The following is a 458081-nucleotide window of genomic DNA, read 5'->3' as shown; positions in this document are numbered from 1 at the left end:
GCGCGCGGCCAGCTCCTTGACCTGGTCGTCGTAGGCGTGGCCCTTACTGAGGGCGCCCTGGAAGATCGTCGGATTGGTGGTGACGCCGACGACGCTGCGGGTCGCGATGAGCTCGGCGAGATTGCCGGACCGGATCCGGTCGCGAGACAGATCGTCGAGCCACACCGACACACCCGCCGCGGACAGCGCCGCGAGATTCTCGTTCTGTGCCATGTCGCTGTTATCCCTTCACCTTGTCGAGTGAACGCTGAGCGGCCTCGACCACGGCATCGGCGGTGAAACCGAATTCGCGGAACAGGGTCTTGTAGTCGGCCGAGGCACCGAAGTGCTCGATGGACACCGACTCACCGGCATCGCCGGCGAAACGGTGCCACGGCATCGCGATCCCGGCCTCGACGGTGACGCGCGCCCGGACCGCGGGCGGCAGCACCTCGTCGCGGTAGGACTGCTCCTGCGCGTCGAACCATTCCACACACGGCATCGAAACCACGCGGGTTCCAACGCCCTGCGCCTCCAGCCTAATCCGGGCCTCGACCGCGAGCTGCAGCTCCGAGCCGGTCGCGATGAGGATCACCTGCGCAGTGGCGGTGGAGGATTCGGCCAGCACGTAGCCGCCGCGGCGGACGCCCTCGTAGCTGGTGCCCTCCTGAATCGGCAGATCCTGGCGGGTGAGCGCCAGCGCGGAGGGGCCGTCGATGTGCGCGGGCTGGGCCGGGGTGAAATGCGAATGCCGTTCGGCGCTTTCGAGTTCCAGCACGGCCCGCCAGGCGTGGGCGGTCTCGTTGGCGTCGCCCGGGCGCACCACATTCAGGCCCGGGATCGCGCGCAGCGCGGCCAGGTGCTCGATCGGCTGATGGGTGGGGCCGTCCTCGCCGAGGCCGATGGAGTCGTGGGTCCACACGTAGATCGCGGGCACCCGCATCAGCGCGGCCAGGCGCACCGCCGGGCGCATGTAATCGGAGAACACCAGGAAGGTGCCGCCGTACGGACGCGTCGGGCCGTGCAGCGCAATGCCGTTCAGGATCGCGCCCATGGCGTGCTCGCGCACCCCGAAGTGCAGGGTGCGGCCGTACGGGTCGGCCTTCCACATGCCCGTGGAGATGGACTCCGGGCCGAAGCTCGGCTGCCCCGGCATGGTGGTGTTGTTGGATTCGGCGAGGTCGGCCGAGCCGCCCCACAGCTCCGGCAGCACCGGCGCCAGCTCGGCGAGCACCTTGCCGGTCGCCTTGCGGGTGGCGATGCCCTTGGGGTCGGGCTCCCAGCTCGGCAGGTTGTCGGCCCAGCCCTCGGGGAGCGTGCGGGCCTGCAGCCGGTCGAACAGCTTCTTGTTCTCCGGGTTGGCCGCGGCCCACGCGTCGAACCGCTCCTGCCAGGCGGCGCGGGCGGCCTTGGCGCGCTCGGCGGCGTTGGTGCGGGTGTGCGCGATGACCGCGTCCTCGACCTGGAAGTTCCGCTCCGGATCGAAGCCGAGGGCCTGCTTGGTGGCGGCCACCTCGTCGGCGCCCAGGGCAGCGCCGTGCGCGGCGCCGGTGTTCATCTTGTTCGGGGCCGGATAGCCGATGATGGTGCGCAGCAGGATGAACGACGGCTTGTCGGTGACGGCCTTGGCGGCCTCGATCGCGGCCTCGATGGCCGTGACGTTCTCGCCGCCGTCGACCTCCTGCACGTGCCAGCCGTAGGCGCGGTAGCGGGCCGCGGTGTCCTCGGTCAGCGCGATGCGGGTGTCGTCCTCGATGGAGATGCGGTTGTCGTCGTAGATCACCACCAGGTTGCCCAGCTGCTGGGTCCCGGCCAGCGACGACGCCTCGGAGGTGACGCCCTCCTCGATGTCGCCGTCGGAGGCGATCACGTAGACGAAGTGGTCGAAGGGGCTGGCGCCCTGCGGCGTCGCCGGATCGAACAGGCCGCGCTCGCGCCGCGCCGCCATCGCCATGCCGACCGCCGACGCCAGGCCCTGGCCGAGCGGGCCGGTGGTGATCTCCACGCCCGGGGTGTGCCGGTACTCCGGGTGGCCAGGGGTCAGCGAGCCCCACTTACGCAGGTGTTCGAGATCGGTGAGCTCCAGCCCGAAACCGGCCAGGTACAGCTGGATGTACTGGGTGAGGCTGGAATGGCCGCACGACAGCACGAACCGGTCGCGGCCGACCCACTCCGGATCGGCCGGGTCCAGGCGCATGACCCGCTGGTAGAGCGTGTACGCCAGCGGGGCCAGGCTCATCGCCGTGCCGGGGTGGCCGTTGCCCGCGTTCTGCACCGCGTCGGCGGCGAGGACGCGGACCGTGTCGACGGCTCTGCTGTCCAGATCGGTCCAGTCGCTCGGATGGTGCGGCTGGGTGAGTGCGCGGATGTCGTCTGTGACTGACACGACCGAGGTTCTCCTGACCTTCTCGTCAACTACAACGGCGGCTTTCGGCTGTACCCACCACCCTAGAGCCCAGCACAATCCCGCGACGCGGGAACCCCGCCCGCTCCGGGCCTCGTGTCGCGGACCGTGCCTGCGGCACGGGCGGATTCGCGGCGGGTGGGTGCTGGAACACAACCACCGTGGGTCTACCATCGTCTGTAGTAGTGGCTGCGCCGCCCGCGCGACGCTCCGGTGAAAGCCGAGCTGAGCGGCAGTGCGTGGGTTGCGGCGCGCTGCTGATTCCTTTACCGGATCGATGCACCACCTGCGAGGAGAGACAGTGCGGATTGGGCAACAGCCGGGTGGTGCACATGGCTCCTCCGCGACGGCGCTGGCCGGCCGGGTCACGGGGACCGGCCCGCTCTCGGCCCTGACACGCCGGGTGCTGGCGTACATCGCGCTCACCAAGCCGCGGGTCATCGAGCTGCTGCTGGTGGCCACCATCCCGACGATGCTGCTGGCCGGGCGCGGCCACGTCGACATCCGGCTCATCCTGGCCACGCTGTTCGGCGGCTGGATGGGCGCGGCGAGCGCCAACACCCTCAACTGCGTCGCCGACGCCGATATCGACAAGGTGATGAAGCGGACGTCCAAGCGCCCGCTCGCCCGCGAGGCGGTGCCGACCCGCAACGCGTTCGTCTTCGGCGTGGCGCTGGGCCTGGCCTCGTTCGCATGGCTGTGGTGGCAGGCGAATCTGCTGTCGGGCGTGCTGGTGGTCGCGACGATCCTGTTCTACGTCTTCGTCTACACCCTCGGCCTCAAGCGCCGCACCTCGCAGAACGTGGTGTGGGGCGGCGCGGCCGGATGTATGCCCGCGCTGGTCGGCTGGTCGGCGGCCACCGGCACCATCGGCTGGCCCGCGATCGTGCTGTTCCTGGTGATCTTCTTCTGGACGCCGCCGCACACCTGGGCGCTGGCCATGCGCTACAAGGAGGACTACCGCGCGGCCGGTGTGCCGATGCTGCCGGTGGTGGCCACCGAGCAGAAGGTGACCAAGCAGATCGTCATCTACACCTGGCTCACCGTGGCCGCCACGCTGGCGCTCATCCCCGCCACCGGCGTCGTCTACGCCGCGGTGGCGATCGCCGCGGGCGCCTGGTTCCTGCTCATGGCCCACCAGCTGTATTCCGGTGTGCGGCGGGGGGAATCGGTCAAGCCGCTGCGACTGTTCCTGCAGTCCAACAACTATCTGGCCGTGGTCTTCTGCGGTCTGGCCGTGGACTCGGTCCTCGGCTGGCACACCGTCGGCCACATGCTGTTCGGCTGAGCGGAAACCTCCGCGCCGCCATAGTCGTTCGAGCCCGAGCCCCCGGAACATCCGGGGGCTCGGGCTGTTTCGTCATCCGGCTCCGTCGTCGGCCCGAGCAGCCCCGGGCGTCGTCACCCGGGGCAGCCGGGCTGGAAGGGATAGCAGGCCGGACCCGCGGTCTGCTGCGGGATGGTGCGCTCCGGGGCGGTGGTGAACGTGCTCGTCGACGCCGGGGTGCTGGCGCCCGGCCCGGGGTGGGCCGGGGTGGGCCTGGTGCTGCCGCCCGTGCACAGCGCCGCCGTGGCCAGGATGACCACCAGCAGCGCCAGCACGACCAGCGGGGCGATGCCGCGGCCGCGGCTGTGGGTGCGGACCGGAGCCGGGGGACGCGGGTCGAACGGCACCGAATACGGCTGTGGGGGAGACGCGTACGGCTGCTGCGCGGTCCCCGGGGACTGCGGAGCGCCGTATGTCGGTGCGGTCGGCGGGGATTCGCGCGGTGGTGCCGCGTAACCCGATGCGGCGGCGACGTATTGGGGTGACAGGGGTGGCCGCGGCGGAGGTGGTACCGGGGCCGGGCCGGGCCCGCCGGGGGTCGGAATCGGCACGGCCGCACCGGATGCCGGTGCGGGCGCGACGGGACCGGGAGGCATCGGCCTGCCCGCGCCCGGCGGCGGGATCGGGGCACCCGAGGGCAGCGGCACGGCCGAGGGCATCGGTGCGGGTGCCGCGGGTCGCGGGCCGGTCGGACCGGTCGAGGCCGGTGCGGGGCGGGGTTCGGGCGGTGGCGGCGGTGCGTCCGAGCCGGTGCGCGGCGCGGGGAAGCCCTCCGAGGTCAGGTCGGAATAGGTTGCGGCGGCGGCGAATCCGAGCGCGCCGAGCGCCTGGCCGACCTGGGCGGCGTCCCACGAGTCCGGTTCGTCGGCGGTGATCCGGGTGATGTAGGACCGCAGCGAGGACGGCCCGTCGCCGACCACCACGTCGATCCCGTCCGGCAGCACGCCCTTCTCCAGCTGCACCCGGGTACCGAGCTGCGGGATCACCAGCACGATGCCCATGACCCCGACGCGCTCGCGGCCCGGTGCGCCGCGCAGCAGCTGCTCGATCTCGTCTGTGCGGGCGCAGACCTGTTCCATCGGCTCGGTGCCGGACTGCACCCCGTCCAGCGGCGCGATCCGGCCGTCGATGGTCCACGGGGCGTCCGCCGCCACCGTCAGGGCGCCGTTCACCCGCTCGGCGAAGCCCTTGACGACCATCACCACGCAGGTCTTCGGGGTCCACACCACGACGTCGGCGCCGTGCGCCTGTACCACCGCTATACCGGGTAAAGCGTGCGCACCAGTCCACGACTTCAACCAGTTCACCACCGTCCGTTCGGTACTGGACAGTCGCGACGGGTCGTCGTTGCGGACCTTCACCAACATCGTGATCAACCCCTGATCGATGCTTCGTCTATCGGTCGCCCGAGCGGTCGTCCGATCACCGTACGACTGTACGACGAAGCGGGCGAATCGGCTTGGGCGGCAGCACAGATCATCCAGCATCGATACCCGCGGCCCGCGCCCGGGGTCATTCGTCGTGCCGCCAGGCCAGATAGCCGTCCGGCCGGACCAGCACCCGGGTACCGGCCGTGGCCGCGTAATCGGCGAACGCGTGGCCGCCCACGGCGACCAGTTCCCCGTCGGCGGGCGTCCGGTCCGGGCCGACGATCGTGTACGCCCGCACCTCGTCCTCGCCATCGTCGTGATCGGCGGGCGCGTCGAACGACAACCGGGTGGCGTGCGGACCGCGGAACAGGTCGAACAGCCGGACCTGCGATCCGTCGGCGCGGCGCAGCACCGAGTCGGGCGCCCGATCGCCCGCGACCAGCGTGCCCGGCTCGGTGCGATAGCTGACGTCGAGCTGCTGGGTCTCCTCGCCGCGGCGCATCGCGTCCTCGGCGCCGGACAGGTGCTTGTCCAGCAGGTCGGTGCTGATGCCGAGCACCCGCGCGGCCACCGCGCGGCGCTCGGTCTCGTAGCTGTCGAGCGCGCCGGGCCGACCGCGCAGCGCGGCGGCCAGCTTCCAGCCGAGGTTGTAGGCGTCCTGGACGCCGGTATTGAGTCCCTGCCCGCCGGTCGGCGGATGCGCGTGCGCGGCGTCCCCGGCGAGGAAGACCCGGCCGTCCCGGAAGCGCTGTGCCAGGCGGATATTCGGCCGCCATACCGTCGCCCAGACGGGCTCGCCGAGCGTGATGTCCAGGCCGCCGGAGAAATGGTCCAGGTGCCGCTGCAGCACCGCCCGGGTGGGCTCGTCGTCGGCGGCCAGCGGGGTGGCGAACTGGAACAGCCCGCCGCCGGACAGCGGGGTCATGGCGATGCCCTCGCCCGGCGAGTCGGCGGTGGCGAACCAGTACCCGAAGTCGTGATCCAGGGCGTCGGCGGTGACGTCGCCGAGCAGCATCCGCACCGACTCGTCGGTGGTGCCCTCGAAGGCGATGCCGAGGGTCCTGCGCACGGTGCTGCGCCCGCCGTCCGCGCCGACCAGATAGTCGACGCGGACCGTCTCCGGGCCGGTCGGTCCGTCGAGCGCGACGGTGACCCCGTCGTCGTCCTGGGTGAAATCGGTCACGGCCGTGGACAATTCGACGCGCACCCCGAACTCGGCCAGCCGCTCGCGCAGGATGCGCTCGGTCTGCGACTGCCCGAGCATCCACGCATTCGGGTACGGCACAGCGGGAGTCGGCTCCCGGCGCTCGAAAAAGACGCGCTCACCGACGAATCGGCCGCCCACGTGGACCCGGGTCGGCGGCGGCGCGATACCGGCCGCGAGCACGGCGTCGAGCACTTCCAGATCGTCGAAGACCTCGAGCGTGCGCGGCTGCAGGCCGTCGCCGCGCGAACCGCGGAAGAACTCCGCCGCCTTGTCGACAATGCGGACCGGCACGCCGCGGCGGGCCAGATCGATGGCGAGGGTGAGCCCGGTGGGCCCGGCTCCGGCCACGAGTACCTGCGGAAACATCTGTACCTCCGTATAGTGAACTATGATTCAGTGAATCGTGATTCAGTATTAGAGTTGATAGGGTCCGCTGTCAAGGAGGTGAGGATGGCCCGCCGCAAGGAGCAGTCGGCCGAGACCGAGTACGCGCTGAAACAGGCCGCGCGCCGCCTGTTCGCCGAGCGCGGCTATCTGAATACGAAGATCACCGACATCACCGCCGCCGCCGGGCGCGCGGCGGGCTCGTTCTACAACCACTTCGCCAGCAAGGAGGAGCTGCTCCAGGAGCTCCTGAAAGACTTTGCCGCCGACGGGGATACGGCCGCCGACGAGGCGGAGCACAATCCCGACTTCACCGATCCCGCGGCGGTCCGCTACCACCTCGAGAACTACTGGACCTTCGCCCGCCGACACCGGCCGGTGCTGCGCGCGGTCCAGCAGGCGGCCCACGTGAATACCGATTTCGCCCGGATCGCGGGCCGCTTCGCCGCCGAGCAGCGCGCCGAATTGGCCGACCACCTCGACGGTTTCGAGGCCGCGGGCATGACCCTGCCCAGCACCCCCGAGGCCAGCCTCGCCATGGCCTTCCTCGCGCTGCACGGACTACTGGAGGCAGTGGAGGAAGGCTCGGTGGAGTTATCCGACGAGCAGGCCGTGGAGGGACTGACGAGATTCGTCTACCGGGGGCTCACCGGCCGCGACTATTGAGGGGCATCGTGTTCAGGGCAGGAGGACGAGGGAGCCGGTTGTTTTGCGGCCCTCCAGGTCTCGGTGGGCCTGGGCGGCGTCGGTGAGGGGGTAGGTGGCGCCGATGCGGATGTGGAGGGCGCCGGAGGCGAGGGCGGTCATGATGTCGCCTGCGCGCCACAGCAATTCGTCGCGGGTGCGGGTGTAGTGGGCCAGCGTGGGGCGGGTCAGGAACAGGGAGCCGCCGCGATTGAGGCGCTGCGGGTCCACCGGCGGCACCGGGCCGGAGGCCGCGCCGAACAGGGCCAGCATGCCGCGGACGCGCAGCGACTCCAGGCTGGCATCGAAGGTCGCCTTGCCGACGCCGTCGTACACCGCGGCCACGCCCGCACCGTCGGTCAGCGCGCGCACCCGCTGGGCCAGGTCGTCGCCGTAGCGCAGCACCTCGGCCGCGCCCGCCTCGCGCGAGAGCGCCTCCTTCGCATCGGTGGAGACGGTGGTGATCACCCGCACACCGCGCGCGGTCGCCAGCTGGGTCAGGATCAGCCCGACGCCGCCCGCACCGGCGTGCACCAGCACCGACTCGCCCGGCTCCGGCTTGTAGATCGTCTCGATCAGATAGTGCGCGGTCATGCCCTGCAGCAGTGCCGACGCGGCCACCGGCGGCGCGACCCCCGCGGGCACCGGCACCGCGACCGCCGCGTCGACGGCGACCTTCTCGGCGTAGCTGCCCGGCGCGGCCGCCCACGCGACCCGGTCACCGACCCGGAACTCCGTCACCTCGGCGCCCACCGCGGCCACCACACCGGTGCCCTCGGCCCCCGGAATGTACGGCACCGCTTGCGGATAGGTGCCGGTCCGGATGTAGGTGTCGATGAAATTGATGCCGACCGCCTCGGTGTCGACAAGCAGCTGATCCGGGGCAATCTGCGGCTCCGGAACCTCGGCGAGCTTCAGGACCTCGGGTCCGCCGTGCTCGCAAACCTGAATGGCGCGCATGGACGCCACCTTACCCATCGGTAAACTGATCGCATGAGCGAAACCGCCCTAGCGGCCCCAGCGAAGTTGTCGCCCTCCGTAGTCGATTCGGTGAAGGGATTCGTCGCCGAGCACGGGGGTTCCGCCACAGCCGTGCTGCAACCACTCGGCCGCATCGGCGTCCGCATCACCCTGGTCGGCGCGGACGGCGTGCTGGGTGACCGGGTGGTCGACGATCTGGCCACCGCCAAGGCCGTGGTCGAGACCGTCGACGGGGTCACCGAGACCGAGCACTGGGACCGCGAGCTGACCTCCGTCGTCACGCCCGCCCCCGGGCACTGGGCCAGGATGGCGGGCTGGGTGGCCCGGCAGGCGCGGTTCCCGAAGGCCCGCAACGAGCGCTGATGCGATTGCGACGGGTGACGGCCGCGCTCGCGGCCGGTGTGGGTTGCGTTGTGGCCCTGGCGGTTCCGGCGAGCGCGGAATCACCGGCGGCGGTGCGGGTGTGCACCACCGGTGACTATCCGCCGTATTCGGTGACCGACGCGGGCGGCTACCGGGGCATCGATATCGATCTGACGCGCGGGCTGGCCGATCTGCTGCACCGGCCGATCGAATTCGTGCCGGTCACCTGGACGTCGATGAAGTCGGATTTCGGTGCGCTGCACTGCGATATCGCGGCGGGCGGCATCTCGGACTCGGCCGCGCGGCTCGAGTACTCCGATTTCTCGCTGCGCTACGCCACCGACGGCAAGACCCCGATCGTGCGCGCCGGTGACGAGGACAGGTACGCGACCATCGATCAGATCAACCGGCCGGGCGTGCGCGTGATCGTGAATCGCGGCGGCACCAACGAGACCTTCGCGCGCACGAATTTCCCGCAGGCGCAGATCATTCCGTGGCCGGACAACCTGACGATCTTCGGCGAGATCGAGCAGGGCCGCGCCGACGTATTCGTCACCGACTCGGTCGAGGGCCGCTACCGCATCCGCCAGCACCCGACCCTGCGGGTCCTGCACCCGGACCGGCCGTTCGACTCCTTCGGCAAGGTCTTCCTGCTCCGCAAGAACGACCCGCTGCTGGCGGCCGAGGTGAACGGTTGGCTGGCAACCGAATTGGCGACGGGGCAGGTCGACCGGTTGTTCGCCGACTGGATCGGCCCGAACGCCACCGCCTGATAGAGATTCCGGCGCGCTTTTGGCCGGAATCTTTCGCGAGGTCCCGGCCAAAAGCACGCCGGGACCAAGAGCAAGAGACGGCGCGCCGGACCAAGAGGCGGTGAGCCCCGGATCAGGAGCAGCAGCCGCCCCCGCAGCAGCCGCCGCTCGGCGCGGCCGCCGGTCCGTGCGCCGAACCCGTCAGGGCGATGGTGGTCAGCAGTTTGACGGTGTCCGCGTGGCCGCCGGGGCAGGCGGCGGGGGCGTTCGACTCGCTCATCGGCCGGACGAGTTCGAAGGTGTCGGTGCACTCGCGGCAGCGGTACGCATAGGTCGGCATGGGTGGATTATCTCCGGTCGTCGGCCGCGAGCGAAACATCGCGGCGCGCGGCCGCCGGTGTGCCTGCCGCGCCGACCTTTTCGCGGCTGCGCAGCGCGGCCCACAGGGCGGCGGTGGCGGCCGTGCACGCCGCCGCGCCGCCGACGTGCACCGCCACCAGGGCGGCGGGCACATGGGTGAAGTACTGCACGATACCGACCAGGCCCTGCCCGCACACCAGCGCCAGGAGCACGATCAGCCGCGTCCGGATGGCCCGGTTCATGCCCACCGCTGCCAGGCCGAAGCCCAGGCCGACCAGCAGCGCCAGATAGGCGACCAGCATCTCGGCGTGCAGGTGGACCAGCGTCACGATCTCGATCTGCAACCGCGCGACGGGCTTGTCGGCGCTCTTGTCGCCCGCGTGCGGACCGGCCCCGGTGACCAGCGTGCCCGCAATCAGCGTGGCGCACAGCGCGACCGCGCTCAGCGCGGTCAGCCAGCGCAGCGGCGCGGGCACCTGCGCCACCTCCACCCCGTCGTCGGGGGAGGAGATCTTCGCGAACAGCAGCACCGCCAGCCACACCATCAGCATCGAGGCCAGCAGGTGCACCGAGACCGTCCACCACAGCAGCCCGGTGCGCACCGTGATCCCGCCGATCACCGCCTGCAGCACCGTGCCGCCCGGCATCAGCCACGCGTACACCAGCACCTCGCGCCGCCGCCGCGCCCGCACCACCGCCAGCACGACCAGCGCCGCGCACAGCGTGACCACGAAGGTCAGCATTCGATTGGAGAATTCCACGGCCTGATGCAGCACCGGCACCTCGGCATGCGGCACCGGGGTGAAGCTCCCCGGGAAGCACTGCGGCCAGGTCGGGCACCCCAGCCCCGAGGACGTGACCCGCACGATCGCCCCGGTCACCGAGATACCGGCCTGCGACAGCACCACCGCGACGGCAATGAGCCGCTGAACCCGCAGCGACGGCAGGGGAAGCAGATCGACGACTCGCAGAAAGGCGCGTGACAGCACGCACCGATGGTAATAGGCCCCGGCCTCCCCCCAACCACCGGGCTACTACAATATGTCGTTGAAGAGCTTTCTGGTCTCGGCGTGCAAGGGCTTTCTGGTCCCGGCGTGCAAGGGCTCTCTGATCCCGGTATGCGAGGACTCTCTGTTCCCGGCGTGCAAGGGCTCTCTGATCCCGGTATGCAAGGGCTCTCTGTTCCCGGCGTGCAAGCACTCTCCGATCCCGGCATGCAAGGCTCCCTGATCCCGGCATGCTTTTGGCCGGGATCCACCGACCAAAGCTCCCCAACCCCGTGCGGCACACTGGGCGAATGTCTCGCTCCGCCCCGGCCTCCCGCCCGACCCCCGCCGATCTAGCCGCCGCCGAGGGGGCGACCATCCCCGATCTGATCGCCCCCGGTCTGCGCGTGCTGTTCTGCGGCATCAACCCGGGCCTGTGGTCGGGCGCGACCGGCTACCACTTCGCCCGCCCCGGCAACCGCTTCTGGCCCGCCCTGCACCGCTCGGGATTCACGCCGCGTCAGCTCCGCCCCGACGAACAGCAGGCCCTGCTCGACCTCGGCCTGGGCATCACCAATGTCGCCCCGCGCACCACCGCCAAGGCCGACGAGCTGACCGCCGCCGAGCTGCGCGACGGCGGCCGGGCGCTCGTGGAGCGGGTGGAGCGCTACCGGCCCCGGGTGCTCGCGGTCCTCGGAATCGGCGCGTACCGCACCGCGTTCGGCCGCCCGCGCGCCGCCGTCGGCCCCCAGGAACCGCTCGGCGACACCGAGGTCTGGGTGCTGCCCAACCCCAGCGGCCTGAACGCCCACTACACCGCCGACTCGCTGGCCGCCGAATTCCGCGTTCTTCGAGAAGAGATCGATCGCCCGACCGGCGACGCGTAGCGACCGATCCCGGATCCTCTCGTCGCACAGGACATTCCGGACATTTGGCAACTCTTCGGCAACGGATTGCGTTGCGCTACTCCGCAGTGCGAAAGATCCGATACGGTACCGAGCGGGCCTCGCGCCCGCCCCGCTCGACCCCCGCTACCGAATCGCCCCGCCCCGGCTTTGCGCCGGTGGCGCAGCCGAGTACGCCCATCGTGCACGTCGCGCGCGCCACCGGTGCGCCGCGACGCGCGGCCGTCGGGAAAGGTGGCTCGATGTCGAGGGTTCGTTTGCTCGCGGTGTGCGCCGGATGTGGGCTGGAAGCCTACGACTGGGGCGCCTATCCGCTGCTGCTCAGCTACTTCGGGCCCGGTTTCTTCGGCGCGGACGTGCAGCGCTCGCTGATCTACGGCTTCGCGGTCTTCGCCGCCGGATTTCTCACCCGGCCGCTGGGCGGGCTGGTGCTCGGCCGCTACGCCGACAGCCGGGGCCGCAAACCGGCCATGCGGCTGTGCCTGGCCGGGGCGGGCGTGGCGGCGCTCGGCATGGCGCTCACCCCGACCACCGCGTCGATCGGCCCGGCGGCGCCGCTGCTGGTCCTGGGATGGCGTGCGCTGCTGGGCTTTTCGTACGGCGGTGAGGCGCCGCTGGGCAACAGCTACATCTACGAGACGACACCGCCCGAGCGCCGCGGGGCGACCGGCAGCCTGCTCTGCGCGGCCATCGGCATCGGCTCGGTCTGTGCGCGCCTGCTGGTCCTGGCGCTGATCGCGGCGGTCGGCTCCGATCGCGTCGCCGACGGGTACTGGCGGGTGCCGTTCCTAGTCGGGGCGGTGGCGTCGTTCGTATTCGCCGCCCTGCGTGGCGGATTGGCGGAGTCGGCCGAATTCGAGGGCCACCGCCGCGAGCCGTCGCTGTCGTGGGCGCAGGCCCGGCGTCGGCTGCGGACCCCGATGCTGGCGGTCGCCGGGGTGACGATCGGCTCGACCTCGGCCTCCTACCTGTGGTCGGCCCTGCCGCCCGCCTACGGCATCAGCGTGCTCGGGCTGAACGACACCGCCGTGCTGTGCGCCGTGACGATATCGACCCTGCTGGGTAACGCGGTGCTGCCGATGGTCGGACGGCTCGGCGACCGGCTGGGCTGCCGCCGGGTGATGGGCGTGGCCACGGTGGCGATGGCGGTGGCGATGATCCCGCTGCGTGCCGCGCTCGAACACGGTGGCGTGACCGCATTCTGGGTGGTCGTCCCGGTGGCCGGGATGATGAACGCGGCGGCCGTCGCGCTGCTGCCCGCGGTGCTCGCGGGCCTGGTACCGGGACGCTATCGGGTGACCGCGCAGGCGCTGCCCTATACGGTGACGGTGACCGTCTTCGGCGGTACGGTGCCGATGCTCGACCGGCTGACCGCCGCGCACCCGGTGCTGTTCGGCTGCTATCTGGTACTGCTGCTGACCATTACCGCCGCCACCTTGCGCTGGGCCGAGGGCCACCCGGACCTGCTCGCGGAAGTCGCGCTCGCGGTGGAGGATTCGCGGTCAGTCGAACCGGAACAGCCGCGTCGCCAGATAGCCCGCGACCACGCCCCACGCCGCCAGTACCACGATGCCGTACCAGTCGACGCCGGTATTCAGGGCCTGATCGAGCGCCTCGGCCAGCGCGCCCGAGGGAATCAGCCGCGCCACGATGCTCAGCGCGCCGGGTAGATTGTCGGCCGCGAACACCAGGCTCGCGACGCCCAGCATCACGAACCACGCGATGTTCGCCAGCGCCAGCACGATCTCGGCCTTGAGCGTGCCGCCCAGCAGCAGCCCCATCGCCGCGAACGTCGCGGTGCCCAGGGCGATCACGATCGCGCCGAACACCAGGCCGCCCGCCGACGGCCGCCAGCCCAGCGCAACACCGATGAGCCCCAGCACGATCGACTGCAGCACCACCACGATCAGCACCGCCGCGCACTTGCCGCCGACGATGCCCCAGCGCGGTAATGCGGTGGCGCCCAGCCGTTTCAGCGCCCCGTAGCGGCGATCGAAGCCGACCGCGATCGCCTGACCGGTGAACGCGGTGGACATGATCGCCACCATCATCACCCCGGGCACGATCCGGTCCACCCGGTGCCCACCCAGCCCGCTGATCGGGATCAGGGTGAGCCCGATCAGCAGCGCGATCGGAATGAACATGGTGAGCAGCAGCTGTTCGCCGTTGCGCAGCAACAGGATCAGCTCCATGCGCGTCTGCGCGGCCAGCATCGCGCCCCGGGCCGCCGGGCGCGGATCGGGGGTGAAGGTGCCCGGCGCGAAGCGGGGGGTGGACTCGGTCAACTGCGCAGCTCCCGTCCGGTCAGTTCGAGGAACACGTCCTCCAGGCGGCGCTGATCGATGCGAATATCGGTGGGCAGCACGTCGATTCGCGCACACCACGCCGTCACGGTGGCCAGCACCTGCGGGGTGATATCGCCCTGCAGCAGATACGAACCGGGGGAGGTCTCGTGCGGGGAGAACCCTTCCGGCAGCGCGGATTCCAGCAGCGTCAGGTCGAGTTTCGGGGGCGCGGTGAAGCGCAGCTGCCCCTTCGCCCCGGCGGAGGTGACCTCCGCGGGCGTGCCCTCGGCGACGATCCGCCCGTGATCGATGATGACCAGCCGATCGGCCAGCTGCTCGGCCTCGTCCATCAGGTGCGTGGTCAGCAGCACCGCCACGCCGTCGCGGCGCAGCGCGTCGATCAGCTCCCACACCAGATGCCTTGCCTGCGCGTCCATTCCGGCGGTCGGCTCGTCGAGGAAGACCAGCTCCGGCCGCCCGACCAGCGCGCACGCCAGCGCCAGCCGCTGCTGCTGGCCGCCCGACAGCCGCCGGTACGGGGTGCGGCGGGCGTCGCGCAAACCGAGGGTGCGCAGCAGCCAGTCCGGGTCCAGCGGATCGGCCGCGTAGGAGGCGACCAGGTCGAGCATCTCACCGGCGCGCGAGCCGGGATACGCGCCGCCGCCCTGCAGCATCACGCCGATCCGCGGGCGCAGCGCGTCGCTGTCGGCGACCGGATCCAGGCCCAGCACCCGCACCGCACCGGCGTCCGGGGCGAGGAACCCCTCGCACATCTCGACGGTGGTGGTCTTCCCGGCGCCGTTGGGCCCCAGCAGCGCCAGCACCTCGGCGCGCCGCACCTCGAAACCGATGCCGTCCACCGCGGTGAGGTCGCCGTAGCGCTTCACGACGCCGTCGATGCGAACGGCGGGATCCGAGGCTGGCGTCACGAGGAGACACCGTAGGCCGCGGGTCGCTGTGACGGAGCAGACACCCCCGGTCGCTTCCGCCACGGCAGCACATTTCGGGTGAGGACGATGAACGCCACCGACACCACCACGACCGCGATCGCGGCCTCGATGATCTGGAAGACCCCGTAGTCGGCGCCGCGCGGCATCAGCATCACGCTCACCACCGCCGAGAACACCACGGCCGGAACACGAAACGCGCGGGTGGTGGCCCACGCGGCCAGCGGCACGATGGCCCACAGCAGATACCACGGCTGCACCACCGGATACAGCAGCACGATCGCGGCCAGCGACACCCCCAGCGCGCCGACCGCGGGCAGCCGCCCGGTCCAGGTGGCGATGAGCATGCGCAGCGACAGGAAGCCCGCGACGGTGAGCGCGATGGGCCGGGTGATGCTCAGCAGCGCCGTGGTGTGATCGCCCAATCCCAGCAGCACGCCGCCGAATCCGGTGATGATGCCGAGCGCCGTCGGCAGCGACATCCAGCTCCGCACCACGTTCGCGGTATTGAGGGTGAACAGCCAGCCGAAGCCCAGCCCGCTGGCCAGGCTCACGAAAAGCGTTGTGGCGAGCGCTATCACACCCAGCAGCGCGGCGGCCGTCACCACCGGCCGCAGCCCCTTGCCCCAGCGCCGCGCCAGCGCCATGCCGACGAAGCCGAGCGCGATGAGCGAGGTGATCTTCACCGTCGACGACAGCGCGATCACCACCGCCCCGAAGGTCATGACTGTCCACTCGTGCCGATCGAACGGCCCCACGCCGCCGGTCGAGGACCCCTCACCCGCGATCGCGCGCAGGCAGAACTCCATGCCCGCCAGCATCAGCCCGAGCATCAGCGCGTCGTTGTGCACGCCCGCGACCAGGTGGAACAGCACCAGCGGATTGGCCGCCCCCAGCCACAGCGCGCTCACCGGCGCCACCCCGCAGCGCCGCGACAGCCGCGGCAGCGCCCACACGATCAGCGCCACCCCGCCGAGTGCCAGCAGCCGGTGCATCCACACCCCGATGATGATGTTGTCGCCGGTCAGCTGGGAGATGCCGCGCCCGATCCAGAGGATCAGCGGGCCGTAGGGCGCCGGTGTCTCGCGCCAGATGTTCGGCACGTTCATGGTGAGCACATTGCCCACCCCCAGCCCCTGCGCCGGGCCGACCAGATAGGGATCCATCCCGCGCTTGGCGATCTCGCTCTGCGCCAGATACGAATACACGTCGGTGGAGTACAGCGGGGGAGCGACCGACAGCGGCAGGATCCACAGCAGCAGCGTCCGATCCAGCTGCGACCGGCTCAGCCGGTGCGCCGGTGCGCCGCCGAAACCGCCGACCGCGAACCGGCCCAGCAGCAGCCAGGCCATGACCACCAGCACCGTGCCGATCATCGACAGCGCCAGCGACGAGGTCTGCCAGCGCGCGAACACGCCGATCACCCGCACCCCCGAGACCGGATTCTGCAGGACCGGCTGGGCCGCGACGCCCAGGGCGCTGGTGGCGATCAGCACCGTCCCGGTGGCCCCGAGCAGCCGGATCCGCTTGAACTGCACCATTTCCCGGGCGTCGAGGCCGGGCAGTTCGGCCTCGACGCTGTGCAGCACGGCGATGGTGTGATCGGCGGGCGGAACGTCCAGGCCCAATGCCCGGCGTCCGATTTCGATGATCCGGCGCCGCGCGCCCTCGATTGCCACCACGTCTGGGAAGCCTAGTTCGGGTGAGGTCGGTCATAGGGACCGGATCGTCACCCATCGAGTCAGGCGACCCTTACTAGATTGCGGGAAGGAATTCCGCCACACTGATGTTGTGAAAACCGTGGGTTTGCGGAATGTGCAGGCAGGTGCCGGGCGCTCGGAAGGCGTCCGGCCCGCTGTCGTGCCCGCGACCCCGGCGGGCGAGGGGCACACCCGCGAGGCTATCGTCCAGCTGCTGCTGGAGGAGGGCCCCATCACCGCGACCGCCATCGGCGAGCGGCTGAACCTGGCCGCGGCGGGGGTGCGTCGCCACCTCGACGCGCTGATCGAATCCGGCGAGGCCCGGGCCACCCGCTCGGCGCCCTGGCAGCAGAAGGGCCGGGGCCGCCCGGCCAAGCAGTACCAGCTCACCGCCAGGGGTCGCGGCCGACTCGGGCACGCCTACGACGATCTCGCGGGCGCGGCCATGCGCCGCCTGCGCGAGCTCGGGGGCGACGCCGCGATCGTCGACTTCGCCCGCACCCGGGTCGGCGTCATCGTCGCCGACATCGACAAGCTGGCCCGGCACACGCCGGAGTCCACCGCCGCCAAGGCGGAGGAGATCGCCGAGGCGTTCACCGACGCCGGTTTCGCCGCCTCGACCCGCAAGGTCGGCGCCGGCGTGCAGATCTGCCAGCACCACTGCCCGGTGTCGCACGTGGCCGAGGAATTTCCGGAGCTGTGCGCCGCCGAGCTGGAGGCGTTCCGCGAGCTGCTCGGCACGCACGTGCAGCGACTGGCGACCATCGCCAACGGCGACTGCGCCTGCACCACCCACGTCCCGCTGTTCCTGCCCTCGGGGGATCCCGGCCAAAAGCGTGCCGGGACCATGAACGACCGTGCCGGGACGACGAATGATCGTGCCGGGACCACGAACGCACGTAAGGCCGCTGCACAGCCCGCAGCGGCGACCACGATCGACTCCGGAAGGAGTGCCGAATGACGACGACCGCCGACCAGGTGCAGCCGCTGACCCAGGAGGAGACGATTGCCTCCCTGGGTAAGTACGGCTACGGCTGGGCAGACTCGGATACCGCCGGTGCCAGTGCCAAGCGAGGCTTGTCCGAGGACGTCGTGCGCGACATCTCGGCGAAGAAGAGCGAACCCGAGTGGATGCTCGATTTCCGGCTGAAGGCGCTGCGCATCTTCGACCGCAAGCCCATGCCGAGCTGGGGTTCCAACCTCGACGGCATCGATTTCGACAACATCAAATACTTCGTGCGGTCCAGCGAGAAGCAGGCCGCGTCCTGGGAAGACCTGCCCGAGGACATCAAGAACACCTACGACAAGCTGGGTATCCCGGAGGCGGAGAAGCAGCGCCTGGTCGCGGGCGTCGCCGCCCAGTACGAGTCGGAGGTCGTCTACCACTCCATCCGCGAGGACCTGGAGAAGCAGGGCGTCATCTTCCTCGACACCGACACCGGTCTGCGCGAGCACCCGGAGATCTTCCAGCAGTACTTCGGCTCGGTCATCCCGTCGGGCGACAACAAGTTCTCCGCGCTGAATTCCGCGGTGTGGTCGGGTGGTTCGTTCATCTACGTGCCGCCGGGCGTGCACGTGGACATCCCGCTGCAGGCCTACTTCCGGATCAACACCGAGAACATGGGTCAGTTCGAGCGGACGCTGATCATCGTCGACGAGGACGCCTACGTGCACTACGTCGAGGGCTGCACCGCGCCGATCTACAGCTCGGACTCCCTGCACTCGGCGGTCGTGGAGATCATCGTGAAGAAGGGTGGCCGCTGCCGCTACACCACCATCCAGAACTGGTCCAACAACGTCTACAACCTGGTCACCAAGCGGGCCAAGGCCGAGGCGGGCGCGACCATGGAGTGGATCGACGGCAATATCGGCTCCAAGGTCACCATGAAGTACCCGGCCGTGTGGATGACCGGCGAGCACGCCAAGGGCGAGGTGCTGTCCATCGCCTTCGCCGGCGAGGGCCAGCACCAGGACACCGGCGCGAAGATGCTGCACCTGGCGCCGCACACCTCCTCGACCATCGTGTCGAAGTCGGTGGCGCGCGGCGGCGGCCGGGCCTCCTACCGCGGCCTGGTCCAGGTCAACAAGGGCGCGCACGGCTCCCGCTCGACCGTGAAATGCGATGCGCTGCTGGTGGATACGGTCAGCCGCTCCGACACCTACCCCTACGTCGACATCCGCGAGGACGACGTGACGATGGGCCACGAGGCCACCGTCTCCAAGGTGAGCGAAGACCAGCTGTTCTACCTGATGAGCCGCGGCCTCACCGAGGACGAGGCGATGGCGATGGTGGTGCGCGGCTTCGTCGAGCCGATCGCCAAGGAACTGCCCATGGAATACGCGCTCGAGCTGAACCGCCTGATCGAGCTGCAGATGGAAGGAGCCGTCGGCTGATGCCGGTCGAGAACGTTGCCGTTGCCGGTGAGGCCAGGGTCCCGGGCGCCAACAAGGGCGAGCTGTTCACCTCGTTCGACGTGGACGCCTTCGAGGTGCCCTCGGGCAAGGACGAGGCCTGGCGGTTCACCCCGCTGCGCCGGCTGCGCGGCCTGCACGACGGCACCGCGGTACGCGACGGCGCCGCCACCGTCGAGGTCGCGGCCGCCGACGGCGTGACCGTGGAGACGGTCGGCCGTGCCGACGCCCGCCTGGGCGCCGCCGGTGTCCCGTCCGATCGCGTTGCCGCCCAGGCCTATTCGGGCTTCGAGCAGGCCACGGTCGTCTCGGTCGGCGCGGAGACCGAGGTGGCCGAGCCGGTCACGATCACCGTCACCGGCCCGGGCGAGGGCAAGACCGCCTACGGCCACCTGCAGATCCGGCTCGGCAACTTCGCCGTCGCCACGGTCGTGCTCGACCAGCGTGGCAGCGGAACCTACGCCGAGAACGTCGAATTCGTGCTCGGCGACAGCGCGAAGCTGACCGTCGTGGCCGTGCAGGACTGGGCCGACGACGCCGTGCACGCTACCGCCCACCACGCCCGGCTCGGCCGCGACGCCGTGCTGCGGCACACCGACGTCACCCTCGGCGGCGATCTGGTCCGGCTGACCGCGACCGTCCGCTACGACGGCCCGGGCGCCGACGCCGAACTGCTCGGCCTGTACTTCGCCGACGACGGCCAGCACTTCGAGCAGCGCCTGCTGGTGGATCACGCGGTGCCGCACTGCAAGTCGAACGTGCTGTACAAGGGTGCGCTGCAGGGCGACCCGCACTCCGGCAGGCCGGACGCGCACACCGTGTGGGTGGGCGACGTGCTGATCCGCGCCGAGGCCGAGGGCACCGACACCTACGAGGCCAACCGCAACCTGGTGCTCACCGACGGCGCCCGCGCCGACTCGGTACCCAACCTGGAGATCGAGACCGGCGAGATCCTCGGCGCCGGACACGCCTCGGCCACCGGTCGTTTCGACGACGAGCAGCTGTTCTACCTGCGCGCCCGCGGCATCCCGGAGGAGGCGGCGCGACGGCTGGTCGTGCGCGGCTTCTTCCACGAGATCATCCAGAAGATCGCGGTTCCCGAGGTCCGGGAGCGGCTGGAGACGGCCATCGAGGCCGAGCTCGCCGCCATCGGCGCCTGACCCACCTACCCGAAAAGGAACTTCATGACCACCCTCGAAATCAAGGACCTGCACGTCGAGGTCGCCAACCCGGACGAGACCGGCGAGCCCATCAAGATCCTCAACGGCGTCGACCTCACCGTGAAATCCGGTGAGACGCACGCCATCATGGGCCCCAACGGCTCCGGCAAGTCGACGCTGTCCTACGCCATCGCGGGCCACCCCAAGTACACGGTGACCCGGGGCTCGATCACCCTCGACGGCGAGGACGTGCTGGCCATGTCCGTCGACGAACGCGCCCGCGCGGGCCTGTTCCTGGCCATGCAGTACCCGGTCGAGGTGCCCGGCGTCTCGATGTCGAACTTCCTGCGCACCGCCGCCACCGCCGTCCGCGGCGAGGCCCCGAAGCTGCGGCACTGGGTCAAGGAGGTCAAGGAGTCGATGGGCGAGCTGGACATCGACCCCGCCTTCGCCGAGCGCAGCGTGAACGAGGGCTTCTCCGGCGGCGAGAAGAAGCGCCACGAGATCCTGCAGCTGGGCCTGCTCAAGCCGCGCATCGCCATCCTCGACGAGACCGACTCCGGCCTGGACGTCGACGCGCTGCGCATCGTCTCCGAGGGCGTCAACCGCTACAAGGAGCGGGAGAACGGCGGCGTCCTGCTCATCACCCACTACACCCGCATCCTGCGCTACATCCAGCCGCAGTTCGTGCACGTGTTCGTGGGCGGCCGCATCGTGGCCGAGGGCGGCCCCGAGCTGGCCGAGGAACTCGACGCCAACGGCTACGTCCGATTCACCCAGACGGCGACGGCGGGAGCCTGAGACATGACGACGACCGTGCGCACGCTCGATGTGGCGAGGATCCGGGCCGACTTCCCGATCCTGCACCGCACCGTGCGCGACGGAAAACCCCTGGTATACCTGGACTCCGGGGCCACGTCGCAGCGCCCCCTCGCCGTCCTCGACGCCGAGCGGGAATTTCTGACCACCGCCAATGCCGCCGTGCACCGCGGTGCGCACCAGCTGGCCGAGGAGGCCACCGACGCCTACGAGGGCGCCCGTGCCGACATCGCGCGCTTCGTGGGCGTGCAGCCGAACGAGATCGTGTTCACCAAGAACGCGACCGAATCGCTGAACCTGGTGGCCTACTCCTTCGCCGACGACCGGTTCCCGTACCGCGTCGGCCCCGGTGACGAGATCGTCGTCACCGAGCTGGAGCATCACGCGAATCTCGTTCCGTGGCAGGAACTCGCGCGGCGCACGGGGGCCACGCTGAAGTGGTACGGCATTACCGACGACGGCCGCATCGACCTCGACTCGCTCGAGCTGTCGCCCGCCACCAAGGTGGTCGCGTTCACCCACCAGTCCAATGTCACCGGCGCGGTCGCCGATGTCGCCGAAATGGTCCGCCGCGCACGGGAAGTCGGCGCCCTGACGGTGCTCGACGCCTGCCAGTCGGTGCCGCACGCGCCGGTGGACTTGCGGGAGCTCGGGATCGACTTCGCCGCGTTCTCCGGGCACAAGATGCTCGGGCCGTCCGGGGTGGGCGTGCTGTACGGCCGCTACGCGCTGCTGGAGGAGACGCCGCCGTTCATCACCGGTGGTTCCATGATCGAGACGGTCACCATGGAGGGCAGCACCTACGCCCCGCCGCCGCAGCGGTTCGAGGCCGGTGTGCCGATGACCTCGCAGGTGGTCGGATTGGGCGCGGCGGTGCGGTATCTCGACGCGATCGGCATGGAAGCCGTTGCGGCACACGAGCATGCGCTCACCGGTGCGGCGCTCGAGGGCCTCGGCGCGCTCGACGGCGTGCGCATCATCGGCCCGACCGAGAATGTCGCCCGCGGTGGCGCGGTCTCGTTCGTCGTCGACGGCATCCACGCCCACGACGTGGGCCAGATCCTGGACGACGAGGGCGTCGCGGTGCGCGTGGGTCATCACTGCGCGTGGCCGCTGATGCGCCGGCTCGGCGTTCCCGCCACCGCCCGTGCCTCGTTCGCCGTCTACAACACCCTCGACGAGGTCGATGCCCTCGTCGCCGCGGTGCGGAAGGCACAGAGCTTCTTCGGAGTTGCATAGATCATGCGCATGGAGCAGATGTACCAGGAAGTCATCCTGGACCACTACAAACACCCGCACCATCGCGGGCTGCGGGAGCCGTTCGGTGCGCAGGTGCACCACGTCAACCCGACCTGCGGCGACGAGGTGACCCTGCGCGTACACATCGACGACAACGGCGACGTCGCCGACGTCTCCTACGACGGCCAGGGCTGCTCGATCAGCCAGGCGGCCACCTCGATCCTCACCGATCAGGTCATCGGCCTGCCGGTGCAGCAGGCGCTGAAGGTCGTCGACTCCTACAGCGAGATGGTCTCCAGCCGCGGCACCATCGAGGGCGACGAGGACGTCCTCGGCGACGGTGTCGCGCTGGCGGGTGTGTCGAAGTATCCGGCGCGGGTCAAGTGCGCGCTGCTGGGCTGGATGGCGTTCAAGGACGCGGTGGTTCGGATAACCTCGGCAGAGGAGAGCAAGCATGAGTGAGACGACCCCGACCGACGAGCAGCAGCTGTCCGCCGAGGAGATGCGGCTGCTCGAGGACATCGAAGAGGCGATGCGCGACGTCGTCGACCCCGAATTGGGTATCAACGTCGTGGATCTCGGCCTGGTCTACGGCCTGCGCGTCGAGGAGGACATCGCCGTCCTGGACATGACCCTCACGTCCGCGGCCTGCCCGCTGACCGACGTCATCGAGGACCAGTCCCGCAACGCCCTGGTCCGCAGCGGCCTGGTCGAGGACCTGAAGATCAACTGGGTCTGGATGCCCCCGTGGGGCCCGGACAAGATCACCGAGGACGGGCGGGAACAGCTGCGCGCCTTGGGCTTCACGGTCTGAAGACCTCGCTCGGAATCACGAAATGCTCGATGCCTCCGGCGTCCCCTCATCGGTACGCCGGAGGCATCGCGCTATGGCTCAGCGGCGCAGCACCCGGCGGGCGAGCCAGTTCCCGGCGAACTGCACGCCCTGCACCCCGGCGATAATGATCAGCGTCGCCACCAGTGTGACCTGCCAGTCGAACCGCTGATAGCCGTAGACCATGGCGAAATCGCCCAGCCCACCGCCGCCGACCGTTCCGGCCATGGCCGACATGTCGACGATGGCGATCACCACGAAGGTATAGCCGAGCACCAAGGGCCCCAACGCTTCCGGAATCAGCAGCGTGAGAATGATCCGCAGCGGCCCCGCCCCCATCGACCGGGCGGCCTCGATGACCCCCGGATCCACGGTGACCAGATTCTGTTCCACGATGCGGGCAATGCCGAACGAGGCGCCCACGATCATGACGAACGCCGCCGCATCGGTCCCGATGGTCGTCCCGACCACCTGCAATGTCACCGGCCCCAGCGCCGCCAGCAGAATGATGAACGGAATCGGCCGCACCACATTCACCAGCACATTGAGCAACAGGTGAATCGGCGCATTGGCCAACAGCCCACCCTTGCGCGTGGTGTACAGCAGGGTGCCCAACACCAGCCCCACCACCCCACCCACCACGAACGTCAACCCCACCAGATAAATGGTCGTCCCAACGGCCTCCCCCAACACCGGCCGCAACTGTCCCCAATCGGTATGCATCCCAGCCCCTCTCACGCCCTGGTCGATGCGTCGACGCCCGGCGGCGCCACCACACCCGACTCCGCCACCCGACCCGCCGTTCCCTCGGAACCCACCTGACCGGCCGCCACCTCATCCGCCCCAGCCGGTCCGGCGGGCGTCGTCGGCACCGCCCCGGTCGGCCTGTCGGTGATCGTGCCCAGACTCCCGTTCGGTCCGGTCTGTCTGTCGGCGGTCGTAGTTGCCGCCTCGCTCGGCTTGTCGGTGGTCGTGCCGACAGTCCTGTTCGGTCCGGTCTGTCTGTCGGCGGTCGTGGCTACTGTTCCGCTCGGGCTTTCGGTGGTCGTGGCCTCCGTTCCGCCCGGCTCGTCGGTCGTCGTGCCCACCGTGCTGCTCAGCCCGGTCGGTCCGTCGGGCGTCGTGCCCACCGTCCTACCCGACCCACTCAGCTCCTCGATTACCCTGGCTACGGCGTCGGCGGGGCCGTCCAGGGCGAGGGTGATGCTGCCGAAGGTTTTGTCCTGCAGGGCGCTTACGCCGCCGTAGACCAGTTCGAAGTGGACGCCGGTGTGGGCGGCGGTGGTCAGGGCCGGGCCGATGCCGTGGTTGTCGGCGATGTCGACGGTGATCAGGCGGCCGGGGTGGCGGGTGGACAGGCGGCGGAGTTCGTCGGCGCCGGGGCGGTTGTGCAGCACGGTGTCGACGAAGGATCGGGTCGGGATGGCCCGGGGGGTGGCGAAAACCTCGAAGGTGGCGGCCAATTCGACGACCTTGCCCTCCGCCAGCACCGCGACCCGGTCGGCGACCGCGCGGATCACGTCCATCTCGTGGGTGATCACCACGATCGTCACCCCGAGCTCGGCGTTGATCTTGCGCAGCAGCCGCAGCACCTCCTGGGTGGTCTCCGGATCCAGCGCGGAGGTGGCCTCGTCGGCCAGCAGCAGCGACGGCGAGGTCGCCAGCGCGCGGGCGATGCCCACCCGCTGTTTCTGCCCGCCCGACAACTGATCCGGATAGCTGCGCGCCTTGTCGGCCAGCCCCACGAACTCGAGCAGCTCGGCGACCCGCGCCTTGCGCTTCGCCCGCGGCCAGCCCGCCACCTTCAGCGGATACTCGATATTCCCCGCCGCGGTGCGCGAGCGGAACAGGTTGAACTGCTGGAACACCATGCCGATATCGCGGCGCAGCTGCCGCACCCGCGACTCCGGCACCCCGGTGATCGGCTCGCCGCCGACCAGCACCGTGCCCGAGGTCGGCTTCTCCAGCCCATTGATCAGCCGCACCAGCGTGCTCTTACCCGCACCGGAATAGCCGATGATGCCGAAGATCTCGCCGCGCGCGATGGTCAGATCGATACCGTCCAGCGCCAGCGTGCGCTGCTTGCCCGCGTCGAAAGCCTTGGTGACCGAACGGAATTCGACTGCCGCACCGGATTGTTTTGCGGCAGTGCCCGATTCGCTCACTTCTGCTCGCGAATGGTCTGCTGCACCCGCTGCAGGATCTGCTCCAGCTCCGGCCCGCTGCGGTGCACCTCGACGGCGGTGTCCTTGGTCGCCGCGGCCTCGGCCCGCTGCACCTCGGGGTCGTGCCACACCTCGACCAGCCGCAGATACACCGGGTTGTTCTTGTCCGCGGCCCGGGTCACCAGCGCATTGATGTAGGGCTCGGCCGAGGGGTCCTTCGGATCGTCGGTGAACAGCGCGGTATGCGGGTCCACGCCCGAACGCTGCAGGAAGGTGTCATTGATGACCGACCCGTCCACCGAGGCCAGCGACAGCGCCGTCTGCGCGGCGTCGACCGGGGTCACCTTCACCTTCGACGCGTTCTTGTCGATGTCGGCGGGCGTGGGCTGGCGCGGCGTGCCGGTGAACGTGACCAGCCCGGCCGACCGCAGCACGAACAGCGCCCGCGCCTGGTTGGTGGGATCGTTCGGAATCGCGATCTCGCCGCCCCGCGGAATGTCGGCCAGTGCCTTGTGCTTCTTGGAGTACAGGCCCAGCGGCACGATGTAGGTCGCGCCGATCGGGGTCAGCGTGTCGTTGCCGGCGACGTTGTACTGGCCCAGGAACTGCAGGTGCTGGAACAGATTCACATCGATCTGCTTCTGCGACAGCGCCAGATTGGGCTGCTTGTAGTCGGAGAAGTTGGTGGTCCGCAGGGTGATGCCCTGCTCCTTGGCCTTCTTCTCGAAGACCTCCCAGACCGAGTCGCGGTCCGTGGTGCCGATCCGTACCACCGTGCCCGAGGCCGAGCTGTCATTGCCACCGCACGCCGTGAGGGTGAGGGCCGCGGTTGCTACCAGGACCGGGATCGCCAGTACCCGATGGAATTTCACTCGTGCTCCCGAATGATCGTCGTGCATGAACCCGGCAATCCAAGCGGGCGGCGACCGGGGTGGGCAAGGGTTCGGATTGCGCTGAGCGAAACCCTGGCTATCAGACGGGGGAATGGTCTAGTTTACACGAAATGCGAAGTCTGCGACGGTTATTCGTCTTCCCCATTCTGCTCGCCCTGGCGGCGGTCCTCGCCGCCTGTGGCGAACGTCACGGCGGGGACGTGGTGCGCATCGGTGTGAACGACCTCGCACTGCCGCACTGGAACGTCTTGAAGAAAAAGGCCGCCGCGCAAGGGATCACGATCGAGTACGTGAACTTCTCCGATTACAATCAGCCCAATCCCGCACTGTCGCAAGGCCGTATCGATCTCAACAAGTTCCAGCACGTCCGCTACCTGGCCAATTACAACGCGCGCAACAACGATACGCTGGTTCCGATCGCGGCCACCGAGATCTTCCCGCTCGCGCTGTACTCCAAGAAGCACAGGTCGGTGGCCGAGATCCCGCAGGGCGGGCAGATCACCCTCAGCAACAATCCGGCCAATCAGGTGCGGCCGCTGCTCAGTTTGGCCGCGGCGGGGCTGGTGGCGCTGAAGGGCGGGCCGAGCTGGGACTCGAAACTGACCGATGTCGACACCGCCGCCTCCAAGGTGCGGCTGACCACCATCGACCCGACGCTGACCGCGCAGTCGCTGGACAGCGTGGACGCCGCCTTCGTCGACGACACCTTCGCCCAGCCCGCCGGGCTCACCCAGCAGCAGGTGATCTTGACCGACGACCCGCAGCGCCCGGAGCTGAAGCAGTACATCAATATTTTTGCCGCGCGGGCCAAGGACAAGGACGATCCGCGCCTGCTCGCGGTGACCAAGCTCTACCACGATCCCGAGGTGGAGGCCGCGGTGCGGGCCGAGTCCGGATTCGACGGCATCTTCAAGACCAACGACGCCGCCGACCTGCAGGCCACCCTGGCCGAGCTGGAGGCGAAGTTCCGCCGCTGAGCGGGCGGTGCGCGGTGTCCGAGAGCATGATGGTCGGCGTGGACGACATCACCTACGAGGACACCCGCTTCGGATTGCACGCGGTGGCCGAACTGCTGATCGCGGGTCCGCAGTACCGCCGCTTCGCGACCATCCGGATGCGGATCGTGCTCGGCGGCTTCGCCGGTGTGAAGTGGCCGGTGTCGGTGATCGGCACCGAACTGGTCTGGCCGGAGGGCAGTGCCCCGCTGCGCGGCTCCTACCAGCAGCTGGCCGAGCTAGCCGGGTTCGAGGCGGGCCCGCCGCCGCAGGGCCTCTACGGCGACGGCACCCGGATGGACCCGAAGGAGCCGTTCACCCTCGACGCCCGCGCCGCAGGGCGCATCCACGACTGGTTCGCCATCGGGGACACCGCGCTGCGCCGCTTCGGCGACGACCCGCCCATCCTGTGGCCCGAGCACTTCGACCTGTCGATCGCCCTCGACGAGGTGAATTACGGTGTGTCCGCAGGGGATTGGGACAACCCGCAGCCCTACGCCTACGTCGGCCCGTGGAAGAAGCGCAAGGGCCCCTTCTGGAACGCCCCCTTCGGCGCCATGCGCCCCCGCAAGGAGGTCACCAACGTCCAAGCCCTCCTGGAGTTCTTCCGGGAGGGCAGGTCCCGCGCGGCAACCGACGCCTGACCCCGCTCCGGGATCCGACCCTGTCTGCCTGGGGCGGGATCCAAGCCTGTTTGCCTGAGGCGGGATCCGACCCTGTTTGCCTGGGGCGGGATCCAAGCCTGTTTGCCTGAGGCGGGATCCGACTCCGTCTGCCTGGGGCGGGATCCAAGCCTGTCTGTCTGAGGCGGGATCCAAGCCCGTCTGCCTGGGGCGGGATCCAAGCCCGTCTGCCTGAGGCGGGATTCGACCCAGTCTGCCTAAGGGCGGGATCCAAGCCAGTTTGCCTGAGCGCTTGTGCGAAGGCTTACCGGCGCAGACGGCCCGTGCGGGCGAAGGTGCGCTTGGTGGCGTGGGTGAGGGGTGGGCTGGCGTCCTCGGCGACGAGGTCCGGCTCCTCGGGGTTGGGGCGGACGAACAGGGTGACGGTGGTGGCGTCGACGAACCCGTGCCGCGTCATCATCGTCGCCGAGGCGGTGTTCCCGGCTTCGACGTCGGTGACGATGCGGCGCGCTCCCCGGGCGAACATGGTCTGGCAGCAGATCTCCACCAGCCGCCCGGCGATGCCGCGGCCCTGCATATCGGGCGCGACCGCGATCCACTCCAGGTAGGCCCAGTCGTCCCGCAATTCGAATTCCAGTGAGCCGAGCACGAACCCGACCACACGGTCTGAATCCAGGGCCACCCAGCAGGAGCCGTCGGGATTGTCGAGGTGTTCGACCACGGAGGTCAGCGACCAGGACGTGTAGGGCTTGGTGTTGGTGTCGAACGACTCATGGCCGAGGTCGAGGACCTCGCGCAGATGGCCGAGGCCCATGGGAACGATGGCTATGTCGGAGTCCATGGCCGATAGTTTGCCAGGAGACACGCCCGACTCCCGGTAAAGGGGTCAGGCGCCTTTGCGGGTCGACTGCTTCGCGGACTTCTTGGCGGCCTTCGCGGGCGCCTTCCTGGCCGTCGATTTCTTCGCCGCGGACTTCTTAGCGGGGGTCTTCTTGGCGGGCTCGCTCTTGGCGGTGCGGCGGCCGGTGGCCTCCAGGCTGCGCTGCAGGGCGGCGACCAGGTCGACCACCTCGGCATCCATCTCGGCGGGCGCGGCCTCCTCGCGCCGGGTGACCTTGCCGGAGCCGGACTCGATGGCCTCGTCGAGGAGCTTCTTCAGCTCGATCTGGTATTCGTCGGTGTAGAGGGTGGGGTCGAAATCGTCGGACATGCTGTCGACGAGCGTTTCGGCCATCCGGATCTCCTGCGACTTGGGTTCGGCCGCGCCGTCGAGCGATTCGAACTCCACCGCCCGCACCTCGTCCGGCCACAGCAGCGTCTGCAGCAGCAGGGTTCCGTCGTGCACGCGCAGCGCCGCCAGCCTGGTCTTCTGCCGCAGCGTGAAGTGCACCAGCGCCACCCGGTCCACCTGTTCGAGCGTCTTCGCCAGCAGCACATAGGCTTTCGGTGTATTCGAGTCGGGCTCGAGGTAATAGCTCTTGTCGTAGAGAATCGGGTCGATCTGTTCGGCGGGCACGAATTGCAGCACCGGAATCTCGTGCTTCTCCGCGATCGGCAGCTTGGCGAAATCCTCGTCGGTGAGGATCACCTTGTCGCCGTCGGGGGATTCGTAGGCCTTGTCGATATCGGAGTACTGCACCGACTGCCCGCAGACCGTGCACACGCGGTCGTATTTGATCCGCCCGCCGTCCTTGGCATGCACCTGATGGAACTTGATGTCGTGGTCCTCGGTGGCCGTGTAGACCTTGACCGGAACATTCACCAGCCCGAACGCGATGGAGCCCTTCCAGATCGAGCGCATGTGCTCGATCGTACTTTCGGGCCGGGTGATCTGTCCGGCGAACCGTGCCGACCTGCGGCTCAGCCGACGACAGCCAGATATTCGCCGTAGAACAGGGCGAGCCCGACCGCCGCGGCGATGCCGCCGAGTAGCCAGAATCGGATGGTCACCGTGGTCTCGGCCCAATTCCCGAGCTCGAAGTGATGATGGAACGGGGCTATCCGGAACACCCGGCGACCGGTGGCACGAAACACGGCGACCTGCAGCGCCACTGACGCGATCTCGGCGCAGAACAGCGCGCCGATGACGGCCATCAGCAGCTCGGTGCGGGTGGTGATGGACAGCCCGGCCAGCAGGCCACCCAGCGCGAGCGCGCCGGTGTCGCCCATGAAGATCTTGGCCGGGGCCGCGTTCCACCACAGAAATCCGATGCACGCCCCCGCGCCCGCGGCGCAGACCAGGGCCAGATCCAGCGGGTCGCGCACGGCGTAGCAGCCGGTCGCCGCCGCGACCCGGCACGAATTGATGTACTGCCAGAACGTGATGATCACGTACGCGCCGAGGGCGAATCCCATCGATCCGGCGGCGAGCCCGTCCAGCCCGTCGGTGATATTGACCGCATTGGACCAGGACACCACCAGGAAACAGACGCCGAGCAGGAACACGACGAGCGGCAGGACGGCCGCGGGATAGTCGCGGACGAACGACAGGTGGCGGCTGGCGGGGGTGAGGCCGGTGCTGTCGGGGAAGCGCAGCGCCAGCACGCCGAATATCACCGCGGCGCCCAGCTGCCCGATGTATTTCCCGGTGGCGGTGAGCCCGAGATTGCGGCCCTTGTTCAGTTTGATGAAGTCGTCGAGAAATCCGACCGCGCCCATGGCGGTGGTGAGCCCGAGGACCAGCAGTCCGGAGGCGGACAGGCGCTGGGTGTGGTGTCCGCCGCCGAGCAGGTGCGCGCCGAGGTATCCGGCCCACATGGCGGCCAGGATGGCGATGCCGCCCATGGTCGGAGTGCCGCGCTTGGCCTGGTGGCTGCGCGGTCCCTCGGCGCGGATCTCCTGCCCGAGTCGCCGTCGCGTGAACAGTTTGATCAGAAGCGGTGTCAGGGCGATGGATATCGCCAGCGCGATCATCGCCGCGAACAGGATCTGCCTCATCGCCCCTCCTCCGGCCGACCGTCAGCCAAGATCACCAATCGAACCCGACGCGGCGGCGGACTGCCAAATGCCCAGGCACTCAGGGCGTTTACCGGCGTCCTAGCGTGCGGTCAGGGTGAAGAACAGGAATTGTGCTCGGCGCGTGAGGTTTCGGTAGTCCTGCGGTGCGATGTCGGCCATCTCCGGCTGCGGGTCGGGCTCGGCGATCTCGTCGACGGTGAATCCGGCGGCGCGGAAGGCGGCCAGCATCGCGCGCAGCGGCCGGTGCCAGAACCGCATGGTCACGGTCCGGCCGCCGCGGGTCCAGTCCTCGGTGAAGGAGTAGGTGCCGAGGTAGTCGTCGGTGCCGTTGACCCGGATGTCCATCGTGGGATGGTGGGTGGACAGCACCACCCGGCCGCCGGGCGCCAGGACCCGGCGGAATTCGCGCAGCACCGGCTCCCAATGTTCTAGATAGTGCAGCACCAGCGGGGCCATGACCAGATCGAAGGTGTTGTCGCCGAAGGGGAGTGGGTCGGTGAGGTCCGCGCGGTGCAGCGGGACGTCGTCGCCGAGCCGCTCGCGGGCGATGGCGAGCAGGCCGTCGCTGAGGTCCACGCCGGTGACCGCGGCGCCGCGCCGGATCAGCTCGGCGGCGTGCAGACCGGAGCCGCATCCGGCGTCCAGGACCCGCAGCCCGCGCACATCGCCCGCCTGATGCAGGATCGCGGGCCGTTCGTAGAGCGCGTTGTACGGGCTGGTTTCGTTGTGCCGCGCGTACTCTCGCGCGAAACCGTCGTAATCGTTGTACGCGATGCTCCCCGGATCCACGCCGCTCACCCTACTGCGGGACCGGTGAGATGCCCGGGCGCGGCCAGCCGCCAGGAATCGAGGACGATCGCCTCCAGCTCGTCGCGATCGTCCAGGGCGGCCAGCCGCACCCGCACCCAGGCATTGTTGGCCTCGTGCGCGGCGATCCAGAACTTGCCCGGTTCGGCGAGCACCAGTTCGTCGCGGTCGGCGATGGGACAGCGAACCGCCATGGACGTCTCGCCCTCGGGCAACGTGAGAAACAACTTGCCCGCCACCCGAAAGGTCGGCATCCCCCAGGTGAACTGCTCGGAGGTCTCCGGCAACGACAGGGCATAGCTACGGACATCGTCTCCGGTGGCGCTCATGCCCCGGATCATTCCAGGGACCGCCGACAGGTCGGACCCTGCGGTGCGGATGGGCAGGATGTTTACGGAAAGTGCCGTGTGGTGCAGCGCACATCGGATATGGTAGGAAGGATTATCAGATAGCTGAAGGTTGACTGCGTCGGATGTCGCGGCGGCCGGAAGGTGTGGGAGAAGAGGTCCCCATGAGGTACGGAACGGTTGCCTACGCCGATGCCCGGATCGGGTCGCGGGTGCTGGTTCTCCTGCTCCTCGTTTGTGCCGTGGTGTCACTGTCGGTTGGGGTCGGTGCGGGTGTGGCTCCTGCCGGGCCGGTGGAAAGCGATGTTCCGATTCAGCCGTTGCCGGTGGCGGTGCTGCCGCCCGAGCTGGATCCTTTTTACAAGACACCGGCTAACGTGATTGCCGAGACGCCCCCGGGTGGCATTATCAAGGCTCGGCAGATCACTCCCGCGCTGCTGTCGGTCGTGCCGTTCAATATCGATGCCTGGCAGGTGCTGTTTCGCACCAACGACAGTCACGGTAATGCGATCGCGACGGTGACTACCGTGATCAAGCCTCGCGGGGGTCCACCGGCGGGCGGCTTCAAGCTGCTGTCGTATCAGCCTGCCGAGGACGCCACCGCGCAATACTGCGCGATGTCCTATGTGGTGCAGCAGGGTTCGATACCGGTGGACCAGGTCAACTCGGGCGATACCTCGCTGGGGATCGCGCTGGGCGTCTCGCAGGGATGGGCCGTGGTGATCACCGACTACGAGGGGCCCGACTCCGCCTATGGTGCGGCGATCCTGGCCGGTCAGGCCACCCTCGACGGCATTCGCGCGGCGGAGAACTTCGCGCCGATGCAGCTGACCGGACCGAAAACGCCTGTCGCCGTGATGGGCTACTCCGGCGGCAGTATTCCCACCGGATGGGTCGCCGAGAACCAGCCGCGCTACGCGCCCGAGCTCAATATCGTCGGGGTCACGATGGGCGGAGTCGCGGCGGCGGATCTGAAGGCCGTGCTCCACCAGAACAATACGAACCTGTTCGCGGGATTGGTCGGCTCGACACTCTACGGGTTCGCCACCGAATACCCCGAGGTCCGGAATCTGCTGGATACCCGGTACGACTGGTTCGGGCGGTTCATGACGACCTTCAAGAGCTTCCTGTGCCGTCAACAGAACACCGCGCTGTTCCCGGTGTGGAACTATCTGGGGTCCTACACCGGCCCCGGCGACCCGCTCGACATCCCCGCGGTGAGCGCGGCGATCGAGGCCCAGAATCTCGGCAAGCACACTCCCCGCATCCCGATGTACATCTATCAGGCGCAGAACGACGAGATCATCCCGAACGCGGGAGCCGATCGAGTCGTGAACCAGTACTGCCGGGACCCGAACGCCAGCATCACCTACACGCGCGAACTGTTCGCCGAACACCTCGTCGGCGAAGCGGCCTGGCTGCCCAAGGGCTACCAGTTCGTCATCGATCGCATGAATGGTGTTCCCGCACAGCAAGGTTGCGTGATCGAGAGCCCATTCTCCACCTTCACCGACGGCGACTTCGTCAATCTGCTGAGCAAGCAGTGGCCTGCGATCGCGGGCCTGGTGACGGGTCTGCCCGTCGGTGCGACGACCGGATGACATGGGAGACGGCTGTGATTCGAACTCGACGTACGATTTCCGCCGTGTGCGCCGCCACGGTGGCAACGGGAGCGGCGTGGCTGATGCCGCCCGCCGCGCAGGCCGCTCCGGCCTTCGATCTGTGCAATGACGCCGGATACGGCGCCGAGTCGCACTCCGCGTCGTCGCACTTCGATCCGGCGATCGGCGAATATGTGACCACGGCGCCGTGGGATGTGAGCGGTACGTTCCCCGCGCGGGACTGCCGCTCGCTCACGCTGACCGGCGGCCGTATGACATTGGGGCCGCTGGCCTTCGACATTCCCGACGGCGCGCTGGAGATCGGGTACACCACCGAGCGGGTGATGACCGCGACCGGAACGGCGATGGCGTCGGAACCGCCGACGGGCGCCGAGGACCTACCCGCTCTCGATCCGGCGACCATCACCGATTCCGGATCCGTTCGCGTGCGGCATCTGGGTTTCCGGTCGGCTGTCATCCCGGTGCACCGATTCGGCGTCGACTCCGTGCAATTCGGGCTGGTTTCCACTACTCGAGACGTTCTCCAGTTCACCGACGGCAGCTTCGGCGACGTGCAGGGCAGCGATATCACGAACGTCGACGATCCCGCCCGGATCCGGGTCAAGGGTCTGTATGTGAAGCTCGATGGGCCTGGGCTCGGCGGCGCGTGCCGGGTGGGCACGGCCGTGCCGCACCTGGTGGGCGTGATCGTCACCTACAGCGACAATTACGTGTATCCGAGCCCGGCGGCCACTCCCGCAACCACGGGGTGCGGTCTGCTGGACCCGGTGATCGATGCGGCGACCCACAACCTCGGAAACTATTCGGCAGTCTTGAACTGGTCGCAGCAGATCGAGCAGTAGGCTCGTCAGTCCTTCGGCTTGTCGGACCGAGGTTTCGGCGACAAGCGGATAACCCCTGCGTCCAGGTCTATGTCGAGGCGCGGGTCGTGGGTCTGGCCGTCGCTGTCTCCGCCGCCCTCGTCGGACAGCTTCTTGCCGGGGAACATTTCGCCCATGACGCCCACGGGTCCACGATAGTGCACTCGCAGGGGTGGCGGGCACCCCTGCGAGTGGGTCACCCTCGGGTAGGGCCCGGAACTCCTATCCCGCGGGGACGGGTGTGGTTGTGGGTGCTATCTGTGGGGGCTTCTTCTGGGTGGTCGGCGCGGGCTGTTGCTTGCTCGGCGGCTGGGCCGGAGCGGGTGCCGCGGGGGTTTGCTGAATCGGCTGCCGCCGGGCGGGTTCCGTTGTGGGAGCCTGCGATTGAGGTTTCGGATCGACGGGCGGGGTGGTAGTGGTCGGCTTTGCGACCGGCTTCTGCGCGGTGCTGGTGGGCACCGGTGGCGCGGAGGTCTGGTCGTCGGGAATGGTTGTGGTGGTTTGGGTTCGGCGGGCGACCGGAGTCTGCGGTGTGGTGCTGTCCGGCGCGAGCTGGGCGGGAGGCTGGGCTGTCGTGGGGGTGGGTGGTGGCGTTGTACTCGGTTGTGTCGTACTCGTACTCGGTGGTGTCGTACTGGGTTGCGTTGTCGTCGTGGGTGTCTGAGCGCGCTCCTGCAGATTGTCGGGTGGGACGGTTGTGGTGGTCGGGGGAGCCGTCGTGGTCGGCTGGACCGTTGTCGTGGTCGGCGGTGCCTGCGTGGTCGTCGTCGGCACGGGTTGGGTTGTGGTGGTGGGGGACTGCGTGGACGTGCTCGTGGGCGTCGTCGTCTGGCTCGGCGGCGTCGGCGTATCCGTCGGCCAGGTCGGCGGATTCGATGTCGTCGTCGGCACGGTCGTATCCGTCGTCGGTGCCGGTGCGGTCGTGCTCGGAGTCGGCCACGGCGACGGCGTATCCGTGGGCAGTGTCAGCCACGGGGGCGGTGTCGTATCCGTGGGCAGCGTCGGTAGCGGCCACGATGTCGTCGGGAGCGAGGTCGGGATCGGCGGCGGCTGATCGGGGTTGTCGCACAGCGTCGGCAGGCGCAGCGAATCGGCGTCGGCGAGCTTGGGCAGCGCCTGCGGCCACCACTGCTGATCCTCGATCGGCCGACCCGGCTGATCCGGCTGCGGGATCTGCGGAATCGGTAGCGGCGCACACGGATCCGGCACGGCCACCGCGCAGAAGATGCCGCAGGGGATCGGGGGCAGACCCTGGATATTGATCGTCACCTGGAAGCCGGGCCCGTTGATGGTGGCCGAGATTCCCGGCGTGGGCCCGGCCTGGATGCTGGCCGTGATGCCCGGACTCACCGGGGTGGTGGTCACGGTGTCGGAGTAGGTGTCGGTGGGTGTGACCGTCGGCGTGGTGGTGGTCGGCGTCGTGGTCGCCGATGTCGTCGTCGCCGATGTCGTCGTCGGCGTGACCGTGGTGGTCGGCGTGGGCGTGGTGGTGGACGTCAGCGGCTGGACGTCGGAGACCAGCTGCATGCCCGATCCCGCACCCTGCGGCATGCCGCCCGGCGGAACGCTGTCGGGGGAGAGCTCGACCTGGGTGGGCACACCGCCGGTCCGATACGCATTGGACCAGCTCAGCACCAGCGCGGCATAGGCCAGGGAGTTGTTGTAGCGCAACACCGCCCGCAGCTCCTGCTTGGGATCGCCGAGATCCATACCGCCCGAGCACAGGTACTTCCCGGCCGCGAGCGCCGCGTCGAAGACATTGTTCGGGTCCGGATGTCCGGCGCCCCGGCCGTCGGAGGCGTACAGATACCAGGTGCCGGGAAGGAACTGCATGGGGCCGACGGCCCGGACGAAACTGCCGTCGGACGCCTTGACCACCTCGTTGCCGGGCAGCGAGCCGTCCAGCGCCGGTCCGTAGATGGGGGCCAGCGTGGTGCCGTTCGCGTCCGTGCGGCCGTTGGCCGCGTGATCGGACTCGATCTTGCCGATACCCGCGAGCAGATTCCAGGTCAGACCGCACTTGGGTTCCGAGGTGCGCAGTGCCAGTTCGGCATTGCGGTAGGCGGCGAGCACGATCGACGGAATGCCCATGGCGGCGCCCGCCGGTACCGACACGTTCTGCAGCGGGACCGAGCCGTCGGGGGGCACGGCGCCGTCGGCGGGCGGCGTCATGGCGCGCAGCGTCCGCGCGGGCGACGGCGCCGCCGGAACCAGGCGCATATCGACGGCCGCGGACTCGATGACGCGATCGGTCGACGCCGACAGCGCCTGGGAGGCGGTGAGCGGAGGCGCGTGGCGCGCACCCGATCCCGCGATGAGTAATCCGGCGACTATGAGCGCCGATACGGTTATGGGGGCTGATATTCGCATCGGCACACCAATCCCTGTAGTGGTCGTCATATGCGGGCACACGACGGCGACCTTCCGCCGGGAACGGAAGTCTTTGTCGGGCAAGGAAATCCACACCGAGTACGGACAACATTTTAATCGGATCGAGACATCGGCGCTGGGTGTTTCACGAACCGATAACCCCTGGAGTTTCGCTGAACCGTTGCGGGACACGGACTTCGGAATGATACAAAGACGGTCGCTGAGACAGGTTCGGCCAGGTGAGCACCGCAGATGAATTGCAGGGAAGCATGACTCGACAATCCCCGGACGGTAGCTCCGGCACGGAACTCGCGATCAGGGGTCGGCTCGAAGTGATCGATACGATCAGCCCGATGATCGCCCGCGCGCAGCACCGAGTGCCCACCGGTCGCTCCGGATAATTGTTCAGCTGGGTGCAACCCTATTGTTCAACTGGGAACCACGCCGCTCGAGTTACGCCGCCGCGAATCACGAAATGACGTTTCGATGAAATGGAGCCGCGCGGGAAAGCCCCTACCCCCTCTCCCGTACCGCCCGGCGGGATGGTCGGTCAGCGTGCGGCGGTGACGTACAGCCGCTGCCGCGCCCGGGCCACGACCACCCCGTTCCCGTCGACGAGGACCGCCTCGTGCTCGGTGACCGAGCGCTCCCCGGCGCCGATGGTGCGCCGGATCCCGGCCACGGTCTCGCGCGGCAGTTCCATGGTGGCGCGCACGACGCCTCGGCCCGGGGCCAGGAACTCCATCCGGGCGGACGAATTCCGCACCCGGTAGCCGGCGCCCAGCTGCCCCAGCGCCAGCATCGCGAAGAACGGATCGCACATGGCGAACATCGACCATCCGGGCGCCTCGCCGCGCTGATCGGAGTTCCAGCGCCGCACCCGCAGCGCCACGTCGACCGAGGTCCAGTCCTCCGCAACGGCTTCGATGCGCACGCCGAGCAACAGCAGCGGCGGCGCGAGGTTCAGCAGGGTGCGTAACCGGCGCGGTGTCAGCAACCACGAGGACAGCGCGCGATCGTCGAATCGGCCCGACCCGAACCACATTCCCGCAGACTATCGCGATCGGCGCCGCCACGCCCCCCGCACACACGCGGGGCGCGACCGTGAATTTCTGGCCGACTCCGGACGCCGAGGGCAGACTTACGGGGTGAACCGCACGGGCTCGAAGCGCATTGAGCTGGCACAATCACTTTCGCGATGCGATATCGGCGCGTTCGCCGATACTCTTTCGTATACCGGACGTACACGGGGGTGGAGCGCATGATCGCTGGCGACGGCTCGGGGCGGGAGTCGGCCCGCCGACACTGGTGCCGGGGTGGACCTCGAGCGACGAGGTGATCATCGGTGTTCGCAGCACTCTTCGACGGACACCCGAACCACACAGAGCTCCATAGTGATTCGACGTCCTGCTCGCGAGGCGCGCACGCGCCGGTCGTGCGCGCGCGGCTGATCGCCCGCCTGCGCGCGGCACTGTCGGGCCGCATCACCGCCGTGGTGGCGCCCGCCGGCTACGGCAAGACCGCGCTGCTGTCGCAGTGGCTCGACACCCCGCGCATGCGGGAGCGCCGCGTCGCGGTGATCTCGCTGCAGGAGCGCGACGACGACCTGCCCCGCCTCGCCCGCCGGCTGCTCGAGGCGCTGGACCGATTCGGCACCGATCCGCAGCTGCTGCGCGATCTGGAAGCCATGGTGCGCAAGGACATGCGCGATCCCACCCGGGAGGCGTCCGACGCGTTCCGGTGCGGCCTGCGCGAGGCGCTCGACGACGTCCCGCAGCGCTCGGTGCTGGTCCTGGAGGACGCGCACGTGCTGCGCCGGGACAATGTCCGCGCCCTGCTCGACCTGCTCGCCGACGTGCTGCCCCCGCCGGTGCATCTGCTGCTGACCAGCCGCACCACCACCCCGCTGCGGCGCAGCGCCGCGCTGCGGGTGCGGGGCGAGCTGACCGAGATCGGCGTCGCCGAACTGGCTTTCACCCCCGACGAGGCGCGCGCCTACCTCGCCGGACAGGTCGGCCACCTCGCGCCCCGCCAGACCGAGCTGCTGGTGGAGCGGTGCGAGGGCTGGATCGCCGGGCTGCACCTGGCGGGCCGCGCGCTGGCGGGCCGCCAGGACCCCGAGGCCTTCCTGCGGGCCTTCGGCGGGCGCAGCCGCGATGTCGCGGACTTCCTGCTGCACGAGGTGCTCGATCACCGCTCGCCGCAGATGCGCGAGTTCCTGCTCGACTCTGCCGTGCTCGACGTGCTGGCCGCCGATATCTGCCAGGCGGTGACCGGCCGCGGCGACAGCGGCGCGATGCTGTGCGCGCTCGAGGCCGAGGGCGGGTTCCTGCTCGCGCTCGACGACGGCGAAACCTACCGCTTCCACACGCTGTTCGCGGAATTCCTGCGCGGCGAGCTGGCCCGCGTGGAACCCGACCGGGCCAAGCGGGCGCACCTGCGGGCCGCCCACTGGCTCGCCGACGCCGACCGGCCGATCGAGGGATTCGACCACGCGGTCGCGGCGCGCGACTTCGACTGCGCCGCGGCCCTGCTCACCCGGATCGTGTCGGCGGTCGGCTCCCATCACCTCGACGACGACCTGAGCACGCTGTTCGCGCAGCTGCCGCGGCACGTCATCGAGCAGCACCCGGCGCTGTCGGTCCGGATGGCGCATTTCGCGCTGTGCACCGACCAGCCCGCCGAGGCGCTGCTGTGGTGCGAGCACACGGATCGGTTGCCGGACAACGACGATGCCGCCGCCGAGGCGAGCTGCCTGCGCTCCTACGCCTACTGGACGCTCGGTGATCTGAACCGGACCATCACCTGGGGCGAACGCGCCACCGCGCTGCTCGACCGCCGCGAATCGGCCAGCCGCCACCGCGACACCTATCCCCGGCTGGTGATGATGGAGGCGCTGGCCGAGGCGTACGACTGCACCGACCGCTTCGACGCCGCGTCGGAGGTGCTGCGCGACGGCCTGGAGCGGGCGCGCGAGGGCGTGTATCCGCACGCCGTGGTCTCCTTCCCCGCGAAGAAGGCGGCGCTGCTGAGCCATCTCGGCGAGACCGAACAGGTCCGCGAGTACGCCGAGCTGGCGCTCAGCGCCGCCGAGCAGGTCGGGCTGACCGACCGCCCGCCGACCCTGGACGCGCACATCGCCCTCGGCGAAATGCTGTGCGAGCGAAACGATGTCGTCGCCGCGGAGGAGCGGTTCCGGACCGCCGCCCGGATCGGCACGCTGCCCGACCGGGTGGCGATGCGTGCCCGCGGCATGATCGGGCTGAGCCGCAGTCTGTTCTATCAGGGCCGGGTCAGCGAGGCGTTCGGCGTGCTGCGCGACGCGATGGGCATCGATATGCGCGGCGCGCTACCGGAATTCGTGCGGCTCCAGGTGGTCGAGCAGCAGGTGCGGCTGCGGCTGGTGGACGGCGACCTGGCCGGCGCGCACGGCTGGCTGTCGGAGGTGCACCGGCTCGTCGGCGACGCCTCGGTGTACCGGTGCCTGCGCGCCTGGTTCGACTTCGCCGACGGGGCCGACCCCGCGATGGTGCGGGACTCGGTGGACGCGTTGCTGCACAACGGTGTTCGACGGCCCACCCCGTCGCTGGTCCGGCTGCACATGCTGCTCGCCCGCGCGTGCCACCGGGGCGGCGCGCCCGACTCGGCCGCCGCGCACGTCCGCGCCGCGCTGGAGCTGGCCGCGCCCCGGATGATGGTGCGCACCCTGATCGAGGTCGGCGGCGCGGACACCGCCCGCTTCCTGCAGGACGCGGCGCAGGCGGGCACCCGGCTGCCGACCGCCTACACCGACGCGGTGCTGCGGGCGCTGGACCACGACGCGGCGCTGCACGCGGGCGCGGCGCCCGCGCGCGGCGAGCCGAATCCGGGCGCGCTGAGCGAACCGCTGACCGGCGCCGAACTCGACCTGATCCCGTTTCTGGCAACGGAATTGACCTACGCCGAGATTGCGGCGCGCCGATTCGTTTCGGTCAATACGGTCAAATCCCAACTGCAGGCGGTGTATCGGAAACTCGGCGTCACCTCCCGGGTGACCGCGATCGAACGCAGCCGAGCGCTCGGTCTGCAAACGCCACATGAATACCAGCCGGTCGGATCTGTATCCGGTCGCGGGCGGCGCGGGTGAATCCCACCGTCTCGCCCGCGAACTCGCGCTATTTCACCCGACCGGGGGATGACGCTCTCACCCGGCTCCGGGATAGTGGAATCCGTAACCCACAGTTCCCGGGCCGACCCGAATCGGCTCCGGCAGATCCGGAACGACACTGCTAGCATGGCGAACAAGCCGGGTTGAACATTTGAATGACGCAACAGCAGGGCAGGCTCCGCGGACATCCTCGCGATGTGCGCTGTGCTCCGAGCAAAAGGAGATGAGTTATGCCGAACCGTGAAGCAGTCGACAGCTACTACGAGGCATGGGTCGAACTGAACGGCGATCTGAGCAAGGTCCCGCTGGCCGACGATTTCGCCTTCGTCAGCCCCGTCGCAACGTTGCGCGGGCGCGACCAGGTCCAGGCGATGGCGGCCCAATTCGGCCCTGTCGCACTCGATTTCCGCGTACGCGACCAGTTCTTCAGCGGCGACGACACCGTGCTGTCGGTCGTCGAGTGGGAGCTGCCCGGCATCGAGGGCACCACCACGGCCGCCGAGATTCTCACCCTCACCGACGGTGTCATCGACAAGGCCGAACTGTTCTACGATCCGCGCCTGGTGCTGGAATTCAGCGCCGCCGCGAACAAATAACATTCGACGCGCAACGGCGCGCGGACGACAACGACGAGCGAGATATCGCTGCGGCTTTACTACGCTTTTCTCGAGGTTTGTACTAGATGTCTGTCTCCTCCTCCGTCGAGGGTTCCGCGCTCGACTGTCCCATCGGCAGCTATCCCGACGCCGATCAATTGGTTCGCGAGGCCGTTCGCTGGCACTTCGGCCCCGACACCGGTTCCCGATTCTGGCTCGACCGGCTGCCGAAGCTCGGATTCGATCCGATCGAAGAGATCCGCACCTTCGCCGATCTGGCCAAATTCCCCAACGTCGTCAACGATCTGCGCGATATCCGCGTGGAGGATCTCATTCCCCAGGGCCTGCGCTCGGCCGACGTGTACGGCGTCTACGAGAGCGGTGGCACCACCGGCGCGCCCAAGCGCGTGCTGTGCACACACGAGTGGATGGACCGCTGGCTCGCCTTCAGCGAGCAGCAGTTCCGCAAGCGCGGCCAGGAGCCCGGCGGCAACTGGCTCGGCATCATGCCGTCGGGCCCGCACATCTTCGGCGCGGCCCTCAAGGAACAGGCGCACCGCGGCGGCGGGCTGCTGTTCACCATCGATATGGATCCGCGCTGGGTCAAGAAGCGCATCGCCGGAGGTGACCTGGAAGGCGCGGGAGCCTACGCGGCGCACCTGATCGAGCAGGCGACCTACCTGCTCGAGACCCAGGACATCGCGGTCATGGTGACCACCCCCGCGCTGCTCGAGCGCATGGCCGCCGACCCGCATCTCGCCGACCTGATCAACCGCAAGGTGCGCTACATCCAGTGGGGCGGAATGCATATGGACGCCGACACCCGGCACCTGTTCCGCACCGAGGTGTTCCCCGGCATCACCCTGCAGGGCGGCTACGGCAGCACCATGGTGTGTGGTGGCTCCATGGAACGCATCGGCCTGCGCGACGACGAGCCCTGCATCTTCGACCCGCTCGGCCCCTTCATCGCCTTCAACGTGGTCGACCCGCAGACCCGGCAGCCCGTGCCCTACGGCGAGCGCGGCCAGGTCGTGATGAACCTGGTCTCCAAAGGCATGTTCCTGCCGAACAATCCGGAACGCGACACCGCCCTGCGCTTCGAGGCACAGCCCGGGATGCCCGGCGACGCGGTCGCCGATGTCGAACCGCTGAAGTCGTTCGACGAGACGACCGTGATCGAAGGCGTGTATTGATGGTCCCCGTGCTCGACGCCCTGGGCAGTCGAGGCGCCTACACTCCGATCCGGCGTGCGCAGATCCGCGATGTCCGCGGCGATCTGCGGGCCGAACTCGGCTTGGTGCCAGACCTTTTCGTGAAGCGGACAATGGCCGACGTCGGTCGGCACCCGGCCCGGCCGGTGGCGGAACGGGACAAGATGCTCGCCGCCGCCGGGGACCTGTTCCTGCACGGCACCCTCGGCGGGCTGACCCCCGCCGACTACCAGGAACTGGTGGCCGCGGTGTCCGGGCTGCCGATCGGCGTGGTGCGCGCGTCCGCCGACGTCATCGCCGAGGCCGCGCGCCGCGCCGTCGACACCGCGTACGCGGCGCTGCCGAGCCGGGCGCGGGCGCACTGGACCGAGATGGAAGACGCTCGCGCCGTGTGGATTCGGCGCGGCCGCTCGCTGGCGGTGAACGCCGCGGGCAACCATCCCGGCGTGCACTCGCTGTGGCTGGAGGCGCTCGCCCTCGGCTACGGGGTCGCGGTGCGGCCGTCGCGGCGCGAGCCGTTCACCCCGCACCGGCTGGTCCGCGCGCTGTGGGAGGCCGGTTTCGGCGGCAGCGAGATCGCGCTGCTGCCGGGCGGGCAGGAGATCGTCGGCTCGCTGCTGGCCGCCGCCGACCTCGGCCTGGTGTACGGCGGCGACGACGTGGTCCGCCGCTACCGCGACGATCCGCGGGTGCTGCCGCAGGGACCGGGCCGGGCCAAGATCCTGCTGACCGGCGAGGCCACCGACGACGATATCCGCTTCGCCGCGGATTCGATTGCCTACCAGGGCGGTACGGCGTGCGTGAACGCCACCGCCGTCTACGTCGAAGGCGACCACCTCGCGGTGGCGCGGCGGCTCGCCGAGCACCTGAGCGACCTGCCCGCGCTGCCGCCCGAGGACCCGGCCGCCGTGCTGCCCTGCTGGCCCTCCGGCGAGGGTCGCAGGGTCGCCGATTTCGTCCGATCCCAGGCCGGTGCCGCGACGCCGGTGCTGTCGGCCGAGGACATGGTGGTGGCGCTCGACGACGGCAGCGTGGTGCTGCGGCCCACCGTCTACGCCTGCGACCGCGGCGACGCCCCGCAGGCCCGGCTGGAGCTGCCCTACCCCTGCGCGTGGGTGCTGCCGTGGACGCCCGGCGACGCGGCGGCCCTCACCGACAGCCTCGTCGTCAGCGCCGTCACCGGCGACGACGACCTCGTCACCGCACTGGTCGACGACCCCACCATCCGCAATGTCTACGTCGGCCGGGTGCCGACCTATCGCGTGGAATTCGGTGTACCCCACGACGGATTCCTCGGCGAGTTTCTGATGCGCTCCAAAGCGGTTGCACGGCAACCGGTTTCGCTACACCCGTGAAAGGAAGTGGCCGTGAGTGTCGAGAGCCGGCCGCCTGTCACACCGCCCGACCTGCCCGTCCACGATCCCGACGTCCCGATCGAGAGCGCGATCATCGCGCGGCTGTCCCGTAATTGGGGGCGGCGCGCCTCGGTGAAACGCCCCGAACCCGATCTGGCGGAATTCTTCGAACCCGATCGGCCCGATTTTCCCGAGGCCATGATCCCGTTCCGCGACCACCCGGCATATCGGCGATTGCCGGAAACCACCCGGCAGCGCCTGCGGGCGTGGGGCTGGATCGCGTTCAACAAGAACGTGATCGATATCGAACAGCACGTCGTGAATCCCGGATTCCAGGCCCTCGCCGAGGACGCCTTCGGCACCGGGCTGGGCGATATGTTCACCGTCGCCGCCACCCAGGCCATGGTCGACGAGCAATATCACACGCTCATGCATTTCAATGCCAGCGTCGCCACCCGCGCCGGGCGCGGCTGGGCGCTGTCGGAACGCGATCTGCCGCTGTGCCTGAAGGTCCGCTCGCACGCCCGCGCCCTGGACGAGGTCTCCGCGGCCCGGGATCGGGCGCTGGTCGGCCTGGGCTACATGACCGTCGCCGAGATCTCCATCAACGCCCTGCTGGAGCTGGTGGCGGGCGACGACACCGTGCAGCCGATCAACAAGACGACCGCCGACCTGCACAGCCGGGACGAATACTGCCACTCCTCGGTGGCGGCCGAACTGGCCACGATCGTCTTCCACGACCTGTCCGCGACGGACCGGACGACGCTGCTGGGCGCCATGGCCCGGGCCATGGAAGCCTTCGCGGCAACCGATTTCACCACCTGGGCCACGATCCTGAATCGGGAGCGGGTCCCCGACGCCGAACGCATCATCGCCGACGTGCGGGCCGACGGAAACCGGAAACGGGTGCTGCAGGACTTCCGCGGACTGCGCAAGCTCACCACCGCGTGGGACGTCGTCGACGAGGTGCCGTTCGACTGGTCCACCACGATATCGAATTAGCTTTTTTCGAAGGATGTTTCGGGGGTCTCGGACGTATGCGCACGCTCTTGATCGATAATCATGATTCCTATACCTACAATCTGTATCAGCTCATCGCGGTGACCTCCGGGGTCGCTCCCGTGGTCGTCTACAACGACGATCCGCACTGGTACGACCTGGATCTCGGCGAATTCGACGCCGCGGTCATCTCGCCCGGCCCCGGAAATCCGGAGCACGCCGAGGATTTCGGGCACAGCGCCACGATTCTGCGGCGGCACGAGCTGCCGGTGCTCGGGGTGTGCCTCGGGCACCAGGGCATCGGGTCGTTCTTCGGCGGCCGGGTCGATCCCGCGCCGCGCGCCCGGCACGGGCACATCAGCGTCGTCCGGCACTGCGGGGAGGACCTGTTCGAGGGCATTCCCAACCCGTTCCGGGTGGTGCGGTACCACTCGCTGCACGTGCCCGAGCCGCTGCCGCCGGACCTGCTGACCCTGGCCACCGCCGAGGATGGGGTGGTGATGGGGCTGCGGCACCGGGTGCTGCCGCGCTGGGGCGTGCAGTTCCATCCGGAGTCGGTGTCCACCGAGCACGGGCGCGAGCTCATCGCCAACTTCCTGCGGCTGGCGCGCGAATCGGCCGCGGAGTCCATCGAGATCCGGGAGCGGCGCGAGCTGCCGCCCGGCACGAATTCCCCGGGGCCGCAGGCACGCTGGCGGGTGATCGACGCCGAGGTGGACGCGGCCGCGGTGGCCCGCGAGGTCTTCGACCGGCACGAGCGCATGTTCTGGCTGGACAGCGCGCGGGTGGTCGAGGGCATGGGCCGGTTCTCGTTCCTGGGCGCGCAGCTCGGCGCGGCGGGGGAGACCCTCAGCTACCGCATCGACGACGGCTTCGTGCGGGTGCACACCGACACCGGATCCCACACCGAGCCGGGGTCGATCTTCGACGCGCTCGACCGCCGACTACGCGTCCCGGTCATCGGCGCGGACGCGCTGCCCTTCGATCTGACCGGCGGCTACGTCGGCTATTTCGGTTACGAGTTGAAATCCGAGTGCGGCATGAACCGCGACCACCGCGCCGAGACGCCGGACGCGCTGTGGATCCGGGCGGATCACCTGGTGGTCATCGATCACGAGCAGCACCGCACCTACGTCGTCGCGATCGGCACCTCCGCCGACGCCGTGGCCGACCTGCGCTGGCTGGAGGACACCACCCGCCTGCTGCGCACCCGCCCCGCCGCCGACCCGGAGGGCGACGACGGGTCGAGTTCGCGCACGGTCGATTTCGCGGAGGTGGAGAAGTACGCGCGGCCGCGGGCGGAGTATCTCGCCGCCCTCGACCGGATCGAGCAGCGGCTGCTGGCGGGCGACAGCTACGAGGTGTGCATGACCAATGTGCTGCGCCTGCCCGCCACCTACGAGGACGCCGAGAGCGACCTGGACGCCTACATCCGATTGCGCACCGTGAACCCCGCCCCGTACGCGGCGTTCCTGCGCGCCGACGGGATCACGGTGTTCTGTTCCTCGCCGGAACGATTCCTGCGCATCACCCGCGACGGGGTGGTGGAGAGCAAGCCCATCAAGGGCACCGCGCCGCGCGGCGCGACGCCCGCCGAGGACGAAAACCTGCGCGCCGCATTGCAATCCGACCCGAAGACACAGGCCGAGAACCTGATGATCGTCGACCTGCTGCGCAACGACCTGGGCCGGGTGTGCCGGATCGGTTCGGTGTCGGTGCCCAAGTACATGAGCACCGAGACCTACGCGACCGTGCATCAGCTGGTGTCCACCGTGCGCGGTGAACTGGCCGAGGGCGTCGGCGCGCTGGACTGCGTGCGCGCCTGCTTCCCGGGCGGCTCCATGACCGGCGCGCCGAAGCTGCGCACCACCGACATCATCGGCGAACTGGAAACCGAAGCGCGCGGGGTGTATTCGGGCACGCTCGGCTACCTCGGCTGCAACGGCACCGCGGACCTGAACATCGTGATCCGCACCGCCGTGCGCTGCGGCGACAGCGTGCTGATCGGCGCGGGCGGCGCCATCGTGCTCGACTCCGATCCGACCGCCGAATACGAGGAGATGCTGCTCAAGGCGGCCGCCCTGGTGCGGGTGTTCGCCGCCGCCGAGACCGCGCTGGCGGGTGGCGGTCGCCGTGGATGAGCTGCTGCGCTTCGACCCCGACACCGCCGATCTGGTGCCGGTCCCCGCGCTCGACGGCCCGGACGTGATGGATTCGTGGCTGTGCGCCGACGGTTTCGTGCGCCGGTTGGACCTGCACGAGCAGCGCTTCGCCGCGTCGGTGCCGCAGCGCCACCGCATCGGCGCGGACACCCTTGCGGAGTTCCTGTCCCGGGTGCGCGCCATGCTGCCGACCGAGGGCAGCTGGTTCCCGCGCATCGAGTGCTCGCCGCTGGGCGATCTCGGCGTGCGCATCCGGCGCGCGCCGGAGTTGTCGGCCACGGTGCGGCTGTGGACGGCGACGGTGCCCGATCCGCGCCTCGAACCGCGGATCAAGGGCCCGGACCAGGGTCGGCTGGCCGAAATGCGGCGCATCGCGACCTATTTCGGCGCGGACGAGGCGGTGCTGCTGGACGCGCACGGCTGTGTGCGCGAGGGCGCGTTCAGCGCGATCGGGTGGTGGCGCGGCTCGGCGCTGTGCTTCCCGGACCCGCAAGGGCCTATTCTGCCGAGCGTAACCAGGCGGCTCGTCGAGGCCGTCGCCGGGGTACGCGGGGTCGCAGTCGAATACGAGCGGGTTCGTCCGGCGGATATCGCCGGGCTGCCGGTGTGGGTCCTCAGCGCGCTGCACGGGATCCGGGAGGCCGTCAGCTGGTCGGACAGCCCCGCTCCGGCATCGACGGGTGGCATGCGCGACGACTGGCAGCGCGCCCTCGACCGGTTCGCCCTCCGTATCGACGGCGCGATGCCACACCCAGGGGAGATTCAACATGCGTGAACCGTTCGTGAACTATCTCGCTCATTCGGGCTGGAACGAGTTGGCCTCGGTCCGCAACGGGCTGCGCAAGGCCGGACTGCCCATCCCGGACGCGGACTATCTGCGCGACACCTACGGCCCCGCCGCATGGAAGGAGGCACACCGGCTGGCGGACGCGCTGCGCGACCGGTTCGCCAAGGCCCGCTTCGCCGACACCGTCGACTACGGGCCGGTGCTGATCCCGGACCCGAAGCGGCTGGACGTGCGCGGCGCGGTGTCGCCGTCGGTGCGGGCCGACCAGACCGAGGTCACCACGCCCGATTTCGTGGATCCGAAGCTGCCGCAGGGCGTCTCGGTCGCCGCGGCGGGCGCGGACTGGACGCTGGCGGTGTCGGTGATCGGCCCGGCGGGTATCGCGCTGGGCAGCTACCTGGACATCACCGGCGACGACGACCCGGACTTCTATGTGGTCGAGGGCCAGGACACCCGCGACCTGATGATCCGCCAGATCTGGGGCGCCCGCACGCTACAGTGCGGCACGGTCATGCCCGACTGCGAGCACCGCGACAGCTGGACCTTCTCGCTGCTGCCGGGCGAGGGCCTGGTCGGCGGCGAGGCGGTGTCGGGCACCGTGCTGCACGGCACCGTCCGGCACCGGCTGGGCCGCGCCGATCGCGGCATCAAATCGGCGCGGGTGTGCCCGGCCCTACTCCTGGAGCCGGGGCGATGAGTATGTCCGACGCCGGAACCGCCGTCGCCGAATTGCCGCCCGGGGACACCGATTCCGTGGATCGGTTCGATGTCGTGGTGTTCCCCGGGCAGGGGAGCCAGAAGGTCGGCATGGGCGCGGACCTGTTCGACCGGTACCCGGATCTGGTCGCGCAGGCCGACGAGGCGCTCGGCTACAGCGTGCGCACGCTGTGCCTGGAGGATCCGGACGGTCGGCTCGACCGGACCGAATTCACCCAGCCCGCACTGTATGTCGTCAACGCGCTGCACTACGCCGCCCACCGGGAGCAGGCCCCCGAGCCGCGAATCGTGCTGGGGCACAGCCTCGGTGAGTACAACGCGCTGCACGCCGCGGGCGTGTTCGACTTCGCGACCGGGCTGCGGCTGGTGGCGGCCCGCGCGGCCGCGATGGGCGCGATAGAGGGCGGCGGCATGGCGGCCGTGGTCGGGCTGGCCGAGGACACCCTCGCCTATGTGCTCGGCGCGGCCCGGCTGACCGGCATCGACATCGCCAATCTCAATACGCCGCAACAGATCGTGGTATCCGGACCGGTCGACGAGCTGGCCGCGGCGACGCGACCGCTGCTGGACGCGGGCGCGAAAATGGTGCGCCCGCTGCGGGTCAGCGGTCCCTTCCACTCCCGCTACATGGCGCCCGCGCGTGCCGCGCTGGCGGAACCGTTCGCCGCCACCGAGTTTCGCGCGCCGCGGCTGCGGGTCGTCGCCAACGCCACCGCCCGCCCCTACGCGGCCGACACCGTGGCGACCCTGCTGGCCATGCAGATCGACCACCCGGTGCGCTGGGGCCAGTCCTGCTATCCGCTGCTGGCGGCGCCGGGCGCGCAGCTGACCGAGATGTACGCCAACACGCTGACGCGCATGTTCGCGCAGATGCGGCGGCACTTCGCCGCGCTGGGGCTGCCCGATCCGGCGGCCACGACCGAAAGTTGATCCACCATGGCAGTTTTCAATCGAGATTTCATCGGCCGCACGTTCGGCCCGGTCGGACCCTACGAGGTGAGCCGGGAGAAGATCCGCGACTACGCGCTGGCCACCTGCGACCCGAATCCGATCTATCTCGACCGCGCCGCCGCCGAGGCCGCGGGCCACCCGGATGTGATTGCGCCACCGAGCTTTCCGGTGATGCTGTTCTTCCGCTTCGGCGGCTGGCCGCTCTACGACCCGGAATTCGGGAAGAAGAGGTTGCCGATCTGCGTGCACCGGGCGCAGTCGGTGCGCACCCTGCGTCCGATCCATCCCGGCGATCTGCTGCTGATGACCACCGAGATCACCGACATCCGGGAGGTGGGGCCGCACGATCAGTTCGACATGACGCACACCATCATCGACACCGATACCAACGGTGTCGCGGTGGTGACCAATTCGATCCTGTCCCGGCACGTCCCCGGATTGGTGGATGCGGCATGAGCGCTAGGATTTCCTACGACGAGGTGAGCGTCGGACAGCAGATCGCCGAGGAGGTCGTCACGCTGCGGCGCGTCGATCTGCTGCGCTACTGCGGCGCCTGCTCGGATTTCACCGGCACGCACTGGAACGAGCGCATCGCCAAAAGCGTCGGCCTGCCGAACGTCATCTCGCACGGCACCCTCAATATCGCCGTCGCCACCCGGATCGTCAGCGACTGGCTGGGCGATCCGGCGGCCGTGCTCGGCTACGACGTGACCCGCTTCTCGCATCCGGTCGTGGTGCCCGACGACGACGAGGGCGGTCACATGATCGTGCGGGCGGTCGTGGAGGACAAGGCGGACGACCGCCGCGCGGTCATCCGGCTCACCGCCAAGACGCCCGACGGCAAACAGGTCATGGGCGGCGCCCGCGTCAGCGTGCAGCTGGCCTGATTCATCGAAAGAACAAATGAAGGAGTACTTGTCATGCAGCTGACCGACACCGATCGCGCCGACATCAAGGATCTCGTCTGCGACATCCTCGAGCTCGATCCCGAAGAGGTCACCGAGACAAGCCATTTCGTCGACGACCACGGCGCCGATTCGCTGCTGGCGATCGAGATCCTGTCGTCGCTGGAGAAGAAGTACCGGGTGAAGATCGACCAGGCCAAGCTGGCCCGCATGGGCACCATGGCCGGGATCTTCGAGGTGCTCGACGAATCCGATCGGGTGGGGGCCGCCTGATGAACGTGCCGGAACGCCCCCGCCGGGTGGCGATCACCGGCATCGGGCCGATCAGCAGCATCGGGGCGGGTCCGGCGGCGTTCCTGCGGGGGCTGCGGTCCGGGGCCTGCGGGGCGCGGCCCATCACCGCCTTCGACACCACCGGGTTCGAGCACGATATCGGTTGCGAGGTGGTCGATTTCGATCCGGCCGAGGCGGTGACCCGGATCTCGCCGAAGGATTACGGCCGGTCCAGCCTGTTCGCCGCCGCGGCGGCCCGAATGGCGGTGCGCGACAGCGGATTACCGTCCGACGCGCTGCGGAACGAGCGGGTGGTGATCGCCGTGGGCACCACCGACGGCGAATCCCGCGATCTCGACGATCTGGTCCGCGGCGACGTCGCGCAGGGCGCCGACGGGGACGGCGCGTTCGATCCCGTACTGGCGCGCCGGATTCCGGCGGCGCGGCTGTCGACGGCGGTCGCGGCCGAACTGGATCTGGTGTCGGTGGAGGCGGTCACCCTGACCACGGCCTGCGCCGCGGGCAACTACGCGATCGGCTACGGCTACGACGCGGTGCGCCTCGGCGAGACGGACTTCGCGCTGTGTGGCGGCGCGGATTCGGTGTGCCAGAAGACCTTCGCCGGGTTCTACCGGCTGGGGACGGTCGCGCCGGATCTGTGCCGCCCGTTCGATGCGAACCGGCAGGGCATTCTGACCGGCGAGGGCGCGGGCGTGGTGCTGCTGGAGTCGTGGGACGCGGCCGTCGCCCGCGGCGCGCACATCTACGCCGAGGTGCTGGGCTTCGGCCTCAACTGCGACGGCGATCATCCGGTGGCGCCCAACGAGGAACGCATCGCCGAATGCATGCGGCTGGCCCTGGCCGACGCCGGGCTCGCGCCCGAAGCGGTGGACCTGATCTCCGCGCACGGCACCGGCACCATCGCCAACGACCGCACTGAATCCCGGGCCATCCGTTCGGTATACGGGGCCGAGCCGCCGCGCACCATCTCCATCAAGTCGATGATCGGGCACACCATGGGCGCCGCCAGCGCGCTCGGCTCCATCGCGTGCGCGCTGGCCATCGACAACGGCTTCATCCCACCGACGATCAACCATGTCGAGACCGATCCCGAATGCGGGCTGGACTGCGTGCCCAATCACGCCGTCGACCACGACCTGACCGTGGTGCAGAACAACGGGCTCGCCTTCGGCGGCAACAACGCCGTGCTGATCTTCGGAAAACCCGTGGCCGCCACGGCATGAGCGGCCGCGCCCCGGCAGAAGGAACTGCTTGCATGCCCACCACCCGTCTCACCCACTGGTCGGCGCTGTCGCCGTACGGACCGACCAGCGCACACTTCCACACCGGCGTCACCGCCGCCGCGACGGCGGCGGGCGCGGTGCCCGACTTCGAGATCCGCACGGCCCTGGGCAGATCCGGCACCCGCAGCATGGACCGCGTCACGGCGCTGGCCGTCGCGGCCATCGGCGATCTCATCGCCCAGCCCGGCGCCACCGGCCTGGTCGACTCGCGGACCGCGATCGTGCTCGGCACCACCGCGGGCAGCGTGGCCAGCACCATGCGGTTCACCCGGGACTCGCTCACCGAGGACCGGCCGTATCTGGTCGATCCTGCGCGCTTCCCGAACACCGTGATGAACTGCGCGGCAGGCCGATCCGCGATCTGGCACAAACTCCGGGGCCCGAACGCGACGGTGGCCGGTGGCCGCGCCGCCGGTCTGATGGCGGTCAACTACGCGCGCCGACTGCTCGCCACCGGCCGCGCGGACACCGTGGTCGTCGGTGCGGCGGAGGAACTGTCGAGCGAGCGCTCCCGCATCGATCCGCACACCGACGGGTCGACCGGTGCGCCACTATCGGAGGGCGCGGGGGTGTTCCTCATGCATCGCGCCGAAGACACCGACGCCACAACCGGTCTGGAACTGATCGGACCGGTGTACACCCGAATGGTCCCCGAGGCCGACGCCGGTGCCGTGGCCATCGAAGAGGCCACCCGCGCCCTGACCCGAGCCGACCTCGACCCAGCGTCCGTACAGTCGATCGCGGTCACCGGCCCACTGGACCTCGGCGACCGGGCCCTAGAGGTCTTCCCGGACGCCGGTGCCGTCCTGCGCCCGGAGGACAGAATCGGCGACACCGGCGCCGCCGCAAGCATTTTCGCCTTGGCGCTGCTGGCGCAGCGCCACGACACACCAGTTCCCGGCATGCTTCGCTCCAACGCTCCAGCTCCTGGCGTGCCTCGTTCCAGCACTTCAGTTCCCGGCATGCTTTTGGCCGGGATCGCCCTCGTATTCGCCTACGATGAGCACAATCTCGTCACCGCCGTGGTGCGTGTGCGCGGCGGGTTCCGATGAGGTCGGCGGTCGGCGGCGCCTATAGGCTGGGGGAGGTGGAGCGTAACGACCGAACCCTCACGGCGACAGGCGATTTCGATGCGGGGTCGCCGTTGTTCGCGGGCCACTACCCGGATCTGGCGGTGGTGCCCGGGGTGCTGCTGATCGATCTGAGCCGCCGGGTCGCCGTCGAACACCTCGCCGACCTGCTCGGCGGCGGGCGGCCGCAGATTCACTCGGCGCAGTTCTCCGCGCCGGTGTATCCGGGCACCCCGGTCACGCTGCACGCGGAGGTCGGTGCGGGCTCGGAGATCCGGGTCCGGCTGCTCGACGGCGACCGGAAGCTGGCCTCGATCCGGTTGCGCGACAATCCCGTCCGACCGAGCAGCACCCCGCCGCCCCGCATGGTCGGCGCGCCGACGGAACCCCGGCTGCCGCATCGGCCGCCGATGGCATTCCTGGACGACGTCGTCGCCGTGAGCGCGGACCGGCTGCACGGCCGCGCGGGCCGGTCGAGCATCGACTTCCACCGGTGCACACCGACATTCGTGAGCCCAGACCCGGCCACCGTCTGGCCGCCCGCGCTGGTGCTGGAGGCATGGTGCCAGGCCGCCGCCGTGCTCATGATGCGGCTGGCACCGGAATTCGCGGCCACCGTGCCCGCGGTGCTCATCAGCAGGCTCACCGCGGTGCGCAGCCTCGCCGATGTGGTTTTCGGCGACACCATCGACCTGCACGTGCGCCTGCTCGAGCGCTATCCCACCGCCAGCACCCTGACCGGCTGCGCGCGGGTGGGGGAGCGGGTGGTGCTCGACATCGACCGGCTCACCGCCACATTGCGTCCCTTCGATCGGCTCCGGAGTCCCAGTGCATGATCAACGTCCCGTCGCCGTCGTCACCGGCGGCTCGCGCGGAATCGGCCGCGAGATCGTCCTCGAGCTCGCCCGCGGCGGCTACGACGTCGCCTTCTGCTACAACAGCGACGCCACCGCGGCCGAGAAGGTGGTGGCCGCGGCCACGGGCGGCTCGGTCCTGGCGATCCGCGCCGACGTGCGCGACGAGGACCAGGTGAACCGATTCCTGGAAACCGCCGCCGCCGAACTCGGCAGCCCGGATTGCGTGGTCACCTCGGCGGGCGTCACGGCGGATCAGTCGCTGGCGGCCATGGACAGCGACAGCTGGCATCGCGTGGTCGACACCAACCTCACCGGCGTGTTCCATGTCTGCCGCCGGGCCGTCTTCGAGATGGTCAAGCAGCGCTCGGGGGCGATCGTGACCATCGCCTCGGTCTCCGGGGTGTACGGCAATCCGGGGCAGACCAATTACAGCGCGGCCAAGGCCGGGATCATCGGCTTCACCAAGTCGCTCGCCAAGGAGGTGGGCCGGTTCGGGGTGCGGGCCAACACCATCGTCCCCGGCTATATCGACAGCGATATGACCGGCCATCTGACCGACGCCAAACGTGCGACGCTCGAAAAGACCATCGCCCTGCGGCGCTTCGGCACCCCCGCCGACGTCGCCGCGCTGGTGAGCTTCCTGGTATCCGAGCGCGCCCGGTACATCACCGGCGCGGTGCTGCACGTCGACGGCGGCATCACGCTGTGAGTGTCGCATCTTGGGAGGAACAGTGAAAACCCCGCCGCGAGTGTACTTCTCGTTCCGCAGTCCGTATTCCTGGCTCTCGTTCCACGACCTGCGCCGCGACCACCCGGAGCTGGTCCGGCGGCTGGAGTGGCGGCCGTTCTGGGAGCCGGACGAACGCTTCACCGCCCTGCTCACCGACGCCGGGCACGAATTCCCGTACACCCCCATGAGCCGCGCCAAACACTTCTATCTCCTGCGCGACGTCCGCCGCCTCGCGCGCCGCCGCGGGCTGGCCAATGCCTGGCCGGTGGACGACCATTTGTATTGGGAGCCAGCGCATCTCGCCTGGTTCGCCGCCGCCGATCAGGGCCTGGCCGAAGACTACAGCGACCGCGTCTACGCCGCCCGCTGGCTCTCCGGCCACGACATCTGCCGCCCCGAGGTCGTCCAGACCATCCTTGACGACCTCGGAATTGCCACGACCATCGACGAGCTTCTACGCTCCCCGGACATCGAGAAGCGCGCCCTCGACGCCCTGGTATCGGTCTGCGAGGAGGACATCTTCGGCGTCCCCATGTTCCTCCACGGCCGCGAAAAGTTCTGGGGCCTGGACCGCCTACCGGATTTCCTTGCCGCCCTGCCGGATTCGGCCGAGCGGGAGCCATCGGGCATCCCAGATCTCGCCGTCCCGACAGCGACCGCCGAAATAGGCCACGCCGGAGGCTGCGGCTAACGGGGCGATTCTCGCCCGATCGCTTCCCGCCCGGCCACCTTGATTCCGGCGTGCTTTTGGCCGGAATCCTCCGGTAGGTCCCGGCCAAAAGCACGCCGGGACCAAGGGTAGCTGGGGCCTGAACGAACATGTTCGTCACGAACTTGTTCGCAACGAACATGTTCGTTATCATGAGTCCATGAGCACCGAATCCCCACGTAGCAGGCGCGAGCGTCCGGCCAAACCGGCGCTGTCGCGGGCGGGCATTGTCTCGGCCGCGGTGCAGATCATGCGGGACGAGGGTCTGGAGCGGGTCACCATGCGTCGGCTGGCCGAGGAGCTGGATACGGGGGCGGCGTCGCTGTATGTGTACGTCCGCAATGCGGGCGAGCTGCGCGCCGCCGTCCTGGACGAACTGCTCGCCGAGGTGGATCTGAGTCCCGTTGCGGCCGCGGGCGATTGGCAGCAGCGGCTGCGCGGCGTGCTCGGCTCCTACCTGGCGGTCCTCATGCGGTACCCGGCGCTGGCCCGGTCTGCCCTGCTGGACCGGCCGTCCGGGGCGCGCTACCTGGACCTGGTGGAGGCGGTGCTCGCGCTGCTGCACGAGAGCGGCCGCGTCGACGACCGCACCGCGTCCTGGGCGGTCGATCTGCTGTTGCAGGTCACCACCGCGACGGGCGCCGAGCAGGCGACCCGCCGCGAGAACCCGGACGACGACTCGCAGTGGGCCGCACTGGAATTCGCCGTCGGCCACGTCGACGCCGCCCGGTACCCGCGCATCCGCGCCGTCGGCGCCGAACTGCTGTCCGGCCCGGGCGAGGCCCGGGTCCAGTGGGCCCTGTCGGTGCTGAACAACGGCATCCTGGCCACCCCGAGAGAAAAAGAGTAATGACCATGACAGACACGACGATCGAATCCACGCCGGTCCTCATTGTCGGCGGCAGCCTGGTCGGCCTGTCCGCCGCGGTGTTCCTGGCCTGGCGCGGCGTACCGGCCGTGGTGGTGGAGAAGCACGCGGGCAGCTCGCTGCATCCGCGCGCCATCGGCTACACCACGCGCACACTGGAGTTGTTCCGCGCCACCGGAATCGAGCTGCCCACCTCCACCCAGGGCAATACGCCGCCGCGGCGCGCCCGGGTGCAGAGCCTGGCGGGCGAGTGGTTCGAGGAGTATCCGTGGTCCCCGCCGGGCAAGGACTGGAAGCCCGAGATCGAATACTCGCCCGCGCAGGCGACGGCCATCGCCCAGGATCGGCTGGAACCCATTCTGCGGCAACGAGCCCGGGAATTGGGCGCGGAGCTGCGGCCGAGCACCGAGCTGATCGGCTTCACCCAGGACACCGCCGGTGTCACCGCCACGCTGCGCCGCCGCGCCGACGGCAGCGAATACCGCATGCGCGCACAGTATGTGGTGGCGGCGGACGGCGCGGGTAGCCCCGTGCGAGAGGCGCTGGGTATCGAGCGCACCGGCGAGGGACTGGTGTCGGTGCAGCGCAGCATCCTGTTCCGCGCCCCGCTCGACGAATACCTGGAACGCGGTGTGGTGCAGTTCGAGATCGACCAGCCGGACTTCCAGTCCTTCCTCACCACCTACTCCGACGGCCGCTGGGTGCTCATGCTCGCCGACGACGTGGACCGCGACGAGGACGAGCAGCGCGCGCTGATCCGGCGGGCGATCGGCCGCACCGATGTGCCCATCGAGCTGATCACCACCGGCCGCTGGGAGTTGGCCGCCCTCATCGCCGACCGGTTCTCCGCCGGGCGGGTGTTCCTCGCCGGTGACGCGGCGCACCAATTGCCGCCCAACCGTGGCGGTTTCGGCGCCAATACCGGCATCGACGACGTCCACAACCTGGCCTGGAAACTGGCCGCGGTGCTGTCGGGTGAGTCGTCGCCCGCCCTGCTCGACACCTATGAGGCCGAACGCCATCCGATCGCGGAACTGCGGCACGAGCAGATCTTCGCCCGCGCCGACTACAAGGCCCGCCTGAAGACCGCCCGATCCGAGGCGCCGGTCCTCCCGGATGAGGCCATCGAACTCGGCCAGCTCTACCGATCCACCGCCGTCCTCGGTGCGGGCCCGGACCTCCCGCCCGCCCGCCGCCCCGACGAGTGGGCGGGCCAGCCCGGCACCCGCGCCCCGCATCTGCGAATCCTGGGGGGCGACAAGACGAAATCCCTGCTGGACCTGTTCCAGAGCTCCTGGGTGCTGCTGTCCGAGGACCCCCGCTGGGCCGAGGCAACCGAGACGGCCGCCCGCGTCTGCGGCGTGGAGGTGGTATTCGTGCACATCGGCGTGGACGCGAAACCGATGGGCGCACAGTCGTTCTCGGCCGCATACGGTCTCAACGACTCCGGCGCGACCCTCGTCCGGCCCGACGGCTATATCGCCTGGCGCACAGTCGATTCCCCGTCCGACCCCACCGCTGCCCTTATCGACGCCCTCGCCCATGTAGCCAGCGCGGGCCGGACAGCAGCGATCTGATCGGATCGGAGCAATGCCGGAATCTGTTCTGGAACAACGTGTTCAGCGACTCGAGGATATCGAGGAGATTCGCTCCGTCACGGCCCGGTACGCCCATGCGGTGAACAAAGGCTGGGACGGCAAACCCCTCGACCCCGAGGCGATCCCCGACCTGTACGCCCCCGACGCCCATTGGGCCAGCCCCGATTTCGGCAGCATCGACGGCGCCGCCGAGATCGCGGCGGCCCTCCCCGAAGCAACCGCCATGGTCGACGCGTCCATGCACGCCTTCATAAACCCGATCATCACCGTCGACGGCGATACCGCGTCCGCAACATGGCAACTATGGGCGGCATCGGTGATCCACGGCGAACTCGGATCCGTATACATGCCAGCCGAATTAACCTATACCCGCACCCCATCAGGCTGGCGCATCCAGAGCGTCCGCCTGGGCGAAGCCAAGCGGGGACGGTTCGCCGGATAGGCGGGCGGCGAATTCCGGGTGCGTCACTCCTAGGAGGACGGCGGTCTGCCACCGCATTCACCGCCCGGACAGTGTGGTCGGTATGAACCAATCGAAGACAGTGCTGGTCACCGAAGCCAGCGGCGGTATCGGCGAGGCCGTGGCCGCCCATCTGGCAGGCGCGGGGCATCACGTCGTCGCGGCCGCCCGGGAGCGAACCGGCCGCGTCGATGTGCTGATCAATAATGCCGGTGTCATGCCGCTGCGGGTTCAACCTGGCAGCGCAAACCATAGGTACCGACCTCCATTGGGGCAGAATACTTCCTAATTGGTCGAGCTGATCGACCGCCTGAAAGACCCCAATTTCGCAGACAGCATCGCCCCCGCCTGCGACACCAACCCGACCCGTCCCCGTCTGCAGCCAGCTGCGGATACGGCGGTGCGCACTTGCTCACCACGACGCACTTTCCCGGAACGCCGACAGCTCTACCTCACCCTCGAGAGCTCTAGTATCTGAATACTAGTCTATGTATACTATCCGCTATGCGTGGAGCTTCGACGCGACTGTTTCTGCTGGCAGAGTTGGCAACCAGGGGTGAGGCGCACGGCCACGAATTACGCCGGGAAGCAGCGCTGGGCAAGACCGAACTCTGGTCGGAGGTCGGGATCGGTTCGATCTACAGCACCCTGCGCCGGATGCAGGCCGAAGGGCTGGTGCGGATCGTGCGCAGCGAACGCGACGGCCTCATGCCCGAACGCACCGTCTACGCACTGACCTCCGAAGGACGCAAGGAACTCGAGGCCCTGCGCGCATCCATGCTGCGCGATGTCGTCGTCCGCGCCGACCCGTTCGATCTGGCTCTGGCGTGTTCGCCCGATCTGCCCACCGAGGTCCTGCTCGGCATCGTCGAGGACCGCACCGCGACGATACGGACCCGGATCAGCAGCCTCGAGCATCTGCGCGACTCGGCCCGCGACCACCTCGACGACCGCGACCACCTGCTGTTCGACCACGTCCTGACCAGGCTGCGCGCCGAACTGGATTGGCACGACACCCTGCACACCGCCCTGTCGGCGAACCGACCACCACGACCGGAAAGCACGCGATCATGACCAACCCGAAAACCATTGCCCTCGAGTCATTCCGGATCATCGAGAGCGGTGACGAGGAACTGGCCGAACGGATCATCGCCGCGGAGTTCGTCAACGACGAAGCCGACGACGACCCCGAAGACGCCGACCGCCAACTACAAGGTCCCGCAGGCTTTCTGGCAACCAGTCGCTGGCTGCGCAGCGCGTTCTCCGAGCTTCGCTTCGAACACGAACACACCCTCGCCGAAGGCGATACCGTCTTGGCCGTCACTACCATGACCGGCACCCACAGCGGCGTGTTCAACGGCATCCAACCCACCGGAATACCGATCAGGCACAAGCAGGTTCACATCTTCACCCTCGCCGAAGGCCGGATCACCCGGCACCGAGCCGTGCGTGACGACCTCGGGCTCCTGCTGCAACTCGGATGGAACCCGACTGGCGGCCACCAAGACCCGCGCGACCACGAATCCACGCCACCCGAATGATGGCGGGAGGCCCATGCGATATGACTATCAGTTCTGTTCGATCGGTCGGGTGTGAAGGATTGCAGTGGGAGTCTGGATCGGTTGGGGCTCTGGGTTGTTCGGCGTCGGGGGTGAGGGGTCAGAGGGGAGTGGTTGATGAGGTTCGGGGGTGGTGTGGGGAAAGGTGGGGGTGGTAGGCGGATGCCTGGAGGGTGTACAGGTGGTGGTAGGTGCCCTGTTGGGACAGGAGTTCGTGGTGGGTGCCGGATTCTGTTATTCGGCCGTGGTTCAGGACGTAGATGCGGTCTGCGGCTTGGATGTTGGCTAGGCGGTGGGTGACCAGGATTATGGTGTGGCCGGGGTGGAGGGTGCGGAGGCGGTGGTAGAGGTCGGCCTCGGCCAGGGGGTCGAGGCCGGTGGTGGGTTCGTCGAGGATGAGGAGGGGGGTGTCTCGGTAGAAGGCGCGGGCGATCGCTATTTTTTGCCATTGGCCGCCGGAGAGGTCGGTGCCGTCGGTGCGCTCCTTGCTGAGGATGGTGTTGTAGCCGTGGGGGAGTTCGGTGAGGTGGGGGTGGATTCCGGCGCGGGTGGCGGCGGTGGTGACGGCGGCGTGGTCGGGGGTGGGGGTGCCGAAGGCGATGTTGTCGACGGCCGTCAGGGGGTAGCGGGCGGGGGTTTGCAGGACCAGGGTGGTCGAGGCGCGCAGTGTGGGAAGGTCGTTCGCGGACAAGGGGTTACCGTCGCGGGAAAGGTGTCCCGTGCTCGGTGAGTAGAGTCCGGCGAGGATCTTGGTGAGGGTCGTCTTCCCGGATCCGTTGTGGCCCACCAGCCCGATGACCTCGCCCGCGCGCAGTTCGAGCGTAATGCCGGTGAGCGCAGGGGTTTCGGCGCCGGGATAGGTGAAACCCACATCCTGCGCTGTGAGCGTGGCGAACGGATGCGGTGGCGGAGTGGGTGTTTCGGGCGGCATGTCCTCGGTGAATCGCATCAGGTCGGTGATGAACAGGCGGCGCTTCCCGATGGTCGACACCGTGGTGGCGAGGCTGGTCAATTGCGCCATCAGCAGCTGGGTGGCGACGACGATCGCGGTGGCGGTCGCGAAGCTCAGCAGGCCCGCGCCCGCCAGAACGGCCAGTGCCGCAATCGCGGTCATGGTGACCGCGACCGACGCCACCCGGGCGGCGGTCATCCGGAGCGTGTAGATGCGGTGCCAGCGAATCTGCTCGGCCAGCATGGCGGTGCGGTCGCGGCGCCATCGCCGGAGCAGGGTCGGTCCGGCGGCGTAGGCGCGGATCTCCGCGGCCTCGGCGCGGCCGGTGAGCATCGACTCGAAATGCATTGTGCCGCGCAACTGTTCGGACTGCGCCAGGGCCAGCTCGTACCAGCTGCGATTGGCGCGCCGCGATTCCAGCCACACCGGTACCACGGCGAGCAGCAGCAGCGGCACCGTCATCCATGCCATCAATGCCACCGACGCCGTCAACGCCATCGCGTAGATCGCGGCGTGCAGCAGGGCCAGAATCGATTGCACCATGGATCCGGGATACGCGCTGGCGGTCCGGGCGCGCACCACCCGATCGTAGAATGCCGGATCCTCGAAGCGCACCAGCTCCGCCCGCATGGCCGCCGCCAGCACCCGCTCGGTCGCGGCCACGGTGGTCTTGTCGGCGAGCACGCTCTGCCGATACGTCTCGATCCCCGACAGCACCTGCGACGCCAATCCCGCAACCGCCAGTACCGCCGCCGGAATCAGCAGCGCCGCAACCCCTCCCGATCGCGCACCGCCGCCGACCGAGGTGAGGACCACCGTGGCCACCCGCCGCACCACCGTCACCGCCACCGCGGTACCGACACCCTGCGCCAGACTGACTGCGATGCAGGCGATTACCGCCCGTCGATCCGCACCCCACGCCAGCCGTAACAGATACCACGCTACCGATCGGAAGTTCTTTGCGGCAGTAGGGGATTCATCGTGTCGCTTGCTTCGCATACCGACCGCCCTCGATTCCTTCCGACCCCTATGATCGAAAATGCATGGCACACAGGCGAATTCGAGTGGGAGAAAAATAAAGTACCGCAGCCATACTATTACAGCGGATGCCCGCCACAGGTCGTGGCGATCCTCCGATTGATCGCCCGTGAGGGGTATCCGTCACGAGAAGAGGAATAGTCATGGCAACCGCATTGATCGATCGTCTCACCGCAAAGATCATCCGCAAGGACGCGCCCTACCGGGGCGGGAATTGCAAGCCCCTGCTCCAGAGCTGCTCCAGGAACCACGAGTGCTGTTCGGACCTCTGCCTTCTGGGCTTGTGCACATAGATCTCGACCGGGAGGACCGCTGATGGGGTGGCTCGAGATCGGTGCACGGGCGGCCCTGGTCACGGTGTTCGCCGTGGCCGCGGTCTCCAAGCTCGGGGTCGCGGCGCGGATCCGATTCCGCGCCGCGGTCACCGAACTCGTTCCCCGGCTGCGCGGTCGCGCGGCCAGGCCGGTCGCCGTCCTCGTCTCGGGCGCGGAATGGCTGATCGTGGTCGCGCTGGTCCTGCCCGTCCCGATCGCCGGATTCGCCCTGGCCCTGGGCGCGCTCACCGGTTTCACCCTTGCCATCGCCGCCGCCGTGCGCCGCGGCTCCGACGCCGGGTGTCAGTGCTTCGGCCGCACCGCCCGGCCCGTCTCGGCGGTGCAGATCGTCCGCAATCTGCTCCTCGCCGCGATCGCGGTCCTCGGCCTCGCGTCCGGCTCCCGCCCGGGCGAGCCGGGTGCGTCCCTGATCGCCGCCGCGGCCGGAATCCTGTTGGGCGCCACCCTGATTGTCGCCGACGACCTGGCCGACCTGCTCCATCCCGCCCCGAATCGCCCGGCTGTCAGCCGCTTTCACCCCGGACAGGATTCGCCGCCATGAGCATCTCCACCGCATACATCGCCGTGCTGACGATCATCGTCGTGCTCCAGCTGCTGGTCACCTACGGGCTCGTGCGCCGCCTGCGCGTGCACACCGACCTGCTCGACGAACTCATCGACGAGAACACGCTCGCCCTCGCCCCCGGCACCCCGATCCCCGCGTTCGCCACCCACACCACCGACGGCGCCGCCCTCACCGACCGCGATGTGCGCCACCCCGCCGCCATCGCCCTGCTCGAGGTCGACTGCCCGCACTGCCGCACCAACCTCCCGGACTTCCTCGCCTACGTGCGGGGCGCCGGATTCGCGCGCGAGAACGTGCTCGCCGTCGTCGCCACCCGCGACACCACCGACCCCGCCGAACGCGACGCCATGCTCGAAACCCTGTCCGCCGCAGCGACCCTCGTCTGCGAATCGGGCGACGACGCCGTGATCGGCACCGCCCTGAACGCCCAAGCGTATCCGACCTTCTACCTGACCGACGCCAACGCCACCATCACCCGCGCCGTGCACGCCGTCCGCCGACTGCCCAATACCACCGCCGCCACTCCGTCGCGTTCGTCGTGACCGCGGACCCCAAACGTGATTTACGCCGCCATTTTTCCATTCGGAACGTTATTCACTTCACAAATAGCGCCGTTTAATTTGCCGAATATGTGCTATTCGCGGTCGACTGGGGTGTATGGCCGGTGAGATCTCGACGCTCCGCAGACGGCGGAGCCTGCTGCCCCGGCTGCGGCGGCGCAATCTCGGCGGCTACGAGATCGTGGTCCCCGTCCCCGAGCAACCGACGGCCGACGAGCTGCACAGCGCCGATCGGCACGTCCTGATCGTGGCGCTGTTCGCGGCGCTGGGCGGCATGCTCTACGGCTACGACACCGGAATCATTTCCGGCGCGCTGCCCGCGATGGCCGCGGAATGGGGGATCGGGCACCGCTGGCAGGAGGTCGTGACGGCCGCGATCCTGGCCGGGGCGGTGCTGGGCGCGCTGATCGGCGGGCGGCTGTCCAAGGCGCTCGGGCGGCGCCCGACCATCCTGCTCATCGCGTGCGTGTTCGCGGTCGGGGTGGTGGCGTGCTCGCTGGCGGTGAACGCGTGGATGATGGCGGCCTGCCGGTTGTTCCTGGGCCTGGCGGTGGGCGGCTGCTCGCAGATCGTTCCCACCTACATCGCCGAACTCTCGCCGCCGCATCGCCGCGGGGCCATGGTGACGTTCTTCAATATCGCGATCGGCGTCGGGATCTTCCTGGCGAATCTGGTCGGCCTGCTCGCGACCGGCGACTGGCGCTGGATGATCGGCATCGCGGTCGTCCCGGCGCTGGTTCTGGCCGCGGCCATGCTGCGGCTGCCGGAGACGCCGCGCTGGCTGATCGATAACGGCACGGTCGGCAAGGCCCGCGTGGTGCTGCGCTGGGTGCGGCCGAATCGCTCTGTGGCGGTGGACGAGACGCTGAAGATCTGGGCGATCTCGCAGCAGGAACAACGCGAATCCCGCGGCGGCTGGGCGAATCTCGGCCGCCGGTGGGTGCGTCCGGCGCTGGTCGCGGGCCTCGGCATCGCGGCGTTCACCCAGCTGTCGGGCCTCGAGATGATGATCTACTACTCGCACACGATCCTCGGCGGCGCGGCCGGTTTCGGACCCGGCCTGGTCGCCTGGTCGGGGTTGGGGATCGCCGGGGTCTACCTGATCTGCACCGGGATCGGCGAGCGGCTGGTGGACGTGGTCGGCCGCCGCGGCCTGATGCTGATCCTCATCCCCGGCTCGACGCTGTTCCTGTTCGGCTTCGGCCTGCTGTTCGTCGCGACGCCGCATCCCAACCGCTATCTCACCCTGGCCCTGATGCTCGCCTACATGGCCTGCAATGCCGCCGGATTACAGGCGGTCGGCTGGCTGCTCGGCTCCGAGCTGTATCCGCTGAGCATCCGCGACCGCGCCACCAGCCTGCACGCCGTGGCGCTGTGGGGCTCCAATCTGATCCTCACCCTGACCGCGCTCAGCACCATCGACACGCTCGGCATCGGGCCCGCGTTCCTGCTCTACGCGACGTTCAACCTGCTGTCGTTCGTCTTCGTGTACTTCGTCGTCCCCGAGACCAAGGGGCACTCGCTGGAGGACATCGAGCAGTCGCTTCGCGACGGCACCTTCCTGCCCCGCCGCCGCACGGCGGCCGGTCAGCGCTGAAAGATGCTGTCGCGCATGGTCGACGGCAGGCCCGCCACCAGCTGGCAGACGTAGCGGTGCACCTGCCCGATCCGCAGCTCGGCCGGAAGCGTCTGCCACACATGGCCGATCAGCGCGCTCGCCTCGTCCAGCTCGCCCAGGCGCTCGAGCATGGCGGCCATATCCAGATCCAGCAGCGCCCGCCCGACGTGATCCTTCTGCGCCATCGGCAGTTCCAGCACCCGCCCGCGCGCCTCCTCCGCCGCGCGGCGGTCGCCGATCGAGGCCAGCGCGTGCGACTGATGCCAGCGCAGAATGTATTCCGAGGTGCCGAGGTTGTTGTCGGTGGTCGCGGTGGGCGGCAGCGCCACGAACATCCGCTCCGCGGCGGTGATCGCCTCCACGGCCTCGCGGCGGCGGCCGATGCGGGCCTGGATGCCGCCCTCGCTCAGCAGCCCGAACACCGACGCCGAGGTCGGTTTCGAGCCGCCGCTGGCCTGCGCCGAGCGGGCCGCGGCCAGGCCCTGATCCAGCGCGTGCCGATAGCACTCGTGGATGTGCGCCATATGACCGCGCAGCCAGGCGTCCACCGCGGTGTCGCCACCCTGCCGGGCGGCGCGGCGCGCCTTGTAGAACCACATGAACGTGTCGTGGATGTCGGCGACATCGTTGAGCCGGAATGCGATGAGGCCCGCCAGGATCGACTCCACCCGCAGCAGGCGACGACGCAATTCGGCGGACTGCTCGGCCAGCATCAGCTGCTGGATCCGCGCCAGATCGCGCATCCGCGCCGGGATGTACTCCGACGGCGGCACCACGTACAGCAGATATCCCGTGGCTTCGAGGCTCTCCTCCAGGGCGTGCACCGTCTCCCAGACCGACGCGCCGCGCGGCACACCGCTGGTCACCACCAGCGGTCCCGAAGCAGATACTCCCACTTGGGAATTGCGTGAGGATTGCGGATCGTCGGCGGTGTAGTCGTGCCCGAACCCGAGCCGGTCCGGCCGGGTGCGATAAAGTCGGCACAGGGCATCGAGAAAAGGGTAAGTGGGCATGTCGAGGCCGGTCTCCCAGCGGGATACGCTTTGATGCGACAATCCTCGGGAAGACGAACCATCTGTGCTGAGAAGTTGCTGCAATTGCTGTGCGACTTCTACGAGGGTGAACCCATGGGCAATGCGATGGGCTCGTAACAGCGAAACTCCGCAGTGCGACCGGATCGCTTGGACCGCCTCCCATTTCGACCCCCCGGAGGCGTCGATGTCTCGGACGATCCTGCGCGCACACGTGATGCTGTGTGGGCTGTTCACAACATCTCCAGATCACTGGGCATGTGTTGTCGGCTGGTCCGGACGAGCATGGGGCTGGTGCGTCGTCCGTACCCAACAGTAGTCCGTCTCGTCGGTTTTCGTTCGCACTGGGGTGCGATTCTGCGCGCGGTGCGTGCAATTGCGAAACGCCGCTGGCTCCGACGGGCACGCCGGTCGCAGGCTTGGGGCCATGCAGAGAAACGGAATTGTCGTCAGACTCCCGACAACCCCGCCGTACCAGGTGCACCGAAACGAGCGCTCGCCCTTCGTTGTTCAATTGGTGCAGGTGATGTCCACCGTCGCGACCGTCGTGATGGCCCTGGCCAGTTACGTCGCCTGCGCGTCGGCCATGAACATCTCGAGCGTGTCGGTCTTGGCGGCGGCGTGCGTGCTGGCGGGATGGCTCGCGCGGGACCGCAAGTGCAAGGTACGGCACCGGCCGATCGGTTCGATTCAGGTCGAGGGCCGGATGCGACGGATCGTGGCGTCGCACAAGCCGTAGTTTTTCTACCGTCCGCCCCGCCGCATCCGCGGCGGGCGGATCCCCTAATCCCGTTCCCCGGAAAAATCTGAAATAGCACCAAACCGGTCGGAATTGCTGGTTCGGTCGATCACTCGTGTGGGTACGCTGGGTCTATCACTGGCACGGCAATCGTACGGGGTAGCAAGATCACCGACCTGCGAGGTGTCGCGGCTCTGGTGCTACTGACGGCGTCGTTTGCCATGTTGACGGTGTTCTCACGCTACCTCGACTCCGGATTCACCGTGGCCCAGCAGGTGTACCTGCGAACCGCGGTGGCGTTCCTCATCGCCGTGATCGCGTTCGGTCGTCGTATCCGCTGGCGATATGTGCTGCGGATGGGTGCCCGCGAATGGGGTGTGGTGGTGGTCCGCACCGTCCTGCTCTACGTCATCGGGACCATGCTGTTCGCGAAGGCCGCGACCATCACCACGGTGGTGGACGCCTCGCTCATCGGCGCGCTGCCGCTGGTGTCCGCGCTCGGGCTGGTGCTGCGCCGGGTGCGGGTCACGCCCGCCCGGGTGGTGTTCGTGTGCGGGTCGGCCCTGGGGGTGACGCTGTTGTCGGGCATCGGATTCGGGCCGGGCGGCGCCTCGCTGGCCTGGAATCACGGGGATCTGATCGCGCTGGTCGCCATGACGGCGATGGCCGTCAGCTATCTGGGCCGGGATTGGCATCGCGCCGCGCTGAACAATCAGGAGATCACCGCGCTCACGGTCGGGCTGGGCGCGACGGGGGTGGCGCTCACGTCGCTGCTGCAGGGGCAGGGGCTGCCGCAGCCGCCCGCGCACGGGTCGCCGGTGGTGCTGTGGGGCGCGATCGCCGTCGCGGGCGCGCTGAGCGTGCTGAACGTCTTCCTCATCAATTACGGCTTCGAACACGTGGATCCGGTGCACGCGGGCAATCTGCTGACCGTCGAATCGGTGTGGGGGCTGTTGTTCGGGCTGATCTTCTATCAGCAGGTGCCGTCGGTGACCGGGATCGTGGGCGGGCTGGTCATCGTCGGCTGCGCGGTCGGGTTGAATCTGGCCGACGGCAGCCCGCCCGCCTCCGAAACCCCCGAGCCCGAGGCGCCCGCGGTGGCCGACGGCGGCGGGTTCCCGGTGTCGGAGCTGCCGCAGCCCGCGCGGATCACCGCGTTCCGCCGCCATCCGACGCCGCTGTTCGAGCGTCGGGTCCGGATTCGGCTGGCCGGATCCGAGCGCCGCCCGATCGATCCGGAATGGGCCTATACCCAGGAGGCGGGCTGAGATAGTGGAGCGCCGGAGGTGTTCGGCGAGTGTCCGGTTCCGGAATGGTGCGGGCTGGCGGACCATGGCCTCGGCCCGGCGGCGGACGTGGGCGGATGGGCGGTGCGGGATGCGATTGCCGCTGGTACGACGGGCGGCGGAGGCGATGGGCCGCGCCGGGGCCGGACTCCGACGGAGCGCGGGTTGTCGGGCGGGCCAGGGGATTTGGACGGAGGTGCTGTTCGATGAAGGGGATATCGAACAGCACGCCCGCCCGGACAGAATAACGCCGCGAGCCCCGCGCGTCAGGAGGCGGCGCCAGGAAATGCACGATTGAGTCCGCGAAATAGTGTCCGGCCCAGCCTATTCGGACCGAACGGTCGTCATAGCGCCGGATCGCGCGATTGTTGCCCCGGGCGGCGCGAAGGGCGGATCATATACTCGTCGCGGCTTCACGACCAGATGCCGGTGCGGTTGCCCGAGAAGGGGAGGGCAGCGGCGTCGTGGTCGGGGATCGGTATGCGCGGCAAGGGCGGGGCGGTCGGCAACGCTCGCCCTGCCCGCAGGGGTGGATGTCAGCCCGGTTCGACGGGCAGCAGCAGCGGGCCGCGGTGGCGAAAGCCGGAGCGCCAGGGGATTTCGTGCACGTCACCGACGACCCGCAGGGCGGGCCACCGCTCGTAGAGTCGGCGCAGGATGGCGGCGACGACGGGCCGGACCAGACCGGCGCCCACGCAGGCGCGGCCGCCGTAGCCCAGGGCCAGGTGCGGATTCGGGGTGCGGCGCACGTCGAGTTGGTCGGGGGCGGTGAACCTTTCGGGATCGTGATTGGCCGAGGCCAGGCAGAACAGCACGGTGTCGCCCGCGGGGATCCAGTAGCCGCCGATGTCGAGGTCGGTGGTCGCGAAGCGGGGGGAGGCCAGCACCTGCGGGGACAGGAAGCGCAGGAGTTCGTCGACCGCGCCGAGCGGGCCGGTCGACGACAGCGCCGCCGCGAGTTGGTCCGGCCGGGCCGAAAATGCCGCTACCGCACCGGAAATCAGGTCGACCAGCACCTCGTACCAGACGAACAGCAGGAAGAACAGTAGACCGGTCGACTCGCCGGGGCCGAATCCCGCGGTGGCCAGCCGACCGAGCATCGTGCGGTCGTCGGCGCGCCGCCCGTCCTCGATCGCGCTCTCGATGATCTCCTGCATGATCGCCAAGGTGTCTCGCGCCCGCGGCGCGGCATCGGCGCACAGCGTGGTATCGGCCCAGTCCCGCAGCCGATCGTGAGTGGTGTCGGACAGTCCGAGCACGTCGGTGAGCACCGCCGCCGGTAGCGGTACTGTCACCTGTTCGACCAGGTCGAATTCGGTGGCGCCGTCCAACTTTTCGAGCATCGGTTCGAGCATTGCCGCCGCCCGCGTCCGCCATTCGCCCAGCCGCCGCGGCTGCAACTCGCTCGTCACCGCGCGCCGCAGCCGTTCCAGATCGTCCGCCTCGCCGTTGAGGAAGGTGTCCAGCGGCTCGGGCACCGAGAAACCGCGGTAGTCGTTCCCGCGCGCATGGCGTTGATCGGTCGAGAGCCGACCGTCGAGCAACCCGGCCCGCACGTCCCCGTACCGCGTCACCAGCCAGGCCGGTGGGCCGTCGGGCGTCGCCACCCGGTGCACACCCCCGTCCGCCCGCAGCGAGTCCAGCACCGGCCAGGGATTCCGCGCGAACTGCGCGTCGAAGACCTTCAGCACCCCGCCATCATGGCCTGTCCCGGCCACGGGTGTCACACCGAAAGGCGCCGATGGCGGGTGTCGGGGCGGTCCCGCTGCGGCGGCGAGATGACTTGTGCCCGAGGGGAAACGGTGATCGATCGACGCCCGCTGGTCGGCTGGGGCCGCACCGCCCCGACCGTCGCCGAGGGGCTGTCCACCCCCGATATCGAGGCGATTTCCCGAGCCGTGCGCGCCGCCGGGCCGCGCGGCGTGATCGCCCGCGGCCTCGGCCGCGGCTACGGCGACCCGGCGCAGAACGCCGGCGGCCTGGTTGTGGACATGACCGTTTTCGATCGGATTCACGCCATCGATCCGGACACCGGAATCGTCGACGCCGGAGTGAGCCTGGACGCGCCCGAAACTCATCGCGAATGTGCCATTGACAAATGGCACTGTCGCCACTGATCATGAATGCATGACGACATCAGGGTCAGCGTCGACCCCCTCGTCGGCGGCGGCGTGGCCGGTTCCCACCTCGGCCTCGCCCCGGGCGCGGCTTGCCGCGACGGCGTCGGTGCTGGGGTTACGGCAGGTCAATGCGCTACTTCCGAACAATCGAGCCGGGATCCGGATCGGGCGGGGACTGATCGCGGCGGTCATGGCGGCGGGCGGTCCCACCCTGCCGGGCACGCACGTCACGCCCGTCCGGGCCGACGGCGTGCGCGGCGAATGGGTGCGGGCCGCGGGCGTCGAGCACGGCGACCGCGCGATCTACTACATCCACGGCAGCGGGTACGTGGTCTGCTCGGCGCGCACGCATCGGGGGCTGGCGTCGCGGCTGTCGCGGCGCACCGGGCTGCCGGTGTTCGTGCTCGACTACCGCCTCGCGCCCGAGCACCCGTTCCCGGCGGCGGCCGACGACGTGGCGGCGGGCTACCGGTGGCTGCTCGCGCACGGCTACCGCGCCCGGGACCTGGTCATCGGCGGCGATTCCGCGGGCTGCCACCTGTCGCTGGATCTGCTGCTGCAGAACCATGATTCGGCGGTGCCGCAACCGGCGGGGGTGTTCATGTTCTCGCCGCTGCTCGATCCGACCCTCACCCTCGCGGCGGAGCGCGATCGCCGCCGACCCGATCCCATGGCCCCCGCGTGGGTCGGGCGTCGCATGATCGCGCACTACACCGCCACCGCACCCGCCGGCTCGCCGCGCCTGCGGCTCACCGTCCCGCCCGGCGCGCCGCTGCCGCCGCTCTACATCCAGGCCAGCGCGGGGGAGATGCTCGCCGGCGACGCGCGGCAGCTGCACGATATGGCCGTCGCGGCGGGCGTGCGCTGCGATCTCGAGCTGTGGCCCGGCCGCATCCACGTCTTCCAGGCGCTGCCCCTGCTCGTCCCCGAGGCTGTGCCCGCGCTGCGGCGCACCGCCGATTTCGTCGCCGGGGCATTCGCCCGGGCGGACACCGACATTCGACAGCAGGTGAGCTGACCATGAGCATTCTCGACACCGTGCGCTCCGCGTTGCGCGGCTCGGGCCGCACCTACGGCGCGCGGGCGGTGGTCACCGGCGCGGGCAGCGGCATCGGCCGCGCCTTCGCGCTGGAGCTGGCCGGCCGCGGCGGCGAGGTGCTCTGCGCCGACATCGACCGCGACCGCGCCGAGGCCACTGTGCGCCAGATCGAGCGCGTGCACGGCCGCCCCGCCCACCCCGCCGTCTGCGACGTCTCCCGGCGCGCCGATATGGAAAGCCTGGCCCTGCACGCGGAGCTGGTCTTCCACGGCGCGCCCACCCTGGTGGTCAACAACGCCGGGGTCGGCATCGGCGGAAAACCGGTGGGCGACATCGGTCTCGACGACTGGCAGTGGGCGCTCGGCATCAACCTGTGGGGCGTCGTGCACGGCTGCGAGCTGTTCGCGCCGCAGCTGCGGGCGGCCGGGCGCGGCGGCATCATCAACGTCGCCTCCGCGGCGGGTTTCGCCGCCGCCCCGAACATGGCCGCCTACAACGTCTCCAAGGCCGCGGTCGTGTCGCTGTCGGAGACCATGGCGGCCGAACTGGCGGGCAGCGGCGTCGCGGTCACCGTGCTGTGCCCCACCTTCGTGAAGACCAATGTCGTCGCCGACGGTCGCATCACCTCGGCGTCGTCCCGGTTGGCGGACAACCTGATGCGCTGGACCGGCTTCTCCCCGGAGCGGGTCGCGCGCGTGGCCCTCGACGCGCACGACCACGGCCGCCTCTACGTCCTGCCGCAGCCGGACGCCCAGCTCGTCTGGCACCTCAAGCGGCATTTCCCCACCCTCTACGCGCACGCCCTCGGGACCGTGAATCGACTGCTGCCGCAGGACGATTCGGCACCGGCGCCCATCGGCGCGAGCAGCACCACGACGGGAGTCTGACATGTCCTTCGACTTCGACGCCATGTTGGCCAAGATCAAGGGCCGCCAGTGGGCCCTGGCCGACATCGACTGGGACGCACCGGGAACCGAGCTCATCGACCCCGAACTGCACGCCAAGCTGAAGCCGTTCATGGCCGACCTGATGTGGATCGAGAACGTGGGCGCCCGCGGATTCGCCGCCATGGCCACCAAGGCGCCCACCGCGACCCTGCGCGAGATCTACCGCTACTTCCACGCCGAGGAGCAGCGGCACGCCAATGCCGAACTGGCGCTGATGCGGCGCTGGGGAATGCTCGACGGCGACGAGATCCCGGAGCCGAACATCAACGTGAAGCTCGTCATCGACTTTCTGGACAAGTACTCCGACGATATGTCGCTGTCGTTCCTGGGCACCGTCATTCCCATGCTCGAGGTGGCGCTGGACGGCGCGCTGATCAAATTCGTCACCGACGAGATCGAGGACCCGGTGGCGCAGGAGGTGTTCAAGCGCATCAACGCCGACGAATCCCGGCATCTGGCCACCGATTACGCGGTCATGGAACTGCTCGGCCACGCCACCGCCCGCAAGCTGGCGATCGACCTGGTCGGCGGCTGGATCAAACCCACGTTCCTCATCGGCGTGCTCAGCTACATTCCGCTGCTGAACAAGATGCGCGACAACATCGTCGCCATGGGTGTCGACGAGGAGAAGCTGTACGCGGCGATGCGGCGGTTCAAGGCCGTCGGCGAACGCAACCCGCTCGCCAACCGGGTGCCCATGTACCGGATCGTGAAGATGCACGGCAACTGGGTGATCAACCGCGACCACCCCTACCACCTGTTCGCCGACGCCATGGTGAAGCTCACCGCGCGCTACCCGAAACGCTTCCTGCCGCCCCAGCCCACCTGGTCGAAGGCCCTGACCTACGAGCCGACGGCATGACCCGGCCAAAAGCACGCCGGGTGCACGGGGGAGACGGGGCACGCCAGGTGCACGGGGGAGACGGGGCACGCCGGGTGCACGGGGGAGACGGGGCTGTTCTCGACGTCGCGATCGTCGGGGCGGGCTTCGCCGGGATCGGCACCGCGATCCGGTTGCGGCAGAAGGGCATCGGCGGGTTCGCGATCTTCGAGCGCGGTGACCGGGTGGGCGGCACCTGGCGCGACAACACCTATCCCGGTGCGGCATGCGATATTCCGTCGCGGCTGTACTCCTACCGCTTCGCACCCAATCCCGACTGGTCGCAGACCTATTCGGGCAGCGCGGAGATCCTCGCCTACATCGAGCGCATGGTCGACCGATCGGGCATCCGGCCGCACATCCGCTTCGGGCAGACCGTGACGGGCGTGGTGTTCGACGAGGCGGACGGGCTGTGGGACATCACCATCGCCGGGCGGCCCGGCACGGTGCGGGCGCGCACGGTGGTGCTGGCCTCCGGCCCGCTGGCCAATCCCAGTCTCCCGGCCATCACCGGCATCGACGACTACGCGGGCCACACGATCCACAGCGCCCGCTGGGATCACGACTACGACTTCACCGGCAAGAAGGTCGCGGTGATCGGCACCGGCGCGAGCGCGGTGCAGATCATTCCCGAACTGGTGCGAAAGGCCGAGTCGGTCAAGGTGTTCCAGCGCACCCCCGGCTGGGTGCTGCCGCGCGTCAACCGGCCCACCGGCGATCGCACCCGGCAGGTCTACCGGCACCTGCCCATCACCCAGACGCTGGCGCGCGAGGCGTGGTTCTGGGGACACGAGTCCGTGGCGCTCGGCGTGGTCTGGAATTCCCCGCTCACCCGCCTGGTGGAATCGGTCGCCCTGCTGCACCTGCGCACCCAGGTGCGCGACCCGTGGCTGCGGCGGCAACTGACCCCGGATTTCCGGGCCGGATGTAAAAGACTGCTGCTGAGCAACGACTACTATCCCGCACTGCAGCAATCGAATTGCACACTGATCACCTGGCCGATCGCGCGGCTGTCCGAACACGGAATTCGCACCGCCGAGGGTATCGAACACCGCGCCGACTGCATCGTGTTCGCCACCGGATTCGACGTGTCCAAGACCGGCACGCCGATTCCCGTCACCGGCTGCGACGGCCGCGTGCTCGCCGAGGAATGGCGGCGCGGCGCCTACGCGTACAAGAGCGTGACGGTCGCCGGATATCCGAATCTGTTCCTCACCTTCGGGCCCAACTCCGGACCCGGACACAATTCCGCGCTGGTCTACATGGAGGCGCAGATCGACTATCTCACCGACGCCATCGGCGTGCTGCTCGCGCGCGATCTGCACAGCCTCGAGGTGCGCCGGGACCGCCAGGACCGCTACAACGCCCGGCTGCAACGCCGCCTCGCCGCCACCACCTGGAATTCGGGCTGCCGCAGCTGGTATCTCACCGAGGACGGTTTCAACGCCACCATGTATCCCGGATTCGGTACCCAGTACACCCGGCAATTGGCAACGGTCGACCTCGCCGACTACGTGCTGACCCCGCGCGCCGCCGGGCACGCGCCGGACGCCGACGCCCGAATCTCCGCCGCGCTGAGCTAATGTCGAAGCAACGCGCGGGTGGTGCGCGCCGTCGGCGAGCGGATCGGTGAAAGGACGGGCGAGGCTGGGATGGCGGAATACCGCATCGACGATCTCGCCCGTGCCGCCGGCACGACCAGCCGCAATGTGCGCGCCTACCAGGAACGCGGCCTGCTGCCCGCGCCCACGCGGCGCAGCGGGCGCGCGCTCATCTACGACGACACCCACCTGGCCCGGCTGAAGATCATCGACGCGCTGCTGCAGCGCGGCTTCACCACCGCCCACATCGCCGACTTCATCACCAGCTGGGAAACCGGTAAAGATCTCACCGAGATCCTCGGCCTGCAGCAGGCCGTCACCGCCACCTGGGGCACCCCCGAGGAGCCGCTCGAGGTGCCGCGCGAACTGGTCGACACCGTCCTCAGCGACGGCGACGGCGAGCCGGTCGACGACACCCAGCTGTCCCGGCTCGCCGAACTGGACGTGGTCCGAATGCACGGGGACACCATCGAATTCGTGCGACCGGAACTGCTGGAGACCTTCGCCCAGCTGAACAACTACGGCTTCGGCCTGTCCGGGCTGATCGACCTGTACACCGCGGTGGTGAGCCGCCTCGACGACATCGCCCGGCTCATGGTGCTCGCGGCCAAGGACCATATCGTCGCCGAGCACGGCCCCGGCTGGCTCCCCGACTCCGATGCCGAGATTGCCGAGACCACCGCCATGCTCAACCGGCTGCGCGACCTCGGCGCCCGGTCCGCGCGCGACGGCCTGGACCAGGCCCTGGACCGGGTGCTCCGCAGCGAACTGAGCGGCTATCTGGAAACCGCCGCCGAAAAGCGATTCGGGGTCGGTACAAAAGACCGACACAATGTCGTCGGCGCGGCAAAGAAGGGTGCGGACGGAAAACAGCATTAGCATTCCGATAGCGAATCCGAGAAAAGGGAGGAACCTATCGATGGCCAAGCAGGTGACCGTCACACTTGTCGACGACTTCGACGGCAAGTCCAAGGCGGACGAGACCGTGTATTTCTCGATCGACGGCCGGGACTACGAGATCGATCTGTCCATGAAGAACGCGGGCAAGCTTCGCGAAATCCTGGAACCGTGGACTGCCAACGCGCGCAAGCTCGGCCGCGTCGGGCGGCGCGGCGGCGGTAGGGCACGCGCGGCCGGAAACGCCGAGCAGACCGCCGCGATCCGGAAATGGGCGCAGCAGCACGGGCACGAAATCTCGAGCCGCGGCCGGATTCCGGCGAAGATCATCGACGCGTACCACAAGGCGAAGAAGTAGCGATTGGTCCGAAACGCTATTGCTTCTCCTGATGGCGGACATCGAGACGCGCCCGCCGTCGACTGGCATCCTGGCCGGGGACGATCGGTGCCCGGAAGGCGGTAGCGCCGAACCGGATTCGGGAGAAGGGATGCGCGCGTGGCTTCGGAGGCGAATGGTACGGAAATGACCTACGACGTGGTTGTATTCGGCGCGGGCCCGGTCGGCGAGAACGTGGCCGACCGCGCACACGCGGCGGGACTGAGCGTCGCGGTGGTGGAGCGGGAGCTGGCGGGCGGCGAATGCTCGTACTGGGGCTGCATTCCCAGCAAGGCGCTGCTGCGGCCGGTGCTCGCGGTCGCGGACGCGCGGGCGGTCGACGGGGCGCGGCAGGCGGTCACGGGTCGGCTGGACACGCCCGCGGTCTTCGCGCGGCGCGACGGCTTCGTGAGCAACTGGGACGACGCCGGGCAGGTCGACTGGATCGAGAAGCACGGCTTGGACTTCGTGCGCGGCCACGCCCGCCTGGACGGACCCCGCCGGGTCGTCGTCGAGGCGGCCGACGGCGGCACGACGGTGCTGCTCGCGCGGCACGCGGTGGCGATCTGCACCGGCAGCCGCGCCGCGGTGCCCGCGCTGCCCGGCATCGAGGAGGCGCGGCCGTGGACCAATCGCCGCGCCACCGACTCGAGCGCGGTGCCCGGCCGGTTGGCGGTGGTGGGCGCGGGACCGGTCGGCGTCGAAATGGCCACGGCCTGGCAGGGTTTGGGCGCGGCGGTGACCCTGCTGGTGCGCGGGAAGGGGTTGCTGCCGCGGATGGAGCCGTTCGCCGGGGAACTGGTCGCGGACCGGCTCGGCGCGGCGGGAATGGATGTGCGGCTGGGCGTTTCGGTGCGGGCGCTGCGCCGCCCCGACCCGGCGGGCCCGGTCACGCTGAGCCTGTCGGACGGGCGCGAGCTGGAGGTGGACGAGGTGCTGTTCGCCACCGGCCGGGTCCCCAACACCGACGACATCGGGCTCGACACCATCGGTCTCACCCCCGGCGACTGGCTCGAGGTGACCGACAGCTGTCAGGTCCGCGGCCCGCACGAGGACTGGCTGTTCGCCCTCGGCGACGCCAACCACCGTGCGCTGCTCACCCATCAGGGCAAATACCAGGCCCGCATAGTCGGCAACGTGCTCGCCGCCCGCGCGGCAGGCCAACCCGTGCGGAGCGACCCGTGGAGCCCCCACACCGCGACCGCCGACACCCGCGCGGTCCCCCAGGTCGTCTTCACCGACCCCGAGGCCGCAGGGGTGGGCCTGACCGCCGAACAGGCCGAGCGCGCCGGACACCGCACCCGCGTGGTGGACATCGACCTGGGCGCGGTAGCGGGCGCCGCCTTGTACGCCGACGGCTACCGAGGCCAAGCCCGAATGGTCGTCGACCAAGACGAAAACCGCCTCCTGGGCGTAACTTTCGTAGGCCCCGGCGTCGCCGAACTCATCACCTCGGCCACCATCGCCGTAGCCGCCGAAGTCCCCCTCGACCGCCTCTGGCACGCAGTCCCCTGCTTCCCGACCATCAGCGAGGTCTGGCTACGCCTCCTCGAGGCATACCGCGGCTGACCACGGGTCGACCCCCTCGCTAGCACGTAGTCGAAGACTCTCCTCGTCATTCCGGCGTGCTGATAGCCGGAACCCACCCTGCCGCAAGTGATCCCGGCCAAAAGCACGCCGGGATCACGAGTGGGGCTTCCGTCGATGATCACGAGTGGGGCTTTCCGTCGATGCGCTTAGGTCCCGGCGTGCTGCCCATCGGGTCCCGATACGTCGCACCCTCTGGTCCCGGCGTGCTTTTGGTGGTCCCGGCGTGCTTTTGGCCGGGACCGTGACGTGCGCCATACCAAACTATATTGCGCACAATATAATTTGGTCATACAGTATTGAACGTGACCGATCCGTTGGCGCTCGAGCAGCAGGTGTGCTTCCCGCTCTATGCGGTTTCCCGGGCTATGACCTCGGTGTACCGGCCGAAGCTGGAGGCGTTGGGTCTTACTTATCCGCAGTATCTGGTGATGCTGGTGCTGTGGGAGCACGATGATCGCAGTGTCGGTGAGTTGTGCTCGGCGCTGGCGCTGGACTCCGGGACGTTGTCGCCGCTGCTGAAGCGGCTCGAGGGGGCCGGGTATGTGGAACGGGCGCGGGCGGTGGATGACGAGCGGCGGGTGGATGTTCGCCTGACCGAGCGGGGGCGCGAGCTGCGGGAGCGGGCGTGCGTCATTCCGGCCGAGATGGCCGAGGCCACCGGGCTGTCACTGGAAGAACTCGGTGCGCTGCGGGAGACGCTGCTGCGCATGAACCGGGCGCTGGTCGCCCACACTCGTTCGAAGGAGAAGTGAGATGACGGTTCTGTACACCGCGGAGGCGCTGGCCACCGGCGACGGCCGCAACGGGCACGCCCGCACCACCGACGGCAAGGTCGATGTGGCGCTGTCGATTCCGAAGGAAATGGGCGGCACCGGCGAGGGCACCAACCCCGAGCAGCTGTTCGCCGCGGGCTACGCCGCGTGCTTCCACTCCGCGCTGCGGCTGGTCGCCCGCCAGGCCGGGGCGAACGTCGACGATTCCGCGGTCGGCGCGAAGGTCGGCATCGGCCCCGACGAGACCGGCGGCTTCCGGCTCGAGGTCACCCTCGAGGTGTCGCTGCCGCACCTGGCCCACGAGCAGGCCCAGGACCTGGCCGACCGCGCCCACCAGGTGTGCCCGTATTCCAATGCCACCCGCGGCAATATCGACGTCCACGTCGTCGTCGCCGAAGACTGAGAGGAGCCGAGCATGCGTGCGGTAGTTGTCGAGAACTTCGGCGAGCCCAAGGACGTGCTGACCCCGGCCGAGCGGCCGACGCCCGAGCCGGGCCCGGGCCAGGTGCGAATCGCCATGACGCTCAGCCCGATTCACAATCACGATCTCGCGATCGTGCGCGGCGTGTACGGCTACAAGCCGCCGCTGCCGACCGTGCCCGGCACCGAGGCGGTCGGCCGCGTCGACGCCGTCGGCCCGGACGTGACCGGCGTGAGCGCCGGGCAGCGGGTCGTCGTGCGCGGCGCGCAGGGCGCCTGGGCGGAATACTTCCTGGCCGAGGCGGCGCAACTGATTCCGGTGCCCGACACCATCCCCGACGAGACCGCGGCCCAGCTGCTGTCCATGCCGCTGAGCGCGCTGATCCTGCTCGACGATCTGCGGGTGCGGGCGGGCGACTGGATCGCGGTCAACGCCGCCAACGGCGCGGTGGGCCGGTTGCTCAACGCGCTGGCCGCCGAGCGCGGCGTGCGGGTGCTGAACCTGGTGCGGAGCGAGGCGGCGGTGACGGCGCTGCGGGCATCGGGCGCCGAGGCGGTCGTGAGCACCGAAGCCGCGGACTGGCGCGACGCCGTCACCGCGGCGACCGGCGGCGCGCCCATCGTGCGGGTGATCGACCAGGTGGGCGGCCCCGCCGGTGGCGAGCTGCTGACGCTACTGGCCCCGGGCGGTGAGCTCATCTCCTTCGGCGCGATGTCCGGTGAGCGCCTGGTCCTCAATACCGGCGCCCTGATCTTCAAACAGGCCGTGGTGAAGGGCTTCTGGGCCGCGCGGCGCATGGAGGAGATCGGACGGGAGGCCACCGTCCGACTCATCGGTGAGCTGGTGGCCGCGGCCGAACGCGGCGTCCTCCGGCTCGACATCGAGGCCGCCTACCCGCTCGCCGACGCCGCCGAGGCGGCCGCCGCGAGCGAACGGCCCGGCCGCAACGCAAAGATCGCGCTGCGTCCCGCGTAAACCGTTGCTACGCCGCGGCGTTGGACTGGATCAGCGCGTGTTTCCCACTGCTGCGCCAGTTCTCGCCCGCGGCGTCCAGCGTGCGGACCTGCTCGGCGCTGAGCCCCACCACCACATCGGATTTCAGCGTGCGCAATGCGGTGACGGGCGTGGGGAAATAGCGCACCAGCTCGGCGAACGGTGTCGTCGGCGGCCAGTAGCGGTCGCCGACGAGCCGCCGGTAGTTCAGATCGCCCTTGAGGATCGTCATTGCCGCACCGGTGAGCTCGTCGGTCAGGTCGGTGGGCATGTCGTGAAAATGCAGTGGGGCGCAGAAGAATTCGTGTGCGCGCACGACCAGGCGATCGTCCGCCATCGCCTGCCACAATCGCTGCCCGACCCGCTGCGCCTGTGGGGTATCGGCGTCGCGCAGCCGCCGCAGCGCCGCGAGCAGGTCGGTCATGGTCGCATCGGAGACGTAGTACGGGTGCGGTTTGACGTGCACGACCACCCGGCCCGCCAGGTTTTCGGTCAGAAGGTGGTCGGCCAGTACGAGATCCGGTAGCAGTTCGCGGCCCGCATTGTCGGCGATCAGCGCCACCGTCGCCCCGGGTGTTCGCTCCAGCGCCGCCCACAGCGCCGCGCTGTCGTCCACGAGCAGCCGGGTGTCCACCGTGCCCGATTCGGCGGTGAGCCGAAAACCCAAGTCCGCCTGGTTACCCCACAGCGCCGAGCGCAGCAGCGCGTCCCGGATGCTGTCGATCAGCCGGTCCACGAGAGTGTCCAGCGCGGCCAGCTCGTCGTCCACGGCGCGACCGTACAGCTCCGCGGCCTTGGTCGGCCCGAACGGATCGATACGCCGCCACGGCCCCTCCCCGAAGTAGCCCACCGCGTCGAGAAGCCGCCGGTAGAAATAACTTTCGGCCCACAGGAACGGTACCTCGCCCCACGGCCGCGACCACATCTCGCGCCCCCACTCCAGCCACGGCGCGACCCGCTCACCACCCGGCTCGGGCGGCCGCACCGTCCCGCTCGTGCTCTCCGCCAGCAACTCCCGCAGCCCCGCCCGCGCGGCCGGGCCATACGGATGCGCACCGATCACCTGCTCGATCAGCCTCGGATGACGCTCATGGAACACGCTGTGCGGAAAGGTCCCCGGAACCCCGGCGAGAATCGGCGGCACATCGGTCATGGTGACGATCCTGTCACGGGCTGCGGATTCGCTGATAAGGCGCCCGTGAATGCCCAGGTCGCCAGGACGATTCATCCTGTCGGCAAGTGGATTCGTGATAGCCACCGGCGTGGATAACGGTGGGTGGATCACGGTGGCGCGGTATCGCCGGAATCCGGGAGAGCTCCGGGGGACGTCACTACCCGTGCCCGAACGATCAGCAGAACGCGATCGCCCTGTGCGGGCAGTGACCCCGTCAGATTTCCTAGGCCGCCGGAATTCGGTCACGATGCGCGCGGCGACGCCGTCCACCGATGGGTGAATGCCACGCATGAGCCACTGCGTCGGATTTACCCGAACCCCTCGCTCGGCTCTAGCTGGGCCAGACTATCCGCCCGCGCTAGGCGGGCCGGGGCCGCGCCTAGCGCGGGCGTGGTGCCCGGGCGTGGTGCGGGGTATGTGAGGCGCGTCACTAAATGTGGGAATGTGCTGTGTGGTGAGAAGGTCGGTTGGTTGTGGTGTGTGGTGGGAGTGGGTGCGGCGCAATGGGATCGGGTGAGTGGGGGTTGGGGCGTGGTGGGATCGGGTGGGCGGGCGTGTTCGGGGGTGGGTGGGGTGGCGGCGGGATGTGGTGGGGCGCTTGCGGATAGCGGTCGGGGTGCGGGTGGGCTTTGTGGGGGGTGAATGTGGTGTCTGTTCGCCCGGATTGGGGGGTTGTCCTGCGGATTCACAGGAATTGCACGGGTGAATCTGGCACTGTCCACGGAAAATCACGGTTTACTGAGGTCATGCTGACAACAGCATGAACGGGTTCGGTCCCGACGAGGAGGTCTGGCCGTGCAGAATGCAGTGACGACCGCCATTACCCGGCGTGAGCTGGTGCGGCTCATCGGAATCACCGGCGAATCGGTCAGCAGGCGCGGCCTGCGCTCGATCAATGCCGATGCCGTCGCGACGGCCACCGATCCGGTGGCGGGCCGCACCGCGTTCGTCGTCGCGGATGGGGTGGGCGACCACCTGCTGGCCGCGCGGGCCGCCCGCACCGCCGCCGCGACCGCCGCCCGCGTCGGCGCGCACGACGGCGCACTCGCGGGAATCGTTGCGGCACAGGCGCAATTGCTCCGTGAATTCCCGGAGCCGAGCGCCGACGCGGTCGCGGTGGTGGCGGTGCTGCCCACCCCCGAGCGCCCGGACGCGCCGACCGAGATCGCCTGGGTCGGCGACTGCCGCGCCTACCGCTGGAACGGGCGGGTGCTGCATCAGATCACCGTCGATCACACCGTCGCCGAATACTTCCGTGCGCGCGGCCGCATCGCCGCGCCGCGCATGAGCCACCTGGTCACCACCTCGGTGCGCACGGTCCGCCCGGGCGGGATCGGATTCGCGAGCACCGGGTCGAGCCGGGGCCGCCTGCTGCTGAGCACCGACGGCGTGCACAAGCGGGTCGGCATGGCGACCCTCAAGGAACTGCTGGGCGGCGGCGCGGCGCCCGGCGCGACCGCGGACGCCCTGGTCGACCTGGCATTACGCACCGGCGGCTCGGACAATGCGACAGCCCTCGTGGTCGACCACCAGTGAGTGGCAAGGTCGAAGGGATGTGAGCTCGATGCCCAGCACGAACGACGACGACCGTGTCCCCGAACCGGAGGGCAAGGCGCTCGGTCTGCCTTACGACTGGCGGCGTCCGACCGCACAGCGGACCCGCTCCCGCATCTGGAACCCCGACGATCCCCGACTGTTCACCCCGAAGAGCTTCGGCTGGGGCTACGGCCTGAACCTCTACCGCCTGTTCCACTGGCGTCGGCGGGGCTGACCCGTAGGCCGCCGGAGCCCGAAAATCGGTCGCGCACAACGGGTTCGGCCTCGTCGTGCCGACCCGGCCGCGTCACGGTCGGCGGATCGGCGGACGGACCGGTAGAAATGGTCCCGATGGGCGTGCACACGGTCAGCTTCGACGACGCCTACTTCCGGGACTCGCGGGCGGCCGCAGGGACGCTGGCCGCCGGGGGCCGATTCACCGGTTCACCACGTCGTCGGGAACCGAGGGCTGGTTGGTCACCGGTAATGAACTCGCGCGCACGGTGCTCGCGCACCCGGATATAGGGAAGAGCCCGGACGCCATGATCGGTGGTGAGGTGGCGGCGAATTCGGTGCCCTGCGCCGGGCCGCCGCACGGGGTATCACCATGCATGGGCGCGGATCCGCCCGAGCATGCGCGATTGCGCGGGGCGGTGGCTGTTGTTGGAGAGCTGGACGTTCATTTCGTGAGTAACGGTATCGGTGCGACGGCCGTGGCGAGGGTTCGGCGTAGCCTCCACGGTAATGCGCGGAAGATTCGGTTCATCGCTGCTGCGGTACCTCGGAAGTCGCTGTGCCCGGACAGGTATGCGCGCTGAAGCTCGATCGGGAGGTCGAAAAAGGCGTCGAAGAAGAGTGGAAGGTCCTGCGGTGGTAGTGCCAGTAGTGCGCGTAATCCCGCTGCTCGCAACAGATGTACCGCGTGGGCGGACACGGGCCAGATCGATTCCCCGGCCACGACCGCATCGGACAGAGATAGCGACGTGGCGACGCTGTATCCGGTGGCCGGATGCAGCAATCCGCCCGCGGCTCCGAATCGGGCGCGGCCGGGTCGACCGCCCGTTACCGGAAACCGTACCCGCTCGACCGGCTCGCTTCCATCGAGTTCGATTCCGCGACAGCGCAATCGGGTGAGCAGCCGGTCGCGCAGGACGGCTCCGTCGAGTGCGGGCCGACCGGCGAGGCAGGTCTCCTCTAGGAGCATAGCGTCCGCGCGGAGGGGGACCGCGTAGAGGAAGGAGCGGGGATCGTCCGGACCGGCGCCGTTGTCCGGACGCCAATCCATGAACAGTGTTTCGCCCCAGGATCGCCGAGGAACCACCACGCCGTACGCGGTCTGCTCGGCGCGGGCGGGGGAGCGGGCTACACCGCGCGCATCGATCACGCGCCGGGCGGTGAGGGTCGTGCCTGTCGAAAGTCGAACGGAGGCAGGGCTTTCGGCGGTCCGGTCGATATCGATCACGTGGTCGCGAACGACCCGTGCACCGGCCACGGTCAGTGAATCCTGTAGCGCCCCACCTTCGAACACCACATACGCTCGCTCGATCTCGAATCGCCGACTGCCCCATGCCGCCAAACGCCCTGCGGTCGTCCCCACCGGCGCGACCCACCCCGGCAGCTCGTCGGCCCACGCGCCGTATGTGGCCACCCAGCGGCGGTCCGGATGGGGATCGACGGCGGTGACCGAATATCCGTGGGCCAGCGCGCGATGGGTGAGGGCGCGCCCGGCGGGGCCGAGTCCGCAGACGAGCAGGTCGGTGGTCACGGGGAGATTGGACCAGACCGCATTTCGCGTCCCGCGCGCGGTGTCGGGTAGCCTTCGGCACTGAGCCCGGGGGGAACGACCGCGGAGGGCGCTGGGTGCCTCGGGTGCGGAAGGTGGCACGCACGATGAGTTATCCCCCCGGCTCGGGGCCCTACGGTCAGCAGCCCCAGGATGCGCCCGGCCGGGGCCAACACCCCGGCGGCCAGCCGCAGCCGGGATGGAACGCCCAGCAATCCGACTGGGAGCAGCCACAATCCGCGTGGAACCAGCAGCAGGCAGCGAGTCAGCCGCAGGCGACACAGCAACAGGCGGCGTGGGGTGGCCAGCAGGTCGTGGATCAGCAGCAGTCTGCCTGGGGTGAGCAGCAGGCGGCGGGTCTGCCGCAGGCGACGCAGCAGCAGCGGCAGGCGGTGTGGGGGCAGCCGCAGGTAGCGCAGCAGCAGGTGGTCTGGGGTGACCAGCAGGCAGTCGGTCAGCAGCAATCCGTTTCGGGTGAGCAGCAAGTAGCGGGGCAGCAGCGACCCGGCTGGGGTGAGCAGCAGGCGGTGGGGCAGCAGCAACCCGCTTGGGGTGACCAGCAGGCAGCGGGTCAGCAGCAATCCGCTTGGGGTGAGCAGCAACTAGCGGGGCAGCAGGAACCCGGCTGGGGGCAGCAGCACGCGGTGGGGCAGCAGCAACCCGCGTGGGGGCAACAGCAGGCCGTCTGGGATCAGCAACAACCGTCGGCATGGGGGCAGCAGCCGCCTCAGGCATGGGGGCAGCCTGGCTATCCCGGTGGTTACTCGCCGCAGCCACCCAAGAAGAACACCGGTCTGATAGTCGGCATCGTCCTCGGTGTGGTTGCCGTGCTGGTGATCGGTGTGGGCATCGTTGTGCTTGCTACCCGGCACAAGTCCGACAATGCTGCCTCCGCAGCAGCGGCCACCCCGTCATTGGTACCGGCGACGACGAGCAGTACCGCCACGGGGCGCCCGACCACCACACCGTCGAGCTCGGCATCGAGTCGCTTCAGTTATCAGGAGCAGGCGAAGGATTGGAACTTCAAGCTCGGCGATGTTTCGCTGCATGCGGATTGGGTGGCGGGCGTCGACCATCCCACCTGCGCCGATATCGAGAAGAACGGGAAGCTGACGTCCCTGGGCTGCCAGTATGCGGCCGAGATGGTGTACCGGGCCGAGGACGGCGGGCTGATGCTCACGCAGTTCGTCATGGGGATGGCCGATGCCGACAAGGCGTCGGCCGCGTCCGGTCAGTACAGCGATTCCGATCTGAATCTGCGGCCGGGCAGCTACATCGACCACTTCGCCGTCGGTAAGTGGAGGGACGGGTCCCAGGGCCAATACCTGGTTCTCACCATGGTCACCGCGACCGATGCCGTCGACGAGGACACCGCCAAGAAATACCTGCGGTACCTGCACGCCGACATGCTCGGCGCACTCACCTTCCGCTGACCGGTCCGGGATCAGATACCGCCGGTTGCCAGCAGTCCGCCGTCCACCCGGACCACCTCGCCGGTAATCCAGGACGCCTGATCCGACACGAGGAAGGCGATGAGGGCCGCCACATCCTCCGGATTGCCGAGACGCTTGAGCGGATACGCGGCCGCCGCGGCGTCCTCGTCGGCGGAGTACAGCGCATCGGCGAACTTTGTCTTCACCACACCCGGCGCCACCGCATTGACCCGGATGGTCGGGCCCAGCTGCCAGGCCAGTTCCTCGGTGAGCCGGATGAGCGCGGCCTTGGAGGCACCGTAGGCGGCGATCACCCCGGTCGACCGCAGCCCGGCGACGCTGGCGACATTCACCACCGCGCCGCCGTGCTCGCGCATCCACCCCTTGTACGCCTCCTGCGTGTAGCCCAGCGCGGCCACCACATTCACATCGAAGATCTTGCGCACCGCGTCCAGGTCCGCGTCCATCAGCGGCCCGTACACCGGATTGATGCCGGTGTTGTTGATCAGGATGTCGAGCGAGCCGAGCTCGGCGACCGCGGTCGCGACCGCCTCCGCGCGGGCGTCCGCATCGCCCGAATTGCCCGCCACCGCAACGACCTTGCCGGGATGGCCCAGTGCCCGCAGCTCGGCCGCGGTCTGCTCCAGCGGCTCGGGCTTGCGGGCGGTGATGAGCACCTGCGCGCCGCTCGCCAGCAGCTCCGCGGCAACCGCCTTGCCGATACCGCGACTCGCCCCGGTGACCAGGGCGCCCTTGCCTTTCAGATCCGCACTCATGACATCGCACGTTACCGGAATCACATCTGCGGACAACCGATCCCGCGGGCGGTCCCGGTCGTTCGCCCGGGTAAAATGGGTGGTTCTTGTGTCTCCTTCGGAGGCACACTCGGGCCGAGACAGGTTCGAGTACCACCGCCGTACCGATTCGTTCCGAGGAGACGTTTGTGATCACCGCGACCGACCTGGAGGTCCGGGCCGGAATCCGCACCCTGCTCACCGCGCCGGGCCCGGCGCTGCGGGTGCAGGCCGGTGATCGGATCGGACTGGTGGGCCGCAACGGCGCGGGCAAGACCACCACGCTGCGCATCCTCGCCGGTGAGGGCGAGCCCTACGCGGGCAAGGTCATCCGCTCCGGCGAAACCGGTTATCTCCCACAGGATCCCCGCGAGGGCAACCTCGACGTGCTCGCCCGCGACCGTGTGCTGTCCGCGCGCGGCCTGGACACGCTGATCCGCGATATGGAGAAGCAGCAGGCGCTGATGGCCGAGGTCGCCGACGAGGCCGAGCGGGAGAAGGCGGTGCGCAAGTACGGCCGCCTCGAGGACCGTTTCTCCGCGCTCGGCGGCTACGTCGCCGAGAGCGAGGCCGCCCGCATCTGCCACAGCCTCGGCCTGCCCGACCGGGTGCTGGGCCAGGCGCTACGCACGCTGTCGGGTGGTCAGCGCCGCCGAATCGAGTTGGCGCGCATCCTGTTCGCCGCCTCCGACGGCAGCGGCGGCAAGTCCGACACCACGCTGCTGCTCGACGAGCCGACCAACCACCTCGACGCCGACTCCATCACCTGGCTGCGCGGCTTCCTGCAGAGCCACGACGGCGGCCTCATCGTGATCAGCCACGATGTCGAGCTGCTCGAGGCCGTGGTGAACCGGGTGTGGTTCCTCGACGCCGTGCGCGGCGAGGCCGACGTCTACAACATGGGCTGGAAGAAGTATCTCGACGCCCGCGCCACCGACGAGCAGCGCCGCCGCCGCGAGCGCGCCAACGCCGAGAAGAAGGCGTCCGCGCTCAAGGCCCAGGCCGCCAAGATGGGCGCGAAGGCGACGAAAGCCGTTGCGGCACAGAACATGGTCAAGCGGGCCGAGCGCCTGCTCGCCGAGGCCGACGAGGTCCGGGTGTCCGACAAGGTGGCGCGCATCAAGTTCCCGCAGCCCGCCGCCTGCGGCAAGACGCCGCTGATGGCCGAGAACCTCACCAAGGTGTACGGCTCGCTGGAGATCTTCACCGGCGTCGACCTGGCCATCGACCGCGGCAGCCGGGTGGTGGTGCTGGGCCTCAACGGCGCGGGCAAGACCACGCTGCTGCGCATGCTGGCCGGTGTCGAACAACCCACCGCCGGTGGCCTGGTGCCCGGCCACGGCCTCAAGATCGGGTACTTCGCGCAGGAACACGACACCCTCGACGACACGGCGACGGTGTGGGAGAACATTCGCCACGCCGCCCCCGATGCCGGTGAACAGGATCTGCGCGGGCTGCTGGGCGCGTTCATGTTCTCCGGCCCGCAGCTCGAGCAGCCCGCGGGCACGCTGTCCGGCGGTGAGAAGACCCGGCTCGCGCTGGCGGGGCTGGTGTCCTCGGCGGCCAATGTGCTGCTGCTCGACGAGCCGACCAACAACCTCGACCCCATCTCGCGCGAGCAGGTGCTCGACGCGCTGCGCAGCTACGCGGGCGCGGTGGTGCTGGTGACCCACGACCCCGGCGCCGCCGAGGCGCTCAACCCGGAGCGGGTGATCATGCTGCCCGACGGCACCGAGGACCACTGGTCGCAGGACTACCTGGAGCTCATCCAATTGGCCTGACGGGGTGCGGATGTCCGGTTCGTGCCCGAAATCCGGTGGCGGACGGTGGCGTTTGTGAGAAATGGTGAGGTTCATCACAAAGAGGCGTTGATCACCGACGGTTGAATGCTTAGCCTTGAATGAGGCTGCAGGGCGACCGGAGGAAGCCATGAGTGACAGGCCCGCACAGGGGAAGTCCACGTTGGGTAAGGGCACACGCGTCACCGGAAAGTCGCGCGACCGTCTCCAAACCCAGCTCAAGAAGCAGTACGAGGCGGGCGCCAGCATTCGCTCGCTGGCCCGGGAGACCGGCCGCTCGTACGGGTTCATCCACAACGTACTGGTGGAGTCGCATGTGCAACTCCGCAGCAGGGGTGGGGCGAACCGCCGCAAGTCGGCCGCCAAGTAGGCGGTTCGACGCGCCGAGTCCCGGTGGGCACGTTGGCCTTTCGCTCGGGAGGCCGCGACCCGCGAGTTCGGCGCGCCGACCGGTTCGCGGCGCCACGGCATACCGATCTGTCGGTCGTCACGGTCGCCGGGGAGGCGATGCCGCGCGCGTTACTGCCCGAGCCCGGGCGCGGCGCGAAACCCCTTGGTATCAGCGCCGGTTCGCCGTGCGCTCGGCCCACCAGCGCGGGGCGTCGACGAAGTGGTTGTCGTATTCCTCCTGGGACGCACCGAGATCGGCGAGCGTGGCCTCGCCGCGCGCGACCCGCTCCAGCAGGCGGAAGTACCCGAAACGCTGCACGCCGGGCATGAGCGCGATGAGAATGCGCGCGGCGCTGTCGGGGGCCGCGCCGAAGGCGTGCGGCATGAACTTGGGCACCACCAGCGCGCCGCCCGCGCCGACGGTCACGATCTCGTCGTCGGCCAGCACCTGCAGCTCGCCCTCGACGACATAGAACAGCTCGTCGGAGCGCGTGTGATAGTGCGGCGCAGCGCCATCCGCGCCGCGCGCCATGCTGACCTCCACGGTGCTCACACCGTGCCCCGCCTCCTCGGAGTCGATGAGCAGCCGCACGGTGACGGCCTCGGTGCGCAGCGTCTCGGCGTCCTGCGCCCGGCGGACGGCGACGGGCTTGCGGGGAAGGGTGGTCATGGCCAGCTCCGATGGTTCGGTGATTGATAATTCGCTGCCGAACTATATACCGGCGAATAGAATGCTGTCCATGCCCGATCAGCAACCCGACGCGATCGACGCGATCGTGACCCAGTGGCGGCGCGAACGCCCCGACCTGGATCTCGAGGCCATGGCCATCGTCGGCAGGCTCGGCCGCCTGCACCTGGTCGCCGAGCGCGCCGTCGAACGGGTCTTCGCCGACCACGGCCTGCAGCGCGGCGAGTTCGATGTGCTTGCGGCCCTGCGCCGTTCGGGCGAGCCCTTCGAGCTGAACCCCTCGGTGCTGGCCGACACCCTGATGCTGTCGCGCGCGGGCATGACCGGCCGCCTGGACCGCCTGGAGTCCGCGGGTCTGGTCCGCCGCATCGCCGACGCGGGCGATCGCCGCGCGGTGCGGGTGGCGCTCACCGAATCCGGTCGCGCCCTGGTGGATCGGGTGGTGGCCGCGCACACCGCCAACGAAACCCGGCTGCTGTCGGTGCTTTCCGCCCAGGACCGCGACCACCTGAACCGCATCGCCCGAACCCTGTTGGCCGCCTTGGAGTCCGACCCGGCTCGGTGAGCGCTATCGGGTGACGGTGATGTCGCCGTGGAGTTCGATCCGGGTCGGTGAGTGCCATCGGGTGACGGTGGCGTCGCCGTGGGGTCCGATCCGGGTCGGTGAGTGCCATCGGGTGACGGTGGCGTCGCCGTGGAGTTCGATCCGGGTCGGTGAGTGCTATCGGGTGACGGTGGCGTCGCCGTGGACGAGGAATTTCGCGAGGCTGGCGAAGATCGGGAGGCCCGTCTTGATCTCCAGGTAGGCGAACTGGCCCTGCGGATTCACCTCCAGGAAGTAGTACTCCCCGTCGCGGCCGACTCGCAGGTCCAGGACGCCGAAGGTCAGGCCCAGCGCGCCCATGAGGGTGGTGAGGGCCTTGCTGATCGCGGCGGGCAGCCGCTCGGGGGTGAACGCGACCGAGGCGTCCAGCCGCGAATCCACCCGTCCCACACCGGCTTGCGAGTCGATGCGCACCGCCCACTCCACGCCGTCGATCCACACCACCCGCAGATCGCAGTCGGCGTCGATATAGTCCTGGAAGGTGGTCGGCGCGGAGCGGATGGTGGCCAGCCGGTCGAAGTCGGCGGGGGTGACCAGCCGGGTCTCGGCGAATTCGGTGCGGCCGGTGCCGGTGCGCTTGTAGACGACCGCGCCGGGCCGGGATTCGATGAAGCTGCGCGCCTCGTCGGGATCGTTGGTGATCAGCGTTTCCGGGATCGGGAAACCGGAGCGGCGCGCGGTCTCGAGCTGCACGATCTTGCGGCCCGCGGTGCGGTCGGCGCCCGGATCGTTCACCCACAGCGCCGGTATCGACCACAGCAGGCCCTGCAGGAAGCCGTCGCATTCGGCCTGCCGGTAGTCGTCGTCGGCGCGGCGCACCCCGCCGGGCACCCGGCACGGATGCGGGCGGCGCCACCACACGGCGGTGACATCGTCGAGCCCGGCGAGCGGCGCGAGGGCGCGCGCGGTTCCGGCCCGGTCCAGCCGGAAACTTCCGCTGTGCGAGGGGAAGTCGCGCATATCGAGGCGTATCGGCGTGAGCCCGTGCTGTTTTCGCAGCGTGGCGGCCATCGCGTCGGCGTGCAGGTCCTCGGATTCGGTGACGATGAGCACCGGACCCGCCGCGCGGACGGCCATGGGCGATCCTCAGTCCAGACTGTCGCAGGCGACGCCGTCGTCGCTGCGGCCGGAGGTTCTGGTCTGACAGAAGGTCCAGGTCGCGCCGCCGGTACCGGTGACCTCGGGCAGGCGCAGGCCGCGGGCCCACCGCTCGGTGAGCGTGCGCAGCTGCTCGTCGCCGCGGGCCGGAGAGGGCCGCTGCGGCAAGGTCATCGGGCGCTCGGTGAGCTCGATGCGCAGCCGCTGCGTGAAATCGGCGGTGGCGCCGGGGCGAATCCGCACCAGCACCGCGCGACCGTCCGGCGCGGCGTCGAATTCGCCTGTGGCGCAGTCGTCGATATCCAGGACATCGGCCCGGTCGAAGGTCCAGGTGCCTTCGGTGACCCGGACGCTGATAGCCCGATCCGACTCGGCCACCAGGCGGCCCGGCAGGGCGGGCGCGGCCTCGAGGGTGCCCGAGCGCGGGCGCAACACATCGGTCATGGGCTGGTCTCCGATCTGCTCGCGGTTAGCCACAGAAGCCGAACGTGCTCTGGATCATAGCCCGCCGGGCCCGCGCGCCGGTCCGCAACGAGAGATTTCCATCGTCTCGGCAAAGTCTCGGCATGCGCGCGGAAAACCCTCTCCGCGAGACCAATTCGGTTGACCGCTCAAGGCGTCACAGACCGAGCAGTTCCCGGGACTCGGCGAGCTCGATGAAGCGCTCGATCGGATCCGGGACGAGTTTGCGCGCGCTCAGATCCAGCAGTCCCAATGTCACCGTGAATTCGGCCGACACGGTGCCGTCGAGCTTGACGATCTGCTGGCTCATCCGGAAGATCTTGCCCTCGGTCCATTCGAAGGCGCTGGTCACGGTGACCTCGTCGCCGATGTGCAGTTCGCGCAGGTATTTGACGGTGGACTCCAGCACCACCGGGCCCAGGCCCGCGGCGGCCAGCTTGTCGGGGGTCAGCCCGGCCGCGCGCATGTTCTCCCAGCGCGCGTGCTCGGCGTACTGGTGGTAGACCGCCTGATTCAGGTGGCCGTTCACGTCGATTTCGTAGCCGCGGACGGTGACGGGCACGGAGAAGGTCATAACCTGGCGAACCACCGGCGCATGTCTGCTATTTCCGATTTCGCCGTGTGGTCGCTCACGCCCGCGCGCCCGGACCGGAAATTCACGGCCCGGCATCGGCTCGTTCTCGGTCGCATACCGGACTGGGCGTTGGGTATTTCCAGGATCTACCTTTGAGGATGGGAGGGGATTCTCGATGAGGAGAACCCGATGATCGATGTCATCACGTTCCGAGGTGTCGGCGAGCCCCGCGACGCGGACGGTGACCCGGCGGGCATGCAGCAGGCCGTGACGGATCTGCTGGATCCGAGATTCTTCCACGGTTTCGAACCGGACTGGCCCGCCTCGATCGGGCCCGACCCGGATCTGTGGGGGCCGTCGCTGGACACCTCGGTGCGCGACGGCATCGCCGCCGGGGTCCAAGCCATCCAGGACTCACCGAATGTGTGTGGGCTGCTGAGCTATTCGCTCGGCGGCCTGTGCGTGAGCGGAATCCTCGAGGGCATGCGGTCGGGGGAGTACACCAATGCCGACGGCAGCCCGCTGCAGGTCGCGTTCGCGGTGAATATCGCCAATCCGGTTCGGGCGGCGGGAGATTCGGTGAACAACCTGTGCCCGGCGAATACCTTCGGGCTGCACGGCCAGCACGGGCCGTGGCCCGCGTCGGTGCAGGTGCGCGAGTACGCCAACCCCGGCGACATCATCACCGCCTCCCCGGCCGATTCCCCGCTGCACATCATCGACGTGGGGATCTCACCGTTCTCGTTCGTCGAGGGCGCGCGCTTCGGCAACGTCACCTACCTGATCTTCCAGGAGCTGCTGCGCTTCCTGCTGCTGGACCCGGTGGCCAATCTGCAGCGCTACGCGGACGCGGTGAACGGCGTCATCGGCTACCTGACCCCCTGGCCGGACGGTCAGCACGTGCTCTACAACGCCCACCCCATACCGGGCACGAATGTCGTCTGGACGACGCACGCCGCCGAGTGGATCAACGCCACCTTCGGGCACTAGTGCTTGCGGCGCACCGACGCCTCCACCAGATCCAGGACGGCCTCCAGATTGTCGTTCGCATGGCCCGAGGCGATGCGGGCGATGAGACCGTCCAGCACCAGGTCCAGGTAGCCGAGCAGGACATCGGTCGGCACGTCGTCGCGCAGCGCCCCGGCGGCCTTGCGGCGCTCCAGCCGCGCCAGCGTGGCGGCGGTCAGCTCGGCCGAGCGCTGCGTCCATCCGGCGGCGAACTCCGGGTCGGTGCGCAACCGGCGGGCGATCTCGAGTCGGGTGCCCAGCCAGTTGTATTGCGAAGGGTTGGCGAGCATTTCGCGCATCACCTGCACGATGCCCTGGTTGGCCGCCACCTCGGCCATCCGCTCGGCGTCCTCCTGGGCGAGGGCCAGAAACAGCGCGTCCTTGTCGCGGAAGTGGTGGAAGATCGCGCCCCGCGACAGCCCGATGGCCTCCTCGAGGCGGCGGACCGTCGCACCCTCGTAGCCGTATTCGGCGAAACAGCGCCGCGCCCCGTCCAAGATCTGGCTGCGCCGCGCGGCAAGGTGGTCATCGCTGACCTTGGGCATGGGCTCCTCCAAACGGGATGGTGCGCGAGACCCCCGCCCCGGCTTCGCCGAGGCGGGGGCCATCTGGCTCAGGTCCGGGACGGGGGTCTTGCACGAGACGACGAGCGGAGATCCTGATCCCCCGAAGCGAATTCGGGGGGTCAGGACATGATCGCATTCGGGATCAGCTACGGATCATGTTCCGCAGTACGTACTGCAGAATGCCACCGTTGCGGTAGTAGTCGGCCTCACCGGGGGTGTCGATGCGGACGACCGCGTCGAAGGTGATCTTGTCTCCGTTCTCCTTGGTGGCGGTCACCTTCAGGGTCTTCGGAGTCACCCCCTCGTTCAGCCGGGTGATGCCCTCGATGTCGAACACCTCGGTGCCGTCCAGCTTCAGCGACGCGGCCGACTCGCCCTCCGGGAACTGCAGCGGGATCACGCCCATGCCGATGAGGTTGGAGCGGTGGATGCGCTCGAACGACTCGGTGATCACCGCGCGCACGCCCAGCAGGCTGGTGCCCTTGGCGGCCCAGTCGCGCGAGGAACCCGAACCGTATTCCTTGCCGCCCAGCACGACCAGCGGAATCCTGGCCTGCTGGTAGTTCTGCGAGGCGTCGTAGATGAACGCCTGCGGGCCGCCGTCCTGGGTGAAGTCGCGGGTGTACCCACCGGAGACGTCGTCGAGCAGCTGGTTGCGCAGCCGGATGTTGGCGAAGGTGCCGCGGATCATCACCTCGTGGTTGCCGCGTCGCGAGCCGTAGGAGTTGTAGTCCTTGCGCTGCACGCCGTTGGCCTCGAGGTACTGCGCGGCCGGGGTGCCCGGCTTGATGTTGCCCGCGGGGGAGATGTGGTCGGTGGTGACCGAATCGCCCAGCAGCGCAAGCACTCGCGCGCCCTTGATATCGGTGACCGGATCCGGAGACTGCGGCATGCCCTCGAAGTACGGGGGCTTGCGGACGTAGGTGGAGTCCTCCGCCCAGTCGAAGGTCTTGCCCTCCGGGGTCGGCAGCGAACGCCAGCGCTCGTCGCCCTTGAACACGTCCTTGTAGTCGTCGAGGAACATGTCGCGGGAGATGACCCGGTCGATGGTGTCCTGGATCTCCTGCGGCGAGGGCCAGATGTCGCGCAGGAACACCTCGTTGCCGTCGGTGTCGGTGCCCAGCGCGTCGTGCTCGAAGTCGAAGTCCATCGTGCCCGCGAGCGCGTAGGCGATGACCAGCGGCGGCGAGGCCAGGTAGTTCATCTTCACGTCGGGGGAGATGCGGCCCTCGAAGTTACGGTTGCCCGACAGCACCGCGGTGACGGTCAGGTCGTTGTCGTTGACCGCCTTGGAGATCTCCTCCGGCAGCGGGCCGGTGTTGCCGATGCAGGTGGCGCAGCCGAACGCGACGAGGTTGAAGCCCAGCTTGTCCAGATACGGCCACAGCCCGGCCTTTTCGTAGTACCCGTTGACGACCTGCGAGCCCGGCGCCATGGAGGTCTTCACCCACGGCTTGCGGGACAGGCCCTTCTCCACCGCATTTCGCGCCAGCAGCGCCGCGCCGATCATGACCGACGGGTTGGAGGTGTTGGTGCAGGAGGTGATCGAGGCGACCACCACGGCGCCGTGGTCGAGGATGAAGTCGCCGTACTCCTCGGACTGCACCTTCACCGGCTTGGACGGGCGGCCGGTCGCGCCGTTGGCGGCGGTCGGCAGCACGGCGTCGTCGTCGGCGAACGACAGCACGGCCGGATCGCTGGCCGGGAAGGACTCCTCGATCGCCTCGTCCAGGTGCGAGTGCGGCGCGGCCTCGGGATCGGAGGTGTAGTTGTGGATATCCTTGCGGAAGGCGATCTTGCTCTCCGACAGCAGGATTCGGTCCTGCGGGCGCTTCGGGCCCGCGATGGACGGCACCACCGTGCTCAGGTCGAGCTCCAGGTACTCCGAGTAGGCCGGTTCCTTGTCGGCGTCGTGCCACAGGCCCTGCTCCTTGGCGTACGCCTCGACGAGCGCGACCTGCTCGTCGGTGCGGCCGGTGAGCTTCAGGTAGTCGATGGTGACGTCGTCGATCGGGAAAATGGCCGCGGTGGAACCGAATTCGGGGCTCATATTGCCCAGGGTGGCGCGGTTGGCCAGCGGCACCTCGGCCACGCCCCGGCCGTAGAACTCGACGAACTTGCCGACCACGCCGTGCTTACGCAGCATGTCGGTGACGGTGAGCACCACGTCGGTGGCGGTCACGCCCGGGTTGATCTCACCGGTCAGCTTGAAGCCGACCACGCGCGGGATGAGCATGGACACCGGCTGGCCCAGCATGGCCGCCTCGGCCTCGATGCCGCCGACGCCCCAGCCCAGCACGCCCAGGCCGTTGACCATGGTGGTGTGCGAGTCGGTGCCGACGCAGGTGTCGGGGTACGCCTGGCCGTTTCGGACCATGACGACGCGGGCCAGGTGCTCGATATTGACCTGGTGCACGATGCCGGTGCTCGGCGGCACGACCTTGAAATCGTCGAAAGCCGTCTGGCCCCAACGCAGGAACTGGTAGCGCTCGCCGTTGCGCTGGTACTCGATCTCGACGTTGCGCTGGAAGGCGTCCTCGCGGCCGAACACGTCGATGATGACGGAGTGGTCGATGACCATCTCGGCGGGGGCCAGCGGATTCACCTTGTTCGGGTCGCCGCCCAGGGTGGCGACGGCCTCGCGCATGGTGGCGAGGTCGACGATGCAGGGCACGCCGGTGAAGTCCTGCATGATGACGCGGGCGGGGGTGAACTGGATCTCGGTGTTCGGCTGGGCCGACGGATCCCAATCGGCAATGGCCCGAATGTGATCGGCGGTGATGTTGGCGCCGTCCTCGGTGCGGAGCAGGTTCTCCGCCAGGACCTTCAGGGCGTAGGGCAGCTTCTCGGTGCCGGGCACGGCGGAGAGGCGGAAGATCTCATACGACCGATCTCCGACCTGCAGGGTGCCCTTGGCGCCGAAAGTATTGATGCTCGTCATACGTTCAGCTCCACTCGTCGGTGAGGGTGGCCGTCGGCGGGGCTGTGCCGACGGCTCGGTCGAGGGCGCAGTCTGGGCTGTGCGCCTCGTGCTTCCAACCGTAACAGTACGCTTGTCCTATGAAACGCGCGGGGCAACGTCCGGCGCGGCGCGACAGGTTCCATCATGCCCCGGTCGCGTAGTGTTCACCCAAGCCTGTTGACGATTACGACCGGATGGAAGATGACCGTCTCGCACACCTCGGTTTTCACCCCCATGGCCGCGGCGCTACCGCCCGACACCGATCTCGATGCGATCCTGCTGGATCTCTCGGTCAATCACGTCGCGACGCCCTCCGGTCAGGACCAGACCCAACTCGCCGAGATCGTCACCGACGCCCGTGCGCACGGCATCCAGTTGAGCATCGTCGTGCTGCAGGGCAACCGCGGCCGCGATTCGGATCTGCGCGACCTGGCCACCGAGGTCGGCAAGCAGGAACACGGCACGGTGGTCGCCCTCAGCGACGACTGGGCGGGCACCTACAGCGACACCATCAGCCGCGACCGCCTCGAGCGCGCCGAGGACGTCGCCAAGAACCGGCACGCGGGCCACAGCGTCGAGGCCGCCCGCGCCTTCGTCGACAGCCTCGAAAAGCCCGAGACGATCTCCTGGACCGCCGTCACCGCCGTCCTCCTGACCGGGACGATCGTGTTCATCGCGGGGCTGTATTTCCTGAAGTCCCGCAGGGCCGCTCGCGAAACCGGCCAGCCGGTACGTGATGATGGCAAGTAACTAAGCGTCCGGTTCGTTTCTACCCTCCGAATCACGGCCCTCATCTGGCAACTTGTGGGCAATGGCCGAATTACGCGACTGTGATTCTGTGATCCGTGTTTCTTCCGTGGACAAAGTGTCGTACGGTTTCAAATGACACTCTTGGGGAAGAAGTGTCACAAGGGCCTTCAGCTACCCCTGAGATGCAGGTGGTGGCTGGTGGCTCTGAGGCGATGCCGGTGACTGATCGCCCGATTTGTCCCGGTGATCGGCTCGTTCCCCGGGAACCGCGGTCGGATCCAGGGAGGTGTGATGCGAGTGCCGGTACGGCGGCCGGGGGGCGTGGCCACGGTCGCTCTGGGATTGCTACTGGGCGCGGTCGCGCTGACGGTCGCCGCGACCATGGTCGCGGCGGTGCCCCCGCCGCCACCCAACCCCAGCGACGGTGACATCGCCGCCGCCAACGGACAGGTCGACGCGGGTGTCGGCGAGGTGAGCGGGCTGATCAACGAGGTCGCCACCGCCGACCAGCAACTGCGACAGCTCGACGCCGAGGTGGCGAGCAAGCGCGAGGCGGTGAACAAGGCGCTGGTGGATCTGCAGACCGCGCGCGACGCCGTCGACGCGGCCGCCGCCGTGGTCGCGGGCACCCAGCGCGACCTCGCCGACGCGGGCGCGAAAGTGGCCGCGGCACAGGCCGATTTCGACAGATTCGCGGTCGCCGCCTACACCCGCCCCGGCGCGAACTCGGTGCTGGAGTACCTCACCGGCGCGGATCCGGGCATCGCCCTCGACCGCGCCACGGTGCTCAGCGCGATCACCACGACGCAGCAGCAGGCCATGAACGGGCTGCGGCGCGCCCAAATCGAACGGGCCAACCGGGATTCCACCGCGCGGCAGGCCAAACAGGCCGCCGATGCCGCCGCGGCCGTCGCCGAGCGCAAGAAGGTCGAGGCGACCAATGCCGTGGCCGCGGCGCAGGCGGCTCAGCAGCAGCAGGCCCAGCAGCGCAACGCCCTGATGCGGCAACGGGATTCGGCCCAGCAGCGACTGGACGCGGCCCGCCAGCAGGTGGCCGGGTTACAGGGCCAGCGCAGTGCCTTCCTGGCCTGGGATCAGCAGCGCCGGGCCGAGGAGGCCGCCGCGCAGGCCGCCGCCGCGGCCGCGGCCGCCCGCAGCGCCGCCGACCGGGCCGCCAAGGAGCGTGCGGCACAGGTCGGTTCGGGCAAGCGCCCGCACACCCAGCTCGACAACTCGCCGCCGCCGCGGCAGTCGATGACCGCCCCGACCCGCCCCTCCGGGGACCGCGCCGAACTGGTGGAAACCGTGGTGGATCGCGCCCTGTCGCAGCTGGGCGTCACCTACGCCTGGGGCGGTGGCGACGAGAACGGGCCCACCAAGGGCATTCACGACGGCGGCGTCGCCGACAGCTACGGCGATTTCGACAAGGTCGGCTTCGACTGCTCGGGGCTGATGGTCTACGCCTTCGCCGGTGTCGGCATCTCGCTGCCGCACTACAGCGGGTACCAGTACACCATGGGCACCCGGGTGCCGGTGGCCGAGCGCGAGCGCGGGGACATGCTGTTCTGGGGCGCGGGCGGCAGCGAGCACGTGGCGTTGTATCTGGGCGGCGGCCAGATGGTCGAAGCGCCCGAATCGGGCGAGGTCGTGCGGGTCGCCGCGGTGCGCGAGGGCGGCATGATGCCCTACGCGGTCCGGTTGCTCACGTAAATCCCCGGCGGCAGTATCGATATCGCCCCGCCCGATGTCGGCGGTGGTGGCGTGGCCGAATGGATACCGGTTGCGGCATCTTCCGCCGATACCTGGAATAGTTGGGGCCAGCACGCACAAAGACCAAGGCGAAAGCGGGGAGTTTGGTGACTTCGACGGATGGTGTGAGCGCGGCGGGTTCGGTGAAGGACGCGCCGGATCCTGCACCCAACACCCTCGAGCGCGATGTCCAGACCCTGGAAAAGGCGATCTACGAGGTCAAAAGAGTGATCGTCGGCCAGGATCGCCTGGTGGAGCGGCTGCTCGTGGGCGTGCTGGCGCGCGGGCACGTACTGCTCGAGGGCGTGCCCGGCATCGCCAAGACGCTGGCGGTGGAGACCTTCGCCAAGGTGGTGGGCGGCTCGTTCTCCCGCGTCCAGTTCACTCCCGATCTGGTGCCCACCGACCTCGTCGGCACCCGCATCTACCGGCAGGGCCGCGAGGAGTTCGACACCGAACTGGGCCCGGTGGTCGCGAATTTCGTACTCGCCGACGAGATCAACCGCGCCCCGGCCAAGGTGCAGTCGGCGCTGCTCGAGGTGATGGCCGAGCGGCACGTGTCCATCGGCGGCAAGACCTACCCCATGCCCGATCCGTTCCTGGTGATGGCCACCCAGAACCCGATCGAGAGCGAGGGCGTGTACCCGCTGCCGGAGGCGCAGCGCGACCGCTTCCTGTTCAAGGTGGTCGTCGACTACCCCTCGGTCGAGGAGGAGCGCGAGATCATCTACCGGATGGGCGTCACCCCGCCCGAACCCAAGCAGGTGCTCGAGCCCGCCGAGCTGATCCGCCTGCAGCAGCTGGCCGCCACCACCTTCGTGCATCACGCGCTGGTCGATTACGTGGTCCGGGTCATCGCCGCGACCCGCAAGCCCGCCGAGTTCGGTCTCGACGACGTCGCCGGGTGGGTGGCCTACGGCGCGTCCCCGCGCGCCAGCCTCGGCATCATCGCCGCGGCCCGCGCCGTCGCCCTCATCCGCGGCCGCGACTACGTGGTGCCGCAGGACGTGGTCGAGGTGGTGCCGGATGTGCTGCGGCACCGGCTGGTGCTGTCCTACGACGCGCTCGCCGACGAGGTCAGCCCCGACGACGTGATCCGCCGGGTGTTGCAGACCGTCGGCCTGCCGCAGGTCGCCGCGCAGGCCAACGCGCCCGGGGCGGGTGCCCCCGGTCCCGCCCCGATGCCCGCGCCGGGTCAGCAGGGCGTTGCGCCGCAGGGTGCGCCCGTGCCCAACGGCCAGGGCGCCGCCGCACAGCCGCGTCAGTGACCGGGGCATCGGATTCGGTTGCACCAGTGACGATTCCAGCGAACACCCCACCCCACGCCCCACCGTCGTTCCGCGCCGGTGAGCTGTCGGACCCGCGGCTGTCGGCGGCGCTGCGGACCCTGGAGCTGACCGTGCGCCGCCGCCTCGACGGCGTGCTGCACGGCGACCACCTCGGCCTGATCCCGGGCCCGGGGTCGGAGCCGGGGGACGCGCGGCTGTATCAGCCCGGAGACGATGTGCGCCAGATGGATTGGTCGGTCACCGCGCGCACCACCCACCCGCACGTGCGGCAGATGATCGCCGATCGCGAGCTGGAGACCTGGCTCGTGGTCGACCTGTCGGCCAGCCTCGACTTCGGCAGCGTCGGCTGCCAGAAGCGGGATCTGGCGGTGGCCGCGGCGGCCTCGGTCACCCATCTCACCCGCGGCGGCGGCAACCGGATCGGCGCGATCGTCGCCACCGGGGAGCGGCTGTACCGGATTCCGGCCCGCAGCGGGCGCATTCACGCGCAGTCCATGCTGCGCCGGATCGCGACCACCCCGCACGCCGCCGACGGCGTGCGCGGCGATCTGCGCGAGGCCATCGAGGCGCTGCGCCGCCCGCAGCGCAAACGCGGTCTGGCCGTGGTGATCTCGGACTTCCTCGGCGATATCGACTGGCAGCGTTCGCTGCGCGCCATCGCCGCCCGCCACGATCTGCTCGCCGTGGAGGTGCTCGATCCGCTGGATCTGGACCTGCCCGACGTGGGCGATGTGGTGCTGCACGATCCGGAGACCGGCCGCACCCGCGAGTTCACCGTAACCTCCACGCTGCGAACCGATTTCGCGCGCGCGGCGCATCAGCATCGCGAGCAGGTCGAGCAGGCGCTGCGCGGGGCCGGCGCGCCCGTGCTGAATCTGCGCACCGATGGGGATTGGATCGCCGACGTGGTCCGTTTCGTGTCCACCCGGCGCCACACCTTCGGCGCCCCGAGCGGGCGGGTTCCTCGACAGTGAGTATTTCGCATTTCACCGCCGCCGTCTGGCTGCTGTTCCTGGTCGTGATCGCGGCCGTGGCCGTGCTGTACGTCGTCGTGCAGCGCCGCCGCAAGCGGCACATGCTGCGCTTCTCCAATATGGAGGTGCTCGAGCAGGTCGCGCCCAAGCGGCCCAGCGCCTGGCGGCACGTGCCGGTGGCGCTGCTGCTGGTCGGCCTCGTCTTTTTGACCATTGCCGCCGCGGGGCCGCAGGCGACGAAGAAGGTGCCGCGCAATCGCGCCACGGTGATGCTGGTGATCGACGTGTCGCTGTCGATGGAGGCGACCGACGTGCCGCCGTCGCGAATTCAGGTGGCCAAGAAGGCCGGTAAGGAATTCGTCGACCAATTGCCGAAGGGCATCAACCTCGGCGTGGTGGCATTCGCGGGCACGGCCTCGGTCCTGGTCTCGCCGACCACCAATCATGAATCGGTCAAGGGCGCCATCGACAGCCTGAAACTCGCCGAGCGCACCGCGACCGGCGACGGTATCTTCGCGGCGTTGCAGTCGATCGATACCCTGGGTTCGGTACTGGGTGGCGCGCAGGATCCGCCGCCCGCGCGCATCGTGCTCATGTCCGACGGTAAGCAGACCGTGCCGGACGCCGCCGATGTCGACAATCCCCGGCACGAATTCGTGGCGGCGCGGCGCGCCAAGGACAAGGGCATTCCGATTTCCACGATTTCGTTCGGCACCACCTGGGGCGTGGTCGATATCCCGGACGGAATGGGCGGCAAGAAGAGTCAGCCGGTGCCGGTGGACGACGATTCGCTGCGCAAGGTCGCGCAGCTGTCCGGCGGCGAGTTCTACAACGCCTCCACCCTGCAGGACCTGTCGGCCGTCTACAACAAGCTGGGCCAGCAGATCGGCTACGAGCTGACCTGGGGCGACGCCAGTCGGCCGTGGTTGCTGCTGGGCCTGCTGTTCAGCGCCGCGGGCGTGATCACCGGTGTGGTGTACCGCCAGCGACTGCCCTGACGGGTCGGTCGTCGCGGTGTCAGCGGACGCAGGTAGGTTATTGCCATGTCGAACTTCACATCCCGATCGGTACTGGTGACGGGCGGCAACCGCGGCATCGGCCTCGCGGTTGCGCAGCGGCTGGTCGCCGACGGACACAAGGTTGCTGTCACGCATCGCGGGTCGGGGGCGCCGGACGGGCTGTTCGGTGTGAAATGTGATGTGACGGACGCCGATTCGGTGGAATCGGCGTTCGCTGAGATCGAGGCCAAGCAGGGGCCGGTCGAGGTGCTGGTGGCCAACGCCGGAATCGTCGACAACACGCTGCTGATGCGCATGAGCGAGGAACAATTCAGCCGCGTCATCGATGCCAACCTCACCGGCGCGTGGCGCTGCGCGAAGCGGGCCACGCGGGCGATGATCCGGGCCAAGTGGGGTCGCATGATCTTCCTCGGCTCGGTGGTCGGTCTCGGCGGCGGACCGGGCCAGGTCAATTACGCCGCGTCGAAGGCCGGTCTCGTCGGTATCGCGCGCTCTATCACCCGGGAGATCGGTTCGCGGAACATCACCGCCAATGTGGTCTCGCCCGGGTTCATTGATACGGACATGACGCGCGAGGAAGTCAGCGACGAGATGCGCGAGGTCGTCATGAAGTACGGCATTCCGGCGCAGCGTCCGGGTCAGCCGGAGGAGGTCGCCGCGGCGATCAGCTTCCTGGCCTCGAACGATGCCGCCTACATCAATGGCGCGATCATCCCGGTGGACGGCGGCATGAGCATGGGCCACTGAGCCCGCTCACCCCGATCTCGGACCCCAACCGACCAGACTCGAACGAGGAGATCCCACACCCCATGAGCGGATTGCTCGCAGGCAAGACCGTCCTCATCACCGGCATCATCACCGATTCGTCGATCGCGTTCCACGCCGCGAAGGTGGCGCAGGAGCAGGGTGCGAAGGTGGTCATCACCGGTATTCCGGAGCGGCTGCGGCTGATCGATCGGATCGCCAAGCGGCTGCCGCAGGAGGTTCCCCCCGCCATCGCCCTCGACGTCACCAGCGAGGAGGATCTGGCGGGCCTGGCCGACAAGGTGCGTGAGCTCGCGCCCGAGGGCGTCGACGGCGTGCTGCATTCGATCGCGTTCGCGCCGCGCACCCTGATGGGCCCCGAGGCGTTCCCGTTCCTGAACGGCCCCGGCCCGGATGCGGCCAAGGCGTTCGAGATCTCCGCGTGGAGCTACGCGTCGCTGGCTCGCGCCGCGCTGCCCGTCATGAACGAGGGCGGCTCGATCGTCGGCATGGACTTCGATCCGCGCACCGCGATGCCGTACTACAACTGGATGGGCGTGGCCAAGGCCGCGCTGGAGTCGGTGAACCGGTATGTGGCGCGGGAAGTGGGCGAGGCCAAGCGGATTCGCTCCAACCTCATTGCCGCGGGCCCGATCAAGACGCTCGCCGCGAAGGCCATCGCCGGGACCGCCACCGACGATGCCAAGCAGCTGACCATGCTCAACACCTACTGGGACGGCGCCTCGCCGATCGGCTGGGATGTCGACGACCCGACCGTGGTCGCCCGCTCGATCGTCACGCTGCTGTCGGACTGGCTGCCCGGCACCACCGGCTCGATCATCTATGTCGACGGCGGGGCCAGCCACAACACCTGGTTCCCGGAGAACATGCCGACGAACTGACGTCGAAAGGTAACTGTCGTGGCGGACGCGCTATTGCTGCTGTCGTTCGGCGGCCCCGAGCGCCCCGAGGACGTACTCCCGTTCCTGGAGAACGTGACTCGGGGCCGGGGGGTGCCACCCGAACGCCTGGCCGAGGTGGCGCAGCACTACCTGCATTTCGGGGGAGTGTCGCCGATCAATGCGCTCAACCGCGACATCATCGCGGCCGTCGAGGCCGAATTCGACCGGCGCGGACTGGATCTGCCGGTGTACTTCGGCAACCGCAACTGGCATCCGATGGTGGAGGACACCGTCGAGCGGATGCGGGCCGACGGAATCGGTTCGGCGCTGGTGTTTCCCACCTCCGCGTGGGGCGGCTACTCCGGCTGTCGCCAGTACGACGAGGACATCGTCCGGGCGCGGGCGGCGGTGGGGGAGCGGGCGCCCGCGCTGACCAAGCTGCGGCAGTACTTCGATCACCCGCTGCTGGTCGAATCCTTCGCCGACGCGATTCGCGCTGCGCTGCAGCAGATTCCGGCCGAGCGACGCGAGGATGCCCGGCTGGTGTTCACCGCGCATTCGGTGCCGATCTCGGCCGATGCCGCGGCCGGGCCACCCGCCGACGGCGGCCACCTCTACAGCCGCCAGGTCGTGGAGGCGGCCCGATTGTGCGCCGCCGCAACGGGTATCGACGAGTACGACGTGGTGTGGCAGTCCCGGTCCGGCCCGCCGCAGGTGCCGTGGCTGGAGCCCGATATCGTCGACCACCTGGAGGCGTTGTCCGCCAAGGGTGTCGAGGCCGTCGTGGTGTGCCCGGTGGGTTTCGTGTCCGATCACCTGGAGGTCATCTGGGATCTGGACAACGAGGCCGCCGACAAGGCGGCCGAGTTGGGCATGTCCTTCGCCCGCGCGGCCACCCCGGGCGCCGACCCCCGCTTCGCGCGACTGGTGGCCGACCTGGTGCAGGAGCAGCTCGCCGGTGCCCGCCCGCTTCGCCTGGGTGTGGTCCCCGGTTACGGCTGCACGCTCGACGGCGCCCCATGCGCGCCCGGCTGCTGCGAACCACCCCGCCGCACAGCCTGATTCGCACCTTCGCACTGCGTCGCGCCCTCATGCTCCCGGCGTGCTCGCCCCCCCGAGGTCCCGGCGTGCTCGCCCCCCAAGGTCCCGGCGCGCTCGCCCCCCCAAGATCCCGGCGCGCTTTTGGCCGGGACCTCACGCTAACTCCAGGCCGCTATTTGGATGCGGTGGCCAAATGCAAGACGGCGTCGCGCAGGTCTCGCCGCGTCGCGCCCGCGGTCAGTTCGACAAGCGCGGTTTCGGCGATGGCGGCTACCAGCAGGGTGGCGATGGGCTCCGGCTGCCGCCAACCGATGGCGGCCAGGTCGTCGGTCAGGATCGTCGCGGCCTCCCGATTGCGGGCGGTGACCTCGTCGCCGAGCCCGGCCTCGGTGCGGGCCTGCACGAGCAGCGCCTTGGTGGCGGTGGCGGACAGGCAGCCGTCGAGGTAGGCGTCGATCGCGACGGTGAGCCGGTGCGCCCCGGGCGGCAGGTCGGCGATGGCGGTGGTGACGGCGGCGGTGAGATCGTCGTGGAAGGCGCGGTGCAGCGCGACGATGTAGTCGCCGCGGCTGCGCCAGTGCTGATAGAAGCTGCCCTTGGCCATATTGGCCTGTGCCGCGATCGCATTCACCGACAATCGGCTCAGGTCCTCGGCGGCCAGCAGGGTGTGGCCCGCCTCCAGCAGGGCGCGACGTCCGGGTTCGGCGGATCTCATGCGGTCATTCCAGCACGGCGGATCAGAAACGGTGTTACCGCGTCGAGGAATCGGCGCGGGTCCTGCGCGAACGGTTCGTGCCGGGTGGGCAGTACCGCCACCTCCGCGTGCGGCAGCACCCGCGCGATACCGCGCCGGTTCAGCGGCCACGGATTGATCGGATCGAATCTGCCCCACACCACCAGGGTCGGCAGGTCCGCGAGCAGCGGCGCCTCGGCGCGCAGGTCGAGCCGGGGATCGCCGAAGCTGCGCCACACGGACCGGTACACGTCCAGGCGGGTGGGGTCGCGGCGAATCCCCTTGGCCCGCTCGTAGATTGCCCGTACCCCGCCCCGGCGCAGCGGCCCGAGGTAGGCGCGGGCCGACGGCGCGACCGCCCGGCGGGCCACACCCCGGGCGCCCATGACGCGGAACATGGTGCGGGTCAGGATGTTCAGCGGCGCGAAGCCCGCCGATTGCACGAGCACCAGACCCGCCACCGCATCGGGTCGGCGCTGCGCGAGCCGGACGGCGGCATACCCCCCGACGCTGTTGCCGAGCACCGTCACATCGTGAAATCCCCTGGCCGCCAAGCAATCCCACACCGTGACGGCGACCTCCGCCAGTCCCTCGGCGGTGACGGCGAGCGGGTCGTCCACCGATGATTCCCCGTAGCCGGGCCAGTCGACCGCCGCGATCGCGCAGCGCCGCCCGAGTTCCCCGGCAATGGCGTCGAAATCCCGGTGATCACCCGGATTGGCATGCAGGAGCAGTACATTCGGTGCGGTGGCCGGATCGGCCCCGCCGATATGCACGGCCACCGCGCCCAGCGGCGTCGCTACCGCGTGCAGCATCGGTCCTCCCATCGTCTACATCGCGCCCAGGGTGGCCAGATCTGCGGCCGCGCCTTGGTCGGCTCCGCCTCCCAGTACTTCCAGCCGCATCCGGAACATGTGGGTGGTCACCATGCACAGTGCCTCGATCCCCATGGCGTCGACGGTGTCGAAGACGACGTGCGCGGAATCCGGGTGGTCGTACGGGCCGGGTAGCGCGCTGCCCGCCGAAATGTACATCGACAGCCCCGCAGCTGCGGCGCGAACGTCCAGCATGGCGACCCGGATCGCCTCGTGCATGCCCGGACCCGAGAGATCCAGTGCGCCGGAGAAGGATCCGGCGAGGTGAACTGATCGCGGTGGTAGGCCGCCAGCGCGCACAGGCTCGCTCCCAGCGCCCTCGTGAAATACCTCGGCACCTCGGCAACGGTAACTATGACCGACCGGTCGGTCAAGCTGTGTTCATGGTGCGAGCCCGGCGAGCAGGATGTCCAGCTTGCGCTGCAATCGCCGCCGCAGCTCCCCGCGCCGGGGCGTGGTGCGCAGCCAGTGGTTGAGCGTGCCGAAGTAGCAGTCGGCCAGCATTTCCCCGGCGAGGTCCGGGTCGGCGTGGGCCGCGATGTCGCCGCGGTCGATGCCCGAGCGCACCGACCGGGCGAACAATTCGCCGACCGGGCTGTCGTGCGCGACCGTGCCGAAGCGCGCCGATCCGGTGAAGACCCGCTGGGTGAGGGCGCGTTCGCGTTCGTTGTAGTCGGCCAGCACATCGAGCTGGGCGGCGAGCTGCGCGGCGGTCGATTCGGCCCGGAAGTGCTCCTCGGCCAACAGGTTTCGCAGGTGGCCGCGGCGGCGTTCGCCCCAGGCGTCGACCAGGTCGTCCTTGCGGGGGAAGTGGTTGAACACCGTCTGCCGGGACACGTCGGCCAGCTCGGCGATCTGGTCGAAGGTGGTGGCCTCCATGCCGTGGGCGGCGAACAACTCCAGGGCGGCATCGAGGATTCGGTCGCGGGTGCGGGCGCGGCGGCGATCGCGGTGGCCGAGGCCGTCGCTCGTCGTATCGGGGGCATCCGGTGTCATATCCCGCACTTTACTACAGTCAAAAAATGTACTGTAGTAAAGGTAATCGCGAGAAAGGTTGAGTCCCATGACTGTTCCGCCCTACACCGCCGGTCTGCATCGGGTCGGCCCGCACACCTACGCGTATCTGCAACCGGACGGCTCCTGGGGGTGGTCCAATGCCGGGCTGGTGGTCGACGGGCGCGCGGCCCTGCTGGTCGACACGCTGTTCACGCTGCCGCTGACCGAGCGGATGCTGCGCACCATCGCCGCGGAGCTGCCCGGCGTCGAGATCGGCACCGTGGTCAATACCCACGACGATGGTGACCACGCGTTCGGCAATCAGCTGCTTCCCGACGCCCGGATCATCGCCAGCGCCGCCACCGCGGACCATATGCGGCGCGCGCCGTCGGTGGACCACTACCGCGATCTCATCGTCCGCGCGAATGCCGGGGAGGATGGTGTGGTCGCGGAGTTCACGCGCGACCGCATGGGGGTGTTCGACCTGACCGGCGTGGTGTCCACCCCGCCGACGACTACCTTCTCCGGGGAGACGACGGTCGCGGTGGGGGAGACCGAGGTGCGTCTCATCCAGGTGGGCCCCGCGCACACCGCCGGTGATGTGCTGGTCGAAGTGCCCGGCGACGCGGTGCTTTTCACCGGCGACATCCTGTTCGTCGACGCGCATCCGGTGGTGCACAGCGGTCCGGTGCAGCGCTGGGTGGCCGCCTGCGATCTGATTCTCGGCCTGGATGTGCGGACCATCGTGCCCGGCCACGGCCGGATTGTGGGCAAGCCGTATGTCGAGCGGTTCCGCGACTATCTGGTGCGGGTCGCCGAGCATGCCGAACGCTCGCTGCGGCGCGGGGCGACGGTAGTGGAGGCGGCCCGCGATTTCCCGCTGGCCGACTATGCGGACTGGGCCGACGCCGAGCGAATCGTGCTGAATCTCGGTGCGGCATACCGGGATCTGGGTGGACCGGCTATCCCCGAAAACGACTTGTTCGCGGTCATGGCCGAACTCTGGGCCGCGCGATGAGTCCGCGCATCGAGCCACTGCCGCCGCAGCGGTGGAGCGAGGCCGCGCGCCGGACCTATGCGGAGGCGATGAAAACCCCGGTGCTGGGCGAACTCTCGGACCGGCCGACCCTCGCGGTGGTGTCGACGCTGGCCGCCAATGACTGGCTCTTCGCCGTGAGCATGCCGTTCCTCGCCTCGATCAGCGGCGGGCGTATCCCGGCGCGGGAGCGGGAGCTGATGGTGTTGCGGATCGCGTATCTCGCGCGGTCGCAGTACATGTGGTCGCATCACTGCGCCCTCGCCGCGGACGCGGGGGTGACCGCCGACGAGATCGATCGGATCGCGCGGGGGCCGCGGGCACCCGGATGGTCGGCCGACGAGGCGGCCCTGCTCGCGGCGGCGGATGAACTGCATGAGCGGGCGGAGCTCGATGCATCGACCTGGCGTCGTCTCGCCACCCGCTTCGGCGAGCCTCAGGTACTCGAATTACTGTGCCTGGCAGGCGCTTTCCGAATGCTGGCGTCGGTACTCACCAGCTGCCGAGTGGAACTCGACGACTGGCGCGAGCCCCGGCCGTTCCCGGCGGGCTCAGATCCGGACGAAGACCATGGTCACCATGGCGATCAGGACCAGCCCGAGGAAACCCAGGTAGCCGAGGGCGTGCACCCGATCGGGAATGCGCCGGGGTAGGCGGCGGGTCAGCGCGATGGTCGGCACCGAGCCGCACAGCAGCGCCGCCGCCGCGACCAGATCGACCTGGCCGAGGTAGCCGGGAGCCGTGATCGGCGGTGCGGCAAGGGCGTAGGCCAGGGTGCCGACCAGGGCGACCGGGACGCTCAGCGGGTTGGCCAGCGCGGCGGCCTCGGCCATGGGCAATCCGCTGCGGCGCAACAGCGGCACCGTCAGGACGCTGCCGCCGACGCCGAGAAAGGCTGCGACGGCGCCGATTCCGACCCCGCCGACGGTTGAGGTCGCCCGGCCGAGTGGACGCGGCGCGGCCGCCGGGTCGGTGCCGGTGACGAAGCCGCGGCGAATCACATTGTCGCCCAGCGTGATCACCAGGTATCCGATGAACAGCAGGTGCAGCGCGGTGTCGGACACGTGACCGGCGGCCACCGCGCCGAGGAACGCCCCGATCCCGACGAAGATCGCGAGCGGGAACACGTACTCCCGGCGCAGCCGTCCCGCGCGGGCCTGGGTCACCGTCGCCGACAGCGCGTTCACGACCATGACAGCCGTCGAGGTGGCCACGGCGGTGTGCATGGCGTCGGCGCCGTCGGTGGCCGCCAGCACGGCGAAAACGGCGGGCACGGTGAGGAATCCGCCGCCGAAGCCGAACAGCACCGTGGTCACGCCGGTGAGGCAACCGAATCCGAACAGGATCGCCAGGGAGGAGAACATGCAGGTCACGCTAGGCGGAGACGATCTTGGCGCACAATCGACAATGCGCCTGACACCATCGAGATCGCGCCATCGGGTCGGGTAGCGTGGGGCGGTGCGCAATGTGCCGATCAGCGAGGTCGAGGGGATCGACCGCCCCGTGCTGTCGATCCGCATGGACTACCCGCCGGGACACCTGCTGCCCGCCCATCGGCATCGGCGGGCGCAATTCCTGTACGGCGCAACCGGTCTCATGCGGGTCGAGACCGTGCACGGCAGCTGGACGGTGCCGCCGCGGCGCGCGGTGCTGATTCCGCCCGGCGTCGAGCACCGGGTGCTGATGGACGAGGTCAGCACCTGCAGCCTGTATCTGGAGCCGTCGGCGGTGCCGTGGTACCCGGATCGCTGCCGGGTGGTGGCGGTGTCGCCGCTGCTGCGCGAGCTGCTGATCGCGGCCGTCGACCTGCCGCCCGAATACGATCGGCACGGCCGCGACGGCGCCCTGGTGGATCTCATCCTCTACGAGATCCGCACCCTGACCCCGCTCCCGTTCGACCTCCCGTTACCGGCGCACCCGGGCCTGCGCCGCCGCTGCGAGGAATTCCAGTCCGCCCCGACCATCCGCTCGCTGCCCGCCGCGTGGGCCGCCGACCTCGGCATCGCCCCGCGTACCTTCACCCGCCTGTTCCAGCGGCAGACCGGTCTGACCTTCCAGCAGTGGCGTCGCCGCGCCTGCCTGCTGCACGCCGTCCGCCTGCTGTCCGCCGGACGCGGTGTCACCCAGGTCGCCGCGGCCCTCGGCTACGACACCCCGGCCGCCTTCACCGCCATGTTCCGCACCCAACTCGGCCGCACGCCGAGCTCGTTCATTGCCAACTAGGCAGCCAGAGTTCGTAGGACCAGGTGGCCGGGGTGACGGGCAGGCCGGTGAGAATGGGGTAGAGCCAGGCGAAATCGGCGACGACCAGGCCCAGGTAGAGGCAGACCAGGAGGCGGGCGACGGTGCGGTGTTCGCTCGGTTCGGTTGCCCGGCCGAGGATTTCGCCGAGGGCGAGGGCGAGCAGCATGATCAGGAATGGGGCCATGGCGGTGGCGTAGAAGAAATACATCTGCCGGTCCAGGGCCGCGAACCAGGGCAGCCAGGCCGCGCCGTAGGCGGTGAGCACCGCGGAGTAGCGCCAGTCGCGGCGGGTGATCGCGCGCCAGATCGCCCAGCCCAGAACGGGAATGGCGAGCCACCAGATGGCCGGGGTGCCCACCAGCATGACCGCGTGCACGCACGACGGCTGCCCGCACCCGGTGGCCTCGCCCGGTTGGGCGAAGTAGTACAGCATCGGCCGCAGGCCCATGGGCCAGCTCCACGGCTTGGATTCCCACTGGTGGTGGTAGCCCGCCGAATTGGTCAGGTGCACATGGAAATTCAGGATCGACGCCTGATTGAACCAGAGCGAGCGCAGCGCGTCCGGGACGAAGGAGAAGAAGCCGCCGCGACCCACGCCATTGCCGACCTCGTACCGCTCGATACCGGTCTCGCTCGCGAACCAGCCTCCGTAGGAGGCCAGATACACCGCGAGCGCGACCACTCCCAGCGCGACTCCCGACGGAATCAGGTCGCGGACGATCGCGCCCAGCCACGGCCGCCGCACACCGTGGGCGCGCCGGGCGACCGCATCGAAGGCCAGCGACATGGCCAGGAAGACGATCAGGAAATACATGCCGGACCATTTGGTGCCGCAGGCCAGTCCGAGCAGCAGGCCCGCACCGAATCGCCACCAGCGCACGCCGAGCCGAGGTCCGAAGGGGCTCAGCGTCGTTCGCCCCGCCGCCGCGGCCGCCGCCATTCGCGACCGCACCTGGTCGCGGTCCACCATGAGACAGCCGAACGCGGCGGTGACGAACAGCGCCAGGAAGATGTCCAGCATGCCGATGCGGGACTGCACGAAACTGACACCGTCGGCGATCATGAGGATTCCGGCGATCGCGCCGATCATGGTGGAGCGGGCCAGGCGGCGCACGATCCGAATCACCAGCAGCACCAGTACCGTTCCGGCCACCGCCGCCGAGAATCGCCAACCCCACGGCCCGAATCCGAACAGCGCCTCGCCCGCCGCGATCATGAGCTTGCCGACCGGCGGATGCACCACCACCGCGAAGGCCTGGTCGTCCTCGATACCCATTCCGTTGGTGAGCATCTCCCACGCCTGCGCGGAATAGTACTTCTCGTCGAAGACCGGTGTGCCGCCGTCGGTGGGGTGCCCGAGATCCCAGAACCGGGTGATCGCCGCGATCGCGGTGAGGACGAGGGTGGCCCACCAGCCGCGCACGGTGTCCTGATCAGGTGGCATCGGCGAACGCGCCCTCGGAAAGCACCGGCACCACGCGGCTTTCGTCGATCTCGACCGCGATCCGGACGTCGTCCCCGAATCCCAGGGCGGCCAGCTCACATCCCGACGCGCACCGCGCGACCACTGCCGCGACCGCACCGGCTCCGTCGTGAGAACCCTTGGCCACCAGGGCTTCCGGCGACAACGGCCCGGCCCCGTACGCGGCCAGCGCGGACACCACCGCACCCGCCCCGAGCCAGTCCTCCAGCGTGGGCCGCAGCGATCCGTCGCCCCAGTGCTCGCCCGCCGCGATCACCGACACCGGCTTCTCGGCCGTTCCCCAGCCCTGCCCGCGAATCCACCGCCCGACCGCGGTCGCGTTGCGCAGGCATGCCGCGATCACCGGCACTGCGGAAACCGCTGCGGCAATGGACGATCCGTTCGGCGACGGCAGCACCAGCCGCCGTGGCGCGGGGGCTTTGCGCAGGGCGGCCGGTGAGAGCGACCACGGCTGCTCCGCGCTCACCGCGTGCCGACCCACCGCCAGCCGTGCCTCCCGGTTCGCGGCGAACGCGGCGGCCGAATCGTCGCGCCACGGATACGGAATCACCTGTGTCCCACGCTCGATGGCGACGCTCACGGCCGTGGTGAACGACAGCACATCGACCACCACCACGCAGGCGCTGCCCGGCCCCAGGGCCCGCGCCCCGGCTCGTCCCCAGTCGACGCGCACGCCCCACGGCCGCTGTGTCGCCCACTCCCGATCGGTCACGGCAGCGGTGCGATTCAGAAATCCAGTGCCGGGATGCGGGCGTAGACCCCCGGATATCCCGGTTGGGCAGCGCCTTTGCCCCACGAGGTGATACCGGCGACCTTGCCGTCGACGAGAAGCGGTCCGCCGCTGTCGTATTGGCCGGTATCGGCGGTGTCGGACCCGGCGCAGAACGCCTCGCCCGGATCGAACTCCGCCCCGTAGGCGGTCGCGCAGGCAGTATCGCCGACCAGCGGGACCGTGGCCGAGTGCAGGCGGGTATTGGAGTCGTCGGCGTCGGAGCTCGCGCCCCATCCCACGACCGTGCCCGAATCTCCGTGTGGGGCAGCGATCTCCACGGTCGGCAGCGCCATCGGCCGGTCGAGGGTGAGCACGGCGACATCATGATGGTAGGTGAGATCCCCGTCGAACAGCGACACCCGGAAACCCGGATGCACGCGAATCGCGTTCACCCCCACCGTCGTTCCACCGGAGTCGTTCATATCCGACCGCCCGAACGTGACGGTCAGCGCCCTCGGCAGCGGCAGCCCCGGCGCGGCGCAGTGCGCCGCGGTGAGCACCCGATCCGGGGCGATCAACACGCCCCCGCAGAACTGACCCTGCGGCCGCACCGGGAATGCGGGCGACCCGACCGCCGCCAGCCACGGATACCCCGACGCCGGAGCATCGGTCCCGCCGACGACGGCCTGCGCCGGAGCGGCCACGCCCCCACCGAACAGAACGACCGCCGCAACCGCGGCACCACGCCGAGAAAAAGACATACCCCGCCGCCTCGAAACCGAAATGATCAACGACCGAACCATTGAACCAAACGAATCGCCCGACCGCCCGGCTACGGCGGAACCCGGCGAAAACGTCAGCGCGTCCCGGCGGCGGCGTGGACGGCCGCCAGACGGGCCGCGCGCAAGGCGTCCCACAGCGGGCGCAGCAGGGTTTCCTGGGCCTGCAGGGCGCTGGCCGAGGCGGGGGAGGAGGCCGGGCTCTGCTGCGCGACGGTGAGGATCGCGGCCACGTAGTCGGCGGAGTCGAGGATTCGGCGGGCGCGCAGCGGGGCCGAATCGGGGTAGATGTGGCGGGAGTAGTCGGCCAGTTCGGCCTCCACCAGCTCGCGCGGATCGTCGTCGCCGGTGCCGATGCCGGTGGTCTGCAGGCGCATGAGCGCGTCGGCGGCGTCGCGGATGGCCTCGCGCATGGCGTATTCGGCCTCGCCGAGCGCCATATCGGGCACCGGGGTCGGGATCGGGGTGTGGTAGACGGTCCACTGCAAGGTGTCCTCGTCGACCCACTGCGGCACCAGGCCGGTGCCCTCCGCGCCCGGCACCCCGACGAGGATGCCCTCCTCGGCATCCATTGCGGCGGCGGCGAATTCGGTGGCCGGCGGCAGCCCGCGGGCATCGCCCGGCACCGGCAGCACCAGCCGCAGCTGCGCCCGGGGAGCGGCCAGACTCTCGCGAACGACCTTGAGCAGCACCATGATTCCCGAGCCGCCGTCGATCGGCTCGGCACTCGGCCAGGGCAGCCCGGTGTGTCCACCGGTGACCGGATCGCCGGCCGCGACGCTCTGTCGCGGCGCCCACGCCCGCAGGGCGTCCAGAACGTCGTCGGGTGCGCTGCGGCCGGCCAGCCAGGAGCCGGCCCACACCGTCAGCGTGGCGCTGGGGGAACACATGTTTCGAGCATAACTGGGCCATTGCCTGCCGACCCGTCGACGCGAGCGACTGTGATGTCGGTCCCCCTGCCTGTCGGTACCCCCGGTTACGCTGCCGTCATCGCGGGCGGGAAGGGGCGGGCATGAACCGGACGGACCGGCTGTACGCGCTGGTCGAGGAGCTGCGAGCGGTCGCGCCGCGGCGGCGCACCGCACGCGAGCTCGCGGCCCGCTACGAGGTCAGCGTCCGCACCATCGAGCGCGATATCGCGGCACTACAGCAGTCCGGGGTGCCCATCTACGCCGATGTCGGCCGCACCGGCGGCTATACCCTCGACAAGCGGATGTCGCTGCCGCCGCTGAACTTCTCCCCGGCCGAGGCGGTCGCCGTCGGCGTCGCGCTGCGGCGCATGCGCGGCACCCCGTTCGACACCGCCGGAGCGTCGGCGCTGACCAAGATCGTCACCGCCATGTCCGACGAATCCGCCGACGCCGCGCGGGATCTGGCCCGCATGATCGGGGTCATCGAGTCGATCGAGGAACCGCCGCCCGCCCCGTTCGCGGCGCTGGTGTGCCAGGCCGTGCAGCAGCGGCGCGTGATCGACATGTCGTATATCGACCGCGCCGGTGCGGTCACCGACCGCGCGGTCGAGCCGACCATGCTGATGTGCGGCAGCGACGGCTGGTACCTGATCGGGTGGTGTCGGCTGCGGGACGGATCGCGCGTCTTCCGCCTGGACCGGATCACCGCCGCCGCACTGGCCGAATCCATTGCCGCCCGGCCCCCGCGGCCCATGACGGGTGAGGTGCCGCCCGAGCGGGTCGTCCGCACGGTCGAGTTCTGACCGATCGGAAAACACCGACACAGGGTTGTCGCCAGGGGGTCCGACTCTGGTTGTCGCACGGCCACACGGGCCGTCGCGACCGAAGGAGACAGCATGACCCCCGAGTACGACACCGTCGCCTGGTTCCAGATCGGCAGCCCCGATCCCGATGCGGCGCAACGTTTCTACGGCGAGCTGTTCGGCTGGACCGCCCGCCACGACCCCACCAGCGGCGCGAGCTACCGGCTGCTCACCGCCCGCGACGCGCAGGCCCCCACCGGCGGCATCACCGCGGTCGACGACGCCGACACGGCGTACGCCACCTTCGCGGTGCTGGTGCGCGATGTGGCGGCGGTCTGCACCCGCGCCACCGAGCTCGGCGGCAAGGTGCTGGTCGCGCCCGCCACCGTGCCGAGCGGGCTGGAGTCGGCCGAACTGCTCGACACCGACGGCAACCGGTTCGTCGTGTTCACGCCCCCGGCGCGGTGAATCGGAAACGATTGTGTCCGTGCGGGTTCGGTGATCAGTCCGGTTCGGTGACGAAGTCGATGAGGCGTTCCATCGCGCCGATCAGGGGGGACTCCAGGTCGCGGAAGGAGTCGACGGCGTTGTAGACGCGCCGCCAGCCGTCCTGGGGTGTGCCCCAGCCCAGCCGTCGGCACACGCCAATCTTCCAGTCCTCGCCGCGCGGGACCTCGGGCCAGGCCCGGATGCCGACCGCGTCCGGGCGCACGGCCTGCCAGACATCGATATAGGGATGACCGGTGACCAGCACGTGCGGGCCCAGGCCGGTGGTCAGCGAGGTCTCCTTGGACCCGGTCACCAGGTGGTCGACGAGAACGCCCACCCGGCGGCCGGGTCCGGGGCCGAAGTCGGTGAGCCGCTCGGCCAGATTGTCCAGGCCCTCGAGATGTTCCACGACCACCCCTTCCACCCGCAGGTCGTGCCCCCACACCCGCTCGACCAGGGCCGCGTCGTGCACGCCCTCCACCCAGATGCGGCTGGCCCGCGCCACCCGGGCCCGCAGCCCCTGCACCCGCGTCGAGCCGGATGCCGAGCGGGTCGGCTCGGCGGGCGCGGTGACCGTCGGCCGGACCAGGGTGACCGGCTGCCCGTCGATGAGAAAGGCCGCCTCCCGCAGCGCGAACAGCCGCACCGCGCCGTGCCGGTCCTCGAGCTTCACGAAATCGCCGTCGTAGGTGCGCTCGAAACCGACCACCGCGCCGCAGAATCCGCTCGCGGCGTCCTCGGCCACCACCTCCCGCTCCGCCACCACCTGCGGTATCGCGCGCTTCTGCTTCCTGCTATGCCCCGAAAATATATCCCCGTAGTCCCGCGTACTCACCCGGACGAAAATACCTGGCGGCCCGGGTTTCCCACCGGTCGCGACACGGCCCGGCGACGCGCGCAACACGACGGCAACACCCGGCACGAAAACCGGACACAGCGGGTACGGTGAGGTGGTGGCCGCAATCCTATGGCTGGTCGCGGGGGTTCTGCTCGCCGCAGCCGAAATGCTCACCGGCGACTTCACGCTGCTCATGCTCGGCGGGGCCGCCCTGGTGACGGCGGGCGTGGCCGGGGTGGCGCACACCTCGCTGGTCGTCGATGCCATCGTCTTCGGCATCTCGGCGCTGGCGCTGCTGTTCCTGATCCGGCCGATGCTGTTGCGGCGCTTCGCCGTTCCGCCGCCGACGGCCACGAACGTGCACGCCCTGCCCGGTAAGACCGCGAAGGTGCTCGAGACCGTCAACGAGGACACCGGCAGGGTGAAGATCGACGGCGAGGTGTGGAGCGCGCGGTCGTTCGATCCGTCCGAAGAGTACGCCGAGGGTGAGACCGTCTACGTCATGAAGATCGACGGCGCGCACGCCGTCGTGTGGAAGGGGCCGTGATGGCTGTACTGATAGTCGCCGTTGTCCTCGTCCTGTTGGTCGCGGTGGTGGTGTTCAAATCTATTGCGCTGGTGCCGCAGGCCGAGGCCGCGGTCATCGAGCGCCTGGGCCGGTACTCGCGCACCGTGTCCGGACAGCTCACCTTCCTGGTGCCGTTCGCCGACAGAGTCCGCGCCAAGGTGGACTTACGCGAGCGGGTGGTGTCCTTCCCGCCGCAGCCGGTGATCACGCAGGACAACCTGACCGTGCAGATCGACTCGGTGGTGTACTTCCAGGTCACCAGCCCGCAGGCCGCCGTGTACGAGATCAGCAACTACATCGCCGCGGTCGAGCAGCTGACCATCACCACGCTGCGCAACGTGGTCGGCGGCATGACCCTGGAGGAGACGCTGACCTCGCGCGACCAGATCAACTCCCAGCTGCGCGGCGTCCTCGACGAGGCCACCGGCCGCTGGGGCCTGCGCGTGTCGCGAGTCGAGCTCAAGGCCATCGATCCGCCGCCGTCGATCCAGGAATCGATGGAGAAGCAGATGAAGGCCGACCGCGAGAAGCGGGCCATGATCCTCACCGCCGAAGGTAATCGCGAGGCGCAGATCAAGACCGCCGAGGGCGCCAAGCAGGCGCAGATCCTCGCGGCCGAGGGCTCCAAGCAGTCGGCGATCCTGTCCGCGGAAGGTGAACGGCAGAGCCGCATCCTGCGCGCCCAGGGTGAACGCGCCGCCTCCTACCTGCAGGCGCAGGGCCAGGCGAAGGCGATCGAAAAGGTGTTCGCCGCCATCAAGTCCGGCAAGCCCACGCCGGAACTGCTGGCCTACCAGTACATGCAGACGCTGCCGCAGGTCGCCAAGGGCGACGCCAACAAGGTGTGGATGGTGCCCAGCGATTTCGGCAAGGCGCTCGAGGGTTTCGCCCGCAACTTCGGCACCCAGGGCGAGGACGGCGTATTCCGGTACGAGCCCTCCGACGACGGCGAGGGCGCGCCGCGCCCGGAGGACGACTCCGACGAGGTCGCCGACTGGTTCGACATCAAGACCGACCCGGCCGCCGAGCGCGCGGTGCGGGCCGCCGAGGCCGCCGCGGCCACGCCGGTCGAATCGCCGCTCACCGCGCCGGTGCGCAATCCGGCGCTCGGCGGCGGTGTTCCGAATCCGGCGCAGCCGCAGCCCTATCAGCAACCGCCGCAGCAGAACTACCAGCAACCGCCCCAGCGTTCGAGCGAGGTCGAGGGCAGGCCGTGGCGGCCACCGGAGTTCCCGGGCCGTTGACGGGCGGCATGACGTTTTCGGCGCATCTCGAGGACGTGGGTCGCCCGTGGGTCGAGCGGCAGCTCGCGCATCCGACGGTGGCCGGGATCGCCCGAGGTGACCTGGCGGAACCGGTGTTTCGGTCCTGGCTGGAACAGGACTACCTGTTCCTGCTCGACTACGTCCGCGTCTTCACCCGCCTGGCCTGGCAGGCGCCCGCGGCACACCTGGGCGATCTGGTGGATCTGGCGCACGCCACCTTGCACGACGAATTGTCGCTGCACCGATCGCTGGCCGCCGAGTTCGGGGCCGACCTCGACGGCGCGGTGAAAGGCGAACCGTGCGTGGCGTATACGAGCTTCCTGCTCGACTCGGCCGCCGCCTACGCCGACGGCCTGGCGGCCCTGTACCCGTGCATGTGGGGCTACTCCACCCTCGGCGCCATCCTGGCCGAGACCATGCCCGCGGAGCCGCGCTATCGCCGCTGGGTGCAGACCTACGCCGATCCCGGGTTCGCCGCCCTGACCCGCCGCTGCGCCCAGATGCTCGACGAGGCCACCACCGACCCCGGCCGGGCCGAGCGACTGTTCCTGGAGGGCATGCGCCACGAGCTGGCCTTCTGGGACGTCCCGAACTGAGCTTCGCCCTGGTGGGATCGTCGTGCGGTCGACGGGAATTCGGGCTCAGGCCGCCGCCGACTTCACCGCCCGGCCGATCTCACGCCGCAACGCGAGGAATTCCGACGATGCTCGCAGATCGTCGGGATCGACGCCGGTGCGCGGCAGTTCGACGGGGAGATCCAGCGCGACGCGGCCGGGCCGCTTGGTCAGGACCACCACGCGGGAGCCGAGCAGGGCCGCCTCGTCCGCGCTGTGCGTGACGAACACGCTGGTGCGGTCGGCCTCCGCGCTGACCCGGCGCAGATCGTCCTGCAACCGCTCGCGGGTGAGCGCGTCCAGCGCGGCGAACGGCTCGTCCAGCAGCAGCAGCGAGTTCCGCGCCGCCAGCGCGCGGGCAATGGCGACGCGCTGCTGCTGCCCGCCGGAGATCTCCCAGATCCGGCGATCGGCGGTGCCGTCCAGACCCACCCGGTGCAGGAGTTCCTCGCGCCGCTGCGCCCGCCGATCCCGCGGCACGCCAGCGTATTTCAGCGCCACGTCGATATTGCCGCCCACCGTCTTCCACGGGAACAGCCGGGGCTGCTGAAACACCATTCCCGCGCTGCCACCGGGAACCGGTGCCGCGCCGGAGATCTCGATCTCCCCTTCGGTGGCCGCCTCGAATCCGGCGATGAGCCGCAGCAGCGTGCTCTTCCCGCATCCGGAAGCGCCCACCAGGACCAGGAATTCGCCCGCGGGCACCTCGAGATCCACCGGGCCGAGCGCGGTGACGGCGTCGCCGCCGCGCCCGTAGCGGTGCGATACCCGGCGAATCCTGATGCCGCCCTTATCCGTCGAGCCCATTCGGCAATCCTTTGACATACACGGCATCCCGGAACGTCTGCTCCGGCGGCGCCGCATCGATCTGCTTCTGGTCGGCCAGGAATTCGGCCGCGCTGTGCAGGCTCACCGCGACATCGCCTGCGGCGCCGTCGGTTCCGAGCCATGCGGGGGAGACGAGCTGGTCCCTGGTGAGGAATACGCCCTGCCGCAACTGCCGGGCCGCGTCGTCGGTTCCGATACCGATCTCGGCGGCGACCGCCCGGCTCGCCTCGTCGGGGTGGTCGTGGATCGTGCGCAGCGCCCGCACCTCGGCGGTGCGCCAGGCCTCGATCACGTCCGGGTGCGTCCGCGCGAATTCCGTTGCCACCACGCCGAGATCGAGCGTCGGTTTGCCCGCGGTCGCCAGCCGGCGGCTGGTGATCAGATCCTTCCCCGTCTTGCGCAACTGGTCGAGCGTGGGCAGCCAGGTGTAGACCGCGTCGATATCGCCGCGCTCCCAGGCGGCCAGCGAGGTCTGCGGTTGCAGATCCACCAGCTTGACGTCGCCTGCGCTCAACCCGTTCTGCCGCAGCGCGGCGAGCAGGCTGTAGTGCGCGGTCGACGCGAACGCCGTCCCGATCCGCTTGCCGCGCAGGTCCGCGATCGTCTGGACGCCGGAGCCGTCGCGCGCCACCAGTGCCTCGTTGTCGCCCGCCACGTCCAGCACGAACGCGACCTGATACGGAATGTGCAGCGGGGCGGACAATCCGCGCGCCACCGGGCTGGACCCGATCGCGCCGATATCGATCTGCCGGGCGAGGAAGGCCGTGTTCACATCCGCGCCGGAGTCGAACTTGGTCCACCGGATGTTGTAGCCGGGCAGCGCGTTCTCCAGCCACCGATTGTGCTTGACGATCAGATCGCCGCTCGGAAACGTCTGGTACGCAAGGCGAATGGTGGGCCTGCCGGACGCGGCCCCCGAACGATCGATGGCGCAGCCCGCCACGAGCAGCGCGCCCGCCGCCAGCGCCGCCGCCCACCGCAGCGCGCGGGCCGGTGACAACGACCGGTATCTCATAGCTTTCCTCTCCACGGCACCGCGCGCCGCTCCACCGCGCGCAGCAGACCATCGATCACCAGACCGGAGATGCCGATCGTCGCGATGCCGACCAGCACCACGGGCGTGTTGTTGTAGTTGCTGGCGTCCTTCACCACGCCGCCGATCCCCGGCATCCCGTTGAACAGCTCCGCCGCGACCACCGACGAGTACGCCATGCCGACCGCCAGCCGGATTCCGGTGAACGTCTCCGGCAGCGCGGCGGGCACGATCACATCCCGAATCACCTGTGCGCGTGAGGCTCCCAGCGCGCGGGCGGCCTCGATCAGGGTGACCGGCGCGGCCATGACCGCGGTGGTGGTGGCGATGGCCGCGGCGGGCAGCGCCGCGAGCGCCAGCAGGCTGATCTTGGGCGCCTCGTCGATCCCGAGCCAGATCACCAGCAGGAAGAAATACGCCAGCGGCGGCAGCGTGCGCAGAAACGTCAGCCACGGCTCGAGGATGCTGCGCAACCAGCCGATCGTCCCCATCGCCACACCGAGCGCCACGCCCGCGGTCACGCCGATCACGATCCCGGCCAGGACCCGGCGCAATGTCATGTACAGGTGCTCCCACAGCAGATAGTCCTGATAGCCGCGGACCCCGTCGTGGGTGGTGGACAGGTCGACGGCCGCCCGCCACACCGCCATCGGATGCGGCACGAAGGTCTCGTTCCACAGACCGCTGGACGCGGCGAGCTGCCACAGGGCGACAAAGACGACAACCGACAGCAGCGGCAACAGGATTCGAGTTCCGCGCACGCGGAAACGGGGCGCGGCGGGGGCGCGCTCGTCGACGACACTGCCGGCGCCGTCGGCTGGCAGCGGCCAGTGGGTCGATGACATTTGCCCGATTCAACCGCCGGGTCCGGGTGACGGGAAGAGATGCGATCGCCGGGATTCGAATTCGATCAATACACTGTGAACGATGACCGACGAGACACCGGAGCAGGCCGCGGTCCGGCTGTTCGCGCGCGTCGCGGCGAGCGTGCCCGCGTATCGGAAGTTCCTGGGCGAGCACGGAATCGAGGCCGAATCCGTCACCACCTACGCCGATTTCCGGCGGCTGCCGCTGCTGGACAAGCCCGGGTATGTGCGGCGGTATCCGCTGCCGGAGCTGTGTCGCGACGGCCGCCTCGGCGAGGTGATCGCGCTGTCGTCGGGCTCGACCGGGGAGCCGACGCCGTGGCCGCGCGGCCGCGCCGACGAGCATGCCATCAGCGCCCGCTTCGAGCAGATCTTCCGCGACGGATTCGACGCGGGGGAGCGCAGCACCCTGGCCGTGGTGTGTTTCACCCTCGGCACCTGGGTCGGTGGCCTGTTCACGCTGGACTGTGTGCGGGAGCTGGCCGACCGGTATCCGATCACGGCGGTGGCCCCGGGCAACAACAAGGACGAGATCATGCGGGTCCTGACCCGGCTGGGGTCGCTGTTCGATCAGGTTGTGCTGCTCGGGTATCCGCCGTTTCTCAAGGATGTGATCGATAGCGGCCGGGCGGCGGGCTTCGACTGGGACCGGTATCGGGTCAAAATGGTGACCGCCGGTGAGGTGTTCAGCGAATCCTGGCGCACCCTCGTCGCCGAACGCGCGGGAATGAGCGATCCCGTGCGCGATATCGCCTCGCTGTACGGCACCGCGGACGCCGGTGTGCTCGGCAACGAGACGCCGCTGTCGGTGCGGATCCGGCGCTTCCTCGCCGACCGCCCGGACGCCGCCCGCGAACTATTCGGCTCCCCGCGCCTCCCGACCCTCGTCCAATACGACCCTTACCAGCGCTTTTTCGAAGAAGTCGACGGCACGCTGCTGTTCTCCGGCGACAGCGGAGTCCCGCTGATCCGCTACCACATCGCCGACGAGGGCGGCCTGATTCCGCACGACCGCATGCTCGAGTTCGTCGGACGGCACGGCCTGCGCCCGACCGCCACCACCCCCGAACTCCCCTTCGTCTACGTCTTCGGTCGCAGCCGCTTCACGATTTCCTTCTACGGCGCGAACATCTTCCCGGAGAACGTCTCCGTGGGTCTGGAACAGCCCACCGTCTGCGACGACGTCACCGGAAAATTCGTTCTCGAGTCGGTAGAGGACAGCGACCACAACCGCCTCCTGACCATCGATGTCGAACTGGCCCCGGGGCGTTCGGCCAGCCCGGACCTGGCCGAACGGGTGGCGGAGTCGATCCGGCGTGAATTGCTGCGGCTGAACAGCGAATTCGCGCATTATGTGCCGACTGAGCGCCAACGGCCGGTGATCCGGCTCCATCCGCACGCCGACCCTGAGCACTTTCCGGCCGGGGTCAAACACCGCTACACCCGCACCCCCTAACGGGCACCGGTCAGCGTTCGGACCATGCTCATGATGGTTTCGATCTGCTGGCCGCCGTGCTGGTCGTAGGAGGCGTCGCCGCCGTATCCCCACCAGTTCCAGCAGGCTTGCGGGTTGGAGGTGGTGAGGCTGGCCGTGGCCTGGGGGTACAGGACGATCATGTTGTTGGTGTCGGCGTACTCGTTGAGGTGGGCGTCGGCCGGGAACGCGGTGCCGATGGCGGCATTGTCGTAGTTCTGATTGCAGCCGTGCAGGGCGACCAGGAGGGTGCAACTGCCGGTGCGGCACGCCGTCGGCACATAGGCGAATCCGGTGCCGCCCATACTGATCGAGCTCGGATCGCCGCCCGGCGCATAGGGGCTCTGATCGAAACTGATCAGGGTCCCGGTGAGGTTCGTGGTCGCGGGCCGCACACTGCCGAGCAGCGTGCTCAGCATGGCATTCTCGGGGTCGTCGCCGCAGTTGTTCAGATACGGCGGCTGGGTGACCGAGCAGGCGTTGGGACCGAGCGGGGTCACCCAGGCGTGCCCGGCGGCCGAGGTGTTCGCATAGGTCACCGATGCGCCGAAGTCCCGGTAGAACCGGGCCAGATCATCGGTGACGGGCTGCTGCACCGTCGTATCGCTGGTGCCGTGGTAGATCCACACCTTGTGCCCGCCGAGGTTCTGTACCGAATCGATCGACCCGGAATCGGAGCGCTGGCGGGCGGTCTGCTCCAGGGCGGGCAGGTTGTCGGGCATGGCGGTATTCATGCACGCCAGCTGCGCGGTGGTCAGCTGCCCCTGCGCGCAGTGATACGGCCCGGCGGTGAAAATGCCTGCGCCGGAAAAGGTTCCGGAGTAGGCGACATGCAGCTGATCGGCCAGATAGCCGCCCGACGACACCCCGGCCGCATAGACCGCCCCGATGCTGTACCTACCCAGCGTCCCCGGCGTCGGAGTCGGAAGACCCGCTTGCGCAGGAACATTCATCAGCGATAAGGCGAAACCCGCGGCCAGCAGCGACAGGGTACGAAGGAACTTCACGGTGTATCTCCAGAGTGCGAAAGGCGAACTCGCCGGGCGGCATTGCCGACATTGTCCGTCGCTGTGACGAAGGTCACCAGGTGTGTGGACCCCATAGTGGTTGCGGCGCCTATGTATTCGGAACACATGGCCGGTCCCCACATCGGCTCCTACCGTTGTCCCATGGGTTGGGAAGTCTTCCTCGGCCTGCTGGAGCGCGAGGCCCCGGCGGCCGAATTCGACACACCGCTGATCCAGGCCCGCGCGGCCGGGGCGAGTGCGGCCGAACTCGCCGATCTGGAGGACGCGAAGGCCGCCGCCCTGCGCGTGCGCGCACTGCTGGAACGCCGCGCCCGCCGGGAGGCGGAGCTGGCCGCCCTCTTCGACACCGCGGGCGATCTGGCCGGTTTGCGCGATATCGACGCGGTGCTGCGCGCCATCGTGCACCGCGCCCGCCGCCTGCTGCACGCCGACGTCGCCTACCTGACCCTGCCCGACCCGGATCGCGGCGACACCTACATGCGCGTCACCGATGGTTCGGTGTCCCAGGCATTTCGGGGCTGCCGCCTGCCGCTCGGCGCGGGACTCGGCGGCCTGGTCGCGCAGACGGGAGCGCCGTATTGTTCCGCCGACTATTTCCACGATGATCGTTTCCGGCATACCGCCGATATCGATGCGGCCGTGAAAGACGAAGGGCTCGTGGCGATTCTGGGCGTACCGATGAAACTCGGCGACCGGGTCATCGGCGTATTGTTCGCCTCCCATCGCAGCGCCCGCCGCTATGCGCCCGAGGAAATAGCGCTGCTCGGTTCGCTGGCCGCGCACGCCACCATTGCCGTCGATTCCGCCCGCCTGCTCGCCGAAACCCGCACGGCGCTCACCGAATCGAGCGCCGCCAATGCCGGATTGCAGGCGCATTTCCGGACCGTCGAACGCGCCGCCGAGGCGCACGACCGGATGACCGATCTGGTGGTGCGCGGCGGCGGCATTGCCGATATCGCGGCGGTCGTCGTCGATATTCTCGGCGGCGCGCTGCGGGTCCTGGACGGTGACGGTCACGCCCTCGCCGATGTCGGCAGCATCCGGCTCGACGATGATCGCGGCGTCGGCGAAATCACCGCCACCGCACGGCGACTCGGCCGCACCGCGCGCCGCGACCGGCTGTGGGCCGCGCCCGGCGGCGCGGGCAGCGAACCGCTGTGCACGCTGGTCCTGGACTATCCGGGCGAACTGTCGGCCTCCGACCAGCGCATCCTGGAACGAGCCGCGCAGGTGACGGCGCTGCTGCTGTTGTTCCGTCGCAGCATCGCCGAGGCCGAGGGCCGGGTGCGCGGCGAATTCCTCGACGATCTGCTCGACGGCCGCGTCACCGCCCCGGACGTCCTGCACGCGCGCGCCGACACGCTCGGGCTGGACTTCGACCGCCCGCACGTGCTGGTCGTCGCCGACCACGACGGGCACCGCAGCCGCGCCACCCGCACCGCCGCCGCCCACGCCGTCGCCCGCCACGGCCTGGCCGCGGTCCGCGCCGACCACCTCGTCGTCCTGCTCCCCGGCGCCGACCCCACCGAGGCCGCCCGCGCCACCGCCGCCGAACTCGCGGCCGTCCTCGGTACGCCGATCACCGCCGCGGGCGCCGGGCCGATACGGCTACCGGACGGCGTGCCGCCCGGTCACCGCGAGGCCGAACGCTGCGTGCGCGTCCTGCACGCACTGGGCCGCCGCGGTGCCGTGGCCAGCGCCGCCGACCTGGGCTTCGTCGGCCTGCTCATCGGCGACTCCACCGACGTTCTCGCCTTCGTAGACCGCACCCTGGGCCCGATCACCGACTACGACGACCGCCGCGGCACCGCCCTGCTGTCCACCCTGCACGCCTACTTCGCCACCGGCGCCAGCCCCACCCGCACCGCCGACCAGCTGCACATCCACGTCAACACCGTCACCCAGCGCCTCGACCGAATCACCACCCTGCTGGGCCCCGACTGGCAGCAGCCGGACCGCGCCCTGGAACTTCACCTGGCCCTCCGCCTCCACCAATTGCGGACCACGGCCGTCTTCACCTCCTGACTACCGAAGCGGCGAATCCGCCCGCCCGATCTGCCCGTTCCGGCGCGACCCGGATCACTATTTCGAAGTGATCTATAGCACATCTCGAACAGATAACTACACTTTTGTTCTCCGATAAATCCCGGTAATGCGCTGCGCAAACTCAAACATCCTCACCCGATGGTCGAGACTTGGTTGAACGTTATCGCAACGTGATCTGCCGTGATTTGTTCGTTACCGTCTTCGGCGGCCCCCAAACGGGCTGAAACTCGGATCGCCGAACGCCGGTGACCCTGTCCCGCGATCCGAGTGCGACCCCGACATTCCTGGGGACAGGGACCCGCGCGAATTGCCGCGCCGGGCCGGTTGGGCGCAGGGAGGAAACCCTCTATGTCTCGCAACCGTAAGTTCAGCACTCGCGCTCTCGGACTGGCCGCCGTGGCCGGCGCTCTCGTCGCCGCCCCGATCGGCCTCGCCGCCACCGCTTCGGCCGAGGGTGGTCACAACTGGGATGCCGTCGCGCAGTGTGAGGCGAGCGGCAACTGGGGCGCCGACACCGGCAACGGATTCTACGGCGGCCTGCAGTTCACCCCCAGCACCTGGGCGGCCAACGGCGGTACGGGCAGCCCGTCCGGCGCCAGCCGCGCCGAGCAGATCCGCGTCGCGGAGAACGTGCTCGCCACCCAGGGTCCCGGCGCCTGGCCGGTCTGCGGCGCCTACCTGTAAGGCCCGCGCGCACTGAGCTCGATACGGCGGCCCCGCTCCCCATTGCCCGGGAGCGGGGCCGCCGCCGTTTTCGGTCCGTTCGGGCAATGACTCCACCAACTGGTTGGTGGGGTGGCATACTGGCTTCGATGAACATCGACTGGGTGCACGAGATCGCCGATCAGCTGGACTGGCATTGGCGGGAGCGGCTGCGGCCCCGGCTGGCCGGGCTGACCGACGAGGAATACTTCTGGGAACCGGCTCCCGGCTGCTGGACCGTCCGCCCGCGCCGCACCGACCGGGAGATGGGCGGCGGCCGGTTCACCGTCGACTATGCCCGTCCCGCACCGGTTCCCGCGCCGCTGACCACCATCGCCTGGCGCATGGCCCACCTCACCGTGCATGTGCTGGCCAAGCGCGCCGAACTGTACTTCGGCGGTTCGCCGATCGACTACGACACCCACGTCTATGCCGAAACCGCCACGGCCGCACTGGATCAGCTCGACGGCGCCTATGCCGCCTGGTCGGCCGGGATGCGCGCGGCGACCGCTGCCGACCTCGGTCGTCCCCGCGATTCGGATGTTCCCCCGTTCGCGGGCCGTCCGGTGGCGGCGGTGGTCCTGCACATCAATCGCGAGGTGTTCCACCACGGCGGCGAGATCGCCCTGCTGCGCGACCTGTATCTGCGGCGGCCCGCACTACGGTAGCGGCAGCCCGGCCGCGGCGCGCATGGCCGCTCGGCCGCGCTCGGCGGCGGATTCGTCTGCCAGCAGCTGGATTTCCTGATTGACCGCCATCGAGATCCCGACCAGCGTCGAGGCGACCTCGGCGGCGGGTCGCCGCGCCGTGGCTGTTTCCGCCTGTGCCGCAGTGATTTCGGCAATGAGCCGGGTGCGCCATGCGATGACCGCCTCGCCGATCGTGTCCCGCAACGGGCCGGGTCGACCGTCGAACTCGGCCGAGACGGCGGTGACGAAACACCCACCGGGGAACGGGCATTCGGCAAGGTAATCGATCCAGGCATCGATCAGTCGCGCCAATCGCGGTGCGCCGGGCGGCAAGTCGGCGAGCGGATCGACCACGGCCGCCCGGAAGATCTCACTTGCTCTCGCCAGTGCCGCCGCCTGAAGGTTCTCGCGAGATCCGAAGGGGCCGACCACCCCCGCCTTGCTCATGTGGAGCCGGTCGGCGAGCGATCCGATGGTCAGGCTGTCCAGCCCGATCCGGGAGGCATCCTCGACGGCGGCCCGCACTATGCGGTCCCGGGTGCGGGCGGCTTCGGCGAACGAGCTGCGTGGCGACACGAACCCATCATAACTTCCGTTCGTACGCTATCCTTTTGGCGAACGACCGTAAGTTATCGAAAGGATGCGCCGGTGAGCGAACTGCTCCGGCTCGATGCGGCGGCCCTGGCGCTGCTCGGCCACGACGTTGTCACCGTTTCCGACGCGGAGCTGTCCGCGCCGACCCCGTGCACCGGCTGGACCGTCGCGGACCTCATCGACCACATGAACCAGCGGCACGAGGCGGTCATCGCGACCGTGCTGGCGCCGCTGGACGACCATGCCGACAACCCGCGCGACGACTTCGCCCGCACCGCCGCCCGCTGGGTGGTCGCGATGGAGCAGGCCGGTGACCGGGTGACCCTGCCCGACCGCGGCCCGATCACCCGGGAACGCTTGCTGCCGATCCACTTCCTGGACATGCTCGTACACCGCTGGGACCTGTGCCGCGCGCTGTCTCGCCCCTATCCGGTCCCCGATCGCTTCCTCGCCGTCGCCCTGCCCACCGCCCGCGCCATTACCGGCCCGGGCAGCGAATTCCACGGCCCCGGCGGCGCCTACGAACTCCCGGTGGAGACGAATTCCGCACTACCCGTGATGGATTCGCTCGCCGCCCTGCTGGGCCGTGATCCGTCCTGGGAGCCGTCCCGGTCTTGACTCTGCCCCGCGGGACAGGGTTTACCGTTCCTACCATGAAGATCGGCGAACTTGCCCGGTTGACCGGCGCCAGTCCCAAGGCCATCCGCCGGTACGAGACCTTGGGACTGGTGACACCGAGGCGGCATCCCAACGGGTATCGCGACTACGACGAGCGAGATGTGCGGCTGGTCCGCGAGATTCGCGAACTCAATCACCTCGGCATCGCGGTCGAGGAGACCCGCCCGTTCCTGGACTGCCTGGAATCGGGCGGCGACCACGTCGACGACTGCCCGGCATCGCTGGCCGAATACCGCAGGGCCATCGACATTCTCACCACCCGCATCGTCGGCCTGACCGAGCGCCGCGACGCCCTCACCCGCCGCCTCCGCGATGCCGCCTACCGCGGCAGCGTCCGCACCCCGCCGCGGTTGCTCACCCTCCCGCCCGACCTTCCAGTGCCCGAAGATGACGGCGCGGCAACACATCTCACGGGCCGCCTGCTCCCGGCGCTGACTCTGGAGGCCACCGACGGCACCAGGGTCGATCTCGCCGCCCTGCGCGGCCGCACCGTCGTCTACCTCTACCCACTCACCGGCCACCCCGACGCGGACATGCCCATCGGCTGGGACACCATCCCCGGAGCCCGCGGCTGCACCGTCCAGGCCTGCGACTTCCGCGACCACCACGCGGACCTGCTCGCCGCGGGCGCCGACCGCGTCTTCGGCCTGTCCGTCCAGGACTCCGCCTACCAACGCGAAGTGGCCGACCGCCTCCACCTCCCGTTCCCCCTCCTGTCCGACACCGCCCGAAACTTGGCCGCCGCCTTGACCTTGCCGACCTTCGAGGTGGACGGCGCGACGCTGTACAAACGGCTGACATTCATCATCCGGAACCGGACGATCGAGCACGTCTTCTATCCGGTGTTCCCACCGGATAGACATGCGGGCCAGGTACTCCGCTGGCTCGAGTCGGCGGTGCCGGGCCTCATTGGTTGATTACCAGGAGACCGTGGATATCCGCGAGGACCTCGAGCAGGTCGGGGTCATCGTTGCGGTCGAAGGCCGTGGTGACCGCGCGGAGGGCGGGGCCGTTGAGCCAGGCGACCAGTTCCCGATAGGTGGGTGACGTCCGGTCCCAGAAGGCATTGTGCGGGAGGAGAAGTCCTTCCTTGTGTCCGCAGTCCCGAGTGACGAACTCGTGCAGTCGGCGGATTGCGATTTCGCCGTCGAGCTCGGCCCATCGCGACAGCCGAGGTGCAATCGTGTCTTCGGCCGAACCCAATGCGCACAACAGGGTGTCGACCCTCTCGTGCGCAGGGTCGTGGGTCAGCAGGTCGTGCCAGAGCGCGTCGAAGACGGCACCGATGGCCTCGGCCTGCGGCCAGGACTGCCAACCCGCCCTGCGCAGCTTGCCGTAGCACACCTCGATATCGGGCATGCGGCGGTCATGGCCGTGCAGCAGTTGCAGGATCCGCCCGGTCAGGTAGTGCAGATCGGCGTCGGACCCCACGGTATCGAGTGCACTGAAGGCGTAGTTACCCAATATTCGATTCCGGTCAGCAGGCGACGCGGACGGGTGAGGATAGCCGCGTAGTCATCCACCTTCTTGCAGTGCGGGCAGCAGTCGATCGCCACCGGCGGCCGAACCGGATCGAAGGCTTCGTCGAGCGTCGACAATGCCACCGCGACACCACGATCCATGTGATCGGACGCGATCTCGAACGGCTCACGGGCCACCCACCTCAATGCCCGCCTGTCGACATCCATGCCGCCCAGTATGCCGAGATCGGCCCGCCTCCGAACCGGATCGCCCCGGATCTGCTTCTCGCCCAGGGAGATTACCGTCGTGGCCGGTCTCTGGCCTGGCGCATGCTGGCGGCGTAGCCGTCCAGTAGTCGGTCCAGGCCGTGCCGGAAGCCGCGTTCGGCGCGGTCGGCCGCATGGGGTTCGGCGGCATCCAGCCATGCCCTGGTGACGAGTGGGAATCGCCCGCTGGCCATCACTGCGCGCGCGTAGGTGTCGTGGGCCGCCATCCAGGCGTCGAGGTCCTGGCCGGACCGCTGCGTCGCCGCCCGCTCGGCCAACTCGCGTACGGCGTAGCCCTGCACGTAGGCGTCCAGTGACTCGACGACGATGATCATCTCGTCGATCGACAGCCCCCACCCCTCGACCGCGCGTAATCCGCGCTCCTGCAACGCCAATCCGTGTGGCCCGACGGCCGGTCGGCCGGACAGCGACGCCATCCAGGGATGGTCGAGGATCAGCTCGCGCTTCCACGAAGCCAACAGGCCGAGGTCTTTTCGCCAGTGGTGGGTCGGTAGCGGCAGCGGCACCGACCCCAAAACCTGGTCGACCATCAGGTCGAACAGATCATCCTTGGCGGTCACATAGCGATAGAGCGAGGTCGTACCCGTCCCCAGCTCGGCGGCGACCCGGCGCATCGACACGGCATCCAGGCCCTCGGCATCGGCGACGCCGACACACGCGGCGGCGATCTCGTCCCGGCTGTGCGCCGGTTTCGGCCCGCGGGCCGCCCGCTCCGGCCGCATCCAGATGACATCCACTGCGAACAGCGTATCCTAGTTTCACGACTGCGAACACTGTGCCCGGGAGGCTCTATGGATGTCATTGTTGTCGGAGCCGGGCCGGTCGGCGTGCTTCTCGCCGCCGAACTGAAGCTGGCGGGCGCCGACCCGGTGGTGATCGAAAAACGCGAGGGCCCTTCGGGTGAGCCGCGCGCCAGGGGCATCGGTCCGCTGGCAACCGAGGCGCTGGTCCGGCGCGGCCTCGGCCCCGAACTGGCTGAGCACGATGAGCGGGGTCGTGCGGACAAGCTTCGCGATCATGGCAGCGCGAAGGGGCACTTCGCCTCGATCTTCAAGATCGATCAGGACGCCCAGGAAGAGCCCGACCGCCGCTTCACGCTGATCTGGCAGAACGAGCTGGAAAAGATTCTGCTCGACTACGCACGCAGCCTCGACGTGGAAATCCGCTACGGCACCGAACTCACCGATCTGCACCAGGACGGCGACGGCGTCATCGCCAACGGGCTTCGCGCCGACTATCTGGTGGGCTGCGACGGCGGCCACAGCACGGTCCGCACGCTGGCCGGTTTCCAATTCCCCGGCACGCCGCCGCTGATGACCGTGCGCCGGGTCGCCGCCCAGGTCACCGGCGAGCTGCCGCCACCCGGACGGCTCGACAACGGCATTCTCTATTACGGCGACGGCATGGTCGCCACCTTCGACTTCTCCGACCTCGACCGGCACGATGGACCGATCACCGCCGAGGAGATGCGGGCCAGCATCAAACGGGTGGCCGGTGTCGACGCGACCGTGACCGACGTCGGTGACGGGCTGCGCTTCACCGACCAGGCACGCCAGGTCACCACCTACCGTCGCGGACGCGTGTTCCTCGCCGGGGACGCCGCGCACGTCCACTCCCCGAACGGTGGTCAGGGCCTGAACCTCGGCCTGATGGACGCGGTCAACCTCGGCTGGAAACTCGCGAACGGCAGGAACGAACTGCTCGGCACCTACCATGCCGAACGCCACCCGGTCGGCGCCGCAGTCCTGCACAACACGCGCGCGCAGTCCGCACTGCTACGCCCCGGCCCGCACACAGATGCGCTGCGCGACATCGTCTCCGACCTCATGGACATCCCGGACGTCGTCCGCTACTTCGGCCGGATGACCTCCGGCCTCGGCACCCGGCACGAACTGCCGTACCGGGTGGACCACCCACTGGCCGGGACATACTGCCCCGACCTGCGACTCACGTACGCAGACGGTAGCCACGGCAGACTCTCCGACCTGACCCGAGCCGGTGGGCCGGTGCAGATCGGCCCGCCGGAAGTCATCTCCACCGGCCGCAACGACCTTGCCGCAGCACTGATCCGGCCCGACGGCGTCATCGCATGGGCAGCCGCACCAGGCGACTCGCACGAGACACCAGCCATCGCGCGCAGCACATGGCAGTGACTTCTCGGCACCGACGGCAACATTCGCGTTGGCTGGGGGTTAGAAGGTGAATTGGTTGCCGTAGGCGGTGTTTTGGAGGTAGGCGTTGGGGGTGGTTATCGAGGCGGTGGTGAAGGGGACTGCGGTTACGGGGGAGGCGCAGCGGGCTACGTTGAGGGGGGTGCGTTGGTGGGATAGGTGGTAGGGGAAGGTGGTGGTGGGGTCCAAGGTGGCGGTGGCGGTGGTTACCGTGGTGATTTGGCCGGGGATCAGGGTGGCGGAGAGGGTTTCGGACATGCCTGCTGTTCCGGAGAGGGTGGGGGCGATGGTTACCGAGGGGGGTGCGCCCAGGGTTACCGAGGGGGTGATGCCTACGGTGCCGCTTTGGTTGGGGATGAGGCCGACCGTGATGCCGCTGGAGAGGTCTACTCCGCAGCCGAGGATGTAGCCCACCGCGACGGTTCCGGAGGTGATCTTCTCCGGGTGGACGTCGACCGAGTAGCGGCCCGCCACCTGCACCGAATGCGAGAACGGGACACCGCCCGGCGCTTGATTTCCCGCGCCGACGGTATCGGTGTCGTCGACCGCCACGGTCAATTCCGTTCCCCCCTCGGACTGTAACGTGCTCGACTGCCCCTGCTCGGCGGCCGCCACCGGAGCGAGCGCGGCCGCAATCACGGTGCCGCCGACGACAACGGCTGTGGACAGGGCATATCGAGTTGCGCGGTGATGCATCAAGCCAGCTTTCTCGGTGAAACGATCGTGGGACGGTGGATACGGGGTACCACCGTAGAGATAGTCGGCCGCCACCACCACAGGTTCCTAATGAAAATGATTGCCGATTAGGATCGTTTCCCGTGGATTCTGATTCCAGGCCCGAGCGTGTTGTTCGATGTCGGGCGGACACTCGCGCACAGCCGTAACCGGCCGCAAGTATTGGCGGCCGGTCGGGTCGGCGAATTGAGTTACGGGGCTAGCTGGTTGGCCTTGACGGCGTTGGTGAAGGTGTCCCACTCGGCTGGGGTGAAGACGAGTGCTGGGCCGGTGGGGTTCTTGGAGTCGCGGACGCCGATGTGGTCGGTGCCGAGGAAGGTGACTTCGACGCAGTCCTGGCTCGCGCCGCTTCGGGTGCTCTTGAACCAGTGTGCGCCGGACATGTCAGGGCTCATGAATCCCGCTCCGCTACAAGGTTATTGGTTGTTGAAGCCGTCGGTCTCGAGCGCGTTCGTGAAGCTGTCCCACTCGGCCGAGGTGAAGACGAGTGCAGGGCCTGTCGGGTTCTTGGAGTCGCGGACACCGACGTGGCCTGCGCCCAGGAAGGCAACCTCTACGCACTCCTGGCTGCCGCCACTTCGGCTGCTCTTGAACCAGCGCGCTCCGGATAGACCGACTTTCATGACGAATACCCCTTTGCCGTCCGTCGCAGCAGATCCCTACTTGCCTGCTCGCTCAACGCTACACGGCCGAGGTTGGCGTGCGCGGCGCGATAACGATCTACAGTATCGCGTCCGTCCAGGTACATTGCGCCTGTATAGCTTTCGACGTACACAACGGGAGGCTCGTGGGGCTGACCTGCTTCGGCGTCTTCGAAATCCATGATGATGAAGGGGCCGGTGAGATCGCCCAAGGGCACTCCGACGGCATACGGAAGTATGCGTATCCGGACATTCGGCCTGGTTCCCAAGTCGGCAAGGTGGTAGAGCTGGGCGGCCATGATCTTGCGGCTACCGATGATGCGATGAAGGACCGACTGGTCGAGGATGACGTCGATCGCCAGCGGGCGCACCTTACGCTTGATGAGCGTCTGACGTTGCATCCTCATCTCGACGCGGCGTTCGATCTCGGAGTCCGGCTCGGTGGGGTGAACGGCGCGAAACAAGGTCCGTGCGTAGGCCTTTGTCTGAAGCAAACCTGGAACCAACTCGACGAACGACGCCAACTTCACCGCCACCGACTCGAGCCCCATGTACACATCGAAGTTCGGAGGTATCAGGTCGGTGTACTTGTGGAACCACTCGGTCGCACCTCCTTGGTCCGCAAGCCATTTCAATGCCATGGTCGTGACCTCGTCGGCCCCCATGACTCGGCAGAACATCTCGATGTCCTCCGGGTCGATATTTACAATCGCCCCCGTCTCCAACCTCTGAACAGTCGCCGCGCTACACCCCATCAACTTCGCCGTCTGGGCGAGGGTCAACCCGACCTCTGAACGCATCTCGCGCATGATGCGACCCAACTGCCGTCGCGGGATGGCCGAACCTTTTGCTGCCATGACGAACCCCCTTGCTCGATGATATTCACGGAATGTGAATGCGAAATGCCATGTATTCGGATGTGTACCTTGACTTTTACGATTTGCGCATGCAGCCGCCGATTCCGCTGCGGGGCGATTATCTACACAATGTGATCCACCGGTGGCAGATTGACGATTTCGACCGAACCCCACCCGACCTCCCCGAAGTGGCAAGCGCGTCAGTCACTTTCGAACTGTCACACGACCGTGATTCGGATTGTCCGGACCGGATACTCGACAGTTGCAGGGGGAGTGTCGATTCCGCTGACCGGGGTGGCCGGGTTGTGGTGTACTGGGGGCGCGCATGTATAGGTCAATGCCGACCAATGGTCGTTGGAGGAAAATTGTGAAACACTGCCGTCGCGCTTGTGTCTACGGGACGATCCTGGTACTCGCTACGATGGTCGTAGCTGGCCCAGTATCCAAAGCGCCTGCGGCGGAGGCCGATTCCGGTCCAGTGCTACAAACCTCGGCCATCGAGCTCGACAATGCGGTGCACTGTACCGGCGACGCGGCGCACCGCAAGACCGTCCTGCTCGTGCACGGCACCGGGCTGTCCGTGGCCGATTCGTGGTCGTGGGGGTATGAGCCCGCGCTCCAGGCGGCCGGGTTCGCCGTGTGCACTGTGCAGTTGCCACAGCATGCGCTCGTCGATTTCTACGAGTCCGCCGAATATGTCGTCAATGCCATTCGGGTCGCCCGCGCGGCCGCCGGTGGGCCGATCAGTACCATAGGGCACAGTCAGGGGGCCGCACTTCTGTTGTGGGCCACCGCATTCTGGCGTGATGCGGCTACAGATGTCGACAAGGTCATCGGGCTCGCGCCCGGGGTCAACGGTACCGACCTCGGGAACCTGGTCTGCACCACCGATTGTGCCGACCTGGCCTGGCAGGTGCGCTTCGGCTCCGGCATGCTCACCGCGCTGCATCGCCGCGGCCTGGCCCCCGGCATCGACTACACCAACATCTGGACCAGCACCGACGAGGTGGTGTTCCCGCAACCGGAGGCCAGCAATATCCCCGGCGGCAACAACATTTCCGTGCAATCGGTCTGCCCCGGCCGCGTGGTCGACCACCTCGAGATGCTCGGCGACGGCGTGGCCTGGGCCCTCGCCCTCGACGCCCTCACCCACCCCGGCGCGCCCGACCCCGCCCGCCTCGCGCCTTCCGTCTGCTCCACCACCACCCTCCCCGGTGTCGACACGAACAGGATGGTGTCCTCCCTGACCACCGCCGCCAGCCGAATAGCCACCTACATCGCCGCCGCCCCGCACACTCCCCACGAAATCCCGGTCCCGCTCTACGCCGACCACTGAGGCGAGGCTTGACCTGTACCCCGGGGTCCGGGTTTAGCGTCGGGGCATGATCGAATCGACGTCACTACAGGGACGAGCCGTGGTCATCACCGGCGGCGGCAGCGGGATCGGGCGGGTGGCGGCCCATCGGTTCGCCGCGGCGGGCGCCGACGTGCTGATCACCGGGCGCACCGACACGACGCTGCGGCAGGCCGCCGACGGCACCGGAATCCGCACCGCGACAGCGGATGTCGGTACCGCCGACGGCCGAGCCGCGATCATCGAGGCGGCGACCCGCGAGTTCGGGCGGATCGACGTCCTGGTCAACAATGCGGGAGTGACCCTGCCCGCCGCGCTCGGGAAGATCGACCCAGCCGCCGCCGAGCGGCAGATCGCCACGAACCTCGTCGGGCCGATTTTCCTGACGCAATCCGCGCTGCCGCTGCTGGGCACGGGCGCGACCATCATCAACGTCACCTCGAACACACCCGACCGCGGCTGGCCGGAGGGCTCGATCTACGGCGCCACCAAGGTGGGGATGGATTTCCTCACCAAGACATGGGCATTGGAGCTGGCCGAGCGCGGCATCCGGGTGGTATCCGTCGCGCCGGGGATGACCCGGACACCGATCCTCACCAACTCCGGTCTGACACCGGAGGAGATCGAGGCGGGCCTGCGATTCCAGGAGCGAATCCCGCTCGCCCGCTTGGCCGAACCGGAGGAGATAGCCTGGTGGATCGTGGCCGCCGCGAGCCCCGAAGCGAGTTACCTCACCGGCCAGGTGATCCGGGTGGACGGCGGCCTGAGCGCGGCGTGAGGTGAGCGATGCGGATCGGTGAGCTGGCGAGACGAACGGGGGCTACCCGCCGGGCCCTGCTGTATTACGAATCCCACGGCCTGCTGCCCAGTCGGCGCACGACCAACGGGTATCGAGAATACGACGAGCACGCGGTGCGGCGAGTCGACAATATCCGCTGCCTGCTCTCGGTGGGCTTCACCGCCGAGGAGATCGTCGGCCTCGGCTTCCTGCCCTGCCTGGAATCCGACCTGCACGCCGCCTGTTCCGCGAGCGCCGCGGCAATCGCCCGCAAACTGTCCGCCGTCCAGTCCACCCTCGAGGAGCTGACCGTCACCCGCGACCGCCTCATCGCCCTCCTCGACAGCGCCACGGGCCATTCGGTAGCCCGGCCGCTGCGCCCCGCGGGCTGACCCGCCGACGCTTCCGCGAGTATCGCGGACTCCGCGGTGAATCTGTGCGAAACTTGCGCCCGAAGTTCACGGGGCACTTTTCGATGGAACATGGCTCGGGCCGTCGCTTGGGAAAACTACCGCTCGGCGAGGAGACCGGTTGATGGCGTGTCGGGTGATCGAGAGCTGTTGTCGCGCAGTGCGGAGGGCGGTGGTCCGTGCGGCGGTGGTGTCGGGTGCGGTGGGACTGTCGGCGGTCGCGGTGACCGCGCCGGGACACGCGCAGCCGTTGGCCCCGTCGCCGGGCGCCCTGGTGGGCTGGGATACCTACCGGCAGCTGGACCGGTTGCCGTATCTGGCCCCCGGGGTGGAGACGCTGCAGTACTCCAGCTACGACCGCAGCGGGAGAAACGACGACGGCAACGGTGGGTGTATCGGCGGGGGCGGCGCGGGATGTGTGGTGGCCGAGGACCACGGGGCCGGTGAGATCGATTCGATCTGGTTCACCCGCGACGGCGGAGATGTGACGGCCATCGGCAATATTCGCATCGAACTGGACGGGGCCGTCGTCCTCGACGCCCCGCTGCAAGCGGTGGTGGACGGCGCCGCCGGAGCGCCGTTCGTTTTTCCGCTGGTGGCGAACGCCGCGCAGTCGCCGGGCGGGGTGTACATCAAAGTGCCTATGCCGTACCGGGATTCGATGCGGATCAGTGTGGCGCAGAATCTGCAGTACTACCACGTGACCTACCGGCACTTCCCGGATCCGATCGGGGTGGCGACCTTCGATCGGTCCGATCGGGCCGAGGATGTGCTGGCCATGCTGCGGGGTGCGGGCGCGGGCGATCCCAAACCGGCCCGGCCGAATGCGCAAAGGTTCACGCGCACAACCGATCTGCCGCCGGGGGCGGTCGTGCCGGTCGCGCAGGCGTTCGGCCCGGGCAGCGTCTCGGCGCTGCGGCTGCGGCTGCCCACCGACGCGGCATTCGGGGGTCTGCGCCTGCGAATCGCCTTCGACGGCAGGGATTTCGTCGATTCCCCGATCGGTGAGTTCTTCGGCGTCGGGCTGGGCGGCGCGGACGCGATGCCGGTGCGGTCGCTGATGTTCGCGGCCGATCCGGTGCCCGGTGGGTGGTTGTCGGCGTGGTGGCCGATGCCGTTCATCGCGAATGTCACCGTGAGCCTGGTGAATACGACGGGGGAACCGATCAACGGCGTCGACACCGAGACGACCGTGGACCCGGATCCGCAGTGGGCGGTGGCCCTGGCCACCGGCCAGGCCGGACACTTCGCGGCCCGCTCGCACGCGGGACCCACCGTGCCGGGCCGGGATTGGAGCTTCGCCGACGAACTCGGCCACGGCAAATTCGTCGGCGTCAGTCACACGATGAGCGGGCGCCGCATCGCCACGTCCTTCACCGCGCAGGCACCGTGGTTCCTGGAAGGCAACGAACACGTCTACGCCGACGGCGCACCGGCCCCGCAGATACCCGGAACCGGCACCGAGGACTTCTACGAGGGCGGCTGGTATTTCGATTCCGGAAGGCGTTTCAGTCTTCCGCTGACCGGTGCACCGACGGTCCGCAGCGGCGGCCCCGCATGCGCCGACTATTGCCTCACCGCCTACCGGCTCATGCTTCCCGACGCCGTCAACTACCTGTTCGCCCTCCGATTCGGCATTCAACACGGCCCGGTCGACGACGAACAGGCCGACTACAGTTCGACCGCTTTCCTGTACGAATTCTGAAAACCAGCGAATTCCGAACACACCGAGCACGATCGTTTCCATCGTTCGCGCGGTGGTCGTGGCCACGGCGGGTGCGGTGCGCGCCCTCGTAGCGTCAGTCCGTGCGGATCTGGAGGCCCGGGTTGTCGGCCAGCACGTCCGCGACCGACTGCGCGACCATCATGATCTGCGGGACGGCCCGCAGGAATTGGTCGGTCGGTGGGGCGGTTTGTTCGAAGCCGTGTGGGCCGATGTTTTCCAGGAGCTGGCCGAGGATCGGGCTCAGCGGGGAGGGTGGCAGCTGGCTCGGCTTGTCGGTGGGGAACTGCCTCGGGTCGGTGTTGCCCGCGCCTTCGCTGACGATGCCCATGGCGAGGGTGCCCGAGACGAGGGCGCCGCCGCTGTCGCCGGGCAGGCTCAGGGCGGTGTGCTTGAAGCGGATCGGCGGGCGGTTCGGGTCGGGCTGGTCGATCTGGGTGATGATGCCGCAGGTGAATCCGGTGGTGGCGCCGGACTTGCAGACCGGCGCGCCGACCACGGGGACACCGACGCCGGTGATCGCTATCGTCCGATCCGCGCCGCGAACGAGGTTGTTGCGGAACGATTCTCGTTTCTGGTCCGCGATCCGCACGATCGCGTAGTCGCGCACGCCGTCGACCACCGACTTCTCGAAGGCGCCGGTCTGCGCGCCGACCACGTGCCCGGGCAGGAACTCGAAGGTCTGCTGGTCGTCGGTCGCCGGGGAACCCGCCAGGGCGGCGGCGTTGCAGTGGCCCGCGGTGAGAGCGGCCGGATGGCCGTCGCGATCGACGGCATTGAAGGCCCAGGAACATTTGAGAGCCTTGTCGCCCGGTTGTCCGGGCTGCGCGCTGACATATACGTCGCCGCCCGCGATCGGGCCCGCGGGTGTGGCCGCGAGGGTGTCGGTCAGCGGCCCGTCGGCCGGTGCGGTGCCGGGGGCGGCGACCGTGAATCCCGGTGCCGCGCCGGCCTCGGCGAGCAGGAAACCCGCCTGCCGCGCCGCGACCCGGGCCGCGGCGGCATCCGGGCGGACCATCACCACCGGCTGCCCCGCCCGATTCAGCTCGACTCCGGTGACCGCGCCGGGGAATCGCCGCCGGGCATCGGCGGCGAATCCGGCCAGCCGCTGGGCGAGATCGGCCCGCCGCAGGTACTCCGCCGGACTCAGCGCCAGATCGCGGCCGACCGCGGTGGCCAGCGCCGCGGGCAGCTCGTGGCCGCGAACGGGATCGGTCGGCGCGGCGGCGGCCCCACCGGCGACCGCTGCGGTGGACAGCACGAGCGCGGCGACCGCCACGGCGGCCGAGCACGATCGCCCGGCACGGGGGCCGGAAGGACAGGCGGTGTCGTGGTTACGCATCATCGATAACCGTAGGCGCTCGCCGGGTGAAAACCTGGCAATCGGATGACAGGAATCTGACAGCCGGTAGCCCGTTACACCATTTTCGCGTGGGATTTGCCACGTCGGCTCTCAGCAGCTCATCAGGTTTGCGCCAGTTCGTTCTTATTCGGCCGGGGCACGGTTGCGAGCGTCGAAAGGAGATCGGGCGTGGGCCTGTCGAGGAGGAGAACGAGCGCGGCACTGGTGATGGCGGCGGCCGTGGCAGTGGCGCCGATAGTGGCGGCGGGAGCGGCCTCGGCCTCGGCGGTGGCGGCCGCCGGGCACTCGGCCGACGGTTCGTATATCGCGTCGGTGACCGAGAAGGACGCCAGATCCCTGGTGTTGCAGGTGTATTCGGCCGCCATGGGCAAGCAGATCGAGGTCGACGTGCAGCGCCCGGCCGACACCTCGACACCGAAGCCCACCCTGTACCTGCTCAATGGCGCCGGAGGCGGCGAGGACAGCGCCACCTGGCAGAAGCGGACCAGCGTGCTGCAATACCTGGCGACCAAGGACGTCAATGTGGTACAGCCGGTCGGCGGCAAATTCAGCTACTACACCGATTGGCGCGCACCGGATCCCGAGCTGGGCGTGAACAAATGGCAGACCTTCCTGACCCAGGAATTACCGCCGCTGATCGACAAGGCGCTGAACACCAACGGCCGCAATGCCATTGCGGGCCTGTCGATGGCCGGGACCTCGGTGCTGCAATTACCGATCGCCGCGCCCGGGCTCTATCAGTCCGTGGCCGCGCTGAGCGGTTGCGCGCAGATCAGCGACCCGGTCGGCTACGACATGATCTCCACCGTGGTCCGCGCGGGTGGCGGCGATCCGGACAATATGTACGGCCCCAAGGGCGATCCGATGTGGGCGGCCAACGATCCCTATGTGCACGCCGACCAGCTGCGCGGCCTGAACCTGTTCATTTCCAGCGGCTCCGGGATACCCGGCCGCTACGACACGCTCAACGGTGAATACGCCCTGCCCGGGCCCGGCGGCCTGGCCAATCAGGTCACCGTCGGCGGCGCGCTCGAGGCCGCCACCGCCTACTGCTCGCACAACCTGCAGAATCGCCTGAATCAGCTCGGCATCCCCGCCACCTACGACTTCGAACCCACCGGCACCCACTCGTGGGGCTACTGGCAGGACGAACTGCGGAAATCGTGGCCGGTGCTGGCGCGCGGGCTGGGCCTGCCGGAGGACTGACCCGGCCGCAAGCGCCACGCCAGAACGGTGCAAGAGCGCCCACGCACAGTCGGAAACATGAACGAATACGACGTGGTGGTCGTCGGCGCGGGCCCGGTGGGGTTGATGCTCGCCGGGGAACTGCGGTTGGGCGGCGCGAATGTGGTTGTGATCGAACGGCTACCGGAGATGGATCCGACGGTGAAGGCCGGGGGGATCAATGTGTCGGCGGCGCAGGCGCTGTTTCGCCGCGGCCTGGGGCCCGCCCTGGCCGAGCATCACAGTGAGCGGGCCGCGGAGCTGCGGGCCACCTTCACCCGGCCCGGGCAGCAGCCGCCGGGCGCCGACGAGCCGCTGCCCTTCGTCGGGCATTTCGCGGGGATCTTCATCGACCGCGACGATGTCGACTTCACCGATCCGGCCTTCGCCGACCTCGGGCGCGCCGCCGAGTTCATGCTGGTCGACCAGCAGGGCATCGAGACCGTGCTGGGCGAGTGGGTCGCCGATCTGGGCGTGCCGGTGTGGCGCGGGGCCGAGGTGCACGGCTTCGACGCCGAATCCGACGGTGTCACCGTGTATTTCGGCGACACCTCGGTGCGGGCGGCCTGGCTGGTCGGCTGCGACGGCGGGCGCAGCTCGGTCCGCAAGCGGGCCGGATTCGATTTCCCGGGAGTGGATCCGGAGATCACCGGGCATCAGGCGATCGTGACCATGACCGGCTACGAGGCCCTGGGCACCGGATGGGTTCGCACCGAGACCGGAATCTATATGCACGGCAAGGTCCCCGGTGGTCCGAGCCGCATTCTCACCGTCGAAATGGACGGCCCGCCCGCGGATCGCAACGCGCCGATCATCGCCGCCGATCTGCAGCGCAGCATGCGCCACCTGTCCGGCGTGCCGGTCGAGGTGACCGAGGTTCATTCGGCCACACGGTTTTCCGACAATACCCGCCAGGCGACCACCTACCGGCTGGGCCGGGTGCTGCTGGCCGGTGATGCCGCGCATGTGCATTCGCCCTTCGGCGGTCAGGGCCTGAACCTGGGCCTCGGCGACGCGGTCAATCTGGGCTGGAAACTGGCCGCCGTGATCGCGGGCCGCTCCCCGGAGAGCCTGCTGGATACCTATACGGCCGAACGTCATCCGATCGGCGCGTGGGTATTGCATTGGACCAGGGCGCAAATCGCGGTCATGCGCCTGGACCCGCAAAGCCGGGCCATGCGCGCCGTGCTGTCGGAAATCCTGGCCACCTGCGACGGCGCCACCTACATCGTCAAACGCCTCTCCGGGGTGGTCAACCGCTACGACCTGGGCGGCGGCCACCCTCTGATCGGCGCCCTCATGCCCGACCTCCCGCTGACCGACGGCACCCGCCTGAGCGACTACTTCACCGATGCTCGCGCGGTCCTCTACGACCCCACCGACTCCGCGCCCCTGCGCGCCGCCGCCCAACCGTGGTCGGACCGGGTCCGCGTGGTGACCACCAAACCCGTTGCGGCACAGTGGTTCACCGGACTACTGGTGCGGCCCGACGGCTACGTCGCCTGGGCCGGTGACGATTTCACCGCCCTCGAGGCGGCCCTGCACCGCTGGTTCGGGGACGGTCGGTGATGCACGGGTAGCCTCCGGTAGCCGCGGACCACAGCAGCTCGGCCATTCCGGGATAGCACCCTATGATCGGCCGCACGACGCGCTCAGCTCCGACTCGTCTACCGGCGCGGCCGGTTCGGCGAACTCGGCCGCGCCCCAGCGGGCGTCGACGATCAGGCCGATCACGCCGAGGGTGATGCAGACGCCGGACAGCACCAGCAGTCCCGGATTGGTCTTCCCCGTGAGCGCGTCGCCGAGCACCACGATGCCGATGGTGCCGGGCACGACGCCGATCAGGGTGGCGAGCAGATAGGGCACCAGCCGCACCGAGGACAGGCCCGCGCAATAGTTGATGATCGAGAACGGCACGGGCGCGATCAGCCGCAGCGAACCCACGGCCAGCCAGCCCCGCCGCGCCAATCGGCGATCGACCGCACGGACCGCGGGATGGGTGAGCCGCGCCGCCACCTGCTCGCGATCCAGCGCCCGCACCAGCAGCAGGGCGAGCAGCGCGCTGACGGTCGTCGCCGCCACCGCGAGCGTGATGCCCAGAACGGGCCCGAACAGCAGCCCGGCGCTGAGGGTGAACACGGTGCGGGGGAACGGCGCCACCGTCACCACCGCGTGCACCAGGAAGAACACGACCGGAAACAGCGGTCCCACCGAATGCGCCCACTCCCGGATCTGCTGCGGACTGGGATGCGGGGCGAGCAGGGCAACCGCGATCACGACGACGCCGATCACGAGCAGCGCCAGGAAACGCGGATCGCGGAATCTCCTCAGCACAGCGGCCAGGCTACCCGGTGGTAGTCGCCGGTCGGGCAACGGTCACGGGAACGGAGATCGAAACTCTGGTGCAGTACCTGAGGTTCGGCCGTCGGACGCGCGGTGGGATGCTGGGGGTGTATATGGTCCGCTGTGATGCGTCCCACCTGCCCCGACGGCTGTGAACCAGACACACAGGCGGCTGCGAATGTGTTGCGAAGGGTTGGTCGGACGCCGGGACATCCGGTACACGTGGCAGTGTCGGACTCGAGTGGAAGAGGAACAGCAGCGATGCCGAACGGTTCGGAACCGGGCGCGGATCCCGTGCCCGAGTATGCCGCGTGGCGCAAGGGCGTGGCCGGGGTGCTGGCCAAGGCGCGCAGGGTGGACGCGGCCGAACTCGGCGACGAGCCGGAGCGGCTGCTGGCGACCGCCACCTATGACGGGGTGACGGTCAATCCGCTCTACACCCGCCGCGACGAGTTGCCCGAGCAGCCGCTGCCGGGTGAGTTCCCGTTCGTGCGCGGCGGTGACGGCCTGCGCGATGTGCACCGCGGCTGGTTCGTGAGCGCCCGGTTCGCCGATGCCGATGCCGCCGACGTGAACCGGCGGATCGTGGCGGGGCTGGAGAACGGGGTGAGCGCGATCTGGCTGGGCGTCGGCGAGGCCGGTGTCCCGGTGGCCGAGCTGCCGGTGGCGCTGCGGGGGGTGCTGTTCGATCTCGCGCCGGTGACGCTGGAGGCGGGCGCGCAGACGAGTGCGGCCGCGGCGCAACTGTTCTCGATCCTGGACGGCTACGATGCGCCGCGCCGGGAGGATATTCGGGTCGATCTCGGTGCCGCGCCGTTGACCGACGCCTTCGCCGGGACCCCGGGGATCGGGCTGGCCGAGACCGTGGAGCTGGCCCACACGGCCGCTGCCCGGGTGGAGTCGGTGCGCGCGATCACGGTGTGCGGCACCGCGTTCCACGATGCGGGTGCCTCCGATGCGCAGGAGCTGGGCGCGGCCGTGGCGGCGGGGCTGGAGTATCTGCGGGCGTTGACCACCGAGGCCGGTATCGATGCGGTGACGGCCCTGGGTCAGTTGAGTTTCCGGTTCGCGGCGACCGATGATCAGTTCGCGACGATCGCGAAGTTCCGTGCGGGGCGGCGGTTGTGGGCGCGGGTGGCGCACGAGCTGGGTGCGCCCGATCGCGGGAACGCGCCGCAGCACGCGGTGACGTCGGCGGCGATGATGACGCAGCGGGACCCGTGGGTGAATATGCTGCGGACCACGTTGGCGGCGTTCGGTGCGGGGGTCGGGGGCGCGGATCTGGTGACGGTGCGCCCCTTCGATTCCGCGTTGCCCGCCGGGGAATTGGGTGTGTCGCAGGCGTTCTCGGATCGGATGGCGCGTAATACCCAGTTGCTGCTGCTCGAGGAGTCGCATCTCGGGCATGTGCGTGATCCCGGTGCGGGGTCGTGGTATGTGGAGAGCCTGACCGACGAACTCGCCGCGCGGGCCTGGGAATTCATGCAGGAGCTGGAGCGGGCGGGCGGGTACCGTGCCGCGGTGGCATCGGGTGTGCTGGCCGAGCGGATCGGGGAGACCAGGGCGCGTCGGGAATCCGATGTCGCGCGCCGCGAGACGTCGGTCACGGGCGTGAACGAGTTTCCGAATCTGGCGGAGGAGCCGCTGTCGGAGGCGGCGCGGCAGCCGAGTCCGATTGCCCGTTACGCCACCGTGTTCGAGGAGCTGCGCAATCGCTCGGACGCCTACCTGGCCGCGCACGGGCGGCGGCCGCGGGCGCTGCTGGTGCCGCTGGGGCCGGTCGCCGAGCACAATGTGCGGGTCACGTTTACCGCGAACCTGTTGGCGTCGGGCGGTGTCGAGACCGTGAATCCCGGTGTTCTCGAGCCCGGCCGGATCGGCGCGGTGGCGGCGGAATTCGTTGCGGCCGAGCGGGAATCGGTTGCGGTGCTGTGTGGTTCGGATGCCCGTTACGGTGCGGAGGCCGGTGCCGCGGTGGCGGCATTGCGGGAGGCGGGTGTGGGCACGGTGGTGCTGGCGGGTCCGGAGCAGGCGGTGGCCGAGTTGTCGGGTGCGCAGCGGCCGGACGGGTTCGTCTCGGCCCGAATGGATGCGGTGGCGGCATTGACCGGCCTGCTGGAGAAGCTGGGAGCCTAGGATGACGACACGGGAGATCAAGCATCTGATCGGCAGTTTCGCCGAGGTGCCGCTCGGCGAGCCCGCCGCGGCGCAGGTGAGTGCGGACCAGGTCGAAGAGTTCGTCGCTGCCTCGGCGGCCGCGAACCATTATGCGCCCGAACAATTGGTGTGGGCGACGCCGGAAGGTATCGATGTGCCACCGGTGTTCACCAAGGCCGACCGCGATCGGATTGCGGGCGAAGGGTATCCGCTGGACTCGCTGCCGGGTCTGGCGCCGTTCGTGCGGGGCCCGTATCCGACGATGTATGTGAACCAGCCGTGGACGATCCGCCAGTACGCGGGTTTCTCCACGGCCGCGGACTCGAATGCGTTCTACCGCCGCAACCTCGCCGCCGGGCAGAAGGGCCTGTCGGTGGCGTTCGATCTGGCCACCCACCGCGGTTACGACTCCGATCATCCGCGGGTGACCGGTGACGTGGGTATGGCGGGGGTGGCGATCGATTCGATCCTGGATATGCGGGAGCTGTTCGATCAGATTCCGCTGGACCAGGTTTCGGTGTCGATGACCATGAACGGGGCGGTGCTGCCGATCCTGGCGCTGTATGTGGTGGCGGCGGAGGAGCAGGGCGTCAAGCCCGAGCAGCTGGCCGGGACGATTCAGAACGATATTCTGAAGGAGTTCATGGTCCGCAACACCTACATCTATCCGCCGAAGCCGTCGATGCGGATCATTTCCGACATCTTCGCCTACACCAGTGCGCGGATGCCGAAGTTCAACTCGATCTCCATTTCCGGCTACCACATTCAGGAGGCCGGGGCCACCGCCGATCTGGAGCTCGCCTACACGCTGGCCGACGGTGTGGAATACATTCGCGCCGGGCTGGACGCGGGCATGGCGATCGATCAGTTCGCGCCGCGATTGTCGTTCTTCTGGGCGATCGGCATGAACTTCTTCATGGAGGTCGCCAAACTCCGTGCGGGACGGCTGCTCTGGAGCGAGCTGGTCGCGAAGTTCGAGCCGACGAGCGCGAAATCGCTGTCGCTGCGCACCCATTCGCAGACCTCCGGGTGGTCGCTGACCGCGCAGGACGTGTTCAACAATGTGGCCCGCACGTGTGTGGAGGCGATGGCCGCCACCCAGGGCCACACCCAGTCGCTGCACACCAATGCCCTGGACGAGGCGCTGGCGCTGCCGACGGATTTCTCCGCCCGCATCGCCCGCAACACGCAGCTGCTGATCGCGCAGGAGTCGGGGACGACCCGGCCGATCGATCCGTGGGGCGGCTCCTACTATGTGGAATGGCTGACCCATCAGCTGGCGCAGCGGGCCCGCGCGCACATCGCGGAGGTGCAGGCGCACGGCGGTATGGCGCAGGCGATTTCGGAGGGCATTCCGAAGCTGCGCATCGAGGAGGCCGCCGCCCGCACCCAGGCCCGCATCGATACCGGGGCGCAGCCGGTGATCGGGGTCAACAAGTATCAGGTCGACGAGGATCATCGGATCGAGGTGCTCAAGGTCGACAACTCCCGGGTGCGCGCCGAGCAGGCCGAGAAGCTGGCCCGGCTGCGGGCCGAACGCGACGCGGGCGAGGTGGAGCGGGCGCTGGCCGAATTGACCAGGGTCGCCGGTGTTTCCGGCGGCGGGATGGACACCAATCTGCTCGCCCTGGCCATCAATGCGGCGCGCGCCAAGGCCACCGTGGGCGAGATCTCCGACGCGCTCGAGCGGGTGTACGGGCGGCATCAGGCCGAGATCCGCACCCTGTCGGGCGTCTACCGGGAGGAGGCGGGCAAGGTGACCAATATCAGCCGCGCCATCGATCTGGTGGCCGAGTTCGCCGAGGCCGAGGGCCGCCGCCCCCGCATCCTCGTCGCGAAAATGGGCCAGGACGGCCACGACCGGGGCCAGAAGGTGATCGCCACCGCCTTCGCCGACCTCGGCTTCGACGTCGACGTGGGTCCGCTGTTCCAAACCCCCGAGGAGGTGGCCCAGCAGGCCGCCGACAACGACGTCCACGTCGTCGGCGTGTCCTCCCTGGCCGCCGGGCACCTCACCCTGGTCCCGGCGCTGCGCCACGCCCTGGCCGAGGTCGGCCGCCCCGACATCATGGTCATCGTCGGCGGCGTCATCCCCCCGGGCGACTTCGACGACCTCTACCGCGCCGGAGCGGCCGCCATCTTCCCGCCCGGCACCGTCATCGCCGACGCCGCCATCGACCTGCTCCGCAAGCTGAGCGACGAACTCGGCCACGAGATCGGCGGTGGCGCAGCGGAATCCGCCGGAACCGAATGAGTGGGGAGAAGAAGTCGGGCGATTCGGTCCCGCCGCGCGAGGCATCCGGCGCGGTGAATATTCCTGGCTCGCAAGCGCTGTCGACCGAACGCGGGCTGCCTCCGTCGACTCGCGCTGCCGCGCCCGGTGGGCGGGGGCGGGGTGTGCGGCGGGAGATCGATGTCGCGCAGTTGGCAAGGGCGGTAAGGGGATCCGAGCGGGCGGGGTTGGCTCGGGCTATTACGCTGGTGGAGTCGACGCGGGCCGATCATCGGGAGGCGGCGCAGCGGCTGTTGCTGGAGTTGACGGCCGATTCCGGTGCGGGCGAGTCGAATCGGGTCGGTATCACCGGGGTGCCGGGGGTGGGTAAGTCGACGTTCATCGATGCGCTCGGGATGTATTTGATCGGGCAGGGGCATCGGGTGGCGGTGCTGGCGGTCGATCCGTCCTCGACGCGGACGGGTGGGTCGATTCTCGGGGACAAGACCCGGATGGCGCGACTTGCGGTGGAGCGCAACGCTTATATCCGGCCCTCGCCGACGGCGGGCACGCTCGGCGGTGTCGCCAAGGCGACCCGCGAGACCATTGTGCTGCTCGAGGCCGCGGGCTACGACGTGATTCTGGTGGAGACCGTCGGCGTCGGCCAGTCCGAGGTGACCGTCGCCAATATGGTCGACGTGTTCTGCTTCCTCACCCTGGCCCGCACCGGAGATCAGTTGCAGGGCATCAAGAAAGGCGTGCTGGAACTGGCCGACCTCGTCGCCGTCAACAAGGCCGACGGCCACCACGAAATGGAGGCCAAGGCCGCCGCCCGCGAACTCCAGGGCGCCATGCGGCTCATCCACCCGCGCGACTCCCTCTGGCGGCCACCGGTTCTCACCATGAGCGGCCTCAACGGCATTGGCCTGGACACCTTTTGGGACACCATCCTGCACCACCGCCGGGTCCTGACCGAGGCAGGCGAATTCACCGAGAAACGCCGCCGCCAACAGGTCGACTGGACCTGGACCATGGTCCACGACCAACTGCTCCGCCGCCTCGCCGACAACCCCCAGGTGAAAGCCGTTCGGGGACAAGTAGAAAAACAGGTACGGGATGGTTCGCTGACACCCGCGCTGGCGGCCGAGGAGATCCTGCGAGCCTTCGACGGGCGGTGAGGCCCGACCATCGGCGGGGTCTGGACATCGTCTCGGCGATATGCCATCCTGTCGGCGTAAGTATCACCGTTATATCGTCGACGCCAGGTTGGTCGGTGGAGTGCGTCGAGGCGATGTCGTCTCGAAAGGACTTCTCCCGTGACCACCGACCCTTTCCGGCTGGCCTCCGGCGGCTACACCCCCGATCCCGAGCGTGACACCGCACTGATTGTCGACGGCGTCTTCGCCAGTGTCGCCGCGACCCTGCGCGCACGCGGCGACGAGACCGATCCGACCGAGTTCCTGCGCGCGAATCTCGGTGCGCTGGAAGCCGATAACGCCGACATGGTGGTGGACGAGCCGTCCCGGCACAATCTGCGCATGACCCTGGCGCTGGTCGTCGCCTACCGGTATCTGTGCCCGCGCCTCGGCCGGGCCGACGCCCTCGCCGCCGTCCGCGCCGGTTTCGTGGAGCCCACCGCCCCGGCCCTGCGCGCGGGCACTCGCAGGCTGTTGGATGCGGCCGAGGATCCGTTCACCGCGCTCGTCGGCCTCAGCAAGATCCGGGAGCGCGACGCGTTCGGCCCCACCTTCACCTTCGAGCGTGCGGCCGACGACGATCGGCGCTACCACCTGAACGTCACCCGCTGCTTCTATCACGATGTGCTGGTACGTAATTCGGCTCCCGAGTTGACGCCCGGCATGTGCGAATTCGATCGCGGCTGGATCGACGCCATCGTCCCGGAACGCCACGGATTCCGCTTCACCCGTACCACCACGATCGGACTCGGCGGCGACCACTGCCCGTTCCATTTCGATCGCCTCGATCTACGGCGAACGCCGCATGACCGGGGCGGGGCGTGAGACTAGCGTCGCCATGTCCGCCATCGCGGGCCTGGTGCCGCCAATGTCTCTCAGCTGCTCATGCTCACCATGATCGGCGGCCTCGTCCTGTGGACCGTCGTCTCGGCGAAGAAGATCGAGGGCGTCTCCCGCCTCACCGCTCGATAGCGGCCCTGTCGGCTCTCGGAGCAATCGCATCCAGTAACGCTGGCGAGGTCGGCGGAAGTAGTACCAGCGCCAGGCCAGGAGCAGCCCGATGACTGTGCCCTGGAAGGGATATGACAGGGCCACGACCGCGGTGGTGGGGAGGGTGTAGATGGCCAGGACGCGGAGGGCGGCTTCCAGCAGCAGAGCCGTGCCCCAGACCAGGGACTGCAGGGTGTAGGTGCGGCGGTAGGCGGGCTGGGTGTTCCAGAGGTGGTCCCAGCGCCGGGAGTGGGCGGGGTCGGGGGCGTGCAGGCGTTTGGCGATGAGGAACAGCGCCGGGCGGCCCGCGGCGCAGGTGAGCAAGAAGGTCAGGCCCACCTGGGCGGTGGTGGCCGAGTCCTTGGCGAGCAGGAATCGGTGGTCGCCGGTCAGTAGGGCCGCGCCGATACTGATCACATAGGTCGACAGCAGGAACACGGCCAAGCCGTCGATCCGGCGCTGGCGGGCCAGCGTATACAGTATGCGCAGACCCGAACCGGCCGCGCCGAGCCACAGCGCCAGCCGCTGCGAGCACCCGGCGCTGGTCAGCAGGAAGTAGGGGGCGGTGGACCAGAGGATGTCGAACAGTAGATCGCGGTAGCGCCACAGCAGGGTCGAGAGTCGTTGTGGCTTCAGCATTTCGAGGTTCATTACCGCACCGGGTCCACGGTGTCCGGTATCCAGCTGCCGTGAAATCCGGTGGGCACCCGGCGGGGGAGATGGACGCGGGCGACCGGCGGTGCGGCGAGATCGCTGGCATCGAGCACGAGTAGCCGCGAGGAGCGGCCGCCACGGTCGGTGACGATCGACAGCAGCCATCCGGCGTCCTCGGCATCGGCGTCGGGTGCGGGGACGAAAACCGCCTCTCCCACAGCGCAATCGGGGAGTTCGTGCCTCGTGCGCGAACCGGAGACGAGATCGTATTTCGCTATGCCATCGGGCGTTTCGGTGACGGCATACAGATAGCGGTTGTGCCGACCGACGTAATCGCCCCTGAGCGTGGGGAACTCGACATTGCAGTCGTCCAGCCGTTCCTCGCGGGCGCGCCCGGTCGTGAGATCGAGAATCCAGCGATGCAGACGGGCCGCCTCCGCCCGTCCGGGATCCAGCGGAAGTTGCAGCGGCCGAACGGATTCCTCGCCGCTGAACCGCCGCCACTCCCGGGGGAAGGTGGCCTCGCCGTAGCGGCAGCCGTCGACGACGACCCGATCGCCGTCGTCACGGGCATTGCCGAGATGGAATACATAGCACGGGTCGATGTCGAACCACCGCACCGCCGTTCGGCCTTCGCGCGGCATCACCCCGATCCGCGCACCGTAGGTGTCGTTCCAGCGGAACGGCATTCCCCGGCCGCGGAGTTCGGGCGCGTAGGTGACCGGCAGATCCAGCCACACGATGTGGCGATCGGTGATGGCGAAGTCGTGCATCATCGTCGGCGCGGGCACCTCGATGCCGGTACTGGCTGTCAGCTCCCCTCCTGCCGACAGCCGGTGGTAGGTGACATACGGCGCGGTGGTCCCGTAGCCGAAGAAATGCAGTTCGCCGGAGCGAGGATCGAGCCGGGGATGCGCGGTCATGGCGGTGGTCAACCGGCCCCCGAAATCGCACGGCCCCACCGTATTCAGATCGAGCGTGACCTCGTGCGGCAGGCCGCTCTCCACCAGCGCGAGCAGTCGCCCGGCATGCTCGATGATGTGGGTGTTCGCGCTCACCGACCGCAGATCCGTGCGTAGCGGACGTCCCGCACGCTCGTCGAGGAATCGCTGCGTGCGCACCCATCTATTGCGATACCACAGCGCGCGCCCGTCCCGCAGCCGCACGCCGTGCAGCATCCCGGGCCCGCTGAAGAAGTGGCGCGGATCCGAAAGGTCCGCTCCCGGTAGCGCATTGGGGCCGTTGCGCACATACCGGCCGCACAGTGCGGGCGGAATCGCGCCCGACACAGGCAGTTCGGTGGCGTCGATCTCGTCCGGTACCGGCAGTGCGTATGCTCTCGCATCCCCCATGGATCTCCCCTCTCGTCATTGGCACGAGTGTGCTAGCACGACTGTATCAATGATTAGCACGGCTGTGCTAGTGTGCGGGCGTGGGAGTGGAAGATCGGGATCGGCGGCAGGCGCGGATCGCGGAGGCCACCTGGCGGTTGATCCGTCGTGGCGGGCTGGCGGCCGCGTCGGTTCGTAATATCGCGGCCGAGGCGGGGATGTCGATGGGCTCGGTGCGGCACCTGTTCGCCACCCAGCAGCAGTTGCTGTCGTTCGCCATGGACCAGGTCAGGCAGCGGGCCTGGGCGCGGGTGGAGCCCTGCCTGCGCTCGCCCCTGGACAGTCCGCGGCGGGTGGAATCCGTACTGGCCGAAACACTTCCGCTGGACGAGCAGCGCCGGACCGAGAGCGAGGTGTGGGTGTCGCTGCTCGCCGCCGGGCTCACCGACCCGCAGCTACGCGAACACGCCGAGCGCGCGCACGCCGACCTGCTCTCGCTGGAACGGCATCTGCTCGACGGCCTGGTCCGAGCCGGTCGCCTCCGCGACGATCTGGACCTCGACCTCGAGGCCGCGCGCCTGCACGCGCTCTTGCACGGGCTCGCTGTGGATCTGGTGACTTCCAGCCATCTCGCACCCGAACAGGCGACGCGAATCCTCCGGCATCATCTCGACAGCCTGCGATCGGAATGAGGAAGTGATTCGGAATGAGGAAGTGATGCGGTCGAGGGTGCGCTGGTTGCCGCGCTGTCGGCTCGAGTGGTGTCAGGGCAGATCGAGCAGGCGGGTCGCATTGTCGTGGCAGACGCCGCGCAGCCAGTCGTCGCCCAGGTTCAGGCGCTCCAGTGCCTCGAGTGCGTGGGTGTACGGGTAGGGGATGTTGGGGAAGTCGCTGCCGAACAGGATGCGGCCGCCGAGGTCGCGCAGGCGGCGGTATTCGGTGATGGGGAAGGGGGAGGCGTCTTCGAAGAAGTCGGTGAAATTCATTGTGGTGTCGAGATGGACGCCGTCGTGCCGCTCGGTGAGATCGAGGAATTCGGAGTACTCGGGCGCGCCCAGATGCGCGATGATCAATCGCAATCGCGGAAAGCGTTGCAGCAGGGCCGCCATCGGTCCCGGACCGGTGAATTCGCCTGCGACAGGCGATGATCCGCAGTGGACGACCACCGGCACCTCGGCATCGGACAGCTGCCCCCACACCTCGGTGAGCAGCTCGCCGCCCGGATCGAATCCGCCGACCTGGATGTGCACCTTGAAGATTCGCGCCCCCGCCGCCAGCGCCGTCCGGACGTAGTCCGCGGCGCCGGGCTCCGGATAGAACGTGGCGGTGTGCAGGCAGTCCGGGGTGCGGGCCGCGAACTCGGCGGTCCACTGGTTCAGCCAGGCCGCCATGTCCGGCTTGTGCGGGTACACCAGCGAGCTGAAGGCGCGAACACCGAAGCCGCGCAATGTCTTCAGCCGCACCTGCTCGTCGTCCCGGTAGGCGATCGGCCACGGCCGCGCGACCAGCGGGCCCGCCGCGTCGAAATACGCCCACACCTTGCGCAGCACCGGCTCGGGCATGAAATGCGTGTGCACGTCCACGATCGCGGGCAGCCCGAGCCGCCGCCGGAACGCGGCGATCCGATCGGTCTCGTCGCTCATCGGCACGCTCACCGCGGCGGGTACACCGTGCGCGCGTACTCGCCGACCCGCTCGATCAGCCGATCGAAGAAGACCGCGGGCTCGGTGCCGATCACGATGTCCGCGTTGGGTTCCCGGCCCCACATTCCCGCCCAGTCCGCGACCGTCGTCGCGCGGGTGATGGCGCCCGCCAGCTCGACATCCACCGTCGCGGCCCGCGTCGCCGCCAGCCCCGGATCCACCGCGACCGCGGCCGCGAACGGGTCGTGCATGTGGGCCAGGTAGCCCTGGCCGTGGTCGCGGTGGAATTCGAAGTAGAACCGCACGGCATCGGACAGGTATCGGACGATCGGATTCGACGCCGCCGACCGGATGCCCGCGGCATCGGTCGACGCGGGCGATTCCACCGGCACGCTGCCCGCGCGCTCGGTCAGCCGGACCAGATGCTCCGGAAACATCTCGATGGTCTCGGTGATGTCGAGCGCGCAGACGATCGGCCGCCGGTCCGCCGGGGCCGCGGCGAAGGCGTCGAAGACCTCCTTCCACGCCTCCGGATCGACATGCACGTTCCACTCGTTGGTGGGGGTGGTGTTGCCGGGATGGTGGAACGCCCCGCCCATCACCACCAGCCGCCGGAGCAGTTGCGGCAGTTCGGGTTCCAGCCGCAGCGCCAGGGCGAGATTGGTCAGCGGCCCGGTGCACAGGCCCACGATCTCGCCGGGATGCGCGCGCACCAGATCCACCCACAGCCGCGCCGCCGACCGCCCCGACAGCGTCCGGTCCGACGGCGGCAGCTCGGCATAGCCGATGCCCTGCGGGCCGTGGGTGTCCTCGGTGGTGCGCAGCGGAATCGCCAGCGGCGCCTCCGATCCCAGCGCCACCTCGATCTCCGGCGCCCGGCACAGATCCAGCAGCGCGAGATTGTTCGCGGCCACCCGCGGGGCGGGCACATTACCCGCCGTCGAGGCGATGCCGACGATCTCGGCCTCCGGACTGGCCAGCAGGTAGAGCAATCCCAGCGAATCGTCGATGCCGGTATCGACATCCATGATGATCTTCTGCCGCACGGGTCGAGCCTAGTAGGTGGGCAACTCGTAGTCGTCGGTCTGGGTGAACAAGCGCATCATGATCGGGCGCAGGAGGCGGGAGGTCATCAGGCGGGCGCTGAGCTTGGTCAGGCGCAGGCCGAGGGTTGTCTTGGGGACGATCATGGCGATACCGGCGCCGCCCGGGAGCTCCTGGGCCTTGGCCAGGAAGGGCTTCACCCGCTCCTCGTAGCGGGCCAGCGCGCCCGCGAGATCGCCCGGGGTGGAGGCGATTTCACCGGCGAGGACGTAGGCGCCCACGATGGCCATCGCGGTGCCCATGCCGGTCAGCGGTGAGCCGCAGTAGCCCGCATCACCGAGCAGCGTGACCCGGCCCGCCGACAGCGACGGCATGTCCACGCGCGCCAGCTGATCGAAGTAGAAGTCCGGGGTGTCGGTCATCGCCGCGTTCACCAGGGGCCAGTGCCAGCCCGCGTCGGCCAGCGCCGTCCGGATGCGCCGCTTCTGGATCTCGGCATCGCCGCGCAGCGCCGGATCGACCTCGCAACGCAGCATGATGATGGCCTTCGAGGTCGCCGGGTCGGCGTCGGTGCGGATGGCGACGTTCGCGCCCGGCACCGCATGCAGTTTCATCCAGCCCTGTTCGGTGCCCTCGGGTGTGGGGATGGTGAAGAACGCCATATAGCCGCCCAGGTGGGTCGTGAACCGCTCCTCGGGGCCGAACGCCAGTCGCCGCGTCGCCGAATGCACGCCGTCCGCGCCGATGACCACGTCGAAACGCTCGGTGGCGCCGGAGACGAAGGTGACATCGACACCGGTGCCGTCCTGGCGCAGGGCCTCGATCCACTCGCCGTAGCGGTAGTCCAGGTCGCCGCCCGCGTCCGAAACCTCGTCCAGCAACACCTGATTCAGGTCGCCGCGGCTGATCTCGATATCGGCGATGAAGCCCTTGCCCTCGAACATCTCCTTCGGCATGCGGGCGAAGTCCCGGCCCCGCGCGTCGACGTGGGCCATGCCGCGGTCGTCCAGCTGGTACTTGCGGATACCCGGCATCAGCCCCATGCGCTCGGCCGCCTCGCGGCTGGGCCCGCGCAGATCCACCGCCTGCCCGCCGGGCCGGGGAGCGGCGGCGCGCTCGACGATCGTGACCCGGATGCCGGACCGAAGCAGTTGCAGCGCAACGGCATTGCCCGCGATGCCGCCGCCGGAGACCAGGATGTGCGGGGAGGTGGTGCTCATGGTGGTGATCCCTATCGTTAGGTCCAAACGTCTTAGACAAATGTCTCACACACGTTGCACGCCTGTCTAGTACAAATGTCTGAGACGTTGTAACCTGGGCGAATGGGTAATCGAGAGGATTTGTTGGAGGGGGCCAGGAAGGCGATTCTCGAGCGTGGCCTGGCCAAGGTGACCGCGCGGGACATCGCCGCCGCGGCCAGCGTGAGCCTGGCGGCCATCGGGTACCACTTCGGGTCGAAGGACCGCCTGATCTCCGAGGCGATTACCGAGGCCACGGGCAGCGTGATCGGCGACGCGATCGACGCGACCATCCGGGTGGCGGGGGAGGGGCGCACGCTGTGGGAGTCGCTCGGCCCCACCTGGGACGGCATGCTCGAGGTGGTCCGCGACAAGCGTGAGCAGCTCCTGCTGAGCATGGAGAACGGCCTGCGGATCATGCGCTCCCCGGAATCGCAGCAGTACCTCGCCGAGGCCAGCCGCGGCGCCTATGCAGAGCTAGCCGGTCTGCTCCAGGACATCCACCCGAACCTCACCCCGGAACAGGCACGCGCCGTCGGGAAGCTGTACTTCCTGATGTTCCAGGGTTACGCGCTGCTCGGCCTGCTGGCTCCGGACGGCGATCTGCTGACCGGCGAGGAGGTCGCGACGGCGGTGGAGGCGTTGCGTACCAAGTGATCTACCCCGGCCGGGGTCGGGTCAGGTCCATGCCGGGGCGTCGCCGCCGTACGGGCGGGCGGGCCAGGGATAGTCCGGGTACTCGGCCAGAACCGGTGCCGCACTGACGATTCCGCCGTGTCGGACCACGCTGTCGGCCGCGGGTGGCGCGGGCTCGGGATGCTCCGGTGCGCGTCCCGGCGCGGTCAGTAGCCAGGACCCGGTGCGGGCCAGGGCAACTCGAACATCGCGGCCGCGGCCGTCGCCCGCCCGCGCGATCACGGCATCGAGTATCCCGGCGGCCAGCAGGTAGCCGCTGCCGTGGTCGAGCGCCTGCGCGGGCAGCGCGCCCAGCGGCGAATTCCCGTGCCCGCCTTCGAGGAGCGAGATCCCCGAGGCGGCCTGCACGATGCTGTCGAACCCGCGCCGCCGCCCCCACGGCCCGCCCTCACCCCAGGCGCTGACCCGCCCGTGGATGATGCCGGGCCGACTATCCGCGGCGGCGATGCCCGCGGCTTCCAGTGCGCCGGGCCGATATCCGGTCACCAGCACGTCGGCGGAGCCCAGCAAATCGCGCAGCAGCGGTAGGCGGGCCCGGATGTCCAGCAGCGCGGATCGCTTGCCCTGGCACATATCCACGTACTGGAACGGGAGCTCGGGCAGCCCCGGCGGGTCGATGCGCAGTACCTCCGCGCCGAGCAGCGCCAGCGCGCGGGTCGCGACCGGACCGGCGAGCACGCGGGTCAGATCGAGCACGCGCACGCCGCGCAGCGGCTGCGATCGGGTGGCCGCGCAAGGCTTTTCGAGGTCACCGGTGTCCGCCCGCACATCCACGGCCACCAGCGGTCCGGTCGCGGCGGCCCGGCCCTGCGGACTGTCCGCCCACTCCCGCTCGGTGCGCACCCGCACCGCGATCGCGCCCGATTCCGCCGCCCGGTCCTCGATCTCGGCCGCCGCGCGGGTCGCGATGCGCGCGGCGACCCGCGCCCGGTCCGCGTCGTCGCCCAACTCCAGCAGCCGCAGCAGCCGGGCGCGATGATGCGGATAGTTGGCATGGGTGCGCACCCACCCGTCGGCGGCCTCGAAGAATCCCGACAGCTCGGCGAACGCGGCGACCGGGGCCCCGTCGATGCGCAGCAGGCGGTCGCTGCGGAACGAGGCGGCAATGCGTTCGGGAACGAGCCGGTGCCCCAGCGGGTCGATGCCGTGCGCGGCGCGCCATCGGTTCGCGGCCCGCGCGAACGCCGCCACCGATCCGCCCGCCAGCGACCAGACCGGCAGCGTTGCCGCCAAAGCCGACTCGGGATCGGCGGCGACGGGGATACTCGATGCCGGAGCATCGAGCGTGGACTCGTGGCCGGGGATACTCGACTCGTAGTCGCGGACCAGTAGCTCGTGTGCATCCACAACGATCGAGCGTAGTGCGTAGGAAAGGCGGAATCGTGGAGGGAAAGATCACCGGCACCACCTGGTTGCGGGAGTTGCGTGGCGTGGCCGAACCCCGGGTGGTACTGGTCTGTTTCCCGCCGGGCGGCGGCTCGGCCAGCGCGTACAGGCCCCTGGCGCAGCTACTCCCGGCCGATCTCGCGGTGTTCGCGGTGCAGTATCCGGGCCGCCAGGATCGACTGGGAGAGCCCGTGCTGCCCGATATCCCCGCGCTCGCCGATCGCGTGACCGCCGATCTGCTGACCTGGGGGCCGCGCCCGCTCGCGCTGTTCGGGCACAGCATGGGCGCGACCGTCGCCTTCGAAACCGCGCGGCGACTGGAGGCGGCCGAGCGGGGGCCGGTGCATCTGTTCGTCTCCGGGCGCATCGCGCCGGACGGGCCGTATTCGGGTGCGGTGCACCGGGGTTCGGACGCGGAGGTGATCGCCGAATTGGAGCGGCTGGCCAACGATCCCGCCTCGGTGGCGATCCTGCGCAGCGAGCCCGGTCTCGCCGATCTGGTGCTGCCCGCGGTCCGCGGCGATTACCAGGCGGTCGAGACCTATGTTTACGAAACCGGAAAACCGTTGCACTGCAACGTTTCCGCACTGCTCGGCGATGCCGATCCGACGGTGACGCCGGAGCAGGCCGGGCGGTGGCGCGACCACACCGAGGGCGAGTTCGAGCTGACCACCTTCCCGGGGCGGCACTTCTATCTCGACGAAAAGGTCCCGGAGGTGGCGGATTTCGTCACCGCCCGGCTGCGCTGATCACACGCAGGATTCCAGCGTCGCCTCGGCCAGGGCGACCACCACGTCCTCGGCGCGCAGCCGTCGCCGGAACGCCTCGGCCTGCCGTACCGCGCCGTTGCCGCGGGCGCGCACCGTCGCGAGCGTTTCGGCGACGAAGCCGCGCTCGCCGAGCAGATCCAGCGCCGGGCTCAGTCTCGCCACGAAATCGTCGAGCACGGCCATCGCCGGGGCGACGCGTCCGTCCACCGGGTCGACGAGGCCGCCGGTGAGCCCGGTCTGCGCGGCCCGCCAGTAGGCGGCGTGCAGCAGTTCGGGAGCGACGGGTGGCGCGGTTCGCCCGTGCGCCAACGCATCTCGCGCGGTGAGTACGGTCGCGTGCACCAGGGTCGCCAGCAGCGCGGTCTCCTCGACCGTGGCCGGGACGTCGCTGATGCGGATCTCCACCGTCGGGTAGGTGGTGGAGGGGCGCACGTCCCAGTAGACCATCTTGCGGTCCAGGATCGTCCCGCTGGCGAGCATCATCTGCACCAGCGCGTCGTACTGGTCGATGGATTCGAAATGCGGGGGCGGTCCGGCGCTGGGCCAGCGCCGCCACTGGATGTTGCGCCAGCTGGCGAAGCCGGTGTCGACGCCGCCGTGGATCGCCGAATTCGCGGTGAGCGCCAGGAACAGCGGCAGCTGCGGTCGCAGGAAATTGCTTACCTGCACGGCGATCTCGCGATCGGGCACCCCGATGTGCACGTGGCATCCGCACAGCGCCTGCCGGTGGGTCAGCATGCCGAAGTTCGCGGCGATGGTCCGGTAGCGCGGTGTGTCGGTGACCGGGCAGGACGGCGGCACGGTCGGCGAGGCCGCGACCGCGAGCAGCCGGGTGTCGTTCTTCTCCGCGCAGAAGGCGATATCGCGGCGCAGGTGACGCAGTTCGCGCAGCAGGGCGGGGGAGCGGGTGTGAATGCCGGTGCGGGTCTCCACCTGGCAGCCGGACAGCTCCAACTGCACCCCGACCCCGATGTCGTTGGCCGTGCGCGCCACCTCGACATTGCGTCCCACCGGGGCACCGGAGCTCGGGTCGACGAGAAGAAACTCCTCCTCGACCCCGACGGTCGAAGGCTCCGCCTGCACACTCGTAGGCTATCGGTCCGGACCGGTCACCGGGCCGGATCGGCTCCGACCCGGCCCGAATGAGGTCGTGAGCGGGCGGCGGTGCGGTGTGCGCTCACCCCAGGTAGTAGGACTCGAGCACGACGTCCCGCAGCAGCGACTGATATTCCACGTGCGCCCGGTGCTCGACGGTGTGCCAGCTCTCGCCCTCCTGCTCGCGCATGTAGCGCAGATAGTCGGGCGCGCCGGGCACCTTCACGTTGTCGGCCACCACGGCCGATCCGGGATGCAGCCATCCCGCCGCCAGAATGGTCCGCAGGTCCGGCAGATAGGCCGCCGTGCTGTGGTCGATGAAGACGAAATCGACCGCGCGGAAACCGAATCCGTGCTCGGTGGCGAGCTTGTGCATGGTGGCGCCGCCGTCGCCCAGCCGGCCCACCACCACGCTGACCCGATCGTCGAGCCCGGCGTGCGCGAGGACGGCGCGGGCGATCTCGGCATTGGCGGGGTTGAATTCCACCGAGACGAGCCGGGCGCCCGGCGCCAGCAGGCGCCCGGTGCGCACCGCGCTGTAACCGCAGTAGGCGCCGAGCTCGAGCAGCAGCTTCGGCTCCGCGGCCCGGACCGCGGCATCCAGCAGCAGGCCCTTCTCGTCGCCGATATTCACCAGCATGCTGCGCCGCCGGGCGAAGTCATCGATGGCGGCGAGCACGCTGTCCGGATCGTCGGCGGTGGCGTGTGCCAGCACGTGGTCGCGCAGCGCCGCCTCGCGCCCGTCGCCGACCTGCCCGGTGCGCAACAGGTTCGGCATGCCCAATCCGAGGCGGAGCCACGACCATCGGACGAACGGAACCCGGTCTCGCAGTTTCGCTCCGAACCCCGCGTCGTCCATATCGCCTCCTACGCTCGCACCGCCCCGCTTCTGCCTGATTATGCGCGTCGGGGCGGTCCGGCGAATGCCGAGATTCCTGGGGTCGACGGGTCGGGGAGCGGACTCTAGCTGCGGCGCAACGGGTTTCGGAGGTGACCGGTTTCGGACGCACGTCGACCGGGCGGCCGACGTGCGCACGGTCGAACCGCATACGCCAAATTGAATACCGATAAAGGAATATACGCATCCAAACATGTAAATCCGCTCGTGTCTTCGCGCAGCTCGAACACCAAAGTCACGACCAAAACAGCCAGGAGGAGAGGGAGCCAGTGGGAGCGGCGAGCCGGTTGGTTACCAGTTGGAGGGCTCGTAGTCCTTGAGGAAGCAGCCGTAGAGGTCTTCGCCCTGTTCGCCGCGGATGATGGGGTCGTAGACGCGGGCGGCGCCGTCGACCAGGTCGAGGGGGGCGTGGAAGCCCTCGTCGGCGAGGCGGATCTTGGTGTAGTGGGGGCGTTCGTCGGTGATCCAGCCGGTGTCGACGGCGGTCATGAGAATGCGGTCGGTGTCGAACATTTCGCCCGCGCTGGTGCGGGTGAGCATGTTGAGGGCGGCCTTGGCCATATTGGTGTGCGGGTGGCCGGGGCCCTTGTAGCCGCGGCCGAAGACGCCCTCCATGGCGGAGACGTTGACGATGTATTTGCGGCGGGCGGGGGCGGCGGCCATGGCGGGGCGCAGGCGGGAGATGAGCAGGAAGGGGGCCGTCGAGTTGCACAGCTGCACCTCGAGCAGTTCGGTGGCGTCGACCTCGGCGACGGTCTGCACCCAGCTGTTGGTGTGCGCGAGGTCGGGGACCAGGCCGCCCGCGTCGATGGCGACGCCGCGCGAAATGCGTTCGGGGGTGGCCGATCCCGCGACGAGGGCGAGGTCGGTGATGTCGGCGGCGGTGAGGGTGGGTGCGAGCGAGGCGGTGAGCGCGGTGGGGTGGGCCTGCATGGTCTTGCCGAAGCTGATGCTGTCGGGGAGTTCCCCGGCGGGCAGGGGGCCGGATTCGGCGTCGACGAGGGCACTGTAGGCGCCGGGGGAGCGGCGCACGGTCTGGGCGGCGTTGTTGACGAGGATGTCGAGCGGGCCCTGGGCGGCGACATCGTCGGCGAGGGCGACGACCTGGGCGGGGTCGCGCAGGTCGATGCCGACGATGCGGAGGCGGTGGATCCAGTCGGCGCTGTCGGGCTGGGCCTTGAAGCGGCGGATGGCGTCGTTGGGGAAGCGGGTGGTGACGGTGGTGTGCGCGCCGTCGCGCAGCAGGCGCAGCGCGATGTACATGCCGATCTTGGCGCGGCCGCCGGTGAGCAGGGCGCGGCGGCCGGTGAGATCGGTGCGGGCGTCGCGTTTGGCGTGGCTCTTGGCGGCGCAGTCGGGGCACAGCTGGTGGTAGAAGGCGTCGACCCGGGTGTAGCGCTGCTTGCAGATGTAGCAGGGGCGGGGGCGGACGAAGGTTCCGGCGGAGGCGCCGACGGCGTTGGAGGCCAACGGGATTCCGGCGGTCTCGTCGTCGATGCGGTTCGCGGAGCCGGTGGCGGTGGCGGCGACCACGCTGCGGTCGGCGGCGGAGATGGTGTCGCGGGCCTGGGTGCGGCGGCGGCGCTTGAGCGTTTTGAACATGTGGCCGACGGCGCGCTGGACGGTGATGGAGTCGGGGTGTTCCTTGTCGAGCCGTCCGGCTTGATCGAGTACCCGCAGGCAGATTTCGAGCTCGGCGGGGTCGATATCCGGCGAGTCGGTCCGGGTGGTCGGTGCGTGCTCGGCCATTGCGGTGCGGGGTGATCCTTCGTGTGCGGGTCGGTTGCCGCCGCCCATTGTCGCATCGTGGGCGGTGTGTGCCCGGCCACGCCCGCCGCGGGCCGGGTCCTTGCGGTCAGTTGGTGGGCGATGGTGTGTCGAGATGGTCGGCGTGGGTGTGGTGGTGGAGTTTGCGGGCGCGGGCGGCGAGCAGGGTGCGGAGGTGGTCGGGGATTTCGTCGCAGGCCTGAACGAGGTTGTCCCACACGGCATTCGGGGTGTCGGGGGTGAGGGCGATGTCGACCAGCGGCAGTGCCTGCGACCAGAGGTCGTGTTCGGCGGCGGTGGCGATGATCTTGGCCAGGACCGCCTGGTCCTGCATGACGGGGAGTTCGGCCATGCGGCGGCGGTCGGGGTCGGTCATGGCCAGGGCGAGGGGGATCAGGGCGTCCCACAGGTCGGCGGCGTCGGCCTGGTGGATGAGGTCGGCGAGTTCGTCGTCGGGTTTGGTGGCGACGCGGCGGGCGATGACGGTGCGGGGTTCGGCGGGCAGGTGGGTGGCGAGGGGGAGCAGGTCGAGCCACAGGCCCTGGTCGAGGGCGGCGTCCATGATGGCGGTGAGGGCCGGTTCGGTGTGGACGGCGGGGCGGCGGGCGAGGGCGGCGAGGCTGTCGGGGCTCATGGCGCCGGTGACGGGAAGCAGGCTGTCCCAGGCGTTCAGGTCGGCGACGGCGGCGATGAGGCCGTCGAGGATGTCGTCGCCGAGTCCGGCGGCGAGGTCGCCGATGCGGGCGCGGGTGGCGGGGGCGACGGTGTCGAGCAGGTCGATGCCCTCCGACCACAGGTGCTGGTCGTGGGCGGCGCGGATGATGCCGGGCAGCCGGTCGTCGACGAGGGCGAGCAGGGTGTCCATCGTCGATTTGTCTTCCAGCAGATAGCCGATGCGCAGCAGGTCGGCGTCGGTGACGACGGCCGCGGCGGCGCGCATGGCGTCGTGGCCGACGGTGCCGACGAAGCGGCCGAGGGTGACGTGGTCGCCGCGCAGGGCGAGGACGCGGGCGACGTCGACGATCAGGTGGGTGGGGATGCGGGTGAGGATGTCGGCGGTGCGGCGGGGGTCGAGCCGGGTGGCGGTTTCGGCGAGGAAGGGGGCGGGCAGGGCCTTGGCGATGTCGACGGCGCGGGCGGGTTCGACGGCGGCGGCGACCGCGGCGCACAGGACGGGTCCGAAGGCGCGTTCGGCGATCTTGGCGCTGAGGGTGGCGGGGACGAGTCTGCTGGCGGCGGCGACCTTGGCGAGGCGGGCGGTGTCGGCGTCGAAGAGCAGGTCGGTGGCGTGTTCGCGGAAGTCGCGGATGGTGTCGGGGGGTAGCCGGGTGAGGAATTCGAGGGTGTCGGTGTCGGAGATGCCCAGCAGGCGTGCGAGTTTGGTGGTTTCGGCGCGGGCCAGCAGCAGGGTGCTCATAGTCCGAGGGCCTTCTTGACGGCGGGCCGCATCAGGCGGGGGATGAGTTCGAGGGATGAATCGACGGCCGCGGCAAGGGTTTCGGCGCGTTCGGTGTGGGCGGCGCGGAGCAGGCGGTCGAGTTCGGCGAGTTCGGCGCCGGTGAGTTCGGTGAAGGCGTCGGGCAGGGGTGCGCGCAGGGTGCGGGCGAGCTGTTCGGCGGACATCGGTGCGGCTCCGGTGGTTTCGTCAGTGCGGGGAGTACTGGAGGGGTTGGTTGTCGGCGCGCAGGTCGTCGATGAAGTTGGCGATGGCTTCGCCGACGAGGAGGGGTTCGGTGCTGGGGAGCCAGGGGTCGGCGGGGAGTCGGTGGCACCAGAGGCGGTCGACGCGGGCGCGGATGTGGTCGGCGGCGGTGGGCAGGGCGGCGGCGTCGGCGCGGTCGACGATGAGTTGGACGGGGACGGCGGTGCGGCGGTCGCGGGGGTGTAGCAGGTGGTGGGCGAGGTTGGCGTGCAGGATGCGGGCACCGGCCAGCAGGTCGGCGGGCAGGGTGCTGGTGGGGTACGGGGGGTGCAGTAGGCGGCGGCCGAGGACGAGCCAGCCGAGGCCGGGCAGGTTCCACCAGGGGGTGTCGGGGAGGCGGGCGTCGCGCAGGGCGTGGGCGAGGTGGTCGAGGTCGGGGGCGCACAGGGTGGTGGCGGAGGCGATGCGGGTGTTGGCGCGGGGGTCGGCGATGGCCTCCCACACCTGCATGGCGCCCCAGCCGTGGCCGGCGAGGTGGGCGGGTCGGTGCGGGCTGACGGCGTCGAGGACGGTGTAGAGGTCGTCGGCGAGGCGGTCGAGTCGATAGTGGTGGGGCCGTGTGGGTTTGGCGGAGCGGCCGTGGCCGGTGACGTCGTAGGCGACGACGTGGAAGCCGTCGGCGAGCATGGGGGCGACGCGGTTCCAGGCGCGGTGGGTGTCGGCGAGTCCGTGGACGAGGACGACGGTGTCGGCGTCGGGGTTGCCGTATTCGTAGATCGCGAGGCCGCGGCCGGGAAGGATGCGGTGGCGTGCGGTGGTGCGGGAGGAGGGCTTGTGCTGGGTCATTGAGGTCACCTCAGGGCGGCGTCAGAGCGGTCGTACCGCCGGTACGGTTTCTGATACTGGCAGTACGGTGTCGGGTTGGCAATGGGGTGGTCCGGGGGCCTGTTATGGCCTGCCTCACAGCGCCGCATCCTTGATTCCGGCGTGCTTTTGGCCGGAATCTCGCGAGGTCCCGGCCAAAAGCACGCCGGGACCAGGATGGTTGAGCGTGCCGGGACCAGGGTGATTGAGCATGCCGAGCCGGAGGGCGGGCTGTGCCGTACCGGCGGTACGTGTATGCTGCCCGGGGAAACATCCGTCCGTCGGAGCCGAGTCATCGTGTCCCCTGCCAGCAGGTCCGCCGCGCCGCGGGTCACCCGCGACGAGATCGTCGATGCCGCGATCCGGGTGATCGATCGGGAGGGGCCGCGGCCGAGTATGGACGGCATCGCGCGCGAGGCGGGGATCACCAAGCCGCGGTTGTATCGGCAGTTCGCGGACAAGGCGGATCTGTATACCGAGATCGCGAATCGGATGTCGCGCAACGCGTTCGCGGCCACCGGCGAGGATATGACGCTGATGTTGCAGCCGCCGCGCCCGGCGCTGCGGCGGGTGTTTGGCGCGTATGCACAGGGAATTCTGGAGCACCCCAATGTCTTTCGGTTCCTGGCGCAGGCGCCGTTGGCGAGTTCCGGGGAACCGGCGGGGTCGGTGCTGCAGTTCGATCTGGGGCGCGATGCGGTGCGGCGGTTCACCAAGCTGGCGCGCGCGATCGCGGAGGCGGTGCCGATCGACGACGGCGGCATCGACTATCTGGCGCGGGCGGTGGTCGGGGTGGTGGTGGCGATCACGGATCTGTGGCTGGAGTCGGCGCCGGAGCGGTCGGCCGACGAATTCGTCGGGCAGGCCACCGAATTGGTGTGGGGGCTGATCGATGGGTTCCTGCGCCGCCAGGGGATCGCCGCGGATCCGGAGTCGCCGATCTTCACCACGCTGGCCGAGGTGAATCAGGGGCGGGACGCGCCCTGACCCGCGTTGTTGACATCACGCCAATAGTGGGCCACGCTGGTGCCGAAGAGGCCGGAGTCCCGGCGGGAGCAGAAAGGGCGAGGCGATGACGCGCGCCGCATGGAGTGACGACGAGGTCGAGGCCGTCCGGAAACTGGCGCGGACCTTCTTCGACAAGGAGGTGGTCCCGCACGAGGAGAAGTTCGTCGCCCAGGGCCATCCCGATCGTGAGCTGTATCGGCGGGCGGGGGAGCTCGGGTTGCTGTGCGCGGCGGTGCCGGTCGAATACGGCGGGGGCGGCGGCACTTTCGCGCACGAGGCGGCGATCATCGAGGAGCAGTCCTTCGCGGGGGAGGGTGCGCTGGGCATGCCGGTGCACTCGACGATCATCGCCCCGTATCTGCTGCGGTTCGGGTCCGAGGAGCTCAAGCGGCGGGTGCTGCCGAAGGCGGCCAGCGGGGAGATGGTGCTGTCGATCGGGATGACCGAGCCGGGCACCGGATCGGATCTGCAGAACATCGCGACGCGCGCGGTGCGCGAGGGCGACGAGTACGTGATCACCGGGTCGAAGATCTTCATCTCCAACGGCTGGTTGTGCGACGGCATCGTGATCGCGGCCAAGACCGATCCGGCCAAGGGCGCGGCCGGGGTGTCGCTGATTTTCGCCGAGGTCGGCGACGACACACCGGGTTTCACGCGCGGCCGCATCCTGTCCAAGATCGGCGGCAAGGGGCAGGACACCGCGGAACTGTTCTTCGACGGGCTGCGGGTGCCCGCGGCGAATCTGCTCGGCGAGGGCGAGGGGCAGGGTTTCTATCAGATGATGCAGCTGCTGGCGCAGGAGCGGCTGGTCACCGCGATCATGGCGGTGGCGATGATGGAGCAGGCGGTCGCGCTGACCGTCGACTACACCAAGGGCCGCGAGGCATTCGGCAAGCCGCTGTTCGCGATGCAGAACACCCGCTTCGAATTGGCCGAGTGCGCGACGCTGGCGCGGGTGAGCCGCACCTTCCTCGACGACGCCATCGTCAAGCACCTGCGCGGCGAGCTGGACATTCCCACGGCGGCCATGGCGAAGTACTGGCTGACAGATCAATTGGGTATCGTGGTGGATCGCTGTCTGCAACTGTTCGGTGGTTATGGGTATATGACGGAGTACCCGATCTCTCAGCTCTACACGGGCGCTCGCGTGCTGCGTATCCTCGCCGGCGCCAACGAGGTAATGAAGGATCTCATTGCGCGCTCACTCTGATTCGCCGACTCCCGCCCGTGCGCGGCCGCGTCGATCTGATTCTCACGCAGATCTCGTCCCCGCCGATGCCGCCCGCCGCCGTCGGCTCGAACCCGATCAGCGGCGCGCCCAGATCCTGGAGTGCGCCATCGACATGTTCGGGGAACGCCCCTACGCGGCGGTGTCGACCGCGGAGCTCGCGCAGCGGGCCGGGGTGGCGCGCGGGCTGATCAACCACTACTTCGGCAACAAGCGCGACCTGTATCTGGCGGTGGTGCGGCGGATGGTGACCCTGCCGCGCCCGGATCATCTGACGCTGCCGAACGGGTCGACGCGGGAGCGGGTCGACGCGAGCGTGGCATGGCTGCTGGACACCATCGGCGAACACGGCAGCACCTGGGTGAAGGTGATCGGCCACGAAGGCATCGGCGACGACCCGGAGGTGCAGCGCATCCTCGACGAGGCCGACGACGCCGCCGCGGACCGGCTGCTGGATATGATGGGGCTCAGCGGTTCCCGCCACGGCGACGCCCTGCGGGCGCAGGTGCGCGCCTACGGTGGTCTGGTGAAAGCCGCTGGGCGGGAATGGATCACGCGCGGCAGCCTGCACCGCGACCAGGTGCACCAGCTGCTGGCGGACATGCTGATGACGCTGGTCACCACCTCGTTCCCGAAAGTGGCGGGCGAGAAAGAGATTCGAGCGTGATCGTGCGCTCCGGTGGGCGGGCGGTGCGGGCGGCGACCGGGTAGTAGACGGCGGCGGTGACGAGAATGCCGACGAGCCAGGAGATGTCGGCGCCGCCGAGCGCCGCGGTGAGCGGCCCGGTGTAGAGCCGCTGGGCGGAGAACGGGAGCTGCGCGGCGATGCCGAGCGCGTAGCAGGCCAGCGCGGGCACGTTCCAAGCCTCGTAGCGGCCCGCGGGGTCGTAGAGGGCGGGGATGTCGAAGCGTTCGCGGGAGATCAGGTAGTAGTCGATCAGGTTGATGGTGCTCCACGGGGTGAACACCATCAGCAGCACCAGCACGAAATTCTTGAAGTTGTCGAGGAAGTCGGCGCTGGCGGCGAGCGCGATCAGCACCGAGACCGCGGTGAAGGCGAGCGCGAACGCGATGCGGGTGGCGCGGGAGATGTGGCTGCGCCGGTCGAACGCGGTCACCGTGGTGAGGATGCACATGACGCCGCCGTAGGCGTTGAGCACGTTGATGGTCAGCTTGCCGACCACGATCACCAGGTAGATCGCGACCGCGAGCACGGCCGGGCCCGCGAGGTCGCCGAGGAAGCCGACCTGATCGCGGGTGAAAGCCGGTGCGGCGCAGGCGGCCAGCAGCGCCCCGAACGTCATCGACCACTGCGAGCCGAGCACCGAGCCCGCATAGGTCCACCAGAAGGTGGCGCGGGCGCTGGTGTCGCGCGGCAGATATCGCGAATAGTCGGCGACGTAGGGGCCGAAGGTGAGCTGCCAGCTGGCGCCCAGCGACACCGCGAGCAGGAACGTCGCCGCCCCGAAACCGTGCCCGCCCAGGTGATGTGGCACGTCGTAGCGTATGAACAGCCGCACCGCGAGATAAGTGAAGCCGAGCACGCCGATGATGCTGGCGATGCGGCCGACGAGATGGATGAGCCGGTAGCCGGTGACCGCGACCACGGCGGTGAGCGCGCCGAACACGACGATGCCGACGGCCCGATCGTGCACGCGCAGAATCTCGTTCACCGCCTGGCCCGCCAGCACCGTCCCGGTCGCCGCGAAACCCAGGTACATCAGGATCACCAGCACCAGCGGCACCGCCGCGCCGCGCACCCCGAATTGCGCTCTACTGGAAATCATCTGGGGCAACCCCAGCCGCGGCCCCTGCGCCGAATGCAGGGCCATCACCACCCCGCCCAGCAGATTCCCCGCCAGCGTCCCGGCGATCGCCCAGGAGGCGTCCGCCCCGAACACCACCGCCAGCGCCCCGTCCACGATCGCGGTGATCTGCATATTCGCCCCGCACCACAGCGTGAACTGGCTGCGCGGGCTGCCGTGGCGCTCATGGTCGGGGACGACGTCGATGGTGCGGCGTTCCGGGCTGAGCATCGCGCCGGATCCGGTGTCGGGCATAGCTGTTCCTCACTGCTCGGCGCGCCGTCGCGTCGTTGCGAGGGCGCCCCAAGGGTTATACCCCACCTCGTGATTCCGGCATGCTTTTGGCCGGAATCTCTTGCGGGAGGGTGGATCCCGGCCAAAAGCATGCCGGGATCAAGAGGCTGCATGCCGGGATCGCGGGGGGTCGCATGGCGGGTTCAAGGGGGCTGCATGCCGGGATCGCGGGGGGTCGCATGGCGGGATCAAGAGGGCTGCATGCCGGGATCGCGAGGGTCGCATGGCGGGATCAAGAGGGCTGCATGCCGGGATCGCGAGAGGGGCTTAGTGTTTGCGGGCCTTGCTCGGTTGTACGCGGGGTGGCTCGTTGGGCATCTTCGGGTAGACCGGGGGCCAAGGCGCGTCCATGAGGCCGGAATCCATGTCGCGTTGGGACATGGCGAGCAGCGGTTCGATGGATTGGGGGGTGCGGTCGGCCCAGGGGTCGCCGAGGGTGGTGACGCGGGTGGGGACGGTGGCGAGGGTGAGGTCGTCGGGGGTGACTGCGTCGAGTTCGTCCCAGGCGAGGGGGGTGGAGACCTGGCCGCCGACCTTGGGGCGCACGCACCAGGCGCCGAAAACCGTTCGGTGCGGGGCGTTCTGGTTGTAGTCGACGAAGACGCGGCGGCCGCGTTCCTCCTTCCACCACTGGGCGGTGATCAGGTCGGGGTGGCGGCGTTCGAGCTCGCGGGCCAGCGCCACCGACGCCGCCCGCACCTGATAGCCGTCCCAGCGCGGCTCCAGCAGCACATACAGGTGCAGGCCGCGCGAACCGGAGGTCTTCACCCGCGCATCGATACCCAGCTCGGCGCACAGCTGTCGCACCAGCACCGCCGCCGCGCGCAGCTCGTCGAAACCGATACCGGGGGAGGGATCGAGGTCGATGCGCAGCTCGTCGGCGATGTCGAGGCTGCCCACATGGTTGGGCCACACGTGAAATCCCAAGCAGCCCAGGTTGACCGCCCACAGGATGTGCGCGAGGTCGGCGGCGACCAGGGCGTCGCTCTCGGTGCCGTTCGGGGTGGACACCACCGTGGTCTGCAACCAGTCCGGCACCGATTTCGGCACCCGCTTCTGGAACCAGGACTTGCCGCCCGCGCCGTCGGGATAGCGTTCCAGCAGCACGGGCCGGTCGCGCACGGTCCGCAGGAACGGCTCGGCCACCGCCTGGTAGTAGCGGACCAGATCCAGCTTCGTTTCCCCGCGCGTGGGGAAATACACCTTGTCGGGATTGCTGATCCGCACGGTTTTGCCGTCGGTGTCGATGTCGACGGTCGTACTCATCTGCTCGCCCCCGAGGTGTTCGCGCCGGATTTCGCTTCGGCAAAGATATCGGCCAATTCGGCGGGCGCGACCTCGTCGAGCTGAGCGTAGGTACACGATTCGGGGGTGCGGTCGGTGCGGAAACGCACCAGCCGGCCGCCGTGGCGTAATCGTCCGCCCATGACGTGCTCGTAGCGCACCTCGGCGACCAGTTCCGTGCGCAGCGCCTCCCAGGACAGGTCCTTGCCGCCGGTCCAGCGGCTCACCCCGCCGGGCATCTTGCCGTCGGCCTTGGCCTGGGCGGCCGCGTCCGCCCAGTCCCGCCACGGATGATTCTCCAGCGCGTTCTCCCGCAGCGGGGCCAGCTCGTCGACCAGTTCCCTGCGGCGGGCGGCGGTGAAGCTGGAGGCCACGCCGACGTGATGCAGGTGGCCCTCGTCGTCGAACAGGCCCAGCAGCAGCGAGCCGATGCCCTCGCCGTCCTTGTGCCAGCGGAATCCGGCGACCACGCAGTCGGCGGTGCGCTCGTGCTTGACCTTGATCATCACCCGCTTGTCCTGCATGTACGGCAGATCGGCGGCCTTGACCATGACCCCGTCGAAACCGGCGCCCTCGAATCGGGTGAACCAGTCGTGGGCCAGGTTCGGATCGGCGGTGAGCGGGGTCAGATGCAGCCGGGCGGGCGGGTCGGCGAGCACGGTCTCGAGGATGCGGCGGCGCTCGGCGAACGGCTCGCCGGTCAGATCGCGGTCGCCGAGCGCCAGCAGATCGAAACCGACGAAACTGGCGGGCGTTTCCACCGCCAGCTTGTTCACCCGCGACGCGGCCGGATGCAGCCGCTGCTGCAACGTATCGAAATCCAGGCCCGCCTCGGTGACCACCACGACCTCGCCGTCGACCACGCACTTGTCCGGCAGCGCACCGCGCAGCAATTCGACCAGCTCCGGGAAATACCGTGTCAACGGCCGATCGTTGCGCGACCCGAGCTCCACCTCGTCCCCGTCGCGGAACACGATGCACCGGAACCCGTCCCACTTCGGCTCGTACAGCAGCCCCGGATCCCGCGGCAACTCGGCAGCAGACTTGGCCAACATGGGCTTCACAGGCGGGCAGACAGGCAAGTCCACACGATCCTCCTCGGGTCGGTCTCACCCTTACAGACGGTGCGGGCGTACCGAACTCATCGCCCCACCCGGCCAAAAGCGTACCGGGCAGAATGCGAAAAGCAGCGCACCGGGACCGAGAGGCGTGCACCCCGCCGTAGCGGACCCACCCTCCCGATCCCGGTTTCTCTGCTGGATCCCGCGTCGACCCTGACCTGCGCCCCGATTGACCTTGACCTGCGCCCTGATTGGCCCTGGCGCGCGGCCCGAATGGTCCCGGCGTGCCCGAATGGTCCTGGCCTGCGCCCCGATGATCCTGGCCTGCGCCCCGATGATCCTGGCCTGCGCCTTCCAGTGATCCCCGGGTGCGCCTTCCAAGGATCCCGGGGTGCGCCTTCCAATGATCCCGGCGTGCGGCTCCCCGTCATTCCGGCGTGCTTTTGGCCGGGATCAGTTCTCCAGCCAGCCGTGCTGGTCGGCGAAGGCGGTGAGGCGGTCGCGGATGGTGAGGATTTCACCGGCCGTGAGGGCGGGGCTGGCGTCGAGCAATAACTCGGTGATCAACCGTTTGTGCTCGGACGCGGTGAGTGCCCCGGAATTGCGGCCGCGATGGCGCGGCGGCAACGGCTGGCCGCCCACGGCGGTGAGATTGACCGCCTTCGGACCACGATCACCCTCGGTCACCTCGAATTCGAACAACCGGCCCTGACGCAGCTCGTCTTCGTCGAGCCCGATATCGTTGACGTGCACGAATACATCGGGGCCGCCATCTTCCGGGCGGATGAAGCCGAACCCCCGTGAACTATCGAACGACACCAATTTCCCGATCGACACCTACACCCGCTCCTCGTCGACGTCCCTGTGCGGTCACTCTAACCGGCCTGCTGCTCATCGCGGTCGGTGTTGGCCGAAAGCGCCTTCTGCAGCGAATTGAACACCGTCAACCCCTGCCCGACCATGCCGTTGACCAGTTCACCGACACCGTCCGGCCCGTTGAGGACGGTGAGGTTGGCGTTGGACAGCCCCGTCGCGGCCTGCTTGACGATTTCGGGCAGCTGCTCGATCAGCAACTGATCCAACGCGATCCGATTGTTGGAGGCCGCGGCCTCGGCCTGGATGCGGGTGCGGTCGGCCTCGGCCTGGGCGAGCACCCGCACCCGTTCGGCCTGGGCCTCGGCCGGTTTCACGACCTCGGCCTGCAACTGCTGCTCGCGCAGGTGCGCCTCCTTGCGGGCGCGTTCGGCCTGCGCGGTCAGCACCTCCTGCAACGCGATCGCCTCCGCGAGCGGACCCGCCTGCGCCGCTTCGGCTTTCGCCTTGTCGATGTCGCGCTGATACTCCGCCTGCAGGATGGAGGTCTGGCGCTGGTATTCGGCCTGCTTGCGCAGCGACGCCTGTTCGGCCTCGGCGGCCTGCTGGGCGGCGGCGGCCTGGGCGATCTGCGCGTCGCGCTGCACCGCGGCATTGTGCGGGGCGGCGAGGGCGGCGATGTAGCCGAGGTTGCCGTCGTCGATGGACTGGATCTGGAACGAGTCGACCCACAGGCCGATATTGCTCATCTCCACCTTCGACGCCACCAGCACCTCGTCGGCGAGTTTCTGGCGTTCGCGGATGATCTCCTCGACCGTCATCGAGCCGACGATCGAGCGCAGGTGCCCGGAGAAGATGCGTCCGGTCAGGACGGACATCTCCCGTTCCTGCTCGGACAGGAACCGTTGCGCGGCATTGACGATGGACGCGGTGTCGTTGGCGACCTTGAACGCGATCACCGCCCGCACGTCGAGCTGGATGGCCTGTCGGGTGACGCAGCGTTCCTGGATCTCGGACTCGAACATCGCCAGCGACAGGTAGCGGACCTTGCGGAACAGCGGCGTCACCCACGCGCCGCGGCCGATGACCACCCGGAAGGGGGCATTGTCCCTGGCACGCCCGCCGCTGACCAGCATGGCCTCGTCGGGATCGGGTACGTGGTACCCCAGCACTGTTGTCTCCCTTGCTATGTCGGTGTTGCCCCACCCGGCCCGAGGTCGAGCGGTATCCACGGAACTACGTCGACGATCCGGCCCGGGTTCACCGTGACGACGAGCACGGTGGTGCCCGCGGCGAGTGCCCGGTCGGCACGTGCGATGTAGATCTCGGTTCCCCCTCGGATCGCGACCAGGACCTCCCCGAGCATCCCTGGACCCCGGATCGGCGATGTGAGCGTACCGGTCGAACCCTGCACCGGGTCGGTCATCGCGTCGATCTCCTTGCCCGACAGCGTCGAATCGGAGGATCCCAGCCTACCGCCACGGCCTGCCGCCATGATCGGCCCACGCCGGGAACGTGCCGTGCCACGGTCACCGGACCCGGTGTCGAGGCGGACGCTACCGAGCGGGTTGGCGCCGGACGCGGTCGGCCTCGGCGTCGAATGCGGCTGCGCGCAGGTAGGTTTCGGTGGATTCGGCCAGCCGCGCGGTCCACAGCGTGACGTATTCGGCGCAGCGGGCGACGCGGGCCGCGGCGGCCTCGCGCAGGGCGTCGTCGGCGGCGGTCGCCGCCTGCCGCTGCTGGTCCTTCGCCTCGGCCAGGCGGCGTTCGGCCTGGAACAGCTTGTGGCGGCAGTGTTCCGGGTCGACCACGCTGTCGCGTAACTCGGCGGCCTCGTAGGCGAGGTCGTCGGCGCGCCGGCGGCGCGGGTCGGCGGGCACGTCCGGTTCGGGCGGATAGCCGTCGCCGTCGTCGTCGGGGGTGAGGTCGGTGAAATACGGCGGCAGCGATTCCGGGTCCTGCGCGAGTTGCTGCTGGCGGGCCGCGATCATGCGCCGGTCCTCCTCGTCGCAGGCGCGCAGGAATTCGCGGTGGTCCTCGACGTCGGCGTCGGTGACCGGCCGATGGACCAGCGCCCCGGTCATCGACACCCGCTCGGCGCCCTCGTGGTCGCGCAGGATCACCGCCACCGTGTCCGGCGGCCGCGGCGCCGGGCGGCCCTCGACGCGGGCGTCGAGGATCGCGTCGCGCGACTCCTGCACCACATAGCCGCACTCCTGCACGAAGAAGGTGCTGGCGGCGTCGTAACAGCTGTCCACCGCGCGGCTGGTCCAGGGGTGCCTGCTGCCCAGCGCGAGCACACCGTGCTCGGTGACGCGGTCGTCGTGGCGGATCTGCCAGGAGTATTCGCCGGGGGACAGGCTGCGCGGCGCGCCGGTGCCCGCCGTCGAGTTGGTCGCGTCCGTTGACACCCCTCGATTGTGACCCCGGCACCCGCGGGCGCGGGCGGGGTTCGGCGGCACACATCTGGCAACCCGTCCGCGGCGCGAGCGGGCAACCTCGCGCCCGGGGTTGCGCCAATGTTGCTCGCCTTCTACGGTAATTCGACTATCGGAAATGGCTCGACGGCGGTTTTTCATCGGCATCCGAGGCCGAAGGGGGTGCTGTGGTGACCGATGATCGCAGTTCACTGCGCACCTGGTGGCGCGATGACCCCGACTACCGATGGCCGATCCGGGCGCTGGCGGCGCACGACGTGCTCAGACCGCTGAAGCTGGCCATCGGCATCGGCGGGCTCGCCAGCGCGGCGGTCGCGGCGTCGGCGGCGCTGTCGTGGGGGCCGGACGGTGCGATCTCGCGCCCGCTGGAGTGGGTGGTCGCGGTGCTGGGCGTGCTGTGGTGGCTGCGCTGGTGGCTGCTGCCGTGGCCCTCGGCGGTCGAGTCGCTGACGCTGTTCGCCATCGCCGATATCGGCACCACCGCCGCGGGCCTGGGCAGCCCGGATGTGGTCGGCAGGGCCATCGCGGTGCTGGTGCTGATGGTGACGGGCCTGTACGCGACCTTCTTCCACAGTCCGAGAATCCTTGCCGCCCATATCGTCTGGTTGTCGGTGTCGGTGGCGGTGCTGTCGGTCCCGATGTTCGCCGAGGGTTATGCGGCCGTGGCGTCGGCGCTGATCCTGGTCACGGTGACGATCTCGGCGGTGGTGCTGCCCGGCGTGCAATACGGGTACTGGGTGCTGCGCACCGAAACGCTGTGCGACCCGCTGACCTCGCTGCTGAGCCGCCGCGGGCTCGACGACCGCTGCCGATCCCTGCTGGACTGCGGCAGCTGCCTGCCGACCTGCGTGATGGTGGTGGATCTGGACGGGTTCAAACGCATCAACGACCGCTTCGGTCACCGCACCGGCGACGAAGTGCTCATGTCCGTGGCCGACCGCCTGCGTGCCGCCGCCCCCGCCGCCGCCGTCGTGGCCCGCATCGGCGGTGAGGAATTCGCGGTCCTGAGCCGCCTGTCCGAATCGGCGGCGCACGCCGTCGCCGAGAACCTGCGCGGCGCCATCGCCCGCTCCACCGCCTCGATTCCGGTCACCGCCAGCATCGGCGTCGCCGTGTGCGCCGCCCCCGACCTGCGCCAGCACCGCGCCCGCCCCTTCGTCAACACCCTGCTCGACCGCGCCGACGCCGCCATGTATCAGGCGAAACGGCGCGGCGGCAATACCGTCGTCGTCGAGGCGTGAGGATGCCGCGCTAGGGGTAAAGCGGTGCGGCACACCGTTTTCGCCGTGCCGGGTGGCGGTCGGCTCGTACGATCGGGGTGCAGTGTCGCCGGGGCGGCAGTCCTCGCCGAAAGGCCACCACGATGAATCGACGGTCGCATCCGCCAGCCGACCGTCGCTGCCGGGGGCGACGGCGATGCTGACCGCGTTGCGGGCGGCGCGGTCGCTGCCGCCGACCGTGCGGCTGTTGCTGGTCAACCAGTTCGGCGTCTACCTCGGCTTCTACCTGCTGATCCCGTTTCTCGCCACGCATCTGCGCGACGATCTGCGCCTGAGCACGGGGGTGGTGGGGGCGATCATCGGGGTGCGCAGCCTCAGCCAGCAGGGGCTGACCCTGCTGGGCGGGTCGGCCGCCGACCGGATCGGGTGCCGGCCGTTGATCATCGCCGGATGTCTGCTGCGCGCCGTGGGTTTCGCGGCCTTCGCGGTGGTGAACAGCGTCGCCGGGCTGGTGCTGGCCGCGATCGTGACCGGGGTGGCGGGCGCGGTGTTCAGCCCGGCCACCCGCGCCTACCTCGCCTACGAGTCCGGACCGCAACGGCTGCAAGCGTTTTCGCTGTTCAATGTGGCGGGGGAGACCGGCACCCTGATCGGCCCGCTGCTGGGCAGCGTGCTGCTCGCGGTCGATTTCCGGCTGGTGGCGGCGGTGGCGGCGGTGGTGTTCACCGCGTTGACCGTCGCGCAGCTGCTGGCGCTGCCGCCGCGCCCGGTCACCCCGTCGGGCCAGTCGGTGCTCGCCGACTGGCGCGAAGTGGTCGGCAACCGCCGCTTCCTGCTCTACGTGTGCGCCACCGCCGCGATCTTCGTGCTGTACAACCAGCTCTACCTGACGCTGCCGCTGGAGGCCGCGCGCGCCTCCGGTTTCGCGGGGTCGGCCGCGCTGCTGTTCACCGCGTCCACCGTCGTGACCCTCGGCCTGCAGGTGCGCATCACCGACCGATGCCAGCGCCGCGGATCGTCCCCGGCGTGGATCGCGGTGGGAACGGCGTTGTGCGGGTTGGCATTCGCCCCGGCCGCCATCGGCGCCACCGTGCAGCGGGCGGCCGGGTCGGCGGGGCTGTGGGCGGCGCTGCCCGCGCTGGCGCCGACGCTGCTGGCCACGGTGGTGCTGACGCTCGGGGTGGCGGTGGCCCAACCGTTCGCGCTGGATCTGACCACCGACTTCGCGCGCCCCGCCCTGACCGGCACCTACCTGGGCGTGTTCGCGACGGCGTCGGGGATCGCGGCGGTGGTGAGCAACACCGTCGTCGGTTACAGCGTCGACCTCGGCGCCCGCCTGGGGACGCCGTGGCTGCCGTGGCTGCTGCTGGGCGGCTACGGGATCGGCAGTGCCGCCCTGATCGCGGTGATGCGGGCGCGCTCGCTGTTCCCGCCCGCGGCGTCGGGAACCGTTCGACCACAGAGGACGTGACGATGAAGTACGACAGCATCACCGATCTCATCGGCGGCACCCCGCTGGTGCGGCTGCACCGGCTCACCCGGCCCTCGGACGCGGCGGTCTGGGTCAAACTCGAATGCCTCAACCCCAGCGGCAGCGTCAAGGCGCGCCCGGCGCTGGCCATGATCCGCGAGGCCCTGCGCACCGGCGAGCTCACCCCGGACGGCACCATCGTGGAGGCCACGTCCGGGAATCTGGGTATCGCGCTGGCCATGATCGGCGCCGCCCTCGGCATCCGCACCGAGATCATGGTCGACCCGCGCACCCCCCGGTTCAGCGTCGGCGCCATCGCCGCCTACGGGGCGCACCCCACCCTCGTCGAACACGGCGACGAACACGGCAAATACCAGATCCCGCGCATCCGCGCCGCCCGCGCCGTCGTCCGCGACACCCCGGGCGCGTACATGCCCGACCAGTGGAACAATCCGAACAATCCGGCCGCGCACGGCGCCACCACCGCGCAGGAGATCCTCGCCGATCTGGACGGCGACGTGCACGCGGTGGTGTGCACCACCAGCAGCTGCGGCCAGATCACCGGCATCGGGCGGGCGCTGCGGCGGGCCGGAATCGGTTGTCTCACAGTCGCTGTCGACGGCCGGGGCTCCACGGCCATCGGCGGGCCGATGGGACAGCATCTGCTGATCGGCCTCGGCTCCGGATTCACCCCGGGAAATTTCGACCGCAGCGTGATCGACCACGCCTACTGGTGCGGGGACGCCGACGCATTCTCCACCTGCCGGTTACTGGCCGCGGGCGAGGGCCTGCTGCTGGGCGGATCCTCCGGCGCCGCCGTGTTCATCGCCCTGCGGGTGGCGCAACTGCTGGGCCCGGGCCACAATGTGGTCGCCGTCGCCCCCGACGGCGGCGACCGATACCTGGACACCATCTACGACGACGCCTGGATCGGCGCCCACGACGTGGACCTCGCCACCACCGTCGAGCAGCTGCGCGCCCGCCTCACCGACTACACCCCGTTCCCCGGCGACCGGCTCGCACCGTGGCGGCACTATCCGGCCGCCACCGAGCCCGACGCGCCGAAAGCGGTGCCGTAGCACGGTGTCCGCGGCCGCGTCACGAGGCCGCCTCGGCGCGGCCGCGCAGCGGGCTCGGGTCCGCGACGGCCGCGCATCGGGTCCAGGAGGTCACCACCCGCTCGGTCGTCCGCGCGATCGTGTCGGGCCCGACCGGCGGATCGGCCACGAGCAGGCCGTGTTCGGCGCAGTACGCGTCGTTGTAGACGGTGTCGAAATAGCGGTGCGGGCCGTCGGGGAACACGGCCACGATCCGCACATCCGACTCGAACACCCCCGCCGCCCAGCCCGCCACCAGCGCGACCGCCCCCACGCTCCAGCCGCCCGTCGCGTAGTGGGATGCGGCCAGGGTGCGACACGCCCACACGGCCTCCGCCGGTGCCACCCAATGGATTTCGTCGAACGCCGCATAGTCGACATTGCGCGGATGAATGCTCGACCCCAGCCCCCGCATCAGCCGCGGCCCTGCGGGCTGACCGAAAATGGTCGAGGCGACCGTATCCACGCCGATGAGCTTCAACCCCGGATTGAACCGCCGCAACACCCGCGACACCCCCGCCGAATGCCCGCCGGTGCCCACCGAGCACACCAGCACATCCACCCGGCCCAGCTGCCCCACCAACTCCAGCGCCAGCGACTCGTAGCCGTCGACATTGTCGGGATTACCGTACTGATCCGGGCACCACGAATCCGGTTCGCGGGCCAGCAGTTCGGCCACGCGCTCGCGGCGCGCCTGCTGCCAGCCGCCGACCGGGTGCGGCTCGGCCACCACCTCGATCCGCGTCCCGAACGCCGCGAGCATGCGCGCCAGGATCGGCTCCAGGCCGGGATCGGTCACCATGGTGATCGGATGACGGGCCACGAGCCCGGCCAGCGCCAGCCCCAAACCAAAAGTGCCGCTGGACGATTCGACGATCCGCGCCCCGGGCGCCAGCTCGCCGCGCTGTTCGGCGCGGCGCACCATGTGCAGCGCGGGCCGGTCCTTCATCCCGCCGGGATTGAACCCCTCCAGTTTCGCCCAGAATCCGCGGCCGCGCGGGGCCAGCGGCGCACCCACCCACAGCACCGGGGTATTGCCGACCAGCGCGTGCGGTCGCCGCGCCGCACCCGGCGCCGCGATCAGCGCCGCCGGTATCTCGGCCGGGTCCTGGACCACAACCTCGTTCATGACTGTCGCTTCCTGTATCGAATCCCGCCACGGGCGGGCACGGACGTGAGCCGGGCAGCGGACACCGGCCGGGGCGACACAGCGGCCACCGGCCTGGCGCTGACCTGTCAGCGTCGAGCGATACAGATCCGGGTGAGCACATCCCGCCCCCCGGACACCGGCACAGCGGGCGGCCCCCGCACCCCCGCCGTCGGCGCGGCACCGCATCCGAGGGTGACGGGGGCCAGCAGCAGCACCGGTGGGGCGAGGGGCGGCGACACCGCGAGACCGACGCCGGACGCCACCGGGGCGGTGATACACGGGATGCGCGGAGTGCAAGGGCCGCAACAACCATCGGGGGCCTGCCCCGGAACGTCGGCCACCCCGGCGGGGCGGCCCGGGTCGGTGATCACCACCGCGGGCGCGTCCACGCCGGTATCCGCCAGCGCGCAATCCATCATCGACCCGGCGAACAATATCGCCACCAGCACAACGAGTCCGGAGCCACCGAGCCGCACTCGCGGTATCCGGCTCACGAGCACCCCCACTTCCGAACAGCGCTGAGCCGCAACCTGTTGACGCGAAGCGGACGACTGCGCGACCAGCGCTTCGGAACAGAATCCATCACCCACGGTAAACGGTCGCCACACCGTCGGTCCGCGAACCGCTGCGCCGACCCCTTCCACACGGCAGCAGTAGGGGTTTCGCGCCGGTCGGTCGGTGACCTATTGGCTTCCTACCGTGGCGGTATTCACCCGATCGAAGGAGGACTCATGAAGATCGCCCTGCTGGGCACCGGATTCGGGCAGGCCCACGCCGCGGCGTATGCCACGCGCGCCGACGTCGAGGTGACGGTGTTCGGCCGTCGCCCCGAGGCGCTGCGACCGCTGGCCGATCGCTACGGATTCGCCACCACCACCGACCTGGACTCGGTATTCGCCGACCCCACCGTCGAACTCATCGATATCTGCCTGCCGACCGGCCTGCACCCCGCCACCGCGCTGCGCGCCCTGGACGCGGGCAAACACGTGCTCACCGAATTGCCCCTGGCCGCCGATATGGCGCTGGCGCAGCGGGTGGCCGACGCGGCGCGCGCCGGTGACCGGCAGGTCTTCGTCGACATGTACGACCGGTTCCTGCCCGCGAACCAGCTCCTGTTCGACGCGGTCGCCTCCGGCGGATACGGGCGGCTGCGGCATCTGGCCGTCGACCTGGCCACGGCGCTGCTGTGGCCGGGAGTCGACATCGGGCTGGCACAGATCGCACTCGACATGATGCACGGCGACATCGACGTCATCGTCCAAACCCTCGGCGCCCCCGCGACTCTCGACATCACCGCCACCGCGGGCGGCCCCGGCACCGCCGTGGTGGACGCGGTCCTCGGCTACCCGGACGCGACGGCCCGCTGCTGCGCCTGCTCCTTGATGCCGATGCCTTACGGTGCGCGCGGCGGCTACCGCGCCACCTTCACCGACGCCGTCCTCACCGCCACCTTCACCCACGGCTTCGACGGCAAACCCACCACCACGGTCAGCACCTGCACCGCCGACGGCGAGGACACGACACAACTCCCCGACGCCGACCCCTATGCGGCCATGATCGACCACGTCCTGGCCTGCCTGCGCGGGCAGGCAACCAACCGGATAGCCCCCGACAGCGTCCTGGATGCCCTCGCGGTGACCCTCGACATCGACGCCGTCGTCAACCCGCGCTGACACCTCTGTCACTCTGCGGGATGGTCGGGGTCGCAGGAGGTGTCGGCGGGCGGGAGGATGCCGTCGCTGTAGTAGGCGTTGATCGCGTCGTTGAGGCAGGTGCTCAGGCCGGTGCGGAAGGTCATGTGAATGCGGGTGTTTCGCAGGGTGACCAGGCGAGAAGCGGGCATCGCGCGGTGCAGGCGCTGGGCGTGGTCATACGGGGTGCGGGGGTCGCCGGTGGACTGGACCAGCAGGGCGGGCACCGAATTGTGTACTCGGGTGGGAGGTTCGGCGGGGCGGGGCCAGTAGGCGCAGGGCTGGATGTTGTTGGCCAGTGCGCCGAAGACCGGTTCGGTGGTGCGGGTGAGGTCGATGCGGCGGCGGTACCACTGGGGGTCGGTGGGGGCGGGGGCGTCGGCGCAGGCGATCCGGGCGAGGGCGGAATTCTCGCCGTCGCGTAACGCCGTCAGCACCGAGCGCAGGCGGGGGGTGTGCGCGGTGGCGGGAGGTCGGCCGATGGTGTCGGCCAATTCGCGCACGATGTCGGCCAGTGCCGCGTTCAGGCGAAAGTTGTTGAGGTAGTTGTGCAGAATGAACGGCAGCCAATGATCGTCGACCGGGAAATCGTCGACGATGATCGGCTGGTGTGCGGCGGCGCGGATCAGGTCCTCGATCCGGGCGCGCACCTCGGCGGCGGTGGTCCCGAAGTGGTAGGTGTCCTCGCGGGCCGCGACCCAGCGCGCCCAGTCGTCCAGCGCGGCTTCGTCGGCGGGCCCCCAGTCCTGGACCATGCCCTCCCAGTACCGGTCGGGGTCGATCGAACTGTCGAAGACCATCCGGCCGCTGTGCGCCGGGAACATCTGGGTGTACACCTCACCCAGATAGGTGCCGTAGGAGACGCCGTAGTAATCCAGCTTCCCCGCGCCCAGCACCGCCCGGATCACGTCCATGTCGCGGGCGGTGTTGCGTGTGGTCAGTTGCCGCAGCTCGGCCGGGTCGCCGGTGGTCAGGCAGGTGTGTGCCATTCCGGCGGCCTCGACACTGTCGTGGCGGAAGCCGGACTCGGTGAGACCGGCCGATCGGATCATCTCGCCCACCGCCCAGCCGCAGGGCCGGGTGTGTTCGGACCGTCCCACCCCGCGCGGATCCATCCCGATCAGGTCGTAGCGGGCCACCACCTCCGGTGCCAGCACATCGCCGATCAATCCCACGCTGTCGAGCCCCTCCCCGCCGGGACCACCCGGATTCGACAGCAGCACACCGCGGCGCAGCTCCGCATTGCCCGCCCTGATCCGGGAAATCGCCACCGTCGTGGTGCGAGCGCGCGGCGCCGAGTAATCCAGCGGTACCACCACATTCGCGCACTGCGCCCCCGCGCTGTCCAACTCCTCGACGCCGCACCGCTTCCACTCGAGGCGCTGGTGATAGAACCGGGCCAATCCACTGGGATCCGGATCCGACCCTGCCACCAGTGCCGATCCGATCACGACAGCGACCATCAACCGGAATAGGTTCGCCAACAACAGCGTTCGCCTCGACTCGTCCGCGGGAGCTTGCTACCGCTGTACCATAGTCGATCACAACCAGTCGGTACTGTTCGTTGTCAACTCGATGATTTCGTCGGCGTAGGGCACGCGCCGTTGACCCTGGACGCCAAACGTTTCCGGAAACAACGGCCGGGTATACCGGCCCCGGGCGGGGGATGTCTCGGAGGGGCGTGATCGCCGATGGCCGGGGACGAACAGGTACCCGACGCGGAGAGCCGGTCGGGCCCGGAGATCGAGGTGTTCATCGACTCGTGCGACCGGTTGGTGCGGGATCTGTTCGGTATCGATCTGCGCCTGCGCCGGGCACGCGGTCGATCCCCGGACACCGGCGAGGAGGAATGGCCCGGCCTGATCGACGACCTGGCCGTGCTGGTGCGGGATTCGAGCACCGCCATGTCCGCGATCTCGCGGACCTTCAGCGACAGCCGGACCGGACGGTGATCGACGCAGCCGCCTGGGTTCTCCGCTGGGCCGGGCGGCGCGGCCTGCCGCGCAGGACCTGAAATCCCGCCCGCGACACCATGATCGGGATGCGGCGCGCGGCCTGCAGATGCCGCACGCGCGCGGCGTCGGGCAACTCGTCCCACGGCAGGGGCAGCGCGTCGTCGGCGTCGTGGGAGGCGGCGAGATTCGCCGCGCGGGTCGCGATCCGCTCCTCCATCCACCGGTCGTATTCCAGCCGGGCCAGCAACCGCACCTCGTCGTCGTCGAAGGTGACCTCGAGCTCCGGGTCACCGGCGGGCACCATGAAGCATCCGATCGTGGCCAGGTTCTCCCCGATGCGCCGGGCCTGCACCCGATCCCGCTCGCGTTCGGTGTCGGGCAACTCCTCCCAGCGGCGCAGCACGTGGGCATCGGCGGGAGCCTCGCCGGTGGTCATGGCCTCGTGCACCCGGGCCTGATGCGCCACCCGCTCGCTGGTGTCGTGCACCGCCTGCGCCAGCTGATCGGTGACCCGGGCGGTGATGTAGCCGGTGAGGCTGTCGATGACCCGATCCTGCGCGGTCAGGCGGGCCTTCATCTGCCGGCACTCGTGCAGGATCGCCTCGGCGTCGAGGAAGGTCTGCTCGGAGCGGCGATCACCGGCCCGGCCGAGGACATCCTGACCCACCATGATCACGATCATGAACAGCAGCTGCGCCAGGGTCGACAGGAACGTCATGAACAGGAACGGGTACGGGTCGAACCGCTGAACCCCGGCCACCGCCAGCAGGATCCACAGCACCTGCGTCCCGGCGGCCAGATAGAACGCCCACACGCTGCCCACCCGCTCGGTGAGCCACGCCGCGATCCGGTCGTTGCGGGTCACCACCTGATCGCGGGCCTGCGGCGGATGCCGCACGTGATGCTGCTCGATCCACGGGTGCGGGCTCGACTCCAGCAGGCTCAGCCCCCGGCTCAGCGCCCGATCCTGCCGATCCAGGTGCGACTGCAGATCGGCCACCAGCGTGAAGATCGACTCGGTGTTCTCGTAGGTCTGCACCGCGCGCCGGTCGGCCGCCGCGCTCAACACCCGCTGCCCGACCAGGATGATCAGGCACAACACCAGCTGCGCGATATTGTTGACGAACAGCAGGAACGGGAACGGGTACGGGTCGAGCCGATGCAGCGGCCCCCACCAGGTCGCCAGCGTCATATACGCGCCGAACACCACCAGCACCGCATACAGCGCGGGCATCGATCCCACCCATCGGGTCACCGCCGCGGCGACCGCGTCGTTCACCCCGACCCGCTGATCGGCCATCGATACCGGTGAGTGCCGCGGGTCGGTCGCGTGGCTACCGCTGGTCAACTGTTCAGTCCCCTTACGTGTAGTTCCGTTATGTCCCACTGTAATTCGAGCTCGGCCGTCGGCTCGGTAGCAGCAGGGTGGTGAATCGGAGGGTGAGTTCGTGCAGTGCCCATTCGATCGGGCCGCGGCGAAACAGGCTGCGCCAGAGGGTCGCCAGCAGCAGCGAGCCCGCGACGAACAGGGTGAGTAGCTGCCACGACGGCTGATGCAGCCCGCTGTCGGGGAGCGGGGCGTCGGGGTCGTCGGGGACGGGCATCAGCAGGTGGATCGCGATGATCTGCAGGACGTACAGGCTGAGGGCGCAGGAACCGGCGGCGATGAGCGGGTACAGCGGGGCGTGCAGGCGGGCGGTCACGGCCAGCAGCGCACCGAGTACCGCGAAGGCGACGCCGGTCGCGCCGAGGACGTCGAACGGTGTCCCGGAGTGCGGGCTCGCGACCGTCAGCCACCACCAACTGGTCGTCGGCACCGCGCCGAACCCGCCGCCCGCGTCGAGGAGTTTCCCGGCATCGAACGGGGTGCCGGACTCGGCGAGCATCGCGGTGAGCATGTCCAGCAGGTGCCGACGCCCGCCCAGCCGATGCTGGGCCAGCCAGGAACCACCGTAGCCGAGGGCGATGAGCGCGGCGCCGATGCCCAGGGGCAGCGCCGGGCGCATCGAGCGGATACCGGTGCGGCCCAGGGCGAGTCCGGCCAGCAGGAACGGCATCCAGGTCAGCACCGGGTAGGCGCCGGTGAGCAGTGTCATCTCCGATGCCTCGCGCACACCGGACCACGACCCGAACATCGCGAACGCCGGGCTGCCACCGAAGCTGTTCTGTGCCAATCGTTCTCGGATCAGGAAGGAGACGATCGGACCGGCGATCGCCCAGGCGAACGCGATCAGGGCCAGGGTCCGCGGGCGTAATCGCAACAGCGGCAAGCAGAGTAGGAAGAAGACGCCGTAGTAGAACAGAATCACCATCACCGGTGTGCGCAGTTGCACGAGGGCCAGACCGATCAGCGCGATGACGACCGCCCGCGCGGCGATCCGAACCAGCACCCTGCGCCCCGCCCGGCCCGCGGGCATCCGCTCACCGCCCGACAGCAGCGCCAGCGAAACACCCGCGAGCACCGCGAACAGCGCCGAGGACCGGCCCGAGAAAATCTCCAGCCACCCCGCGCCCGGCTCCCCGGGATGAGGTCCGACATGCACCGCGAACATGCCCAGAACCGCCAGGCCGCGCGCCGCGTCCAGGCCGACGACCCGCGACGGGGCCATGGAGTCGCTCATTGTCACCTCTCGCCGAGCCGGACTGGATCGCCGCCCAAGCTACCGATCGGCAATAGCGCCGAACACCCTGATTCCGACAAATACGCCGCGAGGATGATGCGTCGGCAACTTTCGGCTACGGCACTGTGGCGGGCGGCTGCTCCTCGGGGATGTCGACGGCGACCCGCGGCAGGAAGTAGCCGACGAGCGGGCCCATGGTGAGCGCGATGAGCACGGTCCCGATGCCGACGGCGCCGCCGAGCAGCCAGCCGGTGACGGCGACGGCGACCTCGATGCCGGTGCGTACCACCGCAATCGGGCGCCGGGTGAGCCGGACCAGGCCGGTCATCAGGCCGTCGCGGGGCCCGGCGCCGAACTGCGCGCCCAGGTAGACCGCGTCGAAGAAGGCGAGCCCGATGATGCCGAGGATCAGATACATCGCCTGCGCCACGAGGCCGGTCGGCCGGGGAACGATCGACGCCGTCGCATCGGCGGCCACCCCGACCAGCACCACATTGAGAAGCGTTCCCACGCCCGGTAATTCCCGCATCGGGAACCAGGCCAGGAGCACGGCCACCGCGATGAGGTTGGTCGCCGTGCCGAAGGAGATCCCGATCGATCTCGACACTCCCTCGGTGAGCACGCTCCAGCTGGCCGCGCCGAGCCCCGAGCTCACCAGCACCATCACCGAGGCGCCGTAACCGAGCAGGCCGACCAGTAGCTGCGGGAATCGGCGCAGCTTCCGCCCGGCGCGCAGTTGCTCGACGGCGTTGCGGCGGCGGAGGACGAAGCGAGGGGTCATCGGCCCACCCTCCGGGAATTCTGGTCTGTGATTCCATAGCCAGATTGGCGATACTGGTTCGATGAAGATCGGTTCGCACGCGGTGGCACGGATGCTGGGGGCATGGCACGACGGTCCGGGACCGGCGCATCAACGCCTGTCGGACAGGTTGCGGCTGCTGGTGTTGGACGGGCGGCTGGCGCTGGGTGCGGCCCTGCCGAGCGAGCGGGACCTGGCGCTCACGCTGGGAGTCAGCCGCACCACCGTCGGCACGGCATACCGGGCGCTGGCCGACGCGGGTTATCTGGGCACGCACCCGCGATCGCGGGCCGTGGTTCGCCTGCCCGATGAAGGCACCCCGGGCGTGCCGACCGCGCCGCTGTCGTCGACCATCGATCTGTCCTTCGCCGCCCCGGCCGCGCCCGGAGTGATACTGCACCGTGCTTTCACCCAAGCGCTGGAACAACTTCCGCGTCATTTCGGTCGCCGCGGATACGAGCGTGACGGCGTCGCCGAACTCCGGGAAGCCGTGGCCCGCTGGTACGGCAGGCGGGGTCTGGCGACTCGGCCGGAGCAGATCCTCGTCACCAACGGCGCGCAGCACGCGGTGGCCCTGATCGCCCGCACCCTGCTCACCCCCGGCGACCGCGTCGTCATCGAGCACCCCACCTACCCGCATGCGATCAAGGCCCTCACCGACGTCGGCAGCCGCCTGGTCCCGGTAGCGCTGGAACCCGACGGGTGGAACGTGGAACAGCTGCGCGCGGCGAGCCGGAATGCGAAGCTGGCCTACCTGATTCCCGACTTCCACAACCCCACCGGATTGTGCATGCCCGCCGACATCCGCCGCCGCATCAGACTGGACTGCCCGGTCGTCGTCGACGAAACACTGGCCGACCTCGCCCTCGACGTCGCCCCGCCGCCCCCGTTCGCCGCCCACCACCCCGCCACGATCAGCATCGGCTCCACCGCCAAGAGCATCTGGGGCGGGCTGCGCATCGGATGGATCCGCGCCACACCCGCCCTCCTGAACCGCCTGACCCAGGCCCGCCCCGGCACCGACCTCGGCACCCCCGTCCTGGAACAACTGGCCGCCGCCCTCCTCCTCGACAGCCTCGACACCTACCTCCCCACCCAACTCGACCAACTCCGCACCCAACGCCGAACCCTGCACACCGCTCTCGCCCACCACCTCCCGGAATGGACGGTCCCCATCCCCCCGGGCGGCCTGTCCTTCTGGATCACCCTCGACACCACGATCAGCTCCCGCCTGGCAGCCCTGGCCCCCGACCACGGCCTCACCCTCGCCGCGGGCCCCCGCTTCGGCGTAGGCGGCGCCTTCGAACGCCACCTCCGCCTCCCTTACTCCCTGCCCCTCGAAACGCTGAAAACAGCGGCCCACCAACTATCTTCGGTGCGAGGCGCCATCATGAAGGGGGTCCGGGGGAAACACAAACCTTCGGCGGTTGCGTGAGCTCCGGGGTCGGTCCGAGTGCAGGACCGCGAGGTCGTGATCGCGTCACCTCCGGGCCACCGGCTGAGGGAATGGTGTGGCTTTCGAACCCCCGCCTGCCGAGGCCAGGCGGCTTCTGGAAAAGCTCGATGACCTGTTCTGGCGCTATTAGGCTAGTTGCTGGTGTCGTAGTTGTCCGCGAAGGCCAGTACGCGCGGCGCAAGACGCATGTAGGGAGGCACTTGCATCCGACGCGTGAAGCCCGGACCAGTCTGCAGCGCATACAAACCGCGCCTGCCATCGAATCGGCCGATCAGTTCCCTTACCGTGGCGGCATCATCGGCCGTGTTCGGGTACAGGATGGCATCGAGCTTCTCTTGCAGCTTGCCTATCAGCGGCCGGATGGCGTTGATCATGTCCAGCACGTTGGGATCGGAAGTCATCTGTTCTAGCTCACGACGCTTCAGCCAGCTCTCCCTAGCCTCCCTAGTGAAGTGGAGCATGTAGTCCCGGTCCATGTACACGTTCACCGCAGGTTCTCCGTGTAGACGTGCCGTGAAGTCGTACTTGAAAGCGTTGATATCGCCGTGCAACAGCGCATCGCGCATCTTTACCAACCAGCGATACTCGAACGACGTGCTCAGCAGGTCGTCAAACAGGTTCAGCAATGCTTGCTCTTGCGGAGTCCGTCGACCGAACGCGTCACGTACGGATCGAATCGACTGATCCTTGTGGCTGTGCAGTGCACTCGTGAACGAGATCAATGCCGAACGCAACCTACGCCGTCGCTCGTCGATGGCATCCTCATCGACCAATGAGATCCGGCTGTCTCGTAGATCGGTAGTCACACCGATCAGCACATCGCAGAATCTGTTGCTTTCATCTGAGATGTGTTGCAATAGCTCACTGTCCAGCATCTGCCGAAGCCGGTCGTACGCATCGCGGTAACGATTGTTTTCGTCTTCGGTGAACGAACACACCTTCGTGAAGATGATTGCTACATCGATACTGGGATCGCGGTAGCCCAGGATGGCACCGTATGGGTCGGTGGCGGCAGCTGCGTCGTCGGCCGCGTCTTGATCCATTTGCTGTTGAGCAGCCTCTTGAGCTGCTCGGAAGCTGGCGCCCACAGACTCGATGCGCTGTCGGATCTCGTTCGCCGAGGGCACTCCCTCGGACAACCAGCGGTGACCATCGCGCACGATGCCGCCCAGAACATTCTGAAGAGAACCCTGTGTAGCGGCGCGTGTCATCCGATCCCTGGCATCGGGAGTATTTGCATAATCCGTCATCGCCGCGTTCATCGCCTGGGCCAGTGCACGAAATGTCTCGATAACTATCACCATCGCCGGACTGGTCGGCGGCGGTGCGGTGTCCGGCGAAACACCGTCCTTCCACGCGTCCGCAGCGTTCACGCAGAAGTCGAACGGGCCGTCACCCTCGATGTCGTCGAGGCTGGCGACAAACTCCTCCAGTCTTCCGACCCATTTCCCTACCTGCGCTACGTTTTCCTGTTCCTCTTCCACGTCTTTGCCTTTCCTTGAACTGTCACATCTTGTGCGGCTCCCTTCGTGTGGGCAGCCGAACATCATCGCACGAGGTCCGACCAACGCATGGCAATTCCCCCCGGGTATCTTCATCCGCCCTAGCAGCTGCCTGCGGAGCGCACGTGCGATCACTGGCTTGTCGGACATGCGTCTTGAGCCTCGATGGGCCTTCCGAGGAAAGCGGGAACTTCGAACACCACGGTGAATTGTGGGCTGTCACCAGCCTGACCGGCATCGACAAACATCCTGCAGTCCTGCTCACAAGTCAGATTCAACTTGCTGGTCCGCCCGCCCGCGAGTGCGCTGATCTGTGATCAGTCGGCTCGCTTCCCGCCCAGCCGTCCGTTGGTTCGGCCTGCCGGTCGGCGTCGTGGTTGGCATCGGCAGCATACGGGGTGAGCCCGGGTGATCATGGAGTCCACGTTGACATGCCAGTCGATCGTTCCGGCCGCGTCGGCCAGCATCTGCAGCAGCACCGCGATGTTCGCTGCTACTGCCGTCCGCCTGTTTTGCCTTGCTGACCAACGATTTCATGGCGGTGTCTGTCAATCTGCCACACAACCCCTACCTGCGGCCCATAGAGGATTTGAAACCACCCGTTTCCGCAGGTCAGGGCCGTCTTTAGTGCAGCACCGTAGCGTCTTGAGGCAATGCGGTACATTCCACGACACAAACACTCGCTGCAGACCGTGGCCTGGTCAACGGGGTCCGGCGAGTCTTTTCGGATCGGAAACCTAAGTTGGCCAAGGAAACTTCGGGTCCGGTGGGTAGGTGCGGAGGGCTGCGGGCTCCCCTGTGGAGGGCCTGGGAAACGGTTCAGGCCGAGCCGGTATCATCCGCCTGTCGGGCGGTTGTCCAGCGCGGCGTAGAGATGGTGGTCGCCATTCAATAGTTTCCGATTGGCTTCGTATCGGTTGTCAGGCTGGATCCATGTCGTCGTCAGGAGCCTGGAGTCGGAGCTCTCGAGGCCTTGCCGTCGGCGGAGTAGTCGAAGAATCTGGCACCGCGCTCGATGAGGTAGTGCGTAGCTGCAGGAGCTTGGAGGTTCCGGTCGCTGGGTTCGGTGTTGCCGGTCGATCGTTGTCTGTTCCGGTCGCTAGCCACATCGGTAGGTGTTCATCGGGGGGCAATCAGCATGGTCTTGGTCGCTTCGAAGGCCATGGTGTCCCTTCCACCTGGTCGTATAATCATCAGCTTACAAGGTGGCAGCGGGCGCTGCTAACCTTGCTTCGCCGGTGTCGAGTTCGGTTGAAGGTCGGCGAAGTAGCTTCGATGGTTTACCGAAGCTGGTGTTCTGCAACAGCATTGGCGACGGTGAGTGAAAGATGCTGGTACGCACGGCCAATGGAGTGCGCACCGGTGCTTATTGCGTATTCGCAGTACTGTCCGGGAGGGCGGATGGGTAGGAGATCAGGTGGGAGGCAAGGTCTTTCCGGAGACTACATGCCGGTCGGTGCGATCTTGCAGCGTTACCGGAAGGAAGCCAAGGTGGATCTGGACAGCTTGGCGGCGGAGGCTCACTTGTCCACGTCGTTGCTGTCGAAGATCGAAGCGGGGCACAGGCAGGCGACCAAAAAGACGGTACTGACCCTCGCGCCGATCCTGAATATCCCGGAGTCGGAACGGAAGCGGCTTCTGTGGCTCGTCGACCCCTATCTGCGTGAGATGGAGCGGAGTGCGGATGGCGGGCGGGGTCGTCCGACACTGCGTGAACTGAACGTGTTGGATGCCAACCCGTTTCCGGCGTGCTATATGGAGCCGCCCATGGGGCTGGATGGTGCGCTTCACGTAATCGTTGCTACGAACGCAGCGTTCGACCGATTCTTCCCGGGCCTGGGGGCGGGCGTCAGTACGGTCGAGTACGAACTTCTGCACCGGGCGGCGAAGGATGTCTTCGTGCGATGGGACGAGGACACCCACCATCTTGTGAGATCTTGCCGGGCCCAGTTGAGCGGGTTCGTCACCGACACGCGTATCGAGGAGTTGAAAAACACATTCCGTCGAAATCCAGATTTCGACGGAATGTGGGACACTCCCTACCCCACGAGACTCGAGTCGCGGGACACGGTCTGGGTGCGCGATACCAGCGATGGAACTGCGTTCGAGATGTATTTCCGCATGTCGTGGGACAACACTCCATGGCTGCACTATGGTCTGACACCGGTTGACCTCGCACGCTATCTGAAGCGCTATCCGATCGAGACGGAAAGAGCTTAGTCCGGGGTTCTCCTGGAGACAGTCATGGGCAGCTGTGGCGGCCTGAGACTGGCTGCTAATCGAGGGCGAGGCCGATGATCGGCGCGGGCCAGGCGTAGACGCCATCGGGCAGCGACAGACGCTAGAGCGAGGATCAGCTCGGTCAATGCGAAATGCTCGCCTATGCACCGACGAGCACCGTATCCGAAGGGAATGTACACGCCCGCCGGCGGTTTGCCCGATCCCCACCGATCGGGGTCGAATCGAAAGGGGGACGGATACAGGTCGGGCCGGTGGTGGAGAAGGTACGGGCTGACCGCGAGTGTGGTGCCGGCCGGGATGACGTACGTGCCGAGTTGGGTGTCGGTCATCGCGGTACGCGTGAGGAACCACACCGGTGGATATCTGCGCAGTGTTTCGTTGACGATCTGCCGGGTGTACTGCAGTCCGGGCAGATGTTTGTGTGTGGCAACGTGGCTGCCGGCGAGGGTGTCGTCGACTTCGGCGTGAAGTCGTTGCTCGACCTCGGGATGGGTGGCTACCAGGTACAGTGCCCAGGCCAGCGCGGTAGCGGTGGTGTCGATTCCGGCGACCTGGAACAGCAGCAGTTGATCGACGATCTCGGTATGAGTCAGACACTCCCCAATGTCGCGGGTGGACAACAGGATCGATAGGAGGTCGTCGCCGTGATCGCTGTTCGCGCTGCGGTCGGCAGTGTTCGCGGTTCGGACCATCAGGTCGCGCAGGCGCCGGTTCGCTGCCTCGTAGCGGCGGTTGCCGGGCGTCGGGATCCGGTGCAGTGCTGGCGGGACGACCATTCGTCTGGCGGCCACAGCGACGAGAGTGTCGATGTCATCGATGATTCGGCCGAGCGCGCTGGGTGACACGCTGTGTGGGAACACGGTCCTGGCCAGGATTTTAGCTACCAGCGTATTGGTTTCGGCGGTGATGTCGACGGTATCTCCGTGCCGCCACGCACCGAACGTAGTGGCGATTTCCATGCTCATCTGGGTGGCGTAGCCGGGCATGCGGGCCCTGTGGAAGGCGGGCTGGACAAGTCGGCGCTGTCGGCGATGTTCGTTATGGCTACAAGTGGTCAGGCTGTTGCCGACCACCTCTTTCGCGCGATCGAAGAACTGGCCGCCCTTGTCGAATCGCTCACCGTTGGAAAGAAGTTCGTGCGCCAGCTCTGCTGTACACGCCATGAGGATTCGTGCGGGGCCGACGCGGAGTTCGACGAGTTCTCCGTGTGCCGGCATGGACGTCAATAAGTCGAGGTGGTTGCGGAACCGCAACATGTGGCCGAGTAAAGGGAGTGCGCCGGGCAGGCGAGTTGCTGATGACGCGGGTTTGATGGATGAGGTTCGCTCCGACACCTTCGTTACTCCAGATGCTGGGCGCGGGCCGACAACGGCCCGCGCCGGTACACGATTGCTGATCCGGACGGCAAGCCTGCGGTGAGTGCGACAGTCAGGATGCACGCACGCCCTTCCCATCGCGCGGCCAGTACTCTCTGGCAACACGCCGCCTGCCGGGTAGGAACCGATGCCTACCTCGACAATCAGTCTCGTAGCGTGAATCGCGTAATGTCAATGCACTCTTTGTGCAAACTCTTTCGTTGCAGATGCAGGCAGGGGCTGATCGTGGCGACAAATCGCCAGCTGAGGGCCCTGATGCGATCTCTGGATACGGCGCGAAAGCTGTTGACAGCCACGTTCGAAGGGATCCAACAGATCTGTGCCGCAAGGGATTTCGCGGCTAGAGGATTGTCGGCTGACCTCGGGTGAGGGCTGCTGGTGAGGTGTCGGCCAACTTTGCACAAATTGTGAAAATGTACGAAGGTCCTGGCATGTGGGAGACGGAAAGCGTTTTGCACAAAGAGTGCATTGACACAGCGGGTGGCGCCCGAGAAGACTGAATATCCAAGGCGGACAGGTACTCCGCCTCGAAAGCGAAGTATTCATGGAAGGGGCTCGCATCGAGATGGGGTGAGTTCGGGGACGCGTAGCGTCGCTGACATCCAGGCTTGTCCACTGTGGGCGCGATACTTCGGAGCTTCCGTATAGTGTGCCGATCCCGGCGGTATCGAGGGGTGGGATCGGTCCGCTGCTCCGGACTGCTGCCAGCGGTATGCGGCGCAACGAGTTCGGGGCGGCCCCACGCCAAGTTCGCGTACGAGGATGTAGCCGAGCGATCGCGACTGCCGCTCGCGGGGCCATTCGGATGTGAAGGGCCTCGCAGTGCCAACTATTGCTGTTTACAGGAGCTGATATGGTCATTGATGGGGTTTCGCCAACTGCGCGTGGGGTGCTCGATCACCGGGCCGGTCTATTCGACATCATCGCTGTCCATGGTCTCGATGCAGTGATCCTGCGGCTCGCCGTGCTCCATGCCAGCGGCTACCACTATGCGGCCCGCGCAATGGAATGCGAGTTGCAACAACTCAATCTTCTGCAACGCGAACACTCACCATTGCCCGGTGCTCTTTCTCTAGCCTGACTTTCCCAACTACGCAGCGACGAAATGCTATGACCGACCAGTCGGCGATTTCTAGAGGTATCGCTCGCAGGGCTCCAGCGGAGTCTATGTCGCTGGAGCCCTGTCCTCCCTGGTGCGAACGCCCTGCCGGCCACCACTGGGAGGACGACGTTGGCGACGGTGTCCAGATGCGCCTGCATTGGCGTGTGTTTCCGATCCCAGGTACCGATCACGGCACCGTCATGATGAGCGCCGCCGAATATCTGCGCATCGGTGGCACGCAGAGTGATCCGCCCGATTTTATTATCGACACCGGCGTTGTTGGCGACGGTGAGATCAATGCTGACGGGGCTCGAGGGCTGAACCACGTCTTGGCCGAAGCGCTGGAGTTGATGGCAGAGCATGCCGACTCAGAAACCGATGAACACGCTCGACGATCCGGGCTGCCCGACACGAATAGGAGGAGTCACTGTGCCCAAATTTGTTCGGAGCGAGAAATATTTGGCAGGGCGTCTCGCGGTTCTGCAGTACACGAAGAAGGCGAGCAGCCACCCTACAGGATCGAGTCGATGCGCCGAGATCGGTAGCAGCTTCCTTCGCCAGGATCGCGAACACGAGAACGGACGACTCGAGCACTTGGACGGCTGGTCGAGCGCCCCGCTACGCTGTCCGAACCTGCCTCCCCCGGAGACGGTTGCTGAGATTCTCCATCTGCACCAGCAATTCCACTTCGGGCCGTTGAAGATCGCGATGTATCTGCAGCGCCACCACGACGTACCCATCAGCCGATCCGCGGTGTCGCGCATCCTGAAACAGCTGGATGTGAACCGGATGCCGATCTCGCAACGGTTCAAACACCATAAACGTCGATATACGCTTTAAAGCGGCGGCCTCGAAGCTCCGGCCATCGGATCGTCAAGCGGGACTGTCGAAATCGCTGATCACCCAGATCGAGACCGGCAAAAGGCGAGCGGGAAAGGAGGTGATGGCGAGAATCGCTCTGGTGCTCGACTTGTCAGCCACTACCCAGCGATGGCTTCGGGGTCCCGCCGCGCTCCATGTAAAACTGGACGGTATCTCTGCTCTAGAGTCGGCGCACCCGCACTGGTGGACCGATTCCCCGGCGCCGTGGTCCACGCCACCGAGGGCGCCGTCGCCCGGATGGCCGCGTCCGCGGGCTCGGCTCGAGAGTAGATGTGGGACAAGTGGTTTCCCGGCCGGATCCCCGATACACCGGTGATCGCCGCACCGATTCCCGCCGACGGTTTCGAGTTGGAGGGGCACCGGCTGTACGCCGTGGAGGCGGGGTACAGCGACACCGACGACTCCACCGCACTGCACGTCCCCTCGATGGGCCTGGTGGTCGCGGGCGACATCGCCTACAACGGTGTGCATCAATACCTCGCCGAGGGCGGCAACGGCGGACTCGACGCCTGGCTGCGCGCCATCGACACGGTCGCGGCGCTGCACCCACGCACCGTGATCGCCGGGCACAAGGACAAGACCCTCGCCGACGGCCCCGTCATCCTCGACCAGACGCGACAGTATCTGACCGATGCCCGGCGACTGCTGGACGGAAACCTCACTGCGCGAGAATTTTTCGACGCCATGCTGACCCTGCATCCGGACCGGCTCAACCCGGGCGCCCTGTGGCTGTCGGCGACCGCCCTACTCGGACGGCCCGGGGTGCGATCACGACCATGACCGCACCCGACCCGACGCGTGACAAGAGCCACCGGCCGTCTCAGGGCCGCGACGGAGATGATCGGCCGGCGCTGGGCAGCGGTCGTCCTGCGCTCCATCCGCGCGGGCGCGACCCGCTTCAGCGACATCGCTGCCGCGATCCCGGGCATGACCGACGAACTGCTGTCCCAACGACTCGAGGACCTCGAGGCCGACGGCCTGATCGAACGCATCGTCCACCCCACCACATCGAATACCGGCTCACCGACAAAGGCGCATCGCTGAGTCACGTACTACTCGAGCTCCACCGATGGGCGCTGAAATGGATCGCAATCCCCGAGGACTAGGCCCTGTCTCCCAATAGGGTGGATCGCTCTGCCCTGTGGTCGGGGCCGATCGTGCATCGTGCGGTTGCCGGGAACTTCCGGTAGGTGCCAGACGACTACGTAGAGATGTCTGATGTGCGGAGTGGTGGTGTGGTAATGGCCGGGCGCGTGGGTCGGGGTGGGTTGGTGGTGGCCGTGGCGGTGGGGGTTGCTGTTGTGCTGGTGGTGGGGGTGACCGTGGCGGTGGGGGACGGGGGGTACGCGCAGCAGAGTCTGGGGTATCCGGGGGTGGTGGGGGCGTTGAGTTATACGGTGTTGCGGCTGGTGGCGGGGCTGGCGGGGGGGTTCACGCTCGGGTCGTTGGTGTATGCGCTGTTTTGTGCCGCGCCTACGGCGCAGGGGCGGATGGATACCGATGGGTATGCGGGGGTGCGGGTTGCCGAGCGGGTGTCGGTGGTGTGGGGGGTGGCGTGTGTGGCGTTGGTGCCGGTGTCGGCGGCCGATTCGGCGGGGATGTCGGTGGGGCGGGCCGTGCGGTTGGGGGCGGTGGGGCCGTTGATCGCGGCGGCGGAGAGGCCCAAGGCGTGGATTGTGGCGGCGGTGGCCGTGTTGGTGGTGGCGGTGTTGTTGCGGCTGTCGCTGTCGTGGAACAGTCTGTTCGGGCTGGCGGCGGTGAGTGCGGTGGCGGTGATCGCGCCCGCGGTGGTCGGCAATGCGGGGGAGGGGCCCGATCACGACTACGCCACCGGTGCGGTGATCCCGTTCACCATCGCATTGTCGCTGCTGGCCGGGCTCAGCTGGGGCATGGTCGGACAGCGGTGGCGCGCAACCGATTCCGCGAGCATGGCGCGCTATGCCGCCGCGGTGCGGCGGTATCGGATCATCGTCGGGCTCTGCGTGGCGGTGCAGGCGCCGACGGCGGTGATCCTCGCCGCGATCCTCGCCCCACCCGCGCGATTCGGCGGTGTCTACGGCTGGCTCGGCGTCGCCGCCGCCGTCCTGCTCGCCGGATTCGCGCTGCTGGCCTGGGGATTGGGCCGCATCCCCGCCGAATCGCCCTGGACCCACCGGTCAGTGGTCGCGGCCACCGCGACCGGCACTGTCTGGCTGGGGATTTCGGTGGCCATGGCGGTGCAGCCCGCACCGGCGTTCGCGCATCGCACCTACACCGCCCAGCAGGTCTTCCTCGGCTTCGACCTGCCGCTCGCGCCCAGCGTGTGGCGGCTGCTGACCTGGTGGCGCTTCGATATCGTCCTCGGCTCCGCGGCCGTCGCCGCCGCCCTCACGTATCTGTCCGGGGTTGTCCGGCTGCACCGTCGCGGCGACCGGTGGTCGCGCTGGCGCACCCTGTCGTGGCTGACCGGATGCGGGGGACTGCTGCTGGTCACCTCGTCGGGGATCGGCGCCTACAGCTACGGCATGTTCAGCGTGCACATGATCGTGCACATGGCGCTCAACATGTTCATCCCGGTGCTGTTGGTGCTGGGCGCGCCCGTCACCCTGATCCTGCGCGCGCTCGAGCCCGCGGGCCGCGGCGGCATGCCGGGCGTGCGGGAATGGGTGCTGTCGCTGATGCATTCGCGATTCACCCGCGTCCTCAGCAATCCGCTGGTGGCGCTGGCGGTGTTCGTGGTGTCGCTGTACGGGCTGTACTTCAGCTCGCTGTTCGATCAGCTGATCCGCTTCCACTGGGGACACCTGCTGATGAACATCCACTTCCTGATCACCGGCTACCTGTACTACTGGGCGATCATCGGCATCGACCCGGGCCCGCGCCGGCTCCCGCACCTGGGCCGGTTGGGAATGCTGTTCGCGATCATGCCGTTCCACGCGTTCTTCGGGGTGGCGGTCATGTCGATGAACACCCTCATCGGCACCGGGTTCTATCCCGAACTGCAACTGGGCTGGATGCACGACGTGCTCGCCGACCAGCGCCTCGGCGGCACCCTGGCCTGGATCTCCGGGGAGGTGCCGGTGCTGCTGGTGGTCGGCGCGCTGCTGTCGCAGTGGGCGCGGGCGGACCGGCGGATCGCGGTCCGCGGCGACCGCCACCAGGAGGCGTTCCCCGACGACGACGAGCTCACCGCCTACAACGCCATGCTCGCCGAACTCGCCCGCACCCGCCGCTGACGCTCAGCGCCCGGCGCGGAAATTGCGCAGCCGCAGGCTGTTCCACACCACGAAGAACGACGAGAACGCCATGGCCGCGCTCGCGATGAGCGGGTTGAGCACACCGGCGACCGCGACCGGGATCGCGGCCACGTTGTAGCCGAACGCCCACAGCATATTGCCGCGAATGGTGCGCAGCGTGGCGTGCGCGAGCTCGATGGAATCGGGCACCGCGGCCAGGTCGTCGCGCACCAGAATGATGTCGGCCGCCCCGATCGCGACATCGGTGCCGCGCCCGATCGCCAGACCGAGATCGGCGGCGGCCAGCGCGGGCCCGTCGTTGATGCCGTCGCCGACCATGGCGACCCGCCGCCCGCCGTCCTGCAACTGGCGCACCACGTCGACCTTGCCCTCCGGCAGCACCTCCGCGATCACCTCGGCGATACCGATCTCGTCCGCGATGGCCTGTGCGGCACAGGCATTGTCGCCGGTCAGCAGCAGCGTGCGCAGACCCATCCGATGCAGCCGCGCCACCGCCCCCGCCGCGCTCGGCCGCACCGTATCCGCGACCGCGATCACCGCGACCGCGCGCCCGTCGAGGCAGAAGTAGACGGCGGTCCGGCCGTGGCGCTGCTCGCGGTCCAGCGCCCGGCTCAGCGCGGCGGGCACCGTGATCGCCTGCGCCTCGATCAGCGCGGGCCGCCCGATGAGCGCCGCGCGCCCGTCGACGATGCCGCGCGCGCCCAGCCCGGGCAGCGCCTCGAACTCCGACACCGGCGGCAACTCCGGATGCCGGGCCCGCGCGTGCGCGGTGATCGCGGCGGCCACCGCATGCTCGGACCCGGACTCCACACCGCCTGCGAGAGCGAGGATCTCGGCCTCGGAGGCGACGGTATCGTCGGTATGCACCGCGACGACGGTCATCTCGCCCTCGGTCAGCGTGCCGGTCTTGTCGAACACCACCGTGTCCACGGTGCGGCTGGTCTCCAACGCCTGCTGCCCCTTGATGAAGATCCCCAGCTGCGCGCCGCGGCCGGAGGCGACCATGAGCGCGGTCGGCGTGGCCAGCCCGAGCGCACACGGGCACGCGATCACCAGCACCGCCAGCGCCGCCCCCACCGACCGGTCGATCCCCGCGCCCGCGACCAACCATCCGGCCAGCGTCAGCACCGTCACCGTCAGCACCGCGGGCACGAACACGCCCGCGATCCGGTCCGCGAGCCGCTGCAGCGCGGCCTTGCCCGCCTGTGCCTCCTCGACCAGCCGGATCATGCCCGCCAACCGGGTGTCCTCGCCGACCGCACCGGCCTCCACCACCAGCCGCCCGGTCAGGCACACCGTTCCGCCGATCACCGCGCCGCCGGGACCGACCTCCACCGGCGTCGACTCACCGGTCATGGCGCTGGCATCGATACTGGAGCCGCCCTCGACGACCAGACCGTCGGTGGCCACCGTCTCACCGGGCCGCACCAGGAAACGGCGACCCTCGGTGAGTTCCTCGACCGGGATGGTGATTTCGTCTCCCGCCGGGGTCAGCACGGTCACGTCCTTGGCGCCCAGCGCCGCCAGCGCCCGCAGCGCGCCACCGGCCCGCCGCCGCGCCCGGGCCTCGAAATACCGGCCCGCCAGCACGAAAACCGTGACACCGCCCGCGACTTCGAGATAGATGGAGTCCGCGCCCAGAATGGCCGCCCACACCCCGTGCGACTCCCGCACCGGCGCCGGGCGCGCGAACAGCGTCACGATCGACCACAGCGTCGCCGCCGTAACACCCAGCGACACCAGCGTTTCCATGCTCGTCGAGCCGGTGCGCAACCCGGCCAGCGCCCGCCGGTGCAGCGGCGCCGCCGACCACACCACGATCGGCAGCGCCAGCACCAGCAAAATCACCTGCCAGCCCGTGATTCTCGTGCTCGGGACGGTCGCGAACATGATGGACAGGTCGGCCAGCGGGAAGAACAGCAGCAGCGCCACCACCAGCCGCCGGAACAGATCCGCGGCGACCCGATCCTCCGGTCCGGTGTCGACCGCCACCGCGCGGGTCGCCGGTTCGGCCCCGTATCCCGCCTCGATCACGGTCTCGCACAACCGATCCGGGCCGAATTCGGTGGGCGCGTCCACGGTCGCGATGCCGGTGGCGAAGTTGACGCTGGCGGTCACGCCGTCGAGCCTGTTGAGCGCCTTCTCCACCCGCGCCGAGCAGGCCGCGCACGACATGCCGGTGACCGCCAGGCGAACTCGCTCGGTCGTCGTCGACATTTCCGGTGCTGCAAGGGATTTCGTCATATCGGTGAGGACTCGTTCTCGGATCAGGCCGCGGAATCGCGGACGGCGGTCAGATGATCGGTGCGGCGGCCCGGCCGCGCGCCGGGCGGCAACACCACCGCGGTATCGGCCGCCGCCGGGGGCGCGGCGGCACGGTGCCGCAGGACGAGCAGGGTGGCCAATGCCGCCAGCAGGACCGCGTGCGCGCCCACCCGATGCACCGGCAACTCGTGGCGGACCACATCGGTCGCCAGCACCGCGGCGGACACGGCCACGGCCGCGGTCACCACGGCGATCACTCCCGTGACCAGGCGCGGCCGGATCGCGCCACCCAGCATGGCCAGGCCCAGGGCCAGATTCCACGCCAGGGTCTCACACAGCGGCAGCGGCCCGTGCGTGCCGTGCGGGCCGACCGCGAGACCGCACTGCGCGATCCCGATTCCGGCGAGCACCGCGCGCGGCAGCGGCGAGACCACCGGTCGCGGGCGGACCGGACGGCGATCGGTGTGATCGACGATGGCGGCGGTCAGGTCCGGGACCGGCTCGGCGGGCCGCAGGCGCAGCGCGCGCACGGCGCGGGTCGAGCAGGCATACCAGTCCGCGCAGTCGCCGCACGCGTCGACATGCCGGTCGACGTGCGCGGCGGGCACCGGCTCCGGTTCGCCGTCGATCCGCGCCGACAGCGCCTCCCGGCAGACATCGCAGTTCACATCAATACTCGTCGGCCGGGCCGCCGCCGCGGTTCCCGCCGAGACAGTGGCCCAGGCCACGCAGCGGCCGATCCGGGGCGGCGAGCATGCGGTCGAGCAGGTCGCGGAACCGGGCGGCGTGGGTGTCGAGGTCGGTCTCGGTGAACAGCGGCGGATTGCCGCCGACGATCAGTTCCATGCCGCCGTCGGCGCGATCGTAGAGGTAGAAGCCGACATCCTCCTCCACCCCGGCGGTCGCATTCCGCACCGTGGCCGGGGTGCCCGCGAAATCCAGCGTGAAATCGAAGGGCATCACATTGGCCAGCGGCCCGTAGGCGCGCCGCTCGTCGAAGGCGAAACCCGGCGCCCGCCACAGATCCACGACCCGGAACCGCTGATGGGGTCGGCTGGTGCGCAGAAAATCGGTCACCTGCGCGGTCAGCGAAGTCAGGCTGGAGTCGGCGTCGCATTCGGCCCAGAAGTAGACGACGTTCACCGTCGTGCACGGCACCCGCAGCGCGGGCGTGCCGGTGCGCGCCATCACCGGCAGGCACAGCCGGACCTGCGGCGCGCCGGTGGCCCGATGCAGGTAGGCGGCGATCGCGGCGATCGCGGCGTGCGCCCACGGGCCCCCGCGGAACGAGCGCAGCCGCGCCACCAGGCCCGGATCCAAATCCGCTGCGGTGCGCGCCATTCGGGCCGTCATCGGCGCGGTGGTCGGGGCCAGGGTCGGTACGGCGGGGCGGTCGCGGTGATACGCGGTCCAGAACCGCTCGGCCCGGCGATAGTCGTCGCTGTCGCGGTCGGCGTCCTCGAACTCCACCACGCCCGCGAGCGAATCGAACTGTGCCGCACCGGGATCGCGGCCGTCGGCGAGCGCGGTGTAGACCGCCGCCACCCGCCGGGCCACCAGCGCCAGCCCGTAGCCGTCCAGCATCAGGTGATGCACCCGGTGGTACCACAGCACCTGCTCGGGGCCCAGCCGCAGCAGCGCATGCGTGAACGGCGTATCCGCATCCACCCGGACCTTGGTGTCCAGGTCGTGCGCCATCCATGCCTCGGCGGCCGCGCGCGGGTCCGGGTCCGCGCTCAGATCGACCCGGTGCAGCTGCCAATCCGGTGTGACGGGCCGGAATCGGGGACCCTCGGGGGTGGCGTGCACCCGGAGATTGAGTACCTCGACCTCGGAGACGGTGCGCCGGATGGCGGCGGCCAGCAGGTCGGTGTCGACCGGTCCGCGGATATCGGCGTATTCGGCGACATTGAACATGGCCGTGACCGGATCCGGTTGCAGGTATCCCCAGAACTCCGCCTGTGCCGCGGTCAAACGCATGTCAGTGCTCCTGCCGCGGGGCGAGCAACCGCCACCAGGCCGCGAGGGTCGGCTGTTCCAGCAGATCCAGAAACCCCACCGCGCGGCCGCTGTCGGGCCGCCAACCCTCCAGCAGGGCCAGTGCCCGCATCGAATCCAGGCCCGCCGCAAACAGATCCGAGTCCGGGTCCAGGTCGCCGGGCGACAGGAACAGCGCCTCGGCCACGTCGCCGCGCAGGCGATCGAAGGTCAGCACGACGCCTCCCGCACGGTGTCGCGCAGCTCCCGGCGCAGGATCTTGCCGCTCGGATTGCGCGGAATCCGGTCCACGACGTCGAACCGCGACGGGATCTTGTAGGCGGCCAGATGCCGGGTGCAGAACACGAAAAGGTCTCTGGCGCTGACGATTTCGTGCGGTCGCGCGGTGACGAAGGCGTGCACGCGCTCCCCGAACCGCGCGTCGGGCACCCCGATCACCGCGACATCGGCGACCGCCGGATGCTTGGCCAGCACATTCTCCACCTCGGCCGGGTAGATGTTCTCCCCGCCCGCAATGATCATGTCCTTCAACCGATCCCGCAGATACAGGTAGCCGTCCTCGTCCACCGATCCGGCGTCGCCGGTGTGGATCCAGCCGTCGACCAGCGTCTCGGCCGTGGCCTGCGGCTGCCGCCAGTAGGCGATCATGTGCGCGGGCGTGCGCAGGCACACCTCGCCCACCTCGCCCGGCGGCAGCGGGGCACCGTCGGGGCCGATGATCCGCACCGCGAATCCCGGGTAGGGGCGGCCCGCCGCCCGCAGCCGGGGACTGCCGGGGATGTGGTCGGCCGGTGGCAGGCACACGGCGGTATTGCCGGTCTCGGTCAGGCCGTAGATCTGCGCGAACTCGCATCCGAGCGTGGAAATCGCGGCGCGCAACAGGGTTTCGGAGATCGGCGAGCCGCCGTAGACCACCTTGCGCACCGTCGTGAACGCCGCCGCCTCGGCGCCGGGCTCGTCCAGCATCAGACCCAGCATCGAGGGCACCACGCACACCGTCGTCACCCCGAGCTCGCGAATCAGCCGCACCGCGGCCCCCGCCTCGAACCGCGGCATCGCCACCATGGTCGCCCCGGCGGCCAATCCCTGTGCCGCCCACCAGAGTCCGCCGACATGGAAGCCGGGAATGCCGATCAGGCCGATATCGCCGGGCCGCCAGTCGATCCAGCTCTCCCCGGCCGCCGCCAGCGCCTCGCGCACGGCGAAAAAGCTGCGATGCGCGAGCACCACACCCTTGGGCAGGCCGGTGGTGCCGCTGGTGTAGAGCTGCACCACCGCGTCGGCGCGGGATACCGGCAGGCCGGGAGCGTGCGGGGAGTGTGCGCCGCACCAGTCGCCGAACTCGCTGGCGCACACCACGATCACGCCGGGCAGCGCACTCAGCCGCGGGCGCAACGCGTCGTCGACGATCAGCAATCGGCTGCCGGAATCGGTGAGTATGTGCGCGATTTCGGGCGCGGTGAGCCGGAAATTGATGGGTACCAGCACGGTTCGGCTCTTGGCGCAGCCCAGCAGCGCCGCGTAGTAGTCGACCGATTCCAGCCCGAGGAACGCCACCCGCGCGCCCGGCGCCAATCCCTCGGCGATGATCGCCCACGCGATCCGGTTACTCGCCTGCTCCAAACCGGCGTAGCTCAGGGTGCGGCCGTCGCAGATCAGCGCGGTCGCGTCGCCGTCGGCCCGGCTCGCGAGGTCGGCGATCGTCGAATCCCCGGTCATCGGCGTTCCCCGCTGTCCACGACCACCAGCCGAATATCCCCGGCGCACTGCCCGCCACGGTCGTCACCGAATCGGAAACTCGTCTCGAGCGCGATCCGCGGCGCGCGATCGGGGCCGGGCCGATAGCGGCGCATACTGTCGATCAGGAATTCCCCGGAAAATCCGGTGGCGTCGATGGGGCGCTCGAACCGGGTATTCACCTCGGCGATCAGCACATCCGGCAGATAGCGGCGCAGGAAATCCTCCGATGCCCACTCGCCGAATTCGGGGGCGAGCGCGTGCCGCACGATCATGCCGAGCGTCTGATACATCAGCTGGTTGTAACAGATGATCACCTCGACGGCATTGAGATGCCCGGTGTCGTCGATATAGCAGGGCTCCGGCACCGCGAAACGACCCCGGCCGACGATCGTGTCCGACTCGGCGACCACCGTCGCCGATCGCAGATATCGGCAGTGCGGCTTGTAACAGCGCTGCACATCGGCCAGAAATTCGGTGTCGACCTCGTAATGGGCGGGCGCGATGGTCATCTCAGCCGCCGATCGGCTCGTGAACGGTGACCCGCCAGGACACGGCGGGCTCCGGGGTGTCGCTGTGCACGGCGCGATGAACCAGGCTGCGGTTGTCCCAGATCAGCAGATCACCCACGTCGAAGGTCTGCAGGTGAATCGCCGGATGGGTGAAGGTGGCGTCCAGTTGCCCGGTGGCGGTGAGCAATTCGGTCAGCAGGTCCGGGCGCGGGGCGCCGTCGGCGTCCTCGATCGCCTCGGTGAAGCCCTCGCTGAGATACAGCACGCGCTCACCGGTCTGCGGATGCGTGAACACCGTCGGCCGCCGCACCGGCGGCGTGCGGGCGTCGACCTCGGCGAGCACCTCCCCGATCGGCCGGTACACGTCCTCGGGCCGGATCTTGAAGAACCGCCGCACCGAATGCACGGCCGTCGTCGCGGCCACCGCCTGCCGCAGGGCCGGGCTCAGCAGGTCGTAGGCGCGGGCCAGGTCGATGAACAAGGTGCCGCGATTTGTGCTCGGCACCACCCGCGGATAGATGAGGGTGATATCGAACGGGCGGGCCATGAATTGATAATCCGAATGCCAGAAGCGGCCGGTCTTCGGCACCCCGATGCGGCGGCCGTCGTCGTCGGCATTCGCGGAAACGAACACCTCCGGGACGTCGGGATGATGATAGATCGGCTCGTAATACGCCTCCGGCGTGCCCAGTCTGCGGCCGAGCTCGAGAAAGCTCGCCGGATCGTGCTGCTGCCGCTTCAGCACCACGATCTTCTCCCGATACACGGTCTTCTTCAGCAGCTGCACATCCTCGTCGACCGCGGGATCGAAATCGTCGACGACGACGCCCATGCCTTGCTGCGGAGTCATTCTCACAGGTGATTCCTTTACTGAAAGAGGTTGCGGTGCGGCGCTCTTGGGTAGACAGTCGGGCCGACCCGCCCACCCGGTTCCGCCCGAGTACGCGAATGTGATATGCCTCATACCCGGAACCGTCCGGCGCGTGGACTCGACTGTGTCTACGTGAATTTCGTGTCCCGCACGCGCACCCGGGCCGGGCTCGCGGCGATGCTCGCCGCCGCCATGCTGCTCGCGGTCCTGGCCGGATGCGCTCGCGGCGGCACCGATGCCGGTACCGCCGCCGCGCCCGCACCGGCCACCGCCGCACCCACGCGGTACCCGCTGACCGTCGAAAACTGCGGCCACACACTGACTTTCCAGCGACCGCCCAGCCGCGTGGTGATTCTCAACGGCGCCTCGGTCGCGGAGGTGGAAAGTTTCCTCACCCTCGGCATCGGCGACCGGATCATCGCCAACAGCCAGTCCTACGGGCTGTCCGACGACCCCGCGATGGCCGCCCAGGTGGCCGCCGTGCCCACCGGCGGACTGCGGGTGGGGGAGGGCGGCGAGTTCACCCGCGAGCAGATCCTGGCCCTGCACCCGGATCTGGTGGTGGCCACCTGGGGTGGCGCCTTCGCCGACCGCACCGGGCCGATCAGCCGAGAAGCCTTGGCGGCAGCGGGAATTCCCGCATTCGTCACCCCCGCCAACTGCGCGCTCGGTGACCCTGCCGCGTCGCGGGCGCAGCGGCAGGCCACGGCGAAGCAGTCGGTGGAATCGTCGTTCGAACTGCTGCTGTCGCTCGGTCGCATCTTCGATGTGCAGCAGCGCGCCGCCGACTACGTCAACGCCCAGCGCGCCCGCCTCGCCGAGATCGAACACCGCGTCGGCACCCGCTCGCGGCCGACTGTGCTGCTGGTCTATCCCGGAATGAGCGCCATGAACAGCAACGGGCTGCCCGCGGTGTTCGGCGGCGGCATCTACGACGACATCATCACCCGCGCGGGCGGGCGAAACCCGTTCGGGGGCCGCACCTCCGACGAATTGGCCCAGATCAATGCCGAGGCCCTGGCCGCCGCACCGGTCGACCTGGTGGTCATCGGCCGATACCGGGGCGACGAGAACGCCGACCGCCTGGCCGCGGACCTGTTCGCGGAATTCCCCGGCTGGGCCGCCGCGCGCGGCAAACGCTATATCTCCCTGTCCGACAGTCCTTATCTGGGGCCGCTCAATGCCGTCGCCGTCGCAAAGATCGCCGATGCCCTCGCCGCGGGCAGCTGAGCGCCACGCCCGGCCGCACCTGGTACCGGGCCGCGCCTATGGGCCGCTGCTGGTGGGTTCGGCGGTGGCGCTGGTGGTGGCGGTGATTGTGGCGATCGGGCTCGGCACCGTCACCGTCTCCCCGGCCGATGTCGTGCGCGTGCTCGCGGCGCACCTGGGAGGGGAGCGATACGCGGCCGACCCGCTGGCCGATCAGATCGTGTGGCAGTTCCGCGCGCCGCGCGTGCTGCTGGCCGCGCTCGTCGGTGGCGCCCTCGGCGTCGCGGGCGCCTGCCTGCAAAACCTGGTGCGCAACCCGCTCGCCGACCCGTACCTGTTCGGCGTCACCTCCGGCGCCTCGCTCGGTGCGGTGATCGCCATGACCGGCGGCCTGTGGCTGGCAACCACCGTGGGCGTCACCGGATTCGCGTTCGCCGGGGCGCTGCTGAGCCTGCTCGCGGTCTTCCTGCTGGCCCAGCGTGGCGGGCAGCTGCGCGGCTCGGATCTGGTGCTCGCGGCGATCGCGGTGTCCTACCTCGGTACCGCCGCCACCAGCTACCTGCAACTGCGGGCCCGTCCCGCCGAACTGCGGGGCGTGATGTTCTGGCTGCTCGGTTCGCTGTCGTCGGCCACCTGGTCGGCGCTGGCCGCACCGGCGGTCGCGCTCGGCGTCGCGGTGCTCGTGCTGCCGGTGCGGGCGCAGGCGATGAACGCGCTGTCGCTCGGCGACGACACCGCCGCCGGGCTGGGCGTGCACCCGAATCGGTTGCGGCTGTTGCTGCTCGGGATGTCCGCGCTGCTCACCGCGGCCGCCGTCGCCGCCGCGGGCGGAATCGGCTTCCTCGGGCTCATCGTCCCCAACGCCGCGCGGCTGCTCGTCGGACCCGATCATCGCCGCATGCTGCCGGTGGCCGTGCTCGGCGGCGCGCTGTTCCTGGTCCTGGTCGACCTCGCGAGCCGAATCATCGACCGGCCCAACGAGATTCCGATCGGCATCATCACCGCCGCGCTCGGCGCACCGGCGTTCCTCGTCCTGCTGCGCCGTCGGAAGGGCGGGCTCGCATGAGAATCGAGGTTCGCGGACTGCGGGTCGTGCTCGACGCCGCCCCGGTGCTCGACGGCATCGACCTGACCATCGAACCCGGCTCGTTCACCGGGCTGGCCGGGCCCAACGGCTCCGGCAAGAGCACCCTGCTGCGCTGCCTGTATCGCGCACTGCGACCGAGCGCGGGCGTGGTGCGCATCGGATCCGACGACGTATGGCGTACCAGCGCAAGACAATCCGGCCTGCGCACCGCCGTCGTCGCGCAGGACCAGAGCATCGAGCACGCCTTCTCCGTCCTGGAAACCGTTGCCATGGGCCGCATTCCGCATCAGGGCGGACTCGGGCGCGCCGATGCCGCCGACCGCGACATCGTCCGCGACGCCCTCGACCGCGTCGGCATGTCCTGGGCGGCCCATCGGCCGCTCACCTCCCTGTCCGGCGGGGAACGCCAACGCGTGCTGCTCGCTCGCGCTCTCGCCCAGCAGACACCGGTCCTGCTGCTGGACGAACTCACCAATCACCTGGACCCCGGCGCCCAACTGGAACTGCTGGAACTGGTCCGCGGGCTCGGCCTCACCACCGTCGCCGCCCTGCACGACCTGGATCACGCGCTGGCGTACTGCGATCACCTCCTGCTCGTCCAGCACGGCCGAGTCATCGCTTGCGACACACCGGAGAAGACGTTGACCGCACAGACGATGTCCGACATATTCGGTGTGCGCAGCGCGATCATCACCCACCCGCTGACCGGTCGCCCGCACCTGGTGACCGCCCCCCTCGGAACCCATTAGAACACAACATGTTTCACTCGTCGGCGGCCGGGCAGGCCGCCTTGACAGCTCCGTGACCGCCCGAGCAAACTGGAAACACCGAACGTTTCGGATACCGCTCCGCGATCTCGGAGGTATCAGTGCCGCTGAACGACAACGGATTCGACTATGACTGGGTCGTCATCGGCTCCGGTTTCGGTGGCAGCGTCGCGGCGCTGCGGCTGGCCGAGCGCGGTTACTCGGTCGCGGTGCTGGAATGCGGGCGGCGGTGGGCCACTGAGGATTTGCCCGAGACGACGTGGAATCTGCGCAAGTACTTCTGGATGCCCGGCCTCGGCCTGCGCGGCATTCTCCGGATGACTTTCTTCCGCAACATTTCCATTGTCAGCGGTGCGGGCGTCGGCGGCGGCAGTCTGGTCTATTCGCAAACGCTCTATCGCGCGGGCGCCACCTTCCGGGAGCGGTTGAATACCGCGGTCGGCGCCGCGGTCGACCTCGACCCTTATTACGAGATCGCCGAATTCATGCTCGGTGTCGTCGACACCCCGCGAAAGACCTCACGCGACGCCATGATCATCGCCACCGCCGAGGAGCTGGGCATCGGCGCCGATCGATACCGCCCGACCCGGATCGGGGTCTTCTTCGGTACCGAACCCGGCGTCACCGTCCCCGATCCGTACTTCGGTGGCGAGGGCCCGGAGCGGGCCGGGTGCATCGAATGCGGCCGCTGCATGGTCGGGTGCCGCCACAACGCCAAGAACAGCCTCGACAAGAACTATCTCTACCTGGCCGAGCGGCGGGGCGCGCGGGTGCTGCCGGAGCGGTTGGTCACCGATATCCGGCCGATCGGGGCGGCCGACGGCGCCGACGGATACGAGATCCGCGCCCGACGCCCGGGCGCCTGGATTCGCAAGCGCCGCACGGTACTTCGCGCCCGCGGGGTGGTGCTGGCCGCGGGGACGCTGGGCACCAGCCGACTACTGGCCGCCTGCCGCCGCCGCGGCTCGCTGCCCGCCCTGAGCGAGCGCATCGGCCGCGACGTCCGCACCAACGCCGAGTCGATGGGCGCGATCATGCTCCGCGACCGCACCGCCGACCTCACCGACGGCGTGGCCCTCACCGGCAGCCTGCTGCCGACCGACGACCTGCATTTCCAATGGGCCCAATACGGTGGCGGCGGCGATGCGATGGGCGCGCTGTTCCTCCCGCTGACCGGCGGCGCCACCCGCATGCCCCGGCCCCTGCAGCTGTTGCGCGCAATCCTGGTGCACCCCTGGGATTTCCTGCGCTCTCGGAATGTGTTCGGCTGGTCGCGGCACTCGATGATCGTCGCCGCCATGTGGAATCGCGACGGCATCATCCAATTACAATCCGTGCGGCGCTGGTTCGGCGGCATCGGTTTGCGAGCCCGCGTGGATCCGGCCCATCCGCTGCCCACCTCCATCCCCCCGCTCAACGACTTCATCGAGCACATGGCCGAAAAATACGACGCCGTCCCCCAGCTGTGGGCCACCGAATCCTTCGGCATCCCCTTCACCGCCCACATTCTCGGCGGCGCCATACTCGGCACCGACCCCGCCAACGGCCTCATCGACGGTAACCACCGCGTATTCGGCTACCGGAACCTGCTCATCACCGACGGCTCGGCCGTCCCCTACAACCCCGGCGTCAACCCCAGCCTCACCATCGCGGCCCTGGCCGAGCGCGCCATGGCCGCGGTCCCCGCCAAGGACGGCACCGTCCAGAAGACCGGCATCGGTTACCGCCCTTCCCGCTCACCGACCGGCCCGCTCACCTGAGGCAACACGCCGGGCGGATATGACCCTTCGGCGCGGTAGGGGCTGTACCGTGTGCCGCGGGAATTGGTCGTGGTCGCCAGGGTGTGTGGGGCGCCGATGACGCGTCGGCGCTCTGGGCTTGCACAGTCCTGGAGGTTTGCGCTAACCGCGGTCCTTCCCGGCCGGACGCGGCGTCGTCGAGGCATGCGGTTCCGGACTCGGCGACGCCGCCCGGGCGGGGACGCCTACGATTGCCGCACGTATGCTGATCTCGCGTGCTGAGCTGTTGCCAGAGGTTGTGCTCGATCGACGAAGTTCGAGGAGGATCTCGTGACCGCCGTGACGCCCCGCCCCGAGGGACCGGCCCAGGCCCAGCGGCCGTATCCGCCGCGGCATCGACCCCGCGGGGCGGTGATCCGCGAGGTGCTCATCACCACCGATCCGAAGCTGCTCGGTCAGATGTATCTGGTGACCTCGATCGCGTTCTTCCTGGTCGGTGGTCTGCTGGCGATGCTGATGCGGGCCGAGCTGGCGCGGCCGGGCCTGCAGTTCCTGTCGACCGAGCAGTTCAACCAGCTGTTCACCATGCACGGCACGATCATGCTGCTGTTCTACGCCACCCCGATCGTGTTCGGCTTCGCGAATGTGGTGCTGCCCTTGCAGATCGGGGCGCCCGACGTCGCCTTCCCGCGCCTGAACGCGTTCAGCTACTGGCTGTATCTGTTCGGCGCGACCATGGCGACCGCCGGGTTCCTCACCCCCAACGGCGCGGCCGACTTCGGCTGGACGGCGTACACGCCGCTGTCGGATATCGTGCACTCCCCGGGCGTGGGCGCGGACCTGTGGATCATGGGCCTGGCCGTCTCCGGCCTGGGCACCATCCTGGGTGGCGTCAATATGCTCACCACCGTGGTGGTGCTGCGCTGCCCCGGGATGACGCTGTTCCGGATGCCGATCTTCACCTGGAACATCGCGGTCACCAGTGTGCTTGTGCTGCTGGCGTTTCCGATCCTCACCGCCGCGCTGATGGGTCTGATGGTGGATCGGCACCTGGGCGGGCACATCTACGATCCCGCCACCGGCGGCGTGCTGCTGTGGCAGCACCTGTTCTGGTATTTCGGGCATCCGGAGGTGTACATCATCGCGTTGCCGTTCTTCGGGATCGTGTCGGAGATCTTCCCGGTGTTCAGCCGTAAGCCGATCTTCGGGTACACCACGCTGGTGTATGCGACGTTGGGGATCGCGGCGTTGTCGATCGCGGTGTGGGCGCATCACATGTACGCCACCGGTGCGGTGTTGCTGCCGTACTTCTCGTTCATGACGTTCTTGATCGCGGTGCCGACGGGGGTGAAGTTCTTCAACTGGATCGGCACCATGTGGCGGGGTCAGTTGACGTTCGAGTCGCCGATGTTGTTCTCGGTCGGGTTCATCGTGACGTTCCTGTTCGGTGGGTTGTCGGGTGTGATCCTGGCGAGCCCGCCGCTGGATTTCCATGTGTCGGATACCTATTTCGTGGTGGCGCACTTCCACTACGTGCTGTTCGGCACCATCGTGTTCGCCACGTATGCGGGTATCTATTTCTGGTTCCCGAAGATGACCGGCCGCATGATGGACGAACGCCTGGGCAAGTGGCACTTCTGGGCGACGGTGATCGGTTTCCACACCACCTTCCTGGTGCAGCACTGGCTCGGTGCGCAGGGCATGCCGCGCCGTTACGCCGACTACCTGCCCAGCGACGGATTCACCGTCCTCAATACGGTGTCCACCATCGGCTCGTTCGTCCTGGGCGCTTCCACGCTGCCGTTCCTCTGGAACGTCTTCAAGAGCTACCGGTACGGCGAGGTGGTGACCGTGGACGACCCGTGGGGTTACGGCAACTCCCTCGAGTGGGCGACGTCGTGCCCGCCGCCGCGGCACAATTTCTACGAGCTGCCCCGAATCCGTTCGGAGCGTCCGGCGTTCGAGTTGCACTATCCGCACATGGTGGAGCGGATGCGGGCCGAGGCCCACGTCGGCTGGGGCTCACCCAAGACCCACGTCGAGGAAACCCCCGCACCCAGCGCCGCCGAGAAATAACCGTCCGGTTTCGGCAAAATAGTGGTGGTACAGCCACCGTCCGGCTGGCAGGCTTAAGCGGTGACCCATCCTCCGGATACCCGGGCCGCGGGGCCCGAGCCCGCATCCGACGCACTCGATGCCGGCGTGTTCAAAGTGGCCGGCGTGGTCGTGCTCGGCGCGATCATGTCGATCCTCGACGTCACCGTCGTCACCGTGGCACTGCCCACCTTCCAGCACACCTTCTCCACCAGCTACGCCGTCGCCGCCTGGACCATGACCGGCTACACGCTGGCCCTGGCGAGCGTCATCCCGCTGACCGGGTGGGCCGCCGACCGGTTCGGCACCAAGCGCCTGTACATGCTGGCGCTGACGTTCTTCGTGCTCGGCTCCGTGCTGTGCTCGTTCGCCTGGAATATCGAGTCGCTCATCGCCTTTCGCGTGATCCAGGGCTTCGGCGGCGGCATGCTGATGCCGCTGGGCATGACCATCATGACCCACGCCGCCGGGCCGCAGCGGGTCGGCCGCGTGATGGCCGTGCTCGGCGTGCCCATGCTGCTGGGCCCGATCCTCGGCCCCATCCTGGGCGGCTGGCTGATCGGCAGCTTCAGCTGGCACTGGATCTTCCTCATCAACCTGCCCGTCGGCATCATCGCGCTGGCGCTGGCGGCCATCGTGTTCCCCGCCGACAAACCCGAACCGTCGCAGTCGTTCGACTTCCTCGGCATGGTGCTGGCCTCACCGGGCCTGGCGCTGTTCCTGTTCGGCGTGTCCTCCATCCCCGAGGAGCACACCCTCGCCGCCCCGAAGGTGCTGATCCCGGCCGCGATCGGACTGGTGCTGATGGTGGCGTTCGTCTTCCACGCGCTGCGCACCGACCATCCGCTCATCGACCTGCGGCTGTTCAAGAACCGGGCGCTGACCCTGGCGGTGCTCACCGCCATGCTGTTCGCCATCGCGTTCATGGGCTCCGGAATCCTGCTGCCGTCGTATCTGCAACAGGTGCGCGGCGAGACCCCGCTGTGGACCGGATGGCTCACCGCCCCCATGGGTTTGGGCGCCATGCTCACCATGCCGATCGGCGGCCGCCTGGTCGACAAGATCGGCCCCGGCAAGATCGTGCTCGCGGGCCTGACGGTGATCGGGATCGGCACGGTGTTCTTCACCCAGCTGAAGGCCGACACCCCGTACCCGTGGATGCTGGCCGCGCTGTTCGTGATGGGGCTGGGCATGGGCTGCACCATGATGCCGACCATGACCGCCGCCATCCAGACCCTCACCCACGACCAGGTGGCGCGCGGTTCGACGCTGATGAACATCGTCAACCAGGCCGCGGGCTCCATCGGCACCGCGCTCATGTCGGTGGTGCTGACCAACGCCCTCAACAGCCATCCGCTGGCCGGGGCCGCGATCGGTTCGCACTTCGACCCCACCATCGCCCAGAAGCTGCCGCCCGGCGCGCTGAGCACCGGATTCGACCAGGCCGCAAGCGCATTCGCGCACACCTACATCCTGGTGATCGCGCTCGTCGTGGTCACCCTGATCCCGGCCGCGTTCCTGCCGCGCAGCAAACCCGCCCTCCCGGAGGGGGAGCAGGCCCCGGTCATGCTGGGGCACTGAGCGATACACCCGGGGCCGCGCGCCGCGCCGGTGAAAACCGGTGCGCCGCGCGGCCTTCCGGCGTCGATGGAACTCGCGGTTCCGAGTGGAGAGCGCGGCGTTCGAGGAGTACAAGGGAATCTGTGCCGATCGAGCGGACCATCTTCTCCGACTACAACCAGATCCACCTGTTCGACGCCGACTCCGTCAACCACCCCTGGGACGAGTGGACCGACTATCCCCTCACCCTGGCCGAGGACGCCGTCGGCATCCTGACCGGCGTCAACACCAATGTCCTGATCGCCTTCGAGGTCACCGAGATCCCGACCAGCGAGCACACCCACGACTTCGACGCGGTCCTGGAGTTCAGCCTGCGCGTCGACTCCGGGTATCTGGTCGTCAGCAGCCCCACCTGGGTGCCCGACGCCGACGACCGGGTCACCGTCCCGCGCGGCTGGCTCCGGCTACGCGTCAGCATCGCCTGCAACCCGTTCGAGAACGAACCCGACTACGACGACGATCCGGACGATCCGGTCGCCCGGCAGCGGCTGTTCATCCACTGCTGGCCCGCGGCCCGCGGCGCCACCGAGCTGATCAAGGGCTACGACCCCGAACCCGCCGGATGAGGTCGAACTCAGTCCAGCAGCGTCGAGATCGACCGCAGCGCCGCCAGATACTGGCTGCACCCCGGCCCGTGCCCGGCGTGCAGGCTCAGCACGATCCGCGCGTGATCGGTCGGCATCGGTCCCGGATCCACCCGGCAGCTGGCATACCGCGTCGCCACCAGATCCCTGCTCTCGGCTGAACTCTGCATGACATCTCCCAGTGGTCTCGGTGGGGACGAGCATCCGAACAGCAAACTGACAGCTATCTATGAGAGTGCGCCTACCCGCGCGATCGGAGAAGAGATTGTGACGCGGGGCACTTTTCAAACCCGAAAGTGATCTAGATCACAAAACTGGTGAGGACGGGTAAGGGTCGAAAATTACTCGGATACCACCCGGGGGGTAGTGCATTTCCGGCCGGAAGAATTATGCGAGATCCGGTGACCGATCACTCCTTCGCGCATGACATTTCAATTCTTGTCCGTGCCAATCGGCGTGCGCTCGGAGAATTGGTAGGGGGCCGAAAGCGGCGGCGCGAGAAAGGTTCTGGATTCGGTCCCGCGATGCCTACAGTGAGGTGTCTACCGGATCGTCACCCGGAGCATCGTGAGGAATCATGTTCAAGAAATTCGCCGCGTTCGGTGCCGCTCTTTTCGCGTTCGCCATTCCGCTGTCCGGATCACCGGCGTCCGGCGCGCCCTCGTCCGTGTGGAGCGACAACCCACCACAGGACAAGATCACCATCGACGTCGTGACCGTCAATGGGTCCGGATGTCCGCAGGACACGGCGGCCGTCGCGGTCGCGCCCGACAACACCGCCTTCACCGTCACCTACAGCGAGTACACCGCGCAGGTCGGGGTGGGCTCGCAGCCGACCGATTTCCGGAAGAACTGCCAGCTCGACCTGAGAGTGCATGTCCCGCAGGGCTTCACCTACGGCATCGCCGAGGCCGACTACCGCGGATTCGCGCATCTGGAGGCCGGGGCCACCGCGCTGGAACGGGCCCGGTACTACTTCCAGGGTGATTCGCCCACCGCATACGTCGACCATCCCATGACCGGTCCGTTCGAGGACGACTGGCAGAATACCGACTCCACCGATGTCGGTTCGGTCGTGTTCATGCCGTGCGGTGAATTCCGCGATTTCGACATCAACACCGAACTGCGCGCCAACGCCGGTAGCTCCGATCCCCACAAGACCACCAGCTTCATCACGATGGACTCCACCGACGGCAGCATCACCACCACCTATCACTTCGCGTGGAAGCAGTGCCCGGCGAAGTAGCCGACAGCCGCACCGGGACCCTCGGTGCGACCGACGGGACGGTCGGCCGCGCCGGGGGTTCTCGCGCGTGATCGGGCCGCGGCGGCGACACTGGAGCGGTACGAACACCCCGGCGGGAGGACCGTGATGGCGAAACTCATCGATATCTCCGTGGCGTTGCGCGGTGGAATCGCTTCGGACCCACCGGGATTGCTGCCGAGCATCGAATACTTCGATCACCGCGACACCGTCGCCGACGTGCTCGGCTATTTCCCCGGGCTGCGGGCCGAGGAGCTGCCCGACGGCGAGGGCTGGGCGGTGGAGCGGGTGACGATGTCCACCCACAACGGCACCCACCTGGACGCGCCCTACCACTTCGCCTCCACCATGAACCACGGCCAGCGCGCGGCCACCATCGACGAGGTGCCGCTGGAGTGGTGCTATCGGCCGGGCGTGAAACTGGATCTGCGGCACCTGCCCGACGGATACGTGGCCACCCCCGACGATATCGATGCCGCCCTCGACGCCATCGGCCACACCCTCGCCCCGCTCGAGATCGTGCTGGTCAACACTCGCGCGGGCGGCCGCTACGGCGAGGACGACTATGTCGACTCCGGGTGCGGCATCGGCCGCGACGCCACCCTGCACCTGCTCGAGCAGGGCGTGCGCGTCACCGGCACCGATGCCTGGAGCTGGGACGCCCCGTTCGGTTACACCGCCCGCCGCTACGCCGAAACCGGTGACGCCGGGCTGATTTGGGAAGGCCACCGCGCGGGCCGCGATATCGGCTACTGCCACCTGGAGAAGCTCGGCAACCTCGACCAGCTGCCCGGCGACGGGTTCCTGGTCAGCTGCTTCCCGGTGAAGGTCCATGCCGCCTCGGCCGGGTGGACCCGCGCCGTCGCCATCCTCGACGACTGATCACGACACCGGCGCGTTCTCCGGCTGCGGGGCAACGGGTTTGCGGCCGCGCAGCAGGAAGATGCCCAGCACCGCCGCGCCCGCGCTGAACGCCGCGCTGATCCACGAACCCGTCGACATGGCCGCGGTGAACGCCGACCTCGCCGGTTCGATGTAGCCGAATTGGAAAGCGGCGCCGATGGATTCGCGGGCCGCGGCGGGAACGTCGGCGGGCATGTGCGAGGTGAACACCCCGGCCAGCACGCTGCCGAGCAGGGCGATGCTGAGCGCCATGCCGACCTGCTGAATGGTGTCGTTCATGGCCGAGCCCACCCCGGCGTGCTCGAGCGGGATGGCGCTCATGATCGACGCGTACGCGGCCGGAGCGGCCAGGCCGCCGCCCACGCCCATCACCAGCATGGCCGACAGCACCCAGACATAGCTGGTGGCATTGGCCAGCACCGCGAACCCTGCGGCCATCACGAACAGGCCCGACACGATCAGAATCTTGTTGCTCACCGACTTGCCCAGCGTCGCGCCCAGACCGTTGCACAGCATCGACGCCACCGCGTACGGCAGCAGCGCCAGACCCGCGGCCATCGGACTGTAGCCGAGCACGAATTGCAGATACTGGGTCAGCATCAGCATCAGCGCGCCCATGCCGAACACCATCAGCAGCAGCGTGAGACAGGTGCCGGTGAAATCGCGGCTGCGGAACACCCCCAGCGGCAGCATCGGATGCGCCGACCGCGACTCCCAGAACATGAACCCCAGCGCCGCCACCGCCGCCAGCACGATCACCGGAATGTTCCACTCCCGCTGGATGATCACGTACACGGTCGCGATCAGCGCCACCGTCGACAGCACCACCCCGACCAGGTCGACCGGCCGCTGCTCGCCGTGGGATTCGGGCATCAGCGTCAGCGCGGCCGCGATCGCGATCACCGCCACCGGAATGTTCACCAGGAACACCGAGCCCCACCAGAAGTGTTGCAGCAGTGTGCCACCCAGGACCGGGCCCGCGACGATGCCGACGATCGACACCGTCGACCAGGCCGCCATGGCCTTGCGGCGCTCGGACTCGTCGAAGGTGACCATGAGGATCGACAGCGTCGACGGCATCAGCAGCGACCCGCCCACACCCATCGCGGCGCGCGCGGCGATCACCTGCCACGGCTCGGTCGCCAGCGTCGCCGCCAGCGACGCCACGCCGAACACGCTCAATCCGATGATCAGCGCGCGGCGGCGGCCGAACCGGTCGGACAGGCTGCCCGCCGTCAGCAGCAGGCCCGCGAAGACCAGCGTGTAGGCGTCGAGGATCCACTGCACATCCGAGGGGGAGGCGTGCAATTCGCGGATCAGCGACGGGATGGCCACGTTCAAGACGGTGCCGTCGATCATCAGCACCAACAGCGACAGACACAGCACGCCCAGCACCCACCAGCGCCGCGGGTCGGGAGTCGCGATGTCTCGTACAGCGTTCGAATTCACCGGCACAACGTACGATAAACTCGAACACCGTGCGAGTGAATTAAGGTCGAGGTCGTGACCAAGCAGTTCTCCTCCGTGTGGACCCGGCCCCCGCGCCAACCCCGCAGCTCCGGCCTCGGCCGCGAGCAGATCGTCGCCGCCGCGACGGAACTGCTGGACGCCGACGGGCTCGAGGCGCTGAGCATGCGCAAGCTCGGCGCCAAACTCGGGGCGGGAGCGACCAGCCTGTACTGGTACGTCGCCAACAAGAACGAACTGCTCGAGCTCGTCATGGACGGCATGTGGGGGCGCGTGCGGCTGCCCGAGGACGAGACGTCCTGGCGCGAGGTGGCGGGGACCTTCGCCTATCGGCTGCGGGACACGCTGCTCGAACACCCCTGGGCCGCCGAACTGCTCGGCCGGTTACCGAGCCTGGGCCCCAACTCCTTCCGCATCGGCGACCGCCTGCGCCGGGCGTTCGTGCAGGCCGGATTCGAGGGCAACGACGTGTACCTGGCCACCAGCACGGTGATGAGTTACGTGCTGGGCACGGTCCTTCCGGAGATCACCTACCGAAAAACCCTGGGCGCGATGGAATTCGACCGGGACACCATGCTGGCCACCCTGGAACAGGTCGCCGCCGACTACCCGGAGATGATCGCCGACTACCGCGAGACGGTCCGCAGCGGCGACCACGACACCATGCGTGCCCTCGCCTTCGACTTCGGCCTCGTATGCACCCTCGACGGCCTCGCCGCCCGCGTCCCGGCCGCCCGGAACGCCGCCACGAAGACCTAGCCCGATTCCGCGGGAACCGGTGGGGGAGGGCACAGTATAGATATGGTGTTCACCCTGCCCGGGACCGATGCGGTGCTGGTCGCGCTGGCGGCCGTCCCCGGGCATGTGCCCGCCTACAGCCGCAGCGAGGTGTGGATCGGCACCGGAATTCTGCTGTGCCTGCTGGTGGGGCTGCTGATCGTGCTGGTGCGCAGCACCAAAGTCGGTCCCCGGCTGCTGCGCGGCACCAAAGTCGGTCCCCGGCTGCTGCGCAGCACCAAAGTCGGTCCCCGGCACGCTTTTGGCCGGGGACGGCGAATCAGTCCCAGTTCTCGCGGACGGCGGCGAATTCTTCGGCGGCCCGGTCGGCGGTGATCTCGTCGTCGTCGGCGTCGTAGTCGTACAGCTCGGCGTAGCGGCCCCAGTCGATGGCGATGTCGAGCTGGCGGCGGGCGTCCTCGGCGGAGAATCCGCGCCGCAGCAGATCCAGGAAGAAGCTCGCCCGCAGCGTGCCGTCCGAACTACCGGCCAGGCCCTTGCAGATGGTGCGCACCAGCGGCGCGCGATGGCGGGCCTGCTCGGCGAAGATCTTCTTGCTCTCCTGGATATCGGCGGTGGTGAAGCGGGTGCCGATATCGGTGAGGGTGACATCGCCGGACTCGACGGTAATGAAACCGAGCAGGGCCGCGGCGTCGACCAGCGGCAGCAGATCATCGATCTCGAAGTTGAGCTCGTCGGCGATCTCCGGCAGATCCGCGCGCCCGCCGGAGGCGTAGACCAGCTCGACCAGACCGGCCAGCCCGCCGACCGAGGCGTCGGGCAGCGGGGTCGCGGTCGGGGTCGCCTTGTCCGGTTCCGGTTGCGCCCGCACGGTGTCGCGGCCGGTGAGCAGGCCGTAGATCTCGTCGACCAGCAGCTCGAACCCGCCGGTGCGGCGGTCGCGCGGGCGGGCCATGGTCACCGGGATATCGGCGATGATGCGGCCCGGATTGGCGCCCAGCACCACCACCCGGTCGGCCAGCAGCACCGCCTCCTCGATGTTGTGGGTCACGATGCACACGCACTTGGTGGGGAAATCCTCGGTGGCCCACAGGTTCACCAGCTCGGTGCGCAGGTTCTCCGCGGTGAGCACGTCCAGCGCCGAGAACGGCTCGTCCATCAGCAGCAGGTCCGGTTCCAGCACCAACGCTCGCGCGAAACCGACGCGCTGGCGCATGCCGCCGGACAGCTCCTTCGGATAGGCGGTCTCGAACCCGTCCAGGCCGATCATGTCGATCGCCTCCAGCGCCCGGCGCCGGCGCTCGGCGCGGGGCACGTTGCGGGCGGCCAGCCCGAGCTCCACATTGTCCTGCACGGTCAGCCACGGCATCAGCGCGAAGGACTGGAACACCAGGGCCGCACCGGGATTGGCGCCGTCGAGCTGGGCGCCGCGGTAGCGGACGCTGCCGGTGGTGGGGGCGATCAGGCCCGCGATGGTGCGCAGCAGCGTCGACTTGCCCGACCCCGAACGGCCCAGCAGCGCCACGATCTCGCCGCTGCGCAGCGTCAGATGGATGTCGTCGAGAACCTGCAGGGTGTCCCCGGCGGCGCCGGTGAACGACTTGCCGACCCCGTCGACCTCGAGCAGCACCTCGTCGGTGGTGGTTGCCGTCATGAAATCTCTCCTGTCACAACGAGTATCGGCGTTCGGCCAGGTCGTAGAGGCGGCGCCAGAACAGGCGGTTGACGCCCACCACGTAGATGCTCATCACCACCACGCCCACGAGGATGCGCGGCCAGTCGCCCGCGGTGGTGGCCTCCTTGATGTAGGCGCCCAGACCGGTCGCCTTCAGGGTCTGGCCGTTGTATTCGACGACCTCGGCGACGATCGAGGCGTTCCACGCGCCGCCCGCCGCGGTGATCGCGCCGGTCACATAGCTGGGGAAGATCGCGGGCAGGATCAGCCGCCGCCACCACAGCGGCCGGGGCAGGCGCAGATTCGCCGCCGCCTCGCGCAGATCGCCCGGCACCGCGCTCGCCCCCGCGATGACGTTGAACAGGATGTACCACTGCGCGCCCAGCGCCATCAGCAGCGCGCCCGCCCAGTTCAGGCTCACCCCGGTCGCCACCAGCACCGCGGTCACCAGCGGGAACAGGAAGTTGGCGGGGAAGGAGGCCAGCACCTGCACGATCGGCTGCGCGAACCGGGACACCTTGGGGTTCAACCCGATCCACACGCCGATCGGCACCCAGATCGCGGTGGCGACGATCAGCAGCACGATCACCCGCAGCAGCGTGACCGCGCCCAGCCCGAACGCGTGCGCCACCTCGCCGAAGCCGACGCTGTGGTGGATGTAGGTGACGATGCGGTAGCAGCCCCACACGATCACCGCCAGCGTCACCGCCGCGAACGCGACGTCGCCGAGGCGGCGGCGGGTGATCGGCACGTGCAGCCGGTGCTCGGCCAGCCCGAACACGCTCATCACCCGGTCGATCAGCGGGACCAGCGGGCCGAACACCGTGCCGAGCATCTCGGGAATGTTGGAGCGGCGCAACAGATCCAGCGTGATACTGCGCGGCGCCTCGGCCGGTTCGGACTCCTCGTAGCGGAAGCGTTCCGCCCACGCGGTGAGCGGCCGCCAGAACAGCACGTTGACGCCGATCACCAGCACGATCATCACGCCGATCGCGATGAGCACCTTGCCGTTGTCGCCGGCGTCGCTGGCCGCGGCCACGTACGAGCCGATCCCGGGCAGCGTGTAGGAATGGTTGTTGACGCTGATGGCCTCCGACGCGGTCAGGAAGAACCAGCCCCCGCCGAAGCTCATCATCGCGTTCCACACCAGCGGCACCATGCCGCTGGGCACATCCACCCGCCAGAACCGTTGCCAGCGCGACAATCTCAGATTGCGGGCGGCCTCGTCGAGCTCGCGCGGCTGCGACACCAGGCTGTGGTAGAACGCGAAGGTCATATTCCACGCCTGCGAGGTGAAGATCGCGAAGATCGACGCCGCCTCCAGGCCCAGCTGCGAGCCCGGGAACAGCGCCAGGAACGCGGTCACCGTCACCGACAGGAAACCCAGGATCGGCACCGACTGCAGGATGTCCAGGACCGGCAGCAGCACCGTGCGGGCCCGGCGCAGCCGCGCGGCCGCCGAAGCGTAGACGAAGGTGAACGCGATCGACAGGCCCAGCGCCACGAACATCCGCAGCAGCGACCGCGCCGCGTAGTACGGCAGTTCGGCGGCGTCGGTGGACACCGCGGCGGGGGCGGCGTTCTTGTCGAAGGGCACGTTGAGCCCGGTCGACAGGCGCACGATCAGCCAGATCAGTACCGCCGCACCGGCGAAGACGGCCACATCGGCCAGCCGCGAGCGCGGCCGGTCCAGTGCACCGCGGGAAGGATAGGAACGCAGGGCCGACATGAGTCTCTCTAATTCTCCGTTTCCGCGGTCACGGGGATGTTCCAGCCGACGCTGGTGACCGATGGTTCCAGGCTCAGGCGGCTGACCGCCGATTCCATCTGCCGGTCGTCGCGCTGGTCACCGACCAACTCGGCCTGCACCTCCACCACACCGGCCCGATCGGTATTGCGGCTCGAGATCGACACGAGCCGGAAGTCGGTGCGCGTCAGCGCCTGCACCAGCAGGGCCCGCACGTGCGCCTCGTTGTCGTCGTTGGTGACCGCCGAGAAGATATAGGACGTCTTCTGCTCGCGGCCCGCCTCCGGGTGCCGGTCCACCGCGCGCCCGGCCCAGCGCAGCGCGATGTTCACCGCGACCACCGCCAGCGTGCCCGCGACGGCCGTGCTGTACATCCCGGCGCCCGCGAGCGCGCCCACCGCGGCCGAACACCACAGGGTGGCGGCCGTATTGAGGCCGCGCACCGAGAAGCCCTCGCGCATGATGACCCCGGCGCCGAGGAAGCCGATGCCCGAAACGATCTGGGCGGCAACGCGAGTCGGGTCGGCGTCGCTGCCGTGGAAGCCGTGCGCGGACAGCAGGACGAACAGGGTCGCGCCGGTGGCGACCAGCGTGTTGGTGCGCAGCCCGGCCATGCGGGCGCGATACTGACGCTCCAGGCCGATCACCACACCGCAGCCGACACCGGCCGCGAGCCGGATCAGCATGTCCACCGTCGTCATGAATCCTCCGGAATTTGGCGGCGACCTCGCGCCGCAGGCTACCGGATGTCGGACTCGGACAGGGGGCGCGCGCGATGGTCGTCGAGTGAATAGTTGGCGAACTGGCATGTATGACTGCCGTCGGGCACGGCGACCACCTCCTTCCGGGCGCGCCGAAAGAGTGCACCGGCACCTGCCGCCGGTGAGCGCCACTCCTCGTAAGACCTTTGGCACTCCACGGCGTGAACCCGAGCGGGAGCCAGTCGGGATCACCCCTTAAGCCGGGGAGACCTGTCCTGACCCGGGGCGTCTCTCGACGTTCGGGGTCGCTGGCCTGTTTCCGTGGAGGAGCCTCAGCGAACGTTCGGCACCAAGCGACAGCGAGTTAACACCCGTCGCAGCCAAACCGCAACTCCTGTGAGGTCTACCTCTCCCGGTCCCGATACAGCGACCGATAGGCCGTGATCACCTCGACCAGATGGTCGACCACCTGCTCCCGGCTCACCCGCAGCGAACCGTTGAGCCAGGCCGAGAACATGCCCGCATTGCCGGAGGCCATGGTGACCGCGGCCAGGCGGCGGCGGACGGGGTCTTCGATGTGGGCGAACAGGTGGTCCTGGATGAGGCGGGTGAAGGCGGGCATGACCGCGATGGTGGTCTGGCCCAGGCCGGTACTGGAGTAGGGCTCCACCAGGAACAGGCGCGACTTGCGGGGGTCCTCGAGCACCTTGGCGACGAGGGCGTGGGCCAGTTCGCGGTCGCGGGCCGGGTCGTCGGCGGCGGCGAAAGCGGTCATCGGGGGCAGGAATTCGTCGGCGACCTGCCGGTACAGCACGTCGAGCAGATCGTCGCGGCCGGTGAAGCTTTCGTAGAAGTAGCGGTCGGTGAGCGTGGCGCGCCTGCACACCGCGCGCATGGTGACCGCTCCCGCCCCGGCCTCGCCGATCAGATCCAGGGCAGCCTCGAGCAGGGCCGCGCGCCGGGCCTCGCGGCGCGCGGTGAGCGTGGTGCCGCCCCACAGCCGGGGTTCGGCATCGGCGGAGTCCTGACCGGTGTGCACGCGCCCAACCCTAACGCGCACATGTGGTTGCGGCGTGCGGTCAGCCGAGGATCTCGTCGACGTAGCACCAGCGCCATTTCTCGCCGGGTTCCACGCTGCGCATGACCGGGTGGCCGGTGGACCGGTAGTGGCGGGTGGCGTGGTTGCCCGCCGAGGAGTCGCAGCAGGCGACGTGGCCGCAGGTCAGGCACATTCGGAGGTGGACCCAGGTGAGGCCCTCGGCCAGGCATTCCGCGCAGCTGTCGGGGAGTTCGGGCAGGGAGAGGTGGGGGGCCTCGCGGAGGTGGTCGCAGCCGGCGGTGGCGGGGGAGCGCAGCGTGTCGTCGGGGTTGTCGTCGGCCTCGGCGACGCGGTCGATCGTGGATTCCTCGAGATCGAGGGCGGCCATGACGTGTTCGAGCACCTCGTGATCCATGATGCCCGAATCGCGCACGCGCAGTACGGTTTCGCGTTCGGCGCGCAGCATGGCCAGCCGCAGCCGCCGGTATTCGCCGCTGGGGGTGACGCGGACCGACTCCGCCCGGCCCAGCTGCTCCCAGGCGGCGTGCGCCCGGCGCTCGACTCGATCCCGCAGCGTCGCAACCACTTCCGGCGGGGTTTCCGGCGCGATCTCGGATTCCAGCGCGACCAGGCCCGCCGCCGTGGCCTGCTGGAGCAGATTCGCCTGCTGCAGTGCGTCTTCGGCGCGGCTGGGGCCGCGTAGCCGCAGCAGCCGGATCAGGCCGGGCAGCGAAATGCCCTGCAGCAGTAGCGTTCCGCCAACCACCACCAGCGCCAGCAGCTTCAGCGTCGCCAGCTCACGGGTGTCGGTCGGCAGCAGCAGCGCACCGGCCAGCGTCACCACCCCGCGCATCCCCGCCCACGCCACCACCGCCGGACTGGTCCACGCGGGTTTCGGCTTACCGCGCGGGCGGCTCTCCACGAACCACGCGAAATAGGTGCTCGGGAACACCCACACCACGCGCGCGACCACCACCGTGGCGAGCACCGCCGCGCAGGTCGCGATCAGCGTGCCGTGGTCCAGGCCGCTGTTCCAGGCCTCCTCCAGGATGTGCCGCACCTCCAGGCCCATCAGCAGGAAAACCGCGCTCTCCAGGATGAATTGGATGGTGCGCCAATTGGTGCGCTCGGCGATGCGCGAGGCCGCGCTCTGCCACACCGGCGCCCCCTGGCCCAGGATCAGCCCGCACACCACCACCGCGATCACCCCCGAGGCGTGCGCCGCCTCGGCGGGCAGATACGCCGCGAACGGCGCCAGCAGCGACAGGCTGGTGTCCAGGATCGGATCGGTGATGCGGCGGCGCAGCACCGCCAGCACCCCCGCCGCCAGCACCCCGATCGCCGCGCCCCCGGCGGTGGCCCACACGAAGTTGCCGCCCGCCTGCCAGATGCTGAACGCCCCCGCCGACGCCGCGATCGCGGTGCGCAAGGCCACCAGCGCCGTCGCATCGTTGAACAGCGCCTCGCCCTCGAGCAGGGTCACGATCCGCCGCGGCATCCCGACCCGCCGCGCGACCGCGGTGGCCGCCACCGAATCCGGCGGCGACACCACCGCGCCGATCGCCACCGCCGTCGCGAACGGCACCGCCAGCAGCCGCCACACCACCACCGCCACCGCGAACGTGGTGAACAGCACCAGCCCCACCGACAGCAGCGCGATCGAAATCTTCTTGGCCCGGAACTCGACCAGCGAGGTGCTGATCGCCGCGGTGTAGACCAGCGGCGGCAGCAGGCCCAGCATCACGATCTCGGGATTGACGTCGACCCGCGGCACGAACGGCAGATACGACGCCACGATGCCCGCCACCGTCAGGACCAGTGGTTCGGCGATGCCGAGCCGCCGCGCCAGCGCCGCCAATGCGACCGCCACCGCGACCAGCACCACCAAACCGACTGCCAAGTGCACGAGGCTTATCGTGCCAGCACGGGTATCGATCGGTGCGCACGGTTCGCCGGAGGCGGACAGTTCGGTATACGGGGACACGTGCAGAAACCGGCTCTGACGCGCCGGGCGAAGGTGCGCGGGGGTGGTGTTCGCCGATAAGATCGCGGAATGCCAGCCACCCTCGCCGAACTCGAAGCCCGGGTCGCCGTTCTCGAAGCGGACCGCGCCGATTATAAGGCCGTGCTCAGTAGCATGAATGCGCTGAGCCAGCAGACGCGCGAACGACTTGACAGGCAGGACGCCAGGTTCGACGAGGTCGATCGCCGATTCGACCATGTTGACCGCAGGCTCGACGACACCAACGCTCGCGTGCGCTCGATCGAGGAGAACGTGGCCGAGATGAAGGACCTGCTCCTGCAGGCATTGGACAAGCGCTGAGCGCCCGGCGGTAACCGGCCGATATCGCGGGACACGCATACTGGTGGACGTGAGCGCGTTTCGGGATACTTCGTCCGGTCCGATCGCCCTGTCGTCGGGACCGATCGGGCGGCCCAATCCGCGGCGCACCGAGTTGGTGCTGTGTGTGGCGGCGGTGGCATTGGTGGCGGTCGCCGGATTGGGCATGTCCGCGGCCACCGGTGGCGGCGACGGCGATTCGCTGCAGTGGGCGCTGGGCGTTTTCGCGGTCCTGACGGTGCTGGCGCATCTGGCGGTGCGGATCTTCGCGTCCAAGGCGGATCCGGTGCTGCTGCCGTGCGTGGTGTTGCTCAACGGGCTCGGGCTGGTGATCATCGACCGGCTCGACCGCGCCGAGGCCGCCAATGCGGTGGCGCTGGGCAAGCCGGTCCCGTCCTCGGACGCCGCGCACCAATTGATCTGGACCGCAGCGGGAATCGTGTTGTTCGCGGCCGTGCTCGCGGTGATCCGCAATCACGGGCAGCCCGCCAAGTACGCCTACACCTGTGGGCTGGCCGGTATCGTGCTGCTGCTCATCCCCGCCGTGCTGCCGTCGCGGTTCAGCGAGGTCAACGGCGGCAAGAGCTGGATCATGTTCCACGGCTTCTCGATTCAGCCCGGCGAGTTCGCCAAGGTGCTGCTGCTGATCTTCGTGGCCGGATTCCTGGTCGCCAACCGCGACCTGTTCGGCACCGCCGGTAAACGGTTCCTCGGGTACACGCTGCCGCGGCTGCGGGATCTGGGGCCGCTGCTGCTGGTCACCTTCGTCTCGGTGCTGGTCCTGGTGTACGAGAAGAACCTGGGTTTCTCGCTGCTGGTGTTCGGGACGGTGCTCGCCATGGTGTACGTCGCGACGCGGCGGGCGTCGTGGCTGCTGATCGGGATCGGCATGTTCGCGATCGGCGCGGTCGTCGCCTACCACCTGTTCGCCCACGTGCGGGTGCGGGTGCAGGTGTGGGAGGACCCGTTCGCCACCTACTACACCAACGGCTATCAGATCGCGCAGGGCCTGTTCGGGCTCGGCACGGGCGGGCTGCTCGGGGCCGGGCTGGGCGGAGGCCGCCCGCAGGAGGTGCCGTTCGCCAAGACCGACTTCATCATCTCCACCATCGGTGAGGAACTGGGCCTGATCGGGCTGAGCGCGGTCATTGTGGTGTTCGCGATCATCACCATGCGCGGCTTCACCGCCGCCCTCACCACCCGCGACTCCTTCGGCAAACTGCTCGGCGGCGGGCTGGCGTTCTCGCTGGGCTGGCAGCTGTTCGTGGTCGTCGGCGGCGTCACCAAACTCATTCCGCTGACCGGTCTCACCACCCCGTTCATGTCCTACGGCGGCTCCTCGCTGCTGGCCAACTACGTGATCGTGGCGCTGCTGATCCGCATCTCCCACGACGCCCGCAGCGAGGCCGCCCCCGCACCCCCGCCGGTCGCCCCGATCGCGGAGGCCATGACCGAACACATCCGCCAGTCCACCCCGCCCCGCCGGGTGAAATGATTCACCGCATCGCGGATTCCAGTGGCCTGCCCGCGTCGCGCCAGGCGACGATGCCGCCTGCCAGTCCGGCGGCGTCGTAGCCGTCGCGGCGGGCCAGGGCGGCGAATCGCCGCGATGCCTCGCCCACCGGGCACACGAAAACCACCGGGCGGGAACGGGAGAAGGGCACGCCGTGGGTGAGCATGTCGTCGAGCTGGTCGTCGCGGATATTGATCGCGCCGGGCACGTGGCCGATGCGGTAGGCCATGGCGCCGCGGGTGTCGACGATGGTGGGGCGGGCGGTGGTATCCAGGTCGGCCAGCTGCTGCGGGGAGAGTTCCGGGACGGCGGCCAGTTCCGCGGGCGTCGGCGGGGTGGCGCGAGAATCGGTGCGACCGAACAGATCCGGGCGACGCTGGCGCACATACGACAGGTACGGCTCCAGGCGGTCGCACACGATGAACACCGCCACCCGCGGCCCCTCGGCGGCCTCCGATCGCAGATACTCCAGTGCCGCCGCATAGCTCGCGCCGCTGGTCGGGCCCGCGAGAACGCCGTAGCCGGTGGCCAATTCCATCGTCGCCTCGATCGCCCGCCCGGCGGTCACGGTCAGGATCCGGTCGTAGAACTCGGGCTGGAACAGGCCCACATCCCACATCTCGGTCTCCGAGCGAATGCCCGGAATGAAGTCCGACCGCTCCGACACCACCGCGATCGTGCGCAACTCCGGATTGTGCTTGCGCAGGTAGGTGGCCGCGCCGCGGGTGGAGCCGGTGGTGCCCAAACCGCCCACCAGGCAATCGATCCGGGTGATGCCGTCGCGCGCCAGATCCTCGTGGATCTCGCGGCCGGTGCCTTGGTAGTGCGCCTCCACATTCTTCTCGTTGGTGTACTGCGACAGGTGATGGTAGGCGCCCGGATGCTGCACCATGGTCGTCTCGATCACCGAGAGCACGTCGTTGGGCGTGGTCGGGTCGGGGCACTCCGACAACCCCGGCAGCTCCTCGATCTCGGCGCCGAACAGTTGCAGCAGTTGCCGTTGCTCGGTCACCCTGATCCGATTGGTCACCGCCCGCAGTCCGATCCCGTGCAGCCCGCCCAGAATGCGCAGCGCCTTCGCCGTGTTGCCGCTGGACGCCTCGATGAGAGTCGCTCCGCGCCTGGTGATCTCGTCCAGATCGTCGCGCAGCATGCCCCACGCCACGCGGTCCTTCACCGATCCGAACGGATTGTAGAACTCCAGTTTCGCGTACAGCTGCACGTCGGGCAGGCCGTGCACGGCCGGATCCAGCCGTAGCAGCGGGGTATTGCCGATCAGGTCGGTGATGTGGTCGTAGCGCATCAGGGCATCTCGTAACTGCGATGGTGGGGGGCGGGGTCCGGCGCGGGCGGCACCCGGCGGCGCGGCGGCGCGATACCGGTGACCAGCGACGGCTCGTAGTCGGCGTCACGGCACACCTGGAACCGCCCGCCGTGATGGGCCACCGCCAGTTTCGGCGGCAGCGGATGCATCGACGCCGTCGCGGCCGACAGATCGGTGTGGTAGGCGGCGGTATTAGGGAATATCACCGCCTCGCCCGGTCGCGGGCAGCGCGGCAGCCACACCTTGTGATTGGTGATCATGTCCCGCTCCAGGCACAGCCGCCCGGCGAGGAAGACCCCCACGGGGCCCGACGCCGCGGCGCCGGATGCGGCCAGCAGCAGCGGATCCACCATGACCTCCTGATCGGCCGGGGTCACGGTGTCGCGGCCGATGTCGAGGTTGACCAGCAGCGCGCCGTCGGCGGCCGGTTTGACGAATTCCACTCGGGCCACGGTGATTCCGGCGTGATCGACCAGCGCCTTCCCCGGCTCCAGCCACACCTCCAGCAGATTCTCCCCGGCCACCTGCGCGACCGTGCGGCCGCCGTGCGCCTCGAGCGGCGCGGTCAGCAGCTCCTCGAGCATGCGGGCGGCGGGCACGGTATTGCCATACTTATGGAATACGGGCGTACCGTGCACGCCGCCGTCGTCGACCTGATAGCCGAAGGTGTTGCCGCCCCACGCCATCGGCTCCCCGCGGCCCAGCAGCGACTCCCGCAGCGCGGCCACGTAACCGTCGAACCGGTCGGCGTCGGCGGTGAACACCTGCCGCAGCCCGCCGCCCACGTCCAGCACCGTCGGCGCCAACCCGTGCCCGTAGGCGCGCTCCACCAGCGCCAGGCACGCCTCGATCGCCCGCACCCGCTCCGCCGTGTCACCGGAATCGATGTGAAAGGCGAAGCCGCGCAACAGCAGCCGCTCCCGATGCGCGGCCAGCACCGTCAGCGCCTGCTCGCAGTCGGCCAGCGCCACCCCGAACCGGCTCACCGCGCTCCCGGCGAACCCCGACACCCGCAGCAGCACCGGCACCGGGGCGCGGCCGTGCGCCAGCTCCGCGAGTCTGCCCAGCTCCCACAGGTTGTCGACATTCACCGTCACCGCGGCCTCGACCAGCGCCCGCAGGAACGGTTCCCCCTTCGGGCCGGTGACCTCGATGCGGGCGGGAACGAATCCGGCCTCGGCGGCCGCCGCCAGCTCCCGCGGCGAGGCCACATCCACCCCGATCCCGGCGTGCTCCGCGGTGCGCAGGAAGGCGCGCGACCGATTCACCTTGTGCGCGTAGCACATTCGGGCCCGCGGCAGCTGCCGGGCGCACACGGCGCGCAGTCGCGCCAGATTCTCGGCGAATACCTGCGGGAACAGCAGGTGGGCGGGGGAGCCGTAGCGGTCGAGCGCGTCGTCGACCGCGCCGGGAATATCGAGGAAGGCGCGCACCAGCGGATGGATCTTCGCCGGAAGGGCGGGTGGTGCGGTCATGCCGTGGTGGTTTCGGTGCACGCATCGGCCGGTCGCGCCGACACCGGGTTGTAGCCGCTGTCGCGCAGCGCGTCGAACGCGCGCTGCCGGTTGCGGGGGCTGCGGAATTCGGCGGCCACCCGCTTGCTGACCAGATCGATCTCGTGCACCCGGATCCGCATCGACTCCAGCACCCCGCCGATCGTGCGCACGCAGTGCTGGCAGCTCATGTCCGGCACATAGAACACCCGATCCTCCGCGCTGAGATCGCCGTCGCCGCACTCGGTTTCGCCCGGGACCTCCGCGACGCTCACCCGCTCGACGACCGCGGTGAACACCTCCACGAACCGGTCCACCACCATCGGCAGCAGGCTGTAGTGCTCGCCGTCGAGATGATGCGGCATCGCCGCCAGGCACGCCGGGCGCGTCCCCGGCGGCAGCAGCGCGTACTGGCGCGAGATCAGGTCCAGCTCGTCGTGGTAGCGGGCGATCGCCGCCGCCACCGACAGGCCCTCGGTGGTGGTGGCGCGGCGCATCACGGTGTGCGCGTCGGTGATGGTGGCGTCCTTCATCGCCCGCAGGACGGCCACCGTGTCCGCGGTGTAGCGGACGGTGCCGTCCGGTTGGGTCGCGAACGTCACCGGGATCATGCCGCGTCGATACGTCGACGCCTGCAGCTCCCAGTACCAGCGGGTCGCGACCGCCGCGAAGATGCCGGAATCGCGCATGCCGCAGGCGAATTCGGCCGGGGTGCGGTACGGCGTCGCGCGCGCCAGCAGCGCGTGCTGGGCCAGCGCCCGCCCGCACGCCTCGACACCGACGCGCAGGATATCGATCGGGTCGTGATCGGTGGTGGTGCCCGCCAGCGCCGCGTGATCACGCTCGCTCAGCGCCGAGATCCGCTGTGCCAGTGCGGTATCGGCGGCGAGCGCGTGCCACAGCGCCAGCACCGTTTCGCGCATGGCGATCGGCACGATCGGCCCCAGCCCGCCGCGGCGGAAGTGCCCCGTATTGGGGATGCCGTCGCCGTCGGTCCACGCGATGCGGTGGGTGGCGCTGGTGACCTGGTCGGCCCGGCACGGGCGCATGAACCGCTCCAGATACAGCCGCTGCGACAGCGTCAGGTGGCTGTCGGACTCGAAACGCAGTGCGGCGCAGGTGTAGTCGATGCGCCGGGCCGGGCCCGGCGCGGCGTCCGCGAACAGGCCGGGGCGGGCCAGCTCGGCCAGCACCCGGGAGGCGGCGCGGCGGTCGTAGCGGGGCTGGGCCGCGGCGTTCATGGGACCTCCGAGGCGATCGTGGCGACGCATCGAACGAACCGGTCGATCTCGTCGCCGGTGGTGTACAGATGGGTGCTCACCCGCACCGAATCCGCATCGGCGGCCGCGCCACCGGGTTCGACGGGGACGCAGTGCGCGCCGGTGCGCACCAGGTACCCGAGCTCGGCCAGCACGAAACCCAGATCGGTGGCGCCGATGCCCGCGAGGGTGAACGAGACTATGCCGTAACCGATCTCGCCCGCCGCGTGCGCGGGACCCGGCAGGAATTCCACGCCCGGGATCGGGCGCAGGCCGTCGATCAACCGCCGGGTCAGCAGCCGATTGTGCTCGGCGATGGCGTCGGTCCCCACCGTGTCGAGCACGTCCAGGGCCGCACCGAGCGCGAGGATGCCGGGAATGTTGGAGGTGCCGCCCTCCATCCGCTCCGGCATGCGCGCCGGGGCGAGCCCCGAAACCGTCGGCGCCACACCGGAATTGCCGCCCGGCAGGAACGCCGTCAGCCGATCGTGCAGGCGGCGGCGGCAATACAGCACGCCGATGCCGGGCGCGCCCAACATCTTGTGCGCGGACAGCACCGCGAAATCCGCGCCGAGCTCGTCCACCCGCACCGGCAGATGCCCGCCGCTCTGGCTGCAGTCGACACACACCGCGATCCGCGGGCCCAGGTGCTCGCGCAGCTCGCCGAGCGTGGTGAGCGCGCCGAACACGTGGTGCAGGTGGGCGACGGTGAGCAGCCGGGTGCGCGGGGTGAGCTTGGCGCGAATGTCGTCGATATCGGCCTCGCCCCGCGCCGTCACTCGATACGGGACCAGGCGGATGCGGCGGCCGAACCGGGCCAGGGTGTCGCGCAGCTGCAGCCACGGATACACGTTGGAGGCGTGATCGCGGGGGCTGTAGAGGATTTCGTCGCCGTCGCCGAGCTCGGCCAGCCCCCAGGACAGGGCGACCGCGTTGAGTCCGGCGGTCGCGCCCGGGGTGAACACGATCTCGTCGGGGGCCGCGCCGAGGAAGGCGGCGGTGTGCTCGCGCACCTCGCCGAGGGCGTGGGTCAGCGTCGTGGCCCACCGGTAGGTGCCGCGACCGGCATTGGCGGTGTGCGCGCTGTGGTAGCGGGTGATCGCGTCGATCACCGGCCGCGGTTTCTGCGTGGTGGAGGCGCTGTCCAGATACACCGGGCCGGTGTCGGTCAGCGCGGGGAACAGCGCGCGCACGGCCGGGTCCGGGAACCGAGCGTGCTCGGACCTGAACACGGGAGACCGCAACGCTACGCTCCTTCCGGCTCGTACGCTCCGACTCCGTCCACGATACGCACATTCCGGGTGGTATTCAGAAGGTTCTCGCGGGCAACGACATTCGCCGGTACCGTGCCGGTCCGATACGCGTGCGAGCCCGGCGGCGAATTGTGGCCGCTCACCGGGCCGAAGCCGGGGAGGATGGAGCCGATCCGACACGCCGCGTCCGGGGCCTGAACTCGGATGCGCTACCAGCACGTACTCGGTACCGTGAGGCCGATGAGCGCTCCGGGCGTGGGGACCAAGGTATTTGCGGCGCTGGGCGATCCGCGCCACGGCGGGCTGCCCGCCACCGCCCGCGACGATGCCGTCACCGCGCTCACCGCCGGTTGGCTGGTCGGCGGACTGGCTTTGGCCGCCTGGTCGCAGGCCGAGGGCGCCGACCCCGGTGCGTTCAGCGCCGGGCACGCGGTCTTCGCCACCGGGGTGCTCGCCACCGCGGGCTGGGTGGTGGCCGTGGTCTGGCGGAACTTACGCGGCGGACGCCGCGGTTTCGCCGCGATTCCCCTCGGCTATCGGGCCGCCGTCCTCGCGCTCGTGCTGTTCGTCGGCTCGGTCCTCGCCGATCTGATCTGGCATATCGTCGTCGGCGGCCATCCCGGAACCGGACGCACCGACGCGGTCGATCTGCTGCTCGGCCCCACCCATCTGGGTGTGGCGCTGGCGCTGTTCATCATGATCACCTCTCCGCTGCGCTCGGCCATGGCGCGCCCCGATATCGGCGACGCCCCGCCGCTGCGGCTGCTGTGGCCCGCGCTGCTGGCCGCCGGACTGGCCGCGGCCCTGGTGCTGCGGGTGATCGGCTACGGCGACGCGCTCACCTACTCGGCCGCCCGCATCGTGGAGGTGTTCTCCCAGGTCGACGGCGCGCAGGTGCGGGGCCTGGCGGCGGCGATCGTGATCAGCGCCGCGGTCCTGCTGCTGCCGCTGCTGTTCGCCGCCCGCCGCTGGCGGCTGCCGTTCGGGGCGGCGCTGCTGACCATGCTGCCGCTGGTGGTGCTGTCGGGCGCGCAGACCGCGTGCGGCAATGTCGCCGTGCTCATCGCCGTCGCGACCGCCGCCGTCGTGGTGGAGGTGCTGACGCTGTGCCTGGACCCGTGCGCGCGGCGGCCGGTCGCCTACTGGGTGTTCGCCGGCGCCGCAGCGTTTTTCACCTGGTCGCTGTATATCGGAGTGGCCGCGGCCGCGGCCGGGCGGGTGCCGTCGGTGGTGGAACTGTGGACCGGCACGCCGATCGCGGCGGCCCTGTTCGGCTGGCTGCTGGCCGTACTCATGCTGCCGGGCCGCGCCGCGGGGCGCTAAGTGCCGCCCGGGTCCGGGCCGCCCGGATTGCACATGGCCTGCACGGTGGCCTCGTAGCCGACCGCGGGCCGCCACGGCTCCAGATTCCAGCTCGGCTTGTTCGGCATCATCACCCGCGCCCACTGCCAATGGCATTTGAACTGGTCGTACATGCCGGGGGTGTCGGCGTCGGGGGCGCTGGCCAGCACCTCGCCCCAGGCTCGATCCAGCGCGGGCGGGAAAGTGTCGGCGCGCCCGGCGGCGGACGGGTACACCCGCAGGCGGTGGCCGTCGGGATCGTCGGTCCACTCGGTGCGATCGATGAGCGGCGAATCGGCGTACGGGTCCACCATAGGGGCGGCGATCGAGGCGGCCGAGGGAATCGACGTCCGCGTCGTGGTGGCGGCCGGGTGCGCGGCGATCGCGGGCCCGGGCGTGGTGGCCTTGGCGGTCGGGCCGCGGCCCAGTGACACCGGCGACGACTCGTCGGCGGCGCCGCATCCGGCGACCGCCAGCACGACGGCCAGCAGTGCCGGTGCGCCGATTCGTGTGAAGCCCTGTCGCACCAGTGGGCCCCCTTTCCTCGCCGTGGCCTTGCGCTCGCCACCGTACCCGGTCCGGCGCGGATGCCGGGAATTCGCTTGCCGCTCTACGGGGCGTCGGCGATCCGGGCGCGCCTGTCCTGCCCGAAATCGTGCCCGATTCGACGTAAAGTAGACAGGTGGCCGCGCAGCTGACCAAGGGACAGGTGGACCGCCTCACGGTCGACGAGTTCGTCGTCGCCGTCCGGCACAGCGAGCCGGTCGACGTGTCGGCGCTGCTGCTGAACGCGGCCGGTCGCGTCCGCGGCGAGAAGGACCTCGTCTTCTACAACCAGCCCACCGCGTCGGGTGTGCGCCTGGTGCCCGGGCAGCCCGCGCTGAACATCGCGACCCGCTCGCTGCCGCCCGACATCGATCACGTGCGCATCACGGTCACCCTGGAGGACCATCAGGCGCACTTCTCCGATTTCGCGCCGCCGCAGGTCCGCATCGACGACACGGCCGGAAATCCGGTGTACGAGTACGTGATCGAGGGTCTCGGGCGGGAATCCACGGTGATCGCGGTGGATCTGGACCGGGTCGGCGTCTACTGGCATGTGCGGGTGCTGGGCCACGGCTACCCCGCCGGGTTCGAGGCGTTGGTGCGCGCGCACGGCGTGCCGGTCGGGGCGCCGGAGACCGACCCGGTGTTCCGCGGCCCGGCGGTGCTCAATCCCGGCCAGGAAGTGGCGCTGCACGAGATCCGCAAGGGCGAGCTCACCATGGCGAAGATGGCGCTGGGCTGGGATCCGGTGCGGGTGCACGGCGCGCGTTCCATCCGCGCGGTCGAGGTCGATCTGGACGCCTCGGCGCTGCTGTTCATCGGCCACAACCTCGTCGACGCGGTGTACTACCAGCAGCTGTCCTCCCGCGACGGCGCGGTCCGCCACTCCGGCGACAACCTCACCGGCGAGGGCTCGGGCGACGACGAGGTCATCACCGTGGACCTCGCCCGGCTCTCGCAGCAGGTCACGGCGTTGGTGTTCGTGGTCACCTCCTACGCCGGGCACACCTTCGAGCGCCTGCGTAACGCCTACTGGCGCATGGTCGACGGCACCACCAATGCCGAACTGGCGCGCGGCAATCTGCGTGCCGGCGGCGCGCACACCGGCATGGCGGTCGCGAAAGTGTATCGGGAGGACGGGATCTGGCGGCTGGCCGCGCTCGGTGCGCCGTTGCAGGCCGGGCATCCGGTCGAGACGGTCCCGCAGGTGACGCCGTTCCTGTGAAACGGCTGGGCAACGGGTGTGAGCAAGGGTTTGCCGGGGGTGATGCGCGGTGCCGTGCGCTCCTACTATTGTGGCCTCGCGAGCTGGCGCGTGTCCGTGGTGAGCGGGCACGCGGAGGAGAGTCGACCGTAGGGGCGAGATGACATCACCGGCAGTGAAATGTCTTGTCTGGGAAGTGGACAACACCCTGTGGGACGGGGTCGTATGCGATTCGACCAGCGGCCCGCTGCGACCCGACGCCCTGCGTGCGCTGCGCACGCTGGCGCGCCGCGGCGTCATCCACGCGGTGGCGAGCCGCGGCGAATGGGATTGGACCACGGACAAATTGCACCGGCACGGCCTGCACGCCGCGTTTTCGGCGGTGGAGGTCGGCTGGGGCCGCAAATCCGCGGCGATCGAACGCATCGCCGACCGCCTGCGCATTCCCCTGGACGCGGTCGGCTACATCGACGCCGAACCCCTGGAACGCAGCGAGGTAGCCCACGCCCTCCCGCGCGTCCGCTGCTACGCCGCCCGGCACGTCGACGTCCTCACCGCCCTCCAGGAATTCCGCGCCCCCGTCACCAACGCCCCACCCCCGACCTCTCCCATGGGCTTCGCCCACATCTCGGCCCAGTAGCCGCACCGTTTTCTGCACGCGCCGCGCAGTTGCACTCGATGCAAAACTGCATCGAGTGCCATCGCGGCCGGTCACCGATTCACCCGTGCGCGGAATCCGGTGTGTACCTCGCACAGTCGCTCCACCGCGCGGGGGCCCAGTTCGGCATCCGGTGCCTCCGAGACGAAGAAGCCCTACCCGCGCCTAGACTTTCGATGGTGTTGACCAACCCGTGCGCGGCCACCGTGCTGTGCTATGGCGATTCCAATACCTTCGGGGTGCTGCCGGACCAGAGCGGCCGATGGCCCGTCGATGTCCGGTGGACCGGGCTGATGCAGCGTCGCCTCGGCGACGGATACGATGTACTGGAGGAGGGATTGGGCAGTCGCACAACCGATCTCGACTACTCCGATCGCCCCGGACGCAACGGCCGCCGATACCTGCTGCCCTGCCTGGCAAGTCGCCGCCCGCTCGATATCGTCGTCCTGATGCTCGGCACCAACGACACCAAGATCCAGTTCGGCCGCACACCGGCACAAATCGCCGCGGCGGTGGACGGACTGATCGACCTCATCCGGTCCCCGGAGTTCGGGCGCGACGACTCGGCACCGGCCGTGGTCCTGCTGGCGCCGGTACCAATCGATCATCGTGCGCCGCTGTTCGATCGGCTCAACGGCGATGCCTACGACGCCCGATCGGCAGAGACATCGCGTCGGCTGGCCCCCTCGTTCGCCGAACTGGCGGCGCGCCGTGGTCTCCCGTTCGCCGACACCGCTACCGTCGCCGAGATAGGCGAGGACGGTGTCCATCTGGGTGCCGAAGCCCACGCCCGGATCGCTGAGCTGGTCGGCGGCCTGATCCGAAACCTGTAGGCGACACCGACAATAACCTCCCGTGCATTCGAATTCATCTGGGGGAGGGGAGCATCCGCTGATCCTTCGACTGTGTACGGTTCGGGTGTGGAGTCTTTCGCACGGAGCCGGCTCGGCCGATTACAGAGGCTGATTTCGTGTTGTCGTCATGATCGTTTCGGGGTGGGTGTGAGTCCGGTTGCGGTGAGGCAGCCGTCGATCAGGTTGGGGTGGTAGCCGATGCGGTGCAGGTCGCTGCGCACGATGCGCATGAGGTGGTCGGGGTCGGTGATGATGCGGTTGGCCAGCCGGCCTCGCCGCAGTAGTGACCAGATGCCTTCGGTCGGATTCAGATCGGGCGCGTAGGCGGGCAGTTGGTAGACAGTGAGCCAGTCGTGGCCGGTGACGAATCGGCGCATGCCGGCGGTGAGGTGGGTGTTGAGGTTGTCCCAGCAGACCACGATCGGCCCGCCGAGTTGCCGGTGGGCGGCGATGAGCAGGTCCCGGTAGTCGGTCCAGGCGAAGCTCTTCCTGCCCGAACTATTTCGGTCGTGCCGATACGGTCGCCAGATCAGCCGGGACCGATGGCCGGGCTTGTAGCAGGTCAGCGCGGCGATCGATATCCGGCGGGTGGTTCGGCCCCGGACCCGCACGATCGGGGTGTGCCCGCGTGGCGCCCAGGTCCGTGCGGTCGGCGGCGTCATCGTGAACCCGGCTTCGTCTTCGAACACGACCCAGGCTCCGAGCGCCGCCGCGGCGGTTTTACGTGCGGCCACACGTCCTTCACCCACGTCGCGACCGCCGCGTCGTCGCGTTCGACCGCCCGGCGGGCAGGTTGCTGACGGCTCCACCCGTGCCGGTGCAACAACAACGACACCCCCTTGATCGTGTAGGAGATGTGGAACCGGCGCCCGATCACGGTCTTGATCCTGGCCAGAGTCCATTTCTGGTCCGGCCAGCCGTGCTCGGCCGGGCCCTTGGCCAGCTCGTGTTCGAGTACCTGGAACTGTTCGTCGGACAGCAACGGCAGCGACGCGGGGCCCTTGGACCGCAACGCTTCCCGCCCCGCCGATCCCCACGCCTGGCGCCACCGTTGCACCGACCGCACGCTGACTCGCAGCCGGTGGGCGATCACCGCATTGTCCTCGCCCCGGGCGAAAGCGTCCGCGGCTTCCAGCCGCAACCGCTCCCGCAACATCCGTCGCTCGGCGGTCAGCCCACCGCCTTGCGGATACCGCACCCACCAGATGTACCCCACCCACCAGCCACGGCCGTCAAGCCCAGCGACAACACGAATTCAGCCGCTGTAGTCGCCCTGCCGTCGTTGACCGGTGGGCAGGTGGTGCGCCTGGTTGCCTGGCCGCTCGCCGTTGTCACGGCGCTGGATGTCGTGTTGCTTCGTGCGTTTCACGGCGATATCACCGACGACTTCAAACCCGTTCATGCCGCCGTGACCGCGTTCCTGCACCATCGGCCGGTCTACGGTGAGCATCTGGAGTGGGTGGATCCGCACTATCTGTACCCGCCCGGGGGGACGCTGCTGCTGTCGCCCCTGGGGCTGGTCGAACAGCACACTGCGCGATACATTTTCATCGTCGTCAACGCTCTCGCGCTGATCGCGGCGACGGCCCTGTTGTTACGCATCTTCGGCTACACCTCGAAATCGGTGGTCGCGCCGATCTGCTACTTCGCGGTCTTCGCCTCCGAATCCACCATCAACACACTGACTTTCGGCAATATCAACGGCCTGACATTCCTGGCCGAGGTCGCATTCCTGCTCCTGCTGTTGAACCGGCGCGACGTCGCCGCGGGGATCGTTCTGGGAGTGACGATCACGATCAAGCCCACCCTGGCGCCGCTGCTGTTGATCGCCGCCGCCCGCAGGCAGTGGGCGACGATCGCCGCGGCCATTGCCGTCCCGCTCGCGATCACGGCGGCGGCATGGCCGTTGTCGGCCGACCCGACCGCGTACTTCCGGCGCACCCTGCCCTACAGCATGCAGGCGCGCGACTATTTCAACTCCTCCATCGTGGGAAACGCCCTCTACTACGGGATTCCGCCCTGGATGTCCCTGCTGATGCGGGCGTTGTTCGCCGCCGCCGTGGCGATCTCGCTGTGGCTGCTGTACCGGTACTACCGCCACGACGACGTGTTCTTCGTCTGCACCGCCACCGGCATCCTGATGACCGCCGAATTCCTGCTCAGCAGCCTGGGCCAGCAGTACTACTCGATGTTCATCCTCCCGCTGCTGATGACGGTCGTCCTGCCCAACTCGGTCGTGCGCAACTGGCCCGCCTGGCTGGCCGTCTTCGGCTTCATGACCTACGACAAGTGGCTCCTCGGCCGCTGGCCCGCCCAGGGCCGCGACCTCGAATACCTGCGCATCACCTTCGGCTGGTCCCTGCTGCTCATAGTCGCGGCCTGCATCCTCGCCGACCGCTACCTGACGGCCCGGCGCGACGGCCGATTACCCGACCTCGACCCGGTCGGCCCGGCACCGGTTACGCAGTCCCCCTGGTGATTTCGACGATCGGCAGCACCAGGGCCGCCGGGGCGGTCGGCGGGACGGCGGGGTGGTTGGGGGCGGTGGGGGAGATGCGCCGGTAGGGGGAGGTCTGCGGTGGGCGAGAGTCGCGTTCGCCCTTGTTGGGCCAGAGGGCCGCGGCGCGTTCGGCCTGGGCGGTGATGGTGAGGGAGGGATTCACACCCAGATTGGCGGACACCGCGGCGCCGTCGACGACGCTGAGGGTGGGATAGCCGTAGACGCGGTGGTACGGATCGATCACCCCGTGCTCGGCGTCCGCGCCGATGGCCGCGCCGCCGAGGAAGTGCGCGGTGAGCGGGATGTTGAAGACCTCGCCCCAACTGCCGCCCGCGACGCCGCCGATGGTGTCGGCCACCTTGCGGGTCACCTCGTTGCCGACCGGGATCCAGGTCGGATTCGGTTGGCCGTGGCCCTGTTTGGAGGTCAACTTGCGGCCGAAGACCCCGCGCTTGGTGTAGGTGGTGATGGAATTGTCGAGATGCTGCATGACCAGGGAGATGATGGTGCGCTCGCTCCAGTTCCGCACGCTCAGCATCGACAGCAGCCGCACCGGATGCCGCAGCACCTCCAGCACGAACCGCAGCCAGCGCGGAATCCGTCCGCCGCCGTCGACCATGAGCGTCTGCAACAGCCCCATCGCATTGGAGCCGTGGCCGTAGCGGACCGGCTCGATGTGGGTGTCGGGGGTCGGATGAATGGAGGAGGTGATGGCCACGCCGCGGGTGAAGTCGCGGCGCGGGTCCACCTTCCGCGTCGCCGCGCCCACGATGGATTCGGAATTGGTGCGGGTCAGCTCGCCCAGCCGCGGCGACAGCCGCGGCAGAATTCCCTTGTCCCGCATGTCGAACAGCAGCCGCTGGGTGCCGCGCGTCCCGGCGGCCAGCACCACGTGCCCGGCCGTCAGCGAGCGCGGCGACCGGCGTAACCACGCCCCGGTGCGGGTGGTGTCGACCTGCCAGCTGCCGTCGGGCAGCGGCCGCACCGCCGTCACGGTGGTCATCGGAATCACCTGCGCGCCATGGCGTTCCGCCAGGTACAGATAGTTCTTCACCAGCGTGTTCTTGGCGCCGTGCCGGCAGCCGGTCATGCACTCGCCGCACTCCAGGCAGCCGGTGCGGTCCGGGCCCACGCCGCCGAAATACGGGTCCGGCACGGTCTTTCCGGGCTCGCCGAAGAACACCCCCACCGGCGTCTGCACGAAGGTGTCGCCGCAGCCCATATCGTCGGCGACCTGCTTGAAGACCTCGTCGGCGGGGGTCATGTGCGGATTGCGCACCACGCCCAGCATTTTCGTGGCCTGCTCGTAGTAGGGCGTCAATTCCGCGCGCCAGTCCGTGATGTCGCGCCACTGCGCGTCGCGGAAGAACGGCTCCGGCGGGACGTACAGGGTGTTGGCGTAGTTCAGCGAGCCGCCGCCCACCCCCGCGCCGCCCAGGATCAGCACATCGCGTAGCAGATGGATGCGCTGGATGCCGAAGCAGCCCAGCCGCGGCGCCCAGAGGAACCGGCGTAAGTCCCAGCTGGTGTCGGGTAACTCGTCATCGGCGAACCGGCGCCCCGCCTCCACCACAGCGACCCGATACCCCTTCTCTACCAGCCGCAGCGCGGTGACGCTGCCGCCGAACCCCGACCCCACGATGAGCACATCGAAATCCGTGTCGCGCTGAGTCATCCGCCGCTCCTAACCCGGTGTCGCCTGTGACCCCGGTAACGCTACTACTCCCGAGTAGTTGCTGTGTCGCACGGTATCTCTAAACGGCCCGATTCCGCTCGTGACCTGGTGACTCCCATCGTGCCCGCCCAGTGGTTCCATCATGTCCGCCCCGGCGATTCCGGTGTGCCCGTCCCGGTGATTCCGGCGTGCCGCCCCAGTGATTCCGGCGTGCTTTTGGCCGGAATCTCGCGGGATCCCGGCCAAAAGCACGCCGGGATCATGGTGTGGTGCCCGACAGGGGCAGGTTGACCCAGCTCGGCCGGGCCGGGTCCAGGGCGAGATGCTGGGGTCGCAGGCCGCTCTCGTTGAGCAGGGGGCGCAGCGGGAGGCCGCGGGGGAAGTTGAGGGCGTAGATGTCGAGGCGGAGGCGGTGGCCGGGCTGGAGGATGCCGTCGGTGGGGGCGAGGCCGAGGTCGACGGTGGTGGTTTCGCCGGGGACGATCGGCTGGCGGGAATCGAGGGTGAGGATGGGGTAGGGGTCGGTGTAGTCGCCGTTCGGGGAGCGGGTGGCCTTGGCCGCGTCGACCGCGCGCAGCGATGCCTGCAACTGCCCGGAGGTCCAGACGGTGGAGCGGCCGTCGGGCGCGACATCGTTCAGGGTGGCCGCCCAGTAGCCGTCGGTGGCGTCGAGCACGGTCTCCAGGTGCACGGCGATCGGGCCGGAGATCTGTGTCGCGGCAGCGGCGGGAGCGCTGGTGAAGGTCAGCGCGCTCACCTCCGCGACCCGGGAATCCTTGCCGCACAGGTCCATTGCCCCCAAGGCCCCGGCGGTGCCGGTGGCCGCGTCACGCGAACACACCGTCGCCAGCCCGGGAGCGACCGTCAACCGCGCCGCGGCCCCCGGCGTCGACGCGAGAGTGCCGTCGTGCGCGCTGACCGCCACCGTGCCCGACGGCGCGGGGTCGAAATACAGTCGCCGATAATCCATTCCGGGCCTCGGGAAGCTCGGCGAGCCGGTCCAGCCGCCGCCCTGCTGGAACATCGTCACCGGATCGTAGGAGTCGATCCCGTTGTGAATCCCCTTGAGCCACCGGTCGAACCACGCCCGCTGCAACACATCCAGCCGGGGCGGGGCACCCGGCGCACCGAAGCCGGAGCCCTCCGAGATGTGATAGGTGTCGCCCATGACGATCTTTTTCTCACTGGTAGGCAAGGGAATCGCGCGATAGATCGCGGTCTGGTCGTAGGCGAACAGGTCATGCCAGCCCCCGGAGATGAACGTGGGCACGGTGATCCGCTCCGGATGTCCCAGCCACGAGGTCCGGATCGCGCTGTCGTCGCGGATCAGCGCGCGCAGCGAATCGGGAATCGCGTCCACGCTCGGAATCGTCAGCGCCGCCACCAGATAGTCGACGAAGGTGAGCGGATCGGCGAGCCGGTCGGCCAGCCACCGGGTATCGAAGGTCCCCGTCAGCAGCGACCGCACGTCCGGGATCAGCTTGAGCCCGTCCACCCCGGCCAGCCACGGCGGCAGGAACCCGACCCCGAGCCCGCCGCCGGTGGCCGCGATATCGCGCAGCAGATCGTTGCCCGGCACCACCGGGAACAGCGCCTTCAGCCCGGCGGGATGCCGTTCGGCCGTCTGTAACTGATTGATCGCCGAATACGACACCCCCGACATCCCCACCGAGCCGTCCGAGAACGGTTGCCGCGCCGCCCAATCCACCACCTCCGCGCCGTCGCGCTGCTCCCGCTCCCCGAATACCTGCCAATCCCCCTGGGAGAACCCGGTACCGCGGACGTCGACGACCACCTGCACATACCCGCTTCGAATCAGCTTGCGGTCCACGGTGAATGTGCGCGCCAGACCCGCGGGCAGCGCCCGGGTGATATCGGTGAGCCCGCCCAGACCCAGCCCCGACAGGTCGAATCCGCGCAGAAACCCCATCAGCGCATCCCCGAGCACCGGCACCGACAGCGCCGAATCCGCCAGATTGGACAGCAGTTTCGTATACGGCATGAGATTCACGATCACCGGCAGCGGCTCGCGCACCGGGCCCGCCGCGTCCGCCGGGCGATAGACGTTCGCCTTCAGCACCGTGCCGTCGCTCATGGTGATCGGCACATCCCAGTCGATGTGCACGCCCGGATAGCGCGGCGGCCCGTCCTGCGTCGCGGTCCACGCCGCGCCCAGCGCACCGGCATCGGGAACCGCCTGCGCGGCAGGAGCGGCCAGCGCGGCGACGAGGGCGCAGATCGCCACGGCCGTGCGCACCCGGATCCGGCGTCGTCCGAACATCGTTGTCTCCCTGCGTGATCCCGGGGGCAGCGCTCACCCACCGGCCGGTACCGACCGGTAACCGTAACCCGGATCACGACGGCCCTACAATTGTGACCGGGCACAATCGAGAGCGACGCTCACCTTTAAATGCGGCGCTCTCCATATGTCAGAGTGGGGTCATGACCGCCACCACCCCCCGGGCGCGGGCCCGCGCCCGCACCATGGACGACATCGTGCGCATCGGCCGTGAGCATCTGGCCGTCCACGGGGCCGCGGCGCTGTCGCTGCGCGCGGTCGCCCGCGATCTGGGCGTGGTGTCCTCGGCGGTGTACCGCTATGTGCGCAGCCGCGACGAACTGCTGACCCTGCTCGTCGTCGACGGCTACACCGACATGGCCGACGCCGTGGACGCCGCGCTCGCCGCCGCCCCCGCCGATCCGGCGCAGCGGCTGCGGGTGCTGGGCCGGGCCGTGCGCGAGTGGGCGGTGGCCGAACCCGCCCGCTACGGACTGCTGTTCGGCACCCCGGTGCCGGGATATCAAGCGCCCGCGGAGGAAACGAACGCGCCGGGCCTGCGGGTGATCGCCGCGCTGCTCGGCGTGATCGAAAACGCCTACCGGGCAGGCATTCTCGCAGAGCCCGACCCGCTACCGACGGTATCGTCGCGGCTGTCCGGCGATTTCGCGCGGGTCCGCGCCGAATCGGGGCTCGATCTGCCCGATTGGCTACTGGCCCGGGGCATTTCGGTGTGGACGGCGCTGTTCGGCGCGGTGAGCTTCGATGTGTTCGACATGTACGGGACCGACACCTTCGCCGATCGCGCCGAGGTATTCGAACACCACCTGGACGGTCTCGGTGTCATGCTGGGAGTGCGGAGCGCCGCGGCGGGATAGGCGGTCGTCGGATGTGCATTTGTCGCAGACATCGTGCAGGATGTCATGACCTGAATGAAGCGCGCTCTCAGCTTCCCCTCAGCACGGTGATGTGAGACTGTACGGCGAGATGAACGACGAAACCGAACCGATCCCGGTCGTAGCGGACCCCCGCGCCGGTGGTCGCCATGCCCGGCACGCGCGGCCCGAGACCCCGGCCACGACGGATCGGTCCGGCGTGGCGCCCACTCCCGCCGAGCGTGCGGACCGTGTCCGCCACGCCGCCCCGCCCGCGGCCGAGCGCCCCGCCCGCACCCGTCGTGGCGAGCAGGCCACACCCGCGCCCCGCGCCGACACCGGCGCCACGCCGAGAACGCGCCGCGGCGACGCGAGCGAGCCCGCGGCCCGCAGAGCACGCGACACTCCCGGTTCGGCATCGGCCGCTCGTGCCACGCGCGGCGAGTCCGCCGCGGCAGCGCCGGGGGAGCGCCGCACCCGGTCCGAACGCCTCACCGCCGCGGCCCTCGCCGACAGCCCCACCGACCGTTACGAACCCGCCAAGCCCACGCGCACCCCCCGGGCCAACCGCGGCGCGCGCCGGGCGCAGCAGCGTCCCAGCAAACAGCAGCGCGCGCTGCGGATCGCGGGCAGGCTGACCGCCGCGGCGGTCGCGGTGGTCGTGGTCTCCGGCACCGGTTTCGCCTACTACACCGAGAAGAGCGTCGATCAGGGCTTCACCCGCTCCAGCGTGATCAGCGACGCCGACGCCGCCGCCCTCGACGGCGATATGAACATCCTGCTCATCGGCCTGGACACCCGAAAAGACCAGAACGGCAACGACCTTCCCAAGAACATTCTCGACCAGCTGCACGCCGGTGACGGCACCGAGGGCGGCTACAACGCCAATTCGCTGATCCTGGTGCACATTCCGAAGGATCTGAAGAAGATCACCGCCTTCTCGATCCCGCGCGACGACTACGTCCCCGTCAGCGGCATCCCCGGCTACGACCACGCCAAGATCAAGGAAGCCTACGGGCTGAAAAAGGCGTCCGCGGAACAGAAGCTGATGAACCAGGGCGTCAAGGACCCGATCGAGCTCGAGCACCAGGGCCGCGAGGCGGGCCGGGAATCCATCGTGCAGACCGTGAAACAGCTCACCGGCGTGCCGATCAACCGGTTCGCCGAGGTCTCGCTGGTCGGATTCTACGATCTGGCCAATATTCTCGGCGGCGTCGACGTGTGCCTCAACCACGCGGTCAACGACGAATACTATTCCGGCGCGGTGTTTCCGGCCGGGCCGCAGCACCTCGACGCGGCCAACGCCCTGTCGTTCGTGCGCCAGCGGCACGGACTCGACAACGGCGACCTGGACCGCACCCACCGGCAGCAGGCGTTCCTCACCTCGGTGGCCAAGCAGCTCAAGGACTCCGGCACCCTCACCAATATCGGCAAGCTGCAGTCCCTGATCAACGCCGCGCAGAACGACATCGTGCTGTCGCAGGGCTGGAACGTGCTCGACTTCGCCGAAACCATGGGCAAGGCCGGGTCCATCCCGATCGAATTCCAGACCCTGCCGGTGAAGGGTTACGACACCGTCGACGGCCAGGACGTGAACGTCGTCGACCCGGCCGCGATCAAGAAGACGGTGCGCACCGCGTTCGGCGTGCAGGCGCCGCAGCCCACCGGGCCCAAGACCACCCCCACCAGCACCGTCGACGTCGTCAATGCCGGCGGCACCACCGGCATGGCCGGTAATGTGTCGAAGGTATTGACCGCCAAGGGCTTTCCGAAGGGCACCGTCGGCAACGCCGCCTACACCGACGGCTCCAGCTCGGTCGTGTACTACGGCACCGGGGCGGACACCGACGCCACTCAGGTCGCCGACATGCTCGGCGGCTTGCCGACCGCCACGTCGAAGAACGTCGAGCCCGGCCACGTGAAGATCGTCATCGGCGCCGACTTCAGCCTGCCGGACGGGCTGGACGGCACCTCGTCGAGCACCACACCCACCACCGAATCCGGGGCGACACCGTCCTCCTCGTCGTCCTCGTCCTCCGCGGCCGCGACCAATGCGGCGGGCGACGAGTTGCCCGATTCCGGAAAACCGGTCACGACCACCATCGGATCGTCCATTCCCTGCGTGAACTGAATTCGGGGCGAACCGATTTCGGTTTTGCCCCGAATTGTTCACCGCGGCAATGGGTATGGTCCGGGAGCGGCCTTGCGGGCGTTTGTTCGGTGATGGTAGCGTGCCGGACATTGTTTTGCAGGCGTCGAATTGGGGAGAGTGACGCACATGGCCGTTCCGCGCTCGCGCGCCCGCGACGACGGTCCGGCCCGTGACCGGTGGGCGGCGGCATCGCGATACCGTGCGGAGGCCCCCACCGATCGCTTCGAGCCCGTCACCCGACGTCGCAGCACGCGCGGCGGTCCGCCGCGGCGGCCACCGGCCCGACGTCGGCGCGGGGTCGCCGCGACCACGCGGCTGCTCGCCGCGGCCGCCGCGATGCTGGTGGTATCCGGTACCGGCTTCGCCTACTACAGCGAAAAGGGCATCGACGGAGGCTTTTCGCGGTCGGGCGTGGTGAGCGCCGAGGATGCCGCCGCCCTCGACGGCGACATGAATATCCTGCTGATCGGCCTGGACACCCGGCGCGACAAGGACGGCAATCTCCTCCCGAAGGACATTCTCGACCAATTACACGCCGGTGACGGCACCGAGGGCGGTTACAACGCCAATTCGCTGATCCTGCTGCATATTCCGAAGGATCTGAAGAAGATCACCGCCTTCTCGATTCCGCGCGACGACTATGTCGCCGTGAACGGCATCCCCGGCTACGATCACGCGAAGATCAAGGAAACCTACGGGCTGAAGAAGGCCGCCACCGAGGACACCCTGGCCGCCCAGGGCGTGAAAGACCCTGTCGAGCTCGAACATCGCGGGCGCGAGGCCGGGCGCGAATCGGTGCTGCAGGCGGTGAAGGCGCTCACCGGGGTGCCCATCAACCGGGTCGCCGAGATCGCGCTCGTCGGCTTCTACCATCTGGCTGGGATCCTCGGCGGCGTCGACGTGTGCCTGAACCAACCCGTCGACGACTCCGACTTCTCCGGGGCCGTATTCCCCGCCGGGCGGCAGCATCTCGACGCGGCCCAGTCGCTGGCGTTCGTGCGCCAGCGCCACGAACTGGAGAACGAGGACCTCGACCGCACCCACCGGCAGCAGGCGTTCCTCACCTCCGCCGCCAAACAGCTGAAGGACGCGGGCACCCTCACCAATATCGGCAAGTTACAGTCGCTCATCAAGGCCGCCCAGGACGACGTGGTGCTGTCGGACGGCTGGAACGTGCTCGATTTCGCCCAGACCCTGGGCCGGGCGGGCTCGATCCCCGTCGAGTTCCAGACCCTGCCGATCCAGGGTTACGGCACCGTCAACGATCAGGCCGTGAACGTCGTCGACCCGGCCGTCATCAGGAAGATCGTGCGCACCGCCTTCGGCATGCAGGCCGCGCCGCCGTCCACACCGAAGGCGACGCCGACCAGCACCGTGGACGTGGTCAATGCCGGAAGCGCCAGCGGGATGGCGGCCAAGGTGTCGACGGCCCTGTCCGCCAAGGGATTCGGCAAGGGCAACGCCACCACCGCCGACGACTACGGCAGCGGCGGCGCATCCGCCATCGCCTACGGCAGCGGGGCCGACGCCGACGCCACCCGGCTGTCGGAACTGCTCGGCGGCCCGCCCGCCCACGCCTCGACCGACGTCGCGCCCGGCCGCATCCGCCTCGTCCTCGGCGCCGACTTCACCCTCCCCGGCGAATTATCCTCCGCCGCAACCACATCCGGCAGCAGCGGCGGCGGAACCTCCGCGAGCGCCGCCACCGCGGACGCGCTGCCCGACTCCGGGAAGCCCGTCACCACCACCATCGGCTCCGACATCCCCTGCGTGAACTGACCGGGCGGCGCTGCGGGCCGTCGGCCGCGGCGGGCCGTAGGATGCCCCGGTGACCGGATACGACGACGCGTTCTCCCATCTCGACACCTCGACCCTGCCGCCGCGCCAGCAGCGCATTCTCGTCACCATCCGCGACTGGGTGGTGCGCCACGGCTACGCGCCCAGCACCCGCGAGCTCGGCGACGCGGTCGGCCTGCGCTCCACCTCGTCGGTGTCGAAACATCTGAAGGCGCTGGAGGACAAGGGTTTTCTGCGTCGCGGCGACACCGTGTCCCGGCCCGTCGACGTGCGGCTGTTCCTGCGGGGCAGCGCGCCGCGCGAGCGGGACGAGGAGTCGGTGGCGGTGCCCGTGGTCGGCGACATCGCCGCCGGAACCCCCATCCTCGCCGAGCAGCACACCGACGACGTGCTCACCCTCTCGCGCCAACTCGTCGGCCGCGGAACGGTTTTCGCGCTACGGGTGCGTGGCGACTCGATGATCGACGCCGCCATCCGCGACGGCGACATGGTGGTGGTGCGCCGCCAGCACGAGGCACACTCCGGCGAGATCGTCGCCGCCATGATCGACGACGAGGCCACCGTGAAGGTGTACCGCCGCCGCAACGGGCACGTCTACCTGGAGCCCCGCAACCCCGCCTACGACGTCATCGACGGCGACCGCGCGGTGGTGCTGGGCAAGGTCGTGTCGGTGATGCGCCGCATGTGAGCGGATCGCGCTGTCAGCAGGGCATTTCCAGGGTGAGCTCGTCGTGGATGGCGATGCCGTACGCGCCGACCTCGGGAATGGCGGGCTTGAGCGTGCGGGCGGTGTCGACCGCGCCGCGCGCCACGGCGCAGATCGCCATGCCCCGGCGCTGATAGAACCGCAGCGCGTCCAGATTGTCGTTGGTGGTGACCAGCCACACCCGGTTCGCACCCGCCTGGCGCGCCAGATCGACCGCCGCGGTGAGCAGCGCGGTGCCGACCCCGGCATGCCGCTCCACCGCGTCCAGGGTGACGATCTCCAGCGCCCCATCGGCGAGCGTATAGGTGAGCAACCCCGCGACCTCGTCGTCCCGCTCGGCCACCAGCGCCGATAGCCGGATGGCGTCGTAGCTGACGCCGTGCGCGATCACCGTGGTGTCGCCCCAGGAGTCATTGAGCAATGCGGCCATCGCGGTGCGATCGGCGGAGGTGGTACTGCGGATCCGAATATCAGTCATCATGCCGTCGAGGTGAGAAGTTGACCGTCCCCTCGGTCTTACCCGTCCCCCCACCCCGACAACCACGATTTCCACCCCCTGTTCCCAACGTTTTGCCGTATCGAGACATTCACATCGGAAGCGTTGCCCCCGTTACGAATTGACCCCGCGCGCCACATTGCCACCGAGCGACCGGTGGACTAGGCTCCGCCCGCGGCCGACGGCTGGCCGCTATTCCCCTCGGTGGCCGTCGAGGCGTTCGCGGAGGAGGTCGGCGTGGCCGTTGTGGCGGGCGTATTCCTCGATCATGTGGGTGAGGATCCAGCGGAGGGTGAAGGTGTGGTTGGCGGGGTGGGTGCCGGTGGTGTCGAGGGAATCGCAGGTGGCGGCGATTTCGCGGGATCGGGCGCATTCGCTGTGCCACAGGCGGAGTGACTCGGCGGGGTCGGCGGTGTCGACATCGAATGCGGCGGCGAGGGTTTCGCGCCAGTGCGGTGTCGGCGCGTCCGCGCCGTGGAGGGTGCAGGCGAACCAGGAGTGCTCTACGGCGGTCAGGTGGCGGATCAGTCCGAGCAGTGACAGGTCCGAGGGTGGTACCGCGCGCTGGCGGAGTTGCTCGGCGGTGAGGCCGGAACACTTCCAGGCCAATGTGTCGCGCTGATACTGGAGGAAACCGGTCAGCGTCTCGCGCTCCCCGGAGATCCCCGGCGGTCTCCTTCGCTCACTGAACCCCATCCGGCCATGATGCCGACAAACCAACGCGATAGGCAATTTCGAATAACGGTGCCGCCGTTGAGAAGATTTATCATTCTACCGTGGGCCTCGAGGACGAGCGGTGGGTGCGCGGCTCGGCGGTTGCGGCGGTGGTGATCGCGGTGGGCATCGCGATTGCCGAAGTTGCGCTGCTGGACAAGAATTGGCTGATCTCGATCGATTTCAGGGTCTACCATATGGGCGGATCGTCTGTGCTGCACGGGATCTCGCCCTACGATGTCACGACCAAGGACGGGAATCCGTTTGCCTACACGCCGTTCGCGGCGCTGGTATTCGTGCCGCTGGCACTGCTGAGTCTGCCTGTCGCACTGGCCGTTTGGACGTTTCTTTCGATGCTGGCGCTGGAGGTTTCGATCTGGCTGGCCCTCGGGCTGCCGGGGTCGGAGTCGTCGGTCCGGAGGGCGAGACTCACCACCCTGACCACCGTCGCCGCCCTGCCCATGGCCCCGGTGATGTTGAATATCGGTGTCGGCCAGATCAATGCGCTGCTCATGCTGCTGGTGCTGATCGATCTGGTCCGGCGGCCCGGTCGCACCCAGGGGATCGCCCTCGGGATCGCGGCGGGAATCAAGCTGATTCCGCTGCTGTTCATCGCCTACCTGCTGATCACCCGCCGAACCCGGGCCGCGATGGTGGCCGCGGCGACCTTCGCGGCCACCGTGCTGCTCGGCTTCGCCGTGCTGCCGGGCCCCTCGGTGCGCTGGTGGGCGCATCTGATGCTGGACACCGAACGGATGTCACCGCCGGGCGCCGCGTACTTCAATCAATCGATGCGCGGCGTGCTCGCCCACTTCCCCGGGGCGCTGCACTCCGCGTGGGTCTGGCTGCCGCTGGCCGTTCTGGTCGGCATTGCGGGACTGGCGATCTCGGCATGGGCCGACCGCCGGGGCATGGCGGCCGCCGGTGCCATGGCGTGCGCGGCGACCAGCCTGCTGATCTCCCCGATCGCCTGGACGTTCCACTGGGTGTGGGCCGCGCCCGCTCTCGCGCTCTGGCTGCGGTGGGCCCGGCGACGGCAGGACCCGGCGCACACGGCGGGTGTGGTCGTGATGTGGTCGATACTGGTCGCCTCCGGCGTGCTGACCTTCCTGATCGTGGCGCGCGTGCCGGGCCTGGCCTCCGCGGACGTCCTCATGCACGGCACCATGACGACCGTCGTGACACTCAACGGCCTGACCATGCTCGCCGCCCTCGGCTTCCTCGGTGCGCTCGCGGCCATGCTGTGGCGCACCGATCGGTCCGAATCCTTCGTGTAATAGGTCCTCGCTTCCTGCGAAAAAGCAGAACCGGTCGGTACTATTTAATCTGTGAGCGGGCTGCCGCATTACGCGGTGATGCTGGCGACGGCGGGCGATCTTCCCGCCGACGATTCCCGCTGGGGCTACGAGGTCAAATTCGACGGCATCCGCGCGATCGGATACGTCGACGACGGCCTGCGACTGATGTCGCGCAACGACAAGAACATCACGCCCGCCTGGCCCGAACTCGCCGATCTCGCCCCGGCGAGCCCGCCCTTCGTCGTCGACGGCGAAATCGTCGCCTTCACCGAGGACGGCCGGACCTCGTTCGAGGCGCTGCAACCGCGCATGCACCAGCGCAATCCCGCCACGATCCGCACCCTCGCCGCCGCCGTCCCCGCCACCTACATGATCTTCGACCTGCTGCACATCGGCGACCGCCCGCTGATCGACCTGCCCTACCGGCAACGACGAGAACTGCTGGAGCAACTCGCGCCGCACGGCCCGCACTGGCAGGTCCCGCCGCGACTGCACGGCCGGGGCGCGGACGTGCTCGCCGAATCCCGGCGCCTCGGCCTCGAGGGCATCGTCTGCAAACGCCTCGACAGCACCTATACCCCCGGCCGCCGCACCCCGCTGTGGACCAAGGTCAAGAACAGTCGCGACCAGGAAATCGTGGTCGTGGGCTGGCGTCCCGGAACCGGCCGCCGCGCCGGACACATCGGCTCCCTCCTGATGGCCGTCCCCGGCCGCGACGGCACCCTGATCTACATCGGCAATGTCGGCACCGGTTTCAGCCAGGCCACACTCGACGACCTGCGAACAAGACTGCGCCCCTTGGAACGCGGCACCCCCACCGTCGATGCCGATGTGCCCGATGCCATTTGGGTGGCTCCCGAACTGGTCGGCGAGATCTCCTTCGCCGAGTGGACCAACAACCGGACCACCGGAGAGCGCCGCCTGCGCCACCCTTCCTGGCGCGGCCTGCGCCCCGACAAGACCCCCGATCAGATCGAATGGGAGTAGCGCGCACCGTCTTTCGAGTTACTGATAGGTCGGATAGGTCAGGTATCCCTCGTCACCGCCCTGGTAATAGGTCGCCTCGTCCACCGGGGCGATCGGGACCGCGCGTCGAAGTCGTTCCACCAGATCGGGATTGGCGATGAACGCGCGGCCGAAGCTGATCAGATCGGCGCCCAGCCCGAGCCAGTGATCGGCGTCGGCCCGCCCGGTTTGCTTGGGGCCCAACGGATACACCGGGTTCATGATCAGGGTGCCCGGCCAGCTACGGCGCAGGCCGAGCAGCACCTCCTCGTCGGTGGTGGCCTCCAGATGGATGTAGGCCGGATCGAGGCGGGCCAACTCGTTCAGCAGCGCGGCGTAGAGCTCCGGAACATCGGTCTCCGCCACACCCCAGAACGTCGCGCCCGGAGACAGGCGAATGCCGGTCCTGGCCCCGCCGATCGCCGCCACGGTGGCGGTGACCGCCTCGACCGCGAACCGAATCCGATTCGCCACCGTGCCGCCGTAGCGGTCGGTGCGCAGGTTGGCATTCGAGGACAGGAACTGGGAAATCAGATAACCGTTGGCGCCGTGCAATTCCACGCCGTCGAATCCGGCATCGATGGCCCGCCGCGCGGCCTCGGCATACGACTCGGCATGCTCGGTGATCTCGGCGGTATCCAGAGCCCGCGGCATCGGAGCGGGCTGCCGTCCGGTCGGGGTGAATACGTCATCCCCGGCGGGGACGGCGGAGGGACCGACCGGCTGCATACCGGTCGTGTCGGGATGGGAAACCCGTCCGCCGTGCATGATCTGGGCGAAGACGCGGCCGCCATTGACATGCACGGCAGCGGTCACCTGGCGCCATGCGGCGACCTGCTCATCGGTGTGCAGACCCGGGGTACCCGGATTGGATTGTCCGATCAAACTGGGCTGCACCCCTTCCGTCACGATCAGCCCGGCACTCGCCCGCTGGGCGTAGTACGCGGCCATCGACGGTGTCGCCAGACCCCCGGCGGCGGCCCGAACCCGGGTCATCGGGGCCATTACCACCCGGTTCGGCAGGGTCAGGCCGCCGAGTCGATAGCTGTCGAAAAGGCTTGTCACGTAAGGCTCCTTCGCACTTCGGAGCGCCCGATCGTGGGCGTGACAGCTACACTAAAAGCTCACATGGATGTGAGAGGCAATGGTCTGCGACGCAGGTCACAGGTGGAGGACAGGTGCGTATCGGAGAATTGGCGGCGCGAACCGGAGCCAGCATCCGGTCGCTGCGCTACTACGAGGAACAGGGCTTGCTCGTCAGCGCCCGCAGCGCCAGCGGGCAGCGGCACTACACGGTCCAGGCGGTCGACCGGGTGCGATTTCTCCAGCGGCTGTACGCCGCCGGGCTGTCCAGCCGCACCATCGCCGACCTGCTGCCCTGTGTCGATGCGCCGAGCGAGGAGACCGCGGACGCCGCGCTGGAGCGGATGGCGCAGGAGCGGGACCGATTGTCCGAGCACATCACCGAACTCATCCGCACCCGAGACGCACTCGACGAGCTCATGGCGGCGAACCGGGCGTTTCACCGGCGTGTTCGGCTGGGCGGCGCCCCCGGGTGAACACCGCCCGGATGCTCAGGAATTGGCGATCATGCCCATGGCGTAGATGCTGTCCACGTCCGAGCCGGTGAGCAAAGACCATGGGGCGGTGAAGAATCCGCCGTCACCCCAGGTCGTTCCCCAGGAGTTCTCGGCCGTGATCCCGTTCTCGTCGTAGGCCACGATCGTGACCGCATGGCCGCCGAGGACGCGTTCGGTGGGTTGCGGGTTGTAGTTGGCGTTGCCCTTGGTCAAGGTCTCGAAACTGTCCCTGGCCTCGAAGCCGAACACCACCGGTTGCCCGGCGGCGATCGCGGTTTCGACGGCGGTCCTGCGGTCCGTGCCGCTCAGATCCTGATAGCCGGACAGCTTGTAGCGCGCGGCATTGGCCCGCTGCGCGTCGGTGGGTGCACCGCTGCCCGGCGGATAATCGGCCGCGGTGTCGATGCCCTGCTGCTGCTCGAACGACAGCACCTGGTCCAGCAGGCCGCCGTCGACCTGCGAACAGACATACGCGGGCGACATCGGGCCGCCGGGGATGCCCTGCTCGTTCATCAGCACCCCGTAGCCGGTGTAGCCGGTGGCGAAGCAGGTCACCTGCCCGGTCTGCCCCTGATCGCCCGGGGACAGCGCGTATTTCAGCAGCGAGTACGACCCGGGCGGCGCGCCCGTCCCCGCGGCCGCGACCCCGGCCCCGCCGAATCCGATGAGCACTGCCGCCGCCACGGACCACCGCGCGTACCGCATGAAGTATCCCCCTTGCCTACGGCCGAAAGCCGTTGTGTTCCTTCACGACGGAACCAATGGTCCGCACTCGGGGCGGGAAAGGGCAAGGGTGTTCAAGTCATCCGCCGGACGATCGCCATCGGCCGGGGAAACGGCTGATCAGCGCGTCGGACGCGTTTTGTTCGCCAAACGGTAGCGGCTGAATTACAGTGCGTGAGGGGATGCAGGCCGCCGGTGTGACCGATCGGGTACGGAGGTGCTTGTTCTGATGCGTTGGGCACGAATCGCAACGGCCGCGGCCGCAGGGGTTCTCGCGCTGACACCGCTCGGCCCGGTCTCGGCGCACGCGGCCGATCCGGTCATCTCGTCCGGCAGCCTGCTCGCCGACCCCAAGGCGCCCGACGGCTCGCACATCACCAAGGCGACCATGCAGGACAGCCGCAATATCCGGCTGTACGTGTACTCGGCCGCCATGGACGAGACCTACCCGGTCGACGTGCAGCGCCCCGCCGACGCGTCGGCGCCGCGGCCCACGCTGTATCTGCTCAACGGTGCCGGGGGCGGCGTGGACAGCGCCACCTGGGATCAGCGCGCCCCCGACGCGCTGCACTTCCTCGCCGACAAGGACGTGAACGTGGTCCAGCCGATCGGCGGCGCGTGGAGCTACTACACCGACTGGCGCGCACCGGATCCGACACTGGGCGTGAACAAGTGGAAGACGTTCTTCACCGAGGAACTGCCGCCGCTGATCGATGGCGCGCTGGGCACCGACGGGGTCAATGCCATCGCGGGGCTGTCCACCTCGGGCACCTCGGTGCTGCAGCTGCCCATCGCCAAACCGGGGCTGTACAAATCCGTCGCGGCCTACAGCGGTTGCGCCCAGATCAGCGATCCGACCGGATACACCTTCGTCAAGCTCGCGGTGAACGTGTGGGGCGGCGGCAATGTCGACAATATGTACGGTCCCGAGAACGATCCGATGTGGGCGGCCAACGACCCCTACGTGCACGCCGACCAGCTGCGCGGCCTGAACCTGTTCATCTCCGCCGGATCCGGATTGCCCGGCAAATGGGACACTCTCGACGGTCCCTATGCCCTGCCCGGCCCCTACGGCCTCGGCAATCAGCTGCTCATCGGCGGCGTCATCGAGTCCGCGGTCGACTACTGCAGCCACAACCTGCAAGCCAAACTGAACCAGCTCGGCATCCCCGCAACCTACGACTTCACCACCACCGGAACCCACTCCTGGGGCTACTGGCACGACGCCCTCATCCAATCCTGGCCCGTCCTCGCCCAGGGCCTCGGCCTTCCAGCTTGATACCGCCTCCCGGTCGCCCACTCCCGTTCCCGGTCGTCCACTCCCGTTCTCGGTCGCTCGCTCCCTTCCCATTTCCCGGCATGCTTTTGGCCGGGATCAAGATGCCGCCGGGGGAACGGTGACCGGTTCGTCGCAGCTGGCCGGGGGGTCGACCTGGGAGCAGGGGACCGGGGGATGGGTCGGGCGGTAGTCGGCGGGGACGCCGCCGTTGTGGGTCAGGGTGGCGTAGGCCGCCACCGCGTCGGTGGGGTGGCGGGTGAGGGTGGGATCGGTGGCGACGTCGACGGAGTAGAGGCCGAAACGTGGTGCGTAGCAACCCGCTGTCGGCCGACGCGGTCCCCGCGGCGCCCGACAGCACACCCGCAACCACCGCACCCGCCAACGCGACACCGCCGATCCCGCGCTTCCAGTCCACACCGCTGTTCACATTCCACACCGGGCCGAAGCTACCGCAACCCGCGGGAAAACCGTTGCACCGCCGGTGCCCTCAGTTCAGGGGGCTACTGCGGGCGAGTGCGGCGAAATCCCTGTACGCCAGGCTGAATCGATTATATGGTAAGTCAACTGACCGGATGAGGCTCGGGCCCGCGACGCCCGTCGGCCGATCTTCCCGCCAAAGGAATAGATCATGAAATCTCGGCGTGGCCTTGCGAATCGCTGGTGTCGGCCTGTCGGCGGTCGGCTCGCGCTGTGGGGATTGGTTGTCGGCCTGGTGTTGTGCTGGTGTTCGGCGGTGACTCGCGCCGAACCGGACGCCGGTGAACTCGGCGCGGCCTGGACGGCGACCTACCTGGCGCCGCCGCGCTACCCGGGGGTGCATATCGATTGGGATGTGCCGATCACGATGAGCGACGGAACGGTGTTGAAGGCCAACGTGTATCGGCCCGCGGACGCCGCGGGCCGTCCGGTCGACACGCCGACCCCCACCATCGTCAACCTCACGCCCTACACCAAACTCGTCTCCAACATCCTGGATTCGGCCCTCGCGATCCCCTGGCTCGGCGAGGCGATCCTGGACCTGTTCCGCCGATTCGACCTCACGGGGACACCGCTGGCAGGCATCACGGATATCACCAAGGCGTTCGGCACCGGGCTGCCGCGCACTCTCGCCGTCGATCGCAACCTCATCGAGTCCGGCTACACCCAGATCGTGGTCGATGTGCGCGGCACCGGATTCTCCGAGGGGACCGTGCAATTCTTCGGGCAGCGGGAACAACGCGACACCGTCGAGGTCATCGACTGGGCGTCTCGCCAGCCGTGGTCGAACGCCAGTATCGGGATGAGCGGGGTGTCGTATTCGGCGGTCAATCAGATTCAGGCCGCCGACAAGCAGCCTCCGGCCCTGAAGGCGATCTTCCCCGTCGAGCCCGGCAGCGATCTGATGCACGATATCCTCGCCCCCGGCGGCGGATTGAACGCCGGGTTCGTGCCCGGCTGGCTGGCGGCGGTGGATGGGCTCAAACTCGTGCCCGACCTGGTATCGATCGCGCAGGGGCGGTTCGACTGGAAGTGGCTCGCCGACCGGGCCGCCAGCCCGCTGACATTCTTCGACCTGCTGATCGGCGCACTGTTCACACCCGACGTCGGGCACCTGCCCGACAGCGTGAAATCCGCATTCGACGAGAACAGCCCGCTGCGGCAGGGAATGGTGGCCCACCCGGACCGGATTCGGGTCCCCACGTTCGTCATCGGCGGGTGGCACGATGTGTTCACCAATACCGAACCCCTTATCTACCAGCAGATCCCGCTGCCGCCGGGGCGGAAACAGCTGCTGATGGGCAACGCCTACCACATCAATCCCGGGGCCGACTTCGGCACACCCGGCTATCCGCCCCGGCTCGACGTCTTGCAGCGGGCATGGTTCGACAGGTGGCTGAAGGGAATCGATAACGGCATCGATACCTACGGGCCGATCACCAGTCAGCAGATCGGCGGGTCGTGGACCACGACCGACCGGTACCCCCGCGCGGGGGTCGACTATCGGCGCATGTATCTGAGCGCGGCGCCGAGCGGCACCACGGCCACCAGCGTGCACGACGGAAGTCTCACGCCCACCGACACATTCGCTCCCGGGCGGTTGACCGTGGCCCCCGGGGTGACCAGCCTGTGCTCCAACGACACCGCGACGGGCACCGCCGGTGGGGGAGCGATCGTGGCCGGTTGCGCCGCCGACGCCCGCCCGCAGGAACTCGACGGGCTGACCTTCACCAGCGCGCCCGTGGCCGCGCCGACCCTGATCTCCGGGCCGATCAATGTGCACCTGAACACCGTGTACGACGCCACCGACGGATATTGGAGCGCGACACTGAACGATGTTGCGCCCGACGGTCGTTCGACGGTCCTGTCCACCGGGCAACTGGTGGTCTCGCTGCGCGCCATCGATCCCGCCAGGAGCACCCGATCCGCCGACGGAGACCTGATCGGTCCGTACACCAAGCTGACGCTGGACAGCCGCGAGCCCGTCGTGCCCGGGCAGCCCACCATGATCGACCTCGGACTGACCCCGACCGACGCCGTCCTGCAACCCGGGCACCGGCTCCGGGCCGACGTGTACGCGAGCAACTTCCCGAAAGGACTTCCGGTGCTGCTGTTTCCCTTCCTCGCCGACACCCGGCTCCAGCCACAGCACCTCGACCTCGACTCCGCCGCACCCAGTTTCGTCAACGTGCCCATCGGCGGCGCCCCCGGCTGGTGACCGGCAGCGACCGATCACCCGCGCGGGATCGGTTGGTCGAGACCCGCGAGGAACAGGTGACGTCTCAGAGGAATTGCCACCACCAGCGGATGGACTCCGGGGGTTGTGTTCCTGAGAACAGTCGTTGTTCGGATACCGTGTGCAGGGCATCCTTCGACAGTTGACCACTCACGTCGGGATACCCTGGCGTGCCACGGACGTTCGCGGAGTATCGCGGCAGGCGTCGTTGCCACTCCAAGGTTCCTCTGATCACGTTGGATAGCTGCTCGAGATAGCGATGAAGCCCCGGTGATGCACTGGCGGCCAGCTTGTGTTTGAGCGAGACGAACAGGTCCATGATTTCCTCGATCAGAGCGCATGCCGCATAGACGGCCTCCTGTCGTGAGAGGCCGTCGCGGACCGCGATGATCTCGACGATATTCGACTCCAAGCTGCGCTGTTCTCGCTCTCTCGCGTACGAGGCGATGTCTGTCGGGACCGACAGCAAAACCGAGGATGCGTCGGTGATGGCGCGGACTGCGGGACTTCGCCGAGTCTCGAAATCCAGGCAGGTTGCCTCGGCGATTTCGATGAGAACGATATCTGCGAGATCTGCGCCGTCCGGGCCGCGGGCGATCATGTGCTCGTCCAGGCTGCGCAGGTAGTTGCCGGATCTGTCGGAGACCCCGCATGCCGCACCGAGCGCCCATCGGTAGTGGGACAAGAGGCAAATAATGACCTGTTCGGGGGTCGCTCGTGTGTGAACCCGTGCCGCGATGTCGGCCAGTGCGGCGGCGAAGGCGTCGAAGTCTTCGACGCCGAGCGGTTGGCGCTCCGGGTGTAGGGCGAAGTTCATGAGATTCGCCGCCACATGATTGAAGGCTGTGGGGTCTCGCGAAATTGGACCACTGTCGCAGTAGTGATCATCGAACAGCAGTGCCCACATCAGCCAGTCGGCCAGCAGTTGAGTGCCCTCGTCATCGCCCAGGGGTGCCCACATACAAGCCAATTCGCCCGTACACATGTCGTGCGCTGATTTCAGGGAGTCCGCGTCGAATCCCATTCGGCGATAGAAGTCCACTGAGCGGTGCTGGAACTCGATTCCCCCAGCGCGCGAGCGCAATTCGAGAGGGCACCAGATGGGTGGAATATCCAACGGTTGCTCCGACGAACAGGAGTCTGTCGGGTTACGGAGCAGCCGTTGAAACGATTGCTCGAATTCCGTATACATGATGGGCGACGGCGTGACGCCGAGCAGCCGGGTCACGTCCGCGGCAGTGGTGCCGATTCCGGTGAAGCTGTGGGCGACCGGGAGTGACGGTGTTGACATGGGTTCTCCTAAAGGATCGCGACGTCGACGTGCTCGAGCAGTGCGATGGCATCGGGGACCAGCGCCGCGACCGAGTAATAGCTGGTGATCAGGTAGCTGGCGATGGCATGTTCGTCGACACCCATGAAACGGACGCTGATGCCGGTGTCGTATTCGTCGGGTAATCCGGACCGGTGCAATCCGATGACTCCCTGGTCTTCGGCGCCGGTGCGCATGGCGATGATCGATGAACTCTGGGTGTCGGTAATCGGAATCTTTTCACAGGGAAAGAAGGGGATGCCAGCCCAGGCGGTGACGGGTCGGCCATGGACGCGAACGGTTTCCGGCACGAGCCCGCGTCGGTTGCATTCGCGACGGAACGCCGCGATGGCTCGGGGGTGGCCGAACAGAAGATCGGTGCTTCGGCACATGGACAGCAGCGCGTCGATGTCGTCCGGTGTCGGTGGACCGGACCGGGTGGAGATGCGCTGGTCGTAGTCGGTGGCGTGGAGCAGTCCGAAATCGCGATTGTTGACGAGTTCCCATTCGCCGCGTTCTCGTATCTCCTCGAGGGTGAGCCGGAGTTGCTCGTCGAATTGACTCATCGGATCGTTGTAGATATCGAGTACGCGCGTGTGGATGCGCAATATCGACTGTGCCAGAGACAGTTCGTATTCGCGAGGAGGGAGATCATAGTCGACGAACGTTCCGGGCACCGGGGGTTCACCTCGGTGGCCGGAGGCGACACCGATCACCGCTTCGCCTTTGGCATTGACCCGCATGGTGGCGTTGGTCATGAACTCGGTGATGTGTTCCCGGAGATCGGCGTTGGCCTCGAATATGTCCAGAAATCCGTCCCAAGGGATGGTGACCACGGTCCCGGCGGTGCTCGCGCGCACTGTGGCCGACCAGAACGGTTCGGATTGAAGGAGTGCCTCATCTCCGAGATGATCACCGTCGGTGAGGATCCCGACCACATGGGGGACTCCGTACGAGTCGGCCGCAAGGCGCTCGAGTCGGCCGTGAACGACCGCCAGCGCGAACCGCACCGGTTGTCCTTGCTCGACCAGCACTTCACCGACGGTGACGGCGCGGGGACGGCATCGTTCGGCGAGCTGTCGCAGCACATCCAGATTCCGGTAGCCGTGCAGGACCGGGATTTCGGTCAACGACTCGGGAATGACCTGGATATTGTCGGCACCGGACTCCGCAAAGCCGACGCGGCCGCGGGAACGCCGCAGTACCCGCCGCCGATTGACACGATAGACGCCGCCGGGAACTTCGACCCACGGCAATTGGTCGAGCAACCAGCGATCGGTGATGCCCGCCGATTGCGGCCGTGTCTTGGTGGTGGTGGCCAGATTTCGGGCCGCTGCGGTTTGTAGCGAACGGACAAGGGTCTGTCCGGTAGTGTCGATGGGCGGTTCGGCCCGCGTTGTGGTCATGGCAGCCTCACTGTGTCGGGTGCGGTCTCGCGGTTCGGATGGGGGATGGTCGTTTCGATGTGGTCGGCCGGGGCGCCGGGCTCGAGGACCGTGCGATCGGGGTCGAGGGCAATGGTGCCGCCCCGCAATCCATTCCAGCCGTACCCGCTGCCGTGGTAGCGAGGTGTCTCCAGCGACCAGCGCAGGTTGCCCGCACAGAGCGAATTCAATGTGGTCAGGTACAGCTGTAGGTGTGGCAGTGGCAGGTAGCGTCGCCGCAGGGTCGCGCACGCGTCTGCCAGTTCCGCGTCGGCGCGGCGAATGAGTTCGCCGGTGATATTCAGCGCGGTCTGCACTTGCTGATCGTGGGTGTGGATCAGAACCGCCACGATGTTGAACAGATCTCCTTGCGTGTATTCCTTGCGGAAGGAGAGCAGGTCGTTGACCAGCAGAGCGTGCATGAGGGTCGCGCGCTGCGCCCGCTCGAGGTCGGGGTCGGTGTGTATCAGTGGGGACAGGTCGAGGCCGTGCACGTACTCTCCGGCCGCCAGCAGCGGCCGGAATCCGAAACTGAGTCGCCGGATGTCGAGGTAGGTGTCGAAGTCGGGCAGGATGCCTCGGTCGATGTAGTCGTGCTCGGCGAGGATGCCGCGGAAGCAGTCTTGCCACCCCTGCTGGTAGCGGCGGAAGACCTGCTCGGGCATGTCGTCCCGCAGCGTTGCCCAGATGTCGGCGAACGCGGGCCCGTAGGGGTGATCGGCGACCCAATCGGCGGCGATCCCGTCGAAGGCGGCGTGCCGCAGCATGGCGAGGTCGTCCACCTCGAACATCAACGAGGTCATGCACGAGGAGTGCACGACACGACCGGGAAGACCGGTCGGATAGATCAGCGACTCGAAGTACGCGTAGCGCTGTTCGAAGAAGCGCGACATGGCCGCCGCGTCGGTGAAGGGGAGGAAACGACGGACCCAGGCCGCGTTCTGCTCGTAGATCGTGGGGTAGTCGGGGTTGACGCGGGCCGGGGTGCGGCACATCGGTTCCGGGATACGGAAGCGACGATGGCGTCGGATCGGCTCCGGGTCGACGGGGCATTCGCCGACGCAGCTGGCGTCGTTGCAACACGGCTGTGTGATCACATAAGCCACGGTTCGCCTCCCCGTGAGTCAGACCGTGCCGCCACGGCGGCTGCGGTTGATGGGTATTGCTTCGGTTGGGGGATCGTCGATCAGTGCTATGGCTTCGTCGAGCAGCGCGTCGACGATGCGGTCCTCGGAAACGGTGCGAATGACCTTGCCTTTCACGAAGATCTGCCCTTTGCCGTTTCCGGAGGACACGCCCAGGTCGGCTTCGCGGGCTTCGCCGGGCCCGTTGACCACGCACCCCATGACCGCGATCCGCAGTGGGTGGGGGAAGTCTTCGAAGGCGGCTTCGACGCGGGCGGCGAGCCGGTGGATGTCGACCTGGACGCGTCCGCAGCCCGGGCAGGACACGATTTCCAGTGCGCGCGGGCGCAATCCCAGTGACTGCAGGATGTGGTTGCCCACTTTGACTTGTTCGACCGGTGGTGCCGAGATCGATACCCGGATGGTGTCGCCTATGCCGTCGGCGAGCAGAATCGCAATGGCCGCAGCCGATTTAATGGTGCCCTGCAGCAAGGGACCGGCTTCGGTGACACCGAGATGGATCGGATAGTCGCAGCGCCCGGCCAGCAGCCGGTTGGCGGCGATCATGGTTCGCGGATCGTGGTGTTTCACTGCGATTTTGAGGTCGCCGAATCCGTGTTCCTCGAACAGCGCGGCCTCGTGCAGAGCCGATTCCACCAGCGCCTGCGCGGTCGGTGCGCCATGCCGTTCGAGCACGCGCGGGTCCAGGGACCCGGCGTTGACCCCGACCCGGATCGGCACGTGCGCGGCCGTGGCGGCTCGAGCGATCTCGGCGATACGGTCGTCGAATTGCTTGATGTTGCCAGGGTTCACGCGCACCGCGGCGCACCCGGCATCGATGGCGGCGAAAACGTAGCGCGGCTGGAAGTGGATGTCGGCGATCACCGGCAGCGGTGATTTCGCGACGATCGCCGCCAGCGCGGCCGCATCGTCCGGGGTCGGGACGGCGACACGGACGATATCGCAACCCGCGGCGGTGATCTCCGCGATTTGTTGCAGGGTGGCGTCGATGTCGGCGGTGCGGGTGGTGGTCATGGTCTGTACCGAGATCGGCGCACCGCCACCGACGGGCACCGAGCCGATGTGCAGCCGCCGCGACACGCGACGAGGGGATAGGGCGAGCGCGGGCTTGGGGGGACTGATGGTCACGACGGGTCCTCCTGTTCGTGCACGAGTTCGTGGTAGGCCGACAACACGGATTCGGCGATCCCCGGTCCGGTCAGGCCCGCCTCGGCGAGGATCGCGGCACGGCCACCGTGAGCGAGGAACCGGTGTGCCAGACCGAGTCCGCGGACGGGGATGCGGGCGCCGGTGTCGGTGAGCGCACGCTGTAGGGCGGTAGCGACGCCGCCCGCCACGGTGTTGTCCTCGGCGACCACGATCAGCTGATAGCGCAGGCAGGCACCGATCAGTAGATCCGACACCGGTAGCACCCAGCGCGGATCGATGACGGTCACGCCGAGGTCGTGCTCGCCCAGTCGCCGCGCCGCCTGGACACACTCACCTGCCAAGGGCCCGACGCCTACCAGCAGGACATCCCGGCGCCGGTCGCGGTGGAGCACATCGATACCCTGAAGTCGTTCCAGCGCAGCGGTATCCGGGCCGACGGATGCCTTCGGAAACCGCACGGCGGTCGGGCCGCTACCGTCGGCAACGGCCTCGCCCAACAGCTCCCGCAGGCTGGTCGCATCACGCGGTGCGGCGACACGCAGACCTGGGACCGCGTTGAGCAGGGTGAGGTCCCACATTCCGTGGTGGCTGGGTCCGTCCGGGCCGGTGACACCGGCGCGATCGAGGACGAAGGTGACCGGCAGCCGGTGCAGGGCCACGTCGAGCAGGACCTGGTCGAAGGCACGATTGAGGAAGGTCGAATAGACCGCCACCACCGGATGCATTCCCGCGGTGGCCAGCCCGGCCGCACTGGCCACCGCGTGCTGCTCGGCGATCCCGACATCGAAGCAGCGCTGGGGGAATCGCTGCGCGAATCGGACGAGCCCGGTCGGGCCGGGCATCGCGGCAGTGATAGCCACGACATCGGTCCGGCGGCTGCCGAGTTCGACCAGGACGTCGGCGAACACCTCCGTCCACGCCCGCGGCGGCGGGCGGGTATCAGGTGCCTTCCGGGCTCCTGTGGTGTGCATGCGCTCGGGATCCGCGCACGCCGGGGGATAGCCCTGACCCTTTATCGTGACGACATGCACGACGACCGGCCGCCGCATAGCGTGTGCTCGGCGTAGCGCGGCCTCGAGCGCGGTGAAGTCGTGCCCGTCCACCGGCCCGAGGTAGTTGAGCCCGAGATGCTCGAACACGGTGGACAGTGCCGGTGCCGCCGGACCTGTGGGCCGGTCGGTGCGCAGGCGATGCAGGTGAGCGGCCAGCGCGCCCGCTGTCGGCGAGTAGGAGTGCCCATTGTCGTTGAGGACGACGATCACCGGACGCTGCGGCGCGGCGCCGATGTTGTTGAGCGCCTCGAACGCCAGACCGCCGGTGAGGGCTCCGTCGCCGACGACTGCGACGACCGCGCGATCGTGTTCCTCTTGCAGGGCACAGGCTTTGGCGATCCCGTCGGCGTAGCTGAGCGCGGTCGAGGCATGGCTGTTCTCGATGACGTCATGCCGCGATTCGTGCCGGTTCGGGTATCCGGACAGACCGCCGGGCTGACGCAGGCTGCGGGCGAACGATCGCCCACGCCCGGTCAGGATCTTGTGTACATAGGTCTGGTGACCGGTGTCGAACAAGAGGATGTCGCGTGGTGAGTCGAAGACGCGGTGCAGAGCGATCGTGAGCTCCACTACGCCCAGGTTGGGGCCGAGATGCCCACCCATCCTCAGCACGGTCTCCAACAGCAGCGCCCGGATCGCGGCGGCCAGCTGCGGCAGCTGATCGATCGGCAGCAGCTGCAGCTCCTCGGGTGAGCTGACGAGTGGCAACAGCGACCGATTGCTGTCGGCCCGAACGGTTTCGGCGGTCTGCGGTGCGGAGGTGGTCATGATTGTCTCCTCACCGCTGACGGTGGCGCGAAGGCGATGTGCTCCACGGCGGTGACAACTTCTTCGACGGTGAGCGGGCCGCGTCGGCGCAACTCGTCGATTACCTCGGTCACGAGCGCGGCCGGTGCCGATGCGCCAGCCGACAACCCGATAATCGCGGCATCCTCGATCCACGCGCCGTCGAGTGCGGCGGCGTCATCGATGAGATACGCCGGGATGCCGTGGCGCCGGGCCACATCGACCATCCGCTGCGAGTTGGACGAGTTCGCCGAACCCACCACCAGGACGACATCACTACGGGCGGCGACGGCCTCCACCGCTCGCTGGCGATTGGTACTCGCGTAGCAGATATCATCGGTCGCCGGGCCACGCAGATGCGGGAAACGGTGCCGCAGAGCGGTTATCGTCGCCTCGGTCTCCTCGAGCGAGAGAGTCGTCTGCGTCAGATACGACACCTTGTGCTCGTCGGGCACCTCCAATGCGGTTGCCCCGGCGGGACTGTCGATGATGACCGTCGCGTCCGGGGCTTCCCCGAAGGTGCCTTCGACTTCCTCGTGCCCGGCGTGCCCGATCAGGACTATGGTGTCGCCACGCTTGTCGAAGCGGCGGGCCTCGGTGTGCACCTTGGTGACCAGCGGGCAGGTGGCATCGACGACGGTCAAGTCACGTTCGCGTGCCTGCGCTCGCACGGCGGGCGAGACGCCGTGCGCGGAGAAGACCACCGTGGCACCGGCGGGCACGTCGTCGAGGTCGTCGACGAACACCGCGCCACGCGCGGACAGGCGGTCGACGACGTGGGTGTTGTGGACGATCTGTTTGCGGACATAGACCGGTGCACACCGGCCCGGTGCGTCCAAGAGTCTTTCGACGGTGTCGATCGCCCGCTCCACACCGGCACACAACGACCGAGGCGCGGCCAGCAGTACCGTTCGATGTCTGAACATCATCGGCCCCAGCACGATTCGGCGGATTATCGGCGCGGGGCGGCGACGTTGACGTGCTCCATGAGCCCGATCGCGTCGGGTACCAGGATCGCCACCGAGAAGTACGCGGTGACCAGGTAGGACATGATGGCGTGCTCGTCGACACCCATGAACCGCACATTCAGGCCGGGCTCGACCTGGTCGGGAAGAACGCAGGGCCGCAAACCGACCACGCCTTGGTTGTCCTCACCGGTGCGCATGGCGATGATCGAGGATGTCTGGGTGTCGCTGACCGGGATCTTGGGCAACGGATACAACGGCACTCCGCGCCAGCACACCAGTCTTCTGCCACCGACATCGGTCGTCTGCGGGACGAGTCCGCGATTGTTGCATTCGCGGCCGAACGCCGCGATGGCCTTCGGGTGCGCGAACAACAGGTTGGTGCCGCGCCGCATGGCCAGCAGCTCATCCATGTCGTCGGGCGTCGGCGGCCCGAAATGAGCGGCAATGCGCTGGTCGTAGGCGGCGTTGTGGAGCAGGCCGAACTCACGGTTGTTGACCAGCTCCCACTCCTGCATCTCGCGGATCTCCTCGATCGTCAGCCGCAGTTGCTGTTCGACCTGGTTCATCGGATCGTTGAACAGATCCGCCACCCGGGTGTGCACCCGCAGAACGGTTTGCGCCAACGACAATTCGTACTCGCGAGGACTCAGCTCATAGTCCACGAAGGTGCTGGGGATCTGCGGCTCGCCCTCGTGCCCGGAAGCAAGATCGATGACCGCCTCACCCTTGGAGTTGATCCGCCGGTTCGCATTCGACAGGAATGTCGCCAGGTGTTCGCGCAGGCCCGGTGACTGCTCTTGCAGTTCGAGGTAACCGCTCCACGGCAACACCAGCAGCGTGCCCGGCGTGGCCGCCCGGACACTGGCGGTCCACAGCGGATCGGACTGCATCAGGGCTTCGTCACCGAGATGGTCGCCGTCGGTCAACACCCCGAGCAACTCGGGATCGCCGTAGCTGCCGGTCGTGATCCGCTCGAGGCGGCCGTGCGCGACCAAATACATTTCCTGAACCGGCTGCCCCTCTTCGACAATCACGTCACCGGCGGCGAACTCACGGGGCTCGAGCATCCGTGCGACCCGATTCAGCACCTCCATGTCCTCGTAGCCATGCAGAATCGGGATCTCACTCAGCGTTTCCGGGACGACCTGGACATCGGCTCCGGTATGGACGAACGAGACCCGCCCCCGCCCGCGCCGCAGCGTGAGCCGACGGTTGACCCGATAGGTGCCCGAAGACACAGCCACCCACGGCAACTCGCGCAACAGCCAGCGCGAGGTGACACCGGCCATCTGCGGCGGAGTTTTGGTGGTCGTCGCGAGATTGCGTGCCGCCCTGGTGCTGAGCGAGAGCTGCACGGCCTGCTCCGGAGAGATGCCGGGTTGCTGGGAAGAGATCTGTGCGGTCATGATAATGCACTTTCAGTCGAGGAATCGGATGTCTTCTCATCGGTCGAAGGGAATGGTTGACATGCACGATGTTTGGTGGCGCCTCACAGATTTCGATGCGCGACGAGCCGAGCCAGCACCCGCAGATCGGCGCTCGCCAGCTGCGCGGGAAGGCAATCCAGGGCGCTTTTCATCCGGCGCTCGGCCTCCTGCCGCGTCCACGAGCGGCCACCGGCCGATTCGATCAGTTCCGCGGCCCGAGCGATCTGCGCGGCGGACAACGAATGCGGTTGGGAGTACAACTGTTTCAGCTCCACCGCGGCTGCCGTGCCCGACCGCAGCGCAGCCACCACCGGCACCGTGTACGTGCGCCGGGCCAGATCCCCGGCGGGCTTACCGCTGACATTCGGATCGCCCCAAATGCCGATCAGATCGTCGACGAGCTGAAAGGCCATACCGAGCTCGCGACCGAACCGATCCATCGCCGCCACGGCCGGTTCGTCAGCGCCGGCGCACAGGGCTCCCAGCGCGCAGCAACAGCCCATCAGGGCTCCGGTCTTACCCATCGCGATACGTTCGCACTCGCCGATCGCAGGCTCACGCTCTTGCGCGATCGAGCAGTCTTCGTGCTGTCCGCGGCAGAGCTCGATCACCGTTGATTCGAGTCGATCGACCGCCGGACCGACCACCGTGGCGGGAAGCCGCGACGCCAGCACTTCGGCAGCCACTGCGTGCAGGGCATCGCCGAGCAGGACAGCATCGGACACCCCCCAGACACTCCAGACGGTCGGCCGCCCCCGGCGCGTGGTGTCACCGTCCATCACATCGTCATGAATCAGGGTGAAGTTGTGGATCAATTCGGCCGCGACCGCAGCGGGTGCGGCCGAGTCCGCCGCGCCCCCGCACGCGGTGCAGGCACAAATCGCCAGCGCCGGCCGCACCAACTTCCCCGCACTCATCCGGGCAGGCTCGCCACGCACATCCAGCCAGCCGAGATGATAGCCAGCCATTTGTCTCAAAGGCTCCGGCAACAAATCGACCGCAATCCGCAAACCGGGGTCCACGATTTCCCGGGAATTAGCAAGGATCTCGGAAGGTCTATGAGCCGGTGGAATGGAAATGATTGCTGCGCTTGCATTCATCGTAATCTTCTTCCCGCAGAAGGCACCCCAGGAAAGGTGGCGACCAAGGCGGCCGCGGCAGCTACGTTTTGGTTACTGTTGGGCCTTGCTGGGCATCACGGCATCGATAAGCCTCCACGGTCACCGCAACTGCATTACCATGGTTTCTACCGAAAGTTGCTGGGGCCGAACCGACTGGTTGTGTACACCGTTGGTCTGGTTGTGCAGGAAGTCGGTTCGAATCGTTAGCGGGCGTTGCGATAGCCTCTCGGGGAGGGCCGATGGCGATCGTGGTCGATACCGATACAGTCGAACAGGGATACCGGGCCGAGCTGGTCGCCGCGGCCATTCTGCACACCACGGCACCCGCGCATATCGTGCTCACCGATGCGGAGCCCGCCGTGAGCGGTCGAATCGAGGCGTGGCGGTTCGGTAGTGCCGATCTGAGCGATATCCGGACCGGTGGATACCGAGTGGCGCGCACGCGGCGACAGGTGAGGGTCTCACCGGCATCGGACTTGATGTTGATCGTCTCACCGATCAGCACTATCCGGTGGATGCAAGAGGACGATCAACGGCGGATCGAGCCCGGACAGCTCTATGTTGCCGACCTCAATCGGCCCTTCGAGGCCGACTGGCGCGGCGGTGAAGTCCTCACGTTACAGGTTCCCCTCGACTCGCTCGGCGTCTCGATGGAAACCATCCGTCGGGCTATGGGACCGCTGTCGGCAAGTCCGATCCAGTCGGTGGTTGCCAAGAATATCGAGCTCATGATCCGTTCGGCCAATGCCCTCGAAACCGATCCCGGCGCACCCGAACTCGGCGAAGCCTGCACGGATCTGGTCCGGGCCCTGCTCACCTCCGACGCAGCCCGCCACGGTGACGGGACACCCCTGCCCGCCGACACGCTGCTCCTTCAGATTCGCGACTATATCGATCGGCACCTCGACGATCCGAACCTCAATCCGAACCAGATCGCACGCGAGCACCACATCTCTATCCGCTACTTGTACAAGCTGTGTGCCGACGCGAATCTCAGTCTGCACCAACGGATCATCGAACAACGGCTACTCCGTATCCGCCGCGAGCTTTCAAACCCACGCCACCAACACCGAACCATCACGGTCATCGCTCAGCAGTACGGATTCCGCGACCCCTCACACTTCTCCCGCCGCTTCCGCGCCGCCTTCGGCATGACCCCACACGAATGGCGCGACGCCGCGCAGGGCGTCACCCTGTGAGCGCGAGCGCGCCGTTCTTCGTTCCGGCCACGTTCGATTGTTCATGTTTTCCTTCGTAGTTCGCGCTTGAGGATCTTGCCGCTCTGGTTGCGGGGTAGCTCCTCGGTGAAGACGATCCGCTTGGGGACCTTGTAGGGGGCCAATTGCCGTCGTGTGTGGTCGAGCAGTTGCGTTTCCGATACTTCGGCGGCCGGTTCGAGGACGACGAACGCGGTGACCGCCTCGATCCATTTCGGGTCGGGTAGGCCGACCACCGCGACCTCGGCGACCGATTCATGGTGGTAGACGGCGTCTTCCACTTCGCGGGAGGAGACCAGGACGCCGCCGGTGTTGATCACGTCCTTGATGCGGTCGACCACCGTGAGGTAGCCCTGTGGATCCTGGGTGACGAGGTCGCCGGAATGGAACCAGCCGCCGTCGAAGGCATCGGCCGTCGCGGTGGGGTTGTTCCAGTAGCCGGTGCACAGTTGCGGCGAGCGGTACACGGCCTCGCCGGGTACCCCGGCGGGCACGTCTCGTCCGTCGGGGTCGACGACCCGTATTTCGACGAACAGTACGGGTCTGCCGCACGAGGACGGCCGGTCGTCGTGGTCCTCGGGTCTCAGGACCGTTGCGAGAGGACCGATTTCGGACTGCCCGAAGCAGTTGTAGAACCCTGTCCCGGGCAGCTGTTCCCGGAGGCGGGACAACACCGGTTCCGGCATGACGGAGGCGCCGTACTGGGCCTTACGCAGCGACGACAGGTCCCGGCGCCGCAGGTCGGGGTGGGTCGCCAGTGTCGCCCAGACCGTGGGCGCGAGGAACAGCGATCCGATCCGGTCGGTCTCGACCCGCCGCAGCACCTCGGTGACGTCGGGGCTCTCCAGCAGCTGCACGGTGGCACCCACCGCGAGATATGGCATCGCGAAAACATGCATTCCCGCCGAATGATAGAGCGGCATACAGATCAGCGGGTTGTCGTGCTCGGTGAAGTCCAGCGCGACGAGGCACGACAGATATTCGTGCAGCAGCGCGCGGTGAGTCATCATGGCGGCCTTGGGTTTCGACGTGGTGCCCGAGGTGTACAGCAGCTGCACCAATTCGTCGTCGGGTACCACGGGGGTCGACTTCGGGACCGGCCCCGCCGCTGCGGCGGCCAGCAACGAGGACGCGGTATCGCGCAGCAACACCACCTCGACGCCGGGTATCGAGTTCTCGACGGCCCGGACCTCGGGCAGCAGCTGCGGATCGACCAGTACCGCGGTGCTGCCGGAATCCACCAGCAGATGGATCAGCTCGTCACCGGTCAGTGCGTAGTTGACCGGCACATGGATCAAGCCCGCTCGGGCGCACGCCAGAAATCCGATGAGATAGGCGTCGGAATTACGACCGTACGCCGCGATGCGATCACCCGGTTTCAGCTCCCGCGCCGCGAACCAGGCCGAGACTCGGCTCACGGCGTCGTCGAGTTCTCGATAGGTCCAGCGCCGGTCGGCGAAATGAACGGCGACCCGGTCCGGGTCGCGCCGTGCGGATCGGCGCAGCAGGCCGTCGAGGGTGCTGCCGCGAGGTTCGAGCGTCGTCATCGCTCAGCCCAGGTAGATGGTCTGGTGCTGAACATAATTCGCGAAGCCCTCGGCCGAGAACTCCCGTCCGACCCCGCTGTGTTTGAAGCCGCCGAACGGCCCGGCCGGATCCGGGGTGTAGCCGTTGATGCCGATCGTGCCGGTCCGCACGCGGCGGGCAACGGCCGCGGCGTGGTCGGCGTCGGCGGACCACACGGTGCCACCCAGGCCGTACTCGGAATCGTTGGCGATCCGGATGGCATTGTCTTCGTCCTCGTACGGAATCACCACGAGCACCGGCCCGAAGATCTCCTCCCGGGCAATGGCGTGACCGTTGTCGACGTCGGCGAACACGGTGGGGTGGACGAAGAATCCGGCGCGATCGGGTCGGCCGCCACCGGCGACCAGGCGCCCACCCGATGCCTTCCCGGCCGCTATATAGCTTTCGACCCGAGCGCGCTGCTCGGCGGTGACCATCGGCCCGATCATGGTTCCCGGATCCAGTGGGTCACCGATCGACGCACCGGTCGCCAAACCGGCGATCAGGTCGACGATTTCGTCGTAGCGCCGCCGCGGCGCCAGGATGCGCGAGCTGAGAAAGCAGGTCTGCCCGTTGTTCAAAAATATTGCGCCGAACAGGGATTCGATCGAATCCTGGAGCTGTGCGTCGTCCAGCACGATCGCCGCCGACTTCCCGCCCAGCTCCAGGGTGACCGGGCGCAACAGGTCACCGCACGTCCGTGCGATCTCGCGCCCCACCGCGGTGGATCCGGTGAACGCCACCTTGCCGACATCGGGATGCGACACCAGGTACCGGCCGACGACTGGGCCGCCGGGCACGATATTGACAACGCCGTCCGGAATGCCTGCCGCATCGAGGCATTCGGCCAGAATGATGGAGTCCAGCACCGTCTGCGGCGCCGGTTTGACCACCACGCTGCATCCGGCCGCGAGCGCGGGAGCGTATTTCATCGCCGCCAGTGTCTGCGGGTAGTTCCACGGGACGATGGCCGTGACCGCGCCGAGTGGTAGCTGCCGGACCTCGACCCGGCCGCCCAGCAGCCCCGCGCGCACAACCGAAGTCGGTGTGGTCCGAATCAGATCGGAATAGTATCGCAGCAGCAGCGGCGGGAAATTCGCCTCCAGGACATTCGCCAAGGTGATGGGCATACCGTTCTGCCGGGCGACGGCCGCCGCGATCTCTCCGGCACGGTTCTCGAACGCCTCGGCCAGCCGCTCCAGCGCCGCGGCGCGACGCACGGGCTCCCACTCCGACCAGCCGTCCGGATCGTCGAACGCCGTGCGCGCCGCGGCGACGGCCACCTCCGCGTCCCGCACACCGGCCACGGCCACCTCGGCGATCTTCTCCTCGGTCGCGGGATTGACGATGTCGGCGGTCGTGGCATCGATCGGATCGGTCCACCGACCGCCGATGAACAACCGCGGGTGCTCCGAGACGGTCTCGATTGCGGTCATGGAACCCTCCTGATGAATTCGTAACGGATTTATGCCCCGGGGGCGGGGGCGATGGCGTCGAAGAGGTTGGGCAGGCCGGCGGCGTATCGGCGGTCGTCGTCGGCGCGTATTCCCTCGAGGAGTTTCGGCGGCGAGTAGTCCGGTAGCCAGCAGCGGTCCTCGCGGGCGCCGGACTGGTCGAGAATGCCGTTGACGGCCCTGCGGGCAGTCTCCATCGCAGACTCCTGAGAATCGACCGAGGTCGAATTGCGGACGGCGCCACCGGCGAGGAACAGGTTCGGGATTTTCCGGATGGGATCGGGTCTGGGTCGACGCCCGGCGTTTCCGAGCGCGTCTCCGGCTCGGGTGTCGGTGACCGTCCATCCGGTGTCGGTCCAGTTCAGCGTCGTATGTGGCGTCCAGCCCACGAAGTTGCCCGGACGGAAGGCATCCCTCATGCCCGCGTAGCGGCTGAGGTATTCCCTCAGTTCGTCGATGGTCTGCTCGCGGGTCAATTGCAGCAGTGGTTTGCCGTAGAGGAGTCCGGGCACGGAGAACAGGGAGGTGGAGAAGATCTCGATATCCAGGGCGGCGCCCGCCTGGCCGGATCCGTACTGGCGCAGGTCCCGCTGCCAGAGGGCGTTCATACCGCCGAGGAACAGATACCACCCGTCCTCGGGTGCGATGAAACCCGCGGTGATGTCGAGCTCACGGAAGAACAACTGGAATCCGGTCTCGTATGCGGGCACCACATTCCATGCGTCCCGGAGCCCGTCGTCGGCGGCGAGCAGGTCGGGGGTGAACACGTTCTGCATCCGGTCGCCCGGTATCGCGACAACGAAATAGTCGGCGTCCACGGTGATCGTGCGCCCGGCCGGGTCCCGCACGGTGGCGCTGGTGATCCGCCCCTGGTCGAGATTCAACCGGGTCAGCGTGTGGCCGAGGTGAAACGACGCGCCGTGGGATTCCAGGTAGCGGGCCCACGGATCGAACCACACCTCGGTTTCCGGGCCGTCGAAACAGAGGCCCGCCGGAATCATCGACGACGCTTGCGTATTGAGGCCCCAATAGTAGCCGGGCCTGCCCTCGGCCAGCCGAAACAACGGATCGACGAAGAAGCTCTTGAGGGCGTTCGCCGACCCGCCCTGGTCCTTGGCGTCGCTGCCGAGGCTGTGCTCGATGGCCCACGGTAGCCAGGCGCCGTTCGGTGACATCCGGTCGGTGCGGAAGAACTCCCGCAGGGTCATGCTGTCGAGCTGGCCTGCGCATCGATTCGGTCCCGAGGTCACCCAGGCGGCGAACTTGCTGGCCAGCAGCGCCATATCGGTGGGCGGATAATTTCCGAGCTGGGAAATCGCCTGCGCGAAATACTCGGGATACTTCTCGATCGGCATGGTGGCAAATGCGGCCGGAGTCAGCGGCAGCGGCACCGTCATCCGGGTGTAGCCCACGGTCAACGGGGCTCGCTGGCCCTGGTTTCCCGCTGGGATGTTCGGATTCTTCGGAATCGCGGCCAGGTGGTCGAATACGGTGCCCTGTCCGTCGGGTATCCGTTTCAGGGTGTCGGGCACGATCGCGTAGCCGGGTAGGACGAAGTGCTCGGCACTCATCTCGAATGGATTGGGGGAGGTGCCCAGCGGATGCGTGTAGGCGCGGACCATGCCGCCGAGTCGCTCGTTCTTGTCGTAGAGCGTGACCCGAAATCCCCGTTCCGCCAGCTCGTGCGCCGCGGCCATTCCGCCCGGCCCGCCACCGAACACCGCCACGCGCCGCCCCCGGGCCGGATCCGCCGCCGACCGCCCGGGTCCCAGCAGCGCCGACACCGGACCCAGGGTCGCGGCCGCGGCGATCCCGGTCAGCACCTGGCGACGGGTCGCCACCGTCTTTCGATCGTCGTGCACGTCATTTCCCCTGCAGCTTCAGTTTGTAATAACCCCATCGGAAGTGCTCATAGGTGCCGAACGACCCCGGAACGGTATGAACGGGCATTTCCGTTCCATCCAGCAGGCCGCCGGACACGTAGTCGGTGGAGTCCGGATAGAAAGTCTTCTCCATCTGCACCGGCTGACCGGGCGCGCATTTCACCGTGATCCGCGACGGGATGGTATGCGGTGTGAACGGCGGCGTCAGTTGTCCGGCGATCGGCCTGCCCTCCCGGTAGTCGCCGAACTCCAGAGTTGTTTTCGAACAGATTCGCGTCCCGGACGGTCGGGCATCGATCAGCGGCCCCGAATACCGGCCGTCGTTGTTCATGATTCCGTAGAATTCACTCGCCCCGCCGTCGGGTTCCATGACCGGCGCATATTCCCAGCCTCCCCAGGACTTCGTGGGGCTCAGCACGCTGTCCGCGACGCTGCTGATCATCCGCATCCGCCAGTACCCTGCCCGCCATCCGGTGATGTCGATTCGACGGCCGTTCAGATTTATGTAGCCATTGGCGCGGCTGTTGAGCACGATTTCGTCCATCAGGGAATCGGTGCCGGGATCGCCGCCCACCTTGATCAGGCCGTGTGGTCCCGCGACCGGCTGGGTCACCGTGAACGCGGCACTCGACACCGGCGAGTCGGCCTTGACACTCCAGCTGTTCGCCGCCGCGTCGTAGTCGAAATTCAGATTCGGGCTGCGGAGCCCGGGTTTGCCATCGGCGACCGCGACATCCGGCCACCCCGAAACCGGCAGACCATCCTTGAACGAGAGTATTCCGTTCATGAACGGAAACTGCGGCTGTTGGTCGTAGGACAACTGCGCGATTCCCCATACGACCGGGCCGCCCTTGCCGACCGCCCGCGCACCCCAGAATGGCTCGCCCTCCAGCAGAACGATCATCCGCTGTGGATTCTGCGGATCCTTCAGCCACCACCACGATATCCCGATGTCGCCGAACTCGTTCTTTTCCAATCCGGAATCGTCCGGGGTGGCGACACGCACGGGGTAGTCGTCGGGATTCGTGTCATAGCTGGTCGGTTCCCAGTTCCGCAGGTCCGGTGCCGCACCGGCGGGCGCCGGTACTGACAGCGCCGTCGCTGTCAGAAACAGCGCTGCGAGGATGCCCACACGCGATCGCGCCCGCGGCTCTGTCGGAACCTGGCCTGCATCGTTGATTCGCCAGATCATGCGCTACTCCAATACTGAGGTATTTCGAATGGGGCAAAGCTACATTCGGACGCGGAACAGCGGCTGTAACGAATATGGACACCGGTCCCGCCCCGCAACCATCAGTCGTTGTGTAGCGGATAATGCAGGATGAGGGCCCCGCCCGTCGCATAGTTCGGAACATCGGCGGTCAGTTGCCTACCGACAGCGGAGTCCAGCGCTTCTTGCATCACCTCCGCCGACTCGAAATCAGCCGCCCAGATCGCGAAATAGGGACTCTCCCGGGCGAGGCCGGTCACCGCCAGGCTATAGGTCATGGCGCGCAAATTCGGCAGGCGACGAGCCAGTGGCAGATGTTTCTCTTCGTAGTAGGTTCTGAAGTGATCGGGATCCACCGGAGGGGGATACAGCACAGTCAATCGGTACATGGTCGCTCCTCGAACTCGAATTGTCGGCGCCCGCACCGGAAAGCGTGTCATATCCTCGAGCCGGTGCCGTGTTCACTTTGTGGACACCGGCGGCACAATGCCGTAGCGGCGGATGGACCGATACAACGTGGTTCGGCTGATGCCCAGGCGAGCGGCGGCCATGAGCTTGTTTCCCCCTGCCGCATGCAGCGCGTCGACGATGGCGTCGTGTTCGGCGCGTTCGATCGGGGTGAGTTTCTGTGCGCGGCTGCGATAGCGCTCCGGTAGGTCACGTACGGTCACATCACCGACGCGCCGGGTATTCACCACGTGGCGGACGACAGCCCGCAGTTCGGTGAGGTTTCCCGGCAGGGGCTGGCCCGCGAGGGTCTCCAATGCCGCCGCGGTCCAGCGGAGTTCGCGCGGCGCGCCGAGGTCTGCCGTCATCGCGAGAACCAAGCCGGGGATTTCCTGCGGGCGAGATCGCAAGGGCGCCAGGTCTATTCGGTGCACACAGCGGGCGATCAGACTCGACTGCTCGACATCGAGGTGATCGGCGTGGGAGCTGGTCAGGATCGCCCGCGCCCGGCTGGTGTCGAGCGCGGATGCGAGTGCGCGGGCGAGTGGGGCGGTGAGCAGATGGATCGCCTCCACGACCACGACGTCCGCGGTCGACAGCCCGGCCGCCACCTGTGCGGGCCACTCCGCGTGCCGGGGAAGAGCGCTGTCGGCGGCGTCGAACCATGCCACCCGGGCGGCGGAGCCGACGAGATCGCGGACCGTGCGGGTTCGCCCGGACCCGCAATCACCACACACGGCGACATGACCGTCGGCGAGCCGGTTGCCGCTGGGCGGTGCGATCGGCGACCGATCGAACACGAACAGCGCACCGCCCGCGACCTGCCGAACCACCGTCCCCACATCGCGCCCCGAGCTCAACCGAACAGACATCCGGTCGCCCACTCGCGACGAGGCCCCCGCGATCCCCCGCAATACCGCATGATCGGCCGGTTCGAGCAGGTCGATCGCGGCATTGTTGGCGACGAACAGGTCACCGCCGACGGCCGCGACGGCGGCGCCACGGTCCTGCACCAGCGTCGACTGGAACGCGCTCAGCAACTGTCTCTCGGTGATTCGGGTGTCGGAAACCAGGCGCTCCTCGATCCTGGAGACGGCCGACCGGATGAACGGAGCCAGCAGCGGACTCGATTCCGCCGCCGCGCACGTGATGTCGAGGACACCCTCGAGGCGGCGCGTGGCCGGGTGCACGATCGGGTGGCCGTAGCAGCTGAATTGCTTGAGTTCCTCGATATAGTGCTCGCCACCGTGCACCGCCACCCCGGCGCCGACCTCGACCGCGGTCGCCAGCGAGTTCGTGCCGATCACGTTCTCCTCCAGGCGACGCCCCGCGATCAGCCCGAGACGTTCGAGCCGGTTCCGGGTGGCGGTGTCCCCGCTGCGCAGGTCGACCAGCCGCAGGTCCCGATCGGCGAGGACGGTCACGAAGTCGGTATCCCGCAGTGCCGCACCGATTTCGTCGAGGACGGGCGCGGCCGCCCGCAACAGGCGGCTGTCCGGGTCGACCTCGCCCAGACCCGCGCTGTGCACCGGCATGCCGGGATCCAGGCCCGCCACCCGAGCGCGCTGCCACGATGCGGCGATCACCGGCCGCAGCGGCGTTTGCTCCATACCCATCGAACACTCCTCGGCCGACACCCCTTCTCGATGCCCACGAGTGCACGTCTCCCACTTCCGGGCAATCCACACCGATCAGGGGCCCCGAGAGCAAATGTAAGTGAGTCACAATGTAACGGTAAACTCGCGACGAGCCGACAGTTTCCCGAAAGTTGCCCGAGTCCGCCTCGAGCGGTGTCCAGTTTTGGAACACCAGGCTTGGGCGATGATCAGCCATCGGCCGGGACAGTACCGCGCGCCCGCTTGGCAATATCGACCTCGCCGGTGGGTTCGCGCGCGACCTCGAGTCGGTTGTGTGGTTGTGCGAGCCGTTCCCCAGCTGTATTCACAGCCATCCTGCGCGCCGTTCGTCGTAGTTGTCGACGCGTTCGATACGGTGGCCGTCGGCCGAGAAGTAGGTGGTGCCGCCGCATGCCAGTGTCCTGAACAGCACGGCCTGTTCGGACAGGCCCGCCGTCAGCGGGAAGTGCGAACCGAGAGCGGGAATCGGTCTTCGGGCCATCGCTTGCCATAGTTTGGCGATCCGCCGGTCGGTGTATCTCGTTATCTTCAGGGCTTCAGCGCCGTCAGAGATGTAGAGCAGCAACGCCAATGGGTCCGCGTCGACATCGGGTACGAACAGCGGAGCAGTGCGTAGCGTCTCGCCCCGGGAGAGCACAGTGGGCAGATCCTCGACGATCACCGGTGTATCGATCCCGATCAGGCGGCGGGCGGAATCCACTGCCGCCCTGTGTTCGTCGTTATCGAGGTCCAGGTCGAACACGACCAATGTCCGCAGTGGCACACCGGTCAGCACGCTCTCGACAGCGGCGTCGAGTTGTTCCAGGCTGGTGGCCAGGATGCGTGGTGCCGTGTCGGCCAGGATGGAGTTCCGCTCGCGTCGCGGGATGCCGGTCGGTACCGGAACGCAGACCAGACCGAGGCGGACACACGCCAAGTCGACGGTCGTGTAATCGACGCTGGTGGAGCCGAGCACGGTCACGACGTCCCCGGGGTGCAACCGATAGGCGAAATCGTGGTGCCACACGCTCGCGACGGCGCTCGCCCGCCGCCACAATTCGCGATAGGTAACGATGGTTTTGAACTGCTGCAGCAGGCGCCGGCTGCAGCGGCCCGAGTCATCGATCGCTGTCTCGATGGCGCGCTGCACGAGAGCGGGCCGACTCGCATAGCCGTCCATGACCGTTTCAACGAGTTGCCCGAGCCGCAGACCGGGCGACACAAAATCCTCTTCCTCCAGCAACATAGTCTAATCTCCTAGCGACATAATCGAATCTCTTAGGTGTAACGGTGCGAGAGTATTGCTCGACCGGCGTTGCGGCGGGCATCATTTCGGAATGTCCGCGCTGAGGGGGATGTTCACCCAGCTGGGGGCGTTGGGGTCGAGTCGGAGATGCTGTGGTTTGAGCTGCGAGTCGATCAGCATCGGTAGGACTGGCAAACCTCTCGGGAAGTTGCTGGCGTATACGTCCACGCGTAACCGGTGGCCGGGTTGCAATACGGCTTCGGTGGGGGTCAGCGCGATATCGAGGGTTACCGGTTGGCCGGGGACGGTCTGCTGGCGCCGGTTGAGATCGATGTAGTAGGAGGGTTCGGTGTAGTCGCCGTTCGGTGATTTCTTGCTGTTGGATTCATCTATTTGGCGCAGCGAGCTCACCAGTTGGCCGGTCGCGAGCTCGCGGGACCACCCGTCGGGTGCGACGTCGTTGACCGTGGCGACCCAGTAGCCGTCGAGTGCCTCGTGAACCGTGTTCAGGTGCAGGTTGATCGGCCCGGATATTGTCGTCGGGACGGCGACCGGGTTGGCGGTGAAGGTGAGGCCGTTGGCTTCCCAGATTCGGGAATCCTCCGTGCAGGCAACGATGATGGAGGACCCTCCGGCCGAGATACGGGCGGTGTCGCGGGAGCAGAAACTGAGCACGCCCGGCGAGACGGTGAGGTCATTGACGTCGGATTGCCTTGGTTCACTGGATAATCCGCCGTCGTACAGTGATGTCTGCGTGGTGCCGGAGCGGGTGTCGTCGAGGTAGACGCGCCGGTAGGTGACCTCGTTGCGCGGGAACTGCGGTGCGGCGCCCCAGTTACCGCCCTGTTGTTTGAAGGTGAGCGGGTTGTATCGGTCGATGCCGTTGTCAATCCCTTTGAGCCACTTGTCGAACCACGCCCGTTGCAACACGTCCAACCGTGGCGGCATGCCCGGTTTGCCGAATCCCGCCACGCCCGAGCCGATATGGTATCCGTCGCCCATGATGAGTTTCTTCTGTTCCGGAGGCAGTGGCATGGCGTTGAACGTGTCGGTCGGGGTGGTTCCGAATTCGTCGAACCAGGAGCCCACCATGAACGTGGGAGTGGTGACCTTGGTGACATCGACCTTCAGGCCGCGGCGGAATTCCGAGTCGGGATCGAAGACGGCTCTGGTCTCCGGGGTGAACTGACCGGTTGACAGGGCGGTCCAGGCGTTGGCCACGACGCCGAGTTTGGTGGCCGGATCGGCCAGGCGGTCCTTCAGCCACTGCAATTCCTGCGCCGGATCGAATCGTCCCGCGATGATCGCTTCGACGTCGGGCGCCATCTTGTACAGGTTGACCGTGAGCAGCCAGAACGCCAGGAACCCCAGCCCGATACCGCCCCCCGGGGCGAGGAGGTCGTCGACGATATCGTCGCTTCCTTCGTAGGCGAAGACCGCCTCGAGTCCCGGCGGGTTCCGGTCGGCGGCCTGCAGCGCCGTTATCGCGGTGAACGAGAGGCCCATGGTTCCGACATTTCCGTTGCTCCACGGCTGCCGGGTGATCCAATCGATCAGCTCCCTGTTGTCCTGGCGTTCCCGCTCACCGAAGACCTGCCATTTCCCCTCCGAGGTGCCCAGCCCTCGTATGTCGACTTCGACCAGGGTATAGCCTGCTTTCACCAGATCCCAGTCTTGAATAATGGCTTGCACGACTCCGGAGTCGAGTTGGCGGGTCAAGTCGGTGATGCCGTCGAGGCCGGAACCGGGAAAATTCAGCGACGCAATCCATGGGAAGAGGACCTGTTCGACACCCGGAATCTTCACCAATATCTGGGCGAGGTTCATCACGAGTTTGCTGTAGCCTTGTGTCACCAGAATTACCGGCGTCTTTTCCTCGACAGGGTGGCCATTTTTGGATGGACGCAGGATATCGGCCTTCAGTACTGTGCCATCGCTCATCGTGATCGGAACGGCCAGATCCGGGATGATGCCGTCGTACGGCTGCGGGCCATCGACGGCCGCGGTCCACGCCCGGGCGAGATCGCCACCATCTATCCCGGTGAACCCACCTTCCGGTGCGCCCTCGGCAACCGGTGTCACCAGCGGTGCGCAGAGCAGTGTGCTGACGATTATCGCACCGATGCCGAGGGGCGATACGGCCTTTCGACCGCGCCGCCCGAAAGACCGGATTCGGTATCCACCGATCGGTCTCGTGCCTATGCCCCATACGAATAGTCTTCTTTTCATCGATGCTTTCCTCAAGGAGCTTCTACAGTTTTCAGGACTACCGCACTGCCACTGATCTTTCATCGATTGCAACTCGGTTCTTCGGCCCGCGCTGAGGCGCCGTCGTGCCGGACAGGTGCGCTGTGCGGGGTGTTGGTTTGTTCTGGCGGCTCAGTGGTGAGTTCGGCTGCGTCGGTTGTCTGCGATGGTTCGGCGTCGGTCGCCCAGCCGAGTAGTAGTGAGGAACCGGCCGCCGGGCGCCAGGGCAGGAACAACGCCACCACGAGCGCGCAGAGGACCACGGCGGCGACGGTCGCGTAGGAGGCGACCTGAACGCCGTCGAGCAGGGCTGCTTTCATCGCGTGGATCAGCTCGTGTTTGCGGGTGTCGAACAGTGGGCTGAGGGGCTGTTTCTGGATTTGGAGGACGGTCAGCACGGATTCGCGGGCATAGCCCTTCTGCGTTTGCGTCATCACGCTGTCCGGGATGGCGTCGACCAAGGGGGAGACCTTGGGGGTGTAGACGGAGGAGACGATGGAGCCGAGAATGGCGACCCCGAGCGCGCCGCCGATCTCGCGAGTGGTGTCGTTGAGCGCGGATCCGGCACCGGCCTGATCCGGGGGCACCGAGGACATGATGGATTCGGTGGCGGGCCCTTGCACGAGGGCGAAACCGAAGCCGAACAGCATCATCGAGACCACGACGATGCCGAGGTATGGGGAGTCGACGGTGACCCGCCCGGCGAGGAACATGCCCGCGCCGAGGACGAGCAGGCCGACCACGAGGATGGCGGTGGTGCCGAGTCGCTGGGCGATGAGTGTGGCGGCTGGGGCGAAGAGCACGACCGACAGGGCGAAGGGCAGGGAATGCACGCCGTATTGCAGTGGCGTGTATTCGCGCACGCCTTGGAAGTATTGGGTGATCAGGAACAGGAATCCGAACAGGCTGAAGTAGCCGACGGTGATCGCGAGCGCCGGGAAGGCGAACCGCCGGATCCGCAGCAGCGCGACATCGAATACCGGTGCGGGGTGGTGCAATTCCCACCACACGAAGCCCGCGAGCAGGACCGCGGCGGCGGCGTAGCCGAGCAGGCTGGGCACCGACAGCCAGCCGTGGTTGGGGGCCTCGATAATGGTCCACACCAAGGTCGTGACGCCGAGCAGCGACAGCGCGGCCCCGACCACGTCGAGCCCGCCGACCCGCGCTGCCCGTGATTCCGGCACCAGCACGACGGTGCCGACGAGTACCAGCAGCGCGATCGGGATGTTCATCCAGAACACGGCATGCCAGGAAAAATGGTCCAGCAGCCATCCGCCGGCGACGGGTCCGATACCGACCGCGAAACCGGCCATCCCGGCCCAGGTGGCGATGGCGGCGCCGCGCGTCTTGGCTTCCGGGAACAGGTTGGTGATCAGTGCCAGGGTCGCCGGGAACACCGCCGCCGCGAAAACACCCATGGCCGCGCGGGCGGCGAGCACCTGCCCGAGATTTGTGGCCAACGCACCACCGAGCGACATCACCGCGACCCCGGCCAGGCCGATCATCATGACCTTGCGTCGCCCGAACCGGTCGCCGAGGTATCCACAGGCCAGCAGGAAGCCGGAGAAGGTGAGCGTGTAGGCGTCGACGACCCATTGCAGTCCGCTGAAGCCGACATTCAGCTGCACCCCCAGTGACGGCAGGGCCACATTCACGACGGTGTTGTCGAGCAGCACCAGCAATTCGGCCAGACAAATAATGGCCAAGGCGGCAAGGCGCCGGAGCAAGGCACGCCGATCCGGAGCGAGGACGGGCGGAAATACGCTTGCGATAACAGACATGGCGTTCTCGTTTCCTGGAGCAGCGGCGTACTCGGCAGCGTGGGCGCGCACGATCAGCCGCCGGGCCGCGGTGGAATGGAAATGGCGGGAGCCGATCGGCGCTAGGGGATGTAGATGTCGAGCTGGGGCACAGTGACCTACATCACATCTAGCTGAGTTTAAATATGCGATCCAGGCTAAATGGTTGAGTCCTGATTGTCAACTCAGGCGGCTTGGGTTCATGTACCCGACTGCCCCGTGTTCAGCAGTGGGGCAACTACTCCCGGTTCGGCGCGCACACTCGACCTCGCCGGGTCGCCATGCGGGCAAAGGATGCGAAGTCGGGCACGAATGGTCGTCTTACCGATTGATCGTCGGCGACACTCGAGGGAATCGAAATCCAACTGTATTTCGGCATACTTCTTCTACATACCGAAATAGAGTTACACCCCCTCGGTGCACCGTGATCTATATCACTGAATACTCAGCTCTGCATTTGTAATACGATAGGTCGAATTCTCGATTTCGATGTCGAAATGCGGCCGTTGGGCATCACTGCTGACCGTGCAGCTAGTAGTGGTAGGCGATCTTTTCGAGTACAGGCAGTGCGGCGGTCAGCTGATCGAACTCTGTGGGCGTCAGTCGTTCGTTCAGGGCGCGGGACAGGTATTCGTCTCGGGGGAGCAGGGCGCCGCGTGCTCGGGCTCGACCGGTCTCGGTGAGGCCGAAGTTCACTCGGCGGGTATCGCGGGTGTCGCGGACCCCGGTGACGAGCCCGCGGTCGCGCAGGGTGCTGACGATGTTGCGCACGGTCTGCGGACGCAGGCCTTCGATGTGCGCCAGGTCGACCGCCGTGATCGGACCCGATCGCTGCACGCGCCCCAGGATCGCGGCTTCCGCGGGTGGGAGTGCGTGTTCCCCCGCGTCTTTCCGGGCCCGGCGCGCCAAGACGCCGGTCACGTCCCGCAACCGTGTCGCGATATGGGAAACGGCCACCGGATCCAGCAACGTGTCCCCGGGCTCGGGTGTGGTGAATGCTTCTGGCTCGAATCCGGTCGTGAGCGCGACCGTAGTCGATACCGTTGCCTTCGATGGCGACGTCGTGATGTGGTTCATGGTTTCGTCACTCCTTGCGTGGGATCGGTTGGCCAACAGCATGATTCGGTTCATCGGCCTCGAGACCGTCGCGTTGCCCGGGTAGGGCGACATTCACGACGCGGCTGGGCGTGCCCATTCGACACGGCATCGGACCCGTTTTCTGCGGAATCCTGGCGCGTGGCCGGAGAAAGTGTCAGGCGGCGATATGCAGACCGGGCGGGCGACCGAACAGGAAGTTTCCGCTGATGCCGGAACCTGGGCTGCCGGAGGTGTATGCGGCGAGCATGGGCATAGCGATGAACCTCCAGGAGGCATCAGAACGCTGAGTTTTCTTTCGAAATGTAGAGTAACCACACCTGAGTTGCGAAGTCAAACCCTGATATCGGCGACGTGCGTTCGAAGGCCGGGACTGCTACAACGATGCAGACCGGGGGCGAATGCGGAAACGGATCCTCACGGCCACGCGGGGGAGCCTGCGGCCGTGTCGGCGCGGTCGTGCCGCGGCGCGAATGATGGGCTCAGCGCGCGAGCCGGGCGCCGGGGCCGGGTGCCAGCTCGATGTCGCGGGCGTGGACGGGTCCGTGTCCGGCCGCGCAGCGCAGTTCGACTCCGACGTGTTCTCCGCAGTCGCGGTGGCTGATCAGCACCGGGGGGCCGACCGGATCCGCGGTCCAGCGGTCTCCCCACTGCATGAGGGCGACGAGCACCGGGAACAGTTCCACCCCCTTGCGGGTCAGCCGGTATTCGGTCCGCGGGCGGCTACCGGGCTCCCGGTAGGACTCGGGACGCAGAAGGCCCTCGTCGACAAGGGTTTTCAGCCGGGCGCTGAGGATGTTGCGGGCGCATCCGAGCGCGCGCTGGAACTCGTCGAACCGGCGCACGCCGTAGAAGGACTCCCGCAGCACCAGCAGGGTCCATTTCTCGCCGACGATGTCGAGCGTGTTGCGGATCGAGCAGTTGCCGATGTAGTCGAAGCGATCGGGGTTCACGCCTCAACTCTACCTGAGTTGACAATCAAAACCCTGAAGCTATTCTGAGTACTGATTAACAACTCAGGGGTTGTGGTCCACAAGACCGGTCGACCCAGCCGAAAGAGCGCAGTGGATGTCCGGTCCCTCGGGTCATGACCGGCCGCGTGGGCAAGAACTGAAAGGGCTCGATTCGATGGCCTTCTTGCTGGTGGTGGCGATCCTGCTGGGTCTGGCGGGTGTGTTGATGCACGACCCCGACGTCCACGACTTCCGTGCGCGGGAAATCCGGTATGCGACAGCGGCATACCGGAAACGGCGAACAAGACGATCGTGCAGGAGTGTTCCCATGGCGATACCCGATTCCCCGATCTCCGGACGTGACCTGTACGGCGGGCGCACCGCGCACGAGCGCCGCGAGGAGCGGAGCCGGCGAATCCGCGAAGCGGCATTCGAGCTGTACGGAACCCGAGGGTATTCCGCGACGTCCGTCGCGGAGATCGCCGCGGCGGCACACGTGTCGCTCCGCGGTTTCTACGAGCACACGGCCGGGCCGGAAAACCTGTTCATCGAGATTGTCGATGACCTGCTGGTGCAGGCCGAATCGGCGGTGATCGAGACACTTCACCGGATGCACGATCAGCCCGCGCTGGCTCGTGCCAGAGCCGGTCTGCGTGCCTTCGTGGCGACGACGTGCCGGGACCGCCGCACCGCTCGGTTGTGCTTCGTCGAGTCGATGAAAGTGAGCGGCGCCGTCGATGAATGGCGCGATGGCAGGCGGCAGCACCTGGCCGCGTTCGTCCACGCCGAGGCCGACCGGGGCGTCGCCAACGGCGAGTTTCGCCGCGACGACTATCGGCTGGGGACGCTGGCCCTCATCGGTGTCATCAATTCGCTCGGATATCAGCTCGCCCTCGCCGACGACGGCCCCGATGTCGACGACATCTGCCGGGAACTGGACCGGCTGCTGCAGTCGGCACTCGCACCGGAATCATCGGCGATAACCGGTTAGAATTCCGGCTCGTCCGACCGGCAGGAGCGGCATCGAGTCGTTCCTCGACGATGTCTGCCGCCATGTCCAACGCGCTGATGAAGCACTCGGTCGAAAGTTGTTGGGGGTCACTGAGTTACGTCATCTCCGGCCACCCCGACGGTGCCTCTCATGACGCGATCCGAGTTCTCAGGTGTCGGTGGTCGGGGGTGTGGCGGCGGCGACGATTTCTTGCAGGGCAGCGACGTGGCCGTCGAAGGCGTCGCGGCCGGTGTCGGTGAGGCGGGCGCGGACCTTGCGGCGGGTGCCGTTGAGACGGCGTTCGGTGGTGACGTAACCGGCCTCTTCCAGGGTGGCCAATTGCTTCGACAACGCCGAATCCGACAGGGCCAGACGGTCTTTGAGGTAGGTGAACTCCGCCCAGTCCACCGCGGCCAGGGTCGCGACCAGCGACAGCCGGGTGCTGGGGTGGATCAGTTCGTCGAACCGCGGCGCCGTCATGCCCGAGCCCACCGCCGCAACACCCGCAGGATCTCCGGCCCACCCCAGCCGATGATCGCCGCGACCAGCACCGCCGCCCAGATACCGGCGTGCCGGACACCGTCGCCGTACAGCGCGAACCCCGCACCGATGGTCACCACGACGAACCCGAGCAGCATGCCCACCACGACCACCGGCGTGCGATGCCCCGCGACCGCCGAACTGACCCGCAGTTGTTGCGTCCGCCGCCGCCCGTCCAGCAGCCGCGACGCCAGCATCGAATGCCCGGCACCGAAACCCACGGTCGCGACGGTGATCAGCCACCACGGCCCGTACTGACCGACCACCCCCAACAGCAGCCAGCCCACCGCCAGCACCCACCAATACCCCCGAGGCAATCCCACCTCCGCGGCCACCTGACGCCGCGCCCGGTCGGCGGCATCGAGCGCGGCCCGCGCCTGCTCCACAGTGATGTCATCCATGACCAATCCTCACTTTCCTACTCGGAAAGTAAGACTGCCACTTTCCTGACGGGAAAGTCAAGAACCGTCGCATCGTAGGTGCCCGCAGTGCAGGGGGCTACTGCGGTCGAGTGGTGCGGCGTAGCACCCACAGCTCCAGCCGGTCGAGACTCCCGCTGCACACCACCGTCCCCGCCGGATCGAACAGATTCCCCCCGTAAGGCGGATCCGGTTCCCGCTCAACGCGATACCCGTCTCCCGCCCGCTCCTCGATCGCACACACCCACGGTTTGATCGACGGCAGTTCGTCCGCGTGCCTTACGGCGCTGGACACCCAATGCGGCGAACCCCACTGCATCCAGAACTGATGCCGCACCGCATCCCACGCCTTCGCCAACTTCGGCATCCGCTCCCGCGCCTGCACCAGATCCGGGCAGTCGGCCCCGAAGCTGTACATCGGAGTGTTGTCGATCATGTTGTGCACGGCCATGATCACGATTCGGTGGGGCCGATCGATGCGCCAGGTGACCCGAATCCCGTCCGCCTCGGTGAGGCGTATGCCTCCATTCTCCGCTCCAGTCATGGGGCGAGCTAACGCCGAAGAGGCAGCTCACGGCGTGTCAATGGGCGACTTGCCGAAAGTCGCGCAAATCCGCAGGAGTGGTTCGCGATTGGCACATACCATCGGTCGGATTACGACTATCGGAAGTTCGGAATCGGAACAAGGGGGTTAGTTCATGGTGGACGAGGATCCCGATGAGGTAGGTAGCACCCTGCCCCGCAGGCAACTTGGGCGCTACCTCCGAGAAGCGCGCCAGACGGCTGGGATGACCTTGGAACAGGCAGCCGATCTGATGGAGTGGGGCAAAACAACGCTCCAGAACCTCGAGACCTCGAAAACGAACAAGGTCAGAGGCCGGGAGGTTCGGGAGCTGTGCGAGATCTATGGCGTCGACGAGGCGAAAACGGCTGTGCTGGTCAAGATTGCGAAGGGCATGCCAGCGAAGACGTGGTATCACACTTACGGTGATGTGATACCCGCTGACTTCAATCTGTATGTCGGGCTGGAGGCAGGTGCGCAGGAGCTGACGATCTATCAGTCGATACTCGTGCCGGGGTTGCTTCAGACCGAAGAGTACGCTCGCGCGCTCGATCGTGTGTACTTTCACAATGATTCCGACGAACTGATCGAGCGGCGCGTGCAACTTCGGATCAGACGGCAGCGCATCATTACTCGTCAGCGAAAGCCCGTGAAGCTCAACGTCGTTATTCAGGAGGCGGCGCTCAGAACCGTCGTCGGGAGTCGTCGGGTGATGGCTGCTCTACTGAGACATCTGGCCGACATGAGCACCCGTGAGAACGTGGACTTGCGGGTCTTGCCGTTCAGCGCGGGCTGCCCGGGCGGGATAGTGTTGCCGCCCTTCGTGATTCTCGACTTCGGATTGGACAAGCAAGGTAACGTCGCAGAACCGACAATCGTGTTTGCGGAGAGCTTGACCGGCGGTACATACTTCGAGGGCCGAGCCGAGGTGGAGGCGTACTACGAAGCATTCAAGAAGGCCCACGACGCCAGCCTGAATCCAAGTACCAGCCGCGAGAAGTTGCGAGACATTGCAAGGGAGTTCGAGCGTGATCGATGAGCTAGCCAAGGCACGTTGGTTCAAATCCAGCCGCAGTTCCGGTGGACGCGAGTGCGTGGAAGTAGCCCACCTCGGCAACGGCATGGTCGGCGTCCGCGACTCCAAGAAGCAGAGTGGCCCGGCATTGGTCTTCACGCCCGGAGAGTGGGATGCCTTCACCGCCAACCTGATTGACGGGAGCCTCGATCGGATGTGAGCCTGGAAAGCGAGGGAGTACGAACGTGGTCGGTGAGCAAGGTACTGCCGAATGGTTCAAGTCCAGTTTCAGTGCTGGGGGAGAGGAGTGCGTGGAAGTGGCGCACCTCGGGGGCGGCATGGTCGGTGTACGCGACTCCAAGAACCAGAGCGGCCCGGCATTGGTCTTCATGCCAGGGGAATGGGATGCCTTCACCGCCAACGTGATTGGTGGCAGCTTCGATCGACCGTAAGGGTGTGGGGTGGCCGATGGCGACGTCAGGTAGCCCGGAGGCCGTCGAGCATCACGATGGTCAGGTAGTCGTCGGCACGCGCGCCCGGGCGGCAGATTATGACGCTCAGCAGGCGCACCACTTCGCGTGGCGGGACGTCCGGCCGTAGGGTGCCCTCCCGTTGGGCGCGCTCGACTAGGTCGGCCAGCAGGTTGTCGACGGTGCGCTCGAGGGTGGACAGCCCGGCGTCGTCGGGGACCAGTGCGGATAGTGACTTTGCCAGTGCGAGTGGCAAAGTCGCGCAGTGGCGGATGATTGCGTGTAGCTCGTCCCAGGCTGTGTTCTCGCGTTCGCGGGCGGATTCGGCGAAGTCCATCAGGTTGTGTAGTGCGCCTGCGCCGATGTCCAGGGCGAGGGCGCGGCGGTCGGGGAAATGTCGGTAGAGGGTGCCGACGCCGAGGCCCGCGGCCTGGGCGATCTCGCACATCTGTACGTCGGGGCCGTGCTCGGCGAATAGTCGCACGGCGCTTGTGCGGATGCGTTCGCGGTTGCGCATCGCGTCCGCGCGCATGACCAGCCCCTTTCCGGAAACGGAACTATCGATTCACTTTAGCGTACGATCGGTGCCGTAAGGTGAACTGAGAGTTCCGTTTTGGAGGCAGTGGTGAAGATCGGGCTCTACTCCGCCCGCCCGCAGGGGCTGGAGGGCGTGGTTGCGGATGTTGCGGCGGCCGAGCGCGCCGGACTGGACAGCGTGTTCCTGCCGCAGCTGACGTGGGATGCGCTCACGCTCGCGGCGATAGTCGGGCAGCGGGTGCCGCGAATCGGGCTGGGAACGGCGGTGGTTCGCACGTTCGCGAGCCATCCGTTCGCGCTCGCGGGCCAGGCGCTGACCGTGCAGGCGGCCGTCGGCGGGCGGCTGACGCTGGGGATCGGGCCGAGTCATCGGGAGGTGATCGAGCGCCAGTACGGCCTGTCGTACGATCGCCCGGCCCGGCACGTCCGCGAGTATCTGCAAGTGCTGCAACCGCTTTTGCGCGGCGAGGCCGTCGATTTCCGCGGGGAGACGCTGTCCGCGGCGGGCACCGTCGAAGTGCCTGGGGCCGAGGCACCCTCGGTGCTGGTTTCCGCGCTCGGCCCGGTGATGCTGCGCCTGGCGGGGGAACTGGCGGACGGCACGGTGACCGTGTGGACCGGCGCGGATCTGCTGGGCGACGATATCGTGCCGAAGGTCGTCGAGGCCGCGCGCCGGGCGGGCCGCCCGTCGCCCCGCGTGGTCGCGACGGTAATGGTCAGCATGACCACCGATCCCGCCCGCGTGCGCGGGGACATCGCGGCGCGCTACGGCGGCGCGGGCGAGTTCGCCAGCTACCGCCGAGTGCTTGCCGCGCAAGGGAAGTCGGGCCCGCAGGACACGGTGATCGCCGGTGACGAGGACGCGGTCCTGACCGAGCTGCGGCGGTTCGCGGAGGCCGGGGTCACCGAACTGGTGGTGAGCCCGGTCGGGGACGAGCAGGAGCGGGCTCGGGCGGTGTCGGTGGTGACGCAGCTGCGTTGACCTCGATCAGATGGTGAGGATGGTTTTGCCGACCGCCGTGCGGTTCTCGAACGCGCGATGCGCCGCGGCCGCCTCGGCCAGAGGCAGAACCGTCCCGATCACCGGGGCGAGCTCGCCACGCACGGTCAATTCCTCTGCCCGGCGGGCCAATTCGGCCCATCGCTGCGGGCGGTGGCCGAGGCTGAACGGAATCAGCGAAGCGCCGATCGGAAGCAGTTGCCCCGAACCGATTTCGACCGGGGCTCCGCTGGCCGAGCCGAAGACGACCATCCGCGCATGCGGGGCCGTGAGCAGGTTGTAGGCGTCGCGAGCCGTCTGTCCCCCAACGGTTTCCAGCACCACCGACACCGGTCCGACCTCCTCGGTCCACCCCGGTCGCGTGTAGTCCACGGCCGCATCGGCGCCGAGCTCGATGGCCAACTGCCGCTTCGCATTTCCGCTCGCTCCGGCGACGACCCGGGCGCCCGCGCGTTTGGCCAGCTGGACCAGCAGGGTCCCGATTCCCCCACCGGCCGCCTCCACCAGCACCGTCTCGCCGGGTTCGATACCGGCGGCTTCGATCACCCCCACGGCCGTCGCGCCCTGCCCGAGCAGCGCGAGCGCCCGATGCTCGCCGAGCCGTTCGTCGAGCGGGACGGCCGCCGCGGCCGGAAGACGCACCAGCTCTGCGTAACTGCCGGAGGCGACCGTGCCGACCACCCGCTCGCCGATTCGGTGCGCATCGACGCCCGGACCGACCGCGACCACCTCCCCGGCCACCTCGATACCCGGAATGCGCGGCAGCGGTAGCCCGGACGGGTCGGGAACCACTCCGGCGCGCACCTGCACCTCGAAGTAGTTCACCCCCGTGGCCACCGCCCGGACGAGGAGCTCACCCTCGCCCGGAACGGGATCGTCGACCTCTTCGACCCGCAGCACCTCCGGGGCCCCGTACTCGTGATAACGCACTGCACGCATACGACTTCACCTTCCCATCCGGACCAATGGTCCGCTTAACCTCCTGCTAGGATACGGACTATTGGTCCGCTTTTGTCAATGCCATTAGGAGAGTGGGGGATGCGCGCTGACGCCGAGCGCAATCGGGCCGCGATCCTCGCCGTGGCCGGGCGCCTGATCTGCGAGGACAAGCTCGACAATGTCTCGATGGACGACATCGCGACGGCGGCCGGAGTCGGTAAGGGCACGCTGTTCCGCCGATTCGCCGACCGGGAGGGGCTGATTCGCGCGCTGTTCGACGACCGGACCGGCCGAGCGTGGGCGACGGCATGCGATGTCGCCGCGGATACGAAAGTGCCTGTCGGGGAACGAATTCTGACAATCGTGGCTGCGGTCTTCGATCTCACCGTCGTCGAACTGCAACCATTGATGCGTGCCCTGCCCGGCGGTTGTCAGTCCCAGACCTGGGCACCGTGGCGTGCCCTGCTCGCGGAGCTGATTTCGCAACTTGCCCCCGACGCGGACGCGGAGTTCCTGGCCGCGGCCATCTTCGCGAGCATGCGCCCGGAGATCGCCGACACGATCTCCCGGCAACGCCATCGTGACGGGGTGCTGGACCTGACGGCCCGGACTGTCGGGATCGGCTGACGGTGTCGGTCAGCGCCCGAATCCCAGAGGTGCCGCGGGTAATGTCGATGCCGTCGGGGTTGATGCGGATGCGGTAGCCCTGGTTGCGGAAGTGCGGCGTGGGGTCCTTCTCGTAGACGGCGACGCCGATCCCCGCCCGGCGAAGTCCCTGCGCGAGGGCCAGGCCGCCCAGCCCGCCCCCGGCAATAACGACATGCAGATCCGACATGTCGGTCCCTTCTCGATGACGACATGAAAAGGGACGCACCGGACATGCCCTGGGGGGCACCGTACGAGCGGCCTGCGCCATCCGGACTACCCACCGAATCGGGTCCCCGCCCGAATAGTCGGTTCGATAAAAACCGGTACCGGAATAGGGGTCCCGCAGGATGTTTCGGGCTGAAGTCCTGCCGTTGATCCGGGTCTCCTGTTAGCGTCGGAGCGCAATCCGCTTCAGCCGGTTGATCACTCGGCGATGATGCCTCTAATCATGCTGAGGTACAAGGACATTCACTCTGTACAGGGACCGATTCCGGCCCCTTCCTTTGGTGACGAAAGGAAGCAGGACAGTGACACGCGGCAGCGATGGATACTCCCGGACTCTCGACGAGTTTCTCGCGAAGATCAGGAGTTGGTACGAAACCGACTATCAGGGTTTCAAGTCGGCCTATGACGAGGCGGTGGCGAATGTGGTGCCGTTTCCCGACGATACGCCGGAAGAGGTGCAGTGCGACTGGCAGGACCAGGATATCGACTTTCTGTGTGATTTCTTCGCGGAGTGGTACCACTGGATGCCGGGCGTCGTCAGCGGCCTGAACTATATCGAGCAGTTCAGCTGGGTCAGCTACGAGAACGATGCCGGTATGGCCTTCGTGACCACCGGTCCGGGCTATGAGATGACCGCCGATTTCACGAATCTGCGTGGCCTGCAGATGGATACGAAGGAGTCGAAGGAACTGATCCGGAGCTGGATCGACGAGCTCGGGCCGAAGCGGATGGCCGACTACCGGATGGAGGACTGGGAGACCTTCAACCAGTTCTTCGTTCGCGATATCAAGGAGGATGCGCGGCCGATCGCCGCCCCCGACGACGACAGCGTGGTGGTCGCCCCGGCCGACTGCGTCATCAATATGATCGTCGACGATCTGACCGCGCACACGCCGATCCCGATCAAGACCGTGACCATGAATATCGCGCAGTTGCTGGACAATTCGCCGTACGCCGAGAAATTCATCCGCGGCACGGCGGTGTCGTGCATTCTGATGCCCGACAGCTACCACTGGTATCACACGCCGGTGGCGGGCGAGGTGGTGGAGGCGCGCGACGATATCGGCGGCCTCTACTACGGCATGCGGAACTTCCCCGAACTGCTCAACAAGGGCGACGTCGGCTACGGGTACGACTACGCGATGTTCGAATACTTCCGCAGGGGTTACCTCATCATCAAGACGCGCTATCTGGACGCCGCCGGAAAACCGGACGGCGAGGGGTATGTGGGAATGGTGCCCGTCGGCCTCAACTCGATCGCCTCGGTGAACTTCCTGGACAAGTTCACCGGTCAGCTCCCGGTCACGGTGGACAAGGGGGAGAAGGTCGGGAACTTCATGTACGGCGGGTCGCTGAATATCCTGCTGTTCGAACAGGATCGGTTCCCCGCGCTCCAACTGTTGCAGGGGCAGCGCATCGGGGTGCTGGAGCCGAAGGAGCGGACGCGCGGGCTGTTCACGGGTCCCTATCACACGTCGTCGCGGCGACGCCTGCCCCTGCACCCCTAAGCGCTACCCGAGCTCGGCGAGCCGCGGCACGCAGGGCGCCATGGCGTCGATCCACGCCGCGGGGGAGTCGCCCCTGGGGATGACCACGGCCTCGTGCACGCCGATCTCGGCGTAATCGGCCATGGCGCGGACGAATTCGTCGCGCGTGTCCGGGGTCGGCCGCGGGTTGACGGGGACGATCGTCGTGCGGATCTCGTCGTAGTCGCGGCCGACCTCGTCGCAATGCCGCCGCAGGACGTCGAGCTTGTGCGCGACCTCCTCGGGGGAGGTGCCGACGAGGTTGCAGGCGTCGCCGTACCGCGCGACCAGCCGCAGCGTCTTCCGTTCTCCGCCACCGGCAATGAGCACCTCGGGCCGGTGGATCGGTTGTGGTGCGCAGATTGTCTCGGCCAGCCGATAATGCTTGCCGTGAAAAGGCCCGTCGCGCTGCGGATCCCACATCTGCGCACAGATCAGCAGCGTCTCCTCCAGCCGCTCGAACCGTTCCGAAGTCGATGGGAAGGGCACGCCGAGCCCGCGGTGCTCGCGCTCGAACCAGGCTGCGCCGATACCGAATACGGCCCGGCCGCCGGAGAGCACATCGAGCGTGGACACGATCTTGGCGAGCAGGCCAGGATGCCGGTAGGTGACGCCGGTGACGAGCAGGCCGAGCCGGATGATGGACGTGTGCGCCGCGAGAAAGCCGAGCGTGGTATATCCCTCCAGCATGGGCGATTCCGGCGGAAGCCCGGTCAGATCCATCTGGAAGTAGTGGTCCTGCACCGACAACCAGGTCGCGCCCGCCGCCTCCGCTGCCGTGCCGATGCGGGCCAGCTCACCGGCAATGGCGGCAGTGCCACCGGCGATCTCGAAGACGGGAATGTGAAAAGCGACGTCCATGGACTCCGATTGTGCACGGCGCGGGCGCGTTTCGACACGATCACCCCAAACGGGCGATGCCCGCTCACCCTGTCGACGGGAAACCTGGTGCCGTCCGGCAATCGTCCGGCACGACAGAGGAGGGTTCCCATGAGAGTCGGTGTCGAGAAGCGAAACGATGTGGACACGACGACCTGTGCGATCGCCGGTGGCGGACCGGCGGGCATGGTCCTCGGCCTGCTGCTCGCGCGCGCCGGGGTGAAGGTGACGGTATTGGAGAAGCACGCGGACTTCCTCCGCGATTTCCGCGGCGACACGGTACATCCGTCGACGCTGCGGCTGCTGGACGAACTCGGACTGGCGGACGCCTTCGCCGCGCTGCCACACAACCGGGTGACCCGGCTGGAATTCGACGTCCCGGGCGGCGAGAAGGTCGTGCTGGCCGACTACAGCATGCTGCCCGGTCGCTACCCGTACATCGCGATGGTCCCGCAGTGGGACCTGCTCAACCTGCTCGCCGATACGGCGAAGCGGGAGCCGGGCTTTCATCTGCGGATGAACACCGAAGTCACCGGGCCGATCATCGACAACGACAAGGTCGTCGGCGTGCGGTACCGGACCGCCGACGGCGAGACCGGCGAGCTGCGCGCCGATCTGACCGTGGCCGCGGACGGCCGCTGGTCGTCGCTGCGCGCCTCGGTCGGCCTGCGCCCGCGCGAATTCACCTCACCGATCGATGTGTGGTGGTTGCGGGTGAGCAAGCGCGACGGCGATTCGGCGGGCGGCGGACTCAGCGCGCAGATCACCCCGGCGGGAATCGGGCTCGCGATCGACCGGGGCGACAATTTTCAGCTCGCCTATATCAACCGGAAGAACTTCGACCCGGTGATCCGGCGCGAGGGCGTGGACGCGTTCCGCGCTCGATTCTCCGCCATGTTCCCGGCGCTCGCCGACCGGAGCGAGGAGATCCGCACCCTCGACGACGTGAAACACCTTGATGTGCGGGTGAATCGGCTGCGGCGCTGGCACGTGGACGGCCTGCTGTGCATCGGCGACGCCGCGCACGCCATGTCGCCCATGGGCGGCGTCGGCATCAACCTCGCCATCCAGGACGCGGTCGGCGCGGCCACCCTCCTCGCGAAACCGCTACTGCGACATGACATCAGCGCCGCCGATCTGGCCAAGGTAGCTCGACGCCGTTGGCCCGCAACGGTAGTGGTGCAGGCCCTGCAACGCTTCCTGCAGGCGACGATGACCGGCCCGCTGGTCACCGGAGAACGCGACGGTTTCCCCAAGGTCCCGCAGTGGCTGTTTCGTAATATTCCCGCGCTGCGCTCCGTCCCCGCCTATCTGGTCGCATTCGGGCCCCGCCCCGAACACGCCCCCGCATTCGCCCGCCCGCAGGCGGTTTCACCCGGCCGTCAGGGCCCTCCTCGGCGTGGCTGATTGATCTATTGGCGGCTTTCACATTTGAATAGACAACCGATCGGTTTTCACGAGCTGCACACTCTCCCAGGAGGTCGAGCGAGTGACGTATCGCGATCGGTTGTCGGAACGTAATCGCGGGAATGCCGGGAAGTTGTTCGGAGCGATCGGTGGCCTGGTGCTCGGCCTCGTTATGGCCGGGACCGCGGCGGCGCAGCCGATTTATCCGCGACCGGATCCCGATCCCTTCTACGCCGCCCCGCCGGATCTGGCCGCGCATCAACCGGGTGATGTGCTCGATGCGCGGCCCATGCCGCCGCTGCTAGAATTTCCCGGGACCACGGTGACACTGGTCAAATTCCGGTCCACCAATTCGCGCGGGGAGCCGATCGCGGCGACCACGACCATGCTCACGCCGTTCAATCACACTCCGGACGGGCCGCTGCTGTCCTACCAGCACATCATCAACGGGCTCGGGACCGAATGCGCGGTGTCGCGGGTGCTGTATACCAACGACCCGAATCTGGCCGTGCGCGAGGCGCCCGCCCTGAATGCGTTGCTGATACGGGGCTGGAGTGTGGCGCTGCCCGATCACCTGGGCCCGCAAGTGGCTTACGGCGCCGCGCGTTTGGGCGGGCAGATCACGCTGGACGGGATTCGCGCGGTCAAACGGCTGCCCGAATTGCGGGTGCAGGGTAGCCCGGTCACCATGGCCGGGTATTCGGGCGGTGGTATGGCGACGGCGTGGGCCGCGGCGTTGCAGCCGAGGTATGCGCCCGAGCTGCCGATCGCGGGCGCCGCGCTGGGCGGTGTGCCGATGAATCTGGTGACCATGGTGAAGGCGCTCGGGACCAATTCGCACCCGGCGTTCGGGCTGGCCATGGCCGCCGCGATCGGGCTGGAGCGGGAATACCCGAACCGGCTGCCGGTCAGCACCGCCATGAACGATCGCGGCATCGCGCTGCGGGACTCGATGGCCAACGGCTGCACCAATGACATTCTCGCCGCCGGGGCCGGACACAATGCCCTCGAATTCGCGAAGAGCACGACGCTGGTCGACGATCCCGACGCCCTGGCGGTCGTCGAGGAGAACAGCCTGGAACTGTTCGACGGCGTGCCGAACACGCCGATCCTGGAATGGCATTCGCCCACCGACCCGCTGATTCCGGTGCAGGCGATCGTCAATACCGACCGCCGATACTGCGCGGCCGGGGTACCGGTCGAGGCCGAGCTGACACCGGCGCCGGAACACATGTCCGCCGCGGTACTCGGCATGCCGATGATGACCGCATGGCTCGACGCCCGCTTCCGGGGTGAGCCCGCACCGTCGAACTGCTGACCGAAACCGGTGTCGGCGGGCCGGCATCGGCCCGCCGACACCGCGGCCACTACTGCTGGTCGGGCGTGAAACCGAACGGCAGCAGAACGCTTTTGGGTTCGCAGTACTGGTCGATTCCCTCGGGGCCGTTCTCGCGGCCGATGCCGGAGTTCTTGTAGCCGCCGAAGGGGGCGCCGGGGTCGAAGGCGTACATGTTGACGGCGTAGGTGCCGGTGCGGATGCGGGCGGCGATCCGGATTGCCCTGGGATAGTCGGTGGTCCAGACGCTTCCGGCCAGGCCGTAGGGGGAGTCGTTGGCGATGCGGACGGCGTCGTCCTCGGTGTCGTAGGGGATGACGACCAGCACCGGGCCGAAGATCTCCTCCCGGGCGATGGTCATCGCGTTGTCGACATCGGCGAAGACGGTGGGCTGGAGGAACCAGCCGTCGTCGAGGCCGCCGGGGCGGGCGCCGCCGGTGACGAGGCGGGCGCCCTCCTCGATGCCCTTGCGATGTAGCCCTCGACGCGGTCGCGTTGCCTGCGGGAGATGAGGGGGCCGAGCATGACCGCGGGATCGTCGGGTCGGCCCACCGGTGTGGCCGCCGCCGCGGCGGCGACACGATCGACGATCTCGGCGTAGCGCGAGCGCGGCGCGAGGATGCGGGTCTGGCCCACGCACGCCTGCCCGGAGTTCAGCAGGCCGGAGAACAGCAGCGACGGCAGGACCGCGTCCAGATCGACGTCCTCGAGGATGATGGCCGCGGATTTTCCGCCGAGTTCCAGGGTGCAGGGCTTGAGTTTCTCGGCGGCCAGTTTTCCGATTTCGCGCCCGACGGCCGAACTGCCGGTGAAGGTGAACTTGTCGGGCTCGCGGTTGGCGGTGAGGGCGCGGCCGGTCTCGACACCGCCGGGCACCACCGACAGCACGCCCTCGGGCAGTCCGGCGTCGGCGAATGCCTCGGCGAGAGCGATTGCCGACAGCGGGGTTTCGGCGGCGGGCTTGAGCACGACGGTGCATCCGGCCAGCAGGGCGGGCCCGATCTTGTTGGCGGCCAGGAACAGTGGGACGTTCCAGGCGGTGATCGCGCCCACGACGCCGATCGGTTCGCGGGTCACCAGCGTCCGACCGTAGATGCCGTCGCGAATCTCGCGCCAGGCGAATGTGTCTGCGGCACCGGCGAAATACCGCAGGCTCGCCACCGCGGGCCCGTACTGGATGGTGTCGACGATCGCGCCCGGCTGCCCGAGTTCCAGGGTCAGCAGCCGCTTGAGCAGGTCGGCGCGCTCCTCCAGTAGCGCGGCCGCGCGGCCGATCACCGCGGCCCGGCCCGCGGGCGGCAGTGCGGGCCAGGGGCCTTCGTCGAAGGCGCGGCGGGCGGCGGTGCAGGCGGCGTCGACGTCGGCCGCCGCGGCCAGGGGAACGCGCCCGGCGTACGCGCCGGTCGCGGGGGAGCGCACCTCGATGGTGTCGGTGGTGGAGGGCTCGACCCATGCGCCCCCGATGAACAGCGTGTCGTACTCGGTCCGGTCGGTGCTCCGCGTCATCGGCACGAGTTTACCCATGTGAATAAATTCCGGCCGGGAATCGGCAGAATCGGCGCGGTGTGCCGGTACGTTGATGACCATGACCGACGACGGCACGGGACGGCGACGCGGCCCGCGCACCGATATCGACACCCGCACACTGATCATCGATACCGCCGAGCGGTTGTTCGGCGACGGCTCGGTGGACGCGGTGTCGCTGCGGTCGGTGGCGCAGGCCAGCGGTGTCGCCACGCGCGCGGTGTCGTATCACTTCGCCGACAAGAACGAGTTGTTGCGGGCGGTGATCCGCCGCCGCTCGGGGCCGATCGTGCAGGTCACCACCGATCAGCTGCTCGCGCTGGCGGATTCGGACGAACCGGTGGACGTCCGCGAGGTGGTGCGGGCGGTGGTGGATCCGTATGTCGCGCTGCTGAGCGAGGATCCGGTCGGGGGACTGCGATGGATGAAGGTCCTGGCTCAGGTTGCGTTGAAGCACAACGACATCTGGCGCACCGAGCTCGACGCCGAACCGGGCCTGGCCGCGCTGTTCCGCGCCGCGACCCGCCGGGCCCTGCCGACCGTGCCCGCCGCCGAGGCGCGCGCCGGAATGGCCATGATGTCGGCGATCATGACGCTGGCCAACAGCGATCTGCCCGCCTACGGCTCCCCGCTGGGGCCGAAGGGTCTGGACCGCGCGTGGCTGACGCAACTCGTCGAATTCACCGCCGCCGGACTGCGCGGTGCGACCGGCTCCGCGCCCAAGCGGATCTCCGCGGCCGCCGAGGACCGCGATATCGAGGCGTCCGGGCGCGGCCGTCCCCGCGACCGGCAGCGGCGGGCGGCGGTGGTGTCGGCCACGCGAGAGTTGCTGGGGGAGAAGGGATACGAGGAGCTGACCCTCACCGAGGTCGCTCGCCGGGCGGGGGTGTCGCGGCCGTTCGTCTACGACCACTGGGGCAGCCGGTTCGCGCTGGTCGAGGACGCGATATTCGCTGTGCCCGACCAGGATTCGCTCATCGACGAGGGAAAGCCGTTCGAGCGGGCGCTGACCGATCTGATCGAGGCGATGGTCCGCATCCAGTCCGACCCGATCTATCTGGCCGGTCTGTCCGGGATCGCATCCGAGCTGTACAACCGGGCGGAGCTGCTCGCCCAGGTGGAGGCGAAGTACACCGCGCCGATTCGCGCGACCTATGTGCGATTGGTGGAGCGGGGCAAGGCCGAGGGGATCGTGCGGCCCGATGTGGACGGCAGCGCGCTGCTGGACACCGTGCGGGGTGCGGTCATGATGCACATGCTCATCGCCCCTCCGGCCGAGGCCGCGCTGGTCGAGCACCTGCGCTCGATCATTGTCCCGGGTATCACCCGCCGCGACTAGCGCTCTGCTACCATTTAGCTTACGCTGCGTAAGTTAAGTAGCGCGGGCGTGCCGGGGCGGCACGCAGGTGATCCGAGAGAACGAGACGATGAACAGGGAGAAGTTCGCGAGCCTGTTCGACCTGAGCGGCCGTACCGCGCTGGTCACGGGCGGGACCCGGGGGATCGGCCTGGCCATCGCGGAGGGTTTCGTCTGCGCGGGCGCGAATGTGGTGGTGGCCAGTCGAAAACCCGAAGCCTGCCGGGCCGCCGCCGACCATCTGACCGCGATGGGCGGCCGTGCCATCGGTGTGCCCGCCCATCTCGGGGACCTCGATGCCCTCGACGCGGTGGTGCAGGCCGCGGCGGCGGAGTTCGGCGGACTGGATATCGTCGTGAACAATGCGGCCAACGCGCTGGCGCAACCGCTGGGCGAGCTCACCCCGCAGGCGTGGGAGAAGTCCTTCGCGGTCAATCTGCGCGGCCCGGTGTTCCTGGTACAGAACGCCCTTCCGCTGCTCGAGGCCAGTCCGCACGCGGCGATCCTGAATGTGGTGTCGGTCGGTGCGTTCATGTTCTCGCCCATGACGTCGATGTATTCGGCCGGGAAGGCCGCCATGGTGGCGTTCACCCGGTCCATGGCCGCCGAATTCGCGCCCCGCGGCATCCGGGTCAACGCGCTGGCGCCCGGGCCGGTGGATACCGCCATGGTCCGCAACAACACCCCCGAGCGGATCGCGGAGTTGGAACGGTCCGGGTTGCAGGGGCGGATCGCCGAGCCCGATGAAATGGTCGGGGCCGCATTGCTTCTCACCTCGGATGCGGGCAGCTTCATCACCGGCCAGACCGTCATCGCCGACGGCGGCATCGTGGCACGTTAGGAGTGCGGTATGGGACAGTCCTCGGCGGTGCGGGTCGACCATCGCGACGGCGGCATCGTGCTCGTCACGATCGATCGGCCGCGGCGGCGCAATGCGCTCGATTCTCAAACGGTGGCCGAATTGCACACGGTCTTCGCGGATTTCGACGGTCGCCCCGACATTCGGGCCGTGGTGATCACCGGTGCGGGGTCGGCGTTCTGCGCGGGGGCCGATCTGAAGTCGACGCCGGAGGAGTTCGATCGCACCTCGGCCTCGCCGACCGCCGCGCTGCTGGGCGCGGTGACCGGTGAGGTGGCGCGCACGTTCGCGGCGCAGGAGTTGATGGCGTCGCTGTTCGAACGCATCCACCGGCTGCGGCAGCCGGTGATCGCCGCGATCAACGGCCCCGCGGTGGGCGGCGGATTCGCGCTGGCGCTGGCCTGCGATATCCGGATCACCTGCCCGGAGGCCACATTCGGCGCGGTGTTCATCGAACACGGCGTGTCCGCGTGCGATATGGGCACCAGCTACCACCTGCCGCGACTGGTCGGCGCGGCGCGCGCGGCCGAATTGATGCTCACCGGAAGGGTTTTCCCGGCCGAGGAGGCGGCGCGGATCGGATTGACGCTCGACCCGGTGCCCGCGGCGGAGCTGCTGCCGGTCGCGCTGGCCAAGGCGGCGCAGATCGCGGCGCACGCGCCGCTGGCGGTGTGGATGACCAAGGAGACGCTGTGGCAGAACGTCGATGCGCCCAGTCTGCGCCATGCCCTCGATCTGGAGAACCGCACCCAGGTGATGTGCACGGCGACCGGGGAGCTGCGGACCTCGTTCGCGGCCTTCCGGGAGCATACGAGGCCGGGATGGAATCCGCTGTGAGCGAGGGGGTTCGGCGATGAGCAGACAGATGCCCGTTGGCTGGTTCGCGGTGGCGTTCTCGTCGGAGCTTGCGGCGCAGGCGGTGCTGCCGGTCGAGGCGTTCGGTCGGCATCTGGTGGCGTGGCGCGACGAGCAGGGGCGGGCGCACGTGCTGGATGCGCACTGCCCGCATTTGGGCGCTCATCTCGGCGTGGGCGGGGTCGTGGTCGAGGGTTCGATCCGATGCCCGTTCCACGGGTGGCGGTTCGATGCGGCCGGGCGCTGTGTCGAGGTGCCGTACGGGCGGTTCACGGTCCGTGCGGGCGTGCGGGTGTGGCCGGTGCGCGAGCAGAACGGCGTGGTGCTGGTGTGGAGCGGTGACCCGGATCGGGAACCGGACTGGGAGATGCCGATTCTCGACCACGACGGCTGGGCTCCCGACCTGACGGCGGAATGGATCATCCGGGGGTACGCACAGGATATCTGCGAAAACGGTGTCGACGGAGCGCATTTCCGGTGGGTGCACCGGTCGCGGATGATGGCGGCGGTGGGGGCGGCGGAGATCGACGGGCCGGTCTTCCGCGTGGAGCTCGCGCCGCGGCCCGATGCGGACCCGGACCTGCCGGGCGTTCCGTTGCGCAGCGAGCTGCACGGGCCGGGGATGGTCATGGCCGTGCACAGCGGGGCGGGCTTACAGGGGTGCTACCGGCTGTATCCCACACCGCTCGACGACGAGCGAATCATCTTGCGCGGCATGGTGTCGGTGCGGGCGGAGGGGGACGCCGAGGGGCTGAACCAGCTGGTCTTCGACGCCGTGCGGGAACAGTGGGAAAGCGATATCCCCATCTGGGAGAACAAGATTCACCGGGACAGGCCACTGCTCACCTCCTCGGAGCGGCTGATCGGCCAGTTCCGCCGCTGGTATCGAACGAACTTCATTCCGGAAGGGATCACAGAGTGAGAGCATCGATTTTCCACAACGGCCGATTCACGGTCGGCGATTTTCCGCTGCCGGAGCTGGGGGCCTGGCAGATTCGGGTGCGCCCGATCGCCAACGGCATCTGCGGTGGCGATCTGTCGGCGTGGGCGCACACCGACGAATTCCTCGCCTCCAATGCCGAGGCGAAGCAGGACACCTTCCTGTTCGACAAGGATCGCCCGCTGGTGTTCGGGCACGAATTCACCGCGGAGGTCACCGAACTCGGGCCCGATGTCACCGATTACGCTGTCGGGCAGAAGCTTTTCGTGCTGCCGTGGGTCGCCGACGCGGCCGGGGCGGTGCGCTGCCTCGGTTACGCCAACGAGTACCCCGGCGGGATGAGCACCGAGACCATCGCCGGGGCGGGCATGCACGTCCCGCTCGACGAGGACGTCGACCCGGTGCTGGCCGCGACCCTGGAGCCGATCGCCACCGGCACCAACGGGGCCCGGCAAACCGGTATCGGCGCCGGCGAGGGTGCGCTGGTGACCGGGGCGGGGCCGATCGGGCTCGGTGCGGTCGTGGAATTGGTTGCGCGGGGCGCGGATCCGATCGTGGTGTCCGACCCGTCGGCCATCCGCCGCGAGATCGCCCTGGCCTACGGTGCCACCGTCGCCGTCGACCCGCGCGAGACCGATCCCGTCGCGGTCTGGCGCGACCTGGCCGGGGGCAAGCGCCTGCACGTGGTGGAGGCGTCCGGCGCCCGGCTGCTGTCCGATCTCATCGCGTCCGTCCCGCCGCACACCGTGATCAGCGTTGTCGGGGCGAATGCCGAGCCGGAGGCGATCCGCACCATGACAGCGGTCGTCAACAACATCACGCTGAAGTTCGTGTGCGGCCCGGTCTACGGCGAAACCCGCTACGAAGGCGTCTGGCGCGCCTACGAACACCTCCGCGCGGGCCGCTACGACCCCGCGCTCATGGTCACCGCCTACACCGGATTGGCCGGTGCCCGAGCGGCTTTCGAAGCGCTGCGGCCCCGGAACGGCGCGACCGAACAGGTCAAGATCCTGATTCTGCCCGAGCTGGACACCGACGAATTGCTCACTCCGCAGCAGGCCGGGTTCGCGTCGGCACTGCACGCCGCCAGCAGCTAGCGAAGCCTCAGAAGATGGCCAGCGGGTTGACCGGTACGCCGCTGGCCGCGCCCAGGCGCGGGGGTGCGGCGACGAAAAGGAAAGTGGCGCGGCCCTCGTCGGCGCAGGCGGCGGCCAGGTCGGTGGGGTCGGCGATGTCGATGAGGGGCATGCCCAGGCGGGCCAGGCCGACCCGGTGCAGCGGGGTGGGCAGGCGGGTGTCGAGCGGGGGAAAGACATCGCCGATATCGCCCGCGTAGACGGCCACGTCGTGGCGGGCCATCCAGGCGACCGCGTCGAGGGTCATGCCCGGCATGCGGCGGCGCGGGTCGGCGGCATGGTCCCAGCCACCGCGGACGACGAGCGCGTCGCCGCCGCGCATCTCGACGCCCGCGCGCTCGCAGGCCAGATCCAGCTCGGCGGCACTCACCCCGTGCCCCTCCGGGAGCGGGCCCGCCCAGGCCAGGTCGAGCAGCACACCGCGAGTCACGACACCGGCGCCGAAGATCGTGGTGGACCCGTGCCGGATCCCCGCCGGGCCGTACGCATCCTCCAGGGGCACTCCGGGATACACCGCACCGTCGACCACGATGTGCACCGGGGCGTCGAAGTGCGTCATATTGACGCTGTGCGGCGTCATGACGATGACTTCGGCCGTCGCCTGCGGGTTGCCCCCGATGAACATCGGCGCCTGCAACACCGAGATCGAGTCCGCACCACCGGGTGCCGTGGGCCCGGCGACCATCGGCGCGGTCGGTGTCGCGCGGGCCAGGGACACGGTCCGCCCGGTGCGCGCCTCGGCGACCGCCCGCGCCCGCACCTCATCGGTGATCAGATTGAGCGTGCCCCGCTCGTCGTCCTCGCCCCACCGGCCCCAATTGGTCGGCAGATCCTCCGGCTCGTTCACTGCTGGCTCCATAGCTCATGGGTGGCCCTCGACCACCGCACCGCCAGCGACGCTAACACCGGACGATCTTCGAAATCCACTGCCGCACAAGCAGTATTGACTATCCATCCTCGATGGTGTCCCAGAAATCGCAATGGTGGCTGGTGGTGAGATCGATGGTGCGGGTGGTGTCGGGAGCGAACTCGAGGGTGTCGAGTCGGGGCCAGGTGGGCAGGCCCTCGGTGTCGGGGTTGCCGGTTCGGAGGAAAGCGGCCCAGTAGCGGACAAGTTCGGCCGCCAGGGGACGCTGGGCGGGAGTGAGCGGGGGACCGTCCGGGAAGTCGAACAGGTAGGGCATGTCCGAGCCGTGCGCGGTGGCGGGGCGGACGAGAGTGGGCAGCGCGTTCCCGGCGGGTGTGAGAGCGGAGGGGTCGGCGAACAGATAGGTGTAGGTCGACGCCTTCTCGTTGTGCTCGCGCGCCTCTCGCCAGGCGGGACAGATCCAGTCGCGATCGCTGAACACCCGACCGGCCGCGGCGGTCGGTGACGGGAATCCCGCTGCGGGATAACGCTGTTCGACCGAGGAGGCATCCTGGCCGAACGCGGCCCGCAGCAGCTCGGTGTACTGGTCGGCGGTCAGGGGCTGCGGATAGGCGGCCAGGGTGAATTCGACGTGTTCGTCGTTGGTATCGCCTTGCAGCAGAGGGACATTCGCCTGAGTTCCGGCGGCGAACGCCTCGGCGGGCGCGGTGGGGACGAGCGGGGTGCCGACCGCGACCAAGGGGAATTCGGCGGTGTGGGGCAGTAATTCGTCGGCGGGCTTGCCGCGCAGGCACGCCGTGTCGGGGCAGGAGAGCTCGGCGGCGAGGGCCTGTCCGGCGCGCTGGATGGTGTCGAGAGGTTGCCAGGTCGAGATGGCGGCGACCCCCGGACCGAGCGCGCCTGCGGGATGGTTGGTTTCGCACGAGCCGCTGGCGACGACGGCCTGCCGGAACAGGTCCCGGGCCTGCGGTGCGGTCATCAGGGTGCAGGTGCTCATGGCTCCCGCGGAGGCTCCGGCCAGGGTGACTCGGCCGGGATCGCCGCCGAAGCGGGCGATATTCGCGTGCACACAGCGCAGCGCCGCGAGTTGGTCCTGCAGGCCGAAGTTGCTGTCGCCGAGGTCGCGGTTGGCGTAGAAGCCGAAGACGCCCAGCCGATAGTTGACGGTGACGACGACGGCGTCGGCGGCGCGCACGAGCCGGGCCGGATCGTAGATCGAGCCCGCGCCGGTGATGAAGCCGCCGCCCGGCAGCCACACCAGCACGGGATGTTCGGTGCCGCCCGCCGGGGGTGTCGTGATGTCCAGCGTCAGGCAGTCCTCGCTCTGGGGGAGTTGCCGCGGCATCTCGGGCGCCGCCGGTTGCCGGCACACCGGGCCCGAGCGGGTCGCGTCGCGCGTGCCCGCCCAGGGGGCCACCGGCTGCGGGCTCCGCCACCGCAGATCCCCGACAGGCGGTGCGGCATACGGGATGTCGCGGAATCGGGCGAGGCCGTCGGTCACGACGCCCCGAACCGCGCCGGATTCGGTCGTCACCACCGGTGCCGAATGCGGCGCGGGTCCGGGGGTGCCGCATCCGGCGAGCAGCGCGGCCAGCGCGCAGAGTCCGGCGACGCGGAGTCGCCTCATCGGCGGGTCCCGGTCCGCGCGTTCTTGCGATTGGCCCAGGCCGCCAGGGCGGCTCCGGCGACGGCGAGCACCGCATATACCGGCAGCGCCACCGCGAATCCGCCCGGCAACCAGCTCAGGAGGCCGGTGTTGTGGTGGTTGGCCAGGAGGCGGATCGCGCCCTGCGCGCCGAGCGCCAGTCCGATCATGCCCACGATCTGCACTGTTACATAACGCATCTCGCGCCTTTCTTTGTGGTTCGATCGAACCATAACACGTCTTGTTACGATCGCACCACAACGGTTGGGCGGGCTATGCGGAGGAGCGAATCCGGTGCCACGGCAGGTGGACCACGACGAACGGCGTCGTCAGATCGCGGAGGCGGTTTGGCGGCTGGCCATCAGCGGTGGCCTGGAGCAGGTGACCTTGCGGCAGGTTGCCGCCGAGGCGGGGGTGTCGGCCCGGCTGCTGCAGTACTACTTCGGCACCCGCGACGAACTGCTGCTGGGGGCGTTGGAGATCCTGAATGCCGACGGTGAACGCGAGGCCCGGGAGCGGTTGGCCGGGGTCGCCTCCGACCTGCGGGCGATTGTGCGCGGGGTGTTGTTGGAGATGCTGCCGCTGGATGAATCGCGGCGGCGTCGGCAGGTGGTGCATGCGGCCTATTTCGTTCGCTTTCTCACCGAGCCTCGGCTCGCGGCGGTTGCCGAGGCGGCGCCGCATGCGGTTGCCGATCTGGTCGCCGACCTCCTCGTCCGGGGCCGGGAGTCGGGGCAGGTGCCGCAGCACGTCGACGCCGCCGCCGAGGCCGCGTTTCTCACGGCGGGCGCCGAGGGGATCCAGACGCGAGTCCTGCTCGGGCAGTGGACCTCCGATTACGCGATCGCCCTCATCGATCGGCAACTGGACCGGATCTTTCCGCCTGCGGGCTGAGGAATAGCGGCAACGCGCTTCAACATTCAACGTGGTGCGGTCGATTCGGTTGCCGGGCAAGTCGATTACGGCGTTCCTTGCCTGTGCGGCGGGGTGGGGCGCTTACGCTGGGGCCGTGGAATTGCTTGTGGGTATCGATATGGGGACCGGGAGCAGTAAAGGCGTGCTCGTGCGGCCCGATGGGACGGTGCTGGCCGAGCACCAGATCACGCACGAGATATCGCTGCCGCGGCCGGGGTGGGCGGAGGTCGATGCGGTCGGGATGTGGTGGGGTGAGGTGTGCCGGATCGGGCGGGTGCTGGCGGATGCCGTGCCCGCGGGCGATCGGATCGCCGGGGTCTGCGTGAGCGGGGTCGGGCCGTGTCTGGTGCTGTGTGACGAGCGGGGCGAACCGGTGCGGCCCGCGATTCTGTACGGGGTCGATACCCGGGCGACGGTCGAGATCGCCGAGCTCACCGAGTTGTTCGGGGCCGACGCGATTGTGGCGCGGGCGGGGAAGTCGCTGTCGAGTCAGGCGGTCGGGCCCAAGATCGAATGGGTGCGTAAGAACGAGCCGGAGGTGTTCGGGCGGGCCCGGCGGTTCTACAGCTCGAATTCGTTCATCGTGGCCAAGCTGACCGGGGAATACATCCAGGATCATCACACGGCGAGCCAGTCCGATCCGCTGTATTCGATTCGCGACTTCGACTGGAATACCGAATGGGCCGGGCGGATTCTGGGTGCGCTGCCGCTACCCCGGCTGGTGTGGCCGTCCGAGGTGGTCGGCGCGGTGACCGAGGCGGCGGCCGCGCAGACCGGGTTCCCGGCGGGCACGCCGGTGGTGGCGGGAACCGTGGACGCGTATGCCGAGGCGTTCAGCGTGGGCGTGCGCCATCCCGGTGACCTCATGCTGATGTACGGGTCGACTATGTTCCTGGTGCAGGTGCTGGAGAACTTCCACACCAATCCGGCGCTGTGGACGACGACGGGAGTCCAGCGGGGCACGTATGCGCTGGCGGCGGGGACCTCGACCGCGGGCAGCCTCACCCAGTGGTTGCAGAAGGTCACCGGCGGAGCGTCTTTCGAGGAATTGACCGCCGAGGCGGCGGCGGTGCCGCCGGGCAGCGACGGGCTCGTCTTCCTGCCCTACCTCGCCGGTGAACGCACCCCGGTCTTCGACCCGGACGCCCGCGGTGTGGTGGCCGGGCTGAGCCTGCGCCACGGGCGCGGCCATCTGTTCCGGGCGGCCTACGAGGGGATCTCGTTCGGAATCCGCCAGATTCTGGAGATGTTCGACGATGCCGCGCCGGTCGTGCGCGCGGTCGGCGTCGGCGGCGGGCTGCGCAGCCCCGTGTGGGCACAGACGCTCAGCGATGTCACCGGGCTCACCCAGCAGGTGCCCGAGCAGGCCATCGGCGCCAGCTACGGCGACGCGCTGCTGGCCGCGATCGGCGTGGGATTGGTTGCGCCCGAGACGGATTGGTCGCACATCACGCGGGAGGTGCCGCCCGATCCGGCGCACCGGGAACGCTACGACACGCTGTATGAGACCTGGCGGCAGCTGTACCCGGCGACGCGCGAGCAGGTGCACCGGCTGGTCGAATTCGGCTGATGCCGTTCGCCGTTACGCGTGATCGAGCAGTTGCCGCGCGGTCGAGGGATCGGTCACCAGCCGGTTGAAGTATCCGGCGCGGGCTCCGGCGAGGATCGATCCCACCTTGTCGGCGCCGACGGCGACGGCGATCCCGATCGGAATCTGTTGCAGTACGGGCAGTTCCACGGCGATGAGGCGTTCGCGGCCGGGGAAGTCGACCGGTTCGCCCGCGCGGTCGTAGAAGCGTGAGCACACGTCGCCGACCGCGTCGCGCAGTGACGCGGCGGCGGTGGGAACGAACCCCGGGATATCGGCGCGCAGCAGCGGCGGCGCGCCGACGCCCAGCAGCGCGCACCGCGCCCGCGGCCACAGCTGGAGCACGCGCTGGATGGCCGGATCGGCGTGCAGCGTGTGGTAGAGATCGGGGCCGGGCAGCGCGGGCGCGAACAGGTAGTTGGGCCGTCCGCCGAGCTTGTTGGAGAGCAGCCGGGTGATCTCGTTGGTCTGATACCACTCCTCGGGCTGATCGTTGCCGCCCACCGTGGGTGCGACGAGCACGCCGGGCAGACGGTCGAGATCGAATTGCGCGACCTCGTAGACGGTGCGGCCCGAGGACACCAGCAGGATGTCCCCGGGAACCAGCCCGGCCTCGGCCAGTGCGCGCGAAACCGCCGGGGCGAGATGGCTTCCCATCACATCGACGGTCGGCTTGGCCGGTGTCGGGGCCGGGAGCGGCGTGGACAGATACACCCGCTGCACTCCGATGGCGGCGGCCAGCCGGTCGGCGAGGCTGTCGTGGTCGTGCTCGCGGGGGGCGCGGACCTCGATGTGGACGATGCCGTCGCGGCGCGCCTGCGACAGCAGCCTGCTCACGGTCGCCCGGCTGGTGCCGAGCTTGTGCGCGATCTCCGCCTGGGTGGCGTCCTCTTCGTAGTACATCTTCGCCGCCGCGTAGAGCAGCGCGGGGGCGAAGTGGGCGCTGCCCGTCGTGGTGGCCGCCGAGGCGTCGGGGCTGCCGTACATCCCCGCAGTATTGCACATCTGCTCACAGCCACCCGTTCGCTGAACATTCGTTCTGGACATATGTACCAAGGCGTGGTTACCGTGAGCGGCGACACAGAACGAAGGGCGGTCGCAATGACAGAGACGATGCAGGCGGTGGTCTGCCACGGTCCGCGGGACTACCGGCTGGAGGAGATCCCCGTTCCCGTGCCCGGACCGGGCGAGGCGCTGGTCCGGGTGGAGGCGGTGGGAATCTGCGCGAGCGACCTGAAATGCTACGGCGGCGCGGTCAAGTTCTGGGGCGACGAGAACCGCGCCGCCTACGCGGAGACCGGTGTGGTTCCCGGGCACGAATTCGTCGGCGAGATCGTGCAGATCGATGCCGAGGGCGCGGCCCGCTGGGGTGTCGGGGTCGGTGACCGTGTCGTGTCCGAGCAGATCGTGCCGTGCTGGCGGTGCCGCTACTGCCGCCGCGGCCAGTATCACCTGTGCAAGCCGCACGACATCTACGGCTTCAAGCGCCGCACCCCGGGGGCGATGGCGCAGTACATGATCTATCCCGCCGACGCGCTGGTGCACAAGGCGCCCAAGGGACTTCCGCCCGCGCACGCCGCCTTCGCCGAACCGCTGGCGTGTTCGCTGCACGCGGTCGAGCGCGCCGGGATCACCTTCGACGATGTCGTGGTGGTCGCGGGCTGCGGCCCGATCGGGCTGGGCATGATCGCCGGGGCGCGGGCCAAGCATCCGGCCCACGTGGTGGCGCTGGACCTGGCCCCGGAGAAGCTGGCCCTGGCCCGCGACTGCGGGGCCGATATCGCCATCGACATCCGCGACCAGGACGCGCAGGCGATCATCGCCGACCTCACCGACGGCTACGGGGCCGATGTGTATCTGGAGGGCACCGGGCATCCCTCCGCGGTGCCGCAGGGCCTGAACCTGTTGCGCAAGTTGGGAACCTACGTCGAGTACGGCGTCTTCGGCAGCGAGGTGTCCGTCGACTGGACCATCATCGGCGACGACAAGGAACTCGACGTGCGCGGCGCGCATCTGGGCCCGCACTGCTGGCCCGCCGCGATCCGCATGCTCGAATCCGGCGCGCTGCCCATGGACCGGATCTGCACCCATCAGTTGCCGCTCAGCGACTTCCAGAAGGGCCTGGACCTGGTGGCCAGCGGAACCGAATCGGTGAAGGTGTCGCTGCTGCCGTCCTGAACCGGCGGCACGGCCCTCAGATCAGCCCGGCCTGATGGGCCAGGATGGCGACCTGGGTGCGGTTGTCCAGGCCCAGTTTCGAAATCGTCCGGCTGACATGGACTTTCACGGTGGCCTCGCTCATGTGGAGGCGGCGGGCGATGTCGGCGTTGCTGGCGCCGGTGGCCACCGCCATGGCGACCTCGCGTTCCCGCTCGGTCAATTCGTCGAGTTGGTCGCGGGCCTGGGCTCGTTTGGCGCCGCCGGTGGCGAAGGTGTCGAGCAGTCTCTTGGTGACGGCCGGTGCGAGGATGGCGTCTCCGGCCGCCACCACCTCGACGGCGCGGGCCAGTTCGGCGGGTGGGGCGTCCTTGAGCAGGAACCCGGCCGCGCCGGATTCCAGTGCGGCGTAGACGTATTCGTCGAGTCCGAAGGTGGTGAGCACGAGGACGGCCGGGGGATCGGGGAGGGCGCGCACGCGGCGGGTCACCTCGAGGCCGTCGACGTAGGGCATGCGGATGTCGGTGACCACGACGTCAGGGTGGTGGCGGGCGATGAGGTCGACGACGGCGCGGCCGTCGCCGTCCTGGGCCACCACCTCGATGCCCGGCCCGGCCGCGAGGATCATCGCGATACCGCCGCGCACGATGGCCTCGTCGTCGAGCAACACCACCTTGATCACATGTCCTCCCGGACCGGCCGGAGGTCGTCGTCCTCGGGCAGCGGAAACGTTGCGGTGACGACGAATTGACCGTCGTCGTCGGGGGCGATGCGTAAAGTGCCGTGCGCCAGGGCGACACGTTCCCGCATGCCGATGATGCCGAGCCCGCCACCGGTGTCGGCGTGGTCGGCGGGCCGTCCCAGGTCGTTGCGGACAGTGACGCGCAGGGCGGGGCCGTCGGTGTCGACGAGCACCGAAACCAGCTGTCCGGGTGCGTGTTTGGCGGCATTGGTGAGCGATTCCTGGACCAGGCGGTAGGCGGCGCGCCCGGCCGATCCGGAGACCGCGGGCAGCTCGCCGGGGATGCTGGCGGTGACCGGCTGCCCGGCGGCGACGGCCTCGTCCACCAGCTCCCGCAGCTCGTCCAGTGTCGGCGTGGGGCGCAGCGGGACGTCCTGGTCGCCGCGCAGTACGCCCAGCATTTCGCGTAATTCGGCGAGTGCCGCGGTTCCGGCGTTGCGGATGGCGGCGGCGGCCTCGGCGGCCTGGCCCTCGGTGGAGACCTGCACGGCCCCGGCGAGGACGGTCATCTGGCTGATGCGGTGGGCGACGACGTCGTGCATCTCGCGGGCGATGCGGGCGCGTTCGGCCACGACGGCGCTGCGGGCGAGCAGATCCCGTTCCCGCTCGGCCTGTTCGGCGCGTTCGCGCAGCGAGTCGACCAGCTGGCGGCGCTGCGCCAGCCACAGTCCGAACACGGCGGGCAGCACGACCAGGGTGGCCTCGACGAAGATGGCGATCTGGAATCGGTCGCCGGTGATCGGCAGCCCCCACGGCACGAACATCACGACCATGGTGACCGCGGTCGCGAGCCGGGTGGTCCGGACATTGCCGAAGCGCCACGCCACCGTGGCCACGGCCACCGCGATCGCATACACCCCGCCCGAGGCGATATAGCCGAACATCGCGGCCGCCAGCGCGGCGAGCGGAAAACGGCGTCGCACGAACAGACCCACGCCCACGACGCCCGCCACCACCGCAGCGAGCGGCTCCGGCACCACACCGATCGAGGAGGTGTGTGCCATCTCGACGGTCAGCAGGCCGAACACGACGGCGATCACCAGATCGAGCACGACCGCCACCGGCGAGCCGCCCCACCAGGTGAGGCGGCGGCGCGCGGCGGCAAGGTTCATAGCGCTACCGTAGGCGCGGGCGGGTCGGTGTGTCGTGATCATGGCTTCAGCGTGCCGACATCCGGCGGCCGGGCCATCTGTCCATCAGCGAAATCCGGGTACGCCGAAAGTGGTATGCCGGGGTGTAGTCAGCGGTGCGCGGCGGAGATCGGGAGGTCTCGCCATACCCTGCGTTTCTTCCAGCGGATCTGGATTTCGCGGGCCAGGCGCAGCGCATCGATGTAGGAGACCACGGCGTCCTGCGGCGTACTGGACTCCTCCCAGATTCTGGTGATGCGTTCGAGCAGTTCCGCGCGCCGGGGTTCTTCGCGGATCTCGCGGAATATCGCCAGTGCCCGCTGTGCCAGGTTCGCCATGTCCTCGTAGTCGCCGGACTGGAAGCGGAGCAGGCCCGCGCCGACGAACGCGTAGGCCTCGCCGATGCGGTCGCCGAACTCGCGGAACATGGGCGGCGCCTGTTCCACCATGGCGATGGCGCCGGACTGGTCGCCGTCGGCGTAGCGCAGCAGTCCCACACCGACGAAAGCGTATGCGTGACAGGCGCGGTCGCCGATGTCGTCGAATATCCGCATGGCCTCCTGCGCGGGGGCGATGGCGCCGTGGGGGTCGTCGGCGGCGTAGCGCAGCAGGGCCGCGCCGCCGAGGGCGTAGGCGTGCCCGAACCGATCGCCCAGGGTCCGGTAGATCCGCACCGCCTGCCACACGAGATCCTCGGCGGCCGAATCGTTGTCGGTGGCGTAGCCGAGCCTGGCCAGGCTGCTGAGGACATACGCCTCGCCCACGCGGTCGCCGATCGCGCGGAAGATGGCCAATGCCTGCCGCAGCAGCTCGTCCGCGCCCGGATCGTCGTCCATCGCGAGGCAGAGCCTGCCCAGGCCGCAGCGGACGTATGCCTGGCCCACGCGGTCGCCGAGGGCCTCGAAGATCGTGAGCGCCCGCCGCATCGGCTCCGCCGCGGTCGGGTAGTCGCCGCTCGCGTACCACGCCAGGCCGAGTTCGACGAGCGTATACGCCTGCCCGACCCGGTCGCCGATGTCGGTGAACATCCCCAGCGCGCGGGTCATCTGGTCGATCGTGCCGGAGAAGTCGCCGCTGGTGTACTGCGCCCAGCTGAGATCGTCGACGGCGTAGGCCGCGCCCACCCGGTCGCCGATCTCCTCGAAGATCGTCAGCGCCTCGGTCATGTCGTCGATCGCGGCGGGCCAGTCGGTGGTCGCGAAGTGCAGCCTGGCCAGATTGGTGCGGGCGTACGCCTCGCCGACCCGATCGCGGACGTCGCGGCAGATCTCGACAGCCTGCTGCGCCAGCTTCGTCGCGACCGGATAGTCGCCGGTGGCGAATCGGACCGAGGCGAGATCGTTGAGGGCGTGGGCCTCGGCCACCCGGTCGCCGAGCTCCAGGTAGGCGGCCAGCGCCCGCTCGATGGTGTGGGTCGCGCCGGAATAGTCGCCGGTCGCGTATTCGATCATGCCGAGTTCGTTGAGCGCGTACGCCTTTCCGAGCCGGTCGTCGCTGTCGGTGAACACGGCCAGCGCCTGCCGCACCAGGCTCGCCGCCACCGGATAGTCGCCGGTCGCGTACCGGGCCATACCGAGTCCGATGAGCGCGTATGCCCCGGCCGAGGCGTCGCCGACCTCGCCGTAGCGGGTCGACGCCCGCAGCATCAGCTCGGCGGTGGCGGGATAGTCGCCGGTGGCGTAGGCCAGCGCGCCGAGGACGCCGAGCGCGCGGGCCTCGGCGGCGCGGTCGCCGCGCGCGCGAAAGATGGTCAGCGCCTGCCGCATCGGACCGACCGCGCCCGCGTAATCGCCGGTCGCGTATTGCACGGTGCCCAGGTTGTACAGCGCCTCGGCGGCGGCGAGCGGATCGCCGCCCTCCTCGGCGAGGGCGGCGGCGCGGCGGTGCAGGTCGACCGCCACCGGCCAGGGACCGTCGACGCGCAGCAAACCGGCGAGGGCGCCGGTCAATGCGATCGCCTGCGACGAACGGCCGTGGGAGACAGCGTATTCGAGACAGTCGAGCAGGTTGTCACGCTCGGCCCGCAACCACGCCAGCGCCCGGGTGCGGTTCGTCATGCTCGGCGCGGCAGGGGATTCCCCGTCGAGCGGCAGTTGCCGCGAGCGGGTGTCGACCGTCAGCTGGCGGTCGGCGAGCTCGCCGACTCGGCGGTAGTAGTCCAGGACCCGGTCCACGGCGGCGGCGCGATCCTCGGCCGGATCCTCGGTGGCGGCGTGGTCGTGCGCGTAGACCCGCAGCAGGTCGTGCATGCGGTAGCGGCCGTCGGCCTGTTCCTGAAGCAGGTGATCGGTGAACAGCGCCTCCAACTCGTGACCGGCGGCGGCCACCGGGATGTCGGCCAGTGCCGCGGCCGCGTACTTGTCGATATCGCGGCCCGGGTGCACGCCGAGTCGGCGGAACAGTCGCCGCCGATCCGGCGACATGTCGCGATAGGACATCGCGAAGGCGGCGCGCACGGCGCGCTCCCCGGCCTCGAACTCCCGCAGCGGGTCTCGCGCCGTAGCCAGCTCCTCGGCGATCTCGGCGACGCTCCACGCCGAGCGGTTGGCCGCGCGGCCCGCGATCAGCACGATCGCCAGCGGGAGATATCCGCACAGCCGGACGATCTCGGCCACCGCCGCCGGGTCGCCGCCGGACGGCGTGCGGTGGGCCAGCGCGCAGAACAGGGCGGCGGCCCGATCCGGTTCCAGGGCGTCCAGGTCGAACGGCGCGGCGCCGTCCAGCGCGACCAGCGTCCGCCGACCGGTGATCAGCGTCAGGCAGCCCGGCCCGTTCGGCAGCAGCGGTTCCACCTGGGCGTGGTCCCGGGCGTTGTCGAGAACCAGGAGAAAGCGTTTCTCCGCCACCTGCTTTCGCCACAGATTGCGGCGGTTCTCCAGGCTGTCGGGGATCTCGCGCGAGTCCAGTCCCAGGTCGATCAGCAGTCCGGCCAGCACCTCGGCCGGTGCCGCGGCGGTGCGCCCGCGGGTGTGGGCGTGCAGGTCGACGAACAGGCGGCCGTCGGGGTAGCGGTCGGCGAGTCGATGCGCCAGCCCGGTCGCGAAGGCGGTCTTGCCGATGCCCGGCATACCGCTGATCGCGATCACCCCGCTCGCCGCGGCGACCTCGGTAATCCGTTGCAGCTCATAGTCCCGGCCGATCAGCGTGACGTCCCGGGGCAGGGTGTCGATCCCTCGCGGCCGCCGCCCGCCCACGCGATCGCAGGCCGCCGACCACTTCACCAGCTGCGCGTTCGGCACTCCGCACAGGCTCACCACCAGGCGCAGCCGGTCGTCGTCGAGGTAGCGGCCCTTGGTCATGTCGCCGATTCCCGAGCGGCTCAGCCCGGGGGCGGGCGGCTCGACGCCCAGGTGGTCCGCGGCGGCGTCCTGAAGATCCCGCAGCGACCGTCCGGCATGTTCGATGGCCTGCCGCAGCAGTTCGCCCACGTGCTGCGGGGTCTGCACCCGATCCAGTTGATCGTCGCTCACCGGCTCCCGAATGTGCCGCGTGCGCATACCGCTTCCCCTCCCGAGACGTGAACCGGGGTGTCCGGACAGTGTCCGATCGTCCGAAGCCGATACCGATCCACCGACAATTATGCCCAGCTACCAGGCGCTCGAGGGTTCCTTCGTCCGAAGTCTTTTGGACGGGCGGCCGGTGTTGATGTGCTCGGTGGTGACGGCGGGATACAGGTTCCCGACCGCAGACGAAGGAGTGCGAGATGGACCCGGAACTGTTCAACGTGCTGCTCGAGACCGGTAGCTCCGCCCTGAAGGGCGCGGTCGAGCTCGGTGCCGCGGGTGTGGAGCTGGCCACCAGGATCCTGGAATTGGTGCTGGCGGCGGTGTGACCGGGAAACCTGGGGTGCCGAACCCGATCGTCACGTAATCAGGTGCAGCACTCCAGGAATCGGCCGATCAGGGGTGAGTGGTTGTCGGGGTTCCAGGCGACGGCGAGCTCGGCGGTGGGGGCGGGCGGGGTGAAGCGGCGCAGGGTGATGCCGGTGGGGTGGAGTTGTTCGAGGCGGTGCAGGTCCACGACGGCGGCGCCCTCGCCCGCGGCGACCGTGGCGACGATCGGTTCCAGGGCCGGTTCCTCCCGGATGAGGGTCGAGTCGGTGTCGCCCCAGATCTGATCGATGGTGCGCCGGAAGTAGCCGAAGCCGAGATTGCGCGACCACAGGGTGACCGGGACCTCCAGTAGCTGTGCGGGTGCTATCCGGGCCGAGGCCGCCAAGGGGTGTTCGGGGTGAATCGCCACCGCCAGTTCGGTATTGCCGAGCGGGTGCAGCGCGACACCGTTCTTGACGGGTGGCCGGACGAACCCGATATCCAATCGGCCGGAGGCGAGCAGCTCCACGTTCAGCTCCGACCATCCGTCGGTCGCGGTCACCTCGACATTCGGGAACCGGTCGCGGAACGTCTGTACCAGTGCGTCACTCGCGGTGCGGGCGGCGGTCATCGAGTAGGCGATGCGGAGGTGCCCGGTGACGGCGTTGTCGGCGCGGCTGGTGCGGGCCAGCAGTTCGTCGTAGCGCTGGATCAGCTCGGCGGCGTCGGTGAACAGGACGGCTCCGGCCCGGGTGACCTCCACGCGATGCGCGTCCCGGTCGAACAGCGGGACGCGCAACTCTCGTTCGACCGCCTTGACCTGCCGCGACAGGGCGGGCTGGGTGATGTGCAGCCGCTGGGCGGCGCGGCCGAAATGACGTTCCTCGGCCAGCACGATGAGATTGCGGAGGCGTTCTATCTCCATGGTTTCCCGTTTCGGTGAGTGCCGAAATTTCCACTTTATACGATCGGCCGGATACATCCGGTCGGAAATTTTCGGAATGTTTTCGGACACCAACTAGTACGTATTGTGAGCATATTCTCCGGATTTTCCACACCATTCCGGGAAATCATCTTTCCCCGCGCCGGGCCTTGACCCGCCCAGCCCGGAAAATTAGCGTCGATCGAATGGGAGATCGGGCGGAAAACAGGGAAATCTTCGGTGGCGGCCGGTGGCTGCCGACGGCGGACGGGTTGGACGTGATCAACCCCTACACCGGAGAAGTCGTCGGCGTCGCGGCCCGCGCCACGGCCGCCCAGGCGCTCGAGGTGGCCCGCGCCGCCGGGCAGTTCCGCTGCGAACTCGCCGCCTACGAGCGCGCGGACATCCTGTCCCGGTGCGCGGAGCTGATCGAGCGGGCGGCCGCGGAGTTCGCGCGGTCGATCTGCCGGGAGTCGGGACTGGCCTACAAGGACGGGACCAAGGAGGTCTCCCGGGCCGTCGCGCAGTTGCGTTTCGCCGCCGAGGAGGCCAAACGCATTACCGGCGAAGCCATTTCGACCGATGTCACGCCGACCGCGGGCAGGCGCATGGCGGTCGCCTTCCGCGAACCCGTCGGCACCGTGCTGGCGATCACGCCGTTCAATCGCCCGCTCAACCAGGTGGTGACCAAGGTGGCGCCCGCCATCGCCGCCGGTGCGGGGGTGATCGTCAAACCGTCGGAGCGCACGCCGCTGACGGCGACGCTGTTCGTGCGCACGCTGCTCGGGGCAGGTGTGCCCGAGCGCATGATCAGCCTGGTGACCGGCGATCCGATCACGGTCGGTGAGACGCTGGTGACCAGCGGGATGGTCGACATGGTGACGTTCACCGGCAGCGCGACCGTCGGCCGTCGCATCGCGCAGCGGGCCGGAATGATGCGCACCGCTTTCGAACTCGGGGACAGCGGCGCCCTCATCGTGCTGGAGGATGCCGACCTGGCCGCCGCGGCGGCCGAGGCGGCGGCGGGCGCCTTCGCCACCAGCGGCCAGTCCTGCCGCGGCGTCAAGCGAATCCTGGTGCAGGACACCGTCGCCGACGACTTCGCCGCGCTCCTGCGCGCGGCGGCCGAGCGTTTGCGGGTCGGCGATCCCCTCGATCCCGCCACCGATATCGGGACGCTGATCGACGAGCGCGCCGCGCACGCGGTGGACGGGCGGGTCCGCGAGGCGGTGGCGGGCGGGGCGCGGCTGCTGTGCGGCGGGCGGCGCGCGGGGGCGCAGTACTGGCCGACCGTTCTCGATCATGTCGACCGCCGGTGCGAGCTGGTGCGGGAGGAGACCTTCGGCCCGTGCGCCCCCATCGTCCGGGTGCGGGATTTCGAGGACGCGTTGGAATGCGTCAACGACAGCCGCTACGGACTGCAGGCCGGATTGTTCACCCAGCGGCTCGATTACGCGCTGCACGCGGCGCGGACCCTCCAGGTCGGCACCGTGGTGCTCAACGGCGGACCGCAGTTCGAGTCGCCCAACGTCCCCTTCGGCGGCGTCAAGGACAGCGGGCTCGGCCGCGAGGGCATCCGGTACGCAATTCAGGAGATGACCAGGATCAAAACGCTGGTCCTGTAAGCCGTTATTCGGGCGGATTTCGGTGATACCCGCTTCGCATCGTGAGCATGACATTCCTTCATCGAGCATTCGTTGACCTGCCGGTCACCCGGCATTAATGTTCTATTCAACTGCTCTTCGCTCGGGGTTTTTGTCATGAACAGGGGGCCTCTCGTTGAATGCATCTGCCGATACCGCTGTGCCGGATCGCGATTTTCAGACACGCGCCGCCGCCCTGTTACGCGCCGCGGCGAATGATCTGAAACGCAACGACGCCAACGCCGAGGACGATCTCGATCTGCCGCGCGGGACATTTTCCGAATTGACGTCCGGGACCCGCCCGGTGACCTGGGACCTCATCCGCAAGGCCGCCCGGATGTGGCCGCTGAACGAGCGTGACCTGCTGCCCGTGCACGACGACTGCCCCGCCGGCGTGCGCATCGTGCGGGTCGAGGAATCCGTCGCCAGCGCCCGCGTGATCGAGCGCGGTGCGGTGCCGTATTACGAATACCGGGATACCGCCATGTCCCGCATCTCCTCCTATCGTCCGGAATGGATCCGGATGCTGCAGGTGGTGGGCGACGACGAGCCGGAGAATCCGGACGTCCGCTGGAACAACGGCCATCTGCTGTATCAGTTCACCTATTTCATCGGCCCGGTGAATTATTACTACCGCTGGGGCGCGAAGAAACGCTGCGTGCCGATGAACACCGGGGATTCGGTGTGGGGCCTGCCGTATGCCCCGCACTCGTTCACCGCCCGCACCGCCGCCGAACCGGCGCTGATCCTGGCCCTCACCTACGGCGGGTCGCTGGTCGGCGATGCCCAGCGCGAACTGTCGGTGACCGGGCCGGAGGTCGCCGCCGCCGCGGCGCTGCCGCCGGGACCGCAGGGGCGGGCCGCCCTGCTGCGCTCGTTCCTGGACTCCCGGATCACCACCGTCGCCGACATCGCCGAGCGCGCCGCGATCCCGATACCCCGTGCGGCGGACGTCTTCTCGGGGAAGGCCGATCCGAGCTGGGCCGAATTGTCCGCTCTCGCAGACGCTTTCGGAGTCAACCCGCGCGAGCTGCTGCCGGGCGGCAGCGCGGCGGTCGACGGGGTCGCGATCGCACCGCACGCCCGGGCGCGGACCCGGCTGCACCCCGACCCGACGGATCCGGCCTACCGGCTGACGACACTGGCCGGGGACCGATTGCACCCGCACACAACGGCTTTCGAGGTCGAGGCGCTGCGGTACGAGGAGTCGGACGCGGCCCGCCTCACCACCTACCAGCACCAGTATCTCTACGTCCTGGGCGAGAGCTCGGTCCGCCTGACCTGGGTCCACGGCGGGCGGTCCTACGCCGAGGTGCTGGAACCGGGCGACTCCGCCTACCTGCGGCCGTATCTGCCCGCCGCGCTGCTCGCGACGGAGTTGGGCACGGCGGGGAAGGTATTGCTGCTCCGCATCGGCGGTGCGGTCACCACCGAGGTCCGGTTCGGGCTGGGCGCCATGGCGGAGGGCGGGTTGAACCGCTATCTCGCCGAGGACCGGCTCTGGTACCGGCCGAACGAAAACGATTGATGCAGGAGTACATTCGCATGTTACAGGTCGATGAGAAGCGGGATCTGCTTCGTGCCGCGCTGCGCGGCGCCCATCCGGTGCGGGCGGTCGGCGCGCACGACGGACTGACCGCCAAGATCGTTGCCGAGGCGGGCTTCGAGGCCGTCTGGGTATCCAGTTTCGAGCTGTCGGCCAGCCACGGCCTGCCCGATGCCAGCCTGCTCACCATGACGCAATATCTCGACGCCGCCGAGGACGTCGACGCGGTGATCGACCTTCCGGTGATCGCCGACTGCGACACCGGTTTCGGGGGGCCGCTCAACGTGTCCTATCTGATGCAGCGCTACGCGCGCCGCCACATCGCGGCGGTCTGTATCGAGGACAAGATGTTCCCGAAGATCAACAGCTTCGCCGAGGCCGCGCAGGATCTGCTCTCCGCCGAGGAGTTCGCGCTGAAGATCAAGGCGGGCAAGGAGGTGCTCGACGGCGACGGTCCGCTGCTCATCGCCCGGACCGAGGCCCTCATCTCCGGGTCCGGCGTGGACGAGGCGCTCGATCGCGGGCACGCCTACGCCGCCGCGGGCGCGGATGTGGTGCTGGTGCACAGCAAGAGCAAGCGACCCGACGAGGTGCTCGAGTTCGGCGCCCGCTGGGATCTGGACGTGCCGCTCGCGGCGGTGCCGACGACCTACTCGCAGGTCACCGAGGCGACCCTGCGCGAGGCCGGGTACGGGCTGGTCATCTACGCCAATCACAGTCTGCGCGCGGCGGTTCGGGGCGTGCGCGAGGTGCTCGACCGGCTCACGCACGCGGGCCGCGCCGCCGATGTGGAGTCGCGGATCAGCCCCATGGCCGAGATCTTCGCGCTGCAGGGCATGCCCGCCCGGTTCTCGGCCACGCCGTGATCACCTCCGCGGCGTTCGTGGACGCCCTCGACGCGATGGGTATCCGCCTGATCAGCGGCGTTCCCTGCTCGACGTTCACGGGAACGATCCGGCTGCTCGCCGAACACCCCCGCATCCGCTATGCGGCCGCGGCCAACGAGGGCGGCGCGCTGGCCGTCGCGGCGGGCGCGCGGCTCACCGGGACCCCGGCCGCGGTGCTGCTGCAGAATTCGGGTTTCGGGAACCTGATCAACCCGCTCACCTCCCTGGTGCTGCCGTATCGGATTCCGGTGCTGGTGGTGATGAGCATGCGGGGCTGGCCGGAAGCCACCGCCGGGGAGCCGCAGCACGTGTGGATGGGGCGGGTGCCCCCGATCTGGCTGGAATCGCTGCGGGTGCCGCACTGGCTGCTCACGCCGCAACGATCGGACCTGGAACCGATTACCGATGCGGCCGCCGCGGCCCTGCGCGACGGTCGCACCGGGTTCCTGCTGGTGGCTCCCGGAACCCTCGGCGGGGGTACCGGCGACCGGAGCGGATCGGGTGAGAGGCCCACGGCCCGTGCCGATTTCGCCGCGAACGGGCGAGGGGTCGGGCGCGAGCAGCTGGTGGCGGCACTCGTGCGTGCGGCGGGCGACGCCAATCTCGTCTCCACGACCGGGTACCTGTCGCGCGCGCTGTACAACCTCGGGGATCGGCCCCGCAACTTCTATATGCAGGGCTCGATGGGGCACGCGGCGGGCCTGGCGCTGGGGGCGGCGCTGGCCCGGCCCGAGCAGCGGTTCGTCGTCCTCGACGGTGACGGCGCGGCCTACATGCATCTCGGAATGCTGCCGACGATCGGGCATTTCGCGCCGCCGAACCTGTGCCACATCGTCTACGACAATGCGGTGTACGAGTCGACCGGCGCGCAGCCGGTGCCCGCCACCCGCACCGATCTGGCCGCGGTGGCCGCGGCCAGCGGCTATCGCGCCGTGTTCCGGATCTCGGCGGCGGGGGAGCTGGACTCGACGCTGCGCGACGCGCTGGCCGCCGAGGGGCCGGTGCTGGTCCATGTAACGGGCGGTGTGGCGGGCTCTCCCGGGCCGCGGGCCTCGACCGGTCTGACCGTGGCCGAGGTCGCCGAGCGCTTCGCCGCGAACCTGGGCGGCTCGGTCGGCAACGGGGCGGGCCGATGATCGCGCCGCCGACCGTGCCCGGGGTCGCCGCCCTCGATCGGCTCCCCGGGCATCCGGCCGCCTATTTCGGCGCCGGAGCCGCGGATCGGATCGCGGATATCGTGGATGGCTGGCATGCGCAACGGGTGCTGCTCGTCCACGGGCGGTGGTCGTTCCGGGCGAGCGGGGCCGAGCGCATTGTCGAACCGCTTGCGGCGCACCGGATCCTGCGCCACTTCGACGGTGTCCGCGCCAATCCGACCATCGAGCAGGTGGCGGCGGGTGTGGCGGTGGTGGCGCGGTTCCGGCCCGATCTGGTGATCGGTATCGGCGGCGGCAGCGCCCTGGATACGGCGAAGGCGATGGCGTTGCTCGCGGCGCAATCGGCCGAACCGCAACGCTGCCTGTCGGTTCCGGCGCTCATCGATGCGCCGAGGGCCTGCGGGCTGCTGCTCGTGCCGACCACGGCGGGGACGGGTAGCGAGGTGACCCGGTTCGCCACGGTGTATCGCGGGTTCGACAAGTACTCGATCGATCATCCGGGCATGCGGGCGGATGTGGCCGTCATCGATCCGGAACTGACTGCGTCGCTGGCGGTTCCGGTCGCCGTGGCCGGTGCGCTCGACGCGTTCGGCCAGGCCGTCGAATCCTGGTGGGCGGTGCGGGCGAATGACTTCTCCCGGGTGGTCGCCGCCGACGCCGTGCAGGTTCTCGCCCGCGCGCTGGGTGAGGTGCTGCGCCGCGGCGATTTCGACAGCCCGGGCCTGCGGTCGCGGCTCGCGTGGGGTGCGGCGCTCGCCGGGGTCGCCATCGACATCAGCCGGACGACCGCCGCACACGCGCTGTCGTATGCGCTCACCGCCCGGCTGGGCATCCCGCACGGCGTCGCCGTCGCGCTCCATCTGCCCTGGGTGCTCGAGCACAATGCCCGACTCACGTCGGGCGACTGCGCGCATCCGCTGGGTCCCGGCTTCGTGCGCGATGTCGTTGCCGCCGTTGGCGATACGACGCAGCGGGCGGCCGGTGTCGCCGTCCGCGATCTCGTCGGCGGGCTGTTGGCGCTGGGCGGATATCCGCGGCGGCTCGGCGAGCTCGGACTGGCGGCGGACGAATGGGCGCCGCTGATCGATGCGGCGGTCTCGTCGGCGCGGGCCGGTAACAACCCGCGCCCGGTCCGCGTGGAGGACATTCTCGCCCAACTGATGTCGTGATCGACCGATTGTCCGATCTCCGTGAAGGTAGGTGCACATGCCCGATCACACCGTCCTCTACACCGACCCGGCGTGGCTCGTCGGCCCGCACGGGATCGATTCCGCCCGTGCCACGGTGGAACGCGACATCCTCGGTCCGAGTGTGGAATTGCGTATCGGGCCCGGGCGCGACGGACGCTATCTGCTCGACGATCCTGAGCTGCTGAGACGGGCGAGCGGTTGCGATGTCATCGTGGTGTATCGCCGCCCGGTCACTGCCGAGCTACTGGATGCGGCCGGGCCGGGGCTGCGCGCCGTCGTCCGGCAGGGCGTCGGCGTGGACAATCTCAACGCGCCGCTGCTCGCCGAGCGCGGCATCCCGGCCTACTACATCCCCGATTACTGCGTCGACGAGGTCGCCACCCACACCGCCGCGCTCGCCCTCGCGCTGGAACGGCGGATAATCCCCCAGCACCAGGCCCTCGGCGGCGGGCGATTCGACATCTACGCCGGTGGCGTCCCGCGCCGCGTGCACCGCCGCACGCTCGGCATCGTCGGTTTCGGGCGCATCGGCCGCGCGGTCGCCCGGCGGCTGGGCACCTTCTATCACCGTTTCCTGGTGTACGACCCGTACCTCGGCCGCGATCTCGCCGAGGGATACGGCGGCACCGCCGTCGACACCCTCGGGGAACTGCTGGCCGCCTCGGATCTGGTGACCCTGCACTGCCCGCTGAACGACGAAACCACCGGCCTCATCGGGGAATCCGAGCTGCGGGCGATGCGGCCGGACGCCTATCTGGTCAATGCCGCCCGGGGCGCGCTCGTGGACCCGGTGGCCCTGGGCAAGGCGCTCGAGTCCGGCGGGATCGCCGGGGTCGGCCTGGACGTCTTCTTCCCGGAGAACCCGCACGAGGACCCCCGCTGGCGCACCGTGCTCGAACATCCGGCAGCGGTCCTGTCCAGCCATCGCGCATTCCTGTCGACCGAGGCGGAGGCCAGCAGCCGCCGCCGCGTCGCCGAAATCGTCCGAGCGGTGCTCGACGGGCGGACCAACCTTCCCGGGCGAATTTGAGGGTTCACTCGACGGTCGACCGCCAGAATGCCCTGATTCCCGCTACGCCGTGGGCACCGTATCGGCGCGCTTCGGTCAGCTGGTCCGGTGTCATGCCGCCCAATGCGTAGACGGGAAGCGGATACCCTGCGATCAGTTGCCGAAAGCGGTTCCACCCCAGGGGTTCCGCGTCCGGATGCGACGCGGTGGGGGCGACGGGCGACAAGGTCACGAAATCGGCTCCCAGACGCAGGGCGTGTTCGAGCTCCTGTTCGCTGTGGCAGCTGGCCCCGACGAGCCGACCGGGCGGCAGCGGCCGCTCGTCCAGACCGGCAAGCTGGCGCGCCGCCAGGTGCACGCCGAAGCCGCCGCCGAGCGCCTGCGCGCCCGGGATGTCCGCGTCGAGAGTTATTCGCGCACAGGCGGCTTCGACGCTCGCCGACAGCTCGGACGCGAGATCGCGGACGAGGTCGCCCGCCCACAGGGGCAGCCGGATCCGCAGCAGACCGACCCCGCTCCGAAGTTCGGCCTCGATGCATCGCACGAGCCCGCCGCGCTGATCCGGCGCAACCCACGCGGGCGTGATCGGATACAGCGCGGGCAGGCGAGAATCGCGGTCCGTCGACACGGGCATGAAAGTTACCCCATACCGTCTCGGCCGATCTTCGGCCGCCGGCTCAGTGGTCGTTGCCCGGACTTTGCAGACATCGTTTCGGTGTATAGGGTGGGGGACGATGACTCCCGGGACGGCATTGCGCCACACACGGATCGGTGACCGGGCGCTGCTCTGAGCGCCGTGCGGGCTCCGCCTCGTCGTGTTGATCACAGGCACCAGAGATCAACCACGACAGGAGAATTCATGCCCAGCGAGACCCTGTACATTCCCACCGCCGACGGCCGGGCCGACGCCTTCGCCGCCTTCCCCGACCACGGCGAGCGCCACCCCGGGGTGCTGATGTACGCCGACGCCCTCGGCATCCGGCCCGTGGTGCGGGATTTGGCCCGCGAACTGGCCGGGCACGGGTACTACGTGCTCGTCCCCAACTACTTCTACCGGCACGGCCCGGCGCCGGTGATCGAGCTTCCCGAGTTCATCGGCGAAGACGTCCGGCCCGCGATCGTCGCCCGGTTGATGCCGTTGATCGAGGCGCACACCGCCGACCGCGTCCTGCGCGACGCCGACGCCTACCTCGACTTCCTCACGGCCCAGCCCGAGGTCGCCGCCGGACCGGTCGCGGTGACCGGCTACTGCATCGGCGGACTCTGGGCGATGCGCACCGCCGTGGCCCACCCCGGCCGGGTGGCCGCGGTCGCCGGATTCCACGCCCCCGTGGCCGCCGACGGCCCCGACAGCCTCGCCGCGCTCACCGCCCGGGTCCACTTCGGCCACGCCGAAACCGACCTGACCCCCGCGGCCCTCGGCGAACTCAACCGTGCCCTGGACGCCGCCGGTGTCGACTACACCTCCGAGATCTACCCCGGCACCGTCCACGGCTTCACCATGTCCGACACCGCGGCATTCGACCCCGCCGCCCTACAGCACCATTGGGACCGTCTGCACGCCCTGCTCGAGCACACCCCGATCAACCACTGAGGCCCCCGTGTCGAGAATCCGGGTGCGGCTCCGTCTCAGGGGAGAATGCGGCCAGAATGGGCCGTACCGCACTGAAGGAGAACCTGATGGCCAAGTATCTGCTGCTCAAGCATTACCGGGGCGCGCCGGTACCGGACAACTTCGTGCCGATGGATCGGTGGACGCCCGAGGAGGTCTCGGCCCACATGCAGTACATGCTCGATATGGCCGCGCGGCTCGAGGGCAGCGGTGAGTTCGTCGATGCGCAGGCGCTCGCCCCGGAGGGCACGTTCGTGCGCTTCGACGGCGAGGGGCGGCCGCCGGTCACCGACGGTCCGTTCGCGGAGACCAAGGACCTGATCGCCGGGTGGATGGTGATCGATGTCGAAACCTACGAGCGGGCACTGGAATTGGCGGGGGAGCTGTCGGCGGCCCCGGGTGCGGGCGGCAAGCCGATCCACGAGTGGATCGAGGTGCGCCCGTTCCTGGCCGCGCCCGCGACCATCACGGAGTGACGGTGGACGAGGCGCTGCTGCGGGCCCTCACCCCCGGTGTGATCGGCATCCTCGTCCGTCGCGGAGCGGATTTCGCGGCGGCCGAGGATGCCGTGCAGGACGCCCTGGTCGAGGCCGTGCGGGTGTGGCCGGACGACCCGCCGCGCGACCCCAAGGGCTGGCTGGTCACCGTGGCCTGGCGCCGGTTCCTCGACGCGGTCCGCGCCGAAACATCGCGGCGGGGGCGGGAATTCGCGGTGCAGGTCGAGCCCGCCGCCGGTCCGGTGCCCGACACGGACGACACGCTGTGGCTGTATTTCCTGTGTGCGCATCCGTCGCTGTCGCCGGGTTCGGCGGTGGCTCTGACGCTGCGCGCGGTCGGTGGTCTGACCACGCGGCAGATCGCGGCGGCGTATCTCGTTCCCGAGGCGACCATGGCGCAGCGGATCAGCCGGGCCAAGCGGCGGCTCGCGGGGGTGCGGCTGGATCGGCCCGGCGATCTCGCGACGGTGCTGCGGGTGCTCTACCTGGTGTTCAACGAGGGCTACGGCGGAGATGTCGACCTGGCGGCCGAGGCGATCCGCCTCACCCGCCAGCTCGCCGCCACGACCGACGAGCCCGAGGTCTCGGGGCTGCTCGCGCTCATGCTGCTGCACCACGCGCGCCGGGCGTCTCGCACCGGCCCGGGCGGTCGCCTGGTGCCGCTCGCGGCGCAGGACCGATCCCGTTGGGACACCGGCCTTATCGCCGAGGGGGTGACGATCCTGCAGGGCGCGCTGGCCCGCGACCGGCTGGGCGAATACCAGGCGCAGGCCGCCATCGCCGCCCTGCACGCGGACGCCCCGAGCGCCGACGAGACGGACTGGGTGCAGATCGTGGAGTGGTACGACGAACTGCTGCACCTCACCGGCAGCGCGGTGGTGCGGCTCAATCGGGCGGTGGCGGTCGGCGAGGCCGACGGACCGCAGGCCGGGCTGACGGCGCTGGCCGAGGTGGATCCCGGTCTGCCCCGGTACGCCGCCGCGCGGGCGTATCTGCTGGAACGCGCCGGTGACCTCGCACGCGCCGCCGAGCTGTATGCCGAGGCATCCCGGGCCGCGACCAGCATGCCGGAGCGCGATCACCTCATCGGCGAGGCCGCCCGGGTGCGGCAACTGCTGCGGGCGTGATCATTCGGTGCGGAACGAGCGGATGGCCGCGAGGTCGGGATCGGATTCCCGACCGACCGAACCCCGGCGTCCGGCCCGCCGCCGGAAGCGACGGCGGGCCGGACGCAGTCAGTCCCGGCCGATCGGGGACCGGGCGATGCCGAAGACGCGCTCGGCGGTGCGGTGGGCGAGCGCCGTGCGCTGCTCGCCGGTCAGTGGCGCGTCGCGGAGGAAGGCGATGGCGGTCGGCGGGTCCTCGTAGGGCGTATCGATCGCGAACATGATCTTGTCCGCGCCGATCGCGCCCAGGGCCAGCCCGAGCACGTCCGGATCGTCGATACCGCTCGTGGTGAGCACGAAGTTGCGCCGGAAATACTCGCTCGGCGTGAGCGACAGCCGCGGTAGCGGCGTGGCTCCGGGTATGCGCGTCGCGAACGCGTGCCGATTGTCGATGCGCCGCAGCCAGTACGGGATGCCTTCGCCGAGATGTCCGAGCACGACGGTCAGCCCCGGGTATCGGTCCAGGGTGCCGCTGAGGATGAGTCGCATGGCGTGCAGCCCGGCCTCGGCCTGGAAACCCCAGACCGCCCCGGGCATTCCGTAGTCGCGATAGGCGGGGGTGCTCGGCGCGCGCGGGTGCAGGTAGATCGGTGCCCGGGTGGCCTCGGCCGCCGCCAGCAGCGGCGCGAACTCCGGCTCGTCCAGGTAGCGGCCGCCGGTGTGCGAGTTGATCATGATGCCGTGGAGGCCGAGCGGGCCCATAGCGCGTTCGATCTCGGCGGCCGCGGCGGCGGGATCCTGCGGCCCCACCGTGGCCAGTCCGCCGAATCGGCCCGGGTGCCGCCGCACGGTCGCGGCCAGCGCGTCGTTGAACTCGCGGGCCAGCGGCACCGCCTCGGCCGCCGAATAGGGTTGCACCCCGGGCGGATTGAGGCTCAGCACCGCCATATCCTGTCCGAGCGCGTCCATCTCCCGCAGCCGGGCGTCGAGATCGGTGAGCCGGGAACGAGTTTCGGGAGCGTTTTCTATCGTGCGCATCAGCTCCATCTCGGTCTCGTCGCCGGGCACGACGCCCAGGCCGTGTGCGACGCGCAGGAACGCGTCGGTGGTGATGTGCTCCTCGACCGCGATGATCCTCATGCCCGCCGCCCGCCGTCGATCGACAACGCGATGCCGGTGATGTAGGACGCGGCGTCCGAACACAGCCACACGGCCGCCGCGGCGACCTCGTCCGCGGTGGCCAGCCGCCCCAGCGGTGTGCTCGCCGCCTGCCGCGTGATCATGTCGGTGCCCGCCGCGACCTCGTCGAACCCGGGAGTGCGGGTCGGGCCGGGGCACACGGCGTTGACCCGAATGTTGTCGGGCGCGTAGTCGACCGCGGCGACCTTGGTGAGCCCGACGATGCCGTGCTTGGCGGCCACGTAGGCGGGGGCGGTCGCGATCGCGTACAGGCCGCCGTTGGAGGCGATATTGACGATCGCGCCGCCGCTTTTCAGCAGGGGCAGTTCGTATTTCATGCACAGGAAGGTCCCGGCCAGGTTGACCCGGACCACGCGCTCGAATTCGTCGAGGGTCATCCGGTCCAGCCGCCGGTGATGCGAGGCCATGCCCGCGTTGTTCACGGCGACGTCGAGGCCGCCGAGGGCCGTGATCGTGCGCTCGACGGCCGCCCGCACCGAGCGTTCGTCGGCGATGTCGACGGCGACGGTCAACGCTTCCCCGCCGCCCTCGCGGATCATGTCGGTGGTCTCGGCCGCCGCGCTCTCGTCGATATCGAGGACGGCGACGGCGGTGCCGGTCCGGGCGAAGGCCAGGGCCGTCGCGCGGCCGATCCCGCTACCGGCCCCGGTGACCAGACCTACCTTTCGCGAAGCGCCGCTCATGCCAGCGGCTCGTGGTTGGCCCAGGCGACCTGGTACGGGTGCCGCGATTGCCAGTGGTCGATGACCTCGTGCATGCCCGGCGCGGTGAAAGCCTGTGCCAGCGTGTCGATGTCGGCCACGGTGACCTGCACGATCGCGGTCGCGATCAGCGCCGCGATGGCGTCCTCGCCGGGGACGGGGAGATGACGGCCGGTCGCGACCGACTGCACGAAACCGGTGTCGCGCATGACCTTTTCGATATCCGCGAGGTATCGGTCGAGCTCGCTGTCGGGCAGGGGACGATCGAAGGAAACGATCATCGTATGGTTGATCATGCAGCAATTCTCGAGGGATCACGCCGCCGCCGTCCAAGACCGGTTCGATATCCAGCGATAACCTGGAGGCATGATCGAACTGGAGACCCGCGAGCTCGAGTACTTCCTCGCGGTCGCCGACGAACTGCACTTCGGCCGGGCCGCCGTCCGGCTGTCCATCGCCCAGCCCGCGCTGTCGAAGGCGATCCGGCGGATCGAAACCCGGCTCGGTGTCACGCTTTTCGTCCGCTCCAGCCGGCACGTCGAACTCACCGCGGCGGGGGAGGCGTTGCGCGAGCACGGGCGGCACGCCGTCGATGCGGTCGGGGCAGCCGTCCGAAATGCCCGGCGCGCCGGGGATACTCGGGCTCATCTGCGGCTCGTGCTCAAGCCCGGCGGCGATGCGGGCCTGCTGTCGGCGATCCTGGCCGAATACTCCCGTCAGCCCGACGCGCGCCGGGTGGACATCCTGTTCAGCGGACCCACCGACCGCAACGACTTCCTGCGCGACGGCCGCGCCGATGTCGGTCTGCTCTACGCGCCGTTCGACGATCTCGACGGCCTGGACCACGAGACACTGATCGCCGAGGACCGCGTGGTCGTCGTCGCGGCCGGGCACCGGCTGGCCGGGCGCGCCGCGGCGCGAATGGCGGATCTGGAGGGTGAGACGCTGCCGCGCTGGACCGGCATCGCCGGGGGCGACGCCGCCGCTCCGGAGGTGGCCGATGTGGTCCAGATGCTGCACATGATCGCGGTGAGCCGGATGATCGCCGTGCTGCCCCGCTCCCTGGTCCAACCGGTCCCGCCGGGCCTGGTCTGCGTTCCGGTGCTCGACGCCCCGCCCAGCCGCCTCGTGCTCGCCTGGAACGAGCGGGATCGGCGACCGCTGGTGGCGTCGTTCGTGGCCGCCGCGCTGACAATCGCCGACGCCGGTCGACCGGCGTGACTTACCGGTCGGCGACTACGGCCAGGTTGCTGGCGAATCGGTCCGTCGAGCGCAGCGGGGATGCGGATGGGGTCGGGTCGGCGGGCGCTGCGCTCGGACGAGGCCACCGACGACTCAGCGTGTGGTCCGCGGATCGACGAGTTCGCGGACCAATCGGGCGGCGTAGGCGTCGTCGACGTCCCAGGGCGTGAAGATCAGCCGATAGATCAGGGGGGCGAACACATGGTCCATGATCCGGTCCGCCTGCACCGCACGGGCGTCGGCGTCCACGTGCCGCGCGGCGATCAGTTCGGCTTCGGTGCGCCGGTTCCGCAGGCAGTCGGAGTCGGACTCGCCCGCGGTGGCGGCACCGCCGCGCAGCAGTTCGGCGTGCACCGGCTGCCGGTAGTGCGCGACGATCTCGCGGCTCCAATATTCGAGATCTCCTCGGAGACTGCCGGTTTCGGGGATCGGTCGGCGCGGGTCGAGTCGATAGGTCGCGACCTCGTTGAGCAGATTCGCCATGCCGCCCCAGCGCCGATAGACGCTCGAGGCCTGCACTCCGGCGCGCTCGGCGACCACCGGGATCGTCAGATTCTCGCTGCCACGCTCGGCGACCAGCTCCTCCACCGCCTTGGTCACCTGCGACAACACGACGGCACTGCGTCCGCCGGGCCGACGCTTCGGCCCGCGCCCACCGGATGCTGTTGCCATGCCGGGAATCCTACCGTTAATGCCATATCCCTTGCATTAGCGGGCTGATCCTGAGAGGCTCGGTTAAAGCCTTGATTATGGCATTAAGAAAAGTGTGACAACGAAAAGAGGCCCGCGCGATGACGAATATCGACCTGCCGTCGCTGGACGCCACGGCCATGGCCGAGCTGGTGGCGAGGGGCACGTGCACCTCGACCGAACTCGTACAGGCCCACCTGGATCGGATCGCGGAGGTCGACGGCGGCGTCAATGCCTTCGTGACCGTCGCGGCCGACCAGGCCCTCGAACAGGCCGCCCGCGCGGACGCGGCCGTCGCCGCCGGTGCGCGCCTCGGTCCGTTCCACGGTGTGCCGGTCACGGTCAAGGACTCCCTCGATGTCGCCGGGATGCGCGCTACCCGCGGTTCGCGTCTGTTCGCCGACCGGATCGCGAACACGGACGCCACGGCGGTGGCGCGGCTGCGCGCGGCGGGCGGCATCGTGCTGGGGAAGACGAATCTCCCCGAATTCTCCTACTGGACAGAGACCGACAATCTCGTCGCCGGGCGATCGCTGAACCCGTGGGATCCCGAGCGCACCCCGGGCGGGTCCAGTGGTGGCGAGTCCGCGGCCATCGCCGCGGGGATGTCGCCGCTGGGACTCGGCAGCGACGTCGCGATCTCGGTACGAGGACCGGCCCACGACACCGGGATCGCGGCGCTCAAGGCGACCCGGGGCCGCATCCCGGTCACCGGCCACTGGCCGCGGGTGCCGCTGCGCTACTGGCATGTCGGGCCGATGGCGCGCAGCGTCCGCGACCTCGCCACCGCGTTGCGGCGCTTGGCCGGACCGGACGGCCGCGACCCCTACCTGCGGCCCGTCCGGCTCGACCCGGCACCGGCGGTGCCCGGACTGCGGGTCGGCGTGCTCACCGGTCCCGAATTCGGCCCCCTCGACCCGGCGGTCACCCGGGCCGTGCGCGCCGCGGCCGACGCCCTCGCCGACCTCGGCTGCACGGTCGAGCCCGCCCCGCTGGAGGCGCTCGCGGACATCGACGCCACCCTGCTTTCGGCCGTGCTGTTCACCGCCGAGGTAACCGCCGTCTTCCGCGAAACCGCGGCGGGCCGCGAGGACGAGGTCCATCCCGTCATCGCCAAGGTGCTCGACGCCCCCGAACCGTCGCTGTCGGAATACGTCGACGCCCAGCACGAAGTCGAAAGCCTCGCAGCACTTTTCGCCGACTACTTCACCCGCTACGACGCCCTGCTGCTGCCCGTCACGCCCGCACCGGCTCCGCGCCACGCTCGCCCGACCCTCACCGCGGGCGATCAGGAGCTACCCGCCCGCGCCGTCATGCGCGCCACCGTACCCTTCAACCTCACCGGACTTCCCGCCCTCGCACTCCCTTTCGGCACCGCCGACGGCCTCCCCATCGGTGTCCAACTCGCCGCCACCTGGTACGCCGAACCGACGCTGCTCGCGCTGGGCGCGGCCCTCGAGACCGTCGCCCCGCCACAGACAAGACGACCCCCGCTGTGACCAACCGACATCACCGGAGGCGGCAATCCCGGCCGTTCACCCCGTCGAGCCAATCATCAAGCACGACAACGGCTTCGGTGTCGTAATCCTTCCCGCCCGCTGGATCCTCGACGATCACTGCCGTTGTGGTTGTTCGTCGCGAGCTCGAGGACTCGCTGCGGCGGCTGGGCGTCGACCACATCGACCTGTACCAGGTGCACTATCCCGACACCGGCGAGTCTCGGAGCGGGCGCGCTGCAGCTGACCCCGCCGACCTCGACGAGATCGCCACCGCGATCACGGTTTCCGGCGCGGGCAGCGGTCCCGCCCGCCACTCGTGAAGGAGAGCGACCAACGATGTCAGGCGGTCTTCTCGGGCACGCGACGCTCGGCTGTGGTCGAAGCTCGTCGGCGGGCTCGATAGGCCGCGGCCTTGACACGGTTGCCGCACGCGTCCATCCCGCACCAGGTGCGCCGGGCGCCGCGTGAGCGGTCGAGGTAGATGCGAGTGCAGCCGGTGCGACCGCACTCCTTGAGGCAGGCGTGGGGGTCGGCGAGCACGGCGATACCGCTTCTGGCTAGGTACGACAGTGTTGCGCGGAGGTCGCCCGACCGATGCAGGCCCGCGTCGCTGAGCGTGATCGTGGGCACCGGCCCGGCCGCGGTGTGGTTGACGATGTCGAGGCTGTCCGGATCGAAGGGCCGGTCGAGCATGCGATCGAGAGCGAGCCGGTAGATCCCTTCGCGGAGCGACAGCGCGGACTCGAAGGTGGCGAAGTCGGCGGTCACACGGTCGGGGAGCTCGTCGCATTCGGCCACCCACCGCTCGAGGTCCGCGGGCGCGGCCAGCAGGTCGATGGGGTCGTCTCGACGAGACCACACGGTCCCGGCCAGATCGAGAGCCGGGTTGCTGCTCACGAACGCGAAATTCACGTCACCATCTTGACCGGTGACGAAGTCGGCGGCAAGATCGTCACCGGTCAAGATGGTGACGCACGCGCTGACTGGGAGAACGCATGGCAGGGATCTGCGACATCGAGGTCGTCGTCTTCGACGTCCTCGGAACACTGGTCGACGAGGCCAGCGGAGTTCGAGCGGCATTGCGCGACGCTCTGCCCGCGGCCGATGATGCGGCCCTCGACGAGCTGCTCACCGTGTGGCAGCAGCACGTCGAGTTCGAGCAGCAACGCATCGGGCAAGGGCACCGCGCGTATGTCAATTCCGAGATCATCGACGGTGCGGCTGCGCGGCGGGTGGCCGATCGTGCTGGATTCGCCGACCCGGCGACCATCGCCCAGTTGGCAACAGCGGGTCGGCGCTTGCCCGCCTGGAGCGACTCCGTCGCCGGTCTCGAGCGGCTCGCGCAGCAGTTCCCCGTGCTTGCGCTGTCCAACGCCAGCCGCGCCGCTCTGCTGCGACTCGCCGCCCATGCCGGGCTGCGCTGGCACCAAGCCTTGTCCGCCGAAACCGTCCTGGCCTACAAGCCGGCGCCGGAGGTCTACGAGCTCGCCATCGCCACCGCCGGATGCCCAGCAGAACGCGTACTCATGGTGGCCGCCCACTCCTGGGACCTCCGCGCGGCTCAGGCGACCGGCATGCGGACCGCCTACCTCCAACGACCGGTCGGGGATCCGCCGACGAGCTCCGACATCTTCGACGGGCGATTCGATGGACTGGACGAACTGGTCACCGCGCTCACGGCAAGGTAGGAACGCCCGCGCGGCGGTCAGATGGAGAAATCGCGTGTGAGCATCAGGGCCGCAGAGTCGTCCAACGTGATCGTCGTACCGTATTCGACGGGTTGGCTGTCGTAGACGATCCCGTGGCCATCAGGCAGATAGCCTCGCCGGATATAGAGTCGCTGCGCGGGCCCGTAATCCGCGTCCAGGCCGACCCCGATCCCGACGACCCCGCATCGTTTCCGCGCCACCTCTTCGATCGCATCCAGCAGCATGCCACCGATTCCGCGGTTGCGATGCGGGGGCAGCACGTTGAGATCCTGAATCTCCGGAATCCCGTTGGCGCGGAAGGGTTCATACGCGGACATCCACAGCAGTGTGCAGTACCCGGCGAATGCGCCGCCACGCTCCGCGACCACACAGACACGCATGCCAGCCGCCTGCTCGGCCAGATAGCGAAGGTATTGCTCGACCGGCTTGGTGGCCCAGCCCAGCGCGGCGAAGGCCGCAGCAATCGGCTCGGGATCGGCAGCAGTCAAGGGCCTTACGACGACTCCATCACTCACGCCGGAATCATCGGCTGCGACAGCAGATACCGGCAATCGCTTTTCACAACCTGTGTTGACCAGGCCCGAAACGGACGGGTACGAGATCGACTGGCGGTGCTCGGTGCGGACTCAGGCTCGCAAAGAGACCGGTAGGACGCGAACCAGTGATAGTCCCGAGCCCTCGTACGTCCTGGTTCCCGGCCCGACCTCGAGCCGTGGAAACCGGCTCAGCAACAGGCGTAGGGCGATACGCACTTCCAGCCGGGCCAGCGGAGCCCCCAGGCAGAAGTGTGCACCGTGTCCGAATCCCAGATGGGGGTTCGGAGTTCGCCCGATGTCGAACCGGTCGGGGTCGGGGAACTGGAGCTCATCGTGGTTCGCCGACAGGATCCACGCGGTCACCAGGCTTCCCTCGGCAAGAGTATGTCCGTGTAGTTCGACATTCCGTGTCGTGGCCCGCGTGTTGAACGGGGCCGGTGGCCGACACCGCAGGATCTCCTCTATCGCATCGGGAATGCTCGTCGGATCGTTGCGCAGCGTGGCCGCCGCCGCCGGGTGCTCGCCCAGACACACGACGGCATTGGCCAGCAGCAGGCTGGTCGTGACATGGCCTGCCAGGAAAAGGAATCCGGCGAATCTGACGATCTCCTCGTCGCTGAGCCGATCTCCCTCCACCTCGGCCAGGGTCAGCCGACTGATCAGATCGTCGCGCGGGTGGCGCCGCCGGTGTCGCACATGGGCGGCCAGGTAGTTGTTCTGTTCGGCGGCGCATGCCTGCAGGGCGTGCTCGGTCGACTCGTCTATCGGGCGATCGAAGGGCACCGACAATCGGACGTCGGCCCAGCGCCGGACCATGTCATGGTCGGCTGTCGGGATCCCGAGCAATTCGCTGATGATCGTGACCGGCAGTGGGTAGCAGAGCTCGGCCACCAGGTCGGCTTCGTCGTGATCGGCCATGGTGTCGAGCAGTTGCTCCGTCACCGCGGTGATGCGCGGAACGAGCTGGCGCACACTCTGCGGCGTGAACGCGCGACTCACCAGCGTCCGGATCAGACGATGCTCGGGAGGGTCCAGCAACGCCGGATTGCCGCGGCCCGGGTCGCCCAGTGGCAGAACGCGGTGCAGCGCGGAGGAGAAATTCTTCGAGTCGGCTTGGACGCGCGCGACGTCCTCGTAGCGCAGGACATGCCAACTGTTCATCCTCTCGTCGAAGAAGACGGGGTTGCGGTTGCGCATCCGGCGAGCCCACGCCAACAGCTTCGGCGTACTCCCGAGTTCCGGAAAGGGCTCCGGCAATTGCTCCTGCTGCGACACGTGAGTCTCCCTGATCAGCGGTTTGCGCGTGGAATGCCGTGGTCGGCACGGAGATTCAGGCCGGGACAGATCAGTCTCACGACCGCGAACTCACCGCAGGTGCTCAGGTCCACCACGACGGGCTCGGCATCGGCCACCTCCTCGACCTTGGCCGCCAGCCACGCGACCTCCGTTCTCAGGTCGTCGAAACTGCTGCCGAACGACGCTGTGGCACGGTCGAAGTCGACCGGTTCCGGAGCCGGGGATGGCGGGGTGCCGGATCCGCGGCGGATATACGAGTAGATCGGGGCCAGGTCGTCCCGGGTGCCGCTGATCGCGGTCAGCCGAGTCTGTGCCGCCTCGGTGATCGCCCGGGCCAGGGCCACGCCCGCCGCCGAGTGCGCACCGGCTCCGGCGGCCAGGGTGGGAAAATCCTCGCTCCACAGGTGCGCGACGAAGCACGGGATCCCCCACCGATTGGGGACCAGCGCGATCTCGAAGAACATCCCGTTCGACTGGATCTTTCCGATCAGCTCGGAGCAGGTCGGATCGGTCACGGTCGCCGGATCGACGGTTATTCGGCAGTCACGGCCCGAGTCCGTCAATTCGGCGACCGCATCACGCTCGATCACCTCGTAGAACGCATGGGCGATCGCTTCGTAGCGCGAATTGCCCGATGCGAGACCGTTGCTGCTGGCGCCTATCCCGGACGGACGCCAGGTGCGCGACGGTGCCATATCCAGGTGCACCATCGAGTACGGGACCAGGATCTCCGCACCACTGCGGATGCCACGACCGGCCGACCAGTCCATCCGAACCCGGTCGTTCAGCAGACTCGTCGAGACATTGCCGAGCCGATCCAGCCGGTAGGGCAGATTCACGTCGGCGGCGGGTGCGTTCGGCACGGCAGGCGGAGCGCACGAATACTCACAGTGCCACAACTCGACGGCCTCCATCGCCGCGGAGATCTTGGCCAGCAGCGGCGTCGATCCCTTACCCTGCGACACGGCAAGGGTTTTCGCGAGCGGACGGTAGGCCGCGCACACGGGGATGCCGACGAAGTCGAGTCCGGTCAGGTCGGCGACCCGCGAAATACCGTACGACGGAAGGACGTCGGCGATCGTCTCCCAGGTGTCCTCGGGGGAACGCACGCGATGCGTCCCTCGGAAGTACACCTTGGCGGAATCCGCGGCGGTGGCGGGCTCAGACACGAGTCTCCCTCTCCGCTCGCCGCGCCATGACATGGCTGTGCAGGAAGAAGGGGCGGACCGCCTCGATCGCTTCGTCCAGGGTCGCCATGCCGCGGTCCCTCGCCGCCGCGGTCAGATATCGATCGTCCACGTCGGGAGCCATACCCCAGGTCCGAGCGAGGTGGCTCCGGAGCTTGTCCGCCCGGAGGTTGTCGATGTGTGCCGCGAAATTACCGGTCGACAGTCGGTCGTTGACCGCGACGGCCTCTGCTATGTGCGACCGCGTATCGTGCGGCGACCGAAGTAATACCTTTTCGTAGAGGTCCGGCCGCGAGAAATCCAGACTGATCCGCGTGGCGCGGACCAGGACACGGGTCATCGCTTCGTTCTCGGAATAATTGTCGTTCTCCGTGGGCGTGAGCCATTCGTTTCGCTGCTCGACCGTCAGGTTCTGAAACGTGACATTCTTGGACCGCGCGGCCGCCAGCGCCCGATCACGGAGCTGGCAGTGCGTCCGGGTGGTGAGCCCATCCGAATCGGCGATACGTTCCAGGGCGAATCGCTCCCACCGCCCCGGAAATTCGGGATCGTATATCTGCTGGTAGCGGAGGACGGCCGCATGTCCGACATGGACGCCGGACACCTCGACGCCGGTGAATTCGCCGATCCAGCGCCGCAGGTGCACCGTGCGCCATTCCGTCGAATGCCGCCATTCCGCCGATGCGGGCCGCATCCCGGACAATGCGCTGTTACGCACATGATCGATTGCCAGCCTGGCATCGCTCAGCTTCAGATTCCCGATCTCCGGATGCTGCGCGAGAAAAGACGACATCTTCTCGAATGCGCTCGCCAGGCCGGAATGCCGTTGCGATGCGACCCGCTCGATCATGCGCCAGCTACGCCTCGGGTAGGGGAGCTCTCGTGCGACGAGCAAGAGTTCCTCCGCGTCCGATTCATTCAGGACTCCCTCGTCCGTGCAGATCGACAGGCAATGGCGGATATCGACCAGTGCGATACTCAGTAACCTGCACTCCGGGCCCGGCGTATGGACGACCGCGACCTCGTCGTCGGAATCGATGAGACCGTCGGCATACATCCGGAAAACACGCCCGATCCCGATCATGCCGTACTGCCACAGCTCCGCCGCGCGGAGCGCACCCATGCTCGCCGCCCCCGCGACGGTGGCGCCGTTCGCCATGACCTCGAGGATCTCCTTGTGCCGTATCGGCGGGTGGTGATGGTAGAGCCCATCGATCAGGAGGGCGATATCCCCTTCGCCGAGATTCAGCCGCAAAAGATCTCCATGACGTATGGGGCCGTGGACATGTGCTGATTCGATCCGCCGCGAGATCTCGTCGAGACCCAGCGTCGGTCCAGCGAAAACGTGGATGGACAAAAACATTCTCCTTGGTGACGGCAGGAGCGGCACTTCGGTTGCCCGGAGACGTTACTCGAATATGGAAAAGATTTTGCTCTCGGATAGCGAAGGAGAATAAAACCGAAATATGTTCGAGTTCGATTGACCTCGTGGATTGTTTCTGTATAGCTTGGTGATCGGCATGCCGAAACAGTCGAAAGATCACGATTGCGAAGGAGTGGCGTCTAATGAAAATGATGAAGAGGAACGAGGAAGTGGCCGAGTCGGGCTACGATGATTTCGACCTGAACATCATCGACTCGAGCATGTTCGATGACGAGAGCTCGCGTCCCGCGGCTCCGGCCTGTCACACGCTGTCGTCCCTCCCTTGCTGCGCCAACTAGTGTTCGAGGGGTACGCGTCGTAGCCGTGTCGGGGTGCGCGGCGCGATGATTGCGGCGTGCACCCCGGCACGACTCGGCCGGCTGTTTTCGCACTCTCCCGAGAAGGTTCTGTTCGATAATGCGCGAATTTGCCCGAGAAGTGGCCCTGTCGGTAGCGAATCGGATCGCATCCCCGCGGCGAATAACCGAATGCGGGTCGACCGGCGCCGACAACGGTGTTCCGTATTCTGCTGGTTCGCTGGTGAACGGCCATCCGGGCATCGTCCTTCTGCTCGCTCGCCTGGGAACGACCGCGCCCGAGCGACTGCGGGAGGCGCACGACCATCTGTCCGCCGCGGTGTCGGCACTGGGCAGCGAGGCCGCGCGTCCGTGTCTGTTCTATGGACCGCCCGCGCTCGCGTTCGCGACCCATATCGCGGCGGCGGACTCCGGCAACTACACCCGTCTGCTCGCCCGGCTCGACGACCAGGTGTCGAGGTCGACAGCGGACCTTCTTCGCGCGACGAAGCCGATATCCGGCGACGTGGGCACGGCCGATACGCGACCGATCCCGGCCTACGACTTGATTTTCGGATTGTCGGGTCTCGGCCGCTATCTGCTGCTCCGGCCCGACCGCCACGCGGAAATGGCCGGAACCGCCGTCCGCCACCTGGTCGAGTACACGTTCGATCTCCTCGGTGAGCCCGACGGTCGGCGGGGACACGAGCAGCCCGAGGAGTTGCTGGTCGGGACCGCGCACGGGATGTCCGGAATTCTCGCCGTGCTCGCCCTGGCCTACCAGGCAGGCGTGGTCGTCCCCGACCACGAGGCGGCGATCCGTCGAGTCGCCGAGGCGCTGATTTCGTGGCAACGCCAGGACGACACCACCCTGTGCTGGCCGTACTCCGTGAAGTGGAACCCCGAAGAATCGGCCTACGTCCAGAGTCTTCCCTCGACCAGGCCCGCGTGGTGCAACGGCGCGACAGGAGTCATCAGCGCCCTGATGCACGCGGGGCGGGCATTGGACGTCGACCGGTGGACCGATCGCGCGATCGATGCGGCCGTTCACCTCAGCCGCCGAGAGCCCCGCGCGTGGCGTCTGAACACGGTGGGGTTGTGTCACGGCTACGCGGGTCTGCTCCAGTGGTTCCTGCGCATGAAGAAACTGACCGGGCGCAGCGACTTCGATACCACCATCGACGCGGTGGTCGAACGGATCCTGGAATTCCACGACCCGGCAGCGCCTTTCGCCTTTCGCCGTCGAGCCGTGCACCGAGACGTCGTGCCCGAGGGGCCCGGGTTCATCGACGGCGCGGCGGGCACGGCACTCGCCCTGATCAGTTACGCCGACGGGCTGCCGGAATCCGAGCGGGCCGCGTGGGACTCCGCCTTGCTTTTCACCTGAGACACACGAGGGAACCATGAACGAGCCTGCCCACCGATACCAAGAGGAGCTTGTGCAGAAGCTGCATGCCCTCGATGCCATCCGCACGGCGGATGTGGAGTCCGCGTTCCGATCGGTTCCTCGCCACCTCGCAGTGAGCCGACTCGTCGAGATCCGGCCGGACAAATCGGTGGCGCTGACCACGGTCCCGGCGACCGCAGACGCCGCGATCTCCGACGACCTACTCCGGACGATCTATGAGGACTGTGTCCTCATCACCCATGTCTCGGGTCGAGACCATCTTCCGGTGAGCTCCTCCTCCCGGCCGAGTATCACGGCGTTCATGCTCGAGGAACTGCGGTTGAGCGCCGGGATGTCCGTCCTGGAGATCGGCGCGGGCACCGGCTACAGCGCGGCGCTGCTGGGCCGGATCGTCGGCGAGGCGGGCTCGGTGACCAGTGTCGAGTTCGACCGAGAGATCGCCGCGGCGGCCAGATCCACGCTGGCCCGTCTCGATACTCGTCGCGTCGAGGTGATCACCGGGGACGGCTACCTCGGTCACGGTCCCTCCGCACCGTACGACCGTGTCGTATCGACCGTGGGCGTCAGCGGCTTCTCACCACGGTGGGCCGCTCAGCTCCGCGCAGGCGGGTTGATGGTCGCACCGGTCCTGCACGGCGGTTTGTACCCGCTGCTGTCGGTGCGGAAAACCGACTCGGGGCGGATGATCGGTCGCGCCCTGAAGTGCACCGGTTTCGTACCCGCCGCGGGCAAGCTCCACCCGCAGCCTCGGCCGTGGAGCGAATGGTCGGTGGAGCAGGGGTTGCAGTCCGTGTCGGTCGGCCCGGTGCCCGAATTTCTGCGGACGGCGAACGAATCCCGTTTACAGGACCTGTGGTTCGCACTCGGCGTCCTGACGCCGGGGCAGGTTCACCAGGTCGGCCTGTCGACCGCGGAAGGTACATCCAACGGTCTCGGCCTGACGGTGCGAGACGATCGAGCCTTCCTGAGTGGCGGTGGCCTGTGGACCAACGGCGCCGGGGGAGTCGACCTCGTGCGACATCTGTTCGGACAGTGGGCCGATCTGGGGCAGCCGAGAATCACCGACTGGCAGTGCCGCCTCGAGCTGGACGACGCGCTGCTCATCCCCGTCGACTGGGAGGTCTTGTAGCGCATGGCATCGGTGTTGATGCTGCACTCGGCGTACGGATTACGTCGCTCGGTCCGGCGAGCCGCCGACCGGCTTCGGGACCTGGGGCACACCGTCGAGGTTCCGGACCTGTACGGCTGCGGTGCGATCGATCCGCCCGAGCGTGGCCTCGCCGTGCGCGACCGTCTCGGCGTCGATGTCCTGCTGCACCGCGCGTCGGCGGCCGCGACCCGGCTTCCTCCCGGGGTGGTCTACCTCGGTTTCTCCCTCGGCGCCTGGCTGGCGCAGGAGCTGGCCGCCCGGGATCCCCTGGCCGGAGGGATCGTTCTGCTCCAGGGACTCGGTATTCCGCAGGGGCCCTTGCCCTGTCCTGTCCAGGTGCACATGTCGCAGGGGGATGTCGACCGCAACGAACCTCCCCTGACCTCCTGGCTCCCACGGATGCGGGGCCAGGGAAACGATCTACAAGCCTTCGTCTACCGAACCGGAGGTCATCTCTACACCGACGAGGATCTGCCGGACTACGACGCGACCGCGTCCGAGCTCACCTGGCGTCGGATCGGCGACTTCCTGCTCGTCTGCGGCGCCGTGGGAATGGGCATATGAATCCGATCCTTCCCGGGCACTACGGCATTCGTTTCCGCAGTGGAATCGAACTCGAGCGCTCCGCCAGGGACACGGTGATCCTGCGAGGGCACCGGCGTGTGTGCGTCCTGCGGAACTTTCATCCCCGGCTGCATCGCGCCTTGGCCACCATCACCGAACGATCGGTGCCGATCCCGGAACTGCTGGACGGCCTCGAGGTCGCGCAGCACGAGCTGCTCGTCTCCGCTGTGCGGCGGCTGTGGGGACTCACGCGTTGCAGCATCGTCCTCGAGAATCGTGAGCTACTGCGCATCGAGACGCCGACCGTGGATGTCGGGCTCGAGCCGGTCGCGATAACGAAACGCACCCCTGTTCGTCTGTCCCGCTTCGCTTTTCTGCGAACCACCGGACATCGGATGGCGTTGGAATCGGCTCGCGTCCCGCATCGGTGTGTTCTCGTCGACGGCGCCGTCGGCGCGCTTCTCACCGAGCTCGCGGGCCCGGCCAACGTCGATCGAGTTGCCGTGGAAGGTCTTTCGTCCTCGGCGGGGGCGCTCCTGGTACAGGCACTGGCCGAGCTGGGTTTCGTCGATCTCGGTGACGGTGCGAGCGAGCGGACGCCTGCGCGGTTCGCCGCCGATCGCGATGACATCCAGGCCCAGTGGGAGTTCCACGACCTGCTTTTTCACGAGCGGAGCCGGTTGAGCTATCCAGGCCGGGCACGCGACGGTCTGTTCCCGTTCCTCGGCCGGATCGCGCCGCAGCCGGTGACCAAGGTCGTCACGTCGGGCCCGGAGATCCCGTTGTGGCGCCCACCCCTGGACGACCTCCTGGGGAAGGACCCGAGCCTGACAACGGCCCTGGAAGGCCGTCGTTCGGTGCGGCATTACGGGCAGACACCGATGCACGCCCGTCAGGTCGGCGAGTTCCTGTACCGCGTCGCACGCGTCCGCGCGACCAGCGGTCCGGGCGATACCGGGCTCCCGTACGAAATCTCCAGCCGCCCATATCCGTCCGGAGGAGCATGCTACGACCTGGAGCTGTACCTGGTCGTCGGCCGGTGTCTGGGCATCGGCAACGGGATCTATTTCTACGATCCGGCGGGACACCGCCTGCACCCGATCGACGGCGACGAGCGGCGCCGCACCGAAATCCTGGACACGGCGCGACAATCGGCCGGTGGGGGCAGCCACCCGGACATCCTGATCGTCGTGGCGTCCCGCTTCCCCCGGGTCGCGTGGAAGTATCCGTCGATCGCGTATCGACTCACCACCCTGCATGTCGGAATCCTTTATCAGTGCATGTATCTGGTCGCGGTCGCGATGCGGCTCGCGCCGTGCGCGATCGGCAGCAGCGGCGTCGACCTGCTCGGCGATGAGCGTCTCGAAGAACCGATCGTGGGTGCGTTCATGGTGGGGAGCCTGCCGGAGGAGGACAACGGGCCCACGGCACAACGGGAATCGCACCCGGCATGGCATCCGGTGAACGATCCGCAGTGGCACGACGAAGCGCGGCACCTGCTCCGCGCCGCAGAGGAGGACACATCCCCGTGTTGACTCGCCCCGCCGCCGACTCCGTACTGCCCGCCGTCATCGTCCGGTCCTGCGGCCTTCCGGTTCGCGCTCTCGACGCCACAGCGTCCGCACGGACGATGGAATATATCCGGTCGGCGCTGGCGCAGCGTGATACAGCCGAACGGCTCGGTGCGCAGCTCGGCGAGGATTTGTATGCGCTCGTGCCACGGCTCGACGGATTCGCCGAGGCTCGCCGCGCCGCGCTTCGGCTGCGACGAGATGTCCACAACATGCGTCGCCGAGACCACCAGGACGCGGACATCGCGCTCGTCGCCGACCATCTGGAGGACGCGGCGATACACCGGCTCGATCGGTGGTGCGTTGCGCTGCGCAGGAATTCGGAGTACATGGCCGCTGCGGAACGGACCGCCGAATCCGAGCTGCGCGCCGCGTGGAAGGCGACCACCGACTGGCTTCGCACCCCGGATATCGCCCTGGGTTTGGCACTGGCCAGCCCGACGTTCACCGTTCGCCTGATGAAACAGGACCCCGACTCGTCCGTTGCACCGGATTCACGGCTGATGAGAACCGCGACGGCGTACCTGACCCGGGCAGCGGTGAAGACCAGCCCGTTCAGTTCCTTGACGACCCTGGGAGTCACGGGTTGGGCGGGGGAGTACGGGCCGACAGCGATCCCGTCTCAGCAGTCACGATCGCTGTCGTCATCGCGTTCGGCGGCACTCGAACTGTTCCGGACCTGGGTCGAGCACCCGGACGGGCCTTCGGAGCTCGAGGTCGTGCGCAACCCCAGCCTGCGACGGGTACACGACCGCCTACACGGATTGCTCCCGCTCTATCTGTTCGCCCACGGCGCCTTCCTGCGTGCGGACGAGCAGACCACCTGCGACATCGCCGAGCACATCGTCTCGAATATGCCGCTGCGGACGTTTCGACTGTCGACACTGGTTGCGCGAGAGGCGGATCGGCGGCAGGCGCGCAGGCTCGTCGCCGAAGGTCTGCTCTATCCGGTGACACCGTGGAAACTGCATGACGGACGCCACTTTCGCGCGTTTCACCGCTGCCTGCTCGATGGTCTCGACGGTGGTCTGCTCGCAGAGACCATTGCCCAACTCGATGACCTCGAGGATCGAATCGCGCAGACTCGCAATCCTGGCGAGCGTGCTGTCGCGGCCGAACGGACCCGGACGGTGCTCACTCGCGGCTTCCGTGCGTTGGGGCGTGCCGCGCCACGGTGGATGACCACGACTCCGCTGTTCTACGAGGTGGTCGCACACGGTCGGGATCGAAATCCCGTCCTGCCCGACGTGGTTCGCGCCGACCTGCGCGGGATCGGCGCGAGACAGGCGCGGCGGACCCGGATCAGCGGCCTGTACGAGAGGCTCGTCGACTATTTCGTCCGCCGGCACGGCGAGGGCGGCACCGCGCCGGACCTGCTGGGGTTTCTCTACGAGTTCATGACGCACATTCAGGTCGCGAACGCCGAGAGCCTGCGACTGGAGTACCTCCGGCCGGTCGACACCGCGCCGCCACCTCGGACCCCGCGGGGGCACCGGACGGTCGGTCATCCGACCAGTGCCGTGTTCTTCCAACTCGCGGCCGACAATCCCGAGGCGGTGACCCGCGGAGACTATGCCCTGGTTGTCAATACGATCAGCAGCGGATTCGTCGGCCTCATGACCCGATGGGCCTGTGTCCCCGCGCTCCACGATCAGTTGGCCGGTCCGATCGGAGGGTGGCTGGCCGAGCAGCACGACGGGTGCCGGGTGTATCAGCTGTCCGCGCAAGGGGATTGGGTGACATTCCAACGCCCCGCCCTCCGGTCGATCCCCCGCGTCGCCTGGGGGCCGGGGCTCGCCGGTGGCGAACCCGATGTCGCCGACCTTCGAGGATTCTCCCTCGACCACGACCCGGAGACGCACACCTTACAGGTTCGAGACACGTCGGGCCCGGCCGCCTTCACCTACGTGGGATCCATTCCGCCCCAGCTGTTGCGCGGGGTGGATCAGTTGCTGTGCCTGCTGTCCGACCCGTGGGTGACCGGAGTGTCCCTGCCGGACGATCCCGCCGATCCGGCGCCGCGAGACCACACGCCACCTCCGGGAGAGGTCACCCACTCTCCGCGGGTGCAACGCGGTCGAGTCGTGTGGCGGCGAGCCAGGTGGCGATTGAGCCCGAGTACGCTGCCGGATTGCGGCCCAGGCACATCCACCGCGGAGTTTCTGGCCCGAGCCGAACGCTGGCGCCTGGAACACGGAATCCCCGGCGAGGTATTCCTCAATCAAGCGACATCGCATGCGATCGGCACGATCGTGCAGAAGCCGCAGTGGGTCGGCTTCCAGCATGCCTCGGTGGTCGGCTCGGCGTTTCGCCAGATCGATCCCGCGGCTCGTTCGGTCGAGTTCGTCGAAGCCCTGCCCTCCCGCCACCAGCATTGGTGGCGGGACGGTTCCGGGGAGGCGACCGCCACCGAATTCATCGCCCTCGTCCGACATTCGGGGGAGGACTGAGACGACGATGCGGCATCGACCGACCTGGCTCTACTACCGGATATATGTCGTGGGATTCGACGAGGTCGACGACCTCCTCGAATCCCATGTGCGGCCTGCCATTACGTCATTGCGAGGTCGCTTTCCCGATCTGCGATGGTTCTTCCTGCGATACGTGGACTCGGGCGGCTTTCACCTTCGGCTCCGTCTCGCTACCGCGGCGGCGAACATCGACAGCTGTGAGGAGTATCTGGATCGCAGGCTCACCGCGGCGCTCGAGGAGTACGACGACGCCGAGCCCGTGCGGGATCTGTCCGTCGAACGGCGGTTCGTCAAGCGCCTCTACGAACCGGAGTATACGAAGTTCGGCGGTCCGGCCGGTGTCGCCTTCGCGGAACGCTTGTTACAGCTCGGAAGTGAGGCCGTGTTGTCGTGTGTCGGCGCACGACACCGCGCCGCGCGCCCGCTCTACGGTGCCGCGCACACCGCGCTCATGGTGCAGGGATTGCCGAGCGCGCAGCGAGTCGCGTTCCTGCACCAGTACGCGTGGAGCTGGTCCGGCTATGCACCCAGCCGCACCTGGCAGACATCGGAGGGGCAGCTGTCGCCGCACAACGCCGCCGCCCGTCACCGCGCCCGCAGATTACGGGACCAGATCGGCCTGGTGCTGGTCGACGACCGTACCCGAAGCGCCCTGACCGGTTACGCCCGCGAATTCTGGGATCTGCTGCGTTCTCCGGAGCGGGCGCTCGTGCCCAGGAGCGACTACCTGCTCGTGTTCCACCATGTCCACCTGACGAACAACCGACTGGGTGTCGTCCCGGCAGAGGAGGCGCAGATCGCCCGCCTGCTGTGGCTCGGCGCCACGACTGCCTTCGAGGAGGCGTGATGAACGATGTCGGCGTTCGCCCGTGGCGAGCCGACCGTGACGAGTTCGCCGAACTCTTCCGGCTCAATCGGCTCGCCTTCGGCACCGACTTCTCGCCCGCCATCCGGCGAATCGGCGAGTCGCTGTTCGAACCCGGACGTGCGCTGCTGGCCGAGGTCGACGACGGCGCGGGCACGGTGCTCGCGGGGAAGGTCGAGGCGTATTCGTTGGAGATGGCGGTCCCCGGCAGGACGGTCCTGCCGACGGCGGGACTCACCTGGGTCGCGGTTCTGCCCACCCACCGAGGGCGCGGACTGTTCACCGCGCTGGTCCAACGGCACCTCGCCGACCTGCACGAGCGAGGCGACGGCACAGCCGCCGATGCCTCGCCACCGGGGGGCGAAGCCCTGTCCATCCTCTACGCGAGCAGAGCGGGCGGCTATCACCGGTTCGGATACGGGCTCGCCACTCGCCACCTCCGAATGACCATCCCCGCGGGCGCATGCCTGCATCCCGAAGCCGAGCGGGATCCGGCGCTGTCGCTTCTGCTCGGCACGTACGCCGAACTGAACGAGCCAGCCGAGCAGCTCTACGCACGGTTGGTTCCGCAGCGACCGGGAATGCTCGCTCGCGGCGGATCGCTACGCGAACTCGCGACTCCCGAAACCGGTTCGGGCGGGGCCGAAGCACGCTGCGTCCTCGTCACGGACGATCGGGGACCACGGGCATTCGCTCGATTCCTCGTACAGTCCGGTTGGAGCAACGGCACTCCGCGCAACACGATCACGGTGATCGAGGCTCATTCCGTCGATGCTGCCGCCGCGCGGATGCTCTGGCGTTTCTTCCTCGAGCACGATACGTCCGCCGCCGTACACGCCGCCAATATCGCCGTCGACGATCCCCTGCTGCATTGGCTCGCCGACACGCGTCGCCCCCAGCCCACGCTCGTCGACGGGCTGTATCTTCGCGTGGTCGATATCGGTCGGGCCTTGGCCGCACGACGCTATTGCGCCGACGTCGACCTGGTATTGGAGGTGAGCGACCCGGTCTGTCCGTGGAATACGGGACGCTGGCGTCTGCTCGGGGGACCCGACGGCGCATCCTGCGATCGCACCGGCAAACCGGCCGATCTGCGGCTGTCGGCGGCGGAGCTGGGCGCAATCTACCTGGGGGGCACCGCGATCGACGAACTCGCTCGCGCGGGACGTATCCGAGAGCAGCGCCCCGGGCGCGCGACGCTGGCGAGCGCAGCCTTCGGTTCCCCGGTGGCTCCGTGGTCCGCCTTCAGCTTCTGAAGGCGGCGCGATGGACCGCGACCACAAGCTCGACCTCCGACGTCCGGTGCTGAGAGCGGGCGTTCGCGCGACTCCCACGCCCGAGGGCATCGCTCTGGAAGGGCCGTCGGAGCTGCGGATAACCCTTCAGGGGCCCGAGGTCCGTGACGTCCTCGTATGGCTTGTGTCCCAGTTCGACGGTGTGACCGGTGCGAACGAGATTATGGGTCGCCTCGATGAGGATCGGCGTTCCCTCGCGGAGCGAATCATCGTCGCGCTCGACCGGTACGGGATCATTCGCGATCGGGCACGAGATCGGTCCCACTCGCTGACAGCACACGAGTTGGATTGTCACGCCGGGGAGATCGCCCAGATCGCGCGGCATCGGGAGTCACCGGAGCAAAGGTTCGACGATTTCCGCAGCACCCCCATGGTCCTGATCGGCTCCGTCCACGCGGTATCTCCGGTGGTCCGACTCGCGCTCGACAGTGGGCTGCGCCGGCTCCGCGTGCTGGTGCCGGGTGGGATGTCGTGCGAGCCAGGCGATCTCGCCCGGTGCGCCGATGTCAGGATCATCGACGCCGGTGCACCCGGAATCGAAACGATTCGCCCGCTCCTCGCGGAATTCCCCGTCGTCGTTCACGTTTGCACCGCACACTCGGCGGATCTGCTGCGGCGACTCGACCGATTGTGCTGGGAGGAGCGGAAATATCTCGTTCCGGCGGTTGTGCTGGGAGACCAGGCGTGGATCGGTCCCGTCGGCCTCCCGGGCCACGAATGGACGCGATGGGCCGCGTTCTGGCAGCGGCACCGCACCACCGTCCCGGAGCAGCCTCGCCACTCGGATCCCACACTCGTTCAGCTCGAGCTCGTGGCGAACCACCTGCTGCTCCTGTGGTTTCGTCGAATCACCGGTATCGAGCAGGCGAGGGCGCCGGACGTGGTCCACCTCGAGTTCGGAGAACTCCGGAGTAGGAAACGAACCGTCGCACCGCATCCCCATGGGTTACCGCGGAGTCCGGAGACATCGACCGAAGTCGCCGCCAAGATCGGCGCGCTCTCCGATGCCGAGCCGCTGATCGAGCACGATTTCTACCGGAGCATTCGCCGCTACATCGATGAGCGGGTGGGAATCTTCGCCGACATCAGGGCGGCCCGTACCGATCCGCTCCCACTCCAGGTCGCCGAGGTGGTCGTTACCGACCCGCTGAAATCGTACCGGGCACAGCATGTTCCGGTCATCGTCCGCGGAGCGGGGCCCGACATGCTCCGCGCGCGCCTCGACGCGCTGCGCCGGGCCTGCGAACTCTACGCGTACCTCGTGGTGGACCCGCAGCGCCTGCACACTGCCGACGGAACACCCGCGTTTCTCGAATTCATGCCGGACGAGTGGGCCGCGGGTCGGCTCTGGGGGATGTCGCTCGGTACCGGACAGCCGTGCACCGTCCGCGCCGGAGATGCCTTCCCCCACCTCGTTTCGGGTCCGACCGCCACCACCCCGGTCGGCGTCGCGTCGGGGAACACCTTCTGTGAAGCCGTCGAGCGTGCCCTGATCGACCAGTGCGCGAGCCATGCCATCACCTCTGCGGAGACCGAGCAATCCCCACTGGATCTGTGGTCGCTGGAACTTCGCGGCATCGGATCGCACTACCGAAACCTTCTTCGCCTGTCGGGCGAGACGGTGCACGCGGTCCGGTTCACTCATGAGCTCGCCCCACCGGTCGTCCGATTGAGCAACAGTACCGTCGGTGATCTCTACTCGACCGGACGGTCCCTCGGCGAGGCGATCGGCCACGGAATCGAACAACTGCTCCTACACCGTCAATGCCAACGCCTCTCGCCGCCCGAAAGCCCTTGCCCGCCTGTAGGACACCGCATCGGGCAACCGGCCCCCGGCCCGCGGACGAGCGGCGCATCGACGCTCGGTAGGCGCCTGGTCGACCGGCTCACCCGCCGAGGTCTGCACCCGGTGGCGGTCACCCTGGATCACGATCCGGTACTGAGTCGGTTGCATCCGTTCGTGGTCAGAGTTCTGGTACTCCCGGATGCCGCGGAAGGCCCCGGCACATGCTGGTGATAGACGCCGCAGCACTATTGGGCCGGATCGCACCTCGGCTCGTGGACCGCTGGGGAGTGACTCTCGTCGGCGCCGAGGACGAGATCGGTATCGGCGACGGCGGTCTCATCATCGTGCGATCGGAGTGGAGCGAAGAACGCCTGCGCGAGACCAACGCTCGGTTCCCGGCGTGGTACCCGATGTGTATCGGTGACCGAATCTCGCTCGGTCCCTTGATGTCAGCAGGGTCGCGCGGGTGTCTGCTGTGCGCGGAGCGCCGTCAACCGGCCGCGCTGCCGATCGGCGCGGCCGCTGCCCTCCCGCTGCCGTGCTTCATCGATGACGTCCTGGGCAATGCCATGCACCGGCTCGTCGACCGACAGCTCGGGACCGGACCCGACCATCCTTCGATCATCGAGATCAGCCCCGACACACTGGAGGTGTCGCCGAGACACTTCCTCCCCGATCCGACGTGCCCCCTGTGTGCCGACCTGCCACTCGACAGCGCCGAGCGGGCGACGATCGAGGTGACATCACGAGCGAAGCCGTCGGCCACCACTTTCCGGGTGCGAGACAACCATGGCGTTCTCGGTTCTGGTTACACGGATCCGAAGGTCGGTGTGGTGGCAGGGCTGACGAGCCACATCACCACCCTCCTTCCGGCGGCGTCGGCACGTTTCGGCGCTCCCGGCAGCTCATCCTCGATATCGACGAGTTACGGCCAGGCCGGTGACCACAGGACGGCGACGATGCTCGCGGTCCTGGAAGGACTGGAACGCCGAGCGGGTATGCGCCCCATGGGGAAGCAGACCGTCGTCCGCGGAACATACGGCGAACTGCGAGCCCGCGCACTCGATCCGCGCGATCTGGGGCTGTATTCCGAGGAGCAGTACACGCTGCCGGGTTTCCCCTTCACGCGATTCGATGAGCACCTCCCGCTGGACTGGGTATGGGGCTATTCGCTCTTACGCAAGGAGCCGATCCTCGTGCCGGAGACGATGGCCTACTTCGGTTCCGGCGCGAGAGGCCCACGCCTGGTACGGGAAACCTCCAGCGGGTGCGCCGTCGGGAGCTGCCTCGAGGAAGCCGTCTTCCACAGTGTGATCGAGGTGATGGAGCGCGATACCGCCCTCAGGACCTGGTATTCGCGACCGAGCGTCCGGCAGATCGCCGTCGCGACCGTTCCGGACGAATGGATCCGGTTCGTGGTCGAGAGAATCCGCTGGCGCTGCGACTACGAGGTTCACCTGTTCGAGCTCCCCTCGGATGTCGGCTTGGCCACCTTCTGGGCCATGGCCGTCGAATCCGGCTCGTCCTCGTCGCGCCCCCACTCCCTGTCCGCCGTCGGTGCGGATCCGCATCCGCTCCGAGCCGTCCGCAGCGCCCTGCGCGAATTGGCCGGTCACATCGACTGGACCGACGACTGGGGTGAATCCAGCACACGATCGCGGCCTGCGGCGATGCTCGGTAACCCGTATCTGGTGGGTGAGGTGGAGGATCACCTTGCGCTCTACTGTCATCCCGACGCTTTCGAGCGCTTCGCGTTCCTGTTCACCGATGACGTTCGCCTCGACTGGAACAGCTCGTGGAGTAGCCGGAACTCCTGGCCCGATCACCTCGACCTGCGAGACGACCTGGGCGAGATGCTCGATCGGCTCCAGCGGTGTGGGCTGGACGCCATCGTGGTCGACCAGACCGGCGAGGAACTGCGGTCGGCCGACCTGGTCTGCGTGAAAACGCTTGTCCCCGGCGCCCTTCCCATGACCTTCGGGCACGCCTACCGGCGTACCACCGGCCTTCCGCGCCTCCACGGCGTTGCGGACGACCGCAACCCGCACCCACATCCGTTCGCGTAGAACGGTCACATGTAGCGCTGGTGAAAAACGAGTGAATAGTCGGACCGTCGCTTCGCCGCGCTAATTCTGCGCTAATTTTCTTTACCTCTCCGTTACTATATTCTCAGCTTCTTCTCAGCTTACTTCCGCATTCTCGATGCGACCAACCATCGGGGATACAGTGCGTTCCTTTGCTATTACCAGCTAGTGCTCGACATATCTGGAATATGAGAGAGGTTGTGGTCATATGGTCGTTGGTTTGTCCACCCACGGCGACGATAGGCGCGGCGTCGGGAGCCGACGCCGCCCGGTGCAGGCACGGGCGCTCGAGACGCGAGAGCAGATTGTGGAGGCGACCGCTCAGGTGCTGGCCCGGGAGGGTTACGACGGGTTGACCACGAATGCGGTCGCCGCTCGCGCCGGTGTCGGAGTCGGTACCCTGTACCGGTATTTCGTCGACAAAGACGACCTGTTCTCGGCCGTGCTGTCCCGGACCGGCGCACATATCCAGAACAGATTCGACACCATTTTCACGGTCAGATCGGCCGACAGCGAGGGCCGCGAGATTCGGCACGCGATCAACGCGATCGGCCTGGCCGTTCTCGACGCCGTATCCGAACATCGTGACGTGGTTCAGATCCTGACCCAGCAGGTGTCCGCGAGCAGCAATCTCCTGCTCGGTCCCGTCGAAGACGCGACGGCCCGCATTACCCGAGGGCTCTACTTCTCCCACCATCGACCGGGAACAGATTACGACCGCGGCGTCGTCGATCTCGTCATCGACACCGTCTCGGGCCTGCTCGCGTCAACATGCTTCAAACTCGCCGCCACCGACCACACCACCGACACCGCCCAAAAGACCGTCCACATTCTCACCAACTCCCTGAACCATGTGCTGACTCACGCAATCCATCAAGTCTCCCACCATCCCGCGACGGAGTAATAAACCACCGTGACACGGCCACAATTACGGCATGACGGAAAATCAGCTGCACTGTCACACATGTCCATTGCATTGAATATCGTCAGCCAATATGTGAAACGGTCATGATTACCGCGAAGAATGGCAGCCGCAATTTCACGAACGTCACGGCCCCCGCAGCAACCGGCGTAGTTCGTCGACGTCGGTCACGGTCGGTCCCTTGGCGAACACGCTCACCGGGCGCATACTGACCACGACCTCGCCCTGCGCTGGCAGATACTCGAACGACAAGTCCGACCCAACCACAGCGAGGTCCCTCGAACCTACTGCCGCACAAACGATCTCACCCGGCAGTTACGCGCAAAACCGCCGAATACGCGCTCAGGATTTTTCGGTGTTTCGCGGCCTATACCGTATTGTGCAATTCCGCAAAGCGCTGCGGCTCCGATTCTATGAATTGCCGGTATGCCGGGTTACGGAAGGCGAGCTTCCGATAACCGGCGCGGAGGAAGTCGTACTGAAAGCGGACGATGCTCTGGGGAGTGCCGGAGTGCCACGCGTAAAAGATGTGCCGCCGTACATCGATATCGAGCGGGCGGGTGACACACCCGGCGGGTGCGGGAACCCGTGCCTGAATCAGGGATACCGCATTGCACGCCTGTATCAGGTCCACCGCCGGCAGGGTCCTGCTGCGGTAGCGAATGTCGGGAACGAATCCGGCTTCTATACAGATCGCTATGAGCTCATCGCTGGATTCCGGTGCCTCGATCCATGCCTCGTCGCTCAGCGCATGCAGCCGGATCCGGCTGTGGGCGGCAAGCGGGTGCTGCTCGGACAGCATGACCCACACGGGTTCGTGGACGATTGTGCCGATCTCCACCTGCGCTGGCGGGACGACATTGTGAAACAGCGGATCGGCCCCCTGAACGGCGTCGAATCCGGCGCCGACAGCGGGCAGGGCCGTGCCCGGGATGCGGAGTTCGTATTCGACTCGCAGATGAGGGAAATGATGGTTCGTGGCCGCTGCCAATGAACACAGTTCCGGGATGGTGGTGGCGACCGTAAAGCGGATGTCGCCCCTCGTCACGTCGGCGACGGCGTGGTGCCAACTCTGCCGCAAACCCTGTACGTGCCGGAGCAGCCGGTGGCCCGGTTGCGATAATGTGACGCGCCGGGTGGAGCGGTGCAACAGCTCCACTCCGAGCATTCGCTCGAGTCTCCGTATTCGCGTGCTGAGTACGGGCTGGGTAAGGTGCATCCGCTCCGCGGCCTTGGTGAAACTCGCGTGTTTCGCGACCTCGCAGAATGCCGTCAGGTCGAGCCAGTCCATCTGTACCTCGGACATGTCGGCGCTCACTGCGCCGGTGACAACTTTCGTTCCTGTTGCTTGTCGACCCGTTTCGATATCTTCAGGAAAGCCTGCCAATGGTCCATCCTATTCGACGTACTATTCGACGTAGAACGCTCCAGCAATCTTTCGACCTCATACCACGGAGCAGGCATCGAGCATGCCTATCGATCCGATGGGGTTGTGCTACTGCATTACGCGAAGCGATTCAGCGATATCGAATTCGCTTCCTACCCCGCACCGGGAGGTTCCATCGAGAATGCCGAGAAATGCTTAGAGGATCCTGAGAGGATGGTAACGATAGAGTAAAGAAAATTAGCGCGAAATTAGCGCGCGATCTTAGGGAAGTTGATTCACGAATAGTTCACTGCCACTTCAAATATCGTTCGGGACAAGACATCCTTCGAGCGCAGCCGCGCCGCCGACTGGGCAGGGGAGGCGCAGATGCGCCCGGCGGTCGATGCCTACCGTCATTCCCGCAAGTCCGCCGCGCGCTCATGCAGTAAACGAAATCAATCAGCTCAATAATAATTGAGACTTATGAATACATTCTTGACGCGAGATAACCGAGCCGGGCAGACTCCATTGCCGTAGCTGCCAGATGGCTACTCAATGGGAAATACCCTGAGAAATGTGGAGGTATGCGTAATGCAGCAGGAATCGGTCTACGAGTCGCCCGTGCTTTTCAAGGTCGGCACTTTCGAGTACGACACCCAGGGCTGGTATGGCTCCCAGTGGGACGGCCCGACCGGACAGCGCGACTGATCCGCGTCGACTGATCGGAGAGCATAGTGTTCAGCCGCGGCACGAGTTGGTTCACGGTTTTTCCCGACAGGGATTCATGTCTCGCCGTGGCCGGATTACTGCGCTCGCGAGCCACCCACGTCGTCCACCACAATTCGGGGCGACCCTGGTTGATGGGGTGCTGGTCGACGGATGAGGTGGTCACCGCTCAGGCAGGCAGGACCCGTGTGGCGGTGATCGGCCAGAGCGCCGTCACCGCCGCACGGCTCGCCGAAACGGCGGGCCGCATGGGCGACATCGGCGATCTGGACCGGCTCGCTACGACATTGCCGGGCAGCTTCCACCTGGTGGCCGCCGTCGGTAACCGAATCCGGGTGCAGGGCAGTGCTTCCGGGTTCCGGCGGGTCTTCGCCACGACGGTCGGCGGCACGGTGATCGCCGCCGACCGCGCGGATGTGCTCGCCCGACTGGGCTCCGGCGAATTGGACAACCGTTGGCTGGCCGCCCGTTTGGTGGACCCGGGCATACCGCACCCGGCATGCGATGCCACCCCGTGGCGCGACGTGCGCGCTGTGCCCGCGGGCCATTATCTGCTGATCGAAGCCACCGGACGGAGCCGCGTCGTGCGGTGGTGGAGCCCGCCCGAGCCGAGCCTCTCGCTACCGGAAGGTGCCGCCGTGTTGCGCGAGGCCCTGGCGACCGCGGTATCCATTCGTCTCGATGCGGTCCCGGTGCAGGCGCCGATCGGCTGCGATCTGTCGGGGGGATTCGACTCCACGTCACTGTGTTTCCTGGCGAAGCCACGGTGGAACGACCTGATCGCCATCACCAGTACCAGCGTGGACGAGGGCGATGACGATGCGATGTGGGCGCAGGCCGCGGCTCGTGACCTTCCCGGTGTGCAACGGCTCGTGGTGGCGCCGGACCATCGCCCGCGGCAGTTCGCCGACATCCTGCGGCCCAGCGGGTCCGACGAGCCGTACCCCGGCCTGCGGGGACAGGCGCAGTCGTTGGCGCTGGCGGATCGGCTGGTCACCGGCGGCTGCACGGTCCAGCTCACCGGGCACGGCGGCGACGAGGTCGTCTGGACGCGCCGCGCCTACCTGTACGATCTGGCCCGCACCCGGCCATGGCTATTCTATCGGCACTTTCGCGGGCATCGGATTCTGCGCCGGTGGCCGGCGAGGTCCGCCGCGCGGGTGCTGTGCGACCGCCGCGACTACGCCGCGTGGCTCGGCGATGAGGCAGCACAGCTGCGCGCGCCTGCGCCGCCCGACGGCCCGGCCGGCTGGGGACCGCCGCTGCGCCTGCCGTTTTGGGCGACACCGGCCGCCGCCGAAGCGGCCGAGGCTCTGCTGGCCGTCGCCGCGGACGGTGCCGAGCCGCTGTCGTCGTCGCGAGGACAGCACGAGGCGCTCGCTCTCGTCCAGACCGCCGGCCGCTTCTCCCGCCTCGACGCGCAGGTGGTGGCGGAGGCCGGCCTGACGCGGGCGTGCCCATTCCTCGACGACCGTGTCGTCGAAGCGTGCCTGGCGGTACGGGCACACGAGCGCACCAGCCCCTGGCGGTACAAGCCGCTGCTGGCCGAGGCGATGCGCGGCATCGTCCCGGAGCCGCTGTTGCAACGCAGAACCAAGGCGGACACCGGTGTGGAGGTGGCTGCCGGATTCCGCCATCACGGGGCGGAACTGCTTGCGCTGTGCGACGACTCGCTGCTGGTCCGGTACGGCCTGGTGGACGCCCGCCGGTTGCGCACGGCGGTGTCCCAGGCGTGCGCCGGCGCCACGCTCCGCCCGGTTCTCGTGCAGACGCTTGCGTGCGAGACCTGGCTGCGTTCGATCAGCAGTGAAACCGACATCGGAAAAGGGTGAATATCGTGAACAACAAGGTATCGCCGCCGCCGGACGTTCCGGATCTGTTCAGCGACCCGTTCCACGGCGACCAATATTCCACGTATCGTTCGCTGCGCGAGCAGCAGTCCGTTTGCCGGGCGCAGTACACGACGGACAGCCCGGCGTGGCTTGTGACCACCTACGACGAGTCCAAGACCCTGCTGCAGGACAATCGCCTGCAGCGCAACGACTGCGGTATCGCCGCCGGGGAATCACTCCCGAAAGCCGCCATTCCCGAAGGCATCCAACGATACTTCGAAAACATTCTGGCTCGCCGCGATACACCGCACCACACACGGTTGCGCAAAGTGGTGGCGCGTCACTTCACCGCACAGCACGTCCGCGCCCTGCGACCCCGGATCACACGGGTAATCGACCAGGCCGTGGACCGGCTCGGCGAACACGACGGCAGCGTGGACCTGATGGAACACTTCGCCGATCCGCTACCCGCCCGGGTGCTGGGGGAACTACTCGATCTCGACCCGGAAGACCGCGATGATCTCGTCGTGCATACGCAGGCGGTGCGCACCAATCGTCCCGATCAGCCGGACGACCCGCTACGTCCCATGGTGGACTTCGCGTCCCGGCTGCTCCGACTGCGCCGGGAGAAGCCGGGTGACGACCTGGTATCGGACATGGTCCGGGCCCACGACGAAGGCCGGTTGGATGAGACCGAACTCCTCACTCTGCTCATTTCGCTGCTCCTGGCCGGTCTCGATGCGACGAGCAGCCTGATCGGTACCGCGGTCTACACCCTGCTCACTCATCCCCGGCAACTGGAGCTGCTCCGGAGACAACCCGCGCTGACCACTCCGGCGGTCGAGGAGGTGCTGCGGTACCGTTGCCCGCTCGAGCTGGCGGCCCGCCGCTTCACCCAGGAACCCGTGGAGGTCGACGGGGTGCGAATCCCGCAGGGCCAGACCGTCCAGGTCGTGCTCGCCGCGGCCAATCGCGACCCGCAGCGGTTCCCCGATCCGGACCGGTTCGATATCACGCGACAGGACACCTCGCACCTGGCGTTCGGCTACGGCGCACACTTCTGCGTCGGCGCCCCCCTGGGGCGAGCGGTCGCCGAGATCGCGCTGACGGCCCTCGTGCAGCGCTTCCCCGGTCTGGCCTTGGCCGCCTGTCCCGCCGAGATCACTTGGCGCCCTTCCTTTCTCCGCGCGCCCACCGAGCTTTCCGTTCGTCTCCGATGAGGGGTGGAAGCGAACAGATGTGGAGTTATGTCCGGGATGGTCGGCTGGTCCTGGTCCTTCTTCTGTTCCTGCAGTTCGCATCCCAAAGCGCCGCGCTGGTACAGCCGCTGGTGATCAACAAGGTCCTCGGTGCTCTCCAGTCCGGGGAGAGCCTGCGGACGCCCGTGGTGCTCATGGCAGTTGCCGCACTGTCCAGCATCGTGCTGTCGATGGTGGCCAAGTACGCGCTCGAACGCTTCGGCCACCGGCTGACCCTCGGTATCCGCCTGGACCTGGTGTCGCGCATTCTCCGTGCCCGCGTCCCGGATCTCGAGAACTGCTCGACCGGCGACACGCTGTCCCGCTTCGCGGGTGATACCACGCTCCTGCAAGGCGCTCTGTCGAGCGCGATGGTCAACATCCTGGCCGCGCCGCTGGCCCTCGCCGTGGCCTGCGTCCTGATGTCGACGATCGACCCGCTGATGCTCCTGGTCGTGCTGATGATGCTCGTGCCGGCCGCGGTCGCCGACTGGTTCTGCTGGAAACTGCTGTACCGGAGGACGGGGCGGCTGCAGGATCGACTCGGCCACATGATGGGTGCCCTGCAGCGGGTCATGGTGAGTTTCCGGACGGTCAAGGCGTTCGCCGTCGAGGATCGTGAGGAAGGGGTCCTTCGCGGCTACGCCGAGCAGGCGTATCGGACAGGCATCGAGGCCGCTCGGATCGAGGCGGTGGCCGACGGAATCGCCAAGGTCTCGATCGAGCTGGTGTTCCTCGCCGCTCTCGTGCTCGGCATCGCCCGAGTCTCCGCGGGTGCCCTCACCGTGCCCGAGCTGGTGGCGTTCCTGCTGTACGTGGTGTACCTCCGGAACCCGATCTCCCTGTTCGGCGGTGCGGCCTCCGTGCTGGCGGCGGGATTGGCGGCGATCCGGCGGATCGAGCAAATCCGTTGCCTCTCGGCCGAAGTGAGCGAGACCGACACAGTGGACGGGGCATCGCCGCACCCGCCCGGGGTCCGGCTGGAGGGGGTCGGTTTCACCTACGGCGGCAGGCGGATTCTGACCGACGTGTCCTTCGAGGCGCACCGTGGTCTCACGCTGCTCGTGGGTCCCTCGGGCGCAGGCAAGACCACCGTGCTCAGCTTGATCGAGCGATTCCACGAAGTGGAGCGAGGACGAATCCTCCTGGACCGGACCGACATTCGCCGCTATTCGCGACGGCATCTCCGCCACCGGATCGCCTACGTCGAACAGGATGCGGCCTTGCTCGGGGATACTGTCCGCGCGGCGTTGCGCTACGGTGCACCCGATGCGGGCACCACCGACGTGATGGCCGCCCTGCGGGCCGTCGACCTGCACGAGTGGATCGACTCGCTGCCCCAGGGGCTCGACACACCGGTTGGGGAGCGCGGTATCTCCATGTCCGGCGGTCAGCGGCAACGGATTGCGGTAGCGAGAGCTCTGCTGCGCAAGGCGGATGTCCTGATTCTCGACGAGGCAACCTCGCAGTTGGACGGTCGCACGGAACGGAAGCTGTTCCGAACCATCATCGGGGAAGCCAGAATCCGCACCGTCATCGCCGTGACACACCGGCTGAGCGTGGCCACGGATGCTCGACAGATTGTGGTCCTGGATCAGGGCCGGGTGCATGCGATCGGCCCGCATCACCAGCTGTTGCAGACCAGCGAGCTGTACCGGCAGCTGACCGCCGGAACCGCGGAGAACGTGCCCCGGCATCCCCCAACTGTCGTTCCCAACTTCTCCTGACCGGAAGAGATGAGTACAGATGACGATTTTTGCAGTGCGTCGAGGCGTATCGATGACAACCGACGACGAGGGCACGGTGCTCCTCGATGAGCACACCGGCGCCTACTGGCAGCTCAATTCCAGCGGCTCGCTCGTGCTGAGCATTCTCCTGGCCGGTGGCACACCGCAGGAGGCCACGAAGCAGTTGGCCGACCGCTACGCCATCGACCACGGCCGCGCGGCCCACGACGTCACCGATCTGGTGAACCATCTGCGAGAAGCGGGACTGGTGACCATATGAGCGGGCCCGTCGTCCTCCCCCTCGACGCCGAGCCACGGCTACGCCGTCGCCTCGTGGCACATCTGGCAATCGCTGCCGCCCGCCTGTTGGCCCACCAGCCACCCCGTCGTATCCGCGCCGTCCTGACGGTGGTGCGGGTCGGCGCGGCACCCGCAACACCCGCCCAGGCGCTCGCAGCACGTGACACCGTGACCGGCACGAGCATGATGTGCGCGGGCCCGTACTGCTTGCCCCGCTCCCTGGCCACCGCACTGCTCTGCCGACTCCATGGCACCTGGCCCACATGGTGTGCCGGGGTGCGCACCGGCCCCTTCGCCGCCCACGCCTGGGTTGAGGTCGACAGCGAGCCGATAGGGGAACCGACCAGCGCCGGATACTACCGCGCCCTCATGACCGTGCCCCCGCTGACGACCGGTTCGGCCGTCGCACACAGGCTTTCGGCACCCGTACGGCTCGGGGGCTGTAGATAGTGCGCCGAACCGTGGGTGCCTGCCGCCGCTTCTGCAACGCGGGCACGCACCTTGGGGATGTACTGGGCGAAAGTGGGTGCGGCTGGCCGGATGTCGAGCAGCCGCCCTGCGGCTGAACCCGGGCAGCGACCACCGACGGCCGGGGTGTGACAGGGCGATACGGCGGCAGGTAGCCGACTTGGGAAGATGCGACAAACCCGCTGGCGAGCGGGTCGTCAGGAGTGTGTTCAAGCGCGCTTTGACACGCGCCACGGAAATCCTTATTGGGTAAAGAGAACTGTGTCCGAGGGGGGACTCAGACACCCTGAACCTTCCTCCAGCAAGGCTGGAGGTGTTCATGTGGATGACGGTAGCCCTCGGATCGGCAGGCGGTCAAGCAGGCCAGGTGTTCCTCATGTGCCTGTACGTGCCCGCCGCGTGGCCTCGGGTGGTGAGCGGTGATGGCGACCAGCAGCCAGGACCGCCGCCCGCGGCGGCCGAATCGGACGCTGTGGTTTACAGCGCGCATGGGTGGCGCTGGTCTGCGTCGGCGCGCCGAGGGGCGCACGCCGACGCCGACTATTCGGACCGTGACCGAGTCGCGTCACCGACACCGCCGTGGCCCGGCTCAGCGGGCGGCAGCGTCCGGGAATCTGCGGGGCGCGTCGTCCGAAACGAGCAGCCGATGCAACCGGTCCAGTGCCTGGATCAGTTCGTGGCGCTCGACGGCGGTCACACCCGACAAGGCTTGCGCGAGAGTGAGGTCGGCTCGATCGACCCGGCGCTGCGCGCCCGCGGCCTTCACTTCGTCGGTGAGCTCCGCCAGGGTCTTGCGACCGTCGGCCGGATCGGCGGTGGTGCGCGCCCAACCCCGATCGACGAACTCACGCGCACTGGTCGACACCCGACTCTGCGCCAAACCCGCCCGCCCCGCGATTTCGCTGATGCTGCTGTGCCCGTTGAGGAACAGATCCTGCAGCACCAGAAACTGCGCCGGCGCCAGGCCGAACTCGTCGGCGCCGATCTCGGCCAGCGCGATCTCGGCCGGCCGTCGGCCGAGTTGCGTCCCTGTCACTCGGCGCAGTAGCGCGCCGGATCGGCGCGGACGCCAGCGGCAAGTGGCCGCGCGCGGGAAGTGGACAACCGTTGCCCGACAGCGCGATCCACAGTGATGCTCTGCCGGGTGTCCAAGTGCCGGACGGCAGCCTCGTATCGGCAGGTGGTCAAGCACTGAGTCGGCGGATATCCGCCAAGGCTGCTGCCTGCACCTGGTCAGACCAATGGTGCGTCGGCGGATCCGGCAATGGGATACCGGCCGACGAAATCCCGGATGGTTCGTGCGACGAGGCACGGATTCTCCAGCGGCAGTGCGTGGCTGAGACCAGGCAGGGTCAGCCGGACGGCATTACGGAGCCGACCGGCGAGCGCTCGGTTGCGGGCGCGATAGGGGCTGCCGAGATACTCACCTGCACCGCCGTCCACCAGCAGTGCGGGTTGTTCGAGGGTCTCCAGGCCGACCGCGTCCCAGCCGACCAGTGCGGCCATTTCGCACTCGAAGAAGTACCCGCCGCTGCGGACCGACTCCGCCAGGCCGGCGACACCTAGGGCCCGGCTGAGCACATCGCGATAACCCGGGCTCATCACACTACCCAGGAACAGGTCGAAAGCCCGGTCCAGATCCCCGCTTCGGGCCGCCGCGATGGCATCGGCTATCACTTGGCCGCGGGGCTCGTCGGGGGCAGCCGGAGCCGCCGGTTCCAGCAACACCATCGACCGCACCAGCCGCGGGTGCGAGGCGGCCAGTTGCAGCGCGATGGTTGCGCCGCTGGAATGACCCACCACATGGGCCTGCTCGATCCCCGTCGAGCCCAGGACTTCGGCGAGATGTTCGGCGTGGTCGGCCAGGCCGAGGGTGTGGCTCAGGTCCCGGCTGCGGCCGTAGCCTGCTCGGTGGGTGCGCAGGACCCGGTACTCGGGCAGCATCCGGGCAACCGGCGCGAACCAGTCGGCACCGAAGGATGCGTGCACCAACAGAATCGGCTCACCGTCGCCCTCGTCCCAGAACGCGATGTCCGCATTCCCCAATCGAAGATGCTCGACCATGACTCGTCCCTAATCGTTGGACAGTTGCCGGTCCAGGAAGGAGCTCACAATCCGGAAGTACTCCTCCGGCTGCTCGAGCTCGATCAGGTGCCCGCCCTCGGCGATTACGGCCAGCTCCGCCCCGGGCACGCCGGCAGCGATCTCCTCCGATAGCGGTTGCGGTGTGCATGCGTCATGATCGCCGCACAGCACCAGTGTCGGCTGCCGGATGTCACCCAGCTTCGCCAAAGCGTCGTGGGCGATGATCATCTCGGTACGTTGCACAGCGATCCGATGATCCTGCGGTTCTACGGGATTCGCCAGGATCCGGTCGATCCACGCCTGCACGCGCTCGGGATGCTCGCGGGTGTAGCGCGGGGCGAACAGGAACACCGCGTAGAGGTTGTAGATGGTTTCCCGGTCGGATTCGGCGAGCAGCGTGCGGCGCACTGCGAACTCACGCTTGGTGTAGGCGTCGAAGCGGGCGAAGCTCGACGACATCACGAGTGAACGGACCGCATCCGGGTGGTTCAGCGCCATGTACTGGGCGATCGCACCGCCGGTCGACTCGCCGACGACGTGGACCGGCCCCAGGTCGAGATGCTCGACCAGGGCGGCCATGTCCGCGGCGAGTTGCTCGGTCGCGTGACCGTCGGTGGTGCGCGTGGTGCGCCCCGTGCCGCGCTGGTCGGGCAGGATCACGTAGTAGCGCTCGGCGAAGCGCTCGACCTGCGGCCCCCAGCTGGCGCCGATTCCGCCCAGCCCGGAGATGAGCAGTACCGGCGGGTCGACCGGGTTGCCGTGGAGTTCGTAGTACTGGTTGATGCCGTGAGCGGTGAAATTGGCCATGACTACCCTTAAAACGGAACTGAGCTGTTGCGTTTCGTAATCCTAGGTACGTCGATCACAGAACGCAACAGTTCTGTTCCGTTATAGGATTGGGCGCATGCCCACCACTGAACGCACCGCCGGCCGCAAGCGCGATCCCCGCACCGACGTCGCCGCCATCGACGCGGTCCTCGACCTCGTCGCCGCGGGCGCGTCGCTGTCCGGGCTGTCGCTGGTGACCATTGCCGATTACGCGGGCGTGTCCCGCAATTCGCTGTACCGGCGTTGGAAGACCAAGCAGGAACTGTACTTCGACGTCCTCGACGCGATCAACAAGCCGATGCCGCCGTTCGACGGCCCGAGCGCCCGCCAGAACCTCGCCGGATTCCTCGCTGTCCTGATCGAACGCACCCTCGACCCCCGAGCCAGCGCAGTGCTGCGGTCACTGCTTGCAGAGGCCACCAGCTTCCCCGAGCTCTACGCCCGCTACTTCGACCAGGTCGTGGAGCCGCGGCGCGAGGTCGGACGGCGGATCCTGCGGCAGGGCATCGCCGTCGGCGAGCTCGATCCGGGCATCGATGTCGAGCTCGTTCGCGAGGTTCTCGTCGCACCCGCTCTCGCCCGGCTCAACTCCGGCTCTGCTGAGGGTCTCGATCCGGAGCAAACCGGCCGCCGGATCGTCGATCTGCTCTATCACGGCATCCGGCGCGACCAGGCCACCTCGACATGAGCGGTGCCCAACCCTATCTGGGTGAATCTTTGCCCACCCGCGCCCTGCAGGCGCGACGCAGTTGGATGCAAGCCGTCAGCACGCGATAGTCGACGCCCAGCAAAGCCGCCCGCGACGGCGCTACCGGGGTGGAGTGAGGGGGAGATGGACGGGCGGCGGGAGCGCAGTCACAGCCGGGTGGGCCTGGAAGGATTGGATGATCAGCGCGGTGAATCGGCGGGAGGCGGCAAGAGTGGCCGCGGGAGTGCCGGTGCGGATGCCGTGGTTGGCCATCATCGCGAGGAGGAAGTCCTCCACGACGAAGTCGGCGCGGAGTTCGCCGGATTCCTTTGCGCGCCGGATGAGTTCGAGCAGGGCCCGCACGGTGCGATCGCGGTCGGTGCCGAACGTGCGGGCCTGCGTGGGGAATTCGGTGGTGAAGGCGGTGGCGAAGCCGCGGTCGAGGGCGTGCATCTCCAGTATCTTCTCGACCACCAGGCGGAAGCCCTGCCAGGCGTCGGCGCTGGCCAACCCCTCCTGTACGACGGCTGTGCAGGCGGTCATCTGTTCGGCGAACGCCGCTGTGACCAGGGCTTCCTTCGTCGGGAAGCGGCGATACAGGGTGGCTGCCCCGACACGGGCCCGTCGCGCGATCTCGCGCATCGGCACGTCCAAACCCTCGGTCGCGAATACGTTCCGCGCTACTGCGAGGATGCGTTCGCGGTTGTCGCGGGCATCCGAACGCAGCATGTGGGGCACTTGTTCGTCCACCCCTCTCACTTCAGTTATCCGGGCGCGGTGTTCGGTTACCGTCCGAAGTTATGAAAGCTGTTCAGTTTCACTGGTACGGACCGCCCAGCGTACTGCGGGTTTGTGACATCGAGGCGCCGCACGCCGGCCCGGGAGAGATCCGGATCCGGGTCACGGCATCCGGAGTGACGCCCAGTGAGACGGCCCTGCGGGCGGGTGGGCTGCGTGAGCGGGTGCCTCTTACGTTGCCGCACACAACGGGTTTCGACGCGGCTGGGGTGGTCGACGAGGTTGGTAGCGGTGTCACCGATGTCGGTGCCGGTGACGAAGTGTTCGGCGTCACAGCGAGCGCTCGGCTGGGCGGAACCAATGCCGAGTACGCCGTCCTGGCTGCCTGGGCACCGAAACCGTCGACCTGGAGCTGGGAGGAGGCTGGGGGCGCGGCCGCCAATGTCGAGACTGCGACGCGGGTCCTGGATCGCCTCGGGGTCGCGTCCGGCCACACCGTACTGATCCAGGGCGCGGCCGGTGGGGTAGGAACGACTGCCGTCCAACTCGCCGTCGCCCGCGGTGCCACCGTCATCGGTACCGCGAGCGAGCGCAACCACCGGTTCCTGCGCTTGTTGGGCGCGACGCCCACCACTTACGGGCAGCGCCTGGCCGATCGCGTGCGGGCACTGGCTCCGGCCGGGGTGGACGCGGTATTCGATTGCGCCGGAGGCGCGTTGCCGGATCTACTCGCCATCGCCGGAGATGCGAAACGGGTGGTGACGATCGCAGACTTCGACGCGGCGAACTATGGGGTGCACCTGTCGACCACCGCCGGAGGAGCCGACGCCGACCCGCCGGCATTGCACGGACTGCGGACCGCCGCGGCACTCGGCGAGGGGGATCGGTTACGGATTCCGCTGGCGGCGGCATTCCCGCTCGCCGAGGCCGCTGCCGCCCACGAGCTGAGTGAGAGCCGCCATGCCCGCGGAAAGATTGTGCTGCGCAACTGATTCCGATTGCTCAGGCGCTGTTGCCCGCTGCCGGAGAGCGGCCCCCGGCCGTCATGAAGAGTGCGCGTGCAGGGGGCGGAGGCGTTGTGCTGCCGGGTGGTTCAGCCGATATGACTCCGCGCGGCCGGTAGTGAGGCCCTGGAGTGGTGGGTGGGACAGCTTGGCCCAGGCTGGCGGAGACGACTCGAGGCAGGCTTGCTGGTATCGCCGCGCCGATGGGGCCATCGCCCGGAAAGTCTTCCAATTGCTCGCTGACAAGCAAAGAGCCGAACGTGAACAACGTTGATTTGTATAGTTATTTGGTGCACGAGCTCCACCAGTTCGGTGTGTTGCTTCGGGAGTGGCGCGGGCGCGCCTCCCCGGGCGGAGTGGGGTGCACCGGCCAGAATGGTTCCCGCCGCACGCCCGGTCTGCGGCGCGAGGAACTGGCCGAGCTCAGTCTGGTGTCGGCGGACTACATCAAACGTCTCGAACAGGGCCGCGCCCGGCCATCGCTGCAAGTGCTCCGAGCGGTTGCCGATGCGCTGGGCCTGTCCCGGGCCGAGTACGAGCATTTGTGCATCCTCACCGGCCATGCGGTGGCGCAGCCGGGGCGGGTCGACCGGCGTATCCGTCCGGCCACGCGGCAGCTGCTCGATCGTCTCGACGATGTGGCCGTGGGTGTGTTCGACGCGACATGGACACTGTTGTCCTACAACACACTTGGTGACGAACTGTGCGGTGATCCGGCTGCGCTCGGTCCGCGCGACCGCAATATGGTGTGGCGGTACTTCACCAACACCACCAACTGCGTTGCCGATTCGCGGCGCCAGGAGCTGGAGTACGAGGCATCGCTGGTAGCCGATTTGCGCGAGACCGCCAGCCGTTACCCGACCGACCCTGGTCTCACTGCTCTCATCGCCGACCTGATGAAACAGAGCCCGCGATTCGCCGAGCTCTGGGTCACCGGCGCCACAGCCAAATTCGCGCATCGGCGCGGGTCCATCGATCACCCCGAATTGGGTCTGATCCACACCGATGGCCACGTCCTGACAGTTCCCGAGGGTGATTTGAAGCTGTACCTCTTCACCGTCGAGCCCGGGTCGTCCGACGCCCGTAAAGTCGCCGAGCTTGCCGCCCGCGCGAAATCAGCGCGATGACACCGCAGTTCCAGTATCCGCATTTCTGACCGGCACAGCGGCTCGACACCGTTGGTTACCGACAACGGCGCTCTCGCCGCGCTGGAAAACAGCCACGCCCGGCAACAGCCCTGGCGGGCAAGTGATCCCACCGATGAATGGAGTAAGAAACATGACCGAGACAACCATCGAGACCACACCGGTGCTCATCGTCGGCGGCAGCCTGGTAGGGCTGTCCGCTGCCGTCTTCCTCGCCTGGCGGGGAATCCCTGCCATGGTGGTGGAGCGGCATGCCGGCAGTTCGGTGCATCCGCGCGCGATCGGCTACACCACTCGGACGCTGGAGTTGTTTCGCGCCACCGGAGTCGAGTTGCCACCCTCCGAGCATGGCAGCAAGCCACCACGACGCGCCCGAGTGGAGAGCCTGGCGGGCACCTGGTTCCAGGAGTATCCGTGGACGCCGCCGAGCACGACGAACGGACCCGCGATCGAATACTCCCCCGTGCACGCGACGGCCATCGCCCAGGATCGGCTGGAACCGATCCTGCGGCAGCGGGCAGTGGAATTGGGCGCTCAGCTGCGGCCCAGTACCGAGATGATCGGCTTCGGTCAGGACGCCGATGGCGTGACCGCCACCCTGCGACGCCGCGACGACGGCAGCGAATATCAGGTGCGTGCACAGTATCTGGTGGCAGCCGACGGGGCAACCAGCCCGATTCGCAATGCACTGGGTATCGGCCGCAGTGGTGAGGGATTGTTGTCGGTGCAACGCAGCATCCTGTTTCGCGCTCCTCTCGAGGAGTACCTCGCTAAAGGGATCGTGCAGTTCGAAATCGAGCAGGACGATTTCACGCCGTTTCTGATCACCTACTCCGACGGCCGCTGGGTCCTGATGCTCGACGACGACCTCGACCGGGACGAGGCCGCCCAACGCGCGGCCATCGAGCGCGCGATCGGCCGCAGCGACCTACCTATCGACGTGATCGCCGGCGGCCGGTGGGAGCTGGCCGCGCTCATCGCCGATCGATACTCCGCCGGGCGAGTGTTCCTCGCCGGCGACGCCGCCCACCAATTGCCGCCCAATCGTGGGGGTTTCGGCGCCAACACCGGCATCGACGACGCACACAACCTGGCCTGGAAGCTGGCGGCGGTGTTGTCGGGCGAGTCCACCCCGGGCCTGCTGGAGACCTACAGCGCCGAACGGCGCCCGATCGCACTGCTGCGGCACGAACAACTCTTCGCACGCGCCGACTACAAAGCATTCCTGAAGACCCCCAAATCGGACGTACCGGTACTGCCCGAGGACGCGATCGAACTCGGCCAGCTCTATCGCTCGGCCGCAGTCCTCGGCGCGGGCGCGGAGCTGCCGGCGGCGCTGCGCCCCGACGAATGGGCCGGCCAACCCGGCACCCGCGCCCCGCACCTGCGAATCCTGGTGGACGGCACCGAAGAATCCACGCTGGATCTCTTCCAGCGCGGCTGGGTGCTGGTGTCCGAGGACGACCACTGGACAGAACCGGTCGCCGCAGCCATTCGCGCCACCGGTGTCACAGTGCGGCTCGTGCTGATCGGCGTCGACGCGAAAGCGGTCGACCCACGGCCGTTCGGAGCGACCTACGGCGTGCACGACTCCGGTGCGACCCTGGTACGTCCGGACGGTTACATCGCCTGGCGCGCCGTGGACGCCCCCGCCGATCCCGCCCGCGCGCTGGCCGACGCGCTCGGCCGGGCCGCCGACTCGATCCGCACCGCCCGCCCACCGCAATCCACTCTCGAACAACGGATTCAGCGACTGGAAGATAGCGAAGAGATCCGTACCCTCACCGCCCGCTACGCCCACGCGGTGAACCAAGGTTGGGACGGCAAAACCCTTGATGTGCAGACGATCCCGGAGATCTTCGCCCCCGATGCCAGCTGGGAAGGCACCCACTACCACGCCATCCGAGGCGCCGGCGCCATCGCAGCAGCGCTGCCCGAGGCCACCTCGGCGATCGAGGCCGCCCTCCACTCGTTCATGAATCCGATCGTCACCGTCTCCGGCGACACTGCGACCGGACAGTGGCAATTCTGGGTAGCATCCGCGATGGACGGCGAATTCGGTGCTGCATTCATGAATTCCAGGCTGACCTACACCCGCACCGCCGCCGGCTGGCGAATCCAGACCGTGCGCGAGGGCCAGGCCCGACGGGGGCGGTTCGCATGACCGAACAGTTCGACCTGCCCGCCGTGCTGACCGAACTGCTGTACGGCACCGAGGACGCCGAGCCGCTGGAGACCACCCTGGACCGGCTCCTCGCACCGGATTTCGTGCAGCGCATCAACGGCCAAGTGTTTCAGCGCCAGGAATTCGCTCCGCACGTGCGCGAGATGCGCAAACTTGCGGCCGGCGGAGGAGAACTACAGGTACTCGAGCAGATCAGCACCCCAGCCGCGGTAGCAGGGCGGTACCTGTTCCACATGGTCGCCGCGAACGGTACTGCCCTGCGTTTCGAATCCCATCTCTTCGCCAGCGTCCGCGACGGCACAGTCGCACGCTTTGTCGAGGTCGCCCGGCAGATCGAGAACACCGACAACGACAACTTCCTCACCACTACGAACGCGCAGTAGCATTGTGTGCCGAGCGTGTGTCGTTGGAGATCGCCAAAGCGGCCGCCGGATTGATTGTTGCGCGTGTCGGCTCGATCGACGGCCCTACGCCACCGTCAATCGTCAAGTTCCGGTACCGCTTCTTCGCCAGACGGGGTGGAGTTCGTCGACCGGAACAGCGAGGGGGTGGGGTTGGCCGGTCATCGCGGCCAACGCGGTGGCGACAGCGTGGATATCGGCCTTGATGTAGGTGGTGGTCGCGGCGCCGGTGCTGTCGGTGTGTCCGGCGTAGGCGCGGGCCACACCGTAGCCGAAGTTGCGTTCCACCCAGGTCAGGGTGGTGTGACGCAGCCAGTGAGTGGAGATACCTTGCGCCTGCGCCCAGAGCAGCTGACCGCGGATGCGGGTCCACAGGCTGTCGTAGCGGCGGGCGGTCAGGGGGCGACCGTCGCGGTAGCGCAGCAGATCCGATCCCGCAGATCGGGCACCACGGCCGGTGGCGTGCTCGGCCAAGGCGTGGGTGAGCTGGGGACTGATCGGCTGCCATCGCACGGTTTGGCCCTTCTCCCGCAGCCGCACCAGGCATTCGCTGGTCTCCAGGTCACCGACCCGCAGTCCAAGGGCACCGGCACGCCGGCACGCGGTTTCGGTGTGCAGTCGCAGCAACAACGCATCCAACGCCGGATCGTCGCCGGAGACGCGGGCAGCGGCATTGATCTGGTCGAGTTCGTCGGCGGTGAGGGCCCGGCGGGTGCTGGGCAGCCGGCGTGGTTTCGGAACGCGGTGAGCCGGCGAGGAACCCGCAGGCAACAGGTCATCGGCGATGGCGCGGCTGTAAATGGCACGCGCGGCAGCGATGAACGCTTCCCGCGCCGACCGACCGTCGCGGTTGCTGCGCCGCGGCACGACATGCGTGGCCACGTGATACTCGAGCTGCTCGATATCGGTGGCGGTGATCCGGTCCAGCGGCCGGGTTCCGAACGCGACCAGCAGATGATTCCAATAGGACCGGTAGCTCTTCAACGCTCCCGGCCCCGCGGCAGCGACCACGCGCGGGAGATAATCACCCAGGGTCGGAACGGGCGGGCGGTCGCGCAGATCGGCGGGGCTCACTCCGAGGGCGGCAAGCAGGCGGCGGGCTTCGGCGATCCTGTCCGGGTCAGCGGTCATGGCCGTTGTCCAACCGCTCGATCAACGCCGACACCAGCGCGCCGACCGGGACGACGAACATCAACTCCCGCGCCGGTACCGCGACAGCGACCACCGGCCCATCATCCAGGCCGGTGAACCGACGCACCGCCACCGGCAGAGCCAGCACACCGCGAGCAGTGACCGCACGCACCCCGGCCCGGTCGGGAACGATCACCGTCATCGAACCGTCCACCCGTAACCGCAGACGCTGCCCCGGCGACCAGCCCAGCGCCCGCAACAACCGATGTGCCCGGAATCGGCCCGACCGATCCAGCCGCGACACCGCCACCAGACAACGATCCGCCGGATCCGGCAGGATCCGTGGCGGAGGCAACGCCGGCAACACCGCCGCGACGATCCCTCGCCGTTCTACCGCGGGCGGCACGAGCGCCGGAACAATGTCCAAAGGAACTGGAACTGCGAAGAATTCATTCATTCCAGCAATCGTGACCCCGCGTGGAGGTACGCGATCAAGGGTCCACCGACGCTAGCCGAAACACAGTCGCGGCCGACCCGACAACGCCGGTGTTCAAGCCCCCTCCACACCGACCGCACTCGCCGAAATTCGACCGCGCCGGTGTTCAAGCCCACTTGCACACCGACTTGGCCAGTCCAGCCTGCAACCCCAGGCTCCCGAAACCACGACGTGATGCACCATAAAACACCGAATATCCCTGCGGCACAATCAAATCCAGATCTGCATCGCATTACGCTCGACGATGAGGCCCGGCACAGCCAATTGATGTCCGTGCCGGGAAGAGCTACTCGCCGACAACCGCTGCCGACGCAGACATGGTGCAATCGCACCGTAGAGAGTGTCCGGAGGGGGACTTGAACCCCCACGCCCTTAATCGGGCACTAGCACCTCAAGCTAGCGCGTCTGCCATTCCGCCACCCGGACCGGTGGTGCTCAGCAAGGTTATCTGATCGGTCCGCAAGGTCCAAATCGCGGGCCTGTGCCGCGTTGCGGGGTGGGACCGGGTGCTGAGCGCCTCCAGCCAGCGTCAGTGTTTGAGCGCCTCGAGCAGGGCGGCGCGCTGACGGGAGCCCAGGCCGCCGATGCGGCGGTCGGCGGGGATCTCGGCCTCGTCCATCAGTTTGGCGGCCTTGACCGGTCCGATGCCGGGCAGGGCCTTGATCACGGCGGCGACCTTGGTCTTCTTGACCAGGTCCTCCTTGTCGGCGCGCTTGAGGACCTCGCCCATGGAGACCTTGCCCTTGCGCACCTGCTCGATCAGTTCCGACCGCGCCTTGCGGACCGCAGCGGCCTTGGCCAGCGCTGCTGAGCGTTGCTCGGCGGTCATGGTGGGAAGTGCCATGTCTACAACCTTTCACTCGTTCGCTGGAACCTCAACGGCACCGATTGAACATCACCGGACGCCGCGTCGCGCAACGACACACCGCGAGGACAATCGGGGTAACGAGCGTTGCGGGCACGTTTGCGGACGCGGATGCGGGTGATTTGCCGGGGTTGTGGCCGGGTTGCCGGGGCCGGTCACGGCCGAGGAGCCACGCCGCCGAAAGGGCGATCCAATCCGGCGTGTCGGGCACTCGGGGTCGGTTCGAGCGGTCGCTCGCTCCGTCGCGTGGCGCCGCCGAGGCCGCCGCATCGATCGTATGGGCCGCCCGATGTCGATGCGCCGGGATCGGGTCCGATACCGAGCGTCCGGGCACTTCGTCGTGTCGAGGCGTCGCCGATCCGGTTGGGGGACAAGGCGGATCGCGTGGATGCCGTGGTCACGGTCGTGACCGGCCCGCCGAAAGGTACGGTCCACCAACCTGATTCGTGGCACCTCAGTGTTACCGCCACCGGAATCGTGGTCTTGAACCGGGCCGGGCGGGCTGGAATCTTCGCTGCGCGGGGCCGCGCCCGTCGGCAGGGCGCGCCCGCGGTGCGGGGTGCGGGCGCGCCGGGCCCCGGAAAGGGATGTGATGAGTGAGGCTGTGGCACAGGCGGATCCGGAGGCAGAGGCGGTGAGTGAGCCGACTCGCACCGGGCCGCGGTGGCCCGCCGCGACCCGGGTGGTCTTCCGGTTCTGCTTCGTGTACTTCGGGCTGTTCTGCCTGACCGATCCGCAGATTCTCTACGATTTCGTCGGCTGGTTCCGCACCCTGCTGCCGATCGATGCCAGTCTGTGGCTGGTGCGGCCGCTGTCGCCGCTGGTGCACTGGGTGGGGCGCACGGTCTTCGGCGTCGATGCCACGCTGCGCATCGACTCGGCCAGCGGCGATCAGCCCTTCCAATGGGTGCTGCTGTTCTGCCTGCTGGTGGTGGCGACGGCGGCGACGGTGGTGTGGTCGGTGCTGGATCGGCGGCGGCGCGACTATCGCCGGCTCGCCGGATGGTTTCTGCTGTTCGTGCGGTTGTGCCTGGCGGTGCAGATGGTCAGCTACGGCCTGGCCAAGGCCATTCCGATCCAGATGCCGGAGCCGGCGTTGACCACGCTGCTGAAGCCGTTCGGCGATCTGTCGCCGATGGGGGTGCTGTGGAATCAGGTCGGGGCGTCGCAGCCGTACGAGATCCTGCTCGGCTGTGCGGAAGTGACGGCGGGGGTGCTGCTGTTCGTGCCGCGCACCGCGGTGCTGGGCGCGATGCTGAGCCTGGTGAGCATGGCGCAGGTGTTCGTGCTGAACATGACCTTCGGTGTGCCGGTGAAGATTTTGTCCGGGCATTTGCTGCTGTTGTCGATGGTGCTGCTGGCGCCCGAGGCGCGGCGGCTGCTGGATGCGCTGGTGCGCGATCGCGCGGTGGGTCCGGGGTCGCGGCCGGAACCGTGGCGGGCGCCGCGGGCGCGGCGCATCGCGGTGGCGGTGCAGGTCGTGCTGGGGGTGTGGGTGGTGGCCTCGACCGCGCAGTTGGGCTGGACCACGTTCCGGGAGGTCGGCGGCGGGCAGGACAGGCCGCCGCTGTACGGGATCTGGTCGGTCGCCGAATTCACCCGCGACGATCAGCCGGTGCCGCCGCTGCTGACCGATCAGGGCCGGTGGCGGAATCTGATCATCGAGACGCCGGGGGCGGCGACCTATCAGGTGATGGACGATCGGATGATTCCGGCGATGGCGCAGGTCGATCTCGTCAAGCATCACCTCGATATGTTCGCGATGCCGGGTCCGCAGGGCGCGGTGCCGGGGCAGCTGAGTTCGGCTCGGTTCACCTTCGAGCAGCCGTCGGCGGCGGAGTTGCGGTTGCGGGGCCTGCTGGACGGGCATCGGGTGACGATGACGCTGAACCGGGTCGACCGCAGTGCTTTCCGGTTGTACAGCACCGGATTCCACTGGGTGCAGGACTATCAGCACTCCCGATGAGGGATCGGCCGGGGCGAGCATTCACGCGGGCCTCACCCGCCGTTGGGGGACGATTCGGACATCATTGAGGTGTCCGGGTCACGGTGGCGCGATGACTTCGACCACGCGTACCACCCTTCTCGCCGTGCTCGCCCTGGCCGGTATCGTCCTGCCCGCCCAGGCGGCCCGGGCCGACGATGCGCTGCCTTCCCATCGGCAGTGGCTCGGCGATGTCGCCGCGGTCATGCAGGACGGCCCCACCTATCTCGACGACCGCGCGGCGCGCGGCGGCGACAAGCTCGCCATCGTTCTCGATATCGATAACACCGCGCTGCAGACCCACTACGCCCCGGGCAAGGCCACGCCGCCGGTGCTGGAGTTCGCGCGGCACGCGAAGGCGAAGGGATTCAGCGTGCTGTTCGCCTCCTACCGGCCCGAGGCCGAGTCCGCGCGCTGGGCGGTGTCGAACGCCGGATACCCGGTCGACGGGATGTGCGTGCGCTCGGTCGGCGATTCCGGCAAGGCCGCCACCAAGCAGCGCTGCCGCCGCCAGTACACCGAGCAGGGCTACATCATCACCGCCAATGTCGGCAACCGCTCGACCGACCTCGAGGGCGGCAACTACGAAAAGGGTTACAAGCTGCCCGATTACGACGGGCGCCTGTCCTGATTCGAGCGGTGGGCACTGACGTGGCCGATGCGCCGCCGCGCGAGGTTCGCCCTCGTACGGCGGCGCTCGTTCGCGGGGAGAGGCTCTTGTCGGCAGTCGCCGCCAGTGTGCAGTCGATGCACCTCGGGTCGATGCGTTCGATGGTCTCGGCGCGCTCGGTGATGGTGTGCGGGCCATCGCCGAGCAGGCTGCGGCACGGGCTGGTGTCACCGGCGGCTCGCTGACGCCAGTCCGTGCTGGTGGGCGTAGACGACGGCGTGGATGCGGTCGCGTACGCCGAGTTTGGCGAGGATGCGGGAGACGTGGGTTTTGACGGTTTCCTCGCCGACGCCGAGGGCGGCGGCGATCTCGGCGTTGCTGCGGGCGTCGGCGAGCAGGAGCAGGACCTCGTGTTCGCGGGCGGTGAGGGCGGCCAGTTCGGGCGGGACGGGGGCGGGGGCGAGGGTACCGGCGAAGCGGGCCGCGAGGCGGCGGGTCATGGATGGGTCGATGACCGCGTCGCCGCGGGCGGCGATCCGGATGGCGGCGAGCAGTTCTTCGGGCGGCAGGGTTTTCAACAGGAAGCCGCTGGCGCCGGCGGCGAGGGCGCGGGCGAGCCCGGCCTCGCTGTCGTAGGTGGTGAGCACCAGCACGCGGGTGCCGCCGGCGGCGACGATGGCCTCGGTGGCGGCGAGCCCGTCGAGTTTGGGCATGCGCACGTCGAGGATGGCGACATCCGGGTGCAGGCGGGCGGTTTCGGTGATGGCGGAGCGGCCGTCGCCGACGTCGGCGACGCATTCGGTGTCGGGGTGGGCGTCGACCACGGCGCGCAGCCCGGAGCGGAACATGGCGTGGTCGTCGGCGATCAGGACGCGGATCGTGGTCATGCGGCTCCGATCGGGATGGACACGGTGATGCGCCACCGGTCGGCGGGGTCGCGGCCGTGGTCGACGGTGCCGCCGAACAGGTCGGCGCGGCGGCGGATGCCGTCCAGGCCGCGATGCGGCGATCCGGGCGGATCGTCGTGCGCGGCAACGGGGTTGGTTTCCTCGATGAGGATGCGGTCGGGGCGCCGGTGCACCGACAGCCGGGCGGAGCCGCTGCCGTGGCGCAGGGCGTTGGTGAGCAGTTCCTGCACGATCCGGTAGACGATGACGTCGAGGGATTCGGGCAGGGCGGCGGTCGCGCCGGTGGTGTGGACCTCGACGTCGAGCCCGGCGGCGCGCACCGTGTCGACCAGTTCCTCGATCTCGGCGAGGCCGGGCTGGCGGCGGCCCGCCTCGTCGCGGCCGTGCAGCAGGTCGAGCTGGCGGCGCAGGTCGACCATGGCGGCGCGGCTGGCGTCTTCGACGGCGGTGAGCGAGCGGGTGGCCGCGCCGGGGTCGCCCGCGAGGGCCAATCGTGCCGCGCCGGCGTGGATTCCGATGGCGCTGACGTGGTGGGAGATGACGTCGTGCAGGTCGCGGGCGATGGCCTCGCGCTCGTCGGCCAGCGCCCGGTCCAGGGCGGCGTGCTGTTGCTGCTGGCGAAGTTGTTCGCGCTGTTCGAGTTCGGCGATGTAGGCGCTGCGGCCGGCGGTGTAGCGGCCCACCAGCCAGGGCACGATGCCCGCGGAGACGCAGGTGATGAGCAGCAGCCGCCAGTCGCGGGCGACGGTGCCGCCGGCGGCCACCCCGGCCCCGGACGCGCCGATCGCCAGCAGCGGAACCGCGACCAGGGCGGCCCGGTCCGACAGCCAGGCGCCGGCGCGGTAGCCCGCGACCAGGTATCCGACATCGGTGACGCGGACCGGTAATCCGTTGCGGTGCAACAGCCATGCCGCGACCACGCGCAGCACCACCTGGGCGACGGTGACCGCGGCGGCGGTGCTGGGCGGCGCGGCGAGCGCGAGGTCGACCGCGCCGACGGACAGCACCATGGCGGTGCCCGCCGCCGGGGAGGCGGCGAACATGCCCGACAGTGCGATGAACACGGTGTCGACGGTGGCGGCGGCGAGCGCCACCAGCAGCGACTGCCGGGCCAGGGAGCGGCGCACCCGGACGTGCTCGAGCGCGCCCGCCGACCCGGACGAGCGCACGGCCGCCAGCGAGCGCAGCAACCGCCGCGCGGCCGCGTTCGCGGTGCGCTCGCGGGATGTCCGCGTCGGGTTCGCCTGCACGAGACGGACGATACCCCGGGCCGGGCGCCGTGCCGTCCCTCGAGCGGGGGACGCCAAATCCCTCGTCGGCGCGATGTTTTCGCTGGTCACCGCGAATAACGTGATGGGAGATCGACCAGGCGCGAGGGGAACCAACTCGAAGGGAGCAGGTCGTGCAGATCGCAGACTCGCCACGGTACGTCGGCGCTGGCATTCGTCCTGTTGATGATTGTGGAGCGCTGTTTCGGGCCAGTGCCCGGCGCACCGGGCACTGGCCGCGAGGTTCAGGCGGTGAGCCCTTCGACGATCCGCTCGAACGCCTCCCCGCCGTGCCCGTCGGCGACTTGGCGGTCGATCTGCGCCTTGAGCGCGCCGAGGAGTTCGGTGCCGACACCGGCGTCGCGGGTGGCCCGCACGATCGCGTCCACGGCGGACTTGTGGAAGCTCAGCGTCTGCACCGGGTTGCCGTAGTCGCCGGTGTCGATGGTGTGCCCCTGCCGGATCGCCGCGTGCGACATGGCCGTCACGAACGGCACGACGCGGTCGGCGAACTCCGCGGCGGGGACCCCGGCCGCGCGCATCATGGCCGCGCCGTGCAGGAATCCGGCGAACATCGTGTACATGGCCGCCAGCAGCGCGAAGTCGTACAGCGAGGCCGTCCCGGCGTCGTCGCCGAAATATTCGGCGGTGCCGAGCAATTCGAGCGCGGGCCGGTGGGTGTCGAACACCGCGCGGGCGCCGCTGTAGAGGATCGAGGAGCCGGGCTGCCCGATCATCTCGGGGATGGCCATGATTCCGCCGTCCAGGTAGGGCAGCGCGTGATCGGTTGCCCAGCGGGCGAGTTCGCGCGCCTCGTCCGGTGTGGTGCTGGTCAGGTTCAGCACCGCGGCCCCGGTCAGGTCGGCGGCGACGGGGTCGAGCGTCTCGTGCACCGACGCGTGGTCGAACAGGCACACGATCACCAGGCCCGCGCCGCGGACGGCCTCGGCGGCGGTGGCCGCGCCCCGCGCGCCGAGCGCGGTCAGGGCGGTGTCGCGGCCGGGCGTGCGGTTCCACACGGTGACCGCATGCCCGCCCTCGATCAGCGCCGCGGCCAGCGCCCGGCCCATCGCGCCGAGGCCGAGCACGGTGACGGGGGTGGGGGTGGATTGCATGGGGGATCTTCTCCTCGGGACTGATGCGGAAACAACGATCGGCGCGCCACAGTCATGCTCGCCCGTATTGCCTTGTGCGCCAAGTACCTACTAATTTGTGCGGTACTTACCGACAGGTGTGTGAACAGGTAGCGAGGCCGGGCCATGGGGACGAAGAGATGCGGACCATATTTCTGCGGGATCGACGCGGCCATGGATGTGGTCGGCGGCAAGTGGAAGTCGCTGATCCTGTGGGAGTTGGACACGCACGGCACGCGCCGGTTCGGGGAACTGCGCCGCGGGTTGCCCGGAGTGTCGGAGAAGATGCTGATCCAGCAGCTGCGTGAGCTCGAGGAGGACGGCATCGTGCACCGCGAGGTGTATCGGGAGGTGCCGCCGCGGGTGGAATATTCGCTGACCCCCGACGGTGTGTCGCTCAATGCCGCCCTGGCGCCGCTGGGGCGGTGGGGGCAGCACCGGATCGCCGCCATCGGCGCCGAGCGGGTGGAGCACGCCGGGTGAACGCGGTTGCGCGCACGCTGCGACCAACGCATGGCCGCGGCCGCGGGCAATGGTAGGAAAGGAGGTGTGTCTGCAACTGGTGAAGAGTTCCGATCCGAGAGCACGTCCCGCGCGGTATCGGAGGTGGTGGAGCTGGTCAGCACGCTGATCCGGTTCGACACCTCCAATACGGGCGATCTGGCGACCACCAAGGGTGAGCGTGAGTGCGCGCAGTGGGTAGCGGACCAGTTGCACCAGGCCGGGTACACCACCGAGTACGTGGAATCGGGTGCGCCGGGCCGCGGCAATGTGTTCGCGCGGCTGGCCGGCGCCGATCCCAGCCGGGGTGCGTTGATGATCCACGGTCATTTGGATGTGGTGCCCGCCGAGGCCGGCGACTGGAGTGTGCATCCGTTCTCCGGTGCGGTCCGCGACGGATATGTGTGGGGCCGTGGCGCGATCGATATGAAGGATATGGTCGGCATGATGCTGGCGGTGGCCCGCCAGTTCAAGATCGAGGGCACGGTGCCGCCGCGCGATCTGGTGTTCGCGTTCCTGGCCGACGAGGAGAACGGCGGCCGCTGGGGGTCGCAGTGGCTGGCCGACAACCGACCCGATCTGTTCGAAGGGGTCACCGAGGCGGTCGGTGAGGTCGGCGGCTTCTCGCTGACGGTGCCGCGCCGCGACGGGACCGAGCGGCGGCTGTATCTGGTGGAGACCGCGGAGAAGGGGTTGGGCTGGATGCGGTTGCGCGCCAAGGCCCGCGCCGGGCACGGCTCGTTCCTGCACGACGACAACGCGGTGACCATTCTCGCCGATGCGGTGGCGCGGCTGGGCAAACACACCTTCCCCCTGGTGATCTCGGATTCGGTGGCCGAATTCCTGGCCGCGGTGAGCGAGGAGACCGGCATCGACTTCGATCCGTCCGGGCCCGATATCGAGGGCCAGCTCGCGAAGCTGGGCACCATCTCCCGCATCATCGGCGCGACGCTGCGCGACACCGCGAATCCGACGATGCTGCGCGCGGGGTACAAGGCGAACGTGATTCCGCAGACGGCGGAGGCGGTGATCGACTGCCGGGTGCTGCCGGGGCGGCAGGCCGCGTTCGAGCGCGAGGTCGACGAGCTGATCGGCCCGGATGTGGAGCGGGAGTGGATCACCCACCTGGACTCCTACGAGACGACCTTCGACGGGCATCTGGTCGACGCGATGAACGACGCCATCCTCGCCCACGACGCGGACGGTCGCACCGTGCCCTACATGCTGTCCGGCGGCACCGACGCGAAGGCGTTCGCGCGCTTGGGGATTCGCTGCTTCGGCTTCGCGCCGCTGCGGCTGCCGCCGGAGCTGGACTTCTCGGCGCTGTTCCACGGGGTCGACGAGCGGGTGCCGGTGGACGCGCTGGAATTCGGCACCAAGGTCCTGGAGCATTTCCTTCTGCACAGCTGACGATTCGAAAGGACGGCCCATCGTGCCCGACTATTCCCACAACCCGTACGCCGCGCTGCCGCAGCTGCCGACGTTCGCGCTGACCTCCGAGGACGTGACCGACGGGCAGCCGTTCGGCAACGATCAGGTCAGCGGCGTGTTCGGTGCGGGCGGCAAGGACATCTCCCCGCAGCTGTCGTGGTCCGGATTCCCGGCCGGGACCAAGAGTTTCGCGGTCACCGTCTACGACCCGGACGCGCCGACCGCGTCGGGGTTCTGGCACTGGGCGATCGCCGACATTCCGGCGTCGGTGACGTCGCTGCCGCGCGGGGCGGGCAGCGAGGGCGGTGCGCTTCCGGCGGGGGCGATCGCGCTGCGCAACGACGGCGGTTTCGCCGGATTCGTCGGCGCCGCCCCGCCCGCCGGGCACGGCCATCACCGCTACATCATCACCGTGCACGCGGTGGATGTGGACAGCCTGGGCATCGACGCGAATGCCACCCCGGCGTTTCTGGGGTTCAATCTGTTCTCGCACGCGATCGGGCGGGCGCAGATCGTGGCCACCTACGAGCAGACGTAGGGGCGGTAGGTCCCGGCCAAAAGCACGCCGGGACCATAGGTTGGACGCTATGCCGGGACCATAGGTTGGACGCAATGCCGGGGCTATGGGTTAATGCAACGCCGGGACCATGGGTCAATGCAATGTCGGGACCGTGAGTTAATGTAATGCTGGGACCATGAGTTGACGCGATGCCGGGACCTTCGGTTGATGCGATGCCGGGATCATTGTTAGCGCGAGGCCGGGGCCGCGCGGGTGAATTGCCCGGGGCCCCGGCATTTTTCGTGCGCTACTTGACGTCGATCACGCCGTCGGATGCCGCGTCGCCGTAGAGTTCGGCGATCTCGGCGGCGTATTTGGTGCTGATGGGGCGGCGCTTGAGTTTGAGGGTGGGGGTGATCTCCTCGCCGCCGGGTTCCCAGGCGGTGGGCAGGATGCGGAAGCGTTTGATCTGCTCGACGCGGGAGATCTTGGTGTTGCCGGATCGGACGGCGGCGGTGATCTCCTCGACGAGTTCGGGGCGGGTGGCCAGGGTGGCGAGGGGAGCGTCGGGGATGCCGAGCGTCTTGGCGCGCACGGCGGCGGTGTCGGGGTCGAGCACGATCAGGGCGGTGATGTAGGGGCGGGCGTCGCCGACCGCGACCACCTGACCGACCAGGGAGGAGGCGGCCTTCACCGCGTTCTCGATATTGGTGGGGGAGATGTTCTTTCCGGCCTCGGTGATGATCAGTTCCTTCTTGCGGTCCACGATCGTCACATAGCCGTCGGCGTCGATGGTGGCGACGTCGCCGGTGTGCAGCCAGCCGTCGGCGTCGATGGCCTCGGCGGTCTTGTCGGGCATCTTGCGGTAGCCGGGGGTGACGATCGCGCCGCGCACCAGCAGCTCGCCGTCGGTGTCCAGGCGCAGTTCCACGCCGTCGAGGGCGCGGCCGACCGAGCCGGGCCGCGGCTTGTCCAGTTCGGTGAAGGTGCCGACACCGCTGGTCTCGGACATGCCCCACACCTCGGTGACCGTGAAGCCCAGTCCGAGCAGGAATTCCAGGGTTTCCGGCGGGATGGCGGCGGCGCCGGAGGACGCCACCCGCAGCTCGTCCATGCCGAGGGCGGCGCGCAGTTTCGACAGCACCAGCGCGTCGGCGAGTGTGTGCTGGACGGCCAGCAGCGGCCGGGCCGGGCCGCCGGTGAGGCGGGCGCGGGCGGCGGCGACACCGACGCCGAGAGCCCAGTGCGCGAGCGCCTTCTTCACCGGGCTGGGTTCGGTGGCGAGCCGGGCGTCGATACCGGCCTTGAGTTTCTGCCATACCCGCGGCACGCCGAAGAACGCGGTGGGGCGGGCGTCGGGCAGGGCGGCGGCGATCTCGCGCGGATCGGGCACGCAGGTGAGGGCGATGCCGGTGAACAGGTTCGCGCAGTGCCCGGAGATGCGGTCGGCGACGTGCGCGGCGGGCAGGTAGGACACGCCGCGGTCGTCGAGGCCGACGATGAGCGGGCCGCGCATCAGCCCGGCGATCTGGGCGACCACATTGCTGTGAGTGATCTCCACGCCCTTGGAGGGGCCGGTGGTGCCGGAGGTGTAGATGAGGGTGACCAGATCGTCGGGGCGCACGGCCTGCCAGGCGGCGTCGAAGTCGAAGTCGGGGGCCGGGTCGGCCTCCACGTCGGCCAGCGACAGCGTGTCGGCGGCCGGGCCGTCGACGACGATGAGGTGCTCGAGGTCGACGCCCGCGCCGCGCACCGCGTCCAGGAAGGCGCGCTCGGTGACGGCGATCCGGTTCTCGGCGTTGGTGAACAGGTGTTTGATCTGCTCGGCGGAGCTGGTGTTGTACACCGAGAACGGGGTGGCGCCCAGGTGCAGGGCGGCGGTGTCGACCAGGTTGAATTCCGGCCGGTTGGTCAGCATGAGGGCGACCGTGTCGCCGTGGCGCACACCGAGTTTGGCCAGGCCCGCGGCGATGGCGCGCACCCGCCGGTCGTAGTCGCGCCAGGTGATCTGCTGGGTGCCGCCGACGGTGCGCAGCGCGACCTGATCGGGCCGTAACATGACGGTCTGCTGGAACGCCTCGGGCACGGTGTGGACTGTGACCCCGGACTGGTGGGTGAAACCGATTTCTGTCGTCATATTTCCTGTTCCCGATCCCGTTGATGCGTTCCGCCTCCCCCCGGGCCGGTCCGTGACGCGGCTCACCCATCCTATCCACGGTTTCGGGCGAATGCGCGGTCACCGACGGACGGGTCGGATTTCTGCGGCGGTGATGTGAAACGACAAGCGTCGCAGCCATTCCCGCGTCGCGGGGCGGTGAGCGGCGTATTGTCGGCGCTGTCGACAGTCGGCTCGATGAGGGGGAGTCGTCCATGTCCGATCTCGCGGTGGTGTTGGTGCACGGCCTGTTCTCGTCGCAGGCGACCTGGTCCGACATCGATGCCCGCATCGGCGAGGATCCCGCGCTCGGGGTGCGCTGCGATCTGTTCCACATGACCTATGCCAGTCCCCGCGTCCGGCTGCATCCGTTGCGCGCCATTCCCGATTACGACGTGATCGCCGACGATATGGCGACCTTCCTCGATGTGGAGGTGGCCGGGTACGCGAAGGTGGCGCTGGTGGGGCACAGTCAGGGTGGTCTGATCATTCAGCGGTATCTGGCGCGGATGGTCGGGGCGGGCCGGGCGCGGGATCTGGCGCGGATCAAGGCGGTGGTGATGTTCGCGTGCCCGAATTCCGGATCGGAACTGGGCATCCTGTTTCGGCGGGTGGCGAAATTCTGGTTCCATCCGCAGGAGCGGCAGTTGCGGCCGCTGAACGAGAAAGTGGCCGAGGCGCATCGGGTGGTGGTGCAGCGAATTCAGTACGCCGCCACCGTGGATGCGCAGAACTGCCCCATCCCGATCCACGTGTATGCGGGCACCACGGACAAGGTGGTGACGCCGACGTCGGCGCGCGGGGCTTTTCCGAATGCGAAGGCGCTGCCGGGCGACCATTTCTCGATTATCGAGGCGAAATCGTCGACGGCGCGGACGTTCACGGCATTGCGCAGCCATTTGCTGACGGTGCTGGGTGGGGGTGATCCCGGCCAAAAGCATGCCGGGATCACGGTGGTTGGTACGCCAGCCGAGACGACAGTGGTTGGTAGGCCAGCCGAGACGACGGCGGTAGGTCCGCCGTCCGGGATGACGGCGGTAGATACGCCGACCGGGATGGGGACGGTGGATACGCCAGCTGGAATGACGATGGCGGGGACGCCGACCGGGATGACGGCGGAGGGTCCGCCGACCGAGGCGATCGCAGGCCCGCCGACCAGGATGGCGACTGCGGGGACGCCTACCGAGACGATGGCGGGCCCGCCGGTCGAGATGACGATGGCGGGTTCGCCGACCGAGATGACGGCGGGCTCACCGGCGGGGATGACAACGGCGGGTCCGCTGAACGAGACCACGACAGGTCCGCCGGTCGGGATGACGATGGCGGGTTCGCCGACCGAGATGACGGCGGGCTCACCGGCGGGGATGACAACGGCGGGTCCGCTGAACGAGACCACGACAGGTCCGCCGGTCGGGATGACGATGGTGGGTCCGCCGACCGAGACCAGGGCGGGCTCACCAGCTGGGGCGACGGCGGGCTCACCGATCGGGACGACAGAGGGGTCACCGGACGGGGCCACAACGGCGGGTCCGCCGCCTAGGACGACAACGGCGGGTCCGCCAGGTGGGACGGCGGCGGCGGGCACATCAGCCGAGGCGGCGATTGCGGGCCCACCAGGTGGGGCGGCGATTGCGGGGGCACCAGGTGGGGCGGCGATAGTGGGCGCACCAGGTGGGGCAGCGATAGCGGGGGCATCGGGTGGGGCCGCGATGGTGGGGGCGGCGGGTGCGGGTGGCGCGGGTGGTGGGGCGTGGTTGCTCGAGACGCCGGTTCGTACGCCTGTTTCCGAGTCGGGGGCGGGGGTGGCGGTGCGGCACAATCTGGTTCGGCCCTCGGATGCGTTCTTCGATCGGGTCGGTGAATTGCGGCGGGTGCTGGAGGGGTTGGCGTCGCATCGGCGGGTGGTGTCGATTTCGGGGCTGGGTGGTATGGGGAAGTCGGCGCTGGCGAATCGGACGGCGTGGCGGTGTGTGGGTGGTGAATCTTCGGGTGGTGCACCGTGTTTCGACACTATTGTGTGGTGTGATCGGTCGACCGGGCGCACCCTGGACGCGTTGCTCGATACCGTGTCGCGGGTGCTGGGTTATCCGCATCTGCGGGCGCTTCCGATGCCGGACAAGCTCGATCGTGCGGTGGAGCGGATCAACGACGAACGCTGCCTGCTGATTCTGGACGATTTCGACGACACCTGTGACTGCGATATTCCCGATTTCCTGGCCCGGATCGACGCGACCCGCAGCAAGGTGCTGGTCACCGCGCGGCAGCGGTATTCCGGTGAGGCGTGGTCGGTGGATATCGGCGGTCTGGACGAGCCCGCGCGCCGGGATCTGGTGCTGGAGGAGGCGCATCGGCTGGGTATGGCGGAGCTGACCCGCGGCAGCCTGGATCTGATGGCCGATTATCTGGCGGCGACGGGCGGTAATCCGTTCGCGATCCGGCTGACGCTGGGGCAGATCCGGTATGGCGACGAATTGAATTCGGTGACCGCGCATCTGCGCAGCGCCAGCGATGCGGCGCTGTTCGACGCGATCTTCGACCGCACCTGGCATCGGCTGCTCGCCGAATTCGGGGGCGCGGAGACGATCATTCTGTGTATCGCGCTGCATCCGGCGTCGGTGTCGCGGGAGGCGATCGAATTCGTGCTCGACGCGCGGGGTGCGCAGGTGAGCCGCGAGATTCGCCGCATCGTGGACGCCTCCCTGGTCGATATCGTGCGCGGCGGCCTGACCAGTTCGGGCCGATTCCGGCTGCATCCGCTGACCCGCGCCTACGCGCTGCGCCGACTCGCGGGCGACGAGCGGCGGCGCGCCTGTCTGCAGGATCGGCTGATCCGCTACTACCGGGATTTCGCGGTCGCCGAGGCGGAGGTGTGCACCCGCGCCGATCGGGTGCGGGCGCTGGAGGTCGAGCGCGACAATGTGGTGGCGTTCGCGGAGGCGGCGTTCGCCCGCGCGATGGTGTCGCGGGAGCGGACCGATCTGCTCGATGTCGTCCGGTATGCCGAGGCGATGGCGGGATTCCTGTGGGGGCGCGGGTATTGGCGGGATCGGTTGCGGCTGTGCGGGAATGCGGCGTCGGCGGCCGAGGCGGCGGGCGAGGCGGTCGCGCTGGCCCGGCAGTGCGCGCTGATCGGGCGGGTGCACGTGCGCCTGGGTGACTACGCCGAGGCGGCGCGCTGGCTGGCGCGCAGCGAGGCGGCGCTGCCGCGCGACGCCTCCGGCGCCGACCGCCGGGAGACGATCCGGTTGCGCGCCCATATCGCCTCCCGCACCGGTGATCCGGCCGCGGCCCGCGCGCTCTATCGCACGGTGCTGGAGTCGGCGGCGGCGACCGCCGACGACGAGGGCCGCGCCGCCACCCTGGTGGAGCTGGGCATGTGCGCGGTGCGGGAGGGCGAATTGGCCGACGCCATCGCGACATTCGAGCAGGCGCGGCGGCTGGACGAACAAGCGGGCGCGGTGGAGGGGATGGCGATCACGCTGAGCCATCTGGCCCACGCGCTCTACGAGTCGGAGAACCTCCGCGATGCCCGTCCCCTGTTCGAGCGCGGCCTGGAGCTGGCCACCCGGGTGAATCGGCCGAGTACCCGCGGGCGCTGTCATCTGGGGTTGGCCGGGATCGAGGTGAGCGAGCGCCGGTTCGCGGAGGCCGGGCGGCATGCGGCCGCGGCGGGTGAGTTGTTCGGGCTGCTGGGCATGGCCGAGCCCGCGGCCGAGGCGGCGCTGATCGCGGAGAATCTGCCGCGCGCCGCCGGGGAGGTCGGCCCGCCGCGGCCGACGGTGCCCGAACTGCTCGCCGGGTGCCGCGCGGTGGTGTTCGATTTCGACGACACCCTGGCGGCGACCATGCGGGCCCGCTGGCCGGTGCTGCGCCGCACCGCCGCGGAATTCGGTGTGGAGCTGGAGATCTCGACGATCCGGGCGGCGTGGGGGCGGCCGTTCGACGCGCTGGTCCGGGCCCTGGTCCCCACCGTCGATCCGGCGGTATTCGTGCCCCGCTATCGGCAGGCGATGGCCGCGCAACCGCCGCGGCCGACCCCGGCGGCGGTGTCGGTGCTGCGGCGGCTGCGCCAGCGCGGGGTGTCGCTGTCGATCGTCGGCTCCGGCAGCCGCGCGCTGATCGTGCAGGATCTGGCGGCCCTGGGTGTGCTGGACTGTTTCGACGAGGTCCGCGGCTGTGAGCAGTCCGAGGTGCACAAACCGGATCCGCGGGTGCTGCACCCGACCCTGGCCGCGCTGGCGGCGGCGGGTATCGCCCGCGCGCAGGTCCTCTATATCGGCGACAGCGTCCGCGACCATCTGGCCGCCACCGGCAACGGGGTGGCCTTCCTGGCGGTGCTGACGGGTCTGGAGACGCGGGAGGATTTCCTGCGCGCGGGGCTGGCGCGCAATCTGGTGCTGGGGAGTTTGTCGCAGTTGCGGATGTGGTTGTAGGGGAGGCGGTTACGCGCTGCTGTACTGGGCGCCGAGTTCGAGGATGCGGTCGATGCGATCGAGGCTGGGCATGGCGTCGGGGGTGCCGTCCAGGGATTGGGCGGCGACCATCGCCGCGGCCGCCCAGCGGAAGTCGCTCTCGGCGGCCGGGCGGTGCGCGTCGAGCAGCCGATGGGTGAGCGCGGCGGCGAACGCGGCGTGCGCGCCGGGACCGGCGTGCAGGAACGCCGGTGACAGCGGAATGTCGAGATCGAGGTCGTCGGTGGTGATCCGGCAGCGGTCGTCGCCGAGGACGCAGACGGCGCGCGCGCCCAGCATCCGCAGATACAGCACGGTGTCGGCGGTGTCGGTGTCGGCGCCGGGAACCAGGGCGCGCAGTTCGTGCTCGGTGCCGATGAGGTAGTCGACGGTCCACAGATATCGGTACAGCCCTTGCGGTTCGGGGATGGCGGGCGCGGCGTGCAGGATCAGCCAGGGGCGTTCGGGCTGGGTGTCGAGCGCGGCGAGGACGGCCTCGACGACGGGCGCCGGTTGTTCGAGGGTCGCCAGCACCGCGGCCGCGCCGGTGAGCGCGCGCCGGATCTGGGTGGTGCGCAGGTCGGCGACGGTGAGGCTGGTGCGGTCGGCGCTGCAATGGATTTCCGACGCCTCGCCGGGGCCGGTGAGGATGCGCGCGTCGGCGGGGGTGGCGGCGCCGGGGACGACCTTCACCAGTGTGGTGTCGACGCGGTGGGCGCGCAGGTAGGCGAGCAGTCGTTGGCCGGCCGGGTCGTCGCCGATCGCGCACAGCAGCCGCACGGTCAGCCCGAGGCGGGCGATGGCGACGGCGCGGCCCAATCCCTTGCCGCCGAAGTGTTCGCTGGTGCTCCCGCGGACGGTGGTGCCCGGCAGCGGTGGGCGATCGACCCGGTACAGGTGTTCGGTGACCGCGTCGCCGACGACGGTGACCGCGCGCCGGTCGGTGGATTCCGGTGGCGCGGTGGTGGTTTCGGGCTGCAGCGCGGGATCGTCGGAGGCGTCCACGAGCAGCCGCGCCAGTTCGGTGTAGGCGCTGTGCTCGAGCCGCACCCGCAGCTGCCGGACCGTCGGCGCGGCCGCGGGCGGGCGGGCGGAGACGACGGTGTGCAGGGCCTGCCAGCATCGGCTCAGGTATTCCCGGCGTTCGCCGAGTTCGGCGGCGTAGAGCCGGTGGAAGTCGACGTCGGCGGCGGGGCTGCCCGCCTCGTCGAGGGTGCCCAGGGCCAGGACCGCGTCGGCGATGATGCGTTCGGTGGGCGGGAGCCGATGCACGAGGGCGCGGATGACGACGACGGCGGTCTCCTCCGGGGGACGACCGGATCGGCACACGTGCCGGCGGACGACGGGCAGGTTCAGCAGGGGGGTAGCGTCGATTTCGGTGCTGGCCAGGCGGGTGGGGCTGAGGCCGGACCGTTTGCCCAACCGCACCAGCACCGCCCGCACGGCGATCACCGCATCCTGTTGCCCCACCTCGATACCTCTGTCATCGGGTGCCCCGGCCCCACATAGGCGCGCGATCGGCGGGTGGGGACGAGAAAAGTGTTCAGAGCCAAGGTAACCCGGCGATAAGCCGCGTGCACCGGCATTTGCCGGATTGCTTACCGGGCGCTGCGCGGGCGTTTTCTCAGGCGGGGGTGGGGAATGCCTCGGGGAGCGGGAGCGGGGTGAGCAGGTCCACGGCGCTGTCGAGCAGCGCTCGCATCCGCTCGGCGGCCTTCGCCGTCGGGTGCTCGGCGCGGGCGGGCCGGGGGCGCAGGCCGTAGTGTGTTCCGGCGACGAGCACGGTGGCGAGGGCGAGCGGGCCGAGCAGTTGCAGGCCGGGGCGGCCGCCGCTGCCGGGCTCGGTGAGTTCCGGCGGCGGATTCAGGTGCCCGCGCCGGACTTTCGCCGCGAGGTAGCGGCGTTCGCGCTCGGTGCGCGCGCGAGTCCACAGCGGTATGACCGTGACCCGGCGGCCGGTGGCGAGCGCCGCCTCCTTCTCGGGGTTGTTGGTGAGCAGGCCGATCGCGGCCAGGGGTTGCGGCAGATATGCCGAGAGTTTGTCGAGGGCGATGGCGGCCAGGATGTAGGACCGGTTGTCGGGCGGGTAGCCGAGGGCGCAGTAGGCGGTGAAGGTGTCGTAGTCGACTGCCTCGGACAGGCGTAGTCCGCGCGCCTTGGCGATCAGGCCCGCGCCGCGTCCCTCCTGGTGCAGGTAGATCAGTACACCGCCGCCGTTGTCGAAGATCTTGTCCAGCGCTTTGTCCAGCTGGGGGCCGCAGTCGCAGTCGTCGGTGCCGATGACGTCGCCGAACAGGCAGCGGGAATGGATGCGGACCAGGCAGCCGGCGGCGATCTCACCGAAGATCAGAACCTCGGCGAAGTCGTCGCCGTAGGCCAGTTCCATGACTCGCAGCGGCAGCCGGATCCCCTTGCGGGAGTACATATGCCGGGTGTCCTCCAGGTTGATTTCTGCTGTGTCCAACATTCCTCCGAAACCGTTGAGCGGAACACCGATCCGGGCCGCGACGCGCACAACTCGCCGGGGTCTTCGTCAGGGGTGGAACCGTACCCGTGGGCCGATGGGTGCGCGTCGGTGGCGATGCCGGTGCGGCACAATCGATTCCCATCGGTGCGCGGGACGCCGGAGGGAGGTCGTCGCGCCATGGCCCGCGGCACCTCCGTCCGGCGTCGTATTCGCTGCTGCCGACGATAAGCCCAATCGAGGGAGTTTGCCCGGCTTCCGGCCTGCCAATTGCGGCCACACCCGCCCAATAACGCCATTTGCCGAAAGATGCTGAGCAAACCGCATTTTCCGAGAGTGTGCTGTTTGTCACACCCGGTGATTGCGCGCGGTGGTGCGGGCTGCGGTCCCGAAATCGGTTGGCAGCCCGCACTCCTGGGTGCGATGCACGGTGATGCTGGCCTGCGGCGGGTCGTTCAGGCGCGGGTCTTGTGTTCCGCGCCGACGGCCTCGGTGAGGCTGGTGAAGCCCTGGGCGCGCAGGCGGGCGGCGATGCCGCGGTGCAGGCGGCGGGTCCAGAACGGGCCGCCGTAGATGAAGCCGGTGTAGCCCTGCAGCAGGGTGGCGCCGGCGAGGATGCGGTCGACGGCTTGGTCGGCGGTTTCGATGCCGCCGACCGAGATCAGCACCAGGCGGTCGCCGACGCGGGCGTAGAGGCGGCGCAGCACCTCGAGGGAGCGCTCGGCGACGGGGGGACCGGACAGGCCGCCCGCGCCCATGGCGGCGACCTCGGCGGCGGGGGTGGCCAGGCCGTCGCGGCGGATGGTGGTGTTGGTGGCCACGATCCCGGCGAGCCCGAGTTCCACGGCGAGGTCGGCGACCGCGTCGATGTCGTCGTCGGACAGGTCGGGGGCGATCTTCACCAGCACCGGCGTGCGGTCGCGGGCCTGCTGCGCTCCGGCGGCGACGCTGTCGAGCACCGCGCGCAGCAGCGGCCGCAGCGATTCCACGGCCTGCAGGTCGCGCAGGCCGGGCGTGTTGGGGGAGCTGACGTTGACGACCACGAAATCGGCGAGCGGGCCGAGCAGGCGGGCGCTGGTGGCGTAGTCGTCGGCGGCGCGCGCGGCGGGGGTGATCTTGGTTTTGCCGATGTTGGCGCCGATGGGCACGCTGCCGGGGCGGCGGGTGCGCAGTCGTTCGGCCGCGGCGGCGGCGCCGTGGTTGTTGAAGCCCATCCGGTTGATCAGCGCGTGGTCGGCGGGCAGCCGGAACAGTCGCGGCGCGGGGTTGCCCGGCTGCGCCTGCGCGGTGACGGTGCCGATCTCGGCGAAGCCGAAACCCAGTGGGCCCCAGGCGTTGACGCCCTCGGCGTCCTTGTCGAACCCGGCGGCCAGGCCGATCGGGGCCGGGAACTCGACGCCGAAGGCGGTGGTGCGCAGCAGCGGGTCGTCGGTGACCAGCAGCGCGGCCGCCAGCCGCCGGGTGGGGGCGAAGCGGGTGGCCAGGCGCATCGCGGCGAAGGCCAGGTGGTGGATGCGTTCGGGCGGCACCAGGAACATCAGGCGCAGCAGGAGCGAGTACATGGCGCCCCTCACATCCCCGGTTCCGTGGCCGGGCGGGTGGTCTTGGGGCGCCGCAGCAGCACCCGGCGGCTGCCGTCGGTGTAGGCGCGCACCCGCGACAGTTCCCAGCCACCGAATTCGGCCTGGATGGCCAGGCGCATGGATGCGGTCACCCGGGTCACGTCGGGCGGTAGTCGTAACGGCACGTACTCGTATTCTCCTTCTTCGGTGGCCTCCTCCTCCCAGCTGGCCGGGAGTGATGAGCGCCTGCGTGGCGAACGGGGCGTCGAGGCTCGAGTCATCAGTGCCCTCTCTTCCTCTGGTCCGCGCCGATCCGCTGCAGACCGTCACCGGTGGCGGACCCCACGAACATGTCGCCGGTGCGGTCGTCGACAGTGACCGAATTCGGCTGCCGCACCGTCGCGCATCGGCCCACTTCCTCCGGTATACCTCTCGACAGGTCGAAACCGACGACTTCGTTGCTGCTCGTCTGCGTCACCCACACCGTCTCGGCCCGCTGATCGTAGGCGAGCGCATAGGGCGCCGAGCCTACCGGGAACCTTTGTCGCAACACGAGCGGATCGGCGGTGTACACCAGCAGCGCGCCGCCGGCGGTGTCGGCGACCAGCAGCCGCCCGTAGTGGTCGGCGAGCACGGTGGTGGCGCCGGTGCCCGCGCGCAGCGCCAGTCCGGCGTGGTCGCGGGTCAGGTCGAGCTGGGTGAGGCTGGTCTGGGCGCGGTCGAGCACGGCGACCGCGTCGCCCGCGGCGGCGATGCCGTCGATGCGGCCGAGGCCGGGAATGGTCTGGCGGACATGGCCGTCGGGGTCCAGGATCAGCACCCGGCCGTCGGCGAGCCCGGCGGCGAGGCTGTCGTCGTCGCGGCGGGTGACCGCGCGCACGTCGCCGTCGATCGGGGTGGACCGCACGGCGGCGGTGGTGGCGGCGATGTGCACGATCTGGCGGCCCGCGGGCGCGAGGATCTCGCCGGGCGCGCCGGGGGCCAGGGCGGTGGCGCGGGCGGGCAGGGTGGCGGTGCGGGTGTCGCCGGTGGCGGGGTCGAGCAGCCGCACGGTGACGCCGTCGGCGTCGAGCGCGGCCAGGCGGCCGGTGGCGGGCTCGGACAGCAGCGCCGCGATCGGGGCGGCCGGGGTGACGGTGCCGGTGGGCGCCGCGGCCGGGACGGGGGCGAGGGCCGCGCTGGCGGGGGCGGGTCCGGCCCCGGGTCCGGGTTCGGCGCTGTCGGCGTTGCGGGCCGAGCATCCGGTCAGCAGTGTCACCGCCGTGGTGGCCGCGAGCACCGCCGACCACACCGCCCGGGTTCCGCCGCGACTGTGCATGCCCCGCACTCCCTTTCACCGACCACCGCTCGTGCCTACCTCGTCATCTGACCATGATTGCCGACCGGCCCCGCTCACCGGGGTGGTTCCGGCGGGAAGGATCGGGCGACAATTACCTGACGTGACATCGGCGACCGACCGGAATGTCGGCGCCGGGGGTTACCGTGGAGGTGACCAGCAGCCGATGCAGGGAGACCCGGTTGAAAACAGACCACACGTCTGGATGTGTCGTCGAAGACATTACCGTTGGTCCGTTCGCGCACGGTTTCGGCACGACCGCGGACGGACGCTGGTTCGCCTTCCGCACGGTGCGCGCCACCGTCACCCTCGAGATCTACCGCGCGGGCCTGGACGCCGATGTGCCCGGCCCGGAGGATGTGGTGGCCGTGGCGTGCGCCCCGGTCACCGATATCGATCTCGACGACGAGCGCAGCGTCACCGCGCTGGTGCGCGATCTGATCCCGGCCGCGGTGGCGGTGCCCGCCGCGGCGGCCCGCGACACCACGGCGGTGCGGACGCTGCTGGGTCGCCTGGGCGCGGTGATCGACGGTATGTGAGCGCGGAAACCGCTGTCGGCCAGCGGTTTGCGCGCCCGCGCGGCAGATGCCGGGGGTTGGCGGCCGGTCGTGGAAGACTGTAGGTGAACGTCCGGTAACTTCGACCCGCCGAGGATGGGGATGGCAGTGCGACGATCGGCCCGCAGCGCAGGGGTGCTGGTGTTGCTCGCGGTGGCGGCGGCAGCGTGTGACAGCGGCCCGGACGAGGCGTCGGTGGCGGCGGCGCGGTCCTCGGCGTACGCGGCGCTGACGTCGTCGGCGGCGGCCGCGGCCGCCAGTAGCGCGAACAGGCCGCCGATTCCCACGGCCGCGCAGCTGGATTCCCAGATCAAGCGGGCGCTGGATCCGTCGCTGCCCGACAGCGACCGCACCGCGCTGATCCAGGACGGGGCGGCGTTCACAGACGCGATCCCGGACATGTACAAGGCGATGCACGACAATCCGCGCGCGGTGTACGGGGTGACCGATCCGGTGTTCGACAACCACGACGGCACCCTGACCGCGACCATGCGCCTGGACAAGGACGGGACCGGGGACAACGTGCGCACCACGATCGTGCACTTCGTGGATGTGGACGGGATGTGGAAGATCTCCCGCGATGATCTGTGCGGGATTCTGCGCTCGGCCGATTACAAGACCCCGGCCTGCGGCTGAGTCCGGGCATGCTGGAGGTGGGGCTGCTGCGGTGGGGGCGGTTCGTGCACCGGCACCGGCTGCTGGTGTTCGCGGTGTTGCTGGTCGCGGTGGCGGCGTCCGGGTTCTATGGGCGGGATCTGGGGTCGCGGCTGACGCAGGGCGGCTGGTTCGACGAGCACAGCGAGTCGGTGGTGGCCTCGCAGCTGGCCGACCGCACCTTCGGCCGCGACCGCGACGCCGATGTGATCGTCCTCTACACCGCCCCGCCGGGCGCCACGGTGGACACGCCGTCGGTGCGGGAGGCGGTGGCCGCGGCGCTGGCGCGGCTGCGGGCGGCCCATCCCGACCGGATCCAGAAGATCGACAGCTATTTCGACGGCCCGATGATGGGCGCGTTCGCCGACGCGTCGCGCACGCACGCGTTCGCGAGCATCGGGTTGCGCGGCGCGGACACCGAGACGGTGACCAATTATCTGGCCATCGAGCACGATCTGGGTGCGGGCGCGGCGGGGGCGGGGCCGGGGGGCACGACGGTGCGGCTGGCGGGGTTGCAGCCGGTGGTGGAGGGCATCAATATCGGGATGCAGCGCGATATCCACCGGGCGGAGCTGATCGCGCTGCCGCTGGTGGCGATCCTGCTGTATTTCGTGTTCGGCGGGGTGGTGGGGGCGCTGCTGCCGGTGTTGATCGGGGGGATGACGATTCTGGGCAGCCAGGGCATCATGCGGCTGCTCACCGCGCACATCCAGGTGAACGTGTTCGCCAGCGCGGTGGTCACTTTGGTGAGTCTGGGTTTGGCGATCGATTACGGGTTGTTCGCGGTGACCCGGTTCCGGGAGGAGTTGGCGGGCGGGCGCAGTGTGGAGGAGGCCACCGCCCGCACGGTGGCCACGGCGGGGCGCACGGTGTTGTTCTCGGCGGCGATCATCGCGGTGAGCCTGGGGGCGTTGTTCATCTATCCGAACGGGGTGCTGCGGTCGGTGCCCTACGGGGGGATCAGTTCGGTGCTGCTGGCGGCGGTGTTGTCGGTGACGGCGTTGCCGGCGGCGTTGAGTATCGTGGGGCGGCGCATCGATCTGTGGGGGTGGGGCCGGTTCGCCGGTATCCGCACCGCCGAGCAGATCGATCGCGGGTTCTTCGCGCGGCTGGCCGATGTGGCGATGCGCCGCCCGGCGCGGGTGATCGTGCCGGTGCTGGGGTTGCTGCTGGTGTTGCTGATTCCGTTCCGGCACATCGCTTTCGGGGGGTTGAGCGAACGCTATCTGGCGGCCGACAATCCGGCGCGGGTGGCGCAGGAGCAGTTCGACGCGTTGTTCCCGGATTTCCGGACCGAGCCGTTGAAGCTGGTGGTGGTGGGCGCGGATGCGCGGCAGCTGTCCGATATCCGGTTTCAGGCGAATTTCGCGCCGGGGCTGACCGGTCCGTTCGAGGCGGCGGCCCCGACCACCGACGGGGTGAATGTGCTGCAGACCGGGCTGGTGCGCAAGAGCGACGCGGACGCGGCGATCGCCACGCTGCGCGCGATCGCGGCGCCGCCGGGGGTGCGGGTGATGGTGGCGGGGGTGCCGGCGCTGGAGTACGACGCGATTCACGGCCTGTTGGGCGGGTTGCCGCTGCTGATCGCGATCCTGGTGGCGGCGGCGATCGTGTTGATGTATGCGGCGTTTCGGTCGCTGGTGCTGGCGGTGAAGGCGGTGGTGTTCAGCGCGCTGTCGCTGGGCGCCGCGCTGGGCGTTTTGACCTGGATCTTCGTGGAGGGGCACGGGGCGGGGCTGTTCGGGTTCACGCCGCAGCCGCTGATGTTCGCGGTGCTGGTGTTGATCGTGGCGGTGCTGTTCGGGTTGTCGACCGATTACGAGGTGTTTCTGCAGTCGCGGATGGCCGAGGCGCGGGCGGCGGGTGCGCCCCCGGCGGCGGCGGTCCGGTACGGGATCGCGCACACCGGCGGTGTGATCACCTCCGCCGCGGCGATTCTCATCGTGGTGACCGGCGCGTTCGGTTTCTCGGATCTGGTGTTGATGAAGTACATCGCCTACGGCATGATCGCGGCCTTGGTGCTGGACGCCACCGTGATTCGGATGCTGCTGACCCCGGCGGTGCTGAAACTGGTGTGGCGCTGAGTCAGGCGGTGTGGCGGGGTTCGGGCCCGGCGAAGGCGGCGGCCGCGCCGAGGGCCAGGTAGATCAGGCCGGTGGCGTAGCGCTGGCGGCGGCGGAAGGCGGGGCGTTCGCGCAGCCAGCCGCCGATCGAGCCGGCGCCGATGGCGTACACGAAGTCCGCGACCAGCCCGATGAGCGCGGTGATCAGCCCGAGCACGGCCATCTGCAGCGGTACCGCGCCCGCGCCGCGGTCGACGAATTGCGGCAGGAAGGCGAGGAAGAACAGGATCACCTTCGGGTTGAACAGGTTCACCAGCATCCCGTCCAGATACACCCGGTGCGGTGGACGCGCCTGCACCGCAACCTTGTTCGGCTCGTCCCCGCCGCGCAGCGTCCGGTAGGCCAGATACACCAGATACGCCGCGCCCGCGTAGCGCAGCACCCCGAACGCGGTGGCCGAGGCGGCGATCAGCGCCGACAGTCCCGCGGCGGCGGCCGCGACGTGCACCAGCGTCCCGGTCTCGACGCCGAGCGCCGACAGCATTCCGGCGCGTCGTCCTTCGGCGATGCTGCGCGCGGTGATGTAGAGGTGGTTGGGGCCGGGGATCGCGATCAGGGTGAGGGCTGCCAGCACGAACAGCAGAGGGTGATGCATTCCCCCGACGGTAGCGGGGATCGGGGCCGGTGCCCAGCGGTGGTCGCGGCCGCGGGGCTACGGGCACGACGCGGTCGGTGGTCGCCGGATCCCGACCAGATCGCGCCATTCCTGTGGGGTGAGGTCGGTGCCCGCACGGTCGCAGGCGGTGCGGACGAGGGTGTCGGGTGCGATGTCGTGGTCGGTGAGGGTGCCTTCGGGGGCGCGCCAGGATCCGGTGGCGGTAAGGAGGTGTTTTCCGTTGTGCGACAGTGCGAGTCCGGTCATGCCCGCGGCGGCGGGGCCGCCCGGGATGGTGGCGAGGTTCGTGCCGGTGCGCAGGTCGTCGAGGATGATCGAGCCCGCGTCGTCCAGGTGGGCGACGACGGTGGCGGCGTCGTCGGCGGCCAAGGATTCCCAGTGGCCGGGTGGGCCGATGCCGGTGAGGGTGCGCAGGCGGGTCGAGCCGTTCTCGGTCCACACCTCGAGGTCGCGGCCGCGGTGGATCAGCAGCTGCGGGCCCGCGTAGGCGAGGGCGGTGACATCGCGGCCGTCGAGGTGTGCCGCGATGCCCAGGGTGGCCGAGTCGACGATGGTGACGTCGCGGCGGCTGAGGTAGGCGGCGAAGCGCCGGTTCGATACGACCGGGCCGTAGCCGGTGGCCGGGGCGGGGGCGGTGCGCTGTGCGGTGATCGCGCCGGTTGATGTGTTCTGTGCGGAGAGGGTGCCGTTCGCGTCGAGCGACAGCACCGTGGCGGGGTCGGGCCCGGACCAGGCGCCGCTCAGCACCGCCTCGGGCGACGGAGCGGTGAGGACGGCGAGCGGGGGTGGGGTCGGCGAATCGGGTTGGGCCCGTTGATGAGTGAGCAGCACCGGGTGCGCCGGATCCGGCCAGGCGGGCATGCCGTCGACGGGCACGGATCGGCCGGGTGCACTGCTGAGCGGGAGTGGCCGGACAACGGTGAAGCGATACTTCGCGTTCTCCTCGCGGTCGATATCGGTCGAGTCGGGGGCTTGGCCGTTGTCCACGCCGCTGGAGACGATGATCTCGGTGTCGGTGGGGGAGATCTGCACCGTCGGGCGCGGACAGGCGTTGCACACCTGGGGGATCGCGGCGGCGGCGGTGACCGACAGCCGGTCGATCTGATCGGTGTCCCACAGGATCAGGTGGTCACCGGTCGCGGCGAGCACCCGGTGACCGGAGTCGCCCAGAAAGCGGATGAGGTCGCCGGATCGGATCTGTGCCCCGGTGAGCCGGACGGCGGCGGGCCGGGGTGTCGCGGCGGCGGCGATCGGCGCGAGGTAGATGCTGCCGTCGGGGGCGAGCAGGGCGGCGGTGTCGCCGTTGCGGTCCAGTACCGCCGGGGGTTCGACGCCGGTGGCGGGGGTGATCGCCGACAGTGTCGCCGCGATGTCGTCGGCCGGGAATCGTTTCGGTCCGTGGAGCCGGTAGATGTCGGTGGCGCCGCCGTTGTTGCTGGCGCTGTAGAGCTCGCCGTTGCCGGAGGGTCGTCCGATCAGACCGTCGGCGAGGTCGGGTAGTTCGCCGATGCCGGTGTCCTCGACCGTTCCGTCCCGGACTCGGATGCGCACCCAGTAGGCGTGGTCGAGCAGGAGCAGGTCGTCGTCGGACAGCGGCAGCACCGTTCGCACACCGAGGCCGGGCACACCGGCCTGGGCGATCAGCGCGTCGGTGGCGAAGCGGTCCCGCAGCCGCCCGGATCCGCTGTCGTAGAGCAGCAGTGCCCCGGACGCGGGGGCGGTCGTGGTGGTCTGCACCGCCACGACGGCGCCGGAGGGCAGGACGGTCACCTGCTGCGGTGTCAGGCCGTCGGGCACGGCGAGATCGAGGGGGCCGCCGGTCTTTCGCCACAGGCGCAGGTGGGTTCCGGCGGCGGCGGCGATCACCGTGGCGTCGGCGCTGACCGCGATCGAGGACAGCGGCGGGGCCAGGCTCGTGATCGGGGCGAGCGTTCGATCGGTCGCGGTCCAGGCGACGAGTTGCCCGTCGCCGAGTCCGGCCACCGCGGTCCGGCCGTCGGCGCTGGTTTCCAGCTGCGTGATCGGGGCCGGGGTGGTGACGCCGCGCACCAGGGTGGGGCTGGCCAGGTTCGCGCGGTACAGGGCGGCGAGGGTGTTCGGATCGGGGGCGGTGCGGTAGGCGGCGACGGCCAGCAGCAGCGCGGCACGCGCGTCGGTGGCGGCGTGGCCGTCGGCGACCGAGGCCATCAGCCGGGTCGACGCGATCCGCGCCTGGTCGTCGGCGGTGTTCTTCTGGCCGACGGCGATGCGGGCGATCACCCCGGCCGCCACGAGCAGCGCGGCGAGCACGAGCGCCACCGCCCGCGCCCAGCGCAGGTTACGGCGGGTGTCGCGCAGGCCCTCGGATGTCAGGTCGTCTTCGCGCATGCCGCGCACGACCGCGGCGATACTGACCGCGGCACTGTCGATATCGGGGTCGCGGCCGGAGTCGTGCCATGGAATCGTCTTCCACACCGGTTCGTCGGGGAAGGTGCCGAGCAGGCGCGGCGGGAGGGCGGTGGACCGGTCGGGGTCCCAGTCGCCGCGCCGCTCGTCCCAGACCAGGGCGCCGTCGGAGACCACCAGCAGCAGGGTGTCGACCGAGCGGTGGGTGAGCCACCAGTCGATTTCGCGGTCGACCCAGGTGGAGCGGCGCGCCTCGGGTGAGGCGATGACGACCAGCCAGCGTGAGCGGGCCAGTCCGGCTTCGATTTTCGCGCGCAGCCGCGGCCCGACCGAGATGCCGCTGTAGTCGAGGAAGATGCGCACGCGCGGCGGCCGGTACCAGGGCCGGGACTGTTTTTCGATGGCGCGCTGCAGGCGGGGCAGCAGGCGGCGGTCGCGGTCGCCGCTGTAGGAGAAGAACGCGCCGTATCCGGTGTCGGCGCGGACGAGCCGGTAGCGGAGCAGTGTGGAGCGCACGGCCGCAACAGTCATCGAAACCCCCTCCGCGGCACTGTCAGGGTAGCAGTGCCGCGGCCGTCGGGTTTTCACTCGGAAAGATCTGGGAGCGCACCGGTTTCGTGCCGGTCGGGTTGTTTCAGCGGCGGACGGGTAGGACGAGTTGGGCGCCGGTGACGGGGTGGTCGAGGACTTCGACGGGGTGGGCGTAGACGTGGGTGAGCAGGTCGGTGGTGAGGGTGGCGCGGGGTGGGCCGTCGGCGGCGAGGCGGCCGTGGTGCACGACGGCGACGCGGTCGGCGTAGGCGGCGGCGACGCCGAGGTCGTGCAGGACGACGACCACGGCGGCGCCGGCGGTGGCGCGGTCGCGGGCCAGGTGCAGGACCTGTTCCTGGTGGCCGAGGTCGAGGGCGGCGGTGGGTTCGTCCAGCAGCAGGGTGGGGGTGTCCTGGGCGAGGACGCGGGCCAGCGCGACGCGGGCGCGTTCGCCGCCGGACAGGGCCGGGAACGGGCGGGCGGCCAGGTGGGTGACGTCGGTGGCGGTCATCGCGGCGGCGATCGCGGCCTCGTCGCGGTCCTGACGGGGGGTGCGGGCCCAGGGGGCGCGGCCCATGGCGACGACCTCGCGGGCGGTGAACGGGAAGCCGACGGTGTGGTTCTGGGGCAGGACCGCGCGGCGGCGGGCCATGTCCACCGCGCTCCGGTGGGCGAGTGCCCGCCCGTCGAGTTCGACTGTGCCGGTGGCGGGTTCGAGTTCCCCGGCGAGCGCCGCGAGCAGTGTCGACTTGCCCGCCCCGTTGGGTCCGACCAGGGCGAGGATCTGCCCGGCGACGACGTCGAGGTCGATGTGGTCGAGGACCCTGCGCCCGGCCCCGCGATCGACGCTCACCTTCCGGGCGCGCATCGTCACCGTCCCGGGCCGCGGCGTCTCCGGAATCCCGTGCGCCCGACCGAAGATCGTGGTCAGCCCACGCAGTGCGCTACTCATGGCCATCCTCCCGGCGCAGGCCCGCCGCCGCTGCGCCGGTGATCGAGCGTCGCGCCCTACGCATGTCCGCCCTCCCGCTCGAGGTGCACCGTGGTCATGCCCAGCCTCCCGAGCGGGCGCGGGTGCGGCGCAGCAGCCAGAAGAAGAAGGGGCCGCCGACGAGGGAGGTGAGCATGCCCAGGGGCAGGTCGGCGTTGGTGACCAGGGAGCGGGCGCCGATGTCGGCGGCGAGCAGCACGACCGCGCCGAGGATGGCCGAGATGGGGATGAGCACGCGGTGGGCGGGGCCGACGAGCATGCGGACCACGTGCGGCACGATCAGGCCCACGAACAGTACGACGCCGGTGAAGGCGACCCCGGCGGTGGCCAGCACGGCGACCACGACGATCACGTTGCGCCGCAACCGTTCCACGTCGACACCGAGGTGGCGGGCGGCGGATTCGCCGAGGGCCAGCAGGTCCAGGCGGGGTGCGAGCAGCACGGCGGCGGCGACGCCGAGCGCGGTGAGCGGCGCGACCACCGCCACCGACTGCCAGGTGGCGCCGTTGAGGCTGCCCATCTGCCAGAACACGATCTGATCGCGCGCCGCCGGGGACGCGGTGAACAGCAGAAACGATTGCAGTCCCCCCGCGAACGCGTTGACCGCGACCCCGGTGAGCACCAGCGTGACGGTCTCGGTCCGCCCGCGTGACCGCGACAGCAGATACACCAGCAGCGTGGTGCCCAGCCCGGCGACGAACGCGCCCCCGGCGACCGACCAGGCCGCCGCGAACGCGCCGCCGACCACGATCACGATGCCCGCGCCGACCGCGGCTCCCGCGGACACGCCGATCACGCCGGGCTCGGCGAGCGGGTTCGCGAACACCCCCTGCAACAGGGCGCCCGCCGTCGCGAGCGCGGACCCGACGAACACGGCCAGCACCACGCGCGGGAACCGCACCTGCCACAGCGTCACGTCTCCGGCGGGATGGCGGGGCAGCGGCCCCCAGTCCAGGCCGATGCGGTGCAGCACGCTGCCCGCGACCTCGAGCGGGGTGGTGGGCACCTGCCCGATCGCCGCCGACGCCAGCGCCAGCGCCACCAGCGCCGCCACCGATACCGCGAACACGATCGCCACCCGCGACCACCGCTTCGTCGGCGGCGCCGCGGCCGTTTCCGGTATTCGACCCGGGTCGGTCCCGGGGGAGGTGGTCGGGTCGATCATGCGTGCTCGGTGCCGTAGACGGCCTTGGTGAGGGCGGCCAGGGCGCGGCCGGTGTTGGGGCCGAAGCTGATGACGACGGCGTCGGACATGTCGACGACGCGTTTGTTGTGTCCGGCGGGGGTCTGGGCGATGCCGGGGACCTTCTGCAGGCCGTCGACGCCGCCGACGGAGCCGAGGCCGTCGGACATGACCAGCAGCACGTCGGGGGCGGCGGCGATCATGGCCTCGCTGGTGATCGGGGTGTAGGGCTCGGTGAGCTTGACGGCGGTACCCGCGTCGATGCCGCCGATGGCGGCGATCATGGCGTCGCCGCCGGAGCCGGGGCCGCCGAGGAAGGTGATGGCGGCGCTGCGCAGGTACAGGAACGCGATCTTCAGCGGCGGATTCCGGTGGGGCACGGCGGCTTCGGCCGCGGCGATCTCGTCGTGGGTGCGCTGGGCGAGGGCGCGGCCCGGGCCGGGCACCCCGAGCGCGGCGGCGACGGCCTCGATCTGCGGCACCACGCCGTCGAGGGTGCGTTGCGGGTCGAAGTAGACGACGGTGATGCCGAGGGCGCGCAGCTGGTCGCGCAGGGTCGGGGTGGCGCTGACGGTGTCGGTGAGGAACACCGTGGGCCGTTGCGCGGCAACGGCTTCCACATTGATGCTGCCGTTGCCGCTCGCGACGGAGGGCACGTCGCGCACGGCGGGGAACGACGCGGCGGTGGAGCGGCCGATCAGGTTCGGGCCCAGTCCCAGCGCGTAGACGGTCTGGGCGAGGGTGCCGAAGCGGTCGACGGCGATGATGCGGCTGACGTCGGTGACGGTGACGTCGGCGCCGTCGAAGGAGTGCACGGTCGCGGGCAGCACCGGGGTGGGCGCGGGCCCGATGGGCACCGGGTCCGGGTCGCCGATCGAGGCGGTCGCGGGCCCCTGCTGCCCGGCGCGCGCCGCGGTCGTCGCGGGCCCGCAGGCGGCCACCCCGGCGAGCAGCGCCGCGCCGAGGGCCGCCACCAGCAGGCGGGCGGACACGGCGCGGACACGGTCGAAACGGCTCATGAAGGCAAGCCTAAGTGGTGGCGGTGACCGGCCCGCAGCGGCCCGCCCCTCTACCCGCGGCTCACGTCGTCGAGGGCGGCGGCGATGGCGCGGGGCAGTTCCAGGGTTTCGGCGGCGAGGATGCCGGTGAGCTGGCCGATGTCGCGGGCGCCGACGATGAGGCCGGCGACGGTGGGCCGGTCGCGGATCCAGGCCAGCGCCACCGCCAGCGGTGAGGTGCCGAGCCCGTCGGCGGCGGTGACCAGGGCGTCGACGACGCGGGCGGCGTGCTCGTCGAGGTGGTCGCGCAGCTCGGCGCCCGCGGTCTCGTCGGCGCCGCGGGAGTCGGCGGGCACGCCGTCGCGGTATTTGCCGGTGAGGATGCCGCCGGCGAGGGCGGTGGTGGCGATCAGGCCGACGCCGTGGTGGTGGGCCGCGGGCACCAGGTCGCGTTCGGGGCCGCGGGCCAGCAGCGAGTACGGGTGCTGGGCGGCGGTGATCGGCGCGCCCGCGGCGAAGGTGGCCAGCTGCCAGGCCGACAGGCCGCGCACCCCGGCGTAGCGGACCTTGCCGGAGCGGACCGCGTCCTCGACGGTGGCGGTGATCTCCTCGAGCGGGGTGAGCGGATCCCAGGCGGCCACGCTCCACAGGTCGAGGTGGTCGGTGCCGAGTTCGGCGAGGGTGTGGTCGAGCTGGCGCAGCAGGGTGCGCCGGGAGGCGTCGACGGTCCAGTGCAGGTCGCTGGCCGGGCCGCCGGCCGGGTCGGTGATGCCGGGCACCGGCGCCAGGCCCGCGCAGCCGCTGAGCACCAGGTCGCCGCGCGGGACGATCTCGTCGACGAGGGTGCCCAGGATGCGCTGGGCGGCGCCGCCCTGGTAGGCGGGGGAGGTGTCGACCAGGGTGCCGCCGGCCTCCACGAAGGCCACCAGTTGCGCCGACGCGTCCTCGGCGTCGGTCTCCTTGCCCCAGGTGTGGGTGGCCAGCCCTATCCGGGACACCCGTAATCCGCTGCGCCCGACCGCTCGCTGTTCCATCACCGTGCCCACACTTCCGTCACGGGTAAAGAGCCTAGGGCCCCAACCGGTTCGGGTCCGGCTATGCCCCCGCGAACCGCCGGACCGATCGGTCGGCAGGTTGGCCACCCGGGGGCGGTCGCTGCGAAATTGCGCCGCATGCGCCCAGGCAGCGGCTGGTCCGGACGGCACCCGCGCACCCCTACGGCTGCGCCGAACCGACCGCCTGCTCCGGAAATTCGCGCCGCGTGTCGCGAATTCGCCCCCGGCACACGGCGTGTCGCGGCTGCGGCGGGCCGGGCTCGTGCATACCGGTCCGTTACCGCGCCCGGTCCCACCGTGCGTTGTCGGTCGGATCGGTCCTCGCCCTGCGACGGCCGTCCCGAGGCCCCGTGGCGGTCGTCTCGAGGCCGCCCGCTCCCGCTGGTGGTACCGCCTCTGCGACTTCGCATTCCGTGCACGGTCGGTGCCGCGCCGGTCCCGGTCGGTCCGGACCGCAGCCGCCATATTCCGGTGGTCGACGAGACGGACACGGCTGCGGTGGGTCGGCCCGGACGAGTCCCGGACGCGGGCCTGCGGGTGGCCTGCCGGTGAGCTCGGTGCCGTCACGCCCCGCAGGTTTGCCGTGGATGCGAATTCGCACGTCGTGCAAGGAATGGGACGTATCGGCGAGGACCGGGACCGCCGGGGTCGGGGAAGCGGGCTCGCGCGTGGCGATTTCGCTGGCAGCGAAGCGGACAGGCGGGCCGCGGCGGGGGCGTGCGCGGTGAAAGTGCTTGTGGGCCCCCATGATCACCGGTGCGGGGGGTGTGAGGCGGGCCGGAAAAGGGCGGGGCGGGGGTCGTGGTCGGCTGGCGGGGGCGGGGGCATCGCCTAGGCTGGGCAGCATGACGGTGATCCTGCTGCGGCACGGGGTGTCGACCTCGAACACCGCGCGCACCCTGGCCGGCCGCAGCCCGGGGGTCGATCTCACCGACCGCGGCCGCGAGCAGGCCCAGGCGGTGGCCCAGCGGCTGGCGACGCTGCCGATCGAGTACATCGTGCATTCGCCGCTGTTGCGCTGCACCCGCACGATCGGCCCGCTGGCCGACAAACTGGGCCTGGAACCCGACCCCGACGAGCGGCTGCTCGAGGTCGACTACGGCGACTGGACCGGCCGCCCGCTGGCCGAGCTGGTCACCGAGCCGCTGTGGAAGGTGGTGCAGCGGCACGCCTCCGGCGCGGTGTTCCCCGCCGGGGAGGGTCTGGCGCAGGTGCAGCAGCGGGCGGTGGCGGCCGTGCGCGCCCGCGACCGCGAGTACGCGCAGCGCCACGGCCGCGACGTGCTGTGGGTGGCCTGCTCGCACGGCGATGTGATCAAGTCGGTGCTGGCCGACGCGTTCGGTATCCATTTGGACGGCTTCCAGCGCCTGGTGGTGGAGCCGGCGTCGATCAGCGTCGTCCGCTACACCCCGACCGCCCCGTTCGTGTGGCGGCTCAACGACACCGGCACCGACCTGTCCGCCCTGGCGGCAACCGGTGAGCAACGGTCCGGGGCGGCGGCGGGACCGGTGCCCGGCGGCGAGGTCGGCGCGGCGGCGGCCGACCCGGTGGAGTCGGTGGGGAACACGGATAATGGGAATGCGGACCGCCCCGATTCGGGTGGCGAGTAGTGCAGTCGGTTTCAGGAGGTGCAGATGGCCCGAGCAATCCATGTATTTCGCACCCCCGATCGTTTCGTCGCCGGAACCGTCGGTGAGCCTGGCGATCGCGCCTTCTATCTGCAGGCTGTGCAGGAGCCCCGGGTGGTCAGCGTGCTGCTGGAGAAGCAGCAGGTGAAGGTGCTGGCCGACCGGATGGGGTTGCTGCTGGACGAGGTGGCGCGCCGGTTCGGCGCGAATGTGCCCCCGCAGGCGGACGAGGTCAGCGACACCGCCCCGCTGCAGATGCCCATCGACGCCGAATTCCGGGTCGGGACAATGGGTTTGGGCTGGGACGCGGATGCCGGGGCGGTGGTGGTCGAGTTGCTGGCGATCACCGAGACCGAGGTCGACGAGTCGGTGGTGCTCGACGACACCGAGGAGGGCCCGGACGCGGTGCGGGTGTTTTTGACCCCGTCGCAGGCGCGGGAGTTCGCGTTGCGGTCGGCGCGGGTGATCGCGGCGGGCCGCCCGCCGTGCCCGCTGTGCGGGGAGCCGCTGTCGTCGAAGGGGCACATGTGCGTGCGCACCAACGGATACAAGCGCGGCGATATCTTCGGCGCGGCCGATCTCGAGGAGTGAGCGGTGCGCGCGCGGGCGGCCGACCCCGGTGACGCCGATGGGTTCCACACCGGTGAGCTGTCGATCATCGGCCGGGTGAGCACCGCCAGCAACCTCACCCTGGTGTGCGAGATCGGCGCGGATGGCAACACTGCAGCGACCGCACCGGTGCGGGTGGTGTACAAGCCGGTGCGCGGGGAGCGGCCGCTGTGGGATTTCCCCGACGGCACGCTCGCCGGGCGTGAGGTGGCGTCGTATCTGGTGTCGCGGGCGCTGGGCTGGGAGGTGATTCCGCAGACCATCCTGCGCGAGGGCCCGCTGGGTCCGGGCATGGTGCAGCGCTGGGTGGACTCGGTCGATCACGACGGCGCGCCCGGGGACCGGCTGGATCTGGTGGATCTGGTGCCGGTGGGCGCGGTGCCCGACGGGTTCCGCGAGGTGTTGCGCGCGGTGGACGGGTCGGGTGCGCGGGTGTCGCTGGTGCACGCCGACGATCCGCGGCTGCACCGGATGGCGGTGCTGGATGTGCTGCTCAACAATGCCGACCGCAAGGGCGGGCACGCGCTCGAGGGCCTCGACGGCGGCGTGTACGGTGTCGACCACGGGATCTGCCTGCACACCGAGCCGAAGCTGCGCACCGTGCTGTGGGGGTGGGCCGGGCAGCGGGTGGATGAGGAATTGCTCGGCGATATCGGCGCTTTCGTGAAGGATCTGCCCGGCGAGGTGGGCGACGAGCTGGCCGAGCACATCACCGACGCGGAGATCGAGGCGCTGGGCGCGCGGGGGCGGCGGTTGCTCGATGATCCGGTGATGCCGCTGCCGGTGACCGATCGCCCGATTCCCTGGCCCGCGTTCTGAGGTGCGACACGCCCGGTTCGACCGGGTTGCGCGCGGGGTAATTGCAACCGTTGACACGGCGGCGCGGTGGGCCCGCGCGCAGGTCACCCCGTCGGTGAACGTGGCGTAAACCACCGGTGAGCGGGGGCGGCGGGCGCGGGTGTCGACCTGACCTTTACGCTCGAATCATGCAGTCCTGGTCCGATATCGCCGTCCCGACCGTCCCCGGATCCGGACCGCCGTTGCGATTGTTCGACACCGCCGATCGTCGGGTACGCCCGGTGTCGGCGGGTGCCACGGCCACGGTGTACGTGTGCGGCATCACCCCCTACGACGCGACCCATCTCGGGCACGCGGCCACCTATCTGAGCTTCGATCTGGTGAACCGGATCCTGCGCGACGGCGGGCACGCGGTGCATTACGTGCAGAACGTCACCGATGTGGATGATCCGCTGTTCGAGCGGGCCGCCCGCGACGGGGTGGACTGGCGGGAGCTGGGGTCGCGGGAGATCGCGCTGTATCGCGAGGATATGGCCGCGCTGCGGGTGCTGCCGCCGCGCGACTACATCGGCGCCATCGAATCGGTCGGCGAGGTCGTGGAATTGGTGGACAAGCTGCTGGCGTCGGGCGCGGCGTACACGGTGGCGGACGCGGAGTTCCCCGACATCTATTTCCGTCACGACGCGACGGCCCAGTTCGGCTACGAGTCGGGGTACGACCGGGCCACGATGGAGCGGTTGTTCGCCGAGCGGGGCGGGGATCCGCAGCGTCCCGGTAAGCGGGATCCGATCGATGCGCTGCTGTGGCGGGCGGCGCGCCCGGGTGAGCCGTCGTGGCCGGCGCCGTTCGGTGCGGGCCGGCCGGGCTGGCATATCGAGTGTGCGGCGATCGCGCTGAACCGGCTGGGCCCGGAGTTCGACATTCAGGGCGGCGGCAGCGATCTGATCTATCCGCATCACGAGTATTCGGCCGCGCACGCCGAGGCGGTGGTGGCCCATCGCCGGTTCGCCCGCCACTACGTGCACGCCGGGCTGATCGGCCTGGACGGGGAGAAGATGTCCAAGTCGCGCGGCAACCTGGTGTTCGTGTCGCGGCTGCGGCGGGCGGGGGTGGATCCGGCGGCGATCCGGCTGGGCCTGTTCGCCGGGCACTACCGCCACGATCGCGAGTGGTCGGACGCGACGCTCGAGCAGGCGCGGGCGCGGCTCGAGCGCTGGCGGTCGGCGACGCGGCTGGCGTCGGGCCCGGACGCGGAGGACACGGTGGCGCGGCTGCGCCAGCACCTGGCCGACGACCTGGACACCCCGAAAGCCCTGGCCGCGGTGGATAGTTGGGCCCGGCAGGCGGTGGAGTACGGCGGCCCGGACGCGAGCGCGCCGGGCCTGATCGCCGACGCCGTGGACGCCCTGCTCGGCATCGAGCTGTGCGCGGGGGCCCGCAGCTGAAGCGGCAAGTTACCGGCAGGCAATTGATCTTGGCAGAAATGGCAAAGTACTTCCCGGTGGTGGTTTCGTCGGGTGGCCAGCCGAGATCACGGCGCTGACAGTGGGCAATTCGGGCGATTGCGTACCGGCGCCGCGAAATTCGCAGCGCGGCACAGCTAGCATGCGGCAACGTCGTACGCTAAATTGGCTACGGGTCAGCTAATTCATCACCGAGCGGATGAGGCCCATGGCGGTGCGACCGTCGCCCACACGTGTCGACACCGTTTGCCCCGATGCCACCGGGAACCCCCGACCCCGGTGGCATCGTCATGTGCGGGGGCGGGGGGCGGTGAGGATGGGGGCGATGGCGACGCGGGCGAGGGTGTCGGCGGCGCCGGGGGTGTCCAGGTCGACGGCGAGGCTGGGGGCGAACAGGTAGCCGAGGGTGATGTGCACCAGGGCGTCGGCCTGGGCGGCGGGGTCGCCCGGCGGCATCCGCCCGGCCGCTTGGGCGTGGGCGATGTGGGCGCGGACCCGGTGATGGGCCAGGGCGATCGGGGCGGGGTCGCCGTGGGTGAGGGCGTCGAGCAACTCGGCGCGGTGGGCGGGGTCGGCGCCGTGCAGCAGGGGGTGGCGGTGCAGGCGCAGGCAGGTCGCGAATCCGGCGGCGACCTGGTCGGCGGGGTCGTCGAGGGCGGCCAGCCGCTGGGCGAGGGTGTCGAGCAGGGTGGTGAGCTCGCGGGTCAGGGCCCGCTCGAAGACCGCGTCCTTGCTGGCGAATCGGCGGAACACGGTGGCGCGGCCGACCCCGGCCGCGGCGGCGACCTCGCCCATGGTGGCCGCGCGGGCGCCGCGCCGGGCCAGCACCGTGATCGCGGCGTCGAGGATGCGGGCGTCGAGATCGGTGGCGCGGCTGCCGGTTTCGCCGCCGAGGGCGCGTCCGGCGGCGCGGCGCAGCAGGGTCGGCAGCGGGGTGCCGGGCCTGGTCATTGCCGTCCTCCCGGTGCTGGCGTGCGGATCGTGCGGGCGCTGCCCTTGACCCGTCGAGACTATTACCTTTGTAATGGTCTCATACTCGTGGAGGAGGGTGGCCGTGGTGCGTGTGCCGGGTGTGGAGCGTCTGCGGGCGGTGCGCGGGCCGTTGCGGGCGGGGGCGGCGCTGGTGGGGGCGGCGCTGGTGGGGGCGGCGCGGCGGGATCCGCGGCTGCTGCGGGAGCTGGTGGCGGGCGTGTTCGGTGCGCGGCCCGCGGCGGTGTCGCCGGGGCATGTGCCGCCGCCGGGGCTGGCGGAGTTCGCCACGACGGTGCATGCGGCGCAGGTGATCGCGGCGCCGGTCGAGGCGGTGGCGGCGTATCTGGCGGATCTGTCGCGGCTGGGTGAGTGGTTCACGCCGCACGCGGGCTGGCGCGGGCTGCCGCCGGGGGTGTTGCGGGAGGGTCTGACCTTTACCCAGCAGGCGCTGGTGATGGGGTTGCCCGCCGATATCCGCTGGACGGTGACCGAGGCCGGGCAGGCGGGGTTCGCGGTGCGGGGGGAGGGCCCGCAGCGGGTGCGGCTGGGGTATTGGATCACGGTGGCGCCCACCGGATCCGAGACCACCGTGTGCTTCGATGCGGGGCTGGCGGGGCCGCCGATCGAGGGCCCGCTGGGTGGGTCGGTGACGCGCAGTCTCGGTGCGGCCCTGCGCGATTCGCTGGCCCGGCTGCCGGAGGCGATCGCGGCGGCGGGCCCGGCGCGGCCGCGCGGGGCGCGGGCGCCGGTGCGGCATGTCGCGTCCGGGGTGGAGCTGGATCCGGCGACGCCGGTGCTGGTGGGGGTGGGGCAGCTGGTGCAGCGGGACCCGGATCCGGCCCGCGATCCCGCGCGGCTGGCGGCGGCGGCGCTGCGCCGCGCGGCCGCCGACGCCGGGCCGGGTGCGGGGCTGCTGCGGCAGGCGCAGGCGGTGTTCGCGGTGGCGTGCGCGTCGTGGCAGTACCGGGATCTGGGTGCGGCGGTGGCCGAACTGGTGGGGGCCGGCGGGGTGGAGACGGTGCAGTCGAGCGCCTTCGGCGGTGACGGCGGCCAGCTGCTGATCAACGAGGCGGCGGCCGCGGTCGCGGCGGGCGACTACGACATCGTGCTGGTGACGGGCGCGGAGGCGGGGGCGACGCAGGCGGCGGCCCAGCGCGCCGGGACGGTGTTGCGGTGGCCGGAGCAGGGGCCGGGGGTGCGGCCCACGCGCACGGTCGGCGTCGACAAGCCCGCCGGTAACGCGGCCGAGACGGCGGCGGGGCTGATCGCGCCGGTCGAGGTGTATGCGCTGCTGGAGTCGGCGAACCGGCATCGGCTCGGCCGCACCCCCGCCGAGCACGCCGCCGCGGTCGCGCGGTTGTGGTCGCGGCTGTCGGCGGTCGCGGCGGGCAACGAATACGCGTGGCGGCCGCGGGAATTCAGTGCGGCGCAGATCGCGACGGTGTCGCCGGACAATCGGATGGTGTCGCTGCCCTACACCAAGCTCGAATGCGCGAACCTGCAGGTCGATATGGCCAGCGGCATCGTGGTGTGCAGTGCGGCGGCGGCGCAGGCGGCGGGGGTGGCGCAGGACAAGTGGGTGTTCATTCACGCGGGCGCGTCCGGGCACGACGAGTGGTTCACCAGTGAGCGCGCCGAGTTGGCGGCGTCCCCGGCGATTCGGGCGCTGGGCGCGGCGGCGCTGGCGCACACCGGGATCGGGCCGGAGCGGGTGCGGCATGTGGATCTGTACGCGTGTTTCCCGGTGGCGGTGCAGATCGCGGCGCGGGAGCTGGGGTTGGCGCTCGAGGATCCACGGCGGCCGCTGTCGGTGACCGGTGGGCTGAGCTTCGGCGGCGGCCCGGGCAACAACTACGGCGGGCACGCGGTCGCGACGATGGTCGCCACGTTGCGGGCCGAGCCCGAATCCTTCGGCCTGGCCACGTCGCTGGGCTGGTATATGACCAAACACGCGCTGGGCGTGTATTCGGCGACGCCACCCGCCCGCGGGTTCCGGCATCTGCGGCCGGTCATCGAGCATCCCCCGGCGCGCCCGGCGCGCAGCGGCTACAGCGGTCCGGCGGTGGTGGAGGCGTATACGGTGCCGCACGGCCGCGACGGGGCGCCGGAGGCGGCGGTGCTGAGCGTGCTCACCCCGGCCGGGGAGCGGGTGCTGCTGCGCCGCGGCGAGCCCGAGCTGATCGCGGCGCTGCTGGAGGGGGATCTGCTCGGGTTGCCGGTGACGGTGTCGCAGGACGGGATTCGTGTCGAGGGGTCCGAGCGGGTGGCGTTGCCCGCGCCGCCGCCACCGCCGGTGCTGGTGGCGCGGCGCGGCGCGGTCACGGTGATCACGGTGAACCGGCCGCAGGTGCGCAACGCGATCGATCTGGCGACCGCGGTGGGGATCGAGCGGGCCCTGGACGGGTTCGAGGCCGATCCCGCGGCGCGGGTGGCGATCCTGACGGGGGCGGGTGGATATTTCAGTGCCGGAATGGATTTGAAGGCCGCCGCGCGGGGTGAGGTGCCGGTCACCGAGGGCCGCGGGCCGCTGGGGATCGCGGCGAGGCCGCCGGGTAAGCCGCTGATCGCGGCGGTGGAGGGTCCGGCGCTGGCGGGTGGGTGCGAGCTGGCGTTGGCGGCGGATCTGGTGGTGGCCGCCCGGGATTCGCTGTTCGGGATCCCGGAGGTCCAGCGCGGCCTGGTCGCGGTCGGCGGGGGTGTGCTGCGGCTGGCGCGGCGGCTGCCGCGCGCGATCGCGATGGAGCTGGCGCTGACCGGCGACCCGATCACCGCGGCCCGCGCCGCCGAACTCGGCCTGGTCAACGAGCTCACCGAGCCCGGTGGGGCGCTCGAGGCGGCGCTGGCGCTGGCGGAGCGGATCGCGGTCAACGCGCCGCTGAGTGTCGCCGCGAGCAAACGCATTATCGACGAGTCGGTGGACTGGCCGACCGGGGAAGGGTTCACCCGTCAGGGACAGATCGCCGGGGCGGCCCTGTCGTCCGAGGATGCCGCGGAGGGGATGTTGGCGTTCACGCAGAAGCGTCCGCCGGTGTGGAAAGGTCGCTGACGCAGCGGTTTCGGTGAACGGGGCCGGTGTCGGCAGGATTGCCGGTATGGACACGCACAAGCAACGCATGCTGCGCGGGGAACTCTACCTCGACAGTGATCCGGAGTTGGTGGCCGAGCGGCGGCACTGTCGGCGGTTGCTGGACCGGTTCAACGCGACCCGGTCGGGGCAGGATGCGCAGCGGCGGGCGATTCTCGCGGAGCTGCTGGGCGGGATCGGGGCGGGGTCGTGGATCATGCCGCGGTTCCAGTGCGATTACGGGTCGCTGATCCGGCTGGGCCGCAACAGTTTCCTCAACTACGACGCGATCGTGATGGATTGCGCGCCGGTGGTGATCGGCGACGACGTGTCCATCGGCCCGCGCGCGCAACTGCTGACCGCGCTGCATCCGATGCACGATCACCAGCTGCGCCGCCAGCGGTGGGAGACCGCGGCCCCCATCACGATCGGCGACAACGCGTGGCTGGGCGGCGGGGTGATCGTGTGCCCGGGGGTGGAGATCGGCGCGAACGCGGTGATCGGCGCGGGCAGTGTGGTCACCCGGGAGGTGCCCGCGCGGGTGTTCGCGGCGGGCAATCCGTGCCGGGTCCTGCGCGAGCTGTAACCGCGGCGCGGGTGCTGGTGTGCGGCACCGGGTTCCGTGCGGAGGGCAACGAATTCCGTCCGGCCGTCGGCGCAACGGGCGGCGGCGGTAGGGTGGCGGCCATGGCTGATGCTGTCGCGGGCACCGGTTGTGGTCTGGCTTTGGTGCTGGGCGGCGGTGGCCCGGTGGGTTTGTCCTGGATGACCGGGTTGATGGTGGGGTTGCGGGCGGCGGGGATCGATGCGGCGGCCGCGGACCGGTTCGTCGGCACCTCGGCCGGTGCGGTGGTGGGCGCGGTGCTGGCCGCCGGTGACGATCCGGCCCGGATCCTGACCGCGCGGCCCGCGGATTCCGCGGCGTACCAGGTGGATTGGGAGCTGGTGGGGTCGATCTTCGCGGTCCTGGCGCAGCCCGGCGATCCGGTGCAGGCCCGCCGCCGCGCCGGGCAGCTGGCGCTGACGGCGGAAACCGGTGCGCCGCACGAGCATGTGGCCCGGATGACCGCCCTGGTCGGGGCCACGGCGTGGCCGCAGCGGGAACTGCTGATCACCGCGGTGGATGTCGGCACCGGGGAGCTGCAGGTGTGGACGCGGTCGGGGGCGGCGTCGCTGGGGCAGGCGCTGGCGTCGAGTACGGCGGTGCCGGGGGTGTTTGCGCCGATCCCGGTGGCCGGGCACGCCTATTTCGACGGCGGCACCCGCTCCCCGGTGAACGCGGACCTGGCGGCGGGCGCGCAGGTCGTCGTGATCGTCGAACCCCTCGCGCACTTGTTCGCCCGTATTCCCAGCGACCGCGATCTGGGTGCGGCCACGGTGATTTCGGTGGTTCCCGACGCGGAGTCGGTGGCGGCGTTCGGCCCGGACGTGTTCGATCCCGCCGCTCTGGCTCCCGCCTATGCGGCGGGTGTGCGGCAGGGCCCGGCGGCGGCCGAGCAGCTGCGCGGGGTGTGGCCGACCCGCTGAGCGCCCCGGCCGCCGGGCCCGGAAGGTGTCCGGTGCCGGTGTGGTTCGGTCAGTTTCTGGTGCCGATGCGTTGCCAGCGGCGGCCGCCGGTGCCGGGTTCGGTGGGGCGGGTGCCGGGGCGGTGGCGGTAGAGGATGTAGGGCCGCCACAGGTACCACAGCGGGTAGCTCCAGGCGTGGACGAGGCGGGTGAACGGCCACAGCGCCAGGATGGCCCAGGCGGCGGTGGCGTGCACCTGATACAGCATCGGTGCGTGCGCGATGGCGGCGACGTCGGGGTCGCCGGTGAGCAGTCCGCGGAACCAGAGGGCGACGCTTTCGCGGTAGTCGTAGCCCGCGCCGAGCAGGTTGACCGCGACGGTGGGGATCATCCCGAGCACGATGATGAGCCCGAGCAGGGTGAACGCGACCCAGTCCAGGGCGCTGGTGGCGGCGCGGATGCGCGCCACGGTGAGCCGCCGGTAGGCGAGAATGCCGACGCCGCCGAGGATTCCGAACACGGCGACGGTGCCCGCGCCGGCGGAGAACCAGCGGTAGACGGGTTCGGGGATGCCGAGGGCGCGGGTGAACGATTCGGGGATCAGGATGCCGACGACGTGGCCGCCGATCGCGGCGAAGGTGGCGTAGTGGAACATCGGCCCGCCCCAGCGCAGCAGTTTGCCTTCCTGCAGTTGGCTCGAGCGGCTGGTCCACCCGAATTGGTCGTGGCGCCACCGCCAGATGTGGCCGACGACGAAAGTGGTCAGCGCCAGGTAGGGCAGGATGACCCACCACCACAGTTGCGCGGCGCTCATCGCGGGCTCCCGGTGAGATACTCCGGCGGCGCGAACGGTTCGAGCCCGACGTCTTCGCGGGGTGGGCCGTCGGCGGCCAAGGCGCGCAGTCGTTTCCGTTCGGCGGCGGGCAGGGCGGGCAGGGTGTCGCGGACGGTGTCCAGCAGCGGCGCGTAGGGGCTGTCGATGTCGTGCAGGGCGTCGGTGAGCAGTTCCAGGCCGTCGCGGCAGCGGGAGAGGATGTCGTGGCCGGCGGCGGGGTCCATGACGGTGAATTCCAGGATGAGCGGCAGGAAGTCGGGCAGTTCGGAGTCGGGCGCGTGGTGCCCGGCGCGGCGGTAGAGGTGTTTGAGGGTCAGCAGCGCCATGCCGCGGGCGCGGGTGTCGCCGTAGCGGTAGTAGGTGAGGTGCAGGCTGCGCCGGCGCGCGAGATCGAAGGTGGTGACGTAGGTTTCGGCGGCCGCGGCGGGGGCGGCGGCGTCGAGCCAGCCGAGGAATCCGGCGACCGCGGCGCGGGCGGGACCCGCGCCCAGGTGGGGCAGGGCGGCGGTGATGGCGTCGCGCTGGGACAGCACCCGCTCGTCGGGGTAGTTCAGCAGGATCGACAGCATCGCGTGCAGCACGAGCGTGTTCGGGGTGTCGCGGGGGTGGAGCCGTTCCAGCCGAGCAGGTTGAATCGCAGGCGGCCGTCGGTGTCGCGGAACTGGCCGGCGCCGTTGTGCCCGGTGGTGTCCGGGTGCGTGGTGTCGGGGTAGCCGACGGGGCAGTGCTGGGCGAGGTGGCCGCCGCTGTCTTCGGCGTGCACGCGCGGGATCACGTAGCGTTCGTCGTATTTGGCGATGGCGAGGATGCGGTAGAGGTCGTCGAGGTCGGTGGCGGTGAGCCCGACCGCGGCGGCGGCGCGGTCGTCGCCGGGCTCGCCGAACTGTGTGCGCCGCATGTGCTCGCGCAGCACGGTGAGCACCCGCAGCGAGCGGGCGACGGGGACGGTGTCCCCGGCGGTGAACAGGCTGGCGAGGTACTCGAGGGGGATGCGCAGCTCGTCGATGGTGGCGAATACGTCGTCGGGGTTGTCGCCGTGGCGGCCGGCGGCGTGGGCGGCGTCGACGACCGGGGACAGCGGCGGGATGTACCAGACCATGGGCAGGGTGCGGAATTCCGGGTGCAGCGGCAGCGCGACGCGGTAGCGGGCGATGAGCGCGTACACCGGGGAGCGGCGGGCGGCGTCGAGCCAGTCCGCGGCGATGCCGTCGCGTTCGGCCTGGGCGGCCACGGCCGGGTCGTGCGGGTCGAGGAACACCGACAGTTGCGCCGGGTACAGGCCGGTGTCGTCGGGGACCGAGGCGGCGGCGGTGACCGCGTCGGCGTCGTAGAGCACGACGCCGAGGTGGCGCAGTCGGCCGACGCAGGTTTCCGAGCAGATGGTGGGCTGGCCGTTCTCGATGCGCGGGTAGCAGAAGGTGCATTTCTCGGCCTTGCCGGTGTGGTGGTTGAAATACACCTTCTTGTAGGGGCAGCCGGAGACGCAGAATCGCCAGCCGCGGCAGCGGTTCTGGTCGACGAGCACGATGCCGTCCTCGACCCGCTTGTACATCGCCCCCGACGGGCAGGACGCGACGCAGGAGGGGTTGAGGCAGTGTTCGCAGATGCGGGGCAGGTAGAACATGAACGCGTGCTCGAAGTCCAGGCGCACCCGGTCGGCGAGGGCGTCCAGGTTGGGGTCGGCGGCGGCGTGGACGGGGGATCCGGCGAGGTCGTCGTCCCAGTTGGGGCCGCGCCGCGGCGGCAGGCGGCGGCCGGTGAGCTGGGAGCGGGGGGCGGCGGTGGGGGCGGTGTCGGACAGGGGGGCGGTGGTCAGCTGCTCGTAGTCGTAGGTCCAGGGCTCGTAGTAGTCGTCGAGTGCGGGCAGGTCGGGGTTGTGGAACAGGTTGAGCAGCTTGTGGATTCGCCCGCCGGCGCGCAGTTTCAGTCGGCCGCGGCGGTCCAGTGTCCAGCCGCCGCGCCAGCGGGTCTGGTCTTCGTAGCGGTGCGGGTAGCCGCTGCCGGGTTTGGTTTCGACGTTGTTGAACCAGGCGTATTCGCTGCCGGGCCGGTTGGTCCAGGTTTGTTTGCAGGTGACCGAGCAGGTGTGGCAGCCCAGGCATTTGTCCAGGTTCATCACCATCGCGATCTGTGCCATGACCTTCATCGGTAGTCCACCTCCTGGGAGCGCCGCCGCAGCACGGTGAGCTCGTCGCGTTGGGGCCCGGTGGGGCCGTGATAGTTGAAGCCGTAACAGAATTGGGCGTAGCCGCCGATCAGATGCGTGGGTTTGATCATGATCCGGGTCAGGGAGTTGTCGTTGCCGCCGCGGCGGCCGGTGTGTTCGGTGCGCGGCACGTTCACCTGCCGGTCGGTGGTGTGATACAGGAACACCGTGCCGGTGGGCATGCGGTGGGAGACCACGGCCCGGCACACCACGATGCCGTTGCGGTTGTGTGCCTCGATCCAGTCGTTGTCAGCGGCGCCGATCGCGGCCGCGTCGGCGGGGCTGATCCAGAGGGTGGGGCCGCCGCGGAACAGGGTCAGCATGTGCAGGTTGTCCTGGTAGGTGGAGTGGATGGACCATTTCGAGTGCGGGGTCAGGTAGCGGACCACGATCTCGGGGCGGCCGTCGTGCTCGGGCGCCCCGACGTGGGCCAGCAGGTTCAGCGGCGGCCGGTAGATGGGCAGGGCTTCGCCGAATTCGTGGATCCAGTCGTGGTCGAGGAAGAAGTGCTGGCGGCCGGTGAGGGTGTGCCAGGGTTTGAGGCGTTCGACGTTGATGGTGAACGCCGAGTAGCGGCGGCCGCCGGTCTCGCTGCCCGACCATTCGGGGGAGGTGATGACGGCGCGGGGCTGAACCTTGGTGTCGGCGAAGGTGATCCGGTCGCCGGCGCGTTCCTCGGCGAGGTCGGCCAGCGCCGTCCCGGTCTGCCGTTCCAGGGCCCGGAACCCCTCGACGGCCAGGCGGCCGTTGGTGGTGGCGGACAGGGCGAGGATGGCCTCGCAGAACTGGTCGTCGCGGGCGATGGAGGGGCGCCCGGCGGCGACGCCGTGGCGGGCGACGCCGTTGTGGCGGCGCAGGTAGTCGATCTCGGTGTCGGGGATCCAGGTGAGGCCCTTGGTGGTGGTGCCCGCGGTGTCCAGCAGCGGCCCGATCGCGGCCATCTTCTGCGCGACCGCCCCGTAATCGCGTTCCACCACGGTGAGTGTCGGCATGGTGACGCCCGGGATCGGGTCGCAGTCGCCGCGGCGCCAGTCGCGGACGCGGCCGTGGGGCTGGGCGAGTTCGTCGGGGGTGTCGTGGGCCAGCGGGGTGGCGACGACGTCGCGGCGCACGCCGAGGTGGGTGGCGGCCAGCGCGGAGAAGTGGGCGGCCAGGTCGGCGAAGATGGTGAAGTCGGTGCGGGTCTGCCACGGGGGTGCGATGGCGGGGCTGAACGAGTGCACGAACGGGTGCATGTCGGTGGAGGACAGGTCGTGTTTCTCGTACCAGGTGGCGGCGGGCAGCACGATGTCGGAGTACAGGCAGGTGCTGGTCATGCGGAAGTCGATGGCCACCGACAGGTCGAGTTTGCCGACCGGTGCCGGCGTGCGCCATCGCACGCCGGTGGGCCGCAGCGCGGGCGGGGTTTCGGGGGCGGTGACCTCGTCGTCGGTGCCGAGCAGGTGCCGCAGCAGGTATTCGTGGCCCTTCATGGAGGAGGCGAACAGGTTGGCCCGCCACACGGTGAGCACGCGCGGGTAGTTGTGCGGCGCGTCGGGGTCCTCGGCGGCGAATCGCAGCGCGCCGCGGGACAGTTGGTCGACGATGTGGTCGGCGACGGGGACCCCGGCGGCGTCGGCGTCGCCGCACAGGTCCAGGGGGTTGCGGTCGAAGGTGGGGTGCGAGGGCATCCAGCCCAGCCGGGCGGCGAGGGCGTGGCAGTCGGGAACGGTGGCGCCGGTGAGGGTTCCGGCGGCGAGCGGGCTGGTGAACACGTCGGCGGCGAAACCTTCGTAGCGCCATTGCCCGGTGGCCAGCCACCACAGCGGGGTACCGGCCATGTGCCGGGTGGGCTGACACCAGTCGTAGGCGAACGCCAGATGCGACCAGCCGGTCAGCGGGCGCACCTTCTCTTGTCCGACGTAGTGGGCCCAGCCGCCGCCGTTGACGCCCTGGCAGCCGCACAGGTGCAGCAGCGCCAGGAAGGTGCGGTAGATCTGGTCGGAGTGGAACCAGTGGTTGGTGCCCGCGCCCATCGCGATCATGGCGCGCCCGCCGCTGCGTTCGGCGGTGCGGGCGAATTCGCGCGCCACCCGGGTCGCCGCGGCGGCGGGGACGCCGGTGATCGCCTCCTGCCAGGCGGGGGTGTAGGGGACGGTGGCGTCGTCGTAGCCGGTGGGCCAGTCGCCGGGCAGCCCGGCGCGCGCGACCCCGTATTGCGCCATGACCAGGTCGAAGACCGTGGTCACCAGGTGGTCGCCGATCCGGAGCGCGGGCACGGCGCGGCGCAGGATCGCCGCGTCGCGGTCGGTATCGGCGCGGTCGAAGCGGGGCAGGGCGACGGTGACCGCGCCCGCGCCGGGGCGCCCGTGCAGCGACAGCGCCGGGCGCAGCCCGCCCAGCCGCAGATTCCACCGGCCCGCCTCCCCCGCCCAGCGGAACCCCAGCGACCCGCCCGGCACCGCCGGTTCGCCCGAATCCTCGTCCAGCACCACGGTTTTGAAGGCGGCGGCGGGGTCGGTGTCGCCGAGGTCGGCGGCGGTGAGGAATTTGGCGGGCAGGTGGTCGCCGTCGCGGTCGGTGAGGGTGATCAGGAACGGCAGGTCGGTGTAGGTGCTGGCGTAGCGGCGGAAATACGGCACCGGCCGGTCGCGGTGGAACTCGGTGAGGATGACGTGCCCCATGGCCATCGCCAGGGCGGCGTCGGTGCCGGGGGCGGCGGGCAGCCATTCGTCGGCGAATTTCGTGTGATCGGAATAATCCGGCGAAACGACCACGACCTTCTGGCCGCGGTATCGGGCCTCGGTCATGAAATGCGCGTCGGGGGTGCGAGTTATCGGCAGATTGGTGCCCCACAGGATGAGATAGGCCGCATTCCACCAATCACCGGATTCCGGGACGTCGGTTTGATCGCCGAATACCTGAGGGGAGGCGATGGGGAGGTCGGAGTACCAGTCGTAGAACGAGGAAATCGTCGCCCCGATCAGCGACAGGAAACGCGTTCCGGCGGCGTAGGACACCATCGACATCGCCGGAATAGGGGAAAAACCGACAATACGGTCGGGGCCCCAGCGGCCGATGGTGTGCACGTGCGCGGCGGCGATCAATTCCAGTACCTCCGGCCAGCTGGAGCGCACGAATCCGCCGCGGCCGCGGGCGCGTTTGTAGGCGGTGGCGGTCGGTTCGTCGGCGACCAGGGCGGCCCAGGCGTGCACCGGGTCGCGGTGGCGGGCCTTGGCCGCGCGCCACGCGTCGAGCAGCACCCCGCGCACGTACGGGTAGCGCACCCGGGCCGGGGAGTAGGTGTACCAGGAGAACGAGGCGCCACGGGGGCAGCCGCGCGGCTCGTATTCGGGGGTGTCGGGCCCGGTGGAGGGGTAGTCGGTGGCCTGGGTTTCCCAGGTGATGATGCCGTCTTTGACATGCACCTTCCACGAGCACGAGCCGGTGCAGTTGACGCCGTGGGTGGAGCGGATCTCGCGGTCGTGGCGCCAGCGTTCGCGGTAGAACTCCTCGGCGGGGCGGGCGTCGTCGCGGTAGAGGACGCGCCCGTCGGGTGAGGGGTGGCCGGGAAAGAAGAACTGCGCGGCGCGCAGCACGGCCTCGGCGGCGTCGCGCGCGGATTCCGCGGCGCGGATGGTGCGGTCGGAGCTCATGGCAGGGGATTCCTCCGGGCGAAATACACACAGGTGCGTGGGGACACGTGTGGCGCGTGGGGGCGCGCCGATTGCGGCGGAGCTAGGGTCAGTGTTATGGACGCTGCTTGCGAATTCCCTGCGGTGGGTCGGTGGAGTGTTTCGGCGGCGGGGACGCCGATTACGGTGCAATGCCGATGACGCTGTCGCGGGAATTGGGCGCACCGGATCCGGCGGGGCCGCAATTGTGTCCGGTGCAGATCCGGTTGCTGGGCCGGTTCGCGGTGTATCGCGGTGAGGTGCGGGTGGCGCCGCGGGTGTTCGGGGGGCGGCAGGCGCGCCGGTTGCTGCGGTTGTTGGCGGTGCGCCGCGGCACGCTGGTGTCCAAAGACGCGGCGGCGGAGGCGTTGTGGGCCGACCGGCTGCCCGCGGATCCGGCGGGCAATGTGGAGATCCTGGTGAGCCGGATCCGGGGCGCGCTGGGTGATCGGTCGCTGATCGAGACCGGCCCGGCCGGCTACACCCTGGTCGGTGACGACCGGATCGCGGTGGACGCGGAGGTGTTCGCGGCGGGGGTGGCGCGCGGGCGCGCGCTGCTGGACACCGATGCGGGCGCGGCGCTGGGGGCGTTGACCGAGGCGCTGGCGCTGTGGCGGGGAGAGCCGCTGCTCGAGGACACCGACGCGGAGTGGGCGCGCGCGCCGCGGCGGCGGTGGGCCGATGCGCTGGTGCAGGCCCTGGACGGGGCGGCGACGGCGGCGCTGGCGGTGGGGGATGCGGGCACGGCGGCGAGTTGGGCGCGCATCGCCTGTCAGCGTCAGCCGCTGCGGGAGGTGTCGGCGCTGCTGCTGGTGCGGGCGTTGGCGGCGGGCGGGGACCGGGCGGCGGCGCTGACCGCGTTCGACGCGTTCCGGGCGCGGCTGGGGGAGGAGTTGGGGGTGGATCCGTCGGCGGCGGCGCTGGCGGTGCGCCAGCGGGTGCTGCTCGACGAGGACGCGTCGGCCCCCGGGCCGCGGCCGGGGCGGGGTGCGGTGTTGGCGGAGTCGGCGCGTGATCTGCTGGCGCTGGTGAGTGTGCTGGGGCGGCCCGCCCCGGTGGGGTTGGCGGCGGCGGTGACGGGGCGGGGGTTGCGGGAGACGCTGGCGGAGCTGGACGGGTTGCGCCGCACCGGTTTCGTGCGCGCGACCGCGGAGGGGTGGGTGTCGGCGGGGCCGGGGTGGGCGGTGGTGGAGCCGCAGCGGCGGGCGCGGCTGCATCTGCTGGTGGCCGAGACCCTGCAGGGCCGCGGCGCGGATCCGATCGAGGTGGCGATGCATCTGCGCGCGGGCGGCGCGCACGAGGGCGCGGCGCGGTTGCTGGCGGCGGCGGCCGATGACCGGTTGCGCCGCATCCGCGACGAGGAGGCGCTGCGCTGCGCGCAGGCGGGGCTGGCGCAGCCGGCGCCGGGCCCGCATCGGTCGACGCTGCTGGCGGTGCGGGCGGAGGTGTATCGGCGGCGCGGGCAGCTGGCGCGGGCGCGCGCGGATCTGGTGTCGGCGCTCGAGGACACCGCCGCGCATCCGGATCGGTCGCGGCTGTTGGCGCGGCTGGCGATCCTGGAAACCCGGTCGCGCAGTACGGCGTTGGGCGACGAGCTGGCGAAGCTGGCGATCGCGGAGGCGGGCGCGGATGCGGCGGCGCGGGGGCAGGCGCTGGCGGCGGCGGCGATCATCGACTTGACGCTGCCGCGGTTCGGGCGGGCGCGGCGGCGGTTCCGGCAGGCGCAGGCGCTGCTGGAGCTGGCCGGTGATCCGCACGGGGCGGCGCGGCTGGCGTACTGGCGGTCGATGGCCAGTTTCATGACCGGCCGCATCGCCCGGGCCGAGCAGGAGCTGAACCTGCTGGTGCAGTTGCCGTTGCTGCCGCCGGAGCTGCTGCGGCTGTGGTATCCGCGGACCTCGCGCGGGTATGCGCGGGTGTTTCTGGGCCGGTTGGACGGGGCGCTGGCCGATATCGAGGCGGCGCTGAGCTGGGCGCGGTCGGTGGATCATCCGGCGGTGCAGTGCAATTGCCTGTGGCAGCGCAGTGAGGCGCTGGCCGCGGTGGGCGCGGTGGATCGGGCGCTGGACAGTGCGCAGGCGGCGCTGGAGCTGGCGCGGCGGATGGGGCATGCGGAGGGGCTCGCGGCGGCGCAGCGCGGGCTGGGCATCGCCTGGCAGGCCGCGGGCGACGGCGGGCGCGCCGAGCTGGCGTTTCGGCGGTCGATGGCGGCGGCGCGGCGGGTGCCGCTGTTCGCGGGCTGGGCGGCGGCGCGGTTGGGCCTGGTGCTGGTGCAGCAGGGCCGGTTGGACGAGGCCGCGCCGATGATCGATGCCGCGGCGGCGCACGCGATTCCGCTGGTGCGCCACGAGGGCCGCTGGGCGTACGCGGAACTGCTGCACGCCCGCGCCGACCCGGCCGCCACCCGCGTGGCCGCGGACGCCTTGCAGGCCGCACGCTCGGCCGGTCATCTCGCGCTGGTGCCGCGACTGGCCGCGCTCACCTGAATCCGGCTGTGCGGCCAGCGTGGTGGCGCGCCGTTCGCTGCGGCAGTCGCCCGGACGGTGAGCACGCGACGGGTACTGCGGCAACGGTGCTGTGATTGCTCACCCGGCGGCGGTGAGTTCGTGCCGCTGGCTCCGAGTTGCGCCGGAAACCGGTGCGGCACAGGCGATCAGGTGAGTGCGGGCGCCAAGGGCCGCGAGTCTGTATCGTCCGGGTCCGCTGCCGGGGTGTGCGGGCGGCGGCGCCGGTGCGCCCAGTGGAGGGCGGCTGAGCCGAGTAGGCCGAGTACGGCGGTGGTGGCGCCGAGGAGCCAACCGGGGGGTCGCCAGATGAGGACGAGGTCGCCGTTACGGGTGCCGGGTGGGATGTCGACGGCGAGAAAGGTGGGGGCGATGGTGTGGAACCCGAGGTCGTGGCCGTCGAGGGTGACGCGGTAGCCAGGCCAGGCGCGCGAACACGACCTGCCCGCCGATGGCGGAGCCGACGCGGACGTGGCTGGTGATGGCGGTGCGGTCCAGGGAGGTGGCGTTCACCGCCGCGGGCGACGGAGCCGGACACCTTTCAGGTGCGATCGGCGCCTGCGCGCTAAAGCCGCTGTGCCGCACCGCGGCACAGCGCGTGCAGGACCGCGGCGGCCGGTGCGGCGGTGGTGATCGCGCCGATGCCGGTTCCGGCGTCGATCGGGGCCGAGCGCGGGTCGCCGGTGGCGATGGCGGCGGCCGCGGCGGCGCGCGCGGCGGGGTCGGCGGCGAGGGTGTCCTCGTGGCCGTCCCATCGGTCGGTGAGCTCGTTGCGCAGCACGCGGGCGGGAAACCGCGCGGGCCAGCCCAGGCCGAGGGCGACGTCGAAGGCGCGGGTCACGACCGTGTCGGCGGCGGCCAGCAGCGCGGCCCGATCCGGCGGCGCCAGCAGCGATTCCGGGCATACCGCCAGCCGGGTGCCCAGCCACACCCCGCTCGCGCCCGCGGCGAGCGCGTCGGCCACGTCCGCGGCGGAGGTGATACCGCCCGCGGCGAGCACGGGCACCGACACCGCGTCCAGGACCTGTTCGAGCAGCGGGCGCGTCGGCAGCCGCGGGTCGCCGTGCCCGCCGCCCTCGCGGCCGCGCGCGACGAGCACGTCGATGCCCGCGTCGGCGGCGCGGCGGGCGTCGGCGACGGTGTATACCTGTGTGGCGGTGAGGATTCCGGCGTCGGCGGCGCGGGCGGCCCAGGACCGGTCGGTGCCGAAGCTCACCGACAGCAGGGTGGGCGCGGCGGCGAGGGCGGTGTCCCACAGGTCCGGGTGCGCGTCGAGCACCCAGTCGACCAGGCCGATACCGAACGGTGTGACCGCCCCCATCGCGTCCAGTTCCCGGGTGAGCGCGGCCGCGCGGCCCGCGCTGCCCATGCCGATCATGCCGAGCCCGCCCGCGGCGGTGACCGCGGCGGCGAGCCTGCCGCCGGCGACCGCGCCCATGGGGGCGTTGACCACCGGCAGCCGCAGGCCCAGCCGCGCCGACCAGGCGGTGACCGGGAACCCGTCGGCGCTCACCTCGACCATGCCGCCACGCTAACGCATCCCGGCGGTCACACCCCCGAGCGGATCGAGGGGCGCGCCGCGGTGGTCCAGCCGGTGTCGCCGGATAAGTTCCGGCCCGCGCAGTGGGCGCACAGCACGCGGCGGCGGCCGCGGGTGTCGGTGACCCGGCGGAAGCAGCGGCGGCAGTAGGTGGTCGTGGTGGGCCGGGTGAGACCGGACAGGCCGAGGACCAGCATGACGTCTACCGCGGCCAGGCCGAGCACGCACAACGCAGTGGCGAGGACTTCCAGGGGCATGTCGCTCGCACCTCCCGAATATATCGTGGCACGATATCTTTATATCGCCCCACGATACACTGGGCGGGTGCGTCGGCGCCACGGCCGATGCGCGGCGTGCCCGACGGGCGGGAGTGAGGTGCGATGACGGAACTGGCCCACGCCGACTACGCCAGTTTGCTGGAGTTCCGCACGGCGCTGCGGCGTTTCGAGCGCTGGAGCGAGCAGCAGGCCCGGCAGGTGGGGTTGACGCCCGCCCAGCATCAGCTGCTGCTGGCGATCAAAGGGCATGCGGGCGAGGCGGGCCCGACGATCCGCGACGTCGCCGACTCGCTGGTGCTGCGCCATCACAGTGTGGTGGGCCTGGTGGATCGGGCGGTGCAGGCGGAGCTGGTGGCCCGGGTGCCCGACGCGACCGATTCGCGGGCGGTGCGGCTGGTGCTGACCCGCGCCGGGGAACGCTGCCTGGGCGCGCTGAGCGAGTTGCACCTGACCGAATTACAGCGGCTGGCACCGATTCTCGAGCAGGTGAGCACGACGCTGCGCGCCCCACCCAAGGACGTGCCGAGCAGGTGACGGGGCGGTCGTTGGTGGCGGGGTGTTGCCGGTGCGGGTCGCGGTGGCGATCATCGGGGATCGTCGAGGCGCAGGCGGACCGTCGGGAGGGTGTCGACGGCGGCGCCGGTGGCGTATTCGATGGCGGCGCGCAGGTGTCTCCAGGCGCGCGGGCGGTAGCGGTCGAGGGCGGCGTCGTGGTCGGGCAGGGGTGTGGCGGTGGCGGGTGCGCCGCGGCGGCGGCCGGTCCACACGCGCCCGCGGGCTGGGCGCGAATGTTGCGGTACCACTGGGCTTTCGGGCCGAAGCCGGAGGCGAGGTCGTACTCGCCGGGGGCCGCCGCTGCGGCGGCCGTGGCGTCGGCGAGAGTCACGGATTTCTCCTTACGGGTCGACGCCGCCCCGATCACACGGACCCGGGTGGGGGTCGTCCCTTGCGGTCACTGACGATGCGTGGTGCCGGTATCACTGCGCCTCCGTTGCGCCCGTTCGGGTTCCGGCGGCCCGCGTGGCCGCGAGGTGGGCGGTGAGGGCGGCTGCGGTGGTGAGTAGTCCGCAGATCCAGGGCAGGGCGGGGTGGTCGTAGCCGGGGGTGTAGGCGACGCAGAGGTTGAGTTGGGCGTGGGCGAGGGTCGGGGCGGTGAGGCCGCCGGTGGTGGTGTGCAGGGTGACCAGCAGCAGGCGGGCGGCGAGGGTGCCCACGCACCAGCCCGCGAGCCACGCGGGCGGGTGCCCGGCCTGGATCAGGGCGGGCAGATGCCATGCGGCCCACACGATTCCGAGGATCAGCGCGGCGGCGAGGGTGCCGTGGCGGCGGCGCAGCGGGTCGGTGGCGTAGCCGGTCCAGCCGAGTTCCTCGCAGGCGGCGGCGATCACGGTGACGACCACCAGGGCGGGCGCGGCGGCGGGGGAGGTCGGCAGGGCGGGTGTGGCGAGTCCGGCCGCGCAGGCGATCGCGACCCCGGCGACGGTGACGGCGGGGGTGGTGAGCAGCGCGAGCGCGTACCAGCGCCGGAGTCCGGGCGGCCGGTGGCGGTGGGGGCCCAGCAGCGCCCGCGTCGCCCCGCGCCGGCGCACGGTGAGCGCGAGGGCGGCCAGGGCGGGCACGACGAACATGGTGGCGCTGGCCGGGACCGCCACATCCCCGGCGCGCACGCCGGGCGCGAGGGCCCCGAGCAGGTAGAACGGCACCGACAGCGCGGCCACCAGCAGCAGGAACATCCCGGGCCGCGCGGAATACCGCGGCATCGCGTCGGGCATTGTCGTCATCACTTGAGACACGATATCCCAACTTTGGACATGATGTCCCATCCTTGTAGGGTGGGCGGGTGCGTGATCCGATTCCGGCCGCGGGGGTGTCGCGGCGGCGTTCCCGGTTGTCCGATGAGCAGACCGCGCAGCGGATGCTGGCGGCGGCGACGGCGATGATCGAGCGTGCCGGGTTGACGGTGAGCCTCGAGCATTTGAGTTTCGAGGAGGTGATCCGGGACGCGGGGGTGGCGCGCAGCGCGGTGTATCGGCGCTGGCCGTACAAGGATCTGTTCTTCAGCGATCTGCTGGTGGAGTTGGCGCGGGGGGTGAATCCGGTGCTGGCCGAGGCGAATCCGGCGGCGGTGGCGGCGGTGGCCGCGAGCGTGCTCGAGCATCTGGAGTGGGCGCGCACGCCGGGGTTGCGGCGCGCGCTGGCCGGTGAGGTGCTGCGCCGCGGCGCGGCCGAGGAGTTCACGGTATTCCAGCACAACCCGGCGTGGCGCACCTATTTCGCGGTGCAGGCCACCTTCCAGGGCCTGCCCGACGGCGCCCTGCGTGAGCGGGTGCGGGCGGCGTTGACGGTGTCGGAGCAGGCGCTGGTGGAGCAGGTGGCGACCGCGTACACGCGGGTGTGCGCGCTGATCGGGTTGCGGGTGCGCCCGCAGGCCGGGGTCGGCTTCGACACGGTGGCCCGCGCGGCCACGGCCGCGCTGCGGGGGCTGGTGTTGATGGCGCCGGTCAACCCGGCGATCACCCGGATCCGGGTGCGCGCCAACCCGTTCGACGCTCCCGCGGCCGCCGAATGGTCCGAGCCCGCGCTGATCCTGGCGACGACGGTCGTGGGGTTGACCGAACCCGACCCGGGCCTGGTGTGGTCGCCCGAGCACGAGGCGGTGGTGCGTGCGGCGCTGACCTCGGGGTCGTGGGCCGCGCACCGGTAAACGCGGTGGCCGGGCGGCGGTTGTCGGGTCGGGTCAGCTGTCGACGTGGACGTGGGGCCGCTGGTGGGGGTCGGCGACGGCGCGGCGCAGGATTTCGCGGGTGACGGGCGCGACTTCGCCCTCGCCGACGAACAGGAATTTGAGCAGGTTGATCAGCGGGTTGCCTTCGCTCCATTCGAAGTAGACGTGGGGTTCGAGCCCGGTGCGGTCGCGGATGGCGAGCAGTATGGCGGCGATGGAGTTGGGGATGGCGGCGGCTTCCACCGACAGGATGCGGTAGCAGCCGAGTTCGACGGCGGTGACGTGCAGGGCGGTGGAGAAGCGGGAGGCGTCTTCGACGATGACCTCGAGGAACAGGATGGGGTCGCCGGCGGGGATGTGGCTTTCCTGCCGCTGGTCGGCTTCTTTCTCCCGGTATTCCTCGGGGCGGCGCTGGTCGATGTCGTGGGTGACGATGCGGATGGCGCCGGCGGCCGCGGCGTGGTCGATGAGCGCGGCGGCGCGCTGGTCGAAGGTGACCTCCATGGCGTGCAGTTCGAAGGCGCGCCGGGCGCGGGAGGCGAACGACACCACGATGATGGTGAGGATGAACAGCGACGCCAGCTGCACGCCCTCGGGGCGTTCGATGATGTTGGCGATGGTGGTGTAGACGAACACGGCGGTGACGACACCGAAGCCGACGGTTTTGGCGCGCTGGCGTTTTCGGGCGGCGGACAGGGTGACCGCGACGGCGGCGGAGGTGATCAGCACCAGCACCCCGGTGGCGTAGGCGCCGCCCTGGGCGTCGACATCGGCGCGGAAGTAGACGGTGATGGCGAGGGCGATGACGGCGAACACCAGCACCAGGGGCCGGGTGGCGCGCGCCCATTCGGGGGCCATCCCGTAGCGGGGCAGGTAGCGGGGCACGAGGTTGAGCAGCCCGGCCAGCGCGGAGGCGCCGGCGAACCAGAGGATGGCGATGGTGGAGATGTCGTAGACGGTGCCGAACCCGTCACCGAGGTAGCGGTGGGCCAGAAACGCCAGCGCGCGCCCGTTGGCGGACCCGCCGGGCGCGAAGTCGTTCTCCGGGATGAGGACCACGGTGATGACGCTGGTGACGAGCAGGAATGCGCTCATGATGAGCGCGGCGGTGGTGAGCAGGGCGCGGGCGCCGGCGATGCGGGTGGTGGGCCGGTCCTCGGATTCGCCGGGGGCGCTGCGGATCTGGGGCATGACCGCGACCCCGGTCTCGAATCCGGACAGGCCCAGCGCCAGTTTCGGGAACACCAGCAGCGAGATACCGACCATGGCGAATACGCTGCCGTGCTGGGCGGTCATGGCGTGGGTCCAGTCCAGCACCAGATGCCGGGCGGTGAGCACCTGATAGACCCCGGCGACGGCGACGACCAGGTTCAACGCGAGGTAGGTGCCGACCAGGGCGACGGCGATGCCGATGGCCTCGGCGAACCCCTTGAGGAAGATCGCGGCCAGCAGCGCCAGCAGCACCAGGGTGATGGCCAGGGCGTGCCCGTGCAAGACGGCGGGCACGTAGGGGTTTTCGACGATGTGGGCGGCGCCGTCGGCGGCGGAGAGGGTCATGGTGATGACGAAGTCGGTGGCGGCGAACCCGAGCAGCACCAGGATGAAGATTTTCCCGGTCCAGCGGGGCAGCACGTCGAACATGGCCAGCGAGCCGCCGCCGTGCGGGCTTTCGCGCGCCACCCGCCGGTAGACCGGCAGCGCCCCGAACAGGGTCAGCGCCACCAGCACCAGCGTCGCCAGCGGGGACAGCGCCCCCGCCGCGAGCGCGGCGATGCCGGGCTGATAGCCGAGGGTGGAGAAGTAGTCGACCCCGGTCAGGCACATCACCTGCCACCACGACCGCTGGTGGCGTCGTTCGGCGACCCGGCGCATCGGCCCCGGATGCTGCGAATACTCCTCGCCGTCGGCGCCTTCCAGCAGCCAGGTCGCCAACCCACTGCGGTGCCGTTCGCCGGTCATGCTCACGTCCTGGTCCCCCTCGGGGCATCCATCCGGTCGATCCGGACCCTGATCGTCGGGGTCAATGTACGGGGTGATCTGCGCGGGTCGTCGACGGGCCGCCGCGGCGCGCCGCCCGCGCGTGTCCCGGCCCGCGCCGCCCGCGCCGAGCCAGGATCTCGGCGGCAGGGTGAATGGTGGTGCCGCGCAACCGGGTTCGTGTCGGCGCCCACCGTTAGGCTCGGTGGATACGGACGCTGGTTTTCGAGGGTGTGGACGCCCCGCGCATGGAGATCGTGCACGTGCACTCGCCACAGCGGGCGCGCGGCACACAGGTGGGGCTGGTGTACGAGCTGCGCTGGCACCTCGACGGCGCGACGCTGACGGTGGACGCGGGGACGGGCCCGATCCGCCACCACCTCGACGGCGCGGATTTCTTCGACCTCGAGCATTCCGCGTACTTCAACTCCCTGCCGGTATGGCGCGACGGCCTGCTCACCGACGGCGCCATCGCCCGCGACTACACGATGCGGTTCGTCGCGGTCCCGTCGCTGACCGCGACCCTGCTGCGGCAGCGCTACACCCCGCGCGGCGGCCGCACCGTCGAGTACCGCGCCGGCGACTATGTCGGCGACATCGACTTCGACGCCGACGGTCTCGTCGTCGACTATCACGGATATCTGCGGCGTTTACGCCCGTGACCTGTCGTTTCCGGCTGGAACGGTCCCCCGCCCAACCGTGGTAGTGTGGCCGGGATCACAGTGACGGCTATCGTCGCACGTCCCCGGGGCGGGCGGCGGGACGGGGACGGGGGTGCCGTGTTTGCCCGTTGCGCAGGCCGGGTACCCGCCACTCCTGTGCCGGAGTGTGCCGGGGACCGAGCGGTTCGTGTGTGCCGGCACGGGAGGAGGATCCTGCGTTGAGCAGCGATGAGGGCCAGCCGATATCGGAGCGGCGGGCGGTGGCGGCCGCGGCGATGGGCAATGCCACCGAATGGTTCGACTACGGCGTATACGCGACGACGGCGTCGTATCTGACCGACGCGTTCTTCCCGGGCAGTCTGGGCACGCTGGGCACGCTGCTGGGATTCGCGATCTCGTTCGTGCTGCGCCCGCTGGGCGGCATGGTGTGGGGGCCACTGGGTGACCGGGTGGGCCGCAAGGCGGTACTGGCCACGACGATCCTGTTGATGGCGTTGGCGACCGGCGCGATCGGGATCTTGCCCACGCATACGAGTGTGGGGGTGCTGGCGCCGGTGCTGCTGATCACGCTGCGGGTGGTGCAGGGCTTCTCCACCGGCGGCGAATACGGCGGCGCGGCCACCTATATCGCGGAATCCTGCGGGGAGCGCCGCCGCGGGTTCCTCGGCAGTTTCCTGGAATTCGGCACCCTGTCCGGGTTCGCGGGCGGGTCGGCGGTGGTGCTGATCTGCCAGGTCGCGCTGCCCGCGCACGCAATGCACGCCTGGGGGTGGCGGGTGCCGTTCCTGCTGGCGGTGCCGCTGGGTCTGGTCGGCTGGTATCTGCGGGCGCGGCTGGCGGAGTCGCCGGTGTTCACCGAGGTCGCCGAGGCCGACGACCGGCCCCAGGGCGGGCTGCGGGTCCTGCTGCGCGACTACCGCCGCGAGATCTTGACCCTGGCCGGGCTGGTGCTCGCGTTGAACGTGGTCAACTACACGCTGCTGGCGTACATGCCGACCTATCTGAACAAGACGATCGGCATGAGCGATTCGGCGACCACGGCGATGGTGCTGATCGGTGAGCTGTCGATGATGTGTGTGCTGCCGTTCTCCGGGGCGCTGTCGGATCGGGTGGGGCGGCGCCCGATGTGGCTGGTGTCGCTGATCGGGCTGGCGGTGCTGGCGGTGCCGCTGTATTGGCTGATGGGCCGCGGCATGGTGTGGGCGGTGGCCGGGTTCGTGGTGCTGGGGTTGCTGTATGTGCCGCAGCTGTCGACGATTTCGGCGACGTTCCCCGCGATCTTCCCCACCCAGGTCCGCTACGCCGGATTCGCACTGGGCTACAACGTGTCCACCGCCGCGTTCGGCGGCACCGCCCCGCTGATCAACCAGTGGGTCATCGACCGCACCGACTGGATCTTGTTCCCCGCCTTCTACACCGTCGGGGCGTGCCTGATCGGGTTGGTGGCGTGGCTGTTTCTGCGGGAGACCGCGGGGGCGTCGCTGCGCGGCACCGATGTGCCCGTCACCGGCGAGAATCCGGTGATCCCGGCGGCGGCGCCCCCCGAGCCGACCACCCCGCCCGCGGTGGCGTGATCGTCTTAAGCGACTGTTAGAAATCCGGGCGGGCACTGGCCGCGATCGTGTGAGGGCCGACACAGTGATCTTCTGACCTTCAGGGAAGAGGAGATTTCTGTGACCACGACACAGCGGGTGGGTGAACGCCGCGTCGTCGCCAACGTGGTGCGCGGTTCGATCGGGAACCTGGTCGAATGGTACGACTGGTACGTCTACGCGGCGTTCAGTGTGTATTTCGCGAAAACGTTCTTCCCCGCAGGGGATTCGACCGCGCAGCTGTTGTCGACGGCGGCGGTGTTCGCGGTGGGGTTCGTGATGCGCCCGATCGGCGGATGGCTATTGGGCCGCTACGCCGACCGGTTCGGCCGCCGCGCGGCGCTGACGCTGTCGGTGACGGTGATGGCGGGCGGGTCGCTGCTGATCGCGGCCACCCCCGGCTACGGCACCATCGGCGTGGCCGCGCCCGCGCTGCTGCTGGTGGCGCGGCTGCTGCAGGGCCTGTCGGTGGGCGGGGAGTACGCGACCAGCGCCACCTATCTGTCGGAGGTGGCCTCGCCGGGGCGGCGCGGCTACTACTCGAGTTTCCAGTATGTGACCCTGGTCGGCGGCCAGTTGGTGGCGCTCGGGGTACAGATCGTGTTGCAGCAGGTTTTGAGTACCGCGCAGTTGGAGGCGTGGGGGTGGCGGATCCCGTTCCTGGTCGGCGCGGCGGGCGCGCTAGGGGTGATGTGGCTGCGCCGCGGCATGGACGAATCCGCGGCCTTCCGCACCGAGACGAGGCAGACCCCGCAGGTACTCGGCAGCATCCGCCCGGTCGACGACGCCGCGGTGGCACTGCTGCGCGACCGCGGCTCGCTGCGGCTGCTGGCGCAGTATCCGCGCGAATGCGCCCTGGTGGTGGGCCTGACCCTGGGCGGGACGGTGGCGTTCTACACCTACACCACCTACATGCAGAAGTACATGATCAACACCTCGGGGATCGACAAGTCGACGGTGGCGTGGATCAACGGGGCCGCACTGCTGGTGTTCGTGGTGGCCCAACCGCTGGCCGGGGCGCTGTCGGATCGGATCGGGCGGCGCGCGCCGCTGCTGTTGTTCGGCATCGCGGGCACCGTGGCCACGGTGCCGATCATGACGGTGCTCGGTCACACCACCAACCCGCTCGCCGCGTTCGCGTTGATGCTGACCGCGTTGGTCATCATCACCGGCTACACCTCCATCAACGCGATCGTGAAGGCCGAACTGTTCCCCACCCGGGTCCGCGCCCTCGGTGTCGGGCTGCCGTACGCGCTGACCACCGCGATTTTCGGGGGCACCGCGGAAACGATCGCGCTGGCGTTGAAGAAGAGCGGCCACGAGTCGCTGTTCTTCTGGTACGTGTCGGGCACGATCGCGGTGTCGCTGGCCACCTACTGGTTCATGCGCGAAACCTCGCAGGGCTCCCCGATCGAGGGCGAGGACACCACCACGCAGCCCGCGCCCACGCCCGCACGCCACTGACCCGACCCCGCGGCCCCGGCTCGGCGGGCCGGTGCGGGGGACGGGAGAATGCAGCGGTGCGGCTGGCTGTGGTGGAGGACGACGACGGGGTGGGCGAGGCTCTGGTGGAGGCGCTGACGGTGCGCGGGCATCGCGCGCGGCGGATGCGCCGGGGCGCGGATCTGCTCACCGCGCACCGCGGCTACGACGCGGTGATCCTGGATCTGGGGTTGCCCGACGCCGACGGCCTGCAGGTGCTGCGGTCGCTGCGGGAGGTGAGCACGGTCCCGGTGCTGATCTTGACCGCGCGCAGCGACGAACGCTCCATCGTGCGCGGATTACGCGGCGGCGCCGACGATTACGTGATCAAACCGCCACGGATCGCGGAACTGGTGGCCCGCCTCGAGACCGTGACCCGCCGCGCGACCACGGCGGCGGGTTCGCCGCCGCGGGTGGTGGTGACCGGGGATGTGCGCGTGGATCTGGTGGCGCGCCGCGTGCAGGTGGGCGGGACGCCGATCGCGGTGACGGCCAAGGAATTCGACCTGGTCGCCGCGCTGGTGGAGCGGCCGGGGGCGGCGGTGAGCCGCCAGCAGTTGATGGACCGGATCTGGGGGGACGCGTTCGTGGCGGTGTCACGCAGCCTGGATGTACATATGACCGGGCTGCGGCAGAAGCTGAACCGGCCGGGATTGATCACCACGATCCGCGGCTTCGGGTATCGCTGGGGCCAGTGAGGGATGCGGGCGCGGCTGTTGTGGGTGCTGTCGGTGTTCGCGACCGCGGCGGTGCTGGCGTTCGCGCTGCCGCTGTGCGCGACGACCGCGACCAGCCGCACCCAGCAGCTGGTGTTGGGCCGCACCGGCGACGCGGACTGGTTCGCCGCCCTGGCGGACGCGGCGGCGTCGTCGGGGGATACGCGGGCACTGGAGATGGAGGCGGGCCGCTACCACCAGCTCTACGGGGACGAGGTGTTCATCGTGGACGCGCGAGGGGCGACGATCGCGAATTCGGGGATGGATCCGGCGAGCCCGCCGGTGGTGGCGGCGTTGTCGGCGGCGCGGCGCAACCAGCGGGCGGCGCCGGTGGCGCAGCTGGCGCCGTGGGGTCCGGCGCGGGTGCTGATCGCGCGCCCGATGGGGACGGGGGTGCAGGTGAACGGGGCGGTGGTGATCGAGGCCGCCACCGCGGCCGCGCGCGCGGATATCGCACGCACCTGGTCGCTGGTGGCGGCGGGCGCGGCGGCGGCGCTGGCACTGTGCGGGGCGGGAGCGCTGGCGGTGAGCCGGTGGGTGCTGCGCCCGCTGGCGCAGCTGTCGGCGGCGGTGGCGGAGCTGGCGGCCACCCTGCCACCACCACGGGCGGCGGGGGAGGCGACGATCATGCGCCGCCACGGCGGGCCACCGGAGATCCGGGCGGTGGCCGCCGCGTTCGACGCGATGGCCTTGGCGGTCGTCGACGCCACCGACGCGCAACGACAGCTGGTCGCCGACACCGCACACGCCATGCGTAACCCGCTGGCGGCGTTGACGATCCGCCTGGATTCGCTGGAACCGGCGATCCCGGCGGCCGCGGCGTCGACGTTTCGGGGCGCGACGGCGGAGGTGGCGCGGCTGACCGGTCTGCTCGACGGGCTGCTGACCCTCGCGGTCGCCGAGGCGGGCAGCGAGCCCGACACCGGGGAGGCGGCGGCGCACTGTGACGCGGTGCAGGTGATCGGGGACCGCGTCGACGCCTGGCACACCGCGTTCGAGCAGGCCGGGATGCGATTGAGCGCCCCGCTGGGGGCCGACCGGCTGGAGGTGGCGGTCCCGGCGGGGGTGCTGGCGCAGATCCTGGATGTGGCGTTGAGCAACGCCTGCCGCTACGCGGGCCCGGGCGCCCACACCCGCCTGACCGCGGCGGCGGCCGGGGCGGGCGCGGTGACGGTGTCGGTGACCGACGACGGGGTCGGGGTCCCGGCGGGGGAGCTGACGCGGCTGACGACCCGCTTCTTCCGCGGATCCTCGGCGGCGGCGGCCGGGTCGGGGCTGGGGTTGCCGATCGCGGCCGCCCTGGCCGCGGCCCGCCACGGCACGCTCACGGTGAAAGCCGCTGTCCCGCACGGCGTGTCGGTGACCGTCACCCTGCCCGCGGGGGAGCTGTCGTGAACCGGCGCGCCCTGCTGACCGCCGCGGCCACCGGCGTGCTGCTGGCCGGGTGCGGGCGGACGCGGCCGCCGCGGGTGCGGCTGGCCGACGGCGAGGTGGGCGGCTTCTACCACGCGTTCACGGCCCTGCTGGCGCGGGCGGCGGCCGAGGCGGGCACGGTGGCGATCGAACCGGTCGCCACCGCCGGATCCTCGACGAACCTGGCGATGCTCGACACCGGCGCCGTCGACGCGGCGCTGACGCTGGCCGACTCGGTGGACGGGCACAGCGACCGGCTGCTGGCACTGGGCCGGGTGTATGAGAACTATCTACAGCTGGCGGTCCGCCACGCGGGCCCGATCACCCGCCTCACCGATCTGCGGGGCGCACGCATCAGCCTGGGCGCGGCCGGCTCCGGCGCCGCCCTCACCGGCGACCGCCTGCTGCGCGCCGCCGACCTGGACCCGGCCACCGATGTCACCGTCGTGCACCTGCCGCTGCCGGACGCGGTCGCCGCGATCGCCGACGGCACCGTCGATGCCCTGCTGTGGGCCGGTGGCGTCCCCACCGCCGCCCTCGACATCCCGCGGCTGCTGCGGCTGATCGACCTGGGTGAGCTCGCCGCCCCCATGCGCGCCCGCTTCGGCTACCTCTACGACCGCGTCCTGATCCCCGCCGACGTCTACCCCGCCGCCCCCGCCGTGCACACCATCGGCGTCGCCAACCTGCTGGTCACCACCGCCGCCCTGCCCGACCCCACCGCCGCCGCCCTCACCGAACTGCTGCTCACCCGCGCCGACCAGCTCATCCCCACCGAAGCCGCCGGCACCCAATTCCTCGACCAACGCGCCCTCATCGGCACCGACGGCCTGTCCCTGCACCCCGCCGCCGCCCGCGTCTACCGCCACCACCACGGCTGACCCACCCGAATCCCCCCGCCGCACACCGGGATTCGCCGCCGCACCGTCCCGGCGGCCGTCCGAATCTCGGGCTCGCGCACCAGGCACGATGCGCCTGGTGGTCAGCGCAGGGGCACCGACCATCGCACCCGGGTGCCGGGCCGGGCCGGGTCCCCTCCGCCCGCGCCGGTGGTGAACGTGCCGCCCGCGGTGTGGGCGCGGGCGGCGAGGTTGGCCAGCCCGCTGGGGGTGAGAGTGCCGGGCAGGCCGCGGCCGTCGTCGGTGATGGTGACGGTGAGGTCGTCGTCGACGGTGACCTCCACGGTGAGGGTGTCCGCGCCCGCGTGGCGCACCGCGTTGCTGACCGCTTCGCGGACCACCGCCTCGGCGTGATCGGCCAGATCGGCGTCGACCACCGACAGCGGCCCGGTGACATGCAGCGACGCCCGCATCCCCGTCGGCGCCACCTGCTGGCGCAGCGCCTGGTCCAGGCGTTGACGCAGCCGGGTGCCCGCGGCGCCGCCGTGCAGGTCGAAGATGGAGGTGCGGATCTCGTGCACGACGTCCTGCAAGTCGCTGATCGCGTCGGTCAACCGCACCCGCACCTCGGGGACCTCCGTGCGCGCCACCGTCCCCTGCAACCCGAGCCCGATCGCGAACAACCGTTGAATCACATGGTCGTGCAGATCGCGGGCGATGCGGTCGCGGTCGGTGAGCACATCCAGTTCCCGCATCCGCCGCTGGGTGTCGGCCAGCTGCAACGCCAGCGCCGCCTGATCGGTGAACGACACCGCCAACTCCAGCGTCTGCTCGTCATAGGGGGCCGCGTCCGCGGCGCGCACCGTGATCAACACCCCGCTCGCCGCGTCGGGAGTGTGCAACGGCAGGGAACAGGGCGGCCAGATCGGTGCGGGCGGCGTCGTCGACCCGCAACGGGGTGCGGCCGGTGAACGCGGCGGCGACCGTGCCCGCATCCAATCGCACCCGCTCACACGGCGCCACACCCCCGGCGACACGGGTGACGGTCAGCGCGTCGGTGTCCGCGTCGTCGGGGTCGGTGACGGCCAGCAGCACCTGCGCGGATCCGGTGAGCCGGCGCGCGTGATCGACCAGATGCGCCAGCACCTGCCCGGAATCGGTGCCGGCGAGGAATTCGGTGGTGAGATCGCGGGTGGCGGCGATCCAGTCCTGCCGGGTCCGCGCCGACGCATACAATCGCGCGTTATCGATCGCGACGCCCGCGGCCGCGGCCAGCGCCTGCACGATCAACTCGTCGTCCGCGGTGAACAGCTGACCCCCGGATTTCTCGGTGAGATACAGGTTCCCGTAGATCTCGTCACGGATACGCACCGGCACCCCGAGGAAGGTCCGCATCGGCGGATGATTCGCCGGAAACCCCACCGACGCCGGATGATCGGCCAGATTCGGCAACCGGATCGCGGTCGGCTCGGTGAACAACGCCCCCAGCACCCCGTGCCCGGCGGGCAGATCCCCGATCCGCCGCCGCGTCGCCTCATCGATACCCTCGTAGATGAACTGGCTGAGCTGCCGGTCGTGCCCGCGCACCCCCAACGCCCCGTAGCGGGCGTCGACGAGGCTGGTGGCGGTGTGCACGATGGTGGTGAGCGTTTCGGCCAGATCCAGGCCCGCCGTGACGGCCAGCATCGCCTCCACCAAACCGTCCATCCGGTCGCGGGCGTCGATGATCTGCTCGACCCGGTCCTTCACCTCCCCCAGCAGCTCCCGCAACCGCAACTGCGACAGCGTGTCACGCACCGAGTAGCCGCCCGATCCCGAATCCTCGCTCACCCCGGCAATCCTGGCAGCCCGCCACCACCGCCCCGCATCCGGCCACCGCGGGTCAGCGATGTCGTTGCCCGGCACGCAGTTTCGACGCATACACCGCGGCCTGGGTACGTCGCTCCATCCCGAGTTTGCTCAGCAGCCGCGACACATAGTTCTTCACCGTCTTCTCCGCCAGATACATCCGCTGCGCGATCTGCCGGTTGGTGAGCCCCTCCCCGAGCAGATCCAGCAGCACCCGCTCCTGATCGGTGAGCGCCGCCAAGGGGCCGTCGGGTTGAGCGCTGCGCCGCAACCGGTCCATCAGCGCGGCCGCGGCCCGGTTGTCCAGCAGCGACCGCCCGGACCCGACCGCCTTGATCGCCGCCGCCAACTCCATCTCCATGCCCTTGATGTCTTTGACCACATACCCGCCCGCCCCGGCCAGGATCGCGTCCAGCATGGCCTGCTCGTCGGTGAACGAGGTCAGGATCAGACACCGCAACCCGTCCACCCGCGACAGCAACTCCCGGCACAACTCGATACCGTTACCGTCGGGCAACCGCACATCCAGCACCGCCACATCCGGCCGCAGCGCCGGAATCCGCGCCAGCGCCTGCGACACATCCCCGGCCTCCCCGATCACCGTCAACTCCGGATCGCCGTCGAGCAGATCGACGAGCCCGCGCCGCACGATCTCATGATCATCGACCAGAAACACGGTGATCACCGCTGCTCCTCCTTCCGCCACCACAACGGCCCCACCCTAGCCCGGCCCACCCGGCCCCGGCACGGGCCGAAAGTCCCTCACCGGGCCCCTCATTCGCTGTCGGCCGCCGAATGCGGTTCACACCGCCGCGCCAGATCGGCCAGACGGGCCCGGTATTCGACAGGCGTGATCTGCCCGGACATCCGCGCCGCCAGCAACGCGTTCTCCGCGTTGAGCGCGGGCCACACCTGCGCGGGATCGGCCCAGCCGAGCGTCAAATGCACCTCCGACACCGGCGGTACGGGATCGGGTGCGACGGGCGCGGCCCGATGCCGCCCGGACCCGCGCCCGCGCCGCCGCGGCCACCGCAGCGCCAGCCGCGCGGGGCGGCCCGCGACCGTCCCGGCGCCGCGTCTGGTGACCAGCCACACCACCAGCCACCACAGCGCCAATGCGACGCTCGCGCATCCGACGAGCAGAACGATGTCCAGGCTCATCCGCACGTCTCCTCCACCTAGAGCCCGAGCTTACCGTGAGAAGCCCTGCCCGAGAACGGAATCCGGGGCCGCCGCCGCACACCGCACGGAATCGGCCGCACCGCACACCGTCCCCGCCGCGCCGGCCGCCCTCTTTGCGTTCGAATACCGCCAGTGTCACCGCTGAAACCGGGACATGCGGGGACATCCGGGAAAATCGGCCGTTTCGAGACCGAAAACCGCGCACCACGATCATGAACGGGACCTTCGGCCCTGGCCGCCGCCCCGAACCCGATGATCGGATGAGCGATAACACCCGCACCGACGGAAAGGGACCCGACACCGATGAGCGCGCCGCGACGGTCGACGACGCCGGGGGAGCAGCCCACCCACCTCCACCTCACCGGCCCGGTCACCGACCGGGACGCCACCCGCATCGACCACGCCCTCACCGGCGTCCTGCACCGCCACCACCTCGACGGTGTCGACACCCGGGTGCGCGTCACCGCCCTGCCCGGACCCGACCGCCCGCTGCTGGTGCAGGCCGTCCTCGGACCCGGCTACGCGATCCGCACCCAGATCGCCGCCCCCGCCGACTTCGCCGCCCGAGTCGCCGCCCGCCGCCTCGACACCCACCTGACCCGGCAGTCCGGGCCCGCGCTGCGGCCCTGGCCCGACGCGGCCCGCCCACCCCTCGCCCACACCGGCCCCACCCGCCCGATCACCCGCCACAAGCGCTACCGGCTGCTCACCGGCAGCCCCGGCCTGGCCGCCTACCGCATGGACGCCCTCGACTACGACGCCCTGCTGTTCACCGACACCGACACCGGCGACGACGCCCTCGTCTACCGGGCAGGCCCGCACAGGGTGCGCCTCGCCCGCGCCCACCTGCTACACCCACCCCACCAGACCGCGGTCGCGATGACGATGAACCCGCACCCGACCCCGATATTCACCGACACCGAAGCCGCACGCAGGCTGTGCCGCTACGGGCTACCGCTGCTGTTCTACACCGGCCCCGCCGACACCCGCGCCCGCCTGCTGTATCGCCGCTACGACGGCGATCTGGGCTTGGTCACCGCTGCCGGATGATCTCCGCGTCCACGGGCCGATCCAGCACCGGCTGCGCGCGACCCCGCAGGAACGCCTCGAACATGGCCAGCACATAGGTGCGCACCAGCGCGGTCGACCGGGCCGCGGCGATCGGACCGATCAGCAGCGCCGCCGCCGGGCGCGCCGGATCGGGCACCAGCAGCGGCACGTCGGTGTAGTCGTAATGCGCCGAATCACGCATGCCCAGTTGCCGTTTCCAGCCGGTGCCGTGCCGCCAGAACGCATCCAGCGACACATCGGCGTCCCCGACCCGGTCGGCCTGCGCACTGGTCATCACCAGCACCGGCCGATCCACCCCGTCCGCGGCCGCCCGCCCGATATCCGCACCCACCCCCAACTGCCCGTCCAGATCGACCGCCGCGGCGACCCGCCGATCCTCGCGCAACGCCTCCACCGCCGCATACCCGCCACACGAATGCCCCACCACCCCCACCCGCGCCAAATCCAGCGCCGCACCCAGCCCCCGCGGCACCGACCGGCCCTCGGCATCGGGATCGCCACCGGCGGCCACCCGGGCCAGCGCATCCAGCACGAACCGCAGATCATCGACCCGCACGTCCACATACTTCTGCGCCATGGCCGCCTGCGCACCGTCCGCGACCGGCGCGGGCCGCACGAACCGGCCGCCGGGGAACTCGACACCCGGCATCGCCTCGTAGGTGTCGTCCACGGTCACCACCACATACCCGTGACTGGCCAACTCCTCGGCCAGCCCGGTCCCCAGCACCCGCGGCATGCCGCCGCCGGGGGAGTACAGCACCACCGGATACCCCCGCCCCGCCGCAGCGGGCGCGTCGACCACGGAATTGGTCAGCAACTCCGGCACCGGAATCCCGAACCGCGCCCGCAATTCCGGCAGCAGCCGCGGCGACAGATACTCCGCCCGCGCAGATCCCGCGGCATCGGCGGCCGGATAGAACACCGACACCATCACCTCCCGCCGCCGATCCGGATAGAACGGATCCGCCCGCCCCCCATCCACCAGATGCCACTCGGTCTCCCCGACCGCGAACCCACCCCCCGGCCGCGGCAACACCGACACCCCCACCGGCCCCGCCCCCGACACCCCCACCGCCGCAGCGGATACCAGCGCGACCACCACGGCGGCCACCGCCGCACTCCGACCGATCACGATCACCCCTGCCAAGGCCACCCGTCCCGGCCACCCGGCCGCCGCCGAACGCTAACAGACAAACCCTTGCCGGACAAAAACATTCACCACACCAACGCCCCCCCTATATGGAATCGTCACAGTGACGTTTTGAGGGTAGGCGAGGGGGAGGAGAGGGGAGGGGCACCTCCGGCGCCCTCCCGATCCAGAACACCCACATCCGGCTCCCAGAGCACACCCACACACCCCGCAGCAAGCAGAACACCCAAACAGCCTGAAGCTTCGCAAGATTCACACCAGCAAACCCATTGCAACAAACAGCGGCCACCAAACCCGCGAACGCAACAGGCGAACCAGCCAGCCGGAAGCCCACCAACCCCGCACGCCGAGCAAAAGCATTCCAGCGCGACCCGAACGGACGGGCAGCGGCGGCGCGCAGCAACGAAACATACTGCACAGCAAGATCATTACCGCCGTCACGGCACCCCGTTGCTGCGCCGATAATTGACATTATGTCAGGTAAGGTGGTTGGGCGCGGCCGCCCGTCCCGATCACCACCGCCCACACACCTCACACCTTGTGCTGCTCCCCCACATACCTGGCGCCCCACTCGTTCAACCACGCGACCGCCGGTTCGAGCGACTCCCCCAGGTCGGTGAGCGAATATTCCACGCGCGGTGGGACTTCCGGGTAGACGGTGCGGGTGAGCAGGCCGTCGGCTTCGAGTTCGCGGAGCTGGCGGGTGAGCACGCGGGGATTGACCGGGCCCACGAGCCTGCCCAGTTCGCCGAAGCGGCGGCGGCCGCCGAGGAGGTGCTTGATGATGGTGAGTTTCCACGCCCCGCCCAGGACCGCGACGGCGACCTCGACCGGGCACACGGCCAGCGCGGTCTCCACCTGCTTACGCATAACGCTCCTACCTGCTTGCTTACCTTTTCGTCACTATGAGCCGTCAATGTCAGTACTTGCCGTATCCGGCGTCGGTTACGAAAGTAGCCGTGTGACTACCTGCGGATCAATCCTGTGGCTGCTCGCTCACCCCGATCCCGGCTCGCTGAGCCATGCGCTGTATCGCGGTGGGCTGCAACACCTTCGACGGTCCGGCGCCCGGGTCGCCGGGCAGGACCTGTACGCGCAGGGCTGGAATCCGGTACTGAGCGAGGACGACACCGCCGCGGCGGCCGGGGCGACACTGTCGGATCGCCAGCATCGGGCGACGCTGGACCGCACGCTCCCCCGCGAGGTTCTCGAGCACCAGCAACTGGTTCTGGACGCGCAGATCGTCATCGTGCAGTTCCCGCTGTGGTGGTACGGGATGCCCGCGATCCTGAAGGGCTGGTTCGATCGCGTGTTCACCAACGGCTTCGCCTTCGGTATCCGCGACGCCGACGGCCATGTCCGCAAATACGGTGACGGCGGCCTGGCGGGCAGGCGGCTGCTGCCGATCGTGACCGCCGGTGACCGTGCCGGTGCGCTGGGGCCGCGCGGGATCAGCGGCGACATCGAGGACATCCTGTGGCCGCTGCTGCACGGCACCGCGCACTACACCGGCATGCTCCCCCTGCGCCCGCACCTGGTGAGCAGCGCCAACCACGTCGACGCCGCCACCCACCGCCACCACCTGCGGACGCTGACCGAACGCCTGGACACCCTCGGCAGCGAAACACCGATCCGCTACCGCCCCTTGCACAGTGGCGACTACACCACCACCCACGAGCTGCGACCGCACCTGCGGCCCGGCCAGGGCGGACTGGCCATCCACCGCCTGCCCTGATCCCTCGATTCCTCGGGAAAACGAAGGGATCAGGGCAGAAAACGAGACGGGTCAGCCGGTGGCGACCGAGCGGATGGCTGTGGTGACGGCGGCCAGGGCCATGAGCCGGACGGTATCGATGTGGGTGGGGACGGCGCCGGTGGCGGCGGCGATGAAACCGTCACCGTCGAAGCGGGTGTGCGGTGGGGTGAGCGCGCGCGACAGACCGTCGTGGGCGCCCTGCGCGACGATATGGCAGCCGGTCTTGTCGAGGCGGGCGTTGGTGAGCACGACGCCGATGGTGGTGTGGGTGCGGGCGAAGTCGAACGGTTCGGGGAGGGCGGCGACCGCGTCGAGACTCACCTCGCCGGTGCCGTCATCGATGTCGCCGAACGCGTTCACCACGCACAGCGCCCCGACCACGAGTTCCCCCGATCGCCGTTCGGCATAGGCGATTCCGCCGGGTTTGCGCTCCGGCCCGCGCCAGTGCCCGACCCGGGCGCCCGTCCCCGCCCCGACCGCACCGGTAACCACCTCACCGGTGGCGGCGGCCGCGGCCGCATACCCGGCCTCGGCGGTGGGCCGGGCGGTGGGGTCGCCGACGCCGAGGTCGAACAGGGCCAGCGTCGGCACGATCGGAACCTTGCCGCCGGGAGTGGGCACGCCGCGGTCGTGCTGTTCCAGATAGCGCATGACCCCGTCGGCGGCGGCGAGCCCGAACGCGGACCCGCCGGTGAGCAGGACGGCGTCGATGGTCTGCACGGCCTTGTCGGGGGCGAGCGCGTCGAGTTCGCGGCTGGCGGGGGCGCCGCCGCGGACCTCGCAGGAGGCGACGGTGCCCTCCGGGAGCAGCACGACGGTGCAGCCGGTTTCCCCGGCGGGGTCGGTCCAGTGGCCGATGCGGATATCGGGCAGGGCGAGGGTCGCCATCGTCGGTCCTCCGGTCAGCGGGTGAACATGTGCCGGGTCGCGGCGTCGACCAGGGTGACCAGGTCGGCGGCCTCGGCGGCGGTCAGGGCGGCGAAGGCGGGGGCGATCAGGGTGTCGGTCATCGCTTCGGCGGCCTCCCACCGGGCGCGCTGGGCGGGGGTGGGGTCGGTGTAGGGCTCGGGCCAGCCGAACAGCTTGGCCTGTTCGGCGCCGGTGTAGCGGGGCGATCCGGAGATGAGTACGGCCTGGCGCGGCGGGATCTCGTGGGCGCGCACCGCGATCAGGTGCAGGCCGCCGCGCAACTCGCGCAGCACGTGCAGCAGCTGCTGGACGCGGCCGGGCGCGTCGTCGGGCAGCGGCAGGGCCCGCCATCCGGCGAACAGCGGCACCCCGGCGACGTCGGCGGCCTGGGCGACGGTGTGCAGCAGGTCGGCGAGCCGGTCGGCGTCGGGGAACTCGGCGAGTTTGCGGCGGCCGAAGTCCTGGCAGGCGGTGAGGTAGCCGTGGGCGGCCTTCGCGGCGGGCATGTCGACCGATTCCCATGCGGCGCGGACGGTTTCGGGTGGGAAGAAGCCGAATGCGGCGGTGACGACGTCGGCGTCGACCTCGCCGAGGACGCCGCCGCGGCCGCGGGTGTAGCCGGGCAGGAATCCGTCGGTGCCGGTGGTGGCGGCGAACGCCTTGACCTCCCGGGAGAACATGAATGCGCCTCCGGCGCTCTGGATTTGCTGTGCGACCGCTGCGGCTATCGACACGGGTGGGCCCCTCTCGTGTGAACGTCCCCGGAGCTTATCTCGCTATCGTCCACTAAGGCCAGATGCTACGGTGACAGAATCATTGTCGACGACTACCGGAACGGACGTAACGGTCTCGGCCGAGTGTCGATTATTGCCAGACGAATCGAATATCCTCGAAAGCCGGGCCCGGGAACATCACAAGTTCGAAGCGAGCGACGATGGATGACAACCTCGGCGCGACCGCACCCGACCCCGGTGCCGACCGCGCGACCGCAACGCAGACCGCGTTGACGAGTCTCATCGCCCACTTCGCCGAACAATGGCAATTATCTAGCAAACCACCGGATCTGGCGGCCCACCTCCCCACCGAACCCACCCTGCGCCACTCGGCCCTCATCGAACTCATCAAGGTCGACCTGCACCACCGCTGGCAACACGACGACGACGCCCCCCGCCTCGCCGACTACCGCGACCGCTACCCCGAACTCGCCGCCACCCCCCTGCCCCCCGACCTCGTCTACGAGGAAATCAGCGCCCGCAGCCGCCGCAACCCCATCGACCTCACCGAATACGAACACGACTACCCCACCCAGATGGCGCGCATCACCCAGCAATTCGACCTCGACACCGACACCGAACTGCGCACCACCATGCTCGCCGACCCCACCGCCCTCGACGCCCTCGACACCATCAACCCCGGCGCCACCGTCGACGACTTCGACCTGCTGCTCCCCCTCGGCCAAGGCGCCTTCGCCCGCGTCTTCCTCGCCCGCCAACGCACCCTCGGCCGCCTCGTCGCCGTCAAGATCTCCCACGACCGCGGCACCGAACCCCAAACCCTCGCCCAACTCGACCACGACCACATCGTCCGCGTCTTCGACCAACGCCAGATCACCGCCCAACACCTCAAACTCATGTACATGCAGTACATTCCGGGCGGCACCCTGCTCGGCGTGCTCCGCCTGCTGCGCCGCACCCCACCCGCCCGCCGCTCCGGGAAACTGCTGCTGGAAGCCGTCGACGCCGCCACCACCACCGGCGGCGTCCTCGAACCCCAACCCTCCCCCACCCGCGCCGCACTCGAACGCCTCAGCTGGCCCGAAACCGTCGCCTGGCTCGGCGCCCGCCTGGCCACCGCCCTGGACTACGCCAGCCGCCGCGGCGTCCTGCACCGCGACATCAAACCCGCCAACGTCCTGCTCACCGCCGACGGCCAACCCAAACTCGCCGACTTCAACATCAGCTTCAGCCGCCACCTGCCCGGCGCCAACCCCGTCGCCTACTTCGGCGGCTCCCTGCCCTACATGGCCCCCGAACAACTCGAAGCCTGCCACCCCGGCCTCGCCGCCACCGCCGCCGACCTCGACACCCGCAGCGACCTCTACGCCCTCGCCGTCGTCCTCTGGGAACTGCTCACCGGCCGAATCCCCTTCACCGACACCCACGGCGACGGCGAATCCGACACCACCCTGCAGGCCATGATCGACCGCCGCCGCGCCGGCGTCGACCCCCACACCGAAAACGACCTACCCCCCGACACCCCCGCCGTCCTGCGCCACGCCCTGCTCACCTGCCTGGCGCCCGACCCCGCCGACCGCTACCCCACCGGCGCCGACCTCGCCCACCAACTCGAACTCAGCCAGGACCGCGCCGCCCGCGACCTCGTCGACCCACCCACCCACAGCCTGCGCGCCCGACTCCGCATGCGGCCCATGCCATTCGTCATCCCCTCCAGCCTGCTCGGCCAACTCCTCGCCGGGCTCTACCTCGGCGCCCACGACCTGCGCCTCATCCGCCACGAATTCGGCGCCGCCACCACCACCCAGCTCGAACACCTCGGCCTGCTCGTCATCGCCGTCGCCTACCCCATCGCCATTGCGCTGCTGCTGTATTGGTGCCGGCTGATGTTCCTCGTCCCCGACGGACTACGCCGCGGCCGCCACTTCGACCCCGCCACCCTCGCCAAGGCCCGCGCCGACACCCTCGCCTGCGGCGACCGCATCGCCGTCACCACCATCGCCGGCTGGATCGCCGCCCTCGCCGTCTTCCTCGTGAAACTGCACTCCCTGGGCGCACTTTCGGTGGCGCTGGCCACCGACCTCATCGCCTCCTACCTCATCGCCGCCGCAGTCGCGGTGGTATACACCTACTTTCCCGTCACCTTCTTCGGATTACGCTGGTACTACCCCGGTTTGGTGGCCGCCGGGCACACCACCCGCGCCGACGCCCACCGCCTGCGCCGCCTCATCCACCGCACCCGCATCTACCTCGGCGTCGCCGCCTCCGTCCCCCTCATCGGCGTCCCCGCGGGCCTGCTGTTCCTGCGCCCCGACCAACAACAGATCGTCATCGGCTCCCTCGTAGGCCTCTGCGTCGGAGGCCTTTTCGCCTTCGCCCTCGCCCTGCGCACCTTCTACGCCCTCGAATCCGACCTCACCGCCCTCGACCGCCTCGTCGACCGCCGGTAGGCCCCGGCCAAAAGCGTGCCGGGGCAATGGATGAGAGCAACGGGCGTACGACCAAGATCGCCTAAGCTTGTTCGGTGCTAGGACATTCACATGCGACCAGTGGGGCGCTGGCGTGGGCGGGAGCCGCTGCCGCGCTGCCACTTTCGGTACTCACCTTCCCCGCGCTGCAGTACGGCCACCTCGGTACCGTCGACCTGCTCATGGGCACCTTCCTCACCGCCGGCGCCGCACTGCTGCCCGACGCCGACCACCCCAACGGCACCATTTCGCATGTGCTCGGCCCGATTTCGCACGCCGCCTGCAAACTCATCTCCCGCGTCTCCGGCGGGCACCGCCACGCCACCCACTCGCTGGCCTTCGTCGCCCTCGTCGCCTACGGCACCTGGGCCGGAGAACACTGGCTCGGCCGCTGGTTCACCCTCGGCCTCGTCTTCTTCCTGCTCGCCCTCGCCGTGCGCTCCCTCAACCTGTGCCCGCCCGGCGAAGGACCCCGCTCCTACTTCACCGTCATGGTGCTCGCCGCCGCCGGCACCTTCGCCATGGACCAGTGGATCTCCGACAAACCCTCCTGGCTACCGTTCTCCGTCGGCCTCGGCGCCCTCGCCCACCTCATCGGCGACTGCCTCACCGACCGCGGCTGCCGCCTGTTCTGGCCCTTCCAGATCCGCACCCGCATCCCGATCATCGACCGCACCGGCAACAAACTCGAAACCTGGATCATCTCACCACTGTTCACCCTCGGCACCCTCGCCGTGCTGTGGTACACCATCACCCACCATCCCTGACAGTTTCCCGGCGAGGGCGAGCCGCGACGCCCTCGCCGGGACCCCGCAACCGCGTCCGTTAGGGTTCTCCGCATTCACCACGCACGGAGGCACATACACATGTCGGAGCGGGAAGAGCTCACCTGGGAACTATTCGGCACCGCGAGCCGCGCACTCGCGCGCACGGTCGCCGACGACGGGTTCGAACCGGACCTGATCCTGTCCATCGCCCGCGGCGGCCTGTTCGTCGCCGGAGCCCTCGGCTACGCCCTGGACGTGAAGAACCTGCACGTCATGAACGTCGAGTTCTACACCGGCGTCGACCAGCGCCTCGACCTGCCCGTCATGCTGCCCCCGGTCCCCTCCGCCGTCGACCTCGCGGGCGCGCGCGTCCTGGTCGCCGACGACGTCGCCGACACCGGCGCCACCCTCAAACTCGTCCGCGACTTCTGCGCCGACAAGGTCGCCGAGGTCCGCTGCGCGGTCATCTACCAGAAACCACGCTCCGAGGTCGACTGCGAATACGTCTGGAAGAACACCGACCGCTGGATCAACTTCCCCTGGTCGGTGCAGCCGCCCGTCGTCACCCGCGCCCCGCGCGTCGCCGAGGCATAACCCGACGACCGCCCGCGTCGCCCCGCCGGATGCGGGGCCACGCGGGCGCAGGTCACCGAGCTCAGACCAGCTGCGCCGACACGATCGTCACCGGCTCCTTCGGCACATCGCCGTGCCCGGCCTTCGACGTGGTGGCCACCCCCTCGATCGCATCCACGACCTCGGTGCCCGCCGACACCTTCCCGAACACCGCGTAACCCCAGCCGTCCTGGCCCGGGTAGTTCAGGAAATCATTGCCGTTGGTGTTGATGAAGAACTGCGCGCTCGCCGAATGCGGATCCGACGTCCGCGCCATCGCCACCGTGTACTTGTCGTTGCGCAGGCCGTTGTTCGCCTCGTTCTCCACCCGCTGCGGCGCCGGCTTCTGCTGCATATCCGCGGTCAGGCCGCCGCCCTGAATCATGAAACCGGAGATCACCCGGTGAAAAATGGTGCCATCGTAGTGGCCGGACTTGACGTATTCGACGAAGTTGGCCACCGTCTTCGGCGCCTTCGACTCGTCGAGCTCCAGGGTGATGTCCCCGGCAGAGGTATTCAGCAACACTGTGGTCATCCGGCCATCGTATGGGGCCGCCCGAACCGTCCGGCAGGATGGGGTCCATGCCACGAACGTTCGACGACCTCCTCGCCGAAGCCGCCACCGTCTCCGTGGACGGCTGGGACTTCTCCTGGCTCGACGGCCGCGCCGGCGAACAACGGCCCTCCTGGGGCTACCAGAAACTGCTCAGCGCCCGCCTCGCCACCGTCGACTCCGCCCTCGACCTGCAAACCGGCGGCGGCGAAGTCCTCGCCGGCGCAACCACATTCCCGCCCACCATGGCCGCCACCGAAGGCTGGCCCCCCAACGCCGCCAAGGCCACCGCCCTGCTGCACCCGCGCGGCGTCGTCATCGTCGCCCACCCCGAAGACCAGCCACTCCCCTTCGCCGACAACGCCTTCCAACTCGTCACCTGCCGCCACCCCGCCACCGTCGACTGGAGCGAGATCCACCGCGTCCTCGCCCCCGGCGGCAGCTACCTCGCCCAACACGTCGGGCCCGCCAGCGTTTTCGAACTCGTCGAATACTTCCTCGGCCCCCAAACCGACGCCCGCCGCGCCCGAGAACCCGAACTCGAACGCGCCGCCGCCGAAGCCGCCGGACTCGAGGTCGTCGACCTGCGCACCGAACGGCTGCGCATGCACTTCGACGACATCGGCGCCGTCGTCTACTTCCTGCGCAAGGTCATCTGGATGGTCCCCGGCTTCACCGTCGACGCCTACCGCGACCGACTCCACGACCTACACCAGCAGATCCAGACCGAAGGACCGTTCCAGGCGCACGCCAGCCGCACCCTCATCGAAGCCCGCAAACCCGCACTGTAACAGGCGAATCCGGGTCGCCTGCCTTCCCATCAGGGCTGTGGTGAGTTGATGGGAAGGCGCGGTGGGTTTCTGAGGTGATTAGTTGATGTAGAATATGAGCAGATTTACATTAGTAAATACGCATGTCTACATCTCTCGATTTTAGTTGGCTCACAACATCTTTCACCTACCTTGCGAGCAATCGCGCCAGGACCCGGCGTAGATCGTCCTCGGGCTCCGCGGTCCTCCCCGCGGCCCGCCAGGCCACGAAACCGTCCGGGCGGACCAGCGTCGCCCCCGCATCGGTGACGCCGTACGCCTCGTTCCAGCGTCCGTCGACATCCTTCAGATCGGTCCCGACCCGGTGGATGCGCAGCTCGATATCGGCTGCTACCGCGGCCTTTTCGGCGGCCGCGGCCCACTCCCCTCCCCCGGGCGCGACCAGCAGCGTCCACGCGCCGTCGAACAGATCGATGGTGGACACGCGCTCCCCCGCTCGAGACAGCCACACGTGCGGCGCCCGCAGCCCCGGGCGGCCACCGGCCGAACTCGGGTCCACGACAGGCGCTTCGGGGGCGGGCGGCTCGGTGAGCACGGCCGCGGAGTCGTACCGGTAGCCGAAGATCATCGTCACGTCATCGATGGTGACAGCGTCGTCGCCGCTGCCCCGGTGCCGCCCCGCCAGCCGCTGCATCGACTGGTCCAGGGTCACCCGCGCGACCGGGCGGCGCTCGGCCTCGTAGCTGTCCAGCAGCGGCTCCCCCGCCGAATCCGCCAGCACCGCAGCCAGTTTCCACGCCAGGTTGTGCGCATCCGCAATGCCGGTACTCGCCCCGAACGACCCCGACGGCGGCACCACATGCGCCGCGTCGCCCGCGAAGAACACCCGCCCCACCCGGTACCGATCGGCCACCCACGCACCGATCCGGGTGCCGACCACCTTCTCCGGCGACCACGGATACGCCTGCAGCAGCGTCACATCCAGATCCGGCACGCCGATCGCCCGCCGCACGATCTCCACACACCGCTCCTCGGTGAAATCGGCCAGCGTCTCCCCGTCCTCGGCCCGCAACGGCAGGCCCATCGACCAGCGGCCCGACTGCCGCATCGGCACCAGCGTGGTACCGACCACCGGCTCGTCGAAGTAGGCCAGCAGAAACCGGCGGCCGCGCAGGACCGGTCCCAGATCCGCGTCGAAGGTGAACCCCACGACATTCAGCAACGCATCCGAAACCGGCCCCGACGTGCCGACACCCAACCGCTCGCGAATGCCCGCCCGATTACCGTCCGCGGCGATGAGATACCGTGCGCGGACGCGATACTCGCCACCGCCGTCGATCGGGCGGATCAGCGCGGTGACACCGTCGGCCTCCTCGGCGAACGAGATCAGCTCCGCACCGAAGCGGATCTCCGCGCCCGCCCGCCCGGCATGTTCGGCGACGATCCGCTCCAGCTCGTCCTGGTCGATCATCACCCAGTCGGTGGGGCTCACGGTCGCCGACGGGCGGACCTGATCGAGGACGTTCACCCGGAAACGCTCTTCCCCGGCCAGCGTCCGCGCGCCCAGCATCTCGGGCAGATCCGCCAGAAACGAAGCGCGGCCGCGGATCTCGTCCTCCAGGCCGAGGGCGCGGTAGATCTCGATCGTGCGCGGGTTGAACGCCCGCGCCTGCGGCTGCACCGCCGTGGACGGATGCCGCTCGACGAGCAGCGGCCGCACACCCTGCCGGGCCAAAAACAGCGCGGCCGACAGGCCGGTGACACCGCCACCCACGATCAGAACGGGGACGTCGCAATCGGATGCTTTCTCGGTCATATCGATTCTCCAAGGGGCTCCGGGCCGTTCGCGCCGAACGGCCGCGGATCCAGAATCAACCATCGAGACAACGCTGTCAATCGTTTGTTTGATTAAGGACGACAGAAGGATGACAGTACCAATTGCATGTATGATCCCCGCATGCCGTCCAAGCCTCGCCGATCCCCGCGACCGCAGGAGCGGCAACGCGACCCCGAGCGCACCCGCCGACTCATCCTCGACGCCGCCACCGCCGAATTCGGCGCCCACGGCTTCGCCGGGGCCCGCATCAGCGCCATCGCGGCCCGCGCCGGGGTCAACCAGCAACTCATCTCGTACTACTTCGACGGCAAAGAGGGCCTCTACCAAGCCATGTCGCAGCAGTGGCGGGAACGGCAACGCCACCTGACCCCACCCGGAACACCGTTCCCCGAACAGATGCGCCGCTACGTGATGGAGGCCCTGCACAATCCCGACGGCGTGCGACTGCTCGCCTGGGGCGGCCTCGAATACACCAGGCCCACAGACGATCCCGACCACGCACCCCGCACCCGAATGCTCGCCGAGAGCGTCGAGGAACTGCGCACGGCCCAGGCCGAGGGCCGATTACCGGCCGACATCGACCCGGCGTGCCTGCTCGTCATGCTCATGGCCGCCGCCATGGCCCCGACCACCCTGCCGCAGGTCATCGACGGGCTCACCGGCGCCGACTCCCACTCCCCCGACTTCCTGCACCACTTCGCCGACCAGATGGTCATCGTGGCCCGACACCTCGGCCTCGAGTAGCGCTCACGCCTCGTACAGCTCGAGCGGCAGATCGTCCGGGTCGAAGAAGAACGAGAACCGCTTGCCGGTGTACTCGTCCACCCGCACCTGTTCGGTGCGCACTCCCCTGTCCCGCAGCTCGGCCAGCGCCGCCGCCACATCCTCGACCACGAACGCCAGATGCCGCAGCCCGCACGCCTCCGGCCGAGACGGCCGCGCCGGCGGATCCGGGAACGAGAACAACTCCACCTGCGCCCCGTCCGGCAGCGCGAGATCCAGCTTGTACGAGCCCCGTTCGGCCCGATAGTTCTCCGCCACCACCCGCAACCCCAGGATCTCGGTGTAGAACCGCTTCGACCGCTCGTAGTCCGACGCAATGATCGCCGCAT

General features: G+C 69.1%; 417 protein-coding genes, 1 tRNA gene, 11 pseudogenes and 1 riboswitch (1 of these 430 running past the window's edge). Of the genes and pseudogenes, 227 read left to right on the top strand and 202 right to left on the bottom strand.

Features of this window, described 5'->3' with window-relative positions:
• Both tal and tkt read right to left on the bottom strand, forming a co-directional pair.
• On the bottom strand, nt 1–213 hold the 5' end (the start) of the coding sequence (tal, locus tag HPY32_RS38020; protein WP_067588295.1) for a transaldolase. It extends 918 nt beyond the left edge of the window; 213 of the gene's 1131 nt are visible here — the first part of the coding sequence; its start codon is at nt 211–213; its stop codon lies beyond the left edge, outside the window.
• A 7-nt stretch (nt 214–220) separates the two neighbouring features.
• A complete protein-coding gene (tkt, locus tag HPY32_RS38015; protein ID WP_067588296.1) occupies nt 221–2365 on the bottom strand; it encodes a transketolase in 2145 nt (714 codons plus the stop codon).
• 319 nt (nt 2366–2684) lie between these two features.
• On the opposite strand from tkt, the gene HPY32_RS38010 reads away from it, so the two are divergent.
• Complete coding sequence (locus HPY32_RS38010; protein ID WP_067588298.1) at nt 2685–3671, top strand: heme o synthase; 987 nt, start codon at nt 2685–2687, stop codon at nt 3669–3671.
• A gap of 113 nt (nt 3672–3784) precedes the next feature.
• Here HPY32_RS38010 and HPY32_RS38005 read toward each other — a convergent pair whose 3' ends face one another.
• Together HPY32_RS38005 and HPY32_RS38000 are read right to left on the bottom strand one after the other, a co-directional pair.
• Entirely contained in the window at nt 3785–5077 is a 1293-nt protein-coding gene (locus tag HPY32_RS38005; protein WP_067588299.1) for a hypothetical protein, read from the bottom strand.
• 145 nt (nt 5078–5222) lie between these two features.
• Nucleotides 5223–6653: an FAD-dependent monooxygenase gene (locus HPY32_RS38000; RefSeq protein ID WP_067588300.1), complete on the bottom strand. Its 1431-nt coding sequence runs from the start codon at nt 6651–6653 to the stop codon at nt 5223–5225.
• 84 nt (nt 6654–6737) lie between these two features.
• Here HPY32_RS38000 and HPY32_RS37995 point away from each other — a divergent pair, with 84 nt between their 5' ends.
• Entirely contained in the window at nt 6738–7337 is a 600-nt protein-coding gene (locus HPY32_RS37995) for a TetR/AcrR family transcriptional regulator (RefSeq protein WP_067588302.1), read from the top strand.
• Between the two features lie 12 nt (nt 7338–7349).
• On the opposite strand, the gene HPY32_RS37990 is transcribed toward HPY32_RS37995, so the two are convergent.
• Nucleotides 7350–8315 carry a quinone oxidoreductase family protein gene (locus tag HPY32_RS37990; RefSeq protein WP_067595830.1) on the bottom strand — a complete coding sequence of 322 codons (966 nt, stop codon included), beginning with the start codon at nt 8313–8315 and terminating at the stop codon, nt 7350–7352.
• Nucleotides 8316–8348: 33 nt separating this feature from the next.
• Here HPY32_RS37990 and HPY32_RS37985 point away from each other — a divergent pair, with 33 nt between their 5' ends.
• Both HPY32_RS37985 and HPY32_RS37980 read left to right on the top strand, forming a co-directional pair.
• The gene (locus HPY32_RS37985; protein WP_067588304.1) at nt 8349–8699 is read left to right on the top strand and encodes a hypothetical protein; all 351 of its coding nucleotides are present in this window, start codon (nt 8349–8351) and stop codon (nt 8697–8699) included.
• Nucleotides 8699–9472 (top strand): transporter substrate-binding domain-containing protein, encoded by a 774-nt coding sequence (locus HPY32_RS37980; RefSeq protein ID WP_067588306.1) that lies wholly within the window; start codon nt 8699–8701, stop codon nt 9470–9472. The genes HPY32_RS37985 and HPY32_RS37980 overlap by 1 nt, the downstream gene beginning before the upstream one ends.
• A 112-nt stretch (nt 9473–9584) precedes the next feature.
• Here the strand turns inward: HPY32_RS37980 and HPY32_RS37975 are convergent, their stop codons facing one another.
• On the bottom strand, nt 9585–9791 hold the full coding sequence (locus HPY32_RS37975) for an FmdB family zinc ribbon protein (protein ID WP_067588308.1): 207 nt from the start codon (nt 9789–9791) through the stop codon (nt 9585–9587).
• 7 nt (nt 9792–9798) lie between these two features.
• Complete coding sequence (locus HPY32_RS37970) at nt 9799–10800, bottom strand: COX15/CtaA family protein (protein ID WP_067588309.1); 1002 nt, start codon at nt 10798–10800, stop codon at nt 9799–9801.
• A gap of 308 nt (nt 10801–11108) precedes the next feature.
• Between HPY32_RS37970 and mug the strand changes: the two genes are divergently transcribed.
• A complete protein-coding gene (gene mug, locus HPY32_RS37965) occupies nt 11109–11684 on the top strand; it encodes a G/U mismatch-specific DNA glycosylase (protein WP_067588311.1) in 576 nt (191 codons plus the stop codon).
• Nucleotides 11685–11944: 260 nt separating this feature from the next.
• A pseudogene (locus HPY32_RS45295) lies at nt 11945–13003 on the top strand (MFS transporter); the annotation flags it as partial.
• 201 nt (nt 13004–13204) lie between these two features.
• Here HPY32_RS45295 and HPY32_RS37960 read toward each other — a convergent pair.
• The 3 genes from HPY32_RS37960 to mptB are packed head-to-tail and all read right to left on the bottom strand — an operon-like array spanning nt 13205 to nt 16616.
• Nucleotides 13205–13987 carry an ABC transporter permease gene (locus HPY32_RS37960; RefSeq protein WP_171983258.1) on the bottom strand — a complete coding sequence of 261 codons (783 nt, stop codon included), beginning with the start codon at nt 13985–13987 and terminating at the stop codon, nt 13205–13207.
• Nucleotides 13984–14916 carry an ABC transporter ATP-binding protein gene (locus tag HPY32_RS37955; RefSeq protein WP_067588316.1) on the bottom strand — a complete coding sequence of 311 codons (933 nt, stop codon included), beginning with the start codon at nt 14914–14916 and terminating at the stop codon, nt 13984–13986. Before HPY32_RS37955 ends, HPY32_RS37960 begins: the two co-directional genes overlap by 4 nt.
• Nucleotides 14913–16616: a polyprenol phosphomannose-dependent alpha 1,6 mannosyltransferase MptB gene (mptB, locus tag HPY32_RS37950; protein ID WP_156674463.1), complete on the bottom strand. Its 1704-nt coding sequence runs from the start codon at nt 16614–16616 to the stop codon at nt 14913–14915. The genes HPY32_RS37955 and mptB overlap by 4 nt, the downstream gene beginning before the upstream one ends.
• Nucleotides 16617–16725: 109 nt before the next feature.
• Between mptB and HPY32_RS37945 the strand changes: the two genes are divergently transcribed.
• Genes HPY32_RS37945 through HPY32_RS37915 form a run of 7 tightly spaced genes read left to right on the top strand, consistent with a single transcriptional unit; the run spans nt 16726 to nt 23078 of the window.
• On the top strand, nt 16726–17595 hold the full coding sequence (locus HPY32_RS37945) for a helix-turn-helix transcriptional regulator (RefSeq protein ID WP_156674464.1): 870 nt from the start codon (nt 16726–16728) through the stop codon (nt 17593–17595).
• Nucleotides 17592–19028: a Fe-S cluster assembly protein SufB gene (sufB, locus tag HPY32_RS37940; protein ID WP_067588318.1), complete on the top strand. Its 1437-nt coding sequence runs from the start codon at nt 17592–17594 to the stop codon at nt 19026–19028. The genes HPY32_RS37945 and sufB overlap by 4 nt, the downstream gene beginning before the upstream one ends.
• The gene (sufD, locus tag HPY32_RS37935; protein WP_067588320.1) at nt 19028–20206 is read left to right on the top strand and encodes a Fe-S cluster assembly protein SufD; all 1179 of its coding nucleotides are present in this window, start codon (nt 19028–19030) and stop codon (nt 20204–20206) included. The genes sufB and sufD overlap by 1 nt, the downstream gene beginning before the upstream one ends.
• A 24-nt stretch (nt 20207–20230) precedes the next feature.
• The gene (gene sufC, locus HPY32_RS37930) at nt 20231–21007 is read left to right on the top strand and encodes a Fe-S cluster assembly ATPase SufC (RefSeq protein ID WP_067588321.1); all 777 of its coding nucleotides are present in this window, start codon (nt 20231–20233) and stop codon (nt 21005–21007) included.
• Between the two features lie 3 nt (nt 21008–21010).
• The gene (locus HPY32_RS37925; RefSeq protein ID WP_067588323.1) at nt 21011–22264 is read left to right on the top strand and encodes a cysteine desulfurase; all 1254 of its coding nucleotides are present in this window, start codon (nt 21011–21013) and stop codon (nt 22262–22264) included.
• Between the two features lie 3 nt (nt 22265–22267).
• On the top strand, nt 22268–22726 hold the full coding sequence (sufU, locus tag HPY32_RS37920; protein ID WP_067588325.1) for a Fe-S cluster assembly sulfur transfer protein SufU: 459 nt from the start codon (nt 22268–22270) through the stop codon (nt 22724–22726).
• A complete protein-coding gene (locus HPY32_RS37915) occupies nt 22719–23078 on the top strand; it encodes a metal-sulfur cluster assembly factor (protein WP_067588327.1) in 360 nt (119 codons plus the stop codon). The genes sufU and HPY32_RS37915 overlap by 8 nt, the downstream gene beginning before the upstream one ends.
• Before the next feature lie 78 nt (nt 23079–23156).
• On the opposite strand, the gene HPY32_RS37910 is transcribed toward HPY32_RS37915, so the two are convergent.
• From HPY32_RS37910 to HPY32_RS37900, 3 genes and pseudogenes are all read right to left on the bottom strand, one after another.
• Nucleotides 23157–23819 carry a methionine ABC transporter permease gene (locus HPY32_RS37910; protein WP_067588328.1) on the bottom strand — a complete coding sequence of 221 codons (663 nt, stop codon included), beginning with the start codon at nt 23817–23819 and terminating at the stop codon, nt 23157–23159.
• Nucleotides 23820–24241: 422 nt separating this feature from the next.
• Nucleotides 24242–25261: pseudogene (locus tag HPY32_RS37905) on the bottom strand (methionine ABC transporter ATP-binding protein); the annotation flags it as partial.
• On the bottom strand, nt 25258–26160 hold the full coding sequence (locus HPY32_RS37900; protein ID WP_067588330.1) for a MetQ/NlpA family ABC transporter substrate-binding protein: 903 nt from the start codon (nt 26158–26160) through the stop codon (nt 25258–25260). The gene HPY32_RS37900 and the pseudogene HPY32_RS37905, both read right to left, overlap by 4 nt.
• Nucleotides 26161–26264: 104 nt before the next feature.
• On the opposite strand from HPY32_RS37900, the gene HPY32_RS37895 reads away from it, so the two are divergent.
• On the top strand, nt 26265–27131 hold the full coding sequence (locus HPY32_RS37895; RefSeq protein ID WP_067588331.1) for a MetQ/NlpA family ABC transporter substrate-binding protein: 867 nt from the start codon (nt 26265–26267) through the stop codon (nt 27129–27131).
• 14 nt (nt 27132–27145) lie between these two features.
• On the top strand, nt 27146–27793 hold the full coding sequence (locus HPY32_RS37890) for a hypothetical protein (protein ID WP_231951644.1): 648 nt from the start codon (nt 27146–27148) through the stop codon (nt 27791–27793).
• 283 nt (nt 27794–28076) lie between these two features.
• On the opposite strand, the gene HPY32_RS37885 is transcribed toward HPY32_RS37890, so the two are convergent.
• The 5 genes from HPY32_RS37885 to HPY32_RS37865 form a co-directional block, all read right to left on the bottom strand.
• A complete protein-coding gene (locus tag HPY32_RS37885) occupies nt 28077–28613 on the bottom strand; it encodes a GNAT family N-acetyltransferase (protein WP_067588333.1) in 537 nt (178 codons plus the stop codon).
• A gap of 45 nt (nt 28614–28658) precedes the next feature.
• Nucleotides 28659–29573: a non-homologous end joining protein Ku gene (gene ku / locus HPY32_RS37880; RefSeq protein ID WP_067588334.1), complete on the bottom strand. Its 915-nt coding sequence runs from the start codon at nt 29571–29573 to the stop codon at nt 28659–28661.
• 59 nt (nt 29574–29632) lie between these two features.
• Nucleotides 29633–30709: a phospho-N-acetylmuramoyl-pentapeptide-transferase gene (mraY, locus tag HPY32_RS37875; protein ID WP_067588335.1), complete on the bottom strand. Its 1077-nt coding sequence runs from the start codon at nt 30707–30709 to the stop codon at nt 29633–29635.
• 99 nt (nt 30710–30808) lie between these two features.
• Complete coding sequence (locus HPY32_RS37870) at nt 30809–31519, bottom strand: class I SAM-dependent methyltransferase (protein WP_231951645.1); 711 nt, start codon at nt 31517–31519, stop codon at nt 30809–30811.
• A gap of 5 nt (nt 31520–31524) precedes the next feature.
• Nucleotides 31525–31866, bottom strand: a complete 342-nt coding sequence (locus tag HPY32_RS37865) for an MmcQ/YjbR family DNA-binding protein (RefSeq protein ID WP_067595835.1) — start codon at nt 31864–31866, stop codon at nt 31525–31527.
• A gap of 182 nt (nt 31867–32048) precedes the next feature.
• Between HPY32_RS37865 and HPY32_RS37860 the strand changes: the two genes are divergently transcribed.
• The gene (locus tag HPY32_RS37860; protein WP_082871388.1) at nt 32049–33485 is read left to right on the top strand and encodes a lipase family protein; all 1437 of its coding nucleotides are present in this window, start codon (nt 32049–32051) and stop codon (nt 33483–33485) included.
• 44 nt (nt 33486–33529) lie between these two features.
• Entirely contained in the window at nt 33530–34348 is an 819-nt protein-coding gene (locus HPY32_RS37855; protein ID WP_067588337.1) for a hypothetical protein, read from the top strand.
• Nucleotides 34349–34353: 5 nt separating this feature from the next.
• On the opposite strand, the gene HPY32_RS37850 is transcribed toward HPY32_RS37855, so the two are convergent.
• The 3 genes from HPY32_RS37850 to HPY32_RS37840 form a co-directional block, all read right to left on the bottom strand.
• The gene (locus HPY32_RS37850; protein WP_171983257.1) at nt 34354–34512 is read right to left on the bottom strand and encodes a hypothetical protein; all 159 of its coding nucleotides are present in this window, start codon (nt 34510–34512) and stop codon (nt 34354–34356) included.
• A 76-nt stretch (nt 34513–34588) separates the two neighbouring features.
• Nucleotides 34589–36736, bottom strand: coding sequence for a lytic transglycosylase domain-containing protein (locus tag HPY32_RS46360; protein WP_067588339.1), 2148 nt, complete (start codon nt 36734–36736; stop codon nt 34589–34591).
• A 550-nt stretch (nt 36737–37286) separates the two neighbouring features.
• Nucleotides 37287–37781: a DUF4442 domain-containing protein gene (locus HPY32_RS37840; RefSeq protein ID WP_067588341.1), complete on the bottom strand. Its 495-nt coding sequence runs from the start codon at nt 37779–37781 to the stop codon at nt 37287–37289.
• 390 nt (nt 37782–38171) lie between these two features.
• Here HPY32_RS37840 and HPY32_RS46355 point away from each other — a divergent pair, with 390 nt between their 5' ends.
• The 23 genes from HPY32_RS46355 (at nt 38172) to HPY32_RS37725 (ending at nt 59976) form a co-directional block, all read left to right on the top strand.
• Nucleotides 38172–40862, top strand: a complete 2691-nt coding sequence (locus tag HPY32_RS46355) for a winged helix-turn-helix domain-containing protein (RefSeq protein ID WP_067588344.1) — start codon at nt 38172–38174, stop codon at nt 40860–40862.
• A gap of 251 nt (nt 40863–41113) precedes the next feature.
• A complete protein-coding gene (locus tag HPY32_RS37830) occupies nt 41114–41479 on the top strand; it encodes a nuclear transport factor 2 family protein (RefSeq protein WP_067588346.1) in 366 nt (121 codons plus the stop codon).
• 86 nt (nt 41480–41565) lie between these two features.
• Complete coding sequence (locus HPY32_RS37825; protein ID WP_067588349.1) at nt 41566–42672, top strand: AMP-binding protein; 1107 nt, start codon at nt 41566–41568, stop codon at nt 42670–42672.
• A complete protein-coding gene (locus tag HPY32_RS37820) occupies nt 42672–44045 on the top strand; it encodes an aldehyde dehydrogenase family protein (RefSeq protein ID WP_067588351.1) in 1374 nt (457 codons plus the stop codon). Before HPY32_RS37825 ends, HPY32_RS37820 begins: the two co-directional genes overlap by 1 nt.
• A gap of 12 nt (nt 44046–44057) precedes the next feature.
• Nucleotides 44058–45047 (top strand): AurF N-oxygenase family protein, encoded by a 990-nt coding sequence (locus tag HPY32_RS37815; RefSeq protein WP_231951646.1) that lies wholly within the window; start codon nt 44058–44060, stop codon nt 45045–45047.
• 35 nt (nt 45048–45082) lie between these two features.
• Nucleotides 45083–47185, top strand: a complete 2103-nt coding sequence (gene pabB, locus HPY32_RS37810) for an aminodeoxychorismate synthase component I (RefSeq protein ID WP_067588355.1) — start codon at nt 45083–45085, stop codon at nt 47183–47185.
• The gene (locus HPY32_RS37805) at nt 47178–47981 is read left to right on the top strand and encodes an aminotransferase class IV (RefSeq protein WP_156674465.1); all 804 of its coding nucleotides are present in this window, start codon (nt 47178–47180) and stop codon (nt 47979–47981) included. The genes pabB and HPY32_RS37805 overlap by 8 nt, the downstream gene beginning before the upstream one ends.
• A complete protein-coding gene (locus HPY32_RS37800) occupies nt 47974–48690 on the top strand; it encodes a hypothetical protein (protein ID WP_067588359.1) in 717 nt (238 codons plus the stop codon). The genes HPY32_RS37805 and HPY32_RS37800 overlap by 8 nt, the downstream gene beginning before the upstream one ends.
• Entirely contained in the window at nt 48687–49640 is a 954-nt protein-coding gene (gene fabD, locus HPY32_RS37795) for an ACP S-malonyltransferase (protein ID WP_197696502.1), read from the top strand. The genes HPY32_RS37800 and fabD overlap by 4 nt, the downstream gene beginning before the upstream one ends.
• Nucleotides 49641–49646: 6 nt before the next feature.
• On the top strand, nt 49647–50117 hold the full coding sequence (locus HPY32_RS37790) for an FAS1-like dehydratase domain-containing protein (protein WP_067588360.1): 471 nt from the start codon (nt 49647–49649) through the stop codon (nt 50115–50117).
• Nucleotides 50114–50548 (top strand): MaoC/PaaZ C-terminal domain-containing protein, encoded by a 435-nt coding sequence (locus HPY32_RS37785; RefSeq protein WP_067588362.1) that lies wholly within the window; start codon nt 50114–50116, stop codon nt 50546–50548. Before HPY32_RS37790 ends, HPY32_RS37785 begins: the two co-directional genes overlap by 4 nt.
• Nucleotides 50549–50581: 33 nt before the next feature.
• A complete protein-coding gene (locus tag HPY32_RS37780) occupies nt 50582–50839 on the top strand; it encodes an acyl carrier protein (RefSeq protein WP_067588364.1) in 258 nt (85 codons plus the stop codon).
• On the top strand, nt 50839–52083 hold the full coding sequence (locus tag HPY32_RS37775) for a beta-ketoacyl-[acyl-carrier-protein] synthase family protein (RefSeq protein WP_067588366.1): 1245 nt from the start codon (nt 50839–50841) through the stop codon (nt 52081–52083). The genes HPY32_RS37780 and HPY32_RS37775 overlap by 1 nt, the downstream gene beginning before the upstream one ends.
• 32 nt (nt 52084–52115) lie before the next feature.
• Complete coding sequence (locus HPY32_RS37770; RefSeq protein WP_067588368.1) at nt 52116–53195, top strand: beta-ketoacyl synthase N-terminal-like domain-containing protein; 1080 nt, start codon at nt 52116–52118, stop codon at nt 53193–53195.
• Nucleotides 53196–53230: 35 nt separating this feature from the next.
• Nucleotides 53231–54049, top strand: a complete 819-nt coding sequence (locus HPY32_RS37765; protein ID WP_156674466.1) for an ApeI family dehydratase — start codon at nt 53231–53233, stop codon at nt 54047–54049.
• Entirely contained in the window at nt 54042–54779 is a 738-nt protein-coding gene (gene fabG / locus HPY32_RS37760) for a 3-oxoacyl-ACP reductase FabG (RefSeq protein WP_067588372.1), read from the top strand. Before HPY32_RS37765 ends, fabG begins: the two co-directional genes overlap by 8 nt.
• Nucleotides 54780–54801: 22 nt before the next feature.
• The gene (locus tag HPY32_RS37755) at nt 54802–55491 is read left to right on the top strand and encodes a DsbA family protein (protein ID WP_067588374.1); all 690 of its coding nucleotides are present in this window, start codon (nt 54802–54804) and stop codon (nt 55489–55491) included.
• A gap of 178 nt (nt 55492–55669) precedes the next feature.
• Nucleotides 55670–56359 (top strand): TetR/AcrR family transcriptional regulator, encoded by a 690-nt coding sequence (locus HPY32_RS37750; RefSeq protein ID WP_067588375.1) that lies wholly within the window; start codon nt 55670–55672, stop codon nt 56357–56359.
• A 5-nt stretch (nt 56360–56364) separates the two neighbouring features.
• Nucleotides 56365–57954, top strand: a complete 1590-nt coding sequence (locus HPY32_RS37745) for an FAD-dependent monooxygenase (RefSeq protein ID WP_156674468.1) — start codon at nt 56365–56367, stop codon at nt 57952–57954.
• 13 nt (nt 57955–57967) lie between these two features.
• Nucleotides 57968–58417 carry a nuclear transport factor 2 family protein gene (locus HPY32_RS37740; protein ID WP_067588377.1) on the top strand — a complete coding sequence of 150 codons (450 nt, stop codon included), beginning with the start codon at nt 57968–57970 and terminating at the stop codon, nt 58415–58417.
• Between the two features lie 82 nt (nt 58418–58499).
• The gene (locus HPY32_RS37735; protein WP_067588379.1) at nt 58500–58724 is read left to right on the top strand and encodes an SDR family oxidoreductase; all 225 of its coding nucleotides are present in this window, start codon (nt 58500–58502) and stop codon (nt 58722–58724) included.
• A 215-nt stretch (nt 58725–58939) separates the two neighbouring features.
• On the top strand, nt 58940–59509 hold the full coding sequence (locus HPY32_RS37730; protein WP_067588381.1) for a PadR family transcriptional regulator: 570 nt from the start codon (nt 58940–58942) through the stop codon (nt 59507–59509).
• Nucleotides 59506–59976, top strand: a complete 471-nt coding sequence (locus HPY32_RS37725) for an ester cyclase (protein ID WP_156674469.1) — start codon at nt 59506–59508, stop codon at nt 59974–59976. The genes HPY32_RS37730 and HPY32_RS37725 overlap by 4 nt, the downstream gene beginning before the upstream one ends.
• Nucleotides 59977–60094: 118 nt before the next feature.
• Here HPY32_RS37725 and HPY32_RS37720 read toward each other — a convergent pair whose 3' ends face one another.
• Entirely contained in the window at nt 60095–61945 is a 1851-nt protein-coding gene (locus HPY32_RS37720; RefSeq protein WP_171983256.1) for an ABC transporter ATP-binding protein, read from the bottom strand.
• Between the two features lie 354 nt (nt 61946–62299).
• Here HPY32_RS37720 and HPY32_RS37715 point away from each other — a divergent pair, with 354 nt between their 5' ends.
• The 3 genes from HPY32_RS37715 to HPY32_RS37705 all read left to right on the top strand — a co-directional run bounded on the left by HPY32_RS37715 (nt 62300) and on the right by HPY32_RS37705 (nt 65041).
• Nucleotides 62300–62860 carry a MauE/DoxX family redox-associated membrane protein gene (locus HPY32_RS37715; RefSeq protein WP_067588383.1) on the top strand — a complete coding sequence of 187 codons (561 nt, stop codon included), beginning with the start codon at nt 62300–62302 and terminating at the stop codon, nt 62858–62860.
• Nucleotides 62857–63426, top strand: a complete 570-nt coding sequence (locus HPY32_RS37710; RefSeq protein WP_067588385.1) for a thioredoxin domain-containing protein — start codon at nt 62857–62859, stop codon at nt 63424–63426. The genes HPY32_RS37715 and HPY32_RS37710 overlap by 4 nt, the downstream gene beginning before the upstream one ends.
• A gap of 115 nt (nt 63427–63541) precedes the next feature.
• Nucleotides 63542–65041, top strand: coding sequence for a sugar porter family MFS transporter (locus HPY32_RS37705; RefSeq protein ID WP_082871393.1), 1500 nt, complete (start codon nt 63542–63544; stop codon nt 65039–65041).
• Here HPY32_RS37705 and HPY32_RS37700 read toward each other — a convergent pair.
• Complete coding sequence (locus tag HPY32_RS37700) at nt 65032–66330, bottom strand: helix-turn-helix domain-containing protein (protein WP_082871394.1); 1299 nt, start codon at nt 66328–66330, stop codon at nt 65032–65034. The two genes, HPY32_RS37705 and HPY32_RS37700, sit on opposite strands and share 10 nt — an antisense overlap.
• Before the next feature lie 289 nt (nt 66331–66619).
• Here HPY32_RS37700 and HPY32_RS37695 point away from each other — a divergent pair, with 289 nt between their 5' ends.
• Entirely contained in the window at nt 66620–66832 is a 213-nt protein-coding gene (locus tag HPY32_RS37695; protein WP_156674470.1) for a hypothetical protein, read from the top strand.
• A gap of 230 nt (nt 66833–67062) precedes the next feature.
• Complete coding sequence (locus HPY32_RS45285; protein ID WP_171983255.1) at nt 67063–68100, top strand: DMT family transporter; 1038 nt, start codon at nt 67063–67065, stop codon at nt 68098–68100.
• 554 nt (nt 68101–68654) lie between these two features.
• On the opposite strand, the gene HPY32_RS37685 is transcribed toward HPY32_RS45285, so the two are convergent.
• Complete coding sequence (locus tag HPY32_RS37685; RefSeq protein ID WP_156674472.1) at nt 68655–69809, bottom strand: cytochrome P450; 1155 nt, start codon at nt 69807–69809, stop codon at nt 68655–68657.
• Nucleotides 69810–69896: 87 nt separating this feature from the next.
• Between HPY32_RS37685 and HPY32_RS37680 the strand changes: the two are divergent.
• The 11 genes and pseudogenes from HPY32_RS37680 to HPY32_RS37630 all read left to right on the top strand — a co-directional run.
• Nucleotides 69897–70181 (top strand): annotated as a pseudogene (locus tag HPY32_RS37680) (FAD-binding protein); the annotation flags it as partial.
• Between the two features lie 64 nt (nt 70182–70245).
• A complete protein-coding gene (locus HPY32_RS37675) occupies nt 70246–71256 on the top strand; it encodes an alpha/beta hydrolase (protein WP_067588394.1) in 1011 nt (336 codons plus the stop codon).
• Nucleotides 71257–71258: 2 nt separating this feature from the next.
• On the top strand, nt 71259–72164 hold the full coding sequence (locus HPY32_RS37670) for an SDR family NAD(P)-dependent oxidoreductase (protein ID WP_067588395.1): 906 nt from the start codon (nt 71259–71261) through the stop codon (nt 72162–72164).
• 1 nt (nt 72165) lies between these two features.
• Complete coding sequence (locus tag HPY32_RS37665) at nt 72166–73086, top strand: reductase (RefSeq protein WP_067588396.1); 921 nt, start codon at nt 72166–72168, stop codon at nt 73084–73086.
• On the top strand, nt 73083–74687 hold the full coding sequence (locus HPY32_RS37660; RefSeq protein ID WP_082871396.1) for a flavin-containing monooxygenase: 1605 nt from the start codon (nt 73083–73085) through the stop codon (nt 74685–74687). Before HPY32_RS37665 ends, HPY32_RS37660 begins: the two co-directional genes overlap by 4 nt.
• Before the next feature lie 69 nt (nt 74688–74756).
• Nucleotides 74757–75584, top strand: a complete 828-nt coding sequence (locus HPY32_RS37655; protein ID WP_067588399.1) for a MerR family transcriptional regulator — start codon at nt 74757–74759, stop codon at nt 75582–75584.
• Nucleotides 75585–75624: 40 nt separating this feature from the next.
• A complete protein-coding gene (locus HPY32_RS37650; RefSeq protein WP_067588403.1) occupies nt 75625–75960 on the top strand; it encodes a histone-like nucleoid-structuring protein Lsr2 in 336 nt (111 codons plus the stop codon).
• Between the two features lie 165 nt (nt 75961–76125).
• Nucleotides 76126–77547, top strand: a complete 1422-nt coding sequence (locus HPY32_RS37645; protein WP_067588404.1) for a dihydrolipoyl dehydrogenase family protein — start codon at nt 76126–76128, stop codon at nt 77545–77547.
• Between the two features lie 323 nt (nt 77548–77870).
• Entirely contained in the window at nt 77871–78320 is a 450-nt protein-coding gene (locus HPY32_RS37640) for a MarR family winged helix-turn-helix transcriptional regulator (protein WP_067588406.1), read from the top strand.
• Between the two features lies 1 nt (nt 78321).
• The gene (locus HPY32_RS37635) at nt 78322–78744 is read left to right on the top strand and encodes an organic hydroperoxide resistance protein (protein ID WP_067588408.1); all 423 of its coding nucleotides are present in this window, start codon (nt 78322–78324) and stop codon (nt 78742–78744) included.
• Between the two features lie 12 nt (nt 78745–78756).
• The gene (locus HPY32_RS37630; RefSeq protein ID WP_067588410.1) at nt 78757–79737 is read left to right on the top strand and encodes a zinc-binding dehydrogenase; all 981 of its coding nucleotides are present in this window, start codon (nt 78757–78759) and stop codon (nt 79735–79737) included.
• A 7-nt stretch (nt 79738–79744) separates the two neighbouring features.
• On the opposite strand, the gene HPY32_RS37625 is transcribed toward HPY32_RS37630, so the two are convergent.
• Nucleotides 79745–80908: a damage-control phosphatase ARMT1 family protein gene (locus HPY32_RS37625; RefSeq protein WP_067588412.1), complete on the bottom strand. Its 1164-nt coding sequence runs from the start codon at nt 80906–80908 to the stop codon at nt 79745–79747.
• Between the two features lie 816 nt (nt 80909–81724).
• Between HPY32_RS37625 and HPY32_RS37620 the strand changes: the two genes are divergently transcribed.
• Together HPY32_RS37620 and HPY32_RS37615 are read left to right on the top strand one after the other, a co-directional pair.
• Nucleotides 81725–82465, top strand: coding sequence for a PP2C family protein-serine/threonine phosphatase (locus tag HPY32_RS37620; RefSeq protein ID WP_231951648.1), 741 nt, complete (start codon nt 81725–81727; stop codon nt 82463–82465).
• 28 nt (nt 82466–82493) lie between these two features.
• Nucleotides 82494–82700, top strand: a complete 207-nt coding sequence (locus HPY32_RS37615) for a DUF5808 domain-containing protein (RefSeq protein WP_067595842.1) — start codon at nt 82494–82496, stop codon at nt 82698–82700.
• 201 nt (nt 82701–82901) lie between these two features.
• On the opposite strand, the gene HPY32_RS37610 is transcribed toward HPY32_RS37615, so the two are convergent.
• Both HPY32_RS37610 and HPY32_RS45280 read right to left on the bottom strand, forming a co-directional pair.
• Nucleotides 82902–83078: a hypothetical protein gene (locus HPY32_RS37610; RefSeq protein ID WP_156674473.1), complete on the bottom strand. Its 177-nt coding sequence runs from the start codon at nt 83076–83078 to the stop codon at nt 82902–82904.
• Nucleotides 83079–83144: 66 nt separating this feature from the next.
• Entirely contained in the window at nt 83145–84230 is a 1086-nt protein-coding gene (locus tag HPY32_RS45280) for a lycopene cyclase family protein (RefSeq protein WP_067588415.1), read from the bottom strand.
• Between the two features lie 125 nt (nt 84231–84355).
• Here HPY32_RS45280 and HPY32_RS45275 point away from each other — a divergent pair, with 125 nt between their 5' ends.
• Nucleotides 84356–85681 (top strand): mediator complex subunit 15 domain-containing protein, encoded by a 1326-nt coding sequence (locus tag HPY32_RS45275; RefSeq protein ID WP_156674474.1) that lies wholly within the window; start codon nt 84356–84358, stop codon nt 85679–85681.
• A gap of 11 nt (nt 85682–85692) precedes the next feature.
• Here HPY32_RS45275 and HPY32_RS37595 read toward each other — a convergent pair whose 3' ends face one another.
• The gene (locus HPY32_RS37595; protein WP_067588421.1) at nt 85693–86457 is read right to left on the bottom strand and encodes an SDR family oxidoreductase; all 765 of its coding nucleotides are present in this window, start codon (nt 86455–86457) and stop codon (nt 85693–85695) included.
• Nucleotides 86458–86624: 167 nt separating this feature from the next.
• On the opposite strand from HPY32_RS37595, the gene HPY32_RS37590 reads away from it, so the two are divergent.
• Complete coding sequence (locus HPY32_RS37590) at nt 86625–88256, top strand: ABC-F family ATP-binding cassette domain-containing protein (protein ID WP_067588423.1); 1632 nt, start codon at nt 86625–86627, stop codon at nt 88254–88256.
• A gap of 148 nt (nt 88257–88404) precedes the next feature.
• A complete protein-coding gene (locus tag HPY32_RS37585) occupies nt 88405–88644 on the top strand; it encodes a helix-turn-helix domain-containing protein (RefSeq protein ID WP_067588425.1) in 240 nt (79 codons plus the stop codon).
• A gap of 189 nt (nt 88645–88833) precedes the next feature.
• Here the strand turns inward: HPY32_RS37585 and HPY32_RS37580 are convergent, their stop codons facing one another.
• Complete coding sequence (locus HPY32_RS37580; RefSeq protein WP_067588427.1) at nt 88834–89334, bottom strand: cupin domain-containing protein; 501 nt, start codon at nt 89332–89334, stop codon at nt 88834–88836.
• A gap of 70 nt (nt 89335–89404) precedes the next feature.
• Here HPY32_RS37580 and HPY32_RS37575 point away from each other — a divergent pair, with 70 nt between their 5' ends.
• Nucleotides 89405–89917 (top strand): MarR family winged helix-turn-helix transcriptional regulator, encoded by a 513-nt coding sequence (locus HPY32_RS37575; protein ID WP_171983254.1) that lies wholly within the window; start codon nt 89405–89407, stop codon nt 89915–89917.
• 156 nt (nt 89918–90073) lie between these two features.
• Here HPY32_RS37575 and HPY32_RS37570 read toward each other — a convergent pair whose 3' ends face one another.
• The 3 genes from HPY32_RS37570 to HPY32_RS37560 form a co-directional block, all read right to left on the bottom strand.
• The gene (locus tag HPY32_RS37570) at nt 90074–91033 is read right to left on the bottom strand and encodes an MvdC/MvdD family ATP grasp protein (RefSeq protein WP_067588428.1); all 960 of its coding nucleotides are present in this window, start codon (nt 91031–91033) and stop codon (nt 90074–90076) included.
• A 9-nt stretch (nt 91034–91042) separates the two neighbouring features.
• A complete protein-coding gene (locus HPY32_RS37565; protein ID WP_067588430.1) occupies nt 91043–91498 on the bottom strand; it encodes a hypothetical protein in 456 nt (151 codons plus the stop codon).
• A gap of 175 nt (nt 91499–91673) precedes the next feature.
• Nucleotides 91674–92090: an acyl-CoA thioesterase gene (locus HPY32_RS37560; protein WP_067588432.1), complete on the bottom strand. Its 417-nt coding sequence runs from the start codon at nt 92088–92090 to the stop codon at nt 91674–91676.
• 189 nt (nt 92091–92279) lie between these two features.
• Between HPY32_RS37560 and HPY32_RS37555 the strand changes: the two genes are divergently transcribed.
• On the top strand, nt 92280–93080 hold the full coding sequence (locus HPY32_RS37555) for a hypothetical protein (RefSeq protein ID WP_067588435.1): 801 nt from the start codon (nt 92280–92282) through the stop codon (nt 93078–93080).
• Here HPY32_RS37555 and HPY32_RS37550 read toward each other — a convergent pair.
• Both HPY32_RS37550 and acnA read right to left on the bottom strand, forming a co-directional pair.
• Nucleotides 93077–93643, bottom strand: coding sequence for a TetR/AcrR family transcriptional regulator (locus HPY32_RS37550; protein WP_067588438.1), 567 nt, complete (start codon nt 93641–93643; stop codon nt 93077–93079). The genes HPY32_RS37555 and HPY32_RS37550 overlap by 4 nt on opposite strands.
• Nucleotides 93644–93806: 163 nt before the next feature.
• Entirely contained in the window at nt 93807–96605 is a 2799-nt protein-coding gene (gene acnA / locus HPY32_RS37545) for an aconitate hydratase AcnA (RefSeq protein ID WP_067588440.1), read from the bottom strand.
• A 222-nt stretch (nt 96606–96827) separates the two neighbouring features.
• On the opposite strand from acnA, the gene HPY32_RS37540 reads away from it, so the two are divergent.
• The 8 genes from HPY32_RS37540 to HPY32_RS37505 all read left to right on the top strand — a co-directional run bounded on the left by HPY32_RS37540 (nt 96828) and on the right by HPY32_RS37505 (nt 105115).
• Complete coding sequence (locus HPY32_RS37540) at nt 96828–97376, top strand: Rv1476 family membrane protein (protein ID WP_067588442.1); 549 nt, start codon at nt 96828–96830, stop codon at nt 97374–97376.
• 291 nt (nt 97377–97667) lie between these two features.
• Nucleotides 97668–99086, top strand: a complete 1419-nt coding sequence (locus tag HPY32_RS37535) for an NlpC/P60 family protein (protein ID WP_067595844.1) — start codon at nt 97668–97670, stop codon at nt 99084–99086.
• 164 nt (nt 99087–99250) lie between these two features.
• Nucleotides 99251–100393, top strand: a complete 1143-nt coding sequence (moxR1, locus tag HPY32_RS37530) for a chaperone MoxR1 (RefSeq protein ID WP_373686722.1) — start codon at nt 99251–99253, stop codon at nt 100391–100393.
• Between the two features lie 26 nt (nt 100394–100419).
• Nucleotides 100420–101388, top strand: coding sequence for a DUF58 domain-containing protein (locus HPY32_RS37525; protein ID WP_067588444.1), 969 nt, complete (start codon nt 100420–100422; stop codon nt 101386–101388).
• Entirely contained in the window at nt 101385–102386 is a 1002-nt protein-coding gene (locus tag HPY32_RS37520) for a VWA domain-containing protein (protein WP_067588446.1), read from the top strand. Before HPY32_RS37525 ends, HPY32_RS37520 begins: the two co-directional genes overlap by 4 nt.
• A 45-nt stretch (nt 102387–102431) precedes the next feature.
• On the top strand, nt 102432–103154 hold the full coding sequence (gene fabG1 / locus HPY32_RS37515) for a 3-oxoacyl-ACP reductase FabG1 (RefSeq protein WP_067588449.1): 723 nt from the start codon (nt 102432–102434) through the stop codon (nt 103152–103154).
• Between the two features lie 62 nt (nt 103155–103216).
• Nucleotides 103217–104053 carry an NADH-dependent enoyl-ACP reductase InhA gene (gene inhA, locus HPY32_RS37510; RefSeq protein ID WP_067588451.1) on the top strand — a complete coding sequence of 279 codons (837 nt, stop codon included), beginning with the start codon at nt 103217–103219 and terminating at the stop codon, nt 104051–104053.
• An 18-nt stretch (nt 104054–104071) separates the two neighbouring features.
• Complete coding sequence (locus HPY32_RS37505) at nt 104072–105115, top strand: ferrochelatase (protein ID WP_067588453.1); 1044 nt, start codon at nt 104072–104074, stop codon at nt 105113–105115.
• A gap of 151 nt (nt 105116–105266) precedes the next feature.
• Here the strand turns inward: HPY32_RS37505 and HPY32_RS37500 are convergent, their stop codons facing one another.
• From HPY32_RS37500 to HPY32_RS37485, 4 genes are all read right to left on the bottom strand, one after another.
• Entirely contained in the window at nt 105267–105809 is a 543-nt protein-coding gene (locus HPY32_RS37500; protein WP_067588455.1) for a TetR/AcrR family transcriptional regulator, read from the bottom strand.
• A complete protein-coding gene (locus HPY32_RS37495) occupies nt 105806–106642 on the bottom strand; it encodes an alpha/beta fold hydrolase (RefSeq protein WP_067588457.1) in 837 nt (278 codons plus the stop codon). Before HPY32_RS37495 ends, HPY32_RS37500 begins: the two co-directional genes overlap by 4 nt.
• A gap of 15 nt (nt 106643–106657) precedes the next feature.
• Entirely contained in the window at nt 106658–106921 is a 264-nt protein-coding gene (locus HPY32_RS37490; RefSeq protein WP_067588459.1) for a hypothetical protein, read from the bottom strand.
• A gap of 162 nt (nt 106922–107083) precedes the next feature.
• The gene (locus HPY32_RS37485) at nt 107084–107698 is read right to left on the bottom strand and encodes a TetR/AcrR family transcriptional regulator (RefSeq protein WP_067588460.1); all 615 of its coding nucleotides are present in this window, start codon (nt 107696–107698) and stop codon (nt 107084–107086) included.
• Nucleotides 107699–107765: 67 nt separating this feature from the next.
• Here HPY32_RS37485 and HPY32_RS37480 point away from each other — a divergent pair, with 67 nt between their 5' ends.
• A complete protein-coding gene (locus HPY32_RS37480) occupies nt 107766–108716 on the top strand; it encodes an MBL fold metallo-hydrolase (protein ID WP_067588461.1) in 951 nt (316 codons plus the stop codon).
• The gene (locus tag HPY32_RS37475; protein WP_067588462.1) at nt 108713–109387 is read left to right on the top strand and encodes a carboxymuconolactone decarboxylase family protein; all 675 of its coding nucleotides are present in this window, start codon (nt 108713–108715) and stop codon (nt 109385–109387) included. The genes HPY32_RS37480 and HPY32_RS37475 overlap by 4 nt, the downstream gene beginning before the upstream one ends.
• On the opposite strand, the gene HPY32_RS37470 is transcribed toward HPY32_RS37475, so the two are convergent.
• Nucleotides 109286–110098: a sulfite exporter TauE/SafE family protein gene (locus tag HPY32_RS37470; RefSeq protein ID WP_067595845.1), complete on the bottom strand. Its 813-nt coding sequence runs from the start codon at nt 110096–110098 to the stop codon at nt 109286–109288. The two genes, HPY32_RS37475 and HPY32_RS37470, sit on opposite strands and share 102 nt — an antisense overlap.
• Before the next feature lie 94 nt (nt 110099–110192).
• Between HPY32_RS37470 and HPY32_RS37465 the strand changes: the two genes are divergently transcribed.
• A complete protein-coding gene (locus HPY32_RS37465) occupies nt 110193–110957 on the top strand; it encodes an AraC family transcriptional regulator (RefSeq protein WP_067588463.1) in 765 nt (254 codons plus the stop codon).
• Here HPY32_RS37465 and HPY32_RS37460 read toward each other — a convergent pair.
• The 4 genes from HPY32_RS37460 to HPY32_RS37445 form a co-directional block, all read right to left on the bottom strand.
• Nucleotides 110944–112422, bottom strand: coding sequence for a dolichyl-phosphate-mannose--protein mannosyltransferase (locus tag HPY32_RS37460; protein ID WP_067588466.1), 1479 nt, complete (start codon nt 112420–112422; stop codon nt 110944–110946). The genes HPY32_RS37465 and HPY32_RS37460 overlap by 14 nt on opposite strands.
• Nucleotides 112412–113173 (bottom strand): 2-phosphosulfolactate phosphatase, encoded by a 762-nt coding sequence (locus HPY32_RS37455; RefSeq protein WP_067588468.1) that lies wholly within the window; start codon nt 113171–113173, stop codon nt 112412–112414. The genes HPY32_RS37460 and HPY32_RS37455 overlap by 11 nt, the downstream gene beginning before the upstream one ends.
• Before the next feature lie 14 nt (nt 113174–113187).
• A complete protein-coding gene (locus HPY32_RS37450; RefSeq protein WP_067588470.1) occupies nt 113188–113934 on the bottom strand; it encodes a S1 family peptidase in 747 nt (248 codons plus the stop codon).
• A gap of 95 nt (nt 113935–114029) precedes the next feature.
• Nucleotides 114030–114842, bottom strand: a complete 813-nt coding sequence (locus HPY32_RS37445; RefSeq protein WP_067588475.1) for an Rv1486c family protein — start codon at nt 114840–114842, stop codon at nt 114030–114032.
• 122 nt (nt 114843–114964) lie between these two features.
• On the opposite strand from HPY32_RS37445, the gene HPY32_RS37440 reads away from it, so the two are divergent.
• Together HPY32_RS37440 and HPY32_RS37435 are read left to right on the top strand one after the other, a co-directional pair.
• Nucleotides 114965–115666, top strand: a complete 702-nt coding sequence (locus tag HPY32_RS37440; RefSeq protein ID WP_067588476.1) for a helix-turn-helix transcriptional regulator — start codon at nt 114965–114967, stop codon at nt 115664–115666.
• Between the two features lie 93 nt (nt 115667–115759).
• Entirely contained in the window at nt 115760–116134 is a 375-nt protein-coding gene (locus HPY32_RS37435) for a VOC family protein (protein ID WP_067588479.1), read from the top strand.
• 34 nt (nt 116135–116168) lie between these two features.
• Here HPY32_RS37435 and HPY32_RS37430 read toward each other — a convergent pair whose 3' ends face one another.
• Nucleotides 116169–116990 carry a DUF3097 domain-containing protein gene (locus tag HPY32_RS37430; RefSeq protein WP_067588482.1) on the bottom strand — a complete coding sequence of 274 codons (822 nt, stop codon included), beginning with the start codon at nt 116988–116990 and terminating at the stop codon, nt 116169–116171.
• A gap of 118 nt (nt 116991–117108) precedes the next feature.
• On the opposite strand from HPY32_RS37430, the gene HPY32_RS37425 reads away from it, so the two are divergent.
• From HPY32_RS37425 to HPY32_RS37415, 3 genes are read left to right on the top strand one after another with little or no spacing between them, the layout of a single operon-like run.
• On the top strand, nt 117109–117540 hold the full coding sequence (locus HPY32_RS37425; RefSeq protein ID WP_067595846.1) for an NfeD family protein: 432 nt from the start codon (nt 117109–117111) through the stop codon (nt 117538–117540).
• Entirely contained in the window at nt 117540–118805 is a 1266-nt protein-coding gene (locus HPY32_RS37420) for an SPFH domain-containing protein (protein ID WP_067588484.1), read from the top strand. The genes HPY32_RS37425 and HPY32_RS37420 overlap by 1 nt, the downstream gene beginning before the upstream one ends.
• Nucleotides 118806–118813: 8 nt before the next feature.
• A complete protein-coding gene (locus HPY32_RS37415; RefSeq protein WP_067595847.1) occupies nt 118814–119422 on the top strand; it encodes a TenA family protein in 609 nt (202 codons plus the stop codon).
• Nucleotides 119423–119467: 45 nt separating this feature from the next.
• On the opposite strand, the gene HPY32_RS37410 is transcribed toward HPY32_RS37415, so the two are convergent.
• From HPY32_RS37410 to HPY32_RS37400, 3 genes are read right to left on the bottom strand one after another with little or no spacing between them, the layout of a single operon-like run.
• Nucleotides 119468–120247 (bottom strand): ABC transporter ATP-binding protein, encoded by a 780-nt coding sequence (locus HPY32_RS37410; protein ID WP_067588486.1) that lies wholly within the window; start codon nt 120245–120247, stop codon nt 119468–119470.
• Nucleotides 120231–121283, bottom strand: a complete 1053-nt coding sequence (locus HPY32_RS37405) for a taurine ABC transporter substrate-binding protein (protein WP_067588488.1) — start codon at nt 121281–121283, stop codon at nt 120231–120233. Before HPY32_RS37405 ends, HPY32_RS37410 begins: the two co-directional genes overlap by 17 nt.
• Nucleotides 121280–122146 carry an ABC transporter permease gene (locus HPY32_RS37400; RefSeq protein ID WP_067588490.1) on the bottom strand — a complete coding sequence of 289 codons (867 nt, stop codon included), beginning with the start codon at nt 122144–122146 and terminating at the stop codon, nt 121280–121282. Before HPY32_RS37400 ends, HPY32_RS37405 begins: the two co-directional genes overlap by 4 nt.
• An 82-nt stretch (nt 122147–122228) precedes the next feature.
• Here HPY32_RS37400 and HPY32_RS37395 point away from each other — a divergent pair, with 82 nt between their 5' ends.
• Entirely contained in the window at nt 122229–123623 is a 1395-nt protein-coding gene (locus HPY32_RS37395) for a phenylacetate--CoA ligase family protein (protein WP_067588492.1), read from the top strand.
• On the opposite strand, the gene HPY32_RS37390 is transcribed toward HPY32_RS37395, so the two are convergent.
• Nucleotides 123620–124648: an extracellular catalytic domain type 2 short-chain-length polyhydroxyalkanoate depolymerase gene (locus tag HPY32_RS37390; RefSeq protein WP_067588494.1), complete on the bottom strand. Its 1029-nt coding sequence runs from the start codon at nt 124646–124648 to the stop codon at nt 123620–123622. The two genes, HPY32_RS37395 and HPY32_RS37390, sit on opposite strands and share 4 nt — an antisense overlap.
• 162 nt (nt 124649–124810) lie before the next feature.
• Here HPY32_RS37390 and HPY32_RS37385 point away from each other — a divergent pair, with 162 nt between their 5' ends.
• From HPY32_RS37385 to HPY32_RS37375, 3 genes and pseudogenes are all read left to right on the top strand, one after another.
• Complete coding sequence (locus HPY32_RS37385; RefSeq protein ID WP_067588496.1) at nt 124811–126694, top strand: helix-turn-helix domain-containing protein; 1884 nt, start codon at nt 124811–124813, stop codon at nt 126692–126694.
• A gap of 369 nt (nt 126695–127063) precedes the next feature.
• Nucleotides 127064–127396 (top strand): annotated as a pseudogene (locus HPY32_RS37380) (transglycosylase family protein); the annotation flags it as partial.
• Between the two features lie 131 nt (nt 127397–127527).
• Entirely contained in the window at nt 127528–128085 is a 558-nt protein-coding gene (locus HPY32_RS37375) for a DinB family protein (RefSeq protein ID WP_067588500.1), read from the top strand.
• On the opposite strand, the gene HPY32_RS37370 is transcribed toward HPY32_RS37375, so the two are convergent.
• Nucleotides 128077–128682 (bottom strand): TetR/AcrR family transcriptional regulator, encoded by a 606-nt coding sequence (locus HPY32_RS37370; protein ID WP_067588502.1) that lies wholly within the window; start codon nt 128680–128682, stop codon nt 128077–128079. The genes HPY32_RS37375 and HPY32_RS37370 overlap by 9 nt on opposite strands.
• A gap of 72 nt (nt 128683–128754) precedes the next feature.
• Between HPY32_RS37370 and HPY32_RS37365 the strand changes: the two genes are divergently transcribed.
• Both HPY32_RS37365 and HPY32_RS37360 read left to right on the top strand, forming a co-directional pair.
• Nucleotides 128755–129318, top strand: a complete 564-nt coding sequence (locus tag HPY32_RS37365) for a maleylpyruvate isomerase family mycothiol-dependent enzyme (protein WP_067588503.1) — start codon at nt 128755–128757, stop codon at nt 129316–129318.
• A 35-nt stretch (nt 129319–129353) separates the two neighbouring features.
• Complete coding sequence (locus HPY32_RS37360) at nt 129354–130295, top strand: redoxin family protein (RefSeq protein WP_067588506.1); 942 nt, start codon at nt 129354–129356, stop codon at nt 130293–130295.
• Here the strand turns inward: HPY32_RS37360 and HPY32_RS37355 are convergent.
• From HPY32_RS37355 to HPY32_RS37345, 3 genes are all read right to left on the bottom strand, one after another.
• On the bottom strand, nt 130285–130809 hold the full coding sequence (locus tag HPY32_RS37355) for a hypothetical protein (protein ID WP_156674475.1): 525 nt from the start codon (nt 130807–130809) through the stop codon (nt 130285–130287). The genes HPY32_RS37360 and HPY32_RS37355 overlap by 11 nt on opposite strands.
• Entirely contained in the window at nt 130779–131036 is a 258-nt protein-coding gene (locus HPY32_RS37350) for a hypothetical protein (protein ID WP_156674476.1), read from the bottom strand. Before HPY32_RS37350 ends, HPY32_RS37355 begins: the two co-directional genes overlap by 31 nt.
• Nucleotides 131037–131137: 101 nt before the next feature.
• Nucleotides 131138–131863 carry a TetR/AcrR family transcriptional regulator gene (locus tag HPY32_RS37345; protein ID WP_197696504.1) on the bottom strand — a complete coding sequence of 242 codons (726 nt, stop codon included), beginning with the start codon at nt 131861–131863 and terminating at the stop codon, nt 131138–131140.
• A gap of 54 nt (nt 131864–131917) precedes the next feature.
• Between HPY32_RS37345 and HPY32_RS37340 the strand changes: the two genes are divergently transcribed.
• On the top strand, nt 131918–133279 hold the full coding sequence (locus tag HPY32_RS37340; RefSeq protein WP_067588510.1) for an FAD-dependent monooxygenase: 1362 nt from the start codon (nt 131918–131920) through the stop codon (nt 133277–133279).
• A gap of 39 nt (nt 133280–133318) precedes the next feature.
• Here the strand turns inward: HPY32_RS37340 and HPY32_RS37335 are convergent, their stop codons facing one another.
• The 4 genes from HPY32_RS37335 to HPY32_RS37320 all read right to left on the bottom strand — a co-directional run bounded on the left by HPY32_RS37335 (nt 133319) and on the right by HPY32_RS37320 (nt 135530).
• On the bottom strand, nt 133319–133993 hold the full coding sequence (locus HPY32_RS37335) for an MspA family porin (RefSeq protein ID WP_156674477.1): 675 nt from the start codon (nt 133991–133993) through the stop codon (nt 133319–133321).
• 230 nt (nt 133994–134223) lie between these two features.
• Entirely contained in the window at nt 134224–134427 is a 204-nt protein-coding gene (locus HPY32_RS37330; RefSeq protein WP_067588516.1) for a DUF397 domain-containing protein, read from the bottom strand.
• A 21-nt stretch (nt 134428–134448) separates the two neighbouring features.
• Nucleotides 134449–134655: a DUF397 domain-containing protein gene (locus HPY32_RS37325; RefSeq protein WP_067588518.1), complete on the bottom strand. Its 207-nt coding sequence runs from the start codon at nt 134653–134655 to the stop codon at nt 134449–134451.
• On the bottom strand, nt 134652–135530 hold the full coding sequence (locus HPY32_RS37320; RefSeq protein WP_067588520.1) for a helix-turn-helix domain-containing protein: 879 nt from the start codon (nt 135528–135530) through the stop codon (nt 134652–134654). Before HPY32_RS37320 ends, HPY32_RS37325 begins: the two co-directional genes overlap by 4 nt.
• A 478-nt stretch (nt 135531–136008) precedes the next feature.
• Between HPY32_RS37320 and HPY32_RS37315 the strand changes: the two genes are divergently transcribed.
• From HPY32_RS37315 to HPY32_RS37300, 4 genes and pseudogenes are all read left to right on the top strand, one after another.
• Nucleotides 136009–136866 carry an esterase/lipase family protein gene (locus tag HPY32_RS37315; RefSeq protein WP_171983252.1) on the top strand — a complete coding sequence of 286 codons (858 nt, stop codon included), beginning with the start codon at nt 136009–136011 and terminating at the stop codon, nt 136864–136866.
• Nucleotides 136867–136912: 46 nt separating this feature from the next.
• Nucleotides 136913–137662, top strand: coding sequence for an SDR family NAD(P)-dependent oxidoreductase (locus tag HPY32_RS37310; RefSeq protein WP_197696505.1), 750 nt, complete (start codon nt 136913–136915; stop codon nt 137660–137662).
• 8 nt (nt 137663–137670) lie between these two features.
• Nucleotides 137671–138054 carry a MerR family transcriptional regulator gene (locus tag HPY32_RS37305; RefSeq protein ID WP_067588526.1) on the top strand — a complete coding sequence of 128 codons (384 nt, stop codon included), beginning with the start codon at nt 137671–137673 and terminating at the stop codon, nt 138052–138054.
• 142 nt (nt 138055–138196) lie between these two features.
• A pseudogene (locus HPY32_RS37300) lies at nt 138197–139768 on the top strand (glycoside hydrolase family 172 protein); the annotation flags it as partial.
• Nucleotides 139769–139871: 103 nt separating this feature from the next.
• Here HPY32_RS37300 and HPY32_RS37295 read toward each other — a convergent pair.
• Entirely contained in the window at nt 139872–141140 is a 1269-nt protein-coding gene (locus HPY32_RS37295) for a S1 family peptidase (protein ID WP_156674479.1), read from the bottom strand.
• Nucleotides 141141–141365: 225 nt separating this feature from the next.
• Between HPY32_RS37295 and HPY32_RS37290 the strand changes: the two genes are divergently transcribed.
• Entirely contained in the window at nt 141366–142364 is a 999-nt protein-coding gene (locus tag HPY32_RS37290) for an alpha/beta hydrolase (protein WP_067588532.1), read from the top strand.
• Nucleotides 142365–142421: 57 nt separating this feature from the next.
• A complete protein-coding gene (locus HPY32_RS37285) occupies nt 142422–143951 on the top strand; it encodes an FAD-dependent monooxygenase (RefSeq protein WP_156674480.1) in 1530 nt (509 codons plus the stop codon).
• A gap of 60 nt (nt 143952–144011) precedes the next feature.
• On the opposite strand, the gene HPY32_RS37280 is transcribed toward HPY32_RS37285, so the two are convergent.
• A complete protein-coding gene (locus HPY32_RS37280) occupies nt 144012–144716 on the bottom strand; it encodes a TVP38/TMEM64 family protein (protein ID WP_067588534.1) in 705 nt (234 codons plus the stop codon).
• 270 nt (nt 144717–144986) lie between these two features.
• Between HPY32_RS37280 and HPY32_RS37275 the strand changes: the two genes are divergently transcribed.
• From HPY32_RS37275 to HPY32_RS37260, 4 genes are all read left to right on the top strand, one after another.
• The gene (locus tag HPY32_RS37275; protein ID WP_067588536.1) at nt 144987–146861 is read left to right on the top strand and encodes a methylmalonyl-CoA mutase family protein; all 1875 of its coding nucleotides are present in this window, start codon (nt 144987–144989) and stop codon (nt 146859–146861) included.
• 1 nt (nt 146862) lies between these two features.
• Entirely contained in the window at nt 146863–149136 is a 2274-nt protein-coding gene (scpA, locus tag HPY32_RS37270; protein WP_067588538.1) for a methylmalonyl-CoA mutase, read from the top strand.
• Nucleotides 149133–150272 (top strand): methylmalonyl Co-A mutase-associated GTPase MeaB, encoded by a 1140-nt coding sequence (gene meaB / locus HPY32_RS37265; protein ID WP_082871404.1) that lies wholly within the window; start codon nt 149133–149135, stop codon nt 150270–150272. The genes scpA and meaB overlap by 4 nt, the downstream gene beginning before the upstream one ends.
• 138 nt (nt 150273–150410) lie before the next feature.
• On the top strand, nt 150411–151115 hold the full coding sequence (locus HPY32_RS37260) for an L-2-amino-thiazoline-4-carboxylic acid hydrolase (RefSeq protein WP_067588540.1): 705 nt from the start codon (nt 150411–150413) through the stop codon (nt 151113–151115).
• Here HPY32_RS37260 and HPY32_RS37255 read toward each other — a convergent pair.
• Together HPY32_RS37255 and HPY32_RS37250 are read right to left on the bottom strand one after the other, a co-directional pair.
• Entirely contained in the window at nt 151080–151931 is an 852-nt protein-coding gene (locus tag HPY32_RS37255; protein WP_067588542.1) for a VC0807 family protein, read from the bottom strand. The two genes, HPY32_RS37260 and HPY32_RS37255, sit on opposite strands and share 36 nt — an antisense overlap.
• Nucleotides 151931–153286, bottom strand: a complete 1356-nt coding sequence (locus HPY32_RS37250) for a carotenoid oxygenase family protein (protein WP_067588544.1) — start codon at nt 153284–153286, stop codon at nt 151931–151933. The genes HPY32_RS37255 and HPY32_RS37250 overlap by 1 nt, the downstream gene beginning before the upstream one ends.
• Nucleotides 153287–153366: 80 nt before the next feature.
• On the opposite strand from HPY32_RS37250, the gene HPY32_RS37245 reads away from it, so the two are divergent.
• Nucleotides 153367–153957: a TetR/AcrR family transcriptional regulator gene (locus HPY32_RS37245; RefSeq protein ID WP_067588546.1), complete on the top strand. Its 591-nt coding sequence runs from the start codon at nt 153367–153369 to the stop codon at nt 153955–153957.
• Between the two features lie 72 nt (nt 153958–154029).
• On the opposite strand, the gene HPY32_RS37240 is transcribed toward HPY32_RS37245, so the two are convergent.
• The 3 genes from HPY32_RS37240 to HPY32_RS37230 are packed head-to-tail and all read right to left on the bottom strand — an operon-like array spanning nt 154030 to nt 157172.
• A complete protein-coding gene (locus HPY32_RS37240) occupies nt 154030–154908 on the bottom strand; it encodes an amidohydrolase family protein (protein WP_067595852.1) in 879 nt (292 codons plus the stop codon).
• Nucleotides 154909–154916: 8 nt separating this feature from the next.
• Complete coding sequence (locus HPY32_RS37235; protein WP_269456510.1) at nt 154917–155954, bottom strand: nucleoside hydrolase; 1038 nt, start codon at nt 155952–155954, stop codon at nt 154917–154919.
• A gap of 9 nt (nt 155955–155963) precedes the next feature.
• Complete coding sequence (locus HPY32_RS37230) at nt 155964–157172, bottom strand: FAD-dependent monooxygenase (RefSeq protein WP_067588548.1); 1209 nt, start codon at nt 157170–157172, stop codon at nt 155964–155966.
• A gap of 102 nt (nt 157173–157274) precedes the next feature.
• On the opposite strand from HPY32_RS37230, the gene HPY32_RS37225 reads away from it, so the two are divergent.
• On the top strand, nt 157275–157847 hold the full coding sequence (locus tag HPY32_RS37225; protein ID WP_067588550.1) for a TetR family transcriptional regulator: 573 nt from the start codon (nt 157275–157277) through the stop codon (nt 157845–157847).
• 21 nt (nt 157848–157868) lie between these two features.
• Here HPY32_RS37225 and HPY32_RS37220 read toward each other — a convergent pair whose 3' ends face one another.
• Nucleotides 157869–159233 carry a CoA transferase gene (locus tag HPY32_RS37220; RefSeq protein WP_082871405.1) on the bottom strand — a complete coding sequence of 455 codons (1365 nt, stop codon included), beginning with the start codon at nt 159231–159233 and terminating at the stop codon, nt 157869–157871.
• Between the two features lie 35 nt (nt 159234–159268).
• Here HPY32_RS37220 and HPY32_RS37215 point away from each other — a divergent pair, with 35 nt between their 5' ends.
• Nucleotides 159269–160021, top strand: coding sequence for a thioesterase II family protein (locus HPY32_RS37215; RefSeq protein WP_067588552.1), 753 nt, complete (start codon nt 159269–159271; stop codon nt 160019–160021).
• Here the strand turns inward: HPY32_RS37215 and HPY32_RS37210 are convergent, their stop codons facing one another.
• The 6 genes from HPY32_RS37210 to HPY32_RS37185 form a co-directional block, all read right to left on the bottom strand.
• Nucleotides 160022–161125 (bottom strand): glutamate--cysteine ligase, encoded by a 1104-nt coding sequence (locus HPY32_RS37210; protein ID WP_067588554.1) that lies wholly within the window; start codon nt 161123–161125, stop codon nt 160022–160024.
• A 94-nt stretch (nt 161126–161219) separates the two neighbouring features.
• Nucleotides 161220–161996: an O-methyltransferase gene (locus HPY32_RS37205; protein ID WP_067595854.1), complete on the bottom strand. Its 777-nt coding sequence runs from the start codon at nt 161994–161996 to the stop codon at nt 161220–161222.
• 330 nt (nt 161997–162326) lie between these two features.
• Nucleotides 162327–163784: an SDR family NAD(P)-dependent oxidoreductase gene (locus HPY32_RS37200; protein ID WP_067588556.1), complete on the bottom strand. Its 1458-nt coding sequence runs from the start codon at nt 163782–163784 to the stop codon at nt 162327–162329.
• Between the two features lie 106 nt (nt 163785–163890).
• Complete coding sequence (locus HPY32_RS37195) at nt 163891–165219, bottom strand: hypothetical protein (protein WP_067588558.1); 1329 nt, start codon at nt 165217–165219, stop codon at nt 163891–163893.
• A complete protein-coding gene (locus HPY32_RS37190; protein WP_067588560.1) occupies nt 165216–165425 on the bottom strand; it encodes a hypothetical protein in 210 nt (69 codons plus the stop codon). The genes HPY32_RS37195 and HPY32_RS37190 overlap by 4 nt, the downstream gene beginning before the upstream one ends.
• Before the next feature lie 22 nt (nt 165426–165447).
• Entirely contained in the window at nt 165448–166290 is an 843-nt protein-coding gene (locus HPY32_RS37185; protein WP_067588562.1) for an alpha/beta fold hydrolase, read from the bottom strand.
• Between the two features lie 315 nt (nt 166291–166605).
• Between HPY32_RS37185 and HPY32_RS37180 the strand changes: the two genes are divergently transcribed.
• From HPY32_RS37180 to HPY32_RS37170, 3 genes are all read left to right on the top strand, one after another.
• Entirely contained in the window at nt 166606–167295 is a 690-nt protein-coding gene (locus HPY32_RS37180) for a TetR/AcrR family transcriptional regulator (protein WP_067588564.1), read from the top strand.
• Nucleotides 167296–167380: 85 nt separating this feature from the next.
• A complete protein-coding gene (locus HPY32_RS37175) occupies nt 167381–168526 on the top strand; it encodes an acyl-CoA dehydrogenase family protein (protein ID WP_067588566.1) in 1146 nt (381 codons plus the stop codon).
• Nucleotides 168527–168638: 112 nt separating this feature from the next.
• Nucleotides 168639–169211, top strand: a complete 573-nt coding sequence (locus HPY32_RS37170) for a TetR/AcrR family transcriptional regulator (protein ID WP_067595855.1) — start codon at nt 168639–168641, stop codon at nt 169209–169211.
• Here HPY32_RS37170 and HPY32_RS37165 read toward each other — a convergent pair.
• The 7 genes from HPY32_RS37165 to HPY32_RS37135 form a co-directional block, all read right to left on the bottom strand.
• Nucleotides 169162–170604: a purine-cytosine permease family protein gene (locus tag HPY32_RS37165; protein ID WP_067588569.1), complete on the bottom strand. Its 1443-nt coding sequence runs from the start codon at nt 170602–170604 to the stop codon at nt 169162–169164. The two genes, HPY32_RS37170 and HPY32_RS37165, sit on opposite strands and share 50 nt — an antisense overlap.
• A gap of 306 nt (nt 170605–170910) precedes the next feature.
• Complete coding sequence (gene ligD, locus HPY32_RS37160) at nt 170911–171909, bottom strand: non-homologous end-joining DNA ligase (RefSeq protein ID WP_067588571.1); 999 nt, start codon at nt 171907–171909, stop codon at nt 170911–170913.
• A complete protein-coding gene (locus tag HPY32_RS37155) occupies nt 171906–173015 on the bottom strand; it encodes an ATP-dependent DNA ligase (protein WP_082871408.1) in 1110 nt (369 codons plus the stop codon). Before HPY32_RS37155 ends, ligD (HPY32_RS37160) begins: the two co-directional genes overlap by 4 nt.
• Before the next feature lie 426 nt (nt 173016–173441).
• On the bottom strand, nt 173442–173825 hold the full coding sequence (locus HPY32_RS37150; RefSeq protein WP_067588575.1) for a cold-shock protein: 384 nt from the start codon (nt 173823–173825) through the stop codon (nt 173442–173444).
• A 38-nt stretch (nt 173826–173863) separates the two neighbouring features.
• Entirely contained in the window at nt 173864–174973 is a 1110-nt protein-coding gene (locus tag HPY32_RS37145; protein WP_067588577.1) for an SPFH domain-containing protein, read from the bottom strand.
• Between the two features lie 14 nt (nt 174974–174987).
• On the bottom strand, nt 174988–175227 hold the full coding sequence (locus HPY32_RS37140; protein ID WP_067588578.1) for an NfeD C-terminal domain-containing protein: 240 nt from the start codon (nt 175225–175227) through the stop codon (nt 174988–174990).
• Nucleotides 175228–175357: 130 nt separating this feature from the next.
• A complete protein-coding gene (locus HPY32_RS37135; RefSeq protein ID WP_067588580.1) occupies nt 175358–176212 on the bottom strand; it encodes a hypothetical protein in 855 nt (284 codons plus the stop codon).
• A 197-nt stretch (nt 176213–176409) separates the two neighbouring features.
• Here HPY32_RS37135 and HPY32_RS46350 point away from each other — a divergent pair, with 197 nt between their 5' ends.
• The 3 genes from HPY32_RS46350 to HPY32_RS37120 all read left to right on the top strand — a co-directional run bounded on the left by HPY32_RS46350 (nt 176410) and on the right by HPY32_RS37120 (nt 180009).
• Nucleotides 176410–177480 (top strand): GGDEF domain-containing protein, encoded by a 1071-nt coding sequence (locus HPY32_RS46350; RefSeq protein ID WP_156674482.1) that lies wholly within the window; start codon nt 176410–176412, stop codon nt 177478–177480.
• 175 nt (nt 177481–177655) lie between these two features.
• The gene (locus HPY32_RS37125; RefSeq protein ID WP_067595856.1) at nt 177656–178930 is read left to right on the top strand and encodes an MFS transporter; all 1275 of its coding nucleotides are present in this window, start codon (nt 177656–177658) and stop codon (nt 178928–178930) included.
• A 2-nt stretch (nt 178931–178932) separates the two neighbouring features.
• The gene (locus HPY32_RS37120; RefSeq protein ID WP_067588584.1) at nt 178933–180009 is read left to right on the top strand and encodes a PLP-dependent cysteine synthase family protein; all 1077 of its coding nucleotides are present in this window, start codon (nt 178933–178935) and stop codon (nt 180007–180009) included.
• A 19-nt stretch (nt 180010–180028) separates the two neighbouring features.
• Here HPY32_RS37120 and HPY32_RS37115 read toward each other — a convergent pair whose 3' ends face one another.
• Nucleotides 180029–181156 carry a PLP-dependent cysteine synthase family protein gene (locus tag HPY32_RS37115; protein ID WP_067588586.1) on the bottom strand — a complete coding sequence of 376 codons (1128 nt, stop codon included), beginning with the start codon at nt 181154–181156 and terminating at the stop codon, nt 180029–180031.
• 107 nt (nt 181157–181263) lie between these two features.
• Nucleotides 181264–181671 (bottom strand): putative copper homeostasis (lipo)protein LpqS, encoded by a 408-nt coding sequence (lpqS, locus tag HPY32_RS37110; RefSeq protein ID WP_156674483.1) that lies wholly within the window; start codon nt 181669–181671, stop codon nt 181264–181266.
• A gap of 237 nt (nt 181672–181908) precedes the next feature.
• Between lpqS and HPY32_RS37105 the strand changes: the two genes are divergently transcribed.
• Entirely contained in the window at nt 181909–182850 is a 942-nt protein-coding gene (locus HPY32_RS37105) for a Gfo/Idh/MocA family protein (RefSeq protein WP_067588590.1), read from the top strand.
• Between the two features lie 8 nt (nt 182851–182858).
• On the opposite strand, the gene HPY32_RS37100 is transcribed toward HPY32_RS37105, so the two are convergent.
• Entirely contained in the window at nt 182859–184319 is a 1461-nt protein-coding gene (locus HPY32_RS37100; RefSeq protein WP_197696506.1) for an alpha/beta hydrolase, read from the bottom strand.
• 240 nt (nt 184320–184559) lie between these two features.
• On the opposite strand from HPY32_RS37100, the gene HPY32_RS37095 reads away from it, so the two are divergent.
• Nucleotides 184560–184820, top strand: coding sequence for a hypothetical protein (locus HPY32_RS37095; RefSeq protein ID WP_067588594.1), 261 nt, complete (start codon nt 184560–184562; stop codon nt 184818–184820).
• On the opposite strand, the gene HPY32_RS37090 is transcribed toward HPY32_RS37095, so the two are convergent.
• From HPY32_RS37090 to yczE, 3 genes are all read right to left on the bottom strand, one after another.
• The gene (locus HPY32_RS37090; protein WP_156674484.1) at nt 184795–186171 is read right to left on the bottom strand and encodes a DUF1003 domain-containing protein; all 1377 of its coding nucleotides are present in this window, start codon (nt 186169–186171) and stop codon (nt 184795–184797) included. The two genes, HPY32_RS37095 and HPY32_RS37090, sit on opposite strands and share 26 nt — an antisense overlap.
• Before the next feature lie 28 nt (nt 186172–186199).
• Nucleotides 186200–187444: a heparan-alpha-glucosaminide N-acetyltransferase domain-containing protein gene (locus HPY32_RS37085; protein ID WP_067588598.1), complete on the bottom strand. Its 1245-nt coding sequence runs from the start codon at nt 187442–187444 to the stop codon at nt 186200–186202.
• 115 nt (nt 187445–187559) lie between these two features.
• Complete coding sequence (gene yczE, locus HPY32_RS37080) at nt 187560–188225, bottom strand: membrane protein YczE (protein ID WP_067588601.1); 666 nt, start codon at nt 188223–188225, stop codon at nt 187560–187562.
• 61 nt (nt 188226–188286) lie between these two features.
• On the opposite strand from yczE, the gene yczR reads away from it, so the two are divergent.
• Nucleotides 188287–189678, top strand: coding sequence for a MocR-like transcription factor YczR (gene yczR, locus HPY32_RS37075; protein WP_171983251.1), 1392 nt, complete (start codon nt 188287–188289; stop codon nt 189676–189678).
• Between the two features lie 152 nt (nt 189679–189830).
• Here the strand turns inward: yczR and HPY32_RS37070 are convergent, their stop codons facing one another.
• Nucleotides 189831–191183 carry a hypothetical protein gene (locus HPY32_RS37070; RefSeq protein WP_067588607.1) on the bottom strand — a complete coding sequence of 451 codons (1353 nt, stop codon included), beginning with the start codon at nt 191181–191183 and terminating at the stop codon, nt 189831–189833.
• Between the two features lie 1464 nt (nt 191184–192647).
• Here HPY32_RS37070 and HPY32_RS37065 point away from each other — a divergent pair.
• The gene (locus tag HPY32_RS37065) at nt 192648–193421 is read left to right on the top strand and encodes a helix-turn-helix domain-containing protein (protein ID WP_067588609.1); all 774 of its coding nucleotides are present in this window, start codon (nt 192648–192650) and stop codon (nt 193419–193421) included.
• Here HPY32_RS37065 and HPY32_RS37060 read toward each other — a convergent pair.
• Nucleotides 193418–194776: a cytochrome P450 gene (locus HPY32_RS37060; protein ID WP_269456511.1), complete on the bottom strand. Its 1359-nt coding sequence runs from the start codon at nt 194774–194776 to the stop codon at nt 193418–193420. The genes HPY32_RS37065 and HPY32_RS37060 overlap by 4 nt on opposite strands.
• 895 nt (nt 194777–195671) lie before the next feature.
• On the opposite strand from HPY32_RS37060, the gene HPY32_RS37055 reads away from it, so the two are divergent.
• The 5 genes and pseudogenes from HPY32_RS37055 to HPY32_RS45915 all read left to right on the top strand — a co-directional run bounded on the left by HPY32_RS37055 (nt 195672) and on the right by HPY32_RS45915 (nt 200017).
• Complete coding sequence (locus tag HPY32_RS37055) at nt 195672–195899, top strand: hypothetical protein (RefSeq protein WP_156674485.1); 228 nt, start codon at nt 195672–195674, stop codon at nt 195897–195899.
• Nucleotides 195900–196298: 399 nt separating this feature from the next.
• Entirely contained in the window at nt 196299–196760 is a 462-nt protein-coding gene (locus tag HPY32_RS37050; RefSeq protein ID WP_156674486.1) for a hypothetical protein, read from the top strand.
• A 312-nt stretch (nt 196761–197072) separates the two neighbouring features.
• On the top strand, nt 197073–197582 hold the full coding sequence (locus HPY32_RS37045; protein WP_067588613.1) for an MBL fold metallo-hydrolase: 510 nt from the start codon (nt 197073–197075) through the stop codon (nt 197580–197582).
• A gap of 57 nt (nt 197583–197639) precedes the next feature.
• A pseudogene (locus HPY32_RS45265) lies at nt 197640–197908 on the top strand (winged helix-turn-helix transcriptional regulator).
• Between the two features lie 135 nt (nt 197909–198043).
• Nucleotides 198044–200017, top strand: coding sequence for a cytochrome c oxidase assembly protein (locus tag HPY32_RS45915; protein WP_171983249.1), 1974 nt, complete (start codon nt 198044–198046; stop codon nt 200015–200017).
• A gap of 3 nt (nt 200018–200020) precedes the next feature.
• On the opposite strand, the gene HPY32_RS37030 is transcribed toward HPY32_RS45915, so the two are convergent.
• Genes HPY32_RS37030 through scoE form a run of 7 tightly spaced genes read right to left on the bottom strand, consistent with a single transcriptional unit; the run spans nt 200021 to nt 207400 of the window.
• Entirely contained in the window at nt 200021–202255 is a 2235-nt protein-coding gene (locus HPY32_RS37030) for a heavy metal translocating P-type ATPase (RefSeq protein WP_231951649.1), read from the bottom strand.
• Nucleotides 202256–202305: 50 nt separating this feature from the next.
• Nucleotides 202306–202971: a zf-HC2 domain-containing protein gene (locus HPY32_RS37025; protein ID WP_171983248.1), complete on the bottom strand. Its 666-nt coding sequence runs from the start codon at nt 202969–202971 to the stop codon at nt 202306–202308.
• A gap of 1 nt (nt 202972) precedes the next feature.
• A complete protein-coding gene (locus HPY32_RS37020) occupies nt 202973–204283 on the bottom strand; it encodes a condensation domain-containing protein (RefSeq protein ID WP_067588621.1) in 1311 nt (436 codons plus the stop codon).
• 1 nt (nt 204284) lies between these two features.
• Complete coding sequence (locus HPY32_RS37015) at nt 204285–204518, bottom strand: phosphopantetheine-binding protein (RefSeq protein WP_067588623.1); 234 nt, start codon at nt 204516–204518, stop codon at nt 204285–204287.
• The gene (locus tag HPY32_RS37010; protein WP_067588625.1) at nt 204512–206020 is read right to left on the bottom strand and encodes a long-chain-fatty-acid--CoA ligase; all 1509 of its coding nucleotides are present in this window, start codon (nt 206018–206020) and stop codon (nt 204512–204514) included. The genes HPY32_RS37015 and HPY32_RS37010 overlap by 7 nt, the downstream gene beginning before the upstream one ends.
• The gene (locus HPY32_RS37005; protein WP_067588627.1) at nt 206017–206550 is read right to left on the bottom strand and encodes an FcoT family thioesterase; all 534 of its coding nucleotides are present in this window, start codon (nt 206548–206550) and stop codon (nt 206017–206019) included. Before HPY32_RS37005 ends, HPY32_RS37010 begins: the two co-directional genes overlap by 4 nt.
• 1 nt (nt 206551) lies before the next feature.
• Complete coding sequence (gene scoE, locus HPY32_RS37000; protein WP_216676704.1) at nt 206552–207400, bottom strand: (3R)-3-[(carboxymethyl)amino]fatty acid oxygenase/decarboxylase; 849 nt, start codon at nt 207398–207400, stop codon at nt 206552–206554.
• A 153-nt stretch (nt 207401–207553) separates the two neighbouring features.
• On the opposite strand from scoE, the gene HPY32_RS36995 reads away from it, so the two are divergent.
• The 7 genes from HPY32_RS36995 (at nt 207554) to HPY32_RS36965 (ending at nt 216503) form a co-directional block, all read left to right on the top strand.
• Nucleotides 207554–208651: an ABC transporter substrate-binding protein gene (locus HPY32_RS36995; protein WP_082871414.1), complete on the top strand. Its 1098-nt coding sequence runs from the start codon at nt 207554–207556 to the stop codon at nt 208649–208651.
• Nucleotides 208629–209696 (top strand): FecCD family ABC transporter permease, encoded by a 1068-nt coding sequence (locus HPY32_RS36990; protein ID WP_067588631.1) that lies wholly within the window; start codon nt 208629–208631, stop codon nt 209694–209696. Before HPY32_RS36995 ends, HPY32_RS36990 begins: the two co-directional genes overlap by 23 nt.
• The gene (locus HPY32_RS36985) at nt 209693–210466 is read left to right on the top strand and encodes an ABC transporter ATP-binding protein (protein WP_067588633.1); all 774 of its coding nucleotides are present in this window, start codon (nt 209693–209695) and stop codon (nt 210464–210466) included. Before HPY32_RS36990 ends, HPY32_RS36985 begins: the two co-directional genes overlap by 4 nt.
• Nucleotides 210467–210585: 119 nt before the next feature.
• Entirely contained in the window at nt 210586–212244 is a 1659-nt protein-coding gene (locus tag HPY32_RS36980) for a GMC family oxidoreductase N-terminal domain-containing protein (protein WP_067588634.1), read from the top strand.
• 309 nt (nt 212245–212553) lie between these two features.
• Entirely contained in the window at nt 212554–214299 is a 1746-nt protein-coding gene (gene ctaD, locus HPY32_RS36975) for an aa3-type cytochrome oxidase subunit I (protein WP_171983247.1), read from the top strand.
• Nucleotides 214300–214359: 60 nt separating this feature from the next.
• Nucleotides 214360–215898, top strand: a complete 1539-nt coding sequence (locus tag HPY32_RS36970; RefSeq protein WP_067588638.1) for a DHA2 family efflux MFS transporter permease subunit — start codon at nt 214360–214362, stop codon at nt 215896–215898.
• 122 nt (nt 215899–216020) lie between these two features.
• Entirely contained in the window at nt 216021–216503 is a 483-nt protein-coding gene (locus HPY32_RS36965; protein ID WP_067588640.1) for a hypothetical protein, read from the top strand.
• A gap of 8 nt (nt 216504–216511) precedes the next feature.
• Here HPY32_RS36965 and HPY32_RS36960 read toward each other — a convergent pair whose 3' ends face one another.
• On the bottom strand, nt 216512–216691 hold the full coding sequence (locus HPY32_RS36960; RefSeq protein WP_067588642.1) for a hypothetical protein: 180 nt from the start codon (nt 216689–216691) through the stop codon (nt 216512–216514).
• A gap of 407 nt (nt 216692–217098) precedes the next feature.
• Here HPY32_RS36960 and HPY32_RS36955 point away from each other — a divergent pair, with 407 nt between their 5' ends.
• Together HPY32_RS36955 and HPY32_RS36950 are read left to right on the top strand one after the other, a co-directional pair.
• The gene (locus HPY32_RS36955; RefSeq protein WP_082871415.1) at nt 217099–217767 is read left to right on the top strand and encodes a DUF4360 domain-containing protein; all 669 of its coding nucleotides are present in this window, start codon (nt 217099–217101) and stop codon (nt 217765–217767) included.
• Nucleotides 217768–217893: 126 nt separating this feature from the next.
• A complete protein-coding gene (locus tag HPY32_RS36950; protein WP_067588644.1) occupies nt 217894–218667 on the top strand; it encodes a cyclase family protein in 774 nt (257 codons plus the stop codon).
• Here the strand turns inward: HPY32_RS36950 and HPY32_RS36945 are convergent, their stop codons facing one another.
• Nucleotides 218668–220137: an MFS transporter gene (locus tag HPY32_RS36945; RefSeq protein WP_067595859.1), complete on the bottom strand. Its 1470-nt coding sequence runs from the start codon at nt 220135–220137 to the stop codon at nt 218668–218670.
• Between the two features lie 54 nt (nt 220138–220191).
• Between HPY32_RS36945 and HPY32_RS36940 the strand changes: the two genes are divergently transcribed.
• Nucleotides 220192–220914, top strand: coding sequence for a TetR/AcrR family transcriptional regulator C-terminal domain-containing protein (locus HPY32_RS36940; protein WP_067588645.1), 723 nt, complete (start codon nt 220192–220194; stop codon nt 220912–220914).
• 42 nt (nt 220915–220956) lie between these two features.
• Nucleotides 220957–221268 carry a hypothetical protein gene (locus HPY32_RS36935; protein WP_067588647.1) on the top strand — a complete coding sequence of 104 codons (312 nt, stop codon included), beginning with the start codon at nt 220957–220959 and terminating at the stop codon, nt 221266–221268.
• On the opposite strand, the gene HPY32_RS36930 is transcribed toward HPY32_RS36935, so the two are convergent.
• The 5 genes from HPY32_RS36930 to HPY32_RS36910 form a co-directional block, all read right to left on the bottom strand.
• Complete coding sequence (locus HPY32_RS36930) at nt 221213–222547, bottom strand: ABC transporter ATP-binding protein (RefSeq protein ID WP_067588649.1); 1335 nt, start codon at nt 222545–222547, stop codon at nt 221213–221215. The genes HPY32_RS36935 and HPY32_RS36930 overlap by 56 nt on opposite strands.
• 13 nt (nt 222548–222560) lie before the next feature.
• On the bottom strand, nt 222561–224297 hold the full coding sequence (locus tag HPY32_RS36925) for an ABC transporter permease (protein ID WP_067588652.1): 1737 nt from the start codon (nt 224295–224297) through the stop codon (nt 222561–222563).
• Nucleotides 224298–224305: 8 nt separating this feature from the next.
• Nucleotides 224306–225016 (bottom strand): MgtC/SapB family protein, encoded by a 711-nt coding sequence (locus tag HPY32_RS36920; RefSeq protein WP_067588654.1) that lies wholly within the window; start codon nt 225014–225016, stop codon nt 224306–224308.
• A gap of 184 nt (nt 225017–225200) precedes the next feature.
• Nucleotides 225201–225367: riboswitch (M-box (ykoK) riboswitch) on the bottom strand.
• 52 nt (nt 225368–225419) lie between these two features.
• Entirely contained in the window at nt 225420–226055 is a 636-nt protein-coding gene (locus tag HPY32_RS36915) for a TetR/AcrR family transcriptional regulator (protein WP_067588656.1), read from the bottom strand.
• A gap of 40 nt (nt 226056–226095) precedes the next feature.
• Nucleotides 226096–227961, bottom strand: coding sequence for a Na+/H+ antiporter (locus tag HPY32_RS36910; RefSeq protein ID WP_067588658.1), 1866 nt, complete (start codon nt 227959–227961; stop codon nt 226096–226098).
• Nucleotides 227962–228108: 147 nt separating this feature from the next.
• On the opposite strand from HPY32_RS36910, the gene HPY32_RS36905 reads away from it, so the two are divergent.
• Both HPY32_RS36905 and HPY32_RS36900 read left to right on the top strand, forming a co-directional pair.
• Nucleotides 228109–228378 (top strand): hypothetical protein, encoded by a 270-nt coding sequence (locus HPY32_RS36905; RefSeq protein ID WP_067588660.1) that lies wholly within the window; start codon nt 228109–228111, stop codon nt 228376–228378.
• 43 nt (nt 228379–228421) lie between these two features.
• Nucleotides 228422–229891, top strand: a complete 1470-nt coding sequence (locus tag HPY32_RS36900; RefSeq protein ID WP_082871416.1) for an FtsW/RodA/SpoVE family cell cycle protein — start codon at nt 228422–228424, stop codon at nt 229889–229891.
• A 1-nt stretch (nt 229892) separates the two neighbouring features.
• On the opposite strand, the gene HPY32_RS36895 is transcribed toward HPY32_RS36900, so the two are convergent.
• Genes HPY32_RS36895 through HPY32_RS36880 form a run of 4 tightly spaced genes read right to left on the bottom strand, consistent with a single transcriptional unit; the run spans nt 229893 to nt 235229 of the window.
• Complete coding sequence (locus HPY32_RS36895) at nt 229893–231212, bottom strand: pyridoxal-phosphate dependent enzyme (RefSeq protein ID WP_067588662.1); 1320 nt, start codon at nt 231210–231212, stop codon at nt 229893–229895.
• Nucleotides 231212–232708: an alanine racemase gene (locus tag HPY32_RS36890; RefSeq protein WP_067588664.1), complete on the bottom strand. Its 1497-nt coding sequence runs from the start codon at nt 232706–232708 to the stop codon at nt 231212–231214. The genes HPY32_RS36895 and HPY32_RS36890 overlap by 1 nt, the downstream gene beginning before the upstream one ends.
• Nucleotides 232705–233967 carry a heavy-metal-associated domain-containing protein gene (locus HPY32_RS36885; RefSeq protein WP_067588666.1) on the bottom strand — a complete coding sequence of 421 codons (1263 nt, stop codon included), beginning with the start codon at nt 233965–233967 and terminating at the stop codon, nt 232705–232707. The genes HPY32_RS36890 and HPY32_RS36885 overlap by 4 nt, the downstream gene beginning before the upstream one ends.
• Nucleotides 233964–235229, bottom strand: coding sequence for an aminotransferase class V-fold PLP-dependent enzyme (locus HPY32_RS36880; protein ID WP_228785852.1), 1266 nt, complete (start codon nt 235227–235229; stop codon nt 233964–233966). Before HPY32_RS36880 ends, HPY32_RS36885 begins: the two co-directional genes overlap by 4 nt.
• A 249-nt stretch (nt 235230–235478) precedes the next feature.
• Here HPY32_RS36880 and HPY32_RS36875 point away from each other — a divergent pair, with 249 nt between their 5' ends.
• A complete protein-coding gene (locus HPY32_RS36875; RefSeq protein WP_067595861.1) occupies nt 235479–236561 on the top strand; it encodes a hypothetical protein in 1083 nt (360 codons plus the stop codon).
• On the opposite strand, the gene HPY32_RS36870 is transcribed toward HPY32_RS36875, so the two are convergent.
• A complete protein-coding gene (locus HPY32_RS36870) occupies nt 236558–237106 on the bottom strand; it encodes a DUF2599 domain-containing protein (RefSeq protein WP_231951650.1) in 549 nt (182 codons plus the stop codon). The two genes, HPY32_RS36875 and HPY32_RS36870, sit on opposite strands and share 4 nt — an antisense overlap.
• A 155-nt stretch (nt 237107–237261) precedes the next feature.
• On the opposite strand from HPY32_RS36870, the gene HPY32_RS36865 reads away from it, so the two are divergent.
• From HPY32_RS36865 to HPY32_RS36855, 3 genes are all read left to right on the top strand, one after another.
• Nucleotides 237262–238350: a TerD family protein gene (locus HPY32_RS36865; RefSeq protein ID WP_082871418.1), complete on the top strand. Its 1089-nt coding sequence runs from the start codon at nt 237262–237264 to the stop codon at nt 238348–238350.
• A 175-nt stretch (nt 238351–238525) separates the two neighbouring features.
• The gene (locus HPY32_RS36860; protein ID WP_082871419.1) at nt 238526–238969 is read left to right on the top strand and encodes an HAD family hydrolase; all 444 of its coding nucleotides are present in this window, start codon (nt 238526–238528) and stop codon (nt 238967–238969) included.
• A 194-nt stretch (nt 238970–239163) separates the two neighbouring features.
• Nucleotides 239164–239820 carry a GDSL-type esterase/lipase family protein gene (locus tag HPY32_RS36855; RefSeq protein ID WP_067588674.1) on the top strand — a complete coding sequence of 219 codons (657 nt, stop codon included), beginning with the start codon at nt 239164–239166 and terminating at the stop codon, nt 239818–239820.
• Between the two features lie 146 nt (nt 239821–239966).
• Here the strand turns inward: HPY32_RS36855 and HPY32_RS46870 are convergent.
• Nucleotides 239967–241039, bottom strand: a protein-coding gene (locus tag HPY32_RS46870) for an IS630 family transposase (RefSeq protein WP_444939652.1) whose coding sequence is annotated in 2 segments (ribosomal slippage) — nt 239967–240502 and nt 240502–241039 — 1074 coding nt in all. Because the reading frame shifts where the segments join, the coding sequence is not laid out codon by codon here.
• A gap of 99 nt (nt 241040–241138) precedes the next feature.
• Between HPY32_RS46870 and HPY32_RS36840 the strand changes: the two genes are divergently transcribed.
• The gene (locus HPY32_RS36840; RefSeq protein WP_231951651.1) at nt 241139–242320 is read left to right on the top strand and encodes a glycosyltransferase family 87 protein; all 1182 of its coding nucleotides are present in this window, start codon (nt 241139–241141) and stop codon (nt 242318–242320) included.
• On the opposite strand, the gene HPY32_RS36835 is transcribed toward HPY32_RS36840, so the two are convergent.
• Nucleotides 242301–244016: a GMC oxidoreductase gene (locus HPY32_RS36835; protein ID WP_171983246.1), complete on the bottom strand. Its 1716-nt coding sequence runs from the start codon at nt 244014–244016 to the stop codon at nt 242301–242303. The two genes, HPY32_RS36840 and HPY32_RS36835, sit on opposite strands and share 20 nt — an antisense overlap.
• Nucleotides 244017–244275: 259 nt before the next feature.
• Nucleotides 244276–246297 carry a CocE/NonD family hydrolase gene (locus tag HPY32_RS36830; protein ID WP_067588678.1) on the bottom strand — a complete coding sequence of 674 codons (2022 nt, stop codon included), beginning with the start codon at nt 246295–246297 and terminating at the stop codon, nt 244276–244278.
• A gap of 161 nt (nt 246298–246458) precedes the next feature.
• Here HPY32_RS36830 and HPY32_RS36825 point away from each other — a divergent pair, with 161 nt between their 5' ends.
• From HPY32_RS36825 to lexA, 4 genes and pseudogenes are all read left to right on the top strand, one after another.
• Nucleotides 246459–247172: a TetR/AcrR family transcriptional regulator gene (locus tag HPY32_RS36825; protein ID WP_067588680.1), complete on the top strand. Its 714-nt coding sequence runs from the start codon at nt 246459–246461 to the stop codon at nt 247170–247172.
• A gap of 562 nt (nt 247173–247734) precedes the next feature.
• Nucleotides 247735–249300: pseudogene (locus HPY32_RS36820) on the top strand (LCP family protein); the annotation flags it as partial.
• Nucleotides 249301–249447: 147 nt separating this feature from the next.
• Entirely contained in the window at nt 249448–251100 is a 1653-nt protein-coding gene (locus tag HPY32_RS36815) for an LCP family protein (RefSeq protein WP_082871422.1), read from the top strand.
• A 49-nt stretch (nt 251101–251149) separates the two neighbouring features.
• The gene (gene lexA / locus HPY32_RS36810; RefSeq protein WP_067588682.1) at nt 251150–251806 is read left to right on the top strand and encodes a transcriptional repressor LexA; all 657 of its coding nucleotides are present in this window, start codon (nt 251150–251152) and stop codon (nt 251804–251806) included.
• Nucleotides 251807–251819: 13 nt separating this feature from the next.
• On the opposite strand, the gene HPY32_RS36805 is transcribed toward lexA, so the two are convergent.
• Nucleotides 251820–252305 carry a GNAT family N-acetyltransferase gene (locus HPY32_RS36805; protein ID WP_156674488.1) on the bottom strand — a complete coding sequence of 162 codons (486 nt, stop codon included), beginning with the start codon at nt 252303–252305 and terminating at the stop codon, nt 251820–251822.
• A gap of 207 nt (nt 252306–252512) precedes the next feature.
• A complete protein-coding gene (locus HPY32_RS36800) occupies nt 252513–253016 on the bottom strand; it encodes a DinB family protein (protein ID WP_067588684.1) in 504 nt (167 codons plus the stop codon).
• An 80-nt stretch (nt 253017–253096) separates the two neighbouring features.
• Between HPY32_RS36800 and HPY32_RS36795 the strand changes: the two genes are divergently transcribed.
• Both HPY32_RS36795 and ligD (HPY32_RS36790) read left to right on the top strand, forming a co-directional pair.
• Nucleotides 253097–254311, top strand: coding sequence for a glycosyltransferase 87 family protein (locus tag HPY32_RS36795; protein WP_067588686.1), 1215 nt, complete (start codon nt 253097–253099; stop codon nt 254309–254311).
• A 51-nt stretch (nt 254312–254362) separates the two neighbouring features.
• Nucleotides 254363–255319: a non-homologous end-joining DNA ligase gene (ligD, locus tag HPY32_RS36790; protein ID WP_231951652.1), complete on the top strand. Its 957-nt coding sequence runs from the start codon at nt 254363–254365 to the stop codon at nt 255317–255319.
• A gap of 18 nt (nt 255320–255337) precedes the next feature.
• On the opposite strand, the gene HPY32_RS36785 is transcribed toward ligD (HPY32_RS36790), so the two are convergent.
• Nucleotides 255338–256402, bottom strand: a complete 1065-nt coding sequence (locus HPY32_RS36785) for an alkene reductase (protein ID WP_067588688.1) — start codon at nt 256400–256402, stop codon at nt 255338–255340.
• Between the two features lie 113 nt (nt 256403–256515).
• On the opposite strand from HPY32_RS36785, the gene HPY32_RS36780 reads away from it, so the two are divergent.
• Nucleotides 256516–256896, top strand: coding sequence for a MerR family transcriptional regulator (locus HPY32_RS36780; RefSeq protein WP_067588690.1), 381 nt, complete (start codon nt 256516–256518; stop codon nt 256894–256896).
• A gap of 15 nt (nt 256897–256911) precedes the next feature.
• Here HPY32_RS36780 and HPY32_RS36775 read toward each other — a convergent pair whose 3' ends face one another.
• Nucleotides 256912–257622: a C1 family peptidase gene (locus tag HPY32_RS36775; protein WP_082871423.1), complete on the bottom strand. Its 711-nt coding sequence runs from the start codon at nt 257620–257622 to the stop codon at nt 256912–256914.
• Between the two features lie 247 nt (nt 257623–257869).
• On the opposite strand from HPY32_RS36775, the gene HPY32_RS36770 reads away from it, so the two are divergent.
• Entirely contained in the window at nt 257870–258919 is a 1050-nt protein-coding gene (locus tag HPY32_RS36770; protein ID WP_067588692.1) for an alpha/beta hydrolase, read from the top strand.
• A gap of 96 nt (nt 258920–259015) precedes the next feature.
• Here HPY32_RS36770 and HPY32_RS36765 read toward each other — a convergent pair.
• A pseudogene (locus HPY32_RS36765) lies at nt 259016–259237 on the bottom strand (glycoside hydrolase family 1 protein); the annotation flags it as partial.
• A gap of 310 nt (nt 259238–259547) precedes the next feature.
• On the opposite strand from HPY32_RS36765, the gene HPY32_RS36760 reads away from it, so the two are divergent.
• Nucleotides 259548–261614, top strand: coding sequence for a CocE/NonD family hydrolase (locus tag HPY32_RS36760; RefSeq protein WP_082871424.1), 2067 nt, complete (start codon nt 259548–259550; stop codon nt 261612–261614).
• Nucleotides 261615–261678: 64 nt separating this feature from the next.
• Here HPY32_RS36760 and HPY32_RS36755 read toward each other — a convergent pair whose 3' ends face one another.
• The 8 genes from HPY32_RS36755 to HPY32_RS36720 all read right to left on the bottom strand — a co-directional run bounded on the left by HPY32_RS36755 (nt 261679) and on the right by HPY32_RS36720 (nt 271992).
• A complete protein-coding gene (locus HPY32_RS36755; RefSeq protein ID WP_067588697.1) occupies nt 261679–262923 on the bottom strand; it encodes a terpene synthase family protein in 1245 nt (414 codons plus the stop codon).
• Nucleotides 262924–262931: 8 nt separating this feature from the next.
• Complete coding sequence (locus HPY32_RS45905) at nt 262932–264347, bottom strand: family 2B encapsulin nanocompartment shell protein (RefSeq protein WP_067588699.1); 1416 nt, start codon at nt 264345–264347, stop codon at nt 262932–262934.
• Nucleotides 264344–265360 carry a terpene synthase family protein gene (locus HPY32_RS36745; RefSeq protein WP_067588701.1) on the bottom strand — a complete coding sequence of 339 codons (1017 nt, stop codon included), beginning with the start codon at nt 265358–265360 and terminating at the stop codon, nt 264344–264346. Before HPY32_RS36745 ends, HPY32_RS45905 begins: the two co-directional genes overlap by 4 nt.
• A 129-nt stretch (nt 265361–265489) precedes the next feature.
• Nucleotides 265490–266638 (bottom strand): flavodoxin-dependent (E)-4-hydroxy-3-methylbut-2-enyl-diphosphate synthase, encoded by a 1149-nt coding sequence (ispG, locus tag HPY32_RS36740; protein WP_067588703.1) that lies wholly within the window; start codon nt 266636–266638, stop codon nt 265490–265492.
• A complete protein-coding gene (locus tag HPY32_RS36735; protein WP_373686721.1) occupies nt 266635–268422 on the bottom strand; it encodes a 1-deoxy-D-xylulose-5-phosphate synthase in 1788 nt (595 codons plus the stop codon). Before HPY32_RS36735 ends, ispG begins: the two co-directional genes overlap by 4 nt.
• Nucleotides 268423–268475: 53 nt before the next feature.
• Complete coding sequence (gene ispH, locus HPY32_RS36730) at nt 268476–269426, bottom strand: 4-hydroxy-3-methylbut-2-enyl diphosphate reductase (protein WP_067588707.1); 951 nt, start codon at nt 269424–269426, stop codon at nt 268476–268478.
• Nucleotides 269427–269449: 23 nt separating this feature from the next.
• Nucleotides 269450–270871, bottom strand: a complete 1422-nt coding sequence (locus tag HPY32_RS36725) for a family 2B encapsulin nanocompartment shell protein (RefSeq protein ID WP_067588709.1) — start codon at nt 270869–270871, stop codon at nt 269450–269452.
• Nucleotides 270872–270954: 83 nt separating this feature from the next.
• The gene (locus HPY32_RS36720) at nt 270955–271992 is read right to left on the bottom strand and encodes a polyprenyl synthetase family protein (RefSeq protein ID WP_067588711.1); all 1038 of its coding nucleotides are present in this window, start codon (nt 271990–271992) and stop codon (nt 270955–270957) included.
• A 260-nt stretch (nt 271993–272252) separates the two neighbouring features.
• Here HPY32_RS36720 and HPY32_RS36715 point away from each other — a divergent pair, with 260 nt between their 5' ends.
• Nucleotides 272253–273212 (top strand): helix-turn-helix domain-containing protein, encoded by a 960-nt coding sequence (locus HPY32_RS36715; protein ID WP_067588713.1) that lies wholly within the window; start codon nt 272253–272255, stop codon nt 273210–273212.
• 41 nt (nt 273213–273253) lie between these two features.
• On the opposite strand, the gene HPY32_RS36710 is transcribed toward HPY32_RS36715, so the two are convergent.
• The 11 genes from HPY32_RS36710 to HPY32_RS36660 form a co-directional block, all read right to left on the bottom strand.
• Nucleotides 273254–274777: a fatty acyl-CoA synthetase gene (locus tag HPY32_RS36710; RefSeq protein WP_067588715.1), complete on the bottom strand. Its 1524-nt coding sequence runs from the start codon at nt 274775–274777 to the stop codon at nt 273254–273256.
• Between the two features lie 3 nt (nt 274778–274780).
• A complete protein-coding gene (locus HPY32_RS36705; RefSeq protein ID WP_067588717.1) occupies nt 274781–276232 on the bottom strand; it encodes an aldehyde dehydrogenase in 1452 nt (483 codons plus the stop codon).
• A 29-nt stretch (nt 276233–276261) separates the two neighbouring features.
• On the bottom strand, nt 276262–278112 hold the full coding sequence (locus HPY32_RS36700) for an FAD-dependent oxidoreductase (protein ID WP_082871425.1): 1851 nt from the start codon (nt 278110–278112) through the stop codon (nt 276262–276264).
• A 1-nt stretch (nt 278113) separates the two neighbouring features.
• On the bottom strand, nt 278114–279265 hold the full coding sequence (locus HPY32_RS36695) for a hypothetical protein (RefSeq protein WP_156674489.1): 1152 nt from the start codon (nt 279263–279265) through the stop codon (nt 278114–278116).
• A gap of 161 nt (nt 279266–279426) precedes the next feature.
• Nucleotides 279427–279732 carry an EthD family reductase gene (locus HPY32_RS36690; RefSeq protein ID WP_067588719.1) on the bottom strand — a complete coding sequence of 102 codons (306 nt, stop codon included), beginning with the start codon at nt 279730–279732 and terminating at the stop codon, nt 279427–279429.
• A 72-nt stretch (nt 279733–279804) separates the two neighbouring features.
• Entirely contained in the window at nt 279805–281406 is a 1602-nt protein-coding gene (locus HPY32_RS36685) for a sigma-54-dependent Fis family transcriptional regulator (RefSeq protein WP_082871427.1), read from the bottom strand.
• A gap of 325 nt (nt 281407–281731) precedes the next feature.
• Nucleotides 281732–282652: an AMP-binding protein gene (locus tag HPY32_RS36680; protein ID WP_067588723.1), complete on the bottom strand. Its 921-nt coding sequence runs from the start codon at nt 282650–282652 to the stop codon at nt 281732–281734.
• An 81-nt stretch (nt 282653–282733) separates the two neighbouring features.
• Nucleotides 282734–284944, bottom strand: a complete 2211-nt coding sequence (locus HPY32_RS36675) for a CocE/NonD family hydrolase (protein WP_231951654.1) — start codon at nt 284942–284944, stop codon at nt 282734–282736.
• Nucleotides 284941–286680, bottom strand: a complete 1740-nt coding sequence (locus HPY32_RS36670; RefSeq protein ID WP_082871429.1) for an MFS transporter — start codon at nt 286678–286680, stop codon at nt 284941–284943. Before HPY32_RS36670 ends, HPY32_RS36675 begins: the two co-directional genes overlap by 4 nt.
• A 549-nt stretch (nt 286681–287229) precedes the next feature.
• A complete protein-coding gene (locus HPY32_RS36665; protein ID WP_171983245.1) occupies nt 287230–287775 on the bottom strand; it encodes a MarR family winged helix-turn-helix transcriptional regulator in 546 nt (181 codons plus the stop codon).
• 500 nt (nt 287776–288275) lie between these two features.
• Nucleotides 288276–288746 (bottom strand): winged helix-turn-helix transcriptional regulator, encoded by a 471-nt coding sequence (locus HPY32_RS36660; RefSeq protein ID WP_067588729.1) that lies wholly within the window; start codon nt 288744–288746, stop codon nt 288276–288278.
• Nucleotides 288747–289074: 328 nt separating this feature from the next.
• On the opposite strand from HPY32_RS36660, the gene HPY32_RS36655 reads away from it, so the two are divergent.
• Nucleotides 289075–289737 (top strand): TetR/AcrR family transcriptional regulator, encoded by a 663-nt coding sequence (locus HPY32_RS36655; protein WP_067588730.1) that lies wholly within the window; start codon nt 289075–289077, stop codon nt 289735–289737.
• A gap of 168 nt (nt 289738–289905) precedes the next feature.
• Here HPY32_RS36655 and HPY32_RS36650 read toward each other — a convergent pair whose 3' ends face one another.
• The 3 genes from HPY32_RS36650 to HPY32_RS36640 all read right to left on the bottom strand — a co-directional run bounded on the left by HPY32_RS36650 (nt 289906) and on the right by HPY32_RS36640 (nt 291240).
• Entirely contained in the window at nt 289906–290217 is a 312-nt protein-coding gene (locus HPY32_RS36650) for a winged helix-turn-helix domain-containing protein (RefSeq protein ID WP_067588732.1), read from the bottom strand.
• Nucleotides 290214–290678: a hypothetical protein gene (locus HPY32_RS36645; protein WP_067588734.1), complete on the bottom strand. Its 465-nt coding sequence runs from the start codon at nt 290676–290678 to the stop codon at nt 290214–290216. The genes HPY32_RS36650 and HPY32_RS36645 overlap by 4 nt, the downstream gene beginning before the upstream one ends.
• A gap of 97 nt (nt 290679–290775) precedes the next feature.
• Complete coding sequence (locus HPY32_RS36640; protein ID WP_067588736.1) at nt 290776–291240, bottom strand: hypothetical protein; 465 nt, start codon at nt 291238–291240, stop codon at nt 290776–290778.
• A 154-nt stretch (nt 291241–291394) separates the two neighbouring features.
• Between HPY32_RS36640 and HPY32_RS36635 the strand changes: the two genes are divergently transcribed.
• The 3 genes from HPY32_RS36635 to HPY32_RS36625 are packed head-to-tail and all read left to right on the top strand — an operon-like array spanning nt 291395 to nt 292725.
• Nucleotides 291395–292297, top strand: coding sequence for a helix-turn-helix domain-containing protein (locus tag HPY32_RS36635; protein WP_067588738.1), 903 nt, complete (start codon nt 291395–291397; stop codon nt 292295–292297).
• On the top strand, nt 292287–292493 hold the full coding sequence (locus tag HPY32_RS36630; protein WP_067588740.1) for a DUF397 domain-containing protein: 207 nt from the start codon (nt 292287–292289) through the stop codon (nt 292491–292493). Before HPY32_RS36635 ends, HPY32_RS36630 begins: the two co-directional genes overlap by 11 nt.
• A gap of 25 nt (nt 292494–292518) precedes the next feature.
• Nucleotides 292519–292725, top strand: coding sequence for a DUF397 domain-containing protein (locus HPY32_RS36625; protein ID WP_067588742.1), 207 nt, complete (start codon nt 292519–292521; stop codon nt 292723–292725).
• A gap of 25 nt (nt 292726–292750) precedes the next feature.
• Here the strand turns inward: HPY32_RS36625 and HPY32_RS36620 are convergent, their stop codons facing one another.
• Nucleotides 292751–293275: a TetR/AcrR family transcriptional regulator gene (locus HPY32_RS36620; protein WP_067588745.1), complete on the bottom strand. Its 525-nt coding sequence runs from the start codon at nt 293273–293275 to the stop codon at nt 292751–292753.
• Between the two features lie 93 nt (nt 293276–293368).
• Here HPY32_RS36620 and HPY32_RS36615 point away from each other — a divergent pair, with 93 nt between their 5' ends.
• Nucleotides 293369–294262, top strand: coding sequence for a TIGR03564 family F420-dependent LLM class oxidoreductase (locus HPY32_RS36615; RefSeq protein WP_067595871.1), 894 nt, complete (start codon nt 293369–293371; stop codon nt 294260–294262).
• 6 nt (nt 294263–294268) lie between these two features.
• On the opposite strand, the gene HPY32_RS36610 is transcribed toward HPY32_RS36615, so the two are convergent.
• A complete protein-coding gene (locus HPY32_RS36610) occupies nt 294269–295219 on the bottom strand; it encodes a quinone oxidoreductase family protein (protein ID WP_067588747.1) in 951 nt (316 codons plus the stop codon).
• A gap of 99 nt (nt 295220–295318) precedes the next feature.
• Between HPY32_RS36610 and HPY32_RS36605 the strand changes: the two genes are divergently transcribed.
• Nucleotides 295319–295846 carry a TetR/AcrR family transcriptional regulator gene (locus HPY32_RS36605; protein WP_067588749.1) on the top strand — a complete coding sequence of 176 codons (528 nt, stop codon included), beginning with the start codon at nt 295319–295321 and terminating at the stop codon, nt 295844–295846.
• A 40-nt stretch (nt 295847–295886) separates the two neighbouring features.
• On the opposite strand, the pseudogene HPY32_RS45240 reads toward HPY32_RS36605, so the two are convergent.
• A pseudogene (locus tag HPY32_RS45240) lies at nt 295887–296054 on the bottom strand (NAD(P)-binding protein); the annotation flags it as partial.
• A 340-nt stretch (nt 296055–296394) separates the two neighbouring features.
• On the opposite strand from HPY32_RS45240, the gene HPY32_RS46345 reads away from it, so the two are divergent.
• Complete coding sequence (locus HPY32_RS46345) at nt 296395–297600, top strand: phosphatidylserine decarboxylase (RefSeq protein WP_082871433.1); 1206 nt, start codon at nt 296395–296397, stop codon at nt 297598–297600.
• Between the two features lie 3 nt (nt 297601–297603).
• On the opposite strand, the gene HPY32_RS36595 is transcribed toward HPY32_RS46345, so the two are convergent.
• Nucleotides 297604–298479, bottom strand: coding sequence for an LLM class F420-dependent oxidoreductase (locus HPY32_RS36595; protein WP_067588752.1), 876 nt, complete (start codon nt 298477–298479; stop codon nt 297604–297606).
• Between the two features lie 129 nt (nt 298480–298608).
• On the opposite strand from HPY32_RS36595, the gene HPY32_RS36590 reads away from it, so the two are divergent.
• Nucleotides 298609–299904, top strand: coding sequence for an FAD-dependent oxidoreductase (locus HPY32_RS36590; protein ID WP_067588754.1), 1296 nt, complete (start codon nt 298609–298611; stop codon nt 299902–299904).
• Nucleotides 299905–300076: 172 nt separating this feature from the next.
• Entirely contained in the window at nt 300077–301222 is a 1146-nt protein-coding gene (locus tag HPY32_RS36585) for a lipase family protein (RefSeq protein WP_082871849.1), read from the top strand.
• A 49-nt stretch (nt 301223–301271) separates the two neighbouring features.
• Here the strand turns inward: HPY32_RS36585 and HPY32_RS36580 are convergent.
• Nucleotides 301272–302746 (bottom strand): annotated as a pseudogene (locus tag HPY32_RS36580) (aldehyde dehydrogenase).
• 79 nt (nt 302747–302825) lie between these two features.
• Here HPY32_RS36580 and HPY32_RS36575 point away from each other — a divergent pair.
• From HPY32_RS36575 to HPY32_RS36555, 5 genes are all read left to right on the top strand, one after another.
• Complete coding sequence (locus tag HPY32_RS36575) at nt 302826–304103, top strand: TetR family transcriptional regulator (protein WP_067588756.1); 1278 nt, start codon at nt 302826–302828, stop codon at nt 304101–304103.
• An 88-nt stretch (nt 304104–304191) separates the two neighbouring features.
• The gene (locus tag HPY32_RS36570; protein WP_067588758.1) at nt 304192–304962 is read left to right on the top strand and encodes an SDR family NAD(P)-dependent oxidoreductase; all 771 of its coding nucleotides are present in this window, start codon (nt 304192–304194) and stop codon (nt 304960–304962) included.
• 9 nt (nt 304963–304971) lie between these two features.
• A complete protein-coding gene (locus tag HPY32_RS36565) occupies nt 304972–305817 on the top strand; it encodes an enoyl-CoA hydratase/isomerase family protein (RefSeq protein ID WP_067588760.1) in 846 nt (281 codons plus the stop codon).
• Nucleotides 305818–305833: 16 nt separating this feature from the next.
• On the top strand, nt 305834–306757 hold the full coding sequence (locus HPY32_RS36560; protein WP_082871435.1) for a Rieske 2Fe-2S domain-containing protein: 924 nt from the start codon (nt 305834–305836) through the stop codon (nt 306755–306757).
• Nucleotides 306754–307872, top strand: a complete 1119-nt coding sequence (locus HPY32_RS36555) for a zinc-binding dehydrogenase (RefSeq protein WP_082871436.1) — start codon at nt 306754–306756, stop codon at nt 307870–307872. The genes HPY32_RS36560 and HPY32_RS36555 overlap by 4 nt, the downstream gene beginning before the upstream one ends.
• Nucleotides 307873–307879: 7 nt before the next feature.
• Here HPY32_RS36555 and HPY32_RS36550 read toward each other — a convergent pair whose 3' ends face one another.
• The 3 genes from HPY32_RS36550 to HPY32_RS36540 all read right to left on the bottom strand — a co-directional run bounded on the left by HPY32_RS36550 (nt 307880) and on the right by HPY32_RS36540 (nt 310624).
• Nucleotides 307880–308758 carry a cyclase family protein gene (locus tag HPY32_RS36550; protein WP_231951655.1) on the bottom strand — a complete coding sequence of 293 codons (879 nt, stop codon included), beginning with the start codon at nt 308756–308758 and terminating at the stop codon, nt 307880–307882.
• 100 nt (nt 308759–308858) lie between these two features.
• Nucleotides 308859–310406, bottom strand: a complete 1548-nt coding sequence (locus HPY32_RS36545) for a carboxylesterase/lipase family protein (protein ID WP_082871437.1) — start codon at nt 310404–310406, stop codon at nt 308859–308861.
• Nucleotides 310403–310624, bottom strand: a complete 222-nt coding sequence (locus tag HPY32_RS36540; RefSeq protein WP_067588763.1) for a hypothetical protein — start codon at nt 310622–310624, stop codon at nt 310403–310405. Before HPY32_RS36540 ends, HPY32_RS36545 begins: the two co-directional genes overlap by 4 nt.
• A 94-nt stretch (nt 310625–310718) precedes the next feature.
• On the opposite strand from HPY32_RS36540, the gene HPY32_RS36535 reads away from it, so the two are divergent.
• Together HPY32_RS36535 and HPY32_RS36530 are read left to right on the top strand one after the other, a co-directional pair.
• Nucleotides 310719–311318, top strand: coding sequence for a TetR/AcrR family transcriptional regulator (locus HPY32_RS36535; RefSeq protein ID WP_067588764.1), 600 nt, complete (start codon nt 310719–310721; stop codon nt 311316–311318).
• A 115-nt stretch (nt 311319–311433) separates the two neighbouring features.
• Nucleotides 311434–312909, top strand: coding sequence for an FGGY-family carbohydrate kinase (locus tag HPY32_RS36530; RefSeq protein ID WP_067588765.1), 1476 nt, complete (start codon nt 311434–311436; stop codon nt 312907–312909).
• 12 nt (nt 312910–312921) lie between these two features.
• Here HPY32_RS36530 and HPY32_RS36525 read toward each other — a convergent pair whose 3' ends face one another.
• On the bottom strand, nt 312922–313914 hold the full coding sequence (locus HPY32_RS36525) for a sugar-binding transcriptional regulator (protein WP_231951656.1): 993 nt from the start codon (nt 313912–313914) through the stop codon (nt 312922–312924).
• A 114-nt stretch (nt 313915–314028) separates the two neighbouring features.
• Between HPY32_RS36525 and HPY32_RS36520 the strand changes: the two genes are divergently transcribed.
• Nucleotides 314029–315105: an alcohol dehydrogenase catalytic domain-containing protein gene (locus HPY32_RS36520; RefSeq protein WP_067588768.1), complete on the top strand. Its 1077-nt coding sequence runs from the start codon at nt 314029–314031 to the stop codon at nt 315103–315105.
• A 16-nt stretch (nt 315106–315121) separates the two neighbouring features.
• On the opposite strand, the gene HPY32_RS36515 is transcribed toward HPY32_RS36520, so the two are convergent.
• The 3 genes from HPY32_RS36515 to HPY32_RS36505 form a co-directional block, all read right to left on the bottom strand.
• Nucleotides 315122–315766, bottom strand: a complete 645-nt coding sequence (locus HPY32_RS36515) for a response regulator (protein WP_082871438.1) — start codon at nt 315764–315766, stop codon at nt 315122–315124.
• On the bottom strand, nt 315763–316980 hold the full coding sequence (locus HPY32_RS36510; RefSeq protein WP_156674491.1) for a sensor histidine kinase: 1218 nt from the start codon (nt 316978–316980) through the stop codon (nt 315763–315765). Before HPY32_RS36510 ends, HPY32_RS36515 begins: the two co-directional genes overlap by 4 nt.
• A gap of 86 nt (nt 316981–317066) precedes the next feature.
• The gene (locus tag HPY32_RS36505; RefSeq protein ID WP_067588772.1) at nt 317067–320453 is read right to left on the bottom strand and encodes a tetratricopeptide repeat protein; all 3387 of its coding nucleotides are present in this window, start codon (nt 320451–320453) and stop codon (nt 317067–317069) included.
• A gap of 206 nt (nt 320454–320659) precedes the next feature.
• On the opposite strand from HPY32_RS36505, the gene HPY32_RS45900 reads away from it, so the two are divergent.
• Nucleotides 320660–320788, top strand: a complete 129-nt coding sequence (locus tag HPY32_RS45900) for a hypothetical protein (RefSeq protein ID WP_267466579.1) — start codon at nt 320660–320662, stop codon at nt 320786–320788.
• A gap of 38 nt (nt 320789–320826) precedes the next feature.
• Here HPY32_RS45900 and HPY32_RS36500 read toward each other — a convergent pair whose 3' ends face one another.
• The gene (locus tag HPY32_RS36500) at nt 320827–321693 is read right to left on the bottom strand and encodes a LysR family transcriptional regulator (RefSeq protein WP_067588774.1); all 867 of its coding nucleotides are present in this window, start codon (nt 321691–321693) and stop codon (nt 320827–320829) included.
• Nucleotides 321694–321896: 203 nt separating this feature from the next.
• Here HPY32_RS36500 and HPY32_RS36495 point away from each other — a divergent pair, with 203 nt between their 5' ends.
• From HPY32_RS36495 to HPY32_RS36470, 6 genes are all read left to right on the top strand, one after another.
• The gene (locus HPY32_RS36495) at nt 321897–323315 is read left to right on the top strand and encodes an aldehyde dehydrogenase family protein (RefSeq protein WP_067588776.1); all 1419 of its coding nucleotides are present in this window, start codon (nt 321897–321899) and stop codon (nt 323313–323315) included.
• Between the two features lie 178 nt (nt 323316–323493).
• A complete protein-coding gene (locus tag HPY32_RS36490) occupies nt 323494–324861 on the top strand; it encodes a hypothetical protein (RefSeq protein ID WP_197696511.1) in 1368 nt (455 codons plus the stop codon).
• Nucleotides 324862–324878: 17 nt separating this feature from the next.
• Nucleotides 324879–325745, top strand: a complete 867-nt coding sequence (locus HPY32_RS36485; RefSeq protein WP_067595877.1) for an isocitrate lyase/phosphoenolpyruvate mutase family protein — start codon at nt 324879–324881, stop codon at nt 325743–325745.
• Nucleotides 325742–326902, top strand: a complete 1161-nt coding sequence (gene aepY / locus HPY32_RS36480; RefSeq protein WP_067588780.1) for a phosphonopyruvate decarboxylase — start codon at nt 325742–325744, stop codon at nt 326900–326902. The genes HPY32_RS36485 and aepY overlap by 4 nt, the downstream gene beginning before the upstream one ends.
• Complete coding sequence (locus HPY32_RS36475; protein WP_067588782.1) at nt 326899–328092, top strand: phosphonoacetaldehyde reductase; 1194 nt, start codon at nt 326899–326901, stop codon at nt 328090–328092. The genes aepY and HPY32_RS36475 overlap by 4 nt, the downstream gene beginning before the upstream one ends.
• Nucleotides 328093–328129: 37 nt before the next feature.
• A complete protein-coding gene (locus HPY32_RS36470; protein WP_067588785.1) occupies nt 328130–329143 on the top strand; it encodes a C-terminal binding protein in 1014 nt (337 codons plus the stop codon).
• Nucleotides 329144–329147: 4 nt separating this feature from the next.
• On the opposite strand, the gene HPY32_RS36465 is transcribed toward HPY32_RS36470, so the two are convergent.
• Nucleotides 329148–329756 carry a thiamine phosphate synthase gene (locus tag HPY32_RS36465; RefSeq protein ID WP_082871440.1) on the bottom strand — a complete coding sequence of 203 codons (609 nt, stop codon included), beginning with the start codon at nt 329754–329756 and terminating at the stop codon, nt 329148–329150.
• Nucleotides 329757–329981: 225 nt separating this feature from the next.
• On the opposite strand from HPY32_RS36465, the gene HPY32_RS36460 reads away from it, so the two are divergent.
• The 3 genes from HPY32_RS36460 to HPY32_RS36450 all read left to right on the top strand — a co-directional run bounded on the left by HPY32_RS36460 (nt 329982) and on the right by HPY32_RS36450 (nt 332358).
• A complete protein-coding gene (locus tag HPY32_RS36460; protein ID WP_067588786.1) occupies nt 329982–330716 on the top strand; it encodes a dienelactone hydrolase family protein in 735 nt (244 codons plus the stop codon).
• A gap of 86 nt (nt 330717–330802) precedes the next feature.
• Nucleotides 330803–331210, top strand: a complete 408-nt coding sequence (locus tag HPY32_RS36455; protein WP_067595879.1) for a YciI family protein — start codon at nt 330803–330805, stop codon at nt 331208–331210.
• A 2-nt stretch (nt 331211–331212) separates the two neighbouring features.
• A complete protein-coding gene (locus tag HPY32_RS36450; RefSeq protein WP_067595880.1) occupies nt 331213–332358 on the top strand; it encodes an RNA polymerase sigma factor in 1146 nt (381 codons plus the stop codon).
• 108 nt (nt 332359–332466) lie between these two features.
• On the opposite strand, the gene HPY32_RS36445 is transcribed toward HPY32_RS36450, so the two are convergent.
• From HPY32_RS36445 to HPY32_RS36435, 3 genes are read right to left on the bottom strand one after another with little or no spacing between them, the layout of a single operon-like run.
• Nucleotides 332467–333477 (bottom strand): amidohydrolase family protein, encoded by a 1011-nt coding sequence (locus HPY32_RS36445; RefSeq protein ID WP_067588788.1) that lies wholly within the window; start codon nt 333475–333477, stop codon nt 332467–332469.
• Complete coding sequence (locus HPY32_RS36440; RefSeq protein ID WP_067588790.1) at nt 333474–334220, bottom strand: SDR family NAD(P)-dependent oxidoreductase; 747 nt, start codon at nt 334218–334220, stop codon at nt 333474–333476. Before HPY32_RS36440 ends, HPY32_RS36445 begins: the two co-directional genes overlap by 4 nt.
• Nucleotides 334217–334534: a hypothetical protein gene (locus HPY32_RS36435; RefSeq protein ID WP_067588792.1), complete on the bottom strand. Its 318-nt coding sequence runs from the start codon at nt 334532–334534 to the stop codon at nt 334217–334219. Before HPY32_RS36435 ends, HPY32_RS36440 begins: the two co-directional genes overlap by 4 nt.
• A 70-nt stretch (nt 334535–334604) precedes the next feature.
• On the opposite strand from HPY32_RS36435, the gene HPY32_RS36430 reads away from it, so the two are divergent.
• The gene (locus tag HPY32_RS36430) at nt 334605–335459 is read left to right on the top strand and encodes a LysR family transcriptional regulator (RefSeq protein ID WP_067588794.1); all 855 of its coding nucleotides are present in this window, start codon (nt 334605–334607) and stop codon (nt 335457–335459) included.
• 114 nt (nt 335460–335573) lie between these two features.
• On the opposite strand, the gene HPY32_RS36425 is transcribed toward HPY32_RS36430, so the two are convergent.
• Nucleotides 335574–336152, bottom strand: coding sequence for a TetR/AcrR family transcriptional regulator (locus HPY32_RS36425; protein ID WP_067588795.1), 579 nt, complete (start codon nt 336150–336152; stop codon nt 335574–335576).
• A gap of 119 nt (nt 336153–336271) precedes the next feature.
• Between HPY32_RS36425 and HPY32_RS36420 the strand changes: the two genes are divergently transcribed.
• Both HPY32_RS36420 and HPY32_RS45230 read left to right on the top strand, forming a co-directional pair.
• Complete coding sequence (locus tag HPY32_RS36420; protein ID WP_067588796.1) at nt 336272–337669, top strand: amidase; 1398 nt, start codon at nt 336272–336274, stop codon at nt 337667–337669.
• A gap of 125 nt (nt 337670–337794) precedes the next feature.
• Nucleotides 337795–337989, top strand: coding sequence for an aldo/keto reductase (locus HPY32_RS45230; RefSeq protein WP_067588797.1), 195 nt, complete (start codon nt 337795–337797; stop codon nt 337987–337989).
• Nucleotides 337990–338008: 19 nt separating this feature from the next.
• Here HPY32_RS45230 and HPY32_RS36410 read toward each other — a convergent pair whose 3' ends face one another.
• A complete protein-coding gene (locus HPY32_RS36410; protein WP_231951657.1) occupies nt 338009–338632 on the bottom strand; it encodes a CGNR zinc finger domain-containing protein in 624 nt (207 codons plus the stop codon).
• 32 nt (nt 338633–338664) lie between these two features.
• Between HPY32_RS36410 and HPY32_RS36405 the strand changes: the two genes are divergently transcribed.
• Nucleotides 338665–339357: a haloacid dehalogenase type II gene (locus HPY32_RS36405; protein ID WP_067588799.1), complete on the top strand. Its 693-nt coding sequence runs from the start codon at nt 338665–338667 to the stop codon at nt 339355–339357.
• A gap of 17 nt (nt 339358–339374) precedes the next feature.
• Here the strand turns inward: HPY32_RS36405 and HPY32_RS36400 are convergent, their stop codons facing one another.
• The 4 genes from HPY32_RS36400 to ntaK form a co-directional block, all read right to left on the bottom strand.
• Nucleotides 339375–339893 (bottom strand): GNAT family N-acetyltransferase, encoded by a 519-nt coding sequence (locus HPY32_RS36400; protein WP_197696516.1) that lies wholly within the window; start codon nt 339891–339893, stop codon nt 339375–339377.
• A 111-nt stretch (nt 339894–340004) separates the two neighbouring features.
• On the bottom strand, nt 340005–341189 hold the full coding sequence (locus tag HPY32_RS36395) for a cytochrome P450 (protein ID WP_156674492.1): 1185 nt from the start codon (nt 341187–341189) through the stop codon (nt 340005–340007).
• A gap of 14 nt (nt 341190–341203) precedes the next feature.
• On the bottom strand, nt 341204–342379 hold the full coding sequence (locus tag HPY32_RS36390) for a YcaO-like family protein (protein WP_067588801.1): 1176 nt from the start codon (nt 342377–342379) through the stop codon (nt 341204–341206).
• Nucleotides 342372–343652, bottom strand: coding sequence for an NtaK family nocathioamide RiPP maturation protein (ntaK, locus tag HPY32_RS36385; RefSeq protein WP_171983243.1), 1281 nt, complete (start codon nt 343650–343652; stop codon nt 342372–342374). The genes HPY32_RS36390 and ntaK overlap by 8 nt, the downstream gene beginning before the upstream one ends.
• A 311-nt stretch (nt 343653–343963) precedes the next feature.
• Here ntaK and ntaA point away from each other — a divergent pair, with 311 nt between their 5' ends.
• The 11 genes from ntaA (at nt 343964) to HPY32_RS36330 (ending at nt 358214) form a co-directional block, all read left to right on the top strand.
• A complete protein-coding gene (ntaA, locus tag HPY32_RS36380) occupies nt 343964–344119 on the top strand; it encodes a nocathioamide family RiPP precursor (protein ID WP_156674493.1) in 156 nt (51 codons plus the stop codon).
• 118 nt (nt 344120–344237) lie between these two features.
• On the top strand, nt 344238–345503 hold the full coding sequence (locus HPY32_RS36375; protein WP_082871444.1) for a lanthionine synthetase C family protein: 1266 nt from the start codon (nt 344238–344240) through the stop codon (nt 345501–345503).
• 16 nt (nt 345504–345519) lie between these two features.
• Nucleotides 345520–346653 (top strand): protein-L-isoaspartate O-methyltransferase family protein, encoded by a 1134-nt coding sequence (locus tag HPY32_RS36370; protein WP_082871445.1) that lies wholly within the window; start codon nt 345520–345522, stop codon nt 346651–346653.
• Nucleotides 346654–346656: 3 nt separating this feature from the next.
• Nucleotides 346657–347238 carry a dienelactone hydrolase family protein gene (locus HPY32_RS36365; RefSeq protein WP_067588809.1) on the top strand — a complete coding sequence of 194 codons (582 nt, stop codon included), beginning with the start codon at nt 346657–346659 and terminating at the stop codon, nt 347236–347238.
• A complete protein-coding gene (locus HPY32_RS36360; protein ID WP_067588811.1) occupies nt 347235–348773 on the top strand; it encodes a SagB family peptide dehydrogenase in 1539 nt (512 codons plus the stop codon). Before HPY32_RS36365 ends, HPY32_RS36360 begins: the two co-directional genes overlap by 4 nt.
• A complete protein-coding gene (locus HPY32_RS36355) occupies nt 348767–351259 on the top strand; it encodes a lantibiotic dehydratase (protein WP_171983242.1) in 2493 nt (830 codons plus the stop codon). Before HPY32_RS36360 ends, HPY32_RS36355 begins: the two co-directional genes overlap by 7 nt.
• A 7-nt stretch (nt 351260–351266) precedes the next feature.
• Nucleotides 351267–352127 (top strand): thiopeptide-type bacteriocin biosynthesis protein, encoded by an 861-nt coding sequence (locus tag HPY32_RS36350; RefSeq protein WP_067588815.1) that lies wholly within the window; start codon nt 351267–351269, stop codon nt 352125–352127.
• A complete protein-coding gene (locus HPY32_RS36345) occupies nt 352127–353401 on the top strand; it encodes a GNAT family N-acetyltransferase (RefSeq protein ID WP_067588817.1) in 1275 nt (424 codons plus the stop codon). Before HPY32_RS36350 ends, HPY32_RS36345 begins: the two co-directional genes overlap by 1 nt.
• Nucleotides 353402–353603: 202 nt before the next feature.
• Nucleotides 353604–355457, top strand: coding sequence for a hypothetical protein (locus tag HPY32_RS36340; protein ID WP_156674495.1), 1854 nt, complete (start codon nt 353604–353606; stop codon nt 355455–355457).
• Entirely contained in the window at nt 355448–357292 is a 1845-nt protein-coding gene (locus HPY32_RS36335) for a TOMM precursor leader peptide-binding protein (protein WP_082871447.1), read from the top strand. The genes HPY32_RS36340 and HPY32_RS36335 overlap by 10 nt, the downstream gene beginning before the upstream one ends.
• 226 nt (nt 357293–357518) lie before the next feature.
• Nucleotides 357519–358214, top strand: coding sequence for a TetR/AcrR family transcriptional regulator (locus tag HPY32_RS36330; protein ID WP_082871448.1), 696 nt, complete (start codon nt 357519–357521; stop codon nt 358212–358214).
• Between the two features lie 144 nt (nt 358215–358358).
• Here HPY32_RS36330 and HPY32_RS36325 read toward each other — a convergent pair whose 3' ends face one another.
• Both HPY32_RS36325 and HPY32_RS36320 read right to left on the bottom strand, forming a co-directional pair.
• A complete protein-coding gene (locus HPY32_RS36325; RefSeq protein WP_156674496.1) occupies nt 358359–358499 on the bottom strand; it encodes a hypothetical protein in 141 nt (46 codons plus the stop codon).
• Nucleotides 358500–358599: 100 nt separating this feature from the next.
• Entirely contained in the window at nt 358600–359619 is a 1020-nt protein-coding gene (locus HPY32_RS36320) for a LysR family transcriptional regulator (protein WP_156674497.1), read from the bottom strand.
• Between the two features lie 570 nt (nt 359620–360189).
• Between HPY32_RS36320 and HPY32_RS36315 the strand changes: the two genes are divergently transcribed.
• The 6 genes from HPY32_RS36315 (at nt 360190) to HPY32_RS36290 (ending at nt 365871) form a co-directional block, all read left to right on the top strand.
• Complete coding sequence (locus HPY32_RS36315) at nt 360190–360306, top strand: lasso RiPP family leader peptide-containing protein (RefSeq protein ID WP_171983241.1); 117 nt, start codon at nt 360190–360192, stop codon at nt 360304–360306.
• 206 nt (nt 360307–360512) lie between these two features.
• The gene (locus tag HPY32_RS36310) at nt 360513–362156 is read left to right on the top strand and encodes an asparagine synthase-related protein (RefSeq protein ID WP_171983240.1); all 1644 of its coding nucleotides are present in this window, start codon (nt 360513–360515) and stop codon (nt 362154–362156) included.
• A gap of 5 nt (nt 362157–362161) precedes the next feature.
• Nucleotides 362162–363376, top strand: a complete 1215-nt coding sequence (locus tag HPY32_RS46340; protein WP_156674500.1) for a cytochrome P450 family protein — start codon at nt 362162–362164, stop codon at nt 363374–363376.
• Nucleotides 363377–363393: 17 nt separating this feature from the next.
• Complete coding sequence (locus HPY32_RS36300) at nt 363394–365121, top strand: ABC transporter ATP-binding protein (protein WP_171983239.1); 1728 nt, start codon at nt 363394–363396, stop codon at nt 365119–365121.
• Between the two features lie 52 nt (nt 365122–365173).
• Entirely contained in the window at nt 365174–365401 is a 228-nt protein-coding gene (locus HPY32_RS36295; RefSeq protein ID WP_197696517.1) for a lasso peptide biosynthesis PqqD family chaperone, read from the top strand.
• Nucleotides 365398–365871 carry a lasso peptide biosynthesis B2 protein gene (locus HPY32_RS36290; RefSeq protein WP_082871451.1) on the top strand — a complete coding sequence of 158 codons (474 nt, stop codon included), beginning with the start codon at nt 365398–365400 and terminating at the stop codon, nt 365869–365871. The genes HPY32_RS36295 and HPY32_RS36290 overlap by 4 nt, the downstream gene beginning before the upstream one ends.
• A gap of 607 nt (nt 365872–366478) precedes the next feature.
• On the opposite strand, the gene HPY32_RS36285 is transcribed toward HPY32_RS36290, so the two are convergent.
• From HPY32_RS36285 to HPY32_RS36275, 3 genes are all read right to left on the bottom strand, one after another.
• A complete protein-coding gene (locus HPY32_RS36285; RefSeq protein ID WP_067588833.1) occupies nt 366479–366925 on the bottom strand; it encodes a MarR family winged helix-turn-helix transcriptional regulator in 447 nt (148 codons plus the stop codon).
• A gap of 197 nt (nt 366926–367122) precedes the next feature.
• Nucleotides 367123–367953, bottom strand: a complete 831-nt coding sequence (locus tag HPY32_RS36280) for an alpha/beta fold hydrolase (RefSeq protein ID WP_067588835.1) — start codon at nt 367951–367953, stop codon at nt 367123–367125.
• Nucleotides 367954–367962: 9 nt separating this feature from the next.
• Entirely contained in the window at nt 367963–368781 is an 819-nt protein-coding gene (locus tag HPY32_RS36275) for an alpha/beta fold hydrolase (RefSeq protein WP_067588837.1), read from the bottom strand.
• Between the two features lie 97 nt (nt 368782–368878).
• Here HPY32_RS36275 and HPY32_RS36270 point away from each other — a divergent pair, with 97 nt between their 5' ends.
• On the top strand, nt 368879–369490 hold the full coding sequence (locus HPY32_RS36270) for a TetR/AcrR family transcriptional regulator (protein ID WP_067588839.1): 612 nt from the start codon (nt 368879–368881) through the stop codon (nt 369488–369490).
• A 120-nt stretch (nt 369491–369610) separates the two neighbouring features.
• On the opposite strand, the gene HPY32_RS36265 is transcribed toward HPY32_RS36270, so the two are convergent.
• Nucleotides 369611–370219 (bottom strand): TetR/AcrR family transcriptional regulator, encoded by a 609-nt coding sequence (locus tag HPY32_RS36265; protein ID WP_082871850.1) that lies wholly within the window; start codon nt 370217–370219, stop codon nt 369611–369613.
• Between the two features lie 71 nt (nt 370220–370290).
• On the opposite strand from HPY32_RS36265, the gene HPY32_RS36260 reads away from it, so the two are divergent.
• The 4 genes from HPY32_RS36260 (at nt 370291) to HPY32_RS36245 (ending at nt 374945) form a co-directional block, all read left to right on the top strand.
• Nucleotides 370291–371220, top strand: a complete 930-nt coding sequence (locus HPY32_RS36260) for an NADP-dependent oxidoreductase (protein WP_067588843.1) — start codon at nt 370291–370293, stop codon at nt 371218–371220.
• Between the two features lie 215 nt (nt 371221–371435).
• On the top strand, nt 371436–372359 hold the full coding sequence (locus HPY32_RS36255; RefSeq protein WP_082871453.1) for a helix-turn-helix domain-containing protein: 924 nt from the start codon (nt 371436–371438) through the stop codon (nt 372357–372359).
• Nucleotides 372360–372510: 151 nt separating this feature from the next.
• On the top strand, nt 372511–374541 hold the full coding sequence (locus tag HPY32_RS36250) for an FAD-dependent monooxygenase (protein WP_067588847.1): 2031 nt from the start codon (nt 372511–372513) through the stop codon (nt 374539–374541).
• Nucleotides 374538–374945 carry a hypothetical protein gene (locus HPY32_RS36245; RefSeq protein WP_067588849.1) on the top strand — a complete coding sequence of 136 codons (408 nt, stop codon included), beginning with the start codon at nt 374538–374540 and terminating at the stop codon, nt 374943–374945. Before HPY32_RS36250 ends, HPY32_RS36245 begins: the two co-directional genes overlap by 4 nt.
• A gap of 102 nt (nt 374946–375047) precedes the next feature.
• On the opposite strand, the gene HPY32_RS36240 is transcribed toward HPY32_RS36245, so the two are convergent.
• The 4 genes from HPY32_RS36240 to mihF form a co-directional block, all read right to left on the bottom strand.
• Nucleotides 375048–376094: a tyrosine-type recombinase/integrase gene (locus HPY32_RS36240; RefSeq protein WP_067588851.1), complete on the bottom strand. Its 1047-nt coding sequence runs from the start codon at nt 376092–376094 to the stop codon at nt 375048–375050.
• On the bottom strand, nt 376084–376404 hold the full coding sequence (locus tag HPY32_RS36235; RefSeq protein WP_156674501.1) for a hypothetical protein: 321 nt from the start codon (nt 376402–376404) through the stop codon (nt 376084–376086). The genes HPY32_RS36240 and HPY32_RS36235 overlap by 11 nt, the downstream gene beginning before the upstream one ends.
• 527 nt (nt 376405–376931) lie before the next feature.
• A tRNA-Leu gene (locus HPY32_RS36230) sits at nt 376932–377016 on the bottom strand.
• Nucleotides 377017–377119: 103 nt separating this feature from the next.
• On the bottom strand, nt 377120–377434 hold the full coding sequence (mihF, locus tag HPY32_RS36225) for an integration host factor, actinobacterial type (protein ID WP_067588855.1): 315 nt from the start codon (nt 377432–377434) through the stop codon (nt 377120–377122).
• A gap of 613 nt (nt 377435–378047) precedes the next feature.
• Here mihF and HPY32_RS36220 point away from each other — a divergent pair.
• Nucleotides 378048–379421, top strand: a complete 1374-nt coding sequence (locus HPY32_RS36220; RefSeq protein WP_067588857.1) for a DoxX family protein — start codon at nt 378048–378050, stop codon at nt 379419–379421.
• 91 nt (nt 379422–379512) lie between these two features.
• The gene (locus tag HPY32_RS36215; RefSeq protein WP_067588859.1) at nt 379513–380070 is read left to right on the top strand and encodes an HAD family acid phosphatase; all 558 of its coding nucleotides are present in this window, start codon (nt 379513–379515) and stop codon (nt 380068–380070) included.
• A gap of 206 nt (nt 380071–380276) precedes the next feature.
• Here HPY32_RS36215 and HPY32_RS36210 read toward each other — a convergent pair whose 3' ends face one another.
• The 3 genes from HPY32_RS36210 to HPY32_RS36200 all read right to left on the bottom strand — a co-directional run bounded on the left by HPY32_RS36210 (nt 380277) and on the right by HPY32_RS36200 (nt 383340).
• Nucleotides 380277–380936 carry a response regulator gene (locus tag HPY32_RS36210; protein ID WP_067588863.1) on the bottom strand — a complete coding sequence of 220 codons (660 nt, stop codon included), beginning with the start codon at nt 380934–380936 and terminating at the stop codon, nt 380277–380279.
• Nucleotides 380933–382207 carry a sensor histidine kinase gene (locus tag HPY32_RS36205; RefSeq protein WP_231951659.1) on the bottom strand — a complete coding sequence of 425 codons (1275 nt, stop codon included), beginning with the start codon at nt 382205–382207 and terminating at the stop codon, nt 380933–380935. Before HPY32_RS36205 ends, HPY32_RS36210 begins: the two co-directional genes overlap by 4 nt.
• A 263-nt stretch (nt 382208–382470) precedes the next feature.
• On the bottom strand, nt 382471–383340 hold the full coding sequence (locus HPY32_RS36200; protein ID WP_067588867.1) for an NAD(P)-dependent oxidoreductase: 870 nt from the start codon (nt 383338–383340) through the stop codon (nt 382471–382473).
• 144 nt (nt 383341–383484) lie between these two features.
• Here HPY32_RS36200 and HPY32_RS36195 point away from each other — a divergent pair, with 144 nt between their 5' ends.
• From HPY32_RS36195 to HPY32_RS36185, 3 genes are read left to right on the top strand one after another with little or no spacing between them, the layout of a single operon-like run.
• Nucleotides 383485–383841: a winged helix-turn-helix transcriptional regulator gene (locus tag HPY32_RS36195; RefSeq protein ID WP_067588869.1), complete on the top strand. Its 357-nt coding sequence runs from the start codon at nt 383485–383487 to the stop codon at nt 383839–383841.
• Between the two features lie 30 nt (nt 383842–383871).
• Nucleotides 383872–385269 (top strand): M20/M25/M40 family metallo-hydrolase, encoded by a 1398-nt coding sequence (locus HPY32_RS36190; protein WP_216676745.1) that lies wholly within the window; start codon nt 383872–383874, stop codon nt 385267–385269.
• 22 nt (nt 385270–385291) lie between these two features.
• On the top strand, nt 385292–385828 hold the full coding sequence (locus tag HPY32_RS36185; RefSeq protein ID WP_067588871.1) for a YbhB/YbcL family Raf kinase inhibitor-like protein: 537 nt from the start codon (nt 385292–385294) through the stop codon (nt 385826–385828).
• A 268-nt stretch (nt 385829–386096) separates the two neighbouring features.
• On the opposite strand, the gene HPY32_RS36180 is transcribed toward HPY32_RS36185, so the two are convergent.
• On the bottom strand, nt 386097–387926 hold the full coding sequence (locus HPY32_RS36180; RefSeq protein WP_067588873.1) for an AMP-dependent synthetase/ligase: 1830 nt from the start codon (nt 387924–387926) through the stop codon (nt 386097–386099).
• Nucleotides 387927–388159: 233 nt separating this feature from the next.
• On the opposite strand from HPY32_RS36180, the gene HPY32_RS36175 reads away from it, so the two are divergent.
• A complete protein-coding gene (locus tag HPY32_RS36175; RefSeq protein ID WP_171983238.1) occupies nt 388160–392377 on the top strand; it encodes an alpha/beta fold hydrolase in 4218 nt (1405 codons plus the stop codon).
• Nucleotides 392378–392386: 9 nt separating this feature from the next.
• Here HPY32_RS36175 and HPY32_RS36170 read toward each other — a convergent pair whose 3' ends face one another.
• From HPY32_RS36170 to HPY32_RS36150, 5 genes are all read right to left on the bottom strand, one after another.
• On the bottom strand, nt 392387–393865 hold the full coding sequence (locus HPY32_RS36170) for a PfkB family carbohydrate kinase (protein WP_067588881.1): 1479 nt from the start codon (nt 393863–393865) through the stop codon (nt 392387–392389).
• A 154-nt stretch (nt 393866–394019) separates the two neighbouring features.
• On the bottom strand, nt 394020–394862 hold the full coding sequence (locus tag HPY32_RS36165) for a GTP cyclohydrolase II (RefSeq protein ID WP_156674503.1): 843 nt from the start codon (nt 394860–394862) through the stop codon (nt 394020–394022).
• Nucleotides 394863–395314: 452 nt separating this feature from the next.
• Nucleotides 395315–396421, bottom strand: coding sequence for a quinone-dependent dihydroorotate dehydrogenase (locus tag HPY32_RS36160; protein WP_067588885.1), 1107 nt, complete (start codon nt 396419–396421; stop codon nt 395315–395317).
• 8 nt (nt 396422–396429) lie between these two features.
• Nucleotides 396430–396702 (bottom strand): DUF5703 family protein, encoded by a 273-nt coding sequence (locus tag HPY32_RS36155; protein ID WP_067588887.1) that lies wholly within the window; start codon nt 396700–396702, stop codon nt 396430–396432.
• Entirely contained in the window at nt 396702–397739 is a 1038-nt protein-coding gene (locus tag HPY32_RS36150; protein WP_171983237.1) for a YncE family protein, read from the bottom strand. The genes HPY32_RS36155 and HPY32_RS36150 overlap by 1 nt, the downstream gene beginning before the upstream one ends.
• Nucleotides 397740–397939: 200 nt before the next feature.
• Between HPY32_RS36150 and HPY32_RS36145 the strand changes: the two genes are divergently transcribed.
• The 3 genes from HPY32_RS36145 to HPY32_RS36135 all read left to right on the top strand — a co-directional run bounded on the left by HPY32_RS36145 (nt 397940) and on the right by HPY32_RS36135 (nt 401052).
• The gene (locus tag HPY32_RS36145) at nt 397940–398296 is read left to right on the top strand and encodes a hypothetical protein (protein WP_067595887.1); all 357 of its coding nucleotides are present in this window, start codon (nt 397940–397942) and stop codon (nt 398294–398296) included.
• Nucleotides 398297–398416: 120 nt separating this feature from the next.
• Entirely contained in the window at nt 398417–398950 is a 534-nt protein-coding gene (locus HPY32_RS36140; RefSeq protein ID WP_067588889.1) for a WKL family lipoprotein, read from the top strand.
• Nucleotides 398902–401052, top strand: coding sequence for an MMPL family transporter (locus HPY32_RS36135; RefSeq protein WP_309247570.1), 2151 nt, complete (start codon nt 398902–398904; stop codon nt 401050–401052). Before HPY32_RS36140 ends, HPY32_RS36135 begins: the two co-directional genes overlap by 49 nt.
• A 1-nt stretch (nt 401053) precedes the next feature.
• Here the strand turns inward: HPY32_RS36135 and HPY32_RS36130 are convergent, their stop codons facing one another.
• The 6 genes from HPY32_RS36130 to HPY32_RS36105 form a co-directional block, all read right to left on the bottom strand.
• Complete coding sequence (locus tag HPY32_RS36130; protein ID WP_067588891.1) at nt 401054–401686, bottom strand: LysE family translocator; 633 nt, start codon at nt 401684–401686, stop codon at nt 401054–401056.
• A gap of 57 nt (nt 401687–401743) precedes the next feature.
• Nucleotides 401744–404623, bottom strand: a complete 2880-nt coding sequence (locus HPY32_RS36125; protein ID WP_082871459.1) for a toll/interleukin-1 receptor domain-containing protein — start codon at nt 404621–404623, stop codon at nt 401744–401746.
• 103 nt (nt 404624–404726) lie between these two features.
• Nucleotides 404727–405575, bottom strand: a complete 849-nt coding sequence (locus tag HPY32_RS36120; protein WP_067595888.1) for a heme ABC transporter ATP-binding protein — start codon at nt 405573–405575, stop codon at nt 404727–404729.
• A gap of 94 nt (nt 405576–405669) precedes the next feature.
• Complete coding sequence (locus HPY32_RS36115) at nt 405670–406779, bottom strand: FecCD family ABC transporter permease (RefSeq protein ID WP_067588895.1); 1110 nt, start codon at nt 406777–406779, stop codon at nt 405670–405672.
• Nucleotides 406776–407816 (bottom strand): heme/hemin ABC transporter substrate-binding protein, encoded by a 1041-nt coding sequence (locus HPY32_RS36110; protein ID WP_067588897.1) that lies wholly within the window; start codon nt 407814–407816, stop codon nt 406776–406778. Before HPY32_RS36110 ends, HPY32_RS36115 begins: the two co-directional genes overlap by 4 nt.
• A 50-nt stretch (nt 407817–407866) precedes the next feature.
• A complete protein-coding gene (locus HPY32_RS36105; protein WP_067595889.1) occupies nt 407867–408829 on the bottom strand; it encodes an aldo/keto reductase in 963 nt (320 codons plus the stop codon).
• An 866-nt stretch (nt 408830–409695) separates the two neighbouring features.
• Between HPY32_RS36105 and HPY32_RS36100 the strand changes: the two genes are divergently transcribed.
• From HPY32_RS36100 to mshC, 4 genes are all read left to right on the top strand, one after another.
• Nucleotides 409696–410460 (top strand): histidine phosphatase family protein, encoded by a 765-nt coding sequence (locus HPY32_RS36100; RefSeq protein WP_067588899.1) that lies wholly within the window; start codon nt 409696–409698, stop codon nt 410458–410460.
• A 24-nt stretch (nt 410461–410484) separates the two neighbouring features.
• Nucleotides 410485–411069: a DUF3090 domain-containing protein gene (locus HPY32_RS36095; protein WP_067595890.1), complete on the top strand. Its 585-nt coding sequence runs from the start codon at nt 410485–410487 to the stop codon at nt 411067–411069.
• A 3-nt stretch (nt 411070–411072) separates the two neighbouring features.
• The gene (locus HPY32_RS36090) at nt 411073–411906 is read left to right on the top strand and encodes an SCO1664 family protein (protein WP_067588901.1); all 834 of its coding nucleotides are present in this window, start codon (nt 411073–411075) and stop codon (nt 411904–411906) included.
• A gap of 167 nt (nt 411907–412073) precedes the next feature.
• Nucleotides 412074–413330, top strand: a complete 1257-nt coding sequence (gene mshC, locus HPY32_RS36085) for a cysteine--1-D-myo-inosityl 2-amino-2-deoxy-alpha-D-glucopyranoside ligase (protein WP_067588903.1) — start codon at nt 412074–412076, stop codon at nt 413328–413330.
• A 306-nt stretch (nt 413331–413636) separates the two neighbouring features.
• On the opposite strand, the gene HPY32_RS36080 is transcribed toward mshC, so the two are convergent.
• Nucleotides 413637–414299, bottom strand: a complete 663-nt coding sequence (locus tag HPY32_RS36080; RefSeq protein WP_171983236.1) for a TetR/AcrR family transcriptional regulator — start codon at nt 414297–414299, stop codon at nt 413637–413639.
• A gap of 103 nt (nt 414300–414402) precedes the next feature.
• Here HPY32_RS36080 and HPY32_RS45895 point away from each other — a divergent pair, with 103 nt between their 5' ends.
• The 3 genes from HPY32_RS45895 to HPY32_RS36065 all read left to right on the top strand — a co-directional run bounded on the left by HPY32_RS45895 (nt 414403) and on the right by HPY32_RS36065 (nt 418911).
• The gene (locus tag HPY32_RS45895) at nt 414403–417366 is read left to right on the top strand and encodes a crotonase/enoyl-CoA hydratase family protein (RefSeq protein WP_309247569.1); all 2964 of its coding nucleotides are present in this window, start codon (nt 414403–414405) and stop codon (nt 417364–417366) included.
• A gap of 46 nt (nt 417367–417412) precedes the next feature.
• Nucleotides 417413–417970 (top strand): sugar O-acetyltransferase, encoded by a 558-nt coding sequence (locus HPY32_RS36070; RefSeq protein ID WP_067588907.1) that lies wholly within the window; start codon nt 417413–417415, stop codon nt 417968–417970.
• 101 nt (nt 417971–418071) lie between these two features.
• Nucleotides 418072–418911, top strand: coding sequence for a patatin-like phospholipase family protein (locus tag HPY32_RS36065; RefSeq protein ID WP_067595892.1), 840 nt, complete (start codon nt 418072–418074; stop codon nt 418909–418911).
• Between the two features lie 49 nt (nt 418912–418960).
• Here the strand turns inward: HPY32_RS36065 and narI are convergent, their stop codons facing one another.
• From narI to HPY32_RS36045, 4 genes are read right to left on the bottom strand one after another with little or no spacing between them, the layout of a single operon-like run.
• The gene (narI, locus tag HPY32_RS36060; RefSeq protein WP_067588909.1) at nt 418961–419704 is read right to left on the bottom strand and encodes a respiratory nitrate reductase subunit gamma; all 744 of its coding nucleotides are present in this window, start codon (nt 419702–419704) and stop codon (nt 418961–418963) included.
• The gene (gene narJ / locus HPY32_RS36055) at nt 419701–420294 is read right to left on the bottom strand and encodes a nitrate reductase molybdenum cofactor assembly chaperone (RefSeq protein ID WP_156674846.1); all 594 of its coding nucleotides are present in this window, start codon (nt 420292–420294) and stop codon (nt 419701–419703) included. The genes narI and narJ overlap by 4 nt, the downstream gene beginning before the upstream one ends.
• Nucleotides 420276–421871, bottom strand: a complete 1596-nt coding sequence (gene narH, locus HPY32_RS36050) for a nitrate reductase subunit beta (protein WP_171983234.1) — start codon at nt 421869–421871, stop codon at nt 420276–420278. The genes narJ and narH overlap by 19 nt, the downstream gene beginning before the upstream one ends.
• On the bottom strand, nt 421868–425566 hold the full coding sequence (locus tag HPY32_RS36045) for a nitrate reductase subunit alpha (protein ID WP_067588913.1): 3699 nt from the start codon (nt 425564–425566) through the stop codon (nt 421868–421870). Before HPY32_RS36045 ends, narH begins: the two co-directional genes overlap by 4 nt.
• A gap of 176 nt (nt 425567–425742) precedes the next feature.
• Between HPY32_RS36045 and HPY32_RS45890 the strand changes: the two genes are divergently transcribed.
• Nucleotides 425743–428070, top strand: a complete 2328-nt coding sequence (locus HPY32_RS45890) for an ATP-binding protein (RefSeq protein ID WP_171983233.1) — start codon at nt 425743–425745, stop codon at nt 428068–428070.
• A gap of 583 nt (nt 428071–428653) precedes the next feature.
• Here HPY32_RS45890 and HPY32_RS36035 read toward each other — a convergent pair.
• Nucleotides 428654–429610, bottom strand: coding sequence for an NAD(P)H-dependent flavin oxidoreductase (locus HPY32_RS36035; RefSeq protein WP_067588917.1), 957 nt, complete (start codon nt 429608–429610; stop codon nt 428654–428656).
• Between the two features lie 26 nt (nt 429611–429636).
• On the bottom strand, nt 429637–429885 hold the full coding sequence (locus tag HPY32_RS36030) for a hypothetical protein (protein WP_067588919.1): 249 nt from the start codon (nt 429883–429885) through the stop codon (nt 429637–429639).
• Between the two features lie 123 nt (nt 429886–430008).
• On the opposite strand from HPY32_RS36030, the gene HPY32_RS36025 reads away from it, so the two are divergent.
• Entirely contained in the window at nt 430009–430440 is a 432-nt protein-coding gene (locus HPY32_RS36025) for a MarR family winged helix-turn-helix transcriptional regulator (RefSeq protein ID WP_067588921.1), read from the top strand.
• Nucleotides 430441–430490: 50 nt separating this feature from the next.
• Here the strand turns inward: HPY32_RS36025 and HPY32_RS36020 are convergent, their stop codons facing one another.
• Nucleotides 430491–430673 (bottom strand): hypothetical protein, encoded by a 183-nt coding sequence (locus HPY32_RS36020; protein WP_067588923.1) that lies wholly within the window; start codon nt 430671–430673, stop codon nt 430491–430493.
• Between the two features lie 210 nt (nt 430674–430883).
• A complete protein-coding gene (locus tag HPY32_RS36015) occupies nt 430884–431687 on the bottom strand; it encodes a CPBP family intramembrane glutamic endopeptidase (protein ID WP_253950110.1) in 804 nt (267 codons plus the stop codon).
• 59 nt (nt 431688–431746) lie between these two features.
• On the opposite strand from HPY32_RS36015, the gene HPY32_RS36010 reads away from it, so the two are divergent.
• On the top strand, nt 431747–432610 hold the full coding sequence (locus tag HPY32_RS36010) for a TetR/AcrR family transcriptional regulator (protein ID WP_156674505.1): 864 nt from the start codon (nt 431747–431749) through the stop codon (nt 432608–432610).
• A gap of 33 nt (nt 432611–432643) precedes the next feature.
• Here the strand turns inward: HPY32_RS36010 and HPY32_RS36005 are convergent, their stop codons facing one another.
• Nucleotides 432644–434590, bottom strand: a complete 1947-nt coding sequence (locus tag HPY32_RS36005) for an APC family permease (protein WP_067595894.1) — start codon at nt 434588–434590, stop codon at nt 432644–432646.
• 266 nt (nt 434591–434856) lie between these two features.
• Between HPY32_RS36005 and HPY32_RS36000 the strand changes: the two genes are divergently transcribed.
• From HPY32_RS36000 to HPY32_RS35975, 6 genes are all read left to right on the top strand, one after another.
• Nucleotides 434857–435270 carry a putative glycolipid-binding domain-containing protein gene (locus tag HPY32_RS36000; RefSeq protein ID WP_067588929.1) on the top strand — a complete coding sequence of 138 codons (414 nt, stop codon included), beginning with the start codon at nt 434857–434859 and terminating at the stop codon, nt 435268–435270.
• Nucleotides 435271–435545: 275 nt separating this feature from the next.
• On the top strand, nt 435546–436844 hold the full coding sequence (locus HPY32_RS35995; protein WP_067595895.1) for an MFS transporter: 1299 nt from the start codon (nt 435546–435548) through the stop codon (nt 436842–436844).
• Between the two features lie 99 nt (nt 436845–436943).
• Nucleotides 436944–438326 carry an MFS transporter gene (locus HPY32_RS35990; protein WP_067588931.1) on the top strand — a complete coding sequence of 461 codons (1383 nt, stop codon included), beginning with the start codon at nt 436944–436946 and terminating at the stop codon, nt 438324–438326.
• Nucleotides 438327–438382: 56 nt separating this feature from the next.
• Nucleotides 438383–439042 (top strand): response regulator transcription factor, encoded by a 660-nt coding sequence (locus tag HPY32_RS35985; RefSeq protein ID WP_067588933.1) that lies wholly within the window; start codon nt 438383–438385, stop codon nt 439040–439042.
• A 3-nt stretch (nt 439043–439045) separates the two neighbouring features.
• The gene (locus HPY32_RS35980; RefSeq protein ID WP_067588935.1) at nt 439046–440455 is read left to right on the top strand and encodes a sensor histidine kinase; all 1410 of its coding nucleotides are present in this window, start codon (nt 439046–439048) and stop codon (nt 440453–440455) included.
• Complete coding sequence (locus HPY32_RS35975) at nt 440452–441354, top strand: TAXI family TRAP transporter solute-binding subunit (RefSeq protein ID WP_171983231.1); 903 nt, start codon at nt 440452–440454, stop codon at nt 441352–441354. Before HPY32_RS35980 ends, HPY32_RS35975 begins: the two co-directional genes overlap by 4 nt.
• Nucleotides 441355–441455: 101 nt before the next feature.
• Here HPY32_RS35975 and HPY32_RS35970 read toward each other — a convergent pair.
• From HPY32_RS35970 to HPY32_RS35960, 3 genes and pseudogenes are all read right to left on the bottom strand, one after another.
• Nucleotides 441456–443142, bottom strand: a pseudogene (locus HPY32_RS35970) (sensor histidine kinase).
• A gap of 52 nt (nt 443143–443194) precedes the next feature.
• On the bottom strand, nt 443195–443845 hold the full coding sequence (locus HPY32_RS35965; RefSeq protein WP_067588938.1) for a response regulator: 651 nt from the start codon (nt 443843–443845) through the stop codon (nt 443195–443197).
• 89 nt (nt 443846–443934) lie between these two features.
• Nucleotides 443935–444321, bottom strand: coding sequence for a hypothetical protein (locus tag HPY32_RS35960; RefSeq protein ID WP_067588940.1), 387 nt, complete (start codon nt 444319–444321; stop codon nt 443935–443937).
• A 324-nt stretch (nt 444322–444645) separates the two neighbouring features.
• Between HPY32_RS35960 and HPY32_RS35955 the strand changes: the two genes are divergently transcribed.
• A complete protein-coding gene (locus tag HPY32_RS35955; RefSeq protein ID WP_171983230.1) occupies nt 444646–445392 on the top strand; it encodes a sigma 54 modulation/S30EA ribosomal C-terminal domain-containing protein in 747 nt (248 codons plus the stop codon).
• Here the strand turns inward: HPY32_RS35955 and HPY32_RS46335 are convergent.
• Complete coding sequence (locus tag HPY32_RS46335; protein ID WP_171983229.1) at nt 445376–446545, bottom strand: alpha/beta hydrolase family protein; 1170 nt, start codon at nt 446543–446545, stop codon at nt 445376–445378. The two genes, HPY32_RS35955 and HPY32_RS46335, sit on opposite strands and share 17 nt — an antisense overlap.
• 549 nt (nt 446546–447094) lie before the next feature.
• Nucleotides 447095–447433 carry a winged helix-turn-helix transcriptional regulator gene (locus tag HPY32_RS35945; RefSeq protein ID WP_171983228.1) on the bottom strand — a complete coding sequence of 113 codons (339 nt, stop codon included), beginning with the start codon at nt 447431–447433 and terminating at the stop codon, nt 447095–447097.
• Nucleotides 447434–447524: 91 nt separating this feature from the next.
• On the opposite strand from HPY32_RS35945, the gene HPY32_RS35940 reads away from it, so the two are divergent.
• A complete protein-coding gene (locus HPY32_RS35940) occupies nt 447525–448298 on the top strand; it encodes an NAD(P)H-dependent oxidoreductase (protein WP_231951663.1) in 774 nt (257 codons plus the stop codon).
• A gap of 51 nt (nt 448299–448349) precedes the next feature.
• Here the strand turns inward: HPY32_RS35940 and HPY32_RS35935 are convergent, their stop codons facing one another.
• Both HPY32_RS35935 and HPY32_RS35930 read right to left on the bottom strand, forming a co-directional pair.
• Nucleotides 448350–449207, bottom strand: a complete 858-nt coding sequence (locus HPY32_RS35935) for a P1 family peptidase (protein WP_067588949.1) — start codon at nt 449205–449207, stop codon at nt 448350–448352.
• Nucleotides 449208–449221: 14 nt separating this feature from the next.
• Nucleotides 449222–449962: an SCO6745 family protein gene (locus tag HPY32_RS35930; RefSeq protein WP_067588951.1), complete on the bottom strand. Its 741-nt coding sequence runs from the start codon at nt 449960–449962 to the stop codon at nt 449222–449224.
• 200 nt (nt 449963–450162) lie between these two features.
• Between HPY32_RS35930 and HPY32_RS35925 the strand changes: the two genes are divergently transcribed.
• The 3 genes from HPY32_RS35925 (at nt 450163) to HPY32_RS35915 (ending at nt 453791) form a co-directional block, all read left to right on the top strand.
• On the top strand, nt 450163–452412 hold the full coding sequence (locus tag HPY32_RS35925) for a serine/threonine-protein kinase (RefSeq protein WP_067588953.1): 2250 nt from the start codon (nt 450163–450165) through the stop codon (nt 452410–452412).
• Nucleotides 452413–452486: 74 nt separating this feature from the next.
• A complete protein-coding gene (locus tag HPY32_RS46330; protein ID WP_067588955.1) occupies nt 452487–453197 on the top strand; it encodes a metal-dependent hydrolase in 711 nt (236 codons plus the stop codon).
• A gap of 99 nt (nt 453198–453296) precedes the next feature.
• Nucleotides 453297–453791, top strand: a complete 495-nt coding sequence (locus HPY32_RS35915; protein WP_067588957.1) for a phosphoribosyltransferase — start codon at nt 453297–453299, stop codon at nt 453789–453791.
• A gap of 61 nt (nt 453792–453852) precedes the next feature.
• Here the strand turns inward: HPY32_RS35915 and HPY32_RS35910 are convergent, their stop codons facing one another.
• Nucleotides 453853–454344 (bottom strand): peptidylprolyl isomerase, encoded by a 492-nt coding sequence (locus HPY32_RS35910; RefSeq protein ID WP_082871464.1) that lies wholly within the window; start codon nt 454342–454344, stop codon nt 453853–453855.
• Between the two features lie 47 nt (nt 454345–454391).
• On the opposite strand from HPY32_RS35910, the gene HPY32_RS35905 reads away from it, so the two are divergent.
• Nucleotides 454392–455153: a methyltransferase domain-containing protein gene (locus tag HPY32_RS35905; protein WP_067588961.1), complete on the top strand. Its 762-nt coding sequence runs from the start codon at nt 454392–454394 to the stop codon at nt 455151–455153.
• A 166-nt stretch (nt 455154–455319) separates the two neighbouring features.
• Here the strand turns inward: HPY32_RS35905 and HPY32_RS35900 are convergent, their stop codons facing one another.
• A complete protein-coding gene (locus HPY32_RS35900) occupies nt 455320–456948 on the bottom strand; it encodes an FAD-dependent oxidoreductase (protein ID WP_067588963.1) in 1629 nt (542 codons plus the stop codon).
• Nucleotides 456949–457089: 141 nt separating this feature from the next.
• On the opposite strand from HPY32_RS35900, the gene HPY32_RS35895 reads away from it, so the two are divergent.
• Nucleotides 457090–457713 carry a TetR/AcrR family transcriptional regulator gene (locus tag HPY32_RS35895; RefSeq protein ID WP_156674507.1) on the top strand — a complete coding sequence of 208 codons (624 nt, stop codon included), beginning with the start codon at nt 457090–457092 and terminating at the stop codon, nt 457711–457713.
• Nucleotides 457714–457716: 3 nt separating this feature from the next.
• Here HPY32_RS35895 and gloA2 read toward each other — a convergent pair.
• On the bottom strand, nt 457717–458081 hold a 365-nt coding region (gloA2, locus tag HPY32_RS35890; RefSeq protein WP_216676700.1), incomplete at its 5' end, for an SMU1112c/YaeR family gloxylase I-like metalloprotein.

Origin of the sequence: Nocardia terpenica (genome assembly GCF_013186535.1) — a bacterium.
Taxonomy (GTDB): Bacteria; Actinomycetota; Actinomycetes; order Mycobacteriales; family Mycobacteriaceae; genus Nocardia; species Nocardia terpenica.
Note: the sequence above shows the minus strand (reverse complement) of the source record. Positions and strands in the feature narration are given on the sequence as shown.

What these genes read in the sequence shown, in the direction of transcription:
- HPY32_RS38005 (WP_067588299.1), bottom strand. Translation starts at nt 5,077, where the DNA reads ATGTTGGTGAAGGTCCGCAACGACGACCCGTCGCGACTGTCCAGTACC.
- HPY32_RS38000 (WP_067588300.1), bottom strand. Translation starts at nt 6,653, where the DNA reads ATGTTTCCGCAGGTACTCGTGGCCGGAGCCGGGCCCACCGGGCTCACC.
- HPY32_RS37995 (WP_067588302.1), top strand. Translation starts at nt 6,738, where the DNA reads ATGGCCCGCCGCAAGGAGCAGTCGGCCGAGACCGAGTACGCGCTGAAA.
- HPY32_RS37990 (WP_067595830.1), bottom strand. Translation starts at nt 8,315, where the DNA reads ATGCGCGCCATTCAGGTTTGCGAGCACGGCGGACCCGAGGTCCTGAAG.
- HPY32_RS37985 (WP_067588304.1), top strand. Translation starts at nt 8,349, where the DNA reads ATGAGCGAAACCGCCCTAGCGGCCCCAGCGAAGTTGTCGCCCTCCGTA.
- HPY32_RS37980 (WP_067588306.1), top strand. Translation starts at nt 8,699, where the DNA reads ATGCGATTGCGACGGGTGACGGCCGCGCTCGCGGCCGGTGTGGGTTGC.
- HPY32_RS37975 (WP_067588308.1), bottom strand. Translation starts at nt 9,791, where the DNA reads ATGCCGACCTATGCGTACCGCTGCCGCGAGTGCACCGACACCTTCGAA.
- mug (WP_067588311.1), top strand. Translation starts at nt 11,109, where the DNA reads ATGTCTCGCTCCGCCCCGGCCTCCCGCCCGACCCCCGCCGATCTAGCC.
- sufB (WP_067588318.1), top strand. Translation starts at nt 17,592, where the DNA reads ATGACGACGACCGCCGACCAGGTGCAGCCGCTGACCCAGGAGGAGACG.
- sufD (WP_067588320.1), top strand. Translation starts at nt 19,028, where the DNA reads ATGCCGGTCGAGAACGTTGCCGTTGCCGGTGAGGCCAGGGTCCCGGGC.
- sufC (WP_067588321.1), top strand. Translation starts at nt 20,231, where the DNA reads ATGACCACCCTCGAAATCAAGGACCTGCACGTCGAGGTCGCCAACCCG.
- HPY32_RS37925 (WP_067588323.1), top strand. Translation starts at nt 21,011, where the DNA reads ATGACGACGACCGTGCGCACGCTCGATGTGGCGAGGATCCGGGCCGAC.
- sufU (WP_067588325.1), top strand. Translation starts at nt 22,268, where the DNA reads ATGCGCATGGAGCAGATGTACCAGGAAGTCATCCTGGACCACTACAAA.
- HPY32_RS37915 (WP_067588327.1), top strand. Translation starts at nt 22,719, where the DNA reads ATGAGTGAGACGACCCCGACCGACGAGCAGCAGCTGTCCGCCGAGGAG.
- HPY32_RS37910 (WP_067588328.1), bottom strand. Translation starts at nt 23,819, where the DNA reads ATGCATACCGATTGGGGACAGTTGCGGCCGGTGTTGGGGGAGGCCGTT.
- HPY32_RS37900 (WP_067588330.1), bottom strand. Translation starts at nt 26,160, where the DNA reads ATGCACGACGATCATTCGGGAGCACGAGTGAAATTCCATCGGGTACTG.
- HPY32_RS37895 (WP_067588331.1), top strand. Translation starts at nt 26,265, where the DNA reads ATGCGAAGTCTGCGACGGTTATTCGTCTTCCCCATTCTGCTCGCCCTG.
- HPY32_RS37885 (WP_067588333.1), bottom strand. Translation starts at nt 28,613, where the DNA reads ATGGACTCCGACATAGCCATCGTTCCCATGGGCCTCGGCCATCTGCGC.
- ku (WP_067588334.1), bottom strand. Translation starts at nt 29,573, where the DNA reads ATGCGCTCGATCTGGAAGGGCTCCATCGCGTTCGGGCTGGTGAATGTT.
- mraY (WP_067588335.1), bottom strand. Translation starts at nt 30,709, where the DNA reads ATGAGGCAGATCCTGTTCGCGGCGATGATCGCGCTGGCGATATCCATC.
- HPY32_RS37865 (WP_067595835.1), bottom strand. Translation starts at nt 31,866, where the DNA reads ATGAGCGCCACCGGAGACGATGTCCGTAGCTATGCCCTGTCGTTGCCG.
- HPY32_RS37860 (WP_082871388.1), top strand. Translation starts at nt 32,049, where the DNA reads ATGAGGTACGGAACGGTTGCCTACGCCGATGCCCGGATCGGGTCGCGG.
- HPY32_RS46360 (WP_067588339.1), bottom strand. Translation starts at nt 36,736, where the DNA reads ATGCGAATATCAGCCCCCATAACCGTATCGGCGCTCATAGTCGCCGGA.
- HPY32_RS37840 (WP_067588341.1), bottom strand. Translation starts at nt 37,781, where the DNA reads ATGTGGTTCGGGTCGGGCCGATTCGACGATCGCGCGCTGTCCTCGTGG.
- HPY32_RS37830 (WP_067588346.1), top strand. Translation starts at nt 41,114, where the DNA reads ATGCCGAACCGTGAAGCAGTCGACAGCTACTACGAGGCATGGGTCGAA.
- HPY32_RS37825 (WP_067588349.1), top strand. Translation starts at nt 41,566, where the DNA reads ATGTCTGTCTCCTCCTCCGTCGAGGGTTCCGCGCTCGACTGTCCCATC.
- HPY32_RS37820 (WP_067588351.1), top strand. Translation starts at nt 42,672, where the DNA reads ATGGTCCCCGTGCTCGACGCCCTGGGCAGTCGAGGCGCCTACACTCCG.
- pabB (WP_067588355.1), top strand. Translation starts at nt 45,083, where the DNA reads ATGCGCACGCTCTTGATCGATAATCATGATTCCTATACCTACAATCTG.
- HPY32_RS37800 (WP_067588359.1), top strand. Translation starts at nt 47,974, where the DNA reads ATGCGTGAACCGTTCGTGAACTATCTCGCTCATTCGGGCTGGAACGAG.
- fabD (WP_197696502.1), top strand. Translation starts at nt 48,687, where the DNA reads ATGAGTATGTCCGACGCCGGAACCGCCGTCGCCGAATTGCCGCCCGGG.
- HPY32_RS37790 (WP_067588360.1), top strand. Translation starts at nt 49,647, where the DNA reads ATGGCAGTTTTCAATCGAGATTTCATCGGCCGCACGTTCGGCCCGGTC.
- HPY32_RS37785 (WP_067588362.1), top strand. Translation starts at nt 50,114, where the DNA reads ATGAGCGCTAGGATTTCCTACGACGAGGTGAGCGTCGGACAGCAGATC.
- HPY32_RS37780 (WP_067588364.1), top strand. Translation starts at nt 50,582, where the DNA reads ATGCAGCTGACCGACACCGATCGCGCCGACATCAAGGATCTCGTCTGC.
- HPY32_RS37775 (WP_067588366.1), top strand. Translation starts at nt 50,839, where the DNA reads ATGAACGTGCCGGAACGCCCCCGCCGGGTGGCGATCACCGGCATCGGG.
- HPY32_RS37770 (WP_067588368.1), top strand. Translation starts at nt 52,116, where the DNA reads ATGCCCACCACCCGTCTCACCCACTGGTCGGCGCTGTCGCCGTACGGA.
- HPY32_RS37750 (WP_067588375.1), top strand. Translation starts at nt 55,670, where the DNA reads ATGAGCACCGAATCCCCACGTAGCAGGCGCGAGCGTCCGGCCAAACCG.
- HPY32_RS37745 (WP_156674468.1), top strand. Translation starts at nt 56,365, where the DNA reads ATGACAGACACGACGATCGAATCCACGCCGGTCCTCATTGTCGGCGGC.
- HPY32_RS37740 (WP_067588377.1), top strand. Translation starts at nt 57,968, where the DNA reads ATGCCGGAATCTGTTCTGGAACAACGTGTTCAGCGACTCGAGGATATC.
- HPY32_RS37735 (WP_067588379.1), top strand. Translation starts at nt 58,500, where the DNA reads ATGAACCAATCGAAGACAGTGCTGGTCACCGAAGCCAGCGGCGGTATC.
- HPY32_RS37730 (WP_067588381.1), top strand. Translation starts at nt 58,940, where the DNA reads ATGCGTGGAGCTTCGACGCGACTGTTTCTGCTGGCAGAGTTGGCAACC.
- HPY32_RS37725 (WP_156674469.1), top strand. Translation starts at nt 59,506, where the DNA reads ATGACCAACCCGAAAACCATTGCCCTCGAGTCATTCCGGATCATCGAG.
- HPY32_RS37720 (WP_171983256.1), bottom strand. Translation starts at nt 61,945, where the DNA reads ATGCGAAGCAAGCGACACGATGAATCCCCTACTGCCGCAAAGAACTTC.
- HPY32_RS37715 (WP_067588383.1), top strand. Translation starts at nt 62,300, where the DNA reads ATGGGGTGGCTCGAGATCGGTGCACGGGCGGCCCTGGTCACGGTGTTC.
- HPY32_RS37710 (WP_067588385.1), top strand. Translation starts at nt 62,857, where the DNA reads ATGAGCATCTCCACCGCATACATCGCCGTGCTGACGATCATCGTCGTG.
- HPY32_RS37705 (WP_082871393.1), top strand. Translation starts at nt 63,542, where the DNA reads ATGGCCGGTGAGATCTCGACGCTCCGCAGACGGCGGAGCCTGCTGCCC.
- HPY32_RS37695 (WP_156674470.1), top strand. Translation starts at nt 66,620, where the DNA reads ATGTCCACCGTCGCGACCGTCGTGATGGCCCTGGCCAGTTACGTCGCC.
- HPY32_RS37675 (WP_067588394.1), top strand. Translation starts at nt 70,246, where the DNA reads ATGACGACATCAGGGTCAGCGTCGACCCCCTCGTCGGCGGCGGCGTGG.
- HPY32_RS37670 (WP_067588395.1), top strand. Translation starts at nt 71,259, where the DNA reads ATGAGCATTCTCGACACCGTGCGCTCCGCGTTGCGCGGCTCGGGCCGC.
- HPY32_RS37665 (WP_067588396.1), top strand. Translation starts at nt 72,166, where the DNA reads ATGTCCTTCGACTTCGACGCCATGTTGGCCAAGATCAAGGGCCGCCAG.
- HPY32_RS37660 (WP_082871396.1), top strand. Translation starts at nt 73,083, where the DNA reads ATGACCCGGCCAAAAGCACGCCGGGTGCACGGGGGAGACGGGGCACGC.
- HPY32_RS37655 (WP_067588399.1), top strand. Translation starts at nt 74,757, where the DNA reads ATGGCGGAATACCGCATCGACGATCTCGCCCGTGCCGCCGGCACGACC.
- HPY32_RS37650 (WP_067588403.1), top strand. Translation starts at nt 75,625, where the DNA reads ATGGCCAAGCAGGTGACCGTCACACTTGTCGACGACTTCGACGGCAAG.
- HPY32_RS37645 (WP_067588404.1), top strand. Translation starts at nt 76,126, where the DNA reads ATGACCTACGACGTGGTTGTATTCGGCGCGGGCCCGGTCGGCGAGAAC.
- HPY32_RS37635 (WP_067588408.1), top strand. Translation starts at nt 78,322, where the DNA reads ATGACGGTTCTGTACACCGCGGAGGCGCTGGCCACCGGCGACGGCCGC.
- HPY32_RS37630 (WP_067588410.1), top strand. Translation starts at nt 78,757, where the DNA reads ATGCGTGCGGTAGTTGTCGAGAACTTCGGCGAGCCCAAGGACGTGCTG.
- HPY32_RS37625 (WP_067588412.1), bottom strand. Translation starts at nt 80,908, where the DNA reads ATGACCGATGTGCCGCCGATTCTCGCCGGGGTTCCGGGGACCTTTCCG.
- HPY32_RS37615 (WP_067595842.1), top strand. Translation starts at nt 82,494, where the DNA reads ATGCCCAGCACGAACGACGACGACCGTGTCCCCGAACCGGAGGGCAAG.
- HPY32_RS37610 (WP_156674473.1), bottom strand. Translation starts at nt 83,078, where the DNA reads ATGCATGGTGATACCCCGTGCGGCGGCCCGGCGCAGGGCACCGAATTC.
- HPY32_RS45275 (WP_156674474.1), top strand. Translation starts at nt 84,356, where the DNA reads ATGAGTTATCCCCCCGGCTCGGGGCCCTACGGTCAGCAGCCCCAGGAT.
- HPY32_RS37595 (WP_067588421.1), bottom strand. Translation starts at nt 86,457, where the DNA reads ATGAGTGCGGATCTGAAAGGCAAGGGCGCCCTGGTCACCGGGGCGAGT.
- HPY32_RS37585 (WP_067588425.1), top strand. Translation starts at nt 88,405, where the DNA reads ATGAGTGACAGGCCCGCACAGGGGAAGTCCACGTTGGGTAAGGGCACA.
- HPY32_RS37580 (WP_067588427.1), bottom strand. Translation starts at nt 89,334, where the DNA reads ATGACCACCCTTCCCCGCAAGCCCGTCGCCGTCCGCCGGGCGCAGGAC.
- HPY32_RS37575 (WP_171983254.1), top strand. Translation starts at nt 89,405, where the DNA reads ATGCCCGATCAGCAACCCGACGCGATCGACGCGATCGTGACCCAGTGG.
- HPY32_RS37570 (WP_067588428.1), bottom strand. Translation starts at nt 91,033, where the DNA reads ATGGCCGTCCGCGCGGCGGGTCCGGTGCTCATCGTCACCGAATCCGAG.
- HPY32_RS37565 (WP_067588430.1), bottom strand. Translation starts at nt 91,498, where the DNA reads ATGACCGATGTGTTGCGCCCGCGCTCGGGCACCCTCGAGGCCGCGCCC.
- HPY32_RS37560 (WP_067588432.1), bottom strand. Translation starts at nt 92,090, where the DNA reads ATGACCTTCTCCGTGCCCGTCACCGTCCGCGGCTACGAAATCGACGTG.
- HPY32_RS37555 (WP_067588435.1), top strand. Translation starts at nt 92,280, where the DNA reads ATGATCGATGTCATCACGTTCCGAGGTGTCGGCGAGCCCCGCGACGCG.
- HPY32_RS37550 (WP_067588438.1), bottom strand. Translation starts at nt 93,643, where the DNA reads ATGCCCAAGGTCAGCGATGACCACCTTGCCGCGCGGCGCAGCCAGATC.
- acnA (WP_067588440.1), bottom strand. Translation starts at nt 96,605, where the DNA reads ATGACGAGCATCAATACTTTCGGCGCCAAGGGCACCCTGCAGGTCGGA.
- HPY32_RS37540 (WP_067588442.1), top strand. Translation starts at nt 96,828, where the DNA reads ATGACCGTCTCGCACACCTCGGTTTTCACCCCCATGGCCGCGGCGCTA.
- HPY32_RS37535 (WP_067595844.1), top strand. Translation starts at nt 97,668, where the DNA reads ATGCGAGTGCCGGTACGGCGGCCGGGGGGCGTGGCCACGGTCGCTCTG.
- fabG1 (WP_067588449.1), top strand. Translation starts at nt 102,432, where the DNA reads ATGTCGAACTTCACATCCCGATCGGTACTGGTGACGGGCGGCAACCGC.
- inhA (WP_067588451.1), top strand. Translation starts at nt 103,217, where the DNA reads ATGAGCGGATTGCTCGCAGGCAAGACCGTCCTCATCACCGGCATCATC.
- HPY32_RS37500 (WP_067588455.1), bottom strand. Translation starts at nt 105,809, where the DNA reads ATGAGATCCGCCGAACCCGGACGTCGCGCCCTGCTGGAGGCGGGCCAC.
- HPY32_RS37495 (WP_067588457.1), bottom strand. Translation starts at nt 106,642, where the DNA reads ATGCTGCACGCGGTAGCGACGCCGCTGGGCGCGGTGGCCGTGCATATC.
- HPY32_RS37490 (WP_067588459.1), bottom strand. Translation starts at nt 106,921, where the DNA reads ATGCACGAGGCGATCCGGGTCGCCATGCTGGACGTTCGCGCCGCAGCT.
- HPY32_RS37485 (WP_067588460.1), bottom strand. Translation starts at nt 107,698, where the DNA reads ATGACACCGGATGCCCCCGATACGACGAGCGACGGCCTCGGCCACCGC.
- HPY32_RS37480 (WP_067588461.1), top strand. Translation starts at nt 107,766, where the DNA reads ATGACTGTTCCGCCCTACACCGCCGGTCTGCATCGGGTCGGCCCGCAC.
- HPY32_RS37475 (WP_067588462.1), top strand. Translation starts at nt 108,713, where the DNA reads ATGAGTCCGCGCATCGAGCCACTGCCGCCGCAGCGGTGGAGCGAGGCC.
- HPY32_RS37470 (WP_067595845.1), bottom strand. Translation starts at nt 110,098, where the DNA reads ATGTTCTCCTCCCTGGCGATCCTGTTCGGATTCGGTTGCCTCACCGGC.
- HPY32_RS37460 (WP_067588466.1), bottom strand. Translation starts at nt 112,422, where the DNA reads ATGCCACCTGATCAGGACACCGTGCGCGGCTGGTGGGCCACCCTCGTC.
- HPY32_RS37450 (WP_067588470.1), bottom strand. Translation starts at nt 113,934, where the DNA reads ATGTCTTTTTCTCGGCGTGGTGCCGCGGTTGCGGCGGTCGTTCTGTTC.
- HPY32_RS37445 (WP_067588475.1), bottom strand. Translation starts at nt 114,842, where the DNA reads ATGTGTTCCCCCAGCGCCACGCTGACGGTGTGGGCCGGCTCCTGGCTG.
- HPY32_RS37440 (WP_067588476.1), top strand. Translation starts at nt 114,965, where the DNA reads ATGAACCGGACGGACCGGCTGTACGCGCTGGTCGAGGAGCTGCGAGCG.
- HPY32_RS37435 (WP_067588479.1), top strand. Translation starts at nt 115,760, where the DNA reads ATGACCCCCGAGTACGACACCGTCGCCTGGTTCCAGATCGGCAGCCCC.
- HPY32_RS37420 (WP_067588484.1), top strand. Translation starts at nt 117,540, where the DNA reads ATGGCTGTACTGATAGTCGCCGTTGTCCTCGTCCTGTTGGTCGCGGTG.
- HPY32_RS37415 (WP_067595847.1), top strand. Translation starts at nt 118,814, where the DNA reads ATGACGTTTTCGGCGCATCTCGAGGACGTGGGTCGCCCGTGGGTCGAG.
- HPY32_RS37410 (WP_067588486.1), bottom strand. Translation starts at nt 120,247, where the DNA reads ATGGGCTCGACGGATAAGGGCGGCATCAGGATTCGCCGGGTATCGCAC.
- HPY32_RS37405 (WP_067588488.1), bottom strand. Translation starts at nt 121,283, where the DNA reads ATGAGATACCGGTCGTTGTCACCGGCCCGCGCGCTGCGGTGGGCGGCG.
- HPY32_RS37400 (WP_067588490.1), bottom strand. Translation starts at nt 122,146, where the DNA reads ATGTCATCGACCCACTGGCCGCTGCCAGCCGACGGCGCCGGCAGTGTC.
- HPY32_RS37395 (WP_067588492.1), top strand. Translation starts at nt 122,229, where the DNA reads ATGACCGACGAGACACCGGAGCAGGCCGCGGTCCGGCTGTTCGCGCGC.
- HPY32_RS37385 (WP_067588496.1), top strand. Translation starts at nt 124,811, where the DNA reads ATGGGTTGGGAAGTCTTCCTCGGCCTGCTGGAGCGCGAGGCCCCGGCG.
- HPY32_RS37375 (WP_067588500.1), top strand. Translation starts at nt 127,528, where the DNA reads ATGAACATCGACTGGGTGCACGAGATCGCCGATCAGCTGGACTGGCAT.
- HPY32_RS37360 (WP_067588506.1), top strand. Translation starts at nt 129,354, where the DNA reads ATGAAGATCGGCGAACTTGCCCGGTTGACCGGCGCCAGTCCCAAGGCC.
- HPY32_RS37340 (WP_067588510.1), top strand. Translation starts at nt 131,918, where the DNA reads ATGGATGTCATTGTTGTCGGAGCCGGGCCGGTCGGCGTGCTTCTCGCC.
- HPY32_RS37335 (WP_156674477.1), bottom strand. Translation starts at nt 133,993, where the DNA reads ATGCATCACCGCGCAACTCGATATGCCCTGTCCACAGCCGTTGTCGTC.
- HPY32_RS37330 (WP_067588516.1), bottom strand. Translation starts at nt 134,427, where the DNA reads ATGAGCCCTGACATGTCCGGCGCACACTGGTTCAAGAGCACCCGAAGC.
- HPY32_RS37325 (WP_067588518.1), bottom strand. Translation starts at nt 134,655, where the DNA reads ATGAAAGTCGGTCTATCCGGAGCGCGCTGGTTCAAGAGCAGCCGAAGT.
- HPY32_RS37320 (WP_067588520.1), bottom strand. Translation starts at nt 135,530, where the DNA reads ATGGCAGCAAAAGGTTCGGCCATCCCGCGACGGCAGTTGGGTCGCATC.
- HPY32_RS37310 (WP_197696505.1), top strand. Translation starts at nt 136,913, where the DNA reads ATGATCGAATCGACGTCACTACAGGGACGAGCCGTGGTCATCACCGGC.
- HPY32_RS37305 (WP_067588526.1), top strand. Translation starts at nt 137,671, where the DNA reads ATGCGGATCGGTGAGCTGGCGAGACGAACGGGGGCTACCCGCCGGGCC.
- HPY32_RS37295 (WP_156674479.1), bottom strand. Translation starts at nt 141,140, where the DNA reads ATGATGCGTAACCACGACACCGCCTGTCCTTCCGGCCCCCGTGCCGGG.
- HPY32_RS37290 (WP_067588532.1), top strand. Translation starts at nt 141,366, where the DNA reads ATGGCGGCGGCCGTGGCAGTGGCGCCGATAGTGGCGGCGGGAGCGGCC.
- HPY32_RS37285 (WP_156674480.1), top strand. Translation starts at nt 142,422, where the DNA reads ATGAACGAATACGACGTGGTGGTCGTCGGCGCGGGCCCGGTGGGGTTG.
- HPY32_RS37275 (WP_067588536.1), top strand. Translation starts at nt 144,987, where the DNA reads ATGCCGAACGGTTCGGAACCGGGCGCGGATCCCGTGCCCGAGTATGCC.
- scpA (WP_067588538.1), top strand. Translation starts at nt 146,863, where the DNA reads ATGACGACACGGGAGATCAAGCATCTGATCGGCAGTTTCGCCGAGGTG.
- meaB (WP_082871404.1), top strand. Translation starts at nt 149,133, where the DNA reads ATGAGTGGGGAGAAGAAGTCGGGCGATTCGGTCCCGCCGCGCGAGGCA.
- HPY32_RS37255 (WP_067588542.1), bottom strand. Translation starts at nt 151,931, where the DNA reads ATGAACCTCGAAATGCTGAAGCCACAACGACTCTCGACCCTGCTGTGG.
- HPY32_RS37250 (WP_067588544.1), bottom strand. Translation starts at nt 153,286, where the DNA reads ATGGGGGATGCGAGAGCATACGCACTGCCGGTACCGGACGAGATCGAC.
- HPY32_RS37240 (WP_067595852.1), bottom strand. Translation starts at nt 154,908, where the DNA reads ATGAGCGACGAGACCGATCGGATCGCCGCGTTCCGGCGGCGGCTCGGG.
- HPY32_RS37230 (WP_067588548.1), bottom strand. Translation starts at nt 157,172, where the DNA reads ATGAGCACCACCTCCCCGCACATCCTGGTCTCCGGCGGCGGCATCGCG.
- HPY32_RS37225 (WP_067588550.1), top strand. Translation starts at nt 157,275, where the DNA reads ATGGGTAATCGAGAGGATTTGTTGGAGGGGGCCAGGAAGGCGATTCTC.
- HPY32_RS37205 (WP_067595854.1), bottom strand. Translation starts at nt 161,996, where the DNA reads ATGGACGACGCGGGGTTCGGAGCGAAACTGCGAGACCGGGTTCCGTTC.
- HPY32_RS37200 (WP_067588556.1), bottom strand. Translation starts at nt 163,784, where the DNA reads ATGGCCGAGCACGCACCGACCACCCGGACCGACTCGCCGGATATCGAC.
- HPY32_RS37195 (WP_067588558.1), bottom strand. Translation starts at nt 165,219, where the DNA reads ATGAGCACCCTGCTGCTGGCCCGCGCCGAAACCACCAAACTCGCACGC.
- HPY32_RS37190 (WP_067588560.1), bottom strand. Translation starts at nt 165,425, where the DNA reads ATGTCCGCCGAACAGCTCGCCCGCACCCTGCGCGCACCCCTGCCCGAC.
- HPY32_RS37185 (WP_067588562.1), bottom strand. Translation starts at nt 166,290, where the DNA reads ATGACCCAGCACAAGCCCTCCTCCCGCACCACCGCACGCCACCGCATC.
- HPY32_RS37175 (WP_067588566.1), top strand. Translation starts at nt 167,381, where the DNA reads ATGACGCGCGCCGCATGGAGTGACGACGAGGTCGAGGCCGTCCGGAAA.
- HPY32_RS37165 (WP_067588569.1), bottom strand. Translation starts at nt 170,604, where the DNA reads ATGCCCGACACCGGATCCGGCGCGATGCTCAGCCCGGAACGCCGCACC.
- ligD (WP_067588571.1), bottom strand. Translation starts at nt 171,909, where the DNA reads ATGAGTACGACCGTCGACATCGACACCGACGGCAAAACCGTGCGGATC.
- HPY32_RS37140 (WP_067588578.1), bottom strand. Translation starts at nt 175,227, where the DNA reads ATGACCGACCCGGTGCAGGGTTCGACCGGTACGCTCACATCGCCGATC.
- HPY32_RS37125 (WP_067595856.1), top strand. Translation starts at nt 177,656, where the DNA reads ATGCTGACCGCGTTGCGGGCGGCGCGGTCGCTGCCGCCGACCGTGCGG.
- HPY32_RS37120 (WP_067588584.1), top strand. Translation starts at nt 178,933, where the DNA reads ATGAAGTACGACAGCATCACCGATCTCATCGGCGGCACCCCGCTGGTG.
- HPY32_RS37115 (WP_067588586.1), bottom strand. Translation starts at nt 181,156, where the DNA reads ATGAACGAGGTTGTGGTCCAGGACCCGGCCGAGATACCGGCGGCGCTG.
- HPY32_RS37105 (WP_067588590.1), top strand. Translation starts at nt 181,909, where the DNA reads ATGAAGATCGCCCTGCTGGGCACCGGATTCGGGCAGGCCCACGCCGCG.
- HPY32_RS37095 (WP_067588594.1), top strand. Translation starts at nt 184,560, where the DNA reads ATGGCCGGGGACGAACAGGTACCCGACGCGGAGAGCCGGTCGGGCCCG.
- HPY32_RS37085 (WP_067588598.1), bottom strand. Translation starts at nt 187,444, where the DNA reads ATGAGCGACTCCATGGCCCCGTCGCGGGTCGTCGGCCTGGACGCGGCG.
- yczE (WP_067588601.1), bottom strand. Translation starts at nt 188,225, where the DNA reads ATGACCCCTCGCTTCGTCCTCCGCCGCCGCAACGCCGTCGAGCAACTG.
- yczR (WP_171983251.1), top strand. Translation starts at nt 188,287, where the DNA reads ATGAAGATCGGTTCGCACGCGGTGGCACGGATGCTGGGGGCATGGCAC.
- HPY32_RS37065 (WP_067588609.1), top strand. Translation starts at nt 192,648, where the DNA reads ATGCCGGTCGGTGCGATCTTGCAGCGTTACCGGAAGGAAGCCAAGGTG.
- HPY32_RS37055 (WP_156674485.1), top strand. Translation starts at nt 195,672, where the DNA reads ATGGTCATTGATGGGGTTTCGCCAACTGCGCGTGGGGTGCTCGATCAC.
- HPY32_RS37050 (WP_156674486.1), top strand. Translation starts at nt 196,299, where the DNA reads ATGAACACGCTCGACGATCCGGGCTGCCCGACACGAATAGGAGGAGTC.
- HPY32_RS37045 (WP_067588613.1), top strand. Translation starts at nt 197,073, where the DNA reads ATGTGGGACAAGTGGTTTCCCGGCCGGATCCCCGATACACCGGTGATC.
- HPY32_RS45915 (WP_171983249.1), top strand. Translation starts at nt 198,044, where the DNA reads ATGGCCGGGCGCGTGGGTCGGGGTGGGTTGGTGGTGGCCGTGGCGGTG.
- HPY32_RS37030 (WP_231951649.1), bottom strand. Translation starts at nt 202,255, where the DNA reads ATGTCGACGACGACCGAGCGAGTTCGCCTGGCGGTCACCGGCATGTCG.
- HPY32_RS37020 (WP_067588621.1), bottom strand. Translation starts at nt 204,283, where the DNA reads ATGCGTTTGACCGCGGCACAGGCGGAGTTCTGGGGATACCTGCAACCG.
- HPY32_RS37010 (WP_067588625.1), bottom strand. Translation starts at nt 206,020, where the DNA reads ATGACCGGGGATTCGACGATCGCCGACCTCGCGAGCCGGGCCGACGGC.
- HPY32_RS37005 (WP_067588627.1), bottom strand. Translation starts at nt 206,550, where the DNA reads ATGACCATCGCGCCCGCCCATTACGAGGTCGACACCGAATTTCTGGCC.
- scoE (WP_216676704.1), bottom strand. Translation starts at nt 207,400, where the DNA reads ATGACTCCGCAGCAAGGCATGGGCGTCGTCGTCGACGATTTCGATCCC.
- HPY32_RS36990 (WP_067588631.1), top strand. Translation starts at nt 208,629, where the DNA reads ATGCCCTCGCCGCGGGCAGCTGAGCGCCACGCCCGGCCGCACCTGGTA.
- HPY32_RS36985 (WP_067588633.1), top strand. Translation starts at nt 209,693, where the DNA reads ATGAGAATCGAGGTTCGCGGACTGCGGGTCGTGCTCGACGCCGCCCCG.
- HPY32_RS36960 (WP_067588642.1), bottom strand. Translation starts at nt 216,691, where the DNA reads ATGCAGAGTTCAGCCGAGAGCAGGGATCTGGTGGCGACGCGGTATGCC.
- HPY32_RS36955 (WP_082871415.1), top strand. Translation starts at nt 217,099, where the DNA reads ATGTTCAAGAAATTCGCCGCGTTCGGTGCCGCTCTTTTCGCGTTCGCC.
- HPY32_RS36950 (WP_067588644.1), top strand. Translation starts at nt 217,894, where the DNA reads ATGGCGAAACTCATCGATATCTCCGTGGCGTTGCGCGGTGGAATCGCT.
- HPY32_RS36935 (WP_067588647.1), top strand. Translation starts at nt 220,957, where the DNA reads ATGGTGTTCACCCTGCCCGGGACCGATGCGGTGCTGGTCGCGCTGGCG.
- HPY32_RS36930 (WP_067588649.1), bottom strand. Translation starts at nt 222,547, where the DNA reads ATGACGGCAACCACCACCGACGAGGTGCTGCTCGAGGTCGACGGGGTC.
- HPY32_RS36925 (WP_067588652.1), bottom strand. Translation starts at nt 224,297, where the DNA reads ATGTCGGCCCTGCGTTCCTATCCTTCCCGCGGTGCACTGGACCGGCCG.
- HPY32_RS36920 (WP_067588654.1), bottom strand. Translation starts at nt 225,016, where the DNA reads ATGACGACGGTGGACATGCTGATCCGGCTCGCGGCCGGTGTCGGCTGC.
- HPY32_RS36905 (WP_067588660.1), top strand. Translation starts at nt 228,109, where the DNA reads ATGCCAGCCACCCTCGCCGAACTCGAAGCCCGGGTCGCCGTTCTCGAA.
- HPY32_RS36895 (WP_067588662.1), bottom strand. Translation starts at nt 231,212, where the DNA reads ATGCGCTACGACCACATCACCGACCTGATCGGCAATACCCCGCTGCTA.
- HPY32_RS36890 (WP_067588664.1), bottom strand. Translation starts at nt 232,708, where the DNA reads ATGACCGCACCACCCGCCCTTCCGGCGAAGATCCATCCGCTGGTGCGC.
- HPY32_RS36885 (WP_067588666.1), bottom strand. Translation starts at nt 233,967, where the DNA reads ATGAACGCCGCGGCCCAGCCCCGCTACGACCGCCGCGCCGCCTCCCGG.
- HPY32_RS36875 (WP_067595861.1), top strand. Translation starts at nt 235,479, where the DNA reads ATGAGCGCTCCGGGCGTGGGGACCAAGGTATTTGCGGCGCTGGGCGAT.
- HPY32_RS36855 (WP_067588674.1), top strand. Translation starts at nt 239,164, where the DNA reads ATGGTGTTGACCAACCCGTGCGCGGCCACCGTGCTGTGCTATGGCGAT.
- HPY32_RS36835 (WP_171983246.1), bottom strand. Translation starts at nt 244,016, where the DNA reads ATGACTCAGCGCGACACGGATTTCGATGTGCTCATCGTGGGGTCGGGG.
- HPY32_RS36830 (WP_067588678.1), bottom strand. Translation starts at nt 246,297, where the DNA reads ATGTTCGGACGACGCCGGATCCGGGTGCGCACGGCCGTGGCGATCTGC.
- HPY32_RS36825 (WP_067588680.1), top strand. Translation starts at nt 246,459, where the DNA reads ATGACCGCCACCACCCCCCGGGCGCGGGCCCGCGCCCGCACCATGGAC.
- HPY32_RS36815 (WP_082871422.1), top strand. Translation starts at nt 249,448, where the DNA reads ATGGCCGTTCCGCGCTCGCGCGCCCGCGACGACGGTCCGGCCCGTGAC.
- HPY32_RS36805 (WP_156674488.1), bottom strand. Translation starts at nt 252,305, where the DNA reads ATGATGACTGATATTCGGATCCGCAGTACCACCTCCGCCGATCGCACC.
- HPY32_RS36800 (WP_067588684.1), bottom strand. Translation starts at nt 253,016, where the DNA reads ATGGGGTTCAGTGAGCGAAGGAGACCGCCGGGGATCTCCGGGGAGCGC.
- HPY32_RS36775 (WP_082871423.1), bottom strand. Translation starts at nt 257,622, where the DNA reads ATGCGGTACGCGCGGTGGTCCGTGGCGGCGGCAGTGCTCATCGGATTC.
- HPY32_RS36770 (WP_067588692.1), top strand. Translation starts at nt 257,870, where the DNA reads ATGCGTTGGGCACGAATCGCAACGGCCGCGGCCGCAGGGGTTCTCGCG.
- HPY32_RS36760 (WP_082871424.1), top strand. Translation starts at nt 259,548, where the DNA reads ATGAAATCTCGGCGTGGCCTTGCGAATCGCTGGTGTCGGCCTGTCGGC.
- HPY32_RS36755 (WP_067588697.1), bottom strand. Translation starts at nt 262,923, where the DNA reads ATGTCAACACCGTCACTCCCGGTCGCCCACAGCTTCACCGGAATCGGC.
- HPY32_RS45905 (WP_067588699.1), bottom strand. Translation starts at nt 264,347, where the DNA reads ATGACCACAACGCGGGCCGAACCGCCCATCGACACTACCGGACAGACC.
- HPY32_RS36745 (WP_067588701.1), bottom strand. Translation starts at nt 265,360, where the DNA reads ATGTGCCGCACCCCGGCCCGCGTCAACCCCGACTACCCCACGATCTAC.
- ispH (WP_067588707.1), bottom strand. Translation starts at nt 269,426, where the DNA reads ATGATGTTCAGACATCGAACGGTACTGCTGGCCGCGCCTCGGTCGTTG.
- HPY32_RS36725 (WP_067588709.1), bottom strand. Translation starts at nt 270,871, where the DNA reads ATGACCGCACAGATCTCTTCCCAGCAACCCGGCATCTCTCCGGAGCAG.
- HPY32_RS36720 (WP_067588711.1), bottom strand. Translation starts at nt 271,992, where the DNA reads ATGAATGCAAGCGCAGCAATCATTTCCATTCCACCGGCTCATAGACCT.
- HPY32_RS36715 (WP_067588713.1), top strand. Translation starts at nt 272,253, where the DNA reads ATGGCGATCGTGGTCGATACCGATACAGTCGAACAGGGATACCGGGCC.
- HPY32_RS36710 (WP_067588715.1), bottom strand. Translation starts at nt 274,777, where the DNA reads ATGACGACGCTCGAACCTCGCGGCAGCACCCTCGACGGCCTGCTGCGC.
- HPY32_RS36705 (WP_067588717.1), bottom strand. Translation starts at nt 276,232, where the DNA reads ATGACCGCAATCGAGACCGTCTCGGAGCACCCGCGGTTGTTCATCGGC.
- HPY32_RS36690 (WP_067588719.1), bottom strand. Translation starts at nt 279,732, where the DNA reads ATGTACCGATTGACTGTGCTGTATCCCCCTCCGGTGGATCCCGATCAC.
- HPY32_RS36685 (WP_082871427.1), bottom strand. Translation starts at nt 281,406, where the DNA reads ATGGGTATGGAGCAAACGCCGCTGCGGCCGGTGATCGCCGCATCGTGG.
- HPY32_RS36680 (WP_067588723.1), bottom strand. Translation starts at nt 282,652, where the DNA reads ATGTTGCTGGAGGAAGAGGATTTTGTGTCGCCCGGTCTGCGGCTCGGG.
- HPY32_RS36675 (WP_231951654.1), bottom strand. Translation starts at nt 284,944, where the DNA reads ATGAAAGATCAGTGGCAGTGCGGTAGTCCTGAAAACTGTAGAAGCTCC.
- HPY32_RS36670 (WP_082871429.1), bottom strand. Translation starts at nt 286,680, where the DNA reads ATGTCTGTTATCGCAAGCGTATTTCCGCCCGTCCTCGCTCCGGATCGG.
- HPY32_RS36665 (WP_171983245.1), bottom strand. Translation starts at nt 287,775, where the DNA reads ATGAACCACATCACGACGTCGCCATCGAAGGCAACGGTATCGACTACG.
- HPY32_RS36655 (WP_067588730.1), top strand. Translation starts at nt 289,075, where the DNA reads ATGGCGATACCCGATTCCCCGATCTCCGGACGTGACCTGTACGGCGGG.
- HPY32_RS36650 (WP_067588732.1), bottom strand. Translation starts at nt 290,217, where the DNA reads ATGACGGCGCCGCGGTTCGACGAACTGATCCACCCCAGCACCCGGCTG.
- HPY32_RS36645 (WP_067588734.1), bottom strand. Translation starts at nt 290,678, where the DNA reads ATGGATGACATCACTGTGGAGCAGGCGCGGGCCGCGCTCGATGCCGCC.
- HPY32_RS36640 (WP_067588736.1), bottom strand. Translation starts at nt 291,240, where the DNA reads ATGACTGGAGCGGAGAATGGAGGCATACGCCTCACCGAGGCGGACGGG.
- HPY32_RS36635 (WP_067588738.1), top strand. Translation starts at nt 291,395, where the DNA reads ATGGTGGACGAGGATCCCGATGAGGTAGGTAGCACCCTGCCCCGCAGG.
- HPY32_RS36620 (WP_067588745.1), bottom strand. Translation starts at nt 293,275, where the DNA reads ATGCGCGCGGACGCGATGCGCAACCGCGAACGCATCCGCACAAGCGCC.
- HPY32_RS36610 (WP_067588747.1), bottom strand. Translation starts at nt 295,219, where the DNA reads ATGCGTGCAGTGCGTTATCACGAGTACGGGGCCCCGGAGGTGCTGCGG.
- HPY32_RS36605 (WP_067588749.1), top strand. Translation starts at nt 295,319, where the DNA reads ATGCGCGCTGACGCCGAGCGCAATCGGGCCGCGATCCTCGCCGTGGCC.
- HPY32_RS36595 (WP_067588752.1), bottom strand. Translation starts at nt 298,479, where the DNA reads ATGGACGTCGCTTTTCACATTCCCGTCTTCGAGATCGCCGGTGGCACT.
- HPY32_RS36590 (WP_067588754.1), top strand. Translation starts at nt 298,609, where the DNA reads ATGAGAGTCGGTGTCGAGAAGCGAAACGATGTGGACACGACGACCTGT.
- HPY32_RS36585 (WP_082871849.1), top strand. Translation starts at nt 300,077, where the DNA reads ATGGCCGGGACCGCGGCGGCGCAGCCGATTTATCCGCGACCGGATCCC.
- HPY32_RS36575 (WP_067588756.1), top strand. Translation starts at nt 302,826, where the DNA reads ATGACCGACGACGGCACGGGACGGCGACGCGGCCCGCGCACCGATATC.
- HPY32_RS36570 (WP_067588758.1), top strand. Translation starts at nt 304,192, where the DNA reads ATGAACAGGGAGAAGTTCGCGAGCCTGTTCGACCTGAGCGGCCGTACC.
- HPY32_RS36565 (WP_067588760.1), top strand. Translation starts at nt 304,972, where the DNA reads ATGGGACAGTCCTCGGCGGTGCGGGTCGACCATCGCGACGGCGGCATC.
- HPY32_RS36560 (WP_082871435.1), top strand. Translation starts at nt 305,834, where the DNA reads ATGAGCAGACAGATGCCCGTTGGCTGGTTCGCGGTGGCGTTCTCGTCG.
- HPY32_RS36545 (WP_082871437.1), bottom strand. Translation starts at nt 310,406, where the DNA reads ATGAGGCGACTCCGCGTCGCCGGACTCTGCGCGCTGGCCGCGCTGCTC.
- HPY32_RS36540 (WP_067588763.1), bottom strand. Translation starts at nt 310,624, where the DNA reads ATGCGTTATGTAACAGTGCAGATCGTGGGCATGATCGGACTGGCGCTC.
- HPY32_RS36525 (WP_231951656.1), bottom strand. Translation starts at nt 313,914, where the DNA reads ATGTACGGCAGCCCCGACGCCTCGGCGGCCACCACGACGGGCAGCGCC.
- HPY32_RS36520 (WP_067588768.1), top strand. Translation starts at nt 314,029, where the DNA reads ATGACAGAGACGATGCAGGCGGTGGTCTGCCACGGTCCGCGGGACTAC.
- HPY32_RS36510 (WP_156674491.1), bottom strand. Translation starts at nt 316,980, where the DNA reads ATGATCACGACACACCGACCCGCCCGCGCCTACGGTAGCGCTATGAAC.
- HPY32_RS36505 (WP_067588772.1), bottom strand. Translation starts at nt 320,453, where the DNA reads ATGCGCACGCGGCACATTCGGGAGCCGGTGAGCGACGATCAACTGGAT.
- HPY32_RS45900 (WP_267466579.1), top strand. Translation starts at nt 320,660, where the DNA reads ATGGACCCGGAACTGTTCAACGTGCTGCTCGAGACCGGTAGCTCCGCC.
- HPY32_RS36500 (WP_067588774.1), bottom strand. Translation starts at nt 321,693, where the DNA reads ATGGAGATAGAACGCCTCCGCAATCTCATCGTGCTGGCCGAGGAACGT.
- HPY32_RS36495 (WP_067588776.1), top strand. Translation starts at nt 321,897, where the DNA reads ATGGGAGATCGGGCGGAAAACAGGGAAATCTTCGGTGGCGGCCGGTGG.
- HPY32_RS36485 (WP_067595877.1), top strand. Translation starts at nt 324,879, where the DNA reads ATGTTACAGGTCGATGAGAAGCGGGATCTGCTTCGTGCCGCGCTGCGC.
- HPY32_RS36475 (WP_067588782.1), top strand. Translation starts at nt 326,899, where the DNA reads ATGATCGCGCCGCCGACCGTGCCCGGGGTCGCCGCCCTCGATCGGCTC.
- HPY32_RS36470 (WP_067588785.1), top strand. Translation starts at nt 328,130, where the DNA reads ATGCCCGATCACACCGTCCTCTACACCGACCCGGCGTGGCTCGTCGGC.
- HPY32_RS36465 (WP_082871440.1), bottom strand. Translation starts at nt 329,756, where the DNA reads ATGCCCGTGTCGACGGACCGCGATTCTCGCCTGCCCGCGCTGTATCCG.
- HPY32_RS36460 (WP_067588786.1), top strand. Translation starts at nt 329,982, where the DNA reads ATGCCCAGCGAGACCCTGTACATTCCCACCGCCGACGGCCGGGCCGAC.
- HPY32_RS36455 (WP_067595879.1), top strand. Translation starts at nt 330,803, where the DNA reads ATGGCCAAGTATCTGCTGCTCAAGCATTACCGGGGCGCGCCGGTACCG.
- HPY32_RS36445 (WP_067588788.1), bottom strand. Translation starts at nt 333,477, where the DNA reads ATGAGGATCATCGCGGTCGAGGAGCACATCACCACCGACGCGTTCCTG.
- HPY32_RS36440 (WP_067588790.1), bottom strand. Translation starts at nt 334,220, where the DNA reads ATGAGCGGCGCTTCGCGAAAGGTAGGTCTGGTCACCGGGGCCGGTAGC.
- HPY32_RS36435 (WP_067588792.1), bottom strand. Translation starts at nt 334,534, where the DNA reads ATGATCAACCATACGATGATCGTTTCCTTCGATCGTCCCCTGCCCGAC.
- HPY32_RS36430 (WP_067588794.1), top strand. Translation starts at nt 334,605, where the DNA reads ATGATCGAACTGGAGACCCGCGAGCTCGAGTACTTCCTCGCGGTCGCC.
- HPY32_RS36425 (WP_067588795.1), bottom strand. Translation starts at nt 336,152, where the DNA reads ATGGCAACAGCATCCGGTGGGCGCGGGCCGAAGCGTCGGCCCGGCGGA.
- HPY32_RS36420 (WP_067588796.1), top strand. Translation starts at nt 336,272, where the DNA reads ATGACGAATATCGACCTGCCGTCGCTGGACGCCACGGCCATGGCCGAG.
- HPY32_RS36405 (WP_067588799.1), top strand. Translation starts at nt 338,665, where the DNA reads ATGGCAGGGATCTGCGACATCGAGGTCGTCGTCTTCGACGTCCTCGGA.
- ntaA (WP_156674493.1), top strand. Translation starts at nt 343,964, where the DNA reads ATGAAAATGATGAAGAGGAACGAGGAAGTGGCCGAGTCGGGCTACGAT.
- HPY32_RS36375 (WP_082871444.1), top strand. Translation starts at nt 344,238, where the DNA reads ATGCGCGAATTTGCCCGAGAAGTGGCCCTGTCGGTAGCGAATCGGATC.
- HPY32_RS36370 (WP_082871445.1), top strand. Translation starts at nt 345,520, where the DNA reads ATGAACGAGCCTGCCCACCGATACCAAGAGGAGCTTGTGCAGAAGCTG.
- HPY32_RS36365 (WP_067588809.1), top strand. Translation starts at nt 346,657, where the DNA reads ATGGCATCGGTGTTGATGCTGCACTCGGCGTACGGATTACGTCGCTCG.
- HPY32_RS36360 (WP_067588811.1), top strand. Translation starts at nt 347,235, where the DNA reads ATGAATCCGATCCTTCCCGGGCACTACGGCATTCGTTTCCGCAGTGGA.
- HPY32_RS36350 (WP_067588815.1), top strand. Translation starts at nt 351,267, where the DNA reads ATGCGGCATCGACCGACCTGGCTCTACTACCGGATATATGTCGTGGGA.
- HPY32_RS36345 (WP_067588817.1), top strand. Translation starts at nt 352,127, where the DNA reads ATGAACGATGTCGGCGTTCGCCCGTGGCGAGCCGACCGTGACGAGTTC.
- HPY32_RS36340 (WP_156674495.1), top strand. Translation starts at nt 353,604, where the DNA reads ATGGGTCGCCTCGATGAGGATCGGCGTTCCCTCGCGGAGCGAATCATC.
- HPY32_RS36335 (WP_082871447.1), top strand. Translation starts at nt 355,448, where the DNA reads ATGCTGGTGATAGACGCCGCAGCACTATTGGGCCGGATCGCACCTCGG.
- HPY32_RS36330 (WP_082871448.1), top strand. Translation starts at nt 357,519, where the DNA reads ATGGTCGTTGGTTTGTCCACCCACGGCGACGATAGGCGCGGCGTCGGG.
- HPY32_RS36315 (WP_171983241.1), top strand. Translation starts at nt 360,190, where the DNA reads ATGCAGCAGGAATCGGTCTACGAGTCGCCCGTGCTTTTCAAGGTCGGC.
- HPY32_RS36300 (WP_171983239.1), top strand. Translation starts at nt 363,394, where the DNA reads ATGTGGAGTTATGTCCGGGATGGTCGGCTGGTCCTGGTCCTTCTTCTG.
- HPY32_RS36295 (WP_197696517.1), top strand. Translation starts at nt 365,174, where the DNA reads ATGACAACCGACGACGAGGGCACGGTGCTCCTCGATGAGCACACCGGC.
- HPY32_RS36290 (WP_082871451.1), top strand. Translation starts at nt 365,398, where the DNA reads ATGAGCGGGCCCGTCGTCCTCCCCCTCGACGCCGAGCCACGGCTACGC.
- HPY32_RS36280 (WP_067588835.1), bottom strand. Translation starts at nt 367,953, where the DNA reads ATGGTCGAGCATCTTCGATTGGGGAATGCGGACATCGCGTTCTGGGAC.
- HPY32_RS36275 (WP_067588837.1), bottom strand. Translation starts at nt 368,781, where the DNA reads ATGGCCAATTTCACCGCTCACGGCATCAACCAGTACTACGAACTCCAC.
- HPY32_RS36270 (WP_067588839.1), top strand. Translation starts at nt 368,879, where the DNA reads ATGCCCACCACTGAACGCACCGCCGGCCGCAAGCGCGATCCCCGCACC.
- HPY32_RS36265 (WP_082871850.1), bottom strand. Translation starts at nt 370,219, where the DNA reads ATGCTGCGTTCGGATGCCCGCGACAACCGCGAACGCATCCTCGCAGTA.
- HPY32_RS36260 (WP_067588843.1), top strand. Translation starts at nt 370,291, where the DNA reads ATGAAAGCTGTTCAGTTTCACTGGTACGGACCGCCCAGCGTACTGCGG.
- HPY32_RS36255 (WP_082871453.1), top strand. Translation starts at nt 371,436, where the DNA reads ATGGGGCCATCGCCCGGAAAGTCTTCCAATTGCTCGCTGACAAGCAAA.
- HPY32_RS36250 (WP_067588847.1), top strand. Translation starts at nt 372,511, where the DNA reads ATGACCGAGACAACCATCGAGACCACACCGGTGCTCATCGTCGGCGGC.
- HPY32_RS36245 (WP_067588849.1), top strand. Translation starts at nt 374,538, where the DNA reads ATGACCGAACAGTTCGACCTGCCCGCCGTGCTGACCGAACTGCTGTAC.
- HPY32_RS36240 (WP_067588851.1), bottom strand. Translation starts at nt 376,094, where the DNA reads ATGACCGCTGACCCGGACAGGATCGCCGAAGCCCGCCGCCTGCTTGCC.
- mihF (WP_067588855.1), bottom strand. Translation starts at nt 377,434, where the DNA reads ATGGCACTTCCCACCATGACCGCCGAGCAACGCTCAGCAGCGCTGGCC.
- HPY32_RS36220 (WP_067588857.1), top strand. Translation starts at nt 378,048, where the DNA reads ATGAGTGAGGCTGTGGCACAGGCGGATCCGGAGGCAGAGGCGGTGAGT.
- HPY32_RS36215 (WP_067588859.1), top strand. Translation starts at nt 379,513, where the DNA reads ATGACTTCGACCACGCGTACCACCCTTCTCGCCGTGCTCGCCCTGGCC.
- HPY32_RS36210 (WP_067588863.1), bottom strand. Translation starts at nt 380,936, where the DNA reads ATGACCACGATCCGCGTCCTGATCGCCGACGACCACGCCATGTTCCGC.
- HPY32_RS36200 (WP_067588867.1), bottom strand. Translation starts at nt 383,340, where the DNA reads ATGCAATCCACCCCCACCCCCGTCACCGTGCTCGGCCTCGGCGCGATG.
- HPY32_RS36195 (WP_067588869.1), top strand. Translation starts at nt 383,485, where the DNA reads ATGGGGACGAAGAGATGCGGACCATATTTCTGCGGGATCGACGCGGCC.
- HPY32_RS36190 (WP_216676745.1), top strand. Translation starts at nt 383,872, where the DNA reads ATGGCCGCGGCCGCGGGCAATGGTAGGAAAGGAGGTGTGTCTGCAACT.
- HPY32_RS36180 (WP_067588873.1), bottom strand. Translation starts at nt 387,926, where the DNA reads ATGACGACAGAAATCGGTTTCACCCACCAGTCCGGGGTCACAGTCCAC.
- HPY32_RS36175 (WP_171983238.1), top strand. Translation starts at nt 388,160, where the DNA reads ATGTCCGATCTCGCGGTGGTGTTGGTGCACGGCCTGTTCTCGTCGCAG.
- HPY32_RS36165 (WP_156674503.1), bottom strand. Translation starts at nt 394,862, where the DNA reads ATGTTGGACACAGCAGAAATCAACCTGGAGGACACCCGGCATATGTAC.
- HPY32_RS36160 (WP_067588885.1), bottom strand. Translation starts at nt 396,421, where the DNA reads ATGTACTCGCTCCTGCTGCGCCTGATGTTCCTGGTGCCGCCCGAACGC.
- HPY32_RS36155 (WP_067588887.1), bottom strand. Translation starts at nt 396,702, where the DNA reads ATGACTCGAGCCTCGACGCCCCGTTCGCCACGCAGGCGCTCATCACTC.
- HPY32_RS36150 (WP_171983237.1), bottom strand. Translation starts at nt 397,739, where the DNA reads ATGCACAGTCGCGGCGGAACCCGGGCGGTGTGGTCGGCGGTGCTCGCG.
- HPY32_RS36140 (WP_067588889.1), top strand. Translation starts at nt 398,417, where the DNA reads ATGGCAGTGCGACGATCGGCCCGCAGCGCAGGGGTGCTGGTGTTGCTC.
- HPY32_RS36130 (WP_067588891.1), bottom strand. Translation starts at nt 401,686, where the DNA reads ATGCATCACCCTCTGCTGTTCGTGCTGGCAGCCCTCACCCTGATCGCG.
- HPY32_RS36125 (WP_082871459.1), bottom strand. Translation starts at nt 404,623, where the DNA reads ATGACTGTTGCGGCCGTGCGCTCCACACTGCTCCGCTACCGGCTCGTC.
- HPY32_RS36120 (WP_067595888.1), bottom strand. Translation starts at nt 405,575, where the DNA reads ATGAGTAGCGCACTGCGTGGGCTGACCACGATCTTCGGTCGGGCGCAC.
- HPY32_RS36115 (WP_067588895.1), bottom strand. Translation starts at nt 406,779, where the DNA reads ATGATCGACCCGACCACCTCCCCCGGGACCGACCCGGGTCGAATACCG.
- HPY32_RS36110 (WP_067588897.1), bottom strand. Translation starts at nt 407,816, where the DNA reads ATGAGCCGTTTCGACCGTGTCCGCGCCGTGTCCGCCCGCCTGCTGGTG.
- HPY32_RS36105 (WP_067595889.1), bottom strand. Translation starts at nt 408,829, where the DNA reads ATGGAACAGCGAGCGGTCGGGCGCAGCGGATTACGGGTGTCCCGGATA.
- HPY32_RS36100 (WP_067588899.1), top strand. Translation starts at nt 409,696, where the DNA reads ATGACGGTGATCCTGCTGCGGCACGGGGTGTCGACCTCGAACACCGCG.
- HPY32_RS36095 (WP_067595890.1), top strand. Translation starts at nt 410,485, where the DNA reads ATGGCCCGAGCAATCCATGTATTTCGCACCCCCGATCGTTTCGTCGCC.
- mshC (WP_067588903.1), top strand. Translation starts at nt 412,074, where the DNA reads ATGCAGTCCTGGTCCGATATCGCCGTCCCGACCGTCCCCGGATCCGGA.
- HPY32_RS36080 (WP_171983236.1), bottom strand. Translation starts at nt 414,299, where the DNA reads ATGACCAGGCCCGGCACCCCGCTGCCGACCCTGCTGCGCCGCGCCGCC.
- HPY32_RS36070 (WP_067588907.1), top strand. Translation starts at nt 417,413, where the DNA reads ATGGACACGCACAAGCAACGCATGCTGCGCGGGGAACTCTACCTCGAC.
- HPY32_RS36065 (WP_067595892.1), top strand. Translation starts at nt 418,072, where the DNA reads ATGGCTGATGCTGTCGCGGGCACCGGTTGTGGTCTGGCTTTGGTGCTG.
- narI (WP_067588909.1), bottom strand. Translation starts at nt 419,704, where the DNA reads ATGAGCGCCGCGCAACTGTGGTGGTGGGTCATCCTGCCCTACCTGGCG.
- narJ (WP_156674846.1), bottom strand. Translation starts at nt 420,294, where the DNA reads ATGCTGTCGATCCTGCTGAACTACCCCGACGAGCGGGTGCTGTCCCAG.
- narH (WP_171983234.1), bottom strand. Translation starts at nt 421,871, where the DNA reads ATGAAGGTCATGGCACAGATCGCGATGGTGATGAACCTGGACAAATGC.
- HPY32_RS36045 (WP_067588913.1), bottom strand. Translation starts at nt 425,566, where the DNA reads ATGAGCTCCGACCGCACCATCCGCGCCGCGGAATCCGCGCGCGACGCC.
- HPY32_RS45890 (WP_171983233.1), top strand. Translation starts at nt 425,743, where the DNA reads ATGACGCTGTCGCGGGAATTGGGCGCACCGGATCCGGCGGGGCCGCAA.
- HPY32_RS36035 (WP_067588917.1), bottom strand. Translation starts at nt 429,610, where the DNA reads ATGGTCGAGGTGAGCGCCGACGGGTTCCCGGTCACCGCCTGGTCGGCG.
- HPY32_RS36030 (WP_067588919.1), bottom strand. Translation starts at nt 429,885, where the DNA reads ATGCCCCTGGAAGTCCTCGCCACTGCGTTGTGCGTGCTCGGCCTGGCC.
- HPY32_RS36025 (WP_067588921.1), top strand. Translation starts at nt 430,009, where the DNA reads ATGACGGAACTGGCCCACGCCGACTACGCCAGTTTGCTGGAGTTCCGC.
- HPY32_RS36015 (WP_253950110.1), bottom strand. Translation starts at nt 431,687, where the DNA reads ATGACGACAATGCCCGACGCGATGCCGCGGTATTCCGCGCGGCCCGGG.
- HPY32_RS36005 (WP_067595894.1), bottom strand. Translation starts at nt 434,590, where the DNA reads ATGACCGGCGAACGGCACCGCAGTGGGTTGGCGACCTGGCTGCTGGAA.
- HPY32_RS36000 (WP_067588929.1), top strand. Translation starts at nt 434,857, where the DNA reads ATGGAGATCGTGCACGTGCACTCGCCACAGCGGGCGCGCGGCACACAG.
- HPY32_RS35995 (WP_067595895.1), top strand. Translation starts at nt 435,546, where the DNA reads ATGGGCAATGCCACCGAATGGTTCGACTACGGCGTATACGCGACGACG.
- HPY32_RS35980 (WP_067588935.1), top strand. Translation starts at nt 439,046, where the DNA reads ATGCGGGCGCGGCTGTTGTGGGTGCTGTCGGTGTTCGCGACCGCGGCG.
- HPY32_RS35960 (WP_067588940.1), bottom strand. Translation starts at nt 444,321, where the DNA reads ATGAGCCTGGACATCGTTCTGCTCGTCGGATGCGCGAGCGTCGCATTG.
- HPY32_RS35955 (WP_171983230.1), top strand. Translation starts at nt 444,646, where the DNA reads ATGAGCGCGCCGCGACGGTCGACGACGCCGGGGGAGCAGCCCACCCAC.
- HPY32_RS35945 (WP_171983228.1), bottom strand. Translation starts at nt 447,433, where the DNA reads ATGCGTAAGCAGGTGGAGACCGCGCTGGCCGTGTGCCCGGTCGAGGTC.
- HPY32_RS35935 (WP_067588949.1), bottom strand. Translation starts at nt 449,207, where the DNA reads ATGGCGACCCTCGCCCTGCCCGATATCCGCATCGGCCACTGGACCGAC.
- HPY32_RS35925 (WP_067588953.1), top strand. Translation starts at nt 450,163, where the DNA reads ATGGATGACAACCTCGGCGCGACCGCACCCGACCCCGGTGCCGACCGC.
- HPY32_RS35915 (WP_067588957.1), top strand. Translation starts at nt 453,297, where the DNA reads ATGTCGGAGCGGGAAGAGCTCACCTGGGAACTATTCGGCACCGCGAGC.
- HPY32_RS35910 (WP_082871464.1), bottom strand. Translation starts at nt 454,344, where the DNA reads ATGACCACAGTGTTGCTGAATACCTCTGCCGGGGACATCACCCTGGAG.
- HPY32_RS35905 (WP_067588961.1), top strand. Translation starts at nt 454,392, where the DNA reads ATGCCACGAACGTTCGACGACCTCCTCGCCGAAGCCGCCACCGTCTCC.
- HPY32_RS35900 (WP_067588963.1), bottom strand. Translation starts at nt 456,948, where the DNA reads ATGACCGAGAAAGCATCCGATTGCGACGTCCCCGTTCTGATCGTGGGT.
- HPY32_RS35895 (WP_156674507.1), top strand. Translation starts at nt 457,090, where the DNA reads ATGCCGTCCAAGCCTCGCCGATCCCCGCGACCGCAGGAGCGGCAACGC.